The sequence below is a fragment of the Erythrobacter sp. Alg231-14 genome, from assembly GCF_900149685.1.
Lineage (GTDB): Bacteria > Pseudomonadota > Alphaproteobacteria > Sphingomonadales > Sphingomonadaceae > Erythrobacter.
The window spans coordinates 748,752-1,210,124 of record NZ_LT702999.1 but is presented as its reverse complement, the minus strand read 5'-3'; the positions used below and the strand labels follow the sequence as shown (position 1 = coordinate 1,210,124).

The 461,373-nt window shown below is 56.1% G+C and carries 424 protein-coding genes, 3 tRNA genes and 1 other RNA gene (2 of these 428 running past the window's edge); 237 read left to right on the top strand and 191 right to left on the bottom strand.

Annotated elements, in window-relative coordinates:
* A protein-coding gene (locus BQ8290_RS05625) for a glycosyltransferase (RefSeq protein ID WP_108788356.1) crosses the window boundary here: on the top strand, positions 1 to 659 show its 3' portion. The gene continues 499 nt to the left of window position 1, outside the view; only the last 659 of its 1,158 coding nucleotides appear in the window; the start codon falls outside the window, past its left edge; the stop codon is at positions 657 to 659.
* On the opposite strand, the gene BQ8290_RS05620 is transcribed toward BQ8290_RS05625, so the two are convergent.
* Positions 639 to 1,544, bottom strand: a complete 906-nt coding sequence (locus BQ8290_RS05620) for a CDP-alcohol phosphatidyltransferase family protein (protein WP_337661051.1) — start codon at positions 1,542 to 1,544, stop codon at positions 639 to 641. The genes BQ8290_RS05625 and BQ8290_RS05620 overlap by 21 nt on opposite strands.
* Before the next feature lie 92 nt (positions 1,545 to 1,636).
* Between BQ8290_RS05620 and BQ8290_RS05615 the strand changes: the two genes are divergently transcribed.
* From BQ8290_RS05615 to BQ8290_RS05605, 3 genes are all read left to right on the top strand, one after another.
* The gene (locus BQ8290_RS05615; protein WP_108788354.1) at positions 1,637 to 2,704 is read left to right on the top strand and encodes a CDP-alcohol phosphatidyltransferase family protein; all 1,068 of its coding nucleotides are present in this window, start codon (positions 1,637 to 1,639) and stop codon (positions 2,702 to 2,704) included.
* 107 nt (positions 2,705 to 2,811) lie between these two features.
* The gene (locus tag BQ8290_RS05610) at positions 2,812 to 4,008 is read left to right on the top strand and encodes an acyl-CoA dehydrogenase family protein (protein ID WP_108788352.1); all 1,197 of its coding nucleotides are present in this window, start codon (positions 2,812 to 2,814) and stop codon (positions 4,006 to 4,008) included.
* Between the two features lie 38 nt (positions 4,009 to 4,046).
* Positions 4,047 to 5,177 (top strand): acyl-CoA dehydrogenase family protein, encoded by a 1,131-nt coding sequence (locus tag BQ8290_RS05605; RefSeq protein WP_108788350.1) that lies wholly within the window; start codon positions 4,047 to 4,049, stop codon positions 5,175 to 5,177.
* Positions 5,178 to 5,213: 36 nt separating this feature from the next.
* Here BQ8290_RS05605 and BQ8290_RS05600 read toward each other — a convergent pair whose 3' ends face one another.
* Positions 5,214 to 7,502: a GAF domain-containing protein gene (locus BQ8290_RS05600; RefSeq protein WP_108788348.1), complete on the bottom strand. Its 2,289-nt coding sequence runs from the start codon at positions 7,500 to 7,502 to the stop codon at positions 5,214 to 5,216.
* Complete coding sequence (locus tag BQ8290_RS05595) at positions 7,499 to 8,056, bottom strand: hypothetical protein (protein WP_108788346.1); 558 nt, start codon at positions 8,054 to 8,056, stop codon at positions 7,499 to 7,501. Before BQ8290_RS05595 ends, BQ8290_RS05600 begins: the two co-directional genes overlap by 4 nt.
* 433 nt (positions 8,057 to 8,489) lie before the next feature.
* Between BQ8290_RS05595 and BQ8290_RS05590 the strand changes: the two genes are divergently transcribed.
* The 3 genes from BQ8290_RS05590 to BQ8290_RS05580 are packed head-to-tail and all read left to right on the top strand — an operon-like array spanning position 8,490 to position 23,139.
* Entirely contained in the window at positions 8,490 to 10,241 is a 1,752-nt protein-coding gene (locus tag BQ8290_RS05590; RefSeq protein WP_108788344.1) for a ShlB/FhaC/HecB family hemolysin secretion/activation protein, read from the top strand.
* A gap of 17 nt (positions 10,242 to 10,258) precedes the next feature.
* Positions 10,259 to 20,104 carry a hypothetical protein gene (locus tag BQ8290_RS05585; RefSeq protein WP_108788342.1) on the top strand — a complete coding sequence of 3,282 codons (9,846 nt, stop codon included), beginning with the start codon at positions 10,259 to 10,261 and terminating at the stop codon, positions 20,102 to 20,104.
* Complete coding sequence (locus tag BQ8290_RS05580; protein WP_337661050.1) at positions 20,101 to 23,139, top strand: CHAT domain-containing protein; 3,039 nt, start codon at positions 20,101 to 20,103, stop codon at positions 23,137 to 23,139. The genes BQ8290_RS05585 and BQ8290_RS05580 overlap by 4 nt, the downstream gene beginning before the upstream one ends.
* A gap of 70 nt (positions 23,140 to 23,209) precedes the next feature.
* Here BQ8290_RS05580 and BQ8290_RS05575 read toward each other — a convergent pair whose 3' ends face one another.
* Entirely contained in the window at positions 23,210 to 24,910 is a 1,701-nt protein-coding gene (locus BQ8290_RS05575) for an FAD-binding protein (protein WP_108788340.1), read from the bottom strand.
* Between the two features lie 382 nt (positions 24,911 to 25,292).
* Here BQ8290_RS05575 and BQ8290_RS05570 point away from each other — a divergent pair, with 382 nt between their 5' ends.
* Genes BQ8290_RS05570 through BQ8290_RS05555 form a run of 4 tightly spaced genes read left to right on the top strand, consistent with a single transcriptional unit; the run spans position 25,293 to position 34,847 of the window.
* Positions 25,293 to 26,687 (top strand): cytochrome c family protein, encoded by a 1,395-nt coding sequence (locus BQ8290_RS05570; protein ID WP_108788338.1) that lies wholly within the window; start codon positions 25,293 to 25,295, stop codon positions 26,685 to 26,687.
* Between the two features lie 2 nt (positions 26,688 to 26,689).
* A complete protein-coding gene (locus BQ8290_RS05565; protein WP_108788336.1) occupies positions 26,690 to 28,639 on the top strand; it encodes a heme-binding protein in 1,950 nt (649 codons plus the stop codon).
* A 2-nt stretch (positions 28,640 to 28,641) separates the two neighbouring features.
* Positions 28,642 to 30,534, top strand: a complete 1,893-nt coding sequence (locus BQ8290_RS05560; RefSeq protein ID WP_108788334.1) for a hypothetical protein — start codon at positions 28,642 to 28,644, stop codon at positions 30,532 to 30,534.
* Positions 30,534 to 34,847: a hypothetical protein gene (locus BQ8290_RS05555; protein ID WP_108788332.1), complete on the top strand. Its 4,314-nt coding sequence runs from the start codon at positions 30,534 to 30,536 to the stop codon at positions 34,845 to 34,847. The genes BQ8290_RS05560 and BQ8290_RS05555 overlap by 1 nt, the downstream gene beginning before the upstream one ends.
* Before the next feature lie 145 nt (positions 34,848 to 34,992).
* Here the strand turns inward: BQ8290_RS05555 and BQ8290_RS05550 are convergent, their stop codons facing one another.
* From BQ8290_RS05550 to BQ8290_RS05535, 4 genes are read right to left on the bottom strand one after another with little or no spacing between them, the layout of a single operon-like run.
* Positions 34,993 to 35,862, bottom strand: coding sequence for a metallophosphoesterase (locus BQ8290_RS05550; RefSeq protein ID WP_108788330.1), 870 nt, complete (start codon positions 35,860 to 35,862; stop codon positions 34,993 to 34,995).
* Positions 35,863 to 35,864: 2 nt separating this feature from the next.
* Positions 35,865 to 37,643, bottom strand: a complete 1,779-nt coding sequence (locus BQ8290_RS05545) for a cytochrome c3 family protein (protein WP_108788328.1) — start codon at positions 37,641 to 37,643, stop codon at positions 35,865 to 35,867.
* Positions 37,644 to 37,653: 10 nt separating this feature from the next.
* The gene (locus BQ8290_RS05540) at positions 37,654 to 38,517 is read right to left on the bottom strand and encodes a hypothetical protein (RefSeq protein ID WP_108788326.1); all 864 of its coding nucleotides are present in this window, start codon (positions 38,515 to 38,517) and stop codon (positions 37,654 to 37,656) included.
* The gene (locus tag BQ8290_RS05535; RefSeq protein WP_108791977.1) at positions 38,517 to 41,063 is read right to left on the bottom strand and encodes a cyclic nucleotide-binding domain-containing protein; all 2,547 of its coding nucleotides are present in this window, start codon (positions 41,061 to 41,063) and stop codon (positions 38,517 to 38,519) included. Before BQ8290_RS05535 ends, BQ8290_RS05540 begins: the two co-directional genes overlap by 1 nt.
* Before the next feature lie 80 nt (positions 41,064 to 41,143).
* Here BQ8290_RS05535 and BQ8290_RS05530 point away from each other — a divergent pair, with 80 nt between their 5' ends.
* Positions 41,144 to 42,133 (top strand): tetratricopeptide repeat protein, encoded by a 990-nt coding sequence (locus BQ8290_RS05530; RefSeq protein WP_108788324.1) that lies wholly within the window; start codon positions 41,144 to 41,146, stop codon positions 42,131 to 42,133.
* An 88-nt stretch (positions 42,134 to 42,221) separates the two neighbouring features.
* On the opposite strand, the gene gdhA is transcribed toward BQ8290_RS05530, so the two are convergent.
* A complete protein-coding gene (gdhA, locus tag BQ8290_RS05525; protein ID WP_108788322.1) occupies positions 42,222 to 43,574 on the bottom strand; it encodes an NADP-specific glutamate dehydrogenase in 1,353 nt (450 codons plus the stop codon).
* Between the two features lie 146 nt (positions 43,575 to 43,720).
* Positions 43,721 to 44,053: a tRNA-binding protein gene (locus tag BQ8290_RS05520; RefSeq protein WP_337661492.1), complete on the bottom strand. Its 333-nt coding sequence runs from the start codon at positions 44,051 to 44,053 to the stop codon at positions 43,721 to 43,723.
* A gap of 142 nt (positions 44,054 to 44,195) precedes the next feature.
* On the opposite strand from BQ8290_RS05520, the gene BQ8290_RS05515 reads away from it, so the two are divergent.
* From BQ8290_RS05515 to BQ8290_RS05470, 10 genes are all read left to right on the top strand, one after another.
* Positions 44,196 to 44,687 (top strand): 2Fe-2S iron-sulfur cluster-binding protein, encoded by a 492-nt coding sequence (locus BQ8290_RS05515; protein ID WP_108788318.1) that lies wholly within the window; start codon positions 44,196 to 44,198, stop codon positions 44,685 to 44,687.
* A gap of 3 nt (positions 44,688 to 44,690) precedes the next feature.
* On the top strand, positions 44,691 to 46,955 hold the full coding sequence (locus tag BQ8290_RS05510) for a molybdopterin cofactor-binding domain-containing protein (protein WP_108788316.1): 2,265 nt from the start codon (positions 44,691 to 44,693) through the stop codon (positions 46,953 to 46,955).
* Between the two features lie 55 nt (positions 46,956 to 47,010).
* Entirely contained in the window at positions 47,011 to 47,496 is a 486-nt protein-coding gene (locus tag BQ8290_RS05505) for a c-type cytochrome (protein WP_108788314.1), read from the top strand.
* A gap of 21 nt (positions 47,497 to 47,517) precedes the next feature.
* On the top strand, positions 47,518 to 48,462 hold the full coding sequence (locus BQ8290_RS05500) for an XdhC family protein (RefSeq protein WP_108788312.1): 945 nt from the start codon (positions 47,518 to 47,520) through the stop codon (positions 48,460 to 48,462).
* A 16-nt stretch (positions 48,463 to 48,478) separates the two neighbouring features.
* Positions 48,479 to 49,042, top strand: a complete 564-nt coding sequence (locus BQ8290_RS05495; RefSeq protein ID WP_337661491.1) for a nucleotidyltransferase family protein — start codon at positions 48,479 to 48,481, stop codon at positions 49,040 to 49,042.
* Positions 49,043 to 49,135: 93 nt separating this feature from the next.
* Positions 49,136 to 51,073 carry an acetate--CoA ligase gene (acs, locus tag BQ8290_RS05490; protein WP_108788308.1) on the top strand — a complete coding sequence of 646 codons (1,938 nt, stop codon included), beginning with the start codon at positions 49,136 to 49,138 and terminating at the stop codon, positions 51,071 to 51,073.
* A 14-nt stretch (positions 51,074 to 51,087) separates the two neighbouring features.
* Entirely contained in the window at positions 51,088 to 52,215 is a 1,128-nt protein-coding gene (locus tag BQ8290_RS05485) for an FAD-dependent oxidoreductase (protein WP_108788306.1), read from the top strand.
* A gap of 70 nt (positions 52,216 to 52,285) precedes the next feature.
* Complete coding sequence (locus tag BQ8290_RS05480) at positions 52,286 to 54,424, top strand: FAD-dependent oxidoreductase (RefSeq protein WP_108788304.1); 2,139 nt, start codon at positions 52,286 to 52,288, stop codon at positions 54,422 to 54,424.
* Between the two features lie 15 nt (positions 54,425 to 54,439).
* Complete coding sequence (locus tag BQ8290_RS05475) at positions 54,440 to 55,717, top strand: nucleoside transporter C-terminal domain-containing protein (RefSeq protein WP_108791976.1); 1,278 nt, start codon at positions 54,440 to 54,442, stop codon at positions 55,715 to 55,717.
* Between the two features lie 12 nt (positions 55,718 to 55,729).
* Positions 55,730 to 56,332 carry a CDP-alcohol phosphatidyltransferase family protein gene (locus BQ8290_RS05470; protein WP_108788302.1) on the top strand — a complete coding sequence of 201 codons (603 nt, stop codon included), beginning with the start codon at positions 55,730 to 55,732 and terminating at the stop codon, positions 56,330 to 56,332.
* 10 nt (positions 56,333 to 56,342) lie between these two features.
* On the opposite strand, the gene BQ8290_RS05465 is transcribed toward BQ8290_RS05470, so the two are convergent.
* Positions 56,343 to 57,146: a DUF1499 domain-containing protein gene (locus BQ8290_RS05465; protein WP_108788300.1), complete on the bottom strand. Its 804-nt coding sequence runs from the start codon at positions 57,144 to 57,146 to the stop codon at positions 56,343 to 56,345.
* A gap of 269 nt (positions 57,147 to 57,415) precedes the next feature.
* On the opposite strand from BQ8290_RS05465, the gene BQ8290_RS05460 reads away from it, so the two are divergent.
* Positions 57,416 to 57,874: a c-type cytochrome gene (locus BQ8290_RS05460; RefSeq protein WP_337661048.1), complete on the top strand. Its 459-nt coding sequence runs from the start codon at positions 57,416 to 57,418 to the stop codon at positions 57,872 to 57,874.
* A gap of 190 nt (positions 57,875 to 58,064) precedes the next feature.
* Here the strand turns inward: BQ8290_RS05460 and hemA are convergent, their stop codons facing one another.
* Positions 58,065 to 59,285: a 5-aminolevulinate synthase gene (gene hemA / locus BQ8290_RS05455; RefSeq protein ID WP_108788298.1), complete on the bottom strand. Its 1,221-nt coding sequence runs from the start codon at positions 59,283 to 59,285 to the stop codon at positions 58,065 to 58,067.
* 130 nt (positions 59,286 to 59,415) lie between these two features.
* Positions 59,416 to 61,098, bottom strand: coding sequence for an ABC transporter permease (locus BQ8290_RS05450; protein ID WP_337661047.1), 1,683 nt, complete (start codon positions 61,096 to 61,098; stop codon positions 59,416 to 59,418).
* 2 nt (positions 61,099 to 61,100) lie between these two features.
* Between BQ8290_RS05450 and BQ8290_RS05445 the strand changes: the two genes are divergently transcribed.
* From BQ8290_RS05445 to BQ8290_RS05425, 5 genes are all read left to right on the top strand, one after another.
* The gene (locus tag BQ8290_RS05445) at positions 61,101 to 62,231 is read left to right on the top strand and encodes an ABC transporter ATP-binding protein (protein ID WP_337661046.1); all 1,131 of its coding nucleotides are present in this window, start codon (positions 61,101 to 61,103) and stop codon (positions 62,229 to 62,231) included.
* A gap of 60 nt (positions 62,232 to 62,291) precedes the next feature.
* Entirely contained in the window at positions 62,292 to 63,329 is a 1,038-nt protein-coding gene (locus BQ8290_RS05440) for an extracellular solute-binding protein (RefSeq protein ID WP_108788296.1), read from the top strand.
* Positions 63,330 to 63,536: 207 nt separating this feature from the next.
* The gene (locus tag BQ8290_RS05435; RefSeq protein ID WP_337661045.1) at positions 63,537 to 64,364 is read left to right on the top strand and encodes a ferredoxin--NADP reductase; all 828 of its coding nucleotides are present in this window, start codon (positions 63,537 to 63,539) and stop codon (positions 64,362 to 64,364) included.
* Positions 64,365 to 64,528: 164 nt separating this feature from the next.
* Positions 64,529 to 65,269 (top strand): SDR family oxidoreductase, encoded by a 741-nt coding sequence (locus tag BQ8290_RS05430; RefSeq protein WP_108791966.1) that lies wholly within the window; start codon positions 64,529 to 64,531, stop codon positions 65,267 to 65,269.
* A gap of 15 nt (positions 65,270 to 65,284) precedes the next feature.
* Complete coding sequence (locus tag BQ8290_RS05425; RefSeq protein ID WP_108788294.1) at positions 65,285 to 66,304, top strand: aldo/keto reductase; 1,020 nt, start codon at positions 65,285 to 65,287, stop codon at positions 66,302 to 66,304.
* A 78-nt stretch (positions 66,305 to 66,382) separates the two neighbouring features.
* Here the strand turns inward: BQ8290_RS05425 and BQ8290_RS05420 are convergent, their stop codons facing one another.
* Both BQ8290_RS05420 and BQ8290_RS05415 read right to left on the bottom strand, forming a co-directional pair.
* Positions 66,383 to 69,097 (bottom strand): TonB-dependent receptor domain-containing protein, encoded by a 2,715-nt coding sequence (locus BQ8290_RS05420; RefSeq protein ID WP_108788291.1) that lies wholly within the window; start codon positions 69,095 to 69,097, stop codon positions 66,383 to 66,385.
* A gap of 127 nt (positions 69,098 to 69,224) precedes the next feature.
* Complete coding sequence (locus tag BQ8290_RS05415) at positions 69,225 to 70,781, bottom strand: hypothetical protein (protein WP_108788289.1); 1,557 nt, start codon at positions 70,779 to 70,781, stop codon at positions 69,225 to 69,227.
* A gap of 319 nt (positions 70,782 to 71,100) precedes the next feature.
* Between BQ8290_RS05415 and BQ8290_RS05410 the strand changes: the two genes are divergently transcribed.
* From BQ8290_RS05410 to BQ8290_RS05360, 11 genes are all read left to right on the top strand, one after another.
* Positions 71,101 to 71,538 carry a tetratricopeptide repeat protein gene (locus BQ8290_RS05410; protein WP_108788287.1) on the top strand — a complete coding sequence of 146 codons (438 nt, stop codon included), beginning with the start codon at positions 71,101 to 71,103 and terminating at the stop codon, positions 71,536 to 71,538.
* A 170-nt stretch (positions 71,539 to 71,708) separates the two neighbouring features.
* Positions 71,709 to 72,353, top strand: coding sequence for a lytic transglycosylase domain-containing protein (locus tag BQ8290_RS05405; RefSeq protein WP_337661044.1), 645 nt, complete (start codon positions 71,709 to 71,711; stop codon positions 72,351 to 72,353).
* Between the two features lie 58 nt (positions 72,354 to 72,411).
* On the top strand, positions 72,412 to 72,717 hold the full coding sequence (locus BQ8290_RS05400) for a TrbC/VirB2 family protein (protein WP_108791962.1): 306 nt from the start codon (positions 72,412 to 72,414) through the stop codon (positions 72,715 to 72,717).
* Between the two features lie 9 nt (positions 72,718 to 72,726).
* Positions 72,727 to 73,011 (top strand): VirB3 family type IV secretion system protein, encoded by a 285-nt coding sequence (locus tag BQ8290_RS05395; protein ID WP_108788285.1) that lies wholly within the window; start codon positions 72,727 to 72,729, stop codon positions 73,009 to 73,011.
* A gap of 47 nt (positions 73,012 to 73,058) precedes the next feature.
* On the top strand, positions 73,059 to 75,527 hold the full coding sequence (locus tag BQ8290_RS05390; protein ID WP_108788283.1) for a VirB4 family type IV secretion/conjugal transfer ATPase: 2,469 nt from the start codon (positions 73,059 to 73,061) through the stop codon (positions 75,525 to 75,527).
* Positions 75,524 to 76,744 (top strand): type IV secretion system protein, encoded by a 1,221-nt coding sequence (locus BQ8290_RS05385; protein WP_108788281.1) that lies wholly within the window; start codon positions 75,524 to 75,526, stop codon positions 76,742 to 76,744. Before BQ8290_RS05390 ends, BQ8290_RS05385 begins: the two co-directional genes overlap by 4 nt.
* Entirely contained in the window at positions 76,741 to 77,604 is an 864-nt protein-coding gene (locus BQ8290_RS05380) for a TrbG/VirB9 family P-type conjugative transfer protein (protein ID WP_108788279.1), read from the top strand. Before BQ8290_RS05385 ends, BQ8290_RS05380 begins: the two co-directional genes overlap by 4 nt.
* Positions 77,605 to 77,641: 37 nt before the next feature.
* Positions 77,642 to 78,793, top strand: coding sequence for a TrbI/VirB10 family protein (locus BQ8290_RS05375; RefSeq protein ID WP_337661490.1), 1,152 nt, complete (start codon positions 77,642 to 77,644; stop codon positions 78,791 to 78,793).
* A 24-nt stretch (positions 78,794 to 78,817) separates the two neighbouring features.
* Positions 78,818 to 79,846: a P-type DNA transfer ATPase VirB11 gene (gene virB11, locus BQ8290_RS05370; RefSeq protein ID WP_337661043.1), complete on the top strand. Its 1,029-nt coding sequence runs from the start codon at positions 78,818 to 78,820 to the stop codon at positions 79,844 to 79,846.
* A gap of 173 nt (positions 79,847 to 80,019) precedes the next feature.
* Entirely contained in the window at positions 80,020 to 82,281 is a 2,262-nt protein-coding gene (locus BQ8290_RS05365; RefSeq protein ID WP_337661042.1) for an RNA degradosome polyphosphate kinase, read from the top strand.
* Positions 82,278 to 83,837: a Ppx/GppA phosphatase family protein gene (locus BQ8290_RS05360; RefSeq protein ID WP_108788277.1), complete on the top strand. Its 1,560-nt coding sequence runs from the start codon at positions 82,278 to 82,280 to the stop codon at positions 83,835 to 83,837. Before BQ8290_RS05365 ends, BQ8290_RS05360 begins: the two co-directional genes overlap by 4 nt.
* 36 nt (positions 83,838 to 83,873) lie before the next feature.
* Here the strand turns inward: BQ8290_RS05360 and BQ8290_RS05355 are convergent, their stop codons facing one another.
* The gene (locus BQ8290_RS05355) at positions 83,874 to 84,653 is read right to left on the bottom strand and encodes a queuosine precursor transporter (RefSeq protein ID WP_108788275.1); all 780 of its coding nucleotides are present in this window, start codon (positions 84,651 to 84,653) and stop codon (positions 83,874 to 83,876) included.
* A gap of 57 nt (positions 84,654 to 84,710) precedes the next feature.
* On the opposite strand from BQ8290_RS05355, the gene BQ8290_RS05350 reads away from it, so the two are divergent.
* Positions 84,711 to 84,787 (top strand) — tRNA-Arg (locus BQ8290_RS05350).
* A 183-nt stretch (positions 84,788 to 84,970) separates the two neighbouring features.
* Here BQ8290_RS05350 and BQ8290_RS05345 read toward each other — a convergent pair.
* The 9 genes from BQ8290_RS05345 to leuC form a co-directional block, all read right to left on the bottom strand.
* On the bottom strand, positions 84,971 to 85,774 hold the full coding sequence (locus tag BQ8290_RS05345) for an NUDIX domain-containing protein (protein WP_108788273.1): 804 nt from the start codon (positions 85,772 to 85,774) through the stop codon (positions 84,971 to 84,973).
* 366 nt (positions 85,775 to 86,140) lie between these two features.
* Positions 86,141 to 86,473 carry a Grx4 family monothiol glutaredoxin gene (gene grxD / locus BQ8290_RS05340; RefSeq protein WP_108788272.1) on the bottom strand — a complete coding sequence of 111 codons (333 nt, stop codon included), beginning with the start codon at positions 86,471 to 86,473 and terminating at the stop codon, positions 86,141 to 86,143.
* A gap of 38 nt (positions 86,474 to 86,511) precedes the next feature.
* Positions 86,512 to 86,745: a BolA/IbaG family iron-sulfur metabolism protein gene (locus BQ8290_RS05335; protein WP_108788271.1), complete on the bottom strand. Its 234-nt coding sequence runs from the start codon at positions 86,743 to 86,745 to the stop codon at positions 86,512 to 86,514.
* Between the two features lie 21 nt (positions 86,746 to 86,766).
* A complete protein-coding gene (locus tag BQ8290_RS05330; protein ID WP_108788270.1) occupies positions 86,767 to 87,090 on the bottom strand; it encodes an ATPase inhibitor subunit zeta in 324 nt (107 codons plus the stop codon).
* A 117-nt stretch (positions 87,091 to 87,207) separates the two neighbouring features.
* Positions 87,208 to 88,206: a zinc-binding dehydrogenase gene (locus BQ8290_RS05325; RefSeq protein ID WP_108788268.1), complete on the bottom strand. Its 999-nt coding sequence runs from the start codon at positions 88,204 to 88,206 to the stop codon at positions 87,208 to 87,210.
* 14 nt (positions 88,207 to 88,220) lie between these two features.
* On the bottom strand, positions 88,221 to 88,820 hold the full coding sequence (leuD, locus tag BQ8290_RS05320; RefSeq protein WP_108788266.1) for a 3-isopropylmalate dehydratase small subunit: 600 nt from the start codon (positions 88,818 to 88,820) through the stop codon (positions 88,221 to 88,223).
* A gap of 44 nt (positions 88,821 to 88,864) precedes the next feature.
* Positions 88,865 to 89,083, bottom strand: coding sequence for an isopropylmalate isomerase (locus BQ8290_RS05315; RefSeq protein WP_108791954.1), 219 nt, complete (start codon positions 89,081 to 89,083; stop codon positions 88,865 to 88,867).
* A 93-nt stretch (positions 89,084 to 89,176) separates the two neighbouring features.
* On the bottom strand, positions 89,177 to 89,596 hold the full coding sequence (locus BQ8290_RS05310) for a GFA family protein (RefSeq protein WP_108788265.1): 420 nt from the start codon (positions 89,594 to 89,596) through the stop codon (positions 89,177 to 89,179).
* Entirely contained in the window at positions 89,596 to 91,026 is a 1,431-nt protein-coding gene (gene leuC / locus BQ8290_RS05305) for a 3-isopropylmalate dehydratase large subunit (protein WP_108788263.1), read from the bottom strand. Before leuC ends, BQ8290_RS05310 begins: the two co-directional genes overlap by 1 nt.
* Positions 91,027 to 91,174: 148 nt before the next feature.
* Here leuC and BQ8290_RS05300 point away from each other — a divergent pair, with 148 nt between their 5' ends.
* The 6 genes from BQ8290_RS05300 (at position 91,175) to BQ8290_RS05275 (ending at position 94,707) form a co-directional block, all read left to right on the top strand.
* Positions 91,175 to 91,576, top strand: a complete 402-nt coding sequence (locus tag BQ8290_RS05300; protein ID WP_108788261.1) for a thioesterase family protein — start codon at positions 91,175 to 91,177, stop codon at positions 91,574 to 91,576.
* Between the two features lie 52 nt (positions 91,577 to 91,628).
* A complete protein-coding gene (locus BQ8290_RS05295) occupies positions 91,629 to 92,462 on the top strand; it encodes a hypothetical protein (RefSeq protein ID WP_108788259.1) in 834 nt (277 codons plus the stop codon).
* A gap of 72 nt (positions 92,463 to 92,534) precedes the next feature.
* A complete protein-coding gene (locus tag BQ8290_RS05290; protein ID WP_108788257.1) occupies positions 92,535 to 93,365 on the top strand; it encodes a fatty acid desaturase in 831 nt (276 codons plus the stop codon).
* A 26-nt stretch (positions 93,366 to 93,391) separates the two neighbouring features.
* On the top strand, positions 93,392 to 93,865 hold the full coding sequence (locus BQ8290_RS05285) for a sterol desaturase family protein (RefSeq protein WP_108788255.1): 474 nt from the start codon (positions 93,392 to 93,394) through the stop codon (positions 93,863 to 93,865).
* 77 nt (positions 93,866 to 93,942) lie between these two features.
* A complete protein-coding gene (locus tag BQ8290_RS05280; RefSeq protein ID WP_108788253.1) occupies positions 93,943 to 94,293 on the top strand; it encodes a hypothetical protein in 351 nt (116 codons plus the stop codon).
* A 3-nt stretch (positions 94,294 to 94,296) separates the two neighbouring features.
* Complete coding sequence (locus BQ8290_RS05275) at positions 94,297 to 94,707, top strand: hypothetical protein (protein WP_108788251.1); 411 nt, start codon at positions 94,297 to 94,299, stop codon at positions 94,705 to 94,707.
* A 50-nt stretch (positions 94,708 to 94,757) separates the two neighbouring features.
* Here BQ8290_RS05275 and BQ8290_RS05270 read toward each other — a convergent pair whose 3' ends face one another.
* From BQ8290_RS05270 to BQ8290_RS15110, 12 genes are all read right to left on the bottom strand, one after another.
* Positions 94,758 to 95,105, bottom strand: coding sequence for a DUF454 family protein (locus tag BQ8290_RS05270; RefSeq protein WP_108788249.1), 348 nt, complete (start codon positions 95,103 to 95,105; stop codon positions 94,758 to 94,760).
* A gap of 4 nt (positions 95,106 to 95,109) precedes the next feature.
* A complete protein-coding gene (locus BQ8290_RS05265) occupies positions 95,110 to 95,565 on the bottom strand; it encodes a SufE family protein (RefSeq protein ID WP_108788247.1) in 456 nt (151 codons plus the stop codon).
* 92 nt (positions 95,566 to 95,657) lie between these two features.
* A complete protein-coding gene (locus tag BQ8290_RS05260) occupies positions 95,658 to 95,939 on the bottom strand; it encodes a hypothetical protein (protein WP_108791952.1) in 282 nt (93 codons plus the stop codon).
* Positions 95,939 to 96,301, bottom strand: coding sequence for a hypothetical protein (locus tag BQ8290_RS05255; RefSeq protein WP_108788245.1), 363 nt, complete (start codon positions 96,299 to 96,301; stop codon positions 95,939 to 95,941). The genes BQ8290_RS05260 and BQ8290_RS05255 overlap by 1 nt, the downstream gene beginning before the upstream one ends.
* On the bottom strand, positions 96,298 to 96,549 hold the full coding sequence (locus BQ8290_RS05250; protein ID WP_108788243.1) for a hypothetical protein: 252 nt from the start codon (positions 96,547 to 96,549) through the stop codon (positions 96,298 to 96,300). The genes BQ8290_RS05255 and BQ8290_RS05250 overlap by 4 nt, the downstream gene beginning before the upstream one ends.
* A complete protein-coding gene (locus BQ8290_RS05245) occupies positions 96,549 to 96,926 on the bottom strand; it encodes a hypothetical protein (RefSeq protein ID WP_108788241.1) in 378 nt (125 codons plus the stop codon). The genes BQ8290_RS05250 and BQ8290_RS05245 overlap by 1 nt, the downstream gene beginning before the upstream one ends.
* On the bottom strand, positions 96,923 to 97,285 hold the full coding sequence (locus tag BQ8290_RS05240; RefSeq protein WP_337661040.1) for a hypothetical protein: 363 nt from the start codon (positions 97,283 to 97,285) through the stop codon (positions 96,923 to 96,925). Before BQ8290_RS05240 ends, BQ8290_RS05245 begins: the two co-directional genes overlap by 4 nt.
* Before the next feature lie 11 nt (positions 97,286 to 97,296).
* Positions 97,297 to 97,632 carry a hypothetical protein gene (locus BQ8290_RS05235; RefSeq protein WP_108788237.1) on the bottom strand — a complete coding sequence of 112 codons (336 nt, stop codon included), beginning with the start codon at positions 97,630 to 97,632 and terminating at the stop codon, positions 97,297 to 97,299.
* Positions 97,633 to 97,691: 59 nt separating this feature from the next.
* Positions 97,692 to 98,069, bottom strand: coding sequence for an envelope stress response membrane protein PspC (gene pspC / locus BQ8290_RS05230; protein WP_108788235.1), 378 nt, complete (start codon positions 98,067 to 98,069; stop codon positions 97,692 to 97,694).
* Entirely contained in the window at positions 98,066 to 98,371 is a 306-nt protein-coding gene (gene pspB / locus BQ8290_RS05225; protein ID WP_108788233.1) for an envelope stress response membrane protein PspB, read from the bottom strand. Before pspB ends, pspC begins: the two co-directional genes overlap by 4 nt.
* Positions 98,372 to 98,374: 3 nt before the next feature.
* Entirely contained in the window at positions 98,375 to 99,370 is a 996-nt protein-coding gene (gene pspA / locus BQ8290_RS05220) for a phage shock protein PspA (RefSeq protein ID WP_443112307.1), read from the bottom strand.
* 7 nt (positions 99,371 to 99,377) lie between these two features.
* Positions 99,378 to 99,542 (bottom strand): hypothetical protein, encoded by a 165-nt coding sequence (locus BQ8290_RS15110; RefSeq protein WP_337661039.1) that lies wholly within the window; start codon positions 99,540 to 99,542, stop codon positions 99,378 to 99,380.
* Positions 99,543 to 99,705: 163 nt separating this feature from the next.
* Here BQ8290_RS15110 and pspF point away from each other — a divergent pair, with 163 nt between their 5' ends.
* The 12 genes from pspF to rbfA all read left to right on the top strand — a co-directional run bounded on the left by pspF (position 99,706) and on the right by rbfA (position 109,594).
* A complete protein-coding gene (gene pspF, locus BQ8290_RS05210) occupies positions 99,706 to 100,788 on the top strand; it encodes a phage shock protein operon transcriptional activator (protein WP_108788229.1) in 1,083 nt (360 codons plus the stop codon).
* A gap of 126 nt (positions 100,789 to 100,914) precedes the next feature.
* Entirely contained in the window at positions 100,915 to 101,193 is a 279-nt protein-coding gene (locus BQ8290_RS05205; protein ID WP_108788227.1) for a hypothetical protein, read from the top strand.
* 51 nt (positions 101,194 to 101,244) lie between these two features.
* On the top strand, positions 101,245 to 101,637 hold the full coding sequence (locus BQ8290_RS05200) for a PilZ domain-containing protein (protein WP_108788225.1): 393 nt from the start codon (positions 101,245 to 101,247) through the stop codon (positions 101,635 to 101,637).
* Between the two features lie 89 nt (positions 101,638 to 101,726).
* A complete protein-coding gene (locus BQ8290_RS05195) occupies positions 101,727 to 102,164 on the top strand; it encodes a PilZ domain-containing protein (RefSeq protein WP_108788223.1) in 438 nt (145 codons plus the stop codon).
* Between the two features lie 253 nt (positions 102,165 to 102,417).
* Positions 102,418 to 103,008, top strand: a complete 591-nt coding sequence (rimP, locus tag BQ8290_RS05190; RefSeq protein ID WP_108788221.1) for a ribosome maturation protein RimP — start codon at positions 102,418 to 102,420, stop codon at positions 103,006 to 103,008.
* Complete coding sequence (nusA, locus tag BQ8290_RS05185; RefSeq protein WP_108788219.1) at positions 103,008 to 104,654, top strand: transcription termination factor NusA; 1,647 nt, start codon at positions 103,008 to 103,010, stop codon at positions 104,652 to 104,654. The genes rimP and nusA overlap by 1 nt, the downstream gene beginning before the upstream one ends.
* Positions 104,635 to 105,384: a DUF448 domain-containing protein gene (locus tag BQ8290_RS05180; RefSeq protein WP_108788217.1), complete on the top strand. Its 750-nt coding sequence runs from the start codon at positions 104,635 to 104,637 to the stop codon at positions 105,382 to 105,384. The genes nusA and BQ8290_RS05180 overlap by 20 nt, the downstream gene beginning before the upstream one ends.
* 94 nt (positions 105,385 to 105,478) lie before the next feature.
* A complete protein-coding gene (gene infB, locus BQ8290_RS05175; protein ID WP_108788215.1) occupies positions 105,479 to 108,037 on the top strand; it encodes a translation initiation factor IF-2 in 2,559 nt (852 codons plus the stop codon).
* On the top strand, positions 108,037 to 108,195 hold the full coding sequence (locus tag BQ8290_RS15105) for a hypothetical protein (RefSeq protein ID WP_337661038.1): 159 nt from the start codon (positions 108,037 to 108,039) through the stop codon (positions 108,193 to 108,195). The genes infB and BQ8290_RS15105 overlap by 1 nt, the downstream gene beginning before the upstream one ends.
* The gene (locus BQ8290_RS05170) at positions 108,192 to 108,629 is read left to right on the top strand and encodes a hotdog fold thioesterase (RefSeq protein WP_108788213.1); all 438 of its coding nucleotides are present in this window, start codon (positions 108,192 to 108,194) and stop codon (positions 108,627 to 108,629) included. Before BQ8290_RS15105 ends, BQ8290_RS05170 begins: the two co-directional genes overlap by 4 nt.
* Complete coding sequence (locus tag BQ8290_RS05165) at positions 108,629 to 109,174, top strand: DUF1697 domain-containing protein (RefSeq protein WP_108788211.1); 546 nt, start codon at positions 108,629 to 108,631, stop codon at positions 109,172 to 109,174. The genes BQ8290_RS05170 and BQ8290_RS05165 overlap by 1 nt, the downstream gene beginning before the upstream one ends.
* Before the next feature lie 3 nt (positions 109,175 to 109,177).
* Positions 109,178 to 109,594: a 30S ribosome-binding factor RbfA gene (gene rbfA / locus BQ8290_RS05160; RefSeq protein ID WP_108788209.1), complete on the top strand. Its 417-nt coding sequence runs from the start codon at positions 109,178 to 109,180 to the stop codon at positions 109,592 to 109,594.
* 3 nt (positions 109,595 to 109,597) lie between these two features.
* Here the strand turns inward: rbfA and BQ8290_RS05155 are convergent, their stop codons facing one another.
* Positions 109,598 to 110,206: a YceI family protein gene (locus tag BQ8290_RS05155; protein WP_337661037.1), complete on the bottom strand. Its 609-nt coding sequence runs from the start codon at positions 110,204 to 110,206 to the stop codon at positions 109,598 to 109,600.
* Between the two features lie 91 nt (positions 110,207 to 110,297).
* On the bottom strand, positions 110,298 to 111,935 hold the full coding sequence (locus BQ8290_RS05150) for an AbgT family transporter (protein WP_337661036.1): 1,638 nt from the start codon (positions 111,933 to 111,935) through the stop codon (positions 110,298 to 110,300).
* Positions 111,936 to 112,165: 230 nt separating this feature from the next.
* On the opposite strand from BQ8290_RS05150, the gene BQ8290_RS05145 reads away from it, so the two are divergent.
* Positions 112,166 to 112,741 (top strand): thymidine kinase, encoded by a 576-nt coding sequence (locus tag BQ8290_RS05145; RefSeq protein ID WP_108788207.1) that lies wholly within the window; start codon positions 112,166 to 112,168, stop codon positions 112,739 to 112,741.
* The gene (locus BQ8290_RS05140) at positions 112,734 to 113,297 is read left to right on the top strand and encodes a GNAT family N-acetyltransferase (RefSeq protein ID WP_108788205.1); all 564 of its coding nucleotides are present in this window, start codon (positions 112,734 to 112,736) and stop codon (positions 113,295 to 113,297) included. The genes BQ8290_RS05145 and BQ8290_RS05140 overlap by 8 nt, the downstream gene beginning before the upstream one ends.
* A gap of 19 nt (positions 113,298 to 113,316) precedes the next feature.
* Here the strand turns inward: BQ8290_RS05140 and glpD are convergent, their stop codons facing one another.
* Positions 113,317 to 114,825, bottom strand: coding sequence for a glycerol-3-phosphate dehydrogenase (glpD, locus tag BQ8290_RS05135; RefSeq protein ID WP_108788203.1), 1,509 nt, complete (start codon positions 114,823 to 114,825; stop codon positions 113,317 to 113,319).
* Positions 114,826 to 114,875: 50 nt separating this feature from the next.
* Between glpD and truB the strand changes: the two genes are divergently transcribed.
* From truB to BQ8290_RS05115, 4 genes are all read left to right on the top strand, one after another.
* Positions 114,876 to 115,832, top strand: coding sequence for a tRNA pseudouridine(55) synthase TruB (truB, locus tag BQ8290_RS05130; RefSeq protein ID WP_337661035.1), 957 nt, complete (start codon positions 114,876 to 114,878; stop codon positions 115,830 to 115,832).
* Positions 115,833 to 115,844: 12 nt separating this feature from the next.
* Positions 115,845 to 116,114: a 30S ribosomal protein S15 gene (gene rpsO, locus BQ8290_RS05125; RefSeq protein ID WP_108788201.1), complete on the top strand. Its 270-nt coding sequence runs from the start codon at positions 115,845 to 115,847 to the stop codon at positions 116,112 to 116,114.
* A gap of 217 nt (positions 116,115 to 116,331) precedes the next feature.
* Positions 116,332 to 118,623 carry a polyribonucleotide nucleotidyltransferase gene (pnp, locus tag BQ8290_RS05120; protein WP_108788199.1) on the top strand — a complete coding sequence of 764 codons (2,292 nt, stop codon included), beginning with the start codon at positions 116,332 to 116,334 and terminating at the stop codon, positions 118,621 to 118,623.
* A gap of 92 nt (positions 118,624 to 118,715) precedes the next feature.
* Positions 118,716 to 119,402, top strand: a complete 687-nt coding sequence (locus BQ8290_RS05115; protein ID WP_108788197.1) for a spermidine synthase — start codon at positions 118,716 to 118,718, stop codon at positions 119,400 to 119,402.
* Between the two features lie 23 nt (positions 119,403 to 119,425).
* On the opposite strand, the gene BQ8290_RS05110 is transcribed toward BQ8290_RS05115, so the two are convergent.
* The 3 genes from BQ8290_RS05110 to BQ8290_RS05100 form a co-directional block, all read right to left on the bottom strand.
* On the bottom strand, positions 119,426 to 120,355 hold the full coding sequence (locus tag BQ8290_RS05110; protein WP_337661034.1) for a DUF481 domain-containing protein: 930 nt from the start codon (positions 120,353 to 120,355) through the stop codon (positions 119,426 to 119,428).
* 2 nt (positions 120,356 to 120,357) lie between these two features.
* A complete protein-coding gene (locus tag BQ8290_RS05105) occupies positions 120,358 to 120,885 on the bottom strand; it encodes a DUF1993 family protein (RefSeq protein ID WP_108788195.1) in 528 nt (175 codons plus the stop codon).
* 91 nt (positions 120,886 to 120,976) lie between these two features.
* Complete coding sequence (locus BQ8290_RS05100) at positions 120,977 to 121,678, bottom strand: GcrA family cell cycle regulator (protein ID WP_108788193.1); 702 nt, start codon at positions 121,676 to 121,678, stop codon at positions 120,977 to 120,979.
* A 119-nt stretch (positions 121,679 to 121,797) separates the two neighbouring features.
* Between BQ8290_RS05100 and BQ8290_RS05095 the strand changes: the two genes are divergently transcribed.
* Positions 121,798 to 122,667, top strand: coding sequence for an ABC transporter permease (locus tag BQ8290_RS05095; protein ID WP_108791940.1), 870 nt, complete (start codon positions 121,798 to 121,800; stop codon positions 122,665 to 122,667).
* Here the strand turns inward: BQ8290_RS05095 and BQ8290_RS05090 are convergent.
* Positions 122,664 to 123,266 carry a hypothetical protein gene (locus BQ8290_RS05090; RefSeq protein ID WP_108788191.1) on the bottom strand — a complete coding sequence of 201 codons (603 nt, stop codon included), beginning with the start codon at positions 123,264 to 123,266 and terminating at the stop codon, positions 122,664 to 122,666. The genes BQ8290_RS05095 and BQ8290_RS05090 overlap by 4 nt on opposite strands.
* Positions 123,267 to 123,300: 34 nt before the next feature.
* The gene (gene hspQ, locus BQ8290_RS05085; protein WP_108788189.1) at positions 123,301 to 123,681 is read right to left on the bottom strand and encodes a heat shock protein HspQ; all 381 of its coding nucleotides are present in this window, start codon (positions 123,679 to 123,681) and stop codon (positions 123,301 to 123,303) included.
* Positions 123,682 to 123,891: 210 nt separating this feature from the next.
* On the opposite strand from hspQ, the gene BQ8290_RS05080 reads away from it, so the two are divergent.
* Positions 123,892 to 123,982: transfer RNA gene (locus BQ8290_RS05080), tRNA-Ser, on the top strand.
* A gap of 98 nt (positions 123,983 to 124,080) precedes the next feature.
* Here BQ8290_RS05080 and BQ8290_RS15100 read toward each other — a convergent pair.
* The 5 genes from BQ8290_RS15100 to BQ8290_RS05055 form a co-directional block, all read right to left on the bottom strand.
* Positions 124,081 to 124,224 (bottom strand): SulP family inorganic anion transporter, encoded by a 144-nt coding sequence (locus BQ8290_RS15100; RefSeq protein ID WP_337661488.1) that lies wholly within the window; start codon positions 124,222 to 124,224, stop codon positions 124,081 to 124,083.
* A gap of 115 nt (positions 124,225 to 124,339) precedes the next feature.
* Complete coding sequence (locus tag BQ8290_RS05070; protein WP_108788187.1) at positions 124,340 to 124,750, bottom strand: DUF6691 family protein; 411 nt, start codon at positions 124,748 to 124,750, stop codon at positions 124,340 to 124,342.
* Positions 124,750 to 125,196 (bottom strand): YeeE/YedE family protein, encoded by a 447-nt coding sequence (locus BQ8290_RS05065; protein ID WP_337661033.1) that lies wholly within the window; start codon positions 125,194 to 125,196, stop codon positions 124,750 to 124,752. The genes BQ8290_RS05070 and BQ8290_RS05065 overlap by 1 nt, the downstream gene beginning before the upstream one ends.
* The gene (locus BQ8290_RS05060) at positions 125,193 to 126,062 is read right to left on the bottom strand and encodes an MBL fold metallo-hydrolase (RefSeq protein ID WP_337661032.1); all 870 of its coding nucleotides are present in this window, start codon (positions 126,060 to 126,062) and stop codon (positions 125,193 to 125,195) included. Before BQ8290_RS05060 ends, BQ8290_RS05065 begins: the two co-directional genes overlap by 4 nt.
* On the bottom strand, positions 126,059 to 126,388 hold the full coding sequence (locus BQ8290_RS05055; RefSeq protein ID WP_108791932.1) for a metalloregulator ArsR/SmtB family transcription factor: 330 nt from the start codon (positions 126,386 to 126,388) through the stop codon (positions 126,059 to 126,061). Before BQ8290_RS05055 ends, BQ8290_RS05060 begins: the two co-directional genes overlap by 4 nt.
* 302 nt (positions 126,389 to 126,690) lie before the next feature.
* Here BQ8290_RS05055 and BQ8290_RS05050 point away from each other — a divergent pair, with 302 nt between their 5' ends.
* The 3 genes from BQ8290_RS05050 (at position 126,691) to BQ8290_RS05040 (ending at position 130,251) form a co-directional block, all read left to right on the top strand.
* A complete protein-coding gene (locus tag BQ8290_RS05050; RefSeq protein WP_108788185.1) occupies positions 126,691 to 128,529 on the top strand; it encodes an outer membrane protein assembly factor BamB family protein in 1,839 nt (612 codons plus the stop codon).
* Between the two features lie 86 nt (positions 128,530 to 128,615).
* Entirely contained in the window at positions 128,616 to 129,605 is a 990-nt protein-coding gene (locus BQ8290_RS05045) for a VOC family protein (protein WP_337661031.1), read from the top strand.
* A gap of 13 nt (positions 129,606 to 129,618) precedes the next feature.
* A complete protein-coding gene (locus tag BQ8290_RS05040) occupies positions 129,619 to 130,251 on the top strand; it encodes a TetR family transcriptional regulator (protein ID WP_108788181.1) in 633 nt (210 codons plus the stop codon).
* 79 nt (positions 130,252 to 130,330) lie between these two features.
* Here BQ8290_RS05040 and BQ8290_RS05035 read toward each other — a convergent pair whose 3' ends face one another.
* The gene (locus BQ8290_RS05035) at positions 130,331 to 132,838 is read right to left on the bottom strand and encodes a TonB-dependent receptor domain-containing protein (protein WP_108788179.1); all 2,508 of its coding nucleotides are present in this window, start codon (positions 132,836 to 132,838) and stop codon (positions 130,331 to 130,333) included.
* Positions 132,839 to 133,022: 184 nt separating this feature from the next.
* Between BQ8290_RS05035 and BQ8290_RS05030 the strand changes: the two genes are divergently transcribed.
* The 4 genes from BQ8290_RS05030 (at position 133,023) to BQ8290_RS05015 (ending at position 138,334) form a co-directional block, all read left to right on the top strand.
* Entirely contained in the window at positions 133,023 to 134,075 is a 1,053-nt protein-coding gene (locus BQ8290_RS05030; RefSeq protein WP_108788177.1) for a VOC family protein, read from the top strand.
* Between the two features lie 11 nt (positions 134,076 to 134,086).
* Positions 134,087 to 134,845 (top strand): SDR family oxidoreductase, encoded by a 759-nt coding sequence (locus BQ8290_RS05025; protein WP_108788175.1) that lies wholly within the window; start codon positions 134,087 to 134,089, stop codon positions 134,843 to 134,845.
* Positions 134,846 to 134,870: 25 nt separating this feature from the next.
* A complete protein-coding gene (locus BQ8290_RS05020; RefSeq protein ID WP_108788173.1) occupies positions 134,871 to 137,306 on the top strand; it encodes an outer membrane protein assembly factor BamB family protein in 2,436 nt (811 codons plus the stop codon).
* A 119-nt stretch (positions 137,307 to 137,425) separates the two neighbouring features.
* On the top strand, positions 137,426 to 138,334 hold the full coding sequence (locus tag BQ8290_RS05015; RefSeq protein WP_337661030.1) for an alpha/beta fold hydrolase: 909 nt from the start codon (positions 137,426 to 137,428) through the stop codon (positions 138,332 to 138,334).
* 9 nt (positions 138,335 to 138,343) lie between these two features.
* Here BQ8290_RS05015 and BQ8290_RS05010 read toward each other — a convergent pair whose 3' ends face one another.
* Positions 138,344 to 139,894 carry an AMP-binding protein gene (locus BQ8290_RS05010; protein ID WP_108788169.1) on the bottom strand — a complete coding sequence of 517 codons (1,551 nt, stop codon included), beginning with the start codon at positions 139,892 to 139,894 and terminating at the stop codon, positions 138,344 to 138,346.
* A 458-nt stretch (positions 139,895 to 140,352) separates the two neighbouring features.
* Positions 140,353 to 141,546, bottom strand: coding sequence for a virginiamycin B lyase family protein (locus tag BQ8290_RS05005; RefSeq protein WP_108788167.1), 1,194 nt, complete (start codon positions 141,544 to 141,546; stop codon positions 140,353 to 140,355).
* Positions 141,547 to 141,804: 258 nt separating this feature from the next.
* On the opposite strand from BQ8290_RS05005, the gene BQ8290_RS05000 reads away from it, so the two are divergent.
* Positions 141,805 to 143,307: a polysaccharide lyase family 7 protein gene (locus BQ8290_RS05000; RefSeq protein ID WP_108788165.1), complete on the top strand. Its 1,503-nt coding sequence runs from the start codon at positions 141,805 to 141,807 to the stop codon at positions 143,305 to 143,307.
* 193 nt (positions 143,308 to 143,500) lie between these two features.
* Positions 143,501 to 148,339, top strand: a complete 4,839-nt coding sequence (locus BQ8290_RS04995) for an autotransporter domain-containing protein (protein ID WP_337661029.1) — start codon at positions 143,501 to 143,503, stop codon at positions 148,337 to 148,339.
* 237 nt (positions 148,340 to 148,576) lie between these two features.
* Here BQ8290_RS04995 and BQ8290_RS04990 read toward each other — a convergent pair whose 3' ends face one another.
* Positions 148,577 to 149,863: an MFS transporter gene (locus BQ8290_RS04990; protein ID WP_337661028.1), complete on the bottom strand. Its 1,287-nt coding sequence runs from the start codon at positions 149,861 to 149,863 to the stop codon at positions 148,577 to 148,579.
* Positions 149,860 to 150,885 (bottom strand): substrate-binding domain-containing protein, encoded by a 1,026-nt coding sequence (locus BQ8290_RS04985; protein ID WP_108788158.1) that lies wholly within the window; start codon positions 150,883 to 150,885, stop codon positions 149,860 to 149,862. Before BQ8290_RS04985 ends, BQ8290_RS04990 begins: the two co-directional genes overlap by 4 nt.
* Positions 150,886 to 151,098: 213 nt before the next feature.
* Here BQ8290_RS04985 and BQ8290_RS04980 point away from each other — a divergent pair, with 213 nt between their 5' ends.
* From BQ8290_RS04980 to BQ8290_RS04965, 4 genes are all read left to right on the top strand, one after another.
* The gene (locus BQ8290_RS04980) at positions 151,099 to 153,882 is read left to right on the top strand and encodes a TonB-dependent receptor (protein ID WP_337661027.1); all 2,784 of its coding nucleotides are present in this window, start codon (positions 151,099 to 151,101) and stop codon (positions 153,880 to 153,882) included.
* Between the two features lie 89 nt (positions 153,883 to 153,971).
* Positions 153,972 to 154,979, top strand: coding sequence for a glycoside hydrolase family 16 protein (locus tag BQ8290_RS04975; RefSeq protein WP_337661026.1), 1,008 nt, complete (start codon positions 153,972 to 153,974; stop codon positions 154,977 to 154,979).
* A complete protein-coding gene (locus BQ8290_RS04970) occupies positions 154,976 to 157,432 on the top strand; it encodes a glycoside hydrolase family 3 N-terminal domain-containing protein (protein WP_108788157.1) in 2,457 nt (818 codons plus the stop codon). Before BQ8290_RS04975 ends, BQ8290_RS04970 begins: the two co-directional genes overlap by 4 nt.
* Before the next feature lie 52 nt (positions 157,433 to 157,484).
* Entirely contained in the window at positions 157,485 to 159,089 is a 1,605-nt protein-coding gene (locus BQ8290_RS04965) for a sodium:solute symporter family transporter (protein WP_108788155.1), read from the top strand.
* A gap of 6 nt (positions 159,090 to 159,095) precedes the next feature.
* On the opposite strand, the gene BQ8290_RS04960 is transcribed toward BQ8290_RS04965, so the two are convergent.
* The gene (locus BQ8290_RS04960) at positions 159,096 to 159,557 is read right to left on the bottom strand and encodes an Lrp/AsnC ligand binding domain-containing protein (protein ID WP_108791926.1); all 462 of its coding nucleotides are present in this window, start codon (positions 159,555 to 159,557) and stop codon (positions 159,096 to 159,098) included.
* 168 nt (positions 159,558 to 159,725) lie between these two features.
* Here BQ8290_RS04960 and BQ8290_RS04955 point away from each other — a divergent pair, with 168 nt between their 5' ends.
* Genes BQ8290_RS04955 through kynU form a run of 3 tightly spaced genes read left to right on the top strand, consistent with a single transcriptional unit; the run spans position 159,726 to position 162,654 of the window.
* Positions 159,726 to 160,664 (top strand): tryptophan 2,3-dioxygenase family protein, encoded by a 939-nt coding sequence (locus BQ8290_RS04955; RefSeq protein WP_108788153.1) that lies wholly within the window; start codon positions 159,726 to 159,728, stop codon positions 160,662 to 160,664.
* Positions 160,665 to 160,708: 44 nt separating this feature from the next.
* On the top strand, positions 160,709 to 161,359 hold the full coding sequence (gene kynB / locus BQ8290_RS04950) for an arylformamidase (protein WP_337661025.1): 651 nt from the start codon (positions 160,709 to 160,711) through the stop codon (positions 161,357 to 161,359).
* 50 nt (positions 161,360 to 161,409) lie between these two features.
* On the top strand, positions 161,410 to 162,654 hold the full coding sequence (gene kynU, locus BQ8290_RS04945; RefSeq protein ID WP_108791922.1) for a kynureninase: 1,245 nt from the start codon (positions 161,410 to 161,412) through the stop codon (positions 162,652 to 162,654).
* Here kynU and BQ8290_RS04940 read toward each other — a convergent pair.
* Entirely contained in the window at positions 162,647 to 163,060 is a 414-nt protein-coding gene (locus tag BQ8290_RS04940; protein ID WP_337661024.1) for an ATP-binding protein, read from the bottom strand. The two genes, kynU and BQ8290_RS04940, sit on opposite strands and share 8 nt — an antisense overlap.
* Before the next feature lie 37 nt (positions 163,061 to 163,097).
* Here BQ8290_RS04940 and BQ8290_RS04935 point away from each other — a divergent pair, with 37 nt between their 5' ends.
* Together BQ8290_RS04935 and BQ8290_RS04930 are read left to right on the top strand one after the other, a co-directional pair.
* Complete coding sequence (locus tag BQ8290_RS04935) at positions 163,098 to 163,532, top strand: FecR domain-containing protein (RefSeq protein ID WP_108788149.1); 435 nt, start codon at positions 163,098 to 163,100, stop codon at positions 163,530 to 163,532.
* Positions 163,529 to 164,113, top strand: a complete 585-nt coding sequence (locus BQ8290_RS04930; protein WP_108788147.1) for an OmpA family protein — start codon at positions 163,529 to 163,531, stop codon at positions 164,111 to 164,113. Before BQ8290_RS04935 ends, BQ8290_RS04930 begins: the two co-directional genes overlap by 4 nt.
* 15 nt (positions 164,114 to 164,128) lie before the next feature.
* On the opposite strand, the gene BQ8290_RS04925 is transcribed toward BQ8290_RS04930, so the two are convergent.
* Genes BQ8290_RS04925 through BQ8290_RS04915 form a run of 3 tightly spaced genes read right to left on the bottom strand, consistent with a single transcriptional unit; the run spans position 164,129 to position 167,697 of the window.
* Complete coding sequence (locus tag BQ8290_RS04925) at positions 164,129 to 166,246, bottom strand: CHASE2 domain-containing protein (protein ID WP_337661023.1); 2,118 nt, start codon at positions 166,244 to 166,246, stop codon at positions 164,129 to 164,131.
* Positions 166,233 to 167,198 carry an MBL fold metallo-hydrolase gene (locus tag BQ8290_RS04920; RefSeq protein ID WP_108788143.1) on the bottom strand — a complete coding sequence of 322 codons (966 nt, stop codon included), beginning with the start codon at positions 167,196 to 167,198 and terminating at the stop codon, positions 166,233 to 166,235. Before BQ8290_RS04920 ends, BQ8290_RS04925 begins: the two co-directional genes overlap by 14 nt.
* Before the next feature lie 22 nt (positions 167,199 to 167,220).
* Entirely contained in the window at positions 167,221 to 167,697 is a 477-nt protein-coding gene (locus BQ8290_RS04915) for an STAS domain-containing protein (protein WP_337661022.1), read from the bottom strand.
* 526 nt (positions 167,698 to 168,223) lie between these two features.
* On the opposite strand from BQ8290_RS04915, the gene BQ8290_RS04910 reads away from it, so the two are divergent.
* From BQ8290_RS04910 to BQ8290_RS04880, 6 genes are all read left to right on the top strand, one after another.
* Positions 168,224 to 170,338, top strand: coding sequence for a CHASE2 domain-containing protein (locus BQ8290_RS04910; RefSeq protein ID WP_108788141.1), 2,115 nt, complete (start codon positions 168,224 to 168,226; stop codon positions 170,336 to 170,338).
* Positions 170,325 to 171,068 (top strand): hypothetical protein, encoded by a 744-nt coding sequence (locus BQ8290_RS04905; RefSeq protein WP_108788139.1) that lies wholly within the window; start codon positions 170,325 to 170,327, stop codon positions 171,066 to 171,068. The genes BQ8290_RS04910 and BQ8290_RS04905 overlap by 14 nt, the downstream gene beginning before the upstream one ends.
* Before the next feature lie 293 nt (positions 171,069 to 171,361).
* A complete protein-coding gene (locus BQ8290_RS04895; RefSeq protein WP_108788135.1) occupies positions 171,362 to 172,744 on the top strand; it encodes a vanadium-dependent haloperoxidase in 1,383 nt (460 codons plus the stop codon).
* A gap of 3 nt (positions 172,745 to 172,747) precedes the next feature.
* Positions 172,748 to 173,782, top strand: a complete 1,035-nt coding sequence (locus BQ8290_RS04890) for a hypothetical protein (protein WP_108788133.1) — start codon at positions 172,748 to 172,750, stop codon at positions 173,780 to 173,782.
* Between the two features lie 70 nt (positions 173,783 to 173,852).
* Complete coding sequence (locus tag BQ8290_RS04885; RefSeq protein ID WP_108788131.1) at positions 173,853 to 174,251, top strand: DCC1-like thiol-disulfide oxidoreductase family protein; 399 nt, start codon at positions 173,853 to 173,855, stop codon at positions 174,249 to 174,251.
* 77 nt (positions 174,252 to 174,328) lie between these two features.
* A complete protein-coding gene (locus tag BQ8290_RS04880; protein ID WP_337661021.1) occupies positions 174,329 to 175,504 on the top strand; it encodes an alpha-hydroxy-acid oxidizing protein in 1,176 nt (391 codons plus the stop codon).
* Between the two features lie 430 nt (positions 175,505 to 175,934).
* On the opposite strand, the gene BQ8290_RS04875 is transcribed toward BQ8290_RS04880, so the two are convergent.
* The gene (locus BQ8290_RS04875) at positions 175,935 to 177,386 is read right to left on the bottom strand and encodes an aldehyde dehydrogenase family protein (protein ID WP_108788129.1); all 1,452 of its coding nucleotides are present in this window, start codon (positions 177,384 to 177,386) and stop codon (positions 175,935 to 175,937) included.
* Positions 177,387 to 177,525: 139 nt separating this feature from the next.
* Between BQ8290_RS04875 and ald the strand changes: the two genes are divergently transcribed.
* Together ald and BQ8290_RS04865 are read left to right on the top strand one after the other, a co-directional pair.
* The gene (gene ald, locus BQ8290_RS04870; RefSeq protein WP_108788127.1) at positions 177,526 to 178,611 is read left to right on the top strand and encodes an alanine dehydrogenase; all 1,086 of its coding nucleotides are present in this window, start codon (positions 177,526 to 177,528) and stop codon (positions 178,609 to 178,611) included.
* A 93-nt stretch (positions 178,612 to 178,704) separates the two neighbouring features.
* Positions 178,705 to 179,370, top strand: coding sequence for an alternative oxidase (locus BQ8290_RS04865; protein ID WP_108788125.1), 666 nt, complete (start codon positions 178,705 to 178,707; stop codon positions 179,368 to 179,370).
* A gap of 4 nt (positions 179,371 to 179,374) precedes the next feature.
* Here the strand turns inward: BQ8290_RS04865 and BQ8290_RS04860 are convergent, their stop codons facing one another.
* The 9 genes from BQ8290_RS04860 to tsaD all read right to left on the bottom strand — a co-directional run bounded on the left by BQ8290_RS04860 (position 179,375) and on the right by tsaD (position 189,477).
* Positions 179,375 to 180,385 carry a fumarylacetoacetate hydrolase family protein gene (locus BQ8290_RS04860; RefSeq protein WP_108788123.1) on the bottom strand — a complete coding sequence of 337 codons (1,011 nt, stop codon included), beginning with the start codon at positions 180,383 to 180,385 and terminating at the stop codon, positions 179,375 to 179,377.
* Between the two features lie 14 nt (positions 180,386 to 180,399).
* Complete coding sequence (maiA, locus tag BQ8290_RS04855) at positions 180,400 to 181,044, bottom strand: maleylacetoacetate isomerase (protein WP_108788121.1); 645 nt, start codon at positions 181,042 to 181,044, stop codon at positions 180,400 to 180,402.
* 81 nt (positions 181,045 to 181,125) lie between these two features.
* A complete protein-coding gene (locus tag BQ8290_RS04850; protein WP_443112306.1) occupies positions 181,126 to 182,343 on the bottom strand; it encodes an acyl-CoA dehydrogenase in 1,218 nt (405 codons plus the stop codon).
* A gap of 120 nt (positions 182,344 to 182,463) precedes the next feature.
* The gene (locus BQ8290_RS04845) at positions 182,464 to 182,835 is read right to left on the bottom strand and encodes a response regulator (RefSeq protein WP_337661020.1); all 372 of its coding nucleotides are present in this window, start codon (positions 182,833 to 182,835) and stop codon (positions 182,464 to 182,466) included.
* 74 nt (positions 182,836 to 182,909) lie between these two features.
* Positions 182,910 to 183,473 carry a helix-hairpin-helix domain-containing protein gene (locus tag BQ8290_RS04840; protein ID WP_108788119.1) on the bottom strand — a complete coding sequence of 188 codons (564 nt, stop codon included), beginning with the start codon at positions 183,471 to 183,473 and terminating at the stop codon, positions 182,910 to 182,912.
* Positions 183,474 to 183,615: 142 nt separating this feature from the next.
* Complete coding sequence (locus tag BQ8290_RS04835) at positions 183,616 to 185,700, bottom strand: vWA domain-containing protein (protein WP_337661019.1); 2,085 nt, start codon at positions 185,698 to 185,700, stop codon at positions 183,616 to 183,618.
* Positions 185,701 to 185,801: 101 nt separating this feature from the next.
* Positions 185,802 to 187,385, bottom strand: a complete 1,584-nt coding sequence (locus BQ8290_RS04825) for an oligosaccharide flippase family protein (protein ID WP_108788115.1) — start codon at positions 187,383 to 187,385, stop codon at positions 185,802 to 185,804.
* The gene (locus BQ8290_RS04820; protein ID WP_337661018.1) at positions 187,382 to 188,395 is read right to left on the bottom strand and encodes an NAD(P)H-dependent glycerol-3-phosphate dehydrogenase; all 1,014 of its coding nucleotides are present in this window, start codon (positions 188,393 to 188,395) and stop codon (positions 187,382 to 187,384) included. Before BQ8290_RS04820 ends, BQ8290_RS04825 begins: the two co-directional genes overlap by 4 nt.
* Complete coding sequence (gene tsaD, locus BQ8290_RS04815) at positions 188,395 to 189,477, bottom strand: tRNA (adenosine(37)-N6)-threonylcarbamoyltransferase complex transferase subunit TsaD (RefSeq protein WP_108788113.1); 1,083 nt, start codon at positions 189,475 to 189,477, stop codon at positions 188,395 to 188,397. Before tsaD ends, BQ8290_RS04820 begins: the two co-directional genes overlap by 1 nt.
* Before the next feature lie 44 nt (positions 189,478 to 189,521).
* On the opposite strand from tsaD, the gene hemC reads away from it, so the two are divergent.
* From hemC to BQ8290_RS04800, 3 genes are all read left to right on the top strand, one after another.
* Positions 189,522 to 190,484: a hydroxymethylbilane synthase gene (hemC, locus tag BQ8290_RS04810; protein ID WP_108788111.1), complete on the top strand. Its 963-nt coding sequence runs from the start codon at positions 189,522 to 189,524 to the stop codon at positions 190,482 to 190,484.
* Between the two features lie 20 nt (positions 190,485 to 190,504).
* Positions 190,505 to 191,194 carry a uroporphyrinogen-III synthase gene (locus tag BQ8290_RS04805; protein ID WP_108788109.1) on the top strand — a complete coding sequence of 230 codons (690 nt, stop codon included), beginning with the start codon at positions 190,505 to 190,507 and terminating at the stop codon, positions 191,192 to 191,194.
* 73 nt (positions 191,195 to 191,267) lie between these two features.
* On the top strand, positions 191,268 to 192,236 hold the full coding sequence (locus BQ8290_RS04800; protein ID WP_108788107.1) for a hypothetical protein: 969 nt from the start codon (positions 191,268 to 191,270) through the stop codon (positions 192,234 to 192,236).
* Here BQ8290_RS04800 and BQ8290_RS04795 read toward each other — a convergent pair.
* The gene (locus tag BQ8290_RS04795) at positions 192,233 to 193,474 is read right to left on the bottom strand and encodes an FAD-dependent monooxygenase (RefSeq protein ID WP_108788105.1); all 1,242 of its coding nucleotides are present in this window, start codon (positions 193,472 to 193,474) and stop codon (positions 192,233 to 192,235) included. The genes BQ8290_RS04800 and BQ8290_RS04795 overlap by 4 nt on opposite strands.
* Before the next feature lie 107 nt (positions 193,475 to 193,581).
* Between BQ8290_RS04795 and BQ8290_RS04790 the strand changes: the two genes are divergently transcribed.
* Entirely contained in the window at positions 193,582 to 195,660 is a 2,079-nt protein-coding gene (locus BQ8290_RS04790) for a protein-disulfide reductase DsbD family protein (protein ID WP_337661017.1), read from the top strand.
* Here BQ8290_RS04790 and BQ8290_RS04785 read toward each other — a convergent pair.
* Entirely contained in the window at positions 195,646 to 196,257 is a 612-nt protein-coding gene (locus tag BQ8290_RS04785) for a hypothetical protein (RefSeq protein ID WP_108788103.1), read from the bottom strand. The two genes, BQ8290_RS04790 and BQ8290_RS04785, sit on opposite strands and share 15 nt — an antisense overlap.
* 159 nt (positions 196,258 to 196,416) lie before the next feature.
* Between BQ8290_RS04785 and BQ8290_RS04780 the strand changes: the two genes are divergently transcribed.
* Positions 196,417 to 196,845, top strand: a complete 429-nt coding sequence (locus tag BQ8290_RS04780) for a DUF1761 family protein (RefSeq protein WP_108788101.1) — start codon at positions 196,417 to 196,419, stop codon at positions 196,843 to 196,845.
* Between the two features lie 74 nt (positions 196,846 to 196,919).
* Here the strand turns inward: BQ8290_RS04780 and uvrB are convergent, their stop codons facing one another.
* On the bottom strand, positions 196,920 to 199,103 hold the full coding sequence (gene uvrB, locus BQ8290_RS04775; protein WP_108788099.1) for an excinuclease ABC subunit UvrB: 2,184 nt from the start codon (positions 199,101 to 199,103) through the stop codon (positions 196,920 to 196,922).
* Between the two features lie 112 nt (positions 199,104 to 199,215).
* On the opposite strand from uvrB, the gene BQ8290_RS04770 reads away from it, so the two are divergent.
* From BQ8290_RS04770 to BQ8290_RS04735, 8 genes are all read left to right on the top strand, one after another.
* The gene (locus BQ8290_RS04770; RefSeq protein WP_108788097.1) at positions 199,216 to 199,710 is read left to right on the top strand and encodes a DUF3617 family protein; all 495 of its coding nucleotides are present in this window, start codon (positions 199,216 to 199,218) and stop codon (positions 199,708 to 199,710) included.
* A gap of 60 nt (positions 199,711 to 199,770) precedes the next feature.
* Positions 199,771 to 200,340, top strand: a complete 570-nt coding sequence (locus BQ8290_RS04765) for a DUF3617 family protein (RefSeq protein ID WP_108788095.1) — start codon at positions 199,771 to 199,773, stop codon at positions 200,338 to 200,340.
* 169 nt (positions 200,341 to 200,509) lie between these two features.
* The gene (locus tag BQ8290_RS04760; protein WP_108788093.1) at positions 200,510 to 201,286 is read left to right on the top strand and encodes an alpha/beta fold hydrolase; all 777 of its coding nucleotides are present in this window, start codon (positions 200,510 to 200,512) and stop codon (positions 201,284 to 201,286) included.
* A gap of 75 nt (positions 201,287 to 201,361) precedes the next feature.
* A complete protein-coding gene (locus BQ8290_RS04755) occupies positions 201,362 to 202,789 on the top strand; it encodes a circularly permuted type 2 ATP-grasp protein (RefSeq protein ID WP_108791907.1) in 1,428 nt (475 codons plus the stop codon).
* 14 nt (positions 202,790 to 202,803) lie between these two features.
* On the top strand, positions 202,804 to 203,748 hold the full coding sequence (locus BQ8290_RS04750; RefSeq protein WP_108788091.1) for an alpha-E domain-containing protein: 945 nt from the start codon (positions 202,804 to 202,806) through the stop codon (positions 203,746 to 203,748).
* A 10-nt stretch (positions 203,749 to 203,758) separates the two neighbouring features.
* Positions 203,759 to 204,583, top strand: coding sequence for a transglutaminase domain-containing protein (locus BQ8290_RS04745; protein WP_108788089.1), 825 nt, complete (start codon positions 203,759 to 203,761; stop codon positions 204,581 to 204,583).
* Between the two features lie 123 nt (positions 204,584 to 204,706).
* Positions 204,707 to 205,450: a proteasome-type protease gene (locus BQ8290_RS04740; RefSeq protein ID WP_108788087.1), complete on the top strand. Its 744-nt coding sequence runs from the start codon at positions 204,707 to 204,709 to the stop codon at positions 205,448 to 205,450.
* Positions 205,451 to 205,623: 173 nt separating this feature from the next.
* Positions 205,624 to 206,250, top strand: a complete 627-nt coding sequence (locus BQ8290_RS04735; protein WP_108788085.1) for a LuxR C-terminal-related transcriptional regulator — start codon at positions 205,624 to 205,626, stop codon at positions 206,248 to 206,250.
* A 127-nt stretch (positions 206,251 to 206,377) separates the two neighbouring features.
* Here the strand turns inward: BQ8290_RS04735 and BQ8290_RS04730 are convergent, their stop codons facing one another.
* From BQ8290_RS04730 to BQ8290_RS04705, 6 genes are all read right to left on the bottom strand, one after another.
* Complete coding sequence (locus BQ8290_RS04730; RefSeq protein ID WP_108788083.1) at positions 206,378 to 207,139, bottom strand: extensin family protein; 762 nt, start codon at positions 207,137 to 207,139, stop codon at positions 206,378 to 206,380.
* A gap of 118 nt (positions 207,140 to 207,257) precedes the next feature.
* The gene (locus BQ8290_RS04725; RefSeq protein WP_108788081.1) at positions 207,258 to 207,662 is read right to left on the bottom strand and encodes a VOC family protein; all 405 of its coding nucleotides are present in this window, start codon (positions 207,660 to 207,662) and stop codon (positions 207,258 to 207,260) included.
* 160 nt (positions 207,663 to 207,822) lie between these two features.
* A complete protein-coding gene (locus tag BQ8290_RS04720; RefSeq protein ID WP_108788079.1) occupies positions 207,823 to 208,554 on the bottom strand; it encodes a cytochrome c biogenesis protein CcdA in 732 nt (243 codons plus the stop codon).
* A gap of 37 nt (positions 208,555 to 208,591) precedes the next feature.
* The gene (locus BQ8290_RS04715) at positions 208,592 to 209,041 is read right to left on the bottom strand and encodes a thioredoxin family protein (RefSeq protein WP_337661016.1); all 450 of its coding nucleotides are present in this window, start codon (positions 209,039 to 209,041) and stop codon (positions 208,592 to 208,594) included.
* Between the two features lie 60 nt (positions 209,042 to 209,101).
* Complete coding sequence (putP, locus tag BQ8290_RS04710; RefSeq protein ID WP_108788075.1) at positions 209,102 to 210,601, bottom strand: sodium/proline symporter PutP; 1,500 nt, start codon at positions 210,599 to 210,601, stop codon at positions 209,102 to 209,104.
* 153 nt (positions 210,602 to 210,754) lie between these two features.
* The gene (locus tag BQ8290_RS04705; RefSeq protein WP_108788073.1) at positions 210,755 to 211,546 is read right to left on the bottom strand and encodes a DUF1330 domain-containing protein; all 792 of its coding nucleotides are present in this window, start codon (positions 211,544 to 211,546) and stop codon (positions 210,755 to 210,757) included.
* 115 nt (positions 211,547 to 211,661) lie between these two features.
* Here BQ8290_RS04705 and BQ8290_RS04700 point away from each other — a divergent pair, with 115 nt between their 5' ends.
* Positions 211,662 to 212,537 (top strand): LysR substrate-binding domain-containing protein, encoded by an 876-nt coding sequence (locus BQ8290_RS04700; protein WP_108788071.1) that lies wholly within the window; start codon positions 211,662 to 211,664, stop codon positions 212,535 to 212,537.
* A gap of 20 nt (positions 212,538 to 212,557) precedes the next feature.
* Here BQ8290_RS04700 and typA read toward each other — a convergent pair whose 3' ends face one another.
* Positions 212,558 to 214,414, bottom strand: coding sequence for a translational GTPase TypA (gene typA, locus BQ8290_RS04695; protein WP_108788069.1), 1,857 nt, complete (start codon positions 214,412 to 214,414; stop codon positions 212,558 to 212,560).
* 430 nt (positions 214,415 to 214,844) lie between these two features.
* Here typA and BQ8290_RS04690 point away from each other — a divergent pair, with 430 nt between their 5' ends.
* Both BQ8290_RS04690 and BQ8290_RS04685 read left to right on the top strand, forming a co-directional pair.
* Positions 214,845 to 217,460: a TonB-dependent receptor domain-containing protein gene (locus BQ8290_RS04690; protein ID WP_108788067.1), complete on the top strand. Its 2,616-nt coding sequence runs from the start codon at positions 214,845 to 214,847 to the stop codon at positions 217,458 to 217,460.
* Between the two features lie 166 nt (positions 217,461 to 217,626).
* Positions 217,627 to 218,109 carry a DUF805 domain-containing protein gene (locus tag BQ8290_RS04685; protein WP_108788065.1) on the top strand — a complete coding sequence of 161 codons (483 nt, stop codon included), beginning with the start codon at positions 217,627 to 217,629 and terminating at the stop codon, positions 218,107 to 218,109.
* A gap of 68 nt (positions 218,110 to 218,177) precedes the next feature.
* Here BQ8290_RS04685 and BQ8290_RS04680 read toward each other — a convergent pair whose 3' ends face one another.
* The gene (locus tag BQ8290_RS04680) at positions 218,178 to 220,727 is read right to left on the bottom strand and encodes an FtsX-like permease family protein (protein WP_108788063.1); all 2,550 of its coding nucleotides are present in this window, start codon (positions 220,725 to 220,727) and stop codon (positions 218,178 to 218,180) included.
* Positions 220,724 to 221,494, bottom strand: a complete 771-nt coding sequence (locus tag BQ8290_RS04675) for an ABC transporter ATP-binding protein (protein WP_337661015.1) — start codon at positions 221,492 to 221,494, stop codon at positions 220,724 to 220,726. Before BQ8290_RS04675 ends, BQ8290_RS04680 begins: the two co-directional genes overlap by 4 nt.
* Positions 221,495 to 221,558: 64 nt before the next feature.
* Between BQ8290_RS04675 and BQ8290_RS04670 the strand changes: the two genes are divergently transcribed.
* Complete coding sequence (locus tag BQ8290_RS04670) at positions 221,559 to 222,299, top strand: GDSL-type esterase/lipase family protein (protein ID WP_108788061.1); 741 nt, start codon at positions 221,559 to 221,561, stop codon at positions 222,297 to 222,299.
* Here the strand turns inward: BQ8290_RS04670 and recF are convergent.
* Positions 222,296 to 223,396, bottom strand: a complete 1,101-nt coding sequence (gene recF, locus BQ8290_RS04665; protein ID WP_108791903.1) for a DNA replication/repair protein RecF — start codon at positions 223,394 to 223,396, stop codon at positions 222,296 to 222,298. The genes BQ8290_RS04670 and recF overlap by 4 nt on opposite strands.
* A gap of 214 nt (positions 223,397 to 223,610) precedes the next feature.
* Here recF and BQ8290_RS15095 point away from each other — a divergent pair, with 214 nt between their 5' ends.
* The 4 genes from BQ8290_RS15095 to BQ8290_RS04655 are packed head-to-tail and all read left to right on the top strand — an operon-like array spanning position 223,611 to position 224,323.
* The gene (locus tag BQ8290_RS15095; RefSeq protein ID WP_337661014.1) at positions 223,611 to 223,763 is read left to right on the top strand and encodes a hypothetical protein; all 153 of its coding nucleotides are present in this window, start codon (positions 223,611 to 223,613) and stop codon (positions 223,761 to 223,763) included.
* Between the two features lie 34 nt (positions 223,764 to 223,797).
* A complete protein-coding gene (locus BQ8290_RS15090) occupies positions 223,798 to 223,911 on the top strand; it encodes an enoyl-CoA hydratase (protein WP_337661013.1) in 114 nt (37 codons plus the stop codon).
* Between the two features lie 56 nt (positions 223,912 to 223,967).
* Positions 223,968 to 224,114, top strand: a complete 147-nt coding sequence (locus BQ8290_RS15085) for a hypothetical protein (RefSeq protein WP_337661012.1) — start codon at positions 223,968 to 223,970, stop codon at positions 224,112 to 224,114.
* On the top strand, positions 224,111 to 224,323 hold the full coding sequence (locus BQ8290_RS04655) for a PspC domain-containing protein (RefSeq protein WP_108788057.1): 213 nt from the start codon (positions 224,111 to 224,113) through the stop codon (positions 224,321 to 224,323). Before BQ8290_RS15085 ends, BQ8290_RS04655 begins: the two co-directional genes overlap by 4 nt.
* Positions 224,324 to 224,463: 140 nt before the next feature.
* Here BQ8290_RS04655 and BQ8290_RS04650 read toward each other — a convergent pair whose 3' ends face one another.
* Genes BQ8290_RS04650 through BQ8290_RS04630 form a run of 5 tightly spaced genes read right to left on the bottom strand, consistent with a single transcriptional unit; the run spans position 224,464 to position 228,087 of the window.
* Complete coding sequence (locus BQ8290_RS04650) at positions 224,464 to 225,258, bottom strand: SDR family oxidoreductase (protein WP_108788055.1); 795 nt, start codon at positions 225,256 to 225,258, stop codon at positions 224,464 to 224,466.
* A complete protein-coding gene (locus tag BQ8290_RS04645; protein ID WP_337661011.1) occupies positions 225,255 to 225,848 on the bottom strand; it encodes an NUDIX hydrolase in 594 nt (197 codons plus the stop codon). The genes BQ8290_RS04650 and BQ8290_RS04645 overlap by 4 nt, the downstream gene beginning before the upstream one ends.
* Before the next feature lie 11 nt (positions 225,849 to 225,859).
* Positions 225,860 to 226,534, bottom strand: a complete 675-nt coding sequence (locus BQ8290_RS04640) for a TPM domain-containing protein (protein WP_108788053.1) — start codon at positions 226,532 to 226,534, stop codon at positions 225,860 to 225,862.
* A 3-nt stretch (positions 226,535 to 226,537) separates the two neighbouring features.
* A complete protein-coding gene (locus tag BQ8290_RS04635) occupies positions 226,538 to 227,452 on the bottom strand; it encodes a TPM domain-containing protein (RefSeq protein ID WP_108788051.1) in 915 nt (304 codons plus the stop codon).
* An 11-nt stretch (positions 227,453 to 227,463) separates the two neighbouring features.
* A complete protein-coding gene (locus tag BQ8290_RS04630; protein ID WP_108788049.1) occupies positions 227,464 to 228,087 on the bottom strand; it encodes a LemA family protein in 624 nt (207 codons plus the stop codon).
* Between the two features lie 181 nt (positions 228,088 to 228,268).
* Here BQ8290_RS04630 and mscL point away from each other — a divergent pair, with 181 nt between their 5' ends.
* From mscL to BQ8290_RS04615, 3 genes are all read left to right on the top strand, one after another.
* Positions 228,269 to 228,697, top strand: coding sequence for a large conductance mechanosensitive channel protein MscL (mscL, locus tag BQ8290_RS04625; protein ID WP_108788047.1), 429 nt, complete (start codon positions 228,269 to 228,271; stop codon positions 228,695 to 228,697).
* 109 nt (positions 228,698 to 228,806) lie between these two features.
* Positions 228,807 to 229,147, top strand: a transfer-messenger RNA (tmRNA) gene (ssrA, locus tag BQ8290_RS04620).
* Between the two features lie 249 nt (positions 229,148 to 229,396).
* Positions 229,397 to 230,119: a hypothetical protein gene (locus BQ8290_RS04615; RefSeq protein ID WP_108788045.1), complete on the top strand. Its 723-nt coding sequence runs from the start codon at positions 229,397 to 229,399 to the stop codon at positions 230,117 to 230,119.
* A 7-nt stretch (positions 230,120 to 230,126) separates the two neighbouring features.
* On the opposite strand, the gene BQ8290_RS04610 is transcribed toward BQ8290_RS04615, so the two are convergent.
* From BQ8290_RS04610 to BQ8290_RS04595, 4 genes are all read right to left on the bottom strand, one after another.
* Entirely contained in the window at positions 230,127 to 230,381 is a 255-nt protein-coding gene (locus BQ8290_RS04610; RefSeq protein WP_108788043.1) for a hypothetical protein, read from the bottom strand.
* 161 nt (positions 230,382 to 230,542) lie between these two features.
* A complete protein-coding gene (locus BQ8290_RS04605) occupies positions 230,543 to 231,808 on the bottom strand; it encodes an N-succinylarginine dihydrolase (protein ID WP_108788041.1) in 1,266 nt (421 codons plus the stop codon).
* On the bottom strand, positions 231,805 to 232,821 hold the full coding sequence (locus BQ8290_RS04600) for an arginine N-succinyltransferase (protein ID WP_108788039.1): 1,017 nt from the start codon (positions 232,819 to 232,821) through the stop codon (positions 231,805 to 231,807). Before BQ8290_RS04600 ends, BQ8290_RS04605 begins: the two co-directional genes overlap by 4 nt.
* Entirely contained in the window at positions 232,818 to 234,011 is a 1,194-nt protein-coding gene (locus BQ8290_RS04595) for a hydrolase (protein WP_108788037.1), read from the bottom strand. Before BQ8290_RS04595 ends, BQ8290_RS04600 begins: the two co-directional genes overlap by 4 nt.
* 137 nt (positions 234,012 to 234,148) lie before the next feature.
* Here BQ8290_RS04595 and BQ8290_RS04590 point away from each other — a divergent pair, with 137 nt between their 5' ends.
* Complete coding sequence (locus BQ8290_RS04590; protein ID WP_108788035.1) at positions 234,149 to 236,245, top strand: malate synthase G; 2,097 nt, start codon at positions 234,149 to 234,151, stop codon at positions 236,243 to 236,245.
* 34 nt (positions 236,246 to 236,279) lie between these two features.
* Here BQ8290_RS04590 and BQ8290_RS04585 read toward each other — a convergent pair whose 3' ends face one another.
* From BQ8290_RS04585 to BQ8290_RS04560, 5 genes are all read right to left on the bottom strand, one after another.
* Positions 236,280 to 237,278, bottom strand: coding sequence for an alpha/beta hydrolase (locus BQ8290_RS04585; RefSeq protein WP_337661010.1), 999 nt, complete (start codon positions 237,276 to 237,278; stop codon positions 236,280 to 236,282).
* A gap of 92 nt (positions 237,279 to 237,370) precedes the next feature.
* Positions 237,371 to 238,204 carry a 16S rRNA (adenine(1518)-N(6)/adenine(1519)-N(6))-dimethyltransferase RsmA gene (rsmA, locus tag BQ8290_RS04575; RefSeq protein ID WP_108788030.1) on the bottom strand — a complete coding sequence of 278 codons (834 nt, stop codon included), beginning with the start codon at positions 238,202 to 238,204 and terminating at the stop codon, positions 237,371 to 237,373.
* Positions 238,197 to 239,231: a 4-hydroxythreonine-4-phosphate dehydrogenase PdxA gene (pdxA, locus tag BQ8290_RS04570; protein ID WP_108788028.1), complete on the bottom strand. Its 1,035-nt coding sequence runs from the start codon at positions 239,229 to 239,231 to the stop codon at positions 238,197 to 238,199. The genes rsmA and pdxA overlap by 8 nt, the downstream gene beginning before the upstream one ends.
* Positions 239,232 to 239,244: 13 nt before the next feature.
* Positions 239,245 to 240,570 (bottom strand): peptidylprolyl isomerase, encoded by a 1,326-nt coding sequence (locus tag BQ8290_RS04565; protein WP_108791899.1) that lies wholly within the window; start codon positions 240,568 to 240,570, stop codon positions 239,245 to 239,247.
* A gap of 286 nt (positions 240,571 to 240,856) precedes the next feature.
* Complete coding sequence (locus BQ8290_RS04560) at positions 240,857 to 243,112, bottom strand: LPS-assembly protein LptD (protein ID WP_337661008.1); 2,256 nt, start codon at positions 243,110 to 243,112, stop codon at positions 240,857 to 240,859.
* A 216-nt stretch (positions 243,113 to 243,328) separates the two neighbouring features.
* On the opposite strand from BQ8290_RS04560, the gene BQ8290_RS04555 reads away from it, so the two are divergent.
* The 5 genes from BQ8290_RS04555 to ndk all read left to right on the top strand — a co-directional run bounded on the left by BQ8290_RS04555 (position 243,329) and on the right by ndk (position 246,527).
* Entirely contained in the window at positions 243,329 to 244,789 is a 1,461-nt protein-coding gene (locus tag BQ8290_RS04555) for a leucyl aminopeptidase (RefSeq protein WP_108791897.1), read from the top strand.
* A gap of 21 nt (positions 244,790 to 244,810) precedes the next feature.
* Positions 244,811 to 244,963: a DUF2256 domain-containing protein gene (locus BQ8290_RS04550; RefSeq protein ID WP_108788024.1), complete on the top strand. Its 153-nt coding sequence runs from the start codon at positions 244,811 to 244,813 to the stop codon at positions 244,961 to 244,963.
* Entirely contained in the window at positions 244,960 to 245,394 is a 435-nt protein-coding gene (locus BQ8290_RS04545; protein ID WP_108788022.1) for a DNA polymerase III subunit chi, read from the top strand. The genes BQ8290_RS04550 and BQ8290_RS04545 overlap by 4 nt, the downstream gene beginning before the upstream one ends.
* Positions 245,395 to 245,466: 72 nt before the next feature.
* The gene (locus BQ8290_RS04540) at positions 245,467 to 245,943 is read left to right on the top strand and encodes a hypothetical protein (RefSeq protein ID WP_337661007.1); all 477 of its coding nucleotides are present in this window, start codon (positions 245,467 to 245,469) and stop codon (positions 245,941 to 245,943) included.
* A 161-nt stretch (positions 245,944 to 246,104) separates the two neighbouring features.
* Positions 246,105 to 246,527 (top strand): nucleoside-diphosphate kinase, encoded by a 423-nt coding sequence (ndk, locus tag BQ8290_RS04535; RefSeq protein ID WP_108788019.1) that lies wholly within the window; start codon positions 246,105 to 246,107, stop codon positions 246,525 to 246,527.
* A 70-nt stretch (positions 246,528 to 246,597) separates the two neighbouring features.
* Here the strand turns inward: ndk and BQ8290_RS04530 are convergent, their stop codons facing one another.
* The 3 genes from BQ8290_RS04530 to purM all read right to left on the bottom strand — a co-directional run bounded on the left by BQ8290_RS04530 (position 246,598) and on the right by purM (position 249,864).
* The gene (locus BQ8290_RS04530; protein WP_337661006.1) at positions 246,598 to 247,677 is read right to left on the bottom strand and encodes a sulfotransferase; all 1,080 of its coding nucleotides are present in this window, start codon (positions 247,675 to 247,677) and stop codon (positions 246,598 to 246,600) included.
* A gap of 131 nt (positions 247,678 to 247,808) precedes the next feature.
* Positions 247,809 to 248,774: a phosphoribosylglycinamide formyltransferase gene (gene purN, locus BQ8290_RS04525; protein ID WP_108788015.1), complete on the bottom strand. Its 966-nt coding sequence runs from the start codon at positions 248,772 to 248,774 to the stop codon at positions 247,809 to 247,811.
* A complete protein-coding gene (purM, locus tag BQ8290_RS04520) occupies positions 248,767 to 249,864 on the bottom strand; it encodes a phosphoribosylformylglycinamidine cyclo-ligase (RefSeq protein WP_108788013.1) in 1,098 nt (365 codons plus the stop codon). Before purM ends, purN begins: the two co-directional genes overlap by 8 nt.
* A 70-nt stretch (positions 249,865 to 249,934) precedes the next feature.
* On the opposite strand from purM, the gene BQ8290_RS04515 reads away from it, so the two are divergent.
* From BQ8290_RS04515 to BQ8290_RS04500, 4 genes are read left to right on the top strand one after another with little or no spacing between them, the layout of a single operon-like run.
* Positions 249,935 to 251,239, top strand: a complete 1,305-nt coding sequence (locus tag BQ8290_RS04515; RefSeq protein WP_337661005.1) for a heavy-metal-associated domain-containing protein — start codon at positions 249,935 to 249,937, stop codon at positions 251,237 to 251,239.
* 17 nt (positions 251,240 to 251,256) lie between these two features.
* A complete protein-coding gene (locus tag BQ8290_RS04510; protein ID WP_108791895.1) occupies positions 251,257 to 251,901 on the top strand; it encodes an HdaA/DnaA family protein in 645 nt (214 codons plus the stop codon).
* Positions 251,902 to 251,955: 54 nt separating this feature from the next.
* The gene (gene epsC, locus BQ8290_RS04505; RefSeq protein WP_108788009.1) at positions 251,956 to 252,699 is read left to right on the top strand and encodes a serine O-acetyltransferase EpsC; all 744 of its coding nucleotides are present in this window, start codon (positions 251,956 to 251,958) and stop codon (positions 252,697 to 252,699) included.
* Entirely contained in the window at positions 252,699 to 253,097 is a 399-nt protein-coding gene (locus tag BQ8290_RS04500; RefSeq protein WP_108788007.1) for a DUF2794 domain-containing protein, read from the top strand. The genes epsC and BQ8290_RS04500 overlap by 1 nt, the downstream gene beginning before the upstream one ends.
* A 42-nt stretch (positions 253,098 to 253,139) precedes the next feature.
* On the opposite strand, the gene BQ8290_RS04495 is transcribed toward BQ8290_RS04500, so the two are convergent.
* The 5 genes from BQ8290_RS04495 to BQ8290_RS04475 form a co-directional block, all read right to left on the bottom strand.
* On the bottom strand, positions 253,140 to 254,321 hold the full coding sequence (locus tag BQ8290_RS04495) for a hypothetical protein (RefSeq protein ID WP_108788005.1): 1,182 nt from the start codon (positions 254,319 to 254,321) through the stop codon (positions 253,140 to 253,142).
* 116 nt (positions 254,322 to 254,437) lie between these two features.
* Complete coding sequence (locus BQ8290_RS04490; protein WP_337661004.1) at positions 254,438 to 255,079, bottom strand: DUF4328 domain-containing protein; 642 nt, start codon at positions 255,077 to 255,079, stop codon at positions 254,438 to 254,440.
* Between the two features lie 163 nt (positions 255,080 to 255,242).
* Entirely contained in the window at positions 255,243 to 255,563 is a 321-nt protein-coding gene (locus BQ8290_RS04485; protein ID WP_337661003.1) for a hypothetical protein, read from the bottom strand.
* A gap of 118 nt (positions 255,564 to 255,681) precedes the next feature.
* Positions 255,682 to 256,611, bottom strand: a complete 930-nt coding sequence (locus BQ8290_RS04480) for an SDR family NAD(P)-dependent oxidoreductase (protein ID WP_108788000.1) — start codon at positions 256,609 to 256,611, stop codon at positions 255,682 to 255,684.
* A gap of 147 nt (positions 256,612 to 256,758) precedes the next feature.
* The gene (locus tag BQ8290_RS04475; protein WP_108791893.1) at positions 256,759 to 257,442 is read right to left on the bottom strand and encodes an HAD-IA family hydrolase; all 684 of its coding nucleotides are present in this window, start codon (positions 257,440 to 257,442) and stop codon (positions 256,759 to 256,761) included.
* Positions 257,443 to 257,518: 76 nt separating this feature from the next.
* Between BQ8290_RS04475 and glmU the strand changes: the two genes are divergently transcribed.
* Positions 257,519 to 258,877: a bifunctional UDP-N-acetylglucosamine diphosphorylase/glucosamine-1-phosphate N-acetyltransferase GlmU gene (glmU, locus tag BQ8290_RS04470; RefSeq protein ID WP_108787998.1), complete on the top strand. Its 1,359-nt coding sequence runs from the start codon at positions 257,519 to 257,521 to the stop codon at positions 258,875 to 258,877.
* Between the two features lie 138 nt (positions 258,878 to 259,015).
* On the top strand, positions 259,016 to 259,693 hold the full coding sequence (locus BQ8290_RS04465; RefSeq protein ID WP_108787996.1) for a heme-binding protein: 678 nt from the start codon (positions 259,016 to 259,018) through the stop codon (positions 259,691 to 259,693).
* 72 nt (positions 259,694 to 259,765) lie between these two features.
* Here BQ8290_RS04465 and BQ8290_RS04460 read toward each other — a convergent pair whose 3' ends face one another.
* The 4 genes from BQ8290_RS04460 to BQ8290_RS04445 form a co-directional block, all read right to left on the bottom strand.
* Positions 259,766 to 260,017 carry a DUF1153 domain-containing protein gene (locus BQ8290_RS04460; protein WP_108791891.1) on the bottom strand — a complete coding sequence of 84 codons (252 nt, stop codon included), beginning with the start codon at positions 260,015 to 260,017 and terminating at the stop codon, positions 259,766 to 259,768.
* A 287-nt stretch (positions 260,018 to 260,304) separates the two neighbouring features.
* A complete protein-coding gene (locus BQ8290_RS04455; protein ID WP_337661002.1) occupies positions 260,305 to 262,473 on the bottom strand; it encodes a prolyl oligopeptidase family serine peptidase in 2,169 nt (722 codons plus the stop codon).
* Between the two features lie 79 nt (positions 262,474 to 262,552).
* Entirely contained in the window at positions 262,553 to 263,266 is a 714-nt protein-coding gene (locus tag BQ8290_RS04450) for a glutathione S-transferase family protein (protein ID WP_337661001.1), read from the bottom strand.
* A 147-nt stretch (positions 263,267 to 263,413) separates the two neighbouring features.
* Positions 263,414 to 264,028, bottom strand: coding sequence for a hypothetical protein (locus BQ8290_RS04445; RefSeq protein WP_108787990.1), 615 nt, complete (start codon positions 264,026 to 264,028; stop codon positions 263,414 to 263,416).
* Positions 264,029 to 264,091: 63 nt separating this feature from the next.
* On the opposite strand from BQ8290_RS04445, the gene BQ8290_RS04440 reads away from it, so the two are divergent.
* Complete coding sequence (locus BQ8290_RS04440) at positions 264,092 to 264,580, top strand: Rrf2 family transcriptional regulator (RefSeq protein ID WP_108787988.1); 489 nt, start codon at positions 264,092 to 264,094, stop codon at positions 264,578 to 264,580.
* Between the two features lie 67 nt (positions 264,581 to 264,647).
* Here BQ8290_RS04440 and BQ8290_RS04435 read toward each other — a convergent pair whose 3' ends face one another.
* The 5 genes from BQ8290_RS04435 to BQ8290_RS04415 are packed head-to-tail and all read right to left on the bottom strand — an operon-like array spanning position 264,648 to position 269,422.
* Positions 264,648 to 264,905, bottom strand: a complete 258-nt coding sequence (locus BQ8290_RS04435) for an ATP synthase F1 subunit epsilon (RefSeq protein ID WP_108787986.1) — start codon at positions 264,903 to 264,905, stop codon at positions 264,648 to 264,650.
* A gap of 20 nt (positions 264,906 to 264,925) precedes the next feature.
* Positions 264,926 to 266,380 carry a F0F1 ATP synthase subunit beta gene (gene atpD, locus BQ8290_RS04430; protein ID WP_108787984.1) on the bottom strand — a complete coding sequence of 485 codons (1,455 nt, stop codon included), beginning with the start codon at positions 266,378 to 266,380 and terminating at the stop codon, positions 264,926 to 264,928.
* A gap of 21 nt (positions 266,381 to 266,401) precedes the next feature.
* Positions 266,402 to 267,271, bottom strand: a complete 870-nt coding sequence (locus BQ8290_RS04425) for a F0F1 ATP synthase subunit gamma (protein ID WP_108787982.1) — start codon at positions 267,269 to 267,271, stop codon at positions 266,402 to 266,404.
* 30 nt (positions 267,272 to 267,301) lie between these two features.
* Positions 267,302 to 268,831, bottom strand: coding sequence for a F0F1 ATP synthase subunit alpha (gene atpA, locus BQ8290_RS04420; protein WP_108787980.1), 1,530 nt, complete (start codon positions 268,829 to 268,831; stop codon positions 267,302 to 267,304).
* A 36-nt stretch (positions 268,832 to 268,867) separates the two neighbouring features.
* Entirely contained in the window at positions 268,868 to 269,422 is a 555-nt protein-coding gene (locus BQ8290_RS04415) for a F0F1 ATP synthase subunit delta (RefSeq protein WP_108787978.1), read from the bottom strand.
* 262 nt (positions 269,423 to 269,684) lie between these two features.
* Between BQ8290_RS04415 and BQ8290_RS04410 the strand changes: the two genes are divergently transcribed.
* Entirely contained in the window at positions 269,685 to 270,512 is an 828-nt protein-coding gene (locus BQ8290_RS04410) for a TauD/TfdA dioxygenase family protein (RefSeq protein ID WP_337661000.1), read from the top strand.
* 208 nt (positions 270,513 to 270,720) lie between these two features.
* On the opposite strand, the gene BQ8290_RS04405 is transcribed toward BQ8290_RS04410, so the two are convergent.
* A complete protein-coding gene (locus BQ8290_RS04405; RefSeq protein WP_108791889.1) occupies positions 270,721 to 272,328 on the bottom strand; it encodes a trypsin-like peptidase domain-containing protein in 1,608 nt (535 codons plus the stop codon).
* Positions 272,329 to 272,555: 227 nt separating this feature from the next.
* Between BQ8290_RS04405 and BQ8290_RS04400 the strand changes: the two genes are divergently transcribed.
* A complete protein-coding gene (locus tag BQ8290_RS04400; RefSeq protein WP_108787974.1) occupies positions 272,556 to 273,251 on the top strand; it encodes a hypothetical protein in 696 nt (231 codons plus the stop codon).
* Here the strand turns inward: BQ8290_RS04400 and BQ8290_RS15080 are convergent.
* Positions 273,239 to 273,739, bottom strand: coding sequence for a hypothetical protein (locus BQ8290_RS15080; RefSeq protein ID WP_337660999.1), 501 nt, complete (start codon positions 273,737 to 273,739; stop codon positions 273,239 to 273,241). The genes BQ8290_RS04400 and BQ8290_RS15080 overlap by 13 nt on opposite strands.
* Before the next feature lie 193 nt (positions 273,740 to 273,932).
* Between BQ8290_RS15080 and BQ8290_RS04390 the strand changes: the two genes are divergently transcribed.
* On the top strand, positions 273,933 to 275,015 hold the full coding sequence (locus BQ8290_RS04390; protein ID WP_108787970.1) for a methylated-DNA--[protein]-cysteine S-methyltransferase: 1,083 nt from the start codon (positions 273,933 to 273,935) through the stop codon (positions 275,013 to 275,015).
* Positions 275,016 to 275,043: 28 nt separating this feature from the next.
* Here BQ8290_RS04390 and BQ8290_RS04385 read toward each other — a convergent pair whose 3' ends face one another.
* Both BQ8290_RS04385 and BQ8290_RS04380 read right to left on the bottom strand, forming a co-directional pair.
* Complete coding sequence (locus tag BQ8290_RS04385) at positions 275,044 to 275,676, bottom strand: hypothetical protein (protein ID WP_108787968.1); 633 nt, start codon at positions 275,674 to 275,676, stop codon at positions 275,044 to 275,046.
* 162 nt (positions 275,677 to 275,838) lie between these two features.
* Positions 275,839 to 276,471 carry a glutathione S-transferase N-terminal domain-containing protein gene (locus tag BQ8290_RS04380; protein WP_108787966.1) on the bottom strand — a complete coding sequence of 211 codons (633 nt, stop codon included), beginning with the start codon at positions 276,469 to 276,471 and terminating at the stop codon, positions 275,839 to 275,841.
* A gap of 138 nt (positions 276,472 to 276,609) precedes the next feature.
* Between BQ8290_RS04380 and BQ8290_RS04375 the strand changes: the two genes are divergently transcribed.
* On the top strand, positions 276,610 to 277,395 hold the full coding sequence (locus tag BQ8290_RS04375; RefSeq protein WP_108787964.1) for an SIP domain-containing protein: 786 nt from the start codon (positions 276,610 to 276,612) through the stop codon (positions 277,393 to 277,395).
* 5 nt (positions 277,396 to 277,400) lie between these two features.
* On the opposite strand, the gene BQ8290_RS04370 is transcribed toward BQ8290_RS04375, so the two are convergent.
* The 3 genes from BQ8290_RS04370 to BQ8290_RS04360 form a co-directional block, all read right to left on the bottom strand.
* Entirely contained in the window at positions 277,401 to 278,972 is a 1,572-nt protein-coding gene (locus BQ8290_RS04370) for a cryptochrome/photolyase family protein (RefSeq protein WP_108787962.1), read from the bottom strand.
* 64 nt (positions 278,973 to 279,036) lie between these two features.
* Complete coding sequence (locus BQ8290_RS04365) at positions 279,037 to 279,681, bottom strand: hypothetical protein (RefSeq protein WP_108787960.1); 645 nt, start codon at positions 279,679 to 279,681, stop codon at positions 279,037 to 279,039.
* 93 nt (positions 279,682 to 279,774) lie between these two features.
* On the bottom strand, positions 279,775 to 281,967 hold the full coding sequence (locus BQ8290_RS04360; RefSeq protein ID WP_108787958.1) for a primosomal protein N': 2,193 nt from the start codon (positions 281,965 to 281,967) through the stop codon (positions 279,775 to 279,777).
* 291 nt (positions 281,968 to 282,258) lie between these two features.
* On the opposite strand from BQ8290_RS04360, the gene fsa reads away from it, so the two are divergent.
* The 11 genes from fsa to BQ8290_RS04305 all read left to right on the top strand — a co-directional run bounded on the left by fsa (position 282,259) and on the right by BQ8290_RS04305 (position 308,966).
* The gene (gene fsa, locus BQ8290_RS04355; protein WP_108787956.1) at positions 282,259 to 282,912 is read left to right on the top strand and encodes a fructose-6-phosphate aldolase; all 654 of its coding nucleotides are present in this window, start codon (positions 282,259 to 282,261) and stop codon (positions 282,910 to 282,912) included.
* 20 nt (positions 282,913 to 282,932) lie between these two features.
* Positions 282,933 to 284,771, top strand: a complete 1,839-nt coding sequence (gene cobT / locus BQ8290_RS04350; RefSeq protein WP_108787954.1) for a cobaltochelatase subunit CobT — start codon at positions 282,933 to 282,935, stop codon at positions 284,769 to 284,771.
* Positions 284,768 to 285,115, top strand: coding sequence for an ADP-ribosylation/crystallin J1 (locus BQ8290_RS04345; RefSeq protein WP_108787952.1), 348 nt, complete (start codon positions 284,768 to 284,770; stop codon positions 285,113 to 285,115). The genes cobT and BQ8290_RS04345 overlap by 4 nt, the downstream gene beginning before the upstream one ends.
* Complete coding sequence (locus tag BQ8290_RS04340) at positions 285,112 to 285,774, top strand: nitroreductase family protein (RefSeq protein ID WP_108787951.1); 663 nt, start codon at positions 285,112 to 285,114, stop codon at positions 285,772 to 285,774. The genes BQ8290_RS04345 and BQ8290_RS04340 overlap by 4 nt, the downstream gene beginning before the upstream one ends.
* A 288-nt stretch (positions 285,775 to 286,062) precedes the next feature.
* Positions 286,063 to 289,221 (top strand): CHAT domain-containing protein, encoded by a 3,159-nt coding sequence (locus tag BQ8290_RS04335; RefSeq protein ID WP_108787949.1) that lies wholly within the window; start codon positions 286,063 to 286,065, stop codon positions 289,219 to 289,221.
* 17 nt (positions 289,222 to 289,238) lie between these two features.
* Positions 289,239 to 291,071 carry a ShlB/FhaC/HecB family hemolysin secretion/activation protein gene (locus BQ8290_RS04330; protein ID WP_337660998.1) on the top strand — a complete coding sequence of 611 codons (1,833 nt, stop codon included), beginning with the start codon at positions 289,239 to 289,241 and terminating at the stop codon, positions 291,069 to 291,071.
* A gap of 14 nt (positions 291,072 to 291,085) precedes the next feature.
* A complete protein-coding gene (locus tag BQ8290_RS04325; RefSeq protein WP_108787945.1) occupies positions 291,086 to 303,202 on the top strand; it encodes a hypothetical protein in 12,117 nt (4,038 codons plus the stop codon).
* Positions 303,203 to 303,264: 62 nt separating this feature from the next.
* Complete coding sequence (gene cysS, locus BQ8290_RS04320) at positions 303,265 to 304,725, top strand: cysteine--tRNA ligase (protein WP_108787943.1); 1,461 nt, start codon at positions 303,265 to 303,267, stop codon at positions 304,723 to 304,725.
* Positions 304,722 to 305,660: an NAD(P)-dependent oxidoreductase gene (locus tag BQ8290_RS04315; protein ID WP_108787941.1), complete on the top strand. Its 939-nt coding sequence runs from the start codon at positions 304,722 to 304,724 to the stop codon at positions 305,658 to 305,660. The genes cysS and BQ8290_RS04315 overlap by 4 nt, the downstream gene beginning before the upstream one ends.
* A gap of 242 nt (positions 305,661 to 305,902) precedes the next feature.
* On the top strand, positions 305,903 to 307,561 hold the full coding sequence (locus BQ8290_RS04310) for an acetolactate synthase large subunit (protein WP_108787939.1): 1,659 nt from the start codon (positions 305,903 to 305,905) through the stop codon (positions 307,559 to 307,561).
* 28 nt (positions 307,562 to 307,589) lie between these two features.
* On the top strand, positions 307,590 to 308,966 hold the full coding sequence (locus tag BQ8290_RS04305; protein WP_108787937.1) for an aldehyde dehydrogenase family protein: 1,377 nt from the start codon (positions 307,590 to 307,592) through the stop codon (positions 308,964 to 308,966).
* 119 nt (positions 308,967 to 309,085) lie between these two features.
* On the opposite strand, the gene BQ8290_RS15075 is transcribed toward BQ8290_RS04305, so the two are convergent.
* Positions 309,086 to 309,550, bottom strand: coding sequence for a hypothetical protein (locus tag BQ8290_RS15075; protein WP_337660997.1), 465 nt, complete (start codon positions 309,548 to 309,550; stop codon positions 309,086 to 309,088).
* Complete coding sequence (locus tag BQ8290_RS04295) at positions 309,540 to 309,812, bottom strand: hypothetical protein (RefSeq protein ID WP_108787935.1); 273 nt, start codon at positions 309,810 to 309,812, stop codon at positions 309,540 to 309,542. Before BQ8290_RS04295 ends, BQ8290_RS15075 begins: the two co-directional genes overlap by 11 nt.
* Before the next feature lie 149 nt (positions 309,813 to 309,961).
* Between BQ8290_RS04295 and BQ8290_RS04290 the strand changes: the two genes are divergently transcribed.
* A complete protein-coding gene (locus BQ8290_RS04290) occupies positions 309,962 to 310,666 on the top strand; it encodes a S24 family peptidase (protein ID WP_337660996.1) in 705 nt (234 codons plus the stop codon).
* A 52-nt stretch (positions 310,667 to 310,718) separates the two neighbouring features.
* On the opposite strand, the gene BQ8290_RS04285 is transcribed toward BQ8290_RS04290, so the two are convergent.
* From BQ8290_RS04285 to BQ8290_RS04275, 3 genes are all read right to left on the bottom strand, one after another.
* A complete protein-coding gene (locus tag BQ8290_RS04285) occupies positions 310,719 to 311,603 on the bottom strand; it encodes a metal-dependent hydrolase (RefSeq protein WP_108787931.1) in 885 nt (294 codons plus the stop codon).
* Positions 311,600 to 312,076: a hypothetical protein gene (locus tag BQ8290_RS04280; protein ID WP_108787929.1), complete on the bottom strand. Its 477-nt coding sequence runs from the start codon at positions 312,074 to 312,076 to the stop codon at positions 311,600 to 311,602. Before BQ8290_RS04280 ends, BQ8290_RS04285 begins: the two co-directional genes overlap by 4 nt.
* 123 nt (positions 312,077 to 312,199) lie before the next feature.
* Positions 312,200 to 312,472: a putative quinol monooxygenase gene (locus BQ8290_RS04275; RefSeq protein ID WP_337660995.1), complete on the bottom strand. Its 273-nt coding sequence runs from the start codon at positions 312,470 to 312,472 to the stop codon at positions 312,200 to 312,202.
* A 121-nt stretch (positions 312,473 to 312,593) separates the two neighbouring features.
* On the opposite strand from BQ8290_RS04275, the gene BQ8290_RS04270 reads away from it, so the two are divergent.
* Positions 312,594 to 313,235, top strand: a complete 642-nt coding sequence (locus BQ8290_RS04270) for an MBL fold metallo-hydrolase (protein WP_108791885.1) — start codon at positions 312,594 to 312,596, stop codon at positions 313,233 to 313,235.
* A 254-nt stretch (positions 313,236 to 313,489) separates the two neighbouring features.
* On the opposite strand, the gene BQ8290_RS04265 is transcribed toward BQ8290_RS04270, so the two are convergent.
* Entirely contained in the window at positions 313,490 to 313,888 is a 399-nt protein-coding gene (locus BQ8290_RS04265) for an MAPEG family protein (protein WP_337660993.1), read from the bottom strand.
* Positions 313,889 to 314,182: 294 nt separating this feature from the next.
* On the opposite strand from BQ8290_RS04265, the gene rpmF reads away from it, so the two are divergent.
* The 5 genes from rpmF to BQ8290_RS04240 all read left to right on the top strand — a co-directional run bounded on the left by rpmF (position 314,183) and on the right by BQ8290_RS04240 (position 317,358).
* Positions 314,183 to 314,365 carry a 50S ribosomal protein L32 gene (gene rpmF, locus BQ8290_RS04260; protein WP_108787925.1) on the top strand — a complete coding sequence of 61 codons (183 nt, stop codon included), beginning with the start codon at positions 314,183 to 314,185 and terminating at the stop codon, positions 314,363 to 314,365.
* Between the two features lie 26 nt (positions 314,366 to 314,391).
* Positions 314,392 to 315,459, top strand: coding sequence for a phosphate acyltransferase PlsX (plsX, locus tag BQ8290_RS04255; protein ID WP_108787923.1), 1,068 nt, complete (start codon positions 314,392 to 314,394; stop codon positions 315,457 to 315,459).
* Positions 315,459 to 316,445 (top strand): beta-ketoacyl-ACP synthase 3, encoded by a 987-nt coding sequence (locus BQ8290_RS04250; protein WP_108787921.1) that lies wholly within the window; start codon positions 315,459 to 315,461, stop codon positions 316,443 to 316,445. Before plsX ends, BQ8290_RS04250 begins: the two co-directional genes overlap by 1 nt.
* 128 nt (positions 316,446 to 316,573) lie before the next feature.
* A complete protein-coding gene (locus tag BQ8290_RS04245) occupies positions 316,574 to 316,873 on the top strand; it encodes an integration host factor subunit alpha (RefSeq protein WP_337660992.1) in 300 nt (99 codons plus the stop codon).
* A gap of 50 nt (positions 316,874 to 316,923) precedes the next feature.
* Complete coding sequence (locus BQ8290_RS04240) at positions 316,924 to 317,358, top strand: MerR family transcriptional regulator (RefSeq protein WP_108787919.1); 435 nt, start codon at positions 316,924 to 316,926, stop codon at positions 317,356 to 317,358.
* A gap of 26 nt (positions 317,359 to 317,384) precedes the next feature.
* Here BQ8290_RS04240 and BQ8290_RS04235 read toward each other — a convergent pair whose 3' ends face one another.
* The 4 genes from BQ8290_RS04235 to BQ8290_RS04220 form a co-directional block, all read right to left on the bottom strand.
* A complete protein-coding gene (locus tag BQ8290_RS04235; protein ID WP_108787917.1) occupies positions 317,385 to 320,807 on the bottom strand; it encodes an AAA family ATPase in 3,423 nt (1,140 codons plus the stop codon).
* A 45-nt stretch (positions 320,808 to 320,852) separates the two neighbouring features.
* On the bottom strand, positions 320,853 to 321,599 hold the full coding sequence (locus BQ8290_RS04230; RefSeq protein WP_108787915.1) for a thioredoxin domain-containing protein: 747 nt from the start codon (positions 321,597 to 321,599) through the stop codon (positions 320,853 to 320,855).
* A gap of 144 nt (positions 321,600 to 321,743) precedes the next feature.
* Positions 321,744 to 322,514 (bottom strand): DsbA family protein, encoded by a 771-nt coding sequence (locus BQ8290_RS04225; RefSeq protein ID WP_337660991.1) that lies wholly within the window; start codon positions 322,512 to 322,514, stop codon positions 321,744 to 321,746.
* Complete coding sequence (locus BQ8290_RS04220; protein ID WP_337660990.1) at positions 322,511 to 323,077, bottom strand: DUF721 domain-containing protein; 567 nt, start codon at positions 323,075 to 323,077, stop codon at positions 322,511 to 322,513. The genes BQ8290_RS04225 and BQ8290_RS04220 overlap by 4 nt, the downstream gene beginning before the upstream one ends.
* Before the next feature lie 29 nt (positions 323,078 to 323,106).
* Between BQ8290_RS04220 and BQ8290_RS04215 the strand changes: the two genes are divergently transcribed.
* Complete coding sequence (locus BQ8290_RS04215; protein WP_108787909.1) at positions 323,107 to 324,195, top strand: NUDIX domain-containing protein; 1,089 nt, start codon at positions 323,107 to 323,109, stop codon at positions 324,193 to 324,195.
* Positions 324,196 to 324,204: 9 nt separating this feature from the next.
* Here BQ8290_RS04215 and BQ8290_RS04210 read toward each other — a convergent pair whose 3' ends face one another.
* On the bottom strand, positions 324,205 to 324,426 hold the full coding sequence (locus tag BQ8290_RS04210) for a hypothetical protein (RefSeq protein WP_108787907.1): 222 nt from the start codon (positions 324,424 to 324,426) through the stop codon (positions 324,205 to 324,207).
* 247 nt (positions 324,427 to 324,673) lie between these two features.
* Between BQ8290_RS04210 and BQ8290_RS04205 the strand changes: the two genes are divergently transcribed.
* The 7 genes from BQ8290_RS04205 to BQ8290_RS04175 are packed head-to-tail and all read left to right on the top strand — an operon-like array spanning position 324,674 to position 330,615.
* A complete protein-coding gene (locus BQ8290_RS04205) occupies positions 324,674 to 326,014 on the top strand; it encodes a serine hydrolase (protein ID WP_108791880.1) in 1,341 nt (446 codons plus the stop codon).
* The gene (gene nudC / locus BQ8290_RS04200; RefSeq protein WP_108787905.1) at positions 326,014 to 326,949 is read left to right on the top strand and encodes an NAD(+) diphosphatase; all 936 of its coding nucleotides are present in this window, start codon (positions 326,014 to 326,016) and stop codon (positions 326,947 to 326,949) included. The genes BQ8290_RS04205 and nudC overlap by 1 nt, the downstream gene beginning before the upstream one ends.
* The gene (locus BQ8290_RS04195; RefSeq protein ID WP_108787903.1) at positions 326,946 to 327,635 is read left to right on the top strand and encodes a DsbA family protein; all 690 of its coding nucleotides are present in this window, start codon (positions 326,946 to 326,948) and stop codon (positions 327,633 to 327,635) included. Before nudC ends, BQ8290_RS04195 begins: the two co-directional genes overlap by 4 nt.
* Positions 327,635 to 328,444, top strand: a complete 810-nt coding sequence (locus BQ8290_RS04190) for an SDR family NAD(P)-dependent oxidoreductase (RefSeq protein ID WP_108787901.1) — start codon at positions 327,635 to 327,637, stop codon at positions 328,442 to 328,444. Before BQ8290_RS04195 ends, BQ8290_RS04190 begins: the two co-directional genes overlap by 1 nt.
* A 42-nt stretch (positions 328,445 to 328,486) precedes the next feature.
* Positions 328,487 to 329,374, top strand: a complete 888-nt coding sequence (locus BQ8290_RS04185; RefSeq protein WP_108787899.1) for a DUF1295 domain-containing protein — start codon at positions 328,487 to 328,489, stop codon at positions 329,372 to 329,374.
* A gap of 46 nt (positions 329,375 to 329,420) precedes the next feature.
* Complete coding sequence (locus BQ8290_RS04180) at positions 329,421 to 329,924, top strand: c-type cytochrome (protein WP_337660989.1); 504 nt, start codon at positions 329,421 to 329,423, stop codon at positions 329,922 to 329,924.
* Between the two features lie 16 nt (positions 329,925 to 329,940).
* A complete protein-coding gene (locus BQ8290_RS04175) occupies positions 329,941 to 330,615 on the top strand; it encodes a cytochrome b/b6 domain-containing protein (protein ID WP_108787895.1) in 675 nt (224 codons plus the stop codon).
* Positions 330,616 to 330,657: 42 nt separating this feature from the next.
* Here BQ8290_RS04175 and BQ8290_RS04170 read toward each other — a convergent pair whose 3' ends face one another.
* On the bottom strand, positions 330,658 to 331,176 hold the full coding sequence (locus BQ8290_RS04170; protein ID WP_337660988.1) for a hypothetical protein: 519 nt from the start codon (positions 331,174 to 331,176) through the stop codon (positions 330,658 to 330,660).
* 283 nt (positions 331,177 to 331,459) lie between these two features.
* Between BQ8290_RS04170 and BQ8290_RS04165 the strand changes: the two genes are divergently transcribed.
* On the top strand, positions 331,460 to 332,662 hold the full coding sequence (locus BQ8290_RS04165; protein WP_108787891.1) for an acyl-CoA dehydrogenase family protein: 1,203 nt from the start codon (positions 331,460 to 331,462) through the stop codon (positions 332,660 to 332,662).
* Between the two features lie 44 nt (positions 332,663 to 332,706).
* On the opposite strand, the gene BQ8290_RS04160 is transcribed toward BQ8290_RS04165, so the two are convergent.
* On the bottom strand, positions 332,707 to 333,102 hold the full coding sequence (locus BQ8290_RS04160; RefSeq protein ID WP_108787888.1) for a DUF1489 family protein: 396 nt from the start codon (positions 333,100 to 333,102) through the stop codon (positions 332,707 to 332,709).
* 31 nt (positions 333,103 to 333,133) lie between these two features.
* The gene (mgtE, locus tag BQ8290_RS04155) at positions 333,134 to 334,582 is read right to left on the bottom strand and encodes a magnesium transporter (RefSeq protein ID WP_108787886.1); all 1,449 of its coding nucleotides are present in this window, start codon (positions 334,580 to 334,582) and stop codon (positions 333,134 to 333,136) included.
* A 125-nt stretch (positions 334,583 to 334,707) separates the two neighbouring features.
* Here mgtE and BQ8290_RS04150 point away from each other — a divergent pair, with 125 nt between their 5' ends.
* The 5 genes from BQ8290_RS04150 to BQ8290_RS04130 all read left to right on the top strand — a co-directional run bounded on the left by BQ8290_RS04150 (position 334,708) and on the right by BQ8290_RS04130 (position 339,758).
* Positions 334,708 to 335,169, top strand: a complete 462-nt coding sequence (locus tag BQ8290_RS04150; protein ID WP_108787884.1) for a peptidylprolyl isomerase — start codon at positions 334,708 to 334,710, stop codon at positions 335,167 to 335,169.
* Positions 335,170 to 335,258: 89 nt separating this feature from the next.
* A complete protein-coding gene (locus tag BQ8290_RS04145; protein ID WP_337660987.1) occupies positions 335,259 to 336,200 on the top strand; it encodes an alpha/beta hydrolase in 942 nt (313 codons plus the stop codon).
* A 34-nt stretch (positions 336,201 to 336,234) separates the two neighbouring features.
* Positions 336,235 to 337,587, top strand: a complete 1,353-nt coding sequence (miaB, locus tag BQ8290_RS04140) for a tRNA (N6-isopentenyl adenosine(37)-C2)-methylthiotransferase MiaB (protein WP_337660986.1) — start codon at positions 336,235 to 336,237, stop codon at positions 337,585 to 337,587.
* A gap of 133 nt (positions 337,588 to 337,720) precedes the next feature.
* Positions 337,721 to 338,770: a PhoH family protein gene (locus tag BQ8290_RS04135; RefSeq protein WP_108787880.1), complete on the top strand. Its 1,050-nt coding sequence runs from the start codon at positions 337,721 to 337,723 to the stop codon at positions 338,768 to 338,770.
* A 22-nt stretch (positions 338,771 to 338,792) separates the two neighbouring features.
* The gene (locus BQ8290_RS04130; protein WP_337660985.1) at positions 338,793 to 339,758 is read left to right on the top strand and encodes a class I SAM-dependent methyltransferase; all 966 of its coding nucleotides are present in this window, start codon (positions 338,793 to 338,795) and stop codon (positions 339,756 to 339,758) included.
* A 63-nt stretch (positions 339,759 to 339,821) separates the two neighbouring features.
* Here BQ8290_RS04130 and BQ8290_RS04125 read toward each other — a convergent pair whose 3' ends face one another.
* Positions 339,822 to 341,342, bottom strand: coding sequence for an MFS transporter (locus BQ8290_RS04125; RefSeq protein ID WP_108787876.1), 1,521 nt, complete (start codon positions 341,340 to 341,342; stop codon positions 339,822 to 339,824).
* A 305-nt stretch (positions 341,343 to 341,647) separates the two neighbouring features.
* Here BQ8290_RS04125 and ybeY point away from each other — a divergent pair, with 305 nt between their 5' ends.
* From ybeY to BQ8290_RS04110, 3 genes are all read left to right on the top strand, one after another.
* Positions 341,648 to 342,178 carry an rRNA maturation RNase YbeY gene (gene ybeY, locus BQ8290_RS04120; RefSeq protein ID WP_108787874.1) on the top strand — a complete coding sequence of 177 codons (531 nt, stop codon included), beginning with the start codon at positions 341,648 to 341,650 and terminating at the stop codon, positions 342,176 to 342,178.
* A gap of 12 nt (positions 342,179 to 342,190) precedes the next feature.
* A complete protein-coding gene (locus BQ8290_RS04115) occupies positions 342,191 to 343,144 on the top strand; it encodes a transporter associated domain-containing protein (protein ID WP_108787872.1) in 954 nt (317 codons plus the stop codon).
* A 95-nt stretch (positions 343,145 to 343,239) separates the two neighbouring features.
* The gene (locus BQ8290_RS04110; protein ID WP_108787870.1) at positions 343,240 to 344,124 is read left to right on the top strand and encodes a LysR substrate-binding domain-containing protein; all 885 of its coding nucleotides are present in this window, start codon (positions 343,240 to 343,242) and stop codon (positions 344,122 to 344,124) included.
* Between the two features lie 28 nt (positions 344,125 to 344,152).
* Here the strand turns inward: BQ8290_RS04110 and BQ8290_RS04105 are convergent, their stop codons facing one another.
* The 6 genes from BQ8290_RS04105 to BQ8290_RS04080 all read right to left on the bottom strand — a co-directional run bounded on the left by BQ8290_RS04105 (position 344,153) and on the right by BQ8290_RS04080 (position 348,077).
* Positions 344,153 to 345,097 (bottom strand): 1-acyl-sn-glycerol-3-phosphate acyltransferase, encoded by a 945-nt coding sequence (locus tag BQ8290_RS04105; RefSeq protein WP_108787868.1) that lies wholly within the window; start codon positions 345,095 to 345,097, stop codon positions 344,153 to 344,155.
* 8 nt (positions 345,098 to 345,105) lie between these two features.
* The gene (locus BQ8290_RS04100) at positions 345,106 to 345,528 is read right to left on the bottom strand and encodes a transcriptional repressor (protein WP_108787866.1); all 423 of its coding nucleotides are present in this window, start codon (positions 345,526 to 345,528) and stop codon (positions 345,106 to 345,108) included.
* 195 nt (positions 345,529 to 345,723) lie between these two features.
* Positions 345,724 to 346,161, bottom strand: a complete 438-nt coding sequence (locus tag BQ8290_RS04095; RefSeq protein ID WP_108787864.1) for a MucR family transcriptional regulator — start codon at positions 346,159 to 346,161, stop codon at positions 345,724 to 345,726.
* 143 nt (positions 346,162 to 346,304) lie between these two features.
* A complete protein-coding gene (locus BQ8290_RS04090; RefSeq protein ID WP_337660984.1) occupies positions 346,305 to 346,781 on the bottom strand; it encodes a GNAT family N-acetyltransferase in 477 nt (158 codons plus the stop codon).
* Positions 346,778 to 347,431, bottom strand: coding sequence for a tRNA (adenosine(37)-N6)-threonylcarbamoyltransferase complex dimerization subunit type 1 TsaB (gene tsaB / locus BQ8290_RS04085; protein ID WP_337660983.1), 654 nt, complete (start codon positions 347,429 to 347,431; stop codon positions 346,778 to 346,780). Before tsaB ends, BQ8290_RS04090 begins: the two co-directional genes overlap by 4 nt.
* 64 nt (positions 347,432 to 347,495) lie before the next feature.
* A complete protein-coding gene (locus tag BQ8290_RS04080; protein WP_108787862.1) occupies positions 347,496 to 348,077 on the bottom strand; it encodes a NifU family protein in 582 nt (193 codons plus the stop codon).
* A gap of 123 nt (positions 348,078 to 348,200) precedes the next feature.
* Between BQ8290_RS04080 and BQ8290_RS04075 the strand changes: the two genes are divergently transcribed.
* The 7 genes from BQ8290_RS04075 to BQ8290_RS04045 all read left to right on the top strand — a co-directional run bounded on the left by BQ8290_RS04075 (position 348,201) and on the right by BQ8290_RS04045 (position 358,452).
* Positions 348,201 to 351,224 carry an insulinase family protein gene (locus BQ8290_RS04075; protein WP_108787860.1) on the top strand — a complete coding sequence of 1,008 codons (3,024 nt, stop codon included), beginning with the start codon at positions 348,201 to 348,203 and terminating at the stop codon, positions 351,222 to 351,224.
* Between the two features lie 190 nt (positions 351,225 to 351,414).
* Positions 351,415 to 352,791: a class II 3-deoxy-7-phosphoheptulonate synthase gene (locus BQ8290_RS04070; RefSeq protein WP_108787858.1), complete on the top strand. Its 1,377-nt coding sequence runs from the start codon at positions 351,415 to 351,417 to the stop codon at positions 352,789 to 352,791.
* A gap of 155 nt (positions 352,792 to 352,946) precedes the next feature.
* On the top strand, positions 352,947 to 354,110 hold the full coding sequence (locus BQ8290_RS04065) for a GGDEF domain-containing protein (RefSeq protein ID WP_337660982.1): 1,164 nt from the start codon (positions 352,947 to 352,949) through the stop codon (positions 354,108 to 354,110).
* A gap of 261 nt (positions 354,111 to 354,371) precedes the next feature.
* Positions 354,372 to 355,583: an ergothioneine biosynthesis protein EgtB gene (egtB, locus tag BQ8290_RS04060; protein ID WP_108791872.1), complete on the top strand. Its 1,212-nt coding sequence runs from the start codon at positions 354,372 to 354,374 to the stop codon at positions 355,581 to 355,583.
* A 2-nt stretch (positions 355,584 to 355,585) separates the two neighbouring features.
* A complete protein-coding gene (gene egtD, locus BQ8290_RS04055) occupies positions 355,586 to 356,572 on the top strand; it encodes an L-histidine N(alpha)-methyltransferase (RefSeq protein WP_108787854.1) in 987 nt (328 codons plus the stop codon).
* 69 nt (positions 356,573 to 356,641) lie between these two features.
* Positions 356,642 to 357,619, top strand: coding sequence for an FAD-dependent oxidoreductase (locus tag BQ8290_RS04050; protein WP_108787852.1), 978 nt, complete (start codon positions 356,642 to 356,644; stop codon positions 357,617 to 357,619).
* Positions 357,620 to 357,687: 68 nt separating this feature from the next.
* On the top strand, positions 357,688 to 358,452 hold the full coding sequence (locus tag BQ8290_RS04045; protein WP_108787850.1) for a glucose 1-dehydrogenase: 765 nt from the start codon (positions 357,688 to 357,690) through the stop codon (positions 358,450 to 358,452).
* Between the two features lie 29 nt (positions 358,453 to 358,481).
* On the opposite strand, the gene BQ8290_RS04040 is transcribed toward BQ8290_RS04045, so the two are convergent.
* From BQ8290_RS04040 to yghU, 3 genes are all read right to left on the bottom strand, one after another.
* Positions 358,482 to 358,556: transfer RNA gene (locus tag BQ8290_RS04040), tRNA-Gln, on the bottom strand.
* Between the two features lie 60 nt (positions 358,557 to 358,616).
* Complete coding sequence (locus BQ8290_RS04035) at positions 358,617 to 360,002, bottom strand: glycoside-pentoside-hexuronide (GPH):cation symporter (protein WP_108787848.1); 1,386 nt, start codon at positions 360,000 to 360,002, stop codon at positions 358,617 to 358,619.
* 79 nt (positions 360,003 to 360,081) lie between these two features.
* Positions 360,082 to 360,948, bottom strand: coding sequence for a glutathione-dependent disulfide-bond oxidoreductase (gene yghU, locus BQ8290_RS04030; protein ID WP_108787846.1), 867 nt, complete (start codon positions 360,946 to 360,948; stop codon positions 360,082 to 360,084).
* Positions 360,949 to 361,187: 239 nt separating this feature from the next.
* Here yghU and BQ8290_RS04025 point away from each other — a divergent pair, with 239 nt between their 5' ends.
* On the top strand, positions 361,188 to 363,251 hold the full coding sequence (locus tag BQ8290_RS04025) for an NAD(+) synthase (protein WP_108787844.1): 2,064 nt from the start codon (positions 361,188 to 361,190) through the stop codon (positions 363,249 to 363,251).
* Positions 363,252 to 363,340: 89 nt separating this feature from the next.
* Here BQ8290_RS04025 and BQ8290_RS04020 read toward each other — a convergent pair whose 3' ends face one another.
* The 3 genes from BQ8290_RS04020 to BQ8290_RS04010 form a co-directional block, all read right to left on the bottom strand.
* Positions 363,341 to 363,742, bottom strand: a complete 402-nt coding sequence (locus tag BQ8290_RS04020) for a DoxX family membrane protein (RefSeq protein WP_108787842.1) — start codon at positions 363,740 to 363,742, stop codon at positions 363,341 to 363,343.
* Between the two features lie 24 nt (positions 363,743 to 363,766).
* A complete protein-coding gene (locus BQ8290_RS04015) occupies positions 363,767 to 364,360 on the bottom strand; it encodes an NAD(P)H-dependent oxidoreductase (RefSeq protein ID WP_108787840.1) in 594 nt (197 codons plus the stop codon).
* 96 nt (positions 364,361 to 364,456) lie between these two features.
* On the bottom strand, positions 364,457 to 365,158 hold the full coding sequence (locus BQ8290_RS04010) for a pirin family protein (RefSeq protein WP_108787838.1): 702 nt from the start codon (positions 365,156 to 365,158) through the stop codon (positions 364,457 to 364,459).
* A 106-nt stretch (positions 365,159 to 365,264) separates the two neighbouring features.
* Between BQ8290_RS04010 and BQ8290_RS04005 the strand changes: the two genes are divergently transcribed.
* The gene (locus BQ8290_RS04005; protein WP_108791870.1) at positions 365,265 to 366,170 is read left to right on the top strand and encodes a LysR substrate-binding domain-containing protein; all 906 of its coding nucleotides are present in this window, start codon (positions 365,265 to 365,267) and stop codon (positions 366,168 to 366,170) included.
* On the opposite strand, the gene BQ8290_RS04000 is transcribed toward BQ8290_RS04005, so the two are convergent.
* From BQ8290_RS04000 to BQ8290_RS03975, 6 genes are all read right to left on the bottom strand, one after another.
* Positions 366,167 to 366,562, bottom strand: coding sequence for a hypothetical protein (locus tag BQ8290_RS04000; RefSeq protein ID WP_108787836.1), 396 nt, complete (start codon positions 366,560 to 366,562; stop codon positions 366,167 to 366,169). The genes BQ8290_RS04005 and BQ8290_RS04000 overlap by 4 nt on opposite strands.
* Positions 366,563 to 366,654: 92 nt before the next feature.
* Positions 366,655 to 367,032, bottom strand: a complete 378-nt coding sequence (locus BQ8290_RS03995) for an STAS/SEC14 domain-containing protein (protein ID WP_108787834.1) — start codon at positions 367,030 to 367,032, stop codon at positions 366,655 to 366,657.
* A 34-nt stretch (positions 367,033 to 367,066) separates the two neighbouring features.
* Positions 367,067 to 367,726 (bottom strand): glutathione S-transferase N-terminal domain-containing protein, encoded by a 660-nt coding sequence (locus BQ8290_RS03990; RefSeq protein ID WP_108787832.1) that lies wholly within the window; start codon positions 367,724 to 367,726, stop codon positions 367,067 to 367,069.
* Complete coding sequence (gene trhO, locus BQ8290_RS03985) at positions 367,723 to 368,760, bottom strand: oxygen-dependent tRNA uridine(34) hydroxylase TrhO (protein WP_108787830.1); 1,038 nt, start codon at positions 368,758 to 368,760, stop codon at positions 367,723 to 367,725. The genes BQ8290_RS03990 and trhO overlap by 4 nt, the downstream gene beginning before the upstream one ends.
* Before the next feature lie 3 nt (positions 368,761 to 368,763).
* On the bottom strand, positions 368,764 to 369,858 hold the full coding sequence (locus BQ8290_RS03980; protein WP_108787828.1) for a branched-chain amino acid aminotransferase: 1,095 nt from the start codon (positions 369,856 to 369,858) through the stop codon (positions 368,764 to 368,766).
* A 539-nt stretch (positions 369,859 to 370,397) separates the two neighbouring features.
* A complete protein-coding gene (locus tag BQ8290_RS03975) occupies positions 370,398 to 370,973 on the bottom strand; it encodes a hypothetical protein (RefSeq protein ID WP_108787826.1) in 576 nt (191 codons plus the stop codon).
* 64 nt (positions 370,974 to 371,037) lie between these two features.
* On the opposite strand from BQ8290_RS03975, the gene BQ8290_RS03970 reads away from it, so the two are divergent.
* Positions 371,038 to 371,796 carry a TlyA family RNA methyltransferase gene (locus BQ8290_RS03970; protein WP_337661487.1) on the top strand — a complete coding sequence of 253 codons (759 nt, stop codon included), beginning with the start codon at positions 371,038 to 371,040 and terminating at the stop codon, positions 371,794 to 371,796.
* On the opposite strand, the gene BQ8290_RS03965 is transcribed toward BQ8290_RS03970, so the two are convergent.
* Both BQ8290_RS03965 and BQ8290_RS15070 read right to left on the bottom strand, forming a co-directional pair.
* Complete coding sequence (locus tag BQ8290_RS03965; protein ID WP_108787824.1) at positions 371,793 to 372,464, bottom strand: DUF6969 family protein; 672 nt, start codon at positions 372,462 to 372,464, stop codon at positions 371,793 to 371,795. The two genes, BQ8290_RS03970 and BQ8290_RS03965, sit on opposite strands and share 4 nt — an antisense overlap.
* A gap of 102 nt (positions 372,465 to 372,566) precedes the next feature.
* On the bottom strand, positions 372,567 to 372,851 hold the full coding sequence (locus tag BQ8290_RS15070; RefSeq protein ID WP_337660980.1) for a hypothetical protein: 285 nt from the start codon (positions 372,849 to 372,851) through the stop codon (positions 372,567 to 372,569).
* A gap of 507 nt (positions 372,852 to 373,358) precedes the next feature.
* On the opposite strand from BQ8290_RS15070, the gene BQ8290_RS03955 reads away from it, so the two are divergent.
* Genes BQ8290_RS03955 through BQ8290_RS03935 form a run of 5 tightly spaced genes read left to right on the top strand, consistent with a single transcriptional unit; the run spans position 373,359 to position 377,085 of the window.
* Entirely contained in the window at positions 373,359 to 373,904 is a 546-nt protein-coding gene (locus BQ8290_RS03955; protein ID WP_108791866.1) for a tryptophan-rich sensory protein, read from the top strand.
* A gap of 48 nt (positions 373,905 to 373,952) precedes the next feature.
* Positions 373,953 to 374,204, top strand: a complete 252-nt coding sequence (locus BQ8290_RS03950; RefSeq protein WP_108791864.1) for an accessory factor UbiK family protein — start codon at positions 373,953 to 373,955, stop codon at positions 374,202 to 374,204.
* Between the two features lie 25 nt (positions 374,205 to 374,229).
* Positions 374,230 to 374,832 (top strand): recombination protein O N-terminal domain-containing protein, encoded by a 603-nt coding sequence (gene recO, locus BQ8290_RS03945; RefSeq protein ID WP_108787822.1) that lies wholly within the window; start codon positions 374,230 to 374,232, stop codon positions 374,830 to 374,832.
* A 24-nt stretch (positions 374,833 to 374,856) separates the two neighbouring features.
* Complete coding sequence (leuB, locus tag BQ8290_RS03940) at positions 374,857 to 375,927, top strand: 3-isopropylmalate dehydrogenase (RefSeq protein ID WP_108787820.1); 1,071 nt, start codon at positions 374,857 to 374,859, stop codon at positions 375,925 to 375,927.
* A gap of 12 nt (positions 375,928 to 375,939) precedes the next feature.
* Entirely contained in the window at positions 375,940 to 377,085 is a 1,146-nt protein-coding gene (locus BQ8290_RS03935; RefSeq protein ID WP_108787818.1) for a glycosyltransferase, read from the top strand.
* Here BQ8290_RS03935 and BQ8290_RS03930 read toward each other — a convergent pair.
* From BQ8290_RS03930 to BQ8290_RS03920, 3 genes are all read right to left on the bottom strand, one after another.
* Entirely contained in the window at positions 377,053 to 377,451 is a 399-nt protein-coding gene (locus tag BQ8290_RS03930) for a hypothetical protein (protein ID WP_108787816.1), read from the bottom strand. The two genes, BQ8290_RS03935 and BQ8290_RS03930, sit on opposite strands and share 33 nt — an antisense overlap.
* Positions 377,452 to 377,460: 9 nt before the next feature.
* Entirely contained in the window at positions 377,461 to 378,819 is a 1,359-nt protein-coding gene (locus BQ8290_RS03925; RefSeq protein WP_108787814.1) for a phospholipid carrier-dependent glycosyltransferase, read from the bottom strand.
* A gap of 106 nt (positions 378,820 to 378,925) precedes the next feature.
* Entirely contained in the window at positions 378,926 to 379,381 is a 456-nt protein-coding gene (locus tag BQ8290_RS03920) for a hypothetical protein (RefSeq protein ID WP_108787812.1), read from the bottom strand.
* A gap of 84 nt (positions 379,382 to 379,465) precedes the next feature.
* On the opposite strand from BQ8290_RS03920, the gene BQ8290_RS03915 reads away from it, so the two are divergent.
* From BQ8290_RS03915 to BQ8290_RS03875, 8 genes are all read left to right on the top strand, one after another.
* Positions 379,466 to 380,038, top strand: a complete 573-nt coding sequence (locus tag BQ8290_RS03915; protein ID WP_108787810.1) for a TetR family transcriptional regulator — start codon at positions 379,466 to 379,468, stop codon at positions 380,036 to 380,038.
* A gap of 70 nt (positions 380,039 to 380,108) precedes the next feature.
* Positions 380,109 to 381,326, top strand: coding sequence for an aminotransferase class I/II-fold pyridoxal phosphate-dependent enzyme (locus BQ8290_RS03910; protein WP_108787808.1), 1,218 nt, complete (start codon positions 380,109 to 380,111; stop codon positions 381,324 to 381,326).
* Positions 381,327 to 381,771: 445 nt separating this feature from the next.
* Positions 381,772 to 383,286, top strand: coding sequence for a SulP family inorganic anion transporter (locus tag BQ8290_RS03900; protein WP_108787804.1), 1,515 nt, complete (start codon positions 381,772 to 381,774; stop codon positions 383,284 to 383,286).
* A gap of 132 nt (positions 383,287 to 383,418) precedes the next feature.
* Positions 383,419 to 384,039, top strand: a complete 621-nt coding sequence (locus BQ8290_RS03895; RefSeq protein WP_108787802.1) for a DsbA family protein — start codon at positions 383,419 to 383,421, stop codon at positions 384,037 to 384,039.
* 96 nt (positions 384,040 to 384,135) lie between these two features.
* On the top strand, positions 384,136 to 386,154 hold the full coding sequence (locus BQ8290_RS03890; RefSeq protein ID WP_108787800.1) for an alpha/beta fold hydrolase: 2,019 nt from the start codon (positions 384,136 to 384,138) through the stop codon (positions 386,152 to 386,154).
* Between the two features lie 132 nt (positions 386,155 to 386,286).
* Positions 386,287 to 386,697 carry a Co2+/Mg2+ efflux protein ApaG gene (gene apaG, locus BQ8290_RS03885; protein ID WP_108787798.1) on the top strand — a complete coding sequence of 137 codons (411 nt, stop codon included), beginning with the start codon at positions 386,287 to 386,289 and terminating at the stop codon, positions 386,695 to 386,697.
* A gap of 18 nt (positions 386,698 to 386,715) precedes the next feature.
* Positions 386,716 to 387,522, top strand: a complete 807-nt coding sequence (locus tag BQ8290_RS03880; RefSeq protein WP_108787796.1) for a LysR family transcriptional regulator — start codon at positions 386,716 to 386,718, stop codon at positions 387,520 to 387,522.
* The gene (locus BQ8290_RS03875) at positions 387,519 to 388,052 is read left to right on the top strand and encodes a GNAT family N-acetyltransferase (RefSeq protein WP_337660979.1); all 534 of its coding nucleotides are present in this window, start codon (positions 387,519 to 387,521) and stop codon (positions 388,050 to 388,052) included. The genes BQ8290_RS03880 and BQ8290_RS03875 overlap by 4 nt, the downstream gene beginning before the upstream one ends.
* A gap of 581 nt (positions 388,053 to 388,633) precedes the next feature.
* Here the strand turns inward: BQ8290_RS03875 and BQ8290_RS03865 are convergent.
* Both BQ8290_RS03865 and BQ8290_RS03860 read right to left on the bottom strand, forming a co-directional pair.
* On the bottom strand, positions 388,634 to 389,530 hold the full coding sequence (locus BQ8290_RS03865; RefSeq protein WP_108787790.1) for a nucleotidyltransferase: 897 nt from the start codon (positions 389,528 to 389,530) through the stop codon (positions 388,634 to 388,636).
* A gap of 1 nt (position 389,531) precedes the next feature.
* Positions 389,532 to 390,461, bottom strand: coding sequence for a patatin-like phospholipase family protein (locus tag BQ8290_RS03860; protein ID WP_108787787.1), 930 nt, complete (start codon positions 390,459 to 390,461; stop codon positions 389,532 to 389,534).
* Between the two features lie 414 nt (positions 390,462 to 390,875).
* On the opposite strand from BQ8290_RS03860, the gene rpsL reads away from it, so the two are divergent.
* The 36 genes from rpsL to BQ8290_RS03680 all read left to right on the top strand — a co-directional run bounded on the left by rpsL (position 390,876) and on the right by BQ8290_RS03680 (position 415,922).
* Positions 390,876 to 391,247 (top strand): 30S ribosomal protein S12, encoded by a 372-nt coding sequence (gene rpsL / locus BQ8290_RS03855; protein WP_108787785.1) that lies wholly within the window; start codon positions 390,876 to 390,878, stop codon positions 391,245 to 391,247.
* Between the two features lie 148 nt (positions 391,248 to 391,395).
* On the top strand, positions 391,396 to 391,866 hold the full coding sequence (gene rpsG / locus BQ8290_RS03850) for a 30S ribosomal protein S7 (RefSeq protein ID WP_108787783.1): 471 nt from the start codon (positions 391,396 to 391,398) through the stop codon (positions 391,864 to 391,866).
* Positions 391,867 to 392,016: 150 nt separating this feature from the next.
* Positions 392,017 to 394,146: an elongation factor G gene (gene fusA, locus BQ8290_RS03845; protein WP_108787781.1), complete on the top strand. Its 2,130-nt coding sequence runs from the start codon at positions 392,017 to 392,019 to the stop codon at positions 394,144 to 394,146.
* A gap of 90 nt (positions 394,147 to 394,236) precedes the next feature.
* Positions 394,237 to 395,412, top strand: coding sequence for an elongation factor Tu (gene tuf, locus BQ8290_RS03840; RefSeq protein ID WP_108787779.1), 1,176 nt, complete (start codon positions 394,237 to 394,239; stop codon positions 395,410 to 395,412).
* Positions 395,413 to 395,737: 325 nt separating this feature from the next.
* Positions 395,738 to 396,049 (top strand): 30S ribosomal protein S10, encoded by a 312-nt coding sequence (rpsJ, locus tag BQ8290_RS03835; protein ID WP_061924928.1) that lies wholly within the window; start codon positions 395,738 to 395,740, stop codon positions 396,047 to 396,049.
* A 292-nt stretch (positions 396,050 to 396,341) separates the two neighbouring features.
* Positions 396,342 to 397,106 (top strand): 50S ribosomal protein L3, encoded by a 765-nt coding sequence (gene rplC, locus BQ8290_RS03830; RefSeq protein ID WP_108787777.1) that lies wholly within the window; start codon positions 396,342 to 396,344, stop codon positions 397,104 to 397,106.
* Positions 397,107 to 397,109: 3 nt separating this feature from the next.
* The gene (rplD, locus tag BQ8290_RS03825; RefSeq protein WP_108787776.1) at positions 397,110 to 397,733 is read left to right on the top strand and encodes a 50S ribosomal protein L4; all 624 of its coding nucleotides are present in this window, start codon (positions 397,110 to 397,112) and stop codon (positions 397,731 to 397,733) included.
* The gene (locus tag BQ8290_RS03820) at positions 397,726 to 398,031 is read left to right on the top strand and encodes a 50S ribosomal protein L23 (RefSeq protein ID WP_108787774.1); all 306 of its coding nucleotides are present in this window, start codon (positions 397,726 to 397,728) and stop codon (positions 398,029 to 398,031) included. The genes rplD and BQ8290_RS03820 overlap by 8 nt, the downstream gene beginning before the upstream one ends.
* 8 nt (positions 398,032 to 398,039) lie before the next feature.
* The gene (gene rplB / locus BQ8290_RS03815; protein ID WP_108787772.1) at positions 398,040 to 398,876 is read left to right on the top strand and encodes a 50S ribosomal protein L2; all 837 of its coding nucleotides are present in this window, start codon (positions 398,040 to 398,042) and stop codon (positions 398,874 to 398,876) included.
* Positions 398,877 to 398,882: 6 nt separating this feature from the next.
* On the top strand, positions 398,883 to 399,158 hold the full coding sequence (rpsS, locus tag BQ8290_RS03810; protein WP_108787770.1) for a 30S ribosomal protein S19: 276 nt from the start codon (positions 398,883 to 398,885) through the stop codon (positions 399,156 to 399,158).
* Positions 399,158 to 399,541, top strand: coding sequence for a 50S ribosomal protein L22 (gene rplV, locus BQ8290_RS03805; protein WP_108787768.1), 384 nt, complete (start codon positions 399,158 to 399,160; stop codon positions 399,539 to 399,541). Before rpsS ends, rplV begins: the two co-directional genes overlap by 1 nt.
* 1 nt (position 399,542) lies before the next feature.
* Positions 399,543 to 400,238, top strand: a complete 696-nt coding sequence (gene rpsC / locus BQ8290_RS03800; RefSeq protein ID WP_108787766.1) for a 30S ribosomal protein S3 — start codon at positions 399,543 to 399,545, stop codon at positions 400,236 to 400,238.
* A gap of 21 nt (positions 400,239 to 400,259) precedes the next feature.
* Positions 400,260 to 400,694: a 50S ribosomal protein L16 gene (rplP, locus tag BQ8290_RS03795; RefSeq protein ID WP_108787764.1), complete on the top strand. Its 435-nt coding sequence runs from the start codon at positions 400,260 to 400,262 to the stop codon at positions 400,692 to 400,694.
* Complete coding sequence (rpmC, locus tag BQ8290_RS03790; RefSeq protein ID WP_108787762.1) at positions 400,694 to 400,912, top strand: 50S ribosomal protein L29; 219 nt, start codon at positions 400,694 to 400,696, stop codon at positions 400,910 to 400,912. Before rplP ends, rpmC begins: the two co-directional genes overlap by 1 nt.
* 10 nt (positions 400,913 to 400,922) lie before the next feature.
* Positions 400,923 to 401,213, top strand: coding sequence for a 30S ribosomal protein S17 (gene rpsQ / locus BQ8290_RS03785; protein WP_108787760.1), 291 nt, complete (start codon positions 400,923 to 400,925; stop codon positions 401,211 to 401,213).
* Between the two features lie 94 nt (positions 401,214 to 401,307).
* Complete coding sequence (gene rplN, locus BQ8290_RS03780; protein WP_010411138.1) at positions 401,308 to 401,676, top strand: 50S ribosomal protein L14; 369 nt, start codon at positions 401,308 to 401,310, stop codon at positions 401,674 to 401,676.
* 2 nt (positions 401,677 to 401,678) lie between these two features.
* Positions 401,679 to 401,999, top strand: a complete 321-nt coding sequence (rplX, locus tag BQ8290_RS03775) for a 50S ribosomal protein L24 (RefSeq protein WP_108787758.1) — start codon at positions 401,679 to 401,681, stop codon at positions 401,997 to 401,999.
* Positions 401,992 to 402,573 carry a 50S ribosomal protein L5 gene (rplE, locus tag BQ8290_RS03770; RefSeq protein ID WP_108787756.1) on the top strand — a complete coding sequence of 194 codons (582 nt, stop codon included), beginning with the start codon at positions 401,992 to 401,994 and terminating at the stop codon, positions 402,571 to 402,573. Before rplX ends, rplE begins: the two co-directional genes overlap by 8 nt.
* Before the next feature lie 50 nt (positions 402,574 to 402,623).
* Positions 402,624 to 402,929, top strand: coding sequence for a 30S ribosomal protein S14 (gene rpsN, locus BQ8290_RS03765; protein WP_108787754.1), 306 nt, complete (start codon positions 402,624 to 402,626; stop codon positions 402,927 to 402,929).
* Between the two features lie 11 nt (positions 402,930 to 402,940).
* The gene (gene rpsH / locus BQ8290_RS03760) at positions 402,941 to 403,336 is read left to right on the top strand and encodes a 30S ribosomal protein S8 (protein WP_108787752.1); all 396 of its coding nucleotides are present in this window, start codon (positions 402,941 to 402,943) and stop codon (positions 403,334 to 403,336) included.
* Complete coding sequence (gene rplF / locus BQ8290_RS03755) at positions 403,336 to 403,869, top strand: 50S ribosomal protein L6 (RefSeq protein WP_108787750.1); 534 nt, start codon at positions 403,336 to 403,338, stop codon at positions 403,867 to 403,869. Before rpsH ends, rplF begins: the two co-directional genes overlap by 1 nt.
* 1 nt (position 403,870) lies before the next feature.
* The gene (gene rplR, locus BQ8290_RS03750) at positions 403,871 to 404,215 is read left to right on the top strand and encodes a 50S ribosomal protein L18 (protein ID WP_108787748.1); all 345 of its coding nucleotides are present in this window, start codon (positions 403,871 to 403,873) and stop codon (positions 404,213 to 404,215) included.
* Positions 404,215 to 405,000 (top strand): 30S ribosomal protein S5, encoded by a 786-nt coding sequence (gene rpsE / locus BQ8290_RS03745; protein WP_443112334.1) that lies wholly within the window; start codon positions 404,215 to 404,217, stop codon positions 404,998 to 405,000. The genes rplR and rpsE overlap by 1 nt, the downstream gene beginning before the upstream one ends.
* A gap of 6 nt (positions 405,001 to 405,006) precedes the next feature.
* Positions 405,007 to 405,183 (top strand): 50S ribosomal protein L30, encoded by a 177-nt coding sequence (gene rpmD / locus BQ8290_RS03740; RefSeq protein WP_108787744.1) that lies wholly within the window; start codon positions 405,007 to 405,009, stop codon positions 405,181 to 405,183.
* Positions 405,184 to 405,429: 246 nt separating this feature from the next.
* The gene (locus BQ8290_RS03735) at positions 405,430 to 405,888 is read left to right on the top strand and encodes a hypothetical protein (RefSeq protein ID WP_108787742.1); all 459 of its coding nucleotides are present in this window, start codon (positions 405,430 to 405,432) and stop codon (positions 405,886 to 405,888) included.
* A gap of 230 nt (positions 405,889 to 406,118) precedes the next feature.
* Positions 406,119 to 406,619, top strand: coding sequence for a 50S ribosomal protein L15 (rplO, locus tag BQ8290_RS03730; protein WP_108787740.1), 501 nt, complete (start codon positions 406,119 to 406,121; stop codon positions 406,617 to 406,619).
* A 201-nt stretch (positions 406,620 to 406,820) separates the two neighbouring features.
* Complete coding sequence (gene secY / locus BQ8290_RS03725) at positions 406,821 to 408,185, top strand: preprotein translocase subunit SecY (RefSeq protein WP_108787738.1); 1,365 nt, start codon at positions 406,821 to 406,823, stop codon at positions 408,183 to 408,185.
* An 89-nt stretch (positions 408,186 to 408,274) separates the two neighbouring features.
* Positions 408,275 to 408,919 carry an adenylate kinase gene (locus BQ8290_RS03720; RefSeq protein ID WP_108787736.1) on the top strand — a complete coding sequence of 215 codons (645 nt, stop codon included), beginning with the start codon at positions 408,275 to 408,277 and terminating at the stop codon, positions 408,917 to 408,919.
* Between the two features lie 106 nt (positions 408,920 to 409,025).
* The gene (locus BQ8290_RS03715) at positions 409,026 to 409,823 is read left to right on the top strand and encodes an SRPBCC family protein (protein WP_337660978.1); all 798 of its coding nucleotides are present in this window, start codon (positions 409,026 to 409,028) and stop codon (positions 409,821 to 409,823) included.
* Positions 409,824 to 410,155: 332 nt separating this feature from the next.
* A complete protein-coding gene (gene rpsM / locus BQ8290_RS03710) occupies positions 410,156 to 410,524 on the top strand; it encodes a 30S ribosomal protein S13 (RefSeq protein ID WP_108787734.1) in 369 nt (122 codons plus the stop codon).
* Between the two features lie 63 nt (positions 410,525 to 410,587).
* Positions 410,588 to 410,980, top strand: coding sequence for a 30S ribosomal protein S11 (gene rpsK / locus BQ8290_RS03705; protein ID WP_108787732.1), 393 nt, complete (start codon positions 410,588 to 410,590; stop codon positions 410,978 to 410,980).
* A 123-nt stretch (positions 410,981 to 411,103) separates the two neighbouring features.
* On the top strand, positions 411,104 to 412,159 hold the full coding sequence (locus tag BQ8290_RS03700) for a DNA-directed RNA polymerase subunit alpha (RefSeq protein WP_108787730.1): 1,056 nt from the start codon (positions 411,104 to 411,106) through the stop codon (positions 412,157 to 412,159).
* Positions 412,160 to 412,242: 83 nt separating this feature from the next.
* The gene (gene rplQ, locus BQ8290_RS03695) at positions 412,243 to 412,671 is read left to right on the top strand and encodes a 50S ribosomal protein L17 (RefSeq protein ID WP_108787728.1); all 429 of its coding nucleotides are present in this window, start codon (positions 412,243 to 412,245) and stop codon (positions 412,669 to 412,671) included.
* A gap of 116 nt (positions 412,672 to 412,787) precedes the next feature.
* Positions 412,788 to 414,218, top strand: a complete 1,431-nt coding sequence (locus tag BQ8290_RS03690) for a serine hydrolase (RefSeq protein ID WP_108787726.1) — start codon at positions 412,788 to 412,790, stop codon at positions 414,216 to 414,218.
* 200 nt (positions 414,219 to 414,418) lie between these two features.
* On the top strand, positions 414,419 to 414,955 hold the full coding sequence (locus tag BQ8290_RS03685; RefSeq protein WP_108787724.1) for a hypothetical protein: 537 nt from the start codon (positions 414,419 to 414,421) through the stop codon (positions 414,953 to 414,955).
* A 157-nt stretch (positions 414,956 to 415,112) separates the two neighbouring features.
* Positions 415,113 to 415,922 carry a hypothetical protein gene (locus BQ8290_RS03680; RefSeq protein ID WP_108787722.1) on the top strand — a complete coding sequence of 270 codons (810 nt, stop codon included), beginning with the start codon at positions 415,113 to 415,115 and terminating at the stop codon, positions 415,920 to 415,922.
* On the opposite strand, the gene BQ8290_RS03675 is transcribed toward BQ8290_RS03680, so the two are convergent.
* From BQ8290_RS03675 to BQ8290_RS03605, 14 genes are all read right to left on the bottom strand, one after another.
* Positions 415,880 to 416,617 (bottom strand): TRIC cation channel family protein, encoded by a 738-nt coding sequence (locus BQ8290_RS03675; RefSeq protein ID WP_108787720.1) that lies wholly within the window; start codon positions 416,615 to 416,617, stop codon positions 415,880 to 415,882. The genes BQ8290_RS03680 and BQ8290_RS03675 overlap by 43 nt on opposite strands.
* Positions 416,614 to 417,351 carry a hypothetical protein gene (locus tag BQ8290_RS03670; RefSeq protein ID WP_337660977.1) on the bottom strand — a complete coding sequence of 246 codons (738 nt, stop codon included), beginning with the start codon at positions 417,349 to 417,351 and terminating at the stop codon, positions 416,614 to 416,616. The genes BQ8290_RS03675 and BQ8290_RS03670 overlap by 4 nt, the downstream gene beginning before the upstream one ends.
* 57 nt (positions 417,352 to 417,408) lie before the next feature.
* Positions 417,409 to 418,779: an amidase family protein gene (locus BQ8290_RS03665; protein WP_108787718.1), complete on the bottom strand. Its 1,371-nt coding sequence runs from the start codon at positions 418,777 to 418,779 to the stop codon at positions 417,409 to 417,411.
* A 90-nt stretch (positions 418,780 to 418,869) separates the two neighbouring features.
* Positions 418,870 to 420,288, bottom strand: a complete 1,419-nt coding sequence (lpdA, locus tag BQ8290_RS03660) for a dihydrolipoyl dehydrogenase (protein ID WP_108787716.1) — start codon at positions 420,286 to 420,288, stop codon at positions 418,870 to 418,872.
* Positions 420,289 to 420,397: 109 nt separating this feature from the next.
* Entirely contained in the window at positions 420,398 to 421,168 is a 771-nt protein-coding gene (locus BQ8290_RS03655) for a methyltransferase domain-containing protein (RefSeq protein ID WP_108787714.1), read from the bottom strand.
* On the bottom strand, positions 421,165 to 421,404 hold the full coding sequence (locus tag BQ8290_RS03650) for a hypothetical protein (protein WP_337660976.1): 240 nt from the start codon (positions 421,402 to 421,404) through the stop codon (positions 421,165 to 421,167). The genes BQ8290_RS03655 and BQ8290_RS03650 overlap by 4 nt, the downstream gene beginning before the upstream one ends.
* A 4-nt stretch (positions 421,405 to 421,408) precedes the next feature.
* A complete protein-coding gene (gene odhB / locus BQ8290_RS03645; RefSeq protein ID WP_108787709.1) occupies positions 421,409 to 422,623 on the bottom strand; it encodes a 2-oxoglutarate dehydrogenase complex dihydrolipoyllysine-residue succinyltransferase in 1,215 nt (404 codons plus the stop codon).
* 38 nt (positions 422,624 to 422,661) lie between these two features.
* Complete coding sequence (locus BQ8290_RS03640) at positions 422,662 to 425,472, bottom strand: 2-oxoglutarate dehydrogenase E1 component (RefSeq protein ID WP_108787707.1); 2,811 nt, start codon at positions 425,470 to 425,472, stop codon at positions 422,662 to 422,664.
* A 60-nt stretch (positions 425,473 to 425,532) separates the two neighbouring features.
* Positions 425,533 to 426,423 carry a succinate--CoA ligase subunit alpha gene (gene sucD, locus BQ8290_RS03635; protein ID WP_108787705.1) on the bottom strand — a complete coding sequence of 297 codons (891 nt, stop codon included), beginning with the start codon at positions 426,421 to 426,423 and terminating at the stop codon, positions 425,533 to 425,535.
* Between the two features lie 3 nt (positions 426,424 to 426,426).
* Entirely contained in the window at positions 426,427 to 426,828 is a 402-nt protein-coding gene (locus tag BQ8290_RS03630) for a hypothetical protein (RefSeq protein ID WP_337660975.1), read from the bottom strand.
* 76 nt (positions 426,829 to 426,904) lie between these two features.
* The gene (gene mdh / locus BQ8290_RS03625) at positions 426,905 to 427,867 is read right to left on the bottom strand and encodes a malate dehydrogenase (RefSeq protein WP_108787701.1); all 963 of its coding nucleotides are present in this window, start codon (positions 427,865 to 427,867) and stop codon (positions 426,905 to 426,907) included.
* 342 nt (positions 427,868 to 428,209) lie between these two features.
* Positions 428,210 to 430,084 (bottom strand): putative bifunctional diguanylate cyclase/phosphodiesterase, encoded by a 1,875-nt coding sequence (locus BQ8290_RS03620; protein WP_337660974.1) that lies wholly within the window; start codon positions 430,082 to 430,084, stop codon positions 428,210 to 428,212.
* Between the two features lie 352 nt (positions 430,085 to 430,436).
* Entirely contained in the window at positions 430,437 to 430,808 is a 372-nt protein-coding gene (locus BQ8290_RS03610; RefSeq protein WP_337660973.1) for a hypothetical protein, read from the bottom strand.
* A gap of 231 nt (positions 430,809 to 431,039) precedes the next feature.
* On the bottom strand, positions 431,040 to 432,413 hold the full coding sequence (locus BQ8290_RS03605) for a cell wall hydrolase (protein WP_337660972.1): 1,374 nt from the start codon (positions 432,411 to 432,413) through the stop codon (positions 431,040 to 431,042).
* Between the two features lie 175 nt (positions 432,414 to 432,588).
* Here BQ8290_RS03605 and BQ8290_RS03600 point away from each other — a divergent pair, with 175 nt between their 5' ends.
* From BQ8290_RS03600 to uvrA, 5 genes are all read left to right on the top strand, one after another.
* Positions 432,589 to 433,506 (top strand): ABC transporter substrate-binding protein, encoded by a 918-nt coding sequence (locus BQ8290_RS03600; RefSeq protein WP_108787697.1) that lies wholly within the window; start codon positions 432,589 to 432,591, stop codon positions 433,504 to 433,506.
* Entirely contained in the window at positions 433,493 to 434,497 is a 1,005-nt protein-coding gene (locus tag BQ8290_RS03595; RefSeq protein WP_108787695.1) for an iron chelate uptake ABC transporter family permease subunit, read from the top strand. Before BQ8290_RS03600 ends, BQ8290_RS03595 begins: the two co-directional genes overlap by 14 nt.
* Positions 434,497 to 435,264, top strand: coding sequence for an ATP-binding cassette domain-containing protein (locus tag BQ8290_RS03590; RefSeq protein WP_108791852.1), 768 nt, complete (start codon positions 434,497 to 434,499; stop codon positions 435,262 to 435,264). Before BQ8290_RS03595 ends, BQ8290_RS03590 begins: the two co-directional genes overlap by 1 nt.
* Before the next feature lie 295 nt (positions 435,265 to 435,559).
* Entirely contained in the window at positions 435,560 to 436,549 is a 990-nt protein-coding gene (locus tag BQ8290_RS03580; RefSeq protein ID WP_108787691.1) for a hypothetical protein, read from the top strand.
* A gap of 214 nt (positions 436,550 to 436,763) precedes the next feature.
* Entirely contained in the window at positions 436,764 to 439,664 is a 2,901-nt protein-coding gene (gene uvrA, locus BQ8290_RS03575; RefSeq protein ID WP_108787689.1) for an excinuclease ABC subunit UvrA, read from the top strand.
* A gap of 20 nt (positions 439,665 to 439,684) precedes the next feature.
* Here the strand turns inward: uvrA and BQ8290_RS03570 are convergent, their stop codons facing one another.
* Positions 439,685 to 441,535 (bottom strand): NACHT domain-containing protein, encoded by a 1,851-nt coding sequence (locus BQ8290_RS03570; protein WP_337660971.1) that lies wholly within the window; start codon positions 441,533 to 441,535, stop codon positions 439,685 to 439,687.
* Positions 441,536 to 441,677: 142 nt separating this feature from the next.
* Here BQ8290_RS03570 and BQ8290_RS03565 point away from each other — a divergent pair, with 142 nt between their 5' ends.
* Positions 441,678 to 441,896, top strand: coding sequence for a hypothetical protein (locus BQ8290_RS03565; RefSeq protein ID WP_108787685.1), 219 nt, complete (start codon positions 441,678 to 441,680; stop codon positions 441,894 to 441,896).
* Between the two features lie 1,278 nt (positions 441,897 to 443,174).
* On the opposite strand, the gene BQ8290_RS03555 is transcribed toward BQ8290_RS03565, so the two are convergent.
* Positions 443,175 to 443,783 carry a septal ring lytic transglycosylase RlpA family protein gene (locus tag BQ8290_RS03555; protein ID WP_108787681.1) on the bottom strand — a complete coding sequence of 203 codons (609 nt, stop codon included), beginning with the start codon at positions 443,781 to 443,783 and terminating at the stop codon, positions 443,175 to 443,177.
* Between the two features lie 956 nt (positions 443,784 to 444,739).
* Positions 444,740 to 445,963, bottom strand: coding sequence for an argininosuccinate synthase (locus BQ8290_RS03545; protein WP_108787677.1), 1,224 nt, complete (start codon positions 445,961 to 445,963; stop codon positions 444,740 to 444,742).
* Between the two features lie 150 nt (positions 445,964 to 446,113).
* Here BQ8290_RS03545 and BQ8290_RS03540 point away from each other — a divergent pair, with 150 nt between their 5' ends.
* Positions 446,114 to 447,487, top strand: a complete 1,374-nt coding sequence (locus BQ8290_RS03540) for an acyltransferase family protein (RefSeq protein ID WP_108787675.1) — start codon at positions 446,114 to 446,116, stop codon at positions 447,485 to 447,487.
* A 69-nt stretch (positions 447,488 to 447,556) separates the two neighbouring features.
* Here the strand turns inward: BQ8290_RS03540 and BQ8290_RS03535 are convergent, their stop codons facing one another.
* A complete protein-coding gene (locus tag BQ8290_RS03535; protein WP_108787673.1) occupies positions 447,557 to 448,855 on the bottom strand; it encodes a class I SAM-dependent methyltransferase in 1,299 nt (432 codons plus the stop codon).
* A gap of 99 nt (positions 448,856 to 448,954) precedes the next feature.
* Between BQ8290_RS03535 and BQ8290_RS03530 the strand changes: the two genes are divergently transcribed.
* Positions 448,955 to 449,392 (top strand): DUF1801 domain-containing protein, encoded by a 438-nt coding sequence (locus BQ8290_RS03530; protein WP_108791851.1) that lies wholly within the window; start codon positions 448,955 to 448,957, stop codon positions 449,390 to 449,392.
* Positions 449,393 to 449,398: 6 nt separating this feature from the next.
* Here the strand turns inward: BQ8290_RS03530 and BQ8290_RS03525 are convergent, their stop codons facing one another.
* The 9 genes from BQ8290_RS03525 to BQ8290_RS03485 form a co-directional block, all read right to left on the bottom strand.
* Positions 449,399 to 450,148 carry a molybdopterin-dependent oxidoreductase gene (locus tag BQ8290_RS03525; protein WP_108787671.1) on the bottom strand — a complete coding sequence of 250 codons (750 nt, stop codon included), beginning with the start codon at positions 450,146 to 450,148 and terminating at the stop codon, positions 449,399 to 449,401.
* Positions 450,141 to 450,833: a cytochrome b/b6 domain-containing protein gene (locus tag BQ8290_RS03520; RefSeq protein WP_108787669.1), complete on the bottom strand. Its 693-nt coding sequence runs from the start codon at positions 450,831 to 450,833 to the stop codon at positions 450,141 to 450,143. Before BQ8290_RS03520 ends, BQ8290_RS03525 begins: the two co-directional genes overlap by 8 nt.
* Entirely contained in the window at positions 450,830 to 451,633 is an 804-nt protein-coding gene (locus tag BQ8290_RS03515; RefSeq protein ID WP_108787667.1) for an SDR family oxidoreductase, read from the bottom strand. The genes BQ8290_RS03520 and BQ8290_RS03515 overlap by 4 nt, the downstream gene beginning before the upstream one ends.
* 51 nt (positions 451,634 to 451,684) lie before the next feature.
* Positions 451,685 to 452,362, bottom strand: a complete 678-nt coding sequence (locus tag BQ8290_RS03510; protein ID WP_337660970.1) for an MOSC domain-containing protein — start codon at positions 452,360 to 452,362, stop codon at positions 451,685 to 451,687.
* Positions 452,332 to 452,955 (bottom strand): methyltransferase domain-containing protein, encoded by a 624-nt coding sequence (locus BQ8290_RS03505; protein ID WP_108787663.1) that lies wholly within the window; start codon positions 452,953 to 452,955, stop codon positions 452,332 to 452,334. The genes BQ8290_RS03510 and BQ8290_RS03505 overlap by 31 nt, the downstream gene beginning before the upstream one ends.
* Positions 452,955 to 453,668 carry a hypothetical protein gene (locus BQ8290_RS03500; RefSeq protein WP_337660969.1) on the bottom strand — a complete coding sequence of 238 codons (714 nt, stop codon included), beginning with the start codon at positions 453,666 to 453,668 and terminating at the stop codon, positions 452,955 to 452,957. The genes BQ8290_RS03505 and BQ8290_RS03500 overlap by 1 nt, the downstream gene beginning before the upstream one ends.
* The gene (locus BQ8290_RS03495; RefSeq protein ID WP_337660968.1) at positions 453,668 to 454,285 is read right to left on the bottom strand and encodes a hypothetical protein; all 618 of its coding nucleotides are present in this window, start codon (positions 454,283 to 454,285) and stop codon (positions 453,668 to 453,670) included. Before BQ8290_RS03495 ends, BQ8290_RS03500 begins: the two co-directional genes overlap by 1 nt.
* 66 nt (positions 454,286 to 454,351) lie before the next feature.
* Positions 454,352 to 455,602: a 23S rRNA (adenine(2503)-C(2))-methyltransferase RlmN gene (gene rlmN, locus BQ8290_RS03490; protein WP_108791845.1), complete on the bottom strand. Its 1,251-nt coding sequence runs from the start codon at positions 455,600 to 455,602 to the stop codon at positions 454,352 to 454,354.
* A 68-nt stretch (positions 455,603 to 455,670) separates the two neighbouring features.
* On the bottom strand, positions 455,671 to 456,183 hold the full coding sequence (locus BQ8290_RS03485) for a hypothetical protein (RefSeq protein WP_337660967.1): 513 nt from the start codon (positions 456,181 to 456,183) through the stop codon (positions 455,671 to 455,673).
* Here BQ8290_RS03485 and BQ8290_RS03480 point away from each other — a divergent pair.
* A complete protein-coding gene (locus tag BQ8290_RS03480; protein WP_337660966.1) occupies positions 456,149 to 456,787 on the top strand; it encodes an RNA 2'-phosphotransferase in 639 nt (212 codons plus the stop codon). The two genes, BQ8290_RS03485 and BQ8290_RS03480, sit on opposite strands and share 35 nt — an antisense overlap.
* Here BQ8290_RS03480 and greB read toward each other — a convergent pair.
* Positions 456,778 to 457,260 (bottom strand): transcription elongation factor GreB, encoded by a 483-nt coding sequence (gene greB / locus BQ8290_RS03475; protein WP_108787661.1) that lies wholly within the window; start codon positions 457,258 to 457,260, stop codon positions 456,778 to 456,780. The two genes, BQ8290_RS03480 and greB, sit on opposite strands and share 10 nt — an antisense overlap.
* A gap of 23 nt (positions 457,261 to 457,283) precedes the next feature.
* Positions 457,284 to 459,248 carry a lytic transglycosylase domain-containing protein gene (locus tag BQ8290_RS03470; RefSeq protein WP_337660965.1) on the bottom strand — a complete coding sequence of 655 codons (1,965 nt, stop codon included), beginning with the start codon at positions 459,246 to 459,248 and terminating at the stop codon, positions 457,284 to 457,286.
* A 97-nt stretch (positions 459,249 to 459,345) separates the two neighbouring features.
* Here BQ8290_RS03470 and dapA point away from each other — a divergent pair, with 97 nt between their 5' ends.
* Complete coding sequence (gene dapA, locus BQ8290_RS03465; RefSeq protein ID WP_108787659.1) at positions 459,346 to 460,227, top strand: 4-hydroxy-tetrahydrodipicolinate synthase; 882 nt, start codon at positions 459,346 to 459,348, stop codon at positions 460,225 to 460,227.
* Positions 460,228 to 460,239: 12 nt separating this feature from the next.
* Here the strand turns inward: dapA and BQ8290_RS03460 are convergent, their stop codons facing one another.
* Positions 460,240 to 461,373: the 3' portion of an alpha/beta hydrolase family protein gene (locus BQ8290_RS03460; protein WP_337660964.1), read on the bottom strand. 834 nt of this gene lie beyond the right edge of the window; 1,134 of the gene's 1,968 nt are visible here — the last part of the coding sequence; its start codon lies off the right edge, out of view; the stop codon is at positions 460,240 to 460,242.

Below are 461,373 nucleotides of genomic sequence, written 5' to 3'. Positions count from 1 at the left end.
AGCGTTATCCCGCAAGCGAACCGCGCATTTGTGTTACGCCATCCGGCGTGTCCGATCGGTTCAAACCAGTGGGACGCGATGACAGGTTGAAGGCGCGCCTAGGTTTGGCCCAAGATGCGCAATACGCTTTGATCGTTGGACAGTTTGCGCCTTACAAAAATCACGAAAGAGCCATGCAGGGCTTTGCGCGCAGCTTTGGCGGTGAGCGCGACAAATTCTTGGTCATGGTTCAACGTCAGGGCGGTGGCACAGCACCGCTTGAACGATTGGCAAAATCATTGGGCGTTACCGCTCAAATCCGATTCACCGGCCCGATTGACGATGCGGATCTTATCAATCTCTATTCTGATGCAAGTATGCTGTTGCATCCCTCCTTGTGCGAGGGGTTTGGCAATCCTGTTGCAGAGGCAATGGCCAGTGGCTGCCCTGTCGTGACCAGCAACCGAAGTGCAATGCCAGAGGTCGCCGGCGGCGCGGCAGTCCTCGTCGATCCCACCTGCGTTGATTCCATAGCGACCGCCATCGCCGAAGTTTGGAACGACAATCAGAAATCTCACGCCATGCGCGAGGCCGGGATTGCGCGAGCCAAAGAAATGCGTTGGATCGATTTTGCGCGGGCGAATGTCGCTATATATCGGTCAATTCTGGCCGGACTTTAAGCCGTTGATCAATAGAGCGAGTGCGGAGATTTCGCGCCGTGCTTGCAGCCAAAAGTAGATCAGAAGCACGCTGAGCGCACACAATTCGAAAATTACAATGATGATTGGATCGCCGACGATCATCGCGCCGCCAATCACCAGAGTGCGATAGTTGGACGAAAGGATTGAGAAGCGTTCGATCACAGGTTGAAAGCGGCGCTTCGCTTCAGTCTCAGCCTGTTGCTTGATGGCCTGTGTCACCCGTTCCAACAACGCGTCAATGGTGTGACCACCCGCGGCCAATGCGGAACTCAACCAAAGGTACAACCGAGCAGGCGCGCTAAACAGCGTTGAGTTCTGCGTGCCTTCTGCCGACGAAATTCTCAACCACGGCACGCCGTAGACCCAAAATTGGTATTGGCGACGCTGTGTCTCGAAAAAGACTGTTTGAACGGCTCTGGCCAATCCCGCGAGAACCATCAACAATCCGCCAGTCCAGCCCATCTCTTGCGCCAAAACAGCTGCCAAAAACAGATAGAGAATGATGTGACCGATATAGTCGCAAGCGCCATCGATCACTTCGCCAAGCGCGCTAGTTCGGTTTGTCATCCGGGCCAGATCACCATCGGCGCCGTCAAAAACGTGCCAGCCGAGGTGCAACAAGAATGCGATGCCTGCTCCCAATGTGCCCGGCATACCCCAATACAAAACCGCAGCGATCACGACCAACAGCCCGCCGAAAATCGACACGGCGTTGGGCGTGATGATCGTGTGTTGTAGCACTTGCGCCAACCGATAAGATAACGGGTGGTAGATGTTAGCGTTCAGCCAGTCTTCCAATTCGACCGGGCGCGCAGAAACCTCTCGGGCATCGGGCACGGTGTCAGGTTGATCAGGCTTGCTCATGGTTGTTGATCTGAGCAATGAGGGGCAATCGAGCAAATTGACGCGGCATAAAGAGGGATACATCCGGCGTTTGGGATTCGGATCAGGATAGTATGACGAACCACCCCATTGTGTTCCAAAGCGCCGCGGTTGCCAACACGTTGATTGCGGGCGTTCCCTGCGCGGTTCGGGCAATCCTTGTCGCATCGCGGGCGGGGATCATCGATCTGGATCAAGAAGTTTTGCTGCTGGTGAAGGGCAAATGGCGCGATTTTGAAAGAGTTCACCGCGACTTAGAGCGGATTACACCAGAGGCTCAGATGAAATGGGCGAGTGTTGATTCCGGGACGGTTGATCCGGCGGTCCGTGCAATTGATGGGCTGGAATGTTTGCGTGATCCAGAAAACGTCATTCCAAGAAATCTTGCCGAATTCTTGCTCGATGACCACTTTCAAGATTCCGTTTCAGCATCGCAAACTCTCGTCCAAGCAAGCCGCCGGACCATCGCGAATACGGGCAAAACCACCGACGGCATCGTCTCTCGCTACATCAATCGCCCCATTTCTCAGCTTATCTCATTCCACCTGCTAAGATTCCCCGGTGTGCGCCCGATTCACGCAACAATCGCAGCTGGATTGATCGGAGTTGTTATGGCGCTCTGTTTGTTTCTGGGCGGGCAAGTCGGCTTGCTGTGGGGGGCGGTGCTGTTTCAGTTCGCGTCCGTGATTGATGGCGTTGATGGCGAAATTGCACGCGCCACATTTCGCTCATCAAAACTGGGCGCGACGTTGGATACGGCTGGCGATGCGGCGACCAATTTCGCTTTTATCGCCGGAGTAAGTTTCAACCTTTGGATGAGCGGCAATGTCGCAGCTGGTCAGGCCGGCTTTGCTGGACTTGCGCTGTTGATCATTGGGCTGACCGTTCTGGGTTTTCTATCCATCCGTGAGGGAGGGGCCTTGAGCTTTGATGCGCTAAAGCACGACGCACGTCGCACCGCGTCACCCGTATTGGTCGCCCTATCAACGATCACATCGCGCGATGTTTACGCGCTCTTTCTAGCGGCTTTGATTCTTGTTGGATGGGCCGCGCCGGCCATGATCTTCTTCGCAATGGCGGTGACAATCTGGTTCCTTGTGGCGGCAACAATGCTCGGAAGACGGTTTTTTTGGTCGAAGTGAGGCCAAAATCGTCGCTTTTCCGTAATTTTTGATGCGATTCGACTTTGCCCAAAGCCAAGGCCGTGGCAGACGGGGCGCAACAAAATTCAGTTTTGGAGAGAAACCCAATGAATCTTGAGTTCACGCCCGAAGAAGTGGCGTTCCGTGAGGAAGTGCGAGCCTTTATCGAGGCGAACTATCCCAAACACCTCGGCGACACCGGTCTACGCGAAGACTTGGCGCCCGAAGACTTTGTTGCCTGGCACAAGGTTTTGGGCGAAAAGGGTTGGTCCGTTCCTGCCTGGCCTGAGCAATATGGCGGCACTGGTTGGACCCCGACTCAACGTTATATCTGGGGTGAAGAAAATGCCCGTGTGAACGCGCTCATGCCGCTTCCATTTGGCGTCTCCATGGTTGGCCCAGTGATTTACACATTCGGTAACGAGGAACAAAAGGCTCAACATCTTCCCGGCATTCGCAGTGGTGATGTTTGGTGGTGTCAGGGCTATTCAGAACCGGGCGCGGGCTCAGATCTCGCTTCGCTCAAAACTACGGCTGTTCGAGACGGCGATCACTATGTGATCAACGGTCAAAAAACGTGGACCACGTTGGCCCAGCATGCAGATTGGGGTTTCTTCCTGTGCCGGACCGATCCGGACGCGGCAAAACCGCAAGAGGGCATCAGCTTCATCTTGCTTGATATGAACACTCCGGGCGTCGAAGTGCGGCCCATCAAATTGATTGATGGCGGGTATGAGGTCAACGAAACGTGGCTCACTGATGTTCGGGTTCCGGTCGAAAACCTTGTCGGCGTCGAAAATCAGGGTTGGACCTACGCCAAATTCCTGCTTGCCCACGAACGCAGCGGCATTGCCGGTGTTGCGCGGTCAAAACGCGGCGTTGAAAAACTGCGCGAGATTGCTGGTTCGGAAATTCTCGATGGCGAGCCATTGATGAATGACTTCGATTTTGCGCGCAAAGTCAGCCAACTTGAAATTGATCTGGCTGCGTTGGAAATCACCGAATTGCGGACGTTGGCCGGTGAACAAGCAGGCAAAGGTCCGGGCCCAGAAAGCTCGATCCTGAAAATCAAAGGAACTGAGATTCAGCAACGCCTCACCGAGCTGACATTGGAAGCGGTCGGTTCTTACGGAACGCCGCTTTATGGCAGCATCGCGGATACCGGTTCGAACCAATATCCGGTTGGTCCGGAATACGCTCAGCACGCAGCGTCGACCTATTTCAACATGCGCAAAACATCGATCTATGGCGGGTCGAACGAAATTCAGCGCAACATCATCACGAAAATGATCCTCGGCCTTTAAAGGCTTGAAGAGGACGCATTCGACACCGGAGAGTATCAGTGGACTTCAATTTTACCGAAGAACAAGAAATGGTGCGCGATGGCCTTTCACGGCTTGTGCGCGAAAATTATGATTGGGACACGCGCCGCGGCGTTGTCGATAGCGACAGCGGCTGGCGTCCAGAAATTTGGGCGCAATTGGCAGAACTTGGCATTTTGGGCATGCCGTTTAGCGAGGCCGATGGCGGCTTTGGCGGCGGCGCAGTCGATGCCATGGTGGTCATGGAGGAATTCGGCAAAGGCCTCGTGGTGGAGCCCTTTGTGCCAACCGTGGTGTGTGCTGGTGGCTTTCTAAAGCACGCGGGAACGGCCGCACAAAAAGAAGAGCATATCGGCGGGATCGTCGATGGGAGTCGCATTTTTGCGTTTGCCTATGCCGAACCGCGCGGTCGCTATGACTACGCTGACTTGCAAACCACCGCGAAGAAGGAAAGCGGCGGTTATGTATTGAACGGCCATAAGGCGGTTGTGATTGGCGCTCCTTGGGCAACGCATCTGATCGTTACCGCCCGGACATCGGGTGAGCAGCGCGATCATGACGGCGTGTCCGTTTTCGTGGTCGATAAATCGGCCGATGGCGTCGTTACCCGAGATTACCCGACTGTTGATGGGCGCCGCGCATCCGAAGTGTATCTGGAAAATGTCTCTTTGCCTGCCGATGCATTGATTGGTGAAGAAGGAGCCGCTTTGCCGTTGATCGAACGTGTCACTGACGAAGCGATTGCGGCGCAATGCGCAGAAGCGTGTGGAGCAATGAAAGTCGCGCATGCGATGACCGTTGAATATTCGCGCCAACGCAAACAGTTTGGTGTCGCGATTGGGTCGTTCCAAGTTCTGCAACACCGCATGGTCGATATGTACACTGAATATGAGCAGGCGGTGTCGCTTACGTATCTTGCGACCCTGCGTTTGGACGGCTCAGACAAAGAGCGCAAATTGGCCGCTTCTTCGGCTAAGGTGCGTATTGGACAAGCTGCGCACCATATTGGTCAGGAAGCGATCCAAATCCACGGCGGCATGGGTATGACCGATGAGCTTGCGATTGGTAGTTATTTCAAGCGTTTGACGATCTTTGATTCCGAATTCGGCAATGTTGATCATCACATGAAACGGCATATCGGCCTTTCATGATTAAGGTTGCGGCGGGACCGTTTCGGTCCCGCCCAATCACTTGTCTTTCATAATCCAGACGCCGGTCCAATCGTCGCCCGGCGGATTTGCCTTCATCATCTTGCAGCGATCGATGTAAATATCGCTGAGATTGTCTTGAGGGTTGGCTTTCAGCGCTTTGGCAAAAAAGCTCTCAGCTCGATCCCAATCTTGGTTGCGGTAGGTTTTTACGCCCTCGTTGAAATTGCCCAGAACATCTTGAAGGTTCGGGAATGTCGTATCGTCATGATAGTCGAGACATTCAAACACGCCGACCGGTTCGGTCTTACCTTTGACAACCACCTTATCAACTTCGCGCAGGCGGTAGACGCCTTTCAATTTTGCTACTGTGTATTCCGAAAGCAGGATGCGCGCGGAGTATTGTTTGCACGCGCTTTCCAGCCGAGCGGCCAAATTCACGCCGTCGCCAATCATGGTGTAATCCATGCGTTTCTTTGACCCGATATTGCCCGCTACAATACGATCGGTGTTAAGGCCCAATCCCATATCAACCGGCATCTCGCCTCGTGCTTCGCGTGCAACGTTCCATTCGCGCAGGCGTGCGATCATGTTGATCCCGGCGCGCAATCCGCGATCTTCATCGTCATCATTGGCGATCGGTATCCCAAACGCAGCCATGATGGCATCACCGATAAACTTGTCGAGCATGCCACCTTGTTCTGAAATGCAGTCGACCATCAATTCGAAATAGTCGTTGAGCAATCCGACGGTGCCCTGAGCACCAAGCTTTTCGGTGATTGTGGTAAAGCCGCGAATATCGGAAAACAGAACTGTCGCGGTGGTGTCCCTTCCGCCCAGAATATCGTCTTCGTTGCCACCGGTTAGCATTTGCGCCGCTAGACCCGGATCCATGTACCGCGAGAGGGTCGATTTCGCCCGCTTTGCGTCCGAGATGTCTTCTATCATCGCCAGAGTTCCAAGTGATGCACCATCGCCTGATTCCATCGGCAAAACGGTGACATTGGCGGATACGGTTTCGTCGCCAAACGCGAGCTCAACATCCATTAGGTTTTCGCCAGCATTGGTTTCTGAAACCCGTGCAATCTTATCGACCAGCCATTGGTTCTCTTCGCCCAAGACCTCCAGCGGCGATTTGCCCAACATATCGGCTGGAGGGGTGCGCATAATCCGCCCGCCTGCTTGATTGCAGGTCCGGTTGGCACCCTCTTCGTCAAAGGTCATCACACCATTCGACATGGATTGAAGCATGCTTTCAGTGTAATTTTTCATCGACTGAATGTCGCCAAACAGCTTCGCATTCTCGAGACCGATGGCGATCTGTGCAGTGAAGGCCTTCAACCGGCTTTCGTCTTCCGCTGTGAATGGGCCGCCGCTCTTGTTGAGGACTTGAGTGACGCCGATGACGTCCCCTGCTTTGTTGACCACTGGAACACACAGAATGGATCGTGTGAAAAAGCCCGACTGCTTGTCAAAACTGGGGTTGAACCGCAGGTCAGTATAGGCGTGGGGAATGTTGATCGCTTCGCCCGACGTGAACACCGAACCTGCAATGCCAAGATGATTGGGAAGACGAATTTCCATCGCGTCCAACCCTTCGCCAACGTGACTAAACAGCTCGTTGGTTTTCTCATCATTGATGAACAAGGTGGAGCGTTCCGCATCCAGCATCGTGGTCGCTTCGGTCATTACCCGGCGGAGCAATGTCGACAATTCTAGCTCTGACGTCATCTCCGAAACAATGTTCAGAAATTCAATCTCGCGTCGGCGGGTGTCCTCCATTCGTTCAACCAGTTGCATCGACTGCAGCGTGATCGCGCATTGGGTCGTCACCCCTTCGAGCACGGCGAGGTCTTGCTGTGTGAATTCGCCGTCAATTTTGTTCAAAACTTGGGCGACGCCAATGATCTGATTTTTGGCGTTGCGCACAGGCGTCGCTAGGATCGATTTGGTCGTGAAACCCGTTTCCGCGTCGACCTGGCGGTTGAAACGTTCATCGTTGTACGCATCGTGGATGATCAACCCTTCGCCGCTATGAAAGGTTGATCCGGCGATGCCGACATCGTCCAAGATGCGAATTTCGCGGCGTTTTAATCCTTGCGCGATGCGGCTGAACAATTCCCCAGACGCAGGGTCGTGGAGAAACAGAGAGCCGCGTTCCGCTCCAGTTTGATCGACGGCCACACTCACCAAAGTATCGAGCACGGCATCGAGCGTATCCATCGATGCGACTTGACGCGAAACATCAAGCATCATTTGCAGCTGGCGCACCCGCTCAGCCTGCGGCAATTCGAGGCCAGGCTTTGCGGCCTCCGAAACGTCATTCATGCTTGTCTCTCCGTGATGCGCGTTGCGTCCGTTAGGTCGTCGCGCAGGTGTTGGATCGTGCTTTGCAATTCGCGCAATTGATCCCGGTGTTTGCGTTCGAGTGCTTGTTTGTCTTCACGTGCCTTTTGGCGCAAGTCTTCCATATCTTCGCGCTGTACTTGAACCGCTTCGCGCAGTTGATTGATCTCTCCGGCGGCGGCTTGTTTCTCGGCTTGGACCCGCCCTCCAGCTTCGGCGTGGTGATCATCCAAGGTGTCGCGCAGTGCCTGAGCTGTGTCGCGCAACTGTTTGATCTCAGCAGCGGCTTCCTGACGTGCAGCTTGTACAAGGTTTTGCGCGTCGTGGGCTTTCTGCTCCAGCTCGTCTCGCAATGCCTGAATGGTCAATTTTAACTGCGTAACTTCAACCACTGTATCGGCCTGTGCACTTTGCAGTTTTTGTCGCGTTTCGTGGTCTTTGTCTTCCAAAGCTTCGCGCATTGATGCGACGGTTCGCTTCAATTGGCGGTTTTCCGCGACCGGGTCGCTTGGGCTGTCTGTTTGTTTCTCAGGCATGATGCTCGTTAGCCTTACCTGATAACTCTAAACAAGGAACTTAGACATCGTTGCGCAAGTGGTGCGGGTGCACTGCCTTTGCGGTATTGGTCGATACTTGGGGCGATATTGAACCAATTCTGTGGCCTAACTCGCCTTTAGCAACGTTGGGATACGGCGTGTGCTCCATTTCGTATGCTGATGCCAGCCCATGAAAACCGTGGAAATAGACTGTATCTTTGTTTCTGCCTTTATGTGTTGAAATTGATACGTAATTCCACAGCCTTCTGGTTGCTAAGCATCAGTACTAAAATATTTTTCATGGTTAAAGCTTGACTTGTTAGGCAGATTACAACGAAACGCTTTTTGAGTGTTTTGGCGCGCATGATCGACCGTAATTGGGTCATTCTTAGTGCGCTTACTGCCCTCGGGGGGGGCAGTTGGGGGGTAATAAGTGACGAATAAATCCTGCGCAGCAGGCGGATTGGCGGCAGCGCTGACTCCGTTTTTCATTGGTTTTGCATCTGATGCGAACGCACAGATAGCCGCTCCCACCCGCGAAGAATTGCAGGGCGTTGCGCGTGATGATGTAGCGCCGGCTCCGCGTCTGAACATTGAAGGCGGGATTGAAAGATCGCCATGCGCCTTGGCTGATCCGCAATATGCCGAAGTGACAGTCACCATTCGGGAAGTGAACTTTAATGGACTGAAGGGCGCTACTCCCGAAGAATTGGAAGGCGCTTGGAAGCCGTTTGAAGGCCAAGAACATTCCGTAGCTGTCCTATGTGAAATTCGCGATGCGGCGGCAACGATCTTGCGCAACAAAGGGTACCTCGCGGCGACGCAAGTTCCGACCCAGCGGATCGAAGATGGCAGCGTAAATTTTGAAGTTTTGTATGGCCGGATCACAGCGATCCGTGCGCGCGGCGAAACACGCGGTGCAGAAGGTAAGCTTCAGCAATATCTTGGCCGGTTGTCCGAAGATGAGATTTTTGATCGCAATCAGGCTGAGCGATATTTGCTGCTCGCCCGCGACTTGCCAGGGTACACAGTCAATCTGACGCTTAGGCCAGCTGGCGATGATCCAGGCGCTTTGATCGGCGAGGTCACTGTTCGACGGGAAAAATCGTCCTTTGATTTGGCGATCCAGAACTACGGCGCAGAAGCCACGGGCCCATTTGGTGGACAGGTTAGGGGGCGGTTCTTTGGGCTTACGGGAATGGGTGACGTCACCACGCTTTCCTATTTCGCCAGCAGCGACTTTTCTGAACAGCACGTTTTGCAAGCCGCCCATGAATTCCGCCCAGGCGGTGAAGGCATCGTGGTCGACGGTCAGTTCACCTATGCTTGGACCAAACCCGACCTTGGTACCAGCGCGCCAGTGGGCATCCCGGGGGCTGGTGGGCCAGTTGCTGAATTAACGGCGGAAACGCTGTTTGCCGGAATATCGGTTGGTTACCCGCTCAAACGGACGCAGGGAGAGAACATCTTCCTCAGCACTGGGTTCGATTACATCAATCAAGATGTCGATTTTATCGCGCCGCTTTCGCGCGACCGAATTCGGGTCGGCTGGATCAAGTTGGATTACGATTCGATCGATCTTGATCGGCGAGCGCCGCGTTACCGCACGGCGGCAACCATCGAATTTCGCCAAGGGTTGAACGTCTTTGGCGCGTCCAGCGTTTGTTTGGGACCAACATGCCCCGCCGGACAGATCAATCCTGGCCGGCTAGATGGGGAGCCGACCAGCTCTGTCATTCGCGCCAGCGGCGCAGTCGAAGTTTCGTTGAGCAGCCTCATTGCTTTGAGCGTGAAACCGCGCGCTCAACTGTCACTTGGCGGCGGCTTGTTCGGTTTTGAGGAATTTGCGGCCGGTAACTTTACCGTCGGGCGCGGTTACGACCCTGGCACGATCATTGGTGATAGCGGCGTCGGTATCACCACCGAATTGCGCACGGCTACATTGCCGTTGGGCGAGGCGGGCGAAGTCGCGATCCAGCCTTATGGATTTTTCGACCTGGCAAAGGTTTGGAACGAAGGGCCAGAGATCGACGACGATCTGTATTCTGTTGGCGCGGGCGCGCGAACTTCTTTTGGCGGACGGTTTAGCCTCGATGCCAGCATCGCAGTGCCCCTTAAACGGGCCGGGCTTCAAACAGAGCGAGGCGATGTCCGCGTGCTCTTTACCTTCACCGCAAGCATTTAAGACCGAGGAACAAGATTTTGGCTTATAAAAATCATCTCGCGCTGACTCAGTCTTCTGCTTTGGCACTTGCCACCGGGCTTGTGCTCGCATCCAGTCCGGCACAGGCACAATCCCTTCTCGCGCAGGGCACCGTTGCCGAAGGTAGCGCGACTATCACAATTGCACCCGATGCAACTGATGTTTCGGTGGAAACCAATAGCGCGGTGATCGATTGGGTGCCGGATGATCAATCTGGGTTTGGCGACATCTTGTTGCAGCCCGATGGCACCACCTTGACATTCACAAACGGCACCGGGATTAGCGATTTCGCTGTCCTCAACCGTATCACGCCTATTGATCCATTCAGCCGAATCATTCTGGATGGTAATATCGTCTCTCAGATCCAAGATGGCATGGGCGGTAGCGTTACTGGCGGGACCGTGTTTTTCTACACGCCGGGCGGGATTGTTATTGGGTCCAATGCCGTTATTGACGTTGGAAATTTGGGACTGACCACGGCCGCGCCTCTTACGGATGGCAATGGCAATTTCATCATCAACGATACGGTCGATTTTCAACAGGCCGAAGGGTTTAGCGACATCCTCATCGAGCCCGGAGCGCAAATTAACGCTCTGGAAGAAGGAAGCTATGTTGCTCTGTTTGCGCCCGCAATTACTCAAGCGGGCAATATTCAGGTGAACGGTCAGGCCGCCTTGGTTGCGGCAGAGGCTGGAACGATCACGTTCAGCCCAGATGGTTTGTTCGATATTCAAGTGTCGATCGGCAACGATAACGGCTTTGCCGCGCTCGAACACAGCGGCACAACCGGCGGCCCGGGCAGCACCGGGATCGGTGACAATCACCGCATTTACATGGTCTCTATTTCAAAGAATGCCGCGACCACTTTGGCGATCAACGGTGGTAGCTCCATCGGCTTTGATGTGGCGCAAGTTGCCAGCATGGACGGCGACGTCGTTGTTTTGTCATCGGGTTACAACATCACGGTTGGCGAAATCGAAGATGTGCCCGTCAATCCGGCGATCAATTCTTTCATCGACATCAACGATCAAGACGTTGGCAATGGCAGCGGCGTTCTGTTCACGTCACAGGTCGTTGGCCAAGCTTTAACCGACGTCAACATCACGTCAATTTTCTCGAACATCACATTTGAAGAGAGCGCCAGCTTTCTCTCCGGCGGCATCAATGTTTTGGTCGATGAGGCATCGGGTTTCATCGGGAGTTTGGATGCCCAAGAAGACCTCACCCTAATCGCTGGATTAGACCGTATTGGTCAGGACGCGGGTGATGTGTTTTTCCGTGTCAATAATGGCGCTGTGGCAACGGTTGCGGGCAATCTTGTGGTTGCGTCCAACGCTTCAATCGATTCCAATGGCACCAACACCGTGACCAGCGGAACCGCGCAGGTTCTGGTCAATTCTGGGGGCGTTTTGAACGTCGGCGGAAACCTTATTGCAGATGCCAGCGTTGATCTTACCGGCACTTCTGAGGGCTTTGATGCCGAGGCCGGTTTTGCAACAGTCTTTGCCGAATTTGGCGGGGCGACGATTGACGTAGGCGGAGTCATTCGCGTCTTGAGCAATGCTGTGGCTGGAATTGGCGGCCGGGCTACTGCTTCTACAGCGGAGGTTCGCGTTCAAAACACTGGCGTTATTTCGGCGTCAGAAATGAATATCTCTGCTGACGCGACGGCCGGCGAAGATTTTGGCCTTGGCGGCAATATCGCGACAGCTGGCACGGCGTCGCTAATCGCGCTCGATGCGGGGTCTTCGGTCACTGTTCTAAACGGCAACACAATCGGCGATGGCGCGCTTGGTGAGCTTGATTTCCTCTCGTCAGAGGCGTTTGCCAGCAATGGCGTGAGCGGCAATGGCGGCGATGCATTTTCAGGCAACACCGAATTGACGGTGGAATCAGGCGCTACGGTCAATTTGGCCAACGATCCGCTCAACCCGCTGTTTATCGTCAACACCGCGATTGCTGGCGATACGCTGGCGAGCGACAGTGTCGGAGGCCAAGCGCAGAATGGCAGTTCGATCATGCGCATCAACGACACAACGGCCAACTTGGGGCGGCTTTCGGTGCGGACACTCGCGCAAGGCGGTTCGGCCGTTGGCATGTCGGAACGGTCGTCGGGCGGCAATGCGACGGGCGGGTTCGAACAATGGGATTTCAACAACTCTGATGTCACCATCGCCTTCGACGAAATCCGTTTTGAACGTTTCGCCGGCAGTGGATCGCTTGATGGTCTTGGTGTGGATGGTGGTGCATTCGGGAATGATTTCAACATCTTCCTGGCATCCACTATCTTCGATGTGCAATCCGATCTGTTGATCACCACACTCGCGGTTGATGGTGACGGTAGCGCAGGAGATGCGGGGCCGATTGGCGTTATCAGTTCTGGTGGCGCGTTTAATGTCGCTGGAAATATGCTGCTTTCTGGACCGTCTGTTAGTTTTACGATCAATGATAACTTCGGAGCGACGGCGCCGGGCACCCTTCAGATTGATGGCGATCTCACAATCGAAGCTTTGTCTCCTGCTTTTGGCAGCGATGTCGGGTCGGCTAACATTCGCCTTGAAGGTGGATCGACTGGCGTCATTGGCGGAAATGTTCTGATCGTGTCGCGCGCCATGGAAGATGCAAACGGAGATGGCGGAGTCTCCGGTTCTTTTGCAGGGATTTCCGTTGAGGGTGCGAACACTGCTTTGGCGATTGGCGGTAATGCCATAATCGATGCTTCAGTCGACCTATCGAGTTCATCAACGGGTCTTGATGCCATTAGCGGAAATGCTGATGTTTCTGTTCAACAAGGCGCTTCGCTATCCGTAGGAGGCGTTACACGTCTGTTGTCCAATGCGATCGCAGGCGATGATGGCAACGCCACCGGCAGCTTCACCTTTGTTGGGGTGTTTGACGGCGGTCAATTCACGACGGGAGAACTGAGCCTATCGGCCGATGCGATTGGCGGTGAAGGCGGACTCGGTGCGGGCGGAAATGCCATTGCCGGAACAGTCGAAATAGCCGTTAATGGTAGCGGAAGTTCTCTCACGGTGCTCAACGCCAATACTATTGGCGATGCCGGAATGGGAGAATTGGAATTCCTGTCATCAGAAGCCTTTGGCGGGCTCGGCATCGCAGGTGATGGTGGCGATGCAATTGCGGGCAGCACGAACATCAACGTTACCGACGGTGGCACAATCTCTTTGCCGGATTCGGTCCTGAACCCGTTGCTGATCGTCAATACTGCTATCGGCGGCGACACCATCTTTGACAATGCAATGGCTGGCTTTGCTCAAAGCGGTTTCAACCGCTTTGTAATCACAGATTCTATTGCCAATTTGGGCCGTTTGTCGGTGTTGGTGGATGTTCGCGGCGGATCTGGTCTTGCTGGTAGTACGAGCAGTTTTGGTGGCGATGCTTTTCTCGATAACAATGAGTTCTTAGTCACAAACTCCGATGTCGACGTCGCATTCGACAGCATTCGTTTTATTGCGGAGGCCGGTAGTGCATCGCCTGCTGGCTTCGCCGCAAACGGCAATCTGATTACCGGCACGTTCAACTTCGTGGTTGAAAACTCATTGCTAAATATTTTGTCGAACTTGCAGATCGATGCGACCGGTTTCGATGGCAACAACGACGCAACAAACAGCCAGAATTTGAACCTTAGCCTTAGCGGTTCAGGTGTGACGGTTGCTGGCGACATTGATCTGTCCGCTAGCACGGCGACACTTACGGCTGCGCAAAACTTTAGTTCCGGCAATAGCAGCACGCTCGATGTCGCCGGCAATATATCGTTGGTGACGACAGGGCCGAATTTCGGTGGCGATGGCGGAAGGTCAGAAGTCTTCATTACTGGCGGTTCGGCGGTATCAGCGGGTGGCAGCGTTCTGATCAGCGCGCTAGCGAATGGAGATTTTGATAACAACGGCACCAATTCTGGCGGTTCGGCGCGGCTAATCGTCGAAAATCTCGGCAGCACATTAGATGTAGCCGGAAATCTGGTTATCGACGCCAGTGCTGATCTAAGCGGGACGAGTAACGGCCTCACCGCGCAAGGCGGCTTTGCAGAATTGTTCATGCAGAACGGCGTGCAAGTCACGGTTGGCGGGGTAACGCGGATGCTCACCAACGCTCATGCAGGCGATAGTGGCTCTGCGATTGGCGGCAATGCGCAATTGTCGACATTTGGTGGCGCTTTGTTCACCACCGGAGAGCTGAACATGTCGGCCGATGCGACCGGCGGATTAGATGTTGGCGGAGGCGCCGGTGATGCGACGGGTGGCACTGTTGGGTTGACTTCGTCCGATGATGATTCAGCAATCACAATCCTCAGCGGCAACGTCACCGGCGATGTTGCTTTGGGTGAACTTGATTTCATGTCCTCTGAAGCGATCGGCGGCGCTGGAGTTTTTGGATCAGGTGGCAATGCTAACGGCGGCTTTGTTAACATCAGTATTCGTAATGGCGGCACGGCTTTCTTTGGCGGCATTGCCGGCACTCCGCTAACGCTTTTGAACACCGCAAGAGGCGGTGATACCGAGGCAAGCGACAGCACAGCTGGTTCCGCGTCGAGTGCAAATATTATCGTCGATGTCAGCAATTCAACCGCTGATTTGGGGACGTTGTCCCTGATCGCCAGTTCGTTAGGCGGCTCAGCAAGTGGCGGGGCGCAGCGCACCAATGGCGGCTTTGCCTCTGGCGGCACGACTCAAATTTCATTTTTCAATGCGGATGTTGATGTTGCGTTTGATTCAATCATTCTTGAACAAATTGGCGGCAACGGAACCGGTGATGTGGGCATCGCCGGAGGAGGGGCGTTTGGCGGCAATTTCGCATTTTCGGCAAATAGCTCCACTGTCGACATTCTGTCGGGAGTGCTTGTTTTTGCAGAGTCAATTGGTGGCGACGGTCACCAGGGCGGCAATGCAACCGGTGTGGGCAGCGTGCCTTTCTTTGAAAATTCCACCATCAATATCGACGGCAGCTTTTTTGTTGAGAACTTCGCGACCGGCGGCAACGGCATCGGTTCAGGCGCAGTGGTTGGCGGCAATGCGAACACGCAATTTATAGGCATGCAGGTGCGGAACACCGCTCTCACCGCCAACGGTGTAATTTCGGTCGGATCGCGCGCAACAGGCGGCGATGCATCTGAAGGGACAGCTGGCAACGCCACCGCTTCTGAAACATTCGTCGGCATGTTTGGCGGCTCGACGATTACGGCCAATTCTTTCGAAGTAAGTTCGCGCGCGACGGGTGGTTCGATCCAGCCGGGCGGTGCAGGCCGTGGCGGCGATGCAAACAGCGCCCGCGCGGCAATCAGTTTCGATGGCGGGGTGGCTGACGGGCCGGTTACATTTACTGGTGATGTGGTCGCGATAGCTACGGCAACCGGCGGCGATGGCGGCGATCTCGGCGGTGATGGCGGCAACGCAGTTTCTGGCGGTGGCGAATTCCGCACATTTGAACCGGGGACGTTCAATGTTGGCGGTGACGTTACTTTGGAGTCTGATGCGCTCGGCGGCGATTCTACCCTCGGCATGGGCGGCACTTCGCAATACGGGTTTATCGGCCTCAGTACAGACGGCGGACAGATCAACATCACCGGAGATGTCGATATCTTTGCCGATTCCGACGGCGGCGACGGGCTGATCGGCGGTGATGCAACCGGTAACCTCACACGGATCGCGGTTACCGGCGGCGGTCTGATCATTGGCGGCGAATTGACCGTCGAAACAGACGTATCAGGGGGCGACGGCGTCAATGGCGCGTTGGCAGGGGATGGCGGCGTCGGCACTGGCAACACCGTGCTGATCGATGCGCGGAACAATGATGGCGGTATCCCAAGCCTCATCAGAGTCGGCAGTCTGGATGTCGATGTCGATGTCGATGGAGGCAGCGGCGGCGATGGCGGAACAATGGCCGATGGCGGGGTTGGCGGCGACGCAAATGGCGGCTCAGCGTTTATCTTTGGCCGGGCGATCAATGGCACATTGGAAGTATTAGGCCGCACCAATATCAACATCGATACCAGAGGCGGCAGAGGCGGCAACGGTGTGAATGGCGGCGCAGGCGGAGATGCAATTCGCGGCGCTGCGCAGTTTGGCACAGCAAGCGGCGGAGCAGTGCCCAATCTTGTCGAGGGCGCGGCAACTTTTGACGATATCGATGCTGAGGTTGGCAATTTTGGCGGCGACGGCGGCGATGCAACCACTGGTGTGGGCGGCGACGGCGGTGATGCGCGCCAAGGCGTTTTGACTCTCCTGACGCGGGGGGCTCTCGTTACCGCCGCTGATGTGGAATTGACCGGCGAGTCGGTTGGCGGCGATGGCGGCTCTGGGGCGACCGCTGGCAATGGTGGTAACGCGGCGGCTGCAACGCTGTCACTGGCTGTATCGCAAGCCTTCCAAAACCCTGGCCGGGGTGCGCTGAACCTTGGCGAAGTCTTGATGGAAACATTCTCCACCGGCGGTACTGGAGCAGTGGAAGGCGCGAGCCAGTTTTCGACCGGCGGCGAAGTATCGATCACTCAATCAGATGCTGTGATCGAATCGCTTGAAATCAACCTCGGCGGCGAGACGGCGCCGGACTTCCTCGTCGATGACGGCATGGGCGGGCTTGTACCAGTAACAGTCAACCCTTTCCGATTTGCGCTAACCGATGCAACGTTGAACGGGCCGGGCGGTGAATATCTGCTCACAACTCTGGGCGATGTAAATCTGGTTGTTGCCGATTCTGTGCTGGAAACTCGGCTGCTCGAAATCACCGCAGCGAACTTTGTCGCACCGGATCCAAGCGATCCGCCGCTGGCCCCGGGCGAGATCAATGTTACGCAGGAAATGAACCTAATCTCCACCGTTGGGGACATTTTCACGCAGGCTAATATTTCAGGGGTTGGGACAAACAGCCGTTTGAACCTCACTTCCGCTGGCTCAATCTTTGTCGGCGATGTGACCGCGCCAAACATTACGCTCAGCGCGCCGAATGGTCAGATCGTCACAGGCGCGGTTGATTCCAGCGGCGGCGGGGTTTCCCTCGTCACTGGCGACCCGATTGATTTGGGTTCGATCACAGCAGAATTCGTGACCGCAGTTTCAACCGGCGGGGATATCACCTCCAACGGGGTCATTAATGTGACCGGCGCGCTTGATTTGACCGCGGCTGGTTCGATTGTCTTAGCAGATGTGACCGCAGGATCGGTTTCCGCCACGGCTCAGGCAGGAGATATCATCTTCAGCAGTCCTTTGGTGGTGGCAGGCGATATTTTGCTCAATGCCGCTGGCCTAATCCAACTTGCGGGCCTTTCCGGTGGTTCGCTCTTTGCGGAATCCGAAGACGGCGATATCTTTTCTGATGGACTATTGGACGTCGAAGGCGCGATTGATCTCAACGCCAGCGGATCGATCGATCTTGACGGTGTGAACGCAGAATCGATGGTGGCGACGACGGGGCAGTTTGGCACCGTGACTTTGAACGGCCCTACTGTTCTAGACACGTCATTGGACATTGCCGCAGGCGGCACGATCGACATTTCTGATGTTACAGCCGCCTCGGTGACCGCGATGACGCTTGACGGAAATGTCATTTCCTCGGGCGCGCTCAATGTGACCGGCGCTGTCGATCTGCAAGCGCCCGGCGACATCGAAATCAATGATGTGAATGCCGGATTGCTTAATGCTCAGGCGCAAACAGGGGTAATCCTGTTCGTCAATCAAAACCCGTTGATCGTAAACGGCGCGATTACTTTGGACGCAGCAGGTCTGATCCAGTTCGATGGCGCAGTAATAGCCGGATCTATCAATGCCTCTTCGGGTGATCAGATTTTCGCTGGCTCGGTCCTTTCTGCTGGTGGAGACATTACGCTCAACGCCAATGGATCGGTTGATACAACGAACGTCTCGGCCGACTCTCTGACCGTCACGTCGGGTCAATTCGCTTCGATCAATTTGGGCGGCGTGACAAGCGTGAACGGCGCGGTTCAGGTTGGCTCTGGCGGCAGTGTCACGTTGGGTGATGTCAACGCTGGATCTCTCGATGTTACGGCGCTTGATGGCAATATCACGGCGAACAGCGCGCTGAATGTTGTCGGGTTGATTGACCTTGATGCCGTGGGCTCGATTGAATTGCGGGATGTAGTCGCAGGCTCCCTTGTCGCTAGCACTCAGATTGGTGATGTGACCGGGTTGAACCCGATAGTTGTGACTGGCTCGCTGAACATCGACGCGGCGGGCAATGCTGGCTTTGTCGCGCTCAGCGGCTCTTCAATTACCGTGCAAGCCGGCGAGCTTGTCCAAGTGAATGACGATTGGCAGTCTGAGCTCATCGACATCACGGGATCTCGATTGGAATTCACGTCTCGAGGTGGACTGGACGCTGGCGAAGACGGCACAATCAATCTGACTTCGACCAACGATCAAGGTGTGTTCCTAACGGACACGGACAACAGCGGCATCCAACGCTTTGTTGTTGATACGAATGCACTTGAACGCATGCAAAGCGGCCAATTGGTGATTGCTGGTGCGGCGAACTTTGACGGAGCAGACATTGAGATCGGTGACCTTGACTTGTCGAGCAGCCCGATCCTCACCAACCTGATCCTGCGAACGTTGGACCAACAGGGTGATATTTTGGTGCGGGGCAATGTCACCGCCAGCGCAAGTGATCCTATCGCGCTTTCCATCGAAACCGGACAATTCATGATCGACAGCACGGCGGGCAGCATTGATTTGCTCGCCAATGGCGGATCGATCGCGATTTCGGCTGACACCATCGCAATTGGCGAAGCCTCATTGTTTGACGCCCTCACTGGAGATGAAACCGCTGAGGAGCTGTTTGACCTGCTCTCTGCACCGGCGGCGACCTCACGACCTGATGGTGTGTTGAATGGTGCAACACTGATCTTTGATGCACGCGATGACATCCTGGTTCAAAACACTGGCACAGAAGAAGCTCCAGCCGGTATCACCGTGGCCAGCGCAGAGGGTCTTCAGTTTGGGGCAGATAGGCGGCGGGCTTCCGAAGAAGTATTGTTCGTCATCAATGCTCAAATCAATGACGGTACGGGCAATGTCTTGACTGGCGATGAAGCAGCAACGGCGATCATTGACGTTCTGCCCGAAGATTCAATGTTCGCTGCGGGCAGCCGTTTCAACGGTTGCGAATTGGGCGGGTGTGACGCGACAGAGGCGCCTGCGGGTGATCAGGGTGAGGTCACTTCGACGGTTTCCGCAGCGATCAGCGGCACAGGTTCCAGCGGTTCGAGCGGCAGCGGCAACAGCGGAAGCGGCGACAGCGGCGCCGATTCAGGCGGCAACGATGATAGCGGCAGCGGCAATGACGAGGGATCGGATGATTCCAGCGGTTCATCCGCCGGTGCGAACACCGGTTCCTCTGGCTCTGGTTCGAACGGTGGCGGCGATGTCTCTGCCGATAATGTCGATGACGGCGGAGGCGGCAACGAAGACTTCGTGATCGAAGACACCGATGACGGCAGCTCAGACAGCGGCTCTGGCTCGGACGATTCCGATAGCGGATCGAGCGAGTCCGATGGCGACAGCGGCGAAGACAGCAATTCTAGCGAAAGCGACGATAGCGAAGCCGAGGGCGAAGAAAGCGAGTCCGAAGAGGCCGAAGAATCTGAGGAGGAAGAATCCGAAGAGGAGGAGGAAGAAGCCGCTGAGGAAGAAGAGGAAGAGAGCGAGGGACCAGCCTCTGGCCCAATCGCTCCGCCGGTCAGCATCATCAGCACCAATGCGCTTGATCGCAACGGCGCCATCAATGATCCAATCAGCGGTTCGGGCAACCCCGGCCTTATCGATCCCGACGTTACCGGCCCTCAAGCCGATGGAAATGGAGAGCAACCGTGAAGTTTGTCAAAACTGTAAGCGCGTTGGCAGTGGCTACCGTTGCGATGGCCGGCGCAATCATGGTTGCTCCGGCTGCTTCGCAAGATGCGCCATTGTCTATCCAAACGAATTTCCGCGTCGGTAATGCGGGAGTTCGTTGCACGGCCCAAAACGCCCCAGAAGAGGCGCGTCTCAAAGGGATGTTTGATCGCGCCTATCGATTGACATGTCGGGATGCAGCTGGCGCGGTTGGCTCGCTTTTGGTGATGCGCGACGCATCGAGCTTGGATGGAAAGCCTAGTGCTGCAGGCGAGAATGCCACTTGCGAGGCGCCAGAGACGGCTGAGATCGATCAGGTGGGCGCGGTTACCAAACTGACCTGCACCGATGCCGAGGTGGGCGTTTCTTACCGCAGCTATATGCTTAAGCAGAGCGATCGGACCTATCTTGCCGAAGGTTTGGCAGGATATGACCCTGTTTTGCGTTTGGCGTTGGCGTCTGTGTTCAACGATCGGGCTCTGCCGGGAACAATCGAAGTCGCTCAAACTGAGGTCAGCGATGCTGCGGCATTCGCACGAGTGCAGGCGGGCGCGCTTAGCCAATTTGACGCTTTGAACGAAGCCTATGTGCGCAACAACAGTGGACGGTTTGCGGAATCCGGGCAATTCTTTGAAAATCTCGCTGGACGCAGTCAGGGCAGTTCTGCCGTGATGGCTGAAGTCTTGGCAAACCAAGGTCTTCAGCAGTCCAATCTGGGAAATTTCACGGCGGCGGAAAGACTGTTCCGTCAGGCTGATGAAACGCTCACTCGGAACGACGGCGTCGCACAACGGATCATTCGTAATTATCGTGCGATGAACTTCCTGAACCGCCGGTTTCCCGAGGCGGCTCTCGATGTGCTGGGGCAACAAATGCGTGATGTGGATCCGGATGCGGATGAATTCACCATCCGCGAAGGCTTCATCGACAATCCTCTATCCGCACAAATCAATCGGGAAAACCTTGCTCTTCAACGCCTCGGCGGGGTTGAGCTTGGTTTGTCACCGATCGAACGAGCCGAGCTTTTGGATGCTCAGGCGGATGCGATTTCTGGCTCCATTGCGCGTCAGGAAAATCGTCTGAGCGACGCGCTGACATTGCTGCGCCGGGCGGATGCTCGCATTGCTGCGGTTCGCGAAGGACGGGTTGCGTCGGCGCGCTGGTTGCGTTCTGAAATTGCGATCGAACGCGCATTGGTTGCCGAGGGACAGGGACGCACTGAAACGGCAATCCGGGCATACGATGTGGCGGCTTCAGCGATTTCGCGCGACTATCCTCAATCGCCTGTCTTGCTTGCAGCGTATGCGCGCAAAGCCGGCTTTTTGCTTAGAGCAGGGCGGACCGCTGAATCACGCGCTTTGTTTGGGCAAGTGGTCGATCGGGCAGCGAACACAACCGATAGCGGATCCAGTCTGCGCAATCTGTTGGAACCGTATTTCGCCTTGTTGGCCAATGACGGATCAAGCGATGCGACCGCGGAATTCTTCAACGCATCACAGATGTTGCAGCGCCCGGGCGTTGCCCAAACACAAGCAATTCTTGCACGGCAAATGTCCGAAGGTGATGACGAAGCGTCTGCTTTGTTCCGTTTGTCTTTGAACCGCAGTCGAGAAATTGCACGAACTCAGGCGCGGGCTGATCGCTTGGCGGCTTTGCCGACGCCAACACAGCTTCAGGTCGATGGCCTCACGGCTGCGAACGAAACTCTTGATTACTTGCGTTCTGAACAAACCGGATTGTTGTCCCGCTTGGCGGAATATCCTCGCTTCCGAGCGTTGACGCCTAAACGTCTCGAACTGTCGGAATTGCAATCAGAATTGCGGGCCGATGAGGCGTATTACAAAATCGTTCTGGTTGGCGAAGATGTTTACGCTTTGTGGGCAACCAGTTCGGGTTCACGCAGCTTCAAGATTGAAGGCGGGTTGAACGAATTGGACGATGACGTTGCGTTTATTCGCGACTCAATCGTTGTGTACGAATCCGGTCAAACGGTAACGTACCCCTTCGACGTTGAGCGCGCGCGTGGTTTGTATATTCGTCTGTTTGGCCAGATCGAAGAGGAGATGGCGGGCGTAAAGCACATCATTTTCGAACCCGACGGCCCCTTGCTGCAACTGCCACCTCAAGTGTTGATAGCATCGCAAGAGGGCGTGGATGCCTATCTTGAACGGACCGAAGATGAGAGTGAAGATCTCTACGATTATCGGGAGATTGATTGGCTAGGTCGGACACGTGAAGTGTCGATCGCAGTTAGCCCGCGCGGTTTCCTCAACATTCGGAATATCGCGCCATCGCGCGCGAAGAAAAGCTATTTGGGCGTTGGTTCAAACGCTCTCCCAACACAGCAATCGGAATCGACCGATCCATGCGCGTGGACATTGGACACATGGCGGGATCCGATTGATCCGGGCGAACTGTTCTTTGCCGCCAGCAAATATGGTGAAGACAAAAGCAGCGTGGCCGTTGGCGATGCGTTCTCGGATACGGCATTGCTGGCCAACGAAGAATTGTCCGATTACCGCGTGGTTCACTTCGCAACACACGGTCTTGTGACTGCGCCGAAGCCGAACTGTCCAGCGCGTCCGGCTCTGGTTACTTCATTTGGTGATGAGGGCTCAGATGGCCTGTTGAGCTTCAAAGAGATCTTCGACCTAAACTTGGACGCCGATGTCGTCATTTTGTCGGCCTGCGATACGGCCGGCATGGCAACCAGCGCTGCATCGCGCGACGCGGGCGTTGTCGGCGGGGGCAATTACGCTCTTGATGGTTTGGTTCGCGCGTTTGTTGGCGCTGGCGCGCGCGCGGTTGTGGCAAGCCACTGGCCCGTTCCCGATGATTTCGACGCAACTCAACGCCTCGTCCAAGGCCTCATTACCGGGGAGCCGGGTCAAGGTCTGTCGAGTTCACTCAGCGATGCGCAACGCGGATTGATGGAAGATCCTGATACGTCGCACCCGTTCTATTGGGCTGCGTTCATCGTTCTTGGCGATGGCACAAAACCAATCGGAGCCAATTGAGCGCCACAACTTTTGATGGGGGGAAGGATAAGCGCCGCTATTGCAAGCGTTCAATCCTCCCCCAATCAGATCAAGTTTCTCCGAGCAAACGTTTGCGCCAATAATCGGTAAAGAACAGGCCGTCTGGATCGCGCGTTTCGCGCAAAGCCAAAAAGTCTGCGAACCGCGGTAGGTTGGTTCGATAATGCTCGGCCCAGTCGGCAAAATCGTACCGTGGTACAAACTTGCCCCAATGCAATCGGAACGGAATGCCGTTGTCGCGAAGAACCTCCCAATATTGGTCGAGGAAGCCTTCATCTGCGTTGGGAATGCCTTTGTTGTCTCTGAACCAATAGACATCAATGCGCACGGTACCGTCTTTGTATTCATCCGTTCCATCGGTGTAGCCGGGGTGCATCCACCCTTTGCTTGGCGGGCCGCCATACACTTCGGTTGAGAAATATCCCGTGGCAGATGCACCACCGTCTTCAAACATGTCTTGATACAGGTTCATCACGGTTTGAGTGTGCTGGATTGGAACCCAAATCTCTGTGAATTCTGTTCCCAAAAGACCGTCACTGACGGTGTTGTCCATGCATAAGGATCGCCAATAATAGTCGTTGAACAGGGTTTCTTCTCCAGGCTTTGTGATGGGATTGAAGGCCGGCAGCAATGTCGAAAAGGCGAGCCGCACGAGCCCGCTTAGAAATGCCAACACCAATCCCAAAACCCAAACAATAATGCCGACGGCGCAACCCAGTAAATACGTCAAAAAGCGCGAGAAGCCGCCGGCTCCACTTTTCACAAGAACATAGGCGAGATTGTTTAGGTAGACGCCGGCCTTCTGCCAAATCAATCCGATGATCCGAAACGGATTGGTGTTGCCAAACAAGACGAACACAACCGATCCAAGGAACATTTCGGTCTGCCCCCCGAAATCTGGAGTGAACTGCTGATAGGGTTTGAGGCCATCATTCGTGAAAGGCACACGCTCCGCTTGCCATGTTTGAATGCGCTCAACCCCTTTCTGTGGCCACCAAACGACCCGCGTGTAAGGTTCTGCCTTCAAATAATCCGCTAGACTGGGTTGATTGGGATAGGCGCTTCCATCGCCTAAGAAATCCATCGGCGCGGTTTCGCAATCAATCGGCGTTGTTTTTTCCGTACCTTTGATGTTGTACATTGGGACAAGTTGCATCCGGATGCGCGTTACGATCCCCAACAATCCCATAGACGTACCAACCGCGTCGAAATCAGGATGGCCTTGGTCAATCCATTCTGCCTTTCCCGTTCCATCGACAATCCGAAAGGCAATCGCATTGTCCCATGCATAACGAGTAGAGCCACCCGCCGAACCGGTTGCCGTGAACCCGGCCAAAGTTTGATGGATGATGCCGCCCAAAGTGTTGACCGCCCAACCTTTTTCAAAAATTTGATGCAGCAGGCTGTTTTCGGGGGTCGAGACGCCAAACGGGTCTTGTGGATCCCATCCAAGGTTGATGCCGGGACCGGCTTCGATGATCCCGTTTGTTTCGTCGATCCAAACAACATCGCGCATTTTGTCAAAGGCGAGATTGATCTCACCGGGAGGGGGCGACTGTTGCAATGTGCGGTTCGGCGGTGATCCATCGGTTGGATCGGTATAAATACTCCAAGCGACGGAATGAGTTGATCCGCGGCCCCGAACTTGCAGCGATTGCGCGCGCGCATGTTTGATCAACGCGACGACTTCAGCCTCGTTGCTTGGATGAAAAAAACCGTCGGATCCAATGGCTATTGTCTCGATTGTCATAGTTTTGATTTGCCCCCTGTGTCGTCTGCGATGCGTATCGCAAGTTTCAGCATGCCGATGGATTGCGTTTGGGGGAAGGCTTGTTGCAATTATTGGCTAAAATCACACAGTTCGTGGCAAGGGGCTCAGTCTTTTGGGTGATTATATGCATTCACGGTTGCATAGCTGGCGCAAGCTTGTGACAAGGGGTTAGGGATCGTGGGAATGGTAAGAGTCGCACGCATAACGCATGCGACTTGACGGGACTGTACAAGCCTAAAGCAGCATTGACCGCTAATCATTGGTTGGAACGCTGCTTGCGGCCTCGGAACGTGCAAGACATGCAAGACTTGCGCAGCGCCGAGAAAAAAGCAAAGTTAAGCCATCTCGTGGGGGGTATGGGATGACAGTATCAAGGCCGAATTGGGGGTTAATCGCTTCCTTGCGTAGCAAAAGTGCCGGATTGTTCCGGCTTTTTGCAGTGCTTGGGCTTATCGCGGTTTATCCTGGCGCAATCGCATTTGGTAACGGCACGTTTGAAGGTGTGGCCAGCTGTGCTGGTTCAACCTGTCATGGGCGCGCCGAAGGCAATGGTGCTGTTGTTCGGCAAGACGAAATCGCGACATGGCAAGAACCATCCTCGGCTAGCGGTGCGCATAGTCGTGCTTATGCTGTTTTGGCCGGCCGTCGTGGTCAACAAATCGCAAGCAGTTTGGGTATTGGCCCTGCGACGCAAGCGCCGGAATGTTTGGGCTGTCACGCAACATATGCTCCATCATCGCAGCGCGGTGAACGTTTTCAATTGAGCGACGGCGTGGGCTGTGAAAGTTGTCACGGACCGTCTGAAGGTTGGCTGGCCAACCACTATGCTCGCCCCGCTACGCACGCTTCCAATGTTTCTGATGGTTTGACGCCGCTCGAAAATCCGCAAGTTCGCGCAAATGTATGCCTTGATTGTCACTACGGTTCGGAAAGCACTGGGCAATTTGTCACGCACTCCATGATGGCCGCTGGTCATCCGCGTGTTTCGTTTGAACTCGATCTGTTTAGCGCGTTGCAGCAGCATCACGATATTGATGATGATTACACCGCCCGAAAGCGTAAGCCGAACGCAGTGCGTTTCTGGGCCGTGGGTCAGGCAGAGGCCGTTCGTCGCGCGACAAGCCTTTTTGCGAAACCGAAATTCGGCATGGAGGGCGCGTTCCCGCAATTGTATTTCTACGATTGTCACAGCTGCCACCGGGAAATTCAGGATTCGGATCAACGCCGCCTGACCTTCCAAGCCAATCCAGAGCGCCCAATTCCGTTCGGCAATCCGCCTTTCAATGATGAGAATATCATCATGCTTTCGGCGGTGGCGGGCGCATTGGTTCCCGGTCAGGCAGAAAATTTCCGCAGTGCGAGCCGGACTTTCCACCAAGCGATGGGTGAAGGCAGTCCAGGGGCTGCGCGTGAAGCGGCGGGCATGCTGTCGCAACGTGCGCGTGCTCTTTCCAATGCCCTTAGTCAGCGTGCTTATATTGATGCCGACGCGTTCCGTGTGATCGAAATCATTGGCGGCAATGCGACCCGGTCGCGCTTCACCGACTATTCCGGTTCGGTTCAAGCCGTCATGGCTATCGATACGCTTCTCAATGGTTTGGTCAGCAATGGCCGCGTCACGGCGGGGGCTGCGGCTGGTATTCGGGTGAATATCAATCGTGCTTATGCGGCCGTCGAAGAGCCTAACGCTTACAGTCCTGCCGATTTCCGCACCGCGATCAATTCGGCAACCACAGCTATTCGAAGGTTGCAATAATAATGGCCGGGGGGTGGAAGAAGCTTATTGGGGCACCGTTGCTGGTGCTGGCCGCGTGTGGTGGCGGTGATTCCGCGCCTGCAGGCGGTGGAACGGGTACGGGGCCTTTAACGCCGCCGTCGCCAACACCGCCGCCAACGGGGCAGTTGTTCGCGTTTCCAGCGGCGGAAAGTCTTTCTACGACAGACGTGCAAACGGTTATCGCTCAAGCCGCCGCCCAGGCCGCAGCGCAGGGCGAAGCCGCAGTCATCACCGTTGTGGATCGGCCGGGTAATGTTCTTGCGGTTTTCCGTATGCCTGGGGCCCCTATAAACGTGTCTATACCCGGCGCGCCGAACGGCCAGAATATTGACATTCAAGGGCTTGATGTACCGGCTGAGGCGGCATCTATCGCAAAGGCAATCACCGGTGCGTATTTGTCCAGCGGCGGCAATGCATTTTCTACGCGCGTTGCTTCGCAGATTGTGCAGGAACACTTTCCACCATCGCCTACAACAATTGGGTTGGAAAGCGGGCCATTGTTCGGCGTGCAATTTAGCCAGCTTCCGTGTTCAGACCTGTCGTCACGCTTCGTAGATGGGATGATTGGGCCGCAGCGTTCTCCGCTTGGGCTTTCGGCGGATGCTGGTGGTTTTCCGCTCTACAAGAACGGTGTGATGGTTGGCGGTATCGGCGTTGCTGCTGATGATGAATACGGATTGGATCCCAATATCCTTGATGTGGATATTGATGTTGATGAATCCATCGCGCTGGCGGGGACCATCGGTTTTGAAGCACCCGTCAGCATTCGTGCGGATCGCATTTCGGCAGATGGCACATCGCTGCGTTACACCGACGCAACTTATGCTGGGTTAAGTGATGTTGCGGGCGCAAGTTTTGCGAGCACGGCGGGCGCGCTGGTTGAGGTGCGCGGTTATTCCGATGACGTTATTCGGGCAGGCGCGGCCTATGGCACGGAGGCATCGGGCATGCGGCCTTCGACGGCGGCAGAATTTTCCAACCCCGACGCTTATGTCCTCACCGATGGTGCAGGGACGAACAGATTTCCTATTCGGGCCGGAACGGATGGCGACGATGTGGGCAATCCGATCACCGAAGCAGAGGCAACTGCGATACTAGAAGAGGCGTTTGCGGTAATGAGCCGCGCGCGGGCTCAAATTCGCCGTCCATTGGATAGCCGGGCTCAAGTATCGATCAGCTTGGTCGATACGCGCGGTCGCATATTGGGCATTGTTCGTTCGCCCGACGCGCCAATCTTTGGCACCGATGTGAGTTTGCAAAAAGCGCGAACGGCAAACTTTTTCTCTGGCACATTCGCGGCGGACGAGCTGTTGTTGGCCCAAGGTGAGGTTCCCGAATATGTCGGGCGGGTTCGCAATTTCTTGGGTGATCCTAACGCGCTAACCGGTGCGTTCGCATTCGCCGATCGGTCTGGCGGCAACCTATCACGGCCGTTTTTCCCAGATGGCGAGGTTGGCACCCCTCCGGGACCTTTGTCGCGACCAATTGAACAGTTCAATCCGTTCTCAACCGGCCTTCAATCCGCTTTGGTTTTGGCCAATTTGGATGAGCATCTTCGGTTTGTCTTGGGCGCGTTGCCGGACGATACAAATCGTGGTTGTTCAACATTGCCAGTTATCGCGGGCGAGGGCAGCCGACTTGACAACGGTATTCAGATTTTCCCTGGCTCGGTCCCGATCTATCGCGGCAACCAATTGGTCGGCGGAATTGGCGTATCGGGCGATGGCATCGATCAGGATGACATGATCAGTTTTCTTGGTCTTCACAATGCAGGCGTGCGAACGGGTACAATCGGCAATGCCCCGAATGAAATCCGCGCGGATCGAATTGTTGTCACTGTGAACGGACGTCAAACCCGGTTGAGGTATATCAACTGTCCGTTTGCTCCGTTCCTAGATGACCCCACTCAGAATGTGTGTGAGGGGCTTTAAAAATGGCGCTTTCGCTCATCCCTCTTGTGGTTTTGGCGCAACCTTCCGCCATTGAAGAGATGGCAACGGCAGCTCCGCCAGCGGTTTCTCAACCTGAGGCTGGGGCGGAGGCTACCGAAGAGCCAGAGGGGCTAAATCAAACGGCCAATCCCGACCCACAACCGTTGGATCGCGAGATTATCGAAGGGCGAGAGCGGCCCGGATTTAACTCCGAATTGCCCGAAACGATTGAGCAAGAGAATGATGGAGCGATACGCGCTCCGGCACCTCAAGCCTTTTCTCCCGATCAAGTTCCGATCCCCGATCGCTGGCGTTTGATCGAGGGGCTCGGCATTGTCGAAGAAGACTTGCTCGATCCATACAATCAGAACACTTACAAGGGTGACCGTCCGATTAACCCGGACAAGGTTCCTTGGTTGCCGATTACGGGTGACGATTGGTTCTTCGTCGCGAACTTGATTAGCGACACCGTCTACGAACCACGCACCTTTCCAATCCCTGTAGGTATTCAAACAACCGAAGATCCCGATCGCCTCGATGTGTTTGGCGATGATTTTTCGACCGTTTTGTCACAAACATTCATCGCTGGTTTTGCTCTGCTTAAAGGCAGCACCGCGTACAAACCGCCCAGCGTCGAGTATCGTCTAACCCTTGCTTACAACGTCAACTATGTCGACGTGCCAGAGCGGCGGGTCCTGTTTGTTGAGCCATCCAAAGGTAGCGACCGGCTCGACCATTTCCTTGGTGTTCAAGAAGCGTTTGTCGATTACCACTTTACGTCACTTGATAATGATCGGTTCGACTTTGTGTCGATCCGCGCCGGGATCCAACCGTTTCAGGCCGATTTCCGGGGCTTCTTATTCAATGATCAACAACTGGGCGTGCGGTTGTTCGGCAATCGCGACAACAACCGTCTTCAGTTCAATCTCGCTGCTTTTTGGCGGCTTGAGAAAGACACAAATAGCGGCCTGAACTCTGTCGTTCAGAGCCCACGCGATGACTTTGTGCTCATCGCCAACCTGTACCGGCAAGATTTCCTAATTCCCGCGCTGACCAGCCAGATTACGCTGGCCTATAATCGCAATCGCGAAGGTGACGACATCGAGATCGATGACAATGGCTTCCCGGTTCGACCGGCGCTGTTGGGTGACCTTCGTGGCCGCGATTATGATGTGTTTTACATCGGCTACAATGCGGATGGTCGGATCGGTCGGATCAACATCACAGCGAGCGCGTATTGGGCGCTGGGTGAAGATCGCAACAATTTCTTCACCGGCATTCCTGCCGACATCAATGCGCAATTTGCAGCGGCCGAACTCAGCTATGACCGCGACTGGATTCGTTTCCGTGTTTCTGGCCTGTATCAAAGTGGGGATAGCGATCCTTACGACAATGAAGAAAACGGTTTTGACGCGATCTTCGAAAACCCGGTTTTTGCTGGCGCGGATACATCTTATTGGATCCGTCAGACCATCCCGTTTGCCGGCGGTGGACGCGCCGTTTCGGTGAATGGTCGCAACGGTATTTTGAACAATTTGCGGTCTTCTAAAGAGCAAGGCCAATCGAATTTCAACAATCCCGGCCTTTGGCTCGTGGGGGTCGGGGCAGACTTTGATCTCACTCCAGAATTCCGCATTAGCGCCAATGCCAATCATCTTTGGTTTGAAGATACAACGACGCTTGAGAACCTGCGCATCGAAGGGACGATCCCAAGTGATATCGGCTACGATCTCTCTGCGTCGGCTATCTGGCGGCCTAAGGCCAATCAAAATATCGTTTTCCGTTTGTCGGGCGCCACGCTTTTGGGTGGTGACGGGTTTCAGGACCTGTTCGACAATCGCGGTGATGGCACCGCGTTCTATTCCATTCTCGCAAACGTGACATTGGCCTACTGATGCAAGAAAATTTGATCTCGACATACACGCGATTTTCGACCGGCTTTTCGCCGCGCTATGCGCTGCTTGCGGTCGCGGCTTTGTTGCTGGGGGTTTCTGTTTTTCAATCGGAAACGCAGGCGGCGGATAAAGAGACGCCGACTTATCGAGATTACAGTTTGGTCATCGCTCCGCCGGCACCGGCCCGCCAGTCTCAGGCAGAAATGGACGCTAAATCAGAGGGTTGTTATACTTGCCACCTTCAAACTGATGCTCCTACGATGCACACAACGCCCGCCGTGCGATTGGGGTGCACGGATTGCCATGGCGGCAATGCCAGTGTGCGAGGCAATTCTGATCTTCCACAAGACCATCCCGAATATGTCGCCGCGCGTGACAGTGCGCACGTCCTGCCGAAATATCCCGACAGCTGGCACTTCCCATCATCCGCCAATCCACAGCGTTCCTATGCATTGCTGAACCAGGAATCTCCTGAGTTCGTGAAGTTCGTAAACCCGTCGGACTATCGGGTCGCGCGCGAGGCATGCGGATCATGCCACATCCAATCGATCGAAGCCGCAGAGCGTTCGATTATGGCTACGGGTGCGATGTTGTGGGGAGGGGCCACCTACAATAACGGGATTTTGCCCTTCAAAAACTACATGCTCGGCGAAGCCTATACGCGGAGTGGCGATCCTGCGGTCATCAGTGGCCAAGCCAATGTCATTTCATCGCCCGGTGATGGCGAAGATGGTGAGTTGAGCGACGCTCAACGTGCGCGCGGCGTGCTTTCTGAGTTGTACCCATTGCCCACGTGGCATGTGATCCCACCCGCTGACGTTTTCCGGGTGTTTGAACGTGGTGGTCGCACGATCCTGTCGCAATTCCCAGAGATTGGTATCCCCAATCCGACCGGCCTGATCCAGCGCCTTGAAGAACCAGGGCGCCCCGACCTTAAACAATCAAACCGCGGCCCAGGCACCGGCCTGCGGGTTGCGATCCCTGCTTTGAACATCCACAAGACGCGTCTCAACGATCCGTTTACGTGGTTCATGGGAACCAACGATCAACCGGGTGATTACCGTCACTCCGGCTGTGCCAGTTGCCATGTCGTCTACGCCAATGATCGCGAACCGCGCCATTCATTGGTCTATGCTCAATATGGGCGCGACGGTCAGACGATCACCGTTGATCCGACCATTAACACGCAAATGCAGGAAGATCATGGTTATGGTGGCCATGGTTCTGATGATGGACATGCGAGCGATGGAGCGAGTGGTCACGGCGGTTTAAGGCAACCGGGCGAGAGCTATGATGATCACAATGGCGATGGCCATGGTGAGGTTCCGGTGCGGGAATCCGGTCATCCCTTGCAACACGTCTTCACGCGATCAATTCCAACATCGCAATGCATGTCGTGCCACATGCACCAGCCTAACATCTTCCTGAACTCCTACCTCGGATACACGATGTGGGATTATGAAAGCGATGCGCCGTTTATGTGGCCGGGGCCTGAAAACCAGACGCCGCGACCAGAAGGTATGAGCGATGCGGAATACGAAGAGTTCTACCAAACTCAACGGTTCCCTACGTCTGAAGAAATTCGTGCAATCCTTGATCGCAATCCTGAAGCCGCAGCGGCAAAGGGCCTATGGGGTGATCTCGATTTCTTGCGTAATGTGTACGACCTAAATCCAGAACTCGAACACACGCAATTTGCCGATTATCACGGCCACGGTTGGAATTTCCGCGCCATCTTTAAGAGAGATCGCGACGGCAATATGCTGGACGCGGAAGGCGAAATCTTGCGCCCTTCGCAAGAAGGCGACACCGAAGAAGAAGCCGAATATCATGACGAACGTTGGCGTCAGCGTTGGCGCCGCGATGGCGAAGGTCAATTCGTTGAACCGGGCACAAACCCGGGTGAATCCGTCCATATGATGAGCATCCACGCCGAAGTCGGTATGCAATGCGTTGATTGCCACTTTGAACAAGACACGCATGGCAACGGACTTATCTATGGCGAAGTCGCGAATGCGATTGAGATCGGTTGTAAAGATTGCCACGGCACCGCCGACGAATATCCGACGCTCCGCACCAGTGGACCTGCTGCGCCGCCAGAAGGGCACAACCTTGCCCTCTTGCGCAACCCCGATGGTCAACGCCGGTTTGAATGGATGGAGAACGAAGAAGGCCGCCGCGTTTTGATCCAACGGTCGCTCGTTGATCCTGAACTGCAGTGGGAAATGAGCCTCGTTCGCGATTCCGTGGATCCAGCGACACCGGTCTTCAATGCCCGTGCTGCGCGATCCAAATTGATGAGTCGTTATGGCGCAGAAACCGGTAATTTCGAATTTGGAACGGGTATCGAGCAAGGCGACCGGGCACACCAAGACGAAGAAATGGCTTGCTTCACATGTCACTTGTCCTGGACGACATCATGCGGCGGGTGCCACCTGCCAATTGAGGCCAACTGGAAAACCAAGTCGCATCGTTATGAAGGTGGCTCCACTCGCAACTTCGCAAGCTACAACCCTCAAGTCGCGCGCGATCAGATGTTCCAATTGGGTGTGCATCAAACGACCAAAGGCAATCAAACTGCTCCGGTTCGTTCGTCCTCCGCTCTTGTTTTGTCATCGACAAATATCAACCGGGAACGGATCTATGTTCAGCAACCGCCGATCTCTGCGATTGGTTTTTCAAGCCAGGCATTTGCGCCCCACTTCCCGCACACTGTTCGTTTGAATGAAACGAAGACGTGTACCGACTGTCACTTGTCCGAAGCCGAAGACAACAACGCCATCATGTCGCAGTTGCTTTTGCTCGGCACGAACTATGTAAACTTCGTCGGCATGCATGCGTGGACCGGTCTCGAAGGCGGTCTGACGGCGGTCCGTGTGACCGAATATGACGAACCGCAAGCTGTGATCGGTTCTTATCTGCATCGCTATTCAACGCCAGATTATTGGCAGATGCATGTTGAGGACAATGGTCGAGAATTGAAAAACTGGGTGCGCGGATACGCGTTTGACGAAGACCTTTCGGGTGAAACTCATCCGTTCGAGGAATTTGTGAACGTGCACGAGGGCACTCCGGGTCGCGTCGGTTGCTTGCAATTGCGCGGGGAATATCTGTTCGTCGCCGAAGGCCGCGGTGGCTTCCGGGCCTACGATGTTGCCTCAATCGCCAACAAAGGTGTGTCTGAACGGATCATCACCGCGCCATTCTCACCTTTGGGTCATGACACACATGTCGATACCGAGAACGCGACTTGCATGGCGTTGGCGACCAACCAACCCATCGCGCCAGAGCGCAACACACCGCAAATGCGCGAAGTGAACCAAGAGCAACCGTTCTTGCCGATCTACAACTATGCGGCGGTGACCGATGCGGTCGAAGGATTGATCATGGTCGACGTGAACACGTTGGCTGATGGCGAATTCCGCGACAACTTCTTCGAGCGTTTGGAATATTCTGACGGGTCCGATGCATGGAACCCAGATGGCGTTCTAAATGGCGCGAACCACATTCATTTGGCTGGTGAGGTCGCCTATATTACGGCGGATCGCGGTTTGGTTGTGGTGGATCTTTCCGATCCGAAATCACCGCAAGTGACTGCTGTCAGGACATTGACCGATGCAAGGGCTAGCGCGATCCAGTTCCGCTACCTTTGGGTCAGTGATGCCGAGGGTGTGAAGCTGTTTGATGTGACTGATTTGCGCGATCCTATCGCTGTACCAGAGGCGACATATCCTCTTGCAGATGCTCGTCGGATCTACGTTGCTCGCACATACGCTTACGTTGCTGCGAAAGGGGATGGCTTGGTCATCCTCGACGTGGAAAATCCAAGGGCGCCAGTGCTTCAAGAAAAGGTAACGTTGAACGGCACGTTGAATGATGCAGAGGACGTTATTGTCGCATCGACGAACGCATCGCTGTTTGCTTACGTCGCCGACGGACGCAACGGGATGAAGGTTCTTCAACTCACAAGCCCGGAGAGCCAGCGTAACTTCTATGGCTTCAGCCCGGCGCCGGTTCCGGAATTGATCGCCTTCGCAGAGACACCGACGCCGGCGATCGCGCTGTCGAAAGGTATCGATCGTGATCGCGCAGTCGATGAAACCGGCGGCCAAATGGCTGTGTTTGGGCGACTAGGATCACGACCCTTCACTCGTGCGGAAATGGAACGATTGTTTATGACGCGTTCTGGTGTTCCGTGGAGGGTGACCGATGAGATCGACATGGATCGTTGGGTCGGCCGCGGCGTAGGCCCGGCGCGACGGAACGCCGATTTGGAAGCCGGCGTTGAAGATCCATCCTTAGGCGGAGAATAGTTCACAATCATCACGGTGCCGATCTTGCATCGGCCCGTGGCGATTGAGCCGACGGCATCGCACGGCGCAAACATCAGCGCAGTCGAACAACAAGTTTGGTGGACAATGGTGTGCCTTAAACGTTCCGTGAACGTCTAATCGTCGGTCAATCGCGCTCAGCAAAGAGCCCCTGCATCATAGGCTTAAGGTGGTCTTCAAACCGAGCCAATGTTTGCCAATGGCCGACAGGCTGGAAGTGGGAAACGAGCGTTCCATCCTTCCAAAGATGCAGGCTGTAAAATGGCGGTTCCGCCGCAACGATGGGGCGCTGATCCGCAATGTCGATATCCATCGGTCTCAGATCAAGAGCAACGGCCGGCGCTACAGCCGGAGTGACGCACAAGGGAATACCTTCTACCGTTGAGTGCAACGGGCGGTGCAAGTGACCCGCCTGGATAGAGATAATCTGCTTGTGTCCGGCAACGGTGTCATGAAACCGTTTGAACCACGCTTCATGCGGCTTTGGATCCATCCAATCGATGCCCGCAACCACAGGTGGATGATGGACGAAAAGGACCGTCGGCGTGTCAGGATGCTCGTCGAGCTGTTCAGAGAGCCATGCCGCGCGCGTTTCACAAAATGCGCCGCCGTGACGTCCTGGCTCAAACGAGTCCAGGCACAATATCCGTAGCCCATCGCATTCAATGGCATATTGCGCGAAGCCATCGGCAGTTGGACATTCCGGAAATGCCTTGAGCATCGCCTCTCGATCGTCGTGGTTGCCGGGAATGACGTGAACGGGGAACGGACATTCTTCGACAAGCGATCGGATTCGCGCGTAGGAATCGACCAGACCACCATCGGCAAGGTCGCCTGACAGGATCAGCATATCGGGCATGACCGGTTGGCTCAGCAAATGTCCTAGGACATTGCGAAACCGCACGAAGTTGAATTCGTTCTCACCCGCCTCAGGCTCAAAGCCCACATGCGTATCGGTGATCTGTGCAATAAGCACACCGCCTTTATCGCTCTTCATCCTTAGCGTCTTAGACTACTCAGGATCGTAGCAACAGAGTCATTACCGCCATTTTCGGGGTGATCTTCTGGGCGCCACGGCATCGTGGGAGTGTGATAGCCGTGGCACATTGCACAGCTGGATGGCGTGATCTCTTCGGTTTTGGCCGCAGTTTCGCCCAAGTGACAGTCGCGGCAGCTGTTCAGATCTGGGATCAGCAAGTCTGTTGCTTCACCCGAAGTGCCGGTTGCGTGACAATCTGTGCATTCGGCCACATCATCACCGTGAGCGGCATGATCGAAATATCCGCCCAATAAGAACCGATCCGGCAGGTTCACTGGCGTCAAGTCGCGACGCCCGTTGGTGCTAGTAGGGATGTGGCATTCGCCGCAAACGCCTGTGGGCTCCAGTGCGCGATTGATTGCGATATAAGCGCTCATCGGACGACCAAAGTTAGAGAAGTATGCGCCGCCTCGGGCAAATTGACCGGGACGTCCACGGCCAGATACAACGGCAGCACGCGGTCCTCGGTCCATCGTTGCCAGATCCGCCATCAGATCGTCCACGTCGCCATGACGCAGCGACCGAAAGTTCGGTCCGTTCCGGTCGAAAACGAGGCTGTGACAGCTTTCGCATGCGGGCTCCATTTCAACAGGAGCAAAGCCCACGCGGTCTTCTTCTTCCGCGTGACAATTGCTGCATTCCAATGGCGCGCCATAATCACCGAGGCTTTCGGCCATACGTGCGACACCGCCATCGCTTTGCATATGGATGTCATGGGGGAAGATCAGACCGCTCATCTCGGTAACGTCGTTGTCGAGCGACACGCGGGTCGGCTCGGCGTCGAAATGTGCGGTGTAGATTTGTGGGCGGAATTGTGGGTGCTTCTCACCAAAGTCGGCAGCGTTTCCAAAAGACACATCGGTCAAACGGGTGTCGAGTTCATTGTGACAATCCGAACAGAATTGCTCGGTCGCCGCCTCTAGAACGACCGGTCCTTCGTGCTCTGAGTGGCAGGAAACGCAGCCCAAAGGGCCTTCCTTGCCCAGCGTTTCGGCGATTTGCCATTGAATTGAATCGCCGGTGCTCAGGGGCGCCATGCCATCGGCTAGGCGCGGCATCTCTGCGTGATCGCCCAGCTCTTCGTGACAAGTTAGGCAGGTTTCATCCTGCACCGAAACGAAAGGAGTGGCGTGACATGCCTCGCAATTTTCCTCCAAATCGTGGTGCGCCATGCTGAGTTCGCCTGAGCTCCAGCTTGCGTCGAATAGGACCTGTCCTTGAGCGAGGTTTTCCGGGTCATTTTCCACCGGTTCCCGCGTAAGGTGCGTGATAATCGGAATGGACAAAAGCAGCACGAGGATCGTTAGGGCAAAAGCCCAAGCCATCGCGCGCTTGCTCGGCAGGGCGCTGGCAAGACCAAAGCCCTGCAATGGATCGTCGGCCCCTTTTGCTTTGTCGACGTTCTGAATGATGATCTGAACCGGTCCATCACCATCTCGAGTGATCGCCATTTGTGCGGGGCCTACCGTAATTTCGGCTCCGGCATTTGGATCAATCATTTTCTCCGAAACGGAGACGCCGTCGACGTTGAAAGGCAATTCGTCCAACGACTTTGCGACAAGCATCCCGCCGCCCGCATCGGACAGGCTCAAATGATGCAAATCGACCGAGAGGTCGGGAAGGTGAATATCGCTATCAGGAGCCCGGCCAATGACCAATTCGGCTTGCTCTACCGTGCGGTCGCGCACGATTTCTCGACCGGATTTGGCTTTGGCGATGGTGCGGATCAGGAATGCCATGACGCCAACCTCACCAATAGAAGAACACGCTCACGACATGCGCGAGCAGTGCGGCGAGCAACGCGATTGTCGCCGGAATGTGAATGAACAACCAAACCTCTAGCAACGCTTTGTTGCGAAGGTGGCGACGAATTTGCCCAAGTTGATCTGAGCGTTTGGTCAACAATGCGTAGACGTTTTGTTCGGCATCACTGCCGCCATCCGAAATTTGGGAAAGCGCTCGCGCGGTTTTGCAGCCGGGATAGGCGCCAGTCAGGCGGCCAAACGCCCCGCCGGAAAATACGTCTTGTCCCAAGGCGCCGATCACCAAATCGCATTCTCTTCGGCCCAATGGCTGTGCCGCAGCGTCAAGCTGGCGATCGATTACCGCAAGTTCATCGAGCATATCCGCCCGCGTCATTTCCTTGCGGTTTGAAGACAGCGTTTTGGGAAGCTTTGTGTAAACGATCACGCCATAGATGCCGCTGATGATGACGAGCAACATAAGAATGTAAGCGAGTGTGTGCACATTCCAGCCGATTTGAAACCCGGTGTGCAGCGTTCCGACCACAATAAGGGCAAGGCCCAAATAGATGTGTGCGCTCGTCCAAGCCTTTAGGCTCCAGCTGCCTTCGGATATCTTACGTTTGCGCAGGCCCAAAAGAGAGAGCCAGACAATCAAAAGCAAACCGATTGTACCGAGGATATAACCATACCAACTGCCGCCATTGGGGCGGGGCTCTTGATCGATCATCCAATAGCCAAGAGCACTTACCACGCTCAGGAAAATCGCGATCCACAGCCAACGATAATGCCGGTATTTTAGAAAGCTGACGTGGTCGGCATTACGCCGCTCCTCATCCTGCTTAAACCGCTTGTTTGGAACGCTCGCCATCAGTCTTCGACGTCCTCTGTCAGCTTGGCGAAATTGATGAATTTATCGGGTGCGACGCGAATGGCAGCCCCGGTTGGACATGCGCGAACGCAGGACGGACCTCCATCGATCCCAGCGCACATGTCGCACTTCACAGCCTTCTTCGCGACGTTCGGTTCGGAATTCTCCTTGCGCCAAGAATAGGATGCTTGACCAGGGCCAGGACCACTGCCGAACATCAACCATTTCAAAAGGTTGGGTTTTTCAGGCGGCACGGGTTCCATATTGATAACGCCGTAAGGGCAATATGTCTTACAATTGCCGCAACCAATGCATGTTTCTGTGTTGATCGAAACTTCGCCATCGGACCCGCGTTGAATCGCGTTTGGCGGACAATCGGTCATGCAATGGGGATGTTCGCAATGCCGGCACGATGTTGGAACATGTAGATATGCAAAGCTCTTACCGGCTTCGCGATCGAGCCGGGACAGTCCGTCATGCGAATCTGCACATGCTTTTTCGCAATTGTCACAACCAATGCAAAGGCGCTCGTCAATCAACAGCGCGTCGGTTGCTTCGCCCATACCTTGGTCAAAAAGGAACGCAGCCGTACCAGAAAAATTATCCAACGCATTATCAGCTTTGCTTTGCTGGCTTTCGATTTCCTCATTGGAACGACGTCGCTCCGCCATCACTTCCAATGCCCGTTCGCGCAATTGCGGTTTCTTATCGAGCAATGCGAGGAAGCCTTCACCCGGTAAACGGATGACCTCCGATTTGATCGATGCACTCACGGTAGAGGTGCGCTCAGATCCGTCAATCACGGCCATTTCACCAAAGAAATTGCCGGCCGGTATCAAAGAAAGGAAGACCGATTTCCCGTCGATCTCTTTCTCCACCTTCATCGAACCGACGCGGCAGATATAGAGATCCTTGTCATCATCGCCCTCGGCAATAACCGTCTCGCCAGCGCGAATTTCCTTCATTTCCGCACTGTCGACCAAGGGGCCAATATCTTCGGGAGTTAGTCCCGAGCCAAAGATTTGCAGAATTTGCCGTTCAATCGAAATCCGCGTTACTTCGGCTTCGGCTTCGGGTGAAGATTTGATCAGCTTGAGCGCCGCTTTGCGTGACAATTCGACGACCACAACGTCTTCTGCGGCGCGAATGGTCGCGCCACGACGACGGCCAGAAATCAAACCAACTTCACCAAAGATCGATCCTTGTTGAATCGGCACCGTAATCGAAGGATTGTTGGGGTTCACTTCAACCGCAACTGTCCCTTGGGCAATCGCGAACAAAGATGACCCCGGTTCGTCACGACGGAAGATTGGCTCTCCCGGTGCGAAGGCACTGCAAATACTGTCGAGCATAAGCTCTCGCATCTGCAAGGTCGAAAGGCCGCGGAAAATGCTGATTTGCGTGCGGTACACTTCGAGCCAGTGATCGACGCTTTTGCCACCTGGAAGATTGGCAAAAACCCGTTCCAACAGGGGTTCATCGGCCGGTTTCACGGCGTTGCCCGTCTCTAGATATTCGATGACATCATAGCCCTGATTCATACAGTGCTTAATCAAAGGATATCCGGCGAGCGCGCCGATGACGAAGATGCCTGCGTTCGTTGTCTCAAACTCTGCAGAAAGTTTGGGGAAGGCGCTGCGATCTTCGCTAGTAAACTCAACTCCCATGCTTTCGATGAATTTGCGCGGAGGTTGCGAACCAATCCGCGCAATGATCATCTCGCAAGGGATGATTTCTTGTCCGGTCTCTGTCTCGACGACCATTTCGCCGTCACGAACTTCGGCGGGCGATGTGCGATAGGCGATCCTTAAGTGACCTTCGCCATTGGCGTTCTCAAGGTCTGTCGCGTTCTTGATTTTCGCTTTGGCGAAGTCTTTGCCGCGGTTCAAAATCGTGACGTTGTTGCCAAGTGCCGAATCGGTCGCGAGCCCCAATGCGTTTTCGATACCCGCATCGCCGGTTCCGACGACAACGATGTTTTTGTCGACGTGATCTTCCGGGTCATCAAGCTGAGGCGTAATCATCGGGTGGTCAGCACCAGGGCAACGCAACTTATTGGGATTACCTTGGGTTCCTATCGCCAGAACGATCGTTTCCGCTCTGACCACATCGCCGCTTTTCAGGGTGATCGTAAAGTTACCCTTTTCACCTTCCACTTTGGTGACTTCGGCGTTGAGCTTGGTGTTAATTTCGAAGGTCTGAACGTCACCCTCATAGGTGGGCATGCGCTCGTCTTCGATGCCGCAATGCTTGTTCCAGACACCGAGAATTCGCTCTCGCGTGCCTTCTTCGAACTCCATCCCCTCAAGGCCGCCTTCTTCATAACCACCGGCCCGCAACTGCAAGTCAGAGGGCGTAGCCATGACGTGCTTGCCCTTTTGGTATTTGAAAATCGTGTCTGAAAGATGGTCTGTCTTTTCGAGCAGGACGTGCGACATCCCTCGCGCCGCGGCCTGACCAGCAGCGCTCATCCCGGCAGGGCCGGAGCCAACTATGGCGACTTTATACAAATCCCCCAATCCATCCCCCCCTTGGATAGATTCCATACAAACACCACCATAAAGAAAGCGCTCATCAATGCCAGAGACAATTGCCGTTTTCTGCACCAGTTGCTAGTGAAAAACTTATGACAACTGATGCAAATGACACGCGAAACGCGGATTTAGACACCAAATCGACTGAGAACGACAGCGGATCGGGAGGCAAGGCCGGATGGCTCTTGCTAGGAGCCGCTGCAATTTTGGCCGCGGGATCGATTGGCTTTAATGTTTATTCGGGTGGTGCGGCGGAAACCGAATCCACAGCCGGGGCCGAAGAGGCTGCGTCAATCGATGAATTGGTCGCCGCTGCAGAGGCATCAAGCGACGATGCGCGGCCATGGACTGAGCTCGCATTCGCTTACTACAACACCGAAGAATACAGCGATGCCGTTGCCGCATATGAACGCGCGGTCGAGATTGACCCGAGCGAAGCGGTTTTGTGGTCTGCATTGGGTGAGGCGCAGGTGTATGCGAGTGCGCGCGACCCGCTTCCTCCGGCGGCTTTGGAGTCGTTTGAAAAAGCGCTGGAACTGGATCCCGGTGATCCGCGTGCGCGTTATTTCATGGCGGTAAAGCAAGATTTGAATGAGGATCACGAAGGCGCGATCTCATCTTGGCTTGCCCTTCTTTCGGATACACCACCGGGTGCCCCTTGGGAAAGCGACCTTGTTCGCACAATTCAACAGGTCGGTGCGATCAACGATATTGATGTTGAACAAAGATTGGCCACGGTTGTCGAAGCGCGAACACCGCAGGTCGTCTTGCCCGGATCCGGCGAAGTCGCGGGCGAGGCCGCATCGGGCACTCTTCGTGGGCCAACGGCTCAACAAGTTGCCGACGCAAGTCGGATGACGCCGGGTGAACAAGAAAGCATGGTTGCCGGAATGGTCGCCAGCCTTGAGGCGCGATTGGAAGACAATCCTCAGGATCTTGATGGATGGGTTATGCTGGTTCGCAGCAGAGCAACATTGGGTGAAATGGGCAGAGCGCGCGACGCATTGGAAAAAGCCATCGCGGCCAACCCAGATGAAGCCGACGAATTGCGAGCGCAAGCGGCGCAACTCGGCATTCAATAATTCTGCCTCAGGCAATAGTTCAAACGAAAATAGGGGCGTCCGCAAGGACGCCCCTATTTTGTAAGTGTGTGTTGGCTAAGCGATCGGCTTAAACGACACCAAACGCCATCATTGCGTCTGCGACTTTCTTAAAGCCTGCAATGTTCGCACCTTTCACATAGTCAACATAGCCGCCTTCTTGTTGGCCATATTCGGTGCACTTGCCGTGGATGCCTTCCATCAAATCGGTCAGCATGTCGCCGAGACGCTCAGAATTCCAGCTGATGCGCTCTGAGTTCTGGCTCATTTCCAAACCAGACACCGCAACACCACCGGCATTCGCCGCTTTGCCCGGACCGTACATGATCTTGGCATCGTGGAAGACTTTTACGCCTTCGAGAGTGGTCGGCATATTCGCGCCTTCGGAAACGCCTTTAACGCCGTTTCCAACCAAGGACTTGGCTTCGCCTTCATTCAACTCATTTTGAGTGGCGCATGGTAGAGCGAGGTCTGCGGCGACGCCCCATGGACGGCCTTCGTGGAAGGTCGCGCCGCTGAACTCATCGACATACTCGCTGATGCGACCGCGCTTGACCGTCTTAAGGTGCTTGACCCAATCGATTTTCTCTTGGCTGATGCCGTCCGGATCGTGGATGAAGCCACCTGAATCCGAAAGTGTGAGCACTTTACCGCCCAGTTGCGTGATCTTCTCCGCAGCGTGTGTTGCCACATTGCCCGAACCAGAGATGACTGCCGTGTGGCCTTCGACATCCATGCCTTGATGCTTGAGCATATTTTGCAGGAAGTAGACCGCGCCGTAGCCGGTTGCTTCGGGACGCATTTCTGAGCCGCCATATTCCTGACCCTTGCCGGTCAGAACGCCTTCCCAACGGTTGGTCAGTCGCTTGTATTGGCCGAACATATAGCCAATTTCGCGTCCGCCAACGCCAATGTCGCCCGCAGGAACGTCGGTGTTGGGGCCAATGTGGCGATAGAGTTCTGACATGAAGCTTTGGCAGAAACGCATCACTTCTGCGTCGGACTTGCCCTTCGGATTGAAGTTTGCGCCGCCTTTACCGCCGCCCATAGGCAGGCCGGTTAGCGAGTTTTTGAAGGTCTGCTCAAAGGCGAGGAACTTCAGTACGCTTTCGGTCACGCTAGGGTGGAAACGGATGCCGCCCTTGTATGGGCCAATTGCGTTGTTGTTTTGAACACGCCAGCCGCGCTGAACGCGGATGTTGTGGTTATCGTCTTCCCAGCAAACGCGGAAGGAAATGACGCGGTCTGGCTCTGCCATGCGGCGCAGGATTTGCGCTTCGTGGTAATGAACCTTGTCTTCCATGAATTCAAAAATGTCCTGTGCCACTTCGTGCACAGCTTGGATGAATTCGGTCTGACCCGGGTTGCGTTTAGCAACGCCGGCCATGAATGTTTCAAGGTCTACGTGATCGGATACGGCCATTGATTTCTCCCCCCATAGGAACAATGCGATCAATGCATCTTTGTGTTGGCGTGCCTTCTTCTATCCCCGCAAAGCGGCCCATGCGCAAGTGCTGTGTGAAGGAACCGGCGTAATTGACGTTCTTGTACAATTGAATGCGAGCTTCTCTAGGCCAGCCGGGCACCATCCGGCACCGAGTGGTCTGGAGCGGCTAAGACAATCGCGCCATCATTATCGGGAAAGCCCAACACCAAAACTTCCGACATGAACGGTCCGATTTGACGCGGCGGGAAATTCACGACCGCCATAACTGTGCGCCCGATCAATTGTTCTGGCGTATAATGATCGGTGATTTGCGCCGAACTTTTCTTAACGCCGATGTCTTCGCCAAAATCGACCCGCAACTTAATCGCCGGTTTGCGAGCTTCGGGGAAAGGGTTGGCCGCGATGACTGTGCCGGCGCGGATATCAACCGCCATAAACTCTTCGAATGCAATCATGGTCATTGCCGAACGATAGAAGTTTTCGATGCGCGATCAATGGTTGGGTGGGGCGGCGCAAATCCGATTGCCCTTTGCAAGACTGCTTCGTTGAGATAGATTGCGTTGTGCAACTGAGAACGACTTCACAGGAATTTTGACCATGGCCAGTTTTACCCTCAACGGAGAGCCGATTACGATCGACGCTGATCCAGCAATGCCCATCCTTTGGGCAGTTCGCGAGAAGGCAGGCCTTTCGGGGACAAAATTTGGCTGTGGCATCGCGCAATGCGGTGCGTGCACGGTGCATCTTGACGGGCAACCGGTGCGCAGTTGTTCAACGGCAATCTCTCAAGCAGAGGGTCGGGAAGTGACGACAATCGAAGGCGTCGCTGGCCCCGATGGGGAACTGTCCAATGTTCAAAAGGCATGGATCAGCGAACAGGTCCCACAATGCGGATATTGCCAGTCTGGCCAGATTATGAGCGCGACCGCTTTGTTGCGTGACAACCCATCGCCAAGCGATGATGATATTGATGCAGCGATGTCCGGTAACATTTGCCGTTGTGGAACTTACACTCGCATCCGCCGGGCAATCAAAGTGGCAGCGGGCATTGAACAATCGCGAACCGAACAAGCAGGCGAGGAGGCATAAGCCATGAACGATATGTCTCCCGAAGATAAGCAAGCCGCCGCGCCAAAATCAAAACTTGCCAAGTGGAGCCGTCGCGGTTTCATCGGCGCGGGCGTTCTTGCCGGCGGTGGCCTGTTGATTGGCATCGGCGTGCGTCCGGGCAATCCGATCGGTTCACTTGCTTCCAAAGTCGCCCCAGGCGCCGGAGAGCAATTGGTCAACAGTTGGGTCAAGATCGACACCAACAACATCGTCACGGCGATCGTTCCGCACTGTGAAATGGGACAGGGCGCGCATTCGGTTCTGGCGCAAATGCTCGCCGATGAATTGGACGCTGCATGGGACAACGTCCGCGTTATGCAGGCGCCTGCCGACGGCAGCTATATCGTGACCGACACGGCACGCATGTTTGCCGCTCCCTTTACGTTGAATGCAGCCGATTGGCTCGAGCCGACATGGGATGGGTTGTTCCAAAAGCTTGGCAAATCGATGGACTTGCTCATCACGGGCGGTTCCTCCTCCATTAGGTCAACCGGGCAGTATCAGATGCGGATCGCCGGTGCCGCAGCCCGTAAGATGTTGGTCGGGGCGGCTGCCGAAGCTTGGGATGTGCCGGAAAGTGAAGTCATTGCCCGCGACAGCATGCTTTTGCATGAAGCGTCGGGTAAATCCGCGCCGTTTTCTGAGTTCGCAACCCAAGCGGCAGAACAGCCGATGGATCACACGCCGACTTTGAAGACTCGCGATCAATATCGTCTGATGGGCCGCAGCAAGGCGCGGACCGACATTCCAGCAAAGATCAACGGAACGGCGGAATTCGGGATCGATGCTCAGCCCGAAGGTCTCGAATTGTCGTATGCTGCTGTGGTGCGTCCTCCGGTTCCGGGAACGCGCGTTGTTTCGATGGATGCCAATCGCGCCGAAGGCATGTCCGGCGTTTTGCAAATCCTAAACATGGGCAATTTCGTTACGGTGGTTGCGGACAGTTATTGGCAAGCGCAACAGGCGATGAACACCGTGGCGATTGAGTGGAGCCAATCCGACAGCCCCGTTAAAACGATGGATGACCAATTCGCGGTTTTTGAATCGGCTTTGGATGCCGCAGGCAATGCCGGTGGCGATCAAGCCGCCGCCCGGGGCGAAGCCGCAGCTGCGTTTGCGGATGCTTCAATGACCATCGATGCAGAATATCGTGCGCCCTATCTTGCTCACGCTCCGATGGAGCCACTCAATTGCACGGCCCGCGTCGCAGATGGAAAATGCGACATCTGGACCAGCACACAGGTGCCTTTGATGGCGCGCAGTGAAGTGGCGAGCACGATCGGCATTGGCGCAGATGATATCACCATTCATCACCCCTATTTGGGCGGTGCTTTTGGCCGCAGGTTGGGCAGCGAATACGTCGCAATGGCTGCCCGTGTTGCACAGGCAACGGGTTATCCAATCAAGATGATTTGGAGCCGTGAGGAAGACACGCAAAAGGCGCTTTATCGTTGCGCGGATATGTCGCGGATGCGCGCCGGTCTCGACGAAGGCGGCGCGTTGATCGCCTATGACAGCGTGTTTACTCAACGCCACGATCCCGCCGAGGCGTGTGTTCCCGCGATGTATGACATTGCGAACACGTCGATCCGCGTTGCGGAGTCGGAACTGCACCTGCCGTTTCAGGCATGGCGATCGGTCGATCATTCACAACAAGGCTTCTTCATTGAGAGCTTCATTGACGAAGCGGCTGAGGCTGCGGGCGCGGATCCGTTGGATTATCGTCTGTCGATGTTGGCCAATGCACCGCGGCATAAGGCGGTTCTGGAAAAGGTCGCAGAGATCAGCAATTGGCGTGAGCCAAGCGCGGATGGCGTCGCAAAAGGCGTTGCCATTGTCGAAAGCTTTGGGACAATTGTCGCCGAAGTTATCGAAGTCGATATGAATTCTGGCAAACCCAAAATGACCAACGTTTGGGCGGTTTGCGATGCGGGTTATGTAATGAACCCCGATGGTTTCCGAAACCAAATCGAAGGGGGCATTGTCTTTGGTTTGACCGCGGCAATGTACGGCGAATTGGAATTGGAGGGCGGTGCAATCGTTCAAAGCAATTTCCACGATTACCAGATGCTGCGGATGAACGAGGTGCCCAACATTGAAGTTGCCCTCATCAACAGCGGCGATGTTCCAGTCGGAGGTGCCGGTGAACCGGGGCTGCCACCAGCTGCGCCGGCATTGGCCAATGCGATTTTCGCGGCAAGCGGTGAACGCTTGCGTGAATTGCCCATTGCAAAACGGTTCTCCTGAACCGGATCGCCCAAAGCAATACACCGTCACAGACGGATAAAAGAGGACCCAAATTATGCGCAATCGCGCCATCCTAGCTGCCGCATTGTTGACTGTCATGATGACCGCTTGCGGTTCATCCGAACAACCTGAAGTCGTGGAGCAAATCGTTGTGCGTGACCGCGACGAACCCGCGCCAACGGCAACATCCGATCCAGCGGTAGAAGACGCGGGCGCGGTTGATTTGATCGCGATGGGCGAAGATGCGTTCCAGATGTGCACTGCTTGTCATGTTGTTGATGCAGGTGCGCGTTCCACGGCTGGCCCGAATTTGCACGGCGTGCTTGGCCGAGTGATTGGTGATCTGGACGGGTATTCTTATTCCGACGCATTGACGGCGTCTGATGCAGTTTGGGACGAAGAGAATCTCGACCAATTCCTAGCTGATCCATCTGGCTATTTGCCGGGCACAGATATGCTCGCAGGGGCCGTGCGTGACGACGAAGCGCGCGCCGCGATTATCGCCTATCTAGCGAGCAAACCGACAGCGTTTGACGAATAATCCGAACAGTGGATTGCTTTGATGGACACTGAAGCGGTCCTCCGATTTTTGAACGATTGTCACTCGCGTGGTCAGGCCTGCGTGCTCGTCACCGTTTGCGCGGTTGATGGGTCATCCATGCGCAACCCCGGAACGATCATGGGGGTGGCAGAGGATGGCCGGTACGCTGGATCTCTTTCCGGCGGGTGCATCGAAAGCGCGGTAGTTGCCGAAGCGTTGGAGGTCATACAGACCGAGGTATTTCGCTTGGTGCGGTTCGGCAAAGGATCGCCCTATCTCGATATAAAGCTGCCCTGTGGTGGGGGGCTAGACCTGCATTTTGCGCCGATCGGATCATCGCCGGTGGTTCAACAATGCCTTGGGGCGATTGCAGGTCGAATGCCATTCGCCATTTGCATTGAAGAAAGCAGCGTGAGTTTCAATGGAAACTGGGCTCCAACCCACTTTGATCATTCCGCGCAATCGGGTGTGTTTGGTCATTGGCCCGATCCGCGGCTGGTGATCGTTGGTCATGGGGCAGGGGTAGGGGCCTTGTCGGGATTGGCTGCGACGATGGGATGCGCCGTGAATGCGTTGACCCCGGACCGGGCGGTCTACAACGAGTTAGCAGAGCGCGACGTGGACGTTTCGATGCTCGATCGCGTGTCTCAGACCGATGCGCTTGAAAGCGACCCTTGGACCGCGATCATCTTTCTGTTTCACGACCATGATTGGGAAACTGAATTGATGGCGCACGCGCTTTCCCTGCCGCATTTTTATCTTGGCGCGATGGGTGGACGACAGGCGCATGATCAACGCAAAGAGGCTTTGCTGCGGCGCGGTGCAACACCCGATCAATTGGACGCAATGCACGCGCCAATTGGCCTTTTTCATTCGTCGCGTGATCCTCAAACATTGGCGCTTTCGACCCTAGCCGAAGTGATCAGAACCTATGATCAAACCGATTTCTCAGCGGCGTTGACCTAAGCGGATGCGATTGGGCGTGGCATTGTTGGCGGCGGGCGCCTCGCGGCGTTTTGGCGATGCCGACAAATTGGCACAAGCGTTTGGTGAGTTCCGGCTGGGCGAACATGTTGCGATGGCGATTCCCCGCGCTCGATTTGATTGCGCTTGGGTAATAACCGCCCAAAGCGACCATCCGTGCATGGATGTGTGGCAGAATTCTGGATTTGAGCCTGTCATTAATGAACGCGCCGATGAAGGGATGGGCACATCGGTCGCCCTTGCTATGCAACGCGCGCAGATGGCTGGCTTGGATGCTTTGCTCATCGCGCTTGCCGATATGCCGATGGTCCCAAAGCTCCATTTTGACGCGCTCATCGCAGCAGTGAAAACGCCTACGGTCATTGCTGCATCGCAAAGGGGAGACATTCGTTTGCCGCCTGCGATGTTTGGGTCATTTCATTTCAGTGCTTTGGCCGCGCTTGAGGGAGACTTTGGGGCGCGTGCGATCTTATCGCGTGGCGTCGTTGTTGATTGCCCACCTGAATGGTTGATCGATATCGACACGCCAGATGCGCTCAAACAATATGCCCCTGATTCCTAAGGCGGGCGCAAAAGCCCATTAGAAATCATAGACAGAAGTCATAGACAGGGGGCCTCCCACGCTTTTAAGTGCTGGGCTAAGAGGAGAATAAAGTTGAACCAATTCGTCCAGCGCCCTGCCACCGATCGCGCGACACATTGCACCGCTGAACAATACGCGACTGAATATGCGCGATCGGTTGCAGATCCTGACGCATTTTGGCTGGGTCAAGCGGACCGGCTCGATTGGATTACAAAGCCGACAAAAGGTGGCGATTGGAGCTATGATCCGGTTGAGATTGAATGGTTCTCTGATGGTTCCCTTAACCTCTGTCACAACGCGGTTGATCGCCATTTGGAAACACGCGGCGATGCGATTGCTATTATCTTTGAGCCCGATGATCCTGCCAATGACGGGCGCACCCTGACGTACCGCGATTTGCATCGCGAAGTTGTCGAAATGGCCAATGCGCTCAAATCAATGGGAGTGGCAAAAGGGGATCGAGTCACGATCTATATGCCCAACATTGTTGAAGGCGTAACGGCGATGCTTGCTTGCGCACGCATCGGTGCCATTCATTCGGTAGTCTTCGGTGGGTTCTCACCAGAGGCGCTGGCCGGGCGGATCGTCGATTGCGAAAGCCGTTTTGTCATCACCGCCGATGAAGGTTTGCGCGGCACCAAAAGCGTCCCGCTCAAAGCCAATGTTGACGCCGCGTTGGAACGCGATGGCGTTGCGGTTGATGGTGTTTTGGTTGTGAAACACACCGGGCTTGATGTGCCAATGATCGACGCGCGCGACCATTGGTTTCATGATGCAAAATCCAATGCGGATTGTCCCTGCGAAATTATGGCCGCAGAGGATCCTTTGTTCATTCTTTACACATCCGGTTCGACCGGAAAGCCAAAAGGGGTTCTGCACACAACCGGCGGATACGGTGTTTGGACCGCAACGACTTTTGAGAACATCTTTGATTACGCTGAAGGCGAAGTCTTTTGGTGCACGGCGGATATTGGCTGGGTCACAGGGCACAGCTATCTTGTCTATGGCCCCTTGCTCAATGCCGCGACCAGCGTAGTCTTCGAGGGCGTGCCCAACTATCCTGATTTCGGCCGGTTTTGGGATGTGGTTGCAAAACACAAGGTCAACATTCTGTACACGGCGCCCACGGCCATCCGTGCATTGATGCGTGAAGGCAATGATTACGTTACCAGCCGCGATCGCTCTTCACTGCGCTTATTGGGATCAGTGGGGGAACCCATCAATCCAGAGGCATGGCGTTGGTATTATGATGTGGTGGGCGAGGGGCGTTGCCCGATTGTCGACACATGGTGGCAGACGGAAACCGGCGGTGTCATGATCACCACGCTTCCGGGCGCGCATGACATGAAACCGGGCAGCGCCGGATTGGCTATGTTCGGTATTCGCCCACAATTGGTCGACAATGATGGCGCGGTTCTAGACCAAGACTTAGGCAATGCAGCCGAAGGAAATCTCTGCATCACGCATAGTTGGCCGGGACAAGCGCGCAGCGTCTATGGCGATCATGAGCGGTTCAAGCAGACCTATTTCAGCACCTATGCTGGCAAATATTTCACTGGCGATGGGTGCAAGCGTGATGAGGACGGGTATTATTGGATCACCGGACGCGTCGATGATGTGATCAATGTGTCGGGTCATCGCATGGGCACGGCTGAGGTCGAAAGCGCATTGGTCTTGCATGACTTGGTCGCAGAGGCTGCCGTGGTTGGCTATCCGCATGATATCAAAGGGCAGGGCATCTATTGCTACGTCACGTTGAACGCGGGCGTTGATGGATCGGACGCGCTTTATAAAGAATTGCGCAACCATGTTCGGGCCGAAATTGGGCCAATCGCTACGCCGGATCACATTCAATTCACCGACGGTCTGCCCAAAACGCGGTCCGGAAAGATCATGCGGCGTATCCTGCGCAAAGTGGCAGAGAATGATTACGGTTCGTTGGGTGACACGTCGACGTTGGCTGACCCGTCATTGGTCGATCGACTGATCGAAGGTCGGCAGTCCACGTAAGCGGCGCACAAGCCATGCAATCTGACCACGTTCTGCTGATCGGGGGCGGCCATGCGCATGTGGCCGTTCTGGCAGATTGGATAAAGCGCGGTTTGCCAAGCAAGCGCGCCACTTTGCTCACTCCGACACAGCACTTGCGGTATTCAGGCATGGTTCCGGGCTGGATCGCTGGGCAATATGCGCGCGCTGCGGGAACTGTCGATCTCGCTGCATTGGCTCGGCGAGCCGGCGCAGAATTGCTGCTGGACAAATGCGCGGCGATTGATCCCGAAACGCGCACGGTTCTAACCATGCAAAACGGGGTTGCCTCGTTTGACATCGCGTCGATTGATGTAGGCGGAGTAGGCCAAGCAGCGCGCCTTTTGGGCGATGATCCGCGCCTAATGGACGTGAGACCGATTGACGCATTTGTGGACCAATTGGCCAAGGATATTGCGCAATTGAAGCAATCGACTGGGCGCCCCGCTCAGATCGCCGTGATTGGAGGGGGCGCCGGCGGCGTCGAATTGGCGTTTGCTTTGCGCAATTGTCGCGGGCTTGAGTATCAACCCAATATTGAGTTCATCACAGGAGATGCCGGATTGCTTCCGGGGTTTTCGCAAGACGTGGTGGACATGGTCGGCAACGAGCTGTCGCGGCAGGGTATGGGATTTTTAGGAGCCAATGCGAGGATTGAAGGCGGTCTGATCAGGGCATCACGAACCACTTTGCAGGACATAGACATCATCGTCGCCGCGATGGGGTCTGGCGCGCCGGAATGGCCGGGCAAGGGCGGACTTGCTTGCGATGCGGACGGCTTTATCGCCGTGGACGCGCATCAATGTTCGATTTCTCACCCAAGTATTTTTGCGATTGGAGATGTTGCTGCGCGACAGGACCGCGTGGTTCCGCATTCTGGTGTGCACGCGGTGATGGCAGGACCAATCCTAGCTCAGAACCTGCGTGCGGTCGCCAAAGGCGATATTCCCAAGCAAACTTACCATCCCCGTTCCAACAGCCTTTATTTGATTGCGACTGGCGACGGCGGCGCAATTGCCAGTTATGGAAGGTTGTGCGCAAAGGGACGATGGGTCGGCAGGCTAAAACGTTGGATCGACAATCGTTGGATTTCGAAATACGCCAAATTGGCACGCGGCGGCTAGGTTCTGGCCGTAACCACTACCATGCTCTCAGCGAACCGGCTGCACAGCATATTTATTGATCGGGGCATTCATGAAGAAAATTCTCATCATCGCCGTCTTGGCCGCGTTGATTGGCGCCTATTTCATCTTTGATCTGGGCGAGTACCTTACGCTGGCTGCGGTGCAGGAACGGGTAACCGATGCGCGTGCGTTTTATGCCGAAAATCCGATTGCGGTTCTGGCAGGTTTCTTTGCCATCTATGTCGTTGTGACCGCCGCTTCGCTCCCCGGCGCGGCCATTATGACATTGGCCGCGGGCGCATTGTTCGGTTTGGTTGTGGGGACAATTTTTGTCTCCTTTGCCTCCACCCTTGGCGCGACTTTGGCATTCCTCGCATCGCGCTATGTCCTGCGCGACAGCATCGAGGCTAAGTTCGGAGACCGATTGAAGAGCATCAATGAAGGGTTGGAGCGCGACGGCGCATTTTATTTGTTCACGTTGCGCATGATCCCGGCGGTTCCGTTTTTCGTGATTAACCTCGTCATGGGTTTAACCCGGATTAAGACTTGGACATTTGCGTGGGTCAGCCAGATCGGCATGCTGTTGGGCACCATCGCCTTTGTCTATGCAGGACAGCGATTGTCGGAACTCGACAGTCTTGAGGGCATCCTTTCGCCTGAGATTCTCAGCGCGCTCGTTCTGCTCGCGATTGTCCCATGGATTGCAAAGGCTGTTGTCGGCTGGATCCAGCGCCGCAAAGTCTATGCCGGGTTCACAAAGCCCAAAAGCTTTGACCGCAATATGGTTGTGATCGGCGCAGGCGCGGCGGGTTTGGTTTCGTCTCTGATTGCCTCAACGGTAAAGGCCAAAGTCACACTGGTCGAATCCCACAAGATGGGCGGTGATTGCCTCAACACCGGCTGTGTCCCTTCCAAAGCGTTGATAAAGAGCGCGAAGGTCGCAAGCCAGATGCGCAACGCCGACAAATACGGCCTCGAAAGCCACGAACCCAAAGTGCCCTTTAAGCACACGATCGCGCGCGTCATGGATGCGGTCAAGACGATTGAGCCTCATGACAGCGTCGAACGCTATACGGGGCTGGGTGTTGATGTGGTTGAGGGTTATGCCAAGGTCATCGACCCATGGACGGTAGAGATTGCCCGCAATGACGGCGAAACGCAGCGATTGACCACGCGTTCAATAGTGATCGCGGCGGGTGCCGCTCCGTTTGTTCCCCCAATCGAGGGGTTGAAGGACAGCGAATATCTAACGTCCGATACGATGTGGGATGCCTTCGCCGAAATGGACAGCCCGCCGGCGCGCGTTGCGATCCTAGGTGGCGGTCCGATTGGTTGTGAAATCGCACAAAGCCTTGCGCGGCTTGGGTCCAAAGTCACTCAGATTGAGATGATGGATCGGATTATGGGGCGTGAAGATCCTGAAGTCTCTGCACTTGCGCAAGCGTCTCTCGAAGAATCTGGTGTCGCGGTTCTTACCGGCCATATGGCGGTCAAGGCCGATGGCGGCGCCGTCTTGGCAAAGCATGGCGATGCTGAGGTTGAAATTCCGTATGATGCTTTGATTGTGGCCGTTGGTCGTGCGGCGCGTCTTTCTGGTTACGGATTGGAAGAGTTGGGCATCGACACAGCTAAGACTGTGGTCACGGATGAATTCCTTGCAACCAAATTCCCCAACATCTTTGCATGCGGGGATGTCGCGGGTCCGTATCAATTCACTCACACGGCAAGCCATCAGGCCTGGTTCGCGTCGGTCAACGCACTGTTCGGCCAATTCAAGAAATTCAAAGCCGATTACTCAGTCATCCCGGCGGTGACCTTCCTCGACCCCGAAGTGGCCCGTGTTGGCCTCAACGAGACCGAAGCGACGGAGCAAGGCATTGCGTATGAAGTGACCCAATACGGCCTCAATCAGCTTGATCGCGCAATTGCAGAACACGAGACCAAAGGCTTTGTGAAAGTGCTCACCAAACCGGGCAAGGACACCATCCTTGGTGCGACCATTGTTGGACATAATGCAGGTGAGATGTTGGCCGAATACACGCTGGCGATGAAGCACAAGCTGGGCCTCAACAAGATTTTGGGCACGATCCATCCCTATCCCACGATGGCAGAGGGCAACAAGTTTGCTGCGGGTGAATGGAAGAAAGCGCGCAAGCCGGAAAAGCTTCTCAGCTATATCGAGAAATATCATGACTGGCGTCGCGGATGATCCGGGGTTTTGAATTTGGAACTGTTTGATCAATTTCGCGGTGTCTTGGGTATCGCTCTTCTGATTGCTGTGGCTTGGGCGATAAGCGAAGATCGCGCTGGTCGGCCTAGCATGAAATGGATTTTGGGGGCTTTGGCTTTGCAGGGCGCCTTGGCGGTTTTGATCGTGCGGGTGCCGTTTGTTTGGGATTTGATGTCATACGCCAATGCCGCGGTAACAGCGGTTGAACAGGCAACATTGGCCGGATCATCCTACATGTTCGGGTACTTAGGCGGAGGGCCGCTGCCCTTTGCGATCGAGGGCGGCGCGCAACCGCCCCTGATCATTGCCTTTCAGATTTTGCCGCTTGTTATCGTCTTTTCGGCGCTTGCCGCGCTGTTGTGGCATTGGGGGGTGCTGAGATTGTTGGTGAACGGTCTATCATTTCTATTGCGCCGGACTTTGGGCGTGAGCGGCGTGGTCGGCTTATCCGGTGGCGCCAACATGTTTTTGGGCGTGGTTGAAAGCCCATTGGTGGTGCGCGCCTATTTTACGCGGATCAGCCGGGCCGAATTGTTTCAGGTCATGGTGTTGGCCATGGCCACAATCAGTGGCGCAATCTTGATCCTTTACGCGACGACACTGCGCGACACCGTGCCCGATGCGGTGGGTCATATGATTTCGGCGTCGCTGGTATCGTTGCCGGCGGCGTTGTTGATCGCGAAGATGATGGTTCCCGGCGATATCGAAGAAGATGGCACCGCGACCGACGAAAGTGAACCGGGGCTAAAATACGCAAACAGCATTGATGCGATCGTCAAAGGCACAATGGACGGAATGCAGTTGTTTCTGGCGGTCATTGCGGTGATCATCGTGATTTTCGCTCTCGTCGCATTGAGCGATCAAGTGTTGGCGTTGCTCCCGTTGGTGGGAGATGAGCCGCTAACGCTGAAACGGATTTTTGGTTGGTTGTTCGCTCCCGTTATGTGGTTAATAGGGGTTCCATGGGCGGAGGCGCAGGCCGCCGGTGGATTGATGGGGACGAAAGCGATCCTCAACGAATATGTCGCCTACCTCGAATTGGCCGCACTTCCCGATGGCACCTTGGGCGAGCGCAGTTTGCTCATCGTCACCTATGCACTGTGCGGTGTCGCGAATTTGGCCAGCGTCGGCCTGTTGGTTTCCACCATCGGGACATTGTGTCCAGAGCGCCGCGCAGAGGCGGCTGGTCTTGGCATTAAAAGTTGGATTGCGGGCAATATTGCGACTGCAATGACTGGAGCATGGATTGGACTTGTGACGTTCGGCGGTTAGAGCGGGATTGCTATGTTCGATGCCAAACTTCGACCGCTGATTGATCCACCATTGAACCGGATTGGCCGCGCATTGGCGGCGCGGGGTGTGACGGCAAACACGCTCACCTTTGTTGGTCTAGCTGTTGGTTTGGGCGGGGCGGTCGCAATTGGTTTTGGCGCGTTTTGGACTGGCTTAGCTCTAATCCTTGGGAACCGCGTTTTGGATGGTTTGGATGGCGCCGTTGCGCGGGCCAATGAGCCGACCGATCTGGGCGGCTATTTCGATATCGTTGCGGATTTCGCCTTCTATGTTTCGATTCCATTGGGTTTTGGCGTCTTAGCGGCATCGAACACATTGCCGGCCATGGTCCTCATCGCGAGCTTTGTGTTGACCGGTGTCAGCTTCCTCGCCTTTGCCACAATTGCGGCCAACCGCGGCGAAGAGACGCAGGCGCATGGGACGAAAAGTTTCTTTTACTCGACCGGTCTGGCCGAAGGTGCAGAGACAATTGTCGTCTTTGTGGCGATGTGCCTGTTTCCGGCTTGGTTTGGCGTTATCGCCTATACCTATGCCGGCTTGTGCGCACTAACCGTGGTTCAACGTAGCGCGCTGGCCGTTTCGCAATTCAAATGAGGTAAGCGCTTCACCGCTGGCCGATTTGTTCCGCAACCAGCCCGCGCAATTCCGCAATCCGTGCGGCGTTCGCGCCAAGATCGCTTTGCCCAACGCGGCTGACGGAACGAAAATCAATCTCTGCCTCGCCAATGCGTGCGACAACATCATCCTGAAAACCGTACCAGAACGTCTCTGCAACGCCTTCGACGCGGCCTGCTTCCACATCGGAGCGAATATCGCTCAAACCCATTTTACCCATCGCTGCGGCGACAGCGGCGACGGCGTCCGCTTTCGTCGCGCCTCCCAATGGCAACGGCGAAAGGTTTGCATATGCGTCATTGATGATTTGCGCGTGGCTTTTAATTTTTGTTTCTTCGGAGACACCGGCGAACAAGTCGATTTGACCCAATGGCATTTGATAATCGTTAAGAGGGTTGGCCTCTGCTTCTGCACGCGCCGTCATGGTTTGCGCAGAGAATGTCGGAGGGTTTGCTGTGTCGGTGGCGACATCGTGAATCGGGTTCGCAGCGGCCGTTCCGCCAACCGACAAAAGGCTGGCGATCATGGCAAGCGGAATTAAAACACCAACAGCTGCGATTGCGATGACCAATTTCCGGCGTGGTTTCTTCAACAATCCTATGATCAACGACACAATCGCGGCGACCGCGACTATTGCTAACAAGGGTGCGCCAGCGACAATAACGAGCGCGCCCAACCCAATTTCATAACCCCACAATCCAATCTTTGTGCCCAACGCCGCGATCATGAAATAGATCGGCAGGAAGACAATGAGAGCGAGGACGAGCTTTGAGTGCCAAGGAAAATTTTTCATAAGTCTCTTTAACGCGGAGACTGCAATAGGCAATCTTTGGACCGTTTTGGATGTCCACATTGCGCCTCAAGCTGGCTATGTCCAGGGATGCAAGTTGGTGTACAGCCTCGCTCAAAGCCGTTTGTATGTTGGGACGTTGGACCCGTGACATCGTTCTTTTGTCTGGAGAAAGACGCCTTCGCCAATGATCGCTCTTGTGAAAGAGGTTGTGGGCTTGCGTGCGTCGGCAGAGATATTGATCGAACTCTATTTGAGGAATTTTGAGCATTATGCGTAAGATTGTTTTGAGCACCGTTGCGCTCACCAGCCTTGTTGCGGTCGCCGCATGCAGTGAGAACTCGGACGAGCCCAAAGCGGACACCGGTCCTGTTGCGGTGGATTCGGTGGAACCTGCGGTTGAGCTGACATTCGCTGATCTCACGGGCGATGCTGCGGCCGGTGAGGCGGTTTTTGTTCAATGTCGGGCCTGTCATTCTGTTGAAGAAGGCAGGAATGGTGTTGGCCCGTCGCTGTATGGCATCATTGGCGCCAAAGCCGGCGCTGTTGATGCGTTTAACTACACCGATGCAAACGCGAACAGCGGGATTATTTGGACATCGGAAGTGATATTCGAATTTCTGGAATCACCGCGCGAATATCTTCCGGGTACTCGCATGGCGTATCCGGGCCTCAGGGATGCACAGGCTCGTGCAGATTTGATCGCCTTTTTGGAGGCAACCGGTCAGTAGCTTTCTGACCTTTCCAATTTCGATTTAGCCAAGCCGAGCCTGAAAATCAGCCAGTTTCGACCGTCTCGAAATTGCTGGGTGATTTAGGCTTGGCAATGGTGGCGGCCCACTTTGGCTTTAAAGTGCCGCTATCTGATGCGGCAACTACCGAAGCGATGGATTAAGGCGCGTTTGGATTGCGTCCAATCGATCAAGCGGCGGACGCCATCCGCGCCAGCTCACATTGGGACCATATTTCCGACAAGGCGTTGACCAGACGATCAATGTCGCCGTCATCATGCACGGGTGACGGCGTCAGTCGCAACCGCTCCGTTCCAACTGGAACTGTTGGGTAATTGATGGGCTGAACATAGATGCCGTGATTGTCCATCAACCAATCGCTGATGAATTTGCACTTATGCGCATCGCCCACCATCACTGGGATGATATGGCTGGGATTGGCGAGATGGGGGATGCCCATGATGTCGAGCTTACGCCGAACTTGCTCCACACGCTCGCGTTGCAGTTCGCGCTCTTCGCTGCTGTTTTTCAAATGCCGGATACTCGCGGCGGCTCCGGCGGCAACCGCTGGGGGTAGGGCGGTGGAAAAGATAAAGCCGCTCGCGAAACTGCGCACGAAATCGACAAGGTTCCGGCTGGCTGCGATGTAACCGCCCATCACCCCGTATGCCTTACCCAATGTCCCTTCGATAACGGTGATCCGGTCCATCAAACCTTCGCGTTCGGCAATACCGCCGCCGCGTGCTCCATAAAGCCCCACTGCGTGGACTTCGTCGATGTAGCTCATAGCGCCGTGCTTCTCACACACATCAAGGATCTCTTTGATAGGTGCGATGTCGCCATCCATGGAATACACGCTTTCAAACGCGACCAGTTTGGGAACTTCGGGTCCAAATTCGGATAGCATCCGGTCAAGATCTTCGGGATCGTTGTGCTGCCAAATTTTGTAAGGCGCGCGGCTGTGGCGGATGCCTTCGATCATCGATGCGTGGTTGAGCGCATCAGAGAACACAACACAGTTGGGAATCTTGCTGGCCAATGTGCCAAGCCCCGCCCAGTTTGAGACATAGCCGCTGGTGAACAAAAGCGCGCTTTCCTTGCCATGCAAATCGGCAAGTTCGGCTTCTAATTCAACATGATAATGATTGGTGCCCGAAATATTGCGCGTTCCGCCTGCGCCCGCGCCGCATTCATCCAAGGCCGAATGCATCGCGTCGATTACCACCGGATGCTGACCCATGCCGAGATAATCGTTGGAACACCACACGGTAACCGCCTGAGTTTCTTCACCAACAAAGCGGGTCGCATGCGGGAACTTGCCTCGATGGCGCTTAATGTCGGTAAAGACGCGATAGCGACCTTCTTCGCGCACGCTGTTCAGCTCGTCAGCGAAATAGGTTTCGAAATCCATGGGTTGTCTCATTGCCTCCGATTTCTTGGTAGCCATGAATACTCAGTCCCGTCCATTCAATTTTCGCGGCGCAGCCTGTTCAAGCCGCAAAAAACCCATCCGAACGGGGCATTTCACCCCTCAAGCGGGCTTAGCGTTTGCCGGTTCGCGTCAGGAGTAAAACGGGGAGCAGACCCACTGCTAAGAGGATCAAGGCGGGTATAGACGCCTCCACAAGCCGTTCATCGCTGGCCAAACGGTACGTGCGAGTGGCCAGTGTTTCCAAATTGAACGGCCGCAAAATAAGGGTGGCTGGCAGTTCGCGCAAAGTGTCGATCAGGACCAAGGCAGCGGCTGTGGCGAGGCTGGGGCTAAGAAGGGGGGCGTAAATGCGCGTGAGGACCCGTGTTGGTTTTGCGCCAAGCGAGCGGGCAGCTGCGTCGAGCGAAGGTGGGATTTTGCTAAGGCCGCCATCCACGGCGTTGAACGCCACGGTCAGGAAACGGACGGACAGCGCATAAATTAAAATCGCGCTTGTCCCCGTCAGCAGCAAGCCGCCGCTGTAGCCCAATTTATCGCGGGCGAACCCAGTGATCGAAATGTCCAACGCCCCCAGCGGTGCCAGCAAACCCACGGCCAAAAGAGCGCCGGGCAAAGCGTATCCCAGAGTTGAAACACGAATTGCGGCCGATGCTACGCGGCTGTTGGATCGCGCTTTTGCAAAGGCTAGAACAAGCGCGGTGATCAAACACACAGTCGCCGTGGCAAGACCCAGCCAGAGGCTGCCGCTGGCGTATGTCCATAGATCCCCAATCGCGGCAATCGCGCGATCGCCAACCGCCAAAGATGCCAAGTGCATCGCGGGGACAAGAAACCCGAGCAAGACCGGCACAAGGCACGCCAGCATCGCCAGCATTTGCCCCGTTGCAGACAATTCAATCAACGGTTCTCGGTCGCCTCGGTCCAATCCATCTTTGCTGTCGGTGCGACCGGCGCGGGTGCGAGCCTCCCAAATGATCAGTCCGACCACAAAAACCAACATCATCGCCGCCAATTTCAACGCGGCCTGTTTGTCACCCATGGCCAACCAGCTGCGGAAAATGCCAGTGCTGAACGTGGGAATTGCGAAGTACTGGGCGACGCCAAAATCCGCCAAAACCTCCATCAACACCAACACCAATCCACCAAAAATTGCCGGACGCGCGGCGGGCAATGCGACGTGCCAAAACGCCTTAGAGGGTCGCGCGCCCAAGCTGCGGGCGGCGCGAAACTGGCTTTGGCTTTGGGTGGCGAATGCGCCGCGCGCGAGCAGGTAGACATAGGGGTACAGGACAATCCCCAGCACAAAGCCTCCGCCGGCTAAGGATCGGATTTGCGGGAACCAATAATCGCCAAAGCTCCATCCGGTGAGGCCGCGTAAACCGGATTGAACTGGGCCCGTGAAATCGAGCAGGTCGGCATAGACATAGGCCGCAATGTAAGCAGGGACAGCCAGTGGCAGGACCAACGCCCACGCCAAAACGGATCTCCCCGGAAACCGGGCTGCGCTAACCAGCCATGCGCATCCGGCCCCCAATAGGGTCGCGATGCCCCCGGCGATCAACAGGAAGGCCAGCGTGTTCATCACATATCTTGCCAGAACGGTCTGAGCGAGATGGGCGATCGCTTCGAAACCGCCACTGGGTGCCATCACCAATATTGTGACGATAGGAACGGCTGCCGTGGCAGCCAAAGCCAACGCCGCCAAAGTCCAACCGTCCAAGGCATGCGGTATCGCACCCGGACGATTGCCAGCGCTTGCAGTGTGCGGACCGGATTGCGTAAAGCGACTCACAATTGCAATTGGACCATTTTGCACGTCGACCCGGGATTGCTGATCCGACGGTCTTGGAATGGGCCGTCACCGCACAGGACAATCATGTGAGCCTTGAATTTAGTCATGTTGCCCATTCTTACGCGGATGTTGCGGCTTTGCGCGATGTGTCGTTCACGGCGCACACTGCGGAAATCACCTGTCTGCTTGGCTCGTCCGGCTGTGGGAAGTCAACCTTGCTTAATCTTGCCGCGGGGCTTTTGCCCATACAGCAAGGGACCATTTCGGTGGACGGAACACAAATGGCGGGACCGGGCGTAGATCCCCCTCCCGAAGCGCGGCCCGTTGGGTTGGTCTTTCAAGACGGCGCATTGTTCCCGCATTTGAACATTGCCCGCAATATTGGTTTTGGTTTGGATGATCTGAACCGTTCGCGAGATGGCCGGGCCCAAACGTCGGCTTTGGTCGATGAATGGCTGACACGCATTGGGCTATCCGGATTGGGAGAGCGGTACCCGCACGAACTTTCCGGCGGACAACAACAACGCGCCGCACTCGCGCGCGCAATGGCGCCCGATCCGCAAGTGCTGTTGATGGATGAACCGTTCGCCAGCGTCGATATCGTGCTGCGCCGCCGTCTAAGACGCGATTGCCGCCTGTTGTTGAGGGAGGCGCGGACGACCACCGTTCTGGTTACTCATGATCCCGAAGAGGCTTTGGACATCGCGGATCGGATCGCGGTGATGGAAGGTGGGCGGATTGTGCAATTTGGCACTCCTCAAGAACTGCACGATTACCCACAGGCGGCCTCTGTCGGCGCGATTTTTGGAGGGGCTCAAATCGTTCCAGCTCAACGCGAAGGGGACGCAATGCGCACCCCCTTTGGCAATTGGCCGATGACTTGCCTCGTTGGGGATGCTCCCGATTGCGCGCAATTGGATCTCTTGATCTATGCAGAGCGGTTGGACTGTTTGGCGGATCCCGATGGATTGAATGTCCGCGATGTCCATCCGATTGGTGCGGCCAACCGCGTTTTGATGGCGACCGCCAATGGCGAAGAGATTACCGCCGTGACCCATGCCGCGTTGGACGCAACGTCGCCGATCCGACCGGTCCCCCAAAATGCGAGTGTTTTGGCGTTTGCGCGCGATTAACGCTTGCCTTCCTTAAAATACTATTGCAACGCATTCGCAACAACACTGTAAGGACTTTCCATGAAGCGTTTGATTATCAGCACGGCGATGCTGCTCCCCCTTTCTTTGACCATTGCGGCGTGTGCGGAAACCGAAGAAGCCGGCGCGTCGGGTGAAGTGAATATCTATTCCTCCCGTCATTATGACACCGATTTGGCATTGTACGACGATTTCACCGAACAAACCGGCATCACCGTCAACCGGATTGAGGCGGATGCGGACGCGTTGATTGAGCGGATTTCCAGCGAAGGCGAATATTCGCCGGCTGATTTGTTGGTCACGGTGGATGCGGGCCGCCTTTGGCGCGCCGAAGAGGCGGGGATCCTCGCTTCGGTTGAGTCCGAAACTCTCAACGAACGCTTGCCCGATTATCTGCGTCATCCCGATGGGCTTTGGTTCGGTCTATCCACCCGCGCGCGGGTTGTGATTTACAACACGGCGGCCGGAACGCCCGAAGGTCTCGAAACCTATGCCGATCTCGCCGATCCGGCGTTTCGCGGTGACATTTGCATCCGTTCTTCGTCCAACATTTACAACATCTCGCTCCTCTCCAGCATTATTGCGAACGAGGGCGCAGAGGCCGCAGAAAACTGGGCCAGCGGTGTCGTCGCCAACTTTGCGCGCGACCCACAAGGCAACGACACTGCGCAGATTGAGGCGGTGTCCGCCGGTGAATGTCGTATCGGCGTAGTGAACACCTATTACCTCGCGCGTTTTGCCGGCGGTGATGAAGAGCAACGGGCGATCTTTGACAATCTCGGCGTAATTTTCCCTGATCAAACGGGCAACGGTACCCACATCAACATCAGCGGCGCCGGTGTCGTAACCAACGCGCCGAACCGCGAAAATGCGATCGCTTTCCTCGAATATCTGACATCTGAAAGCGCTCAGCAATATTTCGCCAACGGCAACAATGAATATCCCGCGGTCACCGATGTCGCCGCGAATTCGGCAGTGGAACAATTGGGTGAGTTCAAGCCCGACACGTTGAACGCCGCCGAGATTGGCCGCAACCAACGCGAGGCGGTCGAGATTTTCGATCGCGCCGGCTGGAACTGATCATTGGGTTGAAAGCGCGCCAAATGGCTCTTGCGGCGATGGGTCGAGGTGGATCGTCGCCGCAACGGCCAAGGCGCGCTTTCAGGCCTTATCACTAATCTACCTTGAAGCGACGCAGTGGAACGTCCATTTGCGGCGTCAACAAAGGCGCGCATCGTGGCGCGCCGCGTTTCGTTTGAGACCCAATTTTTTGTGTAAGGCATTGTTTTGACCGACACCATCAATCCGCCGATCCCGCCCCGTGATGCTTTCAAAGAAGGCGGGGCCATTTCGATTGAAACCATCACCAGCGTGGAACAATGGAACGACGACCTCTTCAGTTTGAAGATGACCCGTCCGGCAAGCTTCCGTTTTCGCTCTGGCGAATTTGTGATGATCGGTCTGCCAAAAGAGGATGGAAAGCCGCTTTTGCGCGCCTATTCACTGGCCTCACCCAGCTATGATGAAGAGCTCGAATTCCTCTCAATCATCGTCCAAGACGGCCCTCTGACGTCGCGGTTGCAACACATCAAACCCGGCGATCCCATCTATCTGGGCAAGAAACCGACCGGTACTCTGGTTACTGACGCATTGCTGCCGGGGAAACGCCTCTTTATGTTGTCCACGGGCACCGGCCTTGCGCCGTTTATGAGCCTCGTTCGTGACCCCGAAGTGTACGGTATGTTTGACGAAGTGATCGTGGTGCATTCGGTGCGGCGCGTCGCTGATTTGGCCTATCGCGAATTGCTCGAAAGCAAGCTTGAAGGCGATCCGTTGCTTGAAGACGAAGATCGTGCGCGTATGATCTATGTGCCGACTGTAACGCGGGAAGAATTCCACACATCCGATCGCATTCAAACGCTAATCGATGATGGCCGGCTGTTTGCGAACAGCAAAGGCCCCAAACACTTCGTTCCCGAAGAAGATCGCGTAATGTTGTGCGGCAGCATGGCGATGATCAAAGATCACGCCGCTGATCTCGAGAACCGTGGCTTCGAAGAGGGCGCGAACAACAAGCCCGGTCAATTTGTGATTGAACGCGCCTTTGTTGGGTAATTCGGCTTAGGCTATCGCTTTAGCCGCTCGATCTGCGCCTGTTTCCCCGCTTCGCATCGGCCCGCTGGCTTGCACGTCGGCTTGGCCGCTTCCTGCTTTACTTTCGCGCCAGAATGCCGTGAATTGCAGCCTCCTGAAAAAATGCGAGGCCGCAAATTATGGCGATGACTGACCCGATTGATTTCACCAATAGGCGCGTCGTCGTGATCGGTGGGTCGAGTGGAATCGGCAATGGCATCGCGCAAGGATTTCGCGCGCGCGGGGCCGACGTTATTGTCACTGGCACGCGCCCCGACAGCGGCGATTATCTAGAGGCTGAAGACAGCGATCTTCGCGGCCTGAACTATCACCAATTGAACGGGGCCGAACGCGATGCCGTCGACGCTCTGGCCGGGACAATCGGGCCGATCGACGCTCTAATCCAAAGCCAAGGGGTTGTGCGTTATAAACGGCAGGAATTTGAGCGCGATGGGTGGGATGCGGTCGTCGATGTGAACCTAAATTCGGTTATGGATGCGGCGCGCGCGTTCCATCCGGGCCTCAAAGAGCGGGGCGGATCCATGGTGATCGTTTCTTCTGTTGCGGCGTTCAAATCCACGATGGGCACGCCCGCCTATGCTGCGTCAAAAGCGGGTGCGGCGAGCCTCGTAAAATCGTTGGGCGAAGCATGGGCGCGCGATGGTGTCCGGGTGAACGGTATCGCGCCGGGTCTCGTCCCAACCAAACTCACCAGTGTCACAACCGACCATCCGGAACGATTGGAAGCAAGCTTGCGCGCTATCCCGCTGCGTCGGATGGGCACGCCCGAAGATATGGCTGGCGCCGCGCTGTTCCTGGCCTCTTCGCTTTCCGCCTATATGACCGGTCAAACCCTGGTGGTTGATGGCGGTCTCACCCTTTCATAATAGGATATTTGCGCCATGAAATTCACCCGTCTCGGCCAATCTGGCCTTTCAGTTTCGCGGCTTTGCCTGGGCTGCATGAGCTATGGCGACACGACAAAGGGATGGCACGGTGACTGGCTCTTGGGAGAAGAAGATAGCCGTCCATTCTTTCGCCAAGCGTTGGAAGCGGGGATCAATTTCTTCGACACGGCGAATGGATATTCGGGCGGAACATCGGAAGAGATCACCGGTAAGCTTCTGAATGAGATGGCGAACCGCGATGAAATTGTGGTCGCGACAAAGGCATTTATCCCTTGGCGAAACGCCCCCAATACGGGCGGATTGTCGCGCAAAAGTCTGATGCAGGCGGTTGATGACAGTCTCAACCGGCTGAACATGGATTACATCGATCTGTTCCAGATCCATCGCTGGGATGATGCGACACCGATCGAGGAAACCATGGAGGCGCTGCACGACATCGTGAAGGCGGGCAAGGCGCGCTATATCGGCGCGTCCAGCATGTATGCATGGCAGTTTGCAAAGGCGCAGGAGACCGCGCGCAGCAACGGCTGGACGCGGTTCATATCGATGCAGAACCAACTCAATTTGCTTTACCGCGAAGAGGAGCGCGAAATGCTGCCCCTTTGCGAAGCAGAAGGAGTGGGCGTGATCCCGTGGAGCCCATTGGCGCGCGGTCGATTGGCGCGCCCGTTGGGTGAAGAGACAGTGCGCAGCAAGACCGATGGTTTTGGCAAAGTCATCTACCCAGAAGCGGCGGCCGATGACGCGACCATCTCTGCACTTTCCGACCTTTCCCAACAACGCGGTACCCCGATGGCAAGCCTCGCATTGGCGTGGCATTTCACCAAGCCATCCGTTGCCGGCCCAATTATCGGTGCCACCAAAGAGCATCATATTAAGGCCGCGGTCGCGGCGTTGGATATTGAGCTAACGCCGGAAGAGGTTGCCGCGATTGAGGCGCCCTACCTGCCCAAATGGCCCACCGGCATGGGCATGGCGATGCCGGGTATGGATAAAGTGACGGTCAAATCGTGACGCGAGGCGTTTGACGACCAAAATAAAAGGCCGCTCCAATCATGGAGCGGCCTTTTGTGTTTTGGGATTCGCGCAGAATCAGAAGTCGGCAGAAATGCCGAACGACACCGATGTCCCGACTTGGTAGGTGTTAAATTCCAGACGGTTCACGCCGTTATCCTGAAATTCAAAATTGTCGCGGCCAAAGATGTTGCGCACCTCAAAGCTCAATTCCATCGGAACGCCGAGTTTGATTTCCGAACGCGCAACGAAATCCACCGTGAGGCCGGGGTCTTCGACAAAGTCAGGCTGAATGCCGGATCGCTGTGTCACCCGTTCACTGGCATAGTTGAAGAGAAAACTGACTTGCTGCGTTTTCTCGGTGTCTTCGATGCCGATTGTGACGTTGGCCACGTGATCCGATTGCCCGACAAGTCGATCGCCATCTTCAAAGATCAAGCTGGCCAGTTGATTCGGGTTCAATGGGGTGGGGGCAATGTCGCCTTCGCCAACCGAGATTTGCGATTGGGTGTAGGTGTAATTCGCCATGATCAGCAATTGCTTCGTCTCAAAGAACGTGCCGCCCAATCCATACAAATCGATGCCGTACACCGTGTCGAATTCAATCCCGTACAATTCGGCTTCTGGTGCATTGGCAAAGCTGGTGAAGATTTGGCCCGACGCCACGTTGAACGTGTTTTCAATCGGGTTGTCGATCTTCTTATAGAAACCAGCCAAGCTTACTCGGTTTGGACCGCCCATATAATGTTCGGCGCGCACTTCAGCGTTGATCAATTCACTGTCTTGCAACAGTGGGTTGCCTTGGAACAGGCGGTTGGATTCCGGGTCGAAGAAGCGTTGCTCGATCAACTCGCGGAACTGCGGTCGAGCAATGGTTTGCGATGCCGACGCGCGCAATTGAAGATCGTCGATCGGTTCCCACGTGATAGTGCCTCCGGGGAGGAAGTAATCGTTGGCGATGTTCGTTGGCGTTGCCCCGGCGATCGGCGTGTTGAACAAGGTTTGATCGAGCGATACGAGCTGTGTTGCGTCTTCGTAACGAACACCCATTTCTACGGTCAAAGTGTCGGTCGGAAGCCATCGGAACAGGCCATAACCGGCTTGCACTTCTAACGCTGCGTCGAACACTGGGAACGGCGTTGCCTCGGTCAAACTTACATTGAACCCAGCAAGCGCCGCGTCGGTAAAGATCGATCCGGGTTGGCGCAGGCCGAGCGCGACGGCGGCCGTATCGTTCAACGAACCGCCAGCAGGGTTGTTGGGATCAACGGAGATAAAGGGACGGAATTCTCGGCTTTCCGAACGGCGATCTGTGTCGGTGTAGGCATAGCCAACAGTGATTTCGAATGTGTCCGCAACTTCGTAGCCAAGATCAATGCCGCCGTACCAAAGCTCTTCTTGGAGATCATCGAAAGACACCGTTGAGATGCCGGCATCGGAAAGCTGATTGAAATAGGCAACAAAGAGGTCGCCGAATTGGTTGCCCGAAAAGTTGGTGCGAGTGTAGCTGAAGCTGGAGTTGAACGGCGCTTCGCGGTCTGTTCGCGCATAGCCCCCGCGCAGATCCACACCAAGTCGGTCAAATTCAAGCTCGGCAACAATCTGAGTGTCCATCAATTGACGTTCAAACCAAGCGGTCTGTTGATTGATGAAATCGAAACCGGTTTCGCCCGGGAACACGTCGAACCCTTCTGACAACCGCGCCGTTTTCAACGTGTCGCGGATGAACAGATTGGTCCAACGGATGGTGTTTTCACCAAAATCAAGCCCGACACTAACCAAACCGTTCACAAGGATGGATTCGTCCGTGATGAATGTCTCGTCCTGTTGAAACACTTCGGAAAGGTCGTTGCTGCCGCGCTGACTTAGAACGCTGCGATTGCGCAGGCTGTTTTTAATCGATGCGGTCGCGATCACGCCAAGGAACGCATCCTCGCCCACTTCGAATGAGGCGCCGCCCGTGATCGAGCCTGAAAAGTTCGGCCGTTGCGAATTGTCTTTTTGGAGGGTCACAAGATTGATCGGGAAAAGCTGGCTCGCGATCCCTTCGGACACTTCGATCGGAACGGAACCGATGCGTTCTCCGCTGTCAAGGAACGCTTGAAGATTGGATGGCACGTCGCGATTGCCGTTGTCGAAACCGAACGAATCCAAGTTGGAACCGAAATAAGTCAGACCGTTGCTGAAGGTGGTTTCGGTGTCACCGCTCGCGCCGAAGCTGACGGATAGGAAATCTTCGACCGGAACGGCTTTGGTGGTGAGGTTGATCACGCCGCCGCCAAATTCACCGGGATAGTTTGCCGAATATGTCTTTTGGACCAAGGATGATGAGATCACATTGGTCGGAAAAATGTCGAGCGGTACGACGCGGCTTAATGGCTCTGGGCTGGGCAGGGGGAGGCCGTTGAGAAGCGCCAACGAATACCGATCGCCAAGGCCGCGCACAAACACCCGGCCATCACCAACCAATGAAAGCCCCGAAACGCGGCCCAATGCGCCGGCAATGTCGCTTTCGCCAGTGCGGGCAATATCTTCTTCGGATAGGACGCTCAAAACCTGAGTTGAGGACCGCTCCGGATTGCGGTTGCGGCGTCCGGTTACGATAATGCCAGAGCCACCGGGAACTGAGATTTCCGGTCCCTGATAGTCATCACCCTCTTCTTCGGGTGTCCCTTGAACGGTGCCCTCTGGATCAGCGTTCGTTTCATCCGCAGATTGCGCATGAACAGCCACAGGGAACGTAAGAGATGTGGTGAGAAGCAGCAGCCCTGCGAGACGTGTGCCGGTCGACATAGTGAAAGACCCCCTCATGAAATAGGCCTGAGAATTGTGATTGAGCCGGAGTTGCGCCCGCTCAGAGAAATGAGAGAAGGGAGGCGACCGCAAAACGCGCTCGCCTCCCTTGCTCCACACAGTCGGATCAGTTGACCGGCAGCGAGGTGCAGGCGCCGCTTGCACTGCCAAAGTCGAGGATCGACGAATTGCACGTCCAATCACCGAAATTGTCAGCGATCGCGTCATCCTCGGCCCCGATAAAGCCGATGTTTGAGAAGAAGGTCGACCGTGCGGTTGCATCAAATGCGGTCACTGCGTTCTCGTTGGCGCCGTTCACGAATGAAGAAGTCAACGTAAGCATCGCCATCAAATTGTTGTTGGTGCCGGCATCGACAACCGCCTGGACGTCGGCATCTGATGGGCCAGAACCGCGAACCGGCCGGGTCACGCCGTCACACACGACAGAGTCGATCCCAACGATTGCATCCAAAGTGATCTGTTCATCGATCCGGATGCAAACATCGTCGGCAGTGTCCACATCGATGACGGTGTTGGTGAGGCCGATCGCCGCACCACCGCGGGCACGAACCGCTTGCCCTGATGATGAAGAGCGTTGAAGGAATGTGGCGTTGTTGATCTGAAGCACGGTTTGCGGAAGCGCGGTGCCCGGTGTGCCTTGTTCGCCGCCTGGCGAATCCAGCTCAATGATGCTGTCGCCGGTGTTTGTACGCTGTGCGACCACAACGGTTTCAACGTTGGCCTGTGCGCCGGTGTCTACATCCAAAGAATCGTCGGATGCGCCGATTACCGCCAAGTTTTTGACATTCACCGACCCGCCGAAGAATTCGACGCCATCGTCCGAGCTGTTGAACGACATCAGATTGCTGATGACAGTGCCCGATCCAACACCGCCCGTGGTGAGTGATTGCAATTCGTTCGATTGCTGAAGTTCAAAGCCGGAGAAGCGGATTTGATTGAATGTGAATGATCCGGAGGAATCGGCCGAATCTGTACCGCCAAATGGGGTCACAACCGATGTGCCCTCCAATTGTTGTTGGCATGTCGGGTTGGCGTTCGGCGCGGCAGCGGTGTTGAACGTGCCGTCGGAACAATCGGAAACCGGCGCACGGCCCAATAGGACAACGCCGCCCCATTGTGCGTCGCTCGCGTCGGTTGCAATGCCAAGCACGTTGTCGCGGCTGGTCCAGATGATTGGCATTGTCTCTGTGCCGTTGGATTCGATTGTGTTGCCGCGATTAACCACAAAGAACGATTCACCTTGTGCGAACAAGATTACGCCGGGCTCAATCGAAACGGTCACATCGGTGCCGGTGCTAGAAAAACCTTGATCGGTGCCGACATTCACCCGGCCGGTGATTTGATAAAGAAGACCTGAAACAAACGGCAGATTGTCGTCCGCGTTAAAAGTCGTGGGCAATTCGCAAACCCGGTAATCACCGGTCGGCGTGCCGTCGATCGTGCCCAGATCGGTGAGGCCCCCGGTTGATGCGATCGTAGGGCATCCAGCCGCCGCCGTGACCGTTGCGCCGCCGGTGGCTGTGGGCGTTGGGGTCGGCGTTGGTGTCGGGTTGTTGATGATGATGTCGCCGGTGCTGCCGGGTGATACAATTTCATCTGCGCCGCAGCCAGCAAGAGCAACGATGCTGGCGCCAAGAATGAGAGTGCGTTGAATGTTTTTCACAGCGAGTGGTCCCCTAAAAAACCTGAGAATCGGTTGATCGCGATTTGGTTCGCGAGGTCTCGCTAGGGTTGCTGTGTGACAAAATTTCTGCGGAATTGCGATTTGTGCGACAGGCTTGTCACATTACAAGATTGCGACACTTGAGTCATTGAATCACCATCAAAATGTCACATTTAGTGACCTACGCTGTCCAGTTAAAGCATTGAAAAATAGAGCTAAACCCCTCTAAATTTCAAAAATATGACAAATGTGACATTTTCATTGCAATCAAATGAAATTTGAGTCAGCTTACTGTAACATTTTGAGGGAGGGCATCGGCATGAATCTGTTGATCAAAACACCAATCGCACTCACCGCGCTGTTTGCTGCGACCGCCGCGATTGCGCAGCCTGTTGGGGCACCCGTCAAGGCATCGTCTGGTGCACCGACGGACGCTGGCCTCGCGGCCGTACCACTGTCAAACGGGGAAAGTGATCGCGCCATCACAATGCTGCGCGCTGAATTGGAGCAGTATCCCGGCGATTCAGCGCTGCTCATCAACCTTGGAATTGCTTATGCGCAAGCGGGCGATGCAGGCGAAGCCCGCAGCGCGTTTGAGGCCGCCATGTCGAGCCGTCATGCGATCGATCTGGAAACTGCCGACGGTGCAACAATGGATTCCCGCCGGGTTGCCCGCCGGGCATTGTCTATGCTGGACCGTGGTGCATTCGGAAATGCCGCCAGAAATTCTGGCCGGTTGTCGCTGAACCAACAATAACATCGGGCCAGGCCTGTCGCCGTATTCGGACGACCTTCAGCCCCCGTAAATAGAGCGGGCGGACAATGGATTGGTCGCTACCGAATATAGAGATAGGAGCCAGTTTCAGCGATCTCTGTCACTTACCTGTCATTTGCGGTAGACAATAGGGAGCTTCTGGAGGGCCCGGAATGATTCTCGCCACCGCGAGTAGATATGGCATAGTCATCGCGTTAGTATTGAGCGCATCGATCGCGCATGCCGATGTGATGGTGATTGACGACACTGGCGCCCGTTGGGTCGCCGGCGGCCCCTCTGACGTGGGCGAAGTCTCCGGTGAGAATCCCAACGAAAGCATCAATCTGGCTGCATTGGAGATTCCCGATCGGATCGTTGGGAATATGGCAGCGCACGCGTCGGACGTTCCCCCGCAATACGCCGCAAAGATTCAAGAATTGGCGCGCCGTTTTGATCTCAGCGCCAGCTTGCTTGAGGCGGTGGTATGGCAAGAAAGCCGTTGGCGCGAAGACGCCGTTTCGCATGCAGGCGCGCGCGGATTGGCGCAGTTGATGCCCGGCACCGCGGAATATCTGGGTGTTGATCCCGATGACCCGATGCAAAATTTGGAGGGCGGCGCGCGTTATCTGCGCGAGCAGCTCGATCTGTTTGACGGGGATTTGGAAAAAGCTCTTGCCGCGTACAATGCTGGCCCAGGCCGAGTCCTGCGCGCCGATGGCATTCCCAATATTCGTGAAACACAAAATTATGTTGCCGCCATCATGGGGCGGTTGGCCGATCATTCTCGCCCTGAACGATCACCATCGGGCGTGCAGTGATGCGCGAATACGAAATGATTGCGCGTGGCGCCTTAGTTGAAGGACAATGGATCCAATTATGATGTCGTTTTTTCGTTACCCTTTGCTTTTGATTGCCGCGCTTTTGCCGGCGGCGGCTTTTGCGCAAACCAACCCACAAGCGGGCAACGCCACCGGCGCCGACCCGATCACAGCAGCACTGCAATGGATGCAGAGCATTTTGTTGGGGCCCATCGCCACCAGCTTGGCCGTTATGGCGGTCGCCGGTGTTGGGTTTATGATGCTGACGGGCCGGATGAATTGGCGATATGGCGGCACCGTGATTGTTGGCGTGTTCATCATCTTCGGTGCTCCACGACTGGTCGCCTCAATCGGCGGGTTTTGATCGACAACCATGACTGATCTTGTCCGCCATCCTGTTTATCGAACGCTGACCCGGCCTCAGATGTTTTTTGGGGTCACGATGAATTTCTTCATCATCAATTTGATGGTGACGACGATCGCGTTCCTGATTCTGGACAGCTTTCTGATGATCGTGGTGCCGGTGGTGATGCACATTATCGGCTATTTTGCTTCGCTGCGCGAACCGCGTGTTTTCGATCTTTGGATCACCAAAGTGTCAAAATGCCCTCGCGTGCCAAATTTTCGTCGGTGGGGCTGCAACAGCTACGCACCTTGAGACATCGGCGTCACGCCTGTGAATTGGCCTCTTAAGGAGGGCCGGATATGGTGAATTGGATCGGACCTGCATCGTGGAGCGCAAGGGAAGCGCGCGTTGGCGATCGTCTGCCGTATGAACGGCTGATCGACGAAAGCACCGTCTTGCTGCGCGATGGATCGGTGATGAGCGCGATCCAAGTCCCTGGATTGTTGTTTGAAACGGAAGATTCCGACGCATTGAATGCCCATGCCGCCACGCGCGAAGTGGTGTTGCGATCAACGTTGGATGCGCGATTTGTACTGTACCATCACGTCATTCGTCGCCGGGTCGAAGTGGAATTGGATTCAGAATTTCCAGATGCTTTGTCGCGCCATATGGATGCGCGATGGAAAGAGCGATTGGCCGGCGGATCTTTGTTCATCAACGATCAGTTCGTCACGCTAATCCGCCGCCCTGCGCGCGGAAAAACCGGATTACCGGAACGGATTTCAAAGTTCTTTTCACGTCAGGGCAAAGAAGAACTTGAGGCGGATCCGAAAGATATTCGCAACCTGAAATCGGCGGTCACGGGGCTTGTCGCTTCGCTGTCGTCCTATGGTGCTGCCGTGCTGGGCGATTACGAAGTTCCGGGCGATCAAGGTCGTTCCAATGGGACGAATTCCGAAATGTTGGAGTTGTTGTCCGCGCTGTATAACGGCGAAATGCGCCCCGTGCGACGGCCCGATCCCGACACCGATATTGGCCATATGATCCCCTATCGCCGCGCCAGCTTTGGTCTGGACGCGATGGAATTGAGCGGGTCGGGTAAACCCGATTTTTCCGCCATTTTGGGTCTGAAAGACTATCCAGAAGCTACGTCACCCGGTTTGCTCGATGGGTTGCTTCGCTTGCCGTATGAAATGGTTCTGACCGAGAGCTATGCCCCCAATGAGCGGACGACGGCTCGCGAACGCATTGATTTGGCGCTGCGCCGGTCGCGATCCGTTGATGAAGAGGCCGCGGCAGAACGCGCAGATATGATGAGCGCGCGCGATGCGTTGGGCAATGGTAATGTTGGCTTTGGTGACCACCATTTGACTGTCCTCGTTCGTGAACGATCATTGGATCGTTTGGATGATGCAACGGCCGCCTGTTCCGCAGCATTGGCCGATACCGGCGCGATTGCGGTTCGAGAGGACACCAATCTGGAACCGTCATTCTGGGCACAGTTCCCCGGCAATGAGGAATTTGTGGTGCGACGCGCGCTGATCTCTTCTGCCAATATGGCCAGCTTTGGCAGCTTCCATGGATTTGCACTGGGACAAGCATCGGGCAACCATTGGGGCGAGGCGGTCACGTTGCTTGAAACGACGAGCGCGACGCCATTCTTCTTCAATTTCCACCATGGCGATCTGGGCAATTTCTCTGTGATTGGCCCTTCCGGATCAGGCAAGACCGTGGTCATGAACTTCCTCGCCGCACAGGCGCAGAAATTCAAACCGCGCACCATTTTGTTCGATAAGGATCGCGGCGCAGAATTGTTTATCCGTGGAATTGGCGGTCGATATGATCGGATCAATCCGGGTGAGCCCACCGGCTTCAATCCATTGGCCCTACCGGACACGCCGAGCAACAAGGCGTTCTTGCGCGATTGGTTGGGCGTGCTGCTCGCAGCGGATGGTCCGGAAGAATTGGCATTGATCAGCGCGGCCGTAGACGCCGCCTACGCAAACGATGCGAGCCTGCGCCGACTGCGGCATTTCAAAGAATTGCTGGCCGGCGCTCGACGCCCCGAGGCAGGCGATTTGGCGGATCGGTTGAGCGCGTGGATCGGCAATTCCAATGGCGATGGCGGGGAACACGCTTGGCTGTTTGATAATGAGCACGATGCTTTGGATTTGGATACGCGAGTTTTGGGTTTTGATATGACCCAATTGCTTGAAAATCCGCGACTGCGCACGCCGACAATGATGTATCTCTTCCATCGGATTGACGAACGTCTCGATGGTGAACCGACGATGATCCTTATCGACGAAGGGTGGAAAGCGTTGGATGATGAGGTCTTCGCCGCACGCATTCGTGATTGGCTAAAGACTTTGCGCAAACGCAACGCCTTGGTTGGATTTGCGACCCAATCGGCGCGAGACGCGTTGGAAAGCCGGATATCGACCGCCTTGGTCGAACAGACTGCCACCATGGTCTTCATGCCCAACAGCCGCGCGCGGGTAGAGGATTATTGCGACGGGTTTGGACTGACTCAGCACGAGCTCGCCTTGATCCGCACGTTGCCTGCGCATTCGCGCTGCTTCCTTGTGCGGCAACCCGATGCCAGCGTCGTTGTGCGGTTGGACCTTTCGGGTGCGCCCGAGGTGTTGACGATATTATCCGGCCGCGAAGCGTCGGTGAGGCGGCTTGATCTCTTGCGAGAGGCGGTGGGCGATGAACCGAGCGCATGGTATCCCGCGCTCACCAATCGTCCATGGCCCGATGGCGCGATGGGCGATCCTACAGCAACCGATGGAAACGGTTTGCCTGTTTGGCAGGCTGCCGAATGACGACAAGCTGCGATCTTGCATCCCAAGATATGGGAACGGGCGTCGCAGCCGCTTTGACGGCCGTCGATTGCATCGCCAGTCAGGTCAGCGAACAAGCGTTTGAACGCTTGTTTGGAAGCGATGGCGCTTTAATCGCCGCCTTGATCATATTGTTGACGATGTATGTCGCGTTTTTAGGCATCAGCTTGATGCTGGGCCGGTCGAACCTGTCGATCCGATCGATGGTTCCGCGTATGATGATGATCGGTTTGGTCCTCACATTCGTGACCAGCTTTGTGGCCTATCAAAGTGTATTCTATAATTTTTTCGTGCTCGGCCCCGATTGGGTCGCTGGACAGGTGACGGAAAATGACGGTTCGGCAACCGCGACCTTTGCGACAAAGCTCGATATTGTTTTTGTCGCTGTTCAACAGGCCAGCACCGGGCAAGAAAACATCAGCATGTTCTCGCCGCCGGGTATGATGTGGCTTGGCGCGATGCTTTTGCTGTTGGGGACAGTGGGATTGTTGGTGACCGCGCGCATTGGGCTCGCCCTGCTGCTTGCGATCGGGCCGATTTTTGTGGTGCTCGCATTGTTTGATGGCACACGCGGGCTGTTTGTTGGATGGCTCAAGGGCGTCGTAATGTTGGCGCTTGCCCCATTGTTCGCTGTGGTTGGTGGATCCATCATGTTGGAGATGGCGGTCCCGATCCTTGCCGCTTTGGTCGCCGTCCCCGGACAAATCGATCAACAGGCGGCTATGGCGTTTTTCGTGGTCGGGTTTGTCCATGTTTTGTTGATGTTGATGGTGTTGAAAGTCGCCTCAAACATGGTCGCAGGATGGACTGTTTTTGGTCTCGCATCGCCCAACGTTGCAGATGATAGGCCAGCTGATTTAGCGCGTGCAGATCGGGCGGATGCGGCCGCTCAAGCCGCAGCTGCGCCCGGGCGCGCCGCGCAAGTCGCACCACCATCCGCGAACACCGTTGGGCAAAGGCGAATAGATGTGGCCACGCCGGTAGCGATGGCCGCCAACGACATCGGCGCAGCTGGCACCACCACCATTCGCGAGACAAAGGTATATGCCGCGTCTTCAGGAAATGGTCAGGCATCGCCGACCAATTCATCAACATCGCGCACGCACGGTATTGGCAATCGTTTCCGCTCTGTCAAAGGCACCCATTCGACGGCGAGCGCAATGGGCGCCACCGCAACAAAATCGGAGAAATCAACATGATCCGCGCCAACCGTTTTCGGTTTGCCGCATTCGGCTGTATTTTGGCGGTTGGATCGCCATCGGCAATTTTTGCGCAGGAAGCCCCCATTGCAACCGAGACGGTCGAAGATACCCGCGCCAACGATCCACGGCTTCTCACAGAAGTCTTTGATGAAAGCCGCGTGTTCACGATCAACGGCAAAACCCGGGTTCAAACCGCGATCAAATTCGCGCCCGATGAATCGATTGAGAACGTTGCGGTTGGCGACAGCGCGGTTTGGCAAATCCAGCCCAATCAGGCGGCAACGATCCTATTCGTCAAACCGTTGGAGACTAACGCGCGCACCAATATGACGGTTGTGACATCGCGCCGCACATATTTGTTTGACCTAGTAGCGTCGCCGCGGAACGACCCGATTTACGTGCTGCAATTTCGTTATCCAGAATTGGAAGCCGCAGAGGCCGCCGCCGCTTTGGCTGCCGCGCAAGACGCGATAGAAATGGAGGCCAACGCCATCGAAATCGCTGCGGCCAACGACCCATACGCCGTTAGCGATCCGGCTGCGCTGAATTTTCAGTGGGCCGGTGACGGCGATCGGGATCTGTTGCCGTCGCGCGCCTATGACAACGGACAAGCCGTGTTTTTGACGTGGCCCACGGACACAGCAATCCCGGCGATATTGGTGACCAACGCCGCCGGCGACGAAGGGCCAGTGAATTTCACGGTACGCGGTGAAACGGTCGTGTTGGACAGTGTTCCTGCGCAAATCATTCTGCGTTCGGGCCGCGACACCGCCACACTAACGAACAACGGCCCTTCGCCTTTAGACAATCGTGCGCAAAGCGCGCGCGCTGACAATGCGGAGCAATTGGGATCATGATGAACCGCACCGGACATTCTAATCGGGAGATGAAATGATGCGTCTTGCCATGCGACTTCCGCCTAAGAAGGGCGATCAAAGCGCCGCAGATTCCGGCGACAACAACGCCAATGATCCGCGCGAAACCGAAAGTGCAGAGGTCATTGATCTGGCGAGCCGGACCGGCTTTTCATCCGTGGTTGAACGCAAGTCCAAAATTGAAGGGTTGGGGCTTGCCGCTGGCGCTGTGATTGTCGTTCTATTGGGGGCCGTTTCCTATTGGGCCATGACCGCGGCGGATAACCCACCCGCAACGCAGGCGGCCGGTGCGCAACAATCGCAGCCAGTTCAGGCTGCCGCGCCAGCCGAAGCGCCTGCGCCGCGACCCACGGTTCCACCGCCAGCCGCACGCCCTGACCCGGCGCCAGCACCAATTTTGGCCAATCCGCCCCGGGCGGCAACTGGCCCTGCTGCGAACCCTCTCAATTCGCCAGTCTTGACCGTCGATTTTAGCGGCCGTGCACAAAATGCGAGGGCCGCCGAAGCTGCACCGGGCGCTGCGCCGGCGACCGGCAGTGCTACTGGGGATTCCGGAGCGAGCGGCGCTGCAGCTGCTTTCGCCAGCCGGCTGGGTGGAGTTGGCGGAGCACCTGCGCAAGCACGCCCCATGGTCAATCCAACCATGACCGTCACCGAAGGCACAATGATCCCGGCAATTCTGGAAACCGCGATCAACACCGATGTGCCGGGTTATGTTCGTGCAGTCGTAAGCCAAGACGTGCGCAGTTTTGATGGGACGCGTGTGCTTATCCCACGGTCTTCGCGTTTGATCGGGCAATATCAATCGGGCGTACAGCAAGGTCAGACGCGCGCCTATGTCATCTGGACGCGTGTGATACGCCCTGATGGTGCGTCCGTTAACATCGCTTCGCCCGCCGTCGCGTTTGATGGCACGACTGGTTTGGCCGGCGATGTGGACAATCACTTCTTTCGCAGATTTGGATCATCCATGTTGTTGTCCGTCATTGGTGGATTGGGTGCGATTGCATCGGGTGGTACTTCAGTTGTCTTAGGCGGAGCTGGGCAAGGCGCCGCTAGCATTGCCGCGCAACAAGACGGTCAAATTGGCCCGACGATCCGCGTTTCTATGGGTGAGCCGCTGCGGGTTTATGTCGCGCGTGATCTCGATTTCAGCACGGTCACAGAATAAGGGCGCGTTAGCGGAAACGATACAATGACCGCGGATATTCACCCTTTGCCCTCTGGCACCGACTCTTCGATAGGCGACCCATCCGGCAGCGCCATTGATGGCGAACGCAGCGTCTATCTCGACGCGTATCTTGCGCCGTTCAAACGGTGGTTGGATCGCGATACCGTTACCGAAATTATGGTCAATGAACCGGGCGAAGTGTGGGTTGAGGACGCATCCGATCCCGGCATCAAGAAAATTATCACGCCCGATATCGACGATAGGCTGGTTCAACGCCTTGCCGAGCAAGTGGCGCGGGTGAGCCATCAAGGGATCAATCGCGAACACCCCTTATTGGGGGCGACATTGCCCGATGGCGCGCGCATTCAATTTTGCGGTCCACCGGCAAGCCGCAAACACTGGGTTATGGCAATCCGACGGCATCGGCGACTGGACTTGCCGCTGGATGCGTATGACACCGGGCCTTTGGCGGGAGAAGTCGCGATTGATATGCCCGATCCACAATTTGAGCCCATCGCTTATCTTCGCGAAGCCATACGACATCGACGCACCATTTTGATATCTGGTGGGACCAGCACGGGTAAGACGACATTTCTCAACGCGATGTTGGGCGAAATCCCACAACAAGAACGCGTGGTTTTGGTCGAAGACACGCCGGAATTGAAATTCCCCGGCGAAAATTCCGTTGGTCTTGTCGCGGTTAAGGGAGAGTTGGGCGAAGCCAAAGTCACGCCGAACGAATTGCTTCAAGCCGCCCTTCGATTGCGTCCGGATCGCATCGTCCTGGGCGAATTGCGGGGTCAGGAAAGCGTTTCATTCTTGCGCGCAATTAATACCGGGCATCCCGGCAGTTTTTCAACCATTCACGCAAATTCTCTGCGCGGCGCGTTGGAGCAATTGTCGCTTATGGTGATGCAAACCGGCATTGGCCTTACTCGGTCCGACACGATCGCTTACGCTGCCAGTGTGATCGACGTGATCGTGCAATTGGGCCGCGACGCCAACGGCAAACGCGGGATCACCGCAATAGCGGACAGCCGATCTCTAGTTTGAATTGTTCCTTCGCAGAGCAGCGCAGTCCATAGTGGCGAAGCGTAAAACGGTCGGCACAGACACGAAAATTTGAGAATTGTATGACAGTGTCGATACAGTGGGTTATGCGTTTTTCCGCGAGCAATTGAACAATATTGGCCCGCTTTCGACGTTGGGAGATCGGCAGTAAAGCAATGAGCAGTCAACCGATCACGACAACAAACGACACTCCGGTCAAACAGTCCGACGGTTCAAAACCTTCGCACACCGCCGCGCCATCAACCGCATCGCCACCTTCCGCGCCGCACGCCACAATCGCGCCGGGCGGGGAGCGATATTTCAATCGGGAATTGTCGTGGCTCGCGTTTAATGAACGTGTTCTCGCCGAAGCGTGCAACGAACGATATCCGTTGCTTGAACGACTGCGTTTCTTGTCCATTTCCGGCAGCAACCTTGACGAATTTATGATGATCCGCGTCGCCGGATTGGTGGGGCAGGTGCAACGCGGCATTGATAGACCGGCAATCGACGGTCGGACCCCATCGCAGCAATTGTCGGCGATCCGCGAAAAATTGGCCGAATTGTCCGCGCTTCAACAAGATATCTGGAGCGATGTGCACATTGCCCTTGCGCATGCAGACATTCACATCGCCGATGAACAACGCGTCAATCCTGCTGCGCATTCATGGCTGGAGGCGTTCTTCCTCGAAGAGATCTTGCCGGTGATTACACCACAGGCCCTTGATCCGGCGCATCCTTTTCCTTTTGTCCATAACGAAGGGATGGGCCTTCTCTTTACGCTCACACGTGACGCCGATCAGGAACAGATCATCGAGATGATCTTGATCCCCACGGCGTTGCCGCGTTTTGTGCGTGTGCCTGATAATCACACTGGCAGTGCAGAGGGCGTTGGCGAAGCGATGTACATCTCCATCGCCAGCCTCATACAAAGATACGCTCACCGGCTATTCCCAGGCTTTACGATAGAGGGTGATGGCCTATTCCGAGTGTTGCGCGACAGCGACATCGAAATTGAGGAAGAGGCAGAGGATCTTGTCCGGACGTTCCGAAGCGCGATCCAAAGACGCCGCCGTGGCCAAGTGATCCAACTTGAGTTGGAAGAAGACTTCGATCCGATTGCCGAAGCGGTGTTGTTGAAACAGATTGGCGTTCATGAAGCCGCCGTTATCAAAACGGATGGTATGATCGGGATCGATGGACTTTCCGAAATTGCATCGGAAGACCGACCTGACCTTAAATTTGATGCATATTCACCGCGCTATCCCGAACGTGTCCGCGAACATGACGGCGACCTCTTTTCCGCCATCCGCGAAAAAGACATTGTCATCCATCACCCTTACGAAAGTTTCGAAGTGGTGGTCGATTTCATTCGTCAAGCAGCCGTCGATCCCGATGTGGTGGCTATCAAACAAACGCTGTACCGCGCCGGTTCTCAATCGGCCGTTATCAACGCCCTGATCGAGGCCGCCGAAGCCGGCATCAGTGTAACCGCCGTTGTAGAATTGAAAGCCCGTTTTGACGAAGAGCAAAACCTAAAATGGGCAACCAAGTTGGAACGGGCGGGCGTGCAGGTCATCTATGGCTTCACCGATTGGAAAACGCACGCAAAGGTCGCCATGGTCGTTCGTCGAGAGGACGACGGCTTTCGGACATATTGTCATTTTGGGACCGGCAACTACCACCCAGTGACCGCCAAAATTTACACCGATATGAGCTTCTTCACCGCAGATCCCAGATTGGGGCGGGACGCTGCGAAAATGATGAATTTCGTGACCGGCTATGTAGAACCGCATGGCTTGGAATTGATTGCAATCGCGCCGCTCGATCTAAGAGAAGAAGTGTATCGTCGGATCGATGTCGAGATCGCGAACGCTCAATCGGGTAAGCCTGCGGCGATTTGGATGAAATGCAATCAAATCACCGATGGCGGCATCATTGATCGCCTATACGCCGCCAGCAATGCTGGTGTGACCGTAGAGCTGGTGGTGCGCGGTATTTGTTGTTTGCGGCCGGGTGTTGCCGGTTTGAGTGAGAACATTCGGGTCAAATCGATCATTGGCCGGTTTCTAGAACACAGCCGGATTTACGCATTTGCCAATGGCCACGCCATGCCCAGCCCGGATGCGGCTGTCTTCATTTCTTCGGCAGATTTGATGGGACGAAATTTGGATCGGCGCGTGGAATCCTTGATCCCAATCATCAATCGGACGGTTCACGATCAAATCCTTCAACAGGTCTTGTTGGCCAACATGCTCGACACTCAACAGAGTTGGTGGTTGCAACCAGACGGCACATATTCGCGGGTGGAGGAAGAAGGCAAATCCTTTAATTGCCATCGGTATTTCATGACCAATCCATCGCTGTCTGGGCGGGGTGGCGCATTGGAAGCGGGCGGGGTGCCCAAGCTGTCTTTGCGCAAAGGCCGTGGAGGATGAGTTTGAAACGCAAGCGGGTGGACCGTCATGGCGTTTTCGCCGGAAACACACCGGAACGTGCGATTATCGACATCGGCTCCAACACGGTGCGTTTGGTTGTTTATGGCGGGTCGATGCGGGCACCGACCGTTTTGTTGAATGAAAAGGTAACGGCCAAGCTCGGCCGCGACATATCCGAAAATGGGATGTTGGCGGATGAGGCCGTGGCGCTGGCCATGCGTGGTCTAGAACGGTTTGCCTTGCTCCTCAACGACTTGGAAATCGATGACGTTGAAACGGTCGCAACCGCCGCCGTGCGCGAGGCCAGCAATGGCCCCGATTTCGTCGCAAAGCTTCGCGATTTGGGATTTGAACCGCGCATTCTGTCTGGCGAAGAAGAGGCATGCCTTAGCGCAAGCGGTGTCTTGGGCGCGTTTCCCGGAGCTTGTGGCAGTGTTGTCGATCTTGGCGGAGGCAGCCTCGAATTGGTGCGTGTCAGTGATGGTGAAATGGGCGATCCTGTGTCGCTTCCGTTGGGAGCATTGCGTCTTCCGGACTATCGCCAGAAGTCCGATAAGCATGCTGACGCTGATATGCGCAAACGCTTGGAGAAAGCGGTTCGCAAAGGTGGGTGGGGCCTTTCCGGCAGAGCGGGGCACACACCATCGCCTTTGTATCTTGTGGGTGGCACATGGCGCGCAATGGCCGTGTTCGCGATGCAATTGCGCGGGCACCCACTATCGGACCCGCACGGGTTCGAATTGAGCTCCAGTGAAGCGCAAGAGTTGACCGAAATGCTGGTCATGGAAACGCAAGACAGTTTGAAAGGTCGTCGGCGGATTTCTTCGATGCGTGCCGAAAAGCTGCCCGATGCGGCGATATTGCTTCAGGCGTTGTTGGCCCAACTCGCGCCAAGTGGCATCGTGTTTTCTTCATGGGGTCTTCGCGAAGGGTTGCTCTACGATCGGTTGGAGGATCACGGGAAAACGCAGGACCCGTTGTTGGCGGGGGTGTCGATATTTGCGACGCAGCGCGGTGCGCCACCGACCTTAGCAACACGGATCGCGGCGTGGACGGTGGATGCCATCCCACCGCGCAAGCACGGCACCGAACGGCTACGTTTGGCGGCAACGATGTTGGCATTAGCATCGATGCAGATTGAGCCGAACATCCGTCTGCCTCAGGCGATCGATTGGGCGATGCACAAACGTTGGATCGCAGTTGATGGGGCAGATCGCGCCATGCTGGCGGCGGCGATCGCAGCAAACGGCAATGCGCTCGACTTGCCCAGCGATGTGCAGGCGTTGGCAAGCAAAGAAGCATTGGAAGAAGCGATCTGTTGGGGGCTGGCGGTGCGCCTTGCTCGGCGACTTGGCGCGCGAACGGCGCGGTCGCTTAGAGTTAGCCGATTGCAAGTGGTTGACGGCACGCTCGTTCTGACCCTAGCGGCAAGCCACGCGGCGCTTTTCGGCGTACCAACCGAGAAGGATATGAAGCTTCTTGCCGGCCGGCTCGGAATTGATTGGGCGGTGGCAATCGTGCCCGATGATGAATTGATTTCTAACGTGGGTGAGTGACCTCTGCCGGCCAAAGTAGAAAGGTGGAGAGATGTACTAGGATTGCGGCTTCTTCCCCCCAAAGGGAGAAAAGTCGGTTTCCGTGTCGTAGAGATCGATGCCTTCGGCCTTTTTCAATCGTCCCACCACGGCGTAGGTTACCGGGGTTAGGGCAGCTTCCCATAGGACCTTCAAAAGCCAGTTCGTGACGATCACGGTCAATACATCTTGGGTTTCCCAAATCCCTAGGAACGCGATGGGATAGAATATGATGCTGTCGACGCCTTGCCCGAAAATGGTGGAGCCGATGGTGCGCGACCACAATGCCTTGCCCTTGGTCCAAACCTTCATCTTGGCAAGGATGAAGGAATTGACGAATTCTCCCGCCCAAAAAGCGATGATAGACGCCAGCACAATGCGCCATGTGCTTCCGAAAACCTGCTCATAGGCAGATTGACCATCCCAGCTTTCTGCGGCGGGCATGGCTACGACGACGTAGCTCATAAAAGCCATGAAGATGAGGGCTGCGAACCCGGTCCAGATGACCCGGCGCGCGCGTGCATAGCCATAGACCTCGGTCAGAACGTCGCCAATCACATAGCTGACCGGAAAGAAGAGGATGCCGGCGCCAAAAGTGAAACCCGCAACGGTCGATAATTTTGCCGCGCCAATAATGTTGGATAGCAGCAAGATCGCGACAAAGGCCGCCATTACATATTCGTAATATCGGAAATTCGCAGGAGCATGGCTTGTTGCGGCGATGCCATCATGCGGGTTATCGTCAAATTGTGCCCCTGGATCGAGGGGCGTTTGTGCTTCTGTTGCGTTCTTTTCCATCGCTTCGCGTTTAGCGTGATTTGAATGCTGCGCAAAGCGCGCTATTGGCGAGGCGACGCGCCCTTAGCTCAGCTGGATAGAGCACGGGACTTCTAATCCTGAGGCCGCAGGTTCGAATCCTGCAGGGCGCGCCATTTTCATTGAAAAGAAAAATAAAAACAATGGATTGATCCGAAATCTCGGATGCGTCCGGCTGTGCCAATGAAAGAGAAAAAGCTCATCGTCTTTGATGAATCACTGGGGTGACGCAAATTGATCCAACACTGCCTCAAGTGAATCAAAAACATTGCTGGGCAATGCGTATCGCACAGACAGGGTCACCCGCGTGCGACTGACTCCAACAATTCGGCCGTAACCGGATATCCGGCATCTTTCATAATCGTCAGCATGGGATTGCCGCCATTGGGATCGATCTGTGGAACGATAGTCTTGACTGGAATGGCTTCTGCCTGCGCGCGGGCTGCTTCGAAACTGTCGAACATGGCGAGACGTTCGAGATTGCGCCTTGTTGGAAAGATCAACTTGATCTCTCCGGTTTCTGCTGCGTCCAATGCGCCTTGGGCGCTTGTCCAGAATAACCGCGTATTTTCGGAATTGTCGATTGAGACGTCGACCTCTCCAGTGCCCAAATTGGCAAGGTAGAAGCGAGTGTCATACACTCTCGAGAGATTTTCGTTTTTTGGATACCACCGCGCAAATGGCGTGATTTGTGCGAGGTCAATTGACCACCCAAACGCATCCAGCACCGGAGCGATTTCGTTTTTCTCTTCCAACATCGCGCGGGCCTTTGCGGCGTTGTCCGCGTTGATGTCTCCCGAAAGGCCCAAAGCCAATCCGGTCTCTTCCAGAGTTTCGCGAATGGCGGCGATTTGGTGTGCGGCTTCATCCGCATCGATGGATCCCGCGGTCTGCGCGGCGACTGTTTCACCAAGTGCGAAATCGGCCGGGTCCACGCGTCCGCCGGGGAAGACCGCCATACCACCAGCAAATGCCATATTGCGTGACCGCACAGTGATAAGAATTTGAGGCGCGCCACCATCTGGGCAATCGCGATAAATGATGATTGTCGCGGCTGGGATGCCCTCAGGCGCGGCATTTTTCGTTTCGGATTCGGAGCTCATTGTCATGTGATGCCCCTCTCTTGCGCTCTTGCCAAGTGGTAGGGGGCACGCTGTCGGTATATCTTACATTTCCAACGATGGTTAACTCACTGAAACCATGTAAGTTGCTGAAAATCATGCGGTGTTGGTTTTTGGCACGTCTGGTGCATAGTGATACACGAAGAAAGTGGTCTTCAAATGAGGTACGACCTTCCTGGTCTCTGGTCCTACCTCCCCGTATTAAAAGAGCCGCCTCGCCTGGTACAGCGAGGCGGCTTCTTTTTTGCCGTCCTGATCGGAAAGTATGCCTAAGGGCGACTGTTGGATCGCAAATCTATAGCGTCAAAAGCGATGGAGCGGCGCCGGGATGAAGCCGGGCGCGACCGCTCAACCTTCCATTTTTGCGACGTTTTGATCGTCCATCAATTGTTTCAATTCGCCAGCTTCAAACATTTCCATCATGATATCACTGCCGCCAACAAATTCGCCTTTGACGTATAGTTGAGGAATGGTGGGCCAGTCAGAGAATGTTTTGATCCCCTGACGGATTTCCATATCTTGCAACACGTCGACGCTTTCATAAGCGACACCGCAATGATCAAGGATGGCGACCGCGCGGCTTGAAAATCCGCATTGCGGAAAGAGCGGCGTGCCCTTCATAAACAAGACAACGTCGTTGTCGCTGACGACACTGGAAATACGGGTGTTGATATCAGCCATAATTGGGGCCTTTGGTATCGAGTGAAATATGATGCGTTTTAGTTGGGGACCACGGTGGTGACTTGCAAGGCATGCAGTACGCCGCCCATTTTGTCTCCCAACGCAGCATAGACCATTTTGTGCTGCTGAACTCGGTTCTTGCCTGCGAATTGAGGGGCAGTAACCGTCGCTGCCCAATGATCGTCATCGCCGGCAAGATCGCGCAATTCCACCGTCGCCCCGGGTAGGGCAGCAAGAATTGCGGCTTCGATATCTGGTCCTGCCATCGGCATAGTTCGGGCTCCTTTAAAGGATCAGCTTTCGCTCATCAGCTGGCGTTTCGCCTCAACCGACATTTCTTCAAGCTTGGTGCGGATTTCGGCTTCGGTAACGTTGGTTTCCGCAGCAGTTAGATCGCCCAGCAATTTGCGGATCACATCTTCATCACCGGCTTCTTCGAAATCGGCTTGCACAACAGCTTTCTTATAGGCGTCGGTTTCTTCGGTCGTCAGATTCATGACGCCGGCGGCCCATTCACCCAGCAAACGATTGCGGCGCGCCGCAACTTTAAAGGCGGTTTCTTCGTCCATTGCGAATTTGGCTTCTTCGCCGCGTTGGCGATCTTTAAAATCGGTCATGTGTGTCCCTTTGAACTGTCTATCTTGCGAAATAGGGGCGGGCAGGGCGTGCGACAAGCGCTACGTGCCACCGCGTCCATTTTTGCGGCATCAAAAAACTTGCGGCAATTTTCTTTCTCAATCCATAGTCACGACAAGTTTGCCAACCGCTTCGCGGTTTTCCAGTTTTGCAATCGCATCGCCGGCGCGTTCCAATGGGAAGGTTTCGGACACAAGCGGGTCGATCTTCCCTTCTTTCATCAAAGCGAACAGTTCATTGACCTGCGCGACGAATTTTGCCGGCTCTCTTGCGGTGAATGCGCCCCAGAACACGCCGCAAATGTCGCAGCTTTTGAGCAATGTCAGATTGAGCGGCATCTTCGCGATCCCTGCCGGGAAACCGACAACAAGGAACCGACCCTCCCACGCGATGGAGCGCAATGCAGGCTCGGAATATTGGCCACCAACAATGTCGTAAACAATGTTTGCGCCGGTTGGGCCACACGCAGCTTTAAACGCACCGGCCAGCTCTTTCGAAGCGGCCTTGTCCATCTCTTCACGGGGATAGATGACGACTTCATCCGCGCCCGCTTTGCGAGCGACTTCGCCTTTGGCTTCGCTGGAAACAGCGGCGACGACGCGCGCGCCGTATGCTTTGGCCAATTCAACAGCGGACAAACCAACGCCGCCGGCCGCGCCCAAGACCAAGACAACGTCGCCTTCTTTGATGTGACCGCGATCCTTTAGGCCATGAATCGTTGTGCCGTATGTCATCAACAATGACGCGGCCTTTTCGAAGGGTACGCCATCGGGAACGGGGAACATACGATTGGCAGGCACAATCGCCTTTTCGCGCAATCCGCCATTGCCCATGCCGGCCATGACAGTGTCGCCGACCTTATAATTGTCGACACCTTCGCCAACCGCTTCAACAACGCCAGCGATCTCTCCGCCTGGGGAATAGGGACGTTCGGGTTTGAACTGATACAAATCGCGGATCATCAACGTGTCGGGGTAGTTGATCGCGCATGCTTTCACATTGACGAGAACTTCGCCTTTGCCAGGAGTGGGTGTCTCAATTTCGTCGAGCGTGAGTGATTCTGGTCCGCCCACTTCGTGAGTTTGGATGGCTTTCATGGCGTGTGTCTCCCTTAAACTTGTGTGCCAGCCGACACCCAGCTTTGCGCTGTTGTGCGGTTGTGTTCGAATTTTCCGATGGCCGCTTGCCGCTCTAACGTGAGGGCTACTTCGTCCAATCCGTTCAAAAGGCAATGTTTGCGGAACGGATCGATATCGAAGGCAAAGCGATCTTGAAATGGCGTGGTGACTGTTTGCGTGTCTAGGTCAATGTCGATGTCATGTCCCTCACGGGCAACCTCCATTAGGCGGTCGATCGCCTCTTGCGGGAGGATGATAGGCAATATGCCATTTTTGACCGCGTTTCCGGAAAAGATATCCGAATAGCTGGGTGCGATGACCGCGTGAATGCCAAGGTCTAGGATCGCCCAGGCCGCGTGCTCACGGCTCGATCCGCAACCGAAATTGTCGCCCGCAATGAGGATCGGCGCATCTTTGTTTCCCGGCGCGTCAAAAATGTTATCCGGGTTTTCACGGATCGTTTCAAAAGCCCCTTTGCCCAAACCGTCTCGGGTGATGGTTTTTAGCCATTTTGCTGGGATGATGATGTCGGTGTCGACATTTTTCGCCCCGAACGCAATGGCGCGGCCTTTTACCCGCGAAATGGCATCCATAGTGATCAATCCTTGTTCAAAAAGCAGGCTTTGAGCGGCGTGCCTCAGTCGGTTTCCGGGGGTTCGCCCGATGGCGGCGTGGCGGCCTGATCCGATCCAATTGCACTGTCATCGGGTTTTTTCCGAAAGCGTTTGCCAGCGTACAACAGGGCGGCAGCGACTGCGGCAGAGCCGATCGTAGCGGCCGCGCCAATGGCGGCGGTGCGCGCAGCGGAGTTTTTGCCTTTTTCTTCGGGTTTATCTGTAGGGGTCTTGTCTGTCATCGGAGTCTCATGTGATGCGTTTGCGGGGTTTGCAAGACTTACAATCATCGCAAGTCATACGGGGGTGTTTAAAGGGTGTTTTCTATCGGACGTTCATAGGTGCAAATCGGTGCCAATCTTACCCGGTGGGCGGCGATGTGCGGCGGCAGTATCGCCAAACCAATTGCGACCATCAAGGGTGCGCCCTTCGATCCCACTCAATTCAGCAGGATCAAACAATCGCATGTTCACGCCCATTCGGTCACCGTCCTTGTTTGTAGCCATATAGCTTTCGGTTAGGACCCAATGCGTGGTAGACCCGCATTTGGGACAAAATTGAACTTCGACCGCCGCGTTGTCGTAATCTACGCGTTGATAGCCGCTTGTTCGGCCAAGGACTTGCACTTGTTCAGAGGCAAAATATCCCCACGCGGCGCCCGATTTGAGGCACAAAGTGCAATCGCAAAGGTTGATGAAATCGGGCGGTGTATCGAGGGTGATTGAAACGAGACCGCAATGGCAGTTCGCCTCCATTAAGACAGTTCCCTCACATCCGTCAGCCGACCAGTAATTGCCGCTGCCGCGGCCATGGCGGGGGAAAGTAGGTGCGTGCGTGCACCGGGCCCCTGACGGCCAACGAAATTTCGGTTGGATGTCGACGCACACCGTTCTGATGGTGGGACTTTATCCGGGTTCATCCCCAAACATGCCGAGCATCCGGGCTCTCTCCACTCAAACCCAGCATCGATGAAGATTTGGTCGAGCCCTTCTTTTTCTGCCTGAAGTTTTACCAAGCCCGATCCGGGCACAACGATGGCCCACCGAACGTTGCTGGCTTTGCTACGTCCTTTCAACACCGACGCTGCCGATCGCAGATCTTCGATGCGGCTGTTGGTGCAGCTGCCAATGAAAATGTTTTCAATGGGAACGTCGGTCATCGCTGTGCCGGGGGTGAGGCCCATGTAATCGAGGCTTTTCGCGACGGCTACACGTTTTGATTCATCGGCAAAGCTATCGGGTGCCGGAACGGTACCGTTGATGGAGACGACGTCTTCCGGGCTGGTGCCCCATGTAACGGTTGGCGCGATCGTGCTTGCATCGATGGTCACCGATTTATCGAACTGGGCGTCTGCGTCGGTGTGCAGTGTTTTCCAATACGCCACCGCTGCATCCCATTCTTCGCCTTTTGGCGACATCGGGCGCCCTTTCAAATAGGCGAAAACGGTTTCATCAGGCGCGATTAATCCCGCGCGTGCGCCAGCCTCGATGCTCATATTGCAAACGGTCAAACGCTCTTCGACGGTCATTCGTTCGAAGACATCCCCGCGATACTCGATCACATGACCCGAACCGCCTGCGGCGCCGATTTCTCCGATGATATGAAGGATCAGATCTTTGGCGGTGATGCCAGGGCCAAGATCGCCTTCGACCCGGACTTCCATCGCTTTGGATTGTTGCAGCAACAAGGTTTGCGTCGCGAGCACATGTTCAACTTCGCTTGTGCCGATGCCGAATGCCAACGCACCCAGACCGCCATGACACGCGGTGTGCGAGTCGCCGCAAACAATGGTTGTGCCTGGAAGGGAAAACCCCTGTTCGGGCCCTACAACATGCACAATCCCCTGTTCGGCGGCGGTTGCATTAATATAGCGGATGCCAAATTCAGGAGCGTTGCGTTCCAGCGCTGCCAATTGCGCCGCGCTTTGCGGATCGGCGATGGGCAGCCTCGCACCTTTGGCGTCGAGCCGCGCGGTAGTCGGCAAATTGTGATCCGGCACCGCTAAGGTCAATTCGGGGCGACGCACCGGCCGCCTTGCCATGCGCAACGCTTCGAAAGCCTGTGGGCTGGTCACTTCATGGACAAGATGCCGATCGATATAGATAAGCGATGTGCCATCTTCGCGTGTTTCAACGACGTGATCGTCCCAGATTTTGGCGTAAAGTGTGCGGGGCTTGCTGGCCATCAGGTGTTCTTCTCTTGAACTTTAAAGCGGTGGGAATTTGGAGGTAGTGACCCCGATTAGCGGCGTCGATGCCACACTGGCAAGCCGCCATGACAAATGGTGCCACTTTGTCATGGAAATGAATGCAAGTTTCGCTTAACTTACATTTATGTCAGCAACGCCATTCCGTTTTCCGATCACCGTCCTGCCCGAAGACATCGATTTCATGGGGCACGTCAACAACGCGCGCTATCTGAATTGGGTTCAGGATGCAGTGTTGGCGCATTGGAACAAGGTCGCGCCGGATGAAGAGGTTGCGGCCAAAGCTTGGGTCGCGTTGAAGCACGAAATCACCTATCGAAAGCCGGCCTTTCTTGAAGACGATGTGATCGCGCAAACCGTTTTGGAACGGTACAATGGTGCCCGTGCATTTTATCGCACCGTCATAAGTCGCGGCGAAGAAGTTTTGGCGGAAGTTCAATCGAGTTGGTGTTGTATCGACGCCAAAACACTGCGACCGGCCCGCATTGGCGATCATTTGCGCGAGTTCTTCTTTCCCGAAGGCAATTGATCCACTACCGTTGTTTCCAGGTGTTTCTGCCTTGAAATCAGGGGTGTTTGTTATGCGAACTGTATTGCTTTTGGCTGGCGCATTGTTGACTTTGGCTCATCCAACCATGGTCCATGCCCAAACCGACGCTGACGATGGCAACACAATCTCCTCGCAAGACGCCGTCGCAATTGATCAGGCGCTCTTTCTGGGTGAAGCGATATACCGCTATGATCAGGCGGCCTGGCACACCACCGATGCGCTGCGCGAAGACTTTAACGATCTGGGCGCAACGGGCATTCGCGGATGGATCATCAACACGATCGATGGTGGGTTAGAGGCGGTTTTCTATCGCCCAACGCGCGATGGTTTCGAAGCGGTTTGGTCCGGCGTATATGACGGGAACAGGGTCCGAAACACCAACACTTATGATCCCGGTGAGCGCGCTTTTACTCAAGAAGAAACGGCAATGGTGAGGGCGGGTTCCGCCCCTCTTGAGAACACGGCGGAATTGGCCCGGTGTTCGCGGCAATCGTTTAATCGGGTTGTATTGCCAACGGGCAAGGATGATGGCGGTTTCTTCGTCTATTTCCTCGTCCCACAGCCGGCCATGAATGAAATCCCGTTTGGCGGGCATTACCGATTTGAAGTGCGCGACGGTAACGTTGTGGCCGATCGGGCTTTCACCAATTCCTGTCTTACAGTGAGCAGCACAACGTCAAATGGAGAACAACCGGTCGCCATTTATGTAACGCACGTGTTGGATCCTACACCCACCGAAATTCACGTTTTCTCGATGTTCGCTGCGGGAGTGCCTGTAACGGTCATGACAATGGACAACGATCAGAGTTGGACAATTGAGATCGATGAGGGAAAACCCCGAATCTCAACGACGGACGCGCGCTAATGGCGCAACTTGGCGTGGCAAGGGATCGAGATTATAAGCGGCCAAACGCAAGTTCTTGGCGTATCTAACACAATGACCCAATTGCACCGCTCCGACACGATCCATCCAAGGCAAAGCGCCATCGGCCTGACGTTGGCGGCGTTGATCGCTGGTGCGTGGTTATCATTGCACGCCTATGCGATGTTTGTGTTTGAAATCACGGCAACGAATTGGCCAGTGATTCTTGCGATTGGTGCGGTGCAATGCTGGCTTTCTGTGGGCGTTTTTATTGTGTGTCACGATGCGATGCACGGAACACTTGCGCCGGGTCGGGCACGTCTTAACGCGCTAATCGGGACGGTGTTGTTGTTCTTGTATGCAGGGTTTCGTTGGCGGGTCTTGCGCGATGCGCATTTGACCCATCACAAGAAGTCCGGCCATGCCGGTGATCCTGATTTTGACGAAAACAACCCGTCGAACCTTCTCACTTGGTATTGGACGTTCTTTAAACGGTATTTCGGATGGCAATCATTGGTGTTTGTACACGCAGTGGTTGGGATCTACTGGCTCATTATCGGCGTTCCGATGGTTCAGATCGTGCTGCTTTATGGTGCACCTGCATTGCTGTCTTCGCTGCAATTGTTCTATTTCGGAACCTATCGCCCGCACCACCATGCGCCGGATAAGCCATTTTTTGATCACCACAACGCGCGATCCAACGATTTTGGTTTGCTGGCGAGCCTCGCCAGTTGTTTCCATTTCGGCTATCACCTTGAACACCATAGACGCCCGGATGTGCCGTGGTGGGCGCTTCCGCGGGCAAAAAGGGCGGGGCTTGGCCTCGACGCAGAAACCTCTGGCTTGGCGGATGCGGATGCTTTTCCAACCGAACAAAAACAGCAGAAGGCTGAGAGTGTAACGTGACCTGGTTCGAATGCTTCGCTGTGACAATGGCCGCGCTTGTCGGGATGGAGATATTTGCGTGGTACGCACACAAATACATCATGCACGGATGGGCGTGGGGATGGCACCGCGATCACCATGAACCTCACGATAACACGTTTGAAAAGAACGATTTATTCGCCGTTGTTTTTGGTGCGATCAATGCAGGCATGTACATTGTCGGCTCTCTTTATTCAGAGGCTCTTTGGTGGGCCGCGTTGGGCGTCAATTTGTACGGGGTGTTGTATGCCATCGTCCACGATGGATTGGTCCATCAACGGTTCTTCCGTTTTGTTCCAAAGCGCGGTTACGCCAAGCGATTGGTCCAGGCGCACAAGCTGCATCATGCAACGATTGGCAAAGAAGGTGGGGTGAGTTTCGGATTTGTGTTCGCCCGCGATCCTTTAAAATTGAAGGCTGAATTGGCTGCGCAGCGCAAAGCGGGGCTGGCGGAACTGAGGGATAGTGCAGCGTTGCAATAGGTATCGGTTCGATTAGAGCGACGCGCAATGACAACTACCAACGTCATGGGAACGTTAATCCAGATGGCTGATACACAATGACCGATGCAACAGACCTCAAAGGGCTCTGGCAGGGAAGCTATTCCTATTCATCGTCTGCTGAAATCGGAGAAACGCCGTTCAAGGCGCGTTTCGGCGGGCAGGGCAACACGCTTTCCGGCCTCATTATGGAGGTGCATTTCAACACGGGCGATCAAGTGAAAGCCGAGATCGAAGGCGCAATTGAAAACGACATTGTGCGTTTCACAAAACAATATGTTGGTGCCGGATCCGAATACAAACGGGTCGTTCACTACGAAGGGCGGTTGTCCCCTGATGGCGGATCGATCTCTGGAACGTGGTCGCTGCCGGATGACAGCGGCACATTTGTGATGCAGCGATCGGTTTGATCATTGAGCAGCGGGTGCAACGATATTTCCGGACGATGGGATGGCACCTTCTACTACCCTGATGTCCCCGAAGCGGGCCCCGTCACACCATTCCTTGCGAACTTAACCGAAAGCGGCGGCGTTTTGAATGGGACGATTATCGAACCCAATGAATATTCTCCCGCGACTGCGCATTCGACCATAGCTGGACAGCGCATTGGGAGTTCCGTCACATTTTCAAAAACCTATCACGGGGCGGGCGACGAATACAGCGAGACTGTGGTCTATTCTGGGTCGCTATCGGATGATGCAAACATGATTACCGGCGAATGGTCCATTGATCATTGGTGTGGTACATTTGAAATGGTGCGGGAACTTTCTTCTGATCCAGCGGAATGCGCCGAAACCGCCGAAGGTGTCTCCACCTCGGTCTGACGTGATCCAATTCTGATCAGGATCCGAATGCTGGGTGCGACCCGGCCGCTTCATTCGGCGCGTGTCGAAATCCAGCCGCCGACAATGACCGTCACGGTCACCGAAATCCACACCCAAGGATGACCCAGGGTGACCCATGTGAAGCCAACTCCGATCAACAGCGTCGCAACCGCTGCTACCTTTGCGCGTCTGGATATGGCGCGGCGCTCTCTCCAATTGAGCACTTGAGGACCCCATGTTGGATGTTCGAGTATCGCGCGTTCCCAGTCTGGATTGCTCCGTGCGAAACAAAACGCCGCCAACAACAAGAACGGGACCGTGGGCAACAACGGCAGAACCGCTCCTACCGCGCCCAAACCGACGCATAGCAAGCCAGCGGCAAGATAAAGCCGCCGCACTAATCTATGCTCTTGTATCGGGTTGGATGTCGTTTTTTTGTGATGCGATGCGGGCCGCGTGCTCTTTGACCAACGCGATCATGTTGGGAACACCTTGGGTTCGATTGCTCGACAATTGGTTCTTCAAATCGAATGGGCCCAATGCGCCGATTACATCCATGAAGGCAACGGTCGATGCAGGCTTGTCTTGGACCGCGCTGATCACCAACGCGACGATCCCTTTTGTGATGGCCGCGTTGCTATCAGCAAGGAAATGGAGGGTCGACGATCCATTTGCATCGCCAATTTCTTCGGTAGGGTAGACCCAAACCGATGCAGAGCATCCCCGAACCAATGTGGCATCGGTTTTCAAGGCGTCGGGCATGTCGTCCAATTCGCGCCCAAGCTCAATGAGAAGGCGATACCGCTCATCGCCTTCAAGGAACTCATATTCTTCGAGAATGTCATCAAGCGTTCGCATGGGGCGCATTTAGGGAGTGGCGATGCGGTTGGGAAGTGTTTGCCAGAAAATCGGTGCCAATCTGGGTAGGGGCCTGCGGGACTTGCGCCTATTTACAGTTCAACACCGCTCGCAATGGCTTCCAATTTTTTGATCCGCTCTTTCATGTCGGCCAATTCAATTCGTGCCGCGCCGACGCCGCTACCAACACCGCCAGCAGACGCGTTGATCGCTCCGCCCTCGATCTCAGAATAATGGCCTGCCGGTGCGTGCAGCCGGTCCAATTCTTGGCGTTTAAGCGCAAGCCAATCTTGCCAGCCGCGCAAAGCCATAAAGCCGACCATGCAAATTCCGAACAAGCATGCTGCCGCGGTTACGAAAGTAGGGTCCATCATCATTTGCTCGGCTCCTTTGCACGGGTTTCGCCAGATGGGATTGGGGTAGATAAATTTGTGTCGTGTGTGATTGCGGGCTCGGTTGGGCCGCGCAACGCTTCGATTTCTGCTGCGACACGGGCGCGTTCGCGGGCATCCATCGTGTTGTTGTCTGTCGCGATGCGCTCCAAGACGTGCAGCCGTTCGCGCAACTGTTCGATCTCTTTGCGCGTCTCTGCGATATCGGCACGGGTGGCGTCATCATTGCCGCCGACATAGGTTTCATTGCCATCTTCGTCTGAAATGATCCCCGCGCGCGCTTTGGCGAGCTGGACGATCCCCCAAATGACGATCGCAACGATAGCAACCGTGGTGAAATTCATTGTGGTGCTCCTTTGTATGGAGTGGATCGCAAGGCTTCGATCTCTTCGGCCAGATCATTGGGATTGTCGGTGGCAATTCTCTCAAGCACTCGCACACGGCTTTCCAAATCGCTCGGCGTTTGATGTGATGATTGATCGGCTTTTTTGCGTCGGCGCAAGACCAGGACAATTGCAGCGGCGCCAGCCGCTCCGGCTAACAATGCAATTTGAATTGCGTCGATGACCAAAGGTGTGTCCGCGCCGAACATTAGGCGTTCCCCTCATCCTTGCGATGTTCAAGTGTGCGATCTCGCGCGCTTTCTCTTAGCGCATCGATTTCGGAACCTAGGCTGTAACCGCTGTCGGTGACGATCCGTTCAACATTGATGAGACGGTCTTTCACCGAACCCAGTTCAGCGCGCAGTTCGGCGTTTTCCTGAGTCAGCAATGCGACCCGTTGTTTGGCCTCATTGTCTGTCGAAGGTTTAAGCGCCTGACCCCAAGCACCATCCAACGGATACCCGTTTTGAATGCGCAGGCGGGTCGTGTGAATCCAACCGAAAATCGCTGATCCACCCAAAGCAAGTCCGCCAGCAATGATCCAAGGCAAATGCGGGACAATGGTGGCTGCTGCGTCGACGCTCATGCTCGCGTTTCCTTCTTTCCTAGATTCAGCGGGGTGCCGTTATCGGATGGCGCGGTTGTCGGGGTGTCGACATCGCGAACATTAGTGTGGCGCAACGCTTCGATTTCATCGGAAAGGGAATACCCACGATCCGTCACAATTTTTTCCAACACGATCATTCGATCCTGCATCGTATCAAGCTTGTCATTCAGCTCGCGGTTTTCCGCCTTGAGGCGTGTTGTTTCCGAGCTTTCAACTTTTTTGGCCGATTTGCCGCCCCATTCATCCTCAAGCTCGTATCCGTGCTTTGCGCGGATCCAATTGTTGATGATCCAGCCAAGGGTGCTGATCCCAACAAGCAGAACAACAAAGATTTTCATGTCGCCGTCCATCAGACCTGCTCCTGCTTGCCGATGTTAAGGGGAGTGCCGGTATCGGTCGAACTCGCGATTTGTGCGGGGTTTTTCGAAGCGTCGCCTTCGACCTGTCGAACATCGCGCAGCGCCTCAATCTGGGTCGCCACGTCGTAGCCGCGATCGGTCACAATGCGTTCGAGCACTTGCACACGTTCATTCAGCTGTTCGATTTGGACCGCGTATTGCGTCGCTTTTTCGGCGCCTTGCGAGGCAGCGGCATCGATCCGCTTTTCTTCCAGCTTCTTGTTGTTGGCGATCCACACAATCGCGATCACCATGGCAAACGGAGCAAATCCGATCATCCATTCCATTATCAGTTTCCCCTTGTTTTTGGGTCTTTGCGTTCAACGGTCGGCTGATGCGCGGTTGTTTATCGCAGTTCTTCGATTTCGGCCGTGAGGCGCGGATTGTTGCTGACGTAGTAGGTTTCAACATCGGCAAGGCGGCGGTCGATATCGCGGAACCGGGCACGAATTTCACGCGCTGTGCGTTTCGGGCTCTGCCGGACGCGCTGCCAATATTGCTGCTCCTGATTGTCGCTGTAAAGATACGGCGGCTTTTTCTTCAGGACGAAGCCGGCGACGATATAGGCGAGCAAGGCGAAACCTTGGGTGGCAAGGGCGAGGAACACCGCACCCAACCGTACCCATGTACGATTGATGCCCGTGTATTCCGAAATGCCTGAGCATACGCCCAAAATTTTTGCATTGTGACTGTCGCGGTAAAGCGTGGTGCGGGGGCTGTTCATTTTTGGGCGCCTTTCTTCTCGGCCATCATCTGCTCAAGTTCGCGCAGTTGCTGATTGTCTGTTTCCTGATCGGCCTGGAGCCGCTTCACAGGGTTAAATGCGGGGTCATCGGTGGCTACAAGCCGTTCGACTGTGTCCATCCGTTCATCAAGTCGCTTGGCGAGGTTGTAGAGTTCCTCCAGCAAAACCTCATCATCGGATGTGATCGTTGCGGCTGTTTTCCAGCGCGTGAGATAGTGCATGATCAGCCATGGAAGGCCGATAACGATCATGAAAATGAGTAAGACAACTTCAAATGGCATGACCTATTCCCCTTTGATTTGTTTGTTGCTTGCGCCGTCCTTGCCGAGCGCTTTTTTCATTTGTGCCAATTCATCGTCGATCGCGTCGGCCCCTTCGAGGGCTGCAATCTCGTCTGAAAGCGATGGTGTGCCTTTTTCCGCGATGGACATGGCGTCTGCACGGCCTTCGGCAAAATCGACGCGCCGTTCGAGTTGATCGAAACGAGCAAGCGCTTCGTCCGTCCGTTCGGTGCTCATCAAAGTGCGCAGCTTCACGCGATTTTCTGCGCTTTCAAGACGCGCCGCAATCTGTGTTTGGCGGCTGCGGGCTTCGCGCAAGCGATGCTGCAACTTTTGAATGTCGTCTTCGTAAGCGCGCAGGGCATCATCAAGCACCGCAATTTCTGCACGCAGCTGATCGCCGGTTCCGCTCGCTTTCTTTTTCTCAACCAGAGCGGCACGGGCAAGATCTTCGCGATCTTTCGACAGCGCCAATTGCGCTTTTTCTGCCCAGTCTGCCTCCAACCGGTCGAGCTTTACGACATGGCGATGCATTTCCTTTTGATCGGCGATTGTCCGGGCCGCACTGGCGCGAACTTCGACCAAGGTTTCCTCCATCTCGAGGATAATCATGCGGATCATCTTTTGCGGATCATCCGCATTGTCGAGCATGTCGTTGAAGTTTGCGGCGATGATATCGCGGGTTCGGCTGAAAATGCCCATAAAGGCTACTCCATCTAAAAACGGGTTTGTGCTGAGGCTTAGCGCGTTGCTGTCCTTTTGTCCTTGCGAAGCACCTTGCGTTGGAGTGGGGCTGCGACGCAAGGCCTCGATTTCGGCATCAAGGCGGGACGTTGTGCGAGCGAGAGCACCATTTGAAGAACCGGGTTGGGCCGAAGCGCTGCCTTTGGTGGTTTTGCGCGTCGGGGAAAGCGCGTCACTCAAATCGGCATGTGCGACTGGAACGCTGCGCTCCGGCCCTAGGGGTAATCCGGTGTCTTTGGCTTCTCGCTTGGTCACAATCGCCTCAAGCAAGCTCAATCAACATGGCGGTTTCACCAGGTTGAGCCATCATTGGCCCGTTTTCGATCAAGTTCATTTGGCTGGTAAGAGCAATCATCGCGACCATCGCTGCGATGCTGGCAAGGGATGCTTGGCCCAATTTGGTGCCGAAGAAAGTTGAGTTGTACATGGTGGGTTCTCCCGAAAACGTGTGACTGAAACTGTTGTGATTATCATTGCAACCGGTGTGCCAAATCCGAAAAACGGCGGAAAACTGCCATTTTTTGCACCCTCCCAATTCCGCATATTGGTTTCTATTGCCAACCATTGGGAAATTTCACTATACGTTGGTCATGGAGCGCGAAAATCAGTTTATCGGCCAATCCGGCGCCTTCTTGGATGCCGTGGAACGTGCCAGCCGCGCCGCCCCGATGAGCCGTCCCGTGCTCATCATTGGTGAACGTGGGACCGGCAAGGAATTGATCGCAGAACGCTTGCACCGTCTATCCAGCCGCTGGGGCGAACCCTTGGTCACGATGAACTGTGCAGCGCTTCCCGAGACATTGATCGAAGCCGAATTGTTCGGTCATGAAGCAGGGGCCTTTACCGGCGCTACCAAAGCGCGTGCGGGTCGGTTTGAAGAAGCCGACCAAGGCACACTATTTCTCGATGAATTGGGCACGCTGTCGATGGGCGCTCAAGAACGCCTGTTGCGCGCCGTTGAATATGGTGAGGTTACGCGCATTGGCGCGTCCCGGCCGACCCGCGTTGATGTGCGCATCGTTGCGGCCACGAACGATGATCTGCCCGCATTGGCCAAGTCTGGCGAATTTCGCGCTGATCTGCTCGACAGGTTGAGTTTTGAGGTGATCACTCTGCCCCCACTGCGCGTGCGCGAAGGGGATGTCGGGGTTTTGGCTGAATATTTCGCACGGCGCATGGCGGCCGAATTGGATTGGCATGGTTGGCCCGGATTTGCTCCGCACGTCATGGCGCAGATGGAAGAATATGCCTGGCCGGGCAATGTGCGGGAATTGCGCAATGTTGTCGAACGCGCGGTCTATCGCTGGGATGACCCGGAAACCCCGATCGCTCATGCACAATTTGATCCGTTTGAAAGTCCGTGGAAACCGGCCACCCCGTCGCACCGTCGATCGGAATCGGGTGCGCCGGGCGGGGCTGTGACGGGCTCTTCGACCGGTGGATTGCAATCGAATGGCGCGGCCAATCCGTCGCAAGTGCCACCGGGTGTTGATTTCGAAGCGGTCGACGATTTGCGCTCCGCGGTTGACGCACATGAACGCGCCATCGTCGAGCACGCCTTGGGAAAACATCGGTGGAACCAGCGGCAAACGGCAAAGGCGCTGGGCCTTAGCTATGATCAAATCCGTCACGCGATTAAGAAACACGGATTGTTGGACGAAGGCGAAGCGTAGCATCGCATCGAACGCCCAATGGCCAACAATTCGGCTCTATGACGCGGTAAGATAACCTTTTTTACACCGATTACGCGTTATGTTCCTGCCCATCGGGATTCGATTGGGCAAACTAGGGCGCTGTTCTTGGAAATTTTTAAAACATTGCTGATGGGCTGCGGAGCTCTCGTTTTGCTTTCGATGGTTGGCTGTGTCGGCCTTGTCGGTGTCGGCTCGTACGCCGTCGAACAGGCTTTGACCGATGAAAACGGCGAATACTTCGTGAACGAGGACGGTGAGATCCAAAAACGATCATCACGTCCCAAGGCCGCCGGCTCAACCGATCCGTTCTCTGATTACAATGGTGGTCAGACCTATGACGAAGATGGCGAAGAAGTTGGCGGATGGGGCGATGAAGCCAATTGAAACTCACGCCAAGGCCACAGCATTGAATTGAAACATTTGAGCTAAAACACGATGTCTATCAACGAAACCTTTGAAGATGACCAATTGTCCGGACGACGGGCCGCGCCACGGATGGAATTGAGTTTGCCGGGGCAATTCATGTCCACACAAGGCAATCATAAATGCATCGTGACCGACCTATCTCGCAGCGGCCTGCGCATGGCCATCGTCGACCCGATCAAAGTTGGACAGGGCGGTTATCTGCGTTGTGGTCCGATTGACCACTTTATGATCGTCACGAGGCAAGAGCGCGGGTTCAATGCGCTCGAATTTGAAATCCCTGTCAGCGATGTTTTTGTTTTTGGTATTCGACAATTTCAAGAACAATTGGGCGATATGGAGCGCGAGGAACTGGCGGCAACCGCACAGATGTGGGCCGAAGGGGCAGAGACGCCGCATCGGTAAATCGCGGGCGGATATGCCCGCGTCATAGCAATTCTACGTAAGGTGCTGTCGGCACAGAATTCAGCAAGTCGCTCTAATTCGGAGCGATCATGCGCACGTCACTCGCTTTGGATTTTCTCTCGGAAAAGGCCGCCTATGAAGAGCGGCTCTGTCGGGAACCCGCTCTGCCAACCGGTCGGCGCGGTGCGCCGCGTTTGCGGCTTTCCATTCCCGCCAAATTGGTGACTTTGACGGATACTCGGCGGTGCATTCTGGTAAATTTGTCGCGTTCCGGCGCCTGCATTGGATTGCAGGAACCGTTGCACCAAGGTGCCGAAGCCATACTCACGATCGCGGGTATTGATCAGTTTGGCACAATCGTTTCCTGCGAAAAAGGCGGCAACGGGGGCACCAACGGCATGAAATTCGAAGAGCCGCTTTGCGATGACGAAGTGTTGGCGATGCGCGATTTTGCAGAGGGTTTCGAGGCCGACGAAAACCGCTCTTTGCGCGCCGAGGTTCGTGCCTGGGTCGACGGCGCTGCATAGGCCATGATCCAGAGGGTGAAGCGCATTCCTACCCACGGAGTTACAAACGTTCACGCCGCTATAAGGTAGGCTGCATGAATGCAGGGCGCGATTATCCTGTGTTGGGCCCTTGCCAAATCGATGATGCGCGCCTAGTTGCTCATCCATCCCAACATTGTCGAAACTTTGTAGGGCTGGCGCCAGACGGGGCCGGCACAATTCGGCGATGCCGCATTTAGTTTTGTCACAATGACGCAGTAGACCCAAAGGCCGCATGACCGATATCGCACGCTTGACCGACCTGATCGAACCAGAGGCTACCGCTCTCGGGTTTGACTTGGTGCGCGTAAAGATGATGCCATCGGAGGCTGGGGACGGCGGCGAAGCGCTCCAAATCATGGCGGAAGATCCGGCCACCGGACAACTTGTGATTGAACAATGTGCGGAACTTTCGCGCGCTGTGTCTGCGATGATGGATGCACGTGAAGAAGCGGGCGAGATGCTGATTGAAGGGGCGTACCACCTCGAAGTGTCATCGCCGGGCATCGATCGGCCATTGACCCGCGATAAGGACTTTGCCGATTGGGCCGGACATGTCGCGCGCATTGTGATGGATAAAGGCTTCGGCGATGGCGATACAAAGCGCGTTTATAAAGGCGATTTGATCGGCATCACTGACGGCGTCATCTCCATAGATGATGCAAAAACCGGACCGGCTTCGTTGCCAGTCGACCAAATTCACGCGGCAAAACTCGTTCTGACGGACGCGTTGATTGCTGCAACCAAACCGATCGACACCGATGGTGTTGATGAAGTATCCGAAGACACAGAATCCTCTGATTTAGAAGAAAAGGCAGACAACTGATGGCCAGTGCCATTTCCGCCAACAAGGCAGAACTGCTCGCGATTGCGAAGTCCGTTGCATCGGAAAAGATGATCGACGAATCCATCGTCATCGAAGCGATGGAAGAAGCGATTCAGAAATCGGCTCGTAACCGGTACGGTGCGGAAAACGATATCCGTGCAAAGCTCGACTCGGTGACCGGCGATTTGACGCTGTGGCGCGTTGTTGAAGTTGTTGAAGAGGTCGAAGATTACTTCAAGCAGGTCGATTTGAAAGCCGCTCAAAAACTTCAGGACGGCGCAAGCGTTGGCGATTTCATCGTTGACCCGCTGCCTCCGGTTGATCTTGGCCGCATCGATGCGCAATCGGCAAAGCAAGTGATCTTTCAAAAGGTCCGCGATGCAGAGCGTGAGCGTCAGTTTGACGAATTCAAAGACCGCGCAGGCGAAGTCATCACCGGTGTGATCAAATCTGTCGAATTCGGGCATGTGATCGTGAACCTAGGTCGCGCCGAAGGTGTTATCCGTCGCGATCAACAAATCCCTCGCGAAGCGGCGCGCACGAACGAGCGTGTTCGTGCGCTCATCACGAAAGTTGAGCGGAACAATCGTGGTCCGCAAATTTTCCTTTCGCGCGGTGCGCCTGATTTCATGCGCAAATTGTTCGCGCAAGAAGTGCCAGAGATTTACGACGGTATCATTGAGATCAAAGCCGCTGCGCGCGATCCAGGCAGCCGCGCCAAAATCGGCGTTATCAGCCATGACAGTTCGATCGATCCGGTCGGTGCCTGTGTTGGTATGAAGGGTAGCCGGGTTCAAGCCGTCGTGCAGGAGTTGCAGGGCGAAAAGATCGACATCATCCCATGGTCCGATGACATCGCAACCTTCGTTGTGAACGCTCTGCAACCTGCAACGGTTGCTCGCGTTGTTCTTGACGAAGAAGAAGGCCGCATCGAAGTGGTCGTGCCCGATGATCAATTGTCTCTTGCGATTGGTCGCCGTGGTCAAAACGTGCGTCTGGCCAGCCAATTGACCGGGCACCAGATTGACATCATGACCGAAGAAGAAGCTTCGGAAAAACGCTCCAAGGAATTCGCAGAGCGGTCCAAGATGTTCGAAGAAGAACTGGATGTGGACGAAACGCTGTCGCAGCTTCTCGTCGCTGAAGGCTTCGCGATGTTGGAAGAAGTCGCTTATGTCGACAATTCCGAATTGGCCGCAATCGAAGGTTTCGATGAAGAGCTGGGCGAAGAGCTTCAAAATCGCGCCAAGGAAGCGTTGGACCGGCAGGAAGAAACCCACCGTGCCGCGCGCCGCGAATTGGGCGTAGAAGACGACCTGGCAACGATGCCGCATCTTTCAGAAGCGATGTTGGTTGTTTTGGGTAAAGCTGGAATCAAAACGCTTGATGATCTTGCGGATCTCGCGACCGATGAATTGATCGCGAAGAAACGCGAAGCACCGCGCCGTCGCAACAACGCGGACGGGCCGCCATTGCGCCGCCCTCAACGCGAGCAAGACAAAGGCGGTGTGCTGGGTGAATACGGGCTAAGCGAAGAGCAAGGCAACGAAATCATCATGGCTGCGCGTGCGCATTGGTTTGAAGATGAAGAGCCGGCTGCGGCTCCTGAAACGCAGGAGGCCGCTGATGCGGACTCCACCCAATGAGAGCCTGACGTCCGACATCGCTGAAGCGCCTGCTTCCCAATCTTCCGCACAGGAAATTGGGAGCGAGCGGCGCTGTGTTCTTTCTGGCGAGGTCCATCCGCGCGCAGAACTTATCCGACTTGCGGTATCGCCAAGCGGCGAAGTCCTGCCGGATCCCAATGCAAAGGCACCGGGACGGGGCGCATGGATTGCACCCGACCGTGCGGCGTTGGAATCCGCCGTGTCAGATGGGCTTTTGAAGAGAGCGTTGATGCGCGCCTTTAAAGGTGGGCCTGAAGGGGAAACCCTTTCCTACAGCGACGATTTGCCGCAAGCGGTAGAGGCGGCGTTGACGCGGACCTTACTTGATCGATTGGGTTTGGAAATGCGCGGGGGCAACATTGTTCTCGGATCGAGCCGGATCGAAGAACAAGCCCGCACCGGACGGATTTCATTGTTGTTGCATGCCAGCGACAGCAGTGAAGATGGTCGCAAAAAATTGGACCAAGCATGGCGTGTAGGCAGCGATGCCGAAGGGTCAGGAATGCGTGGGAGCGTCTTGCCACTGGACCGGGGTGCTCTGTCTGTGGCATTGGGCCGTGAAAATGTCGTCCATTTGGGCGTTTCGTCTCAGAATGATGGGGCGAAAAACACCACCCGCGCGTCAGACCGCGTGGGTCAGGCGATAGGGCGCCTCTCGCGATACAAAGGGATGGCGGGTTTTGTTGTTGGGAACGATCCTCCCGGATAGCGACCCTAATCGAACGAATATGCGCGCGGGGATGATGTCTCGTGCTTTTGGCCAAGGCGGCCACCGAAGAATTTTGAAGGACTAACGAGCTAGAATGAGCGACGAACCAGAAAAACGCACCCGTAAACCGTTGGGCCTTAAGCGACCGGTTGATGCGGGCGAGGTCAAGCAGACCTTTAGCCACGGCCGCACCAATAAGGTTGCGGTTGAGGTGAAGCGCCGCCGTAAGCTCTTGAAACCGGGCGAAACACCGGCGCCAGAAGCCGCGCCGGAACCAACCCCTGCGCCAGCGCCGGAACCCGCGCCGGAACCGGCACCGGTCGCGAAAAAGCCTGAGCCGAAACCAGCGGCCAAAGCGCCGGCTGGTGAAACACCCCAAGAACGCGTCGCTCGCTTACAACGCGAAGCTGAAGAAGCGCGCCTGAAAATGGCGGAAGAAGCGCGCAAGCGTGACGATGAGAAAGCCAAACAGGCTGCGATAAACGAAAAGCAACGCGCGGAAGAAAACCGCAAAGCGGAAGAAGAGGCCACTAAACGCGCAGCAGAGGAAGCCGAAGCGGCAGCCAAAGCAGAAGCCGAAGCAGAGGTTGCGGCGCAAGAACCCGCGGTTGAGGAAGAACCAGCGGCGAAGGGCACACCCACGCCAGCGGCACGTAAGTTTACACCAGTGGCGCGTCCAGAGCCGAAGCGGCCAGAGAAGAAAAAGAAAAAGGAAGACAAGGGCGGACAATCGCAAGACGGCGGCAAAGACAAACGCCGCTCTGGCAAGCTGACCGTTACAAAAGCTCTCAACGAAGACGAAGGCCGCCGCGCACGCAGTCTCGCCGCGCTTAAACGCGCGCGTGAAAAAGAGCGTCGTATGCAAGGTGGCGGATCATCCAAGCCGCGTGAAAAACAAGTGCGCGACGTTATCGTCCCCGAAGCGATCACCGTGGGTGAACTCGCCAAACGGATGGGCGAGAAGGGCGCTGATCTCGTCAAAGAACTGTTCAACCTTGATATGATGGTCACCGTCAATCAAACGATTGACCAAGACACCGCTGAATTGCTGGTTGAACAGTTTGGCCACAATATTGAGAAGGTTTCCGAGGCCGACGTTGACATCCAAACCGAAGAGGATGTTGATCCGGCAGAAACATTGAAAGAGCGCCCACCGGTCGTAACGATAATGGGCCACGTCGATCACGGTAAGACGTCGCTGTTGGATGCTCTGCGCGGTGCGAATGTAACCAAAGGCGAAGCCGGCGGCATCACGCAGCATATCGGCAGCTATCAGATCACGGCGAAGAACAAGCAAAAGATCACGTTCCTCGACACGCCGGGCCACGCGGCCTTTTCCGAAATGCGTCAACGTGGCGCCAATGTTACGGATATCGTCGTTCTTGTGGTGGCCGCCGATGACGGCATCATGCCACAAACGATTGAGGCGATTAATCACACGAAAGCCGCTGGCGTTCCGATGATCGTTGCGATCAATAAGATGGATAAACCAGAGGCCAATCCGGACAACATCCGCAGCAGATTGCTGGAACACGAAGTCATCGTCGAAGCGATGTCAGGCGAAGTGCAGGATGTCGAAGTGTCCGCAACCAAGGGTACTGGACTTGATGAGTTGATCGAGGCGATCACACTTCAAGCTGAATTGCTCGAGTTGAAGGCGCGCCCAGATCGGGATGCAGACGCTACCGTAATCGAAGCACAATTGGACAAAGGGCGCGGCCCAGTCGCGACCGTTTTGGTCACACGTGGCACGCTTAAACGTGGCGACACCTTTGTGGTTGGTACGAAGAGCGGTCGCGTCCGCGCTATCGTCAACGATGCCGGTAAACAGATCAAAGAAGCGGGCCCATCTATGCCGGTTGAGGTCCTTGGCCTTGGCGGCGTGCCGGCAGCTGGTGATCAACTAACTGTCGTTGAAGATGAGCAGCGCGCCCGTGAAGTTGCCGCTTATCGTCAAGAGAAAGCGACCGAACAGCGCACCGCTCTGGCCCCGACCAGTTTCGATACGATGTTCAACAATATGGCATCAAATGTCATCGAATGGCCAGTTTTGGTCAAAGCGGACGTGCAAGGATCGGTTCAAGCGATCGTCACTGCGCTCCACAACATCTCAACCGACGATATCAAGGTCCGCGTGCTTCACGCTGGCGTTGGTGCGATCACTGAAAGCGATGTGACTTTGGCAGCGGCTTCGAACGCACCAATCATTGGCTTTAATGTCCGCCCGAATGCAAAGGCGCGCGACTTGGTTAAGCGCGATGGTGTTCGGATGATGTATTACGATGTGATCTATCATCTGACCGAAGAAGTCGCGAAGGAAATGGCCGGTGAGCTTGGCCCAGAACGGATCGAAACCGTTGTTGGCCGCGCCGAAGTCAAAGAAGTCTTCAAATCGGGCAAACGCGACAAGGCCGCTGGTCTTCTCGTGGTGGACGGCGTTATCCGCAAAGGGCTTTTCGCGCGTCTTACCCGCGAAGATGTCATCGTATCGGCGACGACAATCGCTTCGCTGCGTCGGTTTAAGGACGACGTGGACGAAGTCCGCTCCGGCCTCGAATGCGGCGTGGTGCTCGAAGACACGAACGACATCAAGCCGGGCGACCAGCTGGAAGTCTTCGAAGTTGAAGAGCGAGAGCGGACATTGGAGTATTGATGGTCGACCCTATGATCATGATCGCGGCCGCGATCCAGCTTATCCTTATTGCGTTTGGCATTTGGGGCGTCCTTTCGCATGTTAAGGAACAGCGCAAGCAAACCGCGATTATGGCGCAGATATCGGCTTCGCTTGCAAAGCTTGCGGATGGCGAGTGAGAAACCATCCCCACCATCCTGATGACGCGAACAGCTCACCGCACACGTCATTGCTCGGTTCAGAATTCGCCGAGTTTGATGAGACGACTCAGACAGCAACGATGCGTTTCACGGTAAAGCGTGAGATGACCACTTGGCGCGGAGGCGTGCAGGGCGGCTTGGTTGCCGGATATCTCGATGATGTCATGGGCTATGCTTATGTTGCGGCGACCGACGGGGAAATGGCGCCGCTTAACCTGGAAATTTCGATGAGCCTTATTCGTTTGATCCCAGAAGGGCCGCTGATCGGAAAAGGGCGTGTGGTGAAATCCGGTCGCAAAGTCATTTTCCTCGAAGGCGAATTGTATTCTGAAGAAGGTAAATTGATGGCGCGGGCCAGTTCCACCGCTTTGCCAACACCGCGCCCATCGGCGACCGACACCGGTATGGTGTGATGTCGCGTTATTTGGCGCTGCTCGGCAGCATCAACATCGGCGGCAATCGGGTGAAAATGGTCGATCTAAAAGCCGCCTTTGCAGACGCTGGCTTTGGTGACGTCACCACCGTCGCGGCCAGCGGCAATGTGATCCTAGACGACGACCGCGATTCAACGACCATCGAAGTGCAAATGGAAAGCGTTTTGAAGCAGCAATTCGGCTTTGACAGCTGTGTCATGCTGCGCAGCCGCGATGAAGTGCGCGCGGCCATTGAAGAAAATCCATTCCATGGGACCGGGCCTCAGCACGGCTCGGATAAGATGGTTCATTCCATTTTTCTCAGCCAACAACCCGAACAAACTCGGGTCGATGCACTAATCCAACAACATGCGACTAAGGGTAGTGAGCGGCTCGCTATTGGGGATCGCGTATTGTATCTCGACTACGTCCACGGCGTGGGTGTTTCGGACCTATCGAACAAATTCTTGCGCCGTGCATTGGGATGCACCGGGACCGCACGTAATATGAACAGCCTCAAAAACATATTGTCGAAGATGGAATAGACCATGGCTAAGCGTCAGGATCACACCGCAGAACAGCAATCCGTCCGCGTCCTTAAAGTGGGGGAGCGGGTTCGCCATATCCTGTCTGAATTGTTGGCACGGCAAGAAGTGCATGATGACGTGGTTAGCGCATCGAATATCGCCGTTACGGAAGTGCGTCTGACCCCCGATCTGCGGAATGCGACCGCCTATGTGAAACCGTTGCTGGACGCGGAAGAAGACGCGGTCGTCAATGCTTTGCGGCAAAACACGGCGTTCTTGCAACGCGAGGTCGCCAAACGGTTGGGATTGAAATTCGCGCCAAAACTCAAGTTTCGCAAGGATGAGAGTTTTGCCGAAGCGGACCGGATCGAAGAGTTGTTGCGTGATCCTAAAGTGTCGCGCGATCTGGATTATGACCCGAACGACGAAGGCGCCTGATTTTTAACGCGGAACCATCCGCGCATTCAGCCGGATTTTGACCTTGTTGCCAACGATCAATTGGTAACTGCGCATACCGTATTCGCGGCGATCAATCTCCATTTGACCGGCAAAATTGACCGATTGGCCCCGTGAGGTGGTCGGATCGGTTGTGAAGGTCACATCGAGCGTCTCGGTGCGAGTTACGCCCCTTGCCGTCAATTCGCCCGTTACCGTACCACGGGTTGCCGATGAAAGGTCAAGCGACCGCCCAACGAACCGGATGTCCGGATACCGCTCCACCCAAAAGAACCGTTCACCACGAAGCCGTTCAAGCGTTGTTTCATCTGGCGCTTCGAGTGCGGTGGCATCAAAGGTGACATCGATCACCGCGCGTTCCGGCGCACCGGGCACGATCGTGACATTGCCTTCCATGCGGGGAAAGCTCGCCGTTTTGCTCGACAAGCCGAAGAAGGGCACGCGCGCGGTGACGTTGCTGTTGCTGGCATCGAGCCGATAGTTGAGCGCGTCTGAGTCCGATTGGGCGCCCAATCCGACCGGAATAGTAAGCGCGAACAGCGCAAAGATCGCGAGCGTGACAGATCGCGTAGGGGCACGAAGGAAATGCATCATGCCAAGAGTTCGATCGAAGAGCGCGATTGGTTGCATGGCACCCGATTAAAACACGCGCAGTTTACCGCAGCTGTATCGCTCGCCACCCAGTCTATCCGCCTGCGCCTGCGACCGGCAGCAGATATTCCGCCGGAGCATCAGGACCGAGAGGGATGCCAAGAGCAAACCATGCCACGATCAACACAACGCCGGAAATCAACAACCACACAGAATATGGAAGCATGATTGCGGTCAGACTTCCCAGTCCGAAATTGGGTTGCCAACGTTGTGCAAAGATCAAGATGAGCGGGAAATACACCATCAATGGGGTGATGATGTTGGTCGCGCTGTCTCCGACACGATAGGCGGCCGTTGCGCCCTCAGGGCTAATGCCGAGCAACATGAGCATGGGTACGAGGATCGGTGCGAGCAGCGCCCATTTCGCGCTGGCAGAGCCTACGAACAGGTTTAGCAACGCAGCGAACAACACCATTAGGCCAATGACCAAAGGCAATGGCAATCCGGTCGATTCAATTGCCGCGGCGCCATGCACCGCCGAGATTAGACCGAGGTTTGACCAGCTGAACATGGCCACGAAATGCGCTGCGGCAAAAGCGAGCACGAGATAATAGCCCATGTCCTTCATAGATTCGGCCATCATATTGACCAGATCACGGTGATCCTTGATTGATCCTGTCGCGCGGCCATAGGCCCAACCGGCAAACAAGAAGAGCAGGAAGAACGCCGCCACCAGCGATTGATAAAGCGGGCGGAGCTGGCTGTGGATCGAACAATCGCCTGCCGCCGCGCCATCACACGCTGCTTCGTTCACCAACGGTGTACCCGGTGCAAACACCATCGCCACCCAAAGGCCAACAACAAACAAAGCGGCCAATCCCGCATGGCGCAGGCCCTTTGATGTCAAAGCAGCATCACCCTCAGTTGGATCGGGATTGTCCGCATCCATCCCCGCCGAAGCACCGCCGGTCCAAGCGCCGAGCCGCGGTTCAATCACGCGGTCCGTCACATACCAAATGATCGGCAAATACAGGACCGTCATCGCCGTTATGAAATACCAGTTGCCGGCTAGGTTCGCAGTCCAAGATGGGTCAAGCGCGCTCGCCGCAACCGCTTCTTCGGTAATGCCAAACAATAAGGCATCCAATTGTCCCGGTGAAATATTCGCCGAGAAACCGCCCGAAACACCGGCAAAAGCAGCAGCAATACCCGCGAGAGGGTGCCGACCAGCCGCCGCGAACAATATGCCTGCGAGAGGGATCAAAACAACGTAACCCGCATCAGCCGCGTGATTGCCGAGCATGGCGACCAAAGCCACAACCGGCGTCAATAAAGCGGTCGGTGCGCCTTTCACCGCGCTTGCCATTCCGGCGGCAAAGAAGCCTGACCGTTCGGCCACACCAGCGCCCAACATCACGACAAGGACATACCCGAGAGGGTGGAAGTGAGTGAACGTCTTGGGCATTTCGACCCAAAGACGTTGAATGTTGTCTGCGGCCAATAGGCTCACGGCATCAATCTGCAACGGCGCGCCGGTTGCTTCATCAATACTTGTCGGGTGAAGGGCAGACACACCGGATAGCGCGGCGATGACCGAAATGGCGATCAACGCGATGATCAGATAGAAAAACAGGAAGACCGGATCGGGCAATTTATTCCCGCTGCGTTCAATCCAACCCAGAAACCCGGTCATGCCTTCGGGTTTCGGTGTGTCTGATGCGGCCGATGCCATAATGTCGTCCCTGTTCGTTGTCTTTGGTTTTGTGTGTTCGGTATCTGGCTAGCATTGCGGATCGCGGCTGTCACAGGGATTAATCATTCGCCGGTTCATTCGCGGGTTCATACGTTGGTCACGCGATTGGTTCGGACCGGTGTGACCTTGTGCCAATCGATCGGTCTCATCAACAGGGTGCGCATCCAGCACCCTTTCATTTCCATCGCACGGCGGCTTAATATCGCGGAATGGCCAAGCTTTATTTTTATTATTCCAGCATGAATGCGGGAAAATCATCGTCTCTGTTGCAGGCGGATTTCAACTATCGTGAACGCGGGATGGCGACCATGCTTTGGACGGCGGAGCTGGATACGCGCAGCGAAGGCATGGTTCGAAGCCGAATTGGCTTGGATGCGCGCGCGCACCTTTATCGCCCAGAGACACAGATTTTGGACGATATCCGCGCCGCGCATGCCGTAACGCCGCTCGACTGCGTGTTGATCGACGAGGCCCAGTTTTTGACTGAGGCACAGGTTTGGCAAGTCGCGGCTGTCGCCGATGAAATCGGGATCCCGGTTCTATGCTACGGCCTGCGCACCGATTTTCAGGGGGCGTTGTTCCCCGGGTCGGCAGCATTGTTGGGCATCGCGGATGCGTTGGTTGAATTGAAGGCGGTCTGCCATTGTGGACGCAAAGCGACGATGAACCTGCGTGTTGGCGAAGATGGCAAAGCGATCAAAGAAGGGGAGCAGACCGAGATTGGCGGCAATGATCGCTATTTGGCGTTGTGCCGCAAACATTTCAGTGCGGCCCTGAATGGTTGATCCCGCCAAGGAATTGCCACCAGCCGACCTTTTGGTCCGGTTGGAGGCAGGCTCCGTCTTTCTAGAACCGTTTGAGGACGAACATGTGCCGCATTTGCGCAAAGCATGCGCGGCCGATCCCGATATCTGGCAAATCTATCCGCTCAATTTCGCAGAAGCCGGATTTGACGCATCGTTGGCTATAATGCGCGCATCGCCCGATTTCGTGATGTTTGCGGTAATCGATGCGAATAGCGGCGATCTTGTCGGCATGACCAGTTTTATCCGGCCAACAATGTTCGCGGTTGTTGAAATCGGCGGTACCTATATCCACCCCAAGGTTCGGGGCGGGGCGTTCAATCGCACCATGAAGAAATTGATGATCGAACACGCATTCGACTGTGGCTTTGTGAAAGTCGAATTTCGCGTGGACACCCGCAACAAACGGTCGATGGCCGCCGTTCTAAAATTGGGTGCAAAAAGCGAAGGCGTGCTGCGCCAGAATATGGTCACTTGGACTGGATATCGCCGCGACACCGCCGCCTTTGGATTGTTGAAAGAGGAATGGACCGGGTAGGGGCAGACATTCACTCCAGTCACTCTTCCAAGAGATGCGACCAATCTGTTTTGTCAAACCAATCGCGCACCGATTCTTGTTCGGCGTCAGAAAGGTGGAGATAGAATTTGGACCGTCGCAGCAACACGTCGTCCGCACTGCGCGCGAATTCTGACCGGATCAGATATTCCAATTCGGCTTCGTAAAGATTGCCGCCAAAATGTTTACCCAATTGATCGGTGGCCTTTGCTCCGCCCAATATATGAGGCACGCCGGTGCCATAGGCGCGGAACAACCGGCCAATGCCATCGGCAGGAAACCAGTCATAACGCTTCTGCAATTCAGAGAGGCGTTTTTCCGCGTCGATGACAGGAAAATCACCGCCGGGAAGGGCGGTGTCCGCAGTCCAAGAATCGCCACCGAAGCCCAGTTCTTTGAGCGCGTGTTCGGCCAGCTTGCGATATGTGGTCAATTTCCCGCCAAAGATTGAAAGCAATTTCGGGCCGGAACCGTCATCCGATTGCTCCACTTCGAATTGGTAATCGCGGGTGACGGTTGAATTGGACGCCGCGTTGTTTTCGTAGAGGGGCCGAACCCCTGCATAAGATGCGACCGCCTGATCCGGGGAAACACTGGTGCGCAAATATTCGTTCGCCGCGTCGCAAATATAGGCTGCTTCTTCCGGACTGATGTCGATCCCGGACGGATCGCCTGTAAACAATTGATCGGTGGTTCCGACCAGAGTGAAATTGCCCTCATAGGGAATGGCAAAGATAATTCGGTCGTCGCGGTTTTGGAAAATGTAGCAATGATCCCCTTCGAACAGGCGTGGGAAAATCAGATGGCTGCCTTTCACCAGACGCAGGTTCTGATGCGCCTCTTCGGGCAATGCTCGACCCAAAACGGTGTCCACCCATGGGCCGGCGGCGTTGACTACATTCTTTGCGAAGATTGATTTTGTTTCGCCGGTTTCATCGCGAAGTTGCGCAACCCATGCATCGGCGCGACGTTCCAATCCGGTGCATTCCGTACGGGTGCGGATATCGGCGCCGCGCGCTTTTGCATCCATACAGTTAAGCACCACAAGCCGCGAATCTTCGACCCAGCAATCGGAATATTCAAAACCGCGTGTCAGGCGATCCTGAAGAAAATCACCATGCGGCGCGTTGCGCAGATTCACGTTCCGCGTGGCGGGGAGCAATTTGCGCCCACCAAGATTGTCGTAAAGGAACAATCCCAATCGCAGCATCCATTTGGGACGCAGGCCCTTATCATGGGGGAGAACAAACCGAAGCGGCCAAATGATATGCGGCGCAATCGCAAGCAATCGCTCCCGCTCGATCAGGCTTTCGCGGACCAAACGAAATTCAAAATGTTCTAGATATCGCAGGCCACCGTGTACCAGCTTTGTCGATGAACTGGACGTGTGACCGGCCAGATCGTCTTTCTCAACGAGACACACTTTGAGGCCGCGGCCTGCTGCATCGCGCGCAATCCCGGCGCCGTTAATACCGCCGCCAATAACCAGGAGATCAAATTCGTTTTCCATATTAAGAGAGACGATTGGCGATTTGTCGGGCGTTTGGCTAGAGGGCGACCATGTCTGATGTGAAAAAACCCAGTTCCGATGAACGCATGGCTAAGAAGCCTGGTCCAAATGGCTGGATCATTTTGGATAAGCCGCGCACTCTTGGCTCAACTCAGGCGGTTGGGGCGGTAAAGCGCAACCTGCGCGAAGGCGGCTATGCGAAGACGAAAGTCGGCCATGGTGGTACTCTGGACCCGCTGGCTGAGGGGGTTTTGCCCATTGCATTGGGTGAGGCCACGAAGCTGGCCGGGCGGATGCTTGATGCCAGCAAGATATACGAATTCACGGTGCGGTTTGGCGAGGAAACCGACACTTTGGACACGCAAGGCGCGGTGACTGACACGAGCGATGTGCGTCCCGAACTCGACCAGATCCTTGCTATTTTGCCGCAGTTCACTGGCCCCATTGATCAGGTGCCACCGGCATATTCTGCACTAAAAGTTGATGGCAAACGCGCATACGATTTGGCCCGCGCCGGGGAGGTGGTGGAGTTAAAGACGCGCGCCGTCACAATCCACGCTTTGGCGGTTGTCGGAGGAGTGCAAGAGGCGGATGAAATCACGCTGAGAGCGCATGTCTCAAAAGGAACCTATATCCGCAGTCTTGCGCGCGATATCGCCAGAGCCCTTGGGACGTGCGGGCATGTCATTTATTTGCGACGGACAAAAGCGGGACCATTCTTACAATCGGATGCGATTTCGCTGGACAAATTGAACGAAGTGTCTAGTGGCGCGCCATTGAAAGACCTACTCCTGCCGTTAGAGGCGGGGCTGGACGACATCCCGGCCCTCAACCTCAATCAGACAGACGCGCAGGCGGTTCGAGAGGGCCGGGTCCTGTCTGAATTGCCCCAACCATCCGGGCTTTACTGTGCGATGCTGGACAATGCTCCCGTAGCGCTGGTGGAAATATCGGATGGCGCGACGAAAATCGTGCGGGGCTTTAACCTACCCGATGTCGCTGAGTAGAAAGAAAATACAATGTCGATTTCACCCGAACAAAAAGCCGAAATCATCAAAGACAACTCCCGTGCCGATGGCGACACGGGCAGCCCCGAGGTCCAAGTTGCGATCCTGACACAGCGTATCCGCAACCTCACCGACCACTTTAAGGGCAACCACAAAGACAATCATTCGCGTCGCGGCCTTCTTATGATGGTCAACAAGCGCCGCAAGCTGCTCTCCTACCTCAAGAGTAAGGATGTTGAGCGGTACAATGCATTGATCCAAAAACTGGGTCTGCGTAAGTAAGAGTTTCGGGAAAGGCGGCTCCAACGGGTCGCCTTTTTCGCATTAGGGGAGCGTTCGCAAAGGCGGCGCTCTTTTGGTAAGAGAGGCGCGCATCGCAATTCGGCGATGCTTGTCTTTGGGGCACAGTTTAAAGCCCCAAACCGGACCGGGACGGCATCCCCGGACAAAGTAGGCCCCGTGCACGCAATGTGGCGGCGCGGGTTCAAAAGGAAAATCAATGTTCGACACGAAAACCGTATCGCTGGAGTGGGGCGGGAAAACCCTCACTCTGGAAACAGGCCGTATTGCCCGTCAGGCAGACGGCGCCGTTTTGGCAACCTATGGCGAAACAGTGGTGCTATGCGCAGTCACCGCCGCCAAATCCGTGCGCGAAGGGCAGGACTTCTTCCCGCTCACCGTTCACTACCAAGAAAAATTCTCATCGGCTGGCCGGATCCCGGGCGGCTTCTTTAAGCGCGAAGGCCGTGCGACCGAAAAAGAAACGCTGACATCGCGTTTGATTGACCGTCCATGTCGCCCGCTCTTCCCTGAAGGTTTCTACAACGAAATCAACGTGATTTGTCAGGTCCTCTCTTATGATGGCGAGACGGAACCGGATATCGTTGCGATGATCGCAGCATCCGCAGCGCTGACCATCAGTGGTCTGCCATTTATGGGCCCAATCGGTGCCGCACGCGTCGGCTTCAACAATGAAGGCGAATACGTTCTCAACCCAACAATCACCGACGCGCTCGGTGATGAAGGGAACCTCGATCTCGTCGTTGCCGCCACGCAAGACGCGGTGATGATGGTTGAATCCGAAGCCAAAGAATTGACCGAAGAGCAAATGCTCGGCGCGGTCATGTTTGCGCATGACGAAAGCCGCAAGGTTATCGGTGCGATCATCGATCTGGCTGAACAAGCGGCGAAAGAGCCTTGGGAAATCCCAGCGGCCGCCGACAATTCGGCAATGAAAGACAAGCTCAAAGGCTTGATCGGCGATGATATCGCTGCTGCATACAAAATGACCGACAAATCGGCGCGTTCAGACGCGTTGAACGCTGCACGCGCGAAAGCAAAAGAAGCGTTTGCAGACGAAGACGGTCAAACGCAGATGACGGCCGGAAAAGTCGTCAAGAAGTTGGAATCGGAGATTGTTCGCGGTGCTATCCTTAAGGATGGTCAGCGCATCGACGGTCGTAAGACCGACGAAGTTCGTCCGATCGAAGCAATGGTCGGATTGCTTCCACGCACGCACGGTTCGGCATTGTTCACACGCGGTGAAACGCAGGCGATCTGCACCACCACATTGGGCACGAAAGACGCTGAACAAATGATCGATGGGCTTGAAGGCCTGTCATACAACAACTTCATGCTGCACTATAACTTCCCACCCTATTCGGTTGGCGAAGTGGGTCGCTTTGGCTTCACCAGCCGCCGCGAAACCGGGCATGGCAAGCTTGCATACCGCGCGTTGCACCCTGTGCTTCCGACGGTTGAAGACTTCCCATACACGATCCGTGTTTTGTCAGACATCACCGAATCGAACGGTTCGTCTTCGATGGCGACCGTCTGCGGTGGCTCATTGTCGATGATGGATGCTGGTGTTCCGTTGAAACGTCCGGTTTCGGGCATTGCGATGGGCCTTATCCTTGAAGGTGAAGATTTCACCGTTCTGTCGGATATCTTGGGTGATGAAGATCACTTGGGCGACATGGACTTTAAGGTGGCCGGTTCCGAAGAAGGCATCACCAGCCTTCAAATGGACATCAAGGTCGCCGGCATCACGCAGGAAATCATGACTCAGGCGCTTGAGCAGGCGAAAGCCGGCCGCGCGCACATCCTTGGCAAAATGACTGAAGCTCTTGGCGCATCGCGCGGCGAAGTGTCCAAGCATGCTCCACGTATCGAAACGATGCAGATCGACAAATCGAAGATCCGCGACATCATCGGTACAGGCGGCAAGGTTATCCGTGAAATCGTTGCGGAAACCGGCGCGAAAGTCGACATTGACGACGAAGGCACGATCAAGATCAGCTCTTCAAATGCCGATGAAATCGAAGCCGCGAAAAAGTGGATCGAAGGCATCGTAGAAGAAGCCGAAGTCGGCAAAATCTACAACGGCAAAGTCGTGAACATCGTCGATTTCGGCGCATTCGTGAACTTCATGGGTGGCAAAGACGGTCTCGTCCACGTTTCCGAAATGAAGAACGAGCGCGTTGAGAAAGTCACCGACGTCGTTTCCGAAGGTCAAGAAGTGAAGGTCAAGGTTCTCGAAATCGACAACCGCGGCAAAGTTCGTTTGTCGATGCGCGTCGTTGATCAAGAAACCGGCGAAGAGCTGGAAGACACACGTCCACCACGCGAAAACAAACCGCGTGGTGATCGTGGCGACCGTCGTGGCCCACGTGGCGGCGGCCGTGGTCGTGGCGGTGACCGTGGTGGTCGCGGCGGCGATAAAGGCGGCGACAATGGCGGTTCCGGCAATGACGGTGGTCCAGCCGGTCTGCCAGACTTCCTGAAGGACTAATCTCCTTTAACCAGACGAAAAAAGGCCGCTCGGAGAATTCCGGGCGGCCTTTTTTGTTTCTATTGCGCCCAGAGTGGCGCTAGGCGCTCATCATGCTCAAACGCGAACTTCTCGACACCGTCACAATCCAAGATGGCGAAACGCTTGAACTGTATTCCCATGGTCGCGATTTTATGATCGTTCTGGGGTACAATGAGTTGATGAGTACGCGCATGCGTTTCTCTGAGGAGCAATTGGCGGAATTGACGCTCGATCGTTTGGACGTGGAAAACCCGCGCATTCTGATTGGTGGGTACGGCATGGGCTTCACCCTTCGCGCAGCGCTGGCTCGGCTCAACGAGAAAAGCGAAGCGGTTGTGGCCGAAATTTCGGAAAAGATCGTGGAATGGGCAGAGGGGCCAATGGCACAACTGACCGGGGACACGCTTTCTGATCCCAGGCTGGATCTCAAGATTTGCGATGTCGCCGCTTTGATTGACGATGCGAATGACGGAACATGCGAAAAATTCGATGCCATTCTGCTCGACGTTGATAATGGCCCAGATGGAATGGTGCGAGCGGACAACAACCGGATCTATTCTCGCACCGGTATGGGTAAGGCGCGCGATGCGTTGAAACCGGGTGGCATTGTATCGGTATGGTCTGCCGCGCCCGACCCCGGCTTTCGCCGCCGGATGAAAGAATCCGGTCTGGATGTGGAAGAGCGCAATGTGAGGTCACGGCCTAACAACAAAGGCGCGCATCACGTCATCTGGTTTGGCCGGAAGGTTCGAGCCTAACCCGCCACCGTTCCGGCAGAAGATTAGAAATCGTAGATGATGGTGATCCGGCTCAACGTGTCGGTTTTCAAAGCGCCAATCGGCGGGTTTGTGTCGTGCTCCACAGTGTAGGACAACCGAACAGACACATCGCTTGAGATGCCAGCCTGAAGCCCTGTCGCAGAGACAAGGGTGCTGCTGCCCGATTGCACAAACGCGCTCGCATCCTGAGTGAAGGCGATGTTTTCCGCTATTTGCCAATCGAAATCGAGGCTGGCGTTGCCTGCAATGTCACTGGAGCTTGTGCCATCGGCGAATTCGGTACGACGATAGGCTGGACCAGCCTGAGCCGACAGGGACATATTGTCGTCGTCGATGACTTGGTATCCCAAACCACCAGATACCGAATAGCGGCCCGAAAACCCTTGGAATCGATCCCGTTCGTACAAAGCGGCCGCAAAGGCATAGAGCCGGTCATTGATGAGCAAATTTGCCTCATATCCGGCGAGAAACTGCTCGCTGGTCGTGACGCCATTGTTGCGTTGATAATCTGCGCGAGCCCGCAGTTTGTGCCGCCAATTGATGCCTTCGCGAGTCAGGCCCAATGCCGCGGTGACCCCGGTGTTTTCCGCGTTACCCGTGGAATTGAACGCACCCAATTCGCCGCTGCCACTCCAATTGTCGAACAGGCCAGCATTGCGAATTTCTGCCTCTTGCGCGGCGGCTGCGCTGGCGGCGTTGGCCGCAAGTTGCGTTTCATACGCAGCCAGAATTGTGTCCAGCTCTGCTCCATCGTCGGGATTGGTATCCCGCGCCAATCCAATGACCGCCCGCACCGTGTCGTCGTTTCCATCGGCGATCGCTGCGTCAATCAATGCGCGCACAGGAGCGGGCAATTCGGCGTGAGCCGCGCTGGGCATGGTGGCCAACAATGTCGCCGCGATCCCGGCGGCAAAAGTCTTGGAATTGTGCAAAATTAGCTCCCGATAATGCGCGGCGCAAAAAGGTAATCGCGTTTGACCAGAGGTAGGCCCTTCATCCGCAAGATGTCGTAAAAGGTTGTAGCGTGGAAATAGTAGTTCGGCTGAGAGAAGCTGAGCAGGAAATTCGCAACCGTGAATTCCATCAATCTCTTGCCACCCAGAACGAAAAACATGCGGTCGTCGGCAATTTTCTCAAGGTTATCCGCGCTCGCATTGTTCAAAGCGGCCAAAGCATCGTCAATCATGGCGCGCATCGCGTCCCAATCCTTGGGCAGGTCGGTGAAATCGGGGCTGAACTCACCCGTGGGCGCAAGGTCCAAAGCCGATTTGGAGTGCACCCAAACGGACCGAACATGGAAGGGAAGGGGCCACATATCATCGGCCAATTTCGCCTCAAAAAATTCGCTCGGATCGATGTTGTGCTCTGCGGCATAAGCTTCGGTTTTATCAACTTGAGCGCGAACACCGCTCAAAATTTGGATGCAGCTTGGTACGAATGCTTCGTGAAGTGAAAGAGCCATGTGGTTTACTCCCTATGATAAAAAGCCCGGCGACCTGCCGTTGAAAGCAGAGGCGCCGGGCTAGAATAATGACCGAAATGAACGAAGGTTCTTATCGAACGCGTGGGCCACCAAACGGCAAAGGTGGAGGCGGTCTGCGGGCACCGCGCGGCAATTGTGCCTGATAGGCCCGGCCACAATGTTCGACGCAATACGGGAAGCCCGGGTTCACCGGAGTTCCGCAGAAATGAAAGTCAGGCTCGCCAGGGTGGCCCATGGGCCAGCGACACACTTTGTCGGACAAATCGAGCAGACTTGTCTTATCCGCAATCTCCGGGCTGGGTTTGGCCGGGACTAGTCGGCGCGGCGGCGCAGGCGGGATTGGCGCTTGTTGATCGCCGGGACCTTGGCGAAGGAAACCGCCGGGGCCGACGGAAACAATCTTAGGCAAGCCCTGTGAAGGGTTCGGCATAGGTTGAGAATTGTTGCCACCATTGGCACCGCCGGCTGGCTTTGCCGCGGCGGGCGCTGCTTTGTCCGATGTTTTTGCAGCCGCCTTGGGTGCGGGTTTGGCTGCTGCTGGTGCCGCCGCTTTCTTAGTCGCTGCGGGCGCCTTTGTGGCCGCTTTCTTCGCGGCCTTCTTCTTTTCGTTGGCCTTGACCGGCGAAGGGCGCGATTTCAGGCCAAGCCTGTGCGCTTTACCGATCACCGCATTGCGGCTCACTCCGCCAAGTTCTTCGGCGATCTGGCTCGCGGTTGAACCGCCTTCCCACATTTTCTTGAGCGTTCCAATGCGCTCGTCAGTCCAGCTCATACCTAATCATTCTCCGTATGGTCGAGGAACCCGACCCACTGTTGCGTGCTACCCAGATAGGCAGCTTGTCACATGATGCCAGAGGCCCTACTCGCCAAATTATGGCAGACGAGCTTTCAATGAACCCCGAAACAGAACCCAAACCCACCGTTTCACCGGCAACAGGGTCCACAAAATTCAGCCCGCGCGGCGTCCCGGTCATCACCGGGGTAAACCGCATCGGGCTGTTCGCACTCTATATGAAGGAAGTGCGGCGTTTTCTCAAGGTCCAGACGCAGACGATTTGGGCTCCTGCGGTCACAACCGTCCTGTTTTTGATCATTTTCACCGTCGCATTGGGGCGGGGCGGTCGAGAAGTGTTGGGTGTGCCCTTTGCTAGCTTTGTCGCACCGGGCCTTATCGTGATGGGCATGATGCAAAACGCCTTTGCCAATTCATCGTTCTCATTGTTGTCGGGAAAGATCCAAGGAACCATCATCGATTTGCTGATGCCGCCGCTTTCTCCTGGCGAATTGATGGGCGGCATTGTGGCTGCCGCGGTGACGCGGGCAATTGCCGTTGGTGGCACCGTGGCTTTGGCGATGGTCTTGTGGCCCGGCGTTTCATTGGCGGTAGAACACCTTTGGGCGGTGGTTTGGTTTGGTCTAATGGGGGCGGTCTTGTTGGCTCTGCTTGGACTTGCAACATCGATTTGGGCGGAGAAATTCGATCACAACGCGGCGATCTCAAACTTTGTTATTGCTCCGCTGTCGCTGCTTTCGGGTACGTTTTATGTGATCGATAATCTTTCGCCTGCATTTCAAGCAGTGAGCCGGACCAATCCGTTTTTCTACGCAATCTCTGGGTTCAGATACGGCTTCCTGGGTGAAAGCGATATCGGCACCCACGATCAGGTCGTGATGGCGGCCGTGGGCCTTGCGGCGCTCAACGCAGTCATTGCGCTTGCAGTGTATTTCGTGCTGCGTTCAGGTTGGAAATTGAAGAGCTAGTCTTTCTGGCTGAGTTCCAAAACCGCGCCGTACGCGTCGCGCACATGGTCCACCCGTCCTAGCGTGAATTTCTTCGATTGCCTTCCGGCGAAATTGACCACGGGGGTTGTCAGCGAAAGCTCAATCGATCCAGTTCCATCGCCGCCCTCGTGACGAACAATATCGCCAATCCTGCTGGCAGGCACCGAATTGACCGTGAGGTCGCGGCCCATGCTCAGCCGAATGACCCGTTGATCGGTTACTCCGAACAAAATGCGGCCGCGTTGCAGCAATGGCACGAACGGCGTTGCCAGCATGGCGAGGCCGATCACGATGAAGGGGGTGCCGAACAAGGGGAATGCCCAATCAAGCGGGCTTGCATCGCCCATTGATGAGGTGCCCCAGACTGCAAGACTGGTCCATAGCAATGCAAAGGCGGTCCAAGGAATGGCGAACAGATAAATCGCGAAGCCTTTCGGTTCGACCCGCGCCAATTTCATACCACGCCACATGATGGTTTCGCCGCTGCGCAGTTCGCTTTCTAGGGCAAGGTCCAGCCTTTGGCGCACGGTCCCGTGTTGTGTTGGGCCGTGACTGTATCGGGCTTCGCTAGACATCATCTATCCCCTAAGGCGATCTGAACAGCGTGTGCAATTAGTGGGTTAGGGATCGCCGCATGCGATACCGGCCGTCTTTAAATTGTTCGAACAATTGCGACACAGTGGGGTGATCCACAGGCCCACCATCCACATCAGAAAGCAGATTGCCTTGGCTCACATAGGCAACGTAGCTCGATTCCTCATTCTCGGCGAGCAAATGGTAAAACGGTTGATCGCGCGGCGGACGGATTTCTTCGGGAATGGATTCGTACCATTCTTCGCTGTTCGCGAAGACGGGGTCGATATCGAAAACGACGCCGCGAAAATCGAAATGCCGGTGGCGAACCACATCGCCGATACCAAATCGGCTTCGGGTTTGGCGCGGCGCATTGATTGTGCGACCCGCTTGGCTAGAAAAGAATTGCGAGCGTTCCATGGTGGGAAATATGGACCTTCGTGTCTGCAAAACAAGCAGTTTGAGCGAGGCATCCTTCAGATATGCCCGCATTTCGGCGCGTTATAGCCGTCCGCGCCATGAAAACCGGTGCAACGGGGCTTGGCAAGGGGGATGGCCTGCGCTAACGGGCGCGCTCCTATTGAGACGCAATCAAGCAGCAATGCAACGATTCAGCGCCATAGGAAATGCGGAGAGGTGCCGGAGTGGTCGAACGGGGCAGTCTCGAAAACTGTTGAGCTCTTATAGGGTTCCGAGGGTTCGAATCCCTCCCTCTCCGCCACTAACCGCCCTAAATGCGGGGTATTCTGATCGATTTGAGTGCGGTTGTCCTAAAGGGTGTGCCGATAGGTTGCGGGTAGCGATGTTTAACCGTCTTGCTCAAGGGCGGTTGCCAAAGATTGCATAAAGCACGAGCGGCAAGATTGAGGTGTACTGACCAATTACGGGCGGAAGACCCGCACGCAATGCATAGGCAAGGCATTGCGGAATCAACATGATTGTAACGATCAACGTAGCCATCAAATCATCGGCCAAGATTGCCCGACTATAGGTCCGTGCCCAAGCAAGGATTGGAAAGAAACGGCCCAATCCGATGAGTTTCTCGTGGATTGGGTGTCGGATGTGTTTTCCATTTCCTTCACCTGCTGAAGGATCGATGTGCAACCATTCCCAAGAGCATACTTGCGACAAAGATACCCGCAGACATCGGATCAATCACAATCGCAGCAATAGCAGGGCCTGGGCACAATCCAGCAAGTCCCCAGCCAATGCCGAATAGCACCGCTCCGCCGATAAGCTTGCGATCAATGCGCTGAGTGTCTGGCAGTTTAAACTCTCCGGCAAAGACCGGTTTGGCAAGGCGGCGTTGGATGGTCCAAGCAATCGCCATCACCAAAACTGCTCCACCCATCACAAAGGCGAGCGTGGGGTCCCAAGTCCCAAATACATCAAGAAAACCACGCACACGCGAAGGGTCCATCATCCCAGAAATGGCAAGGCCCCCGCCAAACAAAGTGCCTGAGGCAAGAGCAGTAATAAGTTCGCGCATCACCAACTCCAACCGAATGCGTTGGAGAGCGCAACCGTTGCGATTCCGCTCGCGATGAAGGTTGCTGTGGAGATCAGTGAGCGCGGCGAAAGGCGCGACATGCCGCAGACCCCGTGGCCGCTGGTGCAACCGCTGCCCAACCGCGTCCCGAAGCCGACTATCAATCCGCCAACAATGAGTATCCATGTCGATGGAGGAAAACGCGCCTCAACGGGGGCGATGAATATGTGCACCACGACCGCGCCCAACAGCAGCCCCCCAACAAACAGCCAGGCGGCAGGAAGGCGCGCGCCCGATTTGCTCAATAACATGGCTCTTGCAGCAATGCCGCTTATCCCGGCGATCCTGCCCGAACCAAGCAACATGATTGCTGCAGCAAGTCCGATCAGCAATCCACCGACGAAGCCTTCGACTGGCATGGCGCCCGGGAAACCTGCCAGCGTCACAGGGTATCTACCGGCACTTTGAGATAGCGAATCCCATTTGGCTCGGCAGGTGGGAACTCACCAGCCCGCATATTCACTTGGACCGAAGGAATCATCAACTTAGGCGCTGATAGCTTGCCATCGCGCGCGTTGCGCATCGCAACGAACTCGCTCTCGCTAACCCCCTCACGGACATGAACATTGTCGCATCTTTGCTGGCCAACCGAGGATTGCCAGCAAAACTCGCTACGTTCTGGCGGCAGATAGTCGTGATTGAGAAATACCCGGGTGGCCTCAGGTAGCGCGAATATACGCTGTATTGAGTGATAAAGCGCGCTGGCATCGCCTCCGGGAAAATCGCAGCGCGCTGTGCCGTAGTCAGGCATGAAAAGCGTATCGCCAACGAACGCCGCGTCGCCGATGACATGCGTCATGCAGGCTGGTGTATGACCGGGCGTGTGCAGAGCACGAGCTTCAAGTTCGCCGATGCGGTAGGTTTCATCATCGGCAAAAAGGTGGTCAAATTGTGATCCATCATAGCGAAAACTGGTTTCAGCGCCGAACAGCTTGCCAAACACTGTCTGCACTTCTGAAATGTGTTCGCCTGTCGCTATTTTGCCCCCGAGTTCAGCCTTTAGATATTGTGCGGCTGAGATGTGATCGGCATGAATATGCGTGTCGATGATCCAAGCGACTTTGAGCGAGCAGGATTGGACATGTTCGATCAGTTTGTTTGCGGCAACCGTCGAGGTGCGACCCGATGCTGCATCAAAGTCGAGCAACGGATCAAAGATCGCGCACTGGCTAGTTTTTGGGTCAGCGGCGATATGACTGATATTGTTCGTGGTCTCATCGAAGAACGAGGTGACGATAGGTTTGGCCATCATGCACATTCCTCGACCGATTTTTTAGAAGCGACATTGCTGTTGGCGTCATCGCCGCAAAAACGTTCATAGAGAAACCCCATGATCGCGACGGCATCCTCATTGTCGATCCGGTAATAGATCGTTTGTCCATCTCGGCGAGAAGCAATGATCCCTTCGCGCCGGAGAATGGCCAGCTGCTGAGACATCGCGGGTGGCTTCATACCTACTGCCTCCGCCAATACTCCAGCAGCCATTTCGCCTTGCGCAAGATGACAGAGCGCCATCAGCCGATCGCGATGTGATAGCAACTTAAGCAGGCCGCTGACATGAGAGGCTGTTTGTTCCATTTCCATTAATTGCATATATGCGCAAATATGCAATTAATGGATTTTAGTCAAGCATCTTGATTCTCTGGAGGCTGCTTTCACCCCCACAATTTGTCGTAGTACGATGGCTCGAACTGAGCCGATTGCGACCTGTTCGCATTTGACCCTAGAATCTGCAGAGCAGACATTCCGCTAGCGATCCAATAGCGGACGAATCTAGCTATCCGAAGACCGCGAATTCTCAGGTTCATTGTCGAATCCGCTCCTCACCTTGCATTGATCACAAAACCCCCTATTGAATAAATCGTCAATAAGGGAGTGGCATGATCCGAACCTTAGCTTTTCTGTCGGCCTTCGCGCTTGCCGGGTGCAGCGTTGTAGATGATGCCGTTCCGCTCGCCCAAGGAGAGAGTGGCCAGTCCGCTCATGCTGAGGCACTTTATGCAGAAAATTGTGCGGTGTGTCATGACGGAGGCGTCGCAGGCGCTCCGACACGCGAGGCACTAGCCGCTCTCAGTCCGGCTGCGATCATCGAAGCGCTGGATACTGGGGTGATGCGTGAACAGGGCGCGTCGCTTGATCGGATTGATCGCATATTACTTTCACAGCATGTCGGCAATGAAGCCGCAGGAGCCGATGTCGCAATTGAGTATTGCGAGGGCGATTTGACTTTTGCAGGGGCGCCAAAGTGGAACCGTTGGGGCGCCAACGCGCGCAACACACGCTTTCAATCAAATTCTGACGCCGGCCTCGATCTTGTAGACATTCCCAAAATGGAGCTGGCTTGGGCATTCGGTTTTCCTGGCGCGCAGCGCGCACGCTCTCAACCCGCTGTGACGGAAGAGGCAATCTTCACAGGCAGCCAGTCAGGCCGCGTCTACGCGCTCGATACCGAAACGGGCTGCGCGTGGTGGACCTATGAGGCGGGTGCAGAGGTTCGCAACGCACCACTGCTTTCGACGGGCTCAGATGGCAATCCAGACACATTGTATTTCGGAGACTTTGACGCAATCGTCCATGCTGTTGATGCGCGCACCGGCGAACGACGCTGGAGCCAATCGATACAGGATCATCCAGACGGAACAATCACGGGGAGCCTCGCGCTGCACGATGGCACATTGTTCGTGCCAATGTCTTCTACCGAGATCGTTTCCGCATACCTTGATGACTATGCGTGTTGCACATTTCGAGGTGGAGTAATCGCGCTCGACGCGCAGAATGGCGCCACACAATGGCGCTGGCACACGGTAGACGTGCCGAGAAAGGTCGGTGAATCAAGTGTCGGAACCGACGTAATCGCGCCAAGTGGAGCCCCGGTCTGGTCTACGCCAACAATCGATGCCGAACGCGGCCTGCTCTATGTCGGGACCGGAGAGAATTATTCCTCGCCAGCCAATGATCTAAGTGATGCGATTGTCGCGCTGGATTTGACCACGGGCCAGCGCAGATGGGCCTTTCAATCGACCCCGAATGACGCTTGGAATGCAGCGTGCGGGCGTGATCCCAAACCCAATTGCCCCAGCCAAGATGGTCCGGATTTCGATTTTGGTGCTCCGCCGATGCTCGTTGATCTAGCGGGTGGCGGTCAAATCCTGCTTGCGGGCCAAAAGTCTGGCGAAATCTTTGGCCTTGATCCCGACAATTCGGGCAAGCTCCTTTGGCGTCGGCGTGTCGGCATGGGCGGTTTTAACGGCGGCATCCATTGGGGCATGGCGAGCGATGGTGCGACGCTGTGGGTCGGCATTGCCGACACGCCCGGTAACAAGTTCGCCAAGGGACCACCGCGTCCTGGCATTCATGCATTCAATCCTCGAACTGGCGCACCGCTTTGGTCGCGGATTGAAGAGCCAACTTGTGACGAAGTTGCCTACAAGTGCATGACCGCGCTCAGCGCCCCGCTTTCCGCAATCCCCGGAGCCGTCTTCGCTGGCGCGCACAATGGAAGGTTGCTCGCTTACTCAAGCGAGGACGGCAGCGTTTTGTGGAGTGATGAAACCAATCGCGAGTTTGAAACAGTCAATGGCGTTCAAGCGAAGGGCGGCACTATAGATAGCTCTGGCGTGGTGATTGCGGGCGGGCTGGTAATCGTCAATTCCGGCTATGACAAATTCGGAGAAATCCCGGGCAACGTGTTGTTGGTTTATCGCAGGAGGGGGTCTTAATGCGCACACTGCTTCAAACCGTATGGCTGATCGCAGTCCTTTCATCTTGCAGCATAACACCCGCCGAGAGCACTCTGGACCCTGTTGTGGCGGCTGCACCCGATGCCATCCGCGGCGTGCATAATGTCAGCCTCACCGTTTCCGACATCGACGACACTCTAACCTTCTATAGCGCGGCAGTTCCTTATGAGTTGGTCGACAGAAAGCGTCTCCCTGCGAGCGCCATTCCGGCAGGCATCCTCTCCAAACGTGAGGGAGAGATCGAGATTGCGCTGGTCAGGACAGCCACGATTTTTCTGCGGCTAATAGACATTGATCCCGAGGTTAAGGAGGCTCCGAATCTCCGCCCTGCAACCGGGCCAGGCTATACTCATATCTGCTTCCAATCACCGGCTGACGCACCGAAGTATGATCGCTTCAAGGAGGTCGGGCTCGACATCCTCTCGCGCGGAAATGGGCCGGTTGATCTTGGCGGCTATGGCGTCACCTATGCCTATGGCTTTGATCCGGACGGCGTGATGATCGAAATGGAGCAGGTCGACAGGCCGTTGATCGAAGCGGCAGGCTATATGGGACAGCAGCGTCTAATGCACGAAGCGTGGATTACCCATGTTGCCAACGTCACCGCTGAAAAGGCCGAAATGGTCGAATTCTACCGCACCATCCTTGGCTATGGGCCTAAGCGCGAGATTCCGCCGACCCGGCGCAAAACATTTGATGATATCGTCAATATCGACGATATCGAAATTTCTGCTAGCTGGTTCGATATTGGCAATATCCAGCTGGAATTATGGCACTATTCTGAACCGTCTACGGCGCTGAATAGACAGCCGCGAATGATAGATGATATCGGCTATAACAGCTTCACATTCGAGGTCCGCGATCTTGCAGGAACGATCACGCGATTGGAAAATGAAGGCATTACGTTTGCGACCGAGCCGTTTGATCTTGGCGGGTGGCAAATTGCCTTTGCGCGCGACCCCGAGGGTAACTTGCTGGCATTCCAGAAAATCAAGCGCGAATTCTCAATTGAGGAAATGCGTTGGTTCGCGCTAACGCGTTCACCAGAAGCATGATAGAGCCGCTCTTATGAGCAAGGCAGCGGGAAAGAAGCGCATTCGATTGGCACCCCAAGAGCGACGCAAGTTGATCTTGGATAGAACCGCAGAAATCGTGGCGCGTGAAGGCGTAGCGAACCTTTCGATGGATCAGGTCGGGCGCGAGGCAGGCATCAGCAAGTCGCTCGTCTACAACTACTTCCCGAATTTGAACGACTTACTCAAAGTCTTGCTTGAACGCGAATTGCGGCATCTGCGGCGCAAGCAGCAAGAGGCAGCAGAAGCGGCGGAAACTTTCGAAGATTTGGTGCGCGGCGTCACCAACGCCTATCTGACCTATATCGACCAACGCGGCCTGATAATCGAGCGCTTACAGTCCGAACCCTCTGTTAGCGACAGCCACGACCCGACCGATTTCAGCCGTGATGCCGCAGTCGAATACTTGGCTAAGTTAACCCAAGACCTGTTCGATTTACCGCCCGAAATTGCCAGAGCCGCGACCGATATCAGCTTCGGAATTCCCTCGGCTGCCGGCATGTATCTGCTCAGGCGCCGATTGCCGCTCAAAGAAGTGGAGGATCTGACAGTCACGATGATCCTTGGAACATTCACCGCGATCAAATCGGATTATACGATAAACAAGACGCGGTTACGCCGCTCATAATTTCACTGTCAGCTGCAAAGGAAAAAAGGCGGATGGATTGCTCCACCCGCCTTTCCTTGATCCGGATTTGAGGAACGGATCAAAAAGTGAAGCGAACCAGCGCACCATAGGTTCGTGGGAAGTTGCGGTAGCCATTTAAGGTTCCTGCCTGCGCAACCCCGGGGAACACCGTGGTGGTGTAAGCCTCATCGGTTAGGTTGCGGCCCCAGATCGCAAACTCCAGTCCATTTTCCAGCTTGAAGCTGACCGTGCTGTTGAGCTGGTTCACTTCGCGGCGGAAAGCTGGAAGGCCCTCAGCAATCTGAGTGTTGCTTTCATGTAGGAAGTCAGCGTGAAGCGTCAGGACGTGACCTGCATCGAACTCAATATTGTACGTTCCACCAAAGGTCATGCTCCATTCTGGAATGCCAGCAGGGCGCAAACCAGTAAGATCGGTCGGTTGCGTTGAAAGCGTTGCAGGGTTGAACGCCGTACCACCAACAAAGCTGTCATATTCTGCATCGAGATAGGTCAGCGCTGCGGTGAAAGTCAGTTCTGGAATAGGTGAAACCGAGCCGTCGAATTCGAAGCCGCGAACCGATTGGCGCTCCGCATTGCCTAGCACAAAACCGGTGCCGGTGAACACGTTGCCCTGGAACCCATCAAGCGTTTGGTCGAACAGCGCGAGGTTAAAGGCAAAGCCCTCCCATTGCCCTTTCACGCCAATCTCATACACCTTAGCCTCTTCCGGATCGGCAAAACGTGTGCCGGTCGAAAGGTTGGTCACGGCCAACCCGGCATCGCGGATCGGTGAGTCCGCTGGCGGCGGTGACTGAAACGGCGAGCCTGGAATGAAGTCTGCCGGAAACGGGCGACTGTCGGTCGAAAGGTTGAAAGACGATGCCTTAAAGCCCGTCGCATGGGTCGCATAGATGCTGACATTGTCAGGGAAATCGTAGGATACCCGCAACGTGTAGGTGAACTCATTGTCCTTGGTCCGTCCGTCTTCCACCGCATTGGGGAAGTTGAGGAAAGGCGGAATGAATTGCAGACCGCGCAGCGCAAGGAATGGGTTGAAGGTTGGGTCAGTGGCGACGACCGCTGGGACACCCGCATTCACGCCTGCTTGCACCAGATCGATACTTGAGAATACATCGGTCGCTACATTGTTCGAGATCACTGACTTTCTATCGCTTGTGTAGTTGCCACCAACTGTGAACGTAAGGCCATCGACAGGCTCAAAGTCTAACTGTCCGAACGCTGAAATCGCTTCGTTATCGAACAGGAAGTTGGTCATCCGGCCTTGGCCTTCGCCACCGAACGTGCCGGCTGGAATACCTGGAACCAATGCACGAAGCGTCGGTTCGAGCGAGCTGTAAGCGCCGCCGGTCAGCAGATCAGCATAACCTTTGAAATCGGCGCCGTAAGTAAGCGTCCCGTTCGTTTCGATGTCTTCGTTAAAGTAGAACGCGCCGACCAAGAAGTTCAAGGGGCCATCGAAGTTCGACGCCGCGCGCCATTCCATCGTCAGAGTGTCAATTGCGCCTCGGCCAGAACTTTCACCAACGATATCGGCGCTTGTGAAATCAACGTCCTGATTGCCGAAGGAACGAACGCCGCGATAAGCGCCAATTGCTGTGACGTCGATATCGCCAATTGCCCAGTCCATCTGTAGCGATACGCCATAATTCTCGATCTCGTTTTCTGATACGAAGTTGAGAGCATTTGTGGTGCCAAAGCGGTCGTTCGAAATGATCTGACCACCCAAGGCGCGGATCGCATTACCAGTAGGGCCATCGACAAGGTTGACGACCGAACAGCAGTTTTCGTCGATCTTGTCGTAATCACCGATCATCCGGAATGAGAGGTCTGGATTGGCTTCAAACAGCAATTGCCCGCGAACACCCCAACGGTTGCGCTCGTTATTGTCGACGTTCTGAATGATGTCTTCAACATAGCCGTCGCGCTTGTTGATGTTGCCCGCAAGACTAAACGCGAGGCTGTCGCTGATCGGGCCGGTGATGTCAGCGCGCGCAACTACAGCATTGAAGTTACCGTAGGAAAGCTCCGCTGACCCTCCGAACTCGAACTGCGGCGCACGGGTCACAATGCTGATGATACCGGCAGATGCGTTCTTGCCGAACAATGTCGATTGCGGTCCGCGCAGCACTTCGACGCGCTGCAGATTGGGCAAATCACCAATCTGCGCCGCAGAGCGCGAACGGTAGACACCGTCGATGAACACACCGACTGATGGTTCGATGCCGGCATTGTTTGCGCCATTACCAAATCCGCGGATGATGAAGTTTGTGTTGGCCGAGCTTTGCAGCTGATTAACCCGCAAAGAGGGAACCAGAGTTTGCAGATCGTTGAGGTCACGCGCTTGCGAGTTAGCAATCTGCTCAGCACTGGTGACCGAAACAGCAATCGGCGTCTCCTGAAGCGTGGCTTCACGCTTCGATGCGGTGACTATGATTGTGTTGGTGGTTTCCGCGGCCGACTCGTCGCTTTCGAGATCTTGAGCCAGCGCCTGGCTTGGCGTGATGATCGCCGCCGCGGCGGTAGAGCACAGCGCCAAAGAGCGCAGCTTTGCTGTCGTCATTTTCATAAGTCCCTCACCCTGATGTTGTTTTTCTGAGCTGGGGATATCACTCTGTTGAACATAAAGTCAATAAGGCTTGGATGGATGCCCTAAAAAGAGTGATATTGGTCACATCTTCGGTTTTTATTGACTATTAGTTCAACAGAGTGATATTTGCCCAATCGCGGATGGGGTGGATCAGGAGTTTTCAATGATTAGGACTTTGATGACAGTCGCTGGGTGCCTTGCTCTAAGTGGCTGCGACCTTCCAGGTGGCGTGCCTGAGCAGGAGATTGATGACCTAATCACAGGCGTTCACTATGTCGGCATCAGCGTCCCCGACGTCGAAGCCGCTGCGCAATATTATGAGGCGGCATTCGACGTTGAGCGGCTTGGCGAAGACGAGCTAACGCTCGAGAGCGTTCCTGCGGAACTTGCACCGCAAAATGCCGAAGGCATGAGGTCGCTTCTTTTGCGCAGCGCCAATGCTCAGTTGCGGCTAATGAGCTTTGCTGGTGAGGAATATGTTCGGCCTATCGATGTAAGCGCGGTCTCCGTGGAAGGGCCGGGGATCATGCATGTGTGTTTTCAGGCGATCGAAGAGATCAACGCATACGCGCGCGCATTAGCAGCGGGCGCAGCGCCTATTGGCGATCCTGAACCCGTCGCGCTCAGCAGCCGTAATCCCGTCAAGTATGGCTATATTACCGACCAGGACGGCATCGTGACCGAAGTCGAAGAGGTCGATGTTTCACAGCTCGATTTGCCTGAACCTCCCAAGAATGCGATCCGCCTGCGGCACGTCGCCTTCGCCACCCCGGATTTAGAGCGGATGGTGGCATTTTGGTCGGCATTTCTTGGCGGGCAAGAGCCTCGCCAAATTGGAAATTGGTTCGCAATTTCAGGCGAGAATGTTGACGCGGTATCGGGCATTCCGGACAGTGAAATTGAGATGGCGTGGTTCCAACTGCGCAATCTTGAGATCGAAATCGCAAAATATCACAACCTAGAGACGTCGCTTCCAGACAACCCTCGCCCGTTTGATGCACCTGGCTACAATGTCATCGTCTTCGACGTCACCGACCTTGCCGCAGCGCGCGAGCGTTTGCTTAAGGCGGGAGGAACCGTCGTAGCGGAAAGCCCCGCGATCGACGGCGCTCCAATCATCTTCGGCCGTGATCCCGATGGCAATCTTATCGGCCTCCAATCACTGCCGCAAAGCTCAATCTTTTCGGCTAAGAACTTCGCCGATCAAGGCATTTAAGGAAGACACGCATGTTTGATCTTACTGGGACTGTTGCGCTCGTAACTGGTGGCAATGGCGGACTGGGTCTCGCCTATGCCCGCGGTTTGGTTAAGGCTGGCGCTAAAGTCGCAATTTGGGGACGTAATGCCGATAAGAATGCGGTCGCAATTGCCGAACTGCGGGAACTGGGCGGCGATGTTGATGCTTGGGTTTGCGATGTCACTGACGAGGACGAGGTCAATGCTCGTTTTGCTGATACGCTTGAACGCTTTGGTCACGTTGACAGCGTCTTCGCCAATGCTGGCGGAGGCGGCTTTCGCGGCGCTTCACACAGGACCAGCCGTAAGGATTGGCTAGGTACGGTCGACCTTAACCTGATGAGCGCAGTCCACACATTCTCCGCTGCCACAACGCACATGCTTGAACGAAAGAAAGGTGGCCGGTTGATCGTCACGTCATCGGTTGCATCGCTTGTAGGTACAGGCGGCGCAGCGGGTTACTCGACGACCAAGGCGGCGGTGATTGGGCTCATCCAAGCGCTCGCTGTTGAGCTTGGCACCGCCGGAATTCGGGCAAACGCTCTGCTCCCCGGCTTTATAGAGACAGAGATGTCGCTCGACACCTCGCAGGCATTTCAAGATGCAGCGCGTCGCCGGTCAGCGATTGGCCGGATTGGGACCTTGGCCGATATGGAAGGGCCGGCCGTCTTCTTAGCGTCGAGAGAGAGCGATTTTATGACTGGCCGCTGCCTAATCCTCGATGGCGGCCATACCATCCACCCGATGTAGGTTGCGGCGAGTTGGGATAGCGATCATGCGGAGCTTCGTTCACTGGGCATATGCAGCACTGTTAGTGATTGTTGGGTTCTTGCTTGCGATACCTGGTGGATTCTTGATCTATCTAGGCGGCAGTTTCTACTACCTTGTCGCTGGACTGATGATCCTGGCGACCGGTTGGTTCGTGATACGTCGCTCTCCTAAAGCTCAATATGTGTTCGCGGCGATTTTGGCAGGAACTGCAGTTTGGTCGCTCTATGAGGCCGGCTTGGATCTGTTCGCTCTGCTCCCACGCTTGGCCGCTTGGATGGTCGTTGGGATGTATTTCCTGACCCCTTGGTATCGCGCATCGCTCAAGGGAGATAACACGCAATCCAAGCCACCTAACCGTTGGCTGACCGGCCTACCAACTCTCGTTGGCGTCGCGCTTTTGGTGGCCGCGACTTTGCCCGGATATGAGCAAAACGGCACCGGCACGGTAAGGTCACTGGCAGGGGCAGAAAGCTCAGGTAACTGGCCCCACTATGGCAATGATGAAGGCGGGTCGCGCTTCGCTGCACTGGAGCAGATCAACATCGCGAATGTCGGTGGTTTGCAAGAAATCTGGCGCTACCGTACTGGGGTCGAAGAGGATTTTAAGGCAACCCCGCTCGCAGTGGATGGTCGGCTCTATCTGTGTGCCGCCGCCAATGTCGTAATCGCGCTAAACGGCGATACGGGCAAGGAAGTGTGGCGTTACGATCCGGGGCTGGAGCCGCTTGCCGAGCACCAATATGCGATCACCTGCCGCGGCGTTGCCTATCATATGGCCGATGCGAGCTATTCCGGTTCCTGCCCGGCCCGAGTGGTCACAGCCACAATCAACGCAACTCTGATTGCGCTAAATGCTGAAACAGGCGCACTATGCGAAGACTTCGGCCGCGATGGCGTGGTTGATTTGCGCACCGGCATGGGTGAGCATTTACCCTCAGACTATTACCACACTTCCCCACCGACTGTGGCGGGCGACAATTTGGTGGTCGGAGGCCTCGTTACTGACAGACAGGATCTTGGCCTACCCTCAGGCGTGGTGCGCGCATTCAATGCCATATCAGGGGAGCTCGTCTGGGCATGGGACCTTGGCAATCCCGACAATCGCGGGCTGCCAACCGAAGGGGAGCGTTACACGCCGGGCACGCCCAATGTCTGGTCGATCATGAGCTATGATGCGGAGCTTGATCTGGTTTTTGCTCCGACAGGAAATGCCAACCCCGACTATTTCGGCGGGGCGCGACGCGAATTCGATGATCGCTATTCCTCAGCAGTCGTCGCGATCGATGCCTCAACCGGTGAAGAGCGCTGGACATTCCAGACGGTCCGTCACGATATCTGGGATTACGACGTTCCCGCACAGCCTGTGCTGGTCGATGTTGAGCGCGATGGTGAACGAATCCCGTCGATTGTAATTCCGACTAAGATGGGCGAACTATTCCTGTTGGACCGCCGCGATGGCAGCCCGGTATTCCCGATTGATGACCTACCGGTGCCGCAAGACCCAGAGCTGGGTGAATACCTCTCTCAGACGCAGCCCTTCTCACCGCTGCCCAGCTTCCATCCGTTCCGCGAAGAGGCGGACATGTGGGGCCTCACGCCGATTGATCAGATGGTCTGCAGGATCGAATATCGCATGATGCGTTATGAGGGGATGTACACCCCGCCGACACGCAGCGGGACGTTGATCGCTCCGGGCAATTTTGGCGGTTTCAACTGGGGCAGCGTCTCAGTCGATGCCGATAACGGTCTACTGATCGCTGCTCCAATGCTGCTTGCCCATCGCCTTTTGCTCGTCACGCCACAGCAAGTTGCGGATGCCGGACCGCAAGCGGCATTGCTGCTTGGCGAAGATCATCCAGCGGTTCGCATGACCGAAGATGACGATGCTCCGGCAATCGATCCCGCCGATCCCTTCAATTACGAACAGATTGCCTATTACGGCCTCCCCATACCCTTCATGTCGCGACTGGGAACCGGCATACCTTGTTTTGAGCCACCGTGGTCACAGATCGCCGCAATCGACCTTAACACCAATGAGCTGATGTGGAGCCGCCCCGCAGGGGATATGCGCAATTCAGGGCCCTTTGGTATTCGCAGTGGCCTACCGATCGAGGTGGGCACAGCCATCAGGGCAGGCACAATCACAACACGCGGCGGATTGACCTTCCTCAGCTCAACAATGGACAGCAGCGTGCGCGCCTATGATGCCCGCACCGGCGAAGAAAAGTGGGCGTCCGATCTGCCCGGTAATGGCCAATCAACTCCGATGACCTTCACCGATAGATCAGGGCGTCAGACGCTGATTGTGACAGTCCCCAATCCCAGCTGGATCTATCCGCGCGATCCAACGACAGGAAAGTATCTCGATTCAACCACGCCACGCGATGGCCATGGGGGCTTTGTCATCGCCTATGCGCTGCCTGACGGAGAAACCCCTTGAGAACACGGATTGGAAAGATTGTAATCGTGCTCCTAGCGGCCCTGGCCTTGGGAACTGCCTCGCTACTCGTATGGAGCGTTAGCACGCCATCCGGTTGCGTTGCCGGAGAAGATCCCGCTGTGGCACTCGCGAATGAACGAGCGGGCGAAGAAGTCTATAGCGATTGGTGTCATGAACACGATGGCAATCGGCTGCATGTGGTCGAAGCGGGGGAGGGCGAAACCGTGCTCTTCATCCATGGATTTCCCACGATCTGGTATGCGATGATCCGTCCGATGGATCATCTGCGCGGCGATTATCGCGTGGTTGCTATTGATGGTCTGGGCACGGGACTGTCCGATGCCCCAGATGATGTCAGCCAATACAAGCTCGCGGCAATGGCTGAGCATCTTGATGCTTTGATTGATGAACTTGGCGGAGAGAAGGTGCATCTCGTTGGACACGATTGGGGGGCTGCTTTTGCAGGAGCCTATGCACAGAGCCGACCAGAGCGGCTTAAAAGTGTGACGATAATGAGCGCGCCGCCACAGAACATCGCAGTTCAAATGCTCAGGAATTCGGAGCGTCAGCGTGAAATATCTGAGTATGTCGAGCGCCTAAAATCTTCCTCAGTCGCGCTGGCTTGGCTGACAGGCGCGGGAGGCCGTATAGCAGCCGGTCCGCAGAACCATTATAGTGCTGGCCGCATGAGTTTGAGTGAGGCGAATGTTCTGAAGCAGGGCACCTCGGACCTGCGCCGGATAGGCCGACATATTAATTGGTACAGAGCCAATCTGCCTGCCCCTGACGCGATCACAAATGCGGACTTCTGGCCCTCACGCGAGGCTAATTTGACGGTTCCTGCGCTTCTCATTTGGGGAGAGGAGGACACGGTCTTCGACCTCGCCTTTATCGAATTACTCGAGCGCTCCAGTACCGATCTAGAGGTGTTGCGCTTGGAAGGCATCGGCCACGCCCCTCAATGGGAAGCAAGCGCCACGGTCAATGAGGCTATCGCTGACCGCGTGGAAACGGCGTCCGAAGAATGATCCCGAACGTTAGACAATCCGGCTTTTGCCATCGCCCCAATATTTATCCCGTAAACCGGTTTTATAAAGTTTGCCGGTCGGCAAGCGGGGCATTTCATCGATGAAGTCGATGCTCCGAGGGCACTTCAGTTTTGCGAGATGTTCGTGACAATGCGCGATCAATTCCGCTGCCGTCGCTTCATCCTGACGTTCGCCCGGCATCATTTGGACTACGGCCTTCACTTCTTCACCCAAATCGACATTGGGAACGCCAAAGACCGCAGCATCCGCGATCCGAGGATGCTCGATCAGTAGGTTTTCACATTCCTGCGGGTAGATATTGACCCCGCCGGAAATGATCATGAACGTCTTGCGGTCGGTCAGATAGACAAACCCATCTGCATCCACATTGCCCATATCCCCCACCGTGCTCATCGATCCGTCTTGAGACGATGCTTCAGCGGTCTTGGTCGGATCGTTGAAGTATTTAAAATTATTAGCAGTTTCGAACCAAAGTGTTCCGGTTTCGCCGGTTGGAACCGGCTGCATGTCGTCATCCAATATGTGCAGCACGCCGGCGACAACTTTGCCAACCGATCCCTTGTGCGCCAGCCATTCTTCGCTAGTCGAAAAGGTGAAACCCAACCCCTCGGTTGCACCATAATATTCGTGGATTATTGGCCCCCACCAATCGATCATTTGCTCTTTAACTTGCACCGGGCAAGGCGCGGCAGCGTGAACCGTAAATTCAAGCGATGACAGGTCGTATTTCCCGCGTACATCTTCCGGAAGTTTAAGCATTCTGGAGAACATGGTCGGCACCAATTGCGTGTGCGTAACCTTATAGCGCTCAATCAATTCAAGATAACGTTCGGGCTCGAACCGCTCCATTATGATGGCGGTTCCGCCTTCGTAGATGGTCAAGTTGACCGAGGCCAACGGTGCACTATGATAGAGCGGTGCAGGCGACAGATATATCATTCCCGGGTGATATTGCCAGAGTCCCCTGAGAAACTGAGACACAGGAATCAGGTATCCGGCTGCTTCTTCTGGAAGCGGGCGTAAGATGCCCTTGGGCTGGCCAGTGGTGCCGGATGAATAGAGCATCGAAGTGCCCGCATACTCATCGGAAATCGGCGTATCGGGATAGCTCGATGCTGCCTCATCCAGATTGACCACGTCTTCGCCTTGACCCGATCCATCGACGACAATCACCAGCTTGATTTTTGGGCAGTCTATAACGGCTGCCAGTGCCACGTCGCGCTTCTTCTCGGACGTGAACAATATCTGAGATTCGCTGTTGTTGATGATATAAGCGAGCTCGTCCGGCTTCAGGAAGCTGTTGATCGCGGTGTAATAGAGCCCGGAGCGTTCGCCTGCTGCGCAACATTCAATGAAGCGCACATGGTTTTCCATGAAGATCGCATAGTGATCGAGACGATTAAGCCCCTGCGCGCGCAGCAGATGTGCAATCCGATTGGAACGCACCTCCAATTCGCCAAAAGTGACAGTCTCACCGCTTTCCGCCATGATGAAGGCGGCTTGCTTCGCGCGGGTCTTTACCTGTTCACCTGGGTACATGCGGCCTGCTCCTATGTGTTGTGGTTGGCGGTTTCTATGGGGTCGGACGGCCTTTTGCTATTGAGATATCTCAACATCGAGTCTCCCCATTGGGGTCTGGAATTGCACTTCGACTCATAAATGCAGGCTTTCCCAGACGGCGCATGCCGTTCACGGCCAAACCAGAATGCCAAACAATCGTACCTTATGGGCAAACCGAACCCAAAGGGCATCATCAGCGATGAAAAGGGCTGACGCTCAGCGTGCGGCAAACTGAGGATGTCAGTCTTTTTGGTCGAAAGTTGATGCGGCGTGCCCGCTCAATCGGACGGTAATCGATGGTTGTGGTCAGCGACGATCGATTTGGTTGCTGTCTAGGGAATTCGGGATAGAGCCATTGTTTTAGCCAAAGATCAGCACTCTTTTGGCTGACGTTCCCATCTACCATATTCCATTTACCCAGGGCGGCATTTCTAACCCTAGGGTGCAATACCGTCTTCGGTCACGGTAATGCGAGCGATCTGGTTTGTGCCGCTTTGGTGGACCAACAGCGCGGTCCCATCCAAACTTGTGCGCATATGGCGCAAGATGCCACCATAGAAATTGCCGGATGGAATGGGCCAGCTCTGAAAGCTCTCTGCGCCAGGGGCAAAGCGCACGAGCATGTCAGGGCGCACACCGCTCTCATTGTACCAGATTGCCCCATCAAACACCGCGATTGCATATGGGTGGGAACCAGGTCCGCTGGGGGAGGGCCATTCGGTGATCTCGCCAGTTTGCGGCTCAAACCGCCCAAGTCTTCCGAGCCCAGAGTTTACCCACCAGATGTTGCCGTCTGGATCGATATCCAACCTGCGAACTTTCGTGCCTTCATCGGGCAATGAAATTTCGGTGACTTCCATTGTTTCTGGATGAACTTTTAAGAGGCAATTCGCCCCATTGCAGGCGACCCAGATCGTTCCATCTTGGGCGATCTTTATGCCGTATGGGCGAGAATTGGCGCGTGGGCTTTCAACAAGCTGTACGTCACCCGTTTGCGGGTTCAATCTGCCGATCATATTGCTGCGTTGGAGGGTGAACCACAGGGTGCCGCTTTCGTCGAATTCGGCGGTGTGCGGATCGCGTGCCTCCGGATCAGGCATCGCAAATTCGGTTATTGTTTCGGTCGCAGGGTCAAACCGACCAATCGTCGCGTTGCGATTGCCAGTGTACCAAGCCATGCCATTCGGACCGATGTTGACAGAGTGCGGCTTTGCCCCAGCAGGCAATCGGAATTCTTCCATTTCGCCTGTTGCCGGGTCAAGCCGACCCAAAATATCGCGCCATTGGCCGACCCACCATATATTGCCATCGGCATCCTCAACCGGGTCACGTGAACGCTGTCCCAAGGTTGGTACCAGCCATTGCTCAATTTGGATCGCGATAGGGCCATCAACCGCTTTGGCAGCGCGATTTCCGCTGGGGGGGAATGTTGTTTCGAGATAATCGAGGATCTCTGCTTCAACCGATTGACTGGCTGAAAGATCAATCATTGTACCGATCAGCGCGCTCCAATCCTCTCGTGAATACCCCGAACTGCGCTCAATAACTCTCGTCCCATGGCATGACCCGCACACGCTTTGCGCCATTTCTTTTCCGTCACCATCGGGCAATGCAAATGCCGTTGCAGGCATACTCAGGAGTGAAATTCCGATTGCTGTTCGAAGCGCTGTTCGAAGCGCGGCTTGAAGACCTGGGTGAAGCATATTGGTCCCTTCTGCCTTTCGGGACAGGCGGTTGAATGGGGCAATAATGCATTGCCGCACCTCAAAAGCCAAGCCGATGTTCCGACGCAAAGTCGCGGGGATGTTTGTTTCACGGCTTGAGTTTGCCTGACAATTCCGTATCAACGCATCAGACAAATTGGTATAGACACAGGGTGCGGCAATAAGATGGCGAATACGTGGAAAGCGGCAATCCGATTGATGGCGGTCGCCCCCATTCTGGCTGGCGTTGGTGCATGCGGCGGTGGGGGCGGGTCATCCGTACCCCCCGTTTCACAACCCTCTCCTTCTCCAACGCCCAGCCCAACACCGACGCCCACGCCGACACCCTCTCCGACGACTTGTTCGGGGCTAAACTTTCTCGATATCGTCGGGGCGACTGCTGAACAGACCGCCGGCGTCGGGTTTGGAGCGGCGAATGCCATTGATGACCAATTGGATGCGGCGTCGCGTTGGGGCGTGTCGGTTTCTTCTTCGTCGCTGACGCTTGAATTGGCCGAACCTCATTTGATCAAAGAAGTCGGAGTTGCTTGGCATTTGGGTGATCAGAGAACGACGACGTTTTCGATCGAATTGTCCGATGATGGGACGACCTTTTCGCCGCTTAGGGCGAGTGGTGAGTCGAATGGCGATACGCGGAGTTTCGAACGATACGATGTGGTGGACACCGCAGCGCAGTTTGTCCGGATCTCGGTGACCGGCGTTTCGGACGCCAACCCGATAGGTGTTGTCGAAGCGGCCCTTTTCGGGTGCACATTGGGAACCGAAGTGCCTGTTAGTGCGGTTGCCTTTGATAAGAGCGTTTTTGGATTGAACCCGAATGCGACGCCAGGCCAAAATTTTGACCTATTGGATTGGGCTCTGGATACGCCTGCAACCGATCCATCCGATGGTTTTGCGCAACGGACCCAAGATCGCGATCTTGAAACGTTTACGGACGAATTTTTCTTCACCGACCCCGATGGTGGAATGACATTCCGTTCGACCATTGATGGCGCGACGACATCGGCAAACTCAACCTTTACCCGGTCGGAATTGCGCGAAATGTTGCGCGCGGGCAATCGCAGCATCAGCACGCGAGGGGTCAATTTGAACAATTGGTTGCTGGGCTATCAGCCCGACCCTGGTGTTCAAGTCGGTGGGCGTGGTGGGGTGCTAACAGGTACATTGGCGATCAACCATGTCAGCACGACCGGCACGGACAATCACCTTGGTCGAATGGTGTTTGGCCAGATCCACGCATCCGGCGACGAACCCATCCGCCTATATTACCGCAAATATCCTGAGAATGATCGCGGCTACGTCTACTTTGCGCACGAGATTCGCGATGGCGATGACATCTTCTTCATGGTCGTAGGGCCGGAGTTTGAAGATCGTGACCGTCAACCTCAAGTTCGCGATGATCCGTTTAATGGGATCGCCTTGGATGAGGTGTTCTCATATGAAATTGACAACACCGGCTCTCGCATCGACGTAATCATCAGGCGTGGCGATCAGGACGGTGAAATCGTCGGGCATAATTTTGTCGATATGGCTGTCGAGAATAGCGGTTACGACCGGACGGACGAATGGAATTACTTCAAGGCCGGCGTCTACACCCAAAACAACACAGGCGAGCCTGACGACTTTGATCAGGCAACATTCTACAGGTTGGAAAACTCACACAATTGATCGGTGGTGACCGAATGTGCATTTTGCCTGACCAATTTCACCCACTTTGATGGCAAATGGTCTAAAGATTTAGGTTGAATTGGACTACACAACCTGCATAGATGCCCCCAAGATCTTTAATTGAGTGGACCGGTAGTCGGTCCCGACGATCGCGACGCTGCCTTAAGGGCGGGTTGAAATGGGGAGAGTCCAGATGTTCACAGTCACGAAAGCACCAGCACGTCCAAAATCAATGCGGGGCCTGTTGTTGGGTGCTTCTGTCACCAGCATCGCGGTGGCCGGTCTTTTTGCTGCTCCGGCCCACGCGCAGATCGTAATCACGGACAATACTCCGGTTGATAACCCAGGCGGGCAAACCGTTACCTCTGCGGATGGCGTGGTGCAGACTGTTAATAGCGGCGACAACATCGAGTTGGAGAACAACACCAACGACGATACGATCATCAACCTTGCTGGTACGCATATTAACAATGATGGCGACGATGAGGATGTCGTTATCTTCGTCGATAACTCCGAAGATGATGTGATCATCAACATCGCTTCAACCGGTGTTCTTCAAGGTCTCGACGGGGTGATCTTTTACGAAGGCGATGCTGCTGTCATCACAAATGATGGCCTGATCGAAGGCACAGGCGAAGCGACGGAAGCGGTTGTCTATTTTGACCGCGATGCCGACGGCGAACTGAACACTTTGATCAACAACGGAACAATCTCCAGCGTCGGTGGCGCAACCGTTGGCGTGGACTCTTTGCTGGGCACCGATCCATCATCGGGCACCGTCGGTGACGAAGAAGGCATCGCGCGCTTCCGTCTAGTGAACACGGGCGTGATTTCGAACACAGGTTCCGATAGCGACGCAGATGCATTGCACTTGAACGGCGATCCAGGAAGCAGCGGCGGCGAAGATCGCGGTTGTATCGAGGGTGATCGCGTAAACTGTATTATCGAAGTCGATATCACCAACAGCGGCACAATCTCAGCCGCCCGAAACAACTCCTCGAACGCGGCGATCCGATCTGAAAGCGATGCGGTTCTTCGTGGAACGATTGTGAATGAAGCCGGCGGCATGATCACCGGCGCTAGCAACGCGATCCGGATCAATGGTGCGCATGCCGATCACGATGTAACCATTTCAAATTCTGGCACAATCAACGGTGTTGCAGAGGCGGGTATCCTTATTGGTGGCAGCGGTGTCACCGTCGTCAATGAAGAGGGCGGCGTCATCAGCGGCGATGATGAAGGTATTCGTCTCGACGGCGATTCGATCTCAGTAAGGCTATTTGGTGGCTCAGACGTTTCTGAAGACACCACGCCTACCGATACAGTCATTACAAACTCGGGCACAATTAGCGGCAACGCCGACGGCATCCTTGTCAACAGCGATGCACTGGGCGCGATCATCACCAACAATTCAACGGGCACAATTACCGGTAATGACGGGATTCAATCCGCGACCGGCGGGACGGTAACCAACAACGGCACAATCACCGGCGCAGGCGGCGATGGTATTCGCCTTGATGGTACGCAAGATGCAACGGTCACTTTGGGCGCGACGAGCCAAACCAGCGGTACAGACAATGCGGTTGAGTTCGTAGGCTCTGGCACAAACACTCTCAACATTGTTGCTGGTGCATCGGCGACTGGCGACCTCCAAGGCAGCCTGACCATGGGAGCGACCAACATCCTTAACCTTAGCGGTGATGGCGATGATTTCAGCTTCGTTCGGGCGTTTGATTTTGGCGTGGTCAACGTTGACGGCGGCAGTTTCAATCTGTCGTCCCTTGCAACAGGTATTGGCATCATTAACATCAACAGCGGAACGTTGGCTTACAATGCCTCCGCCAACAGCGGGCTTGTGACTGTCGGAAATGGCGGTACATTGGCCGGTAATGGCAGCGTCGCTGATGTGCTTGTACTGGATGGTGGCACGATCAACCCGGGCAACGGCGCGGATACGGCTGATGCATTGAATATCGCCAACCTGACATTGTCATCGGGTTCGATCCTCGCATTTGATCTGGGCGATCCCAACGATCCGTCAACCAGCGACACATTGAATGTTGCCGGTGATCTTGTGCTTGATGGAACATTGACCATCAACGACGTCGGTCAATTTGGCCTAGGGGTGTACAATCTCATCGCCTATGGCGGCACTCTAACGGACAACGGCTTAGAAGTTGGGCCATTGCCGATGGGCTTTACCGCTGATCAGGCGGAAATTCAGACGGCCGTTGCCAACCGCATTAACTTGGTCATCTCGTCTGCGGTTCCGATCGACGATATCCAATTCTTCGATGGTGCTGAAACCGATCAGAACGGCGCGATTGATGGTGGAGCCGGTAGCTGGAACCTCACCACCACAAATTGGACCAACGCAGCCGGTGATCGCAACGACGCTTGGAACGACAATTTCGCTGTCTTTGGCGGAACTGCTGGAACGGTGACGGTTGACGATGCGATTACATTCACTGGTCTCCAATTCATCACCGATGGGTACACCATCACAGATGGCACGGGCGGCCTGACAATCACGGAAGCGGAAACCAATGTTCGTGTCGATCCAGGTCTAACTGCCACGATCGCATCTGCGATTGGCGGTGCAGGCGGCCTGAACCAACTCGACATAGGAACGCTGATTCTCACTGGTGCGAATACCTACACGGGGGCCACCACGGTCACCGGCGGTACGTTGGTGCTTAACGGTTCTCTGACCAGCGCCACTCTGATTACGGGCGGCGGTACTCTGTCGGGAACAGGCACGATTTCTGAAGCCGTAACGATAGCTGGCAACTCGACGATCACTCCAGCAGGAGCTGGTGTTGCAGGGACACTCACTACCGGTGATTTGACGCTTTCGGACACCTCGATCTTGGCATTTGATCTGGGCTCTCCTGAAGACGCCTCGACTAGCGATCTGATTGAGGTCAATGGCGACCTCACATTGGATGGCCTGCTCAATGCAAGCAACATTGGTGACTTCGGCATCGGTGTGTATCGCCTGATCAACTACACGGGCGGGCTCACTGATAATGGATTGACTGTCAATTCAATGCCAACCGGATTCTCCACCGACCAAGGCGCCATCCAAACGTCGGTTGGCGGTCAGGTGAACTTGATTGTTTCGCGCGCTATTCCCGATATTCAATTCTGGGATGGTTCTGATTCCGCTGGCGATGATACAATCGATGGCGGCAGCGGCAGCTGGAACCTTACAGACACCAACTGGACCGATGCCAACGGCGCATTCAACGCCGATTGGAACGACCTCTTCGCGGTCTTTGCCGGTGCTTCCGGTACGGTCACTGTTGATGATGCGATCACGTTCACAGGGCTTCAATTCATCACCGATGGATATGAAATTGCAGCGGGTACGGGCGCGCTGACAATCACCGATGCGTCCACCGCGGTTCGGGTTGATCCCGGCGTAACGGCAACAATTTCCTCACCAATTGGCGGCGATGGCGGGTTGAACAAACTCGACAGCGGCACTTTGGTGTTGGTCGGTGATCACACTTACACCGGTGATACGGTTGTTGATGGCGGCCTGTTGGTCATCAACGGTAGCCTCGCATCTACCGTAGCGGTGAATGCGGGCGGTTCGCTTGGCGGTGACGGTTCATTGGGCGGCATCGTTGTCACAGGGACATTGGCGCCCGGAAACAGCATCGGCACGTTGAATGTCGCCGGTGACGTCTCCTTCGCCGCGGGCTCTGTGTTCGAAGTCGAAGTTGAGCCCGATGGCTCTTCTGACTTGTTGGCGGCCACTGGCGCTGCGACTATCGACGGTGGGACAGTCAATGTCTTGGCCGGAAGTACACTCTTCAACTTCACGACCAATTACACGATTTTGACTGCCGATGGCGGAGTGAGCGGTCAGTTTGACGACGTAACGACCAACCTAGCATTCCTCGATGCAAGCTTGTCGTACGGTGACAATTCTGTGTTCCTCAACCTCACCAGAAACGATGTCGATTTCGGCGCGGTTGGCCAAACGGCAAACCAAGTCGCGGTTGGTAATGCGCTTCAGACACAGCGGACTGGTGATCTCACAAACCTGATCATCAACCTCGATGCAGCGACTGCACGCGATGCGTTTGATCAGTTGTCGGGTGAGGCGCATCCGTCTGCACGAACAGTTATGCTCGAAGATCAGCGTCTGGTTCGTAACGCGGTGTTGAACCACCTGTCCTACAACGAAGGCGGCCACATTTGGGGCCAAGCTTGGGGATCGACCGGTGATACAGACGGCAATGGCAATGCGACAGGCCTATCACGCGATGGCTTCGGCATTTTGCTGGGCGCGGACGTCGCTGTAGCCGAAGGCACTAGCCTTGGTGTTGCGGTTAGCTATTCCGACACAGACTTTGATCTGGATCCACGCGCAGGAAGCGGCAGCACCAATCCGGGCACCGGATCGGTCGAGACGCTGAACATTCTTGGCTATGTCGGCGTCGATCTCGGCGGTTTGCGTTTGCGCGCAGGCGGCGGTTACGGGTCGAGCGAAGTTTCATCCCTTCGCAACGTCGCCTTCAGCACATTCTCTGATACGCTGAGTGCGAATTATGATGGATCGGTCACATTCGGCTTTGTCGAAGCGGGCTATCCAATCGAAATGAACAGCGGTCTGGTGGAGCCATACGTTGGGTTCACATTCGGCGAAGCATCAACCGATGCATTCGGCGAAGCGGGTGGAGCTGCAGCGCTTCGGTTTGCAGAAGACATCAGCAATTCGGGCAATGCGACCGTGGGTCTGCGGTTTGCGACCGACGAAGCGAGCGCTTTCCAATTGCGCACAAATGCCGGTTATCAGCATGGTCTTGGCGATCTGGAATCGACAGGGACCGCGAACTTCGACGTTGGCAACTCGTTCATCGTCGCCGGAGCACCACAGTCTCGTAGCGCAGGCTTCTTGCAAGCCGAAGCGAGCTTGAAGCTTTCCGACAGCAGTTCGATTGGACTGTCTTATGACGGTGTCTATGGCGACAATGCGCAAGATCACGCCGGTGTCGTGCGGATTACGATCGGCTTCTGATCCGCACACTTCATCGACCCGTTCTTAAGCAGAGCGGCAACATACAACGATCGGGCCACATCTCCTGCGAGGTGTGGCCCGATTTCGTTTGACTGTTTTCCGTTTGATGTTCGCAACTGGCGCCGGGTTGTCTTGGCGCTTGGCCATGCGAATGCAGACAAGGCTGATCCGCCGGCAACAAATGGCGTTGTCGGATTGCAAAGGGTCCGCAGGTGAATCCCTAAACGCAGCGCGTCGCTATCGAACCAATCGCATTCGACCGACTGCAAACGCGCCCACTAGGGCTAAGACCGCCGCGCATTGCAGAAGCGGGATGAGCACGGATTGAGACATCGCGCTTGAGTTGAGGATCAAGGCGAGGCTGGGGGCCATTATGGCTGGCAAAGTGTTGGTGAGGTTCATCACGCCAAGGGTTCGTGCTTTATCGGTGGATTGTTCAATCAATTGCGTGACGGCCGCTGCGTCGATTGTGAGATAGGCGGTCAATCCAGCGGAAAACACGACATAGGCGACGTAGATTGATGTCCATGATGGCCAATGGATCATCATCATCAATGAAAGCGCCACAGCCAAAGCAGCAATCATCATGAACGCTTTGCGCGCGTTCAACCTGTCCGAGACGTAGCCTGCCGACAAGCCCATGATAATGGCAATCGGCGTTGCCGTTACCGTCAACTGCGCCAAAGCTTGATCGGCTGTGTCTGGTCCAATGTTGCTCGATTGCGAGAGGACATCTTGCAGGAAATACAGGATATAACCAAAAATCACGGCGCCAGACAATTGCACGGCAAACCGGGCGAACCAGGCCAAAGCCAAATCCGATCTTCGTGACATGGGGTCGCCACTTGCCGGGCTGATCGCGACGCCAAGTCCGTCGTTGTCCGAGATTGCGTCAGGAGCGGATTTGGCGGGCGGAGCAGGGACCGTCAGATCGGGCAACGATCGCGCTGAAAAGATCAAAGGAACGATGCAGACGAACACGATTGTTCCCAAGGCCAGCAATCGAGCGTTCTCCGTGTCAAAGAACGACAAGCTCAAAAATGCGATCGCCAAGGTTCCGATAGGAAAACCCAAATTGAGAACCGCCGACATACGACCCTTCGCATGGTGAGGCACTTTGTCTGCCAATAGGGTGCCGAGTGGAGAAAACAGGGAATTGAGACAGAATTGAAAGAGAACGACCGCACCAATCAATCCGATCGCTGAGTTGGCCTTTGCGAACACAGCATAGGACAGCAATATCGCCACGAGGCCGATCGCGATTTGAGGGATCCGACTGCCGATCCGCGCGAACATGCGGTCGCTGATCCAGCCTGCAATGATGTTTGATACACTTGCGGCAATGGCTCCGATCAAGAGCGCCAAGCTTAACAATTGGAGTTTGTTGTCTGGGCTGATGATTTCCGCCTTAAGCGGGAGGATGAGCACCAATAGTGGAACGTAGGCGATCGATGCGCCGGCATTTGCTGTTCCGTATGATAGAACGAAATGGGCTGGGAACAGCGATCGTTTCGCTGAGGTCACCGTGGGACAGGTCCCGTGCTCCCCCGAACAATCAATTCAAACGGCAGGGTGATTTGAGCCGTCGTTTGCGCCACTGTTTCTTCGTTCATTAGTTCACTTGCTGCGCGCTGCGCCATCGCAGAAATCGGCTGACGAATGGCGGTCAACGGCGGAACGCTGAACCGTACGCCGGGTGTGTCATCAAAGCTGATGATCGACAATTCCTCTGGAACAGCGATCCCAAATTCTGCGGCCTCGTGGAGAAGGGCAAAGGCCATCTCATCGTTGCTTGCAATGACCGCGGTTGGCCTGTCTTTGCAATTGAACAAATTGGCGGCCGCTTTCGTCCCGCTTTCGAAACTGAAATCACCGGGTTGTTCCCAATCTGGGTGGATGGCGGCGCCCGCTTCGGCCATGGCTTCTCTATAACCCTCAAGCCGATCGACAGACGCAAGATACTCGCTGCTGCCGGCGACAAATGCGACCTTGCGATGATTCAATTCAAGGACGCTTTGCGTTGCGGCACGCGCAGCGGCCTTATCATCCATCGCGATATTGATGCCGTCATCTTTGTTGGACGAACCAAGCCGCGCGAAAGCGGTTCCGTTGGCCGAAAGCAAATCGGCCAAATCCTGATTTTCAGAATGGGGCGGGGTCAAGATGACGCCATCCGGTCGCAGAGATGCAATCGCCCGCGCCAATTGTTTTGAGGCCGCAGGGTCTTCGGTGTCGACCAATTCAAAAATAAGGCGGAATCCGTTTTTCTCGCATTCCATCATGCCGCCGAACAACATTTGATCGACCCAGTCATTGCCGCGACCGACGTTCCAATTGTCCAACGTTCGGGCGCGATCATTGATAGCCAGAATGAGATAGGAGCGATTTCCCCCCATCCGGCGCGCGGCGATATTAGGAACATAGCCAAGATCGTCGATGGCCATCTGCACCTTATCGCGCAATTCCTTTTTTACATTGGGGGAATTGTTGATCACGCGCGAAACGGTCTGATGTGAGACCCCCGCAACCGAGGCCACATCGCGCATTGTCGCTGACTTTTTTCGCGAATGGCTCGCCAAGATTAACCCCTCTATTGGACAGGCCCAGTTCGCCTGTCTCTTACCCTCGATTACGGTCTACCGAAAAATCCCAACATCACCAACAAAATTGTGATCGTTCACTTTTCTGTTGTGATCGTTCACAAATTGTAGTTATACCTCCCGGTAAGAGATTCGTGAAACGCGGACTCAGGGGAGAGAATGATGATTTCTACGCGCACTATTCTTTTGGCGGGCGTCGCAAGCTTCGGCTTAACGCAGCCTCTATACGCACAAGATCAAGACGAACAGGCACCGGCCAACGAAGCAGCGGCGGATGAGGTAGCATCCGACAATGCAATCGTTGTTACCGCGGATCGTCGCGAACAATCATTGCAAGATTTCGCGGGTACGGCCTTCGCAATCACCGGCGAAGACCTTCGCGCCATTGGCGTTCAAAACGTCACCGATCTGCAAGAGAGCATTCCTGGTCTTTCGGTTGCCAACAATGGTCCCAATGTTGAGGTCTTCATCCGCGGCATCGGTAGCACCAACAACACCGAAATCGGCGATCCGGCTGCGGCGTTCCATTTTGATGGTGTGAACATTCCACGACCCGCTGGCATTGGTTCGGCATTCTTCGATATTGCCCGTGTAGAGGTGAATGTCGGTCCGCAGGGGACATTGCGTGGCCGCAACGCCACCGCAGGTTCGATCAATGCGATCACCATTCGTCCCGGCCTCGGCGGCTTTGATGGTTCGGTCGAAGCGGAATATGGCAATTTTGATCATTTCTCGCTGCGCGGAACATTGAACATTCCATTGAGCGACACGGTCGCTGTGCGTTTCTCCGGTCTGTATCTGGAGCACGGTAGCTATTACGACAATGTCGGCCCGGTTCAGGGGATTGGCGTTGCCGAATCAGAGGAAAACTACGCTGGCCGGGCGCAAATCCTTTGGGAGCCAACTGACCGGCTCTCCGTTTTGCTGGCTGGTGAATATATCCGCGAAACCGGCACCGGCTACACTGGTTCCAACTTCGCATTGCCGCTTGGCGTTGCAGAAGAGATCGGTGAGATCGAAGGGCGCGATGTTCCGCTTAGCGAAATCGGTATCGGCGATCCGCGCGATGTTATCGCACGCGGCATCACGCCTGTCCTCGACAGTGATCATTGGGGTATTCGTGCGCACATCACTTATGATGCGGGCGATTTCCAAATCGAATACACCGGCAGCTACCGCGACGTTGATGTTGATTACGAAGCGACTACGCCGCTGACGCCTAATTTCCCCGGCGTTATTGACCGGCTTTCGGGCATTCCATTGGATGGCAGCGCGCCGGGTGTCGATCCAGCGATTATCCTTGAGGAATCGCTCGACAACTTCTCGCGTTTCCGTTCGATCACGGATTCACGTTCGCACTTCCAGGAACTGCGCATTTTCGACACCGATGGTGACTTCATCTGGAGCGTCGGCGGCGTCTATATTCGCGAAGATCAATTCGCATTCCTGGGCTCTACCGGTGACCGTTCGCCGTTTTTCCAAGGCATCGAATTCAACACCACTGTTGATACTGATTCCTACGGCCTGTTTGCTGATGCGACATATGAAGTGGCCGATGGTTTCCGGCTTACCGGTGGTATCCGATACACCGAAGACAGCAAAGAACGCTCCGGTGTAGCCGCACGTTACGGCCTGGCTTTGGGTGACAACAACTTTAACTGTTGCCTTGGTGTGCGCGCCGGTACCGAAGGGTTCGAATTTGCTGCCCGCGGCCGCACAATCTTTAACCCAGACACAGACGGCAGCGGCGACATTTCCAATGCCGAAGCATTTGCATTCCATCTTGATGGCATTGCAGCGTTTGGTGCGCGGGATAACTTGGGCGCCATTTTGGGTGCAGGTCCGGTCGAAGGTCACTTTGACGATGTTCCAAACGGTGTTCCGTGTCTCGACACAAACTCCAACGATGGTCTGACGTGTAACGGCTTTGCCAACACCACACAGTTCACCTTCTCGGTGCCCTTCGGTGGTCAAATCTTCCAACAACAAGGCAGCTTTAAAGATAGCTTTGTTGATTGGCGTTTCCGCGCAGAATTGGACGTCACTCCTGACAACCTTGTTTATGCGTTGATCGCAAACGGTCACAAATCAGGCGGCTTCAACGACAACCTCGGTGATCTTGGTCCGGCGCCAACATACGGCACGGAATCGGTGATCCTCTACGAAATCGGCAGTAAGAACGAGTTCGACATTGGTAATGTCGGTGCCCGTTTGAACGCTTCCTTGTTCTACAACGATTACAGCGATCAGGTGTTCACCGGTTTGTTGAGCGTTCAAACAGCGATTGATTTCACCAACACGTTTGGCGGAACCGTTCTAGAAATTCCGGGCGGCACGAACACCGATCTGGTTGTTTCGTTCAGCTTCAACGCGGCGGACTCCGAAATTTACGGTCTGCAATTGGACGGTGGGTTGGACCTGCCGGGCAATCTGTCGATCGACTTCTCGGCTCTGTACATCGAAGCTAAGATCTTGGAATCGCAAGAGATCCCAGATTTCCGTTTCCAACCTGATGTGGACGCAGCGAACGCCGTCAACCGTTCGATCGCCGGCAGCCGTCTTCCACGTGTGCCGCGCTTGCAGCTCAACGGACAGATTTCGCAGGTCTTCGAGTTGCCATCGGGTCAGCTCGATTACGTGATTTCGATGGGTTATCGTTCGTCGCAATTCCACACGATTTTCAACAGTCAGGAATTCGATGCGGCTGGCGTTGGTACCGAGGTGACCAATGGTCGTCTGCTTGACCGGATCGATGGGTATTTCACCATGGATATCGGTGCTGGTTGGACATTGGATGATGAGGGCAAGTATCGCGTAGAGGCGTACGCTAACAACATCACCAATGCCGTGCACGAAGCGGCGATCATCATCACTCAATTTGACAACACGCGGTTCTTCACCCGTCCGCGGACTTATGGAGCTCGTATCCGCGCCAAATTCTAAGCGCGGGTACTCCCTGATGTATTGGCCTCCCGTTGAGGGGCGGGAGGCCAATGCATCTTTGGTCAGTTCAAAATGGGGTTGCGTGAGCTATGATTAGGACAATTGGCGTTTGTGTTGTTTCGGCGGCTTTGGTTGCTTTTGCATTGAATGGTGCGATGAGCGCGGCGAGCGCGCAGGATGCCGCGGCTGTTGAATCAACGGATGCGGGGCCAAGTGCGCAAACCGGCACACCTTCACAGGCAAGCGCAAGCGTCGCTGATGATGCGGCACCAGCAACGCCTGATCGTGTTGCGACCAACATTCCCGCTGGTTATGAGCTTGTTTGGTCGGATGAATTTGACAATCCAGGCCTGCCTGATCCCGAACGTTGGGCCTATGATACGTTCCGTAATGAACAAGGCTGGTTCAACAACGAGAAGCAGTATTACTCCGCCGACCGCGAAAAGAACGCGCGTGTCGAAGACGGTAATCTGATCATTGAAGCCCACGAAGAAGAGCTTGATCCCAGCGTGTATCCCGATTGGGGTGAGCAGGAATACAGTTCGGCCCGGCTAATCACCAAAGGGTTGGGCGACTGGACCTACGGGTTTTTCGAGGTGCGCGCCAAGCTGCCCTGTGGTGTGGGAACATGGCCGGCGATATGGATGCTGCCTTCGGACCCCGACATAGAATGGCCCGCCGGCGGCGAAATCGACATTATGGAACATGTGGGTTTTGAGCCTGGCGTGATCCATCATTCAATACACACAACGGCGTTCAATTTCTCACGCGGTACGCAAATGACGACCGAGCATGAATTGCCCGATGCATGCGATGCGATGCACAAATACCAATTGCTTTGGACCGCAGATTTCATGGTTTTTGGCGTCGACGATCGACCCAAATTTCTGTTCAATAAAGAGAGCACAAAACGTTCGCGCTGGCCCTTTGATCGGCCACAACATTTGCTCCTAAATATTGCTGTTGGCGGCAGCTGGGGTGGGCAACGCGGCGTCGAAGCCGAGGCGTTTCCTGCGCGAATGGAAGTTGATTACGTTCGCGTCTACCAACCGGCTGCGCCAGCCGATACACGCACCAATACACGAGGCCAAGAATGATCCGTGCTTTTGCCGCAATGCTGTTGATTGCCCCGTTGGCGTCCTGTGCACTCACACCGGACCCGGTGGAGGAGCGCGCGCTCGAAGTTTTGGGCAAGATGACTTTAGAAGAAAAAGTCGGGCAGATCATTCAAGCCGATATTTCCGCAGTGACGCCCCAAGAGGCGATGGAATACAATCTGGGCTCCGTTCTCAACGGTGGTAATTCGGCACCGGGCGGCGGAAAGACTGCCAGTCCCGAGGCGTGGATCGCGCTTGCCAATGAATATTGGGAAGCTTCCACTGACACATCCGATGGCGGCGTGGGAATTCCATTGCTGTGGGGCACTGATGCCGTTCATGGGCACAACAACCTGCAGTCGGCAACAATCTTCCCGCACAATATCGGGTTGGGCGCAGCGAACGATCCGGATTTGATCGGTCGGATCGCACAGGTCACTGCACGTGAAATTCGTTCAACCGGTTTGGATTGGACTTTTGCCCCGACATTGGCGGTTGCCCGCGATGATCGTTGGGGGCGGACTTATGAAAGTTACTCCGAAGATCCCCAAATCGTTGCCCGCTATTCGGCCGCGATGGTGGAGGGGCTTCAGGGTTCTTCCGATGCGGACGGTTTTTTGCTCGGCGAAAATGTGATCGCAACGGCCAAGCACTTTATTGGTGATGGTGGGACCCAATTGGGGATCGACAAAGGTGACACGCAAGGCGACCTCGATGAATTGTTGGAATTGCATGGTGCCGGATACGCGCCGGCTATCGATGCCGATGTGCAGATCGTCATGGCCAGTTTTTCCAGTGTGAATGGCCGAAAAATGCATGGCTATAGAGAGCTGTTGCATGACGAATTGCGCGATGAGTTGGGCTTTGAAGGTTTCGTAATCGGCGATTGGAACGGCCACGGCGAAATCCCCGGATGCACCGTCACCGATTGCGTGGCGGCGCTCGATGCGGGGTTGGATATGTATATGGCGCCGGACAGTTGGCGCGGCCTTTATGACAATCTTTTGGCCGATGCGAAGTCGGGCGAGCTTGATCTTGACCGGTTGGACGAAGCGGTCGTCCGTATCCTCAAAGTCAAAATTCGTGCCGGACTGCTCGATAGTGTGAAGCCGTCTGAACGTGTGACCAGCGACCCCGCGATGTTGGGCCGCGAAGATCACCGTGCCATCGCACGCGAAGCGGTTCGCAAATCGCTGGTGCTGCTCAAAAATGACGGCGGCGTTTTGCCGTTGCAACCGGGCCAAACCGTTTTGGTAACGGGCAGCGGTGCCGACAGTGTTCAACAACAATCAGGCGGCTGGACTCTTAATTGGCAAGGTACGGGCAATCCGAACGACGAATTTGCGGCTGCTCAAACCATCTTTGGTGGTTTGGCCGACGCTATGGATGCAATTGGTGGCAACGCAGTGCTTTCTGCGGATGGTCGTTTCGGCACAAAGCCGGATGTGGCAGTCGTGGTCTTTGGTGAAGAACCCTATGCGGAATATCGCGGGGATCGCAGCGACTTGGTCTATGAGACTGAGGATGGCGCTGACCTTGCACTGCTTCAAAGCTATCAAAGCCAAGACATTCCGGTTGTCGCAGTGTTCCTATCGGGGCGCCCCCTTTGGGTGAACCCGCATCTGAACGCGTCGGATGCCTTTGTTGCAGCGTGGTTGCCCGGGACAGAGGGTGCCGGTGTTGCCGACGTGTTGGTGGGCGATGAAGAGGGTAAGCCGGTCTTTGACTTTGCCGGTCGTTTGTCATTCACATGGCCCAATTTGGGTGATGGCGAACCGATCAACGGTCCCGATGCGCCAAACGCGCTGTTCGCACTGGGATATGGTTTGACTTATGGCGATGCGAGCGACCTCGGGGCTGTTTCCGAAGACGCCGGTATCGATCTAAGTCGCGCGTTCTCAGGCGTTGTTATGGAACGCGGCGATGCGGCGAACGGTTTCAGCATGTATTTGGGTGATAGTTCCAATGCCAATTCGCCGCTTTCGGCGTTGGTGGGCAGCAGCCTTTCAGGAGCGATCAGCACCAGAGGTGTCGATTACAAAGCGCAAGAAGACGCGCGGGTGATCGAATGGGAAGGCAACGGCCAAGGTGTCTACAGCGTTCGAGCCAATCGGCCGATCGATGTCGACACGATGTCCGATGGTGGCTCTTTTGATCTGTTGATCGAATGGAATGTGCTCGCCGCGCCTAGCTCTGCGATGGAACTTGTATTGGGCTGTGGTGAGGGCTGTTCGGGTGCTCTGGACGTTACCGAACTAGTCTCAAACGCGGCTGGTGCCGGGTGGAATGAGGCACGGGTGCCTTTGGCGTGTTTTGAAAGCGCCGGCCTTGATCCAACAAAATTGAAAACACCGTTTGGTTTGCGCAGTAGTGGCACGGGGGAGATCGCAATCCATGCGGTCGCTCTTGAGGCAAGCCCATCACCGCAAGTCGATTGCGGGATGTTCAACTGATCGGATTGGTTTACATACGGCGCCGAGTCATGGCGTTTGAGGGGAAAATGCAATGAAATTGGCCGCAATCGATGTGATTGTCGTTCTGCTGTATGCGATCAGCCTGTTTTCAATTGCCCTATGGGTATCGAGAGAGCCGGCCGGGCATAAGAAAGACACGCAAGATTACTTCTTGGCCGGGCGCATGTTGCCGTGGTGGGCCATTGGCGCGTCTTTGATTGCATCCAACATTTCTGCCGAACAGATCATCGGTCAATCTGGCCAAGGTTTTGCCGTTGGGATGGCGATCGCCGCCTATGAATGGCAAGCGGCGATTGTCCTCATCATTGTTGCGAAATGGTTCTTGCCGATCTTTCTTAAGCGCAAGATTTACACGATGCCGCAATATCTCGATCAACGGTATGGCGGCGGCGTCAAGACGATGATGTCGATCTATTGGATCATCCTCTATACCGCTGTGAATTTGACGACCGTTCTTTGGTTGGGTGGTCTTGCTGTTATGTCGCTGACGGGATTGTCGATCCTGCCTTCGATGACTGCCCTTGCGGTGTTCGCTTTGCTCTATTCTCTGTATGGTGGATTGAAAGCGGTGGCGCTGACGGACATCATTCAAGTCGTAATTCTTATCTTTGGTGGTTTGGCGATCACATGGATTGCGCTGGATCTTGTCGCGGGCGACGCCGGCGGTGCTTTCACCGGTTTGGGTATGCTCTACAGCGAGATTCCTGGTCACTTTAAGATGATCTTGGCTGACGACCATCCTGCCTATGGAGATCTGCCCGGCATCTGGACGTTGTTGGGCGGCCTTTGGGTTCTGCATTTCTCCTATTGGGGATTCAACCAGTACATTATCCAACGCGCATTGGGCGCAGAGAGCCTTGCCGAGGCGCAAAAGGGCTTGGCATTCGCCGCGTTCCTTAAGCTCTTGATCCCGGTGATCGTTGTTATCCCCGGCATCGCAGCGGTCATGTTGGCGCAACAGGGAGCGTTGGATGGCGGCGCACTGCAACAGCAATCGGATGACACCTACGGTCAGTTGATGGGATTGGCGCCCGCTGGTCTGCGAGGGCTGGTATTTGCTGCGCTAATCGCTGCGATCGTATCATCGCTCGCATCCATGATGAATTCGATTTCGACCATCTTCACGATGGACATCTACAAACCGCGTTACGAAGATCGTTCCGAAGATCATTATGTAACGGTTGGTCGGGTCTCAGCATTCTTGGCTATGGTCGCCGCGTTGATTTTGGCCCAACCGTTTCTTGGTGGCATGGACAGCGCGTTTCAAGCGGTTCAAGAATATTCAGGCTTTATCGCACCGGGCATTGTTGCGGTTTTCCTGCTTGGCTTTTTCTGGTCGCGTGCGACCGCAATCGGCGCATTTGGAGCGTTGATCGGGTCGATCGTTTTCAACATCGTCCTGAAATTTGGGCCGGTGATCGGGCTGCCTGATATTCCGTTCATCATCCGCGTTTGGATTGTGTTCTTGGGTTGCGTTGCGTTGGCCGTTGCTCTTTCCATCACCTTTGAAGATAAGGGTAAAACCGCAGGGTCGCTGGAACTGGGCGATATCTCATTCGCAACCACACCGCTCTTTAACCGATTGTCGGCTCTTGTGGTTGTTATGCTGATCGGGCTTTACGCCTTCCTATGGTGATGAACCTTATTGGTTTTGGCCGGCCCACCGGGTCAACGATCCCTTCGTTTTGATCGTTTTGAGGCAGATCGTCGTTGAACTGGACGTGACACCGGGCAGCTTGGAAATCTCATGGCGGAGCAATTCGTCGAGATGGTCGACCGATCGCGCATACACGCGGAGCAGATAGTCGCTGGACCCGGCGGTGGTGTGGCATTCAACAATCGCCGGATGGTTCAACACCGCCTCTTCAAACGCGGTGTAGGCATCAAAACGGATCGTGACTGATATCTGGCTTAAGACGCCTAGCCCAAGGCGGGCGCGATCAAACTGCGCGCCGTAACCGATCAACAGACCGGATCGTTCCATCTCCTTTACGCGGGCCCAGCACGGCGATTTCGAAAGCCCTACGTCATCGGACAAATCGGCAAATGACCGCCGTCCGTCGCCTTCCAAAACTTCTGCGATCTTCCAATCGATAGCATCCAAAACGCCCACTCCCTTCGCATCCAATTCCAAGGTGAGAGACGCTGTATAGGGAATTATGGACGCACGAAAGAACCTGAGAATGCGGAAATGAAGTACATTGTACTGAATTTCTCTAATATGCTGGATCATTCAGGATGATATTCGGGTGAGCCTTGCTATAAGTTCCGAATGACTGATGCAAAAGACTTTGACCTGCCACAGGCCAATTCGGCGCCGATCCGCCAAACCATCCAAGACGGCGTAGAAACGTTCGAAGCCCATATTGCAGGTGAAACGATCCAATGGGATCGAGCACTCACCTATGGTCAGCACCTGCAAACCAACCAATTGTTGAACAGCCAAGGCCCGGTGTCGGACAAACCCGACGAAATGCTGTTCATCATTATGCATCAAACCATGGAGCTTTGGATCAAGCTGATGCTGCATGAATTGCGCGTGGCGATGGTGCATTTGCGCGCCAACGAATTGGACAAAGCCGGTCGAACACTGGACCGTACGGCGACAATTATGCGGCATATGATCCATTCTTGGGAAGTTCTTGCAACTTTGAGTCCCCATGATTTCATGACGTTCCGCGGCTTTCTTGGCAAAGCGTCAGGTTTCCAATCGCAGCAATATCGCGAACTCGAATTCCTCTTAGGATTGAAGCGGCCGGATTTGATCTTGGTTCATCATGGGGACGACGCAGCGCAATCGATATTGAACAGAACCCTTAGCGAGCCGTCTCTCTACGACGAAGTTCTCGGCGTGTTGTCGCGCGCCGGGTTGGCAATTCCTGCGGATAGCATAGAGCGCGATTGGTCTAAGCCATACGCCCCGTGCGTAGAAGTGGAGGAGGCGTGGCTTGCCATTTACAGCGATCCTCACAGTCACTGGGCGCTGTACGATTTGGGCGAAAAGGTCACCGCGCTTGAGTACTATTTCCAGGAATGGCGGTTCAAACACATGAAGACTGTCGCGCGAGTGATCGGTCATCGCCATGGGACAGGCGGATCGGCGGGTGTGCACTACTTGGTGAAAGCGCTGGACTTGCAATTCTTCCCAGAATTGTGGTCGATGCGAACGCGAATGGAAGCGCACGCCGCGCCAAGCGCAAGCGGTTCTTAAGACCGTGCGATGAAGGGCGATAGGGCCTTCGAAAGGGATAGAGGATGATCGACCGGCGGATCTGGGACATTTCGCAGCGTATCAGTTCTGCGACACCGCTTTGGCCGGGTGAGCCGCCCATTACCGTCACGCGTCATGCGGCGATTGGGCCCGATTGCCCGGTAAACATTGGCGCGGTGTCCATGCCGATGCACACCGGCACTCATGCCGATGCGCCATTGCATTATTCGGATGCGGGCTTGGCTTCGGCCGATTGCAACCTTTCGGCCTATATTGGCTCCTGCATCGTCATCGACGCTGCTGATGCTGGTGGTGGCGAGGGGCAACGCGTCGAATTGGAGCACTGCGATTGGGATGCAATCGCTGGATATACGCGTGTGATCATACGCACCTATCGACGCTTCCCTAAGGATCAATGGGATGAGAACTTCTCCGCCGTCGCACCCGATGTGATTGAACGCATGGCCTCGATCGGTGTCCAGCTGATTGGCATCGATACACCGTCGCTTGATCCGCAAACGTCAAAAACTATGGATGCGCATCACGCCGTGCTCGCCGCCGATATGCGCATTCTCGAAGGGCTCGTGCTCGATGATGTACCGGTCGGCGCGTATGAATTGGTCGCGCTACCGCTCAAAATCGACGGTGCCGATGCGAGCCCGGTTCGTGCCATTCTTAGAGAGATGCAGCCATGACGGGCACGACACCAAGTATTGCAACCGAGACCAGCGATAAGGCACTTCGAATGAGCAAAGCGGGATTGATGGAACAAGCTCTTTCATGGGATGCGCAAGATCCTCTCGCTGAGTTTCGCAACCGGTTCCAGATTCGCGACGGTTTGATCTATCTCGACGGCAATTCCCTGGGTTGTTTGCCTAAGGCGACGCTGGATCGGATGAACGATACGATTGAACGCGAATGGGGCGAGGGCTTGATCAGCTCTTGGAATGACGCCGATTGGGCCGTCGCGCCGCAGCGTATTGGCGACAAAATTGCGCGCCTAATTGGGGCGCAGCCGGGAGAGGTAATTGCGGCGGATTCAACCTCGGTGAACATTTTCAAGGCGCTAACCGCTGCTTTGTCGCTGCGCCCAGATCGTTCGACAATCCTGACCGAAACAACGAATTTCCCAACCGATTCCTATATGATGCAGGGCATTGAACAGTTCTCCGGCGGGCGTATTTCAGCTCGCGCGATTGAACCCAGCAACGTATTGGAAGCGATCGACGAAACGACTGCGGCGGTTCTTTTGACCCATGTGCATTACAAAACGTCAAAGGCGCGCGACCTTTTTGAAACGACGCAGCGGATCCAGCAATCGGGCGCCTTGGTGATTTGGGATTTGAGTCACAGCACAGGCGCTCTGGACATTGATTTGACGGCAGCCAACGCCGATTTTGCGGTTGGGTGTGGGTACAAATTCCTGAACGGCGGACCGGGCGCACCTGCATTCATTTACGTGGCGAAACGCAATCAATCGGCGCAACCGGTTTTGTCCGGTTGGTTCGGCCATGCGCAACCATTCGCATTCGAAGAAGGCTACCGACCCGCCGATGGCGTGGATCGCTTCCTTTGTGGAACGCCCTATGTCTTGGGCCTTGCTGCTCTTGAGGTGGGCGTGGACATGATGTTGGAGGCGGAGATGACCGCGGTGCGCGCAAAGTCTGTTGCCATGGGTGAATTGTTGATCAAAGCGATGGAGCCGCTATGCGGCCGCTATGGCTTTGTGCTTGCTAGTCCGGCGCAAGCAGAAGACCGCGGCAGCCATATCGGATACTCCCATGAAAACGCCTATGCTATCGTCCAGGCGTTGCGCGATGAACATGATGTAATTGCGGATTTCCGGACGCCGGATATCATCCGTTTCGGTTTGACCCCATTGACGTTGAGATATCGCGATGTGCTGGATGGTGTGGCTCGATTGGAGAACGTGTGCCGCGATAAAAGCTGGGACAACTCCACCTATCGCACGCAATCGGCGGTTACGTGATTGTCATCGACAAAGCGTTGCAACCATTCGTGCGCGCATAGGTGATGTCAGATGCCCACGCCGCCACTATCGCCAATCCAACACCGCCGCCGGTCTTCGGATCGGGGCCTACAACCTCGGGCGCCTGCGTTGGATCAAATCGCCCGCCGTCATCTTCTATGTGCAGTTGAACTCCATCACCAGAATCCTCCAATGACAACCACAGCGCAATGTCCTTGTTTGGACCGCCATGATGTAAACAATTGGATACTAGCTCTTCTACGATGATCGCTGCCTTGACACGGGCGCGTTCATCAAGGCAGCTTCCCCTCAGAAAGTCGCGCGCGAATTGAAGCGCCTCCAAAATGGTGGAGTGCGAATCGCTCTCGCTGGCAACGAATGCCGAAAATCGTCTCCTATGGGCCACGATTCTATGCTAACACGATATCCGTCTGGGGGAATACATGAGAAAATTTAGTATCCTTGTAGCTGCTATGGCTGCCTTCGTTGCGCAACCTGCACTGGCCGAAATCGGTCGAATTAAGAATGTGACATCGGGCGTGCAGATCCTGCGAGATGGCCGCACGATCACAGCGCGATCTGGTTTAAAGCTGGAAGAAGGCGATGTCATCACCACGGGCAGTCGGTCGCGGGTAGGGATCACACTTTCGGATGACACGCGTATGGCGCTGGGCCCCAACAGCCGCGTTACGCTTGATGAATACGAATATGACCGGCGGCGCCAGACGGGCCGTTCTGTCACTTCCATCAATCGCGGATCTTTGGGCGTGACCTCGGGCAGTATCACACGCAGCGGCAGAGACCGTATGCGGGTGCGCACTCCAACTTCGACGCTTGGTGTGCGTGGCACGACATTTGTGGTTGAGGTTTCCGGATGAAAAAGTCTCTTCTAGCACTTGGCGCCACCTTAACGCTTAGCGCCTGCGTCAGCGACCGTGTCACTTTGCTTTCGCATTCCGACGGTGGCCCGATCGGATCGGTTGCTGTGTTGCAAGAAGGGGGAGATGACACCGTTCTCAATGTGGAAAATCAACAGGCCCGCCTTTCCAAACGGGCGCCGCGTGTGCGCCAATTGACGTCTGTCGATCCGGCATACACTGAATTGCTATCGTATCTCCCTCCGGCCGCGTCACCTTTGGGCCTCACTGGATTTCCAACCGGTGAAATGCAGTTAAGTGAACAGCAAGTGGCGCAAATCCGAGCACATTTATCAGGGTTGGAAAGCCGCCCAGGTTATCAAGTTCTAATCCGTGGCTACACCGATTCCGAAGGGTCTGAAGAGCTCAATTCGGAAGTTTCTCAGCAACGCGCGGAAGGCGTCGCCGCAATTATGCGCGCTGCCGGATATGAAATTGCGAATGAAGACGTCGTCGGAATGGGCGAATACAGCGCGCGTCGGGCCAATGGCGATGACGTGGCCGATGCAAATTATCGCAGGGTCGATGTCGTAATCCGCTAAGTTGCGGGTTGGATTTTATTGATCCTTTTCGCCCAGATAGCGCAAGGCAAAGATTGTTAGATCGTCGGTGGGATCGTTGGACCCTTCGAACAAGCGGACCTCTTTCGCGAGCTTGCTAGCGCGTCCTTTTGCGCTGCCGTCATTGCGCGCTGTTAAGGACGCTAGGACGCCGCTCATACCGAACAATTGATCGGCTTCATTCGCCGCTTCGGTGGCGCCATCGGTGATCACGATCAAAGTGTCGCCTTCGTTCAAATCGATGCTTTCCACTTGATACGGGAATTCGATGACACAGAACGGTGGGCCACCTTTCATCTCAAAGGTGTCGACCGTGTCATTGCCATCTTTGTCTTGGCGGACAACCATGGGGTTTTCGTGACCCGCATTGATCAATTGCGTGGCTCCGGTGCGGCAATCCACGGTGCCCACCAACATGGTCAGCCCCATTTCATCGTCCGCTTCGTCCATTAGATCGCGGTTTAGTGCCTCGACGGCTTCGGCCAATCCGTCACCTGCGCGCGCCAGATTGCTTTTGGAAAGAGTCTTTGAAAGCGCCATGAACAGCGCGGCGGGAACGCCTTTTCCGGTGACATCGCCCACCATGAAAAGCAGCAAATGCTCGTTTATCTTCACGGCGTCGAAAAAGTCACCACCGACCGATTTTGCCGGTTCAAGGACTGCGCCAATCTCCGTCCTATGATCCAATCGGGAAAGAGTTTTTTCGCCCGGCACCATGCTCATTTGGATGCGGCGGGCTGCTTCCAATTCGCCCTTTTGCTCCGAAGCGCGCACACGTTCTTCAACCAATTCATCGGCCAATCGTTTGCGTTCAGATCGGGCCACTGCAAATCGGGTGATTGCCAAAGCAATGGCAGCGCAGGCCGCAACCAGCAACGGGCGCGCCGGATCGAACAACACGTTCCCTTGCGTGTAACCAAGCCAAGATCCGAAGGGTAGGGCTACCGCAACACCAAATGCCAGCCAAAACGGCCAATTCCGTGATGCATTGGCACCGACAATGATCAGGATGACCAACAACACAGCCAATCCGATCTCAACCGCGGTCATGTAAGCAGGGCGCGATACCCACGCATTTTCAAGGATGGCATCGACAGCCTGCGCCTGAACGTGGACGCCGAATGCTTCGCTGTTCAATGGTGTGCCGACGATGTCATATGTACCGGTGGCGATGACGCCAATGATCACGACTTTGTCTTTGAAAACGTCGGCAGAGACTTCTTGATTGAGCACTTCCAAAGCAGAAATTTTCGCTTCTTCAGGAAGCGTGCCCATACGAAAACGCATATTCGCGCCATCGTCAGTCGGGACCGTCTTGTCGCCAAAGGTCAACCCACCGGCCGACCATTCTAGTTGCGGAACATCCATTGCGATGCGCGCCAATTCTGCGGCGAACCCGGCGGCCTGAACCTCACCGACTTTCGTGGCCAGCGGTACACGTCTGACCAAGCCATCGGTGTCCGGTTCTCCGTTCAGCATACCATGGCCCATCGCCACTTCGTCCAGCGTGAAAATGCTGGCCACAACGCGGTCGCCGGTCAAAATCTGGGGTGGAGGTGTACCGCTTACTTCGGGGTTGAAGAAATACTGATCGGCTGTTTCACCCTGATCATTTGTGACCACCCGTCCTAAGACGCTGGGCGTTTGGCCCAGTATGATGCCCAAATATTGGTCCATATCGGGCAAGGCGCGGATCGTTTCGCGCGTTTCACTGTCCAACTCCTCTTCGAGGTATCGGTCTGCAAAATTTTGGGGGCTGAGAGGATCCGGCTCTGTGAAGTAGACATCAATCCCAATCGCACGCGGTTGAGCAGCGCCAATCTGGTCGATCAATTGCGCCGTGACATATCGCGGCCACGGCCATTGGCCTGCCTCTTCGATGCTGTAATCGTCGACTTCAACGACAACGACATTGTCCGCAGTGATTTGACGAGGAGATACAATTTGCCATGTGTCGAACATGGTCCGTCGTTCAAAATCGCCGGCCAGGAATGTTAGCAGCGCGCCGATGATCGCGCCGATCACAATACCGCGCATAATTCTGGAGCGATGCGATGAATGAGCCGTTTGGTTGTCCGGTCCGGCTTCTACTTTTTGCGGTTTAGAGATCGACACAGAGCCCATCATACGAACACAGAACGGTCAATTCACTTCCGTTGCGCGTTAGCTCTTCGTATCGAATGGTCTCGCCATGCATGCGTTGAATGTCGGCATCGCTATAGGTTGGCTCGTGATGGAAAAGCGCCAATCGTTTTGCACTTGCTTCATGACAAAGGTCCACGGCCACGATGTTGGATGAGTGGCCCCAATCCTCTTTCATCGAAACACTGTCTGCGAGCGAATACATAGTATCGGCGATCACCAAATCTGCTCCTGCGATAAATTCGACCATCGCGGATTCGGCGTCCATGTTTTCGATTTTGTACTCAGCATCGGTCGAATAAATCGCAACTTTGCCGTCTGCGTCACGGAACCGATAGCCATAGCTTGCATGGCTGTGTTCTTGTTGGATAAGCGAGACAGTTAGTTCGCCAATCTCATATTCGCGTCCCGTTTCTAAAGTGCGAAATTCAATATCGGCCTTCAACCAATGAAACGGCACGGGGAAAGATATCTCTTCCTGCTGACGGCGCAGCGCCTCTTCGGCATCGGCGTGTCCGGCATGGATGATTACCTTCGCGCCTTCGACGAAGGCTGGCACAAAGAATGGGAACCCCATGATGTGGTCCCAATGCAGGTGCGATAAGAAGAAGTGCCATTCTTTTGGTCGATGGCCATCAGACAAGCGGCGCAAGGTATCGAGGCCAAATTCTCGCAATCCCGACCCCATATCGCAAACGACAAAGGCGCCTTCTCCTGCATCCACTTCGACACAGCTGGTCGCGCCTCCGTAACCCTGTCCCACGGCGAATTCCAATTCATCGCGTGCATAGGCCGCGGCCGCGTCTTTATCTGCAAAGCTCTTGCCGTTGGCATGCACCAACGCGTCCGCAATTTTGTCTGTGATTGTCGAGGCGTGCGGCGCAACAGGCAGCGACCCGCGCGTTCCCCAAAACCGGACCTGCATATTCCCCCCTTAAAACGCTGAGCTAGTGCCCGATCGCGTCTTCAATCGTTTCGGCAACTCTAAATACCATGTCGTATCGACTGATCGCGAGAATTTCGCGCATCGTGTCGTTTGGCCGCGCCAGAATAATCGTGGTTTCGGCATCTTTGCCGGCGCGCTGTGCTAAGGTTAGCGCTCTAAGGCCGCGCGATGACATGTATTCCACGCCGGCAAGATCGATGACGGCCAAAGAAGGCCCTTTTCCCATCGCTGCCAGCAAGTGTTCTTTGAAGACGTCGGCCGTCGATTCGTCCACTCGACCACTAGGAGCGAGCACGGTTGCCCCCGCGCGTTCGTCGCTTTTCCAGTCCAATACGCTGCCTGTCATACGACGTGCATAGCGTGGGTTAACCGGATTGCCAAATGCGGTGTTGGAAGCCGAGTTGCGCGAAAGGCGCACGGCTTTTGACGATTTGTCGTACGCGCCAAGAACCGGCGACATTTCGATTAAGTGCTGCACAGTGACTCCTGCATCAGAACGGCGACCAAAGTCAGGAGAGCAGTTAAGTGTGAATTTTTCACTAGCTTACCTCCACTTTGGAAGGGTCTTTGTAAGCTGCCGGGGGCAGCGCGCGAGCGCGGATTCTGGAAATTTGCGTGTTAACTCGTAAACTTACGTCGAATGCAGACCCCTTTATCCGGTATCGCCGTTTCTGGTCCCTTGTGGATGATTATTCGGTCCGAGCACGATGGGGCTCGAGTTTTGAGACGAAGATTAGCAGCGTGGTTTGAGTTCCTATGTTCGAAAATTGACCAGTCGCCGACCTGATGCGCCCATCGTTACGGCTTTCTCAGAGCGGTAGGCTTCACAACCTAAGCAATCGCCTTGATGGGGTTCAACACCCGGAAGTCAGCAGGTGCAGAACGCTGCGGCGCAATCATAGGGGGATTGCCTAGACAAGGCGACTTGCGCGGACCGAACAAAACCGCTTTGCTGTTTCGCATTGGGGCCATCTGTATAGAGATGGTCTTTGGGGGAATGGTGAATGTCGGACGAAACGAAGAAGAAGAAACGCGGCGGATTGATCGCGCGCGGTTGGCGCAGCGTTCGTGAGGCAGGAACGCTTCAGCTAATCTCGACATGCTTGTTCCTCTGTCTTGCACTTTTCCTCGCTCGTTTCAGCTGGGTGCTACCCGGTGGTGAAGAGCCAACCCCGCTCACCAACGCGGCGGAACGTGCGCTGTATGATACGCGCGCTTATCTTTCGGCCGATTTGGTGGAGCAGGATGATCGAATCGTCTTGGTCGTTTATGATGATCAGGCTCTGATCAATCTGGAACAACGTTCCCCGTTGCCCCGCGATGCTTTGGCCGAAGCTTTGGGCAATCTGGACCAAATGGGCGCAAAAGCGATCGGGATCGATATACTCTTCGATCAACCGCAGGCCGATGATGGTCTGTTGATCGATACGTTGCGCAATATGCAGACGCCAACAGCGGTCGGTTATGCAAACGTTGCCACCAATGCGAGCGACATTGTCTTTGAACAACAAGTGTTCCTCGAAGAATTTATGGCGGAATTGGAAGGGTCAAATTCGCGCCCTGCCAGTATCCGCTTGGACAATTCCTTTGGCGCAACGCGTATCTGGCCATCGATTGAACCGGACCTGCCACCTTTGCTGGGCCGTGCCATGTTGGAAGATGCTGGTGGACCGGCCGCAGCGTTCGCCGATTATGAAGGCGCTATTGAATATCGCAGGGCTTTGCGCGCTGGATTTGACGAAGAGGTCGAAGAGGGCGTCGAAGCCGATCCAAATGGCCAAGCCGAAGTTGAAGAGCCATTGTTCCAATCGCTTTCGATTGAACTGTTCACCAACCTCGATCCAGTTGTGGCCGAATTCGTTGCTCAGGAAATCGAAGGTAAATATGTTCTGATTGGCGGCGATATTGTCGACTATGACCGGGTCGAAACGTCGTTCACATCGTGGACCGGCTTTGAACCCGCAGGGTTGTCGGTTCACGGCGAGATTATCGCACAGATGTTGGATGGGAAGGTCCTTCCTACTGTACCCAGCTGGGCCCTTTGGGTGATGGCCATTCTGGTTGTCGCATCGGCAGCGCTCACCGCGTTGCTCGAATGGCCTGCCTCAAAACTGGCACCGCTCTTGGTGGTTTTGTTCGTGTTGTTTGTGGGTGTGCCATTTGCGCTGCATTTCCAAGACATCGACACTTATGGATTGCCGGCGGTCGGTTGGCTGGTTGCATGGATTGTCGCGTTCACAGCGGTAACAGCTGCGGCTCGATCGGCTGGCGCGGCTCAACGCAGCTTCGCGCAGGGCGCGCTGGGCAAATACATCCCGCGTGACATCGCCCAACAGATCATCGAGGATCCAGACCTCCTATCCTTGGGCGGGGAGAAACGTGAGATCTACGTCCTTTTCAGCGATTTGGAGGGCTTCACCAAAATGAGCCACGCGATCGAGCCAGAAATGGTCGCTAAGTTGCTCAATCGCTACCTTGAAATGTTGAGCGAGGTTGTTCTCGAACATGGCGGGGTGATCGACAAATTTGTTGGTGATGCGGTCGTAGCGTTTTGGGGCGCGCCAATTGCGCGTGCCGATGATGCCGAACGCGCCGCCAATGCGGGATACGCCATGTGGAAAGCAGGCGAAGATTTCCGCAAAGAAGTGGCGGCGATGGATGACAGCCTTCCGAAAATCGGAAAAACCCGGGTTGGGTTGCATTACGGCGAAGCGGTAATCGGCAATTTTGGCGGCGAAACGCGCATTCAATACACCGCCTTGGGCGATAGTATGAACACCGCCGCCCGGCTCGAAGCGGCGAACAAGCCATTGGATTCCAATGTTTCTGCCAGCCGCGAGTTTATCGAGCGATCGTCTCCGGATTGGTGGGTCCCTATGGGACGCATTGTTTTGCGCGGACGAGCTCAACCGGTCGATATCTACCAACCCATGCCCGATTTCCCTGAGGAACATCGTGCAAAATTGATTGAGGCCGCTCAGCTTAGCGAAAGCAAACATGACGTAGCAGTACAATTAATCGATGAGGTGGCTGCTATGCATCCAGACGATCTGGCGTTGCGTAACTATAGCAGTCGCATTCGAAACCTGAATGAGGGGGGAGCTTATGTTCTCGGATAAAATTAAGGCCCGTTTGATGGGCGTGGCGCTTGTTGGCGCCGTTATGACAGTACCTGCAATGGCTTCAGCCGGTGTGGTTGTGAAATCTTCCGGACCGTCGTCGAGTGACTACCCCGTTGGTCGTCAAGTTGAAGATTCGTCGAGCATTACATTGCGCGCCGGTGACAAAATCACCGTGCTTACCGATGGTGGTACACGCGTCTTGCAAGGGCCGGGCACGTTCCGGGTTGGCCAAGGGGCAACACGGACGCGGTCGCAGTTTTCCAACTTGACCCGTCGCCGCAACAGCAGCCGCGCACGGACCGGTGCGGTTCGTGGCGGCGCAACGTCGACTGGTAATCCAAACCTTTGGTATGTGAACATTGCCGCTGCGGGACCAGTATGCCTGTATGACTTGGAAACGGTTCGCCTTTGGCGCCCAGCGACTGAAGGCCCGCAAACCTATCAAATCACTGATCAGACCACACAGACCACTCTTGATGTGAACTTTGTGGAAACCGAAGTGCTTCGCGCTCTCGACCCCGATGGTCTCTCTTTGAGCGAAGGCACCACCTACACCGTCACTGCGCCCGCAGGCGAAGACGGTGAGCAGGCGACCACAGAATTGACCTTTGTACAGCTGACCGAGGAAAGGTTGGCTCCTGATGCATTGGCGCAAGCGTTGATTGAAAACGGTTGCATGACCCAGCTTACGCAGCTCGCTGATAAGCTTGAGGCGAGTGCGCAGTAACTAGCTATGATCCGGCAGCGGCGCGCGTTTTGCGCCGCTGCCGGATATCCATTGATTGAGTGCGCGCCGATCTCGGATCGACATTCAGCAAAAAGGCTGCCTTTGGGCGGCCTTTTTTGTGTTCAGAGATCATCGTAAAGATTGCATCAACCAAGAAACTTTTCCTTACCTTTTCTCGGGTAAGTCCTCCTCTCGCGCTCTCGTAGGTTCGCTCGTCTTTGATGGATTGGCTTGTGAATTGACGGGTTTCGAAATGCGGCAATTCAGGCGGCCGCATCGCTTAGGAGGAATTGATGATAATATCACGGCGTGCCGCGATGGCCGGCGCTGCGGCGACTATTGCTGCGACTGGCCTATCGGGCTGCGCAACCGCATCAATGGGTTCACGGGCGAGTTATCTCACCAACATCGTTGAACCGCGCAACACGAACACAGTGTATCGATGGGTCGACATCGCGATGCAGCAGGTGCGCGATCAACGCGTTGCGCCGCCGCGCGCCGCTTACAATTTTGCAGGCCCGATGGTCGCAGGTTTCGTTGCGGCGAACGCTATTATCGGGCGATATGATACGCCTTATGATTTTGGCGAAGCCCCGCAAGGTGCAGATCCCGAAGTCGCTTACGGTGTCGCGTTTGCAACCGCTGCGGCGGAGTGTTTCCAACAGCCATTCCTTTGGGAACGGCGCAGTTTTATGGGGCAATTCGAAAGCGGTGAAGCCAAGGAATTGGGCGCGGCGTGGGGGCGTCATGTTGGCATTGCGATCAACAAGATGCGGACCCATGACGGTGCAGAACCCGACCGCGTTAATTACTACCATGGACGCTATCCTCGTCGCCAAGACGCATTGAAGTGGACGCCAACCGGGCCATCCTATAGTGCGCGGCCCGGGCCAACGGTCGGGGCTTATGACCGAGGCTTATTTCCCGGTCATGGTCAGATCAAACCTTGGACTATGACCAGCCCTTCGCAGTTCCGTGTGGATGCGTTCCCCGACCCGCGCAGTCCCGAATTCGCTGGACAGTTTGAACAGGTGAGGGCGTTGGGCGGCAAGGATTCTCAATTGAGAACCGCCGATCAATCCGAAATCGCTCTGTTTTGGGAAGATGGCCCATGGGGCATCACACCGCCGGGACATTTCCTCTACATCGCTCTGCAGGTTATGCAGGATTGCGGATATGACTTCCTTGATCATGCGCGCCATTTTGCACTGCTTGGTGCAACGCAGGCCGACGCTTCGATCAACGCATGGGACAGCAAATACACCTACGATGTGCTGCGCCCAGAAACCGCAATCAAATTCCGATGTGGCGAATTTGGCAATCCCGACCCGCGCGTGACGACACAACCTCGTTGGCAAAGCTACATTCCGACACCGAATTTCCCCGCATACACATCCGGCCATTCAACCTTTGGTGCGGCCGGAGTGGAAATGACGAAATTGTTGATCGGCACCGATGCCGTCAGCTTCAGTCATGAAAGCCCGGATCAGGTTCTATGGCCGAGCCTGACCGGAAAGCGGCGGTATTTCAACAGCTTGGATCAAGCCGCTCATGAAAACGGTTGGAGTCGTTTGTACGGCGGTGTGCACTGGCTCCAGGATCACGAAGCGGCCGACCGCGCAGGGCGTCAAATTGCCCAACACGCGTTTCACACGATGTTCCCAAGGAAGGTCTAAGCCGTGGTTGTTTCTCAAAAACACGCTTTGGCTATTGCCTTGGTAGGCGTCGCCGCTTTGCCAAGTGCAGCGCATGCCCAAGACGTCAATCTCAATTACGATCGCCTCTCTTCGCTCGAAGAGCCGATTGCCTATGATTTTGAAGGGATAACGATCGCGCTGACGGGGGTCGCCGATGTTCCGGTGATCGCGGAATTCAATGAAGTGACAGGCGGCGATGACGTGCGGGTTGAGGCCGTGGGCAATTTCCAAGTCACCGCCGAAACGCAGCTTGGCAATCGTTGGACAATCGGGGCGGCCTATTTTGGGCAATATGCCTCGGCGTCGCTTGATGGATTTGGCGGTTCTGATGACTATTCGGACAATGTTGCCGGGTTTATCGGGACCAGTTTTGGCACCGTCATTGGTGGTAATGTGAATCAACAAGTCCGCGAATTGACCCGGCGTCAACGCGGCGTCGGCAATGGCTTTTTGGCTTTTGACGATTTCCTTGGCTCGTTGGACAATTGGGGCGGGGCATATGTTGGTCGCTTTGGACCCAGCGTTTTGGGTCTGGTCGTCGATGAGAACGGAGATTTCGAAGCCGGAACAGTTTTTCAACGGCCAATTGGGGTGCGCGACCTAAGGTTCTCAGCGCGATATCGTCGCGCCCAATTCACCGCCGCCGATGGTGTCACCACGTTCGATACAAACGGCGCGGGATTGGTGGGCGAATTTGTCTATGGGAGCTCTCTGTTCGATCTGGGCGGTGGGTATGAACATCTGGATGGTGCGTTGACCGATCTTGATCGGTGGTTCGTTTCGGCCGGAGCACAAACCCAGCTGGGTCCTCTGCGTGTCTCGGCCGAAGGGCATTTTGGTGAGGCCGATGGCGACGAGGAGATCGCCGTAGCACTAGGCGCTGACTACGCCGTGGCGCGGGGGCTTTCGGTCAATCTCGGATTGAACCACGCCGATGCGACAATCGTTTCGGATGGCGTCACGTTGGTTCAAACCGACGAGGTGAAAGCGGTGGGATCAGTCCGGTTCAGTTTCTGAGCCTGTACGGACAAAACAGGCGTTTGAAGGTGGACCTTGAAAATGCAGCCGCCACTCGCACATTTGTAAAATGACCGCAGGCAATTCTCCATCAAGTGCTCCTTCAAATGCACCCACGAACGATACCAGAGTGAAGGTCTGGTTCGATGGAGCGTGCCCGCTTTGTCAGCGCGAGATAGCCTTCATGAAGAGGCTGGATCGATCAAACGCCATCAACTTTGTCGATGTATCGGGCAAGGGCGATCCCAATTGCCCGATTGATCAGGGCCAATTGCTGGGCCGACTTCACGCGCAAGAGGATGGTGAAATTCTCAACGGAGCGGCCGCCTTTGCTGCGATGTGGCGGGCGATACCTTTTTTAAGGCCAGTTGGTGAACTTGCACGCAACCGCGTAGTTCTTTCCGTACTGGAACGACTTTATGCGCAATTTCTGCGGGTCCGCCCTGCTTTGCAAAAACTGATGCGCTAGTCGCACGAAAAGACTTGCCGCATGGCGTGACTTCGTCTCTCTTCGCACCCAGATAGTCAAAGAGAGGACCGCGCCCCATGCAAAACACCATGCACAATTTTGGCGGGATGCAGAACGAAATCTACAATGCCGGTCTTCAGGGGATTCTGCCTGATTATCCGGTTGATTTTGCCACATTGGAGGCGCGCGCGCACGAAGCGTTGGGTCCGATGATGACCAATTATGTCGCGGGCGGGTGCGGCGATGAACACACGCAGGACACCAACGCCAGCGCGTTTCGCCATTGGGGAATGATCCCGCGGATGATGGTCGATTGCACCGAGCGTGATTTGTCTATCGATTTGTTCGGGATGAAATTGCCCAGTCCGCTTTTCATGGCGCCGATTGGCTTGAATGGGGAGGCGACACAGGATCGCCACGGAGACATGGCTGCAGCCCAGGCTTCCGCTATGACCGGCGTACCGTTTTGCGCATCGACCCTATCCAATGATCCGATGGAAGATGTGTTTGCCGCGACCGGCGAAACGCCCGCCTTTTTCCAACTCTACACGCCGCGCAACAAAGAACTTGCGGCCAGCCTGATCAAACGCGCCGAAAAGGCGGGCTACAAGGCGATCGTTGTAACATTGGACACATGGCTGACTGGGTGGCGGCCGCGCGATCTCAACGCGTCAAACTTTCCGCAATTGCGCGGGAAAGTGATGCAGAACTATTTCTCTGATCCCGTGTTCCGTTCTTTGTTGGAGAAACCGCCAGAGGAAGATCCCAAATCCGCGATCATGATGTTTGCGGCGATTTTTGGCCAAGTGCTCACTTGGGAAGACATTGAATGGTTCAAATCGGTCACCGATCTGCCTATCGTTTTGAAAGGGATTTGCCATCCTGATGATGCCAAAAGGGCGGTCGATCATGGGGCGGATGCGGTGTATTGTTCAAACCATGGCGGGCGTCAGGCGAACGGCGGCATCGCCACGATTGACCTGCTTTCAGACGTTGTAAAAGCGAGCGGGGATTTGCCGGTTCTTTTCGACAGCGGGATCCGGTCCGGTACCGATGCGGTCAAGGCGTTGGCTATGGGTGCGACCGCCGTCGGCGTGGGGCGCCCTTATACGTATGGACTGGCCCTTGGCGGGGCAAAGGGCGCGGCATGGGTTCTTCGCTCTATCCTTGCAGAGGCGGATTTGTTGATGGCCGTGAACGGTTATCCGACCTTGGCCGATGTGAGAGAGGCGGGGGTTCAGCGCACGGATTGACCGCAATTATGCGGTCCGATTGGCAGCGTTTGAGATGAATGATTGTGTCGTTTCATGTGGGTAAATCCATCTTTATGGAAAGTCCCACATTGACGCAGTTGGCAATTCTGTTTCCCGATCGGTCAAATAAGACTCACTGATCTCCCGATTCGGTGTTAGCTTACGCAGCATAACAACTCGCGAATCGGGGACGCGACACATGGAAAAACCAACAATCGTCTCATCCGGACCAGATCAAATGGGCCGCACAGTGTGCTTTGGCGACGAAAATTCACGCCGTGCACGATACGGTCGTATCCGTCCGATGCCGCAACAAAGTTCTTTGTCTCGGGTTTTTTCGCGGCTCAATCCGCTGCGCTGAACTCTTAGTGGCGGGGCCTTCGCACCCTCGCACCAGAATAACACCCACCAACCAATTTTGAAGGTTAGATCACGGCGCCGATTTGGCGACCGTGACCAGCTTTGTCTCCGTGTACCCGAGATACCCTTCGACGCCGCTTTCCGATCCAAAGCCGCTATCGCCTACGCCGCCAAACGGTGTTTCTGGTGATCCCACGGCAAAGTGATTGATCGCCACCATACCGGCCCGCAGTGACCGTCCAAGGTAGTGGCTTTCATCAAGGTCGGCGGTGAAGGCATAAGCGGCCAAACCGTATCGCAGCGAATTGGCGATACTCACCGCATCTTCGATATTATCATACGGAACAATGCCTGCCACCGGGCCAAAGGGTTCCTGCGTCATCATCGCGCTATCAAGAGCGGGGGCAGCGATCACGGTGGGTTGGAAGAAATGGCCCGGCCCGTCGATCGCGCACCCTCCGCTCACAATTTCTCCGTTCGTGCCGCCTAGTGCATCCATCAATTCAACCATCGCGGTTACACGGCCGCCATGCGCCAAAGGTCCCATGCTAACGCTGTCGTCTACACTGGCATCGCCGACGGAGATGTCTTGTGACCGCTTTGCAAATTCTGCGACGAAGTTGTCGTAGATGTTCCGCGCAACCAAGAACCGCGTGGGAGACACGCAAACCTGACCGGCATTGCGAAATTTCGTTCCGACACAAGCGGCGATCGTCCGTTCAAAATCCGCGCTTTCGCCGATTACTACGGGCGCATGGCCACCCAATTCAGGCGTGAATCGTTTCATGTGTTGCGCCGCCAAAGAGCCCAGATGTTTGCCGATTGCCGTCGATCCGGTGAAGCTAACTTTGCGAGTTTCCGGAGCGGCGATCAGATGCTCTGAGATCATGGCTGGGTCGCCATAGACGCAGTTGATCACACCCGCCGGCACACCGCCATCGACGAAACACTCGACCAACATTTGGCTGGACGCTGGCGTTGTTTCCGCCGGTTTTAGAATGACCGAGCAACCCGCCGCCAACGCACCGCCCAATTTCTTTGCGGCCAGATTGATGGGGAAATTCCACGGGGTCAAAAGCACGGCGGGGCCAATGGGCTCTTGGGTCACGCGCTGTTCCAACAAATTGGCGCTGCGCACGGGGACAAGGCGTCCACCTTGACGCTTTGCCTCTTCGGCCAGGAAGTCGATCAAGTCCGCTGCGCCGTTTGTCTCACCCAAAGCCTGTGCATGCGGCTTGCCCATTTCAAGAGTGACAACGCGTGCAATCGCCGGCGCGCGTTCTCGCAACAGATCGGCGGACCGTCGCAAGGCGCGATACCGCTCGATGCCGGGCGTGTTGCTCCAAATCGCAAAACCAGCATCCGCCGCCGCCAAAGCCGCATCGAGTTGTTCGATGGATGCCTTGGGACATTCGCCGATGACCTGTTCAGTCGCAGGATTGATAACGGGCATGGATCCCGCGCCGCCATCGGAAACCCACTCGCCGTTGATCAGCATTTTGGCGTTGGAATAAGTGGTCATGGTTCGGCTCCTTGCGTTCGCGAATTTCGATCGACACTCACAAAGGCCAAGAGCAAATGCAACACTATTCGTTACGATTGAAACTTTATTGCGTGTGGAGTATTGCCGCCCGAGTCCGAATTCCCCTCAGGAGGCAATCATGCTTGTTGGCGTTCCCAAAGAAATTAAGAACCACGAATACCGTGTCGGCCTAACCCCCGAAGCGGCCCGCGAATATGTGGCGATGGGCCACGAAGTCATCGTTGAGAGCGGTGCGGGTCTGGGCATTAGCAAGACAGACGATGATTATAGGGCGATTGGCGCCGTCATCGTCGACACGGCGCAAGAGGTTTTTGCGCGCGCGGAAATGGTGGTGAAGGTCAAGGAACCGCAACCCCAAGAATGGGTGCAATTGCGCGAAGAGCAAATCCTCTTCACCTATCTCCACCTCGCGCCCGATCCCGATCAGGCAAAAGGTTTGATCGAAAGCGGCGTGTCTGCGGTTGCTTACGAAACCGTCACAGCCGCGGATGGTTCGCTGCCGCTTTTGGCCCCGATGAGCGAAGTCGCAGGGCGGCTTTCGATTGAAGCGAGCGCGCACTCCAGCCACAAAACAAACGGCGGGCGCGGCATATTGATGGGCGGTGTCCCCGGCGTGCTTCCGGCCAAAGTCGTGGTGATTGGCGGCGGCGTCGTCGGAACACAGGCGGCGCGTATGGCCGTTGGTTTGGGCGCGAATGTCGAGATTTTGGACCGCTCTTTGCCGCGCATCCGCGAATTGGACGATATGTTCCAAGGACGCGCAACGACGCGGTATTCGAATGCAGGCACAATTGAAAACGCCATTACCGAAGCTGACGTCGTGATCGGCGCTGTGCTGGTTCCCGGCGCAAGCGCGCCACGGCTTGTTACGCGCGATATGCTGGGTTTGATGAAGCACCGCGCGGTCCTTGTCGATGTGGCCATCGATCAAGGCGGATGTTTCGAAACGTCAAAACCGACAACCCATGCCGATCCGACATATCTGGTGGATGACATCATCCATTACTGCGTGGCCAATATGCCGGGCGCCGTCCCACACACGTCCAGCTATGCGTTGAACAACGCGACTTTGCCATTCGGTTTAGCGCTCGCAAATAAGGGTGTCGTGGCTGCGTGCAATGACGATCCTCATCTGGCGTTGGGATTAAATGTTCACGAAGGTAAGATTGTAAATTCTGCAGTAGCCGAGAGTCTAAACCTTTAGTTGTTGCAAAAAATTGAACATATAGTGTGGCGGTTTCGCGGGTGGTTTAGCCCCGAAACCGCTATATGATGTGCACCGAAACGGAGGTGCACCATGCAACACGCCGAAAGCCGATCAACTGTCCGCCAAGTCAATCTTGACGCGGACATAGACGTCCATATCGCCCCGCAATCGATTAGCGACAAAGTCGCGTTTGCCTTTGTCAAAATGTTGCGGTTCTTCGCCGATCTGTTTTTCGCTCGGCGATATGGCCATCGCGCAGTCGTTTTGGAAACTGTGGCGGCGGTGCCGGGCATGGTCGGTGGTCTATGGCAACATCTTCGTGCGCTTCGCATGATGCGCGATGACGAAGGCTGGATCCGCACTCTTTTGGAAGAGGCGGAGAATGAGCGGATGCATCTCATGACTTTTGTCGAGATCGCGCAGCCAAATTGGTTCGAACGCGGGTTGATCATCGCTGTCCAAATGATCTTCTACAACTTCTACTTCTTCCTCTATCTGTTTGCACCACGAACCGCTCATCGCGTGGTCGGCTATTTCGAAGAAGAAGCCGTCATTAGCTACACCAGCTATTTGGAACAGGTCGATGCAGGAGCTCACGAAAACGTTGCCGCGCCGCAAATCGCCATCGATTATTGGCAATTGCCCGCCGACGCGCGTTTGCGCGATGTCATCATCGCGGTGCGTGCAGATGAAGCCGAGCACCGCGATGTGAACCACGATTTCGTCGCAATAATTGATGAGCGACGGTCGGCTTAGGCGGTTAGGTGCCCACCACTTCTTGTTCGATACTGCCAAAAATTGAGTGATTGTCGCCGTCGCGCATTTCAATTTTTACGGTATCGCCCGGCGCCATAAAGCGGGTGGACGCTTCGCCATCGCGGATCGTTTCGATCATACGGATTTCCGCAATGCAAGAATAACCAAGTCCCCCTTCGGCAACCGGTTTGCCGGGACCGCCATCCGCGCCTTTGTTGGAGATGGTGCCCGATCCAATCACTGTGCCGGCGCCCAATGCGCGCGTTTTGGCGGCATGGGCGACGAGCTGTGCCAGATTAAAGGTTGCGTCCTTGGCTGCTTCTGCGCGGCCGAACGGTGCGCCGTTGTAATCCACCATCAATGGCAGGTGGATCAGACTGTCTTTCCACGCATCGCCCAATTCTTCGGGGGTCACCGCAACAGGGGAGAAGGCGCTCGATGGCTTTGATTGGAAGAATCCAAAACCCTTCGCCAATTCTCCTGGGATCAATCCACGCAATGAGACGTCGTTGACCAACATAATCAGCTTAATGTGCCCAGCCGCGTCATCGACGCTGACGCCCATAGGCACATCATCTACAATGACGGCCACTTCGCCTTCCATGTCGCAACCCCACGCCACATCACCCAAGGGGATGTCGCCGCGAGGGGGTAAAAAGCTGTCGCTGCCTCCCTGATACATCAATGGGTCGGTGTAAAAGCTTTCAGGAACGGTCGCGCCGCGCGCCTGACGGACCAATTCCACATGGTTGATATAGGCGCTGCCATCGGCCCATTGATAGGCGCGTGGCAAAGGCGAATGAGCCTGACGCTCGTGGAACCGCTCACACGGGACGGTTTCGTGTTCAACGTCGCGCGCCAACACTTCCAATTCCGGTGCAATCCGCGCCCAATTGTCCAAGGCGGCCTGCATAGTCGGCGCGATATAACCCGCCGCACAGCAGCGTGTGAGATCTTTAGAAACGACGACCAGTTTGCCGTCGCGAGTGCCATCGTTGAGCGTTGCGAGTTTCATAGAAGCAGACCTTTTTATGCAGAATTTGCAGGGTTGTCGGGTTGGTTGTCAGGATGCGCCCGGTGGAACGCGGGCAGGGCCGTACAAGCAGCCTCTATCCGTGTGATCCGAGGATGCGAGGTGAGGTCGTATTGGAACCGGCGGGCGTTGTAGATTTGCGGGATCAATATTGTTTCAAATATGCCTGGCGCGTCGAACAGAAAGCGACCGGTGTCTAATTGCTCCAAACGCGCTTCTACCGGATCCAAGGTTCGTTTGAGCCAATGACGGTACCAGTCATCGATGATCTGCTGAGAATGGCCTAGCGGATCCTTCAGATACTTCAGCACCGGTAGGTTAAGCGGCGCGTGCAGTTCGGTTGCGATGGCGTAAGTCAATTCGCGCGCCGTGAACCGTTCTTCGATGTTGATAGGCAGCAACGGGCGATCAGGATGAGCTTCGTCCAACCATTCAATCATCGCCATGGATTGCGCGCGATCTCGCCCATCTGCCTCCAACATAGGCACAGAGGCAAAGGGGTTGCGATCAGTGAAAGAGCGATCTTTCTGCGCAGCCTCCAACAGGTTCACGGGATCCTGTTCGTAAGTGATCCCCTTCAATTCCAACGCAATGCGCAGGCGGTAGCTGGTTGAACTGCGATAATACCCGTAAAGCTTCATACAAAGCGATCCCTAAACGTCGACAATTGGCGATTGCGGCGCGCCCTTTGCGGTGCCGCCCTGAGAACGGTTGAGAACCGCTCAACCAAACGCTGCAATGCCTGTGACCGCGCGGCCCAAGATCAACGCATGGACATCATGCGTGCCTTCGTAAGTGTTGACCGTTTCCAAGTTCACCGCATGCCGGATCACTTGATATTCCTCTGAAATCCCGTTGCCGCCATGCATGTCTCGGGCTTGGCGTGCGATATCCAAAGCTTTGCCAACATTGTTGCGTTTAACGATAGAAATCATGTCAGGGGCAAAGCGCCCTTCGTCCATCAAACGGCCAACGCGCAAGGATGCCTGAAGCGACAGCGCAATGTCGCTCATCATGTCGGCGAGCTTTTTTTGGAACAATTGTGTGGCCGCAAGAGGGGCGCCGAACTGCTTTCGATCAAGGCCATATTGGCGCGCGGCGTGAAGACAGAATTCTGCCGCTCCCATTGCGCCCCAGCTAATCCCGTATCGCGCGCGGTTAAGGCAGCCAAAGGGGCCCTTCAAGCCTTGAACATTGGGCAGCAGCGCATCGGCGGGCAATTTAACATCATCCATCATGATCATGCCCGTCGTCGATGCGCGCAGCGAAATTTTGCCTTCGATCTTGGGCGCAGAAAGCCCTTCCATCCCTTTCTCAAGGATAAACCCGCGAATGCCGCCGCCATGCTCTTCGCTTTTGGCCCAGACCACAAAGACATCGGCAAATGGCGAATTGGAAATCCACGTTTTTGCGCCAGAAATGGAATAGCCATCGCCGTCTTTCTTGGCATAGGTCCGCATTCCGGCCGGGTCCGAACCGGCATCCGGTTCGGTTAGTCCGAAACACCCGATGAGTTCGCCCGATGCCAGACCGGGAAGGTACTTCTTGCGTTGCTCTTCGGATCCATAGGCATAGATCGGATGCATCACGAGGCTGGACTGGACGCTGGCCATGGAGCGATATCCGCTGTCGACGCGTTCAATCTCGCGGGCGATGAGGCCGTAAGAAACGTAGCCGGCATCCGCGCCGCCATATTCTTCGGGTATTGTTGCCCCCAACAAACCCGCCTGGCCCATTAAGGGGAAAAGTTCCGGGGCGCTGGTTTCGTTGCGGAACGCTTCGATCACGCGCGGCTGCAATTCGCTTTGGGCAAAGCCATGCGCCGCGTCGCGGACCATTCGTTCGTCTTCGGTCAATTGGGATTCAATATCGAATGGATCTTCCCAATTGAACGGGACGATACCGGCATTCGCTAGATCTGGGCTCGAGGGGGCGTGCACTGGTTACTCCTGAAACTTTATCGCGCCTTTGCTTTCGCAGGCTTGGGCATTGGCCGCAAGCCTAGCATCAGCGCAAACTTTGCGGCGCAAGAAATCCGATCAGAAATGCATCCACAAGGATCAATCGCGGGATGCTTCGCATTCATCCAAAACATCGTTCACCGCGCGCAACACCTCTGCGGGTGGGCACGGTTTCATCAGTGTTATCGCGGTCGGAAACTTCGCCTTGATCTCTTCGCGGGTATGGCGGCCAGAATGGAAAATTAGCGGCACGTCTTCGGCGGCTAGTTTTTGTGCGAGCGGGAATACGTTTCCATCGTCCAGCGAAATATCGAGAATGGCGAGGGCCGGTTTTTCCTTTTGGAAAGCAAGCATTGCCGATGAGATGCCTGCGTGTGGGCCTTCGACTTCAAACCCGGCTTCTTCGACGGTGTCACACAGGTCAAAGGCGACAACCATTTCGTCTTCGGCGACCAAAATTCGTTGACTCACGACTCACTCCCCCTCTTTCATCGACCCCAGACCACAATGGGTAACATGTTCCAGGCATCTATGTGCCTACTAATTCATCCGTTTTTCCCGAACTTGGAAGAGAATGCGGTTTCCTCCCCCGAAGTGAGCAGTTTCGCTTGTTCAACCCATTGATCGCGCGTGATCCGACCCGCGAACCTGCCCAACGTTGCATCCACACGTTCGATATCGGCGTCGGTCCACGCGGCAATTTGCGCGAACGAGGTCACACCCTGCTCTGCCAACATAGTGACCAACTTAGGGCCAACGCCTTTGATCATGCGCAGGTCGTCGCCTTCGCCGCTCGCTGCTTTTGGTGCAGGTTTTGTTTCGGCCTGAGCGGCTGGTTCGGGTTGGGGTTGGGGCGCAGCAACAGGTTCTGGTGGGGTTTCAACTTTCGGCGTCAAATCATGCGTCGGGACCGCCGCTGAGGGGGCATCAATCAACGCCTGATTGCGGGCCGCCGGTGTGGCCCCTTCGTCCAATACGTCTTTCCCAGCCTGATCATCGCCAACAATGGTCGTTGTGCGATTGGCGCGCACGAACATCCAAATCGCGAGGATCAAAAGCAACACGCCAAGTCCGATCAGAACGGCGGCTTCAAGATTGATGGGCGTCATGCGCAAACCTTTCCCTGCAAAACAACAGCAAGGAAAATCCTAGCAGGTTCGAGCACTTGTGTTCAAATCTCAGCGGTCAAATTCTTGCAATGGTTGTTGAAAGGACCTGCGCGGGCAAAGCACCCTCAACCGGGTTCAACCCCTATCCACCCGCGTTCAAACCCCCAGCAACCGCGTTTAAGCCAAGGAATTCGCGGCGCAGCAATTCGGTTTGTTCCCCGGCAAGCTCATCCACATCGCTGTGGCTAAAACCCATCATCAATTCGTCCCCGCGCAGCAATTGACCAAAGGCGGCAACCGACGTGACGAATGCAAAGTCACCTTCTGGCGATGAAGCCTCGGCAAAGATGTCACCGGTTACGACCCGTTCAATCAATTGCGATGTGTCGCCGTCGGGCATTTTAAAACGAAGTTTGACATGCGCCGCTTCGGTTAAGCGGTTCATCGCAGCTTGGGCCGGTGCGTCTTCGTATCGGCGTTGGGCGATCCAGCCATTCGCGCCGGTCGGTACCACTTCGTAAAGAGCGGTGACTTGATGTCCGGCGCCAATATCGCCGGCATCCACCGCATCATTGTCAAAATCTTCCTCGCGCAGCGCCCGGTTTTCGTATCCGATCAAGCGGTATTGGCTGATGACTGAAGGGTTGAATTCCACTTGGATTTTGACATCTTTGGCGATCGTGAAAATCGTCGCGCTCATTTCGTCGACCAACACTTTGCGCGCCTCGAACGCGCTATCGATATAGGCGTAATTGCCGTTCCCGAAATTGGCGACTTGTTCCATCAACGCTTCGTTGTAATTGCCGGTGCCGAAGCCAAGGGCGGTAAGCGTGACGCCGCTTTCGCGTTTTTGTTCGATCAATTCGACCAAAGCGGTTCGGTCGCGAATGCCGACATTGAAATCGCCATCGGTGGCCAAGATCACGCGGTTCACGCCGTCTTCGATGAAGTTATCCTGAGCGATGTTGTACGCAAGCTCTATGCCCGCGCCGCCGGCGGTTGATCCACCGGCCCTGAGCATACGCAACGCCCGATCAATCTCGCAATAATCGTTGGTAGGCTGCAGCACGAGGCCGGCTGCTCCGGCATAGACAACGATTGAGACGCGGTCTTCTTCGCGAAGTTCAGCGGCTAGACCCAGCAACGCCGCTTTGACCAACGGCAATTTGTTCGGGCGGTTCATCGACCCGGACACATCCATTAGGAACACCAGATTGGCGGCGGGGCGTTCTTCGACGGCGATGTCATATCCGCGCAGGCCAATTCGCATCAAATAGCTTGCGTCGTTCCACGGCGTACGCGCCACGTCTGTGGTGATGCTGAACGGCACATCGCGTCCCTCTGGCCGGGCGTAATCATAGCGGAAATAGTTGATCATCTCCTCTGTGCGCACCGCGGCTTGTGGGGGTTTTTGACCCTGCGACAAAATTCGGCGGGCGTTGCTGTATGCGCCGGTGTCAACATCGACACCGAACGTGCTGACCGGTTCGTCACTGGTCAGTCGGACAGGAGAGACCTCTTCGCCATCATATTGTTCGCGGCCCGGATCGAATGGCACTACGACAGGGTTTACGCTGACGACTTGTGAAGGATCAGGGGCCGCACGCACTGCTCCCGTGCGATTTCTTTGGGGACGCAACGCAGACGCCAACGCAGCGGCATCAGCGGAAGATGATCCCGGCGGAGGCGGGGGGGGAGGTGGCGGAGGAGGTGGCGGAGGCGGTGGCGGAGGCGGTGGCGGCGGGTTGACCACATTCTCGGTGACCACGCTGCCGCTAGGAGCCAATTGTTCTGAGGTGACCGCCGTAACGGCCAGCGGCGTCTCTTGCAGCGGTTGAGGGGGGCGTCGTGTCGCCGTCACTGTAATCGTCTGGTCCGATACGGCGTCGGGGCCCATTTCAATCGGAGGGCACGACGGCAATGGATATTGCGAAAGCTGGCTTAACTCATCGAAGGATGGCGCCCGTGTCGCCCCCTGTGATTGCCCCCGCGATGGACCCGTTCTTGTCGCAGATGGTGGAACGCTTGGGGACGGAGCCACCGGCGCTGCGGCCGTCACGCCCATTAACGGCGGGACCGATTGTTTCATCCGTGTCGATGGGGCGGCTTGATCAACATTTGTGACAGAAGCGACGACCGGGGCAGACGATTGAGCGCAACCCGAAAGCATCAAACTCATGGTCACTGTGACCGAAACAAACAGCCGAGTACGCTTAAATCCACCCATCTCGCATCCCCACAAATTACCCAAATCGCAAAATCCGCTTCAGCCCGTTAATCCCAACTGAATGGCTTTGAAAGAAAAGGGAAATGACCGATGCAAACGGCCTAGCGGGTGGTTTTTACCTCGGCTTCGTCGGTGACTGCGTCGGCGTCGGTTATCTCCTGCGGGACCACATTTTTGCGGAACAAAACCTTGTCCTCTTCGCCAAATCCACGTTTCCAGATAACGAACAAATAGACGCCCAAAATGGCAGGGCCGCCAAACACAATCTCCATCCATTCCGGCAGGAAGGTTGCGGCATATCCCACAACAACAGCCGGCGCGGCGGCATAAACCAGCGCCCAACGCCAATTGGAAACAGGGGCCTTCAACAAATGTTTGAGCACGGCGGCTTTGATCAAACTCGACACGCCCAAGGCGACAAACAAAGCCATCGCGGCACCGGCAGCTTGGAAGCCTTCGTCGTAATTGAGATGTTGCGCCAACAGGATGAAACCCACGGTCAACAAACCCTGTAACGTGATCACACCCAAAGAGATCAACAGGTTTCGCTTGCGCGCAATATAGACCAGCACGCTTTCCGAAACGACCGCCATGGACGCGATCACTTCGGCCGCCAGCAGGATTGCCAACGCCCCAGTGCCGCCGACGATATCGGGGCCGCCTAGGCCCATGACCGCTTCACCCGGGATGGCCAGCATCAACGCGATGCCAAATTGCAAGGCGATGATCCAAAAGCCGACCTGACGCACTTGGTTGGCGATGGCTTCCATATTCCCGATTTTCAGGTTCTTTGTGATCACCGGGGAGAGGATCGGTTCAAAACTCGTTTTGAGCTTTTGCGGCAGGCTCACCACCTCTTTGGCGAACCAATAGATGCCAACCGTGCCGGCGGATGTGAATTGGCCCAACAAGAACACATCGAGCAACCGGGTGCTGCGTTCGATCACATCGGCACCGATCAAAGGCAGGGCGCGCATCGTCATCTGGACAAGGTAGCGCGGGCGCGGCCGCCAACCTTTGGGCCAGCCATAGGTTTTGAGAAACGACCAAGCGGCGGTGAGCAATGCGGCATAGATGGAGGCAAGGAATGCGAGCGCGATGCCGCCCGCCGCCAAAGTGGGGACAAAGAACAACCCGGCCACAAGGATCGATTTGGTCCATGGTTCAACCACAGCACGGGCGCGCACCGTCGTGGCAATGTCATAGCGATAGGCCTGTGCCGCGAGCAAAATTTCGGTCAACGCAAAGGCTGGGATTGCGGCGATCATCCACATGTCAAATTCGCTGTTCGTGCCGCTCGGGAAAATGATGACGGGGAACAGCAACAGCAAAGCACAGGCCATGAGCGAGAAGATGAGACAAGTCAGGAGACCGTCAAAAACCAAATTCGCCTGTGGGATGTGTTCGTTTTCGGCCCCGTCGGTTAGCCGTTGGGCAAGACCGCGTTTCTCACCCAGCGCACAAATCAACGCAAAGATTTCAATGACCACAAATGCCGCGGCAAACCGGCCCATTTCGTCCACGCCGTAAAGACGGAATCCAACGAAAAGGAACGGGATCCCGCCCAACAATCGCAGGAAAAATCCCAAAGTGTTGGTGCGCCCACCCTTAGCGAGCGTCGCCATATCGTCGCCGCCTTTGTCGGGCCGTGGCGCTGTTTCAGGAGGGGTGACGGTGTCTGTCATTGTGCGTCGGTCTGTTCCGCCTTCAATGGCCGCGCCAACAAACCGGCAACAACATCGCGAGGATTGGCACCCGACAGGATCGTGTTCACCGCATCCACAATCGGCATTGCAATGCCGCGCTTACTGGCCAGTTGAGCCAGAACGGGCGCGGTGTGGGCCCCTTCGGCGACGGTTGTTCGATCGGCCATCAATTCAGTCGCGTTTTTGCCTTCACCCAAAGCCTTGCCCAACGAGAAATTGCGGCTGGATGTGGATGAACAGGTCAACACCAGATCGCCCAGGCCGCACAAACCGGCCAATGTTTCTGCACGTGCCCCCAATTCGCCGCCAAATCGCAGCATTTCGGCATATCCGCGCGCGATCAAGGCGGCGCGGGCGTTTTGACCCAATTCCAATCCGTCCACGACCCCGCACGCAATTGCGAGGACATTTTTGATCGATCCGCCAATCTCTGCGCCGGTTACATCATCCGAATAATACGGGCGAAATGCTGGGCGCGCGATTGCCGGTGACAACCGGTCCCATTGTTCCGTTCCACCCTCGCACGCCAAAGTAACGGCAGTCGGAAGGCCGGCGGCGACTTCGTGCGCGAATGTCGGGCCGGAAAGCACCGCAATTTGGGACCCTTGTGCGGCATCGCGGGCGACATCATTCATCAAACGCTCTGTGCCTGCTTCAATCCCTTTGGAGCATAAAACCAGATCGCGCGGCGCCTGTGTCAGACCGCCTAGAACTTTGCCCAACACCTGCGCCGGTGTCACGACCAACACGGTTTGGATGCCGGCCAAATCGTCAAGATTGCCGGTCGCGCGGATTGTTGGGGCAAGCGTTGCACTTGGCAAATATTGCGGATTGCGATGGGCGGTGTTGATCGTTTCGACCACGTCGGGTTCGAACGCCCATATCGCGACATCGCGGCCATCGCTGGCCAACATTTGCGCCAACGCCGTGCCCCATGCGCCCGCGCCAATGACGCCGATTGTCCGCTGATGGTTCATATCGTTGTCCATTACGCCTTCACTCCGGCCCCTCGAACCGCCTCAGCATTGGGGTCAAGCGGCCATCGCGGACGCGCCTTGATATCCAATGGATCGCCGGCAAAATCGGGATCTTGCGCCAATCGTTCGCAACCGGCCCACCCGATCATCGCCGCATTGTCAGTGCACAACGCCATAGGCGGTGCGACAAACCGCATATTGTGCTGTGCCGCCAAACCTTCCAACGCGCCGCGAACGCCTTGATTGGCGGCGACACCGCCGGCCACAACCAAAGCGGGAAATGGCGGGTGATCGCGTGTGTAGTCTTTGATGGCTTTTGAAAGTCGGTCGATCAGACAATCGATCGAGGCCTGTTGAAAGCTGGCGGCGATGTCGGCCGGGGCGTGATCGCCGCTGTTGTGCGCGCGCAAGACCGCGCTTTTCAAACCAGCAAACGAGAAATGCGGCTCCTTCGATCCCTTTAACGGGCGGGGGAGGGGGACCTTTTTGGCATCGCCTTCGCGCGCCAGTTTTTCAACCGCTGGGCCGCCAGGATAGCCAAGGCCAAGAATCTTGGCCGTTTTGTCAAACGCCTCACCCAAAGCATCATCGATTGTGGTGGCGAGGCGGCGATACTGTCCCACTCCCTCAACGCTCAAAATTTGACAGTGCCCACCCGACACCAGCAACAAAAGGTACGGGAAAGCCAATTCGCCGTCCGCTAGGCGCGGGGACAATGCGTGCCCTTCCAAATGATTGATCGCGATCAGCGGCTTATCCGCCGCCATGGCCAAGGCCTTGCCGCTAACCAATCCGACCATCACCCCGCCAATCAAACCGGGGCCGGCGGTGGCGGCAATCGCGTGGACATCGGCCAACGCCATGTCGGCATCCTGCATGACCGCTTCGATCATGGGGGCGAGCCGTTCGGCGTGCGCTCGCGCGGCGATTTCGGGAACTACACCGCCATAGGGCGCGTGCTCTTTTTCTTGGCTGGCGATGCGTTGGGCAATGATCGTCCGGTTCGCATCTACCAAGGCCACGGCCGTCTCGTCGCAACTGGACTCTATGCCCAGCACGATGCGTGTTTCAGAGTTGTGCGATACAAGTGCCATCGCGCTTCCATCTAAGGTGTGTAGCGGTTAGAGCAAGCATACCGATGAATGATGCACCCAATTTCGCCGTTAAATTACGCCTAGGGACCCGAAATTCCCCGCTCGCCATGGTGCAAGCGGAAGAGACGCGCGCGCGTTTGTGCGCTGCGCATGGCTGGCATGAAACGCAGGTTGAACTCGTCCCGGTTGTGGCCAGCGGTGACAAGGTGCTCGACAAGCCTTTGGCAGAAATCGGCGGGAAAGCTTTGTGGACCAAAGAATTGGACGCGTGGTTGGGCGAAGGGTTGATCGACGCATCGGTGCACTCGGCAAAGGATGTTGAGACCATCCGGCCCGATATATTTCATTTTGGCGGTGTTTTGCCGCGCGCTGACCGTCGGGATTCCTTGGTTGGCGCCGACACCATCGCCTCTATTCCAACGGGGTCCGTGGTCGGCACATCCGCACCGCGCCGGGCATCACAATTGTTAAATCTGAGACCCGATTGCCGTGTTGTCACGTTTAGAGGGAACGTCGCCACCCGGTTGGGCAAATTGGAAGCGGGGGAAGCGGATGTGACGTTTCTGGCGGCCGCCGGATTGGAACGATTGGGCCAAAGCGACGTCGGCACTCCACTTGATGAAAACGAATGGGTGCCCGCGGCGGCTCAGGGTATTATTGTGTTGGAATGCCGCGCCGATGATGCGGCGACGACCGCGGCACTCGCCGCGATCGATGATGCGCTCACTCGCGACGAATTGGAAGCGGAGCGCGCTTTGTTGGCGCAATTGGGCGGCACATGCCATTCACCGATCGCGGTTCTATGCCAAACGACCGAGGAGGGGTTGGCCATGCGGGCGGCGTTGTTTAGCCCCGATGGCACCGAACGCGTGGAGGGTGAGGCGCGCTTTGCACCCGGCGAATACACCGCGATTGATGCGTTGGCGCGTGATCTTTTGTCCCGTGCGACGCCGGGCATATCACCTCATTTCGGACAGCCCATGCCGCACACGGGGCATGGCGCGTAGAGCGCGCCGGGAGCGAAGCAATGGGCGGATATGTTCTTGTTGTGCGGCCAGAACCGGGCCTTTCCAACACCGTCGCTGCGGCGGATGCGATGGGGTTGAATGCGATTGGGTATCCTCTTTTTGAGGTGGTTCCACGCGCATGGGATTGCCCAAACCCCGAGACAATCGATGCTCTTTTGATCGGTAGCGCCAACGCCATCCGCCTAGGCGGCGCACAGTTGGAACAGCTAAAGGCCAAGCCGGTCTATGCGGTCGGGGAAACAACCGCTGCAACGGCGCGTGAGCACGGATTTACTATCGCCGGCGTCGGGGTTGGTGGCTTGCAAAATGTCATCGACCAAATCCCTGCGCAAACGCACCTTTTGCGGATCGCCGGCGCGCAGCATGTGGAGCTTACTGCACCCAAAGATGTCTTTATCCGCACAATTATTGCGTATGAAAGCATCCCTCAAGAACTGCCGGAACCCCTTCGCCCACTGCATGATCTTGGGCTAACCGTGTTGTTGCATTCTGCCGCCGCTGCGGAACAATTTGTGCGCGAAAGCAGGCGTTTGGCGTTGCAGCGCGGGCGCATCATTTTGGTCGTGATTGGGCCGCGTGTGGCGCAAGCTGCCGGAACCGGTTGGCGGGCAGTCCACGTTGCCAACACACCCAATGATCGTGCGATGTTGGAAATGGCGTTGGAATTGAACCGAACATTGTCCATATAGAGGCATATTATTCCCCGCAGAGATGCCGCTGTGACAACGGTAACTGCGATGGGTCGCAAGATACGGATACGTGATGGAATCGAAATATGGCAGCCGCAAAAAGCCGACCTCTATGAGAGGCTTTATGCTGGCCGCATTGGCGTCATTCTTGGTTGGAGGCGCGCTGGTCGGTTATGTGGTCTGGTACAATCTTAGCCCGGCTGAATCGGCTGTTTTGGCGGCGGCGGATGCACCGCCTGCGCTGCCCGATGCGCTAACGATAGAGGGTGGGGCCAACGGACCTGCGTCATCGGAAGTCATCGCATCACCCAGTCCTTTGGCAACCGGTCCTCTGGCCGAAGCCGTGGCAGCGTTGGAAGGTGAAGACGCCGAAGTCGCCGCAGAAGCGGTTAGTCGGGTCGTCGATCAACAAGGCGGCATCGATCAACGCCTTGCTGCGGCGGAACAACGATTGGCGCGACTTGATCTTCAGGCTCAGGCCGCTGCGGGCAACGCCGCGCGGGCGGAAGGCTTGTTGATCGCTTTTGCAACGCGCCGCGCCGTCGAAAGAGGCGCAGAATTGGGATATTTGTCGGATCAATTGCGGCTGCGTTTTTCCGATCAATGGCCCAACGCGGTAAGCCGGATCATCAATTTTGCCCGCGAACCCATTCGGATCGACAATCTAACCGCGCGGTTGGACGGTTTGGGCACCGAATTGGTCGAACGGGACGAAGGGATGAGCTGGGATCGGCTGCAACGGGAAATCAGCGAATTGTTCGTTGTGCGCCGCGAAAACACACCGTCACCGCAACCCGAACGCCGGTTGGAACGCGCCCGCATCGCGTTGGAACAAGGGCGTTATCAAAACGCCATTGATGAGATCAAAGGCATGCCCGGTGCACAAGCGGCGGACAATTGGATCGCCGATGCAGAACGGTATCGCGATGCGATGGCCGCGCTTGAAGTGATTGAGACGGCGGCTGTTCTGGATCAAAGCGGTCTTCGCGATGGCGCGGGCAACATCGTTCGTCAGCCAAGCCCCATCGAACAGACGGATTAAGCGCGCAAAAGCTCTGGCAATGCGCCGGATACGCCGCGCGCCTCGTCCATAAAGAACGTTTTGAGCAACGGCGTGCGTTGCACTGCGCCCATGCCAAACCGGCGCACTGCGGATGCGGTTTTGCCCGGAACACCGAACAATCGCGTCAGACCATCCGTGGCCAATGCGACCATAAATGAATCCAATCCGCGCCAATTCTCATACCGTTTCAGCAGATTGGCGTCGCCCGGATCCAAACCTATCCGCGCGCCTTCTGCAATCACTTCAATCAAAGCGGCGGCATCGCGCAGGCCCAAGTTCAAACCCTGTCCTGCGATGGGGTGAATGCCATGCGCGGCATCCCCGATAAGGGCGAGCCGTTCGCTAGTGATTTTTGCGGTGTGGTGGAAACCCAGCGGCCAGCTGGATCGAACGCCCACGCTGGTCACCTCGCCCAAAATATCGCCCATGCGTTTCTGCAATTCGGCCAGAAACGCCCGGTCGCCCAATTTGGTGACCGCTTTTCCATCTTCTTCCGACACCGTCCAAACCAAAGAGGATCGGTGCGTGCCATCGGCATCGTCGCGCATGGGCAGCAAAGCAAACGGTCCGGCGGGATAGAAGATTTCCCACGCGACATTGTCGTGCGGTTTTGAATGGGTGAGACCGGCGATGACGGCGCGATGCTTGTAATCCCATTTGGCGATGGTGATGCCGGCACTTTCTCTTGTCGGAGAGCCTCGCCCTTCGGCAGCGACCATCAAACGGCCTTTTAATGTGCGACCATCCTGAAGAACCGCCGCAACGCCAAATTCGTTGCGTTGACGTTCTGTGATCTCGGCCTTGGATGCCCAATTGATTAACGGTTCTTTGGCCGCGGCCTCAAACATGGCGAGCCGCAAACGCCGGTTGGGAAACATCCGGCCCAAAGTCCCTTCATCCGCACTCGGCGTGAAATCGAGCTTGCCCGGCTTGTTTTGATCGGTCACCGCAATGCTGGCGATGTCGCAGGCGAATTCCTCAAGCCCATCGGCGATGCCAATATTGGTGAACAGATGCCAGCTGGCCGTAGAGATCGCAGTGGCGCGGTCATCGAAGCCGGGTGCGGTCAATTCCGCCGGATCCGCCCGATCGATCACATGGCTGGAAATTCCTTGACGCGCGGCGGCCAGGGCTAGTGTCATACCCACCAAACCTCCGCCCAAAATAAGGAGGTCGCGTGTCTGCGTATCGGCGTTGTTTGTGGCTGCGTTGCTCATCCGATTATCCGTAACCCTTCAACCAGTCTTTGCCGAACCCTATTTGGCCCGCTAGGCGTATTTCTTACGTCACTCTCTCTACTCTGGCCATTTGATAAGAGGCAAGATTGTTCGCTGCATCCCCCTTTGCACTTCGCGCATGGTTGAAAGCGTTGATTTGGGCTTTGTCGGCCCTGTTTTTGGTTGGGAGCGTGCCAAGTGCCGCTTTTGAGGACGTGCCGGCCGCAGATCGAGAGGTGCGGTACGGCGATGACAACATTGCGGTCCAAATGTTCGCCGATGGTATGCCGCGCGCTGGCGAAGAATGGATGCTGGCGCTGAGATTTACGCCGGTCGCGCCCGAATGGCATGGATATTGGTCAAACCCCGGCGATGCTGGGCTGGGCATGGTCGTATCGCTCGACCTGCCAGAGGGATGGGTCGCTGGCGACGCGTTGTATCCGGTGCCAGAGACATTGCTGATTTCGGGGTTGATGAACCACATTTACGAAGGGCAGTACGCGGTACTAATCCCGGTTCAGGTGCCCAATGATGCGGTGATTGATGGAATTCCCATCATCGACGGGCTTGCCGAATATCTCGCCTGCACCGATCAAATTTGCGTGCCGCAAGACGCCCGGTTGAGCGCAGGCCAAGGCGGCGATTTCGTAATGTGGCGGGCGCAAATTGCGCCAACATTGGACGCAAAGGCGATCTATGAAACGACTGGCAATCTGCTGCGTATCGCGGTGCCATTGCCCGCGAGCGTGGATTTGCCCGACCCGCACCTCTTTGTCGCGCAAAGCCGGCTGGTCGAATATTCAGCGGTGCAATCTTTCAGACGTGCCGATGATTTGTTGGTCGTTGAAATTCCATTGAGCGAATTCCGCGGCCCTATGACAGATGACACAGTATTGGGGATTTTGGCATTTGAAGCGAATTCCGGCGTTCGTTTCGTCGCCGCGCCCGGCAATGTCCCAACCGGAGGGGAGCTTATTGCTGGCCCGATCTCGATGGACAACACGCCTCCGCTCTGGACCTTGATCCTCGGTGCGCTGGTCGGCGGGCTTATTTTGAACATCATGCCTTGTGTGTTTCCGATCCTTAGCTTGAAAGCGATGTCGCTTGTGCGAGCGGGCAGCAGCGAGGCCGAAGCGCGGATTGAGGGTGTCGCCTACACAGCCGGCGTGGTGATCGCCTGTGTCGCGCTTGGCGCGGTAATGTTGGCGTTGCGCGCAGCAGGGGAGCAAGTGGGCTGGGCGTTTCAATTGCAGAGCCCTAGCGTGGTGATCGTGTTGTTGATCATGGCCACCGTGATCACCGCGAATTTTGCCGGCACATTTGAATTGCCCAGCATCGACACCGGTTCGGGCGCGCGTAAAGGCGCCGGCGGCGCGTTCGCCACCGGATTGTTGGCCGCGTTTGCCGCCACGCCGTGCACGGGGCCATTTATGGCGGCGGCATTGGGGGCGGCCTTGTTGTTGCCGACGCCGCTGGCCTTGTTGTTGTTTGCGATGTTGGGATTGGGATTGGCTTTGCCATTCCTTTTGATCGGGCTTGTTCCGGCCTTTCGGCGGGTCTTGCCAAAGCCGGGTGCATGGATGGAGACATTCCGCCGTTTAATGGCGATCCCGATGGGGCTAACCGCGTTGGCGCTTATTTGGCTCACAGCGCAATTGGGCGGGCGTGGTTTTGCGCTGGTTGCATTGATCATGCTGTTCGGGATTGTGCTGGCGCTGGCGGTGGTCGGCCGACTGCAGAATGCGGGCAAGATGGCGTGGCCCGCATTTGGTCTAATCGCTGCGCCGTTCCTAATCTTCGCGGCCTTTGCTCTGCCGTCCAGCTATGAAACGGGTGCCGAAAGCAGTTTTTCACGCGAAGCCTTAGACGAAGCGCGCGAGCGCGGTGACAATGAAGGGCGGCCGGTTTTCGTCTGGTTCACCGCCGATTGGTGCGTCACCTGCAAAGTGAATGAACGCATTGCAATTGATCGCGAAGCGACGATGCAGGCTTTTGAAGAAGCGGGCGTGATCCCGATCGTAGGCGACTGGACCGTACGTGATGAAGAAATCACCATGTTCCTAACCGAACATGGCGCGGCGGGTGTTCCGCTCTACCTGTGGTATGAACCGGGCGAAGAGGCCGAACAATTGCCGCAGGTTTTGACCCAAGACATGCTGATAGAGCGTGCCTTACGGGACCGGTGAGGGCGCGTCCTCAGGACGTTCGATTTCAGGTTCCAGCTCAGGCGGCGAGGGAACAAATACTTCCCCGCTGCGGCACGCCACAATCAATGCGCCTGGCATTGTGCTGGGGTTGATCGTGACCATGCCTGCGCCCGGTACTGTCAACGTCAATTGCCGCGGACCGGCCAAGGCCTCCCACGCAAGATCAGCCGCTGGCGCGCCGCCGTGCCACACGCCGCGCCCTCTCACATCGGTGGAATCCACCGGGATCCGTCCAATATGGCCGTTACCCACCATCGCCAGCAGCGCTTCTGCACCGTCATCGGCCGGGGAAAGGCGCGTGATTTGGACAACCGGGACCATGTCCTCGGGACTGACACAGCGCAGCGCGATCAGAGGAGGTTGGCTGCTGACGCCGTAAATTATGCGGGGTTCATCAACCTCAGGCACCGCCCAAAACGCCCCTTCGGTATCGGGTGATGGCAGCGGGTCCGAAGCAAAGGTCGCAACGTCCCCCGGCATATCGCGCACAATATCCGCATCGGTTGGCGGCGGCTTGCACGCGGCGGCACCAGAAAGCAGCAAAATGAGAACCGTAGTGTTTGCAGTCTTGATCATTGCGATCGGCTCATAGCCACTCTTACGAGCCTAGCAAAGTTTGGCTCTGATACGGGCGTTTCCAAATAACTAGGGCACCACACGTCCCGGCCCGATTTGGAAATTCGGCCATCAGCGATTATTCGTGGTCGAACTTGGTAGATTGGAGGGGAGAAAATCATGCCAAAAATATTCGGATCTTCTTTGTTAGCGATCGTAATTGCTGCGGTCGTTTTCTACATGGTTGGGTTTCTAATTTTCGGCGTTCTGTTTGGCGAGCTTTGGCTCGAACAGGTGGGAATGACCGAGGAAGAAGCGCTCGCGCGCAACGCACAGCTTGGTGCGATGATGTTCGTTTGGGGTTTTGTGATGCCGCTTATTCAGGTCGTCGGCTTGGCGTGGATCATGAACCATGTGGGCGCCTCAGACATCGGCACATCGATTAAGGTCGGGGCGACCATTGCCGTGTTCATTGCGCTGCCCATTCTAGGCTACAATTGGGTGTATGAGGGACGTGCGGCCGGTGCGGTAGGACTCGATTTTGTCCACCTGCTGGTTGGCTATGTTGTGAGCTGTGCGATCCTTGGCTTTTTCCGAGGTCGAGATTGATCACGGTGCTCTAAACAACCAAAATCCAATCGGGCCGCTCCTTTAAGGGGCGGCCCTTTTCGGTGGCGATTTGGTCACCGCATCTTTCTTTGCGTCCGGCCATATCGCGTCTTGCGAGTGCCGGGACGGCCGGCGTCGGATCGGCCCACCTTGGGGGCTTTCTTTTGTTCATCCGGAAGGCCGAGTTCATCATTTTCCAACCGCCGGATATCATCGCGCAATCGGCCCGCTTCTTCAAATTCAAGATTGGCGGCAGCATCGCGCATGCGCTTTTCAAGGTCTTCAATATAGCTGCGCAGATTGTGCCCAACTAGATTGTTGACCTCATCATCGCCGGTATCGACCGTAACCCCGTCTTGGCTGGCGGTGTGAGCGACGATATCGGCAATGTCGCGTTTGATCGTTTTGGGCGTGATCCCGTGTTCATCGTTGTACGCCTGTTGCTTTTCGCGGCGACGATCGGTTTCGGCCATGGCGCGTTCCATGCTGCCGGTGATCCGGTCGGCGTATAGAATAACCCGCCCATCGACATTGCGCGCCGCCCGGCCAATCGTTTGAACCAAACTGGTCTCGCTGCGCAAAAATCCTTCTTTGTCGGCGTCGAGAATGCAGACCAACCCACATTCCGGTATGTCCAACCCTTCGCGCAAAAGGTTGATGCCGATCAACACATCGTACACCCCCATGCGCAAATCCCGGATCAGCTCAATCCGTTCCAACGTTTCAACATCGGAATGCATATATCGGACCCGCACACCGGCCTCGTGCATAAACTCGGTTAGGTCTTCGGCCATCCGCTTAGTCAAGGTGGTGACAAGCGTGCGATACCCCTTTTGCGCATTGGCGAGGCATTCTTGGATGCAATCTTGAACTTGATCTTCGACGGGGCGTATTTCGACCGGCGGATCGATCAGGCCGGTTGGCCGGATAACCTGTTCAGCAAACACGCCGCCGGTTTGTTCCATTTCCCAATTGCCAGGCGTCGCGCTGACAGCGAATGTTTGCGGGCGCATTGCGTCCCATTCGTTGAACCGCAAGGGGCGGTTGTCGATGCACGATGGCAGGCGAAATCCATATTCGGCCAAAGTGATTTTGCGGCGGTGATCGCCGCGCGCCATCGCGCCAATTTGCGGGACAGTCTGGTGGCTTTCATCCACGAACAAAAGCGCGTTTTCGGGCAAATATTCAAACAGGGTAGGCGGGGGTTCACCCGGCAAGCGACCGGTTAGAAAGCGAGAGTAATTTTCGATCCCTGCACAGCTGCCCGTGGCGGCAATCATCTCAAGATCGAAATTGGTGCGCTGCTCAAGCCGTTGATGCTCCAGCAATTTACCTTCCGCTTCCAATTCCTCAAGCCTGTGGGCCAATTCAAAACGAATGGCGTCGGCGGCTTGTTTCATCGTGGGACCGGGCGTCACATAATGCGAATTGGCATAAACGCGCACGGTTTCCAGCACGGCGCCTTTCTTACCGGTCAGCGGGTCGAATTCTGCGATTTCTTCGATCTCGTCGCCGAAAAAGCTGATGCGCCATGCCATGTCTTCGTAGTGCGAGGGGAAGATCTCAAGATTGTCGCCGCGCACGCGAAAATTGCCGCGCGCAAACGCCGCATCGTTGCGCTTGTATTGCAGCGCGACGAGTTTGCGGATCAATTCACGTTGATCGATGACATCGCCCGATTTGATGTCGAAAATCATGGCCGAATAGGTCTCAACCGACCCAATGCCGTACAAACAAGAAACCGAGGCCACGATTATAACATCGTCGCGTTCCAGCAACGACCGCGTCGCCGAATGGCGCATACGATCGATGGCCTCGTTTACCGAGGATTCTTTCTCAATATAGGTGTCGGAACGCGGCACATATGCTTCGGGTTGGTAGTAATCGTAATAGGATACGAAATACTCAACCGCGTTCTCGGGAAAGAAGCTTTTGAACTCTCCATAAAGCTGCGCGGCGAGAATTTTGTTGGGCGCGAGGATGAGGGCAGGGCGTTGAAGAGTCTCAATGACTTTGGCCATGGTAAAGGTCTTGCCCGAACCGGTCACCCCCAACAAAGTTTGGGTTTTTTCATCATCCTGCGTGCCGGCGACCAATTCGGCGATGGCCGTTGGTTGATCGCCCGCCGGTTCATAATCCGACACCAGTTTGAACGGTTTACCCGGCATCGATTTTTCTGGTCGATCCGGGCGATGCGGGGTGAATTCTTCCCCGGTTTCGGGTTCGTCTAGGCCGCGTCTGATGATCAATTCTGACATAACCAACAATATGCGCGCGCTGGGTTCGGTTGTGAAGTGCCCGGTCGCACTCTAGCGTAGGAAAAAACACAATAAGCCGGCGTCGAATCGTATTTTTTGAAAGGACCTATTGATGAGAATGCTAATCCTTGGCGCTGCCACTTTTGTCGCGGGATTGGTCGTCGTGAACGCGGCGCCCAACGATGCGGCGGCCCAGACACTGGACGAAGAAATGCGTCCCACCGCCGGCCAATATCAAGCCAGCCTCCAATTGCTTGCGGTCGATTTGCCAGACGCGCCGCCACAAGTGACCGATATGATGGGGTCCATGATGAACCGTGATTTCGATTACTGCCTAACACCCGAAGAGGTGGAAGAGGGCTATCAATCGGTCATGAACCGCGCGCAGCAGGGTGAATGTTCCTATGATCGGTTTAACGCGTCGAACGGTCAGATTGATGCGGCCATGACATGCGATGTGGATGGACGCGCCATGACGATTGAAATGACAGGCACCGGTTCTGCGACATCTTCGGACGTCACGATGACTATGTCTGGTGATTTCGGCATAGGGCCGGGCACGATGACAATGCGCATCGCGCAAGAGCGCGTCGGCGATTGTTCTTAAAGCAGCGATTAATTGATCAAGAATTGTTGCACTTTGAATTCTTCCAATAAGGAAAACACTATGAGAACCAGTATTTTTTTGGCTGTATCAGTCTTGGCGCTGACCGCTTGTGGCGATGCGCCTACGGACGCCGATGCCGATGGTGATGGCACGATCACCCAGGAAGAGGTTGAAGCAGCAGTCGCGGATGCTTCGATCAAACCGGGTCAGTGGGAAAACACAGTCGAATTCATCGACATCGAAATCGATGAAGAGAGCCTTCCCGAAGAGATGCGCGCGTTTATCGGCCCAGCGCTCGAGGGGATGAAAGGTCAGGTCAACACCATGTTGACATGCGTGACACCAGAACAGGCCGCAGAGCCACAAGCGGAAATGTTTGCTGGCAACGAAGACGCCAGTTGCGATTATCAGAAATTCACATTCTCTGGTGGGACGATCGACATGCAAATGTCTTGCAACGATCCCGGGTCAGGCAACGCCACAATCACCAACACGGGCACCTACACTGACGAATCCTATGAGATGCAAATGTCGATCGCGATGGAAGGATCTGAAATGGGCAACATGACGATCACCGCGAGCAACAAAGGCGAATTCAAAGGCGAATGCACTGGCGAGGAAATCCGCTAAACCGGGTTATCCTGCGGCCTATGGTGTGTTCCATCGGGTCTGTATCGATTGGAAAGGCGGGCGGGGGCAACCTCGCCCGCTCTTTTTGTAGAAGTGGGGCAAGAGTTATGGATCGGCGCACCTCTATTTCATTGACGGTTCACCGAGGTTGGCTACCTTCGATGCAGCAATGACAAAACGCGAAACCTTGCTGGACCAATCCAAGGCCGCCCTCGGCGAAACGGAGCTTGCGCGGCGTATTGCGCTCGCATCCGAAGATTATCCCGATGATGAGCGCGGAAAACCCGATTTGCTGCGCTTTATGGGTGAGCTGGATTTGTTGCTGGAACCGGCCCGCCGACCGTTTCGACGCATCAAAATTCCAAAGACCCAACGCCCGCAAACCATCATCGTTATGCCTGGTTTTGCCACCGGGCCCAATCGCATGCGCTATATGGCGCAGAAATTGGAACAAGCCGGCCACCGAACGAAACGATGGGGGCTTGGTCGCAATTGGGGCGTGGCAGAGGCGTCGATGGAACGGTTGGAGGAACGGCTTGGCGATGTGTGCGCGCGCTATGATGATCAAGCCGCCTTGCTGGGATGGTCGTTGGGCGGATTGTATGCGCGTGAATTGGCAAAGAGGCATCCCGAACGCATTTCAAAAGTGATCACGATGGGATCGCCTTTTTCGGGTTCCCCCCGCGCGAACAATGTGTGGCGTGCTTATCAAGCGATCGCCGGGCACCGCGTCGATCAACCGCCGATAGAGGTGGATGTCGCGGTCAAACCGCCGGTTGAAACGGTCGCATTATGGAGCCCGGTTGACGGCTGCATCGCTCCACGCAGCGCCGCCGGACAGGCTGGTGAACGCGATCGTTCGGTCGCTTTGCGCTGCACCCATGCCGGCTTCACATACACGCGCGAATCCATTCTTGCGGTTTTGGCAGAACTCGAACGCGTTTGAGCCTTTCCATTTGCGATGGCGTTGTTACAAACAATGCCCAAGCACAGCAGTGGGCGTCGACAAATCGGGGTATCGATGGCGGATCAATCCGACAATTTTGACGAGATGTTTGATGCAACCGGCGCGACCCGTCCCGCCTACACCGACTATTGCGGATGGTATGATGAACAAGAGCCCGGCTGGCTAAACCGCAAAAATTCCGAAGCCGATGAGAGCTTTCGCCGCACCGGCATCACATTCAACGTTTATGGCGAGGACGAGGCCGAAGAACGCCTGATCCCGTTTGATATGGTCCCGCGCATTATCACCGCGGGCGAATGGCGGCGATTGACCCGGGGGATCGAACAGCGTGTGCGCGCGCTCAATTCATTCCTTTACGATCTGTATCATCGCCAAGAGATCATCCGTGCGGGCCGTTTGCCGCAACGATTGTTGCGCAACAACGATGCATGGTTGCCGCACATGGTTGGGATGACGCCGCCGGGCGGCATTTACACCCATATTGTCGGCATTGATCTTGTGCGGACAGGCCCGGATGAATGGTTCGTATTGGAAGACAATGCACGCACCCCATCGGGCGTTTCGTACATGTTGGAAAATCGCGAAACGATGATGGCGATGTTCCCTGATCTGTTCAGCCGGGTCGGCGTTGAAAGCGTTTCCAATTATCCGCGCCGTCTCGCCCGAAGTTTGGCCGCGTGCGCCCCCCCCAAATGCGAAGGCAAACCGAATGTCGCGGTTCTGACGCCCGGCATCTACAATTCGGCGTATTTTGAGCACGCATTCTTGGCCGATCAAATGGGTGCCGAATTGGTCGAAGGCAGCGATTTGCGGGTGGTGAATGGCCGTGTTCAAATGCGCACAACGCGTGGGTTTGAACCTGTTGATGTGCTGTATCGCCGCGTCGACGATGACTATCTCGACCCGCTGACCTTTCAACCTGATAGCGTTTTGGGCGTGCCGGGCATCATGGATGTGTACCGTTCGGGCGGCATCACAATCGCAAATGCGCCGGGCACGGGTGTGTCCGATGACAAAGCGATATATTCCTTCATGCCGGAAATCGTTGAATTCTACACCGGCGAAAAACCACTCTTGCCTAATGTTGAGACGTGGCGATGCGCGGATGCCGATAGCTTGGCCTATGTCCTCGACAACCTAGAGGAATTGGTTGTGAAGGAAGTCCATGGCTCCGGCGGGTACGGGATGCTTATCGGTCCGACTGCGACCAAGAAAGAGATCAAGGCGTTCCGGGCCAAGTTGGAGGCAAACCCCGACAATTACATAGCGCAACCCACGCTCTCTTTGTCGACCTGTCCGATCTACACCAAAAAGGGTCTGGCCCCGCGCCACGTCGATTTGCGTCCCTATGTGTTGGTTTCTCCCGATGGAATTGACATCACGCCGGGCGGGCTTTCGCGGGTCGCGTTGAAAAAAGGGTCGTTGGTTGTGAACTCATCGCAAGGCGGGGGCACCAAGGACACTTGGGTGCTCAAGGATTAGGGGCTGAACACGCGATGCTAGGCAGAACAGCGAACGGATTGTTTTGGATGTTCCGCTATCTTGAGCGGGCGGAAAACACCGCGCGTCTGCTAGATGCGGGGCTGAGAATGGCGTTGACCCGCGACTTGGAAACGGCACAGGCGGAATGGCGGTCAGTCATTGCGACATTGGGGCTAAAAACCCAATACGAAGCGCTGCACGACACTTATGATGGCGCAGCGGTTTGGAACTTTGTCCTGCGCGACAAGGCCAATCCCGCTAATGTCCGCGAAATGTTTGCCGCGATGCGCAACAACGCACGAACCGCTCGCACCAACATTTCCAGCGAGGTGTGGGAAGCGGTCAATGAAAACTGGATGAAGCTCGACAAACAATTGGCCCGGCCGGTGAGCCAGGGGCAATTGGGCGAGGTTGTCACCCGTTTGCGCCGCACGGGCACACAAGTCCACGGCGCGTTGGATGGGTCGATGATGCGGAACGAAGGGTTCCATTTCGCGCGCGCCGGTACCTTTATCGAACGCGCAGAAAGCACGTCGCGCATTCTGGATATGAAATATTACCTGCTGCTGCCGTCGCTTTCTTATGTCGGGTCAAGCTTGGACAGCGGACAGTGGGATCAGGTTTTGCGATCGGTTGCGGGCGCCGGTGCGTACACTTGGTTGAATGCGGGTCAGATTGACGCGCGCGGCATTGTTGAATTTCTGGTGTTGGATGAACGGTTCCCACGCAGCTTGGCCTTCTGTCGCAGCGCTCAACGCGAACACCTTGCCGCCTTGGCGCGGACCCACGGTGCAGAAGGGGCCTGCAACGAATTGATGCGCGCAGCAGATGAAGACATTGCTGGCGTTACGGTTGATCAGATTTTTGAAATCGGCCTGCACCAATTCTTGATCGATTATACAGCGCGCAACGCCGCCATCGCCGAAGCGATAGGCGAGGATTACAGGTTCTTATCGTGAAGCAGGCTTTATGAAATTAGCGATCCGCCACACGACACGGTACTCTTTCAAAGAGCCTGTGATCCACGCGTTGCAACGCCTGCGTCTAACGCCGAAAGAGACTCAGGGTCAGAAAATTCTGGATTGGGAAATGCGCTATGACAATGCGCAGCTTGAGTTGGAATTTGACGATCAGAATTACAACACGGTCACGTTGATCGCCGTCAACCCCGGCGTCAGCGAAGTCACGGTGACGTGTCGCGGCACGGTGCAAACCGAAGACAATGCCGGGGTGATTGGACGTCATTCTGGGCATTTGCCGCTGTGGAGTTTTTTAGGTCAGACCGCCTTGACCAAGCCTGGACCAAAATTGCGGGCGTTGATCCGCGACGTCGATAGTCCCAGCGAAGAGACGAAGCTTGATTACCTCCACGCTCTATCGGCGCGCATTCGCGAAGGCGTGGTCTATCAAACCGGCGCAACCGGTGTGAACACCACCGCCGAAGAGGCCGTCATCGCCGGTCACGGCGTGTGTCAGGACCATGCTCATATCTTTATCGCGGCCGCCCGCGCGGCGGATATTCCCGCACGATATGTCAGCGGCTATCTCATGATGAACGATCGGATAGAACAAGAAGCGACCCACGCATGGGCAGAGGCGCATATTGATGAGCTAGGCTGGGTCGGATTTGATATTTCCAACGGGATTAGCCCCGATCCGCGGTATGTGCGCGTGGCCACAGGGCGCGATTACCGCGATGCTGCGCCGGTGACCGGGATCAGTTTCGGCGCCGCTGAACAGATGTTGACCGTCGATGTCGCGGTGGAACAACAGCACGATACGCAACAACAATAATGTTACGCCAATCACGCCGTGCCTAAGCGGGCGTGGCGCAGGCATGCGCACAAAAACAAAAGACTCTCGCGCCCAAAGCAAAAGTGCTAGTCGCGCCGCAATTCAATCTCGGAGTTTTTTGTAGTGACCTATTGCGTCGGCATGATCGTGGATAAGGGCATCGTCCTGATGAGCGATACGCGCACCAATTCGGGCGTCGATAACATCTCTGTTTTTCGCAAGATGTTCCATTGGCAGGTGCCTGGTGATCGCATGATCGCGGTGATGACAGCCGGTAATCTGGCCACAACTCAGGCCGTGATCAGCCAGTTGGAAGAGCGCACAAAACAACCAGAGGACCGCGAAACCACCGTGTTAAACGGGCCGACTATGTTTGCTGTGGTGAGCGAAATTGGCAAATTGCTGCGCGCCACGATCGATAAACAACAAAAGGCCAATGGCGATCGGGGACGAGGGAAATTCACCGCTTCTATGATCGTGGCCGGCCAGATTGCCGGCATGGAACCCCGCCTTTTCATGATCTATCCCGAAGGCAACTTTATCGAAGCGAGCATGGATACGCCGTTCTTTCAAATTGGTGAGACGAAATATGGACGGCCAATCCTGATCCGTGGCTATGACCACGATATGAGCTTTGAAGATGCGGTGAAACTTGTGATGGTTTCGTTCGATTCCACATTGAAGGCGAACCTGTCCGTTGGCCTGCCGTTGGATCTCTTGGTCATTGGCAAAGACGATTTTGCACCAACGCATCAACATCGCGTGACCGCCGAAGATCCATATTTTGATACGATTTCGTCAAATTGGGGCGATGCCCTGCGATCGGCTTTTCATTCTCTGCCAGATTACAGCTTCGGTTCTGAGTGAGGTTTTCGCGGCTAACTCCATATCAACGAAGAATACTTAGGGATTATAAGGTTCGTTTTGGAGATAGTTTTCGGCGCATTCTGGTCGATCTAGGATCGAACTAGGCATGCATACCTCCAAATCGGTTTAAGTCCGAGATGCAATAATTTCATGCCGCGCACACCAAGCTCGGCATGACACGCAAAGCTTCACTCCACTTCATCGATCCGAACAGCCGCCACCGTGCTGAGTTGGCGAGGGTCGGCTTCACGCTCGGCCATCACTCAGAAGTATACGGCGACCTGTCCGAATTGTCCGTTCACCCTCCGCGAGAAGGCATCATCATCGCCCGCGACATGCCCGAAGAAGGCGGCGTCTCGATGATCCTTGAACGGCTTAGCCGCCTTGGGATTTGGTTGCCTTTGATCGCGATTGACGCGGACCCAAGGCCGGGCCGCATTGTGGAGGCGATCAAAGCCGGTGCGCTCGATTACCTTTCGCTCCCATTGGAAACCGAGCGTTTCGAACGATGCCTCAACCGTATTGAAAAAGAAGCCGAAGTTTTTGGCGCGGCGCGCCGTCGCATGATCGAAGCGCGGGACCGCATCTCCAGCCTTTCAACCCGCGAACGCGAAGTGCTCGAATGGCTTTCCGAAGGCAGCAGCAACAAAGTGATCGCCCGTGAGTTGGAAATTAGTCCGCGAACCGTTGAAATTCACCGGGCCAATATGATGCACAAACTGGGCGCCCGTCACGCCGCAGAAGCGGTACGACTAAAGCTCGAAGCGAGATTGGAACCCAAAATTGAGGTTCAGCCGTAGTACGCCCCATGGCTTGACCGAAAAACGATACACTTCCCGATCGGGTTCCCCCTGCACCCTTTCGGCGCCCGCACGGCCCCGGCATCTATACGATGTTGGGGCCGTGTTCTTTGGCGCACCTTCTGGCTCACCGGCAGAATTCTGAGCCGGTGCCTTCGAGGTGAAAGTGATCGGCATGGGCGCGGTTGTATTCAGGGCCAAGAACAGTCCCAAACCGTTTGCAGGCGCTGGAATGGACAACCCTCAGGAATTCACGCTCGGCTGCGGTGCCGCCATCCCAATCTTCGACCAATGAAATCCGGCGGCCATCTTCTAGGATAAAGCCTGAGACGTCGATTGCCTCAGCCCGCGAATGGGCCGATCGCCGATTGGATCCTGCGATATTCCGACATGCATAGCTGCCCATGGTTTCAATGCGCGCGAGCGGGCTGCCAAGAATTTGTCGGGCGGCTCGGTCGACACCAAATCGTGCCCAATTCCCAAACGCGCTGGCTACGCGGCATTGAACCGGGCCAATATTGCTGATCCCAAATTCTCCACCATCTCCGGCCAAAGCGGAAAGCTGGACCGTGCCAAGCCGGTTGCATCCCGGCGCTGCATAGGTGTCGGGCAAAGCGTCAAAGCTGGCCCCGGCGGCGCTAAGATTGGTCAAACACGATGCGTCCTCTGCACGCGGCGCGACGCTTTGTGGGGCGGATGCCACCCGGCGTGGCGCGGTGCGCGTGTAGGAGGAACCGCCATTGGACGGTGCGCTAACGGACGGAGCGCTGGCGGATGAGGACGCGCCATTGCCAACGGGGATTACAGAACCGCAACCCGCAAGCGCGAGTGCGGCGGCGATTGGGGCCGCTTTAGAAGCGAGGCCAAGTAGAGGTACTGAGTGGTTCATACTTAAGGACCACTACGGTGCATTGGTTAAGGCAGCAGGAAAGTTTACCGTTAACCAAATACTAAATGCGCTCTACTGGATCATCCTTAGCGCCGATGCATTCAATGTTATCAGTAGGTTAAGGGAGCGCTTCTTCGATCTGTTCCCACAACTCGATCTTGACCCCATTGGGATCGAGGATCCAAGCAAATTTACCATAGCCTTCGTCGGCAGTATCCAAAACTTCGACATCGCGGGATTTGAGCACTTCGACAAATCCATCCAAATCATCGACGCGAAGATTGATCATAAATCCGCCTTTGCCCGGTTTGATGTAGGCGTCGTCTTTGAAGTGGCTGATCAGAGAATATGGGTTGGGCTTTGGTTCTTCGGACCACGCGAGTTGGGGGCCATATTCGCCATCTACACCCAATTTTTCGCGATACCACGCGCGCGTTGCTTCGGTGTCGCCGGCCACGTAAAAAACCCCGCCTAGCCCGGTGACACGGGGCCCGCTTGGCGTCTGTTTTGTTTCATCGGTCATCGTTGTTCCTCCCTTTATCGCGGTGGATCATGGCGGAAAGACCGGTTGGAGGGAAGGGACAGGAGACCTGCACCAACGCATGCGAAGCCGAGTTATCGATCAACAATGGGATAGCGGCGAAGCGAATTGTGTGCGCCCCCCCCAAAAAAAAACAGTCCCGCTAAAAACGGGTCGTGAATTCGATGATTGATGTTGGAAGCAGGTCCAGCACGAAAATCTCGACGACTTTATCAAATCCGGTGATCACCATCAGGCCGACCACCAACAAAGCGGCGCCAAACAACGGCTTTCCGTATTTCGCGAGCCAGCCGAGCGTTTTGCGGCGTTCACCCATCGCTTTGCGTGATCCATAGGCAAAGGCCAAAACCGACGTGGCGACGCCCATGCCAAAGATTGCAAATATGGCGAAACTGCCGATTAGGTTTTCGCCAACACTGGCCGCTGCAATCGCCACGCCAAGCGTCGGGCCGACACAAGGGGCCCACACAACACCAAGCAACAAACCAACAACGAATTGGCCCAAAGCTCCGCCAGTTCGACCGTCACCGTTGAGCTTTTCCAGCCGCCTGTTGCCAAAATTCGCGATCGGGGCCGCCGCTGCAGACAGCGCGGCCTGAGCCTGTGGAACCAGCAGAACGATGCCAGCCACCGCCAACATTCCGCCTGCGAATAGGCGCACCATCTGTTCATCGATGCCAAGGGAATAACCAAAGGCGATCACGGTGAATCCGAACAACGTAAAGCTGGCCACCAAACCCCCGGCCAAGGCGAGAGGTCCGAACCGGCTCTTACCCAATGCCGATGCAACCAGGATCGGCACAAGAGGCAAGACGCACGGATTCAAAATGGTGACGAGCCCTGCGACAAAGGACAGGAGCGCGCTGGAAAACATCGACAATCAGCCTGAGATGGAGAAGTGGATCGTTTGCTTACAACGCGCCCAGCACAACATTGCGCAGACGTGTGCGGTTGGTTTCCGCAATTGAGCGCGCGACTTCGTTGGTGCCGTTGAACACCAGAACGGTTGATTGGCGCGGCACTCGATGCGCGCGCAGGAACGCCTTTTCCTCGTCGAAATTCACTTTCACGAACAACACATCACCGCTGGCGCGTTCTTCCCGCAATTCATCCAGGATAGGGGCCTGTGCACGGCATGTAGGGCACCAATCGGCGTAGATGTCGACCACGATAGTCTTGCCCTTATTCTGGGCCATCATGAATTCAGCCTCGTCATAGGATTGCCAACCGGCTGTGCTGGCCTGGGCGTTCAATTGCATTCCGCCAATAACGACGGCTCCGATGGCTGCGATAAGCATGAAAAGGCGGATCATTCTGAGGGGCTCCAAAAGGGTAACATCGGCAAAATGCCGACGGTTCATGGAGAGGTTCGTTGACCCTCGGCGATCGGTTACACAATCACCGAACATTTCATGAAGAATTTACCCGGCGATTTCAGATGTCTCGGCGGGCGCCGTCGCTTTGCTGACCAAGACGATCGACACCCATGCAGCGATGAAGCCGGGAACGATCTCATACAAGCCTTCGCCGCCGCCCAAATCCGCGTTGAGGCCGAGCATAATCCACAAGCCTGTAACCGCAGCGCCAGTGACCAAACCAGCAACCGCACCGGCCCCAGTCATACCCTTCCACATCAGAGCAAGGATGATGAGGGGCCCAAAGGCCGCACCAAAACCGGCCCAAGCATTCGCCACTAAGCCAAGGACCTGACTGTTTGGATTGCTGGCCAAAACGATCGCCGCCCCAGCGACAATCGCAACGCACACACGCCCAACATTCACCGCTTCGCTTTCGCTGGCGGATTTGCGCAGGAAAAGCCGATAGAAATCTTCGGTGAGCGAGCTTGAGCTAACAAGCAATTGCGATGAAATCGTGCTCATGATCGCGGCCAACAATGCGGCGTAAAGAAACCCGGTGATTGCCGGGTGGAAAAGCAATTCTGCAAGGATGATGAAGATCGTTTCCGCGTCTTCGACCTCTATCCCATTTGCAGAGGCATAGGCCCGCCCACAAATGCCGACGCCAACGGCTCCGATCAAAGCGACCGCCATCCAAGAAAGACCAATAGTTCGCGCCCGCGCGACCTTTTCGACTGTATCAATGGCCATGAAACGCACAATGATATGCGGTTGGCCAAAATAGCCCAGACCCCAGGTCACCGCGCTTATAAAGCCAAGCAGTGTTATCCCTTCGAACATGTTGAGCAGCGCGGGATCAACGGCATTCAACGTATCCGAGACTGCGCCAAATTCGCCCAAAGCGCCCACATCCTTGCCCCCGTACATCACGACGAGCGGCATGATGACCAAGGCTAGGACCATAATGATCCCTTGGACAAAATCGGTGAGGCTGACGGCCAAAAACCCTCCCACCATTGTGTAGGCCAGCACGATCCCGGCGGTGATGATGATACCGAACATGTAGCCCGACATGCCCACATCCGGCAGCGCATCGGCAAACGCCGTTTCGAACAGCTTACCCCCGCCGACGAGACCAGCCGCGGTGTAGACGGTAAAGAACACGACGATAACGATGGCGCTGATTACGCGAAGGTTTGTCCCTTGATCGGGAAAGCGATTGGCGAGGAATTGCGGAATGGTCAGCGCGTTGCCGTATGCCTCTGTCTGCGCACGCAGGCGTGGTGCAACCAAGACCCAATTGACCGCAGCACCCACAAAAAGACCAATTCCAATCCACGCCGCGCTAAACCCCGTCAGGAACAGCGCGCCCGGCAGCCCAAGCAGCAACCATCCCGACATATCCGATGCGCCGGCGCTCAACGCGGCCACCGACGGCGGCAGGTTGCGTCCCGCTAAGAGATAACCCGCGCTGTCTGAAGTGGACTTGCGCCAAGCGTAAAGGCCGATGGCGATCATCAAGGCGAAGTAGGCGGCGAGCGATAGGAGCGTTGCAGTGTTCATGGTGCAAAGGCGGGTAACAGGGTGCGGCGCGATTGACCACCGGAGGGCGCCGGCCGCGCCAGCTTCAATGCAAACGGTGAGGAATGAGGTTGCCCCGCAAAGGGGGGAAACGAAGCAACCTCAAACTCTATGCTGTGCAGTGCACATACTGCATTATTGCCCGGTGGATTGGGGTGTCTGGAGCCAGTAGAATTCCACCTTCTCGACTGCGGAGCCGAAGTATTGGCGGAACGCCAGATATTCTTCCGATTGTTGCACCTCGGCAAAGCCATCTGTGCTGTCCCATTCCACGAAAGTCAGTTGGCTTGGAGCGGCAGGTGGAGATGCGTGCGATTCCATCGACGGTCCGCGCATTTTGTAGACAAACCGTCCTCCTGCACGGGTAACCGCTGGCTCAATACCTGTCAGATAGCGATCGTAGTCCGATGCATTCTCGTTGTTTAGCCATGCGACAACGACAGTGTAATGCTTGGTTGCGTCAAATTGGATCGATAAGTCGTCCTGCAATTCTAGGCTGTAGACTTTCAACTCGCTCCACGCATCGGGCCGAGTGGCTTTGATCGCAGGCCAATCCGGATGAGCCGCGAATGCATCGGCGGACGCCTGATCCGGCCATGAGAAGAAGGAAAACACTTCTGGATCAAAATCGCTGATGACATTTTGACGCACGTTCAATTGACCCAACCTCTGAAAACCAAAGCTGGATGCGATCGGAAAGGCAGTTTGGCCGTAAGTGCGCGCCGCAGGTCCGCCGCCTTCGCGCAGTTCGGATGCGATGATCTGAAGCACTTCCCCGCGCTTCATTTCAACGGCAAAGGCCGGGGTGTCCGCAGGCGTCGGCGCGGGTTCGGATGTCGGCTCCCCGGCGTGGGAGTTCCCGGCAATGGCAAGCGCACTGGTGGCAAACATCGCGGCGATCAGTGAAGTTTTGAAAATAGAGTTCATCGGGGCTTCTCTGGATAGGGGTGGTTGATAGACGCACCAATAAGGCCAAAAATGATCCAGTGATGGGTAGAATTGTTCTTAGGTTGGTGCGAAATAGTTCCATCAGGAGTGATGCATGGATGATTGGGACGACTATCGATTGATCTTGGCGCTCGCGCGGCGAGGGTCAATGCGGGCGGCCGCCATGGAGCTTGGATTGACCCATACGACCGTGTCGAGGCGGCTTTCGGTGCTGCAGGATGCGCGGGGCGAACTGTTTGAAAAGACACCGGCAGGCTATTCGCCGACAGCATTGGGCCTGGCGTTGATCGAAGTCGCCGAGAAGATGGAGGGATTGTCGCTAGCGGGTGCGCGATATCAACGAGCCATGGATCAAGGGATGGCCGGGACGATCACGCTGTCTCTTCCCGAGGCAATCGCTCAATATCTACTGCTCGATGATGTGCTCGAATTCAGCGAGACATATCCCGCAATCGATTTGCGAGTGGAAACCAGTTACCGATTTGTCGATCTAGACCGATCGGAAGCGGACGTTGTCGTTCGCGGCGCTCAGGAACCGCCTGAACATTTGGTAGGTAGGCGGTTGTTCCCCAATTGTGTGACCTATTATGGCAACCGTGATTATCTGGAATCCACTCCCAGGGATCAATGGCGATGGATCGCGCCCAGCGCGGAGACGCGTTCACCGGGATGGTTAGAAGAATCGCCATATCCCGATGTGCCAATTGCCATCTCAATTGACGACATAACCGCGCGGCACCGCGCGTTGGTCAACGGACTCGGTTTGAGCAGGGGAGCGTGCTTTATGGCTGATCCAGAGCCCAGTCTAACCCGTTTGACCCAGAGCCCACCGGTGCCTCAACAAGACATCTGGGTGCTTACGCATCCCGATCTTAGGAACACGCCGCGCATTCGGCTGCTGATGGACTTTATTGCCCAGGCCATGACCAAGAAAAGAGGTTTGGTGTTGGGAGAGTGGGGCGCGGCCTAGTCAGACCGCGCCTTGCCCAATTACGCCTTTTTCTTGCGGTTCGCCTTCTTGCGCTCGTGCGGGCACAGCAAGGTTTTGCGCAAGCGGATGCTCTGCGGCGTCACTTCGACCATTTCATCGGTGTCGATGTAGGCGATGCTTTGCTCAAGGCTCATCCGGCGCGGCGGTGTAAGGCGGATGGCGTCGTCTTTACCGGTGGAACGAACGTTGGAAAGCTGCTTCGCCTTCATCGGGTTCACTTCCAGATCGTCGGGCTTGGAATTTTCGCCGATGACCATGCCTTCATAGACTTTCATCGATGCCCCCACGAACATTTCGCCGCGCTCTTCAAGCATGTTGAGGGCGTAAGCGTTGGATTCGCCGTCACCGTTTGAGATCAATACGCCGTTGCTGCGGCCTTCGATTGTACCGCGATAGGCGTCGTACTTTTCGAACAACCGGTTCATGATGCCGGTGCCGCGCGTGTCGGACAGGAATTCGCCGTGATAGCCGATCAATCCCCGTGACGGGGCAGAGAAGGTGATCCGGGTCTTGCCGACGCCCGATGGACGCATTTCGGTGAGGTCGGCCTTACGCTTCTGCATCTTTTCGACGACAGTGCCGGAGTGTTCGTCATCCACGTCGATAACGACGGTTTCAAACGGCTCCATACGCTGACCGTCTTCTTCGCGGAACAGAACGACCGGGCGGCTGATGCCCAATTCGAAGCCTTCGCGGCGCATCGTTTCGATGAGGACGCCAAGCTGAAGTTCCCCGCGGCCGGCGACTTCGAACGCGTCTTTGTCGTCGGCTTCGGTGATGCGGATCGCAACGTTGGTCTCTGCTTCACGCAATAGACGGTCGCGGATCATGCGGCTGGTGACTTTGGTGCCTTCGCGTCCGGCCAGCGGACTGTCATTGACAGAAAAGCGCATGGCGAGCGTTGGCGGGTCAATCGGTTGCGCAGCGATTGGATCGGACACGGACGGATCGCAGATCGTGTTGGAAACTGTCGCTTTTTCAAGACCGGCCAAAGCGATAATGTCACCAGCTTGAGCGGTTTCAACCGGAACGCGGTCCAGCCCGTCAAAGCTCATCAACTTGGTCGCGCGGCCAACTTCGACCACGTTGCCATCCATGTCGATCGCGTGGATTGGGTCGTTGACGTTGACTGTGCCAGATTGAACGCGGCCGGTAAGAACGCGGCCCATGAAATTGTCACGGTCGAGCAAGGTCGCAAGGAAGCTGAACTTGCCGCTGGTGTCGAGGTTCGGCGCAGGGACATGTTTAGTGATGAGCTCAAACAAAGGCGCCAATGTGCCTTCGCGCGCGCTTTCGTCGTCGCTGGCATAACCATCGCGGCCCGATGCCCACAATGATGGGAAATCGAGTTGCTCGTCATTGGCATCGAGCGATGCGAACAGGTCGAACACTTCGTCGAGCACTTCCTGAGGGCGGCCATCGGGACGATCGATCTTGTTGACGACCACGATAGGCTTAAGCCCCAAGGCCAGCGCTTTACCGGTCACAAACTTCGTTTGCGGCATCGCGCCTTCGGCGCTGTCGACAAGCAGGATGACGCCATCGACCATGCTGAGGATGCGTTCCACCTCCGCGCCAAAGTCGGCGTGTCCCGGTGTATCAACGATGTTGATGCGGGTCGTTTCGCCATCGGCGCCTTCCCACTCAACGCTGGTGCATTTTGCAAGGATCGTAATACCGCGTTCTTTTTCAAGATCGCCCGAATCCATAGCGCGTTCTTCGACGCGTTGATTTTCGCGAAAAGTGCCCGATTGACGGAACAATTGATCGACCAAAGTGGTCTTTCCGTGGTCAACGTGCGCAATAATTGCGATGTTTCGGAGCGAATTTGGACGCTGGGGAGAACTTGCAGACATTTTTGTCAATTTCCATCAGGAGCTCGGCTTGAAAAATACAAGACCGTTGGTTGCGCGGTGGTTAGGCGCGAATAGGTTGAGTTTGTGGCATGTCAGCGACAGGTGGCTCGACGCTACGGAAACCTCCGCAGCCCGCTTCTCCATGTTGCATTGCACCATCAAAACGAGTGTGGACGCGCGCCTAGCGCAGCATTCGCTAGGCGGCAAGCTTTGAGGCACAATGACTGACCAATACCGCACAATACGGGCGGTAAGAGTGTGTCGGACATGCAACATTGTCGGCACACCCGGTCCAAATCGAGACGTTAGCTGCTTGTCGCTGACCCAACACTACCCTAACAATAATATCGATCGAGGCCGCCGGGGGCGCATCTGGGGATGCGATGAACAATCCGGCTGGTGATCGATGGGATTTGAGGAGAGAAAATCCATGCGTTCCACTATTTCCGGCGCCGCCGGGTCGTACCGCTTTACCCTACTTGCAGGTGCAGCCGCTTTTGCTGTTTCCGCTCCAACCGTAGCCTTCGCCCAAGACAGCGAAGAACCGGAGCTCGAAGCGCCACAAGCCAGCAACCAAATCATTGTTACCGCGTCTAAGCGCGAGCAAACACTGCAAGAAACGCCGATTTCGGTTTCTGTGACAACCGGCGAAACACTTGAGAATGCGCAAATTCGCGACGTTCTCGATCTGCAAACGGTTACCCCGTCGCTGCGCGTTAGCCAGCTGCAAACATCGTCTGCTTCGACTTTCATCATTCGCGGTTTTGGTAACGGCGATAACAACTTTGGTATCGAACCATCGGTTGGCGTTTTCATTGACGGCGTTTTCCGTTCACGTTCGGCCGCTGCACTGGGTGATCTTCCCAATGTTCAGCGCATCGAAGTTCTGAACGGTCCACAATCGACCCTGTTCGGTAAGAACGCGTCGGCAGGCGTTATCTCTGTCGTTACCCGCGAACCACAATTTGAGTTCGGTGGCAGCGTCGAAGCCGTTTACGGCAACTTCAACACCATCTTCCTTAAAGGCGATGTAACCGGTCCAATCACCGACAACATCGCTTTCTCGCTCGACGGTAACTACCAACAGCGCGACGGTTACTCGACCATCGTCAACCTTGATGAAGAGCAAAACAACCGTGACCGGTTTGGCGTTCGTGGCCAATTGCTGATCGAGCCAACCCCCGATTTCAAAATCCGCGCAATCGTCGACTATTCTGAGATTGACGAAGTCTGTTGTCAGGTTGGTACGCTTGTAGGCGGCCCGACTGTCGGAGCGATCAACGCTGTTGGCGGTCAAATTGGATCGGCAGACACGTTCTTCAATCGTGAGGCGTTTCTGAACTTTGTTCCGACAAACCAAGTTGAGAATTACGGCGGCTCGATCCAAATGGATTACAACGCCGGTCCGATCCAATTCACGTCGATCACGGCTTACCGTGAATTGCGCAACTTCTTTTTGTCCGACATTGATTACACCAGTGCATCGATCGCTACGGAAACGCGCGATCAGGCGGTGGACACCTTCACTCAAGAATTCCGGATCACGTCAGATTTTGACGGACCGATCAACTTCTTGCTTGGTGGTTACTACTTCGATGAAAAGATCTCTCAAGACAGCGCGATTCAAAATGGCGCTGATATTCGCGACATCTTTGAACTGCTCGCAGGCGGCAACCCAGCCGATGTGTTGAGCGGTGCACCATCGGTGTTTAACGGTGTTGAGCAAGCTCTCGGTCTTGCACAGGAAAGCATTTTCCGCACACCATTGTTGAGCCAAGAAACGTTCAGCATGGACAACACGTCCTACTCAATCTTCGGTACGGTCGATTTTGAACCAACAGATGGCCTCGTGTTCACTGGCGGCTTTAACTACACCGACGATTCCAAAGACTTTGCTTTGAGCCAAATTAGCCCGGATCCATTGGGTCAGGTCAATCTGGTTGATGCGTTTATCACTGGTGCGACTGCGGCTAACCCCGGTTTGCCAACGGTAACCGACCGTGCTGGTTTCCAGGCTCTGCCAGAAGCCGTACAAGCTGGTCTGCTGGCAGCCGCTCTTGACCCAACGCAAAACCCGTTGATTGGTCTGCAAGGTTTCCAATTCCAGCCACCGTTCTTGACCATCCCGAACTCTGTCGAAGACGGTAAGACAAACGATGACAAGCTGACGTATTTGTTGCGTGTTGCCTATCAGGCTTCGAACGAGATTAACCTCTACGCCAGCTACGCAACCGGCTTTAAAGCCAGTTCGGTCAACCTGTCGCGTGACAGCCGCCCATCCAGCGCAGACTTTGTTGCTGGTCCAGGTGGTTCGACCTTCGCTGCACCGTCATCGCCAATTCTTGACGCTGGTCTGGCCATTCCAAACCTGCGTTCAGGCACACGCTTTGCTGGTCCTGAGAATGCCGAAGTCTACGAAATCGGTATGAAAGCTCAGTGGGACGGATTTGGCTTTAACCTTGCTCTGTTCGACCAAACGATCGACGGCTTCCAAAGCCTTGCCTTCACCGGCACAGGTTTTGCGCTTCAGAACGCTGGTCAGCAATCGGTTAAGGGTGCAGAATTCGACGCAACCATCATTCCAACAGATGGCTTGGTTCTCACCTTTGCTCTGACGTATCTCGATCCGCTCTTCGATGACTTCCCAGGAAGCGTCTTGGGCGATCTGTCGGGTGTTCGTCCGGCTGGTATTCCAGAAATCGCAATCGCGACAAGTGCAACATACACGCACGAATGGGATAGCGGTACGCGCATCATCAGCCGTATCGATTACAACCATGAGAGCAACACGCCGATCAACAATGGTCTGCCAACCTTTAACGCAGCTCTTGGCAACACCCAGATCTTCAGCCGTGAAGTCAACCTTGTGAACACATCGGTTACACTGGTTCTGAACAACGGTCTCGAAGTGGGTGCGTTTGCCCGTAACCTGTTCGATGATGAGTTCATCACGACAGTGTTCGACGGCGTTGCACAGGCCGGTACGGTTTCGGGTTACCCGAACCAACCGCGCACTTATGGCGGCGTTGTTCGCTTCCGTTTCTGATCCATTCGATCAACACGGTTAGAAAGGGGCTCCGCCAGCGATGGCGGGGCCCTTTTTCTTTGTGCCGCTCTCACAGTGTCTAGCGATAGCGCGTCATGGACGCGGGCGCGGTGTTGCGGTTCTTCGTATTGTGTGGTGACATACCTCCAAACAGAGGGGATCTGAGATGCATTGGATGATTTTGCCGCTTAAACGCTACGTTGATTTCGAGGGCCGATCACGGCGCATGGAATTTTGGAGCTTTGCGCTTTTGCTCTTCGCGGTGTTCTTGATCTTTGCGGGGCCGTTCTATTTCTCGTTCTTCACGGCCATTTTCTCTGTGAACCCCACGGGGCCCGGATCTGAGGAAGCGATGGCTGAAGCTATCCTTGCTAGCTTCACGACCATGAACACGATCGGCCTGATTGTTTCGACGATCTTCAGCCTGGTGGTCCTTATACCGTGGATCGCTGTCACGGTCCGCCGCTTGCATGATCTGGGGCAATCGGGTTGGTGGTATTTGGGCGTGATCGTTGCCTCGATGATCCCGTTTGTTGGACTGTTGACCAGCTTGGCATTCTTGGTTGTTCTGCTTTTGCCTGGCACCAAGGGGGACAACCGCTTTGGACCAGACCCAAAGGCGACAGATCTTCAAGAAACCTTTGATTGACGCAGAGGGATAGGGCGGGGCTCCCCGGTTGGAGAAGTCCCGCTTTCCCACACGCCAGTGCGCGCGCTTTAAAGCTCTCTGAGTGCTTGCGCAGGCTTCGCGCGAAGCAGCGGCAATGATCCGCCAAGGGCAAAGGCCATCACCATCACAAGGCCGAGCCCGAGAACGGCGAGAACCGCGCCCCAATCTGGCAGCCAATCAAATTCAAACAATTGGGTGATGATCACCCAAGCCAAACCCGACCCCAACGCCAATGCGACCAACGCAAGCGCTGCAGCAATTAACCCGTACTCCGCCAGTTGCAGGCCGAGGATCTGCCTGCGGCTGGCGCCCAAAACGCGCAAGACCACTGTGTCATATGTTCTGGCGGCGCGGGCCGCCGCGATAGCACCCATCAAAACGGCAAGCCCGGCCAAAACCGCAACCCCCGCAGCGGCCAATGTGGCCAGACCGACTTGTTCCAGCAAAACACGCGCTTGGACCAGAACCTCCCCCACTTCGATCACAGAGCTGGATGGGAATTCTTGCACCATGCTGCGCAGCAATTGCCCCTGATCCGACGCATCGGCATTCTCAGGTAGGTCGATTGTTGCAGACAATTTGTGCGGTGCATCGGCAATGGCGTTGGCGGAAAAGACAAGCGTGAAGTTGAAGCCCATCGTCTCCCAATCAATTTCACGCAGGTTCGCGATCCTTACGGTGCGCTCTGCACCCAGGATGCCGATGGTCAACATATCGCCCACCTTAAGGCCGGCAGCTTGGGCAAACTCGGCATCGATTGAGACAAGCGCATCGCCAGTATGCCCTTCTACCCACCATTCGCCATCTACGATCCGGCTGCCTTCTGGCGGCGTGTCGGAATAGGTTATCCCACGTTCGCCGCGCAGCGCCCACGCGCCTTCGGGAATCTCTTCCAGATCGGCTGTGCGTTGCATCGCGCCTTCTTCACCAAAGGCGAGTATGGCCCCGCGCATTGTTGGCACGCTGCGCAATTGCGCATCTGGGAAGGGTGTTTGCACCAATTCGTAGAAACGGTCCTTCCCTTCGGGAGGAAGGTCGATGACGAAATAGTCCGGTGCCTCTTGCGGGACGCGGCTTTGAATGTTGCCGTCAATTGCGCTTTGGATCGCCGCCAGCAAGACGAAGGACGCCAAACCAAATCCCAACGCGGTAACCAGCGCGCTTGTGGGTGCGCCGGGGCGATAGAGGTTTGATAGGGCCGATCGCAAAAGGGGATTGGACGGGCGCGGAATGCGGCGTGCTGCGTATTGCAGCGCCAGACCAAGTCCGGCCAGCATGATCAAAGCGGCACCGGCACCAATCAAGAACCCTCCGGCCAAAAGAGGTTGTGCCGTCGTAATCAGAGCGAGCGCACAGATTGCGGCGATCCCAATACCGGTCGCGAACAGAGCGCGTTTATCCCGAGCCAGAGGCACAATGCGCGACCGCATCAAAGCCATCGCCGGAAATGAGCGCGCGCGCAGCAGAGGTGCTGCAGCAAATGCAAAGGCGACCAACAATCCATACGCGCCCGCCAACATCAGCGGGGCCGGTTCAATCACAAAGCCAGCTTCCACCGGCAACAATCCATCCAGTGCAGCGCCCAGCAACGGAGTAACCAGAACGCCGGTCGCCAATCCCAGCACGCTGCCGATTAGCGCGGCAACCGCAATTTGAAGCGCGTATACCCGAACGATGTCGCGCGACGATGCACCCAAGACTTTGAGTGTCGCGATGCTGGCCCGGCGTTGATCGAGATAGGATGAAACCCCGCCCGCAATACCGATCCCGGCGATCACCAACGCGGCCAATCCTACCAAGGTAAGGAAATCGCTCATCTGGCGTACAAATCGGTCGGCGCCGGGCGATGCGCGATCGCGTGTACGGAAATCAAACCCCGCATTCGGAAACGCCTCAGTCAAAGCCTCTTCGGCCGCTTCGGGATCCGTCGATGCGGCATCAAAAGCCACGCGATATTTGCTTTGATACAATGACCCCGGCTGCAGCAATCCTGCCGCCTCTGGAACATCGCGGGCTACCAAAACGGTGGGGCCAAGTTGGAAACCTTCGGATAGCCGATCCGGTTCATTGTCGATCACGCCAGCCGCGGTCAGTGTCATCGACCCCATGCGGAAGGTGTCGCCAACAGTGATATCAAGCCTGTCGAGCGCGCCTTTCGCCAAATAGGCGTCGGACCCCGTTGGTGGGCCCGCGGTGACGCTGTTTTGATCGCTGTCGATGATCGTGAACGCGCCATAGAGTGGCCACTTGTCATCGATGGCTTTCAATTCAACGGGTGCGGCGGCGTCTTCGGTGCTGGCCATGGCCTGCATCCGGAAACCGCCGGAAATCTCACCATATTCACGCAATGCGGATTGTTCTTCGGAAGACAGATCGCGTTGCCAAACCTCGACTTCGAGATCACCGCCCAGCAATTCTTGCCCAGAAGACTGCAATTCGCGTTCTATCGATGCGGTTAGGGTGCCGATTGCCGCCAAGGCCGCCGTTCCTAGGAATATGCAGACGAGCAGCAATCGTAGCCCGCGAAACCGCGCGTTGAGATCGCGTTTCGCAATGTTCCAGGCGCCGGCCCAACCAAGTCCTTCGGCAGCGCTCATTCAGCGGCCTCTGCGGCGTTGCTTTTCAACGCATCTGAACTTGGTGCAGCCGATCCGCGTTCATCGGAGACGATGACGCCATCTGCCATTGTCAGAACCCGATCACATTGAGCGGCCAATGCCGGGTCATGGGTGATGATCAACAAGGTCGCGCCAGTTTCCGCACGACGCGCGAACAACAGTTCGACAATTTCCTCGCCGGTGCTCACATCCAAATTGCCGGTTGGTTCATCGGCGAATATCAAACCGGGGCGCGGAGCAATGGCGCGTGCAATGGCAACGCGCTGTTGTTCGCCACCAGACAATTGCGTCGGGTAATGGTCAATGCGGTGGCCCAATCCCACCGCCTGCAATTCGGCGGTTGCACGCGGGCTGGCGTCTTCGAAACCGGCCAATTCCATTGGGGTTGCGACATTTTCCGCCGCGGTCATTGTTGGTAATAGATGGAACGCCTGCAACACGATGCCGATGCGGCCTCTGCGTGCGGCGGCCAATCCATCTTCGTCTAGGGTCGCAAAGTTAGATCCGGTGACGGTCAACGATCCGCCAGTGGCGCGCTCCAACCCGGAAAGGACCGCCATAAGCGAGCTTTTACCGGAACCAGATGGTCCGAGCAGTGCGACGACATCGCCATGCGCAATATCGAGATCGATCCCGCGCAAGATATCAACCGGCGCAGCATCGCTGCCCAAGGTTAGAGTGAGATCGCGTGCGCTGATCGCCAAATCAGCGTTCGGGGCGGAGGGGGGAGTTGTAGAGTTGGTCACAGTCACCAGATGGGATAGAGAAGGGTTTCAAACAAGTACCAAAGAGAAGGGTTCGCAGATCAATATGGGCATCTCGCAGAAACGCACGAGGATGGTGTTTGGTTTCATCGCTGCATTGGCATTGGTGGGATGCGATAATCAGACTGCGATCGAACCGCCTTCATCTGGCAATGGCGCCATAGCCGATGGCGAATTGGCGATCCCAGTGATGGGCGAACAGATTGATGTGCTGGCTTTTGGCGACAGTCTGTTTGCCGGCTATGGCCTGCGCGATCCCGGCGATTCCTATCCATCCAAATTGGAAGCGGCACTGCGCGTGCGTGGCACAAACGCATCCATCGTAAACGCTGGTGTATCGGGCGATACCAGCGCCGCGGGACTGACCCGGCTCGAATTCACGCTCAATTCGCAGGAGAATGTACCGGATCTATTTATCCTTGAATTGGGCGGCAATGATTTGCTGCGGGGGCTATCTCCGGCAGAAACCCGTGACAATTTCACCGCCATGCTGACCATTCTAAAAGAGCGTGAGATACCGGTTTTGTTGATGGGAATGCGCGCACCACCCAATTACGGTCCCGAATATCAGGCCGACTTTGATGCGATCTACGGTGAGCTGGCCGAAGAGTTTGGGGCTGATCTCATCCCATTCTGGATGGAGGACGTTTATCAAGACGCGTCCTTGTTCCAATCCGACCGCATTCATCCCACCGCAGAGGGGATTGACGCGATGGTTGAATCAACTTTGGACGCGGTGGCCGCGGCAATTCCTGCCAATGAGGGTTCGGACGTTGGCGAAAGCTAGAGCCGTTCCAATGCCCCGTCGCTGACACGCCAGATGGCAGCTTCGGCGGTTATATCTGCAAAGGGAGCGATTTCGGTCCCTGTCATCCAGATTTGCGCGCCACCGCCTCTTAGGCGGCGGAACAGCTCCGTCCTGCGGACAGGATCCAAATGCGCGGCTACTTCGTCCAGCAACAAAACACTGGGCCGGCCCGATGCCGCCAACACTCCGTGAGCCAATGTGATCGCAATCAACATCGCCTTTTGTTCGCCGGTCGAACAAGAGGCCGCGGGTTGACCGGGGGTCATGTCGCTTTGCGCCATCACCACCTGCAATTCATCGCGATGAGGGCCCGATAGGGCACGTCCGGCGGCGCGGTCGCGCGGCCGCGCGCGGGCTAATTCCGCCAATAAGTCCGACGGATCGATCGGCCCGCCCGGAACATAAGTAAGAATTGGCCGCGCAAAGGGTTCGGGGGGAAGGGCTGACAATTCATCCCCCAACATCGCCACCAACCGCGCGCGTGTTTGCGCTACAAGGCTGCCGTGCTGGGCCGCTTGCGCCTCTATGGCGTCCAACCAACGCGCATCGCCCCGCTCTTCGAGCAGGCGGTTGCGTTCTCGCAATGCCGTTTCCAATTGCCCCACCGCTTTCGCGTGCCCCGGTTCAATGGCCAGCGCCATGCGATCCATGAACCGCCGGCGGGCACCTGCGCTGTCGGTGAACAATCCGTCCATCGCCGGGGTGAGCCATGACACGGCATGCCATTCGGATAGGGCGCTGGCGCTGGCATCGGCGCCGTTGATCCGAACCAGCCGCCGCGTGGGCTTTGCCGGTTGGGTGTATGTGCCAATCCTCGCAGAGATTTGGCCCTGTTCGATTAGACTTGCCCCAATGGCAAAGGCGCCGTCCGCCGCATCGGGCGTTTCTTTGCGGGCCAAGTCCACCAAAGCCGCGCGGCGCAATCCACGACCGGGGCTAAGCAAAGAGATCGCTTCGAGGACATTGGTCTTACCTGCCCCGTTTTCGCCCACCAATAAATTGAAGTGCGCCGTGTCCGCCAACTCACTTGCGGCGTGATTTCGAAAGTTCTGAAGAGTGATTTTCGCGAGCGGCATGATCAATGCCTCGGTTAGCACGCGCATGAATAAAGACCAGCTTGGGTGAAACGAAAATCCCCAATCCCAATAGGTGGGAAAAATTCCCAACCTTTCGGTTTGATGAACAACTGGTAAACTCGTGTATCTTCAAGAAACGGCAGAATTCCGCCGTTTTTCAAGTTTGGCACGGCTCCTGCAATGTATTTGGCATACTCAAGGACAACTTGAGAAAATGAACAAACACACATTTGGAGACTACAAAATGCCTGCTTCTATCAACGCAATCGACTTCTCGAACCGCTTCGCCGCCGCCGCTTTCTCGCTGGTTATCTCGGCCACTCTGTTCGCTTACGCAATCATCCCCGCCAGCCCAACCCTCGCTTAACTGCAAAAACTTTTAACTAAGGAAACCCCTCACGATGTTCACCAATGAAACCGCAACTCGCTTCGCCTCTGCCGCTTTCTCAGTGGTGATCTCGGCAGCATTCTTCGCCTACGCCATCATCCCTGCAAGCCCCGGCGTAATGGCATAATCCCAACCTTTTCAATCCCCTCCCACTTTCTTCAAACCCAATCAAAGGACCCGATAATGTACTCGTTCTTCGCACTTTCCGGCACCACAGGCGCTCGCATGTTCGCTGGCGCAGGAGCTCTCGCAATTTCCGCCATCATGATGTCAGCAGCCATTGTCCCGGCTAGCCCCGCCATCAATCTGACTATGGGAGCGTTGGCATGAGCAATCTGACAAACCGCAACGGCGGTGCGCCACAGAACGGGTTCCGCCTCGACAAGCCAGAAGGCAAAGTCTTTGGAGTGTGTTCTGGTCTTGCAAATTGGTCGGGCGTTGACGCTTTGATCTGGCGCTTGGGCTTTGTCGGCACGACCCTGTTGGGATTTGGCCTTCCCGTTCTGATCTACCTCGCCATCGCTTTTATCGCAGATTGAGCAAGAGGATCACAAACCGCCTAACAAGGCGTACAAAACGGTGAGGGGCCAATCATGGCCCCTCTTTTTGTCTGACATAAATGCGTGGTGGACGCGGCGACCCAATCAAGAACAGAAGTTCGGCCGCGCGCGACCGCTTTCTACATCGCTGAGATGCCGCCATCCAATTTCATCTCTGCTCCGGTCATGAACCGGCTCTCATCGCTGGCCAAATATACGACCGCGTTGGCGATATCGTTAGGTTCACCCACGAATTTGAGCGGGATTTGACGCGCCAATTTCTCAAGCAGAACGTCTTTATCAAGCTGAGCCGAGCGCGCGGTCCCATCCAGGATCGGCGTGTCGACAAATGTTGGGTGCACAGAATTGCAACGGATCTGCATATTCTTCTTCGCGCAATGCAGCGCGATTGATTTCGACAGCATCCAAACGCTTGCTTTCGATGCGTTGTAGGCGGGCATTGTGTCGCTGGCGATAAGGCCGGCGATGCTGGAAATGTTCACAATTGACCCTGGCGCGTGTTCTCGCATCAACGGCAGTGCTTTTTGACAGCCGTGAAAGATTGAATCGACATTGATCGAGAAACAACGCTGCCAATCGCCAAAGTCGCAATCTTCGATGTTGCCCGGAACGCCGATGCCTGCATTGTTCACCAACACGTTCAGGCCGCCAATATTCTCGCGCGCAGCATCGACAGCGGCTTCCCAGCTTTGTGGGTCGGTCACATCGTGACGAATAGAATAGGCGGTGCCCGCACCCATTTCGGCGTTGACGATATCGGCGGTGTCGCTTGCACCATCGGCGTTGATGTCGGTCACCAGAACGCGGGCGCCTTCCTGGGCCAAGCGAATACAATGCGCCCGACCAAGACCCTGTGCGCCGCCTGTTACCAATGCGAGTTTGCCGTGGCAGCGCCCGTTTGTGTTCGTGGTCATTTCAATTCCTCTCCAAGATAATGGGGTGTGAGCATCATGGCGATGCGCACATCGACGGCATGCCCCGCGGCGCGCCATTGACCGACAAACCGGTCAAGATCGCGCAACGCAACGCGGTGGATGATGATGTTCTCGCTGTCGGTTCCGCCGCCTTCGCTGATCTTTGTAAGGCCTGTGGCGCGCAGCAGGGTAAAACATTCTGAGACCATGCCGGGGGATGAATAAAACTCGCCCAAGACTTCCATCTTGTTGGCGGCGTAACCGGTCTCTTCCTCCAATTCGCGCATGGCGGCATCGGTGGCTGCTTCGCCTTCGCTGCCTTCATCGTCACCGACAAGGCCGGCAGGGATCTCCAAACAAAACCGACCGAGAGGGACACGATATTGGCTGACGAGGATCACATGACGCGTGCCATCCGAATCTTCGTCCAATGCAATGATCGCTGCGGCGCGAATTCCGCGCGCGCGACCTACATACTCCCATCGCCCACGTCGTTTGGCCGTGATGAAGCGGCCTTCCCACATCATCTCTTCGGTTTTGTCCGCGTCGCTATCGCGGATCATGGCTTGGTTCTCGATGGTATCGCTCATGCTGAGCAGGCTTATACCTCGATGAGGCGATCGGGAAGCTCGTTTTCATCATTGTCGCCACGCGGGAAGTGTTGCGCGAGGACAAAGCCAACATCGCGCACTCCAACGGCCATCCCTTGTGCGATATTCCCTTGCTTAATTTCCACCAACATATCGCCCATCGCTTCGCCCCAAACTTCGGCGTCCACTTTCTCTGCGATGCTGTCATCGGCGGTGATTTCGGCGCGATGTTCGCGCATTGATAGATAGATCAACACACCGGTTCGGCCATGGGTTCGACGTTCTGCGCCTACCTTAAAATGCTTGATCGCCTGAGCGTGGACCCTCGCCGTTTTGAGAGGGGTGGGGATCAACGCGAATTTAAGCGGCTCCCACAATTGCACCGCCCAACTTGCGACAAACGCGATGAGACCAAGGGCGATCGTCATCGTGGCCAATTCCCCTGTGGTCCATTCGTGGCTCCACCCGCCGACAATCGCATCCCAAAGGCCCAGAAAGGGCGCCGGGAACGCCGCAAATGCGCTCATAACGGTGAATGACAACGCTGCCGCCCACAAAAGCGCGACATCGTTGTAATCGTCGGATCGATCAGCCAAAACTGTGACGATTTCGCCGGAGGTTTGAAGTTCCGCTTCGCCGACTGCGTCGGACACGATCTTGTGATGTTCTTGTGTCAGATAGGCCATGCCTTACCATCCCCCCGAGGCGCCGCCGCCCCCAGACATGCCGCCGCCGAAGCCGCCAAAGCCGCCCCCACCGCCGCCACCGCCACCACCGCTCCAGCCGCCACCTCCGCCGCCAGAGCCTCCGCTCATCGCGCCGCGTGCAATTGCGCTGCCGATTTCCCAAAGGATGATGTTGGATGCGACATCGCCAGCGCTTTGACCGTCGCGACCGCCTCCGCGTTCTCCCCAAGGCCCTTTGCCTTTGGTCCGATACCGCCGTCTGCGGCCAGCGCCACGTATGATCGGCAACACGAAAAAGAAGAACATAAAGCCGAGCCAGATCAGCGTGCCGATAGGAAATCCGCCTTCGGAGCGGTTGCGGTCTGCTTGGGCCGCTTCGGCCGCTTCCTCTATAGCGATTGCATCTTCGGGTGAGTTTTCGAGATGGGCAAGGATGGCGGCGACACCATCGGTTACGCCTGAATCAAAATCGCCTTCCTTGAAACGCGGAGTGATCGTGTCGCGGATCACCCGACCCGCCATAACACCGCCAAAATAGGGGTGAAGGCCATAACCAACCTCGATCCGCATCTTTCGATCATCACGCGCGATCAATAACAACAAACCTGTGTCGCGACGCTCCCCACCTATGCCCCACTCGCCAAAAAGACGTGTCGCATAGGGCTCGATCACTTCGCCGTTGAGCGAAGGAACAGTGGCGATGATGATCGCATTGCCGGTCTCGCGATTGTAATCCCTCAGGGTCGCGTCAAGCTGAGCTTCTGTGGTTTCAGAGAGGATGTTCGCGCCATCATAGATCGGACCGTCGGGCCGCTCAGGCAGACCCTGCGCGCTGGCCACACTCGCTAGACCGACAACGGCCAAAGCGAATGCAAACAGACGCGCGGAAAAACGCCCAATCGAGCTCTCAAATACCATAGGGTTAGCGATCAGGATGCGCTGTCATCACCGCCGGTGATGCTGTCGAACTCTACATCAGGTGCGACCTCAGCGCCTTCCTCTGCAGAGAAATACTCCAGCGGCTCTGCGCCGTGAATGATGGTCGCGCCGATTGTATCGGGGAAGGTGCGGATCGTTGTATTATAATCCTGAGCAGCCTCATTATAGCGAACACGCTCGGTGTTGATGAGGTTCTCCGATTCATCGAGCGCGACGATCAGATCGCGGAAATTTTCGTTGCTCTGCAGCGCAGGATATTGCTCAACCACGGTGCGGAATTGACCGATAGCTTGGGTAAGCTGATTTTCCGCCGCGCGGACTTTTTCGAATTCTTCGGGGCTAGATAGATCATCGGTTGTGATGTTGACGCCCATTGCTTTGGAACGCGCTTCGATCACGCCTGTCAGAATATCACGCTCTGAAACCGCGGCAGCTTCTGCAACGCTAACGAGGTTGGGGATCAGATCGTGGCGCCGCTGTTGAGCCGACTCGACGTTACCCCACTGGGCATTCGCGGCTTCTTCTTTTGTAGGGACCGAGTTGATCCCGCACGCAGCCAGAGTGAGTGAGACGGCAGCGATAATCACGCCGCGCCCGAAATTGCGCAAATTCATAAATGTCCCTCCAAATGGCGCGCTGGCGGAAAAATGCACTCGCGGCGCGCTGTGTCCTGTATTGTTAATATAGCACACCGACTTGCGCTTTCAAGTCGTTCACAAGTTGGTTTGACCGCTTGGCAAGGGGGTGCCGAGGTGCGAAAAGCGGGTCTATCGGGTTTGTACAAGAGGGATCAAAATGCTCACAGAATTCAAAGAATTTATCGCCAAAGGCAATGTGATGGAACTTGCCGTGGCGGTTATCATCGCGGGCGCATTCGCCGTTATCGTGTCGTCCATGACCGCCGATCTGATAATGCCGGTCGTTGGCGCGATCTTTGGCGACGTTGATTTCAGCAACAAATATTACGTGCTTTCGGGCGAAGTCGAAGCCGGCATGTCGCTGGATGCGGCGCGTGAAGCGGGTGCGAATGTTTTGGCATGGGGCGCGTTTGTCACATCGGTCATCAACTTCGTGATCTTGGCCTTCATCATCTTTCTTTTGGTTCGCTATGCCAACAAAATCAAAGCAGCGATGGAAAAGCCAGAGGAAGAAGCACCAGCGGAACCAGCCGGCCCAACAGAGATTGATCTGCTGACTGAAATTCGGGACGCGCTGAAGAAATAAGCGAGCCGTATTGATGGTTTTAAGCGCCCGCTCTGCACCCCGGTGCAGGGCGGGTGTTTTGATTTCAGCGATGATACCGGAGATGGGACGGCCTCCAAATCTCATCCGCTCACTTCTCATTCACCAAAAGCGCGCTATATAGGCGATGCCGGGCAACCGGATATGGCGATAAATTGCAGCGTGCAATAAGCACAACGGACCCGGGGGCAGTACCCGGCGGCTCCACCACAAAGCCCGGTTTTCGCGGGTGTTCTGATGGGGCCGAACTAGGATCGACGTGGGCCGAAAAGCGTTGTTTTTGCCCGGGCTGAAAACCCCGTAAAACTGTTCATTCTCATAAGTGCAAACGATAACGAAGCACTCGCAATCGCTGCGTAATTTTAGGGCCTAACGGCCTGAATTTACAAAGCTTAGCGCGGTTGGACCGACCGGGCAACAGAACGGATTCCGGGGCTCCGGGGGTAGCTAGCAACAGAAACCCTCACCCATCTTCTCCAAATGCAATGCGACCGTTCAGAGTTCGCTCCGGTCCTCCCCCGGCTAAAAGAGCGCGGGTAGCTAGCAACAGAAACCCTCACCCAGTCCTCCTCATTCGAGGATAGGGAAGCATCCTCCTCCGCCTAAATCGCTAAGTTCGTGCTTCGCAAAGCAACGTCGCTGCGTTAGCATCTGATTTCCGACGACACTTTGGAGATCGAGATGCGCGTTGCGACCGTGATTCTGGCATGCATTTGTGCGCTTGGATTGCCAGTTGAGCCGCGTGTTTCGGCGGAACCGTATGATCAATATCTAGATCGGTTGCGCGACATTTGTTCGGTTGAATGCTTGCCACCACGTCAATTTCGCAGAACCGCGCGCGCTCGATCTACCGATGATGAGAGCGATCTGGCGGTGATCATGGATGTTGTGGCGGTGCGCCGCGCGGGCAACAATTTTCAACTGCTTAGTATTTCGCCCGATGGATCGGCCCTCGTGAATCAGGCCTTGTTGGGATCGGCAGGGGTCAACGTATCCGGCAGCACCGGAATCGGTGGTCTGCCACGCGGGGACAGCGGGGGAAGTCACCCTGACTTGATCGTGATTGAAATGGACGCAGAAACGCTTTTCAGCATCCTCAACCCGTCCACCCCTGCTGCAAGTGGTTCGGCCGATTTGCCTGAATCCGACGGCAATGGCGACGATGAAATTGTGGTGGAAGGGGACGTTGAACGCGAAGCGGTTGAACCGTCACTCAGTGCCTTACGATCTTACTTCCGAAACCGCCGAGTGGTCGTGCGCGGACAATTGCGTTTAAGGCCGGTTTTGATCGGTGCGCGACGCGATTTTAGACGCAAACAAGTGACGGTTGAGGTGGACAATGCCGATGATGTCGCCGTTCTTCCGCTTTTCAACGATGATGGCGAAGCTGTCTTTTCAGAATGAGGCTGGCTTATTTTTGTGCTTCGGCCAATTGCGCGCGCAATTCTTCGATCTCGTTCTTGGCTTTAAGCGAGTCCAAAATTGCCGCTCCCGCCAAGAAAACCGCGCCGGTCGCCGCAAGAAACAACATCTTTCCACCAAAACCGGGATATTCGGTGAGATAGGCCGAACCGCGCGCGGTCGCACCCAACGCCAATGCATAGATAATCACGAAGGCTTCAAACCTGTTCTTGATAACGAACAGCCTCCCGATTTTCTTTAGCATGGTCTCTCCTTTAGGGCCCTAGGCCTTTAACCTTTGACAATGCACGGGCCGTGCCAACTCCGCAAAAGTGCGGGTGCAAAGGGTTAACGATCCACGCAGTGTAAGCGAGGCCGACGCAAACGCCAAACGCGTTAACTTTGAACGCTGATGGTCGCTGGGGACTATTTGAGTTCGTTGAGGTTGAGTGCGTTGAGCAATGCGGATCGTGCGGCGATGACCTGTGTGGCCAAAACTTCATTGCCAATATCCGTCGGGTCAATTTGCTCCGGCCAAGATTGCGTGATCACCTTTTCCAAAAGGTCCGCTTTCGCCTCATCAAGCATAAAGCGCGGATCGACCGTCGCCGGGTCGCACACAACGCGCAGGCGCAGACAGGCTGGTCCGCCGCCATTGGCCATGCTTTGACGGACATCAACCGGAATGATTTCACGGATCGGTCCGTTGGACGCCATTGTCGCCGTGGCCCATGCCCAAACGCTCTCGCTTTTCCGGCATTCTTCGGGAACGATCAATGCCATGCCTCCATTGGGCAAGGTCAACAATTGTGCGTTGAACAAATAGGTTCGAATGGCTTCGGACAACGAAACATCGGCGCTAGGCACTTCCACAATCTCCAGCGCGGGAAACGCTGCGCGGATCGCGTCATAGGCGCCCGATTGATCGGCAAATGCCTCTGCATGGGTAAACAAGACGCGCTCATTGGCGACGGACACAACGTCGTTGTGAAACGCGCCGGCTTCGATCGCCGCTGGATTTTGTTCGATGAAAACGCATTTTGCCGGGTCAAGCCCATGCGCCCGGGCAACAAGGCGGCTGGCCTGTTCGTGTTGGCGCGCAGGGAATAGGCCGCCGGGGCGGCCATAGACGAAAACCTCGACACCTGGTGCGCCATGCGTTTCACAAAGGCGCATGTGATTGGCCGCGCCTTCGTCGCCGAAAGTGGGCGGAACTGGGCCATGGATGGTAAAGTGATCGCGGTTGCCAAACGCAATGTCGAGCATCCGTTTGGTGTCCGGCCATTCCTGTGCGCGGTGCAGCATTGTCACCAAATTGGCGGGCGACAAATGGCATGTCCCATCGGCTGTATCGGGCGCGGGGCTAACCGTCGCCGCGTTCGCCGTCCACATCGAAGAAGCGGACCATGGCGCTGCGCGCAATTGCGATGCTTCAGACCCATCATAGGCGAGCGTATCGGACAAAGACGTGTTGGGGCGGGGCAGAGGCAGCAGGAATCCTTGAACTCCTAATCGCGCCAAGTTCCCCCGCATCTTTGTCACACCCTGAAGCGCGGCGGCGCGTGGGTAGGACGGATCGCCTCTGTGATTGGCGCTGGCGATGTTGCCCAATGAAAGCCCGGCGTAATTGTGGCTTGGTCCGACAATACCGTCGAAATTCACTTCACATATCGCGTCTGTTTTTCCGATCATCGCGCAACGCTCCAAACCACGTCGCCTTCGCTCACATCAAGCGCATCGGCGGCGACGGCATCGATTGCGATGTCACCGTTGTCGTCGAAGCTGCGCGCGCCGTAACATGCACGGAAATCCTGCAGCTTTCCTGTGGCCAAGATTGCGCGCTCTCCTTCGGCCAGATCGACACGGGAAAGGGTGGCTTCGCGGCTGTCTTTGACGCTGGTTACTTGGTCCGTTGGTGCCACCATGCTGGGGCCACCGTCGAAAATGTCGACGTACCCTTCGTATCGGAAACCTTCATTTTCCAACATCCGCATGGCAGCGCGCCCGGTCGGATGGGGTACGCCGATTACGCTGCGAGCATCTTCGGAAAGCATCGAGATGTAGACCGGGTGTTTGGGCATAAGGTCGGCGATAAATTGATTGCCGTTTATGGCGTTAAAATAGTCAGCTTCTTGAAAGCTCATCCCGAAAAACCGGCCAGCGACACCGTCCCAAAAAGGGGAGCCGCCGCGTTCATCGATGATACCGCGCAATTCGGCCAAAATCCGATCTGCAAATCGGTTTCGATGCATCGCCACAAACAAATACCGCGACCGCGCCAATAGCAATCCGTGACCGCCAGCCCGTTCATTGGGGTGCAGGAACAAGCCTCCCACTTCGCTCGATCCCTCTAGATCGGTGACAAGGCTAAGCAATTCGGCCCGCACGGTGCGATCCAATTGCTGGCTGTATTGGGTCAAAGTGTTGAGGCGATAGGAATAGAATGGCCATTGCTGACCAACCTGCGTCATTAATTGGCATGTTCCGCGCACAGCTTTGGTGGAGAGATTTTCCAGCACCAAAACAAATTGTTCATCCACGACGCCATCATCGGTGTTGGCAAACGCTTCAGCCGCGCGTTCAAGTTTGGATGACAAAGCCTTGCGATCAGGGGGTAAATTGGTGAATCCACCGCCCGTTAGTTTGGCCATCTCATACAAGTGTTCAAGGTCGCTTGTGCGCGCTGCGCGAAGGCGAAATGTCAATTGAGGGCTCCTTCAGCAAGCCGTTGAATCACTCGAGCCGAAAGCGCCGCGCGCTCTGCTAAACTGGCGGTGATAAGAAATTCGTCTGTGGAATGGATTGATCCACCGCGGACCCCCATCGTGTCAACAACGGGCACACCGCAAGCGGCAATGTTGTTGCCATCGCAGACGCCGCCGGTGCTTTTCCATGCGATATCCTGTCCCATTTCTGCGCCGCATTCACGGACCAAATCGAACAATCTCTGCGCCTGATCATCAACAGGCTTGGGCGGGCGGGTCACGCCGCCATGGCGCTTTGCGGAGACTTCGTGCGCGGTCTCTATTGATGAAAGCAATGCGTTGAGATCACGATCAAAATTCTCCATCGCCTGTGTGGATTTGGGGCGGATGTTAAAACGGAGCACCGCGTGATCAGGCACGACATTGTTGGGGCCACCCCCTTCGAGTTTGGCCGGATTGATCGTGATATCTTCGCGCTCCATACCCTTAAGCCGAAGGATCAGATCCGCCGCTGCGACAAGAGCGTTTCGACCTTCATGCGGGTTGCGTCCGGCATGGGCCGATTTGCCACCAATCGTAATTGAGTAATTGCCGGTGCCGCCGCGTGCATGGGCCAATGTCCCATCGGGCAATGCGGCCGGTTCATAAGTGAGCGCGGCGATTTTCCCTTGCGCCATTTCGGCAATCAATGACGAGCTAGCCAGTGATCCGGTTTCTTCGTCAGAATTGATCATCACATCATAGCCGAGTGATCCGGCTGAGGTGGTCTCTTCAAACGCCATCAAGGCATGCAGCATCACCGCAATTCCGCCTTTCATATCGGCGACGCCCGGACCGTTTAAAACGCCGTCTTCCAACCAAGTCTGACCCTGAAACGGGTGATCGACGGGAAACACTGTGTCCATATGCCCGGTAAGCAAGATGCGGCGATTTGCCGTAGGGCGAACCCTAAGTACCAGATGCTGGCCATGCGCCTTATCAAATTCGGCGCCGTCCGCCGCAATCGCGGTGACCTGGGCAGGGTCGATCAATTCCACCTTGCCGGGGAGAGAGCCAAACGCATTGGCAAGGATATCGGCCTGTTTCGACAATCCATCCAGATTTGCCGTGCCTGTGTTGATCGCGCACCACGATTGCACCTGATCCAGCATTGCCGCAGCGTCTATTTGAGAGAGGAAATTTGGTTTCATACGACACCATCTCTAGCGACGGGAATTACTCGCGTCCAACCCATTGCAATAATGCGGTCCATTGGTCATAGGCTGTGCCGTCCTTCTCCCCAGGTCCCGATAACCCCCGATTGAATATCAGGTCACGAGGACTTTAAATGACAAACATGATCACGCGTTCCGGCCTATCGGTTGATGAACAACTGGCGGCCTTTCTAGATTCTCAGGTTCTTGCGCCTTTGGGCCGCGATGTTGATGCGTTTTGGCAGGGTTTTGCAGCATTGTTGGCGCAATACGCCCCGCGCAACGCGTCGCTGTTGGCAAAGAGGGAGACGCTTCAGAGTCAAATCGATGTGTGGCACAGCGAGCGGGCAGGGCAACCGCATGACCCCGCACAATATCAAAGCTTTCTGCGTGAAATCGGATACCTCGTTCCAGAGCCCGCCGATTTTCAAATCGGGACCCAAAATGTCGATGCCGAAATTGCGACCATGGCGGGCCCGCAATTGGTTGTGCCGATCCTGAATGCGCGTTTCCTGCTGAATGCGGCCAATGCGCGTTGGGGCAGTTTGTATGACGCATTTTATGGCACCGATGCATTGGACGCGGCGCCCGCTAAACCGGGCGGTTATGACACGGCGCGTGGAGACGCGGTGATCGCACGCGGTCGAGAGTTCCTCGATTCCGCGCTGCCTTTGGTTGATCAAAGCTGGTCCGATCTGGCTGATGAAAATGACGGAAAATTGCTTAATGAAGACCAGTATGTCGGAAAGACGGATAAAGGATTGTTGTTCGTCAACAATGGCTTGCACATCGAAGTTGTGTTCGATCGTGACACGCCGGTTGGTAAAACCGACCAGGCCGGGATTGCGGATATCTTGGTGGAAAGCGCCCTGACCACGATCGCCGATTGCGAAGATTCGGTCGCCGCGGTCGATGCAGAGGATAAACTGCTGGCCTACACAAATTGGTTGGGCGTTATTCGTGGCGATCTTCAAGAGAGTTTTGAAAAAGGCGGCCGCACCCTGACCCGCAAATTGTCAGGTGATAAGAACTATACGGACCGCGATGGCGCGGCGCAGGCTTTGTCCGGGCGCAGTTTGATGTTTGTCCGCAATGTCGGTCATTTGATGACCAACCCTGCGATCAAACTGCCTGATGGCGGAGAAATTCCCGAAGGCATTATGGACGCCGTGTTCACCAGCGCAATCAGCTCGTTGGACGTGGAAGGTCATGCCAAATATGGAAATTCCCGACACAAAAACATCTACATCGTAAAGCCGAAGATGCACGGGCCAGAAGAATGCGCCTTCACCAACGATCTCTTCAATGCAGTTGAGGATTTGTTGGGCCTCGCGCGGCACACTATTAAAGTCGGCGTGATGGATGAAGAACGCCGAACATCCGCCAATCTTGCCGCTTGTATCCATGCGGTTCGGGATCGGATCGTTTTCATCAACACCGGCTTCCTCGATCGCACAGGCGATGAGATCCACACCTCGATGCGCGCTGGTCCGATGATGCGCAAAGGCGCGATGAAGGGTTCTGCGTGGCTGGGCTCTTATGAGGCGCGCAATGTTGCGATTGGCCTTAAACATGGTCTTTCGGGAAAGGCGCAGATCGGCAAGGGTATGTGGGCCGCGCCGGACCTTATGGGGCAAATGATGGTTGAGAAAATCGGTCATCTGCGCGCCGGTGCGAATACAGCGTGGGTGCCATCACCCACCGCAGCGACGCTGCATGCGCTGCATTATCATGCGGAAAACGTGTTCGATATTCAGGCGAACTTGCCAGAGCCTGCGGGCTTGGATGAATTGCTGAGCATTCCATTGGCGACCGAAACCAATTGGCCCGAAGACGAATTGCGCGATGAGTTGGACAACAATGCGCAAGGGTTGCTAGGTTATGTTGTACGCTGGGTTGATGCCGGTGTTGGCTGTTCCAAGGTTCCAGACATCAACGATGTGGGTTTGATGGAAGACCGCGCAACATTGCGCATTTCATCCCAGCACATGGCAAACTGGCTGCTGCACGGCATTGTGACCGAAGATCAGGTGATGGACAGCCTCAACCGCATGGCCGCCAAAGTGGACGCCCAGAATGCGGGTGACCCTACCTACGTGCCGCTGATTGGAAATGAGGACGGCGCGGCGTTTAGCGCGGCAAAAGAGCTGGTGTTTAAGGGTGTGGAGCAGCCGTCCGGTTACACCGAACCATTGCTGCATGCGTGGCGGCTGCGCAAAAAGGCGGGATAAGGCGCTAGGTTGATTGTGGCCGTTTCGGTGTGGGTTATGGGTTCACGTCGAAACGGCCATAGATCGGCGTGCCATCGGTCAAATGCGCCTCAACAAAATCGGCGGTGCGGACAAACAAGGTTTGCCCATCGACCGTGTTGGTGAAGGTGCCCGTTGCACCAAAACCGTGGCCTGCACCGTTCACGGTGTACAGCGCGAAGGGGACCGCCACCACGTCCGCGGCATTGGTCAGATCTATGGCCTCTTGATAATCCACAGTTCCATCCGCGGTGCCGTGTAGGACCAAGAAAGGCGCTTCGCCCAATTCAAGGTTCTCATCGCCGAACAAACCGCCCCAGTAATCGATTACAACACTGGGGGCGGGGCGCTCAATGCCGAATTGGTTCAGCCCATAGCCCACGGTGAGCACTGTATACGCGCCCGCCGATGACCCCCAGTATGCGATCCTATCGGTGTTGACGCACAGTTCATTTTGATTGTCCTGGAGAAAGTTAAGCGCCAATATCGTGTCCTCAAAAGCTGAAAAAATGGCGTCAAGCCGCTCTTCGCTCGGATCAATCGTGCCGTCGGCAACACCTTGATCAAGGATGTCTTGATACACTGAGCCTGGGATCGGATCTTGTGGGTCGAGCCGATATTGGATCGAGACTACGTTGATTGAACGCGCAGTCATCTCCTCCGCTATGCTGGTGACGTTATCGCTGCGCTTGTTGCCGCCGACAAAGCCGCCGCCATGAACGAACACAACCGTCGGGCGGTTGGCGCTACAAGATTCATCGGGGGCGTACAGGTCCAGAAATAGTGGGATAGCGCCGCTTGCGGTCGCGCCTTCGCCGTACTGAATGTCGGATGTAACGATCACCGTGCTCGAGGTCGGCGTAGGAGTGGGAGTGGGTGTCGGAGTTGGAGAGGGTGTAGGACTTGGCGTTGGGGTTACAGCTGTTGGAGGCGTGTCATCGCCGCCGCCACACGCTGCAACGGCAAACGCCGCGGCGCCGCACATAAAATTTCGGGCGATTGCTTTACGTGTCATTCTTGGCTCCGCGATGCTTAAGCCTCGGCAATAGCGTAAATTTCGATCCCTCGCTGTATTGCATTGTCGCATGTTGTAATGGGCGCTTTGGGTCAGGAAATTTTTCGTGCCATGGCAACGAATTCGTCCACGCTGACTGTTTCTGCGCGGCGGGTTGGATCGATGCCAATTCCCTCAAGCGCATCCAGCGCGCCCGGCACGTTCTTTAGACTTTGGCGCAGCATTTTTCGCCGTTGGCCAAACGCGGCTTCGCTTAGTCGCTCCAACGCTTTTGCCGAAACGCCCACTGGAGCGATGTCTGGTGTTACGTGGACAATTGCGCTCATCACTTTGGGGGGCGGGGTAAAGGCGCTGCGATGGACCTTCATCGCCAACTTTGCAGTGCTGCGCCACTGCGCCAGCACGGCAAGTCGCCCATAGGCACCGCCGCCCGGTTTAGAAACAATCCGTTCGGCGACTTCGCGTTGGAACATCAATGTAAGGGACTGCCATTGCGGTGGCCATGGCGCTTTGCTGTCTTGGCCGCTCAACCACTTAACGAACAACGCGGTGCCGACATTGTAGGGCAGGTTGGATAGAATATGAAACGGCGCGCCGCCCATGATTTCGCCGTGATCCAACTTCATCGCATCGCCTTCGATCACAGTCAGTTGCGCGGGAAAAGCATCCGACAGTTCGGCCAAAGCGGGAAGACAACGGCTGTCCATCTCAATCGCTGTGACATTGGCACCCGCGCGCAGCAATGCGCGGGTCAATCCGCCGGGTCCAGGGCCCACTTCAAGGACATTGGCTCCGTTCAAATCGCCGGGAAGCGCAGCGATCCGGTCCAGCAATTGCTCATCGAGCAAAAAATTCTGACCCAACGCTTTTGATGCACTCAACCCGTGGGCCGCAATCGTTTCGCGAATGGGGGGTAAATCAACCATGCACGCCGCCATCCGATCGTGCAGAGGCGCATGCCGCAGCCATCTTAATCGCCGCGACCATTGCGCTGGAATCCGCGACACCCGATCCGGCAATATCAAACGCGGTTCCGTGATCCGGTGATGTCCGTACAATGGGCAGGCCCAGTGTGACGTTCACCCCTTCATCAAATTCTATCGCCTTGATCGGGATCAACGCTTGATCATGATACATGCACAGTGCGGCATCGTAAGTTTTCCGCATGCGGGGGTTGAACAATGCATCGCCGGGCACCGGGCCGACCGCTTCAATCCCCTCATCGCGCAAGGTCGCAATCGCGGGTTCGATGAAACGACCTTCTTCGTTGCCGAACTGTCCGCCTTCGCCAGAATGCGGGTTTAGTCCAGCGATCGCAATGCGCGGACGGTCGCACCCAAAATCCCGTTTGAGCGCGGCGGCGACAATGCGTGCTTTGTGGGTGATCAATTCGATCGAAATAAGCGCAGGCACGGCCGACAACGCCACATGAACCGTCAAAGGAACGGTGCGCAAAGTGGGTCCGGCGAGCATCATGACTGCGTCATCCGGCGCCATTCCGCACACCTGGGCCAAAAATTCGGTTTGACCCGGATATTCAAATCCGACGCGCGTCAATCCGGCCTTGCTGACCGGGGCGGTGACCAGCGCGGTGGCTTTTCCTTCGATCACGCACCGTGTTGCTTCGGCCAATGAATGCAAAGCGAGGGCAGCGCCTTCGTCACTGGGGGCACCGGGGGTGTAAGGGGCGTCCAACGCCTTCAAAACCGGCAATCCATCGACAAACGCGTCTGCCGCTTCTGATGGATCATTGATCGCTACAACGGGACAAGCAATTTCCGCTTGTTCCTCAGCCGTCGCCAAGCATTGCGCACCGCCCATGATGAAGAACGGAACGGATTGATCCTTCAATCGGCGATAGCTGTCCAGAATGATTTCCGGACCGATGCCGGCCGGGTCACCCAAGGCAATCGCCAAGGGTTTTTGATGCGTAGTTGTTGGCGGGAAGGTCACCGCGCGGGCTGCGTCAGTTGTATTCGATATAGGCGTCGTTGCGCAGATCACGCAGGTAACGCTGGGCACGCTTGTTGATGCGCTCCTCTTCGATCTGACGCATGACCGAATCGAATGTCGGCGCACCGGCATCTTCGGGCTCTTCGCGGCCACACAACATCAAGACGCGCACGCCATCGGCCGCACTGCCAAATGGTGGTGTGGTTTGGCCAACTTGCAGACCCAATAGGATGTTCTGCAATTGCTCAGGCAATTGGCTCGCTTGAATTTCATCGTTGGCAACGACGGTCGCGCCCAAGGCTTCTTGCGCACTTTCCGCATCGGAACAGCTGCGCAAAGCGCCGACGAAATTGGCAAAACGTTCAATCTCTGCGTTGGCGTCTTCGTCGCTTGTGCCCTGCGGGAAGGCGATAGAGATTTGCTTGAGGCTCAAAATCGCATCGCGAGGATCCGCGCCCAACACCTGCTGTTTGTCGATCAGATAAATGATGGTGAAGCCGCCCGGAATCTCGATCGGGCCAACCAATTGACCCGGCTGCATTTGGCGCACGGCATTCGCCATCGCCGCAGGAAGGGTTTCCAACCGCAAGAAACCGGTATCACCGCCGACGACCGCTGTGGTCGCTTCGGAAAACTGACGCGCATAAGCAACAAAGCTGCCGCCTTGCTCCAACTGTTGCATAACTCGCTGCATGTTTTGGAGAACCGCTTCGCGATTCTCGATCGTGGCGTTCATGTAAATCTCGCCGAGCCGATATTCATCGGTTCCGCGCGCTTCTTCGAGCCGGCGTAGAACTTCGTTCACTTCTTCGGCGGACACGTTGACGAATGGAGTGATGTTCCGGCGCAGGACGTTTTCCCATGCCAGCTCGCCCTCGATCTGACGTTTCAATGCAGTTGGTGAAGATCCGATAGCCGCAAGATATTCATCCATCCGTTCCGGGTTTTGGCCGAAGTTTTGCGCTGCCAATTGCTGGTATGTTTGTTCAACCTGACCGCGATCCGCAGGGATTTCCTGCGCCACGGCGGCTTGAATTTTCAACGTTTCGTCAATCAGATTGCGAAACACCTGCTGACGCAAACGTTGCAATTCGGCGTCTGACACTTCTGCGTCCGATGCGTTGGTGATCAAGGCAACGCGTTGATCGATATCGGTGCCGGTGATCACATATCCGTTCACAATCGCCGTTGCGGCACGATTGTCTGGGTTTTCACTCCCCAGAATTGTGAAGTTTTCAGGGATGCCCAAAGGGTTGTTGGATGTGGGAACGGCGGTGGTTTGCGCATGCGCAGGTGTATCCACTATCGGGGCAAGCGAGGCGATTGCCGCAAGGGCCATCAAGCCAGCCGCTCCGAAGAATACAGGTGTTTTCAAAAATGCCTTAGCCGTCACAATGGTAATCCCGAATTGTTGGTATTGGTGTCCAACGCGGCCCCTATCGCGTCAAACTGATTTTTGGCTGCTTAAGTCCTCGCCGCCATTAGCAATGTTTGCCTCAAAATCATACGTGATGCCGGGATAAACATAGCCGGCTGAACCCACGATGAGTTGAAGGTTTCGTGCCCTTTAACCGCTTTTGTCCGGTGTGCCAATTCGATCTGGTCGCTTTCTGGGGGAGGGGGGCTTATCGAAAGCCAAGATTGCGCAGGGCAAAGAACAATTGAAAACTGTTGCCGCGCTCCGCATCGCCTGCGCTGATGAAATCACGTCGCCAAGTCGCGCCGAATTCTATGCAATCATCGCTGTAGGCAATGCCCAATCGAGTGCGGATCGGTTCAAAACCATCGGGCGCAAAAACTGGATCTTCGGCGGCGCTGGTCAAGTTAAAGACGCCCGACCCAAAAACGGACCAATGGCGACCGATCGTGAAACGACCTGCAGCTCGGATTTCTTCGCGATCCTGCAAATCCTCGACCGTTTGAATGTCGCGGTTGAGGCGCAGATAACCGATCTCAAAATAGTTACGCTGTGACCCGATCGTGGCGTCGATCTCATTGCGACGAATGGCAAAGCTGTCTTTGTCGATACGGAACCGGTGGGTGAACGCCAGATCGTTGCGCAGCCTGATTTCTGTGCGTCCTACAAAGTCGGACACGCGTTCGGATAGGCCGGTGCCGTCCGGGAAAATCTCACGCTCTGCGGAAAAGCGGTAGGATTGCCCAATGTTGGTTTTGACGCGCAAACCCGGCTTGGTCAGTTCCCAATCGATGCCCCAGGTCACCCGCGTGCCGTCTTCGACGCGGTCATATCCGGGAAACCGGTTGAGCGCGAACAGGTTGGAATCTTCCAAATCAATCGCGCGGGCATCTTCGTTGGGCACGGCCAAATTGCGGATCGACGGCGTGGCGACGATCTGAACACGCGGTTTCAAGACTTGAGTCCCGCCAAATGCTTCGCCGACAAATGGCCATTCCAAATCAACAGCAGCGGTGGCGACGCCGCGCGCCGTCCACCCTTCGTTGCCCCGATACACTTGGGTTAGCGTCGAAAGGGTGTCGTTCGTGTTGTACACATCGCCGCGCACCAATCCTGTGACCGTGAGGACCTGACCCAACTCGGTAAGCCTGCGCATATCCCATCGAGCGCCGACAAACGCGCGCTGAGTGTCTTGTCCTTCATCGCGGATTAGGTTGAGCGTGTTGGCCTGCAATTGCACTTGCCCGCCCAAAACCGGGTCTTTCAAAATGCGGCGGTAATCAAGGGCAGGAATCGCGATCGGGATCTGGCCCTGATCTGCGTTGATTCGTAATGTTTGCGTCGCCCAACCGGCAATGCTCAGATACGAATTGTCATCAATCCGTTCTAGATTGATGGTCGACCGCAAACGATCATCGCGGCTCAAATCATACCGACGCAAAAAGGTCCGGTCGCTGGCCAAACGGATTGAGCCGGTCAGGCTCCATTCCGGCGACAGCAAGAATTTTCCGTTGGCAAACAAGTATCCGCGCGGGTCGCTTTGTGTGGTGGGCGTGGCGCCAAAATTGGAAACGCGGCGGCTGGACGTGGCGTAACCGGTGATTTGGTACGCGCCTTTCTCCGTCAAATGCCGCCATTGGGCGGTGACCATCGGAGCGACTTCGGTGTAGACCGATGCCCCAAGGGTTAGATCTTTGTTGTCGTCCAAGCGGAGGTAATATTCGCCGGAAACCTCCAATCCGTTGACCTGATCGAACCGGATATCGGGGACCAAAAATCCGCTTTCCGCGCGGCCATCGGTGCGAATGGCAAGGCCGGGCAAGGGCAGGATTCGCGCGCCGAACAATTCCAACACCGCGCCATCAAAACTAACACGCGCTTCATCGGGATCATACGTGACCCGGTCCGCTGTCACGCGCCAACTTGGTTCTTTATCGCACCCTTGTGCGTCGGTGATCGCGCAGGCCGAATAGGCCGCGTCGGTCAGCAACACTGTGCCATCTTCGCCGCGCTGTGCTGATCGTGCGGCCAATCGACCACCTTGGCGCAGAGCAAGGAGCAAATCGTCCATTGCCGCCGTTTCAAACCGGTCGTTCAATGTCAGGTTTTCAGTAAAAATCTGATTGCCGTTGGTGTCTACAAAGCGAACATTGCCCTGTGCGGTGATGACGCCGCTGTTTCGGTCCCACACAACCGCGTTGGACCGAACCGAGACATCCTCAGACCGCAGGATGACGTGGCCGCGCGCCGTTACGGTGTTTGCGGTGTTGTCATACGTAATTTGCTCGGCTTCGAACCCGATGCGTTCGCCTTGGTGTTCGGCGCGTTCATGCGCCACCGCGGGACCATCTGTTTCGGGTGCAATTGTCGTCGCAACCTCTGTCGATGCATCTTGCGCAGCGGCGGGAAACGCGCATCCCAACAAGGCAAGCGTAATCGCACCCAAACCCAAAGGGCTGGTCATGGGGCGCATAGTTGCACACATTCTCATTCGACCACTGACGCTGGAAACTCCCGACATGGCTTGCCTATTGCACCGCTCGCGCCTAATCGCAATCGCCATTCCCCGGGCGCAAATTGAACTCGGATCAAGCGTGAACAACGATGATCCCGAAATTGTCAAACAGTGACCCAAATTGCCGGCTGTGGTTTTACAGTCGATGAACATGTCGGAGTAAACATGCAGATCCTCTTCACCGATACCTCTCCCGTCAATGTCCGGCTTAACGCGCGGATCGTGAATCAAGGCGATGCTTTGAACGATCTCGACCCTGCTTTGGTTGATGGCGCGCCCGCTGCTCGATTCAAAGGTGGGCCGGGCCAAGTGTTTGAAGGGTTCGCAATGGACGCCGGTTCGTTGAAACGCATTGCTATCGCCGGCGCGGGAGAGCCCGACGCAGCAAAGCGGCGTTTGAACGTTGAACGCGCCGGTGCGGCGTTGGCGGCGAAATATCTGCGTTCGGGTGAAACCGACATGATTTTGGATCTGAGCCATGCCGATTTGTCCGGCGAAGAAGCAGCAGCGGTCTTGCTTGGCACGCGGCTTCGCAGTTGGGGATACGACGAGTATCGGACCAAGCTTGCGAAGGAAAAAACCATCTCCCTCGCAACTGTGCATGTCATGGGCGCGCCAGAGGGGACAGAGGCCGCATGGGAAACTGCAAAGGCCATCGCCACCGGGGTGGAATTCACCAAACGATTGATCACGCTGCCGGCGAACATTTTGTACCCTGAAAGCTTTGTCGAAGAATGCCAAAAAGCGTTCGATGGAACCGGGGCAAAGTTGACCGTCTTGGACGAAGACGAAATGGAAAAGCTGGGCATGGGCGCGCTTTTGGGCGTGGGCCAGGGCTCTGTACGTGCGTCGCGAATGCTGGCTATCCGTTGGGACGGTGGCACGCCGGATGAAAAGCCCACTGCTTTCGTAGGCAAAGGGGTCACATTCGATACTGGCGGCATTTCGTTGAAGCCGCCTCCCGGTATGGAAGATATGAAATGGGACATGGGCGGCGCGGGCGCTGTTGCGGGCGGCATGCTGTCGCTGGTCCTGCGCAAAGCAAAAGCGAATGTTGTCGCCGTTATGGGTCTGGTTGAGAATATGCCCGATGGCAACGCCCAACGCCCCGGCGATGTTGTTACCACCATGAGCGGTCAAACCGTCGAAGTGCTCAACACCGATGCCGAAGGTCGGTTGGTTCTTTGCGACGCGCTGCATTGGTGTCAGGAAGAATTTAATCCGGCTCGCATCGTGGATTTCGCAACGTTGACCGGCGCGATGATTATCGCGCTTGGCCACGAATATGGCGGCGTGTTCTCCAATGACGATGATCTTGCCGATCAATTGACTTCAGCCGGTGGGACAACAGGCGACAAACTTTGGCGTCTTCCGATTGGCCCGGCATACGATAAGCTGATCGATAGCCCGATTGCCGATATCAAGAATGTTGGCCCACGTCCGGCTGGATCGATCACCGCAGCGCAATTCCTGCACCGCTTCATCAAAAAGGGCACGCCGTGGGCTCACTGCGACATCGCGGGGATGGTCTTTTCGGATAAGCCGGGACACAGTTGGGATAAGGGTGCGACCGGTTATGGTGCACGCTTGATCGACCAATTTGTTGCCGACAACGCCGAAGGGTAAGGGCAAGTTGGGTCGTATGTGATGCCCAAAATGCGCAAGAAGTCGGATCTTCCATCGAAGATCTGTGAAACATGCGCGTTGCCGTTCACTTGGCGGAAAAAGTGGGAACGCGACTGGGACAATGTTCGCTATTGCTCTGATCGGTGCAAGCGGGGCAAGAAAGCGTCGGTATGAAAGTCGATTTCTGGCAACTATCCCGCGATCCGGTGGAAAAGGTCGTCGCTCTGATCGCGATGCGCGTTACCGATTCTGGCGATCGGTTGTTGATTGTCAGCAATTCTGCCGAACAACGCGAAGCGCTGTCGAGAGCGCTTTGGAAAGCAGGGCCGGACAGTTTCCTGGCTAATGGAACTATGTCTGATCCCGGCGCGGCGCATCAACCGATCCTGTTGTCTGACACGGTCCAGCCGCTGAATTCGGCCAGCCACGTGATCTTTGCGGACGGTGAATATCGCGATCCCACCGGTTTTGAACGTGCATTCTTGCTGTTCGATGATGCCACGGTTGATGATGCGCGCGGGACTTGGCGTTCGCTTGACGGTGCAGAAGGGTTGGAGCGGTCTTTCTTTCGGCAAGAAGGCGGGAAATGGGCTAAGATCGCCTGATTGCCTCGTAACAATAATTTGATTGGAGCCACTATGCGAAATTCTTCCATCATTTTTTTGAGCGCGTGTTCCATGGCGCTGACTGCTTGCGGTTCGGAGAATTCCGGCACGTTCACCACGGAAGACGGTGAAACGGGCGAATACACGATCGATCAAGACAGCGGTGCGGCCAGCATGACCATCGACACACCCGATGGTGAAGTCTCGATGCGCAGCGGCGCGGCGGTTGATGTCGACCTGCCTGATGGTTTTACGATCGTTGAAGGGGCCGAAGTTCTATCCACGACCATCATCGATCAGGCGGACAGCAAAGGCGCGCTGGTAACGTTCAACACCGATCGGACCCCAGATCAGGTTGTCGAACATTTTAGGGCCCAAGCGGAAGCAGCAGGCATCGACATTCAAATCGAGACCAGCATCAATGGCGGCCGGATGTTGGGTGGGGAAAGCCCATCGGGCACAACGTTTTCGATCACTGCGTACCCGGCCGGAGAAAATGGCGACGGTCGAACCAACGGACAACTGGTCCTAGCAAAGGGTGGATCGTAAAGACGAGTCCCTGATTTGGTGCCTTGATCCGGGGGGCTTTTGCCCGGAATAGCTAAAGCTTGAATTGCTGCGCTGCGACATGTAAGGGCGCGCCGGAAAACATCCCTTGCACGTTGGCCCAATGCACGCGCGCAAACTTCATCTAAACTAAGGAACACATCATGGCGGTTACCCGCACCTTTTCGATCATCAAGCCCGACGCCACGCGCCGCAACCTGACCGGTGCGGTCACCGCAATGCTCGAAGGCGCTGGCCTGCGCGTTGTCGCGTCAAAGCGTATTCACATGACCAAAGAACAAGCCGAAGGCTTCTACGCGGTTCACTCTGAGCGTCCTTTCTTTGGTGAATTGACTGAATTCATGATGAGCGAACCTGTGGTCGTTCAAGTTCTCGAAGGCGAAGACGCCGTGACTCGCAACCGCGACATCATGGGCGCGACCAACCCTGCGGACGCCGCCGAAGGTACGATCCGCAAGGAACACGCGCTTTCGATTGGCGAAAACTCGGTCCACGGTTCGGACAGCGACGAAAACGCCAAAATCGAAATCGACTTCTTCTTCTCGGCTGATGAAATCGTCGGTTAAGTCGATCTAGATCGATCAAATTATCGAATTGAAAGGGTCGCCCGCTTGGGCGGCCCTTTCTCGTTGGGGCTCAATTCTGCTGTTCGAACCGATCCATTTGCGACGCATGCGAGCGGTGATGACCGGTCTCGCTCGCCGTCATCATCGCGCGCATCGCGGTCAGCGCTTCGCTGCTTAGAGAGAGATCCAGTTCGCGGTATGTGCGCGCTATCTCACCCTCCCAGTCGGTATTCAGATCATCGAAATTTAGCCGTGCGACGGGCCCTTTCCACCCTTGCAACGCCGCCTCAATCTGGGCGTCGCGCAAGGTGATCTTATGCGCCCACAGAGCCTCGATTTGTGCCAGATCGCAACTGTTGGATTGGATCGCCATCTGGTTGGCTGCGAGCGATACCGCGCTGCGCAAAACCGCGGCATTGTCACGCTCCGCAATGACAAGGCGCGCGCCGGGATACATCGCCAACAACACGGCGAGGTCTTCGGAAAACTGCGGCGCTTTCATCACACGCGGCCGTGTCACTGTGCCTCTATGAAGGGAATCGGTGACCAATATTCGCCCAAATTCGCTGTAGATTGGGGTGGCATCGCGTGCTTCGCTAAATTCGGAGAAGCTCGGAATGCGCCATTGTGTTTCGTAGATCGAATGGTTGAGCGCGCCCGCAAGCCAAGCAAGCTCTTCCTCAATGGCTCCGCTGGCCATCGGATGGATGGATTGAAGCCACGGATTCAGCGCCCCCATCATAGTGAGATCAAGAGACCCCTTTAACCGCCGCAGTGTGAGATTGCCCGGCAATGGCCGCCACGCATCGCAATAACGAGTGTGCGAATGCGCCGGATCAGAGGCGAGCAGTTTGTGAATGCGTGTTGTGCCGCTGCGCATATGGCCAACCACCATGATAGGCAGTTCCATCAATTCCGCGTCGCGCGGAAACGGATTGGTTTCCCAATACGCGCCAAGGGCAAGGCGATTCCCGATCACTCGGATCAATTGCCCATAGGCCATAGCCTGTCCAAGTGGGTTGAGATCGGCTTCGGTCCGAATGGCCTCGGTTAGCTTTTCAAGCCTAAGGCGAAAATCAGTCACGTCGATCGATGATCGCCCGCCACTCTCAGCAAGCTTTGCCCGCTCTCCAAATGACTTTGCTGCCACCGCCCAAAGCTCATCTGGGTCTAGTGATGGGGTTGGCAGCCACCCGTTGTCCCACGCGCGGCCAAGAAATCGATTTGCCCGTTCGGCCCATATGCCGCGCGCGAGCGGATGAGGGCGATGCGGCGGCGTCTTCAAAACATATCCGCTGCATCAGTTAATTTGGTCAACCGTTTTGGCGCAACGGCGCGCCAGCTTCGTTCCAGCCATTCCGCTGCATGATCCCAATCAAAATCGGGACGATTGAGGATGAGCCCGACCCAACCGCTCGCCCCGTAAAATGCAGGTTTGTAATAGACGTCGGGCTGACCCTCGACCAGGTTCATCAATTCATCCATCCCGCTGGTTTTGACCAGCAAAGAGATGTGCTCGCTGCCATGGTGGCGGTCTGAGAAATACGCGAAGTATTTGCCCGTTTTCTCCGTCCCAACGCGAAATCCAAGGGAACCATGGCTCTCTCGCTCATGGGTTTCTGGAAGAGCGAGCGCGATCCCTTTAACCTTAGCCAAAAGGAAGCCGGGATCGGAACCGCGCGAAACATAGTCGGCAATGGCTCGCGGATAGAGTTGGTGTTCCGCCAATTTGACACGGCCACCGAGGCTTTCGGGCGTATCGCCCGGCGCAATCGCGACCTTGGCTTGAGCGAGCACATCTCCCGCATCCAATTCCGCCGTAACCACATGAACGCTGGCACCGGCATGGCTGTCGCCCGCTTCGATCGCGCGCGCAAAAGTGTCCAATCCCTTATATTTGGGCAGCAATGAAGGGTGGATGTTGAGGATCCGTTTGTCCCAGCGTTTGACGAATCCTTCCGACAAAATCCGCATATATCCGGCCAAAACTATGAATTGAGCACCGGCATCGAGAGCGGCCGCCTCCATCGCGGCGTCTTGCACTTCGCGGCTGTGCCCTTTGTGCGAATGCGCGTAGGTTGGAATACCCTCCAATTGTGCCAATGCTAGCCCGGCGGCATCGGGAGTGTTGCTGGCGACAAGGACAATTTCAAACGGTGAATCGGGCAAACGGCTGGCATAGAGGATGGCGGCCATGTTGGTGCCACCGCCCGATATAAAGACCGCAATTTTCGCTCGATCAGCCAAGGTGCGTAGCGTCCCAGTCGGCGGTGGCGGACCAAGTCCCTTGGCTACCGCGGACGGTGCAACCGCGTTCTCCTTCGACGATCTTTCCGACTTGGTAAACTGTCTCTCCGGCCGCTTCCAATCGAGACGTGATCTCGGATAGATCCGATTGCGCCACGGCCAAAACCATGCCGACGCCGCAATTGAATGTGCGGGCCATTTCGGCCGGTTCGATGTGGCCTTGTGCTTGGAGGAACGCCATCAATCGAGGCTGTTCCCACAAATCGGCATCGACTTGTGCATGGGCACCTTCGGGCAAGATTCGGGGCAGGTTTTCCAATAAGCCGCCGCCGGTAATGTGCGCCAATCCGTGGATCAATCCCTCGCGAATCAACGGTAATAAGCTCGCGACGTAGATGCGGGTCGGTTCGATCAATGCGTCGATCAACAAGCGGTCGGCATCAAACAAAGCGGGGCGGTTCAACTTCCAACCTTTGTCCGCCGCCAAACGACGCACCAATGAATACCCGTTGGAATGAACGCCAGAACTGGCCAATCCGATTAGGACATCGCCCGGTGCGACCGCCTCGCCGGTAAGTTGTTGGCCGCGTTCGACCGCGCCAACACAAAATCCGGCCAAGTCATAATCGCCATCGGCATACATGCCCGGCATCTCGGCGGTTTCCCCACCAATCAACGCACATCCCGCCTGCTTACAGCCTTCTGCAATGCCCGCGACGACGCGGGTCGCAACGCCGTTTTCCAGTTTGCCGGTTGCAAAGTAATCCAGAAAGAACAGCGGTTCGGCGCCCTGAACGATCAAATCGTTGACGCACATGGCGACCAGATCGATGCCCACAGTGTCGTGACGGTCATGTTCGATTGCCAATTTTAGCTTGGTACCCACCCCATCATTGGCGGCCACGAGAAGCGGATCGTTATAGCCGGCGGCTTTTGGATCAAAGAATCCGCCAAATCCGCCCAGCTCGCTGGTCGCGCCTGGACGGGCTGTGGCTTTGGCGAGCGGGGCAATCGCTTTGACCAGCGCATTGCCGGCATCGATCGAAACACCGGCATCGGCGTAAGTGTATGGTGATTTTGTGTTGGTCATGTTGGCCGGTTTAGCCATTCAGGCTTTTAATTCCACTCGCCATTGGGCAAAGGACGGTAAGATTTCCCCGATGACAACGATGTCTGCCCTTTCTGGCCCGAATTTGAGCGCCCTTCGACCCACAAATAGAGGTCTGCGTTGGCTTTTGGCCGCGATTCTGGCGCTTGGTTTGCTTGGTGGAGGCTATGCTTTGGTCTTGGCACAGGTTGCTGGCGACCGGGGAATCGCCCCAACCGCATCCAGCGCCGACATCGAAGTGCGTGGAATTGAAGTGGATGTACGCGCCGAAAGCGGCGTTGCTGCGCGCAATCTGGCATGGCGTCAGGCGCAAAGAGAGGCGTGGCGCCGGGTCGGCGGGCCTGCCATCGCGGATGGACAATTGTCTGCCATGGTGTCGGCCATTGTTATTCAGCGCGAACGGGTTGGCCCCAAACGATACGTGGCGACTTTGGGTGTCACCTTTGATCGACAACGTGCTGGCCGATTCTTGGGCGGGGCATCGCGTTCACGTTCTTCGGCGCCGATGTTGTTGATCCCTGTCACCGCAAGCGCCGGAGCGTACACCGCATTCGAAGTTCGCAATCCGTGGCAACGTGCATGGGCCGCCTTCAATCCAGGCACCAGCCGGATCGACTATGTCCGTCCTACCGGTGCTGGGGGCGATTCGCTGTTGTTGAATTACGGCCAGGCCGGCCGCCGCAGTCGCGCATGGTGGCGCACGACCCTCGACCAATACAGCGCAGCCGACGCTTTGGTGCCGATTGCACGGTTGGAACATCAATTCCCCGGTGGCCCGATCAAAGGGACATTCACCGCGCGATATGGACCGGATTCCAAAGTTCTCGAATCGTTTGAGATGGAAGCGAACGGCCCCGGTCAGCTCACCGATATGCTGGGTGAGGCGGTTGATCGTATGGATCGCATTTATGAACAAGCACTGGTGGATGGGCAATTGCAGCCCGATCCCACGCTGCGGTTGGGCGGATCGGGTGAAGTGGATCCGGCTATTGCGCGCTTGATTGAAATTGGCCGCGCCATTCGTTCGCGTGACGCAGCGGTCGCCGCCGCAGAAGAGGCGGCGCGTGCGGCGCCAACGCCTATCGCGCCAACCGCCCAACCGACACAGGCACCCGCCGTGGTCCGCAGCTATACTGTGCAATTCGCAACGCCCGATCCGGCAACGTTTGATGCAACTCTCACCGCTGTGCGCCAAACTTCGGGCGTGCGCGGGGTTGCTGTGACCAGTACGGCGATGGGTGGCACATCGGTGATGAGCGTCAGTTACGGCGGAGAATTGCCTGAATTGGCGGCGGCGTTGCGCGGGCGTGGATTTGCGGTGCGTGAGGGCGCCAATGCGCTCGCCATCTCACGCTAAAGTCGGGCGTGTCGCGCATGCCTAATTCTGGTCAATCCAATCCGGTTCAGACGGCCTTGCCATTGGCACCAGGCGGCACGAATGGTGCGCGCCGCATAGTGATCGGCGGCGCCAATGCTGGTGTTATCGACGCCCTGCGCACGCCGGAATCTTGGCCGTTTCACACCGCGATCCTAACCGGGCCGCCGCGATCCGGAAAATCATTGATAGGGCGATGGGCCGCGTCGGAGGGAATCGATGTGATCGACGGCGCGGATGCATTGGAAGAGGCAGACGTGTTTCACCGATGGAACGCTGTGCAAAAAGGTGGTTCGCGCGGGGATAGGGCATTGTTGTTGATCGCGGATAAGACGCCGTGGGAAATCTCTCTTCCCGATCTTAAATCCCGATTGGGCGGATCGCTGCATCTTGCGATTGATGAACCCGATGATGCGATGGCCGCGTCTTTGATTGAAAGTCATGCAGAGGCAAGGGGCCTTTCTTTGGCCGAAGGGGCAGCCGATTATCTGGTTCCGCGCACTGTGCGCAGCTTCGCAAGTTTGGAAGCCCTTGTCGAAGCGATTGATCGCATCAGCCTTGAACGACAGGCGCCTGCCACCATGTCAGTGTGGAGAGCGGCTTTGGAAGCGGTTCAAGGGCCAGAGCAGAGCAAGCTTTTGTAGCGGCCCTATACGCTCAGATTTGCAATTCACCGGATTTGGTGGGAGAATTTGAAAATGTTCGAACGGCTGACCGGCTATCTGGATTCCATCAAGGCGCGCGATCCCGCGCCGCGGTCACGCTGGGAAATCTTGCTTTATCCTGGCGTTTTGGCGCTGGGCTTCCATCGAATGGCGCATTGGTTTTTCAACGCGAAAATGTTCTTTATCGCGCGGTTTATCAATCATTTGAGCCGTTTGTTGACAGCAATCGATATTCATCCCGGCGCAAAGATCGGCAAAAATTTCTTCATCGACCATGGTTTTACGGTGATCGGGGAAACGGCCGAGATCGGCGACAATGTCACTATTTATCAATGCGTCACATTGGGCGGAACCAACCCGACCAACGGGGAAGGCGGCAAACGTCACCCGACATTGGAAGACAATGTGATCGTTGGTTCGGGTGCGCAGATTATCGGCCCAATCACGATGGGTGAACGCGCCCGGATCGGTGCCAATGCCGTGGTTATGGAAGATGTGCCAAGCGGCGCGACCATGGTCGGCTTCAAAGCTCGTTCGACATTGGTGCCAGCCGAAGAATGGATCAAAGAATTCATCCCATACGGCACAACGCCGGATTGTGAAGACGCCGACGGCAATCGCATCGATTGCATCGAAAAACTCGAAGGCGAATTGGCGCAATTGCGCGCTGAGATTGTCGAGATAAAGGCTGCATCACGCGCCGCGTCGACCGGCCCATCGCAAGAACCGGCACAAGCCTCGCTTGATCTGACGAAGAAGAGCGGGACAGGCGCCTGATGAGCGGATCGAACGGGGCCAACAAAGGGCCCGGCAATGGCGCTGCCAACCGATCTGGCAGAGCAGGGCAGGTGCTGTCCTTTCCCGGTCACGCGCCCGCACAGGTTGGGTTCGAACGCCAAGAGCTGCAACGCATTCTCGATCTTTATGGCCGTATGGTCGCAGCTGGGGAATGGCGCGATTACGCGATGGATTTTGATAAGAACGCCGCCAGCTTTGCAGCGTTTCGCCGCACCGCCGAACGTCCCAATGCTCGGGTCGAAAAACGCCCGTCTCTGAGAAATCGGCAGGGCATGTACACCCTATTTGGTGAACACGGTCAGGTTCTGAAACGAGGGTCCGATCTTGCCAATGTCCTTGCGCCGATGGAACGCAAATTGGTCAAAGCGGTCGATTGATAAATCAACCGACCGCGTAAGCACATCAATCCAATCTTACCCTTAGGCTGGCGTTGGTTCAGCCGCTTGGGGAATCGTATCTTCGGTGGCAGGCAATTTCGCTCGGATTGTGTCCGGTAGCGCCCCCACAACTGTTCGACGGATGGGTTGCCAGAACGCCGACAGGCTAAGCAGCGCAGAGCCGATGACCAGCGCGGTTAGTGCAAAGCCCAATTCAACCGCGCCAAATTCACGGAACAAGAATGTGAGCGCGAAGAGCACATAGACCAAAGCCGAAACCAACAATGCGCGGCGATCAATCGCCAAGGCGACAAGACCAAATCCAACATAGACCGCCAGAACGCCAATCGCCGCTCCAACTCCCAAATTGTCGCCTTCGGTCACACCGAGCAGCGCAAAGATTGGGTGCGCGATCATCGGGGCTGCTAAAAGGTGGAGCCAGAATGCGACATCGCTACGCCGGGTGATGCGTTCACGATCTGAAATGTCCCAACGCATGGCAAACGCCCAAACACACAGACCGGCGACAAAGACGAGGCCAAGGACAACCTCAGCTTCGATGCTCTCAGGGCCAATGGCTGCAATAATCAATCCGACAATGGTACCTGCAATCCCCGCAGCACCCGCTGCGACGGTGATAGGCACCATGAAACGACGCCAGTGGATATAAGCTGCCCCGGCAGCAACCAATGCCGCTAGGGAGATCATCACAGCGCCAACGGTGTCATTGCCGTCCAATGCCAAAGTCATTCCCACACCGGTCACGGTGAAGAAAACACCACCAACAAAGGCGAGAAGCAATATGATTGAGGGTAGTGCCATCCGACGTTTGCGAGTGAAAAATTCAGTCAACGGCCAGGCAGTCGCAGCGACGAACAATCCTGCAAACGCCATGCTCCATACTTCGTTCAACCATTCAGCCGCGTTGCGGGCCTCTGATTCCGCTTGGGATGGGGTACCGACCCGTTCGTAGAACTCAAAATACGATTCCACTGGGGCGATCATACCGGCAATCGCCTGGCCAATCGCGCCAACGGCGACCAGCAAAATGATTACGCCAATGCTGACGAAAATGTCATTGAAGCTGTTGATGAGGCGAAAGTTTTCTTCCGATCCGCGCGGCATATCGCGGACTTTACTCATATGACTGCGGAAACCGGATGCGGCCTCCGCGCTCAACGCCCCTGCGGCAACGGCGGAATTGATATCGTCTTCGCTGTACATCGTGGTCTCTCCCAGATTGCGGGAGAAACTAGGTTAGGTGTATTACTGTGTCAATACGCCGTGCAACCGGTGGAGTTTTCTCCGCCCACTGCGTAACCTGTACACGCCGGGGCGGGCTACTCAAATGTGCCCAAATCGGTGACGCCCTCTTTTTGTCCGACGGTGACCATTTTGACCGTTCGGATTAGGAAAAACGCTGCGCCGCTTGTCAACAAATTGCCGCATATTACCAAGACCAAGGTCCCCCAGAACGGCGTGGTTATATAAAGGCCGGGGGTGACCTCAACCAAAGTCGTGTAAGCCAGGAACGTTCCGATCAACATCGATCCCAACCAGCATCCCCACCATGAAAAGACGTCTTGGACATCGGCCTCGGCCAATTCCTCAGGCTCACCGGTGCTGCGATTGGCCAATTCCCGCATGGCGCGGAACGGTACAAATAGGTTGGCAATAGGGACGAGTATACTGAGCGTTGCCCAAGCAGGCGCGTAATTGAGACCATTCAGCCCCGCTTTGTGCAGGTTTGAATGCGCCAGATATATCCACACCAACACCGCGATGATTGACGGTAAGAACGCAAGCCAGCCGATCGCGGCTGCGAAGCCGGATGTTACGGCCATCCAAGGAGATTCGGCGAGCTGTGTGTAGGCCACCAACCAAACCGCGTTGAAAAACGCCGCGATTCCTGTCGCAACAACCACGACCCACCCAAAAATGGTCACGGCAAGCGCAGGAATGCGCAAATTATCAGCTTTCATGTCAACAGCCCCCAGTGTCCGTCCGCTCACTACACAGGCAAACGACCCCAACGCAATTCTGCGCAAGAGCGGCCAAATTGCAAGCATGTTGTGCGACAGTTTTGTGCGCAAGCCTCTGTAATAACGGCAATGTGCGCGGACGCATCGATGCCGTAAACCTTGTTTAGGGTGGAGTCTTTGAAGTGCGTTGTTTGCGCAAAAGGATGATCAGCAGACCCAATCCAACCACCCCATCAAAGCCCGCGCATAGTGGAGGGTACCAATCAGCAACCCCGGTATGCGGACCCCACACGGCATCATACATGCCATGAAAGAAGATCGCGATGCCGATGCTGGGCAGCCATTTTGTCATGGCAAATTGAGTCAGGCCCAAAACGGTAAACGCAATGACCGTTTCAAGCGCAACAGCTCCCAATGACCCCGTCACGAGGCGCGCCCCAATGTAAATCGACAGCATCGCACAGAGCGCGATAAACCCTTGCATCGCAAGCGCTTTCGCCGGCCATCTTGCAAAAAGAGCGAGCAACAGTCCCCCGCTGCCCGCTCCAAATGCGGCTGCTAGCCAATATTCTGACATAGCCAAACTATCGCATAACGCGCGGTTATCCGCGCGCGCTTCCCGGGCCAGTGCCGGTGACTTTTTGCATCGCTTTCAAGATGTTGCCCGATTGCTCGCTGCCCGATTGAGGAGCGACGAGGTTGCTGAAGGAATTGATGTCATCCCAACGGTCAGCAAAACCTTCAACGGTGCGCTCTTCATCGGTGAGCCACACAGCGTCGTTCATGACGGTCCATGAAGAGTGGAAACCGCCTGCGCCGGCGCCAACGATGGCGTTGGTCGGGCTGTCTTCGCTGACGAGGTAAAGCGCAGCAGGAACCACATTTTCCGGTGCGAACAATTTGAAGGCTTCTTCTGGGAAGAGGTCTTCGGTCATGCGCGTGCCGGCCACTGGTGACAAAGAGTTGCAACGGATGTTGTACTTTGCGCCTTCGAGTTGAAGCGTTTTGGTCAATCCAGCGAGGCCCAATTTCGCCGCGCCATAGTTGGCTTGGCCAAAGTTGCCGAACAGGCCGGTGGACGAAGCGGTCATAAGAACGCGGCCATAGGCTTGCTCACGGAAGGTTTCCCAGCATGCCTTGGTGACAAAAGCTGAACCGGTCAGGTGAACTTTAAGAACGAGTTCAAAATCGTCCGGGGTCATTTTGTGGAATGTCTTATCGCGTAGAATACCAGCGTTGTTGATGAGAACGTGCACGCCGCCCCATTTTTGCTTGGTGTCGGCGACCATCTTTTCCATTTGGTCGTATTCGGTAACGCTGCCGCCGTTTGCGATCGCTTCGCCGCCGGCTTTTTCGATTTCGGCCACGACTTCTGCTGCGGCGTCGGATGTGCCAGTGCCATCACGGGCACCGCCAAGATCGTTCACGACAACTTTCGCGCCGCGCTTTGCCAATTCGATGGCATAAGCCCGGCCAAGGCCGCCGCCGGCACCAGTGACGATGGCGACTTTGTCTTTAAAGGAGATGCTCATGGGGTGTTATCCTTTCCGTCTGTTTGTTCTTTTGATGCGTATCCCGTTTACGGAAACGTCAATATGTGGGCGCTGGGTGACACTTTCTCTGCTGCGTTGCAACAGCGGGATGTGTCTTACCGCCATGCCGTAGGGGCAGGTAAGCGGTTAAAGGCCTTCTAAGGCAGAAATAAGCCCGTCGAGCGAATCAATCACCGCGTCTCCGCCCAATTCATGCGGGGGCTTGTCACAATAGCCATAGGCCGCGGCAATCACTGGGACGCCCGCTGCGCGCGCTGCTCTGACGTCGTAAGTGCTGTCACCGACAAACGCGAATGTGCCGCCTCCGCATCGCGCGCGCGCCTCTATCAAGGGATCGGGGTGCGGCTTTGAAAGGTATTGGCCATCCGCGTTCTTACCCATGGAATCGCCACCGATCACCGTTTCGAACGGCTCGATAAAATCGATCTGGGTTAGAATGGACCGGGCGAAGTCTTCAAATTTGTTCGTGACGACCGCGACTTTAACCCCGCGCGATTTCAATTCGGCGACCGCTTCGCGAGCATGGGGGTATGGGGCTGAATGCACCGCATTGTGTTCGGAATAATAGGCCAGCATCTTTTTGTAGAGCGCCTTGAATTCGTCTTTGGGGAGACCGCCTTGCGCCTCAATCGCTTGCGACAGCATGATCTTGGCACCGCCACCGATCAAATCTTTGCTGGTCCCGACCGGAACCGGTTTGAAACCGCCCTGTTCAAGCGCATAGTTCACCGCAGCGCCCAAATCCCGAAAAGTGTCGAGTAAGGTGCCATCGAGGTCAAAGCCGACCGCATCAAAAGGAAAATCCGTCATGGATGCATCGGTTGGGCCAAGGTTCTTCATTCTGCAAGCATTTGCTGGCAAGGGTCGAACAAATTAAAGGAACACCATGACCGAATTTGCCGCCATCATCCTTGCCGCGGGTAAGGGCACCCGTATGAAAAGCGACCTGCACAAAGTGCTGCACCCGATCGCGGGTAAAGCGATGTTGCTGCATTTGTTGGACAGCTTTGCCGAATTGAACCCGCAACGGACCGTTGTCGTGGTCGGCGACCGACGGGAACAAGTCGATGCCGCAATCGAAGGGCGCGATGTCGTCAGCGCGCTACAAGATCCACAACATGGTACCGCCCATGCTGCATTGCAGGCGCGCGATGCCTTGTCTGGCTTCACCGGCAATGTGTTGGTGACATTTGGTGATGTGCCGATGGTTCGCGCCGAAACAGTGCGCAAATTGACCTCTGCGTTGGACGACGGCGCGAAGGTTGCGGTTCTTGGTTTCCGCCCCAACGATCCTTTGGCCTATGGCCGCATTGTTGCCGATGAAGATGGCACAGTGACAAAGATGGTGGAATTTAAAGATGCGAACGCAGAGGAACGCGCGGTCAATCTGTGCAATTCCGGCCTGATCGTGGCGCATTCCGACGACATGTGGCCTTTGTTGGACGCGGTGGACAACAACAATGCTCAGGGCGAATATTACCTCCCCGATGTCGCCACCGGCGCCATTGCACGCGGTGATCGCGTTGTGGTGGTGGAATGCGATGCGGATGAAGTGGCGGGCATCAACAGCCGATCCGAATTGGCCGGGGCAGAGCAGCGATGGCAGGCCGCCCGCCGCGAAACGGCGATGGCGGACGGCGCGACGTTAAAGGCGCCCGACACTGTTTTCTTTAGCCACGACACGGTGTTGGGCCGCGATGTCACGGTTGAACCGCATGTTGTTTTTGGCCCCGGCGTCACTGTCGCCGATGGGGTCCACATCAAGGCCTACACCCATCTGGAAGGCGCCAGCCTTTCTTCCGGCGTCCAAGTGGGTCCCTTCGCTCGCCTGCGCCCGGGCGCTGTTCTGGAAGAGAACAGTTTTGTCGGCAACTTTGTTGAGATCAAGAAAGCGACCCTGGGCAAAGGGGCAAAGGCGAGCCACCTTTCCTACATTGGCGATGCGACCGTCGGTGCGGATGCGAATATCGGTGCAGGCACGATCACGTGCAATTACGATGGATATTTCAAGTATCAAACCGTGATCGGAGAACGCGCGTTTATCGGGTCTAATTCCGCCTTGATCGCGCCGGTAACGATCGGCGCCGATGCGATTGTCGCCGCGGGCTCCGCCGTTAGCCGTGATGTCGGCGCCGGTGATTTGCGCATGGTCCGCAGCGAACAGGCGGTCAAACAAGGGTGGGCCGATCGTTTCCACGACGCGATGAAGAAAAAGAAAGCGGCGGCCAAAAAGAACGCGCCCTAGAAAGGCTGATCACCAGAACGCCAAAAACCGCGACAATCGGACGGCCATCGTGCGCCTGATGATGTTGAAGACAGCTGCATCCGGGAACCAATTGCGCGCGTAATTGCTAATACCACACAGCAATTGAGGACGTGCGATATGGGTATTGGCAAATGGATGGTAGCGGGCATTGGTCTCGCGGCGATCGGCAGTGTGTTGGCGAATGGCCAAAATCGCAGCGGTTCAGAACGAGACGGCGAAGAGCCGGCCTATGATGTGGTCCTATCCGAAGACGCTTTTGAGCTGCGCAAATATGCGCCGATGATCGTTGCGGAAGTAACCCACACCGGCAGTCGCCGCCGCGCTAGCGGGGCGAGCTTTCGACGGCTTGCTGCGTATATCTTTGCCCAAGACCGACCCGCGGGCGGCGAACGGATCGCCATGACAGCGCCGGTTATCCAAGAGCGCGTCGATCAAGAGATCGTGGATCAGGATCAAGCGATCGCGATGACGGCACCCGTTATTCAACAAGAAACGAGCGATGACCAATGGCGCATGCGGTTCGTTATGCCGGCGCGTTTCACGATGGAAACATTGCCCAAACCCCCATCAGATATCACGTTGACCCAAGTGCCCACCCGACAAGTTGCGACCGTTCGATTCAGCGGCGTGGCCCGAAACAACGATTGGGCGGTTATGGAGGCGATGTTGATCGATTGGGTGGCCGCGCAGGATTTAATCGCGGTTGGCGGAATCGAATACGCGTCCTACGATTCGCCTATGGTGCCAGGACGTTTCCGGCGCAACGAAGTGCTGATCGAAGTGACCCCAGAGTAGGTCGGTAAGACCGGTCGGGCAGGAGGGAGCTAGAACCACTCCGATCAGCGGGTACCTCAGTTTATGCTTGTGTCAGGCGTCTTCCATTGAAGGCATGTGGTTGATACCTGCACGTGAGGTTACGTTGTATTCTCGTTCCCATTCTTCAAATTCACTGCGGCTCAATAGATAGCGATCGCGCGCTTCGTGAAAGCTGATGGCGCGGTCGTGCACGGCGCGGACGACGTCCGCTTTGCGGGTGGCTGACCAATGAACCTTGTGGCTCTTGGGTAGGCCATATCGTTTGATGGCATCGGCGATCGAAATGTCGCGGGGGTAGGCCATTTTCGTCTCCATATTGTTGGTTTCATGTCGGTTCTGCGACCCTGTTGAAGCCAAATTCACGCTCGAAGACTTAATTCCGTCCTAGCAAACATTGTTAATTTCGAATTGAGTACGCCCCCCGTGGCTCACTTGCGGTGAAGCGAGCGGAAACTGTCGGATTGCTTTACGCAGAGCCAATTTTTCGCAGAACTCGCGCCTTCTCCCAACAAAAAAGGCGACCGATAAACGGCCGCCTTTCGTGTCTTAGATCGGATGCAGCGCAGGTATTGCACCCGCGCTTGGTTGGATCATTCGTCCATCAATTGCTGCATAAGATAGACATATTGCAACGCCTGAATCTTTGCTCGCTGTTCGTTGTCCACCCCGCCGGAATGGCCACCTACGGTGTCTTCGAAATAGTAGTAATCGTGGCCTTGTTCTTTGAACTTCGCCGCCCCTTTGCGTCCGTGGGCCGGATGGGTCCGATCATCGGCGGTTGATGCCCATAGGAACGGCGTAGGGTAATCCACGCCTTCCTCGATCATTTGATAGGGAGAATATCCATCGATCCATGCGCGTTGTTCCGGAATGCGTGGATCGCCATATTCCCCGATCCATGACGCGCCGCGACCAATGAGGTGATAACGGACCATATCGAACAACGGCACCTGAACGATGGCGGCGTTGAACAATTCCGGTCGTTGGGTGATGGCGGTGCCAACCAACAAACCGCCTTGTGAGCCGCCCTGAACGCCGAGGTTTTGCGGTGATGTGTATCCACGTTCGGTTAGATCTTCGGCAACCGCGATAAAGTCATCCCATGTCCGCTGCTTGTTCTCTCTAATGGCGCTTTGATGCCAGCTCGGCCCAAATTCACCGCCGCCGCGCAGGTTGGCCAGAACATAGGCGCCGCCGCGTTCCAACCACATCTTGCCTGTCGTCGCGAGATAAGAGGGCAACAGCGCGCTTTTAAACCCGCCATAGCCGTACAACAATGTTGGTGTGTTGCCGGTCAATTGCGCCCCCTCGGGCTTTACAATGAAATATGGGATTGCCGTGCCATCCGCACTGATCGCTTCGTGCTGTTCAACCTCCAACCCGCTGGCATCAAACCGTGTCGGCGATGTTTTAAGGACCGTTGGCGCGCCCGATCCATCGGCATAATACAGGGTCGTCGGCTCCAAAAAGCCGGTGACCGTGTACATAATTTGATCGCTTTCATCGGATGATGCCGCGATGCCGACTGTTGCATTGTCAGGCAGATCAACCTCGCTGCTGACCCATGCGCCGCCTTCTGCATTGTCTTCGAAGTTGAAGCGAAGGACTTTGCCGATGACATTGTCGAGCATTACAACAAACAAAGCATTGGCTGTGATGGCGCCGCCGCGTTTGGTTTGGCGGTCTTGGGGAGCCCAGACCAATGTTTTGGCCGCGCCGTTGGGGTCGGCCTTCCATTCTTCTAAGTCTACAGCGATCAAACTGTCGGCGGGGAAGGTTTGGCCATCAACCTCCCAATCAACATCGGTCGAAAACAGAAGATGCCCATCAACGATGCCATACGGTCCAGCCTTCTTGGGAAGGTCAAGAACCACCCATTCGCCGTCCACTTCGACCGAAAATTCGCGTTCATGAAACGAAATGCCGCGATATCCGATCCGCGCGTGGATCACATCATCGCTGTCGCGCAGCAAATACGCACCAGCGGAGACATCGGTCGGCGATCCTCGGAACAATTCCGGCGCATCGGCAATATCGGTCCCACGTTTCCATACGCGCGTGGTGAATGGATATTCGCTTTCTGTAAGCGTCCCTTCGCCAAAGTCGCGGCCGACCAGCAACGTGTCTTTGTCGACCCAACTGACGCCGCCTTGGCTTTTTTCGGATAATTCAAACCCGCCTTCGATGAATTGTCCGGTGGCGGTGTCAAATTCGCGCAGGATGGTGGCATCCTCACCGCCATCCGAAAGGGCGATCATGCAACGGTTCATCGCAGGCGGTAGGCAGGATGATCCTTTGTAGACCCATTCCATGCCGTCCGCTTCTGCCAGAGCATCAACATCCAAAACCGTTTCCCATTCCGGGGCGTCGGTTTGATAGCTTTCCAACGTTGTGCGCCGAACCAATCCCTTTGGATTGTCCTTGTCTTGCCAGAAATTGTAGAGGCCATCGGGGCGAAAGCTGACATATGGAATGCGATCTTCGCTGTCGTAAATGGCAAGCGCTTCGGCCTTCAGCGTTTCAAATCGCGGGTCGGCCTCCAACACGCCTAAAGTGCGGGTGTTTTCCGCTTCGACCCATGCCAAAGATTCATCACTGCGGGCTTCTTCTAGCCAGATATATGGATCTTGTTCGGGGCCGGGGATGGGTGCCTGTGCCGGAGTTTCGGCATGACCATCGGCGGATGCGGGCGTTCCTGCAACGACCGTCATAGCGGCAGCCAATGCGGCAGAAATTGCGAGTGTTGAGACAAGTTTCAAATGTCCTCTCCTTTGGGGGCAATGGAGGAGAGTGTGACCGGGATGATTGGGAATGTGAAGAGAGGATTGGTCCCCTCGTTCAATTATCTTCTGGGTAGTTTTCGTCTTTAAAGCGGCCAAGCCATGCGACCAAGTTGGGGTGGCCATTGATCATCGCTTTCATCGGGCTTTCAAAGGCAACAAAGGCGATATTGGCTAACAATGAATACACGGTCGCATCCGCGCCGCTGATCCGGTCGCCAAAGAACCAAGGGCCATCGCCCAGTAAGCCGGCCAATGCCCCGATATCCTTTGCGGCAATCGCGTTAAGCTCTTGAGCGGAATGAAGGCCCATGCCGTGACCGGCCAATTGCTTCTTAACGCTGCGCCGGGCGACTGGCGCGATGAACATTCGAACAGGGGCGGGGATCGAACCCAGAACAGTCCCTTTCAAAATCGGCCAGTTTTCATCGCGGCACCAACGATCATAGACCATCACCCAATAAAGGTTCTCTTCGACCAGCCGCTGAATGGCGATTGCCGTGGCGCGTTGTTGGTCCGTTAGATGCGCGTCCGGATCCGCGTCGAATTCCTCTTTCAGGAAATCGATGATGAGGGTTGAATCGCCGATGGTTCGCCCCTGATATTCAATCCAAGGGGCCTTTTTCTTCGGTCCGGGAAAGGGGGTGGAGGCGGTGATCGATTGATGGTCGATCCCAGCCATCTTCAAAAAACTGTCCAGTTTCAAACAGAACGGGCTGACCGTTGCCAGGCCCCACGCGCCGGGAAGGTGGTACACTTTCAATTCGCTCATGGGCCCGCTCCTTATCTTCTCCGACATGCGTATGCGCAATCGCTCTTCGACCAAAGTTCTATTTGCGCGGCGGCGGGTCGTGCTTTGCGGTGAAACCGGCGGCGGAGGAAAGCATGGTGCGGCGGGCGTGTGCAGTGAACCTCGTCGCTATCTGCCTGGAAATGCGGCGAGATTGTCGATGTATGGCTGGGGCAGGGTGATGTCGTAGAACGCTCCAGCATAGGCCATTACAACAATCACGCCGACGATCGGCCCAAATGCCAGCGCAGGGCCATGCCATCGCCGTGGGGCCCGAAAATGCAGCGCCGCCACGACGTGGCTGAACAAAGCGGTCACCGCCAAGAGGTAGTATGGAGCAAAGCCATATTTCAGGGGGCTAAGAATGACAGTTGCCGCCGCCCAATAGAAATTCGTGTCGAGGCCGACATAGAGCCGCGTTGTGAGTGCCGCAGACGTGTGCAGAACAATGAACATCGCCATGTATGCGGCGCTGATGAATTGAATTTTGTGCCATATGTCTTTGCGTTTGCGCCGTCCAATGCCGCGCAGCAAAGCCACGCCAAGGGCGATTTGAACAACGAGGGCCATCACCAAGAGCCCTTCGAACACCCACAATTGATAAAGCGCGCGGCCGGCTTGCATCGCGGTGTCCTGTGCCGTCAGTCCGAACGGGGCTGCGATGTGGGCGGAAAAATGCACGACCAGAAACAGACCGATAAAATATGCCAAACGTCGATGCGCTTGTTTTGCGGCTTTTGTCATGGCAACTTCCCTTAATCGGATAATTTATATCCGGATAAAATATATCCGATTAAGGAGTCAAGCGTGCAACTGGGAAAAGGCGTCGAGTGGACCGCGCATATTTGCACCATGCTTGCCCTATTGGGCGAAGGGGAAGGGTTGAGCGCAGAGGCGTTGGCGGAGTTTTTCGAAGTGCCGTCGGCCTATCTGTCGAAACAAATGCAATTGCTGCGCCGCGCCGGAATTGTGCAATCGGTTCGGGGTAAAGGCGGTGGATATCGATTGGCACGGCCGGTCGATGCCATCACTTTGCTCGATATCGTGACGGCGATTGAAGGGCCAATGCCCGCCTTTCGCTGCACCGAAATCCGGCAAAATGGCCCGTGTGGATTGCGGCGTAAGGATTGCAAACGGCCATGCGAGATTGCGGCCGCCTTTGCCGATGCGGAAACCGTTTTTCGCGATGCATTGGCGGCGCGAAGTGTGGCGTCGATTATGCAAGAAGTCGCGTTGAACGCGTCGCCCGACCATATGTTACACATTGCCACATGGGTGCGTGAACGGGTGGGGTGAAGTTGACCTTCAAACAAAAAGGGCGACCCATGGGGCCGCCCTTTTGAATGTTACGAAGATTCGAAATTTACGCTTCGACGTGTTCTGCAAGAACCGTCAGGCCGTTTTCGCCCACTTCGGCAAAGCCGCCGCGCACTTCGATCATCTCTGGCGCTGCGCCTTCGGTCTTATAGACCTGAACCGCGCCGTCACGAATGGTACTCATGAATGGCGCGTGGCCTTCCAATACACCGAATTCGCCTTCGGATCCGGGCACAACGACCATGTGGACGTCTTCGCTGCGGACCTGTTTGGCTGGGGTTACGAGTTCAAAGTGAAGTGGCATTTGCTTTTCCTAATGCGCGCTTAGGCGTCTTCAGCCATGTCAGCGGCCTTTTTGACCACGTCTTCGATGCCGCCAACCATGTAGAAAGCTTGCTCGGGAAGGTGATCGTATTCGCCGTCGACAACCGCTTTAAACGATTTCACGGTGTCTTCGAGTTGAACGAAGATGCCGTTGATGCCGGTGAAGACTTCGGCCACGTGGAATGGCTGCGAAAGGAACTTTTGGATCTTACGCGCGCGAGCCACGGTAAGCTTATCTTCTTCCGAAAGCTCATCCATGCCGAGAATGGCGATGATATCCTGAAGCGACTTGTACTTCTGCAAAGTCTCTTGGACCTTACGAGCGGTTTCGTAGTGCTCTTGGCCAACAACACGTGGTTCAAGAACGCGCGATGTTGAATCGAGCGGATCAACAGCCGGGTAAATGCCCAGCTCCGAAATCGCGCGGTTCAATGTAGTCGTCGCGTCCAGGTGAGCAAACGATGTCGCCGGTGCAGGGTCGGTAAGGTCATCTGCAGGAACGTAGATCGCCTGAACCGAAGTGATCGAACCTTTTGTTGTCGAGGTGATGCGCTCTTGCAGGTTGCCCATGTCGGTCGACAAGGTTGGCTGATAACCCACGGCCGAAGGAATACGGCCAAGCAAAGCGGACACTTCCGAACCGGCTTGCGTAAAGCGGAAGATGTTGTCGACGAAGAACAGAACGTCCTGACCTTCTTCATCGCGGAAATATTCCGCCATGGTGAGGCCCGAGAGAGCCACACGTGCACGCGCACCAGGAGGCTCGTTCATTTGACCAAAGACGAGGGCCACTTTCGAACCGTCTGGCGTAGCAACGCCGTTTTCGTCTTTCTTGATCACCTCTGCATCGAGGAATTCGTGGTAGAGATCGTTGCCTTCACGGGTGCGCTCACCAACACCGGCGAAGACGGACACGCCGCCGTGGCCTTTTGCGATGTTGTTGATCAATTCCTGAATAAGAACCGTTTTACCAACGCCGGCGCCGCCGAACAGGCCGATCTTACCGCCCTTTGCGTATGGTGCGAGAAGGTCGATCACTTTAATGCCGGTAACCAGAATGGCCGCTTCGGTCGACTGGTCGACGAAGGCAGGCGCTTCTGCGTGGATTGGCATGGTTTTGTCCGCGCCAACAGGGCCGAGTTCGTCAATTGGCTCACCAACAACGTTCATAATGCGGCCAAGTGTTTTCGGGCCAACAGGCACAGAAATCTGTGCGCCGGTTGCAACCACTTCCGAACCGCGAACGAGACCTTCGGTCGCGTCCATCGCGATTGTGCGGACGGTGTTTTCGCCAAGGTGCTGTGCAACTTCGAGAACGAGCGTTTTGCCGTCGTTCTTCGTCTCCAGAGCGGAGAGAATTGCGGGCAATTCGCCGGGGAACTGCACATCGACAACAGCGCCGATGACCTGGCTGATGGTGCCATTGGTTGTTTGGTTGAGTACTGCGGTGGCCATGTTGGTTTCCTTAGCCTTTAATTACAGCGCTTCTGCGCCAGCAATAATTTCGATGAGTTCGGTGGTGATCGCTGCCTGACGGCGGCGGTTGTATTCGATGTTGAGGTCTTTGATTAGCTCACCGGCGTTCCGGGTCGCGTTGTCCATGGCGGTCATCGACGCGCCGTGTTCAGATGCCTCACGCTCCAACAGAGCGCCGAAGATTTGCGTTTTCACATAGCGTGGAAGCAGTTCCTCGAGGATTTCTTCCTCGCCGGGCTCGTATTCAACCACCGCGCCGCTGTCTTCGGTTGCCGCAGGAGCGGGGACCGGGATCAACTGGTTTACGGTTGGATCTTGAGCAAGCGCGGATTTGAATGTCGGGAAGATCAGATGCGCAATATCAAACTTGCCTTCATCGAACATGGCGATGAGCTCTGCTGAGATTGCGTCTGCTTCTTCAAAACCGGGGGTTTTTACGACAGTTGTGTCGAAACCGCCGCCGATCATGCTTTCAAATTCACGCTTAAGAGGTGCACGACCTTTTTTGCCGACAAGGTAGAATTCCACCGATTTGCCCGCGGCGAGCAATTCCTGTGCTTTCAACTTGGCCGCTTTGACAAGGTTTGAATTCAAACCACCGCAAAGCCCTTTATCCGTGTTGACCACGACCAAAAGGTGGCGTTGATCCGATCCAGTACCGGCAAGCAGCTTTGGTGCGCTGTCACCCGACACTTTGCCCGCGAGCGACGCCATGACGGCGCCCAGACGAACGGCATAAGGGCGACCGGCTTCGGCAGCTGCTTGCGCACGACGAAGCTTCGCCGCGGCAACCATCTGTTTGGCCTTGGTGATCTTCTGGGTCGATTTGACCGAGTTGATCCGACCTTTGAGTTCCTTAAGTGAAGGCATGGGCCTTACTTTCCTTTATGCAAACTGCTTTTAGGCGAACTGTTTTGCGAATGCTTCGAGAGCTGCGACGGTGCGGTCTTTCACATCGCCTTCGAATTTCTTCGACGAACGGATGTCACCAAGGATGTCGGCGTGTTCGCTGCGGAAGAAGGCGAGCATTTGCTCTTCATATTCACCCACACGCGCCACATCGACGGTATCAATATAGCCGTTGGTGCCGGCGAAGATCGAAACAGTTTGCTCTTCGAACGGCATTGGCGAGAACTGAGCTTGCTTAAGCAGTTCAGTCAAACGCGCACCGCGGTTCAACAGTTTCTGCGTTGCGGCGTCGAGATCCGAACCGAACTGAGCAAAGGCCGCCATCTCGCGATATTGCGCAAGGTCGAGCTTCATCGAGCCCGAAACTTTCTTCATCGCTTTCGTCTGAGCGGCACCGCCAACGCGGCTAACCGAAAGGCCCACGTTAATCGCGGGACGAACGCCCTGATAGAAGAGGTCGGTTTCAAGGAAGATCTGACCATCGGTGATCGAAATCACGTTAGTTGGAATGTAGGCCGAAACGTCGCCAGCCTGCGTTTCAATGATGGGAAGAGCGGTCAACGAACCGCCGCCTTCGCTTTCATTCATCTTCGCCGCACGCTCAAGCAAACGTGAGTGGAGATAGAAAACGTCACCAGGATACGCTTCGCGGCCCGGAGGACGACGCAGCAACAGCGACATTTGACGGTAAGCGTTGGCTTGCTTCGAAAGATCGTCATACACGATCACGGCGTGCATGCCGCGGTCGCGGAAATATTCGCCCATTGCACAACCGGTGTACGGTGCGAGGTATTGCAGCGGAGCAGGCTCAGACGCGGTCGCGGCCACAACGATGGAATATTCCATCGCGCCATTCTCTTCGAGCTGCTTAACGATTTGAGCAACGGTCGAACGCTTTTGACCAACGGCAACATAAACACAGAACAGTTTCTGCTTGTCGTCGTCGCCTTTGTGCGCTTCGCGCTGGTTGATGAAGGTGTCGATGGCGACAGCGGTCTTACCCGTTTGACGGTCACCAATGATCAATTCGCGTTGACCGCGGCCAACGGGAACAAGAGCGTCGATGGCTTTGAGGCCGGATTGCACTGGCTCGCTAACCGATTCGCGCGGGATGATGCCCGGCGCCTTCACTTCAACGCGGCTGCGCTCAACATTTTCGATCGGGCCCTTACCGTCGATCGGGTTGCCCAATGCGTCAACAACGCGGCCCAAAAGGCCCATGCCAACAGGAACGTCCACAATGGTTTCGGTGCGCTTGACCGTGTCGCCTTCTTTAATCTCAGCGTCCGAGCCGAAGATCACGACGCCGACATTGTCAGCTTCGAGGTTCAAAGCCATGCCTTGAACGCCATTTGCGAATTCGACCATTTCACCGGCCTGCACTTCGTCAAGGCCGTGGATACGGGCGATACCGTCACCGACCGAAAGAACCGAGCCAACTTCGCTGACTTGTGCTTCGGTGCCAAAATTGGCGATCTGGTCTTTGATGACCTTGGAGATTTCTGCTGCGCGGATTTCCATGGATAGTGTCCTTTAAGCCTTTGTGGCTTGTTTGGCTTAGGCCTTCATGGCCTGTGATAGTGAGTTGAGGCGGGTGCGGATCGAGGCATCAATGCGCTGCGATCCAATGGTAACGACAAGTCCACCCAAAAGATCAGGATCCACGTCAGCGGTTAGCATGACGGTGCGGCCTTCACGGGCGGTCAATTTGTTCTTGAGAGTGGCGACCTGATCGTCGCTCAGCGGATGCGCGCTGGTGACGGTGGCGGTAACTTCGCCGCGTTGCGCCGCTGCGATCGATTTGAAAGCACCAATCATATCGGGCAATTTGGACAACCGGCGATTGCCAGCAAGAACGCCGAGGAAATTGGTGGTGAGGTTGCTCACCTTTAAATGCTTGGCGATGGCGTCGACAGCCTGACCTTGTTCCTCTCGCGAAAGCTGAGGGTTGGTGGTCGCGGCGCGCAAATCATCCGACTCGTTGAGCGCGGCGCCCAACGTTTCAAGATCTGATTCGACAGCGGACACACTGCCGCCCTCGCTGGCCAATTCGAAAAGGGCCGAAGCGTAACGCCCTGCCAGGCTGGACTGAATACCGGCGGAAATTTCCACGCGTTGAAATCCTCTGATGTCAGAGTGAAGAATGACGATGCAGCTTATCGGCGTATGATGCGTGAGGGGCACCGATCCAAAAGCTGGCGCGCGCCTAGCAATTGATTCCCGATTACGCAAGCGGAGTGCGCGCGGTTCATGTGATTTGTCGTGCAATAGTCTTTGAGGGGAGTGGGCGGGGGTGTTGACGCGACACTTGCAAAATCAACAGAAAGATACCATGTCACTTACCAATAGGTAAGTGTGTAATGGGAGAAGACACATGCAACTCACACCAATGGCCCCAAAATGCGGCGTCGAAATTTCCGGCGTTTCTTTGGCGGATTGCACCGACGCGCAGATGGATGACATCCGCCGCGCAATCTATGAACATGGCGTCGCGGTTTTCCGCGATCAGGAATTCACCCCTGAAAACCATATTGCCTTTGGCAAGCGTTGGGGCGGGATGGACATCAACAATTACTTCCCGCAGCAAGGCGATTACGACGAAATTTCGGTCGTCAAGAAAGAGCCCACTCAAAACACCAATATTGGTGGCGCATGGCACACTGATCATTCCTATGACCAAATCCCTGCGATGGGTTCGGTGTTGGTTGCGCGCGAATTGCCACCAACCGGCGGCGATACAATGTGGGCGCATATGGGCGCCGCTTATGATGCGCTGTCCGACGATCTCAAGGCCAAGATTGAGAATTTGGAGGCGTTTCATACGGCCGACCATGTTTACAAAGAAGGCGGCCTTTATGCTCAAACCGACATGGGCGAACATTTGCGCGGGCAAGATCTAAAAACCGGTGCGGTGCATCCTGTGGTGATCCGTCACCCGCAAACGGGTCGCAAGCTGCTCTATGTAAACACAGCCTTCACGATCAATTTTGTTGGTCAAACACGCGACGAAAGCCTGCCTTTGCTCACGGAATTGTGTAACGCTGCGCTGACCGAGGACAACCAATGCCGTCTTCAATGGAAGCCGGGCACTGTTGCGATCTGGGATAACCGGACCAGCTGGCACAACGCCATGAACGATTATGCGGGCCATCGCCGCGAAATGCACCGGATCACTCTATCGGGTGAGGCGTTGGCTGCTTAACAGCCATCGTATAAGGCAAACGCAGCATTCCGGGGGCGGGTCGAGCCAACCTCTGGATTGCGGCGTCGCTGCCCAACTCAATCACTTCGCGAATACCAGAACGATAGACGCTCATAAGATGTTCTTCTGAACTGAATCTCGGTCTTAAAGCCTCTGACTTGGCCAAACCGGATTGGCCTCACGCGGCTTTGATCAATCAGAACACGGCCTAACCGCCGTCTCCAAATTCCTCATCAAACGCCGCCCCCAATGCGCCGCTTACGCCGCCTGCGCGCTTGCTGTTGCACGAATAGACCAGCCGTTCGTTCGGACGATCGGGCAACAAAGCGATAAGCGCGCTTTGTTGTTCGCCCAATGTCATTTGTGCATCGGTCACCCCGCAAGCTGGAGGATCGTATTCGCCCCGCGCCGCGCGCGCTTGTTCCATTTCGGCCCGACCCAGTAGGTATCGATCCGTGCGGAAAGTGCGGCTTTCAGGGTCATATGTGTTGATCGACACCGCCGCCTCGTCTTCAGAAACCAAAACACGGGTCCAGTCGCCCCCGACCATGCCGTATTGCGTGCGCTCATTAACGCAACCGTCGGCGGCCCATGCGAATTCGACATCGTCGGTGCGTGCGCCGGTGATGCGGCTGCGTTCGGGGACGAGAGTGCAAATCAATGTCCCTTCGCTTGATCCGCCAGTTGGATCACCATCCACTCCGTCGCCATCGCCCTGTGGCGCTTCGCCTAGAATGACAGCGACCCGATCATCAACGTCCTCGAACCCGGGCCGCGTGACCCACACGAACACCGTGCCAATTATCGCAGCGCCCGCAATTCCCGCCGCGATAATGGCGCGTGTCTGGCTTTTCGTGTCGGCAATGTTTTTGCGCAGTTGCGCTGCAGCATAGCTAGAACCAATCGCCACCAAAAGCAGCACCATGGCCAATGCAATGGCGTTTTCACGGGCTTCAAAAACCTCAAACTGCGCTCTGTTGCGTGCGGCGTCGCGGGCTTCACGGCGCTCCAGCTCTCTGGCTTCGAGCCTTTCGCGCGCTTCCGCTCTTTGCGCGTCGAAACGCGCGCGTTCGGCAGCGTTTAATTCTTCGATTGAAGTGCAGGGCAACGCGTTCACCGACGGCTCAACCGAATTGTCACGGAGGAAGGGCAGCAACTCGCGCAGCGACACCGCAAAGTAGAATTCTGCATCCGACCCATCCGAATCCGCACCGAATGAATTGACGCCCAAGACCCGGCCACACCCGTCCAACAACGGTCCGCCGGAATTGCCGCGCGCAATCGGGGCGGTGTGCAGGATCGTATCGAATTGGCGGCTGGGTCGTTCTCCCGAGAGGAATCCGCGGCTTTTCACCGGTGGCTGAGCGCGGAAGATATCCCGAATTTCCAGACCCTGAGCCAAGTCAACATTCATCGGATAGCCGACGGCTGACACCTCTCCCATATCCCCGGAAACGCCGCCCGCTATTGTCAGAGGGGGGAGGCGCAATGTGCCTCCAGAAAACTGCAGCAATGCCAAGTCGTTACGCGGACTAACGGCGACAGGAGTGGCGAATGTGCCAGCTTCGCCTTCGCTTGGCACGATGCCGATCCGTAATGTGTCATCCAACAACGCTTCGCGAATAACATGCGCGTTGGTGACGATCATTGTAGGGGTGACCGCAAATCCGCTGCCATGCGTGACAGGGGTGACATCTTCCCCGCTGCTGTCGATTAGAACGACCCGCACAACGCCGCGCGCAGCGGCATCGATATCCCCGGCATCCGCAAACGCCGGCACCGAATTTGCTGCAGCCACGATAGCGAGGGAGGCCATCACCCATGCTGCCCAGATCCGGCGCAGATATGGGACAGAACGCCCGCGCGAAAATTCAGAATCACAATTCATGCAGTCACTATAACCCTCGTTTGTCTTTCCATGACACTCAATCCTTACCGACAATTGCAAAAGGCAGAAAAATGAAGCCTTGACCATGCGAGCGCGTCACGCGACTTTATGCCTTATTAAGAGGTAATAGCGGTCTGATTTGGAAGGGTTTTGGTATGATTTGCGTTCGCTCATTACGGCTGGCTTTGCCGATTGCTCTGATCGCTTCTGTGGCCACGCCGCTTTTCGCTCAAAAGGGTAAGGCACCGGCACCGGCCGAGGTCGAGTTGCCGGTCGAATCTGTGACTGAGGTGGAATTTGCAGTCTCTGACGCGATGTTTGTGATGCCTATGCCCGATGGCTATTGCCTGCCCCGTGGGGAGGAGAAAGTCCTATCGGATGAGACCGCTGCCGACGATATCCGCAATCGAACTTTGGTCGATATGGATGTGTGTGGGACATTCGCAGTGTATTATGTCTTGGTCAAAACCCCTCGCGCAGAATTTCAAGTGCCGATGGCACGCGACGCCTTTTTCGCGATGATGGAGCAGCAACTCGAAAACTCAGACCTGGTCGAAACTGTCATGCAAGAAGACATCGATATGCTCGAAGAAAGCAGCGATGGCGCGATTACGTTGGAAACGCAGGACTACGGTTTTGACGGGTTTGATGACGATTGCCTTTATGCATCGGGAATAATGCGGATCACCATGGAAGGGGAGCGAGACAAGGCGCTTGCTGCCGGTTGCACCACGTTGATCGGTGGGTACATTTTCGCAGTCCACGCCTATGATTTCACTGACAATCCCGACACTTTAGAAACGTTGAAACGACGTGCGCGAGACATTGCGTTGTCTATTCAGGAAAAGTAAGTGAGCAGCGATCCCAAGGGGCCAGATTGCGTATGACACGGCCCCGAATTCTGCCCTATTCCTTCAGGGTGGGGCTGGATCGGTCGAGCGGTGTAAGAGCCGTCGGGTTGAGGGTTGGATGACGGTTCGGGGTTGTCTTTTGCATCCGATAATTGTGCGTATCGTACATCCAAAACACAGGCTCGCTCTATCCGGCGCAATCGGTTGAAAGTTACACGGTTCATATCAGGCGGCGGATCAAACCGATTCAACGGACCGGCAAAAAATTCCAGTAGCTGATCATCGGAAAACCCGGCCGCGCCAGCCCGCTCTATGATGCAGGGGCACGTGTTTGGTATGTCATTGTTGGGACCGTTGACGTGGTGCGAATGGCAAGCATCCTGTGTTGTTGCAGGATCGGTTTCTGAATTGGCTGCGGACGCGGCAGATGGCACCGATAGAGCAAGGATCGCGAGAGCTAACGCCGATGAAGCTGCGATATTCTGCATCTGCGCATTCATGTACTCTCTCCGCATTGTTGTGGTCGATCCGCCGCCCGTGATCCCGCAACGTACTTTCGCATTTTTGACCACAAATGCCATTGAGCGCAAGAATCGGGACGACCCGCGTTCAATTCCAGTTATTGTGTGGTCCAACAGCAGGGCACGATCGCCCGCGTGATAGGAATTTTGGAACGATCGCATGACGATTGAAGCAGATCTTTTGAGTGATGATGATCGTTGGCGCATCGCGATGGCCAAAGACCGCAGGTATGACGGCGTGTTTGTAACTGGAGTTCACTCCACCGGCATCTATTGCCGGCCCAGTTGTCCGGCACGCGCACCGCACCGCAGAAATGTCCGGTTTTACGCGGGCCCCGTTGATGCAGAGGCTGCTGGCCTGCGGGCGTGCAAGAGATGTTCGCCGAACACGCAAAGCGCCGAGGAAGCGTGCATCTTAGCTGCAATTGCTGCGATCAGAGCCAGGGTCGAACATAGCGGCGGCGGTATGACATTGGATGAATTGGCAGACCTAACCGGATATTCTCCGACCCATTTCCAACGCCTGTTCAAACGCACGGTCGGCCTTTCTCCGGCTGCGTTTGCGCGCGCATTGCGCGAGGACCGCGTTAGAGAAGCGCTCGAAAATGGTGTTGCTGTTACAGATGCGCTCTATGCAGCGGGCTATTCGTCACCGTCGCAATTTTACGATGGGACAAAGGGAAAACTTGGCATGGCGGCAAAGGATTGGACCGGAGGCGGCGCTGGGCGCACCATTCATTGGAGCATAGTGACAACGTCGATCGGTGACATGTTGCTAGCGGCAACGGATAAAGGTGTGTGCTGTTTGTCTTTTGGTGAAGACGAAACGCATCTGCGGGCGCGCTTTCCCAAGGCGGAGTTGGTCCCGGCGGGCGAACAATTGCGCGATTTGTTCGATGCGGTGGTTAAGGCAGTAGAGGAACCTTCGAGCGATATGTCCGCGATCCCTCTCGATGTGAAAGGGACCGCCTTTCAACAAAGGGTTTGGAGCGCTTTGCGTGAAATCCCGGCCGGAGAAACGCGCAGCTATGGCGAGCTTGCCATGTTGCTGGGAAATCCCAACGCCAGCCGCGCGGTTGGTGGGGCAAATGGGGCGAACAACATTGCCGTCTTGATCCCATGCCACAGAGTGGTTCAGGCCGACGGCAGCATTGGGGGCTATGCCTATGGGCCGGAAATCAAGCGCGAATTGTTGCAGCGCGAAGGGGCCGAAATTGCCCCCGACTCAAAGCAGCTCTTTTGATCCTAACCAAGCGGGCGGCCCATACCCTTCAGCCGGCGTCTTCGATCACTGTGACTAAATCGGATGCCATTTGGGCGACGTCTTTCTCGCAATCATCGGAAAGGGCCAGCCTCTCCATTCTCAGCCTAAGCGCGTCCGATGTATAAAACCCCATCACTTTTTTTTCGTCGGCCTTAGGCCAGAAACTGGTTGCCCAGATGGTCCCATAGCCGCCGAAATCCTGGCACCAGTCGCGGAAAAGCCGGCGAGCTAATGCTTCGTCAGAAATTTCGTTAACTTGATTGAGCAAGTCATCGAGTGACCAGCCACCAAGCGCAAACATGCACAAAATGTCGTCGAGCGAGTGCTCCTGCCAAACACATTCAGTCTCAAATCCGCTCCGCAAAAACTGGCGTTGAAATTGATCTAGCACGCTCCATTGTGCCTTGTTCCAATTGTCTGGATTGCCAGTTTTAAAGCGATTGAGCGAAATTTCGATTCCACAACAATCTGGTTCTTTGCCAAGCGCCAGAACCTCCAGAACTCGGGGCAATAGGTATGTCCAAATGTCTTTCTCCACGCCGCCGGTCGCATATGCAGCGGAGAACCATTCCTTCAAATATTGCGCGGGTAGGTCTTGGATTCCATGTCGAAAGAAATCGGCTTCCGTCTCTTTGGACATGCAACAATGCGTGCACACGTCGACATTTGCAGGATTGCTGCCGCTAAAGGCAGAATAAGCCCGATTCACCAATTCATAGAAAGGTTGGGTGGGAGTAATCTTAAGCCCTGTTTGAGCCCCGTTTGCCGGGGTTTCCCTGAGCTTCACTTATTCCTCCGTCGATCAATCCAACTTAGGCGGAAAGCCCGGTTCAGCCGCCGCGATTGCGCGTTGATAGGCATCGCGTGCGCCGATCCGTTTCAGATAGGCTTTCAAATTCGGCATGTGATCGATGCTCATATCGTTGAACGCGCGCGCTGTGGTGAGCGAAAAGCCCAACATGATATCCGCCGTCGTCAATTGAGCGCCGCCAAAGTAATCGGCCTCCCCCAAACGTCTTTCAATCGCGGCCCATGCATTGGTCACCCGCTTCATCAAGGGTGGTGGCATTTCCGCGCCAACCGCGTTCACCGCAATGCTCATCATGCCGTTGGTCATCAACGTCGCATTGGCAAAGTGATACCAATAGAGGTGTTCCGCAAAATCGGGATGGTCTGGTCCGGGCACTAAATCGGTGTCGGGCGCATATTTGCCGACGATATAATCCATGATCGCCCCGCTTTCGCCCAACAAGGTGTCGCCATCTTGGATAAGCGGCGCAATTTCCATCGGGTGCAAAGCTTTTAGTTCGGCCGGTGCCAATCGTGTCTCAGGATCCCGGTTGTAGAGTTTGAGATTGTAGTCGAGCCCCAACTCCTCACACAGCCAGACAATGCGTTCGGATTGTGAAATGCGTAGGTGGTGAATGATCAACATGGAGGGACCTTTTGGTTGGATTGTTGATCACCAATTGCTGTCCTTGGCGATAGTGTCGAGCGTTTTGTTGCCGCGGCGTCGTGAAATAATTACAGCCCCACTCTTGTAAATGATAATCATTCGCAATATATATGGAGCATGACAAACCCACTCCCCCGTTCGTTAGCCGTACTGCGCGCTCAGCGTGTGTCTCCTTCCCTGCATCAGATTACCCTTGGCGGAAAAGGGATGCGTGGCTTCCCAGTTGATCAAGCGGGGGGCTATGTGAAATTGATGCTGTCATCGGGCAAGCTTCTCGGCAAACCGACCATGCGAACCTATACGATCCACGATCAGCGCGCTCCGGTAGGAGGTGATTTTGGCGAGATAGATATTCAATTCGCTTTGCATGGCGGCAACGCGGCTGGGCCCGCAACCTCATGGGCTTTAAGCGTGAAAGAAGGCGATACGATCCGTGTTGGCGGGCCGGGCCCTGCCAAACCGTTTGCAAGCGATCGCGATCATTTGATGGTGGCGGGCGACATGTCGGCTTTACCCGCCATTGCAGCCAATCTTCGCTCTTTGCCTGACACGGTAAAAGGCATCGCAGTGATAGAGATTCAACATGAGGAGGATGCGGTCGAATTGGCCGCACCGGATGGCATCACGATCGAATGGATCGTGAACGATCAACCTGGATTGCGACCTGAATTGCTATCGGATGCTCTGCGCGCTGCACAGCGACCGAACGGTTCGGTCTATGCTTGGGTTGCGTGCGAATTTGCCGGCATGCGCGCGTGCCGGGCCTTTCTCCGCGATGAAATGGGTTTGGGCCCGCGTGACCTGTATATTTCCAGCTATTGGAAACACGGATTTGATGAAGGTCAGCACAAGAAAATTAAACGGCAGGATGCCCAATCCGCACCTGCAGTTCAGACAGCATAAGCCGGCTATGATGTCGATCGCGCCCAACCGCTGCTTGCCGGTGTGAGCGAGGCGAGGAATGTGTCGGCGCTGTTGATGTATTCGCGCTGTTTTTCCTCGCCCATTCGATCCCAAGTGGCAAAGATCCGGCCGATGCGGTGATTGTTGGAAAGTTGTTCCCGATGGCGATCCATGAAATGCCAATAGAGCGGATTAAACGGGCACGCATCTTCGCCCGTTTTTACGGTCACCTTGTACCGGCACTCTTTGCAATAGTCGGACATTTTGTTGATGTAATTGCCGCTCGCCGCATAGGGTTTTGTCGCCAGCTTTCCGCCATCAGCGTACAATATCATCCCTGCAACATTGGGCAATTCCACCCATTCAAACGCATCGGCGTAGACGGCCAAATACCAATCTTGGACATCCTGCGGATTGATCCCCGCCAAGAGGCAAAAATTGCCCAGAACCATCAATCGTTGAATATGGTGAGCATGGGCGTTGTTGTGTGTGGATCGAATGCAATCGGATAGACAGCGCATGTCTGTGTCGCCTGTCCAAAAGAATTCAGGCAGCGGACGGTGCGCGTTCATGGCATTGTCCGTCGCGAGATCGGGCATAAACCGCCAGTAAAATCCTCGCACATATTCGCGCCAACCGATGATTTGACGGACAAACCCTTCGACTGAATTCAGAGGAGCGCGCCCTTCTGTATACGCTTCTTCGGCACGGCGGCACAGATCCATAGGATCTAGCAAGCCGCAATTTATGCTGGTCGAAAGCATCGAGTGGTACAAATCGTCCGATCCATGCACCATTGCGTCTTGATAGGGGCCGAATTTCTCGATCCGTTCGGCAAAGAAAGCATCGGCTGCTTGCTCAGCTTCTTCGTGCGTTACCGGCCAATCGAATTGATCGAGGTTTCCGAAATGGTCGTCAAATGTATCGGCCACCAATCGGATAACGTCTGTGGTGATGGCGTCGGGCGAAAATTTGGGCGGGGACGGAGCGTTCATCGTGCCTTTGGGTGGTTCACGGTTGTCTTTATCGTAATTCCATTCGCCGCCGACCGGTCTGCCCTGATTGTCGATTAACAAGCCCGTTTTGCGCCGCATTTCGCGATAGAAATGCTCCATCGTCAACGCCTTGCGTCCCTCGGCCCAATCGCGAAATTCGCTGGGCGTGCAAAGGAAACGATCGTCGCCCAACACTTCTATGGGGCAATCGAATTTGTCAGGCCATTCCTCGATTGCTTGCTGCACCCGCCATTCGCTGGCTTCGACGATGTGTATCGCCTTGGGATTGTGCCTCTCGATCGCGCGCGCCACTTCACCGGTGAAAGTGCCCGCATTGTCGGGATCGTCGAGCGCAACGTAATCGACATCAAATCCCGCTTTACGCAATTCAGCGGCGAAATGGCGCATAGCGGAAAAGATCAGGACGATTTTTTGCTTGTGATGTTTGACGTATGTCGCCTCATCCCAGACTTCCATCATCAACACCACAGTGTTCGATGGCGATGCACCGCGTAGGCTGGCGAGGTTGTGCGAAAGTTGATCACCCAAAACGGGTATCAAGGTGGGAGCGATTGCCGACATGATACGACAACGCGCGACACCCGATCCGGTGCCGCGCGTTGTTCAATTGCCGACTAGTGTAGGCTTATTCAGCTGGAAAGCGGGCCGCGCATTGATTTATGAATTCTTGCGGCGATCCAGCGGAAAAGGCGGTTTGCGTGGCGCTGTTCATCACGTCATCGCCATCGCTGCCGATCAATAGGACAAGCACATCGGGATCGGTTTCCATTCGCGCTTCGAGCCGTTCGAAAAGGGCAACGACAGACGCACCGTCATCCCCAAATTCTGCCGCCTGCGATTCCGCCGCACCTTGCAAGAAAGCCGAAAGGGTCAAACAGCTTAGGACCGCTTGCGCATCCTCTTCGGGTAAGGACACCGGTTCATTGGTACCAAACCGCGCATCGCAATCCGCGATGGCACCTGTGTAATCCTGTTGCCCCACCTGATCGATGATGTCGGATGTGCCGTTCAACACTGCGCTGACGGTTTCGGTGGAGAAAGGCTCTGTTTGAGCCGCGGCGGCCAAAGCATATTTCATCGATTCCGCCAGCTCGGTATAGGAGACGGCGTCGCCTTCGCTCTTACCTTCGCGAAGGACCATTCCTTGCGCGACAAAACACGTCCGTGCCGCCTCGATCGAGTCATCGGACAAGACAATGGGTTCTGGCGGCGCAAAACACCCCGATAGCGCCAAGGACGCCGTTCCAAGGATTACGGCAGATTTCTTCATGTGGTGTTCCCCCTAAAGTTTAGGATTGAGGACATAGATCATGGCGCCCTCGCAAACCTTGTAAGGAATGGCATCCCGGGAACGGATCACTCGTCAGACGAAACTATAGGGATCTATGTCCACCCCGACACGCACGCCGGGCGGGAAATCTTGCCGGCTGACCCAATCGCGCAATGTCGCCTGCAAATTGGCGCTGCGCCTGGCGTTGACGAGGAAGCGGTAGCGATAGCGGTTGCGCAACAACGCCATTGGGGCCGGGGCAGGGCCAAGGATGTACAGATCGTCTTGAACCGGGCGATTGTCGCCCAAATGAGCCGCCGCCGCGCGGACTTCGCGTTCATCCTCCGATGAAAGAATGATTGCGGCCCATCGCCCAAATGGTGGCGCGCCGGCATCGCGTCGTGCCTCTGTTTCGGCGGCGTAGAATGCATCGCGATCGCCATCGGCCAAGGCCGCGATCACCGGCGCATCGGGATGACGGGTTTGCAGCAAGACTTCGCCCGGCTTTGCGCCGCGCCCAGCGCGACCCGCGACCTGAGCGACTTGTTGATAGGTGCGTTCCGCCGCGCGCAAATCGCCGCCTTCCAAACCCAAATCGGCGTCGATCACACCAACCAATGTGAGTTCCGGAAAATGAAACCCTTTCGTGACCAATTGCGTGCCGACGATAACATCAATGGCGCGCGCTTCTGCCTTCGCAATGAATTCTGCGGCGCGTTCTGGCGATCCCAATGTATCGGATGTGGCGACCGCCACCTTTGCCTCTGGAAACAACTCGCCAACTTCGTCCGCGATCCGTTCCACGCCGGGGCCACACGCAACCAAACAATCCGCTTCACCGCAATCGGGACAAGCATCGGGAGGTGTAGTCTCCAACCCGCAATGGTGACAAGCCAATCGCGATGATAGGCGGTGTTCAACCAACCACGCGCTGCAATTGGGACATTGGAATCGATGCCCGCAATTTCGGCACAAAGTAAGCGGCGCGTATCCACGACGGTTGAGGAAGAGCAGGGATTGTTCGCCAGCTGCCAATCGCGCTTCCAACCCTTCGATCAAGGGGGCAGACAGCCATCGACCATTGGCGGGTTTCTCAACCGTCAAATCCACCAGTTTGATCGTCGGTAATTGCGCGCCGCCAAACCGGCTTGGCAGGACCAATTTTGTGTAGGTCCCCGAATTGGCCATGTGCAGGCTTTCCAATGCAGGGGTTGCGCTGGCTAAGATCACCGGGATCGACTCAAAATGCGCCCGCATGACCGACACATCACGGGCATTGTACCGCACGCCATCGTCTTGCTTAAAGCTCACTTCGTGCGCTTCATCGACCACGATCAGCCCCAGATCGGCATAAGGCAGGAACAGAGCAGAGCGAGCACCTACAATAACCTGTGCGCCCCCATCTTGGGGGCTCTGGGCTATGGCCCGCCACGCCCGGCGACGTTCCGTCGATTTAAGGGAAGAATGCCATTGGACCGGCGCGGTCCCAAACCGGCTCTCAAACCGCGTTAGGAAATTTTCTGTTAGCGCAATTTCAGGCAGAAGAACGAGAACTTGTCGACCCATCCGGATCGCCTCAGCAACAGGTTCAAAATAGGTTTCGGTTTTGCCGGATCCTGTGACCCCATCCAGAAGGAAAGGTTCAAAATCGCGTTGTTCCACCGCCTGAACCAAGGATTTGGCGACGGACAATTGATCGGGAGAAAGCGCAGGTTGATGAAAATCTGCGTCGGAGGGTGGGTAGGGGCGATCGATCGAAACAACAATCGGTTCGATCAATTCGGCGCCGACCATTCCGCGCAATACCCCTTCGGATACGCCAGAGATGGCCGACAATTCGCGGATTGTGCCCTGCGGTCGATCTGCTTCGCCGCCCAATTCTTCTATGGCGAGTTTGCGCTGCGCTGTAAGTCGGCCTTGCGGCTCTTTATCGCTTAACCGGTATTCGGTGGTCGTGGTTGGACCGCCCAATGCACCCCCGCTGGACAAAACCATGCGTGCGACGCTGGCCAAATTGGCGCAATAATAATCGGCGGTCCATTCGATCAATCGGCGCAAAGCGAGCGATAAAGGCGGCACCGCGACCACTTCGCGAATGGCGCGTAATTTGCTGGCGTCCACCAGAGCACCGGGCAGTCGCCCTTCGTCCCATACGATACCGGTCACCTGGCGCGGCCCTAGCGGGGCGATCACCACGCTGCCGGGTTCGACCTGCATGCCATCTGCCACTTTGTAATCAAGCGGGCCGAGCGCGGCGTTGAGGACAAGAAGGCGGACGCGGTTCATGATTAGGCCGGGTATATGGGCACCGCGCCGCCGCCGCCACCGTTCGATTCAAAATTTCATGTTGAGAATACCGTTGGTCGTTTGAACGGATCGATCCTGACCCCTTGTTCGGGGATCGATTGCGCAGGCACCGCGTGTGCCCAAAGGTCGGCTAATTGGGAACATTTTTGATGGTCGCCTTTTTAGCAGGGGACAGGCATCTTAGAAGAAGGCAGGCATCTGGCCTCCAACGCGCCGCTGTGCCATTTCGTTGGCCAAGCGAATCATTCGCACAACGGGAGAGACATCCGCATGAAATTCTTCGTCGACACTGCAGAGATTGACGACATCAAAGAACTGGCCAGCACAGGCTTGCTTGATGGCGTGACCACCAATCCTTCGCTGATCCACAAATCGGGTCGGGATTTCATGGAAGTCACCAAAGAAATCTGTGGTTTGGTTGATGGGCCGGTCTCCGCAGAAGTGGTAGCGCTTGACCATGAAACGATGATGAAAGAGGCCGAAGTCCTGCGCAAGATCGCGGATAATGTCTGCATCAAAGTGCCGTTGACCGTTGATGGATTGAAAACGTGCAAGGCGCTGACCAGTGATGGCACAATGGTCAATGTCACTTTGTGCTTCTCCGCCAACCAAGCGTTGTTGGCGGCCAAAGCGGGCGCAACCTTCATCTCACCGTTCGTTGGTCGGCATGATGACAATGGCTTTGACGGGATGGACCTGATCGAAGACATTCGTCTGATCTATGACAATTACCTCTACGACACCGAAATCCTCGTCGCGAGCATTCGACACACGACGCACATTTTGGAAAGCGCAAAGATTGGCGCAGACGTCATCACCGCCCCACCCAAAGTGATCCTTGGATTGTTCAAACATGTTTTGACCGACAAAGGGATCGAAGCGTTCATGGCCGATTGGGCGAAGACCGGTCAGTCGATCGTCTAAATCCGACACTTGGCAGGGCAATGGCTGAAGAATCTCCTCTTGATACGTTCAAACAGGCTCTGACCGGGGCGTCGCGTGCTATTGCGCGTGACGCAGAGGTCGAAGTCGCGTGGAGCGCAGATGTGCCGGGCGCATCGGGTAACCGGTTTCGCGTGCCATTGCCGGCGCGCGATTTGCCGGCGGAGCAGGTCACCGAAGCGCGCGGCTTTGCCGATAGTTTTGCCCTCAAACTACGCCATCACAATGCGGGGATTCATGCAGTAGCCGCGCCGCCGGAACCGATTGCCCGTGCATGTTACGACGCGATCGAACAGGTCCGCTACGAAGCGTTGGGCGCCAACCGGTTTGATGGGATCAAATCGAACCTAGATGCTGCAACGGAGTTGCGCACCACCGGCGATGCGATTGTGCGAGCGCAAAACTCATCCGAAGTGCCGCTGCAAACGGCTCTGTCCTTGATGCTGCGTGAAAAATTAACCGGCGAAGCGATCCCGGACAAAGCGCAAGCGGGCGTAGATTTGGTCCGTGAATTCATCGAAGACAAAGTGGGCAGCGATTTCTCCGCCTTGGGGGAAAACCTTGGCGATCAAGAAGCCTTTCAAAAACTCACTTTGGACATTTTGCGCGATCTCGATTTGACCCGGCCGACCGATACCCCGGACGAAACCGACAGCGATGATTCCGACGACGATGACGGCGAACAGGACGATCAGTCCGGTGATGAGCAACAGGAAGGCGACGCCGATCCGCAATCCAGCGAAGTTGCAGGCGACATGGCCGAAGGCGATGGCGAGGGCGAAGCCGACAATGAGTTGGCCGCCGACGAAGATATGCAGGATGGTGAGCCAGGCGAGGAAGGCGATGCCTCCGACGCGCCCGTGCGGCCCAACCGCCCGAACGCCGACATTCCTGACGGCCTAGATTACACCGCCTTCACCGAGAAATTTGACGAAGAAGTCGAAGCGGTTGAGTTGTGCGACGCAGAAGAATTGGATCGGTTGCGCGCCTATCTCGACAGCCAGCTAACGGGCCTTCAAGGGGTGGTCACCCGGCTGGCAAACCGACTGCAACGCCGTTTGATGGCGCAGCAAAACCGCAGCTGGGATTTCGATCAGGAAGAGGGCGTTTTGGACGCCGCTCGTCTGTCGCGCGTCGTCGTCTCGCCGGGCACGGCCTTGTCGTACAAAGTCGAACGCGATGTCGATTTCAAAGACACTGTCGTGACCCTTTTGATCGACAATTCTGGGTCTATGCGGGGCCGCCCGATTTCCATGGCTGCGATCAGCGCGGATATCCTTGCGCGCACTCTGGAACGCTGCGGGGTAAAGACCGAAATTCTCGGCTTTACCACCCGCGCTTGGAAGGGCGGGCAAAGCCGCGAAGCATGGTTGGCCGATGGCAAGCCTCAAGGGCCGGGCCGCCTCAACGATCTGCGCCATATCATCTATAAGCAAGCGGATGAGCCTTGGCGCCGCGCGCGCCGAAATCTTGGCCTGATGATGCGTGAAGGATTGCTCAAGGAAAACATCGACGGCGAAGCGCTCCTTTGGGCGCACAGCCGCCTTGTCTACCGACCCGAAGAACGCCGCATTTTGATGGTAATCTCCGACGGCGCGCCGGTCGATGACAGCACGCTTTCAGTCAACAGCGCCGGCTATCTTGAAGCGCACCTTCGCGGTGTGATCGAATGGATTGAGAAAGCATCGCCCGTACAATTGGTTGCGATTGGTATCGGCCACGATGTGACGCGCTATTACAGGCGCGCGGTGACGATTATGGATGTCGAACAACTCGGCGGCACGATTATGGAACAGCTTGCTGAGTTGTTTGAGGATGAAAAGGGTACGGGGCGGCGATGACTGAAACTGTCACTCTCTGGCGTCCGGTCGGCCCTGAAGAACTGAAGCTAATCAAGGATACTGATTGGCGAGCCTATCCTCCTCGTCTCCCTGAGCAGCCAATTTTCTACCCTGTGACTACCGAGGAATACGCGGTAAAAATCGCGCGTGACTGGAACGTCCCCGCGAGCGGATCGGGTTTTGTAACCAAGTTTGAAGTGCGCAAGTCGTTCCTCGATAAGTACGACATACAAGAGGCAGGTGGGCGGGAGCATCTCGAATATTGGATCCCGGCCGAAGAACTCAGTGATTTCAATGCAGCGATTGTCGGTCAAATCGAAGTTGTGAGGACATTTCCAGAATGAACGTAACCGAAGCCGTCACCAGCCGCCGATCCGTCCGCGCCTTCACCGATCAGTCGGTTGAGCTCGAAACCATCCGCCGGGTGCTCGACACAGCGCGTTGGGCGGCATCGGGTTGCAATTTTCAACCTTGGGAAGCGGCTGTGGTCACGGGGCAGTCGCTCAAGGACCTTCAGGCAAAGATCACCACCACCCCTCCGCAACAGGCCGAGTATGATTGGACCGCGCCGGGCACGGAAGATGCCTACAAACAGCGGCTTAATGGAGTGTCCAAGGGGATGTTCGGCGCGATGGGCATTGCGCGCGACGATGGCGAGGGGCGGATGAAAGCGATGATGCGCAACGCCACCAGCTTTGACGCGCCCGCCGTTATGTTCACATACTTCCCGCGCCTGATGAAGGAACCGCAATGGTCGGACACGGGCATGTGGCTTCAAACCGTGGCGCTGCTGCTGCGCGAAGAAGGGCTGGATAGCTGTTTTCAGGAATATATGGCGCTCTATGCCAATGTGATCCGCGACCATCTGGGCCTCGATCATGATCGCTATATGCTGTTTTGCGGCATGGCGATTGGGTACCGTGACCCGGAAGCGCCGCTCAACACCTATGACCGCGAACGCGTGGCTTTGGATGATCAGGTGACGTTCCTAGGTTGGGAATGACATCTCGATCGTAAGATCGATTCGCACGAACGCTCCGCAAAGCCTTGCGGACAATGAGGCTTTGCCATTCCCCCAGGCGGAGTCGTTGCAAAATGCGCATTCTCACTGAAATATAACGGTTTTTTCTTGACCCAAATGGGGACGGCAATCGGATTCTGTCCATTATGTACTATTGACCGTCCCTCGCTGCGCGTAGAACCATTATCGAGCAATGGGGACCAAAAATCCTCCACATAGGAGCAACCGCTCCGCTTTGATGATCTGTCCATTAGGTAAGGGGGAACGCCTGTGGGACGTTTGACTGCAGCAATTTCTACGGCGTTTGTGGTGTCGGCGGTGTGTTTGACGTCGGCCTCGGCGCAAACCGGCTCGGTCTTAATCCGCGACAGTTTCCCGATCGGCGATGGCGATGGCATTTTGTGCCAAGTGCAAGATCGCAGCATCGCGAACCCGGCGAAGCAAGGGATTTTTGATCGACGTTGGGCGGTCGTTTGCCGCGACAACGCGCAGCCAATCGCAGAGATTTTTGCGTTCGAAACATTCGATAGCACCGCCAAGAACGCGGTGCGCGACGCGCGGCGCTTTGCTGTAACCTGCCCCTCTTCTGCAGCGACCGTTCCGGGACCCGTATCAGGCTCGCAAAAGCAAGAATGCCGGGTCGATGACAGCGACTTAAGCTGGAGCCAAATCACCGCTCGATCAGCTGATCTGACGTTCTATGCGGAAGGCTTCACTGCCTATGACGATGCAACCGTGTTGGCGCTGCGATCGGTGGTGAACAATGCGATAGCCAACGGTACAATCGATGTCGCCTCAACATCGGTGGCCGACCCGCTGTCCTTTGCTCGTGTTCAAGCCGAAACGTTGAAACCCGAACAGGCATTAGCCGAAGGGTATCGCCGCAATCTGGCGGGTGAATACGCCGAAGCTGCAGCCTATTTTGAATCTTTGCAGCAACGGTTGGAGGGGGATGCGGATTCCGCCATAAACCCAGGCGAATTCTTCGTAAATCGCGCCCTCCAAAAAAGCAATTTGGGCGAATTTAGCGTTGCCAACCGCTTGTTTGCGCAGGCCGCAGATTTTGGCGGCGATGATCCGATCACAGCGCGTCTTTTGCGCAATTTCGAGGCAATCCACCTTCTCAACCAAGGATTCGATATCGAAGCGATCGATCGCCTCAATCAAGAATTGGAAGGCGGCGCGACCGGCGCCACAAACGTTGATGGCGCGCTATCAATCACCTTGCCGATTTCAGAACGGTTGAACCGGGAACAGGCCACAGGTTTCCTGTTTGGGATCGTCGATGAATTGAGCCTAACGGTAGAAGAACGAGCACAGATTATTGACGCGCAGGCGTTGCAAATCCGAGGCACGGCGAAACGCATCAACGGCGATCTGGATGGCGGTCGTGTCGACTTGATCAACGCCTATTCACAGGCGATCGCGGTGCGTGATGGCCGTGTGACATCGATTACGAGGTTGCGCTCTCAAGTGCTTGCGGACCTTGCGCTTATTGCTGAACGGCGTGGCTCGATTGGTGATGCCGAAGCGTATTTGCGCAACGGATTGTCGCTGCTTCAGGCGCAATATCCCGAACGGCGTGCGGTTAGCGCGCAAGAAGCACGGTTGGCTTCGTTCCTACTGCGCCAAGGGCGCGACGATGAGGCCATGGAACTTTACGGCAAAGTGGTTGAACGCGCCGTGGGTAAGCGGAATGCAATCACCGGTTTTGCGAACCAATTGAACCCATATTACCGCGAACTGGCATCCCGTGTGGAAAGCGACCCAGCTGCGGCGGAGGCATTTTTCCGCGCCACCCAAGTCTTGATCCGCCCTGGTGTTGCCGAAACACAGGCGATCCTTGCCCGGCGATTGAGCGCCAATTCAGACGAAGCGTCGCGTTTGTTCCGACAATCGATCGATCTGGGGCGTGAGATTGAACGATCACGGATCCGTTTCGAAGCGTTGGGCAACGGACCGCAAACCGCTGCGGTGCGCGCGCAGATGGCCGAATTGTCGGATCAAATCATTGCGTTTGAACGCTCTCAGGTTAGCACCCAGGTGCAATTGAACGCTTACCCCCAATATCGCGCGGTTGCGCCATCGTCGCTTGAACTCGATGAATTTCGGGCGGTTATGCGTCCGGGCGAAGTGTACGCCCGCATAGCCATCGTCAGCGAAGACGTCTTCATGTTCTACGCCGATCAGAACACAGCAAAAGCGTACCGGGTGGATATGTCCGCGGCCGACCTCGAAGAGCAGGTCGATATTCTCCGCGACACGATCTCGATCTTTGAAGGAGGGGAGTACGCGACCTATCCGTTCGACATCGCGACGGCGCGTGGCCTTTACGAAAAACTATTTGAGCCCATTGCCGGCGAAATCGCATCGGCCAACCATGTGATCTTTGAACCCGACGGGGCGATGTTGCGTCTTCCGGTGGATTTGCTGGTCGCGGATGATGTTTCTGTGGCCTTGTATGAGGGGCGCCTTTCACAACCTGACGCCGATGAATACGATTTCAGGGGGGTCAATTGGCTTGGGCGTGGCCGCATGGTCAGCACGGCGGTTTCCGCCGAAGCCTTTGTCCAATCGCGCAAGGTGGAGCGGTCCGCGGCGACACAGCAATATCTTGGTCTGGGTGAAAACACGCCGATTGGGGAAAGCTACCCCGCGTCCTTTACCGGAGAAAGTGCGGATGCGTTGGCGGACTGCTATTGGCCGGTTAGCCAATGGAACAATCCGATCGATGCGCGCGAATTGTCGACCGCCGCAAATTTGATCGGAATGGATCAATCCCTTGTCATTACGAATGCGAATTTCAGCGATGATGAGATCAAAGCAAAGGACGACCTCAACAACTACCGTGTCCTGCACTTTGCTACACACGGATTGGTCACGCCGCCCAACCCAAATTGCCCAGCGAAACCGGCATTGGTGACATCATTCGGCGACACCGGTTCAGATGGTTTGTTGAGTTTTGAAGAGATCTTCGAACTCGACCTCGATGCCGACCTCGTAATCCTGTCTGCATGCGACACCGCTGGGGCTGCTAGCGTCGAGGCCACCCGTGCAGCGGGTGTCTCAAGCGGGGGTGGAACCGAACTCGAAGGATTGGTTCGTGCATTTATCGGAGCGGGTGGCCGCGCCGTGATGGCCAGCCATTGGCCCGCGCCGGATGACTTTGCCGCCACCGAACGGTTGATGTCGGAAATGTTCAAACGGGGCCGGACCGAAACGATCGGTTCTGCTTTGTCGCAATCGCGGCAATTGTTGATGGATGATGTCGAGACATCGCACCCATATTATTGGGCCGGTTTTGCGGTCATCGGCGATTCCGCGCGTCCGCTTTTGGCCGAGCCCAGGTCGGCTGGCGAAAGCACGAATATAGCCATGGCGAACCCCGCAAACGGCGGGTCCATGATGAATAGAGGCGCCGCGCAATGACCGCGACAGGAATGAAAATGAATATCTTTCAATCAGTCGGCTTTCGATCAACCGCATTGTCACCGTTGAAACGCGCGATTTTCGCCTTTGGCGCAATTGCCTTGGCATTGCCCTTTGTCGCTGTGCCCAGTGCGGCGAAAGCGCAAGGCACGATCGCCCCAACGCGCGAGGAATTGCAGCGACCAGAAATCGAAGCGGAATTGCGCGGTGATGCTAATCCCGTTTCCGTTGCCAGCGAAGTGGAACGTGCGACATGCCCGCTTTCTGCTCCCCAATTTGCAGACCTAACCTTCACGTTCTCCGATGCTGAATTCAGCGGCCTTGGCGCGATTGACGCGTCATTGCTCAATGGCAGTTGGTCGGACCTTGTTGGGCAAGAGATTCAAGTGGCGGAGATTTGCGAAATTCGCGATCGCGCGGCCACCATATTGCGCGCGCAAGGATACCTTGCCGCTGTTCAAGTGCCTGTGCAGACCATTGGCGAGGGAACCGTTAAATTTGACGTGTTGCTGGCTCGCATTCGGCAAGTGCAAGTGCGCGGCGATGCTGGGCGTTCCTCGGGCGCGTTGCAAAACGTCTTGTCGCAATTGGAAGGGCAAGAGGTTTTTAACGCCGGCGAAGCGGAACGGTACCTGCTTTTGGCGCGGGACATTCCCGGCCTTGATGTCAGGCTAACTCTGCAACCGCTACCGCGTGAACAAGGCGGCCAGCCGGGCGATGTTGTGGGTGTGTTTGACGTCACCAATCAATCGATCATCGTGGATACCAACATTCAGAATTACGGCTCCAACCAAATCGGGCGATTTGGTGGTTTGGCCCGGGTGCGGATCAATGGGATCACGGGTCTTGGCGATGAAACCATGGTCAGCGTCTATTCCGCGCAGGATTTCGATGAACAGTTCGTCGCTTCGGCTTACCATGAATTTCGCGTCGGATCAGAGGGGCTTACATTGGGTCTTTCAGGGACTTTGGCTTTTACAGAGCCGGACATTCCCGGACCGAATGTGTTCGAGACGCAGACCTTTATTGGTTCCGCCTATGCGCGATATCCGTTGATCCGGTCACAGGCGCAAAACCTGACATTGTCGGCAGGCGGTGATTTTATCGACCAAGAAGTCGAGTTCACCGGCTTGGACTTTACCGAGGACAGTTTGCGGGTTGCCTTTGCGCGGGCTGATTTTTGGGGCTCCGACGAAGCCAGCATCAATGGCCGCGATGGCTATTCCGCAATCGAGCCCAAGATCGCGTATCACGCCACACTCGAAGTGCGACAAGGCGTTGATGCGTTGGGGGCCAGCCCATCTTGCGGGGTGGGCTTCGTCAATTGCCTGAACCCCGGATTTATCCCGCCAAGCCGGCTTGATGCCGACCCCAGCGGCTTTCTCGTGCGCGGCGAAGCGGGCGTGACATACCGCCCAACGCCGCTGTTTGGTATGAGCGTTCGGACCCGCTTCCAATATTCGCCTGACGCTTTGTTGGGATATGAGCAGTTTTCAGGCGGTAACTTCACAATCGGGCGGGGATACGATCCCGGTGCGATTATCGGCGACACCGGCTTTGGCGCGCAATTTGAGCTGTTTTATGGGTCGCTTGTACCCGAAACGGCGGATTCTGGCGCGGTTCAGCCATTTGTATTTTTCGACCTTGCCCAAGTGTCGGTGAACAATGTTCCCGACGACACCGACCGGTTGTTTTCGACCGGGGGCGGGATGCGCATGTCGATCGGCCGCCAGGCGGTCTTGGATGTGACAGTCGCAGTTCCGCTTGAACAAACTGACTTTGCCACAAGCAAGGGTAGCGTCCGCGCGCTTGTTTCGCTGACCGTGCAATTGGAGCCGTGGTTCAATTGAACCAGCGGGAGAAAATGATGATGAACAACCCTCAAATCACTCAGCCTGTTGCCCCGCAAAACTCGAAGCGATCGATGGCGCGTAACCTCTGGATGGGCAGCGCGTCCGTTATCGCTGGCGCGGTGGCGCTTTCGACCGGAGCGACCCCCGCTTATGCGCAAGCCGCACCGGGTTCATCGGCATCGGGTGTTCAGGTCACCGCGCAAGATCGATTTGAAGCGCGGCGCGCGGGATCAAGAGGGCGCAATGTCGGTCGCGGTGGTGCGATGCGCGAAGTTCCTGCCGATCTTCCCGGTGTGCAAACGGTTCGCCCGCTTCCTCAAACTCAGCAACCGACTCCCGCACTCCAACCGAATTTGGGCGGCAGCCTTGCTGCACCAATTCAAACGCAAGTGACCGTGGGTGAAGCGCCGACGATTCCAACAGTGCAAATCGACCCGTCGCTGATCGTTCCAACCGGGCCTCAGGTCAGCTTGCAGAGCAATTCGGTTGAACGCGCGATCATCGCTGAACCGGGTGTAGCCGGAAACAATGTCCGCGCCTTTGCAGTCTTTGATGACGTTCAAATTGATTTTAACCCCGGCACCTCTAGCGATCAGGTCAATGTTTTGGCCGATGCCGCAATCATTAATTGGACCACGTTTGACGCAGGCTCTTCGGGCGGCGAAGTCACGTTCCTTGGCGCGGGTGGAGTTTTAGATTTCACCTCGTCCCTATCGGATTACACCGTGCTCAACCGTGTGATGACGCCCGGTTTTGACAGCGCGATCCGCATCGATGGTGACATCAATTCATCGGTATTCGGAGGCAGCTCGGCCGGCGGAAACATCTGGTTCTACAGCGCCGGTGGCATCATCGTGGGCGATACCGGAAGCTTCAATGTCGGCAGCCTGCTTCTTACCACAAGCGATATTGATCCCGCCGATGTGAACAACGGCGCATTCGATGTGACGTTTACCGGAACATCGGACAGCGCATCGTCGATCGTTATTGCTGGCGGGGCTTCATTGCGCGCCAACAATCCGGATTCCTACATCGCATTGGTCGCGCCACGGATCGAACAAAACGGCACAGTGACCGCGGATGGATCGATTGCCTATGTCGCCGCTGAACAGGCGACGATGACGATTGATAATGGTTTGTTTGATATTTCTGTTGCCGTTGGCACTGAAGATGCGAACGGCATTGTACACAGCGAAACAGGTTCGACCGGGGGCGCATCGTCGACCGGTGTCACCGATGAACAGGCGATCTATTTCGTCGCGGTTCCAAAAAACGATGCGATTTCGATGCTGGTGGGCGGTTCGGTCGGATACGATGCTGCGGCGTCGGCCTCAATCTCCAATGGCCGTGTGATCCTGACGACCGGGAACAACGTTGAGCGCGAGTCGAACAATGTCTTCATCTCCGGCCTTGGATTTGTCGATATTGCTTCCAACAATGTCGACACGACCGTGGATGGTGGCCCCGCCGGCAATGTTACGATTGAAAACGTTGAATTCACCAGCGACACTGATGTTTTTGCAGAAGGTTCCATCACGCTCCAAGCTGGCGTTACCAACGCCGCCGATAGCGTCATTGTCGATGGCAGCGGCGCGGATATCACCAATCTGAGCCTGACCGCCGGCGACAGCGTTGATGTGAATGTAACGCGTGAAGGCCTCATTGATGTTAGCGGCTTTCTCGATATCACTGCGCATGACGGGCGAGGCAATGGCGGCACCGTCAACGTCAATGTAAACCAGACTGGCTCTACGAACGCCTTATTCGGAGGCACTTTGAGTGTTGGCGGATCGTTAAACATCGATGCGTCGGGCAGCGGGCTGGATGACACTCTTCTGGTTTCCAACAACGGCGGCAGCTTGAATGGAACAGATGGGTTTGGCGGAGACGTAACCATCGATATCACCGACGACGGCATTTTTGTTGTTGGTGGAAATTTGGATGTCGATGTTAGCGCCAACGGCGGGCGCGGATTTGGTCGTCATGGATCGTCAACGGGCGGCGATGTGACGTTCAATATAGACGGTGGCTTTGCTGATATCACAGGCGATTTGATCATTGACGCGCTTGGACGGAACGCAGGCACCCTCGACGATGAGACCATCGCGACAGAAGGAAGCGATTCGACCGGTGGCAATGTCACGATCAACCTGATCGACGGCTCGCTTAATGCCGATGAATTGTTTGTTCTTGTTGGTGCAGAAGCAACCCGCGGAGACGGTGATCTCACCGCCCAATCCAACGATGCGACAGCTGGTGACTTCACTCTTGCTGTAACCGGGGGATCACACACTTTAGGGTCTATAGGAGTCGGCGGTTCGACAGAGGCGGCCAACGCATTCCTTGGCGGAGACACGTTGGAAACGCCTTCGGGCCGTGCAAATCGCGGACTTACGTCGATCACGGTAGAAAATGCGGGTGCATTGCTAACCGTTACCGGTGACGTGTCGATCACCGGAGAAGCGTTTGGCGATGTCGTCGCATCCCGCAGCGACGCCGTGGAAATTTCCGTCGTGGATGCCAACGCAAGCAATGGCGGCGGCCTTGTCATTGGTGGCGAATTGAGAATAGACGCTCTAACAGAGGGCGGTGCACTCGGCGTGTTAACCCGCGGTGCCGAAGTCGGGATTTCGACCGATAATGGCTTGCTTTCGGCAGACGGGTTGGACTTGAATGTCCAAGCGCGCCGCGATGGCTTTTTTGGAGGCGGTAGCGGTCAGGGAACCGATTTCGAAGGCGGTAGGCTGACGCTCTTGGCGACCAATGGCGGCACGCTCGAATTTGATGGGGCAAGCAGCCTCAACGCCAATGGAACCGGGGGCGCGGTGGAAGATGATTCCGGCGCTGGGATCGGACGCGGCGGCACGATCACCATTCTTGCCGATGACGGTACGATCAGTTTCGGCGATAATCTGCGGCTCAATGCAAACGGCTTTGCCTTTTCGGGCGTGAATGATCTCGGCGAGTCAGGCGAAGGGATTGGCGGTACAGTCGATATCACCGTCCAAGGCAGCACAGGCAATTTGAGCTTTGTCGACATTGATGCCGGCACCGATGGCTCGTTTGAGTTTGATGGAGAGGTGTTAAACACATTCTTCTCTGGCGACGGAAGCACCGGGACGGGTGGGCAAACCAACTTCAATGTCCTTGGCGGAACGTTAACTGCGGTTGATATCACCGTTTCATCAGACGGTGAGGGTGGACCTGGTGGCGAGTTGTCTGATGGTTCGATCGCTTCAAACGGATTGTTCACGATCGGTGATGGCGGTGAGGGTGTCGGCGGACAGGTTACTTTCAACATTGATGGCGGCGATGCCTCTGTCGACAATTTGACCGTCACGGCAAGCGGCATTGGCGGCGACGGGGCATTTGGCAACGGCAACAACGACAGAAATGCTGGCGACGGCGGTTCAGCAACGGGTGGCACGGCTACCTTTAACGCCCTGTCTGGTGATCTGAGTGTTACCGGCACATTGTCGGTAGAAGCGACCGGAAACCGCGAAAGCACATCCGGTCGGATTATCGGTGGTGACGGTGGAAACGGTTTCGGATCGGCCGGCGGAAATGGCGGTTCTTCGGTTGGCGGGAACGCGGTCTTCAACCTGATCGGTACCGCCAATATCAGTGCGCAAGATGTGGTTGTCTCCACGCAAGCCTTTGGCGGTGAAGGCGGCGATTCCGATGCGAGCTTCTCCGGCAATCCCGATATGGGCGGCGGCGATGGTGGTGATGCAACCGGTGGCGATGCGTTGTTCAATGACACGGCCGGTGATCTTTCCTTTGGTACGTTGACTGTGAACGCCAGCGGACTGGGCGGCATCGGCGGCAGCAGCTTTGGCAGCGGCACCGGCGACGCGGTAGGCAATGGCGGCGCGGGCGGTGTTGGTACAGGCGGATCGGCAATCGTCTCCCTTAATCAAGACGACGCCGACGCAAAGAATTACAGCGTCATTTCGCGCGGCGTTGGCGGCGCAGGTGGACAGGGCGCAGCCGGCGGCATCGGCGGCATGGGCCTTGGCGGTTCGGCCGATTTGCTGATCAACAATGTTTCCGTTGTGTTTGATCAACTGTTGATCGATGCAGGTGCAGTCGGCGGCGCGGGCGGCTTTATCGACGGGCAATTGGTTTCGGCGGGTGCTGATGGCGGAGAGGCCGAAGGCGGCGACGCACAATTGGCCATCGCAGGCAGTGATGCCAATTTCCAAGCAAACAATGTGATGACAATCGCTGCGGGCGCAACCGGCGGTGAGGGTCAGCAAGGCTCTATCAGCTTTGACGATGAACGCGACGGCGGCGACGGTGGCGCAGGCGGCAATGCAACAGGCGGATCGGCAACCATTGTAGTTAGCGACAACGCCGACATTGTGATCGACGCTGATGCCTTCTCCTTCAACACCGATTCATCGGGCGGCGCGGGCGGAAATGGCGGCGGCAATTTCGGCTTCTTTACGGGACGCCCTGGCAGCTCCAATGTCCCACTCACATCCGTGTCCGGCGATGGTGGCGCTGGCGGCACAGGAACGGCTGGTGCGGTTGGAATAATTGCGACTTCGGGGGCGAATGTAACGATATCCAGCGGCTCTGGCCCAATGGTTTTGTCGGCGATTGGTTCTGGTGGCCTTGGCGGCGAAGGCGGTGAAGCCTTTTCAAGAGCAACCGCTGCCGGTGATGGCGGCGTTGGCGGCGGCGGCATTGGTGGATCACCATTGCTGCGGGCCGACGGCGGTACAATTACAATTTCCGATGTCACTTTGATCGCGCAAGGCGGCGGCGCCGCTGCGGGTGATGCCGGTGACAACGATGTAGGCGGACCGTCCGGTTTAGGCGCAAGCGGCGGGATCGGCATTGGCGGCACGCCATTGATCGAAGCCCTCGGCGTCGATGGGCAAATCATCCTGGGCAATGTCTCAGTCCTTGCCAATGGCACGGGCGGTGAAGGGACACGGTCTGCCCCCCAAGGAATTGGTGGCGGCGGTCAAGTGACCATTCGCGATTTGTCCGATGATCCAGCCGGAATTCAGGTCAACGACCTTTCCATCGATGCGACCGGGGACACCGCAGCCGGTACCGGTTTGATCACGATTGCATCCGAGAGTGACGCAATCACCGTGGATGGCGATCTGACCGCGGATGTGTCTGGCGATATCGAGTTTACATTCGAAGGCGATGGCCAAATTGTGGTGACAGGGGCGGTTTCGCTAACCTCATCCGGCAACATGAACGTTGATCATCAGGATCAGGCAGACGGCATCAATTCAATCGATGTTGGCACGACGTTCACTGCTGTGGCGCTTGGCGATTTCAGTGCGTTGGACAACGGCAATATCAATTCAACACAGGCCGTTTCCATCACGGCTGAGAATATCTCTTACGACAATATAACAACGACGCGCACGGTTGATCTGACCGCGACCAATGGGTCGATTACAGGCACATCGACGGGCACGATTAGCGCGGCAAATGTGCTTGATGCGATCGATTTGGTTGCGACCGAAAATATTACATTCGGCACCTTGATCAGCACCACAGGAAATGTTGACGTTGATGCTGGCGACGATGTTACTGGTGGTCAGGTCTTGTCGGCTCAGTTTGTAAATATTGACGCAGGCGGAACGATTACAGTTGATACCGTTGACAATAGCGCGAACGCGATCGGCCTTGTGACGATCAATGGCGGCGCGATTGATATCGGCACGATCAATGCTGGATTTATCACCAATTTGACGACGTCTGTCGGTGATTTGGTGGTCGATACCCTGACCACTTCGGCCACGGCCGATCTGGATTCCGCTGGAAGCATTGAACTTGGCACGGCCGACACCGGATCGTTTGTCGCCAACGCCCAAGATGACTTCACAGTGGATTCGGTGACGACCACAGGTGGCACCGCAGATCTGCGTATCACTGCTGGCGGAACGGCCTCTTACACCAACCTCGATTCAGACCGTTTGATTCAAATCGATGCCGATCAAATTTTGGGCGGCGATTTGGAGGCGGATTCTCAAGTTACGTTTAACGCGTCCCAGATTGATGTTGGCGATATCACGACGCGCGAAGTGGCCAACATCGTTCTTACCACGGACACAGGCGGGATCGCGACCGGTGCGCTGGATGTGTCGCAAGGCATTATCACCATCAATTCGGCGGCAGAGGCGGATATCGCGTCGGCGGACGCGTCGGCATCCATTGGAATCACCTCGGGTGATAACCTCACCATTGGTGATGTGAATGCGGGCGGCAATCTGTCGATCAATGTGGGCGGTGATCTGAGTTCGGGTCTCTTGTTCGCAGGCACAACCAGCCCGGGTCTGTCTGTCGGTGTTGATGGCAATGCCGATATCGATGGAGCAACTACGAATGGATTGCTGGACATCGTTGTTGGAGGCGCGCTGACTGGGGGCGACTTTGTTGGCCAAGGGGCGCTGAGTTCGGTCACTATTGACGCAACTTCGATTGATATTGGATCTGCGCAATCGAACAACCAAGGCGTTAACATCACTGCCATTGATGCAGCCAATGTCGGTAATGCAGTCTCTGCGCTCAGCACCGCGATCACTGGCGCATCGGTCAACATTGATAGCGGCGATGTGGGCGGCAATTTGACTGTCACGTCATCGGCTGGCGATGTAACTGGACTGGGCTCAATTCTGGTTGGTGGTACGGCCGATTTCACATCTGCCGCCAACATTGCCATCGGCACATTGGAAGCGAATAATATCGATCTGACGGCCGCGGGCGATCTGCGCTTTAACGGGCTGGTCTCGCCCAATGCGATCACCCTTAGCGCCATCAATGGCACCATCGGCGCGACGACACCCGGCGAAGGGGACATTGACAGCGGTGGAGCCGTTGATCTGATCGCCGAAGACATCGACCTGGGCGATATTGACAGCGACGGTTCAATCACCGCTAATGCAACCGTCGGTGATGCAAGCTTTGGCGCGCTGAACGCGGGCACATTCATCGACATCACCGCCAAAGGTAGCCCCAGCGTCGAGAGCGTCACCAGCGGCGGCAATGTCACCCTAACGGGCTCTTCGATCTCTCTTGATGGCGGTGATATTGGCGGCAGCTTGATCCTTGATGCGCTAGACGGCGATATTGTGCTTAGTTTCGACGGCACTCAGCAATTGTTGGTAGGCGGAAGCGCCACATTCAATGCGACCGGTGATATGATCGTCACGCACACGAACAATGCCGCTGACACGGTTTCGGTCGACATTGCGCAAGGAACGATTGTCTTTATTCGCGGAGCATTCAATTCCGGCCCTGGCTCAATCTTTGATGCAGGGATCGAATTGATCCTGAACGCAGACGGCAATGTTACGGCCAACGATTTGCGTGCAATCGCAGGCATTGACTTAACTTCGGGCGGAAATGTTGTGTTGAACAACGCCACCGTTGTAGGCCCACAAGGGGTTAGCAACCTGCGCGGTATCACGGTTCGCGCCGGGTTTATCGATTTTGGTTCAGGATTCTCGTTCGACAACATTGCCAGTGCCACGATCACCGGCGAAGTCACATCCTATGCCGATATCAACATCACTGCGGGCGGCAATGCAGTCTTTGCCAGCGGTTCGGTAACAGCGGCGGACAACGCACTTATCGTGAACACCGGCGACGATATCATCGTCGAAGCGGGCGCAATGCTGTCCGCTGCCAACAATCCAACTGATGCGATTGATCCACTTGATCCATTTGAGGATGGGCCGAATCTCATCCTTAATGCAGGCGGCGAACAAAACCTGTTGTCGATCCCGTCTACCCCGATTGCGTCCTTGATCATTGATGGCACATTGAACGCGAACGATGCGGCGATTGTGTTGCAGGGAAATGCGATCGAAGGGCTGGACAGCACATTGATCGCCGGATCGATTCAGGTTGATGTGCGCGATGCGCCAAACAACACTGGTTTCTTGTCGGATGATGACGGTTTGCTCACCGGTCCATGCCTCGAAGGATTTGCATGCCTAGGCGATATGGAAGCGACAGGCCGGATCGAAATTGGTCAGAGCAGCAACAACGACATCATTGGCTTGTTCATTGAGCAAGCCACAGTGACTGCGACTGATATCTTGATCACTACACGCAATGATATCGTGATGGGCACAAACGGTATCGACACACAATTGAACGCAACCGGCACTTTCAGCGCCACCAGCAACACCGGCAATGTCGATTTGCGCGATGCTTCGATTTCGGCCGATCAGATTTTGGTGGATGCTGCCGGTAGTTTGTTGGGAACAGGGGTCCTGAGCAGCAGCAACGATATCGGAGTTACCGTTGGCGATTCTATCATCGTTGGTGGCATAATCACCGATGGCGAATTGACCGAAGTTGCCGATGTTGGCGGTGCCATAGAGGGCTTCTACTCGGTTAACGGTGATTTCGTTGCGGGAATATTCTCGCAAGGATCCGCCGATATTGACCTATTCGCGGGCGGTGACATCGACATTGGCGAAGCGTCTTCGCCAGACAGCATCTTCTTGAGCGCCAACGGTGTCTTTTTGGGCAATGCGAGCGTGCCGGGTGATATCTTTATCGACGGCGCATCCATTGGGTACGATTCCCTTTTTGCCGGCGGCACCATTGCGATCGACGGCGGCGGTATCTTTGGCGGCGATCTATCCGCATTCGACGTCGAACTCGAAGGCGATCAGATTGATGTCGGGAACATCGACGCCGATAATCTGGCTCAGGTCATCGGTTCATCCATCGCGGTTGGAGATGTGACCGCCGATCAAATCGATTTGATCAGCGACAGCGACATTTTGTTCAATCGTTTGCAATCAACCAATTCGATTTTGGTAACGGCAAACGATGGACGAATTGCGGCGAATACGGGCCCCGGCGACATTGTTAGCGACGGCGATGTCGCATTGTCCGCGCAAGAGATCGCGATTGGCAATGTCACTTCACAGGGCTCGGTCTCGGCCGATGCAAGTGCGGGCGATGCGACATTCGGGGTGGTTGATGCCGCGAATGACATCACCATTACGGCATCGGGATCGCCAAGCGTTCTTAACGCGATCAGCGGCGGCGACACATCGATCACGGGTGCTTCGGTAACGTTTGATAATGGCACGATCGGTGGCAACCTGACGCTTAACGCGACGGATGGCGATATTGACGGCAACGGCGCGGTTAGCGTCGGCGGTGCGATTGACCTCACCGCGGCCGGTAATGTTGGTTTTGGCGTGTTGGAAGCAGCGGGGGGCAGCTTTAGCGTGGATGCAGGCGGCGATGTCTCCTTCACCAGCGCGACCTCCACCGATTTCATCGATATCGCAGCGGGCGGCGCCGTCTTGGGCGGCGATCTTGACGCTGCCAACGATGTGTCGGTCGACGCCGATAGCATCGCAGTGGGTGATGTGATCGCGGATCAGATTTCCTTGACCAGCGCGACTGATATTCTCTTCAACCTGATCCAATCGCCCAACGCGATCTCGCTTTCGGCGGTCAATGGACTAATTGGTAAGAACACCGGCCCCGGCGATATCGTATCCGATAGCGACGTGACGTTGCTGGCCGAATTTATCTCGGTGAATTTGATCACGGCGGGTGGGGCGGTCACCGCGACGGCGACCGGTTCTCCCGATCCATCGGGCGGCGGCGGGTCTTCGGGTCCAGTTGTGATTGGTGGCGGCAATGATGCTGCTATCATCACCTCGGATATCGATGCAGGCGGCGTTGTTACATTGACAGCGGTGAATGGTCCGATTGTTACTGGCGATATCGACGCGGCTAGCAACATTATCGCAAACGGTGCGTCGATCGATATGGGCGATATCATTGCCCGCGGCCCGGCCAATGGTGGCTTTGGCGGCGGCACGATTGACCTGGATGCAACGGGCGATATCACGTTCGGCGACGCCAGCAGCCAAGGCAATTTTAACATCGATGCAGGCGGCGATATCGGCTTTGACACTATCGAAACGAACTTTGGTTCGGTCACCGCAAACGCCGGAGGCGCGATCACATTTGTTCAGGCGCGCACTGTTCGCCGCGATGGTTCACCATCGGCTCAGAACATATCGTTGAACGCCGGCAGTGACATCACCGCCAGCGGGACAATCGAGACCGACGACACATTGTCGCTGACATCGGGCGGCGATATCGCCACGGGTGATTTAGCCGGGGCATTAGGCGTTGGTCAGGTCAACGTTCTAGCCGATGGCACGGTCACAATTGGCAATGTCACCAGCGCCAATACGATCACTCAAATTCGTGGGACCGAAGTGTCAACTGGCGCGCTTTCTGGTGGCGGTATTTCGATCACGGCAACGGACGGATCGCTAAACATTGACGGCGCGGTAACGGGGCAACAGGGCGTAACCTTGTCGGCAACACAGGATGTGAATGCGTCCGATGTGACCGCTGCTACCAGCGCCACTATCACGGGCGTCAATCTATCGCTTGATACGATAACAGCAGGCAGCGCTGTCACCGCAACAGGCGATACAATTGAATTCACTTCGATTGACGCAGGCAGCAACGCAACCATCACGGCCAATGCAGGCGCGTTGGGCGGGGTTTCGGTCTCTGCTGGCGATACGGCCAATTTGACCGCGGGCGATGGTGCGATCACGCTTGAAATGCTGGACGCGGACACAGCAAACCTTTCCGCGACTGGCGTGGTCTCTGTCGAAGACGCGGTTCTAAGCGGGTTGTTGACTGCTGAGGGCACGTCCATCGACATCAGTTCAAGCGACAATTTGAATGTTGATGTCACCGCCACCGCTGGAGATATTTCGGTGCGGGCGGCGAATTCGATGGCGGTCAATGGCGCGGTTGCAACCGGCGACATCGAACTTGTCACAGACGACGGCAATTTGACCATCGTGACCGGTTCGGGCCAAAACATCACCCTCGTTTCCGAAGGTGACGTGGACATCGACGACACCGTTGATGCGGTGGGCACGTTGACCGTCGATGCGGTCGGCAGCTTTAACCTGAGCGGCACCGCAACGGCGCAATCCATTGAAGTCACATCGGCAGATATCGGCATCACGTCAGACGGTATCTTGGGCGATGCAACGCGCACGCAATCGATCACGCTGAACACCAACGGCGATGTTAGCGTGGGCGGCGACTCAACCGACAATCCTCCGCCATTCTTGCTCGACAGTTTTGAGTTCAGTCGGATGTTCTCAGGCGGTGATATTGTCATCAACGCCTTCAGCGACGGCTCAACCGGGGGGTCTATCCTTACCCTCGATACGCTCAATGTCATTGCCGGCGACGGGTCCAGCGCAACCGGCCAGAATATTGGTCAATCTAGCGCGTTGATCCTCAATTCGGATGGCGATGTGTTTGTGATCGGCAACGCGACGATTACCGGAGCAACGGCGGATACGACATTGATGATTGATGCGATCAATCTGGTCCGGCTCGATACCGAGCTAGGCGGCTTGTTCGTGTTCGATGCCAATGGCGGTCTTGCCGGTGAAATCTCCATCGCAGCGACCGACTTTATTGCGGCAACCGATACGGCCTTTGACGACATTCAAGGGTTGAGCGTCGCGGACGTCGATATCCGGTTGGGTGAAAGCGACGGCGTGGATCGGCCAGACGGTGTAATCCGGGCGGATGTCTTGGATATCGCCACCACGGCAAGCCAAGTGTTTATCCAAAACACGGTTCCCGGCGTTGATTTTGATCAACGACGCGGATTTGACGTGAACACGTTGAACATCTCAAGCGGTAGCGGAACAGGTTCTCTGCAACCGATTGTGATCAACGGAGTTATCTCAGGTGCCACCGGCATTTCGACGATACCGTTGGCGAACTTGGCCAGCGCCCTTGATCCAACTTCGACGATCAACGGTTGCGTCATTGCGAACCCGGCATCGTGTTCACCCACGACACCGGTCACGCCAACACCGACCGATCCGGACGATTCACCCGGTGGATCCGACATCGAAATACGCGACCTGATCGAAGAAGGGATCGAACCGCGAGACGTGATCCAAGTCGGCACGATCGAGGCCGGATTGATCGACATGCGCCCAGATGGGCAATTCGAGACCGATCCGTTGATTGATGATCCGGTGACCGGCGCAGGGAACGAAGATCTTTGGGTTGGCGAAGAAGAAAGCGAAGAAGAGGACGAGGAAGAGGACAGTTAGGATAGCGTCGACCAAACGCTAATCTCTTGACCCGAGAGGCGGCCGATGTGCATGGCTTGCCTATGACTGAAACGCCTCTCTCGCTCTTCAATTCGCTGACCCGTGCGATCGAACCATTCACGCCCGTCCATGCCGGAGAGGCGCGGGTCTATACGTGCGGACCGACGGTCTACAATTACCCGCATATCGGTAATATGCGCGCTTATGTTTTTGCCGATATTCTGGGCCGCACGCTTAGCTTTAAGGGGCTTTCGCTCACCCATATTATCAACATCACCGATGTCGGCCATCTGACCGATGATGCCGATGACGGTGAGGATAAAATGGAGAAGATGGCGGCCGAAAAAGCGCAGTCGATCTGGGATATCGCGCAGCATTATACCCAAGCCTATTGGGCGGATGTCGAAGCGCTCAATATCCGCCAGCCGGCCAAATGGTCGATCGCGACCGATTACATCGAAGAGATGATCGAGTTTGCGAAAAGTATCGCGGATAAGCATTGCTATGAATGCGCAACTGGCCTCTATTTCGATGTGACCACGGTCGAAGATTACGGACGGCTGGCTCGGGCCGTCACCGAAGACGGCGAAGGGCGGATTGACACGGTCGAAGGCAAACGCAACGCGGCCGATTTTGCGATTTGGCGAAAAACACCGGATGGTGAAAAGCGTCAGATGGAATGGGATTCCCCATGGGGTAAGGGCGCCCCAGGTTGGCATTTGGAATGCTCTGTCATGGGTGAAAAATTGCTCGGCTTTCCGTTCGATATTCACACCGGCGGGATCGACCATCGCGAAATCCATCATCCGAACGAGATTGCGCAGAACCAGGCGTTCTGCGGCTGTGCCAGTGGTCATGGGGGTCTATCCGAGGCGCGCAATTCAGGTGCCAATATTTGGATGCACAACAACTTCCTCGTCGAACGATCGGGCAAGATGTCGAAATCGTCGGGCGAATTCCTGCGCCTGCAATTGTTGATGGACAAAGGTTACCATCCGCTCGCCTATCGCATGATGTGCCTACAGGCCCATTACCGCAGCGAATTGGAGTTTTCATGGGAAGGGTTGGAGGCAGCGCTCACCCGGCTGAAACGGATGGTGATGGCGGCCCAGCGGTTGGCTGATGCTCCGTCTCAACCCGTGGCTGAGCACCCCAAATTCGCCGCGCCAATGGCCAAATTCGAAGCCGCGATGAATGATGATCTGGGTACACCCAGCGCGCTAACCGCGATCGAAGATGCTCTTGCTGTGAAAAAGGTGGACGCCGGGATCAAACGCGCTGTTATCGAACATATGGACAGCGTCTTGGGGTTGGGCCTTTTTGACCTCACCCGCGAAGCATTGCGCATTCGGCCAAAGGATGCCGCGATTGATGAGGCCGCGATTGAAGACGCATTGACCCGTCGCAAAGCGGCGCGAGCAGAAAAAGACTTCGCCGCATCAGACGCGATCCGTGATGAACTGGTTGCTCACGGTGTGGACGTTATGGACGGTGATCCGATGGGTTGGGAATGGAAGCTATGACCTCAATTGCAATTTCTGGGCTTATTCGGCCGCTGCTTGAACCTCAACTTCCAACCGATCTCGATGTACGTTGGTTCATGACGCATGAAGAGGCAGTCGAAGCGGTGAAAGGAGCAGAGATCGGATGGTTCGACATGAACGATCAGGCCGCCATGGCCGCGACTTTGCGTGCGGCGACCGATCTCAAATGGCTCAATTCGATTTACGCCGGGCTCGATTTTCTGCCGATGGATGTGCTGATTGATCGCGGAATCACTGTGACCAACGGCGCCGGGATCAACGCGGTTACCATTGCCGAATATGTTGTGATGGGGATGCTTAACATTGCAAAGGGATATCGCGATGTCGTGCGAGCCCAAGAACGGCGCGAATGGTTGATGGACTCGCCCGGCAAACGCGAATTGGCGGGATCAAGGGCGCTGTTGCTTGGCTATGGCGCAATCGGCCGTTTGATTGAACCGAGGTTGAAGGCGTTTGATATCGACGTGACTGTTGTTCGTCGCACACCAGGAGAAGGGGTCCTAACCCCAGATCAATGGCGCGATCATCTGGGTGAATTCGATTGGGTGATCCTTGCCGTGCCGGCCACGCCCGAAACCGAAGGCATGATCGGTGCGTCAGAACTTTCCGCGATGAAATCCGACGCGGTGCTCGTCAATATTGCGCGCGGCAGTGTGGTGGATCAACCGGCCTTGATCACGGCATTGGAAGATAAGAGCATTGGTGCAGCGTTCCTCGACGTCACCACACCCGAACCGCTGCCATTCGACCATCCTCTTTGGGCGTTGGATAACGCGCATATTTCGATGCATTTATCCGGCCGCGCTCAGGACCAAATGTTTTACCGCAGCGCCGCGCGATTCCTTGAAAACCTTGAGAAATATCGCAAGGGCGAGCCGGTCGAACCGGTGTTTGACCCCACTCTTGGATATTGAATTCGCCCCCGCTGAACGTTGAAATGACGCTTGGCCCTTGGATTCTGGCGGATTCCTGCAATACATGTTCATAAGACTTGGTCATCACGACCGGGTCGCATGCGAACGGATTGACGTTTCGTGCATAAAAACGAGTGGGGTGCATCCTCGGATAAGAGGCGTTTTGTGCAGCAAATCTATGACAGGTGCGGGGCGCAATTGACGCGCACGCATCACCGCAATGATTGGGGGGAATTTTTATTATGACCGATACCAAAAAAGCTTCAGACGTCTTTATCGAATGTCTCGAGGCCGAGGGCTGTGAATACATCTTTGGCGTTCCGGGAGAGGAAAACCTCGACCTGTTGGATTCGCTGGGCAGGTCTAAGAAGATCAAATTGATCCTCACTCGCCACGAACAAGGCGCCGGCTTTATGGCAGCGACCTATGGTCGCCACACCGGCAAGACCGGCGTTTGTGTCGCAACGCTTGGCCCTGGCGCTACGAACTTTGTGACATCGGCCGCCTACGCGCAATTGGGCGGTATGCCGGTCCTGATGATCACCGGTCAAAAACCGATCAAGAAATCGAAGCAAGGCCGTTTCCAAATTGTCGATATCGTCTCTTTGATGGAGCCGGTGACGAAATATTCGATCCAGATTGCTGCTGGTGACAACATTCCAAGCCGCGTGCGCGAAGCGTATCGTTTGGCCGAAGAGGAAAAGCCCGGCGCGACATTGATCGAGCTACCCGAAGATATTGCGGAAGAACCGACAACCGATTTTCAGCCGCTTCCCAAAAGCGTGGCGCGTCGCCCATCGGCGGAACCAAAGGCCGTTCGTGCCGCTGTCAAAGCAGTCGAAGCGGCGAAGAACCCCGTTTTGGTGATTGGTGCTGGCGCGAACCGCAAATTGTGCGGTCGGATGCTAGAACAGTTCGTCGAGAAAACCGGTATTCCGTTCCTGACCACGCAAATGGGCAAGGGCGTTATTGATGAACGTCATCCCAAATTCCTGGGCTGTGCGGCTCTATCTGCGGGTGACTTTGTGCACCGTGCGGTCGAAGATGCCGATTGCATCATCAATGTCGGCCACGATGTGATCGAGAAACCGCCATTCTTCATGAAAGACAACGGCGTAACCGTCATTCACGTATCGACCAAAACCGCCGAAGTTGATCCGGTTTACTTCCCGCAAATCGAAGTGATCGGCGATATCGCCAACGGCATCTGGCAGATGAAAGAAGACATCACGCCGAACCGCAGTTGGAACTTTGATAAGGCGCTTTCCTATCATCAGGCCGAATTGGATCACACCGGTCCGTTGGCCGCGGATACGCGTTTCCCAATTTTCCCACCGCATCTTGTTCAACAAGTGCGCGATTCCATGCCGCATGATGGCATTATCTGCCTTGATAACGGCGTGTACAAAATCTGGTTTGCGCGCGGTTACACAGCGTATTTGCCTAATACGGTCTTGCTCGACAACGCACTGGCCACAATGGGCGCAGGCCTGCCTAGCGCAATGATGAGTGCGATGCTCTATCCCGATCGCAAGGTTATGGCGGTTTGCGGCGATGGCGGCTTCATGATGAACAGCCAAGAGCTGGAAACAGCGGTGCGTTTGGGTCTCAACCTTACCGTTCTCATCTTGCGCGATGATGCCTATGGCATGATACGTTGGAAGCAGGCGAATATGGGTTTTGATGATTTCGGCTTGACCTACGGCAACCCTGATTTCGTCAAATATGTAGAAAGCTATGGCGGCCATGGTCACCGTGTCACATCGAGTGAGCATCTCACAGAAGTGTTGGCGCATTGCCGCGATACGCCGGGCGTTCATTTGATCGATTGCCCGGTCGACTACACTGAAAACGACCAAATCCTGAACATCGACATCAAGAAACTCAGCGCTGAGCTCTGATCACTATCAGTCGATAAGGACTAAAATTATGCATGAAGTCGTCAATCCGTTCGACTTGTCCCCAATCGGCAGTGTTCCCACTGCCGATTGGGAGACCGTTGATGGGTATCTCGCAAAGGCCGAGGCGCTCCATAAGGATCGTTCCGGTTGGAAGAAGCCGCATGAACGCGCGGCGATCCTTCACAAAGCCATGGAAATCATGACGGAGCGCCGCGACCATTTGGCGTTTCAGATCGCCGATGAAGGGGGCAAACCGTTGATCGATGCGCGGGTCGAAGTGGACCGCGCAATCAATGGGATGGAATTGTGCATCCATGAAATGGGCGCCATCAAAGGTACAGAAATCCCGATGGGGCTAACCCCTGCGGGCGATGGGCGAATTGCGTGGACCACACGCGAACCAATTGGTGTCGTGGTTGCGGTTTCGGCGTTCAACCACCCGTTGAATTTGATCGTTCACCAGGTTGCGCCGGCGGTTGCCACGGGTTGCCCAGTGATCGTCAAACCGGCCGCTGATACGCCGCTTTCGTGTTTTGAGTTCATCTCTATTCTGCACGAGGCGGGATTGCCCGAAGATTGGGCGCGCGCGGTTCAACCGCCGCGCGATGTTTCGGAGCGAATGGTTAGCGATTCACGCGTTGCCTTCTTTAGCTTTATTGGCTCGGCCGGCGTTGGTTGGTCGTTGCGATCAAAGCTGGCGCCGGGTGCGCGTTGCGCGCTTGAACATGGTGGTGTCGCGCCTGTTATCGTTGATCCGACGGCGGATATTGATGCCGCCGTGCCCAGCCTTGTTAAAGGCGGGTTCTACCATTCGGGTCAGGTGTGTGTGTCGGTCCAACGAGTCTTCGCTCACAGTTCGATTGTCGGGGAATTATCGGCCAAGATGGCGGAAGCAACCAAAGCGCTTACCGTGGGCAACGCCATTGATGAAACCGTGGAATGCGGGCCTTTGATCCGACCGAAAGAATGCGACCGTGTGGCGCAATGGGTCGAAGAAGCGCGATCAGGCGGGGCAGAGGTGCTGTGTGGGGGAGAAAAGCTCTCTGACACCACTTACGCACCGACTTTGCTGCTTAACCCACCTGTCGACGCTACCATTTCGCAAAACGAAGTGTTCGGTCCGGTGGTTTGCATCTATTCCTATGATGATGTGGACGCGGCCATCGCTCAGGCCAATTCGCTCGACGTCGCGTTCCAAGCGGCGGTGTACACCAATGACCTTTCCGCGGCGATGACGACCTATCGCAACATCGATGCGTCGGCGGTGATGGTGAACGACCATTCCGCTTTCCGCACCGATTGGATGCCTTTTGCTGGTCTGCGTACGTCCGGCCACGGTGTTGGCGGTATTCCGTACACAATGCATGAAATGACCATCGAAAAGATGATCGTTATCAAAGCATAAGTTTCGCTGGACGCGGGTCTATTCGATCCGCGTCCAGCAAATCATTTTCACGACGCCAAATATAGCCACCTTCATGGTGGTTTTTATTTACCTTCGTTGTCGGGTGGTGAGGCGACGGTTTACGCTTCTTCTAACAGCAACAAAACCGCCGTCACCACCATCCGTTCATCCGCACCAAACCGGTGATCAACCTCATTAATCGTGGCATCGGCGACCAAATGGCCGGGAATGCGAAACTCGTGTTCGGGCAAATTGGCGATGAAACCCTCACCAGCTGCCACCGATTCCGCCCCGTTAAAATCCAACATGATTTCGTGGCGCGTGCCGCTGAACGTGATCGAGTTCCACGCTTTTTCTTCGTGGGTTAAGAGATCCGCGCGCCCGTCGGCCAACATCAAAAGGGCCTCTCTCACGCGGTCCGAAACGGTCCGGCGCGGCCGGTATCTGCGCGCACGCTGGCTAACGCTCGATACTTTGTTTGACGCCTCAACAGCCCCGTCTGCCGACTTGGTTTCAAATGGAGGAGGGGAGGTAAACGCCGAAGTGGTGGTGGCATCGGATTGGAGCGCTCCTTCATACAGCATGCGAGAATTCCTCAGATTGGAGAGAGCCGATTGTGGGGGAGATCGATGCAGAATTGGTGCTCAGGACGTCATCGGATGACGCGCCATAGGATGCGATGTAGTGCGCCATCCAACGTTTGATCCGCGCCTCTGTGGCTGGGCGAGGTATACGTCCCATCCGTAGGTCCAACACAAACCGCGGGTCATGAGCAGCCAGCCGGCCAAATTTGGTCGCGGGCATGTTGTGGTCGGACATGAACTTTTCAACTTTGCGCAAAAGCATCTTTGTACCCCTTGGTTAGGTTCCTGTTGGACACCGAAGTGAATGTGAGAATGAACCGGGCTGCGACCCTGCGAATCACTCAATGTTCCTTAAATGTTCCATCTCATTTCCTACTTGTCTAGGAAAAATCTTTCGTATAGGAAGTTTTAATGGTTAAACATCCTATGAAGCCGACATCCTATTCTTACGGACACTCCGATCAGGTGCGCCGACGTTTGCTCGAATTGTCGCAAGAACGGGGCGCTAGTCTTGCGAGCCTCTCTGAGTTGCTAGGTAGAAATACTAGCTACCTTCAACAGTTCATCCGCAAAGGATCGCCGCGCAAGTTGGAGGAAGGGGACCGCAAGACGCTGGCGCGGTTCTTTGGGATCGGTGAAGAAGAGTTGGGTGCGCCATCGGAGTTTCCGGAGGAAAAATCCTACAATTTCTGGGCCAAACCGGCCAAGCAATCGGATTGGATCGATGTCGAACGGCTCGACATAGGAGCGTCCGCGGGCCCCGGCGCAGTCCCCGTGACAGAGGCGCCGTTTGATTCGTTTAAGTTCTCGCGCAGATGGCTGGCGGAACAGGGATTATCGGGGGCGCAATTGTCGGCGATCACAGTGGAAGGGGATTCCATGGATCCGGTCTTGCGCGATGGTGATGAAATTCTGGTCGACAGACGTACTCAACCGTTTCGCGATGGTGTCCATGTTGTGCGATTGGGTGACACATTGATGGTCAAACGCGTGGCGCAAGCCGGGGCGGGGCGGTTTTCACTGCTCAGCCAAAACCTCGCCTATCCTCCGGTCGATGTGAGTGCAGATGAAATAGAGATGATTGGGCGAGTAGTTTGGAAGGGCGGACGAATCTAACGGTGCCGTACCTCCCACGATAGAACCCGATTGGGCCATCAATTGCGCTCACTCAACCTTCCAGAATGGCTTTCATTTTGGCGTGATCGATTTCTAAGACGTCGCCGCCTTCTTTATGGAAACGTCGCCAGGATACGGCGATGGGATTTTGTTCCGTTGTCGCGAGCGGGTGATTGCGCGGGTGATATCCTGATCGCATCACGGGGCGCGCGTTCCAGATCATTTGTGACACAACGCGGGTGATAAACCCCATAGCGCGGGCCGCACGGATGGGATTGGAAAACCACCCTTCGACTTTGCACATATGGAGATATGCTTTGAACGTTTCGGACACGATGTGCCAAAACGCGGAAAGCACCATTCTTCGACGGAAATTCTCATCATCGGCAAAGAAGTGCTTGTAGACATCAAACGCGACGGCGGCGTGTTCCACCTCCTCCACCTGATGCCACACCCACAAAGCTTTCACTTTGGGATCGGAATCCGCCATCCATTCATCGTAATTGTCGAGGAACAGCATTCCGGCGAGGAATGTGAAAGTTTCGTATCCTGCGGTGAAGCCGACCAAGGTTTTGAAATCATCCTTTTTGAGACGATCCTTGAACCCATATTTGGCATGCTCTTCCATAGCCTGAGCCTTGGGATATCGGCGTTTCAATAGGTCGTTAAATTTAATGAAGGCATCGGCATGGTGCGCCTCTTGCCCGATGATGGCGTCGACATCGCGCTTCAACTTTTCGTCGGTGATCTTGCCGCGCGCCGCGATCATCGATCGAACGAGATACTTCTCAAAATAGGGTACGTGCAGCGTAAACGCATTGGCGAACAGGCTAAACAATTCAGAGCTTTGGCTCCAAACAGCAGTCTCAGGCTCCGCCGCATCAAAATCGAATCGGAATTTGCGGACGGGGAATTCGTCCATTGGGTGGGCGGTCATGCCGATTTCCCTTTTCCCTGCATCAGCAACACAAACAAAGCGTAAATCAACGCAACCGCGCCAATCAACGCTGTGATGTATCCGATGCTGCCGGCGAGACTGGCGCCGCCCAAAGCATTCTCGCCAAGACTTAGGCTGCGATTGGGAGCCATCAAGTTGGCGAAGTAAAAGATCGTGTTCGCCCAGATCGCAAACACCACGCCGATCACGACGCGTTTCTTGGCCGGTTCAGGAGGGTTGAACAAAGGCATCGCCGCAGCGATCGCCAAAGCCATAATTCCATTCATCAAACATCCGGTGTGCACTGCGCGCCAGTTTTGCGGCTCGCCAGGAAAACTATCGGCAAAAACGATGGGGATCGGTGAAAGACTGACTTCCTCCAACAAGGCAAAGGTCCAAGCGAAGCCTCCGAAAAGGCCGATCAACATTACGATGACCGCTTGTTTGGCCAGAAACAGTTCTCTTCCTTGCACCCGCTCTCTCCCCGTGTCGCAATTGCGATTGTGGTGTGGAGTAACATGCTTTCTCTCTAGAGGCCAAAGCAGGTCGATGGGCTGATCGGCTCGGCTGCTTGATCACGACATCGCTGCGGTGCGTTACAAAGTGCCGCTCTCCACCTCGTTGAGATAGATGAATTCCGGCTCTTTCACGCCCAGCTTTCGTCTGATTGCGGCAACCTCATCGGACTGAAAGAACGCCTTCGCCTGATCGATGGATTGCCAAGTTGAGAAATGCACGATCGTGTTTGGGGAGGCGTGATCGACGAGGACTTGATAGCTGATCTCGCCCGCTTCTTTGCGCAGCCCACTGGCGGCGTCAAAACCATCTTTCCAAACGGCTGGGTCGGCGACGTCATGTATGATCAGCACTTGGGGCACGTCGCAAAGGTAACGTGAAGCTCATCGATCGGTCAATGAAGCCTTGTGCGTGCTTGCATTCGCGGCGTCGTGCCGCCAAATCAGCAAGATGACCGACAAACCGACACCACCGATGAAAGTTGCGATCCTTCCTGTGACGCCGCTTCAACAAAATTGTTCGCTGATCTGGTGCACCGCCACGGGTAAAGCTGCGCTGACCGATCCGGGCGGCGATTTAGACAAGTTGAAAGAGGCGGTGGCAAAAGCGGGTGTTACGCTTGAGAAAATTCTCATCACCCACGGGCATCTTGATCACTGCGGTCAGGCCGGGATGCTGGCAGAGGAGTTGGGCATTCCGATCGAAGGCCCGCACAAGGACGACATTTTCTGGATTGAAAAACTGGATGATGACGGCGCGCGTTACGGGATGGAGGCGAGAAGCTTTACCCCTGATCGGTGGCTGGAACAGGGCGACACAGTGACGGTGGGCGATTTGACGCTGGATGTGATCCATTGCCCCGGCCACACGCCCGGACACGTCATCTTCTTCCACGAACCCAGCCGTTTTGCGATTGTCGGGGATGTTTTGTTCCAAGGGTCAATCGGACGCACCGATTTCCCACGTGGCAATCATCAGGATTTGATCGATGCGATCACTCAGCGCCTTTGGCCATTGGGCGATGATGTGATGTTCATCCCAGGCCACGGCCCAACCAGCACATTTGGCCAAGAGCGCAAGACAAACGCTTTCGTCAGCGATTACGCGCTTAGCTAAAGATCAAGAAATTTCTCGATCGCTCTAATCCAGATAAATACGACAATGGCGTAAATAGCGATATACATCACTACTGAGATCGAATTGCCGGTTAAATATGACGCCACTGCCAGCAACAATACAAGTTGTACCAGCAGCGTCATACTACCTGCGATAAGTGTGATCACTCTCATTACTTAACTCTATAGATCGGCTATCGTTTGGCAATCTAGGCAATCACGTAATGGATGAGGCGGTGTCGTCCCAGACTTGGGTTAAAGCACCCGTCCAGCAATCAATGCCGCCACAATCGCCAGGCCGAGCAACACGACCATCGTGATCAATGTACCAACCATACGGCCTGCTTTGAATTTGCCGCCGTCCATGCCGTAAGCGTGCGCGATGCGGGCGATGAAGTAGGCGCCCGCTACATAGGCAAGCCACCAAGAGCCTTTGCCCGTCAACTCAATCGCCAGAACCAGCGCCAGAACAAACGGCGTATTCTCTACAAAATTCGACTGAGCGCGCATCCGGCGCTCCAATGGATCACTGTCGGCATGGCCGATGCTGATCTCTGTTGCTTGACGGATCGCACCGATGCGGATCGACAACCACAGGTTCAAAATAGCAGCCGCTGCGGCCGCCGCGAGTGTAACGGGTAAAATAGTCATCATGGCAGATCCCCTCTTGTATGTGTCGGGCATTGCTACGCGCGCACCTGCTGTGTGGCAATGCTTCGTCAATTGGTTGAACAAAGGTCTGCTTGCGCTCTGCGAAAATTGCGTTATATCGCGCGCCTTCCGCCACAACCGGCACGGACGCTGTTCGCATTCGGTATTCCTTCGGGGATACACCTTGTGCGTAAAGCTGCCTTGCCCTAAGGGCGACAATCGAAACGTCCGATTGGGCGACTTATTCAGTGCGGTTCCCGCGCAAACAACAGATTTACCTTAGGAAGTGGCGTAGCCATGGCTGTCCCAAAGAGAAAAGTTTCCCCCCATCGCCGCGGCAATCGCCGCGCACACGATTCGCTGTCGGTTGAAGCGTTCCAAGAATGCAGCAATTGTGGCGAACTTAAGCGTCCGCACAATATGTGCCCCGCATGCGGTTTTTATAACGGCCGCGAAGTGATGGCGCCCAAGGGCCTCTGACCCGTCTTTAAGAAAGGACCAGGTGCATGACTTTCCCGCGTATCGCTGTTGACGCGATGGGCGGCGATGAAGGTGTGCGCGTCATGGTCGAAGGCGCAGCCATCGCCCGTCGAGAGCATGAGAAATTCAAGTTTCTCCTCGTCGGGGATCAGCCGCGTATTGAAAAAGCGTTGAGCGCGCATCCCGGAATGCGCGACGCTTCTGAAATCCTTCATTGCGAAGATGTGATCAGCGGCGATGAACAGCCAAGCAAAGCCATCCGCCGGGCAAAGACCACAAGCATGGGTCTTGCAGTGAACGCGGTAAAACAAGGCGATGCAGGTGCCGCGGTTAGTGCCGGCAACACCGGCGCTCTTATGGCGATGAGCAAGATCGCCTTGCGCACGATGCCAGGCATTGATCGCCCGGCTTTGGCTGCGTTGCTGCCCACGCTCGAAGCGCACGATGTCGTGATGCTCGATCTGGGTGCGAACACCGAGGCAGACGCCCGCAACCTTGTCCAATTTGCTGTGATGGGTGCGGCCTATTCGCGGATCGTGAATGGGTTTGAACGTCCTTCTGTACGGCTGTTGAATATCGGCACCGAGGAAATCAAAGGCACAGACGCCTTGCGCGACGCAGCGGCGTTCCTTTCCGATGCGGTCGCCAGCAAAGATGGCGGACTTGCGCTGGATTTTGACGGCTTTGTCGAATCCGACAAAATCAATCGCGGCGAAACGCATGTTGTGGTGACCGACGGTTTCTCGGGGAATATTGCGTTGAAAGCGATCGAGGGATCGGCACGCTTTGTGACTGACCTTTTGAAACAAGCGTTCACCAGTTCTATCCGTTCAAAAATCGGTTTTCTGGTGTCAAAACCGGCAACCGAGTTGTTGCGGCACCATCTTGATCCCAACAATCACAACGGCGCCGTATTTCTCGGTCTGAACGGTGTGGTCGTGAAAAGTCATGGCAGCGCAACAGCCAAAGGTGTGGCTCATGCGGTCGCTGTGGCTGCGCGCCTGTTGGAAGATCAATTGACTCAACGCATCGCCAATGACCTTGCCGAATTGGGCGAGGACGCGCTGCGCACCAATAGCAACGGGGCAAGTTGATGGTGAATGTGACCGGATCTCGAATTTTGGGATCAGGCTCGGCGCTTCCTGAGCGCATCGTATCGAATGCAGAACTTGCCGCTCAGATTGACACATCGGACGAATGGATCGTCGAGCGCACGGGTATCCGGCAAAGATATATTGCAGGTGAGAGCGAAACCACCGCATCGTTGGCGATAAAGGCTGCGCAAGCCGCGTTGAACGATGCTGGGCTTACGGCCAGCGACATTGGCTTGATTATTGTTGCCACCGCAACGCCAGACAACACATTCCCCGCAACTGCAACAAAGGTTCAAAACGCCTTGGGATGCAATGGCGGTGTGGCCTTTGATGTCGCGGCGGTGTGTTCCGGCTTTCTCTATGCGCTAACCACCGCCGATTCGCTGTTGACCACGGGCATGGCAAAGCGTGCAATGGTGATCGGGGCAGAGACTTTTAGTAGAATTCTCGATTGGGAAGATCGCACGACCTGTGTCTTGTTTGGCGACGGCGCTGGCGCAGTGGTCATGGAAGCAGCCGATTGTGTGGACCCGGCCCATGAAGGCGGCCCAGGCATTCTGGCAAGCCGCCTCCATGCTGACGGCGCCAACCATGATCTGTTGTATGTCGATGGCGGACCATCGACCACGCAAACCGTTGGGCATCTGAGGATGAAGGGCCGCGAGGTGTTTCGCCACGCGGTTGTGAACCTTTCCAGTGTTCTCAATGAAGTTATTGAAGACGCTGGAGTTTCTGCTCAAGATATCGATTGGGTGGTCCCGCATCAAGCGAACGCTCGCATTCTCGATGCGACCGCAAAGAAACTAGGCATTCCGCCCGAAAAGGTCGTCGTGACGGTCGATCAACACGCCAACACTTCGGCGGCCTCTGTGCCGTTGGCGTTTGACGTGGCGCGCCGCGATGGGCGGATTAAGCCCGGCGATCTGGTTATGTTTGAGGCGATGGGCGGTGGCTTCACTTGGGGTGCTAGCTTGGTCCGGGTTTAAGCCGGTCACGTACTTTCCGCTGTGTACAAGGTGATGGGAATTCGCGCGTCCGTTGCGAAATTCTCAATTGTTCCATACAAGGATTGCAGAAAACAATTGTGGGTCGCACCACACTAGGAGAGTTCCGTATGATGCGTTCAGTAGGTACGTTGACCCGGGCAGATTTGGCAGAGACGATTAACCGCAAAATGGGCCTTAGCCGCGCGGAATCGCTCGATCTTGTCGAGGCCATTCTTGATAAGATGACCGGCGCGCTCGAAGACGGCGAGAATGTCAAAATTTCAGGCTTTGGCAGTTTTGTTCTTCGCGACAAGAATGAGCGGGTTGGGCGCAATCCAAAAACTGGCGTCGAAGTGCCGATCACACCGCGCCGCGTTTTGACATTCCGTGCGAGCCAATTGCTCAAAGAGCGGATAGCAAAGGGCTAAACCGGCCCGATCATAGGCCCGATTGAGGGCGAATTGGACAGCGGGATCAGATGTCAGATTTTGATGATGGCAAGGATGATGGCGCGCTTCGCACGATTGGCGAAGTGAGCGACGGCCTTGGCATAAAACCGCATGTCCTGCGCTATTGGGAGCAACAATTCTCCTTGTTGGAGCCGCTCAAACGCAGCGGGGGACGGCGGTATTACCGTCCTTCCGACGTCGTTATGGTCAAAGCGATCAACACGCTCGTCAACGAAGAAGGCTACACACTTAAAGGTGCCGAAGCGGTCCTGCGATCAAGTGGAGCCGATGGGTTAGACCGAAGGCAGGGTGATCGACGATTAGGCGATCGGCGTGCAGAAGGCGGCGATGAGAGCGGCGCAGCTGTGCGAAGCGAGCCTATGGCGGATCACGCTGTTCCCGAAGATCTGATTGCGAAGTTGCAGAGCGTTCGTTCGCGTCTCGCTCGCGCGATTGAGACCTAGGGTTCGGCTCAATTCGGCGGTTGGCTTTATTCCGCCGCCATCAACGCGGCTTCACCCAAATCAACGCTCACCAAGCGAGAGACCCCTTTTTCAGCCATCGTTACGCCGAACAATCGGTGCATACGGCTCATCGTGACGGCGTTGTGGGTGACGATCAAATATCGTGTCTTTGTGGTGCGCACCATGGAATCGAGCAAGTCGCAGAACCGTTCGACATTGGCGTCGTCCAACGGCGCGTCCACTTCGTCCAAGACGCAGATTGGTGCCGGATTGGTAAGGAACAGGGCGAAGATCAACGCGGTCGCTGTCAACGCCTGTTCGCCACCTGACAGAAGCGAAAGCGATTGCAGCCGCTTGCCCGGCGGTTGAGCGTAAATTTCAAGACCGGCTTCCAACGGATCGTCTGAATCAACCAAAGCGAGATGCGCCTGACCCCCTTGGAACAGACGGGTGAACAGAATGCGGAAATGGCCATCGACCTCTTCGAAAGCGGCGCGCAATCTCTCGCGCCCTTCGCGATTGAGATTGCCGATGGATCCGCGCAAACGACCAACGGCTTCGACCAACTCCGCTTGTTCGCTGGCGCTTGTCCCGTGCTCTTCCTCGATCCGGGTCAATTCTTCTGCAGCGACGAGGTTCACCGGCCCAATCCGCTCGCGGCTGGCGCTTAGCTTGTCCATTTCTTCGGATTCTTCGGTCGCAGGTTTGATCGTGTCTTCGTCAAATTCAAACCGCTGCGCCAGCAAGGGGGGTGGGCATTGGAATCGTTCGCCCGAAATGCGCGCCATCTCGCTTCGGCGCGCTTCCTGATTTTCGGCTCTTGCGGCCAATGTGGCACGACCTTCGCGCGCAACCGTTAGCGTTTCCTGCGCTTCGGCAAGGGCGCGATCGGCATCGCCAATGGCCGTCTGGCACAGATCCATTGCCGCCTGCGCGGCTTCCAATTCGTGCGTTAATCGAACCCGGACCGCGTCCCCCTGTTCGATTTCAGCATGCAATGCCGCCGGCTTTGCCGCGATTACCGCGCGTTCTTCTTCGATCTCTTCAAGGCGCCGGGTGGTTTCGGCAACACGCGCGGCGGCTTCGCCTGATCTTGCCTTCCAGTTGGAGTAATCCGCCTGTTGTGCGGCAAGCCTTTCGCGTGAAACAGCCAATCCCTGATCGTGCGCGGCCAATCCGGCCAGTGCCGCCTGAACGGCAGATTTTGCGGCTTCGTGCTTTGATTGTGCCGCTTCTAACGAAGCGCGACCCGCATCGGGCGGAGGCAAAGCCGCGCGGGCGTCATTAGCGCTTTCCAATTCTGTTTTCGCGCTGGTAAATTGTTCATCGAGCTCAGAGGCAGCAGCCTTCAGTTCCTCAAGCCTTGCAGCGATGCGCTCCTTGGCGGCTTCGGCTTGATCAAAACTGCGCAAGGCGGCGCGTTCTGCCTCTATCGCTGCGGCTATGTCGCGTTCTTGTGCAACCAAGGCGGTTTGCAGTGCAGACAGTTCCTCGCGGGCGCTGCTTTCCTGTGTGGCAGCAGTCTCGGCCGCTTTGCGCAATGCGGGCAATTGCGCTTCTAGATCGGTCAGTCGGTTTGCGGCTTCCAGACGGGCCGCTTCGGCCGATCCTTCGCCGCGCGCGACAAACCCGTCCCAGCGACGCAGATGACCCGCCTTCGTAACCAACCATTCTCCGGGGCCCAATGTGCGGCCGTCATCGGCCTCAACACAAGAAACCAAGGCAAGCCGCGCGCGCAATTCCTCTGGGCAGTCACTGACTTGATCGATCAGACTGTTTTGAACCGGATTTGGAGCGGCGCTTCCGGTCCAATAGCGACCATCGCTTTCTTGAGGGGGGGCGCCCAGCGGCGATTTTGCATCGCGGCCCAACACCGCCGCAATGGCGCGTTCATACCCTTTGGCGACCCGCACTTTGTCCAACGCTGCTGGCAACCCTTCGCGGTTTTTGGCGCGTTTCTCACGGGCGTCGCGATCCCGAGCGAGGGCGGAATATTCGCGTTCAACCCCTGCCAATTCGGCCTTTGCGGTGGAATGCGCGGCGCTGGCCGCATCGCGCGCCTCTTGCAAAGCGGTTTTGCGGGCCCGTTCTGTCTCCAAGGCTTCACGCAGACGGGTGACCTCCTTGGCCGCGCCATCTGCTGCTTTGCGGGCGGCGATAACGGCGTGTTCGGTGTCTTCGCCGCCCTGCAATTCGGCGCGAGTGGTGGCGATCCGCTCGACATCTCGCTCAATTCTGTTGAGGCGGTTTTCTGCCTGTTCGATCGCGGCTTGCGCGACGCGCCATTCCGCTTCGACCCCGGCGTGATCGGCGGTCGCTTTAGCCAAGGCCAATTCGGCGGTGCGGCTGGCACGTTCGCTGTCTTCGCTGCGCGCGGCAATGGCAGGACGTTCGGCGTCCGCCTTTTCCACCCGGGCGCGTGAGGCGCTCAAATCCCGTTCCAGCTTTGCCAAGGCTTCCGCCGCATCGCTCGTCATGCGGTCGGCGGCGTCGCGGTCTTCTTCCAATCGGGTGCGTTGACGGGTTAGGTCGGATAGACGCGCCTCTGCCGCTTCGAGCTTTTCAGACAAGGCTGCCATGCGATGGCCGTGCGCCGATGCATCATCGCGCCGGTCTGCCAATTCATCGCGGGCATCTTGGTGTCGCATCGCGGCTTCGGCCTGCGCTTTTTGCGCAGCTTCGGCCTTGTCTTTGGCTTCGGCCACTTGTCGATCCGCGCCTTCGGCGGCTGCGCGCGCTTCTTTCGCGGCATGGGCGGCGTCACGCCAACGTGCGAACACCAATCGTGCCTCTGCCAATTGAATCTGTTCGGTCAGTTTTGTGTAACGTTCGGCCTGTTTGGCTTGTCTGCGGAGCGACGCCATTTGGGTGTCGAGACCGGCCATCAAATCTTCGAGTCGCTCGAGATTTTTCTCGGTCGAACGCAGTTTGCTTTCGGCATCTTTGCGCCGGACATGCAGTCCCGCAATGCCGGCCGCCTCTTCCAACATCATGCGACGTTCGGCGGGTTTTGCCGCGATGACTTGCGCGATCTTTCCTTGGCTAACCAAAGCAGGCGAATGTGCGCCTGTTGCGGCATCGGCAAAGGTTAGCGCAACGTCTTTGGCGCGAACATCGTGGCCGTTGACGCGGTAGGCGCTGCCTGCGCCGCGTTCGATCCGGCGGGTGACGACCAATTCTTCGTCGCGATCATCGCTGGCATGCAGGACGACTTCGGCAAAGGCCCGCGACGGGCGCGAATCGGTCCCGGCAAAGATGACATCTTCCATCCCGCCAGACCGCATCGATTTCGGTGAATTTTCACCCATTACCCATCGGATTGCTTCCAACAAGTTGGATTTCCCGCACCCATTAGGGCCGACAACGCCGGTCAATCCCGGTTCAATGCGCAGTTCAGCCGGCTCTACAAAGCTCTTAAATCCAGAGAGTTTGAGCCGGCTGATTTGCATGCGTGCGTGTCTTGTCCTTTTCCCGAGTGCGGAATCTTTGGCCGCTTATTCCGAACGGGCGCCGGCGCGTTGCAGGATCGGTTCAAGATCGCGCCATTGGTTCACGTCCAATTTGCGACCGTTCAAAATGAAGGTCGGCGTGGCGAGGATGTTCAATTCTTCCGCTTGCGTGGAGGAATTTGTGCGGATCGTTTCGATCGTTTCAACATCGGCCAAACAGGCGGATTGCTGCGCCCGCGAAAGGCCCCGCGCGGCGAAGAATTCGGTCAGACCTGTGATCCGTGCAAATTCACCGAGCCGTTGATCGCCCGGCAATTCGTTGGCGATTTCCAATTGAGCACCATTGGCTTGGGCCGCACCCATAATCTCGTTAAAGTTGCCCCATGCCTGATCCGAAAGCGCCTGTACGTTGGCATCGGCACCGCAGCGGACCAAGGTGGCGATGGTGAGGTCGATCGGGTCGCGAACCAAATTGCGCTGTTCAAAGCTGACGACGCCGGTTGCGACATATTCTTTGATCGACGGTTTGCCGGTTTGAGAGAAATTTGCGCAGGCCCCGCATGTGTGAGACGCGTATTCGATCAATTTCAACGGCGCATCGGGGTTGCCGAGGATGTAACCATCTTCGTCGCTTACCGTGACAGTTTCGCCCCAATTTGTGCCGTCGGGTGCGGCGATTGCTTCGATCGCATCGCTCTCCAATTCGCCATCGGCACCGCCGCCGCATGCGGCCAATGCGAGAGCGAGAGGAGCAGCAAAGGAGAATTTCAAAACAGTGCGGGCCGTATTCATGTCGATTGTGTCCTGTGATCTAGAATGGGAAACTATAAGCAAGCATTCGCCAAGCGGAAGCGATTAAGCACAAGGTTTTGTGTAAAAATGGTTCAATTCACCCAAAATGAGCAAAATATGGTGATGTTGCCCCTGCATTGCGGATCAATCGGCCGCGTTGTCGGGGTGAAAACGCTCTGCCAAGACCGGGTAAAGACCCGCCCATGAATGCACATCGGTCAACAATTCACCATCCAAGGCAAAGCTGGGTGTGCCGGGTACGGCAAATTCCGCCCGATCCGCATTGCCGTTTTGGATAAGGGTAAGGGCAGCTTGGTTATCCGATAGGCACGTGTTGATGTCCGACATCGACATGCCGCGTTCCGCCAACATATCATCCAAGTCCAAAGCCCGCGCGGCGTTCAATCGAGCGGCCTGGTCGCCGCGCGCCCAAATCGCCTGCTGCGACTGCGGCGCGGTGCGCGCTTTATTCAACCATGTGTCTTGCTGCATTAGGAACAAGCGGTGACGGTCTTTGAAACCCTCTGGCGCGCCGCATTGAACCAGCAAGGATACGGTAAGATCGATACCGTTGCGGATTACAGGGCGCACTTCGACAGTCATCAACCCCGGCGCCAACAAAGCGAGGTCCAATGCTCCTTCACCTTCGCGGGCAAAGGTGGCGCAATGACCGCAAGTGTAGCTTATGAACTCGATCAAAGCGGCTTCGGCGTCGGGATTGCCGATCCTGTAGCCACGCTCTGTCCGTTCCACTTCAGCATGCCATGCGGCGCGGCGATCTCCGCGTGAAAAGCTGCTTTCGGGATTGCTCAAACTGCCGGAGGAATTGGATTGCGCCAATGCCAGTGGAGCGTCGGTCATTGTCAGTGCAAACGCACCGATCGCCAGTGCCGCCCCTAAAAACTGCTTTCTCACGTTTCGCCCTCTTTCTTGTCCTCGTCGCCCATGCTGCGCGCCAGCGATTCCAACACGGTGCGCAATTCTGGGTCCCCGATGTCGCGCAAGCTGTCCCCCAACTCCATCGGAATGGGTTTGAGCGATGGCGGCGGTTTCGGTTTGCTATCAGCAGGTGGCGGCTTAACCACACCTTGCCGGATTTTGACGCGCGCGACCGCATTGTATCCAAAGAACCGATTCACTCGCTCAATAATCTCTGGGACAACTTGTTGAACCAAGGGCGCATGAGCAGGTGTCACCACCAGTTGCAGGATGCCTTCGGATTTTTCACCGGGTGGGAATCGGATCGCTTCGGGTGCGCAGACGCGCGATTGCACGGGGCCTACGATTTCTGGCCAGCGCGTCACCACCGAACTTTGGACAAAGCCAAACCGACGAAACGCTGTGCGGCCGATATCCGGCGTTAGGTCGCCAATCGCCTTCGCACCGCGACCACGCGGGCGTTCATACGGTTTTGCAACCTTGCGCGCCGTGCGCTTTGCGGGCGATTTCTTCGCCGGTTTTTCGGTGTCGCTTCCCATGACGTGGGCGTCCATGCCATAGGGCCCGCGTGACCGCCAGCATATCTGACATTCTGCTTGATTGGTATGCCAACCATGCCCGCGAACTGCCGTGGCGCAATCCGCCGGGGAAGGCGGTGCCCAATGATGCGGCATGGCCGTATCGCGTGTGGTTATCAGAAGTGATGCTGCAACAAACAACGGTCGCGGCGGTGAAACCATATTTCGCCAAATTCACGGCAACTTGGCCGACGGTCTTTGATCTTGCGGCTGAGGATGAAGGCGCTGTCATGGCTGCGTGGGCGGGGTTGGGATATTACTCGCGCGCGCGCAATTTGGTGAAATGCGCAGCCCAAGTCGCAGAGCTTGGCGGCTTTCCCGAAACCGAAGAGGAATTGCGTAAATTGCCGGGGCTGGGCGCGTATGCGGCGGCCTCTATTACGGCGATTGCATTCGGAAAAAGAGCCGTTGTGATCGACGCCAATGTCGAACGCGTGGTGTCGCGCTTGTTCGCAATCGAAGAGCCACTGCCTGCTTCGCGCAAAGCGATTCGAGCCCATGCTGACGCGATCACGCCCCATGCAATTGGAACGGACCAGTCGAGCGATTTCGCGCCGGGAAATTTTGCTCAGGCGATGATGGATCTTGGCGCGCAAATTTGCACTAATAAGGCGCCGCGATGTCTATTATGCCCGCTTGCCAATCACTGTGAGGGGCGCAAACTGGGCGAACCGGAACGTCTGCCGATAAAACCTCCGAAAAAGGCGAAACCGGAACGGCTTGGCACGGCATTTTGGATCGAACGCGGCGGAGAAGGCGGGCGCGAAGTGTGGATCGCAACGCGTCCAGCGCAAGGGATGTTTGGCGGTATGCGTGGTTTGCCTGATGATGGTTGGACCGCGCGTGAGGATGGATCGGGACAACAACCCATTTCCGGACAGGGCAAAGATTTGGGCGCGGTGCGGCATACATTCACCCACGCGCATCTAACCCTAAAAGTGGTGCGTATAAAGTCTACGACACAGCCGGATGGAGACGGCGAATGGTGGCCGGTTGAACGGATTGGACAGGCCGGGTTGCCGACATTGTTCGCCAAAGCGGCCCGATTGATCGAAGCTCAAGACGATGACGCCAGTTAGCGGATCGGTCTAAATGACGCCGCCGCCTAAGCTCAATCGGACAACGGCGATCAACAATACGACCAAACAGAAATTGCGTCCGCCATCGCTGGATGAAAGCGCGCCGCAAATTACGCCGCATACAATCACCGGAAGAGCGATCCAATTGCCCCATCCCAAAAATGGAATTTGCGCGGGGATGACGATGACAAGGCTTATCAAGCCAAACAGATATGCAAGTAGATTTCCCATGTGTGTTATATGGGTATGACACCGGCCTGTTTCAAGGCCTATTTCACCGGGTGCTGTGAAGTTCTTTCTCGTCTTCCAACATTGCGCCGCATCCATCCCCAAGGGTTTTGTCGCGATTGCGCGATTCAAGTGTCGTTCAAAACAAATGAGGCAGGTCCTTTTTGACAACTCAATTTCTGCGGACCGATTGACCGAGCACGTTCGGTGCCCCAATATCGTGTTCAAACGCTTTTCGGAGAATCCAAAAATGCCCCCATTCACGAATGATCCCGCCCTTTCGCGCCGCTCTTTGTTCCGTGGTGGAGCGTTCATGGCGGTGGGCGCTGCGATGACGTCGGCACCGATGGCGGCCCCGTTTGGCCGTGGATTGATGGCGCACAACGTCGATGAAGCGTGGCCCAATGTTGCCGCCTTGGCACGGCGGTATGTCACCGAAGGGAAACTGGCGAACCTGTTTTTGACTTTTGGAAACGGTCAAGAAGACCATGCCCATACGGTAGGCGGCGGCACCTTGGGTGTTGGAAGCGCGGTCGAAGTGGACGAAAATTCCCTCTATCGGATTTACTCGATGAGCAAACCGATCACCGGCATGGCGATCATGATGTTGATCGAAGATGGCGTGTTGGAAATGGACATGCCGCTTCATGATGTCCTTCCTGCATTCCGCGATATGCAAGTGATCGTCGATCCCGAAGGGCCGATTTCTGACACGGTTCCTGCGGCAACACCGATCACCATCCGCCAATTGCTGACCCACACGGCTGGCCTTGGCTATTCTATCACGTCCAAGGGCGAATTGCTCGACGCCTATGTCGAGAATGGCATTGTGGGTGGGCGCGTAAGCCGTTTCCCAATACCCGGAGTGCCCAATCCAACGCCGGCGCCAGGATTGGAAGTGTGGGCGGACCGTTTGGCCACGATCCCATTGGAATACCAACCCGCGACAAAATGGAGCTATTCCGCCAGTATCGATTTGCTGGGCCGGGTGGTCGAAGTGGCATCGGGCATGGAATTTGAAGCGTTCTTGAAAGCGCGCATGTTCGACCCGCTGGGCATGACCAGCACATGGATGACCGTCCCGGAAAGCGAGAAAACGCGTCTGACCGACAATTACGGAATTTTGGGGGGCAATTTGCTGCCGCTCGATCCGGCGTCCAACTCAATCTATCTCGACGCGCCAAAGGTCCCTTCGGGTGGCGGCGGATTGGTTTCCAGCCCGAAAGATTACGACCGGTTCCTTCGCATGTTGTTGGGCTATGGCAAACTGGGCAACGAGCGGGTGATGAGCGAAGAAGCCGTGCGAACGGGTATTTCCGACCTTATTCCTGAAACCGTTGATTTGACCGGGTCGTGGATGGAAGGTCAGGGGCATGGCGCCGGTGGACGTTCGATCAATGGGACATTTGGTTGGGGCGGCGCGGCTGGTACATTGGCGGCGGTCGATTACAATGCCGGTCTACGCGCGGCGTTGTGGACGCAATATATGCCCAGCGACACCTATCCAATCCGTGACGAATATCTGGCCGCATTACAGGCCGATATGGGATCGCAATACGACGCCATCGATAGCCGGGCGAACGGGATCTGATGTCATACCCCACACATGCGGAATTAGCGCGGACTGGAGCCATCGCGTTCGCCGGATCACCGATTGATCGGGCGGACCACATCCGCACGGACAAGGATAAACTCGGCAGTCTGATGAATTGGCGCGCCAAGGTTCTTTTGCTTGATGGCCTGTTGCCCCAAATTGACGATGCTGGCGGCTTGCTATGGGGCACATTCGCCGATGTCGCAGAGGATGCGGAGATCGTGTTCCTTGGCATGATGGCCGATCCTGATGGTGGCGAGAGCGAAAAGGCATGTTTTGCCGCAGTGCCCGATGAAGGCGCGACCGGACCCGCCTATGCGATGCCGCGTGCATGGCAGGCCATCCAGCAATTGTCGCCGTCCGATCTGGCCATTTATGGCGGTGCGCGAAGCTTGGTTGATTGGCACGCGCGCCATCGTTTTTGTGCCAAATGCGGCGGATCGACAAAGCCGGCCAAAGGCGGCTGGCAGCGCGATTGTGACAATTGCGGGGCGCAGCATTTTCCGCGCACGGACCCGGTCACAATCATGTTGGTAGAGAATGAGGGGCGCTTGCTTCTCGGTCGCCAACCGCGCTTTCCACCGCGCGCATTCTCGGCGCTTGCCGGGTTTGTTGAACCGGGCGAAACCATCGAAGAGGCGGTTGCACGCGAAGTGCACGAAGAAGCCGGTTTGCGAGTCAGTAACGTTCAATACATTGCGACCCAACCATGGCCATTCCCCAGTCAGTTGATGATCGGGTGTTATTCGCAAACGGACGAAACCGACATCACTCTTGATGTGGAGGAGCTGGAAGAGGCTCGTTGGTTCACCCGTGAAGAAGTTCAGCAAGCGATGGATACAATCGGCAGTGAGGAGGGGCCGTTCAACGCCCCGCCAAAAGCCGCCATTGCCCACAGCTTGTTAAAATGGTGGTTGGAGAAAGACGGATGAGCGCCGCAGAAAAACTGACGATCGATATTTATTCCGACGTCATGTGCCCATGGTGTGCGATCGGATATGGGCAATTGACCAAAGCTCTGGATGAATTGGACGGTGAAATTGACGCCGAAATCCGCTGGCGCCCGTTCGAACTTAACCCCGACATGCCAACACACGGCGAAGCGCAAGAAGCGCATCTTCAACGCAAATATGGCCGCTCCGCCGAAGAAGGCTCCAAAGTGCGCGGTCAAATGAAAGCGATCGCGGAAAGCGCGGGCGTCTCTCTTTCATACGAAGGCAATGCAAAGGCGCCGCCGGCGATGATGTGGAACACGCGCGAATGCCACAAATTGTTGGGCTTTGCTTTGGAACAGGCCGGCGCACAGGTCCAAACGGAATTCAAATTAGCGCTGTTCAAAGCGCATTTCAATGAACGCAGGACGCTTTCGGACCGTGATGTGTTGTTGGACATCGCGGCAAGTGTCGGCCTGCATCGGGGCGCAGCGAAGGCGGCGTTGGACGATGCGGATTTGGAGGCGCGCGTGATCGCCGAAGAACAACAGGCATGGGATTTTAACATCACCGGCGTGCCCGCGATGATCGTCAACAACAAATTCATGATCCCCGGTGCGCAATCGCCGGAAACCTATGCAAGCGCGCTGCGCCGGGTGGCGGAGAAAAGTCGAGCAGCGGCGTAATGACCGACTTTGCCCCAAGAACGGCCGTGATCACCGGCGGCGCGAGCGGGATTGGTCTTGGCATTGCCAAAAGGTTGGCGGCAAGCGGCGCAAAAGTGATGGTCGCCGATTTGGCCGGCCCCGCGCTCAACCGCGCCAACGATATCGACAACATCACCGCGCAATTGTGCGACGTGTCCGACCTGGCTCAAGTCGAAGCCTTGGCAGAGGCGGCATTTGATCAATTCGGATCGGTCGATTTGGTCATGAACAATGCAGGGCAGGGCGGCGTTCGCGGCAAAATGTGGGAAGTCGATCCCGATGCCGTTCGCGCGCATTTTGACGTCAATTACTGGGGTGTGTGGAACGGGTGCCGGGCCTTTGCACCGCGCCTGATCGCGCAAGACACACCGTCGGCAATTTACAACACGGGCAGTGAAAACAGTTGGTTTTGCGCCGTGCGTCAGACCGCCGCCTATATCGCGGCAAAACATGCCGTTTTGGGCATGACCGAAAGCCTGAGAGATGATTTGCCCGACCATGTCCATGCCGGCCTGATTATACCGGGGTGGGTCTTCACCCCATTAGGCCCCGAACAATTTATGAAATTCGGCATGGACGCCGAAGACTATGTGGACATCGTCCTCCCCCAAATCCTTTCGCGCCGCCGTTTCGTCGTTAGCCACGGCTACAATCAGATACGCATCGATGAACGTATGGACGAATTGGCGGCAAGCTATGAGGCATACGCATTGCCGCCAAAGGACGATGTGAAGCACGATGTGCAGCTTGTTATGGAACAATTGCGCAGGGCCGCGAGTAGTGAATGAATAAGCGCGCGGCGCAACAATGATAAAACGGGGGAATTGGTGATGGGGAAATCAGCGAAAAGCTTGCTTGTGGTGGTGATCGTTACGATCATTGCTTTGGTGTTTGCGCATTTCGCAGGCGCAGGCAGCGTTGAGCTGTTTGGCACATCGGCGTTTTTCCTCTGTGCGGTGATCGCATTGTTGGTAAACTGGATCGCCTTTATCCCTTCCGCCACCGCTCAGACTGACAAATTCTACGACAGCATCGGCGCCGTCACATATCTCTCTGTCACAGCAACGGCGTGTTACGCCGCATACAACGCCGCCGGATCATTGGACATGCGTGCGATGGTGGTCGCGGTGATGGTGGCAATTTGGTGCGTCCGTCTCGGCACATTCCTCTATGCGCGCATCCATGCCGCGGGCGGCAATGACAGCCGGTTTGAAAAGATCAGAGTGAACCCGCCACGGTTCTTGGTTGCATGGACGCTTCAGGCCTTGTGGGTGATCTTCACCGCTTCGGCGGCGTTGGCTATCATCACCTCAACCGCCCGCGTACCCTTGGATGTCTTCTTTTGGGTTGGTGCAGCGATTTGGTTGTTGGGCATCGTGTTTGAAACCGTGGCCGACCGCCAGAAAAGCGCGTTTAAGGACGACGCATCGAACAAAGGAAAATTCATCAATGTTGGCCTTTGGGCGTGGTGCCGCCATCCCAATTATTTCGGCGAAATCACCCTGTGGTTTGGCATTCTCGTGATCGCGGTCCCGATCCTTTCGGGCCTGTCATGGCTGGTGGTTATCTCGCCGGTCTTTGTGTTCCTGCTGCTCACCAAAATCAGCGGGATCAACCTACAAGATGCGCAGGCGAAAGAACGTTGGGGTGATGATCCGGGGTATCAAGCATACCGGGCCAATACGCCGGCTCTGTTCCCGCGCCCTCCAAAAGGGTAACTTGCACTTGCAACACCTTGATTCTCAAACAAAGGAGCCTTTCCCAATGAAGCGCATTTCCAAAGCCCGTTTGATCACTGCCACGCCCTTGATCGCTTTGCTTGCCGCATGCGGTGGAGAGGCGGCAGATGCTCCGCAAGGGACTGAGGCACAAAGCGAAGCACCATCGGAAATCGCGGAGCGTCAGGACAATTTTGAAGGCATTGGCGATAGTTTCAAAGTCATTCGCGAGCAGCTTGAAACCGAAGCGCCCGATATGGCTGCGATTCAAACGGCGGCTGGCGATATCAACACACGGCTTCAACGACTGCCTGACCTCTTCCCAGAAGGGACCAGCATGGAAGCCGGTTTTGACACAGAGGCTTTGGCGGTGATTTGGGAAGATCCCGATGGCTTTGCCGAAGCCACGCAAAACGCAATTGCGGCCAGCGAAGAAATGATGGCGGCTGCGGCATCGGGTGATCCGGCAGCGGTTGGCGCTCAGGTCGGCAACATCGGTCTCAACGGTTGCAAAGCGTGTCACGATAAATTCCGCGTCGACGACGATTAAGACGGGGGCCTTGCCCATGGCCACCAATACCCAACGTGTAAACATCTGGGACGCGCCGGTGCGGGTGACGCATTGGTCGCTGGCGCTGATAGTGCCTGCGATGTGGTTCACCGCCGATAATTCCATGTGGTATTGGCACACGCGGCTGGGCCATGTGCTGCTGGCTTTGCTGATATTCCGGGTGTTCTGGGGATTTATGGGCACCGACACGGCGCGGTTCGGCAGTTTCGTCCGAGGCCCCCGCTCGGTGTTGTCCTATCTACGCGGTGACGGCGATGCGCCGCGCGCAATTGGTCACAGCCCGCTGGGCGCTCTTGCGGTGATCGGGTTGCTATCGGTTATCGGTGCACAGGTCGTCATGGGCCTGTTCGCGGGCGATCCGTTTGACGGCGCGACCGGACCATTGAATGGGATGGTGGGCGTAGCCACCGCCGATTGGATCACGGAAACGCACGAATGGTTCGTCTATGTGGTGGCGGGCATGATTGCCCTGCATTTGGCTGCGATCACGGTTTACGTTGGGGTGAAAAAACAGTCTCTTATCGCGCCAATGATCGCGGGAAAGGGCCCGGTCAGCGACGGGGTTGCGGGTAATTCGAACGCGTCATGGTCCAGATTTTTGATCTGCGCGGCGGGGGCAATTGGTGTTGCCGTCTGGGTTTGGTTTGGGGCACCACCGATGGCATCATAAATCGCAAACGCCATTACGTTCGCGTAGAGGTAATTGGCGGCTCTAGCCGTCTGCATCGCCATAGAGAGACAAGGTCGCTGAACGGACAAATTCATCCCAATTGATCAACTTTACAACAAAACCGCGCGAGTTTTCATTGCCAGTCGCAAAAAAGGTCCATCGGGTGATGATTTGATTGCGATCGTTTAGGAACGAGCGGCCGTGAATGTCCTGTTTGTTGAGGTCATTTACCATGGTGAGCAGCTCTTCGCGGCTTTTCCCTTGGGGCGTTAAGAGGTTGACGATAATCGATACCGTCCGGCAATTGCTCAATGTCTGCCGGTCATCACAATTTTGCAGCCTGGCTTCCGCCTCAATTCCGTTGGGCAGGGCGAAAGTGAATCCGCCATTCGCGCGCTCGACGTTCACCGCTGGCTGAATCAGGCTCATGGCGTTTAAGAAATCATCTTCGGAAACCGTGCTGATCGGATCATTTGCCGATTGGGCGGCAGCCTTCGCTGGCAACATCGCCATACACGCCGCCGCAATTGAATTGAGAACGATACCTTCGATTTTCAGCATATGATGCTCCTCCTCAACCGCTGTTAGAGGCAATTGGTTTTGCGAGACAAGCGGAATGCCAAAGTGAAGGGCTTTCCTATCAACGCAATTGAGATATTTTGGTCGCCAATTGGCCAATTGGCCAATGCTAAACGTGAGCGGTGACCGCGTTCCTCCTTCGCCATCTGCGCGCACCACCGGCAACAATGGGATCAAGCTGCTATAGTCCCAATTTGGTCAGTGGTTTCTGCCCTATCCGAAGCATAAAGAGCCGCTCACACATCAACAATTGCGAGCCGGTCAAATGTCAGAACCCAAATCAAACGTCTCTCCCGAAGCACAAAATATCGCGGCGCGGGTTGAGGCATTTGTGCGCAATGTGGTTGCACCGTTTGAAAAGGACCCGCGTTGCGATTCCCACGGGCCTTCCGATGAATTGGCCAGCGAATTGCGCGATTTGGCGCGGGGGGAAGGGCTGCTGACGCCGCATATTCGCGATGATGGTTCTCATTTCAGCCACACTGACACCGCCCTAATCCTGCGCAAAAGCGGCGTTTCGCCGCTCGGACCGATTGCGTGTCATGTCATGGCGCCGGACGAAGGGAATATGTACCTGTTGGGCAAAGTGGGCAGCGACGCGATCAAGGAACGTTTTCTAGCGCCTTTGGTCGAGGGTAAGGGTCGGTCAGCGTTCTTTATGACCGAACCTGCCGAAGACGGCGGCGCGGGTTCGGATCCATCTTTGATGCAGACGACTTGCCGACGCGATGGCAATCATTGGGTCATCAACGGTCGCAAAGCTTTTATCACCGGCGCAGATGGCGCACGCGTTGGCATCATCATGGCAAAATCCACCGAGCCCGATAGCGAAGGCGGCGCGTGCCTGTTTTTGGTCGATCTGCCTGATCCTGCCATTCAAACTGAGCGCGTGTTGGAAACTATCGACAGCTCGATGCCCGGTGGCCATGCGGTGATCACAATCGACAACTTGCGCGTTCCCGCTGATCAGATGTTGGGCGATGTCGGCGAAGGTTTTAAATACGCGCAAATCCGCCTTGCTCCGGCGCGGTTGACCCATTGCATGCGCTGGCTCGGTATGGCCGACAGGGCCCAGGAAATTGCCGCCGACTATGCTTGCCGGCGGATGGCCTTTGGCAAGCAGTTGATCGATCACGAAGGTGTTGGCTTTATGCTGGCGCAGAACAAAATCGACCTAAAGGCGTGCGAATTGATGATCGATTGGTGCGCAGGCGTTCTGGACACAGGCGATCTGGGAACCACCGAAAGCTCGATGGCGAAAACGTTTGTTTCCGAAGCGTTGTTTCAGATTGCGGACCGTTGCGTCCAAACGATGGGCGGCACCGGGGTAACCGGCGACACAATTGTCGAACAATTGTTCCGCGAAGTGCGCGCCTTTCGCATTTATGATGGTCCCACCGAAGTCCACAAATGGAGCCTTGCGAAGAAGATTAAACGCGAATGGCGCGAAGCCCAAGCTGCGGAGTGAAACGCGGCTTGGTGGCCCCTCAACTGCGGCGTCGGCGCGGCCAATTAGATTAGCCCCAAACGCTCCAACTTACCCGCCAGTTTCCCCGGTAGGGCGTCGCCTATATCCTCGCCATCGGCCACATCCAGAGGGGCGGCATCCTCGGCCAGGTAACGCCAACCTTGATGGGCGCGTTTGCGTTGTTGGTGGACGCGGATCAACACTGGGTTGAGATTGATATGCCAACGGCCTTCGTCAGTCTCGGTGAAGCTGAGGATTTCAGAGCGCGCGACCAGCGAATGGTTCAAGATCCAGTAGAGCGATCCCCCGATCATCTCTTCATATCGTTTGGGGCGATATTTCGTGGTCAGCCGTTTGGGATTGGGGCTGTTCTCATACCAGCTGGCTAGGTCTTCATAGCTTTTCGCGCCGAACGCGATTTTGGTCATGTGGAGAGGCATGGAGCCAAGATAGTGCGGAGCGCGCGAGCCCTCAACCCAGCGGGGCCAGCCCACTCACAACCGCGAGGCCCAAAAAGGCGAGGAATCCCATGGAATCGGTAATCATCGTCACAAATACGGAGGACGCGACCGCCGGATCTTGATCCAATCGTTCAAACATCACCGGCACAAGCACTCCGGCAAGGCCCGCAACCGCGATGTTCAACACCATCGCTGCGGCAATCACCAGACCCATCATCGGGGAATAGAGCGCGCCTGCTGCGATCCCGATCAGAACCGCAATCGTGACGCCATTCAACAGAGCGACCCGCAATTCGCGCCAGACGATCCGCCATGTGTTGGCCCGCGTCAATTGGTTGGTGGCTATCGCGCGAACGGCGACGGCCATCGTTTGCGTGCCGGCATTGCCGCCAATGCTGGCGACAATCGGCATCAGCACGGCAAGCGCAACGAGTTCCTCAATCGCGGCACCGAAAAACGCGATGATGAGCGAGGCGACCACCGCCGTGCCCAAATTCGCGACCAGCCACCTCACGCGGCTGGAATAGGCTTCTTTGATCGGCTCGTTGATGTCGCCGTCGCCTGCCCCGGACAACAGCAGGGCATCTTCGCCGGCTTCTTCGGAGATGATGTGGACGATGTCATCCACTGTCATCTGCCCCACCAATCGACCGCTGTCATCGACGACAGCGGCAGAAATCAGCGCGTATTTTTGGAACATCAGGGCGACTTCTTCCTGATCCATGGAAACTGGGATCAAGGTTTGGTCGCGTTTCATCACGTCGGTCAATTTGATCGAGCGCGGGGACGTCAAAATCCAATTGAGCGAACAGGTGCCCACCGGGTGATGGGATGCATCAATTACAAAGACTTCAAAAAAGTCGTGCTCCAAATCCCCATCAGTGCGCAGGTAATCGATCAAATCGCCAACGGTCAGATGTTCGGGCACCGCCATAACATGGCGGTTCATCAACCGGCCCGCAGTCTCCTCTGGATAGGATAGGGCGCTTTCGACGGCGGCCTGCGTCTCCGGCTCCAATTCGGCGATGATCGCCTTTTGGTCGTCCTCGTCCAGATCTTCGAGCAGCTGAACCGCATCATCGGTTTCCAGCTCTTCAGCGATGGTCGCGACATCGGCGGGGGCCAGGGCCTCCATCATCAATTCGCGAACGTGGTCGTTCAACTCCGCGACCACTTCGGAACTCATCAAATCGGTGATTGCCGCAGCCAAAAGAGCGCGATCATCGGAACCGAATAATTCGAGCAAATCGGCGATATCGGCCGGATGCAACGGTTCAACCAATTCATAAACCGCCGCCGTGTCGCCGGCATCCAACGCGTCTTCGACGGCGCTCACATATTCGGGTTTTAGGCGGTTTTCCTCGTCATGACGTTCATCATCCACGCGATCATCGGGACGCACGTCTTCCTCGTTAACCGGGCGGTCTTCCACCAACAGGGTTTCTTCGAGGTCGGCCATGTCGAGTGGTTTAGGCAGCCATCTCTCAAAAGCAAGCGGTTCAAAAGCCTGCGTGCATCAACCTACCGGGTGACATGCGCGCGACAGCCATTATATGCGTGTGCAAATTCAAAGGAGATTCCAAAATGGCCGATACACTCACCTTCACACTCGACACCGGAGACGGTGAAGGCAAAGACGTCGTGATCACACTGCGCCCCGATCTGGCCCCCGGTCACGTCGCGCGCATCACCGAATTGGCTCAAGAAGGCTTTTACGATGGCGTGGTGTTCCACCGCGTGATCCCCGGATTTATGGCCCAAGGCGGCGACCCAACCGGCACCGGCATGGGCGGCAGCGACAAGCCTGACCTTAAGGCGGAATTCAACGCCGAACCGCACAGCGAAGGCACATGCTCCATGGCGCGTTCGCAAATGCCAGACAGCGCCAACAGCCAGTTCTTCATTTGCTTCGAAGACGCAGAATTCCTCGACGGACAATACACCGTTTGGGGCAATGTGAAGAGCGGCATGGAACACGTCCACGCCCTGCCAAAGGGTGAACCACCCCAAGCACCGGGCAAGATTGTTAAGGCCACTGTTGCCTAAGCCAATCAATAATCGTTGTACAAAGGGCGGCCAACGTGCCGCCCTTTTTCGTTAAGCTCTTTGACAAGATCACTTAGATACCTGGCACCATGAAATTACGCCCCCTCATTCTATCGGTCCTTGGGCTCACGCTTTCTGCTTGCGTCACTTACCCCGACATATCCCAATCGCGCAGCCCCTGCCGCATGGAAGCGGGCGGGTGGTGCGCCTTTGTGCGCGATGCTGCTGTGGATGCCTATCCCTATGCCATCGCTGCCACCAACGCCTACACCGGGGATGATGATCTCTACGAAGATATCGGGCCCACAATGACGCCGCTCGATCGGCTAGACATCGCCGAAGAGGATACGAATAAGGGCTTTGGTTATGAGCTGTTTGCACAATTCGCAGAAGGAACCGATGGTGATACGACCCGCGTGCCTGTGGCGCGCATTATGGCGTTCCGTGGCACCGATTTCGACGGGTTCACCGACATTTTCTATGGGACGTTGCGCAACGATCAGATCGACCTAGCGCTCAAATATTTTGAGGCAGAGCAGGCGCGCGAAGAATTCTCCGACGACATTCCATGGATCGTTGTCGGCCACTCGCTGGGCGGGGCTCTCGCTACAGAAGTGTCGATGAAGCACCCCGAAGTGCGCGCCTACATGTTCAACACATCGCCATTTTACGGCGGCGACGCGATGACCAATGATGTGCGCCGCACGGTATTCAATGAGCGCGGCGAAGTGCTGCGCCGCTTCGCCAAATACGACGCGGCCCCGGCGGCGGATGTGTTCACGCTGAATTGCGGGCCAGAAAACGGCAGCTTTACCAAACACAAAATTCGCCCGCTGGCCGATTGCATTGTCTGGATTGCGGCTTACGGCGATAACGAAGCAGGCGAAGTTGTGCAGGCCAACGGCGTGATGCGGCCTATGGTCGAATGCGGCGACGCAAACAAACCGCACCCCGGCGCCGAATATCGCCCGACCGAACCATGCGCGCATCGGGCGCGACGGGATGACAGCGACAATGAAGACTCAAATTGATGTCCGTCCCGCTTCCCGCTAGGTGCGCGGCATAATGAAACCGACCACAGAGCCCCGCATCGCGCCGAATGAGCGCCCCAAGACCTATCGCGTCAAAAGCTTCGGCTGTCAGATGAACGTCTATGATGGCGAACGGATGGGCGAAATGTTGGACGAACAAGGTATGTCCGCCGCACCCGAAGGAGAGGACGCTGATTTGGTCGTGCTCAACACATGCCACATTCGCGAAAAGGCGGCGGAGAAGATTTATTCGGACATTGGCCGTCTCACCAAGGGTAAGACGCAGGAAAAAGCGCCGATGATTGCGGTCGCTGGATGTGTGGCTCAGGCTGAGGGCGAAGAGATCATGACGCGCGCACCGGCCGTGTCGATGGTTGTCGGCCCTCAAGCCTATCACCGCCTGCCGGACATGGTGGACAATGCCGTGAAGGGCAAACGGTCCACCGACACCGATATGCCAGCAATCGCAAAATTTGGCGCGCTACCGACCCGCAAGCGTCGCGCGCCTTCGGCATTTCTAACGGTTCAGGAAGGGTGCGACAAATTCTGCACTTATTGCGTTGTCCCTTACACACGCGGCGCGGAAATTTCCCGGCCGTTCACCGGCTTGATCGAAGAGGCAAAGCGCCTAATCGATAGCGGCGCGCGCGAGATTACTTTGCTGGGGCAGAATGTGAATGCGTGGTCGCATGAGGATGACAAAGGTCGCGCGATTGGCCTCGATGGCTTGATAAGAGAGTTGGCCAAAATACCGGATTTGCAGCGTATTCGGTACACGACCAGCCATCCCAACGACTTTACACCGGGGCTTATTGCCGCCCATGCAGAGGTTGATAAGTTGATGCCGTATCTGCACCTACCCGTGCAATCGGGCAGCGACCGGGTGTTGAAAGCAATGAACCGCCAACACACGGCGCAAGGGTATCTGAAACTGCTTGAAAAAATGCGCGAAGCGCGGCCCGATATGGCGCTATCGGGCGATTTCATTGTTGGCTTTCCTGGTGAAACCGACGCTGAATTCGAAGAGACGTTGAGCTTGGTGGATGAGGTCCGCTACGCGCAAGCCTACAGCTTTAAATATTCCCCGCGTCCCGGAACCCCGGCGGCTACAATGGACAATCAAATCGCGCGCGAAGTGATGGATGAACGGCTTCAGCGGCTTCAAGCGAGCATCAACCGCGACCAACTCGCCTTCAATGCGAACACTGTCGGCACGACATGCAGCTTGCTGGTTGAACGCAAAGGCAAATTGGAAGGCCAATGGCTGGGCAAATCGCCGTGGCTGCAATCAATCTGGTTCGAAGGCGATGCGCAGATCGGCGACATGGTCGAAGTTGATGTCATCGAAGCCGGCGCGAATTCGGTGCAGGGTGTGCTGCGCAAATAGCTTTGCGACACTCTGTGTGCTTTTGAGCGACACTTCGGTGACTTTCCACCGCTGTGAATACCCTCACTGCTTGCTTTGACGCGGCGTGTGCTTACCTTTTCGAATCGAAGTACAGGAGAATTCGCGCACAACTATGAGCCGTCGCCCAACCAATGCCATCGATCCGGCCGCATTGCCCGATCCCATTCTTTCCGACCCACCGCGTCCCATCCATGCGAGACGCGCTCAGGCCGAAGTCAGCTTCGAAAACCAATCGCTCCTGACCGCTTTGTTTGGCCAGTTTGACGCCAATTTGGTTCAGGTTGAAAACCGCATCGGCGTCTTTATCCATGCTCGCGGCGACAAGGTCATGATCGAAGGGCCTGAGGACGCCGTCGCCCATGCGCGCGACACCCTCACCAGCATGTATGACCGGTTGGCCATGGGGCAGGATTTGGACGCAGGTGCGATTGAGGCGTTGATCGCGCAATCGGCGATGGCAACGAATGAACCGACATTGGACGGGATTGTTTCGGCGGATAAGAAAGAGCCGCCGATTATGATCCGCACCCGGCGCAAAACGATTGTGCCGCGATCCAACACGCAAACGACCTATATGCGCAGCCTTGTCCGCGATGATATTATCTTTGCGTTGGGGCCCGCGGGGACGGGTAAGACCTATCTTGCCGTGGCACAAGCGGTGAGCCAATTGATCAGCGGCAGTGTCCAGCGGTTGATCCTGTCGCGCCCGGCGGTTGAGGCGGGGGAGAAGCTCGGCTTTCTGCCCGGTGATATGAAAGACAAAGTCGATCCATATTTGCGCCCGCTCTACGATGCATTGAACGATTGCATGCCGCCCGAACAGGTGGAGCGCCGCATCGCCTCTGGAGAGATTGAGATAGCCCCAATCGCGTTTATGCGCGGCCGCACATTGGCCGATGCATTTGTGATTTTGGATGAGGCTCAAAACACCACGCGCGAACAGATGAAAATGTTTCTCACCCGGTTTGGTCAAAACAGCCGGATGGTGGTGTGCGGCGATCCTCGACAAGTCGATATTCCCGGCGGCGACCGGATGAGCGGCCTTGCCGATGCGGTTGACAAATTGGAGGGGACCGAAGGGTTCGGCACGATCCGATTTAGCGCCGCCGATGTCGTGCGGCATCCCATCGTTGGACGCATCGTTGAGGCATACGAAGGGTAGGGGGGGCTCGCAGGAGGATTACATGAAAATTCTCGCGGTTTTGATCTTTGTTCCGCTGCAGATTGTGTGGTTGCCGCTCACAATTCTGGGATCAATGATCGTTGGCTATCGTCAGCTAGTGATCAGCAGCCAGCTGGGCGTATCTCAAACCGCCGTTGAGATCATAAATGGCCGATGGGCGATGGATGCCTTTGGATTGCGAAAAGACGCGGCCGCACGGAAATTGGCCGACGCCATTCCCAACAATTCGGTCTTCGGCCTTTGGCTCGCTCTCTTTCCGATATGGATCGTCAGCAAGTTGTTTCGGATGCCGTTCTTGTATCCGACAATACCGTCGCCCGAAAACGCCAAACTTACGAATTTGGTGCCATCCAGAACTGTCGAATTCGATGCCCTGATTTCAACGAATGCAGAATCCTGTGCGCAATTGGTTATCCTGGGCGCGGGTTTGGATACGCGGGCCTATGGCCCGTTGAAACAAAGCGGTTTGGCGATTTACGAGCTTGATGAGCCTCTCACCCAAGCGCACAAAACTGCATCGTTAGAACAGGCTCAAATTGATGCCGGACATGTGCAATTTGTTGAGGTCGATTTTGGGGATCGCGATTGGTCCGATGCCCTTTTGGCCACCGATTTTGACCGGGAGAAAGCGACGATCTTTCTATGGGAAGGGGTCACGCTGTATTTGCCCGAAGATGCGGTGAAGGCGACGATCGCTTCTCTCAAAAACATCGCTCCCGCAGGCAGTGTTGTTTTGACTGATCTGTATTCGCAGCGTTTCGTGAAATTTGCGAAGGGCAAGGCAATCGGTTGGTCATTGGAAATGACCGGTGAAACCATGAATTTCGGTTTGGATTTTGCCTCCAATCCCGATGACACACTCAAACGGTTTGCCGATGGGAATGACGTGGGATTGGGCCACCATCAATGTTTGGGCGGTGCAAACAAGAACGGGCCCTTTGTCGCGATTGCAGAGTTTAGGCTGTAGCATTAGCCGGCGGACCCAATAATGGGCCCGCCGGAGTTTCTTAGGTCATGGCGATTTAGCCACTTAGGCGGCGGAATTGGCCACCATATCACGTTGCAGTGTGCGGCCCGCCAAAAGGTAATGCAGCGCAGCCCAGCCATACACACAGCTGAAGATAACAATCGACCATTGCAGGCCGCGCGCCTCAGCGCTTGAACACGCTTCCATCGCTTCGAGCTGTGCGCCCTGCAGAGCCGATTTCGCCTCTGGCGCCATGGACAGCAGTGGTTTGCAAGTCTCCAACGTCAGACCAAGCGCCTGACCGTCAAGGAATGCAGTTTTCAGCACCGTTGAAAGGACACCGATCACCGGGGGGCCGAGGCCGTAGCCGAGCAAGTTCACGACGAACAATGTGATCGCGACCGATGTCGCGCGCATCCTGCTGTCAACGACGCCGCTGGATACCGCATACATTGGCCCAAGGTAGAAATAGTGGATCATCGCCGCGATCATCAAAGCGGGAACAGCCAACCACAGGTTTTCCATCAAAAAGCCGAACGCATAGAGCGGCACCGATGCGCCCATGCCAAGAGCCGGCAGCCATGACAGCGCATTGGGATGCTTTTTCGAAATCCTGTCGGAAATCCAGCCCGAACTGAACACACCGATTGCCGCCATCACACCTAGAACAACGCCGTAGAGCAGCGAGGCCTCTTGGATGGTGAGTCCGTGCGTCCGCAACAGGAACGAGGTTGTGAATTGCCCTACGCCGTAGCCAACGAAAGATGCGAGCATCGCCCCAAATACAATATGCCGGTAAGCGGGTTTCTTGCTTAGGACTGCAAGCGCTTCTCTAAAGCTCACTTTCTCCAATCCCTGTAGGGCGGTTGGGTCGGTGTAGCCGCGCGGCGGCTCCTTAATGCTGCGCCACACGATCAGAGACAATAGCAGGCCCGGTACGCCGACCAGAACGAACGCAACGCGCCACCCTTCGACTTGCGACCAATCCAGATCGCCAAACATCCATCCGATGCCAATCGCATTGACCCATTCGCCGTATTGCGCCCCGTCAAGGCCGGCCAATTGCCCGCCAAAGATCGACGCCAACATCCCGCCGAGCGGCACGCCGAGCGCGTAGATAGAAACCGCCGTCGCGCGGCGAGATGGTACGAAGTAATCCGCGATCAGCGATTGAGCGGGCGGGGTGCAGCCCGCTTCGCCGATGCTAACGCCGATCCGAAACAGGAACAGCACCATAAACGACATGGCAAAGCCACAAAGCGCGGTGAACAAGCTCCAAACCGCGACAGCCGCGGCAATGATCGCAACGCGATTGTACCGTTCTGCGCCGCGCGCAATCGGGATGCCGATAAAGGTGTATAGAACGGCAAACGCTGGACCGCCGAGCAAGCCCATCTGCCAATCTTCCAATCCGAATGTGAGCTTGATCGGCTCAGTCAGGATGTTGATGATGGTGCGGTCGATAAAGTTGAAGATGTAAACGACCAACAATGCGCTGAGCACATAAGCGCGATAGCCGGGCGTTCCGAATCCTTCAGACGCAGGAGCAGCTTGATTTGGTGTAGCCACCGATGCTTCGGCCATTAATTTCCCCCAGATCCCATAACGGCGCCATGCCGGATGTTTTCCGGTCCTAGCGTCGCAGTTCTTTTTGTTCTTGGCCTGCACCTTCTGCGTATTTGCCTGTGAGGTAAAGACAAATGAGGCGAAGTTTATATTCCACCCCACGAATGACGGTCACCGTGATGAGCATTCGCGCGATATGGCCGCTTTCCTAGTGCGACTGGAATGATCTAAGGCGGATGAGATGACTGTTTTCACGATCTTAGCACTGCACCAGCAAGCCGCGCCTGACGGGCGAGGCATCCTGCCATTTGGGGCTGCACTTTATGCTGCTTGAAATTGATGTGGAGGGATGGCCCGCTCCGAGGCAGGCATGGGGCGATTGGGAGACCCTGGCAGAGCGCGCCGCCAAAGCGGCAGGTGGTGTTGCACCTGAGATTGCCCCCACGGTTGCAGACCAAGCCGACCCCAAATTGTTGGTGAGCGTTTTGTTCACGACCGATGCAGAAGTTCATGCGCTCAACCGGGAATGGCGGGATCGTGACAAGCCGACCAATGTTCTTAGTTTTCCGATGATGGAGCGCAATGCGTTGCTGGCTCTAACGCCAGACGGACCGCCGGAAATGTTAGGCGATATCGCGCTTGCGTATGAAACTTGCGCCCGCGAAGCCAAAGAGAAAGGCGTCTCTATCGAAGCGCATGCGGTCCATCTGATCATTCATGGATTGTTGCATTTGGCCGGGCACGATCATGTGCACAGCGATGCTGAAGCCGAAGCAATGGAGGCGTTGGAGATAGCGGCCCTTGCAAAACTGGGTGTGTGTGACCCATATGCAGATCGTGACGTAAAGGAGTGAACATTTAGGGCCATGCCCGATTCTCAATCCCCCGCCGGAGACGCGGAGAGTAGCAGCGGGCTTTGGCTCGCAATCAAACGCAAGCTTGGCCTCGCCGATAGCGATCGGTCGCTGCGCGCACAGCTTGAAGAAGCCATTGATGAGCACGAAGGCGAGGTCGACACTCAAGCCGAAGATGCCGACGGCAATGGTGATCTTTCCACAACAGAGCGGCAAATGCTGCGCAATCTGCTGCATTTTTCGGAACATGATGCCGATGATGTCGCTGTTCCGCGTGGAGAAATCGTTGCGGTCGATGCCGCGCTGGCATGGGATGACCTAGTCACCTCGTTTAGCGAAAGCGGCCATTCCCGCATGCCGGTTTATCGCGATCAGCTCGATAATGTGGTTGGCATGATCCATATAAAGGACGTGTTCGGATATTTGGCCAGCGGCACAAAACCACCGCGCGATTGGACCGTCTTGATGCGCCAACCTTTGTACGTGCCACAATCGCGCGGTGCGTTGGACGTGCTGGCCGATATGCGCGCCCGCCGGGTGCACTTGGCGATTGTGCTTGATGAATTTTCGGGAACCGATGGTCTCATCACGATCGAAGATCTCGTCGAAGAGATTGTCGGTGAAATCGAAGATGAGCATGATGAAACGCCAGAGGCTCTCATCGTACCGATTGGTGATGGGATGTGGGATTGCGATGCCCGGGCCGAATTGGACGATGTGGCCGAGACGGTCGATCCAAGGTTGGGCGAAGTGGAAGAAGCGGTCGACACGTTGGGCGGGCTCGCCTTCGTTTTAGCAGAGGCGGTGCCGCCGGTGGGTGCGTCGTTAAAACACCCAAGCGGATGGATGATCGAAGTGACCGGCGGTGATGAAACGCATGTAACCCGCCTGCGCCTGCATTCGCCCGATAGCGAAACGGCTTTGAACGAAAATGCGAGCGCATCATCTGCGAGCGAATTGCAATAACTGCACCTCGCAAAGATTTTTTTTGAAAAACCTTCCGCTTTTTGCATCTGACTTGCCACACAAAGCGTATCTGTCGTGGTAAAGGAGCTTCTACAATGCCGTCACGTCGTCTTCCTCCCCTGCGCGCTCTCGAAGCGTTCATGCGCACCGTGCGATTGGGTTCGGCACGCGCCGCCGCAGAGGAGATTGGATTGAGCCCGTCCGCTTTGTCGCGGCGAATAACCAATCTCGAAGAATTTGTAGGGAAGAAGTTGTTCACGCGGGCGCGGCAATCAATGCAGCTAACCGATGAAGGGCAGGCTTTTTACGAAGCGGTGAACCCGCATCTGGAATCTTTGACCCGCGCGGTAGAGAGCCAATCAGATAACATATCGCTGTTGCGATTGCGTTTGGGCGTGTTGCCGATGTTCGGGAGCCAACGTCTGTTCCCGCGGCTGGGTGAATTGCGCAAACGACATCCTTTGCTGCACATCGACATCGACACAGCACCTCATTTGGAAGATCGCGTGGGCGACACGTTGGACGCGGCGATCATCTTATCGCGCGGCCCGGCAAGCGGGTTGCACGCGGTGCGCCTCGATCACAATCTTGTGCACGCAATCTGTTCCAAAGATGTGGCGATTTCTGTGGGTGATACCGTCAATGATGAAAGCTTGGCCAAGCAGACATTCCTGATCCACAATGAACTGCCGGAAAGCTTCGTCGCGTGGAAAAAAGCGAATGATCTTGATGAGATGGAACCCGCCGCGATTGACCATTACGATTCCGGTCAATTGATGTTGGAAGCAGCCGCCCAAGGATTGGGCATTGCGATCATGCATGACGATCACTTGCGCCGCGCGGCGGATAACCGATTGACCAATTTGCCCGGTGTCGAGGTGCAGAGCCCGTACAGCTATTGGTTCGTGTGCAAACCAACCGCTCTAGAAATGCGGCCCGTCCGTTTGTTCCATGACTGGTTGGTGCGCGCGGGACTCTAACCCGCCTTAGACATCGGTTCGCTGCCGGTCACACTTCGGTGTCGGTGGGAACGGTCAACTTCACGCCCACACCCTGTGTCGCGTCGCCCTTTTCATAGCGGATAGGCGCCACGTCATGCGCGAATTTACGCAAGGGCTTTCCCAGCGCTTCACAAAGCGCCTCTTCGATGCGGCGGCGTGATTCTTGTCCAATGGCCTTTCGCCCGCGAAAATCCGAAGGGCTAAACGGTTCGAGGAATTCGACCTTAAGTGGAAAGGTTCCTTTTCGCGCCAACACCCGTTTGGCGTTGTTGAGCCCGTCTTCGTCGCCGATCCAGCCAATCCATTCCGCGACCGAGCCGTAATCTAGCAAGACCGGTTGAACCATCACGCCCGGCGGAGGAGGCTCCAATACAGACAGCATGCTGGTCTTGAACGGCAAAAGCGATTGGCCGTCCGTCGTTGTCCCTTCGGGAAAGACCGTCACAGCCCAATTGTCGGCTAAGGCTTCCTTCAATGCGTTGATTTGTTCCGCCACGCCCATCCGGTGTTCGCGTTTCACAAACACCGTTCTGTTGAGTGATGCGAGCCAGCCGACCAACGGTGCGCTAGCCAATTCCGCTTTGGCGACGAACGCCGTGCCACACGCGCCCGCCATCGACAAAATATCAAGCCAAGACACATGGTTCGCCACATAGAACACGTCGCGTTTAAGGTGGGTGCCTTTGACTTCGACTTTGGCCCCCGAAATGCGCGCGGCATAGCGTAGGAAAAGCATGGGGAAGGGCGAGCCATAGGCAAAGACGCGGTACAGATAATGCATCGGCACAAATGCAATCAACAAGAACAACAATGCGGACGCACGTCGGGCTATTCTAAACCAACCTCGGATCGAAATCGGGGTGGTTTCCCCGCGCGCCGCGGCGACCCGCAATTCCCACGCTTTGTTTTCGGTGGGGGCTTCTGTCCCGGTCGTCTCGGCGGTGTCCGACATGATTGTTATCAATTCTCTCGCGACAAACGAACGCCGTACAATTCCATCCGGTGGTCCACGAGGCGATAGCCCAGTTTCTCAGCGATCTGGCGTTGCAAAGCCTCAACCTCGGGATCGACGAATTCGACCACTTTGCCGGTTTCGACATCGATGAGATGATCGTGATGCGCTTCGGGCACAGGTTCATAGCGCGATCGGCCATCGCCGAAATCGTGGCGATCCAAAATGCCGGCCTCTTCAAACAGGCGCACGGTGCGATACACGGTGGCGATGGAGATTTTGGCATCCACTGCAGAGGCGCGCTGGTGCAGCAATTCTACGTCAGGATGGTCGTCGCTTTCGGAAAGGACTTTCGCGATCACCCGGCGTTGTTCTGTAATCCGCAGGCCTTTTTCAGCGCAGAGCTGTTCGAGGTCGATTTTCTGGTTCAAGCGATCACTTCCCTAAAAATTAGGCCAGCAAGAGACTGGGCCACTACCAATATAGGCCTTCGCAAAAACGCATGCCCAACGGGGCAAGCCTTGGGCGACCTTTAGCCAGAGCGGGCTCATTGCTCAAGCTTCAGACGAACAACGCCCCCAGCTGCGTTAAAAGCCAGGGGCGTCGAATCTCAGTTTTGCTTCTGATTATTTGACCTTGCGGCGACCGCGACCGGTGCCCGGCTTACGGCCAAGGCCGATTTTCTTTGCAAGATCCCGACGCTTTTCGGCGTAGTTGGGAGCAACCATCGGGTAATCTGATGGCAGGTTCCAACGCGCGCGGTATTCTTCGGGGGTCATGTCGTAATTGGTGCGCAGATACCGTTTCAACATCTTCAATTTCTTGCCGTCTTCGAGGCAAACGATGTAATCAGGTTTAACCGAAGCACGGATTGATACAGCCGGTTCAGGGCGGACATCTTCGGGTTCGGCTTCTTCTCCAAGACCAGAGAGTGCGCCGTAAACATTGGTGATCAGACCAGGAACCGCATCAACTTGCACATCATTGTTGCTAAGGTGAGCGGCGACGATGTCGCTGGTTAGTGTGATGAGAGTTTCTTTCATCTCGATTTCCAAATTTTGCATAGCCAGAGTTCCTCACGTGTTTTTTAATTCGGATTTTTCCGATGAAACGCGCATGGCCGACAAATGGATATTTTGCAAGTAGGCGGGGTGCATACTTGTGTTGGATTTCGATGTATTGATGATTACTTATGATATGTTGTAAATTAAAGTTTCACGCCAAAAGTAATGGCGTCCACCCGTGACCCGTCGGATAGTGTGTAATATTTAAGTCTCTCACCGATAGGTTCAAATCCGAGCTTTTGATAAAGATGGATTGCTGGATTACCACGACGCATCTCTAGAAACATACGTTCTATGCCCCGGTTACGGGAAGTTTTTAATAATCGGTCAATTAACTTCTGTCCTAAACCTCGGCCGCGACATTCCGGTAAAACCGCAATCAACAACAATTCTTCTTCATCGGCGGCGTGACGGGTTAAGACAAAGCCGGCCGCTTCATTTGGAACAGAGATGTCTTCTTCGATTGCGTTGCCGTTGATGTCGACAACGATCGCATGCGTGTTGGGCATCGTAAGCGCATCGGCGACCTGACGGTGGTTCCACGCCTCTCCAAACATCGGATCAAACGCCTGATTCATCACGGTCATGATGCGCATGACAGTTTCGGGGGACGCGGTCATTGTTGTTTCGACTTTTGCGGAACGGCGTCAGGCGCCCGTCCATAGATCGGGGCGAGATCAGCCGTCAGGCAGCCCTCATGCAGCAACCCGATCTTGCCCGCATCGGGCAACAGGTCGAGCGCTAGAGTCGTGTCTTTACCGATCAGGTCGGCCAATTGCTGGGCGCGATTGCCGACAATCACATCATGGCGACAGGCCAAGACCGCATCTTGAGGGGTAAGAGAGCGATGGTCGTCTTGGGGGGTAACGCCATCGAAGTTTTGGACAAACCATTCTCCGTGACCGCCGTTCATGCACACGGTCACCGGCCGTGGTCGCGGTTGCCATGCGCGAACGGACACTAGGGCGAGGGTCGGGTAACCAAAGACGGGAATGTTCCAAGCCACGCCAAGAGCGCGAGCGGTTGCAATGCCAATGCGCACACCGGTAAAACTGCCGGGGCCAAGGGAGACAAGAATGCGATCTGCGCGCCCTTTGTCGGGCAAGTCGGCGATCATAGGGACCAACGCCTCGGCGTGTCCGCGTCCCAGAACCTGATGATCAAGCGCAACGGTCTTTGTGCCGTCAAACATCGCAACGGAACACGCCTCGCTGGCGGTTTCGATGGCTAGAGTTCGCCCGGAAAACTGCATAGGTCCCGTATCTTGCATGGTGTCCTGCATCTTCAGGCGCGATGCCTCAGCCGATCCGACTGCGCAAGCAAGAGTTCAGCGCTTACGCCGCGCGCACTTCGCTTACTTCAGGGATGTAGTGGGTCAACAAACTCTCGATCCCTTGTTTCAACGTCGCCGTACTGGATGGGCACCCGGCACACGCGCCTTGCAATGTCAGATAAACGACGCCTTCGCTAAACCCGCGATACGCAATGTCGCCGCCATCGCCGGCAACCGCAGGGCGGACGCGTGTTTCCAAAAGCTCTTGAATGGATGCGATGACTTCGGCGTCTTCAGCGCGGTCTTCAACGACCAATTCGATGTCTTCGGCAGGAACGGAAATGCCATCTGCGCTGCCACCGACAAACAACGGGGCCTCGGATACGAAATGATCGAGCAGGATGGTCACGACCTGTGATTTCAACGCGCCCCAATCTGCGCCGGGCGCGGCGGTTACCGTCACGAATTCCCAACCGTAAAACACATTCACCACTTCGCCCGTGTCAAAGATCGCCTGCGCCAAGGGGCTGATCTCTGCCGCTTCGGGAGAGGAAAATTCGCGTGTGCCCGACGCCATAACCGGGCGACCCGGCAGGAATTTGAGGCTGGATGGGTTTGGTGTGGTTTCGGTCTCTATGAACATGTCGCCATAGATAGGGTGCGCATTGTCTGGGGGCAATGGTAGAGAACAGGGCGTTGGGGCAAGGTGACGATACTTTGCACACATTCACTGGTCCTTCATGGCTGGTGTCCCTATAACGGGGCTATGAATCTGATTATCCGGGCAACCGTCGCCCTCTCCGTCATCGCTGCGCCTGTCGCTTTGGTCATTCCTGCTTTGGCGCAGGAGGCACCATCGGCGCCGCCGGCACCTCCTGAGATCCCTGCGCCAACTGCGTTGCAGGCAGAAGGTGAGACGCCTTGGCTGTATGAAGGGAGCAATGTCCCTGTTGATGACGAATGGCTGTTTGGTCAGATGGACAACGGCCTGCGATACGCCGTCCGCCGCAATGGCGTGCCGCCGCGCCAAATGTCAGTTCGTGTCCGCGTTGATGCAGGATCGCTGCACGAAGAAGACAGCGAACAAGGGTTTGCGCACCTTTTGGAACACCTCTTGTTTCGAGAAAGCAAATATCTCGGTCAAGCCGAAGCCATCGCCGCATGGCAACGTTTGGGTGCGACATTCGGCAGCGATGCCAACGCAGAAACCAGTCCGACTCACACCGCATACAAATTGGACATCCCTGATATTGATCAGGCCAAATTGTATGAAAGTTTCCGCCTGCTTTCCGGAATGATCCGAGAACCCGTTCTGAGCGATGAGAACGTCGACGCAGAACGCCCGATCGTCCTTGCCGAAAAACGCGAGCGGGGCGGGGCGTCGCAACGGGTCAGCGACCTTACCCGGCGCACTTTCTTTGCCGGTCAACGGCTTGCCACTCGCAATCCGATCGGCACCGTTGAAACATTGGAAGGCGCGACAGGAGCATCCGTCAACGCGTTTTACCAACGGTGGTACCGCCCGGAAAACACGGTAATCGTGGTGGCCGGTGATGCCGATCCATTGGTTTTGGCCGGATTGGTTGAACAATGGTTTGGCGATTGGGAAGGGACCGGAGAGCCTGGCGTGGCGCCCGATTTTGGCGATCCCGTTGTGCCACAAGGTGCACCGATTGCGGCGGGCACTGGATTGCCGATTGGCGATCTTGGCGTTGCGGTTGAACCCGATCTGCCGCGCAGTTTGACCTATGCAATCATGCGGCCTTGGCGCAAAGTTGACGATACGATCGTCTACAATGAAGGGCTCTTGCTCGACGCTCTGTCCCAATCGATCATCAATCGCCGTTTGGAAACGCGCGCGCGTGCTGGAGGATCGTATCTCTACGCTCAGGTGCAACAGGATGATGTGTCGCGTTCCACCGACGCGACATTTGTCACCTTCGCGCCGCTGACAACCGATTGGCAGGCGGCTTTGGCCGATGTGCGCGGTGTGATTGCCGACGCCATCACCAACCCACCAACACAAGAAGAGATCGATCGCGAAGCTGCTGAATTTGACGTGGCCTTTGCCAATTCGGTTGAACAAGCCCCGGTCCAAGCCGGGCGCGACCTGGCCAACAATTTGGTGAATGCGGTCGATATCCGCGAAACCGTGGCCAGCCCTCAAGTTGTTCTGGACGTGTGGCGCGGCATGACCGATCGGCTGAATCCCCAAGAGGTTCAGGCCCGCACGAGCGCCCTTTTCTCAGGCGATGTTATGCGATCGGTCTATGTCACGCCCAGCATTGGCGAAGCGGATGAAGGCGCGCTTGGCCTTGCATTGGCCAACGAAGTGATGGTGGACGACACCGCACGTTTGGCGGCGCAAAGCCTGTCGTTCGATGATCTTCCGCCGATTGGTGAAGCGGGACAAGTTACCGAACAAGGGCCGTTGGGCATTTTGGAAGTGGAACAGATCGCATTCGACAACGGCGTTCGCGCGTTGTTGTGGGCCAATGACGCAGAGCCCGGCCGGGTGACGGTGCGGGTTCGATTTGGCGCGGGCTATCGCGCCTTTGATGAAGACAGCGCAGTCTATGCGCCCATAGGTCAAATGGCCTTGGTGGGATCGGGCATCGGTGAGCTGGGTCAGAACGAGTTGGATCGTCTGGGCACCGGGCGTAAGCTGGGGTTTGAATTCGGGATCAGCGATGCGGTCTTTACATTCACCGCGCAAACCCGGTCCGATGATGTGGCCGATCAATTGTATTTGTTCGCAGCAAAATTGGGCACTCCGCGGTGGGACGAAGATCCCGTGATCCGTGCACGGGCTGCGGCGGAGCTGGCCTACAACACATATTCGACCAGTCCGGGCGCCGTGTTGAACCGCGATCTTGAATTCATCTCGACCAACAACGATCCACGTTTTGCGACGCCAACACCCGAAATGTTGGATGGGGTCACACCCGAAGGTTTCCGTGAAGTGTGGGAGCCTTTGTTGTCGCAGGGCCCCGTCGAAGTCTTGGTCTTTGGCGAATTTGATCGCGATGCGATTGTTGCCAAACTGGGCGAGACGTTTGGCGCATTGCCCGAACGCACACCGATCGCGCCTGACGTGGCTGCTCGCGTTCCTGCCTTTGCGGCGAACACCGGCGCTCCAACGGTTTTGACCCATCGCGGTGATGCCAATCAAGCGGCGGCTGTGATCGCATGGCCCAGCGGCGGTGGCATGGCGAGTATTCGCGAATCGCGCCAACTCGAAATTCTGGTTCAGATATTCAACAATCGTTTGTTGGAGGCGCTGCGGGAACGGTTGGGTGCCAGCTATTCCCCGCAAGTGTGGTCAAATTGGCCATCGGATATTGCGAGCGGCGGTCGGATCACCGCTTTGGCCCAAATGGAGCCGGCCTATGTGCCGATCTTCTTTGCCGAAGCGGATCGCATCGCGCGCGACCTGGCGGCCAACCCGCCTACCGATGATGAAATCACGCGCGTAACCGAACCATTGAGCCAACGCGTTCGCCGCGCATCAACCGGCAATCAATTCTGGCTCTACAACCTAGAAGGCGCCAGCTTTGACCCGCAACGCGTTGATCTGCTTCGATCTTTGCTGTCAGACTTTTCGCAAACCAGCCCGCGCGTAATGCGGTTCTTGGCCGGCCGTTATTTCGCCCAACGTGCGCCTTTGAAATTGGCGGTGATCCCGGAAGGTCAGGAATTGGCGAGCGCTCCCGAAGGCCCGATTGGTCCCGTCATCAATCCGCCATCGGCACCCGCAGTGCGGTCGGTCCCGGGCGTTTCGGGGCGGTAACTCTCCTACGCGATGGGTGCGGTCCGACCGGCCCGCCGGGCGCGCAAAGGCGATCGACGCGGCCGAGAAATCGGCGGATGCGATTTGAGTGTTCGTGAAATAAAGTTGTCGCAATGCACCATTCGGCTTTACATATAGAACGTGCGCGCTAATCCGCGCTGCCCCTTATTTGAAAAGAGATTGATTGACCGTGGCCCAGAATTGGAACCCGACGAGCTGGAAAGAGCACGAAGCGCGGCATTTGCCGCATTACGAAGACGCCGCCGAATTGGCCGAAGCCGAGGCGACGTTGGACGCTTATCCGCCCTTGGTTTTTGCCGGTGAGGCGCGGGCACTAAAATCGGATCTGGCCGAAGTGGCCAATGGCCGCGCGTTCCTGTTGCAGGGCGGCGATTGCGCAGAAAGCTTTGCCGAATTCCATCCCAACAACATTCGCGATACATTCCGCGTGTTGCTGCAAATGGCGGTTGTGATGACATTCGCCAGCAAACGGCCCGTGGTGAAGGTCGGTCGCATGGCCGGACAATTCGCCAAGCCGCGCAGCTCACCCACAGAAACAATCGGCGATGTGACCCTGCCAAGTTACCTTGGTGATAACATCAACGGCATCGATTTTGACGCGGCCCAACGGCGCAACGATCCAGGCCGGATGGTGCGCGCCTATTCGCAAGCGGCTTCAACATTGAATTTGCTGCGCGCATTTGCCGGTGGCGGTTACGCCAATTTGCGTCAGGTGCACCAATGGACGCTCGATTTCATGGGACGCACCCCATGGACAGAGAAATTCGCAGAGACCGCCGACCGTATCGGCGAATCGCTCGATTTCATGGAAGCGTGCGGCATCGACCCAGCGACGGTCCCACAACTTCAAGGCACCAATTTCTACACCAGCCACGAAGGTCTGTTGCTGCCGTATGAGCAAGCCTTGACCCGTCAAGATTCACTGACCGGTGATTGGTACGCGACCAGCGCACATATGCTTTGGATTGGTGATCGGACCCGGTTCCCCGGCAGCGCGCATATTGAATTCGCGCGCGGCATTGGCAATCCACTCGGCATGAAATGCGGTCCAAGCCTTGAGCCTGACGCCCTGCTTGAATTGTTGGATATCTTGAACCCGAATCGCGAAGCAGGCCGGATCACTTTGATCAGCCGTTTTGGTCACGACAAGGTTGAAGACGGTCTGCCGAAATTGGTCCGGGCGGTGAAACGCGAAGGCCACCCGGTCGTGTGGAGCTGTGATCCGATGCATGGCAATGTTGTGAAATCGGACACCGGTTTCAAAACGCGCCCGTTCGATCGAATCCTCACCGAAGCGCGCGGCTTCTTTGCCGTGCATCGCGCCGAGGGAACGCATCCTGGCGGCATTCACATCGAAATGACCGGCCAAGACGTCACCGAATGTGTTGGCGGCGCAGTCGCGATCACAGAAGAACGTTTGGGCGATCGCTATCACACCCATTGCGATCCCCGCCTCAATGCAGAGCAATCGCTTGAACTGGCATTCGCTCTGGCGGAAATGTTGAACACCGAAGTGAACGAACAACGGGCCGCCGACGCGGCATAAACGCGGCGGCTTGTCGCCGCCGTGTCCTTTTTGTTCGGGGCATAACCGTCCTTACGTGACAGTCCCTATGGTGGTGTGCTGCTGGCGGACACTCATGGGTATGTATGCACAATGCCATGATGGCTTTGCGAGATATCCTTTGGATTCAATCAGAGATGACCGGAGCACTCGGTGCATTGGTCGCGCCTCATGGGGCAGTGTCGGTCGCCGCGGATTCCCCAGAGCCCAGCTCTGAACTCAGCCCTGAAATCATTGCAGCATTGAACAGCACGATGGGTGCTGACCTAATGATGTTGGTGGTATTTGTCTTGGGTTTGATCGCGATGGCGGCGATTGGTAAAGTGATCGCCGCGCGCCGTGAGACCCGCAAAGTCGCACGGCTTGCCCGTAAAAGAGCGCGCAGCATGGCAGAATTGCTGCGGACCGTTCGGATGGCAGAAACCATCGCCGGCATCGGGGTTTGGCAGTACGATCCGAAATCGGGAAACCAGCAATGGTCCGACGGTTTGAAGCGCCTTTTCGGTATCGATGCGAAAGAGAGTTTCGTCGAAGGCGATGCGGAAACGCTGCTTTTCGCCAACGATATCGATTTGATCAGCAAGGTGAAAGATCACGCTGAAGAGGTCGAACCCTTCATGCTGCAGTTTGACGTTTATGGGTACGATGGCGTTGCGCATTCCATCTCTGTTCAAGCGTGCAATTTGATGGGCGGTGATGGAACCGTGCATCGGGTCGTCGCGGTCGTGCGCGACAACACGGTTCAGGTGCAACGCGAACGTTTGTTGGAGACAAAGCGCGCCGAAGCCATCGACGAGGCGCGGCATGCGCGCGAATTGGCTGAAACAGACCCGCTCACCGGGCTTGCCAATCGCCGACGCGTGATGCGCGAATTGGACAGGATCGTGATGAACGCGCGGGTCACCCAGATGCCTTTGGTGATGGTCATGTTTGATATTGATCACTTCAAAAGGGTCAACGACACGCACGGACATCCTTTGGGCGATAAAGTGCTGCAACGCGTTGCCCGGCTCGCCAATGGGCAGGCTCGACAAGGCGACACGGTTGGCCGCGTTGGGGGTGAGGAGTTTGTCTGGATCATTCCGGGCGCGTCCGATGGAATGGCGCGCGTTATGATTGAACGATTGCGCCAAATCATTGCCAGCGACAGCGGAGTAGAACCGGTCTCCAGCGTCACAGTCAGCCTTGGATACACCTGCATTCAGGCGGGCGACACGGCGCTGTCCCTGTTCGCGCGGGCCGATGGCGCCTTGTACGATGCCAAACATGCGGGTCGCAATCGCGTGCGCATGGCGGCGTAAATTGCCTGTGGCTGATGTGGCTTGCACCCTGGCGCTTGATCCTGCGTCCGATCCCGGCCCCCATTATCCCTGATACCGAAACAAGACGCGATGATGCGTCTAAATTGTTGGAAGTGCCTTTCTTTCCCCACTCAATTGCGGCATGTTTGTTGAGGTCGATTTGAGGGATGAGGGAGCTGCCCTTTGCCACAGAGCAAGCAGCAAAACGAAACGCATATCCAGAACGATGTGCTGGCGGATCAATACCGCCGCACCCGCTCGATGAGCGAGGCATTGGTTGCGCCCTTATCGGACGCGGATGCGACAATCCAATCGATGGAAGATGCGAGTCCCGCCAAATGGCATTTGGCGCACACGACATGGTTTTGGGAAACGTTCCTTTTACGCGACAACGCACCATCGTATCGTCCGTATAACGCCGAATGGCCGTTTCTCTTCAATTCCTATTACGAAGCGGAAGGAGAGCGGATCGGTCGTTTCTCTCGCGGAATGTTGTCGCGTCCCGCTTTGGATGAAGTATTGGATTGGCGCGCGGCGGTTGATGACGCCATGACGCCTTTGATCGATAGCGGTGCGCATGACGAATTGATCGCGTTGGGCATCGCGCATGAGCAACAGCATATTGAATTGCTGTTGACCGATATCAAGCACGCTCTGTTCCAAAATCCACTCGCGCCGGCCATGTTCGATAGACACGCGGTCACATCTCCGCCGCAAGGCGAGATGGGCTGGTATACGCATCCCGGTGGGGTCGCGTTGATCGGGCATGATGGCGCGGATGATGGCGGATTCGCCTTTGACAATGAAGGCCCACGCCACCGTGTCTTGTTGGAACCATTCGCATTGGCGGATCGATTGATCACCAATCGGGAATGGTCGCAATTTATCGCTGACGGCGGCTATAGCGATGCGTCACTGTGGTTGTCGGACGGTTTGGCTTGGGTGCGTGAACATGGGATCAATGCGCCGCTTTATTGGCGCAACGATCAATGGTTTTCGCATTCCGGAATACGCGATCGCGATCCAGATGCGCCGGTCACGCATATCTCCTATTTCGAAGCGGACGCCTTTGCGACATGGGCCGGTGCGCGCCTCCCCACAGAATTTGAATGGGAAGCTGTCGCTCGCGGTCAAAGTGCGCCTGATACTAACGGAAAGGCCGCGCCTGCTGCGCATGATCGGGCAGGCGGCAATCAATTGACCATGGCGTGCGATCCGGTCCCTATGGGCGGGGTAGATTTGTTTGGCGATTGTTGGCAATTCACGCGATCTGCTTATTTACCCTATCCCCGGTTCCAGCCCGCTTCGGGGGCGGTGGGCGAATACAATGGCAAATTCATGAGCGGCCAATTCGTGTTGAAAGGCGCGAGTTGTGCGACCATGCGGGGTCATTCGCGCAGTTCGTACCGCAATTTCTTTTACCCACACCAACGCTGGCAGTTCACTGGCTTGCGATTGGCCAAGGACCTTTGAATATGACGAGCGCGCAAGGCCTCAAACTGGTTGAGAAAGACGCCAGCGGTGTCGATACGAAATTTCGTGCCGACATTCTGGCAGGACTGTCTCAAGCGCAAAAGGCAACCCCGGCGCGCTGGCTTTACGATGACGCGGGATCGCAGTTGTTTGAGGATATCACGCAACTGCCGGAATATTATCCGACGCGGGCCGAAACACAGATTTTGAAAACCCGCGGCGATAGTTTCGCAGAGATGATCGGGGCAGGGCGCGCGGTCGTTGAATTTGGTTCGGGATCATCATTGAAAACGCCGCTCTTGCTGTCGGCGATTGCGCCGGCCGCATACGTCCCGTTGGATATATCGGGCGATTTTCTACGCGCCGCTGCGCAAGATCTTGCAGAGAAGTTTCCCGGTCTGCCGGTTCATCCCGTTGAGGCAGACTTCATGCGTCAGGTCGCCTTGCCCGACACCGTGGCGGACATGCCGAAACTTGGGTTCTTCCCGGGATCAACCATCGGAAATATGGTGGCGCGGACGTCGGTTGATCTGTTGCGGAACATGCGTGAGACGTTGGGCGAGGGTGCGCAATTGTTGATCGGAATGGATCTGATCAAAGACACCGATACGTTGATCGCTGCCTATGACGACGCGGCCGGGGTCACGGCGGAATTCAACCGCAATTTGGTGCGCCGGATCAATCGCGAGTTGGACGGAAATATCCCATTGGATCAATTGCAGCATGAGGCGCGCTGGAACGACGAGCACGCACGCATAGAAATGCATTTGGTTGCCCAAACCGACATCGTCTTTGTTGTTGATGGCCATGAATTTGCGATGGCCGGTGGAGACACGATCCACACGGAAAACAGCCACAAATTCAACCGGCGCACATCCAGCATGTTGTTGTTGGCGGGCGGTTGGGAAACGCAGGCGCGTTGGTTGGACGATCAAGAACGGTTCTCGTTGATCCTAGCCGAGGCAAAACCGAACCGCAGCGCGCCTTAAAAGAAATCACAATGTCGGTGCCTGTGCGTTTTGTATGAAACGCTTGGCCGTTCCGCGCGTTGTGGGTGCATGGATAATCAACACAGCGATATTTTGATAGTTGGCGCGGGCATGGCCGGGCTTTCATGCGCGGTGCGTTTGGCTGGGGCCGGGCGCGATGTGCGGGTATTGGACAAAGGTCGAGGGCCGGGCGGTCGCATGGCGGCGCGGCGGGCAGACATAGACGGTGAGACGGTCGGTTTCGATCACGGCGCGCAATTCTTCACCGCGCGCGATCCCCGTTTTCAATCCACCATCGAACAATGGCAGGAGCGCGGCGTCGTCGCGCGCTGGCCAGAGGCTGATACTGGCGAAGACAAAGCTTGGGTCGGCACACCCGGCATGAACGGCCCAATCCGCGCAATGGCGGATGGTTTGGACGTGCGATGGGGCGTTCGCGCCATGAATATAAGCCAATTGAACGGGCAATATCGCGTCGATACGGGCGATGCCGTCTATTCGGCAAACATCGTCCTGATCGCAGTGCCCGCGGAACAAGCGAGCGATTTGCTGACCGATATCGACCCAGAACTCGCCTCGGTGCCCGCTCAGGTCGTATCAGAGCCGTGTTGGGCGGTTATGGCCGGATTTGCGCAACCCTTGCCGATCGCGTCTGATTGCGTCGCAGATCACGATGCGCGGATTGCTTGGGCCGCGCGCAATTCGGCTAAACCGGGACGCACCGGTGTTGAATGTTGGGTGCTGCACGCCAGTGCAGACCGCAGCGCCGAGATCATCGATCTCCCGAAAGAAGAGGTCGGGCCGATCCTGTTGAAAGACTTCGCCGATCAAACAGGCGCCATTGTGGGCGCCCCCATTCACGTCACCGCGCATCGTTGGTTGTATGCGAAGCCTGCGGCGGCGACCGGCGAACCTGCGCGATTTGATGCGGACGCGCAAATCGGGATCGCCGGCGATTACTTGCATTCGCCACGGGTCGAAGGGGCATGGATTTCAGGCATTGCCTTGGCCGATGCGGTGCTCGGATCCCAATCACCGTCACCATAACCGTTAGTGGACGCGGATCCGGTTGCGGGCCAAGTTTCGCTCTTGATCAATTTCAGGAGTAAGACTGCATGCAGGATCTGTTCGACCTATCGGGCCAAACCGCCGTTATCACTGGAGCGGGTAGAGGCATTGGCGAAGGCATCGCCCATTTGCTTGCCGAAGCGGGTGCCAATGTGGTGTGCGCCGCGCGGTCGAATGATCAAATTTCCGGTGTCGCCGATGCGATCAACGCCAGCAATTCAGCAGGCCGCGCCATCGCACAAGCCACAGACGTGTCCAGCGCCGAAGACATGGATGCCTTGGCCCAGCGGGCCGTAGACGAATTTGGCCGGCTGGATATTTGGATCAACAATGCGGGCGGATCCTTGGTGTCGGCGCCGATCACCGAATTGGACCCGGCGGAATGGGATAAGACCTTGGCGGTTAACCTCTCATCTGTGTTTTACGGGGTTCGGGCGGCCGCGCGGCATATGAAAGACGGCGGCAGCATCGTGAACACATCAAGCATGGCGGGCCGCGATCCATTTCCGGGCAGTGGACATTACAGCGCGGCGAAAGCGGGCGTGAATATGTTGACCAAGACATTGGCGCTGGAAATGGGAGCGCAAAAGATTCGCGTGAATGCCATCCTTCCTGGATTTGTTCCGACCGACACCGTGAAAAAGGCGTTGGACATGACCGACGAAGATTTCGGTCCCTTGCTCGAACAACTGAACCTACCCGCGGGACGACTCGGCACACCGCGCGATATTGCTGCCTGTGTGCTCTATCTTGTCGGCGCTTCGGGCGAATGGGTAACCGGGCAGAATCTGTGCGTTGCAGGCACAGTCTGAAGCATGGTTGACCGAATTTAGGGTATTCCTGGCTGGGGCGGCAGGGATCGAACCTGCGAATGCCGCTACCAAAAAGCGGTGCCTTACCACTTGGCGACGCCCCAGCAGGAGAGCGCGATATAACGCCTCTTTTGCATATGTGAAGGGTGTTTAGTCGGTTATTTCTATATCGGCGATTGTTCTGCCCGGCGCGTGGCCAAATCGCGTTCGACCTTTGCGATGGTTTTGTGGTCCAAACGGTAGAACATCATGGCGATGGCGGCGGGAAACAAGATCAAGGCTGGCATCACCGCAAACGCAAAATTGATGCCGGCAATCGCCTGTTCGCTTTGTGCTTCGCCCGCGACAAAACCGGTCCATTCAAGCACCAATCCCGGTAGAGCGCCGCCCAATCCCATGCCGATTTTCACCGCAAAAATGGATGCCGACACCGTCAATGCGGTCATTTGCTGTCCCGATTTCCAATCGATAAATTCGGCGATGTCAGTGAACATGGAAAATGCGAGCACCATCAAAAAGCCAAATCCGATGCCGACGAAATACTGCGCGATCGTTTGCGGCCACACCGCATCCAGCGGGACAAGGGCAAAGATTGCGATCCCAGCAACCTTCATCGCGCCGCCCGCAATAATAAGATGCGATTTTTCGAATCGGCGTTGCAAGGTGAAGGCAATCAACACTCCGCTGATTTGACCCAAGGCCAACGCGGTTAGGAAAAGGCCAAACCGATCAAGGAATAAGAACACCGGCGCGCCGTCATCGCCCGCGACATATTTGAAAAAGAAACGCGCCGTGGCCGCACGGCTTGCAATGGAAAGAACGCCAAACACGGCGGACGTCGCCACAACGATCCACGCCGATGTCCGCACCAATGTGCCAAGGTCGCGGCGAATGGTGGTGTTTGTGGGTGCCGCGGGAATGCGCTCTTTGGTTGTCGCAAAAGTCGTAAGATAGACCACCACCGCCAAGGCTGAGAAAACACCCATCGTCAGCATAATGCCGCGCGCTTCGTCTGTGCCGCCCAATTCGCGCACCAATGTCGTGGCCAAGACCCCCACCATGATCCCAGCAAAACCAGAGAAGAACATGCGATACGCCGTTACGCTGGCACGTTCTTTTGCTGATGGGGAAATAACCCCCAACAAACCGGAATACGGCACGTTCACAGCGGTAAAGGCCAGCATGGCAAGCCCGTATGTGACGTAGGCCCACACCAACAACCATCCGACCGACATCGGCGGCGCGGCGAAAATAGCAAAGCCGGTGATGCCGAACGGGATCGCGCCGAACAAAAGATACGGACGATACCGCCCCCACCGCGTACGGGTACGATCGCTCAATGCTCCCATCAACGGGTCGGTGACGGCGTCGATCACTCGGGAAATCAGAAGCATGAAGCCCATCGCCGCCGGGGCAACACCGCCCAGGTCAACGAAGAAATACAAAAGGTAGGCGCCAAAGAAATTGAGATACAACCCAGACGGCAGATCCCCCACACCGTAACCCAGCTTTTCCTTAAGCCGAATCTTGTCGTGTTGTTGGGCGCTCAATGCTTGTTCTCAATCACAAAACAACAATGGGCCGGAAGTCCAAGAACTTCCAGCCCATTATTTGTGTGTGATCAAACGATCAAAATGTGAAGTCGAGGTTCTTTCCATCGAAATCGGATGGCGAATGGCGTTCAATCAATTGTTGATCCTCATCGCCCCACACCTTGTTCACCAAACGCCCGCGCTGGACGCCGGGACGAGTGGCGATTTCGCGCGCCCACCGGCCAACATTTTGGTAATCATCAATCGACAAGAAGGTTTTGGCTTCATTGTAGATGGTGCCTGCAACAAACGGGGCGAGCCACGGGAAATTGGCCATATCGGCTATCGTGTATTCGTCGCCCGCAAGGAAACGTGTCTTGCCCAATTGTTGATCGGCCACGTCAAAGATGCGCTTTGCCTCCATGGCGTAGCGGTTGATCGGGTATTCGTATTTCTCGGGGGCATAGGCGTAGAAATGCCCAAACCCGCCGCCGATGAATGGCCCGGTGCCAACTTGCCAGAAAACCCAGCTCATCACTTCTGCGCGTGCGGCGGGATCGGTGGGTAGAAACTCCCCGAACTTTTCGGCCAAATGGACAAGGATCGCGCCGGATTCGAAAACGCGAAAGTCTGTGTCACCGCTTGCATCAATGAGCGCAGGGATTTTCGAATTGGGATTGATGCCGACAAAACCGCTGGTGAATTGTTGACCATCGCCAATGTTGACCGTGTAGGCGTCGTATTCTGCGCCCGTGTGCCCTTTTTCCAACAGCTCTTCGAGCATGATGGTTACTTTGACGCCGTTGGGCGTGGCCAAAGAATGCAATTGAAACGGATTTTCGCCGCGCGGCAATTCTTTGTCTTCGCGCGCGCCAGCGGTCGGGCGATTGATGCTGGCAAATCGGCCGCCGGATTCGGTGTCGGCGTTCCAAACTTCGGGGGGAGTGTAAGTTGCATCGGCCATATCGTAAGTCTCCTTTTATTGGGCCTCGAAAGAGGGGGAGTGCGTGTTCCCTCTGACCCTTGATCATTCAATTGGAGGTTCGCGCGGCTTTGTGCAACGCTGTGCAGCCATCACAAAGTCGCATTTTCCCTGTCCCGCCTGAAAGCCGAACTTGTCGCCCCCGTAATGCCGGGCTTTGTAACGCCGTTGTTTACCCGCTAGAGCGGGTTTGACGATTTAAACAGGACACCGCCCGCAACATGGCCACCACTTCGCATCCCTTTTTCGATATGCACGCTCACGGTTTTGTGCGGGTTGCAACGTCTACCCCTTGTGTGCGCACGGGCGATGTTGCGTACAATACTGCCGGTATCTTATCCGAAGCACGCAAAGCCCATGCGCAAAATGTCGATTTGGTGGTCTATCCCGAACTGTGCGTGTCGTCTTACGCGATCGATGATTTGCATATGCAAAACGCGTTGTTGGACGCAACAGAGGCGGCGATCGGTGACATTGTTGAGGCGAGCGCGGATTTATCGCCTGTCTTGGTGATTGGTGCCGCGCTCCGTCGCAATGCAAAGCTGTACAATTGTGCGCTGGTCATTTCGCAGGGTGAATTGTTGGGAGTGATCCCCAAAAGCTACTTGCCCAATTACCGCGAATTCTATGAAAAGCGCCACTTTGCCCATGGGCGCAATTGCCAAGACCTTTGGATCGGCGTGAACGGAGAGGAAGTGCCGTTTGGCACCGATCTGGTGTTTTCTGCGTCGAACCTAACTGGTTTCACATTTGGCGTAGAAATTTGCGAGGATTTCTGGGCGCCCAATCCACCTGGCACATTAGCGGCTTTGGCTGGGGCGTTGATTCTCTGCAACTTGTCGGCATCGCCGATCACCATTGGCCGCGCCGACGATCGCCATTTGCATTGCCGATCCAGCTCGGCGCGATCAATATGCGCCTACGCCTATTCCGCCAGCGGCCATGGGGAAAGCACAACCGATTTGGCATGGGATGGTCAGGGCGTCATTTACGAACTTGGCGGATTGTTGACTGAAAGCGCCCGGTTCGATCTCGACCCGGAACTGTGCGTTGTAGATATCGACACCGATCGGATTGCGGCCGAACGGATGCGCAATCAGACATTCACCGACGCTGCTGAGGCGCATGGCAGGCCCGAAGACTCATTCCGCCGAATCGTATTCGATCACGCCATTGAGGCGGGCGATATCGGTTTGATCCGTCCTGTCCGTCGTTTTCCATTCGTGCCCAACAATCAAAAAACCTTGGACGAAGACTGCTACGAAGCGTTCAACATTCAGGTCGATGCCCTGATGCGTCGGATCAAGGCTTCGCATGCCAAATCGTTGGTTATCGGCATTTCGGGCGGGTTGGACAGCACGCATGCATTGATCGTTGCTTGTAAAGCATGTGATCGGCTTGGCCTGCCGCGCACGGCCATTCGTGGTTACACAATGCCCGGTTTCGGCACGTCGGATGAGACAAAGGGCAATGCGTGGAAATTGATGGAGGCATTCGGGATCACGTCCGAAGAGATCGACATCAAACCGGCTGCGACCCGCATGTTGGAAGATATGGGCCACCCCTTTGCGAAAGGGGAACCGGTCTACGATGTGACGTTTGAGAATGTACAGGCGGGCCTGCGCACCGATTACCTCTTCCGCATTGCCGGCCAACATGGCGGCTTTGTCGTCGGAACGGGTGATCTCAGCGAACTTGCGCTGGGCTGGTGCACCTATGGCGTTGGCGATCACATGAGCCATTACGGCGTGAATTCCGGCGTGCCCAAGACTTTGATCCGGTATCTTATCCGGTGGACGGTGGAGACTCAGCAATTCACGCAAGAATGCGGCGAAGTCCTGATGGCGGTGTATGACACGGTGATTTCACCAGAACTGATCCCAGCCGACGAAGACGGAGCAATGCAAAGCACCGAAGAGAAAGTCGGCCCCTACGAGCTGAACGATTTCTTCCTCCACCACACAATCCGATACGGACAACGTCCCGGGAAAATCGCGTTCCTAGCCTATCACGCTTGGCGTGATGCGAAGGCAGGCGATTGGCCGGCTGGTTTCCCCGAGGATCGCAAAAATCAATACGATCTCACTGAAATTGCATCTTGGCTCGAATTGTTCCTGAAACGCTTCTTTGGCTTCTCACAATTCAAACGCAGCGCCATTCCGAACGGTCCCAAAGTCAGCTCACAAGGCGCCTTGTCGCCGCGCGGTGATTGGCGCGCGCCATCCGATGCGGTGGCCGATGTGTGGGTCGAAGAATTGAAGGCAGCATTGCCAGACGGCAAATAATCTGGCCGGGATGAGGCAATAGAAAGGGCCGGACTGCATTTCGCAGCCCGACCCTTTTCCTGTGTTATGCGCGGCCGATTGGGGCCAAATCATCCGCGATCAATCGAGTAACGCCCCGGACCGAATGCGGCGACCATGAACATACCGCCACCGATCGCGAAGTTCTTGAGAAAGCTCGTAATCTCGGCTTGCTCGGCAAAATTGTTGTGAAACAGCACTGCCGCGGCGATGCTGAACAAACCGAGTGCGGCGGCGGCATAGCGCGCCTTAAGCCCCACAGCGAGCAACAGTCCGCCGCCAATTTCAAGCGCGACCGTTGCGTAAAAGATCAATTCTGGCGCGGGCAATCCGGCAGAGGCTATGTATCCTGTCATCCCCTCCGCTGCGCCGATCTTGTTGATACCCGCTAAGACAAACAAAGCGGCAAGCAACAGGCGCCCGACGAGCGCGGTGGCATCTTGCTGAGGCGATGAAATCTGGGTGGTGTTCATTGTAATTCCCCTTGGAATAGATGCTTATGCTGTGATGTCTGCAATGCGCGCGTGGGCGGCGGCAATTTTGTCTGCGCCGTCTGTGCCCATGATGCCATCGGCGGCGATGATTTGAACATCCTTGACCCCCAAAAAGCCGAGGAAAAAGGTCAACCAATTCGACATGAAATCCATGTCCCCGCCCACTGGAGTTCCGCCGGATGCGGCGGCGATATAGGCGGTTTTGCCCTCCAACAGTCCGACCGGCCCATTCTCTGTATATTTGAATGTAGTCCCTGCGCGCGCAACCAGATCGGCCCATGCTTTAAGCGATGCCGGTGCGCCGAAATTGTACATTGGCGAGCTGATGACAATTGTGTCGGCGGCCTGCAGTTCGGCGATCAATATATCGCCAACTTCGGCCAGTTCGGCCTGATCCGCGGTGCGTTCTGCGGCAGGGGTTAGGCCCGCCGCGAAACGATCTTCGCTTACGAAGGGTAGGGCTTGATCGCTAAGATCGCGGGCGGTGATCGTTGCGCCCGATTTTGCGGCCAATCCAGCGGTCAACGCATTGCCAAGAGCGGTGGAAACGCTGTCGTCTTTGCGGATGCTGGCGGTGATGTGAAGGATATTGGTCATGATGGGATACTCCTAGAAAAGTTGGAAAAAAGGGGTGGGGCCGGCCTGATCCTTGGATGGGGAAGGAGGGGGGCAGACCGGCGCCGAGGGGGTGTGTTAAACAGCGTCCACGAGGACAATTTCGCTGTCTTCAATCGCAGTGACCGTAATTGCGGCATGTTGAGTGATGGCGACGCCATCACGGGCATTCGCCTCCACATCGTCGACCCGAACTTTGCCGATGGCGGGCACCAAATACAGGTGACGGTCGGCAGAGGCCGGGGTGTAGGTCACGCTATCGCCGGCTTTGATCGATGCGCCCAAGACGCTTGCATTGGTGCGGATCGGCAAGGCGTCATCATCATTCGAAGCCCCGCTGGCGAGCGGCACAAACGCACCGGAACGATCGGCCTTGGGGAAGCTGCGAGCGCCCCAACTTGGCTCTCCTCCGCGAGTGTCCGGAATGATCCAGATTTGGAAGATCTCTGTGTCTTCGTCCTCGCGATTGTATTCTGAATGCTGGATGCCGGTTCCAGCGCTCATGACCTGAACGTCGCCCGCTTCTGTGCGGCCTTCATTCCCTTGATTGTCGCGATGCGTGATGGCCCCTTTGCGGACATAGGTGATGATTTCCATGTCGTTGTGGGGGTGCAGGGGAAAGCCGGTGCCGGGCGCGATCGTGTCGTCGTTCCAGACCCGAAGAGAGCCCCAATTGACGCGATCAGGTGCGTGATAGCCGCCAAAGGCGAAGTGGTGATGGGCATCAAGCCAACCGTGATTGGCGGAACCCAGCGATTTGAATGGACGCAGTTCGATCATCTCAGTGTCTCCGTTTGTTCGTTGAGAAAGGAGATACGATCGAAAGTGTGATTGGATAAGTGCGATAAAACTTGATAAAATGTTCTAACTATCCGAACATTCTATGATGAAACTCGGTGATCCCAGCCTCGATCAATTGCGCATATTCCTAAAGGTCGCCGAACTCGGCAGTTTTGGCGCCGCCGCGCGAGACATGGCCCGCGCCGTTTCCGCCATCAGTTACGGCATCGCTCAGTTGGAGGCGCAATTGGCGGTGACATTGTTTGAACGTGAGGGGTCGCGCAAACCGATCCTAACCGAAGCTGGCGAAGGGTTGTTGGCAGAGGCGCGTTCGATCACCGATCGTGTCGATGCTTTGTTGGCCAAGACACAAAGCATCCATGCCGGGGTGGAAACCCGACTGACCTTAGTCGTTGATGCAATGGTTCCAGGCGAGGTGACCGCGCATGTCCTGCGCTCGTTTCGCGATTGGTATCCCACCGTGGCGCTGCGTTTGCGGGTGGAGGCCTTGGGCGCGGTTGTGTCATGTTTGATCGATGAAGACGCGCAATTGGCGATTGGTGGACCGACGATTGGGGATGACCCGATGTTGGAGAAACAGGCGGTGGGGTCCGTGATGCTCATTCCGGTGGCCGGGCCGGAGCATCCTCTGACACAACAAGAGATCGCGCCAGGCGAGACACGCAATCATTTGCAATTGGTTTTGTCCGATCGATCCAGCCGCACTCAAGGGCGCGAATTCTCGGTGCTCAGCCCGCTAACCTGGAGGCTGGGTGACCTAGCCGCCAAACATTCGCTTTTGAGAGAAGGGTTGGGGTGGGGCAACATGCCGCGCAATATGGTCGCCGATGATCTGGCATCGGGGCGATTGGTTGAACTCGACCTACCCGAAGATCCGGGCGCCGAATATGATTTGATGGCTTTGTGGCGGCGCGATGCGCAATTGGGCCCGGCGACCCACTGGCTTATCGATGCGTTTCGAAACGAATTGGCCCGAACCCAAACCGATTAGGCGGCGTCTTCATAAGGACGGCGCAGCCATCGTGCCGCTTCGAATTTGGAATCAAAAAATTCCACATCGATGCCTTTGCTCAACCGCTTATATTGCAGTTTCACCAGCGACGAAGCGCCATACAACGCGACCCTCGTCAGCCCATGTTGGCGCGATTCAATCAAATGATCGCGGATCACGTCACCCGTTTCCCGCGTCTGCGGCACGAATCCTTCCATTGCGCCGATAACATGAATTTTGTGACCCGCTTTGACCAAAGGCCAAGCGTTTTTGTTCAATTCGATCACGAAATCTTTCATGTCTTCGAGCTCCCAAAGGCCCGCGATCGAGAAATACAATTCTCCGCGATGCAAATCGTTGGAAACATGGGATGTTGGCGCAAGATCAGTCATGGGAACGATCCTAATGGCAAAATGTTCAAGAGTGCTTGCCGAAAACCAATGGTCGTTTCGGAACGATACTGACCTGTGCGTTTGGGACTGTGTTACCCGCGAAGCCAGTTGATCGCGTCGGCTTTGTTGTCAAAAAATTCAATCTCAAGCGCAGCGCTTAACCGGCGAAATTGTTGCTTCACCAACACCGACGAATAGACAAATGCCATCCGTTCGACACCCAATTGGGCAGAGGCTTCTTGCGATTGGCGAATTTTCTCGGCCATTTCGCGCGATTGCACCGCCAATTCGCGCAGATCGCCTAGGACCCGAAACCCTTGGCGATCTTCTAAATAGGGTTTGGCCATCTGGATGAGTTTAGCCTGCAAATCGGCCAATGTCTGTTCCGTCCACAAACCGATGGCGACCCAATGGATCTCTCGATTGGCGTCGTTGCGCGTAACGCGAAAATCGGGCGCGAGGCTTTGCATGACCGTTGTCGTAGCGGAATTGCGTAAACTTTGACTAAACGCCTGTTTCGATCATTGGGCCAAATGCGATCGGGGCATCGCCGGATTTCCACGGCGTGAACTTTGGCATGATCTGCGCAAACAGATTGGATGCGAGATGCCCCGCCAACCACGGGTGCAAATGCGGCAGGTCGAGCGCGTCGAACCATCCGCGGTCGTGATTGGCGAATTGGCGGATGAAGGGGAAAAGCGCGATATCGGACAATGATCGATTGGCCCCGCACAATTGGCCATGTGCGCCAATCCGCGCATCCAATTGTTCAAGAATGGCCAACCCGAGTGCGCGATGATCAACGGCGCCGTGATCCGGCTCTTCGCTGTAGCGGTTGGGGTATTTGTACCGATCAAGGTGATGTTTGAACGGGCCATCGGCTTGAGCAATCAACCCGGCATCGTCTCCGCCAAGCCAATTTTCGGGATCGCTTTGGGCCAAAGCCCAGCGCATTATCGCGACGCTTTCTTCAACGATTGTGCCATCGGTTAGAACAAGAACAGGAACGGTCGCCTTGACCGAAGCCGCGATCAATTCTGGCGGCTTATCGGCCAATTTCACTTCGCGCAGTTCAACCGCAATGCCCGCAATCCAAAGAGCCATCCGCGCGCGCATCGCATAGGGACAGCGTCGAAAGGAATAGAGGGTGGGGAGGGTGCTCAATCGCCGCTCTCTTGCTTGTCAACGTCAGGAGAAAGCCCAATGGGGAAGTTGGCCTCCCACCCGCCATCCGGAAGGTTTGGCGCGCTGTCTTGTGCGGAATCAGCCGCATCTTTGAGCGTGGCGCCCACATGAGCTTCGCCGCGCTGCTTTGCCAATTGTTGTTGGCGTTGCCGCTCGGCATAGCGTGCGCGCTGCGCTTCATCACGGGTGTCGATGCAATGCGGACAAGCGACGCCCGGCATGTAATCATCTGATGCCATCTCCGCCTCGCTCAACGGCATACGGCACGCAAAACATTGCCCGTATGAGCCAAGCTCTAAGCCGTGTTTCACTGCAACGCGTTGGTCAAAGACGAAGCATTCACCGTCCCATTTGCTGTCCGCTTCGGGCACCGTCTCGAGATATTTGAGGATGCCGCCTTTGAGGTGGAACACATCCTCCACGCCTTCTTTGCGCAGGAAACTGGTCGATTTCTCACAGCGAATGCCGCCGGTGCAGAACATCGCCACGCGTTTCTTGCCCTCCAGCAAATCGTCGCGGTGTTCGCGAAACCATGCTGGAAAGTCGCGAAAGCTGGGGGTCTTGGGATCGACCGCGCCTTCGAACGTCCCGATGGCGACTTCATAATCGTTGCGGGTGTCGATCACGATGGTGTCGGGATCGCTGATGAGCGCGTTCCAATCCTGCGGCGCAACATAGCTGCCAACGCTGGCGCGGGGGTCTATGTCCGGTTCGCCCATTGTCACGATCTCACGTTTCAACCGGACTTTCATGCGGTTAAACGGGCGTTCTTCTGCGTGGGAGAATTTGACATCGAATTCGCCGCAACCGGGCAGCGAACGAATGTGATTCAACACCTGTTCAATGCCTTGGGCGGATCCCGCAATCGTACCGTTCACACCCTCTGGGGCGAGCAATACAGTTCCGCACACTTCGGCGTCTTCGCACGCGGCCTGCAAAGCCGGTTGAAGCGCAGCCGGATCATCGAACGGCGCGAAGCAATAAAGAGCGGCGACTTGGATTGTTTCAGCCACAATTCAAACCCGCATCACCCAGCCGTGCTGGTCGCCGATCTGTCCATTTTGCAGCCCGACCAAACGTTCGCGCATTTTCATTGCCATTTGACCAATGCCGCCGGTGCCGATGGTAAACTCCCCATCGGGTGATGCGACTGTGCCAACCGGGGTCACAACCGCTGCGGTGCCGCAGGCGAGCGTTTCGAGCAGCTCGCCGCTTTCCGCCTCAGTGCGCCATTGGTCTATCGAATAGGGTTCCTCGCGCACTTCCAGCCCCTCTTCGCGCAGCATCGCGATCAGGCTGTCGCGGGTGATGCCGGGCAGGATTGTGCCGGTCAGCGGCGGGGTGATGACGCTGCCGTCGCGGCGGATAAAGAACAAGTTCATTCCGCCCAATTCTTCGACCCATTTGTGGTTCGCAGCGTCAAGGAACACGACCTGATCGCATCCTTTTGAAATCGCTTCGGCTTGCGGGACAAGGCTGGCGGCGTAATTGCCGCCGGTTTTTGCCGCGCCTGTGCCGCCGGGGGCTGCGCGGACGTAATCTTGACTGACCCAGATTTTGACCGGGTTCACGCCACCTTTGAAATAATTGCTGGTCGACACCAAGATAACGACGAATTTGTACTGCCGTGCCGGGCGCACACCCAAAAACGCCTCAGACGCGAACATAAACGGGCGGATATAGAGCGATCCGCCATCCACAGGTGGCATCCATTTCGCGTCGGTCTTCACCGCAAGCCGAACCGCTTCGAGAAACAGTTCTTCTGGAATTTCCGGCATCGCCATCCGGCGAGCGCTGGCGTTGAAACGCGATGCGTTCGCCTCCGGCCGGAACATCGCCATACCGCCATCGGCATGGGTAAAGGCCTTCATGCCTTCGAATATTTCCTGCGCGTAGTGAAGGACGCTGGCCGCTGGATCGAGCGGGATGGGGACCCGAGGGCCGATCGTTGGAGAATGCCAACCGGTGCCGCCGGCCTCTTTATCCGCTTCGTCATAGTCGATGGTGACCATGTGATCGGTAAAGACTGTGCCAAATCCGGGATCGGCAATGGCTGCTTCACGCTCAGCGTCTGGCGTGGGGGCGGGGTGTGGGATCGTCGTAAATTGCATGCAAGGGCGATTACTGACCTGCGCAAATCAGGGCAAGCCCCAAGAGCATGCCGATGCGCAGTACCGGGTGTTTTGGCGATTCCTTTGTTAATTTCCACAATCGCGCAGCCAAACCTCGATGGCACGCGTCGAATTCGCCCGCTTCAGCATGGCTGAAAGGGGAAAGAGTGCTTTTGATACGCGGAAGCGCCGGATTATGACGTGGGAAAAGATAAATACAAGACTTGTCGCTTGGCCGGTCATGATTCACAAAGGTGGGTGAGAGCGGCGGTAAACGACGTTCTTGGCCCCCGGTGAAACGGCTGGTCTTGGCTTTATAGCGCGAAAGGAGGTGATCCGATGTCTCATGGTTCAGTAGCGAGGTCGGTGAAGCACCCTACGGAGCATATTCGGTAAACCTCTTACCGAGTAAGGTTTCGTGAGCGGCGCTTTACGGCCGCTGACCATGAAGGGCGGTTCGCGCATTATGCCGAACCGCCCTTTTGTTATGGGGACGTGTTCGCTGCGCCCGATCTGGCGCGCTTGAAATAACGGTATGCTTACCGGCAATCCTCGATCACGCGGCTGACCTCCACCCATGCGGGTAGGTAGAGCGTGCGTTCGCCTTCGACTTGAACGGCAAAGCGACCTTTCGTGATGGCCATCGCGTCCAGCAACGGATCGCGCGCCGCAATATTTGCGGCAACCAGAGGGCGGTCGCCAACGCGATCCGCTTGCAATTGGCGGTTGGTTGTCTCTGTCCGCACGCTCATCGCGCGCGATGCGGTGGATGGCGATGCAGTCGCGCGGGCTAAAGCGATCTCTCCTGCGGCGCAACGCACCATGAAGATCGGCTGACGCGGATTTTCACCATAGAGCGCAAGCGTCTCACCCGGTTCGCTGAGATACAACCATGTTCCCGGCGTTTGCGGCGCATCGAGGTAATTGTCGTAGACCGGTTCCTGAATCACAGGCGGCGGTGCCGGCGCAGGGGCAGGCGTTGGCGTCGGAGCAGGGGCGGCAACAGGCGGTGGCGTTGGCGCGGGTGGCGCCGACGCAGGAACACACGCGACAAGGGCACCAAGCCCAAAGGTAAGGACGACGGCACCGGCGGTTTGTAAGTAGATCGCTTTCATGCCGCATCAATGCGCGCTATCGCTCAAATGGTCTATGACCAATTCGCACAACACCCCCAAAAAAATGGACCACCGCCGCCCGCAAAAGGCGAAGAAAAAGCGTGTCGATCATCTGCTTGTAGAACGGCAATTGGCCGAAAGCCGCACCCGCGCTCAGGCGCTTATCATGGCGGGCGTTGTGTTTGCGGGCGAAGCCAAAGTGACAAAGCCGGGACAACAGATCGCCGAGGATGCGCCGCTGGATGTGCGCGGGAGGGATCACCCTTGGGTGAGCCGGGGTGGCATCAAATTGGCCCATGCGATTGACCACTTCGCGCTTGATCCAACGGGGGCGGTGGCGATCGATGTTGGGTCATCAACGGGCGGTTTTACCGACGTCATGCTCACCAAAGGTGCCGCATACGTCTTTGCCGTCGACAGCGGGACCAATCAACTTGCGTGGAAATTGCGCCAAGATCCGCGCGTTGCCGTGCATGAACAAACCAGCGCCCGGATTTTGACCCGCGATCATATCAACCGCGAATGCAATTGGGTCGTGTGCGACGCGAGCTTTATTGGCCTTTCCAAAGTCCTTGATGTGCCGCTGCAATTGGCCGCGCCGCAATGCCAACTTGTCGCATTGATAAAGCCGCAGTTTGAAGTCGCCAAAAACGAAGTCGGCAAAGGTGGTGTGGTGCGTGACACGAACCTACACGCCCGCGTATGCGACGAAGTTCGCGCATGGTTGGAAGGCGAAGGATGGGTCATTGATGGGATCGTAGAAAGCCCAATCACCGGCCCCCAAGGCAATGTGGAATTTTTGGTCTCGGCGAAGCGAGTTTAGCCCAAATCCATCCCGCTGATTTTGGCGTCTAGGTCGATCGGGATCGAAGACAACACTTCCAAACCGCTCGTCTTTTCATAGGCGGCGTCGCCATGTTCGGCGACCAATTCGGCATGCTTCGCATCGCGTTCGCGCAAAAGCTCTGCGATTTCATCGCGGTACAACGCCACCATCGCGGTGACGAAGCGGTTGACGCAATCGTCTTCTTTGGTGTTGTCGACGTTGAAATCGGGCAAATGGTCGATCATCGTTTCGGCCGGGAACAGAAATTCGTTCGTGACAAACCGGTTCACCGAAAACCAACTGCGCGGGATGCCGTTGGTGTCGATTGAGAGGGCGATCAAATGGGTCACGTGCGCCTTGGCGTCTTCGCCTTGCGGTGGCCACACTTTGGGCTCCAACCCTTTGGGCAATTGGGTCCGGTGCAGAAACAAATGAAAGTGGCCGTGTTCCCCAGCGTCCCGGCTGCCCGGTGCATGAACATGGTAATACCAACGCGCCTTGCAGAATTTATCGCGGGCATCGGATTTGGGATAGTGTGTCCAGAAATTCGCGCCCTCTTCGGGCACAACGCGCAGCATGAGCGGGCGTTGTTCCTGAGCCATCTGGGTGATGGTTTCGATCACGGTGTGGGCGGCTTGGACCGGTGTCATAGTCTTAGATGTCATAGAGGGGTGTTCTAGCGATCCGAACTCAAAGTTACAGACCGTTTTTCTGAAAGCTCAATACAAAACGGCCGACGGCATCGTGTGATGCCATCGGCCGCAATGTTACGCTAATGCGTGTGGAAGCTTAATCAGCTTCTCACTCAGCTGCGGCGCAGCAGCCTTCAGCTGCACAGCAGCCTTCAGCGGCGCAGCAACCTTCAGCGGCGCAGCAGCCTTCAGCTGCACAGCCTTCAGCTGCACAACCTTCAGCGGCACAGCAGCCTTCAGCTGCACAGCAAGCGTCTGCGTTTGCAGTTGTGTCAGCGTCAGTTGCGCCTTCTTCAGCAGGAGCCGAGCAAGCAGCAGTTGCGATTGCGAGGCCGCCAGCGACAGCGAGCATCGATGCAAAGTTGGTCTTTTTCATTTAATTCGTTCCCCTCAATGGAAATGGCGCAAAAAAGCGTATTCCCAGTTGGTTAGTTGGAGCGCGCACAGGATTTTCTTGCCGAACAGCGCCCCGAATCACGGCAAGAATGTGGCGAAGCTATCACAATGAGGCGAAAGCGCGAATGGTCTTATTGATCTTTGTTGAATTGTTTGAAGTTTCCGGCGGAAAACGCGCCGAAATTCAATCGGTTTGCAGCGATATTTCGTATCGAATTTGATCAATCCAATGCGCTTTGCGCGGCGATCGCGCGGTCTTCCGAAGGTATTTGGAGGGCGTTTGCAACGCTTCATCGGCATATTGGGGACGATAATCGTATCGGGCAATTGGCGGTTTCAGGCGGCTTGTGTATGGCCACGCGAGCTCCGTTTCCTAGGCGAATCGGCGTAAGGGTAAATGCGGAATCCGTTGCAACACCAAGGCGTCATCATTCGACGCCAAGTTGGACCGGGATCAGCACGGGAGAAGTGATGAACTTTCTGGCTTCCAAAGCGCAATTGCGCGCAAGTTTTCTTCGCTGGGCGCTGTTTTTGGTGCCTCTTATCGTGCTGCTTGGTTTCGGGTCAGGACAATTTGGCAGCGCAGAAACGATCTGGTTTCAAAGCCTCACAAAACCCGTGATTTTCCCGCCCGCTATGTGGTTTGGCATTGTCTGGTCGCTCTTGTTCGTATCGGTGGGCGTGGCCCTGGCGCTTGTGGTGAGCGCATGGGGTGCCCACGGTCGCGAAATCGCAATCGTTGTTTTTGCGCTGCACTTTATCGGTGTGTTGGCGTGGACGCCGGTGTTTTTCGGCATGCAAGAAATGGTGATCGCGCTCTATATCTTGGTGTACGCCGTGATTTCATTGCTGGCGGTTATTGCGGTGTTTTGGCGCGTCCGGCGGCTTGCTGCGGTGATATTGTTGCCGTGTCTGGCGTGGCTGATTTTTGCCGGCGTCTTGAATTATCAGTTCATCGTTGAAAACCCCGATGGGGGTTCAGATCGCGGCGGAGCGATTGAGCGGATCGAACTCTAGCTATCGTGGGTGCTGGACAAGCTGCGTGACCATCGCCAAATAGCGGTCATGCAAAGTGAAAACCCAATCATCGCCGACTTCGTAAAACTCGCCAACAGCGCAGCTGGCACTATGGCTGGTATGAGCCGTGAGGCCCGTCAAAACGCGCGCGAAAAAATGCGCGAAGCGATGGGCGGTGTGGACTTCGTCAGCCGCGAAGAATTCGACACCGTCAAAGCGATGGCGCAAAAAGCCCGCGAACAAGCCGATGCCCTCGAAGCGAAGGTCGCTGAGTTGGAAGCCAAACTCTCGGGCAAGTAAATCGGATGATGAGGGGGCAGCGCTGATGGATATGCGCGCTCCGGCTATTTTGGTGGCGTCTCGTCCGCATGGCGAAACGGCGTCGATTGCACGCCTTCTTACCGAACATCACGGGCTCATTGCGGGTTACGTTGCAGGTGGGCGTGGGCGACAATTGCGTCCGGTGATGATCCCCGGCAATTGCGTCGAAGTGGAACTGCGCGCCAAATCAGATGCGCAATTGCCCTTTGCTCGGGTGGAATTGATTGAAAGTCGCGCGCCTTGGATGACCGAGCCTCTGCCCGCCGCCGCCATTCAGTGGGCGTGCACGTTGACGGTTAGCGTCCTGCCCGAACGCAACCCATACCCTACCATTTACAGCGGTCTCGACGCGCTGCTTACCGCGATTTGCCATGCGCCTTCTGCGCGCGGTTGGCTTTCGGTGATGGTTACATTCGAAGCGATCGTATTGCGCGAATTGGGGTATGGCGGGGCAAAGCCCGATCCAACGGGCGATTTGAATGAACAGTTTGAGGCATTCCGCCAATTGCATCGCCCGATCCGCGACTACTTGCTTGATAGCCACGCCCGCGATGTTATGGCCGCGCGCAAGACGCTGGGCGAGAAACTGGCGCGGATGATTGTTTGAACCGTCACGGTGAGGATACGGCCAATGAAAATCGCAGTTTTGCCCGGTGATGGGATCGGACCAGAGGTAACGCGCGAAGCGGTGAAGGTGCTCGAGGCGGCGGGTCTTGCGGACCTTACCCTTTTCGAAGGGGATGTTGGCGGCATCGCTTATAAAAATCACGGCCATCCATTGCCTGACGAGACATTGACGATGGCGAGAGAGGCCGACGCCATTTTGTTTGGCGCGGTCGGTGATCCATCCTGCGACGCACTGGAACGGTCATTGCGCCCGGAGCAGGCCATTTTGGGCCTGCGCAAAGAATTGGGCCTGTTTGCCAATTTGCGGCCAGCCAAAGTGTACAAAGGGTTGGAGCATCTATCCCCGCTCACCCCGGACATCGCCACCACGCTTGACCTGTTGATCGTAAGAGAGCTGACCGGCGACGTGTATTTTGGCGACAAAGGCGAACGCATTGCCGTCGATGGCAGCCGCGAAGGGTGGGATATGATGTCCTACACCGAAACGGAGGTCCGACGCATCGCTCAGGTCGCCTTTCGCGCTGCGCGATCCGGCGACAGTCCAAAGAAACAGCGCCTGTGCAGTGTCGATAAAGCCAATGTTCTGGAAACCAGTCAAGTATGGCGCGAGACAGTGAAAGACGCCGCCGGCGCGCATCCTGACATCGATCTTAGCCACATGTATGTCGACAACGCCGCGATGCAAATCATCAGCAATCCATCCCAATTTGGGGTTATCCTGACCGGCAATCTGTTCGGCGATATCCTGTCCGATTTGGCCAGCGCCGCGGTCGGTTCGATCGGGCTATTAGCCAGCGCATCCCTGGGCGATCGCCAAACCGCCCATGGCACATACGGTTTGTACGAACCGATCCATGGCAGCGCGCCCGACATCGCCGGACAAGGCAAAGCGAACCCGATGGCGACGATCCTATCGGCGGCAATGATGCTGCGCCATTCCTTTGGTATGGAAACCGAAGCGGCGCGGATTGAGGCGGCGGTGGAGCGGGCCTTGGCCGATGGCATTCGCGGCGCAGATTTGGGCGGCGATCACGGCACTCAGGCCATCGGCGCCGCCGTGCGCGAGAGGCTTTAAGGGCAAGACGTTATGCCGCGGGAACGCTGCTCATTGGAATTGGCGATTGTCCTGCCGACGCTGAATGAACGCGGCAATCTAACACCCTTGGTAGCGCGGATAGAGGCGGCGTTGGGGTCAGAGGGCTGGGAAATCCTGGTGGTCGATGACAACAGCGTGGATGGCACCGCCGATGAAGCGCGCACCCTTGCGCAATCGGATCGCCGGGTTCGGATCATTCAACGCATCGGCAGACGCGGATTGGCGAGCGCCGCGATCGAAGGGTTCTGCGCCACCGCTGCGCCGTATGTGGCAGTGATGGATGCCGATCATCAACATGATCCGGTTTTGTTGCCGGACATGCTGGCGACGTTGAAAGCGTCGGCTGCTCATCAAAACACCAATGCGGATCAGCCGAATATCTGCGTGGCCAGCCGCTTCGCCGAAGGGGCCAGCACCCGCGATTGGGCCGAGCCCAAGCGGGAGAAACTGTCCGGCATGGCCAACGCGGTCGCGCGTCGGATTACCGGCGTCGAATTGACCGATCCGATGAGCGGGTACTTCATGCTCCCCACGGCCACCGCGCGTGCCTTGGTACCGGGCCTTTCGGGTATTGGTTTCAAGATTTTGCTCGACCTGCTTGCCACGTCGAAAACGCCCATGGTGGTCAAAGAATTCCCCCTCAACTTCGCCGCACGGCGCGAAGGGACAAGCAAATTGGACCGCGCCGTTTTGTTCGATTTTCTCGCGGGGGTGTATGACAAGACGCTAGGCCGGGTCATCCCGACGCGGTTTGCCTTGTTCGGCACGGTCGGCGCGTTGGGCGTCCTTGTGCACATGGCGGTGTTGGGCGCGCTTTTGCTTGCGATGGATCAGGAATTTGACGGCGCGTTTTCGGTGGCTCAGGGTCTCGCCGTGTTGAGCGCGATGAGCTTCAATTTCTGGCTCAACAATTGGCTCACTTACCGGGACAAACGGCTTAAAGGGTTGGGGAATGTTATCCGCGGGTGGGCTGGGTTCTGCTTAACCTGTGCGGTCGGCGGCTTTGCCAATGTGGCCGTCGCGACCTTGTTGCAAAACGAGGGGCTGTATTGGGCTTTCGCCGCCTTGGCCGGCATATTGATCGGGTCGGTTTGGAATTTTGCCCTATCCAGCCGGTTCGTTTGGGGTCGTTTCTGATGCTTGAGCGGATTGCCCCTGATTTAGGGTAACGGTGCTGGCCACGCATTCTTGGTTGGGCTTATCCGATCTTAGCGCGCGCATGATGCGGGGCATCATCCGGGTCACCAATTGATCTTGTGTTTGCGTTAGGTCGTGTCTGGTGGCGAATTCGCAGCGGATGAAACGCCCGCTGGCATCCACCGCGCACACGTAATCAACGGCCAAGGGTTGAGGTAAAACCCGATCGGGGTGGCTGGGATAAGCGCGGAACAAAGCATTTTCATCCACATGGATTTGACCCAAGGGAGGAGGGCAATTGAAGCGGTCATCCGCATCGATAGAGGCGATAGCGACCAATGAAAGCCAAACAATTTTCGCAAACATTGGCGCGTTTTACCGCCAGCCTGCGATCCAAGTCCAATCCGAAAAGCTCATCGGACCGGCCAATGGCGCGGCGGTCAAGATATTGAAGAACACCGCGAACATCACCGCGCTGATCCCCAACACACCATAGGCGATCGTTCGGCGACCGCTGCGATACAAATCGCTTAACGAAACGGCCAGCGCCGCCAAAAGGAACATGCTGGGCATCATGTAGTGGTAATAAAATTGCACCGGTTTGGGCGCGATCAACCAAAGGCCGAGGCTGGCCCCGTACCCGACCACGACCGCGATCTTTGTCCAATCGCCACGATACACGCCGATAACCAAACACCATGCCAAGGCGGGCAATCCCAACAGCATTGTCACCGGATTGCCGATCAACAGAACTCCGCGCTGTGCCCCGTCGGAAAACTCATAGTGGTACCAAATACCGCGAGTGTTCGTGACCCATTGCGGCCAAGTGCTTTGATATGTGTGCGGCGCGAGGACCTGACGTTGAAGGTCCAGCATTTCGACATGCAGTCCGATCATTCCATTTTCGGCCAAGGGGGACGCATTGAACGCGGTGCCCAGCCAGTATCCTGGAACAAAGGTGATCGCGTAGACCATCAAAGGAACGACACCGAGCCAAAGGAACGCTTCGGCCAAGCTGATCCCGGGGACGGGAATGCCGCGACGGCTCATCAACAATCGGCGGCGACCAGCAGATAAGCGCGCGGCGAAAAAGGTGAGGCCAAACGCCATAGCCAAGGGCACGGCGTTCCATTTCGCCCCCAGCGCGCATCCAATTGCTATCCCTGTCAGGGCAAGGCGCAACCGACCGCGTTCCGGTTCCCGAATGGCGGTGGCAAATTGCCAAGCGGCCAGGGCAAGAAACGCCGCCATGAAAATATCCAGCATCGCAATGCGCGCGTGAACGAAAAGGTGAAATCCCGTCGTCAACAACACACCAAAGGCGATGACTGCAAACCGATCATAGCTTGTTTGCCATAAGGCCCGCATCGCAGCGCCAATCGTCACCGTGCCCGCAATCAAGGGCATGATCCGCCAACCCAGTGGATTGTCGCCGAACATATAAATGCCCAACGCGATCAACTCCTTGCCCAACAAGGGATGTTCGCGGTTTACATGTGCGCTCGAATATCCCTCCCACATTGACAGGAATTGCCGCGCGGCGGGGAGGTAATGAACCTCATCAAAGAACGGCGCACTGGGCGTGGTCAGACGAATGCTGGCCAAAAGCGCGAACAAAGCGGGGATTGCGAGGCACCAAACCCACGGATCTCGTGGTGTGAGGCTCGGTGTCAAAGCGTGATCAACCGCGTTTTGTACCGTGGTGCTTGAAACTGGGGGAGCAGAATGTGGCATCGGGCACCAGCGATTACGCGGGCGCCCGATGCGGAGCAAGAGCTTTGGGAGCCAATCGGCCCCGGGGCGTTAGGTCGCGCTCTGTCGCGCGGTGTCGTGAACCTGTTTATGCCTTGGTCTTGGCCGGACCACCGGCCGCGCCCGATGCGGTGTCCGACCCTTTGGCCGACGATGCTTGGGTTGCGGCAGCATTTTCTAGCCAGAACAAGCGAGCGCACATGGCCAACAAACCGATGCTGGCGGTCGATACAACAAACAGCGCCCAAAGCGGGACGATCATGCCGACTTTGTTTGCGCGTGGGACGATAAAGAACAACGCGATTCCCGCGGCCAACAACAGGTCCCACCATACTTGAACACCCCACATATTGGTTGTGTGGTTGGTCCAGACCAAAATCACGCCTTCTTGGTAGATGGTCGCGGCGGAGTAGGTGGCAAATCCGGCAGACAGAGCCGCGGCAAGGGCAGGGCTGCCGATTTCATTGCGGCTGGCGACGATATACACCGCGACAAATGCGACAATCGCAAACCCAGTTGCGGCGAGGATTTCTAAGGCAGACATGAGGAATACTCTCCCGTTATGTAGCGGTCGCTACGTTTTCTGCTTGGGCTTGTAGCGTTACGTAGCACTCGCTACAAGCCCCTCATGTTGAAAATCGTTTCACCGGCGGCGGATGCAAAGCGAACTCTATCAAAAGAAACGCTTTTGCCGCTTTTGGCGGCGCATGTCCTGCATCATGGTTTGGCGGGGGCCAGTCTAAGGGTGTTGGCAAAGGCGGCCGACACCAGCGATCGGATGTTGATCTATCATTTTGGCAACAAACAGAATTTGATCACCGATCTGTTGCGATACTTGGCCGATCAATACGCCCAATCTCTTGCATCGGGGATGGGAGATGATCGGGCGAGAACCCGGCAAGAATGCGTTGCGCGGATTTTGGCGCAGGGTCGCGAAGAGACTATGCAACCGTTCCTGATCCTTTGGTGGGAAATTGTTGCGGGGGCATCGCGCGGCGTCGTGGGGTACAAGGATGCGGCCCATGCCATGATGGCTCAATTGTTGTTGTGGTTGGAAGGTCAGATGCCCGATGACGATCCCGATCCGGTTGGCGGCGCGCGCTATCTGTTGACCTTGATAGAGGGCAGTTTGATGCTGAATGCGATCGGACACACCCGGACCGCGCGCGCCGGCTTGTTGGCATCCGGCTTGGACGAATGAAGGCAATGGCGCCAATTTTGCCCGCCTTTCGTCTTGCTGCATTGGGGGCACGCACCTAAGGCTTGCGCCTATGAAGAAGACCACTGGAATGAACCGCGCCATCACCCAAAAATGGCGCCCCGCCACTCAAGCTGTGCGCGGGGGCACTTGGCGTAGCGAACATGGCGAGACGAGCGAGGCAATGTTCCTCACGTCGGGCTACACTTATGACGACGCCCAAACGGTGGCGGATCGGTTTGCCGGTGACGCACAGGGCATGACCTATTCGCGGCTTCAAAACCCAACCGTGGCTATGTTGGAAGAACGCATTGCCTTGCTCGAAGGGGCCGAAAGTTGTCGCGCGCAGGCGAGCGGTATGGCGGCCATGACCGCATCATTGCTGTGTCAATTGTCGGCGGGCGACCATTGCGTTGCGGCGCGGGCCGCATTTGGATCGTGCCGTTGGTTGGTGGACAATTTGCTCCCTCGGTTTGGGATCGAAACAACGATCATCGACAGCGCGGACAACGCCCAATGGGAATCCGCGATCAAGCCAAACACTAAGGTGTTTTTCTTCGAGACTCCGGCCAATCCGACCTTGGACATCGTCGATCTTCAATTTGTCTGCGATTTGGCGCGGGCGCATGGGATCACCACAGTCGTGGACAACGCCTTTGCTTCGCCCGCATTGCAACGTCCCATGGAATTTGGCGCGGATGTTGTGGCTTATTCTGCGACAAAGCTGATGGATGGTCAGGGCCGCGTTTTGGCCGGAGCGATCTGCGCGAGCGAGGAATGGATCAACGAAACGCTGATGCCGTTTCAACGCAACACCGGGCCGACCATCGCCGCGTTCAATGCGTGGGTGGTGCACAAAGGGTTGGAGACCCTGTCGCTGCGCGCGCATCAACAAAGCCGCAATGCCGTGGCGTTGGGTGAACATTTGGAAGAACGCGTCATCAAAGCGGGCGGCCACATGCGTCATCCCGGATTGGTTAGCCATCCCCGTCATGACATCGCGACCGCACAAATGGATGCGACAGGGCCAATTTTTGCCTTTGATGTGAACACACGCGAACGCGCCTTTGCGGTTCTAGATGCATTGGAATTGATCGATATTTCGAACAATATCGGCGATGCCCGCAGTTTGATGTGTCACCCCGCCAGCACAACGCACGCCAACATGACCGACGTTGCGCGCGACGCGATGGGCGTGAGCGAAGGGCTGTTGCGGATCAATGTCGGATTGGAAGACATTGCCGATTTGGTCGAGGATATGGACAAGGCATTGGACGCTGCGGAGATGTAATCCGGCCCGAAAGCCCCGAAAGATCGCCCAATGCAAAAAACCGAAGCAGCGGGCTTTCGCCCACCACCCCGGTTTCTAAGCACATCATCCCTTACAACCATCGCGGTGCAGCGTTGGTTGAAGAACCTAGACGGTTCCGGGATTTTTTGGAACGACTAGCAGATGTCATCTTTGCCGATGACACGTTCGGTACTGAAGCAATTGCACTAACAAAGCCGGTTGGAACGATGTTAATGCCGCATTTACCCCGATTGCGGGTTTTTGCGTTTTGACCAACACTGGATTGAACGCGGCGGGATTTGGGCAACAATGCCCCGCCGAAATGAACAAAAATCAGCCGTGCAGTTGTGCGCTGCACCATGTTTGTATAACCGCGCCCCATATCTGCTGCGCTTTGAGTTGCAATTGTGCGCCGCGCTCACCCAGAATTTGGAACGATTTTCGTATGACAACGACCTCTACACTTGCGGAAACGTTCAAGCGCGATTGGTTCGCGCAACCGCGCGCCGATATTTTGGCCGGTATTGTGGTGGCGCTGGCCCTGATCCCAGAGGCGATTGGCTTTGCGTTGATCGCGGGCGTTGATCCATCCGTTGGCCTCTATGCCAGTGTTGCTATTGCCATGGTTATTGCATTGACCGGTGGACGCCCGGGAATGATCTCTGCTGCGACCGCGGCGGTAGCGGTGGTTGTTATCCCATTGGTGCGCGATCACGGTGTCGAATATCTTTTTGCGGCGACCATCCTGATGGGCGTCTTCCAGGGGATCGCTGCGGTCCTGCGGCTCGACCTGTTGATGCAATTCGTCAGCCGCTCGGTCATCACCGGCTTCGTCAACGCGCTCGCAATCTTGATTTTCATGGCGCAGATCCCGCAATTGTGGCCGGGCAATGACGGCGTGGGACCGTGGACATGGGCGATGGTCGTGATTGGATTGGCCATCATCTATGGCTTTCCCCGACTGAACAAAACAATTCCAAGCCCGCTTGTCGCGATCATCCTGCTAACGGCGGCGACAATGTGGTGGGGCTTGCCTGTCAACAATGTCGCAGGTGAAGGCACATTGCCTGACGGCCTGCCAAGCTTCGCATTGCCGGATGTTCCTTTGACGTGGGAAACGCTGCAAATCATCGCTCCGTATTCTTTGACCATGGCCGCCGTCGGATTGTTGGAGAGTCTTTTGACGGCGCAGATCGTCGACGACATGACTCACACCGAAAGCGACAAGCAACGCGAAAGTGGCGGCCAAGGGATCGCCAATATTGTGGCGGCGTGTTTTGGTGGCATGGGCGGTTGTGCGATGATCGGACAATCGGTGATCAACGTTGCATCGGGCGGTCGGGGACGATTGTCGACCTTCACGGCCGGCGCATTCTTGTTGTTCCTACTCACCGTGCTGGGCTCATATGTGGGGCAAGTCCCGATGCCAGCATTGGTTGCGGTGATGATTATGGTCAGCATCGGAACATTCAGCTGGAATTCCATCCCGAATTTGCGCCGTCATCCACCGACCAGTTCGGTTGTGATGATTGCGACCGTCTTGGTCGTGGTTTGGACACACGATTTGGCCATGGGTGTTTTGATCGGCGTCCTGCTTTCCGGCATCTTCTTCGCGAACAAGGTCCGCAACCTTTTCGAAGTGGAGCGCGTCCGCCGCCCGCACAGCGCGGTCTATGTTGTCACCGGTGAAATCTTCTTCGCCAGCGTGGACAAATTCATCGCTAAACTGGGCCCGGAAAGCCAATATGAAGACGCCGCGCACCATGTGGTGATCGACGTGTCAAAGGCGCATTTCTGGGACATTTCTGCGATTGGCGCGCTAGAAAAGGTCGTGGATCGGATGCGGCGCAATGGCCGTCACACTCGGATCGTCGGCCTTAACGCCGCAAGCGCCGATCTGTTCGACAAATTCGCTTTGGAAGACCGCACCGGTTTGGAAAGCGGGCTGTTGCCCCACTGATCGACGGTGTGCCCCAAGGGGCTACACGGTTGCAGCGGGTGTTGTTCGGCGAACGTTGGATCGCGGGCGGGCTTGTGCGTCTTTTGCGGATATGCGACCGCGTTTTTCAAATATTGAAGGAGAGCAGACACCATGGCCAATCGCATTGAACTGATTTTCGATTTTGTCAGTCCGAACGCTTATTTCATTTGGGGTCCGCTGCGGGATGTTGTCGCGCGCACAGGGGCAGGGTTGGATATCACGCCCGTTTTTCTGGGTGGCATGCACAAATTGACCGGCAATGCTCCGCCCATGATCCGCGACGCGGATGTGAAGGGCAAAGTTGAATATTCGATGCTGGAGATTCAGCGTTTTATCGCCAAACACAACCTCACCAAATACAAGATGCATCCGCAATTCCCGTTCAATTCGATCACGCTACAACGGATGTTGTTCGCCGCCGATCAAGACGGGCGGGCGGTGCAATTTGTTGATGGTATGCTGCCTGCAATTTGGGAACACAGCCTGGATTTCACCGACACAGAAGCGTTCGGCGCGGCGCTCACCGCTGCGGGCTTTGATCCGGCGGATTTGATCGCCCGGATACAAACCGACGAAGTGAAACAAGGCCTCGTAAAGAACACCGATCACGCCGTTGCTCGCGGTGCGTTTGGCATCCCGACTATGTTCACGGGGCCAAAAGACGGCGCGACAGAAATGTTCTTTGGCAAAGAACGTTTGGCGCAAATCGAAGAAGAATTGTCCAAGGGGTGATTTAAATTCCGACTAGGCTTCCCTTTTTTTCTGTACTTCATAGACTTCACTGAGAAGTGATTCTGCAATCATTGCGAGAATTCTACTGAGGTCACTATGAAATTTGCGATTGGGGTTGCGCTTTTTCTTGCTTGGGTTGGTGCGCCGGTGTCGGCGCAAAACATGCAAGCCACTCAGGTCTCCGAACCGTCGGTGACCCGCTTAGCCGATCTTGATCTTGCGGTTGAGGGTGAACGTCCTGCCGCCATCCCTACTGAACATTTCGCCAATCGCAGCGCCTATCGCAGGTTTTCGGTGTCACCCGATGGCGCTCATATTGCCATAAAGCGTGTTGTCGATGGTGAGACGGCGCTGTTGCTAATCGACGCAGCATCGCAGCAGCCGCTAAAGGTTTACAAGCTTGGCGAAGATCAACGGCTCGATTGGTTCCGCTGGGCAGGCAATGAAAAGCTTATCACCTCGATTTCGGCTTTGGGCGACTATTACGGGCTGCCTGTTCGGAAAAATCGCCTGTTTGTGCGCAATATTGCAAACAATGCGACATGGATGCTGGAGGTTGATGACGACCTCCTAAATGGCGGCGATTTGGTTCACGTTGCGGAAGATGGTGCATTTGCGTTGATCGCGGTTCAGCGCAATCAGCGGAGCCAATTGTCTGTATACCGCTATGACCTGCTTCCGGGTGCTGAGCGGGTTCGCGTGGTCGATGCCCAACGCGCTATTTCGAATTGGTACGCGGACACAAGCGGGACCGTGAGATTGGGAATTGCGTGGCGGAACGGCCGCCAACGCATCTATTATCGTTCGGCCGACGGCGATGACTTTGAACTGGCTGATGTTTGGGAGCCCGGCGACGATGACACCCGTTATTGGAACGTCATCCAAATAAACGAGGATAGCGATCAGGGGTATGTCCTCGAAGAAAACAGCGATGGACGCGTTGGGGTAAGGTTGTTCGACTACAGCACTGGCGACGTGGTCGAGACTTTTTATGAGCACCCCCAATGGGATATAGATCGGCTATGGTTGGATCGAGATGGCAGCCCGTTCGCCGCATTCTTCACGGACGATCGAGAGCAAATCCATTGGTTCAATGAAGAAATGGGTGCCCTTTACCAAGAGCTCAAAAATGCCCTCGATATGGAGCAGTTGATCATCGTCTCCCGGTCGCGCAACAACGAACGGATTTTGGTGTGGGGCGGCAGCGAGGCTGATCCGGGGGCACTCTATGTTTTTTCCACCGAAGATCTTACCCTCGACTTGCTCGGTGATTACCGACCAGAGCTCGACTTTGAACAGCTCGTTCGCCCTGTGCCCGTCCGCTATCAAGCGCGCGATGGGCTGTTGATTTCGGCCTATCTTACGGTCCCTCGCGGAGTTGAACCACGCGATTTGCCGTTGATTGTCATGCCGCATGGCGGCCCGTTCGGGGTGCGCGACGAATTGACCTACAACGATGAGGTCCAATTGCTCGCCAATCGCGGATACGCTGTTCTGCAACCCAATTTTCGCGGCAGCGGCGGCTATGGAAAGGCTTTCTATGATGCGGGGCGGGGTCAAGTTGGACGCGGAATGCAAGACGACATCGATGATGCAATGGATTGGGCCGTTGACGTAGGGATCGCCGATGCAAACAGAGTTTGCGTCGTTGGTGGCTCATACGGCGGCTTTGCTGCTTTGTGGGCCGTGTTGCGAAATCCTGAGCGGTATCGATGCGCTGCCAGTTGGGCAGGGGTCACCAATTGGGACCGAATGTTGAGCTATGACCGCCGCTATCTTGGACGCGAAGCAGCGCTTGATCTGCGCGAACGAGAGGAGGGCGACGTTGACGACCTCGATGATTTCTCACCTGTCAATCACGCTTCTTCACTCAATCGACCTGTCTTGTTGGCACATGGCAGCGAGGACCGCAGAGTGCCGGTTTCGCAGTATCGAATGTTCCGCGATGCGACCACTGCCTCGCCAGTGCCGCCGCGCACATTGTTGATTGATGGCGAAGGGCACAGTTTTTCAGAGCAAGAGAATGAGCAAAAGTGGTACGACACGCTCTTGGAATTTTTGGCCGAGCACAATCCTTCTGACTTGCCTCCTGCGTCGTCAGGGGGGGGTAAGTGATCTAACTCCTTAAGCTGATCGCCCGGCTGATAGGCGGGCAATTGCCACAATCAGCCAACTTGAACGGGGATTGGGATTTAAATCCCCATCCCCTCTTGTCGGTCCGAGCAGAATTGCTACCTTATGCGCGCTATGAAAGAGCTGTTCCAACACGCCGCAGTCACCGACGGGATCACCGTGCGGGTGGCCGTCAACTTCCTGCCCGAACAATCGCATCCTGAGGCGGGGAAGTGGTTTTGGGTGTATCACATCCGCATTGAAAATGGGTCGCACGAACAGGTGCAATTGCGCACGCGCCATTGGCGGATCACCGATGCACGCGGCATGGTGAACCATGTCGATGGCGAAGGTGTTGTGGGCGAACAACCCAAATTGGCTCCGGGTGAAAGCCACGATTACGTGTCAGGCTGTCCATTGACGACGCCAAACGGATCGATGGAAGGGTTCTACACTTTCGACAAAGAGGACGGATCTCCCCTAGAGGTGCGGATCCCATTCTTTCCTCTTGCCGCGCCCGAAACGGCGGATGGCGGACCTGCCTGATCGCGGGCGCTACGGACAATGAAACGCACGCATCTCCCTTTGAACGCTCTGCGTGTTTATGACGCAGCGGCCCGGCATTTGTCGTTTACGCGCGCTGCGGATGAGCTGGCGGTTACGCCGGCGGCTGTGGGCCAACAAATCCGCGCGTTGGAAGATCATTTGGGCGTCGTTCTATTTCGCCGCACATCCAAAGGTCTCGAATTGACGCCTGAAGGCTGTGCTGGCCTTGATGCATTGCGCGAAGGGTTCTTGCGTTTCGAAGAGAGCGTCGCCGCAATGCAGGCTGGCCAAGCTTCGGATCGTTACACAATCGCCGCGCCGCGCGAATTCTATGCTGAATGGCTCGCCCCCAGATTGGCGACGTTTCAGGCGGGCACGCCCGGCGTTGTCTATTCAATTGTCGCCGACGAGGCCGCTGATTTCACCGAGGCGAACCTCGATATGGCGATCCGCCTTGTCGATGGGCCGGGTGAATTGGAAGGCGTCCAACTCGCGGCGGCTCAGCGTGTGACCGTACAGGCCGATGGCGCCCGCGATGCGTGGATCGATTGGCCCGGTGCGGCGCTGCCCGATGGTGTGTTGCCATGCATCAAAGCGGGCAGTCCGGGACAGGCTTTGTCCAGCGCGCTTGCCGGGATGGGGCGCACTGTCCTGCCATTGCCGCTCGTCGAAGGCGCGTTGGAACGCGGCCAGCTCACTCAGCTTGAAACGCCAGCCGAAAGCCTGCGTTCCTATTGGTTGCTCGCGCCGACACCGCAATGGCGCAGCAAGAAGGTCAAAGCCTTGGTCGCCTATCTGACCGAGGGCGATGCCAAACCCTCGTGACCGTCGCGACGATCACCACGGCGCGTTTCACCATGCGACCTTTGCGCAAAGGCGATGCCGCGGCGTTGTTCCCGACATTGGGCGATCCGGCGCAATGCCAATATTTGACCAGACCCGCCTTCACCTCAGTTGAGGAATTGTGGGACTGGCTCTCCGATCCCGATTGGCCGGGGCAATCTTGGATTGCGGAACACCGTGATGGCCCGTTGGCTGGGCAAGTTGTGGGCCGATTTGTGTGTTACACCGCGCACCAAGAGGGCGTTGAGGAAACGGGCTATATCGTCTGCTCCGATGCTCAAGGGCAGGGGGCGGCTAAGGAGTGCACCACCGCCTTGATCGCGCATCGGTTCGAACACGGTGTGCGCAAGATCATCGCCGAAGTCGACACGCGCAACGTCCCATCCATTGGCCTACTCGAAGCCATGGGCTTCACGCGAGAGGGGCACTTTCGCGAGCATGAGACGACGCATATCGGCATGTGCGATGTGTATTGGTACGGCCTGCTCAAGGGCGATTGGGCAAAGCGTTGATGGCCGAACTCGGGCAGCGCAGCTGACCGCAAGCCCGACTGGGCGCCCGTAGCGCTCTGCGCGCAGGATAGCCTAAGCGAACGGATGTGAGCGCCGGCGCCTGAGGCCCGACGAATAGCGAGACATGGACCGCATGTTACACGGTCCAAGGGGTGAAAAGTGGTGCTCCCAATGCGCTGAATTTGCGGTGTTTTAGACATGCGCAGGGGTAGAGCAGAAACCCGCGATGTAGGAAAATGGAGTCTTTGTTTTGCGCACCCCATCCGGGGTGCGATGTCCTCGGCCCCTACGGGCCTGCGGTCGCCCGGTCGGGCTTGCGGCGCTGCGCGCCGTGCTCCGCGATGTGATTGAGAGGGTGGGAAGGGGGGGTGGCGCGAGTTTGCTGACAAGCTCTGCCGCGAGCCGAAGGCGAGCCAGCGCGCGACCGCGCGCCGCCGCTTATGCGGCGTAGCCAAGCGGCGCGGATGCGACGCGCCCGGCGCTTGAGGGCGAAAACAAACAATGGACCCGGGGGGGGGATATTGCAGATCATTGTGGTGTAGGAAAACGCAGCGCTTCTCAATTGTGACTTAACGTGAGCCCTATTGGTCGAGCCAGTATTTTATAGCGGCGGCTACCCATTCGTTGAAGTGTTCTTCGCGCCATGTGACAGGTGATGTTGGATGTAGCAGTTTGTACATCTCGTTTACACAAACCAAATGGGACCGGTCGCAGCTTTGCCACCATTTGAGGGAGTTCCAAACAGTCTCTCGATGACTGTAAGAGAACAGTCCGTCAGGTACATTGTAGAGAGCGCCCTCAAGAAAATACGAAGGAGCACGACCTTTGGCAATGTACCCGTCACGGATCATTGCATTGCGATAGTTTTTGAAGACACGACAGTTTGGCTTGAACTGATTCAAGGTTGCTGTGTTTTTGGTCGTCGAGTTCTGCAAATGCTGCCTTGGATAGTTGACGATTTCCGTTCCATCGTTTGTCCAAAAAATGATACCTTGCGCATAACGCTGGTGGGTGCTGGTGCGAAACTCGTAGTACTTACGATATTGGGCAGCCGGAAGTACGTCGGCATCCCTCCGATTGTTGTCGTTTCCGGGGACGAATATGGCCTTGTTTCGGAACTCAACTCTGGTCCCAAAGCACGATGACAATTGCTTGAAAACGTCGGTCTTGAAGTCCTTATAGCTGTAATCTGCTGAGCCAAAATGCTCGTTGTATGCGCGTTTTTCCTGCTCACTGAGGCCGGAAAGATCGCGGTAAAACGTTGAATTAAGGGCCTGAACAATATCGACGTCACTATCTGCGTAGATATTAGTACTATTTGCAAACGATCCCTGAAGGAAGTTCTCTGTGTCTTTGTACGCGTAGCCGGAACTGGGCTGATCCAAGCAGTTCTTGATCGTTTGGAATGTCTCTGCGGATTGCACTATCGAACCTTGTTTGGCCCAAGTTTGGAGCTGAATTTCTGTGAGTCCCGTCATTCTATAGCTCCAATAGGTTGCCCAATTCGTCCTCGAATGAGGCGAAAGAGGCGCGTCCACGTTGGACAAGTAGGTTTAGTTTTTTGGTGTCCGACTCAAACATGTCAGTGGCCATCTCGGGTTCTGAAAACCTCTCATTTATGCGGACAGTTTGAACATTGGGGTGTAGGATGCTTCTCAATTGTTCCATTGACTTCGTATTCATTTCCAGAGTCTTCTGAAGTAAACGAACACTGAGCAATAGGTTTGTGTAACGGGATACCGAAATGAGACTCTTTTTGGGTTCCGGATAGGTTCCGCACCCAATTGATAGTATCCTCAGTTCTTTGTTTGATTTCTGAGCAACATGGACTGCATCGGCGATTGCGTAAAGCGTTGGATTATTGGCGCAATATCCACCATCGATTAGTTCTATTTGATCGTTCTTGTCAGTGATCACTATTTTTTTGGCAAAGAATGGATAAGCCGAGCATGAAGCCACGACAGCATCGCGAATGGATACACCAAAGCCAGGAGAGAATGACGACTTCCTCCCGTACGCAAATTTTACGTCAGATTTGAAGACCATAGGGGTCTCGAAATCCCAATTTGCTGCCACAATTCCTACGTCGGTTTTGAATGCATCAAATTTCTTGTCGCCAAATATCTCTTGTCCAAGGGCCTCCAATGCCTTTGTTTTCTGGCTCGGCATAATTGGTTTCATAACTCGAGGTACGTGTTCAGCGTATAATGCGCGGATTTGGTCGACCGGGAATCCTAGCGCGATGAGCGATGCAATGATCGATCCTGTGCTTGTGCCAAAGATGAGGTCAAAAAGTTCGCAGAGTGGTTTGCCTGTTTTCGCTTCCAGTTCGCTAAGTACTCCTAGTGTATAGACGCCTTTTGCGCCGCCGCCGTCGAGCGAAAGTACTTTGAGAACTCCAGTAGACATAAGTCATGGTATCTCGGGAAAGGAGTATTGGGTAGTATGCCGTGTGAATGTTTCGACAGGTGCGTGCCCCTTGACCCCCACGCCCCCATCCCCTAAGTGCCCCCAATCCGAGGGCACCCTAACGAGTCCCCTCAAACAATAGAGCTGAACATTGCCGGTTCGTCCCGCAGGTCTTGCCACTTAAACGCAAGGCCTTTTCTATTGGACCAAACCCCTAACCGGGCGCGGTTTGCGAGGCGGCTGTCAAAGTAACCCGGTGGCCGAGAGGCTGATGTGGGTGGAGTGTTTTCAGCTTGGGTCTTCGGCCTCTTGGATGTTCGTCAATCGCGGACATTCGGGCAGGGCGGGTTGAGCCAAGCCTCACTTCACACAGATCAACCCAGTGTCGCCATCCACACGGTGAAGTGAGAAACTATGCCTACGATTAACCAGCTGGTCCGCAAGGGCCGCGCTCCGCAGAAGGCCAAGTCTAAGGTCCCTGCAATGGAAGCGAACCCGCAAAAGCGCGGCGTTTGCACGCGCGTTTATACAACGACGCCGAAAAAGCCGAACTCCGCTTTGCGTAAGGTTGCCAAAGTGCGCCTGACGAACCAACGCGAAGTCATCTCCTACATTCCGGGCGAAGGCCACAACCTGCAAGAGCACTCTGTTGTGCTTATTCGCGGCGGCCGTGTTCGCGATCTTCCCGGCGTTCGTTACCATGTCCTTCGCGGCGTGCTCGATACGCAAGGGGTCAAGGACCGCAAGCAATCCCGCTCGAAGTACGGCGCCAAGCGTCCGAAATAATTTAGGCGCGGTGGCGGCGTAAGGCGCGTTTTTGTCGTGGGTTGGGATCGTCCTTTTCAGGTGATCCGCCAAACACAACGAAGACTCAGCCAAAGCCGGTGCTGCAAGGCGATCCGCAAGGGTTGCCGCCTCCGAAGGAGTTTTAAACATGTCACGTCGTCGTAGACCCGAAAAACGGGTAATCCTTCCCGATCCCAAGTTTGGTGATCAGGTGTTGTCGAAGTTCATGAACAACCTGATGCTTGACGGTAAAAAAGCCGTTGCAGAAGGCATTGTCTATTCGGCATTCGAAACGGTTGAAGCCAAGGCCAAGACCGATCCGGTTCAATTGTTCCATGATGCGCTCAACAATGTTGCGCCTCAGGTCGAAGTTCGCAGCCGCCGTGTTGGTGGTGCGACCTATCAGGTTCCGGTCGAAGTTCGTCCAGAGCGTGCACAGGCGCTGGCTATTCGCTGGTTGATCGGTGCGGCGCGCGGTCGTCCCGAAACCACAATGAGCGCGCGTTTGTCGGGCGAGTTGATGGATGCGGCCAACAATCGCGGCAATGCGGTGAAAAAGCGTGAAGACACGCACCGTATGGCCGACGCCAACCGGGCGTTCAGCCACTACCGCTGGTAACCGTTTCGGTTGTTTGGCGAAATTTGCGGACGCCCAGGCCCGGTCGAACCCGATAAGCGGGGGATACGGGGTAGGGGCGTCTTCAACACGTCACACTTGTAACTATATGAGGCGCATCAATCCCGCCTCTGCAAATCCAAGGAATTAGATATGGCCCGCGAATATCCGCTGGAGCGTTATCGTAACATCGGCATCATGGCTCACATCGATGCTGGTAAAACCACCACGACCGAGCGTATCCTTTATTACACCGGTAAATCCTACAAAATCGGCGAAGTGCACGATGGTGCTGCGACGATGGATTGGATGGAGCAGGAGCAGGAGCGCGGGATCACGATCACGTCTGCTGCGACGACGTGTTTCTGGAACCCAGAAGATCCAACTCTGGATCCAAAGAGCGATCCAAAAGAGCTTCGCAAGACACCTGAACACCGCATCAACATCATTGATACGCCGGGCCACGTTGACTTCACCATTGAAGTTGAGCGTTCGCTTCGTGTGCTTGATGGCGCGGTTGCGTGTTTTGACGGTGTGGCCGGGGTTGAGCCTCAGTCTGAAACCGTGTGGCGCCAAGCGGACAAGTATAAAGTTCCGCGGATGTGCTTCATCAACAAGCTCGACCGTACTGGCGCAGATTTCAAATACTGCGTGAACTCGATCATCGAACGTCTGGGCGCTACGCCTGCTGTTCTGTATCTTCCAATCGGTATCGAAGGCAGCCTCTCGGGTCTTGTTGACCTTGTGAATCAGCGTTCGATCAACTGGAAGAACGAAGATCTCGGCGCGGAATATGTGTACGGTGATATCCCTGCGGATATGGCCGACGAAGCTGCGGAATACCGTGAAAAGCTGATCGAGCTGGTCGTTGAGCAAGACGACGACGTAATGGAAGCGTATCTTGAAGGTGAAGAGCCTGACACAGTTACGCTGAAAGGCCTCATCCGTAAGGGCACGCTGAACCAAAGCTTCGTTCCTGTGCTGTGCGGCTCTGCGTTTAAGAACAAAGGTGTTCAGCCTCTGCTCGACGCGGTTATCGATTACATGCCGAGCCCACTCGACGTGGAAGCGATTAAAGGTGTTCTGCCGGATTCCGACGAAGAAGATTCACGTGCATCTGATGACGACGTGCCGTTCGCGGCGCTTGCGTTTAAGGTCATGAACGATCCATTCGTGGGTTCGCTTACCTTTACCCGTATCTATTCTGGCCACCTGACTAAGGGCACTGTGCTCAACTCGGTTAAGGGCAAGAAAGAGAAAATCGGTCGTATCCTCGAAATGCACTCGAATGACCGTGAGGACATCGAAGAGGCATGGGCTGGCGATATCGTTGCTTTGGCAGGGATGAAGGCGACCACCACTGGTGATACGCTTTGTGATCCTGCCAACCCAATCGTTCTTGAGCGTATGGAATTCCCGGATCCGGTTATCGAATTGTCGGTGGAACCAAAGACCAAAGCTGACCAAGAAAAGATGGGCGTTGCGCTTAATCGCTTGGCCGCTGAAGATCCAAGCTTCCGCGTGACGACTGACCACGAAAGCGGTCAGACCATCATCAAGGGTATGGGCGAACTTCACCTCGACATCCTCGTGGATCGTATGAAGCGTGAATTTAAGGTCGAAGCCAACGTCGGTGCGCCTCAGGTGGCTTACCGTGAATCGCTCGGTCGTGAAATCAACGTCGATTACACCCACAAGAAACAGTCGGGCGGTACCGGTCAGTTTGCGCGTGCCAAAGCAACGTTCACCCCGGGTGAGCGCGGCCAAGGCATTGTCTTTGAAGACAGCATCAAAGGCGGTAACATTCCGAAGGAATACATCCCGTCGCTTGAAAAAGGCATCCGTGAGCAAGCCGATAGCGGCTATCTCATCGGCTTCCCGATCATCGATTTCACCATCCACCTTACCGATGGTGCTTTCCACGATGTCGATTCGTCCACCGTGGCGTTTGAAATCTGTGGTAAAGGCGCGATGCGCGAAGCGGCTGAGCGGGGCGGTATCAAACTGCTTGAGCCGGTGATGAAGGTTGAAGTCATCACTCCGGAGGATTATCTGGGCGATGTTATCGGCGACCTCAACAGCCGTCGTGGTCAGATCCAAGGCACAGACAGCCGGGGCAACGCCCAAGCGGTCGAAGCGATGGTTCCGCTCGCAAACATGTTTGGTTACGTGAACGAGCTGCGTTCGTTCAGTCAGGGCCGTGCACAATACTCAATGCAGTTCTCGCATTACGACGAAGTGCCAGCGAGTGTTGCTCAAGACGTTAAGGAGAAGCTTGCGTAAGGCGAGCGATTTGTTTAGGGGCGGCGCCTGATTCAGCGGGCCGCCCTTTCTCCCGCAGGTATTAAATTCAAAAGAAGGTATATAAGCGAAATGGCGAAGGAAAAATTTGAGCGGAACAAGCCGCACTGCAACGTCGGCACCATTGGTCACGTTGACCACGGTAAAACCACGTTGACTGCGGCGATCACCAAAGTGCAAGGCTCTGCGGTTGATTTCGGCAACATCGATAAGGCTCCTGAAGAGCGCGAGCGCGGGATCACAATCTCGACCGCTCACGTTGAATACGAAACCGACGCACGTCACTACGCGCACGTCGATTGCCCAGGTCACGCCGACTACGTTAAAAACATGATCACTGGTGCCGCTCAAATGGACGGCGCTATCTTGGTTGTGAACGCAGCTGACGGTCCAATGCCACAAACGCGCGAGCACATCTTGCTTGCTCGTCAGGTTGGTGTTCCTCAGCTTGTTGTTTACATGAACAAGGTTGACCAAGTTGACGACGAAGAACTGCTTGAGCTCGTTGAGCTTGAAGTTCGTGAACTCCTCACTGAATACGGTTTTGACGGCGACGATATTCCTATCGTTAAAGGTTCGGCTCTTGCCGCTCTTGAAGGTCGTGATCCTGAAATCGGTGAAACTTCGATCAAAGCTTTGATGGAAGCTGTCGACAGCTACATCCCACAGCCTGAGCGTCCGGTTGACCAAGACTTCCTGATGCCAATCGAAGACGTGTTCTCGATCTCGGGTCGCGGTACGGTTGTTACTGGCCGTGTTGAAACCGGCGTTGTGAACGTTGGCGACGAAGTTGAAATCGTTGGTATCAAAGAAACCGGCAAGACTACGGTTACCGGCGTTGAAATGTTCCGCAAGCTGCTTGATCGCGGTGAAGCTGGTGACAACATCGGTGCTTTGGTTCGCGGCGTTGGTCGTGAAGACGTTGAGCGCGGTCAAGTTCTCGCGAAGCCAGGTTCGGTTAACCCGCACACTGAATTCAGCGCAGAAGTCTACGTTCTGTCGAAAGACGAAGGCGGCCGTCACACGCCATTCTTCGCCAACTACCGTCCACAGTTCTACTTCCGTACAACTGACGTGACTGGCGAAGTGATCCTTCCTGAAGGCACCGAAATGGTTATGCCTGGCGACAACGTGTCCATCGGCGTTAAGCTGATCGCACCGATCGCTATGGATGAAGGTCTGCGTTTCGCGATCCGCGAAGGCGGCCGCACCGTTGGATCGGGCGTTGTTGCGAAAATCACCAAGTAAACCGATAAGGTTTTGCCGATTGCCCCAAACGGGCGCGGCGTGAAATTAGGGGCCCGGTTCTCTCACGAGAGCCGGGCCCCAATTTATGTAAGCTCCTCTTTGGCTTTCACCGGGGAGGGGGTACACTTGGTCCGTGCAAAAATCGTGGGGTATGGGGTTGCCAGAATCCCAACTCAGACGTATACGCGCGCCATCCGGTAGAGATTCGTCTCTATTGTAACGAAATTCATGGGGCCTCCCGTTCCGGGTAACCGGGGATAGGGCGGGCCTTTTATTTTTGGGAACTGTAACAGGTTCCTTGGCTCTTTCGCATCGGTAGTAGGTAATGGAAGCACAGAATATCCGTATCCGCCTTAAGGCATTTGATCACCGCGTTCTTGACCAGGCAACTGGAGAAATCGCAGAGACAGCTCGCCGCACGGGTGCTCTTATTCGTGGCCCCATTCCGATGCCGACGCGCATTGAGAAGTTCACCGTCAACCGCGGCCCGCACATCGACAAAAAGTCGCGCGAGCAGTTTGAGGTGCGCACATACAAACGTTTGCTGGACATTGTTCAGCCAAACGCCCAGACGGTCGACGCGCTTATGAAGCTCGATCTGGCTGCTGGCGTAAACGTTGAGATCAAGCTCGCTTAAGCAGCTGATCGAAACCGTCCTTCGCAAGGACGCTAAATGTTGCGAGAATTTGGGGCTCCAATGGCCCCGCTGATCGAAAGATCGGCAAGACACTGGATACCGCCGAGCTTGCTCGGGCTGAGTCCTCCGTCTCGCACTTTCAGCCATCCGGCCGAAAGTGCACTAGCCCGGACGGGGCGTCAGCATAAAATTTGGGCCCCGCGCCCTAGGGACTGATGGCTGCAAGGTCATTGAAATGGTTTCACGCACCTTGGGGATGGTCCTCATGGTGCCTCTGTTAAGGAGTATTACGATGCGCACAGGCGTTATCGCAAAGAAGGTTGGGATGACCCGCCTCTTCCAAGAGGACGGACGGCACGTGCCAGTTACCGTTCTTGCATTGGAAGATTGTCAGGTTGTTTCACACCGCACCCAAGAGACGGACGGCTATTTTGCTGTTCAACTGGGTGCAGGCGAGGCAAAACAAAAGAACGTAGCAAAACCTCAGCGTGAACATTTCGGCAAAGCCGGTGTTGGCCTGAAAAAGCGCGTTGCCGAATTCCGTGTTGAAAGCGAAGAAGGCCTTGTGCCTGTTGGTTCGCTCATCAGCGCCGACCACTTTGTAGCAGGCCAAAAAGTCGACATCACTGGGCACACCCAGGGTAAAGGCTTTGCTGGTGCTATGAAGCGTTGGGGCTTTGGTGGTCTGCGCGCTACGCACGGTGTTTCGATCTCTCACCGTTCGCACGGTTCGACGGGTAACCGTCAGGATCCTGGCCGGGTGTTTAAGGGTAAGAAGATGGCTGGTCACATGGGTGATCGCCAACGTACCCAACAAAACCTCGAAGTTGTTCGCACCGATGCGGATCGCGGCCTGATTTTCGTCAAGGGTTCGGTCCCTGGCGCGAAGAATGGCTGGATGATGATCCGCGACGCTGTGAAGCTGAAAATGCCTGATGATCTGCCGTTCCCCGGCGCCGTGGTTGAAGCCGCTGCTCCGCAAGCCGCCGACACTCCTGCACCGGAAGCTGCTGCTCCCGCCGCAGAAGCTGGCGCTGACGAAAATAAGGAGGGCTAAACCATGAAGGTGAAGGTCCAAAAAATCGACGGTAAGGCGTCCGGCGACATCGAATTGAACGATGCCGTGTTTGGCGTTGAGCCGCGTGCAGACATTCTGCACCGCGTTGTCACTTGGCAGCTCGAAAATCGTCGTGCCACGGCGCGTCCAACGCGTGAGCGTTCGGATGTTGCTCGCACTGGTAAGAAGTTTGGCGCGCAAAAAGGTTCGGGTGGCGCACGTCACGGCGATCGCGGCGCTCCGATCTTTATCGGCGGTGGTAAAGCCCACGGTGCTCGTAAGCGTGACTTCAATCAGTCGCTCAACAAGAAAATCCGCGCTCTCGGCCTTAAGATGGCTCTCTCAACTAAGGCCAAAGACGGTCTGGTTGTTGTAGACAGTCTCGAACTGAAAGACGCGAAGACCCAAGCTCTTAAAGGTCAGCTCGAAAAGGCTGGCTACGCGGGCAAGGTTCTTGTGATCGACGGTGAAAGCGTCAACGACGGTTTCGCAATGGCCGCTGGCAACCTGCCGGGCGTCAATGTGATCCCGGCGATGGGTGCGAACGTCTACGACATCCTCAACCACGACACGCTTGTCCTGACCAAGGATGCTGTCGCTAAGCTGGAGGCGCGCTTCAATGGCTAAAAATCAAGACGTCGACGCCCGTCACTACGACGTGATCCTTGCTCCGCACATCACTGAAAAGTCGATGTCGGGTGAAGGTACGATCACTTTCAAAGTGGCGAATGACGCGACGAAGCCGCAAATCAAGGAAGCTGTAGAAGCGATCTTTGATAAGAAGGTCATGTCGGTGAACACTATTGTCGCCAAGGGCAAGACCAAGCGCTGGAAGGGCAAGCCCTACAAGCGTTCGGATTTCAAGAAAGCAATTGTACGACTGGTCGAAGGCCAGGGGTCGATTGACTTCACAGACGGTATCTGAGGCGGATCATGGCACTCAAGAACTATAAACCAACAAGCCCGGCGCGCCGTGGCCTTATCTTGGTCGACAAATCGGGCCTCCACAAAGGTGGACCGGTCAAATCGCTGACCGAAGGCAAGCGTAAGACCGGTGGCCGTAACAACAAAGGCCATGTGACATCGCGCGGTATCGCCGGTGGTCACAAGCAAAAGTATCGTTTCATCGATTTCAAACGTCGCAAATGGGATGTCCCTGCGACGGTTGAGCGGATTGAATACGATCCCAACCGCACCGCTTTTATCGCACTCTTGAAGTACGAAGATGGCGAACTGGCTTACATCATCTGCCCACAGCGTCTTGCGCTTGGTGACACGGTTATCGCCGGTGAAAAAGTCGACACGAAGCCTGGCAATGCCATGCTTCTTTCGCAAATGCCGGTCGGCACCATTTGCCACAATGTGGAAATGAAGCCGGGCAAGGGCGGTCAGATCGCTCGCAGCGCAGGCACCTATGTTCAGATCGTCGGTCGTGACCGCGGTATGGTCATGGTTCGTTTGAACTCTGGCGAACAGCGTTATGTGCGCGGCGATTGCATGGGCACGGTTGGCGCGGTTTCGAACCCCGACAACCAAAACCAAAACTTTGGTAAAGCGGGCCGCACTCGTTGGAAGGGCCGCCGCCCTCTCACACGTGGTGTTGCTAAGAACCCTGTCGATCACCCGCACGGTGGTGGTGAAGGCCGCACCAGCGGTGGCCGTCACCCGGTTACCCCATGGGGCAAGCCGACCAAAGGCGCGCGCACTCGCAAGAACAAGCAGACGGACAAGATGATCATCCGTTCGCGTCACGCTAAGAAGAAGAGGTAAGACACGATGGCACGTTCCGTCTGGAAAGGTCCGTTTGTCGAACTCAGCCTGCTGAAAAAGGCAGAGGACGCACAGGAATCAAGCAGCAACAAGCCGATCAAAACTTGGTCGCGCCGCTCGACAATCCTGCCGCAGTTCGTTGGTCTGACGTTCAACGTTTACAACGGTAACAAATTCATCCCCGTTTCTGTTTCGGAAGAAATGGTCGGTCACAAGCTCGGTGAATTCTCACCCACGCGCAGCTTCCCCGGTCACGCAGCCGACAAGAAGGGCAAGCGATAATGGGCAAGGCAAAATCCCCACGCCGCGTTGCGGACAATGAGGCTCTGGCAGTAGGCACGCAAATTCGCGGGTCGGCTCAGAAATTGAACCTCGTTGCGCAACTTATTCGCGGCAAGAAAGCCGAAGAGGCTTTGAACATCCTCTCCTTCTCCAAGAAGGGTATGGCCAAAGACGCCAGCAAGGTTCTCGCTTCTGCGATTGCCAATGCGGAAAACAACCATGATCTCGACGTCGACGCGCTCGTCGTTGCTGAAGCATCGGTGGGCAAGTCGATCACTATGAAGCGTTTCCACACACGTGGCCGCGGCAAATCGACACGCATTCTGAAGCCATTCAGCAAGCTGCGCATCGTTGTTCGCGAACACGAAGAAGAAGAGGCGTAAGATGGGTCAGAAGAGTAATCCTATCGGTCTGCGCCTGCAGATCAACCGCACTTGGGACAGCCGTTGGTACGCCGAAGGGCGTGACTACGCTGGTCTTCTCAAAGAAGACATCACGATCCGCAAGTACATCACCGCCAACCTGCCACAGGCTGCGATCTCGAAAGTTGTGATCGAACGCCCGGCTAAGTTGTGCCGTGTGTCGATCTACGCGGCACGCCCTGGTGTAATCATCGGTAAGAAGGGCGCAGACATCGAAAAGCTGCGCTCCAAACTTGCCACGATGACATCGAGCGAAGTGAAGTTGAACATCGTTGAAATCCGCAAGCCGGAAATCGATGCGAAACTCGTTGCGCAAGGCGTTGCTGACCAGCTCGTTCGTCGTATCGCGTTCCGTCGTGCCATGAAGCGCGCCGTTCAATCGGCGCTGCGTTTGGGCGCTGAAGGTATCAAGATCGTTTGCGGTGGCCGTCTCGGCGGCGCTGAAATCGCTCGCGTTGAATGGTATCGCGAAGGTCGCGTTCCGCTTCACACACTGCGTGCGAACATCGATTACGCTGAAACCGAAGCGCTCACCGCTTACGGGATCATCGGTATCAAGGTTTGGATCTTTAAGGGCGAAATTCTCGCGCATGATCCAACTGCACAAGACCGCCTGATGATGGAAGCTCAGACTTCCGGCGTCCGGCCGGCACGCTGATTGCAGGACTAGGAAAACACCATGCTGCAACCGAAGAAAACAAAGTATCGCAAGGCTTTTAAAGGCCGGATCAAAGGCGACGCAAAGGGCGGCACCACGCTGAACTTTGGCGCTTATGGTCTGAAGGCTCTTGAGCCCGATCGTCTCACTGCGCGTCAGATTGAAGCTGCGCGTCGTGCCATCACCCGCGCGATGAAGCGTCAGGGCCGTCTTTGGATCCGCGTCTTCCCAGACGTTCCAGTGTCCAAGAAGCCTGCCGAAGTTCGTCAGGGTAAAGGTAAGGGTTCGGTCGAATATTGGGCTGCTCGGGTTAAGCCGGGTCGCATTCTGTTCGAACTTGATGGCGTTCCCGGTCCGATTGCTGCGCTCGCATTTGAGCGTGCTGCAATGAAGCTGCCGATCAAAACCAAGGTCGTTGCCCGTTTTGGTGACACCTCGCACCTGGGAGGCGAATAATGGCCACCACTGAAACCACCGATCTTCGTGCGAAGACCGATGAGCAGCTTTCCGCTGAACTCACCGATTTGAAGAAAGAGCAGTTCAACCTGCGTTTTCAAGCGGCGACCAACCAGTTGGAAAAGCCTTCGCGTATTCGTGAAGTTCGCCGGACGATCGCACAGATCAAGACGCTTCAAAATGAGCGCGCGGCTGCTGCCGCCGCTGCAAAGGCGTAAGGAGTAGACAATGCCGAAACGTATTCTGATCGGGACCGTCACCTCCGACAAGACCGACAAGACTGTGACCGTTCTGGTTGAGCGTAAGGTGAAGCACCCGTTGTACGGGAAAATCATCCGTCGTTCGAAAAAGTATCACGCCCATGATGAAACCAACGAATTCACTGTTGGCGACATCGTGCGCATCGAGGAGACGAAACCGATCTCCAAGACCAAGACTTGGGCCGTTAAGGACCGAGTAGTGGCCGGCGGTGTGCAGGCAATCGACGCTGATCTCGATGTTGAGGCAGCAAGCAATTGATTTGACCTCCCTGTTTTCGGGCAACCGGATCAGGGACAGACGATAACGGAACTGCCAGACTAGTTCTGGCAAGCCAAGAGAAGGAACCGGATCCATGATCCAGATGCAATCCAATCTCGACGTCGCGGACAATAGCGGCGCAAAGCGCGTCCAGTGCATTAAAGTGCTGGGTGGCTCTAAGCGTCGGTTTGCCTCCGTTGGCGACGTGATCGTGGTTTCCGTCAAGGAAGCCCAGCCACGCGCAAAGGTGAAGAAGGGCGACGTCCATCGCGCTGTCATCGTGCGCACCAAGAAGGATGTTCGTCGTCCTGATGGCAGCGTAATCCGCTTTGACAGCAACGCCGCTGTTCTTGTGAACAAAAGCGAAGAGCCAATCGGCACACGGATCTTTGGCCCAGTGGTTCGCGAACTTCGCGGCCGCGGCTTCATGAAGATCATTTCGCTCGCTCCGGAGGTGCTCTAATCATGGGTGCTGCAAAGATCAAAAAGGGCGACAGCGTCGTCGTGCTTTCGGGCAAAGACAAGGGCCGCACCGGCACTGTCAGCCAGGTGATGCCTAAAGACGGCAAAGTCATCGTCGAAGGCATCAACGTGGCTGCGCGTCACCGCAAGCCTAGCCAAGAAAACCCACAAGGTGGCATCGACCGGTTCCCGGCTCCGATGGATATCTCAAAGGTGGCTGTGGCTGATCCTAAAGATGGCAAGGCAACCCGCGTCCGTTTCGAAGAAAAGGACGGCAAGAAGGTTCGCGTTGCAGTGAAGAGTGGAGAAGTCATCGATGGCTGATACATACACTCCCCGCTTTAAGACGAAGTTCGAAGACGAAATCGTCAAGGCGATGACTGAAAAGTTCGGTTACACCAACCGTCTTCAAGTCCCCAGCATTGCGAAAGTCACACTCAACATGGGTGTTGGCGAAGCAAGCCAGGACAAGAAGAAAGTGGCAACTGCTGCTGAAGAAATGGCTCTGATCGCTGGTCAGAAACCTGTCATCACCAAAGCTAAGAAGTCGATCGCTCAGTTTAAGCTGCGCGAAGGCATGCCAATCGGTTGTAAGGTTACCCTTCGCCGTGAGCGCATGTACGAATTCCTGGACCGTCTGGTGACTGTCGCAATGCCACGTATCCGCGATTTCCGCGGCCTCAACGCCAAGTCTTTTGACGGGCGTGGCAACTACGCGATGGGCCTCAAGGAGCAAATCGTGTTCCCTGAGATCAGCTACGACAAAATCGACAAAGTTCGCGGTATGGACATCATTGTCACAACCACTGCGAACACCGACGAAGAGGCGCGCGAACTCCTGCGTCTGTTCGGCTTCCCATTCGAAGGCGAAGCTGACCAGAAGAAGGAAGCGGCGTAAGCCGCGTGCTAATTCTATGAACACAACTCAAGAGAAGAGAGCTTAAGTCCATGGCGAAACTGAGTTCGATCAACAAGAATGAGCGTCGCAAGAAGCTCGTTGAGAAATACGCAGCGAAGTACGAGAAACTTAAGGCAATCGCTAATGACGAGAGCCTTGATGAAGGCGAGCGTCTTATGGCCCGCCTTAAGATGGCTGAGATTCCCCGGAACGGGAACCCAACCCGCGTGCGCAATCGCTGCGCCACCACCGGCCGCCCGCGCGGCTATTACCGCAAGTTCGGCATCAACCGTATCGAACTGCGTCAACTCGGCACCCGGGGTATGATCCCAGGTTTGACCAAGTCGAGCTGGTGAGGAGCTGATAGATGGCTATGACCGATCCACTGGGTGATATGCTCACCCGCATCCGCAACGGCCAGCAGGCTAAGAAGGATTCTGTCCTTTCACCTGCGTCCAAATTGCGTGCAAACGTTCTCGAAGTGCTTACCCGCGAAGGTTATATTCGCGGTTACAGCGAAGACGAGACCGGCAAGCACAAAGCATTGCGGATTGAACTGAAATACTTCGAAGGCGAGCCTGCGATTAAGCACGTAGCGCGCGTTTCCAAGCCTGGCCGCCGCGTCTATTCGGGTTCGAAAGAACTTCCGACTGTGCGCAACGGCCTTGGCATCACCATCGTCTCGACCCCTCGCGGTGTTCTTTCGGACAACGAAGCCCGCGAAAACAAGGTCGGCGGCGAAGTGCTTGCGGAGGTCTTCTGATGAGCCGCATTGGTAAAAAAGCTGTTCCGGTACCCGCAGGGGTTACGGCGAGCATCGACAATGGCACGCTGAGCGTGAAAGGCCCTAAGGGTACTCTCACATTGGGCATGTCGGACTTGATCGATTACAAAATCGAAGACGGTCAAATTGCGGTGACACCGGCCAATGACAGCAAGCAAGCGCGTGCCTTTTGGGGCATGCAGCGCACTTTGGTGTCGAACTTGATCGAAGGTGTGACTGAAGGCTTTTCCAAGACGCTCGAAATTTCGGGTGTTGGTTACCGTGCTAAAGCGCAAGGTAAGACGCTCAAGCTTGAGCTTGGTTTCAGCCACGACGTCGATCTCACGGTGCCAGAAGGCGTCGATGTGAAGACACCGGATCAAACCACGGTTGAGATTTCCGGTATGGACAAACAGGCCGTTGGTCAGTTTGCCGCCGAGATCCGCGAATTCCGTAAGCCTGAGCCTTACAAGGGCAAAGGTATCAAGTATCGCGGCGAGTACATCTTCCGCAAGGAAGGGAAGAAGAAGTAAGATGGCAAAACTTTCCCTTTTTGAACGGCGCCGTCGCCGTGTCCGCACCGCGCTTCGTGCGCGCTCGGGTGATAAGCCACGTCTGTCGGTGCACCGCACCGGTCGTCACATCTACGCACAGATCATCAACGATGCCGAAGGCCGCACAGTGGCCGCTGCATCGACGCTTGGTGTGAAAGTGTCGGGTGCGAACATCGATGCCGCCACACAGGTCGGTAAAGATATCGCGGCTGCCGCTAAGAAAGCTGGCGTCACCACTGTCGTGTTTGATCGCGGTGGGTTCCTGTTTCATGGCCGTGTGAAAGCATTGGCCGATGCCGCCCGTGAAGGCGGGCTGGAGTTCTGATTATGGCTGACGAGAAAACACCAGAAGCTACTCCGGAAACAACAGCGGCTCCCGAAGCTGCTGCTGCAACCGAAATGCCTGCGGCTGAAGCTGCAACGACTGAAGCGGCTCCGGCCGACGCAGCCCCTGCCGATGCTCCTAAGCAAGGTCGTGGTCGTGGTCGCGGCGGCAACAACGACAATCGCGGCGGTGGCCGTGGTCGTGGTGGTCGTGACGGCAATCGTCGCGGCAAACGCGAAGAAGAAGATGATGGCATCATCGAGAAGCTGGTCCACATCAACCGCGTCTCCAAAACTGTAAAAGGCGGTAAGCGCTTTGGTTTTGCAGCACTCGTCGTGGTTGGCGATGGTCAAGGCCGCGTTGGCTTTGGCAAAGGTAAGGCACGCGAAGTGCCTGAGGCGATCACGAAAGCGACCGCCGCAGCTCGTAAAAAGATGATCCGTGTTGCTTTGAAAGAAGGCCGGACTTTGCACCATGATGGCAATGGCCGTTTTGGCGCTGGTAAAGTCACCGTTCGCACCGCACCTCCGGGTACTGGCATCATCGCCGGTGGTCCGATGCGCGCTGTGTTCGAAAGCTTGGGCGTGTCCGACGTTGTGACCAAATCGGTCGGTTCGTCGAACCCGTACAACATGATCCGTGCCACCTTTGACGCTTTGACTGATCAGACTTCGCCGAAGTCGGTTGCTCAACGTCGCGGCAAGAAAGTCGCTGACCTTTTGGGTCGCGGCGGCCAGGTGAGTGAAGCCGAAGCAGAGGCTGATGCCGCTGCTATTGTGGAGTAAGCAAGCATGGCTACTGTAAAAATCAAACAGATCGGTTCGCCGATCCGTCGCCCTGAAAGCCAACGTAAGATCTTGATCGGTCTTGGGCTTAACAAGATGCACAAAGTCGTCGAACGTCAGGATACTCCTGAAGTGCGCGGCGCGATCGCTAAGATCCCGCATCTGGTGCAAGTGGTCGATTGATCCGAACACCCTAAAGCGACTTTAACGTCACATTCAACGGCCCGCATGCGTCATCGCATTGCGGGCCGTTTTGTTTTGGGCATTGAACAATGTGGGTGTGGGTAGAGCACTGTTGCGCATGCCTTAGGAAAAGATCCGAAACGGTTGGGTGTCGCATCCATGCTAGCTTTGGGGCGCGGGGGGTGTTAGAAAATCGTTCAGGTGGTGGATAAAGGCGACTTTTTCAACCGAGAAGGGGGAATACAAATGACTGTTACTAAAAAGAAATTCGGGATTGCATCAGCGGCGGCAGCATTGATTGCGTTGGGTGCAGCGGCACCAACAATTGCACAAAGCAGCTATGAGCAGCAGGTCAATCGCTTGCTCAACCTGACGCAAAACCTTGCAAATTCACGCGGCTTTTCTTCAAGCCACGCGCGCTACAACGGCCAATTGCGCAACGGTCAAGAACGCACGGTCACGCTCGATCTGAGCGCCGGCGTGAGCTATATGATGGTCGCACAATGCGACAACGATTGTTCCGACATCGACATGTGGCTGTATGACGAAAACGGCAATTTGATCGACGAAGATGTGTTGGTGGACGACACTCCAATCACCGAAGTGACGCCCATCCGCAACGCGCGGTTCACTCTGCGCACTCGGATGATCACATGCAGTGTTGAGCCATGCTATTACGGCATCGGCGTCTACGCCCAGCGTTGATCGCACGATAATTCGCCCCCCTGGGGGCAACGGAAAAAGGGGCGGGCGCTGCGGTGGCAGTGGCCCGCTCTTTTTACGTAGGACGGGGATGTTTGCCGGTCCTGCGACGCCAGGCCCGACACGCGCGCGACCAATTGGTCCTTGCACCTGGGGGCAACCTTCGCTATCGGCGCCGCTTCCTATAGCGCGCAGTCCAATTTTGGGCCGTAAGAAAGCGAAAGCGAGTGCACATGAAACTTAATGACATCCGTGACAATGATGGTGCCCGTAAAGGGCGCATGCGCAAGGGCCGTGGTATCGGTTCTGGCAAAGGCAAAACCGCGGCTCGTGGCCAAAAAGGTCAAAAGAGTCGTTCAGGCGTAGCCATCAACGGCTTTGCCGGTGGTCAGATGCCGCTTCACATGCGTCTTCCAAAGCGTGGGTTCAACAACCCGTTTGGCAAAGACTTCGCCGAAGTGAACATTGGCATGGTCCAGAAATGGATCGACGCCAAAAAGCTCGACGGCAAGAAAGACATCACCGAAGACGCCCTGCGGGCATGCGGTTTGATCCGCGGCGGCAAAGACGGCGTGCGTCTTTTGGGCAAAGGCGAAATCAAAGCCAAGGCCAAATTCATCGTTGCCGGTGCCACCAAAGGCGCCATCGCAGCGGTTGAAAAGGCCGGCGGCAGCGTCGAAGTGACCGCGCCGATCAACGCCGAAGTGAAAGCAGCCAAAGCCGCTGCTAAGTAAGACACACCCGTTTTTCCCGGAGGATGCATTGCATTTGGCGTGCATCCGCTGGGGATGACGCGGGTGTTGCGGCAAAAATTATAGGGGTGGGGTTCGACAATCACCCGCACTGTTCCTATCTATGCCTGCACGGCCGGGATTACCCGGTGCAAACAGTTAGGGCCCATCATTTGGCCCAAGGTTTAGGATCGACACCGAACAATGGCATCACGCGCCGATAACATCGCCAGCAATCTGAACCTTGGCAATTTTGCTCAAGCGACAGAATTGCGTCAGCGTATCTGGTTTACGATTGGGGCTCTAATCGTTTTCCGTTTCCTGAGCTTCGTTCCACTTCCGGGGATCAATCCTCAGGCGCTTGATCGGCTTGCTGAGCTGGGTCAGGGCGGCGTTTTGGACATGTTCAACATGTTCACCGGCGGCGCATTGGCGAATATGAGCCTGATTGCTTTGGGTGTGATGCCGTACATCACCGCGTCGATCGTGGTGCAAATGGCGTCGGCTCTGCACCCCACGCTGGCGGCTTTGAAAAAAGAAGGCGCGACCGGTCGTCAAAAACTCAACCAATATACGCGCTACGGCACCGTGTTCTTGTGCGCGATCCAAGGGTGGTTCCTTGCCACGGGTCTGGAAACATTCGCCGGGGCGCAAGACATCGCCGCTGTGGTCAATCCGGGTTACGGTTTCCGCATTGGCGCCGTGATCAGCCTTGTCGGCGGCACGATGTTCCTTTTGTGGTTGGGTGAACAAATCACATCGCGCGGCATCGGTAACGGCGTTTCGTTGATCATTATGGCCGGCATCGTCGCGCAGTTCCCAACCTTCGCAGCCAACATGTTCGAAGGCGGCCGCACCGGGGCGATTGGCGCACCGATTATCGTCGGCTTCCTTGTAATGGTCGTTGGTCTGATCCTGCTCATCAGCTGGGTCGAGCGGGCGCAGCGTCGTCTACCCATTCAATATCCAAAGCGCGCGACACAACGCGGCATGATGCAAGCGGAAAAATCCTATCTTCCGCTTAAGCTGAACACCGCCGGTGTTATCCCGCCGATTTTCGCCAGCTCGCTGCTTTTGCTGCCGCTGACGATCTCTCAGTTTTCGAGCAGCTCGGTCGATACGTCGAGCGGTTTCGGATCGTCCATCGTTACCTTGAACCAGTATCTGGCCCATGGTGAGCCGCTTTACATGACGCTTTATGCTGTCGGCATCATCTTCTTCTGTTTCTTCTACACTGCGGTGGTTTTTGACCCCGAAGACAATGCGGAAAACCTGAAGAAGAACGGGGGCTTTATTCCAGGCATCCGTCCGGGCAAGCGGACTTCGGATTATCTCGAATATGTTTTGACCCGGATCACCGTGGTCGGCGCGGCCTATCTGACATTCGTCTGTGTTCTTCCGGAATACATGATCGCGCAAACCGGCATTCCATTGTTCCTTGGCGGAACCAGCCTTTTGATCGTCGTGAACGTGACCGTGGATACGATTAGCCAAGTGCAATCGCATCTGTTGGCGCACCAATATGGCGATCTTATCAAGAAGGCTAAGTTGAAAGGCCGCATGCGCTAACGCATGGCACCACATTATCAAGCGACAATGAATTGCGTTCGGGCTGACCCAAATGTAGCGGGGCCCAGCGTGACAATAGGGGATCGTTCGTGAACATCATTCTTCTTGGCCCTCCGGGCGCTGGTAAAGGCACTCAGAGCGCTGGCCTGGTCGAACGCCACGGCATGAAGCAATTGTCCACCGGCGACATGCTGCGCGCCGCAGTGAGCGCGAAGACGCCGGTCGGTCTTGAGGCTAAAGCGGTGATGGATCGCGGCGAGCTGGTTTCCGACGAAATCGTCTCCAAGCTGATTGACGATAACCTTGCCGCAATGGACGCGGGCACCGGCGCGATCTTTGATGGCTATCCCCGCACCGCCGCACAGGGCGAGCAATTGGATGGCATTCTGGCCAAGCACGGCCGCAGCCTCGATCACGTGATCGAATTGGCTGTTGATGTCGAAGCTTTAGTGGAACGGATCACTGGGCGGTATTCTTGCGGCAATTGCGGCGCGTTGTATCACGACACGGCCAACCCACCCGCTAAAGATGGCGTGTGCGATGCCTGCGGTTCAACCGAATTCAAACGCCGTCCGGACGACACCGAAGAAACGGTGCGCAACCGGATGGAAGTGTATCGCAGCGAAACCGCCCCGATCCTGCCCGGATACGAAGCGCGTGGCATTGTGACCCGTGTGGATGGCATGGCCGGGATCGACGAAGTCGCCGGGGCGATTGACGCCATTTTGGCCTGACCCGTCTGTGATAGAGTTTGCCGCAAACCGTGTGCGCAGGCTTTCCACAAAGGCTCCAATCTCCTAATCATCAAAGTCCCACATTGTGTGGGGTGAGGGAGTGCGCATGTTTCGCAGAATGATTTCGTTGTCCGTTGGGTCCATTGCCATGGTCGCCGCCGCATTGGGCGCCGCGCCCGCTTTGGCCGAAGTGGTTGAGACAGACGACGATCACTTCATCACCCGCGCAGAGGCGATTGTATCGGCCACGCCAACCGAAACATGGCTGGCCCTGATCAGCCCGGCACGCTGGTGGTCGAGCGAACACACATGGTCGGCGGACGCGGCGAATCTATCGCTGACCCCGCAAGCGGGCGGTTGTTTTTGCGAACGCATTCCCGAAGTGGACGAGCCGGGCCGTTTCACGTTGGAAGGCAGCGTGGAGCATATGCGTGTCATTCAGGCCTATCCCAATGTCGCGTTGCGGATGCAAGGCGCTTTGGGGCCGTTGCAGAGCGAACCCGTCACCGGGATTTTGACCATCGCCATCAGCGAGGCCGAAAACGGCACGCGGATTGTTTGGGAATACAATGTGGGTGGCCAAATGCGCTATCCCGCTGCTGTTATCTCCAACGCGGTGGACGGCGTCATGACTTTGCAATTGACCCGCTTGTCCGCGGAACTGGGGCAGGTTCAAGCGCCTGTGATTGCAACGGTTGAACCGTCGCCTCCCGAAGAAACCGCGCCAGAAGTGGAAACATCGGAGCTCGATTTGCCTGAGGGCGATGCGCCTTCGCAAGATGAGCCGTTCGACCTCCCATCTGGGGATGGACCTACCATAGCAATCGATCCCGAAGCGGTGATCGACGAAGCTCCATCCAGCCCCAGCGTGGACGACGCATTTGGCGATTTGTCGGACGGATAGGCGCTGCCACACATGCAAGGTAGCCGACGCGCAGATGGCGCGCCGGCACGCCCCTTGAAACATGTTGATCCAAGGCCATATCAACAGCTCGTTTGAGAATGCGCGGGTTTCGGTTGACGGACGTTCCGAATCACCGTAAGCGCGCCGCTCAGTCGACACGTTCGAACTCAGTCCGGCCGGCGGTGCTATTGTGGTGCCGCAACCGGGCTTTTGCCGTTTCATGGGTGGTGGAAACACAATCCGGCAATCGGCTAGGGCGGGTCTTTTGTAGAGCGTTGAGATGGGGGCACCGGCCAAAGCGTCGCAATCCCTCGTGGAGCATGGAGAATTAAGTGGCTCGTATTGCCGGGGTAAATATCCCCACAAACAAGCGCGTTATCATTGCGCTTACCTATATTCACGGAATTGGCCGCACAACGGCCGTCCAAATCGCCGACAAGCTTGGCATCCCGCACAGTTCACGTGTTCAGGACCTCACCGATGAGGAAGTTCTGCGCATCCGTGAAACCATCGACAGCGATCATCAGGTTGAAGGCGATCTTCGTCGCAACACCGCGATGAACATCAAGCGTTTGATGGATCTGCGTTCCTATCGCGGTTTGCGTCATCGCAATGGCCTCCCAGTTCGTGGCCAGCGCACGCACACCAACGCCCGCACCCGCAAGGGTAAGGCCAAGCCGATCGCAGGGAAGAAGAAGTAAGCGACTGGGGTTTACCCCGGACACGCTTTTTCCTGTCTTCCAGATTAAAAGGAATACGAGACAATGGCACGCGAACAAGGCGGCAAAGTACGGCGCCGCGACAGAAAAAACATTTCGAGCGGCGTTGCGCATATCAACGCCAGCTTTAACAACACGATGATCACCATCACCGACGCGCAAGGCAATGCAATTAGCTGGTCGAGCGCAGGCATGATGGGCTTCAAAGGTAGCCGCAAATCGACACCATACGCCGCGCAGGTCGCAGCGGATGATGCCGGTAAGAAAGCAGCCGAACACGGCGTTCGCACGCTGGAAGTTGAAGTGAAAGGCCCTGGTTCAGGTCGCGAAAGCGCTCTGCGTGGTTTGGCCGCTGTTGGTTTCAACATCACTTCGATCCGCGATGTAACGCCGATCCCGCACAATGGCGTGCGTCCGTCGAAGCGTCGTCGGGTCTGATCCGTATTTGTGGTGATGACCATCCGGTCATCGCCGCTCACCGGGTCCGCTATCCGTCCTAACTGGAAGCCGGGCCCGCTCTTAGATGTAACCGCTTTAAAGCAAGCGAATTAGGGGAAATCCATGTCCGTCAATATGAAGAACTGGCAGGAACTCAAGAAACCCAACGCTCTGGAAATCAAGGAAGGCGGCGATAAGCAGCGCAAGACAGTTTTTGTCGCTGAACCGCTTGAGCGAGGCTTTGGCCTCACGCTCGGCAACGCGTTGCGCCGCGTATTGCTTTCCTCGCTTCAGGGTGCCGCGATCACTTCGATCAAGATCGAAAACGTGCTCCACGAATTCTCTTCGCTCGCCGGTGTGCGCGAAGATGTGACCGATATGGTCCTCAATGTGAAGCAAATCGCATTGAAGATGGAAGGCGAGGGGCCAAAACGGCTTCAGCTTTCTGTTACGGGTCCTGCAACTGTGAAAGCCGGCGATATCGCTGTTACCGGCGATATCGAAGTGATGAACAAGGACTTGGTCCTTTGTCATCTCGATGAAGGCGCGACGCTCAACATGGAGCTGACTGCGGACATTGGCAAAGGCTATTCGCCAGCCGTTCAAAACCGTCCGGCCGATGCGCCGATCGGTTTGATCCCGGTCGACTCGTTGTATTCGCCTGTCCGTCAGGTGAGCTACAAGGTTGAGAATGCCCGCGTTGGTCAAGAACTCGACTACGATAAGCTTTCGTTGACCGTCGAAACCGATGGCACTGTCACTCCCGAAGACGCCGTTGCTTACGCTGCGCGCATTCTTCAGGACCAACTGACTTTGTTCGTCCACTTCGAAGACGGCATTCCTCAGCCGCAATCGGCCATGATCGGCCACGCTGCGGCGCCTCAGGAAGACGATGCAAACCAACTCAACCGTTACCTCCTCAAAAAGGTCGACGAGTTGGAATTGTCGGTCCGTTCGGCGAACTGCCTCAAGAACGACAACATCATCTATATCGGCGATTTGGTCCAAAAGACCGAAGCCGAGATGCTTCGCACACCAAACTTTGGTCGCAAGTCCTTGAACGAAATCAAGGAAGTGCTGTCCAGCATGGGTCTGCGTTTGGGCATGGACATCCCCGGATGGCCGCCTGAAAACATCGAAGAAATGGCCAAGAAGCTCGAACAAGAGCTGCTCGGCTAATCCAGGTTCCGGCGGCGCACCTTAAGCGCCGCCAGTACCGGGCTACCTGATACGGGCCCCTTACAAACACAAAGGAATACACAATGCGTCACGGAATTTCACAGCGTAAGCTGTCGCGTAAGTCGGGCCACCGCAAGGCTCTCTTCCGCAACATGTCGGCCGCTCTCATCAAGCATGAGCAAATCGTCACAACGTTGCCAAAGGCGAAAGAACTTCGCCCCTATGTTGAAAAATTGATCACGCTTGCAAAGCGTGGCGGTCTTTCCAACCGTCGTTTGGCTCAGGCGCGTCTTCTTGACGAAACGCAGCTGAAGAAATTGTTCGACACTCTTGCTGAACGTTACAGCGATCGTGACGGCGGCTACACGCGCATCATCAAAGCCGGTTACCGCGAAAGCGACGCCGCGCAGATGGCGATCATCGAATTTGTTGAGCGTGACGAAGACGCCCGCGGTCAAGACAGCGGCCCTGTCACGACCGACGCGGACGAATACGCCGACGCCGCCGCTTAAGCGGATCGCGCGATAAAGAGATTTGGGGCTGGCGGAGCGATCCGCCGGCCCTTTTTCGTTTTGTCGTTCGTCGGACCGCCCTTGATTGCGGCGTCGCCCCGCTTAGGATTGAGGGCATGAGAAAAATCATCCTTGCCGCCACAGCCGTCGGCATCGCCACAACGTCTCCCATCTCCGCGCAATCGGCGCAGGATCAGCTTGATGCGCGCTACAATCGCGCCCTTGCGGCCGGTTACAAGGCGATGATGCTGTGCAGCGCGATGTCGACATCGGAGCGGCTAGGCGGATCGCGCAGCGCCGAAAGCATCCACGAATATGAGCTGACAGGGATTCAGACACCGCTGGATGCGATTGTCCGCGACCTGCCGTATGAAATCATCCGGTATTCGATCGAGGGACAAGAGGCCGACGCGCAGCCTGGCCCTGTCTATCAAGTCCGCGTTGAATGGGCCGATGACATGCCGGCGCGCACCGCCACGCAGTCGACTGTTGGGGGATGCTATGTTGGGCCGATTGGCTCTGCGTTGGAGGATGCGCCGCCGATCTCAGTCGAGAACGCCACGGATAACGTTCCCGATGACGGTTGGGCTGTTGATAATGATGCTCTGCCCGAATCGATCAAAACCCAATTGGGCGCGGCGGCGGTGGACGGCACCTATGGGGAGGGATCACGCACGACTGCCGCTCTTATCATCCGGGGTGATACGATCATTATGGAACGGTATGCCGGCGGCTTTGGCCCGGCGACGCCGCAACGCACATGGTCCGTGGCCAAAAGCATCGCGGCGACCTTTGTTGGCGTCGCGGTAGAAGCTGGCGATGTCGAAGTCAGTGACCCGATCGCACTCAATTATTGGCGAGAGGGCGGGCGATACGACCTACGCAATCAGATCACCGTCGATCACGCATTGCGCATGGCGACCGGGCGTTACACCGATACGCCGGGCAATCGCTCCGTCCCGCTTTACTGGGGCGGATCATCGGTGAACGAAACCGCGCTGTCGTGGCCCGTCGTCCATACGCCCGGCACCGTGTTCCGATATGCCAACAACGACAGCTTGCTCGCCGCGAAAGCGGTGGAGCGGTATTTGAACTTCTACGGACCCGAAAGTGTCCTTGCCCGGTTTGGCATGCATCGCACGATTGCAGAAACCGACTGGAGCGGTGGGCTTGTCATCTCCAGCCAAGTTTGGAGCACGGCGCGAGATTTGGGCAGGCTGGGACAACTCCATCTGAACAATGGAATGTGGGAAGGGGAGCGGATCCTTCCTGAGGACTGGGTTGGTTATGTTTCCGACCCCAGCGGCCCGCAACCGATTGGTACAAATCGCGGATTCGGCGCAGGATGGTGGACGTTCCGCCGACCCGAAGGGAACGCGTTTGAGGGCATTCCCGACGATGCATTCTTCGCGAGCGGTAGGCGCGGCCAATATGTCGTTGTTGTTCCCTCGCGCAATGTGGTGATCGTCCGACGCGGAGAGGATGGCGGGGGCGCCCGGTTCAACATCGCCGCTTTCACTCGCGACGTGTTGGCTTCAATCGATTAAGCTGCCGCTCAGACAGGGGCGCGTATAGAGCGCGTATATCTGAACACCGCATTCAACTTCAGAATAAGGTTGTTCAGAAAAGTAGCAGCTAACCTGAACAAATGCTGCAAAGATCAGTCAGGCTCAGCACACAGCGAATCATCCATAAGGGGTTTGTAGCCGGCGCAATCCCGTCCCGGCTTCAACCCGAGGATGAACTTATGACTGATCTTAAAAAGACAATCACCAAGGGCGCGCTCGGGACTGTCGCGGCTGGCGCGATGGCCCTGGCGTCCGCAACCCCTGCTATGGCCGATGATCGTCACCGCGATCGCGGTGTGGACGCAGGCGATGTGATCGCCGGTGCTGTGATCATTGGTGGGCTTGCCGCATTGGCCGGCGCCTTTGACAACAATGATCGGCGCGACCGCCGCTATCGTGATCGCGACTATCGCGGCACTCAAACCAATTACCGCGGCAATCGCGGTTATAACGGCAACCCACAACGCGCGATTGAGCGCTGTATCCGGACAGCGGAGCGTCAGGCGCGTCGCTTTGGTGGGTACCGCTATGCCGATGTAACGCAAGTTCGCGATGTTGATCGTACCCGCTACGGTTTCCGTGTTCGGGGCCGGATGGAAGTCCAAGGATCGAACAACTATCGCGGTCGTAACTTTGATCGGGGACGGTTCACTTGTTACGTCGAACACGGCAACCGGCCACAGGTCGACTTTCGCGGAATTCGGGGCCTGCGTTGATTTCGTGGCTCTTCACCAAAACTATCCGCATAGGATAAAGTAAACCGATTGGGCGGTTCAGGCGCGCGTAAGCCTGGGCCGCCTAATTGTGTGTTTGTTTTGAGCGCTTGGTGGCCGCTCGCCTGCACTTTTGTGCGTCTAACAGGAGGGAGCAACCATGGCTCAATCATTCAAATTTGGAGCGTATGCAGGCGTGATCGCCGCCGCTTCGATGGCAATCACCCCAGCATATGCGGCGGAAACTCTTCCGATCGCGGGATCATCTGGAACGATTGGTTATGCCACGTCTGTCCATGCCGATTTCTCGAGCGGAGCGTTCGGTTCCAGCACATTCGATACGCAAGCGGAGACCGCAGAATATCGCGGACGCCGGTATCGCGGTCGACGCGGTTGGCGGCGTGGCCGCATCCGTGGCGGCGATGTGTTGGCGGGGGTCTTGGTCCTTGGCGGGATCGCAGCCATTGCCAGCGCGGCCAGCAACAACAACCGCCGCAACCGCGAAGATCGCCGTTACGAAGAACGCCGTGATGACCGTCGATATGATCAACGCTCTAACCCGCGTGCATCGAATGGATCGGGCATCGACAACGCCGTGTCCCAATGTTTGCGCGAAATTGAACGCGATGTGCGCGTAGACAATGTGGACGGCGCAAGCCGCCTTGCCGAAGGGTGGGTTGTGTCGGGCACATTGTTCAATGGATCGGGCTTTACCTGTCAGATCGGCAATGATGGCCGTATTTCCGACATTGATTATGGTGGATTCACCGGCAGCTCTTATGGCGAGGGTCAATCCCGCGCATCGACCAATCAATTGTCCGATGGCAGATACGCCGATGCGCGCGCGGCCATGGCCGGACAGCGATCCGGACCTACCGTGTCAAACGACGCCCAGGTTTTGGACCAACAATCTGGTCCTCAACCCGCCTATCCCGGCGGACCTTTGCCTGGCGAAACATTCTCCGAATGATCGGTGTGGGTGGGGGCGACCATAGCGACGTCCCCATCATCCGTTTTGGCGGGGTGTTCATCGTCCGGCTCAGCATAGCTGGGTAACGCCCATTCAAATCGGATCGCGGCGCTGCGCATGGCAAACCCTGCAAAGAACGCGCCGCCCCAAACGACGGCGTCGACTACGTTGATCCATCCCGCGATCTGCATGCCGATCACCGTCATCGACGCGCTCAACGCGGCCGCGGTGACGTACAATTCGGGTTGCATAATGATAGATGGACGTCCCGCCACCACATCGCGGATAACGCCGCCGACGCACCCCGTGATGATCCCCATCAATGCGGCCGGGACGGGCGGAATGCCGTATGCGATCGCCTTGGCACTGCCCAAAACGGCATAGGCGGCAAGTCCGACCCCATCGGCGTAATCAATCAATTTCCCATCCCATACGCGGATCGGAGTGAACCAAGTGATCAGCGCGGTGGAAAGGCAAATCGCCGCAACCCAAGGATCGGTTATCCAGAACACCGGCGCATCGATCAACAAATCGCGCACCGTGCCGCCGCCAACGCCCGTCACCAAGGCAAAGAATGCCATCGTGACAAATGTCTGACGCTCCCGCGCCGCGACCAATGCACCAGACAGCGCAAAAATCGCGATGCCGGCCATGTCCAAGACATCCAAGATCGGGGTGAGTACGGTTTCGTTCACTGCTCAATCGCTCCTGAAACGGACGGGGTGGACAACGCCTTGAAACGGGATTTGCGCCGACGGAACATCAATACACATCCGAACAAGGCACCGATCACCGCCAATCCGGCAAAGATGATCAATGTCGGATGATTGTTATCCTCCCGTTCCGACAGATCCATAATGTGCAGACCCCACATGAAATCGAACCACCGCCACCAACTGGTGCGGACCGCTTCGATGTTGCCCGTGTCGCGACCGACATAGATATGCGTGCCATCCTCCAACGCCACTTGCCACACGGCGAGGGGCCTGCGGAAATCAAGCGGGACGTTGTCCGCCTCAAAAAACGTTACCGCGCGCACTGCATCGCCGCCCACAATCCGTTCAGCAACCAACGCGCGCGCCATAACCGCATCAACAGGCGGCACGGTTTCGCCGGTCGCGACGTCAACCCGGGTGCGAGCGCCATCGATCGTCGTCAAAACGGCAACCGCACGCCCGTCCTGCATGAAGACGTGCATCTCTTTTAGATCCGCATCCACGGTGGCCAGGGGGCTGTCATCGATCACCAACGGCGCGGCGTCCGTCGCCAAGCGGAGATGATTTCCGCGCACTTCTTCGATTGGTTTGACGGTCATAAAAAGGCCGGTGGCGGTCCACATCAAAATTGGGATGCCGACCAACCAACCGAGCCATATGTGCCATTTGGCCAGCCGGTTCATGCGCTGTTTTGAACGGGATTGGGATGCCATGGTGAGGGGTCCATGTAGTAAGGGAGAATCGATATCAGCGCCCATGGCGCGGACCGATTATCCGTGCAAGATTTTACCGATCCCTTCTGCGGCGTGAATGCAGTCCAAATCGCTCCACTGTGGGCCGATCACTTGCATTCCACACGGCAGACGCGCGCCTTCGTAATTGCCTGCGCCGATGGGTAAAACGGTTGATGGTAGGTTCGGGAATGTCGCGATGCCTGCCCATGCCAAACCGGAGCCTGCGCGCAAATCTTGACCGTTGACCCGGATGGTCGATTTGAAGACGGCGTCATCCAAATGTGGGATCGCCAAGACGGGTGCGGGCGGGGCCAGCACGAAATCGTATTCTTCGAACAATTGCGCCCACTGATATTCGTTGGCGGCTTGAGCATCGAGTAGATCGAACCAATCGGTTGCCGTTGCGCGGCTGCCGTCGGGCGCCGGGGCACCCCGCGCCATCGCAGTGTTCATCATCCGCAAATAGGTGGTCTGTTGCGTCACAAGATCGGGGATCAGCGGGCTGGTTCGATCCACGTGAACACCGGCATCAATCAACGCCTCAATCGCCGCTTCGGTGGGTTCGGCCACGCTCGCATCGATGGGGCTGCCGGGATATTCGGTGATCGCCAAAAGCCGGCATTCGTTCAAAGGCTTTGATGTCTTTCTTAGGGGGATTTGCGCGCCAACCTCCAACAATATCGAAAGGTCAGCGGCGTTGCGCGCTAAGGGGCCCGCGATGGACAACACCCCATCATGCGCAGCGACAAAGCCATCGCGGCTGGCCATTTGGGGGTGGTCATGCCCTTGTTTCGAAACCAAACCCCAGGTGCTTTTATGCCCCCAAACCCCGCAGAAATGCGCCGGCACGCGGACCGATCCGCCAATGTCGGTGCCAAAATCGCACGCGACCATGCCGCTGGCCACCGCTGCGGCGCTGCCACCGGATGACCCGCCCGGCGAACGATCGGCATTGTGTGGATTTGTGGTGCGGCCATAAACCGTGTTGAAGCTTTGCCAATCGGACAGGTCGATCGGTACATTGGTCTTACCAATGATAATGGCTCCGGCGGCCTTTAAACGGCGGACCAGATCGGCGTCCTTTTTCGCGACATAGTTGGTCAAATGTTCATGGCCCCAACACGATTGAAGGCCTGCAACATCAAAACTTTCCTTGATCGTCATCGGCACGCCGAACAACGGTTGATTGTCCGCGGGGCCAGCAGCGTCCATCGCTTTTGCGGTGGCGGCGGCGCGTTCGAAATCGGGCACAGCCACAGCGTCAATCTCTGCGTCCAGTTGTTCGATCCGGGTTATCGCGGCATCGACCGCCTCTGAGACGCTGATCTCGCCCGCGCGGATAGCGGCGGCGGTTTCAAGCGCGCCGGGTTTATCGGTCAATTGCGGATAGGCGCTGTGTGATGGCATGTGAGGTCGCTCTCCTGTTTAGGATTGTCTAGCGACCTTTTTGCATTGCCCCAAGTGTAAGTCCCAATCCAAAATTGAGACCGCGCCGTATCACATATGGATAGGTTTGCCGGTCACCGCCATCGCGGCTTCCTTAAACGCTTCGGCGTGGGTTGGGTGGGCGTGGCATGTGTAGGCGATGTCTTCGGATGTCGCGCCAAATTCCATCGCTTGTGCTGCCTGTGCAATCATCGTCCCGGCAAGCGAGTTGATCATCCACACACCGATCACGCGGTCGGTTTCGGCATCCGCGATAACTTTTACAAAGCCATCGGTGTCGCGGTTCGCTTTCGCGCGGCTGTTGGCCATCATCGGGAATTTGCCGACTTTAATGGCTTTCTTGTCGCCGCCCGCTTTCTCGATCGCTTCTTCCTGCGTTAGGCCCACACCTGCAATTTCAGGCAGGGTGTAAACGACGCTGGGGATGACATCGTGGTTCACGATGCCAGTAAGGCCAGCGATGTTTTCTGCGACCGCAATGCCTTCATCCTCGGCCTTATGCGCCAGCATCGGGCCGGGCGCGACATCGCCAATGGCCCAGATGCCATCGACGCCGGTGCGGAAGTCATGGTCGATTTCCACTTGGCCGCGATTGTTGACTTGCAAGCCAGCTTTGTCGAGCGCCAGCCCATCGGTGTTGGGGCGGCGGCCGATGGAAACCAGCACATGGCTCACTTCAAGCGTTTGTTCATCGCCGCCAGCCGATTTCTCAACCGTCAGGGCGACTTTCTTGCCTTTGACTTTTGCGCCGGTGACTTTGTGGCTGAGCATCATTTCCATGCCCTGTTTCTTGAACAGTTTCTGGCTCTCTTTGCGCACTTCGCCGTCCATTCCGGGCAGCAATTGATCGAGGAATTCGACGACCGTAACTTTGGCACCCAAACGACGCCACACACTGCCCAATTCCAGTCCGATGACCCCGCCGCCGATCACAACGAGATGATCGGGAACTTCGGTAAGGTCGAGCGCGCCGGTGCTGTCCACGATGCGACCACCTGCATTGTCCACGTCCACGCCGGGCAGGGGGGTGACGCTGGATCCGGTGGCGATCACGATGTCTTTTGCTGTGACTGTTTCGTCACCCACTTTGACGCTGTGCGCGTCTTCGAACGCGGCGTGACCTTTGATCCATGTCACTTTGTTCTTCTTGAACAAAAACTCAATTCCGCCGGTCAATTCGCCGACCGCTTTGGTTTTTTCATCCATCATCCGGCCTAAATCGAGAGTCGGTTTGGCGTCGATGCCCCAAGTGGCGAAATGGCCGTTCGACGCTTCGTCAAACAGTTCTGAACCGTGCAACAACGCCTTTGAAGGGATGCACCCGACATTCAAACAAGTCCCGCCCAATGTCTCGCGGCTTTCAACGCAAGCGGTTTTCAAACCCAATTGGGCCGCGCGGATTGCCGCGACATAGCCGCCGGGGCCCGCGCCAATGACCAGGACATCGTAATCGTAGGAGTGTTCAGCCATATCTAAAATCCTGTATTCGCCTTTGGACAATGGCGGTGTTTAACTGTCTGATCCTGTATTTAGGAGTTTGGACGGCTAAGTGCCATTGCTAGTTTTTCTGAAATTCGTGTCACTTCTTTCGCCGCAAGTGCCAGTAGAAGCCCACTGTTACAAATTTCTCGATCTTGCTTCCGATAAACGGGATAAAAGAGGGAAGCAGCATCGCCTTCATCGCGATCGATTTGATGGGTGAGGCGGCGATGTTGCGACGCGCCGAAATCACCTCAACGGGTAATCCGGCCAAGGCCGCGCGGAAATCCGTTGGGGTTGCGCCGTTAAATCCCATCTCTTCAATGCTATCGGGGGTGTTGTTGTCGTCATCCCTTAGGCGATCAAGAAACGCACGATTGTTGCGGGGCAAATGCGCCCACGGCATGCGCGATGCGATCAGGTGATGATGCCCGAACGGGGAATGCCAAAGCGGGGAGAAGCCAATATACAATTCGCCGCCCGGTTTCGCCGCATTCACCACCGCCGCCAGAGTGTCGGGCAATGACATGACGTGTTCCATCACATTGGACGACACGACGATATCGGCGGGTTCTGGCGCGGCTTTGCGAATGTCGGCGCATGCGAATTCAGCACGCGGCCATTGAGAGGCGACTTTGGAATTCGCAAATTCGATATAGCTTGGGTTGAGATCGATCCCGAACCCGCTCTCGGCCCCGGCCTCCATCAATCGCTGGATCATCCCGCCGCGCCCGCAGCCGAAATCTAGGACGCGTTTGCCAGCGACATCCGGCATCCCCCTGAACCGCGCCCAGAACTCCGGGAAACGATCGCGCAGGAAATCGGCGTGACGGCGCTCGTCGAATTGGTCGCGGGCGAGGGGCTGAGTCATGAGTTTGAGCGAACAAACTCGTAGTAGTCGTCCCAATCTTTAGGTGAGGGATAGGCTACTTCAAAGGCAATCTGGCGCTCAGAATCCATTGCCTGGTACCAGTCCCAAAAGGCGCACCAGTAGGTTTCTCCGCCGCCCATTCTCCAGTGGATTGAACCCCGCTCAAGCTCGGGAAACGCTTTCCATGGAGGCAGCGCACGACCTTGATCATCATGCTTAAGAGCGTCGTCGTCCACCACCTCAAAGGTCGATCAGCATCCGGGTTGGATCTTCGATCGCTTCCTTGATGATTCTCAGCGCGGTCACAGCTTCACGCCCGTCGATCAGGCGGTGATCGTAAGACAGCGCGATGTACATCATCGGACGGATCACGACCTCGCCGTTGACCGCAACAGGGCGATCTTCGATGCGGTGCAGGCCGAGAACGGCGCTTTGCGGTGGGTTGATGATCGGGGTAGACATCAGCGATCCGAACACGCCGCCATTGGAGATGGTGAAGGTGCCGCCGGTCATGTCGGCCATGGTCAGCGTGCCTTCCTTGGCGCGCTTACCGTAATCGGCGATGTCTTTTTCGATCCGGGCAAAGCCCTTGTCCTGACAATCACGGATCACTGGCACGACAAGGCCGTTTGGCGCGGAGACCGCGACCGAAATATCGACATAGTCGTGATAAACGATTTCATCGCCTTGGATGTAGGCGTTGACCGATGGCACGTCTTTCAACGCGAGGCAGGCTGCTTTCGCGAAAAAGCCCATGAAGCCCAAACGGATGTCGTGTTTCTTGGCGAACAGGTCTTTGTATTTGGTGCGCGCTTCGATGACGGCGGTCATATCCACATCGTTGAACGTGGTGAGCAGCGCGGCTTCTTCTTGAGCGCCTTTCAAACGTTTCGCGATGGTTTGACGCATGCGGGTCATTTTGACGCGCTCTTCGCCGCGCGATCCGGCCGGAGCGGCGGCAACTGGTGCGGCTGGCGTAGCCGCTGGGGCAGGCGCAGGATCGGCTTTCGCTTTGGCAGCGGCCAGCACGTCTTCTTTGGTCAACCGGCCGTCTTTGCCGGTCCCTTTGATCGTGGATGGGTCAACACCGTGTTCCAAAACCGCGCGACGCACGGCCGGCGACAAAGTTTGGGCCGCATCGCTCACGGCGGCTTTCGCAGCTGCCGGGGCAGGGGCTGGCGTGTCAGCCTTTGCCACAGGGGCTGCGCCCGCTGATGCGCCTTCTTCGATGACCGCGATAACCGCGCCCACTTCGACCGTGTCGCCGACTTCGGCGCGGTGTTCGGACATCACGCCCGCAATCGGGGATGGCACGTCAACCGCGACCTTATCGGTCTCAAGGCTGACGATGGGTTCATCGGCGGCAACCGCGTCGCCCGGCTGTTTCAGCCATTCACCAATTGAACCTTCGGTGACCGATTCCCCTAATACCGGGACAGTGATTTCAGTGGCCATTTTTCGTTTTCCTCAGCTTTGCTGAATTCAAATTTGAATTAGATACCAAGCGCATCAGCGACCAAGGCCGCCTGTTGCTGTGCATGACGTTTTGCCAGACCCGTTGCCGGGGACGCGGCTGCATCACGGCCGGCATAGACCGGACGCATACCGTCATGCCCCCCATGGGTGAGCGAATCTTCGATTTGATTTTGAACAAAGAACCATGATCCGTTGTTCTTTGGCTCTTCCTGACACCACACAACCGTTTCGAGGTTCGTCATCCGCTTAAGCCGCAAGGCGAGCGGATCGCCGGGGAAGGGGTAGAGCTGTTCGATCCGCACGATAGAGACGTCTTTGAGCCCCATTTCCTCGCGCTTTTCATACAGGTCGTAATAGACTTTGCCCGAACACAGAACGAGGCGTTTGATCTTCTCATCTGAGATTTCGGTGATGTCGGACTTGATCCGTTTGAATTGCCAATCGCCTTGGAATTCTTCGCGTGGGCTTTTCGCCAAGGGATGCCGCAAAAGCGATTTCGGCGTCATAATCACCAACGGTTTGCGGAAAGGACGCAGCATTTGCCGGCGCAAAACGTGGAAGTAATTGGCAGGCGTGGTGATGTTGCACACCTGAATGTTGTCGTTCGCGCACAATTGCAGGAACCGTTCAAGCCGCGCCGAAGAGTGTTCCGGTCCCTGACCCTCATAGCCATGCGGCAACAACATCACGAGACCGTTCGCACGCAGCCATTTGGCTTCGCCCGCCGCGATATATTGATCGATCATGATCTGAGCGCCGTTGGCAAAATCGCCAAATTGCGCTTCCCAAAGGACCAATGATTTCGGGTCGGCCATCGCAAACCCATATTCAAAGCCAAGCACGCCGTATTCGGACAAGGTGCTGTCATAGACTTCAAATTTGCCGTGCGGCAGGGTGGTCAATGGGATGTATTTGTCTTCGGTCTTTTGATCGACCCAGACCGCGTGGCGCTGGCTGAATGTGCCGCGGCCGCTGTCTTGTCCGGAAAGCCGCACATTGTAGCCTTCCATGACCAGACTGCCGAATGCGAGTGCTTCTGCAGTGGCCCAATCAAAGCCTTCGCCGGTGTTGAACATCTCACTCTTGGCCTTGAGCACGCGGCCCAAAGTCCGGTGGATTTGTACGTCCTCTGGCACTTCGGTGAGCGCGCGGCCCAAGGCGTCAAAGGTTTTGGGCTCGACGGCGGTTTCGATATTGCGCCGCGCCGTTTCATCGTCGGCGGGTTTGTTCAAACCGGCCCAACGTCCGCCAAACCAATCCGCTTCATTGGCGGAATAGCTTTTGGCGGCTTGGAATTCTTCTTCGAGATGCGCGACAAATTCGGCCGTGACCGTTTCGCGGTGCCCATCGTCGATGACGCCTTGTTCGATCAGGCGCGCTTCATACACGCGGCTTACCTTAGGGTGTTTGCCAATGACTTCGTACATCAAAGGCTGCGTGAATTTCGGCTCATCGCCTTCATTGTGACCAAAGCGGCGATAGCACCACATATCGATCACCACGTCGCGTCCGAATTTCTGACGATATTCCACCGCCAATTTGCACGCGAAAGTCACCGCCTCTGGATCGTCGCCATTGACGTGCAGGATCGGGGCCATCACCCCTTTCGCAACGTCGGATGGGTAGGGCGATGACCGCGCGAATTTGGGCGAGGTCGTGAACCCGATTTGGTTGTTGATGATGAAGTGGATGCAACCACCCGTGTCGTATCCGTTCACACCCGATAGGCTGAGGCTTTCCCAAACCACACCTTGTCCCGCAAACGCCGCGTCGCCGTGGATCAAGACGGGCAGAACCTGCTCTTTCTTGTCCAGATCATCGCGGATCGCCTGTTGGGCGCGGCTTTTGCCCAGAACAACGGGATCGACCGTTTCGAGGTGCGATGGGTTGGGCACGAGGCTCATATGAACCGAAATGTCGTCAAAGCTGCGGTCGGTGCTGGTGCCGAGGTGATATTTCACATCGCCCGATCCGCCCACATCTTCGGGATTGGCGGAACCGCCGGAAAATTCATGAAAGATGACTTTGTATGGCTTGGCCATCACATTGGCGAGGACGTTCAAACGACCCCGGTGCGCCATGCCATAAATGATCTCACGCACGCCGGAACTGCCGCCATGTTTGATCACGGCTTCCAATGCGGGGATCATGCTTTCACCGCCGTCTAGGCCGAACCGCTTGGTCCCGACATATTTCTTGCCGAGGAATTCTTCGTATTGTTCGCCGCGCAACACCGCCGCGAGGATGGCTTTCTTGCCCTCTGGCGAAAACTGGATCGTATCGCCGGGGCTTTCAAATTTGTCTTGGAGGAAACGCCGTTCCTCAGTGTCGGCAATGTGCATGTATTCCAGGCCGACATTGCCGCAATAGATTTCGCGCAGGCGTGTATAAAGCGCGCCGACAGTGGTCCATTCCAGACCCAAAACGCCGCCGACATACACTTCCTCTGCCTCTTTCCCGGCAAGGCCATGAAAGGCGAGGGTGAGGTCTTCGGGATTGGCTTGTTCGTGGGATTGACCCAATGGATCGAGGTCGGCGCCCAGATGCCCGCGCACGCGGTACAACCGCACCAAAGTCATCGCCGCAATCGAAAGCTGTGCTGCGTTTTCAATCGCTTTGGGATCGAGCGACTTGCCAGCCGCCTTGGCCGCTTTTTTGACCGTGTCTTTCGCCTCAAGACCCATCTGTGTTGGGTCCATGGCGGCGGCCAGATCCTCTCCCGCTCCGCTAACCTGATCAAGCCACTTTGGATTGCCCCAAGACGGACCCGGCTGAGGGCCTTCCTGATCGGTCATGTCGGGGACGAAATGTGCGGTCTCTTTGTTCATGGCAGTGGGTTCCGTCGGGGGAGGAGAAGGGCGCCCCGCACAATGCGGAGCGCCCAAATATCAGGCCATTTCCTTCAGCATCGCATCAAGCGTGGTGCCAAGTTCGGATGGCGATGGGGAAACGCGGATGCCCGCATCTTCCATTGCAGCGATTTTGTCGTCCGCGCCGCCTTTGCCGCCCGAAACAATCGCACCGGCATGGCCCATGCGGCGACCCGGAGGCGCCGTACGGCCCGCGATAAAGCCAACGGTGGGCTTGCTGCGGCCCTTGGCGGCTTCTTGTTTCAGGAATTCGGCGGCTTCTTCTTCTGCCGATCCGCCGATTTCGCCGATCATAATCATCGAAGTGGTTTCAGGATCGTCAAGGAACAGGTCGAGGACGTCGATGAAGTTGGTGCCGTTCACCGGATCGCCGCCAATGCCAACCGCTGTGGTCTGGCCAAGGCCAACGGCGGTGGTTTGATGGACGGCTTCGTATGTGAGCGTGCCGGAGCGTGAAACAACGCCAACGCTGCCCTTTTTAAAGATGGAGCCCGGCATAATGCCGATCTTGCATTCTTCTGGGGTCAAAACGCCGGGGCAGTTCGGCCCGATCAGGCGCGACTTGCTGCCCGTCAAAGCGGCTTTGGCGCGAACCATGTCGAGCACGGGAATGCCTTCGGTGATGCAAATGATAAGTTCCACCTCGGCATCAATAGCCTCGCAAATCGCATCAGCAGCAAAAGGAGGCGGTACGTAGATGCACGATGCGGTCGCGCCGGTCGCCGCTTTCGCTTCGCGTACGGTGTTGAATTGCGGCACGCCAACGTGGGTGGACCCGCCTTTGCCCGGCGTAACGCCAGCCACCATTTGCGAACCATACGCGATGGCTTGCTCTGTGTGGAAAGTGCCGGTGTTGCCGGTCATCCCTTGCGTGATGACTTTGGTGTCTTTGTTAATCAGGATGGACATTAATCAGTCTCCATTTTTGGTGCCGACGGCCAAGCGTACGCTTGGTTCGTCGCGTGAACCGGTTTGGGCAATTTGGACAACATGCCCTTGTGCAAAGAAGGTAATTGCACCGTTCTCGTCGGGGTCTGGCAGATCGCTACCAAACGCCTGTTTAAACTGGTCAAAAACTTCTGAATTCTCGACGCGAGCCATAACAATGCAGAAACCATCTCCCTCGGTCGCGCTGAGCAAAATGATCGGTGCGCGTTCGCCGTGACCAAAGATAATCGGCGCGCCTTCCACATCTCTTCCATCATCGGTAGTCATGCGGGCGAGAGCCCAACCCAACGATCCCAATGCTGCTGTATCAATGGACCCATTTTCGGTTGCCGCGAAACAATCGTTGTAGGTTTCAAAGATCTGCATGAGCGGTGCTTCACGCAATTGGGCCTGCGCTGGCGATGCGAGCACCGCCAACGCTGACCCAAGTATGGTAAGTCGCTTAAGCAAGCGAGCTATCCAGCCCCTTACACGCATCCAGCAGTTCCTTAACCGCATCGACGCTGACTGTGAGGTTGGCGCGCTCTTCGTCGCTCAGTTCGATTTCCACGACGTCTTCGGTGCCGCCTGCGCCGATGACTGTTGGGACGCCGACATACAGACCGTCGAGGCCGTATTTGCCTTCAACGAACGACGCGCTTGGCAGGATGCGTTTCTGGTCGCCAAGATAGGCTTCGGCCATACTGATCGCGCTGGTTGCTGGCGCGTAATAGGCCGAACCATTGCCGAGCAGCTTCACAATCTCGCCGCCGCCAGCGCGAGTGCGCGCAACAATCGCGTCGAGGCGATCTTCAGAGATGCCTTTGATCTTCGCCATATCCTTTACCGGGATGCCGTTGATCGTGGAGTAGGACAAGACCGGGACCATCGTGTCGCCATGGCCGCCCAGAACGAATGCGTTGACGTCTTTGACGCTGCAATCGAATTCCCATGCAAGGAAGGTTGCGAAACGCGCGCTATCCAAAACGCCCGCCATGCCGACGACTTTGTTGTGCGGAAGGCCCGAAAATTCGCGCAAGGCCCAAACCATCGCGTCGAGCGGGTTGGTGATGCAGATCACAAAAGCGTCGGGGGCGTTGTTCTTAATGCCTTCGCCAACGGCCTTCATAACTTTCAAGTTGATGCCGAGCAGATCGTCGCGGCTCATTCCCGGCTTGCGGGGGACGCCTGCGGTCACGATGATGACGTCGCTGCCGGCGATGTCGGCGTAATCGTTTGATCCGGTGACTTTCGCGTCGAACCCTTCGATCGGGCCGCATTGCGACAGGTCGAGCGCTTTACCCTGAGGCATGCCTTCGGCGATGTCGAACAGGACGATGTCGCCCATTTCTTTCTTAGCGGCGAGGTGGGCGAGCGTGCCGCCAATCATGCCGGAACCGATAAGCGAGATTTTCTTGCGGGCCATGAGGGTAAATTTCCTTCCCAGAAACTGTTGGGATGAGGATGCAGAATAAACCGCTGCCCAGCGCTCATCCCAATTGGGCCGGGTCAGTGCATGTGGGATCGGGGATTAGGCCGCGTATCGGGGGAATGCAACCGGGAAACCCCTTGATTAGCCAACTATCTTTGCAAATAGTTTGCAAGAGCAATAAGGGTAAGTGGCTTCACGCAAGACCGCGTAAACCGACCACGGGTGAGCGGGTTAAGAATTTCGATTTGCGCATGGCAAGGCGAAGCCTGACCAACGGGCAGGCTAAGTGCGAGAGCCGAAGGGGCTCGTCTGCTGCGATGTGTAAGGTGGGGTGCTTTAGCCGGTGGCTTGGCGAGACTCTTGATCGCGTTCTTGCGTCAAAAGCATCGCGGCGAGGTAATCGGGGACGGCGCGACTGAAATAGTACCCTTGGCCAAGGTTGCAGCCGGCGTCTTTCACAGATTGAACTTGCTCGATTGTCTCAAGCCCTTCGGCGACAATATCCATGCCCAATGTGGTGCCCATTTCGGCAACAGCGCGAATGATCGCTTCGCTCTTTTTGCCGACCTGTTCGCCAGAGACGAAGCTGCGATCGACCTTAATTTTCGAGAACGGGAATTTGTTGATGTATCCCAGCGAGGAATAGCCTGTTCCAAAATCGTCCAGCGCAAAGCGGACGCCGATTTCGGACAGTTCTTCGATAAAGGCGGCGGTCGCGTGGTTGTCTTCGATAAAGAGGCTTTCGGTGACCTCCAATTCCAAACGGCGCGGGTCCAAACCGGCTTCGCGCAGGGCGTTTTTGATGCCCAATGCCGCGCCCGGTGCGCGAATTTGCAGCGGTGATAGGTTGACCGCAATGGTCACATCTTCGGGCCAGCTGGCCGCGATCCGCGCGGCTTGCGCGGTGATCCAATTGCCCAAAGTAACAATAACACCGGTCTCTTCTGCGACGGGGATGAATTCATCCGGCCGCAATTCGCCCTTTTCAGGGTGGAACCAACGCACCAAGGCTTCGAATGTCTTGATCCGGCCGGTTTCCAAATTGACGATCGGCTGGAAGAAAATGGACAATTCGTCGCGCTGCAATGCGGCGCGCAATTCGTCTTCGATTTCGCGACGGCGAACCAAATCGCGGCTCATCGAACCGTCATAGAAACATGTTTGCGCGCGCCCGCCAACCTTCGCATGGTATAAAGCGAGGTCGGCGCTTTGCATCAATGTGTCCGCGTCGGTGCCGTTTTCGGGCAGCAAAGCTACACCCAAAGATGCGCGCACTTCCAAACGTTCGCCATCGATGCGGAAGGGACGCATGATCTCGGCGTGAATTTCACTGGCGAGGCGTTCTGAATCTTTGCGATCCACGATGGGGCAAAAGACGATGAATTCATCGCCGCCAAATCGGGCCACAGTTCCGCCGTCGGGGGAAACAGCGGAAAGGCGTTTGGCCACTTCGCTAAGAACGCGGTCGCCGACCGGATGGCCGAGCAGGTCGTTCACCTCTTTAAACCGATCCAGATCGATCCAGATCAACGCCAAGTGACTGTCATCGTCCACGCCCATCATGGTTTCGACCATAGCGTGGTTCAAACCAGCGCGATTGGCGAGGCCTGTGACAACGTCGGTCCGCGCTAGCACCTGCATCTTTTCAGCCAGTTTCTTACTGGTTTCGGCCGATGCGATGGAATCACGCAAAACTTTGAAAATGTTGCCCGCGATCGAAATCATCGCCGGGATCAGCAAAAGGATGGTGACGCCCAAAGCGATAAAGCCCGGCTTCCCGGTCCAGAATGCGGCCAAGGCTATCGGCAAACAGGTGAACGTCAATTGTCCGATTGCGATGGTCAGACGTCCGGCGTTGCGCGCCGACACACCGATGCCGTAGCCCACGGCATTGGCGACCATCAAAACTTCGACTTCGGTGTTGGTGTTGACGATAATCGTGAAGGCGGCGGTGCAACCCAACGCCAAGGCGTAACTGAACGCGCCGATTTCGTAGACAAGTTCGAGCGATGCGGTGCTGCTGCTCTCGGAATCGGGCGACATGCCCAACGCCGCAGTCACGCGCGCCGCCGCGATCAATCCCAACACAAAGGCTGCGACGTAGAGTTCGGGGAGGTCGGCGATCCATGCCGACACGACCGCCGCGGCCACAGTGGCTAGCGCGCCAATCGCAAGGCTGGAAGGTTGTGCATAGAGCGTGCTGACAAGCATACGCCGTACGCGCTCGGACAACTGGTCCGAACGGGCATGCGGCGCGTTTTTCTGTCCCTGATCAGAGAACTTTAGCGCAGTTAAGAAAGACAACACTCCCATACGAGGGTTGCACTAGCGCAAAGTGGTCAAGCTGAGGTTAACGGCAAAGTCACTGCGTGGACGGGGGAGAACTGATGCGGTCGCTGGTGCTCAAAACAACCATCATTGCCCGATGCCAGATCGCAAAAACTGCAACCCAAGTATTTACCCGTATCAAAGGGCGACGAGGTTTGGGGGATTTGGTCCGCAAATTGGGACCGGGCCAGCGTTGCGCGATCGGCCAAACGCGATCGGAGACGTACGGTTTGCCTTAAGGACGCGCGATCCCTGGATCGGTCGCGCCAGTTGCCTCGGTTTCCTGCGCAAGCCGGCGGTCCAATGCCCGCGTGATGCCCAACCACCAATCATAGGCGGCTCTATCATCGTTGAAGAACGCGCGCTCGGCTTGGTTGCGAGCTTCGCGCGCGGCTCCAAGGCCGTGCTGAGCAAAATGCCGCAAGGCCGCGCGCAACACGCGATCATCCGCGCTGTCACCGATGGCAACATCGCTATTGTCGTTGGCGACGTTTTGTATCGCGCGTCCCGTCATCGCCTTTGCAATCCGCGCGGCGGCGGGCGTGCGACCTTGGATAAGCGTGGGATGCTTGGCCGGATCAACAGCGGGGGCAAAGCGAAGCGGCATAAATTCTTTCAATCCGTCAGTCTGCGATAAGCCCTCGCGCAAAAAGCGGGGCGTTTCGGCGTTGCAATGGTGCGCGCCTGACCAAGGGGGTGGATGGGCGCGTCACTCGACTGCGAAAGACTTACGGGCAATCCCGCTAAGGCTTGGTGTTCAGCTAAGGTGTAGAAGCCGTTAACCGTTTGGCTCGTCTGCGAGCTCAACCGAAGGATTGCGGCAATCCAACGCCCGCGATCAGGGGGTGGGCTCATCGCTTTGCGGCGGGGGCGAGGCGTCGGCATCGTCCGGCGAAGTGCCGTTTGCGTTGCCGCCCGCATTTTCAACCGCCAGCGCGCGTTCTTCGGCTTGCAATGCTTCGCGCGCCGCGTCGCTTTTCCATTGACCGGCGCGAGCATAATCTTCGCGCACTTGACCAACCCCGGAAAGGGCGGGGTCCGCTAGGATCGGTTCGGGCGCGTTTGACGATACGGCACCATCGGCAGGGCCGCTGCCATATTGGGTGGATGGGTTGGTGGATGAAACAGAACCGCTGCTGCCGGTGTTGGCACCCGGCAAGTCGGGCAATCCGATGCGGGTCCCAGCGCCGGTTGAAACGGGCATCATGCGCCCGGATACGCCCGGTTCGAACCCGGCATAGCGCCCCGCAAAGGCGGACGCCTCGCCGGCCGCGCCGCGATTGCGATAGAATCGGTGCGCGCCGATTGTACCGACATGGTCGAGACTGCTCGCCCAGTACGGGTTTACCCATAGCGTGTGGTAATGCGTGGCGTGGCCAATCGGTTCGTATACGCTGCCGGACAACGCTTCGCCCGCGATCCGTTGCGCGCTGGCCCATGCTGAACCGGTCGCGCGTCGGGCAAGGCTGCCGTCGCACGTGAAAGAGAATTGGCACCCTGTGCTGCGTTGAGACCCTTCGTAGACAACGCCGCAGACGCTGCCGGGCCAACTGCGATGGGCGACCCGGTTAAGGACAACCTGCGCAACGGCGCGTTGGCCCGCTTCGCTTTCGCTGGCGGCTTCGTACCAAATCGCCTGCGCCAAACATTCCGATGCGCGCATGTGGCTGACGCCGCCCGCGCTGAAAAACGGTTGAGCCGAGGGGCCGGCATCGATCAATTCGCCCAGCTCGCGGCCCGCTTCGGCGCCCGGATCGGTGGCGTCCACGGTGGGCAGGGCGACCAATGCTCCCGATGGCGGATCGGCAAGGAAGAAGAACGCGGAGCCGGGAAAGCTCATGCCCGGTTTTTCAAACGGCATGGCGGGATTTTCGGCGAGCTGTTGCGACAGCCGCGCATTGACCAATTCCGCCTCTGTTGGCGCAGCACCGGGTAGCGCGCCAAAATCACCCGGCGCGGCCATTGCGGGCACGGCAATGGCTGCCAACAAAACCGCGACCCGTTTGCGTATAGGAAGTGTGGGCAGGGTAACATTAGGCAGGGTAATGCGTCGCTTGGCGCCGTTATCCTGTGCGGGGTCATCTTCACCGTTGGTGCGCGGTGATGGATTGGCGCGATCCACAAGCGCATCTTCGCCGCTTCTATCGGGAAGGGCGATGACGGCTGGCGTCTTGTTTGGCGTATGGCCGAATAGGGATCGAAGCGTTTTCATGGCGCGCTAACGCGCGTAGCGAAGGCCCGCATGGCGCGCACCCATGCCAAGACCCACCGTCCCGATTCCAGACACCGCTGGTCAAATCGTTAACGCGGCCCTTGATCCACGCGCTTGATGACGGCCATCGGACGCTTGCCGATGGCCGCGTGCGGGCCTATCGGCTGAGCGGAGTATGGGTCGACACGCGAACATTCTTGGATTGAAGGTCGCCGGTTTGGTTTTTGCCGCCGGTCTGACATCGTGCGGCGGATCGGGGTCACCCACGGGCCATGATCCATCACCGGTCCTGCCCACCTCCGCTGCGTCGGTGGGCGAAACACCGACCATCCTTAGCCTCAATCCATGCCTTGATGCGATCCTCGTGGAAGTGGCCGCGCCGGGGCAAATCCTCGCTCTGTCGCATTTCAGTTTTGACGAAGGGTCCAGTTCGATCGATTCCATGGTCGCTGCCGCTTTCGCTTACACTGGCGGAACCGCGGAAGAGATCATCGCGTTGCAACCCGACATTGTCTTTGCCAGCACCTTTATCGCGCCCAACACTCGGGCGGCATTGGAACGGGCCGGTCTTAGGGTCGAAACATTCGTCAGCCCAACCTCCATCGATGAAAGCATGGCTCAAATCCGCGATGTTGCCGCAATGGCGCAAAGGGTGGATGAGGGCACCGACCTGATCGAGCGGATAGAGGCCACCCTGCCAACCCCGCAATCGCCGCCGGGCAATGATGGATTGCGCGCCTTGTTGTGGCAGCCGGGGCAAATCGTTGCAGGCGAGGCATCGTTGGTTTGGGACATTTTCGACCGGTTCGGATGGCGCAATCACAGCGCCGCAATGGGATTGAATCAGGCCGATCACGTTTCGCTTGAAATGGTGATGTCCGATCCGCCCGACCTGTTGTTGGTTGCGGGTGATCAAGCCGGGCAGCTTCACCCTGTCTTAAACGGATTGGACGCGACCCAAGTCGCGCGGTTTGAACCCAATCTGTTTTATTGCGGCGGGCCCAGCATCGCCAATGCGGTCGCGCGGTTGGATGAGATTGAACGCGACATGGACTTGAACGTTTCGGGGGGACTAGCTCATGACGCGCGCTAGCCTCGTCTTTGCCGTTTTGCTGTGTGTGCTTTTGCCGCTGTCCTTGTTAGCGGGGCGGGTGTGGATTGATCCGTTCGATGTTGCCGGATCCGGGGCCAATGCGGCGTTGATTGTGATGGAGCTGCGCGCGCCTCGGGCCGTTCTTGCAGTGGTGGTGGGCGCTGGCTTGGGCGCCGCTGGGGCCGCGATGCAGGGATATTTGCGCAATCCATTGGCCGATCCGGGACTTTTCGGGATCGCGCCGATGGCCGCATTGGGCGCGGTTGCGAGCTTTTGGTTTGGGGCGCTTTTGCCGCCAATGTTGGCGGGGTGGAGCCTGCCTGCCTTTGCCTTGATCGGTGCAGGATTGGCGATGATACTGCTCGCAATGATCGCAGGCCGCACGGCGTCCGATGCAGGTCGCGGGGCGGGCGGCGGCATTGCTTTGTTCACATTGGCAGGCTTGATGATCGCCAGCTTTGCAGGGGCGCTCACTGCATTGGCTATAACGATGGCGCCCAACGCGTTTGCGCTGAGCCAGATCGTCATGTGGCTCAACGGCGCGCTGACCGATCGTTCGTGGAGCGATGTTTGGATTGCGGCCCCTTTGACGGTGGTCGGGATCGGTTTCCTGATTGCCGCCGCGCGCAGCCTAGATGCGCTGACATTGGGAGAGGACGCGGCCCGATCCATGGGGATGGACCCGCGCCGATTGCTGTTCGTTTTGGTTGTGGGTGTCGGATTGACCGTGGGGGCCGGGGTCGCGGTGGCGGGGATTATCGGCTTTGTCGGATTGATCGTGCCGCATTTGGTGCGCCCATTGACCAACCGCATGCCGTCATCGTTGATCGTGCCCAGCGCCATTGCCGGTGCGGTGCTGGTATTGGCCGCGGACAGCGCGGTTCGGATATTACCGTTCGTAACAGAGTTGCGGTTGGGCATTGCGCTGTCACTGATCGGCGCGCCGTTCTTTTTGTGGTTGTTGATCCGGATGCGGCGGGGGTTGGTGTGATGCTGCGCGTGGATGACCTTTCAATAAACCGTGGCGGCGCGACGGTGTTACAAGACATCAACGCCGCTCTTTCGCCGGGACAAATCACCGCCATCGTCGGCCCCAACGGAGCGGGCAAATCCAGCCTTTTGATGGCGCTTGCCGGATTGATTGAACCCCAAGCCGGATCGGTGGTTTTGGACGACGCTCCGGTCGCGGCGCTAAGCCATGATGCGCGTGCAAAGGCGATCGGGTTTCTCCCGCAAGGGGCCGATATTGCTTGGGACGTTTCGGTGGAGGCGTTGGTGGCGTTGGGGCGGATGCCGCATCGCGACGGGCACACCACTTCGGGTCGGGGTGCTGTGAATGCCGCGATTGAGGCGCTGGATCTAAACACTTTGCGGGATCGCCCGGTCGGTCAATTGTCGGGCGGCGAAACCGCGCGTGTTTTGTTGGCCCGGGTGTTGGCGGGACAACCGCAATGGATATTAGCCGATGAACCTTTGGCGGCGCTCGACCTGGCACATCAAATCCATTTGATTGGGTATCTGAGACAATGTGCGGATACAGGCACCGGGGTCGTCATTGTGGTGCATGATTTGGCCATGGCTATGAACCATGCCGATCGTGTGATCGTTTTGGATGCCGGTGCTCTGGCCGCCGATGGGTCGCCCATCGACGCCCTTTCCCCGACCAACATTGATCGGGTTTGGGGCATCAAAACCACGTGGTTGAACCACGAAAACAATCCGGGTCAGCACGCGCTAATCGCCTCGGGGCCCAATTGACGGTGCACGTCAAAAGACAATCCAAGCGCCATTAACATGCCGACCCGGCACGGCGGGTTAGGGTGCGCCGCGGTCTCTTTGATTGGTTGTCTTGTAAAAGCCCAAAGGTGCGACCCGAAGAGCAAGGCACAGAAGACCTGCAAAGAGAACAATACTCTGCGCATTTTCCCGTATCCGCGATACTTCATATTTTCTGTAGCCCCCCAGAAGGCCCAAAAATCCCGGATTTCCGCCATTTATTGATGAATTTCGATTGGGGGTGGTGGTTGAAGCAGTGTCGGTCTAGGAAATTTTAATGGCTGATTTTTCAGATATTTTGAACGATGCGCGATGGTTGCCGCATGGTTTTGATCCCCAAAACCGGGCGGTTACATTCATACGTTTGGACCGCGACCGATTGTCCGCTCCAGCTTTTCTTGCCGATGCCGTTCCGGGCGAAGGAACACAGCCAGTGGCCATTCCCTTGGCTGACATTGCCGCCGCCAACATCCCGCAATCGCCGCTGCACTTTGTATTTCATACCGCGTTTTGCCGTTCGACTTTGATGACTCGCGCGCTGCAATTGCCCGGCACGTGCGCCGCGTTGAGCGAACCGGGTATCCTAGCCAAAATTGGCGGCTCCTCCCCCGATGTCTTGCCGCAGATATTGCGATTGCTCGGCCGGGGTTGGGGTGAGGGAGAGAGTGTTTTCGTCAAACCCACAAACCACGCCAACGCATTGATCCCAGCGATTATGGAGGCGCGACCCGATGCGCGTGCGGTTTTGATGACCAATCCTTTGCCCTCTTTCCTTTCGGCGGTGACGCGCAAGGGGATGATGGGCCGACGATGGGCCCGGCAACTTTATCTAGAAGTGATGGGATATGCGGGCATGGATCTTGGGATGGACGGCGCGGAACAATTCGCGATGACCGACCTGCAATGCGCCGCCCTCGCTTGGTTCCTAAACCAACGATATTGGGATGCGCTGTCCCGCAAATACGGGGATCGCGTGCGGATTTTAGACGGCGATCACTTTGGCGCAGAGCCCGCCAGTGTCCTAAGCGGGTTCGGAGCGTTTGCCGGTGTCGCGATTGATGCGGATCGCGCGCAAGATATAGCCAACGGACCGGTCTTTACCGCCGATGCAAAAACCGGTGAGGATTACGCTGCAAAGGCGGCGCGCGATGCCGCCGCGACGCAAAGCGCCGTGGTGGACGAAGAGATCGCCAAGGTCGGCGAATGGATTGGCATGATCGCCAAACAGGTCGGGATCACGGTGCCGGTGAAATCCACACTGGTCTAAATCGCGATCAAGCCCGCGACACTGAATTTCGCAACGATGCGCGCGAGTGAACGGTGAACCAATCGTCCCTTTGGGCGTTGCAACACCACCCCAACGCCACCCAATCGTGGACACGCGCCTTCGCGCCACTCTGCGCCTCTTGACTTAGACGAACATTACCGGAACAAACCCGCCGCATGTATCCTACACACATTATCAAGCATAGGTTTGCCGTATGCTGACCAAAATCTCCGTTCGTGGTGCCCGTGAGCACAATCTGAAGGGTGTCGATATCGATCTGCCGCGCGATGCGTTGATCGTTGTCACCGGGCTTTCTGGATCGGGCAAATCATCCCTCGCGTTTGATACGATCTATGCGGAGGGTCAGCGGCGCTATGTCGAAAGCCTATCCGCCTATGCGCGTCAGTTTTTGGAGATGATGCAAAAACCGGATGTGGAGCATATTGACGGGCTCTCTCCGGCGATTTCGATTGAGCAGAAGACCACCAGCCGCAATCCGCGATCAACCGTCGCGACGGTGACGGAAATCTACGATTACATGCGGCTTTTGTGGGCGAGGGTGGGCGTACCCTATTCACCCACCACGGGTAAGCCGATCAGCGCGCAAACCGTGTCGCAAATGGTCGATCGGGTTATGGAATTACCTGAAGGCACACGCCTCTATCTGCTCGCGCCGGTCGTGCGGGGGCGAAAGGGCGAATATCGCAAGGAATTGGCCGAGTGGCAAAAGGCCGGCTTTACCCGCGTGCGCATCGATGGCGAGATGTACGGGATTGAGGACGCTCCGGCGCTCGATAAGAAATTCAAACATGACATCGAAGTGGTGGTCGACCGGATCGCAGTGAAAACATCCGATGATGGCAGCATGCAAACGCGGTTGGCGGATTCGTTTGAAACCGCTCTGAAACTATCCGAAGGGCTGGCCTATATCGATTTGGCCGATGGCGTTGTGCCAGGCCGTGAGGATGAGGCGTCGTCGGGCAAAGCGATGAAGGGGGCGGGAATTCCCGCAAACCGGATCGTCTTCTCAGAAAAATTCGCCTGTCCGGTTAGCGGGTTTACGATTGAAGAAATCGAGCCGCGATTGTTCTCCTTTAACTCACCGCAGGGTGCGTGTCCGACTTGCGATGGGATCGGTGAAAAGCAATTGTTCGATGAGCAATTGGTTGTGCCCAACGAGGCGTTGACCTTGAAGCAAGGGGCGATTGCACCCTGGGCCAAATCCAACCCGCCATCGCCTTATTACATGCAAGTTCTGACCAGCCTCGCCAAAGCGTATGATTTCGACATCACGACGCCGTGGCGCGATTTGGAACCGGATCAAAAGCTCATCATCCTGCACGGGACAGGCGGCATGCCGGTGCCTTTGACGTTTAAGGATGGGCGCAAACAATACACCGTGAACAAGGCATTCGAAGGGGTTGTTGGCAATCTCAACCGCCGGATGATGCAAACCGAAAGCGCGTGGATGCAGGAGGAGCTGTCTAAGTTCCAAACCGCGCAACCCTGCGAAACTTGCGGTGGCAAGCGGCTCAATGAGAAATCGCTGGCGGTGAAAGTTGCGGGCACCGATATTGCGGTGCCGGTCACGATGAGCGTTTCGGATGCCAAGGATTGGTTCTTGGCGTTGGATGATAAGCTGACCGATCAACAATCTCAGATTGCCAAGGCGATCTTGAAAGAGATCAATGAACGGCTGGGTTTCCTCGACAATGTAGGTTTGGACTATCTGAACCTAGACCGGACCAGCGGCACGTTGTCCGGGGGCGAAAGTCAGCGGATCCGTCTCGCCAGTCAAATCGGAAGCGGTCTTTCCGGCGTGCTTTATGTCCTCGATGAACCGTCAATCGGCCTGCATCAGCGGGACAATGATCGGTTGCTCGAAACGCTCAAACGGCTGCGCGATTTGGGCAATACGGTGATCGTAGTTGAACACGATGAGGACGCCATCCGTCAGGCGGATCACATCGTCGATCTTGGCCCCGGTGCGGGTGTGCGCGGCGGCGAAGTGGTCGCTCAGGGCACTTTGAAACAGATCATGAAGGCGAAGAAATCGCTCACCGCAGATTATCTGACCGGTCGGCGCGAAATCTCCGTTCCAACGCAGCGTCGCAAGGGCAACGGCCACATGCTGACGGTGAAGGGGGCCAAGGCCAACAACCTCAAAGATGTGAGCGCGTCGATCCCACTGGGTACGTTCACGTGCATCACCGGGGTTTCTGGTTCGGGTAAATCGTCGTTCACTATCGACACTTTGCATGCCGGCGCGGCGCGCGTGTTGAACGGCGCGCGGGTGATTGCGGGCAAACACGACGCGATCGAAGGTTTGGAATTTTGTGACAAGGTCATTCAGATTGACCAATCCCCCATCGGCAGAACCCCGCGATCGAACCCCGCGACATACACAGGCGCCTTCACCAATATTCGCGATTGGTTTGCTGGCCTGCCTGAAAGCCAAGCGCGCGGGTACAAACCGGGACGCTTCTCCTTCAACGTAAAAGGCGGACGGTGCGAACAATGCACCGGCGACGGCCTGATCAAGATCGAAATGCACTTCCTCCCCGATGTCTATGTCACGTGCGAGGAATGCGGCGGCAAACGCTACAACCGCGAAACGCTGGAGGTGAAGTTCAAAGGCCTCTCCATCGCCGACGTTCTCGACATGACGATTGAGGATGCGGAAGGCTTCTTCAAAGCCGTGCCCCCGATCCGGGATAAGATGCGGATGTTGAACGAAGTTGGCCTTGGCTATGTGAAGGTCGGGCAGCAGGCGACGACATTGTCCGGCGGCGAAGCGCAGCGGGTGAAACTGGCCAAGGAGCTGGCCAAACGCAGCACCGGTCAGACGCTGTATATCTTGGATGAGCCGACCACGGGCCTGCACTTTGAAGATGTGCGCAAACTGCTCGAAGTGCTGCACCGTCTGGTGGAACAGGGCAATTCCGTGGTGGTGATCGAGCACAACCTTGATGTGATCAAAACCGCAGACTGGGTGCTGGACCTAGGCCCCGAAGGCGGCGTGCGCGGTGGCGAGATTGTTGCCGAGGGCACGCCAGAGGATGTGGCGAAAGAAGCGCGAAGCTTTACTGGGGGGTATTTGAAGGGGATGTTGTGAGGGGGCATAAAAAGCGAGGGTTAAGTAGAAAACCTCTCGAACCGTTTCGAAATATTCGAAGGTTCCGCATCGTATTCGGCACTCAATCGATCCCTCAATGAATTCAAGTCCTTCCAAAATTCGACGGTGCGTGAATGAAATTCGGTTTCTTGAAACCACTCTGATGCTGTTGGCGAGAATCGCAAGGTAATCATGTTCTGTTTCCTAGCATCGTCAAAGGATTTAGAGTAACTTCCTGTTCCTATGGCTTTGCCTATCGAAAAACTGCGGTATTTGATAGTTGAATCTTCGAACTTAATAATAATATCGAATAGATTCAACTCAGGGTAAACCGCAGAAAGGCTGAATAGGAACCCGGCATTTGAGTTTTTTTGAAATTCTACACCAGCAAAGCTAAGTCCCTTCTCCATCATCTTGATATTTTTGAAGAAATGAGACACGATTTTTCTCGCATCATCAGAATCTCCATTTAACTTCCTCTTTACCGATTTTATTATTCGATCAAGATTGGGGAGAACGAAATGCCTTTCTAGGTCCTTTTTGTCGATTTCGTAGAGAAATTCCACCACATTTTCGCCTTGGCCACGCTTTAGCGCGGCTTCAATCAATTCGGGTAGGTCGTCTCCCCTGTAGTCTCTCAAAAAGACTGCAACAAAATATTCTTGAAAAGAGCGATGACAAAAAACGAATTCGTGGCCTTCTTTGCTTAATAGGCAGGCAGATTCATAAGCATCTTTAGCAATTTTTTCTGCCGGTTCGTCTATTTTTGCCAGCTCGCATGCAGCCCTAAAAAGCGGGACTATTTCTCCCTCTTCAAAATCGAATTTACCGCTGATGTATGTCCCAAAGCAGAAAGTGGCGAAGACGGTTTCAAATTCGTCCATCGGCAGGCCAGCGTGATGATCTCTTCTGTAAATGCCCTTGCTAGTATCATGTCGTTCATAGAGGGCCTCAAAAGCCCTCTTATAAATCGCGCTTCTCTTCGTCGGAATTTCTTTCGACTGATCGTATGTCAATAAAAGAATTGTTACAAGAAGAGGGTTAGATAGAAAAAAGTCATGCTTGTGCCTTTTGTCATCTTCAATTAAATCGACAAGGGCGTTCTTTACTTTTGAATCATAGTCTAATTTTTGGATTATAGAAATGGCCTCCTTCCGACGGAGTGGCCGTGTCTTGTATGGCTCGAATCCAACGATATTGTCGATTTCAGTGAAATCACGTGATGTGAGCAAGATTCCGCATTCCGGAAATGTGAGTCCGAAGGCTTCGATTTTCTTGCAAATGGAAGGTCTATCAACTTTTTTGACCTCGTCGGCTGCGTCCAGAATGAATATGAAAAGGCCTGCCTTGACGGCTTCTAAAAATTGGTTGAAATTTGGCTTAGTTCTTGAAGTTGAAATGTAATCAAATACTAAACGTTCGAATGGCGTAGAATTATCGGATTCACCCAGGTCACGGAGTTCAATAAAGATGGGAATTTGTTGATGGTGGATTATATCCTCTGCCAGCCTCAAGACAGCCCATTTGGTAAACATAGTTTTACCAGCCCCTCCTCTTCCTTTCAGAAGTATTCGGCGTCTTGCTAGAAGGGCAGGAATAATTCTCTTGTCATTTATATCATTATCATTTCTATCTTTGAAAGAAATGCTGACATATTTATCATTAGTCTTTGCAAGTTGATTGCGGTATAAAATGTTTCTTACAGTTTCGCACTTCTTTCGTGATCGATCTATGTTTTCTGAGAAAACATTTGTGTAGGTAGCGACAAATTTATCCCACTTCTTGACCCCCCATTTTTTTATCGCATTGCCGGCTGGTCCGGCAGTCTCTTTGACTGCTGCCGTCGCGAGGGTGGTCTCAAATGGCGTCACTTGGTATTCTCCGATTATTTCGTGCACTTTGACGTAAACTAGGATGAATTCAAAAGCACTAGTATAAGCGAGCTTTATCGTAGCTTTCCTACACACCCAACAATAGCATACGGTTCCGGCTCTTCACACACAGGAGCCACCCATGCCCAAATCCCTCGCTCAGCAGACCGTTCGCCTCGACAATCGGGTGACGCCCGCCTTGCCGAATATGGAAGATCCGGCTTGGGCGCGGTGGCAGGGGCATGTCTTTGTGGGGAATATTGGGACCGGGCCGCAAACCACGGCGCAGCAGGCCGCGCGGCATGCTCGCAATGAGCGGCTGCTTTGCGGCGAGCGGGTGCCGCGTATTTGGGAAACTTGAGAGGGTAAGGGATGGGTTCTTGGTGCGGGAGTCCTTGTTTGCGCATCGCATCCGCGACGCGATTTCCTCGCGCCTAACGGCGCTGCGGGCGGCCGGTCGGCCTTGCGGCGGCTGCGCCGCCGTGCTCCGCCAGCCAGCACTCGGCGTAGTGCTCGGGAAACCCCCACAACGGTAGTGTTAGCATGACGCCGCAGGCGTCACAGCGGGCGACCGGCCGCCGCCGCTTATGCGGCGCAGCCAAGCGGGCCGGATGGCCCGCGCCCGGCGCCTGAGGGCGCAAAACAAAAGACTCTCCGCGCGCCGCGCCACCTCTCCTCATTTTCCTACTCCCCCAAAACCCGATACGGAAACCGCCCCCCAAACGTGCGCACCAGCGCCCGCAAGGCCGAATGGCCGCCCGCAGCGACGCGCCCTTTAGGGCGTGTGAGCGAGGAAATCGCACCCCGGATGGGGTGCGGAACACAAAGGAATCCGCCCCTCATGGTCCCGCACCAAACCCCCACACATTTCATCCCCGCCGCTGAGGCTCTGCCTGCGCTAATCTCCGCGTTGCCCGCCGATGAATTTTACGCGGAGCAATTCCAATTCACGCGCGACCGTCAGGCGGCGTTCCTAAAACGGCTTGCCGATTGTGGGGAGATCCGCGCGGCGGCGCGAGCCAGTGCGGTGTCGCATCAGACAATCTACCGCCTGCGCCGTGCGTGCGCGACCTTTCGCCGGGCGTGCCACGCGGCGTTGGTGATCGCGCGGGAGTTGGCCGAGGATGCTTTGGCCACGCGCGCGATGAACGGGGTGGAGGAGGAGGTGTTTTACCACGGGGAGGTTGTGGCCGTGCGGCGGCGGCATGATTCCCGGTTGTTGTTGGCGCATTTGGCGCGGCTTGATCGGTTGGCGGATCGTGATGATGTTTCGGCCATGGTGGGCGAATTTGACGCTTTAGTCGATGCGATGGAGGCGGGCGACGATGTGGAGGCAGAGGCCGCGATGCTGCGCGCGGATGCAGCGGCAAGGGCGGTGAACGAGGAGGCCGTTGATCAGCGCGAAGAATCGCCTTCTGGAGCGTGTAACATGCGGTCCATGTCTGTTGCGCAAGACTGCGACGAGATGGGCGAGGGGCCCCTGCTCGAAGATCGGCTTTGCGCGATGGAGGAGGCGCGGCCCGACGACGCACCGCCGCCGCGACCTGCGCCCAGCAGCATAGCGGAGATGGATGCGTTGGAGTCCGCGCAATTGGCGGCGTTTGAGGCGGGGGATGCGCGGTGGTGGGCGGTAAACCCGTTAGCGGCCGACCAGCTCCAATTGGACGCGGGCGTGGCCGCTGCTGATCATGCCGATCCGTTCGGCGGCTCCGCGGCTAAGATCGATGGTGCGACCCGCGATGAACGGCCCGCGATCGTTGATGCGCACCGTGACGGAGCGGCCGTTGCGGGGATTGGTGACGCGGACCATGCTGCCAAACGGTAGCGTCTTGTGCGCCGCCGTCATGGCGCGCATGTCAAAGCGCTCTCCATTGGCGGTGAGACGGCCGTGAAAGCGGCGGCCGTAATAGGATGCGACCCCGGTGCCCAGATTGCGGATGACGCCGGCGGGTTCGGGCTTAGGTTCAAGCGGGGCGTCAAACGTGTCGAGATCGACGGCGGTGCTAGGGCTAAGCGGGTCGATGTCGCGGAGTTCGGGTGCGAGGGGTTCGATCACCCCTTCGAAATGGCTGGCAAACGGGAGGTCATCGGCCGGTGATTGAGCCGATAATGCGTAGGGTGCAACCAAGATCGCGGCCGCTGCGGTCGCAGCACTGGCGGCACGACGGCCGATCTGGTGATCAATCCGATCGGTACGGTGTTTGGCCAGGTCTAAGTGGCCTGAAAAGAGACGGCTGATGCTTCCCATTCGGTAAGGGTGTTACACGGAGCCGATGCATGGGTGCAAATCACAGAGGGGATGAACGGCGCACTTCGCGCTCGGGCCGCCGCGAAACGCACCGCAGATGCGGTAAGTCGATGAATGGCTGACACGAATGGGTGTGAAAAGAGGCAACATGCGCCGAATAAAGCAAATGGGGCCAGCATTGCTGCCGACCCCACTCTTACCAGCGCGTGGTCACTGCGGTCTTGCAAGGGGGTGGGCGAACCCGCTCTCTTGCTGTTCCAACAGCGCGCTTGGCGCTCGATGTGTGTGCCGCGTCCAGCTGTGCGTTTGAACTTGCGCTCGTTCGCATGGCCTTGCTTCGCGGTACTCCACCGGCGCTCGCACCGGCATCCGGCCTTGCTTTGTTGCCACGTTCTTCGGTTTGCGTCGAAACGCTCTCTTCAGATCATCGGCTTCTCTGCATTGCCGAGATCATGATCGCATGGTTGGTCAGTCAAACACTCCAGTTCCGCGTCCTAAAACGCTTTCCTACAGCTATCACCATCCCGTATCACAATCACAACGGTTTCGACCCTTCACACTATCCTCAATCAAGTTGGCTTGCATCGGATCGAGACCTTCTGCATGCCGTCTCTAAGACAGCGTGTGGACATCTTCCACCGCATCTAAGAAATTCGGTTTTGCTTTGAAATTCATGGCCTTGCGACCTTCTTTTCAAAGCCTCCGTGTTCCGAAGACAATTTGAATTTGAGCCGGAATTGTTTGTTCGACAAGCGACGGAACGCGGAGTTATCCACTTTCCGCCAAATCGCTTGTGGACGGAAGTGGACAAGTCAACGGTCCATCGCTTTTGGAGGGTTTGGTCGCCAATGGCACCATCAGGATTGCGAACCATCCGACACGAAGGCAATGCCTCGCTTGTCACATGTTTCACGCCTGCGACATTCGCTATCGCAGCGACTCTGAAGGCCCCCGAATCAGCCCCGTTGCCGGTCCCGTTGGGCAAGCAATCGCAAGCGAAGCGCGTTCAATTTGATGAAGCCTTCTGCGTCTTGCTGATCGTAAGCGCCTGCATCGTCTTCGAACGTGACGTGCGCCTCAGAATAAAGCGAGTGTGGGCTCTTGCGTCCCACCACACTGGCGAGGCCCTTATAGAGCTTCAACCGAACCGTACCGGTCACGCGTTCTTGGCTCAGATCAATTGCTGCCTGAAGCATCTCGCGCTCCGGCGAGAACCAAAAGCCGTTGTAGATCAACTCTGCGTATTTCGGCATCAGTTCATCCTTAAGATGCGCTGCTCCGCGATCGAGCGTGATCTGTTCGATCCCGCGATGCGCCACGGCGTAAATCTCACCGCCGGGTGTTTCGTACATTCCACGGCTTTTCATTCCGACAAAGCGGTTTTCCACTAGGTCCAAGCGGCCAATACCGTGGGTTCTGCCCAAATCGTTGAGGGCGGTCAGCAATGTCGCAGGGGACATGTTCTGACCATTTAAGGAAACGCCGTCGCCGCGCTCGAAACCGATTTCGATATATTCGGGTGTGTCGGGAGCGTTCTCCGGATGATCCGTGCGTGAATAGACGTATTCGGGCGTTTCTTCCCATGGATCTTCGAGCACTTTGCCTTCTGATGATGTGTGCAACAGGTTGGCATCGGTGGAGAAAGGCGCTTCGCCGCGTTTGTCTTTGGGGACGGCGATTTGATGGCTTTCTGCCCATGCGATAAGCGCGGTGCGGCTTGTCAAATCCCACTCGCGCCATGGGGCGATAACTTCGATGTTGGGGTCAAGCGCATAGGCGCTGAGCTCAAAGCGGACCTGATCATTGCCTTTGCCGGTTGCGCCGTGGGCGATGTAATCCGCGCCCGTTTCATGTGCGATTTCAACCAGGCGCTTGGAGATCAAAGGCCGCGCAATACTGGTGCCGAGCAGATAGTCGCCTTCGTATCGTGCATTGGCGCGCATCATTGGAAAGACGAAATCGCGCACGAATTCTTCGCGCAAATCTTCGATGAAGATGTGTTCATCGGGAATGCCCATCGCGCGCGCTTTATCGCGAGCCGGTTCAATCTCTTCCCCTTGGCCCAGATCGGCGGTGAAGGTCACAACCTCCAAGCCGCGCTCCGTCGAAAGCCATTTGGCGATCACTGACGTGTCGAGGCCGCCAGAGTAAGCGAGGACGACCTTTTTTGTATCGGACATTGCGTTGATGCTCCTGAATGCACGCGCCCCATGCCGTGAATTTACGGCATAGGAAAGGGGGTAGTCGCAATTCGCGGATGTTTGTGAAGTGTCGTTTGGGGTGTCTGCCTGATTTGAATCCCCCCCTTGTCAAAATGCGCAAGGGAACCAATGTCTTGTGAACAATACGGTTTGGAGGGATCGAATATGTGGACCAAAGCACGCGAATTGGCGCAAATGGCGCCGCCAGAGCGCAATCGCTGGGTCGATTTTCTTCGAGCATTGTCGATCATGGCCGTGGTATTCGGCCATTGGTTGATGGCCGGACTGTATGTCGACGATGCCGGCGCTCTTCAACGCGGCGATCTGTTGACCACGGCGCAGTGGACGCATTGGCTGACCTGGGGCTTTCAGGTCATGCCGATCTTCTTCCTTGTTGGCGGTTTTTCCAATGGGATGAGCTGGGACGCGACCGTCAAAAAGGCGGAACCCGGACAAGCCGGGGTCTATCGCGATTGGCTTGCCAGTCGTGTTCAGCGTCTTATCGCCCCGACATTCCCGGTCCTGCTGTTATGGGCGATGCTGGCGGTTGTGATGACTCAGGTCGGCCTTGATCGGCAACAGATTAGCGACGCGACAGAGGCCGCTCTGATCCCGGTATGGTTCCTCGCGGTCTATTTGATCGTCACGGCATGCACGCCGCTTACGCGCAAGGCGTGGCACCGTTTTGGCTGGCTTAGTTTCGCGATTTACATCCCCATCGCGATGGCGACCGATTGGCTGACATTTCAGGTCGGCGTGGAATACATCAACTTCACCAATTTTCTGTGGGTCTTCTTAGCCATTCACCAATTGGGTTTCGCTTGGAAAGACGGGCGATTTGAAAAGCAGTGGTTCGCACTCGCATGGTTTGTCGTTGGTCTTGCTATATTGATTTCGATCACCGTTTATGGGTTTTACCCGGTCTCGATGGTGTCTGCGCCCGGCGGATTTTCCAATTCATTGCCACCCACACTTGCTCTGTTTGCTCTGGGTGTTGCTCAGGTTGGGCTGGCGCTCGTGCTAGAGCCGCTGGGGCGCAAGATGCTCGACAATCTCAACATTTGGACGGCAACCGTTTTGATGAACGGCATGATTATGACCGTCTATCTGTGGCACCTGACGGCCTTTGTGTTGGTTATGACCGTAGTCTGGTTGGCGTTTGGCGGGATGGGATTGAACTCGGTTCCGGGCACCGCCGATTGGTGGATTTCGCGGCCAATGTGGCTGGGCATCTACATCTTGGCCTTGCTGCCGATGATCGCGATCTTCGCCAAACACGAACGCAGTTTTGGCCCGATTAGAGGCGGTCGCACGGTTCCTAAGGCGCGCGTTGTGGCGGGCGTCTTGATGATCTGCATCGGGCTTGCGGCGACGGCCGCGATTACGATTGCCAGCCCGGAAAGCCTATCCGGCATTCGGATATGGGTCGTGGCGCTTCCGTTTGTAGGAGCGGCCTTGTTGGGGTTTGGCCCGATTTACCGCCCATCCAACACACAGGCATAGCGCACCGAATCGACTCTCACGTCATAAGCGTTTCGTGGCCGTTTCAGCGCGATCTATGGTGAAAGCGGGTTATTCCGCAGCTTCTTTGATGCCTTGGTCAAAACGCCATGTTGGGATTTCGCCCACTTCGCGCAGGCGGGCGCTTTCGTGGTGCATATATTCCCGTGTCATGGGGATCGCGGCGCGATCTTTGACATATTGGAGCTGCCAATTGATCATGCCGCCGTTGCGGAAACTTTGTTCAGCCCCGGCGAGATAGAACAGCCACATGCGGTAAAACACGTCGTCATACATGTCCGTGATCTCTTCGCGGTGCATGACGGTGCGGTTGTACCATTCTTCCAAAGTGTGGCTGTAATGGAAGCGCATCCCTTCGACATCCATCACTTCAAAGCCGTACTTTTCGCTTTGTGAGACCAGCTCGGACAGCGCCGGAATATAGCCGCCGGGGAAGATGTATTTGCGGGTCCAAGCATCGGTGGCACCGGGAGGGCCAGCGCGGCCGCAGCAATGCGAAATCATCACGCCATCATCTTTGAGCAGTTTATTCGTATGCTCAAAGAACTGCGGGTAATGGATTGTGCCCACATGTTCGAGCAGGCCGACGCTGGAGATACGGTCAAATTGACCCTCAACATCGCGGTAGTCGAGCAATTCAAATTTGACTTTGTCGGCCACACCGGCGGCTTCTGCGCGTTCGTTGCAGAACTTAATCTGGTCTGGCGCGAGCGCCACGCCGAGCACTTCGACGCCGTACATTTTGTTGAGATAAAGGCCGAAGCCGCCCCATCCACACCCAATGTCGAGAACGCGCATCCCCTCGGTTTTGCCCGGCTGAAGGTACAATTTCGACGCGAGATGCGCCTTCTTGTCCATCTGAGCCTGTTCGAGCGAGGTTTGGGTCGGATCATCCTCTCGATAATACGCCATCGTGTACTGGCGATCTTCGTCGAGGAACCGTTCATACAATTCGCGGGTCAAATTGTAGGTGTGTTCGGCGTTTGAGCGCGCGGAAGAACGCAGATTAATGCCGTCCACCGCCGCGCCAATTTTCTGCGCGATCTTCTTAAGCGGGCCCTGCGCCTGAATGGCGCTGTCGCCGATGCGTTTCGTGTTGGCCGTTACGAACAGCAACAGGTCGCGAATGTCATGCGGCTCTTCAACCACAAGCCATCCCCACATAAACGCCTCGCCTGCACCCATTTGCGGGTAACGAGCGATATGGTTCGCGGCCTTTTTGTTGGTCAATTTGATCTTGAGCGGCGCCTCAGGCCCGTCACCATAGTCGTAGGTTTTTCCGTCGTGATCGGTGACGCTCAACCGCCCCTCGCGGATGACTTTTCCTAGGAATTTATCGAGTAGCCACATGGTTTTGCTTCAGTCCCCTGCAAAAACGTTTCTGCTTGATGATACCGACTGTGTTACTGTGTCAATCAAACAGTGCGCATCGGATGGGGAGGGATGATGATGGCCGAGGCAAAAACAAAGGCGAATGACGCGTCGGTTGAAGGTTTCATTGCGGCGGTTGAGCCAGAGGCAAAGCGCGATGATGCGCGGGTCTTGCTGGAAATGTTCGAACGGGTGACGGGCGCAAAGCCGCAGATGTGGGGCGGTTCGATAATCGGGTTTGGCGAATATCGTACGACCTATGAAAGCGGTCGCGACGTGCATTGGATGCGTGCAGGATTCTCGCCGCGCAAGGCCAAGCATTCATTGTACATGATGGGCGGCTATTGTGATGATATCGCAGCCAAAGCGCGCGATGCGGATTTAACGCGATTGGGTAAACACAAAACCGGAAAATCTTGCCTTTATATCAATAAATTGGCCGATGTTGATCTCAACGTGCTCGAAGAGATGATCGCGAAAGATTGGGCCACGATGAACCGGATTTACCCGGATTAATCGACCTTAGATCCCGGCATACCATTGGTAATCGCCGATATCCTCCCAAAAACCGCCTTTGCCGCCTTCGATGTCTTCAAAGCTCGAAACGGCCTCAATGCCCTTTAGGTATTTGGCAGATTTGTAGCCCAATTGCCGTTCGATCCGCATGCGCAACGGTGCCCCATTCTTTTCAGGCAAAGGTGCGCCGTTCAATGCGTGGGCAATGATCGTTTGCGGATGATAGGCATCGATCAGATCGACGCTCTCATAATAGTCGCGACCGTACAAAACATCGGCGCAACGAAAGACGATAAAGTTTGCTTCCTTACGCAGTTTTGCGGTGTCGAGCAGGGCGGACAATTGTGGTCCGGTCCATTCGGCAATCGCGCTCCACCCCTCCACACAATCGTGCCGTGTGATCTGAGTGCGTTGGGGTAGCGCGCGCAATTCATCCATGCTGAGCGAAAGCGGATTGTCCACCAATCCCGTCACGGACAATCGCCAGTCGGTAAACCCATTCTCGAAGGCGTTGCGATAATCGGGTGTTTCGATGCGCAAAGTGCCGTTGCCCTTGATATCGGGTGACCGTTCATCTGGTGCGTATTCGCGGGCCAAAGCTTGACGGCTGGCCAAAGTGCGATGCGCGGTGCGATGCCAATCTTCGGCCACATCAAAGGCGTCGCCCACTGGACCGGTTTCGGCCAGCTCGCTGCAGGCGGCTGCGGGTAGGGCGGCCATGCCGGCCAGCACTGCGCGGCGTTTAATTTCAACCATCCTTGCTGTCCTCTCGCGTTCCGCCGGTGATCATTTGTGCGATTTGTTTCAACGGGTTTGAAATCAACACCATCAACACATGCAGCACAAAGAAACCGAATAGCGCCCAAGCAAATATGAAATGCAGGCTTCGGGCGCTTTGTCTGCCTCCCAAAGCATCCACCATCCACGGCGCAGCGGGTTCAAAACCTGGGCTGATCGCGAGGCCGGTGAAAACCATCATGGGCAAAAACACCCCCAAAACGACTCCATAGGCGATCCGTTGAACGGCGTTGTAACCGCTGTGTCGATCTGCGCCGCCGCCCGGCAAATGATCACGCAGCGCCTTAACCCATGCCCGCGGTGACCAATCGGCCGGCCGGGTCGCAATATCGCGCCAGAAATGTTTGGAGATGATGATAGCAATCCACATCACCAACAATCCAACCGCAAAGATCCACGCCGATGTATTGTGCCAATCGCGCGCCTCAGCCAGATCGTATCGCTGCGGGATTGTCATCCAATTGGGAAACCGCATCACAGTCATCCAAGCATCTGCCGGATCGAAGCCGTAATTGCCCCAATACAAAAATCGGTGCCCGTTGGAGATGGTGAGGCCGGACATAAACAGCACAATCAAGGCCGCCGCGTTGATCCAATGCCAAATCCGGACAAGCAAGGAATGGCGTTTCTTAGACCGCGTCATGCCGCGCCCGCTTTTTGCGCAGCGTTTTCACGCGCCAGATAAATCACGTCGCGATCTTGCGAAAGCAGGTGCTGGCCGCTGTCTATGAACACGGTCGATCCATTCTTAAGCGCGCCTTTCGATAGGAACAGCGCAGCATCGACGATCTCATCGGCGCCGGTCTTTCGGGATAGGAGATTGAGCCGGTGCGAGACATCGGTTTCATCTTCGCTTTGATCATGGCTGGCCAGGATTGCGCCCGGCGCTATGCCGTAAATCCGGGTTTTATCATCGCATGCGATCGCCTGCATGGGGATGGTCGCGGCCAAAGCGTGTTTGGACATTGTGTAGCTAAAGAAATCAGGATTGGGGTTGGCCAATTTCATATCGGTGATGTTGATTACGGTGCGCACATCATCGCTTTTCGCGGACGCCACAAAGCGTTGAGTCATGATCGCGGGAGAGATGGCGTTGATCTGCATCGCCTCTTTGTTCGTTGCGGGATCCAGTTTGGTTGCATCGTCGTATTTAAAGATCGACGCGGAATTGATCAGGCACCGCCAATTGTCGCACCGCTCAGCCAATTCTTCGATCATCGCAACTGCCGCATGATCATCGGTAAGGTCGCATCCAATAGTCTGCGCGCTGGGCAAGTTGTCGGCCAACGCGCGAGCCGCATCTCCGGATCGGTTGTAATGGATTACGACATGCCAACCGGCCTGTGCGAACCCTTTGGCCATTTCTGCACCGATGCGTGTCGCACCGCCCGTAATCAAAACAACGGGTTCAGAAGCAAGTTCAAGTGACGCGGCATCAGACATTTCAGCGCCTTAACAGTGGGCGAGGGGCGCATCAATCGGCACCCTTCGCGCTTATGCCAATTTGGCTTGGGCGCGCTCCCTTAGTTTTGGGGAAAGCGCCTCCATCTGTGACAATTCGACCAATTCATCGCGACTTGCCTTGCCCGCCATCAACGCGGCAAAGGCGCGCGCGACGCTCCATTCAGTCTCACCAACCGCGACGCGTTCCAACGAATCTCCTGCTTGCGCTTCGCCGAACTCAATCACGCGGAAATACCAACCGCATTTGCCCGATTTCACGATGGTCGACACCATGCCTTTGGAATTGGCGGCTTTGCCAAATCGGTGTTCAATCTTCCAACAGGGTTGTCGTGGCTGGCTTATCTCGATCAACGCGCTGCCCGCGCGAAAGCGATCGCCAATATGCACCCGATCTTCGGTCACACCGCGCACAGCTAAGTTGGAGCCAAAGGCGCCCGGTTCATCCAAAAGATCAATCGCGCCCAACGCTTCTCGCCAATGATCATGGTGATCGAGCGGGTAAAGGTGAATGGCCATTTCTGGGCCGCCATGCACGCGCCGGTCCGCTTGTTCATCGGGTGCCAAACCGTCTTCGAGAAATTGGATGAGGCCTTCGCGCGGACGTTTGGCGATGGCACTGGTCTCGGCCCCGTTGAACGGGCGCGCAGTGCCTGTGCAGATCGCCTCTATCGTGTGTTTCAAAGTCTCTTCACCGTTAAAGCCATCCAATCGCGTTGCGTTCCGTCGGTCCCTTTGCCGGCAAAGATGTCTTCCGACAGCGTTTCAAAACCGCCCTGCACGTATAGATCCCGCAACCAAGCAGCCGAAGGGAAATTGTGCAACCGGCCCAATAAGTCACGGCCTTCGCCATCCCCTAGTTTGAAACTTGCATAGTGCAATCCACGCGGGCGAAGGGCCAGGTGAATACGACGCACCACATCGGGCATTTGATCGCGCGGACAATGAAGCAGGCAGGCGTGGGCCCAAACGACGTCATACGCGCCCACCGCGTCCAATTCATCAAAACGCATCAATCGCGCGCCGATATCGTGGCGTTCGTTGGCCTTGGCCACCATTGCGGGAATGCCGTCAGTGGGATCGGTGACAAAGCCGCGATCGACCATATGCGCGGTGTCTCGCCCGCCGCCGCAGCCGATTTCTAAGATGGCTGCACCGGGCGATAAGCGATCCAAGAACCCATCAAGATGGCGGCTATGGGCCTGTGCGCCGCTTGATGTGTAAAAGGGGGCACCGTTTTGGTAGAATTCGTATGTCGCCCGATCGATTGGGCCGGATTGGTCGTCAATATCGCGATCAACCATTAAGGGGCCCGACGCTCCTGTGTCATCACATTGTATTCCTGCACTTCGTCGCCTGAGAGGCAGTAGCGGGTGCTGGGATCGTCTTCGTTGCTGACGGCTTGTTGTTGATACATGATGTCGGTCAACAATTTTCGGCTGATGCCCATCCGGATAAGGAAATCGTTGTCTTCGGTGGCCAACAATGCAGAGGATTGTTCGATGCTGGCGATCAATTCGGTTGTCGCCTGCGATCCATCGATCACCGCATCATCGATGATCCAGCGATCGGCCGTATGGGTGAACATGTGGACCATGAACACGCCGCCATCATCCACGACCCGACGATCGCCGCCCATGAAGATAAAATTGCAGGCGGAAAAACACGTCGCTCCCGATGGAATACGGGTGATCATGCCGGTGTAGGATCGAATGATCCGGCCTGCTTCATTGCCCGCACGAGCATTTCCGCCGCGTGATCGCAACCAAACCTCTGAAATCATCTCGTCGGCTTCAATCGCGGCCCGCAGGCGTTCAGGCAGGTTAGCGTCAATGCGCCCTTCGGCCAACAAAACTCGTTTCCCATCGCGATCCACGGGGGTGAGAACCATGGCATCGGCCGAACCCCAATTGGGTTCAACAGGGCATGTCGGATTGTCGGGGTCGAGCGTGGCGGTCCCCATCAACGCCGCCGCACATCCGATTGCGGTCAATATTCTAATGGTCGGTCGCATCATCACGCGATGATCGAATAGCGTGCAGAGCCGGGTGGACGGCACATGCGTTTTTCGGCGCGTGTCTCTTCGCCCGAAACGATGATGATATCTGTGACTAGAATACAGTCTGTGGCGTCATCCGATGGTTCACGAGCCGTAACGGTTGATGTGCCGCTCACATCGTCGCGGCTTTCCGATGTCCACGACGCGGTTTGGCCGATCGGAGGCCCGGTGAATGTAGCTTCATCGCCGCTGCCATCCCCTTCGCCGGTGGCTTCATTGGTCACGCTGCGGGTCGCCTCCAATGTGGCGTCAGCGGCTTGCTTTTGCTCTTCTGCGTCCAATTTGCAGGCGATCGCGGCCGGGATTTGATTGGTGAATTCAGAGACGGGCACAAATTGGCCAAGGCCCGCGCGCCGCGCCGTACGCCCTGCTGCGCCGCCCAAAAGACCGCCGATTACACCGCGCGCCGTGTCACCGGTCGAACCCTCTTCGCAGCCTTCGGCGGATTCGGCCCCGCGCTGCGCATCACGGAAAAGCCCGCGGAACTGTGCTTGGGCCGGGATCGCTACAAATGCCATCGCGCCAACGGCAAGGCCAAGCGATAGGTTTCTAAGTGTTTTGGCTGATTTCATCATGGGACCAACTCCTAATGTAAAAGAGCGTAGCCCGATTGCTTGTTTTCGCCAAGCTGGCCTTGCGGTTTAATCCGATGCAGCGGCGGCTTCGCGGTCGCGTTCTGCGCGGCTTTTCTTTTGGGCGCTTGTCTTGAGCTGGCCGCATGCGGCATCGATATCGCGGCCGCGCGGCGTGCGCACGGGAGCGCTGATGCCGGCGTCAAAGATAATGTTGCTGAAAGCGCGGATCCGATCGGGATCGGAACATTCATAGTCCGCGCCGGGCCAAGGGTTGAACGGGATGAGGTTCACTTTGGCCGGGAGGTCATAATGTTTGATCAAGCGGACCAATTCATGCGCGTCGGCGTCGCTGTCATTTTTGTCTTTCAGCATCACATATTCAAACGTGATCCGGCGCGCATTGGATGCTTTGGGGTAATCGGCACAGGCTTGAAGCAGGTCTTCGATCCCGTATTTCTTGTTCAACGGCACGATCTCATCGCGCACAGGTTTTGTAACTGCATGCAGGCTGACGGCTAAATTGACGCCAATTTCCGCCGCGCACCGTTCCATCATTGGGATGACGCCACTGGTGGAAAGGGTGATGCGGCGACGTGATAGGGCCAATCCTTCGCCGTCCATCACCAATTTGAGCGCGTCGCGGACATGTTCGAAATTATAAAGCGGTTCGCCCATGCCCATCATCACGATGTTGGTAAGCAAACGGCCATCGGCGCGATATTCTGCTTGCGCTTCTTCGCTTTCGTCGTCGGCAAAACCAAAATCCATTTTGCCTTTGGGCCATTCACCCAACGCATCGCGCGCCAACATAACCTGTCCGACGATTTCGCCCGGCGTCAAATTGCGCACAAGCCGCATCGTACCGGTGTGGCAAAATGTGCAATTCAATGTGCAGCCAACTTGGCTCGATACGCACAGCGTTCCCCGGTCGGCATCGGGAATAAAGACCATTTCAAATTCGTGGCCATCGTCGGTTTTCAACAACCATTTGCGCGTGCCATCATTGCTGTGCTGCGCTTCGGATACGTTGGGGCGACCGATCACAAATCTTTCGGTCAGCCATGGCCGCATGTTCTTTGAGATGTCGGTCATGGCATCAAATTCGGTGACACCGCGATGATACAACCAGTGAAACACTTGTTTTGAGCGCAATTTCGCCTGACGCGGATCAAGACCGGCCTCTGCGAACAGATCCCGAATGCGCAGACGAGGCAAACCGATCAAGTCAATGCGGCCGTCTTCGCGCGGCGTGATATCACGCGCAACGGGGACCGGGTCCACTTGCCCGGGAATGGTCATTAAAGTCGTATCTGCCATGATTGGAGGCGGATATAGTGCGGCAATTGAGTTTTGGCCAGCGGCGCATGCACTCAAACCGATCCGCATCATTCAATATTGGCGCATCCCACGACGGCGGCGTCAATGGCTGTCGCGGCGCCGGACAGATCGTATCGGTCGGTGAAACGTCCCCCCGATGTCGCGCGCGCCGAAATGCTCATCCGGCCCGCAGATCGCAAGGCGGCGACAATGGCAGCGTCCATTCGCGCATCCGATGCCCATGCGTTGCGTCCATTGGCGGCGAGGTCAAAACTGCGATCGGCGATCGACAATGTGACGTCTGCGCCTTCCTCTACGGTGCGCGACAATCGGATGTGCAATTGCCCGCGAATGTCGGCTCCGGGCCAATTGGCGATGCTGGCAAAGGGACCATTGTCGCTGCCGTTTTGGGGTTTGGCGATGGCGTAGCAGCGGGACGGCGTATCATCGCGAAACGCGGCCCAATTGGAATAGACGCCAAGGCTATCCTTTGCAGCGAGCGGGGCGGCGAATATCGCCGAACAGGTCGCAGCGAGAACGGCAATTGTGGCACAGGCCGGCGTGAATGTGCGGTTGGTCATGGACCGGGAATTGCCGGAATTGCAGGGATTTGCAACAGTGTGGATCATGGAGATCCCGTTAAAATCTCGATCCAAGGCTTTGTCCTATTGGTTAAGGCATGCGCCGGAAAAGGGTGGTGTGGTGCTGGATGCGAACGGCTGGGCCGCGGTTGATGTGGTTTTATCGGCTTTGGTTCAACGCAAATTGCCGACCGATTCAGCCATGTTGAGTCGTGTTGTGAATGAAAACGACAAACAGCGTTTCGAGCTTTCCGACGATGGCACCCAAATTCGCGCACGACAGGGACACTCCATCGCGGTTCAAGGGGCATGGAAACGGGCGACCCCGCCGGATGAATTGTTCCACGGCACGGTCGCAGCTTTTTTGGAATCGATAGAACGCGATGGATTGAGCAAACAAAAACGGCACCATGTTCACCTGTCACCCGATCTCAAAACGGCCAAGAAAGTCGGTCAAAGGCGAGGGCAGCCCGTGATTTTGATCATCGATGCCAAATCAATGCATGAGGATGGCGTTGAATTTTTTCTTTCGAGCAACGGTGTTTGGTTGGTGGATGCGGTGCCTGCAACACGCATCAGGCGTATGGCGCCCGATCACACGTAGGTAATCGTCAGAACTTCCCATTCCTTGACGCCGCCGGGTAAGCGCACCGTTCGCAGATCTCCCAAGGATGCCCCGCGCAGTGCCTTTGCGATGGGCGAATTCCATCCGACCAAGCCTGCACCGGCATCTTGTTCATCGTCCCCTACGATGCGCACAGTTTGGCGTGCGTCGTCTTCGTCGGCCAGCTCCACTCGCGCGCCGAAATACACTCTACTTCTATCGGGTTGGTTGGCCGGATCAACGACGCGTAATACCTTCATTCGGCGGGCGAGATACGAAAGTTCGCGGTCAATTTCCCGCATTCGCTTTCGGCCATAGATGTAATCGCCGTTTTCGCTGCGGTCGCCATTTCCCGCCGCCCAGCTTACGATCTCGACGACTTCTGGTCGCTCTTTACCCAAAAGGTGGTCATAGCGCGCCTTTAACGCGGCCATACCACCCGGTGTGATCGGTGGTCCTTGTGTTGATGACATGCTTTTGGGATCTATCGCGGTTCTTAAGGCAGAAACGCGTCAACCGTGCGCGGGATGCCCGCTTCCTGAGGATACATGTGGGAATAGCTAACGGCGTTTCCGATCACGCGCATCACATAATACCGGGTTTCGAAATTGGCTGGGATCTTTTCGATCCATGTCACCCAATCAATCTCACCCCTGCGTGGATCACCATTCAGACGCAGCCATTGGCGAACGCGGCCCGGCCCGGCGTTGTAGGACGCGATGGCAAGCGGATAGGCGCCGCCGTACAAATCCATTCGGCGGGCAAAGTGCGCGTCGCCCAATCGAATGTTGTATTGCGGATCCTGTGTCAGGCCCGCTCTTAGGTATTGGACACCCAAAATGCCGGCTTCTTCGCGCGCGGTGCTGGGCAGCAATTGCATCATGCCAATGGCGTTCGCGTGGCTGCGCCGGGTCCGGTCGAACTCGCTTTCTTGGCGGGTGATGGCGTGGACCATTGTCCAATCATTCACGACCGGCGTTGGGTATGTCGGAAAGCCGAGGCGTTCGAAGCCTTCAAATCCATTCGCCCCCGCTTCCATGCCGATCACCACTGCCATTTCGGGCAGATTGGTTTCCGACGCCAATTGGCCAACCATCACCAATTCTTCCGGGGACTGGGCGCTGTTGCCAATGGCTTGGAAGAAACGCCTTTCGGTGCGCCAGTCGCCGCGATTGGCGGCAATGTGACGGATTGCCCGAACCAGCGGCCGCGTTTCAAATTCGGCGCGCGTGGCGGGATCAATTTGAGCTTGGGGCAATTGTGCAAAGGTGGGCATGGTCCGCCCCAACGCACTGATCGACAATTGGCCGTAATAGTAATGCGGGTATTGCGCCGCCATTTCGAAATAGCGATTGGCATCATCGCGCAAGCCGGCCTCACGCGCGGCGCGTCCCGCCCAATAGAACCCTTTTGATCGGGTCAATGGGGTGCGGGCGGCCTCACCATATCGCAGGAAGAGCGGTGCCGCCGCAGCGCCATCGCCCAACCGCCAAAGCGCGTTTGTGCCGCCTTTCCACATCAGATCGGTGTACCGGTCACGCAGGGCAAAGGACCCCTTTGAAATGTCGGTGCCGGGCGCAAACAGATCGTCAATGCGGCTGGCGATTTGGACAGTGCTGGTAGACCCCGCTGCCGATGCCGCTTCCAACATATCGCCAACCAAATCTTCTGGTTGGAACGCGGGAGCCGTGAAATTGGGGCGGTTGGCTAAGAGGCTGATAGCGGCTTGGGTCTGGCGCCGTGCCTTATAATAGCTGACCAGATTGTAGACGTAGCCGGCGTCACGTTGCGCATCGGCGGGCACAGGGATGCCGGCGTTTTGCGGCGTTGAACCGCGGATCAACGCCAATCGCGCCATCGCCATGTCGCGATCGCTCGGATCCAAATTGATGATGTGGCGCTCTGCGGCTTCGGCTTCTTCTTGCCAAAGCAGGGCTTCCATTCGCGCTTTGTGATCGGCGGCGGTGAACTGGCTCCCGAACAAACCGTTCAAATACGCCTCTGTAGGGCCGCTCATCGCGCCGCCACGCCATGCCGTGCGGGCTACTTCGAACGCGTCCGAACGTTGCGCTGCGGCAAGCGACAATGCGTAACGCGCCCGACCGGCATTGGTCAGGGGAGGCAGTGCGTCAAAGAAATTGAGGATTTCTGCTTGCGAAGGGGCTTCTTCGCCAAGGGTGTTTTCGGCGCGGATGCGGATGATTTCCGTTCGCGGAAAGTCCGGATAGGCCAAAGCGAATCCCGCGTAATCGGCAAATCGCAGCAAGCGGTTTTCCTGCAACAATTCCCACCGCGCAATCGCGGCGCCCATTTGACTGGGTTGTTGTGCAACCAGATTGCTGCGGTCGGGTTGTCCGCCCATTTGCGCCGAAGATGGCACCGCAAAGGCGCCCAAAGCTGCCGCAGCGAACGCCACAAAAGAGACAGGATTTGAAAGCAATTTATTGGCCATGCTGGACATAGTGCCGATTGGCTCCTTATCAGGCGCTTAACAAAAGGGTGGCGCACGATTTTTGCGCCGTCTTGCACTTTTTATTGTCTGATACAGGAATAATGCAATGTTCAGCGGTTCCATTCCCGCTCTGGCGACTCCTTTTCGCGACGGATCGTTGGATGAAGGTGCGTTTCGGCAGTTGGTCGATTGGCAGATCGACCAAGGCAGCGCCGCGTTGGTCCCTTGCGGCACCACAGGTGAGGCATCGACATTGTCGAATGCGGAACATCACCGTGTTATCGAAATCTGCATCGAACAGGCCGCCGGCAGGGTTCCGGTCATTGCCGGTTGCGGCAGCAACGACACCCGCAACGCCGAAATGCACATGGTGTTCGCAAAGAAAGCGGGCGCGGCGGCGGGCCTATGCGTTGCGCCGTATTACAACCGCCCAAGCCAAGCGGGATTGATCGCTCATTTCAGCTACCTTGCAGAATGCTGTGATTTGCCAATTGTTTTGTACAATGTGCCCAGTCGAACCGTGACTGATATCGAAGATGAGACTGTCGTCGCGTTGGTGCGCAAATATCCCGATCGCATCGTCGCTATCAAAGACGCCAGCGGCGATTTGTCGCGCGTGGCCGACCATCGGATGGGGATTGGGCGCGATTTTTGCCAATTGTCGGGCAATGATGAATTGTGGCTGCCGCACTCCGCTGCCGGGGGTAGGGGGGCAATTTCGGTCACGGCCAATGTTGCACCCGCCCTTTGCGCAGAATTCCAAGCCGCAATCGCCGCCAATGAGCTAAAGAAGGCGCGCGAATTGAACGACCGTTTGTTCCCGCTGCACTACGCCATGTTCTCCGATGCCAGCCCGGCTCCGGTGAAATACGCCCTTAGCCGTGTGCACGATTGGTTTTCGCCGAGCGTGCGCCTGCCGATTGTCGAAGCGAGCGCGGAATCACGCAAAGCAGTCGACGCGGCGTTGGAGCATGCAGGCTTGTTATAAGGCCGTGACCGGTCAATCGGCCGGGTTGTGTTCCTGAACAAAAGCAACCGCCGAATTCAGCATGATCTGACGCGTTTCCGATAGAGACAGCCAATGGTCTTCTCCGTCCAGCGTGATCAATTCATGCGGTTTGTCCTCATCGTCCAACGCATCGGCCATTTTGACCGAATGGATATAGGGCACGACCGTGTCATCGCGCCCATGGATCAACAAAATCGGCGCATCGGCGCGTTCGGCAAACCGTTCCGGTGACACCGCATCCCATGTATCGGGATCGCCAAGCTGTTCGCGTAGCGCCGTTCGGGTAATGCGTGTTTCGCCGCTGGCCCGGTAGTCTTCGCGGTACATCCGGCGAATATCGCTAACGGGTGCCACCGCAACGGAACAACGGTAGAGCCCCTGTTGCAACGTCACACCGGCAAGCGCGGCATATCCGCCATAACTTGCGCCAACGATACAAGCGCGATCTGGATCGACAATCCCAGCTTCTGCCAATGCGGCGAGCCCATCAGAGATATCTGTCTGCATTTTACGTCCCCATTCTCCGTAACCCGCCCGGCGGAATGCACCATCGCGATTGGTTGATCCGCGAAAATTGGGTTGAAATACGGCGTAACCGCGCGACGCAAATGCCTGTGCCCACCAATCGAAACGTTCGCTGTCAAAGCTGTGTGGCCCGCCATGCGGCAGCATGATTACAGGCAGGTTATTCGCTTCGCGACCCGGAGGCAGGGTTAGGACGCCGTCCATCTCCAATCCATCGGATGCTGTGTAATCAAAAGTGGAAAATGGGCCGACATGCTGCGGCTCAATATCGGGCCGCTCATAGGCGATCGCTTCGGCGGATAGATTGCCAACATCAACTGTGAACCAGGTCCCGCTGTCGAATTGGCCCGATGTTCTGACCACGACGTGACTTAGATCGTCGCTCCAATCCATCATGCTCATCGAGAAATCGGCAAAAGCTTCCCGCACCATACGAACGGCTTGGGCTTTGTCGGGATCTTCGAATACGGGACGGGGGTCTGCGCCTTCTTCCAAATACCCGCTTAGATGCCCTGTTTGCGCATCAAAATAGAGGCGATCAATGTCGATGCCGGGAAGAAATTCCTCAGGCTCACCGCCGCTCAACGGAACTTCGAACCG

Coding starts and splice junctions, on each gene's coding strand:
- BQ8290_RS05620 (WP_337661051.1), bottom strand. CDS start 1,544: ATGAGCAAGCCTGATCAACCTGACACCGTGCCCGATGCCCGAGAGGTT.
- BQ8290_RS05615 (WP_108788354.1), top strand. CDS start 1,637: ATGACGAACCACCCCATTGTGTTCCAAAGCGCCGCGGTTGCCAACACG.
- BQ8290_RS05610 (WP_108788352.1), top strand. CDS start 2,812: ATGAATCTTGAGTTCACGCCCGAAGAAGTGGCGTTCCGTGAGGAAGTG.
- BQ8290_RS05600 (WP_108788348.1), bottom strand. CDS start 7,502: ATGAATGACGTTTCGGAGGCCGCAAAGCCTGGCCTCGAATTGCCGCAG.
- BQ8290_RS05595 (WP_108788346.1), bottom strand. CDS start 8,056: ATGCCTGAGAAACAAACAGACAGCCCAAGCGACCCGGTCGCGGAAAAC.
- BQ8290_RS05575 (WP_108788340.1), bottom strand. CDS start 24,910: ATGACAATCGAGACAATAGCCATTGGATCCGACGGTTTTTTTCATCCA.
- BQ8290_RS05570 (WP_108788338.1), top strand. CDS start 25,293: ATGACAGTATCAAGGCCGAATTGGGGGTTAATCGCTTCCTTGCGTAGC.
- BQ8290_RS05565 (WP_108788336.1), top strand. CDS start 26,690: ATGGCCGGGGGGTGGAAGAAGCTTATTGGGGCACCGTTGCTGGTGCTG.
- BQ8290_RS05560 (WP_108788334.1), top strand. CDS start 28,642: ATGGCGCTTTCGCTCATCCCTCTTGTGGTTTTGGCGCAACCTTCCGCC.
- BQ8290_RS05555 (WP_108788332.1), top strand. CDS start 30,534: ATGCAAGAAAATTTGATCTCGACATACACGCGATTTTCGACCGGCTTT.
- BQ8290_RS05550 (WP_108788330.1), bottom strand. CDS start 35,862: ATGAAGAGCGATAAAGGCGGTGTGCTTATTGCACAGATCACCGATACG.
- BQ8290_RS05545 (WP_108788328.1), bottom strand. CDS start 37,643: ATGGCATTCCTGATCCGCACCATCGCCAAAGCCAAATCCGGTCGAGAA.
- BQ8290_RS05540 (WP_108788326.1), bottom strand. CDS start 38,517: ATGGCGAGCGTTCCAAACAAGCGGTTTAAGCAGGATGAGGAGCGGCGT.
- BQ8290_RS05535 (WP_108791977.1), bottom strand. CDS start 41,063: ATGGAATCTATCCAAGGGGGGGATGGATTGGGGGATTTGTATAAAGTC.
- BQ8290_RS05530 (WP_108788324.1), top strand. CDS start 41,144: ATGACAACTGATGCAAATGACACGCGAAACGCGGATTTAGACACCAAA.
- gdhA (WP_108788322.1), bottom strand. CDS start 43,574: ATGGCCGTATCCGATCACGTAGACCTTGAAACATTCATGGCCGGCGTT.
- BQ8290_RS05520 (WP_337661492.1), bottom strand. CDS start 44,053: ATGATTGCATTCGAAGAGTTTATGGCGGTTGATATCCGCGCCGGCACA.
- BQ8290_RS05515 (WP_108788318.1), top strand. CDS start 44,196: ATGGCCAGTTTTACCCTCAACGGAGAGCCGATTACGATCGACGCTGAT.
- BQ8290_RS05510 (WP_108788316.1), top strand. CDS start 44,691: ATGAACGATATGTCTCCCGAAGATAAGCAAGCCGCCGCGCCAAAATCA.
- BQ8290_RS05505 (WP_108788314.1), top strand. CDS start 47,011: ATGCGCAATCGCGCCATCCTAGCTGCCGCATTGTTGACTGTCATGATG.
- BQ8290_RS05500 (WP_108788312.1), top strand. CDS start 47,518: ATGGACACTGAAGCGGTCCTCCGATTTTTGAACGATTGTCACTCGCGT.
- BQ8290_RS05485 (WP_108788306.1), top strand. CDS start 51,088: ATGCAATCTGACCACGTTCTGCTGATCGGGGGCGGCCATGCGCATGTG.
- BQ8290_RS05480 (WP_108788304.1), top strand. CDS start 52,286: ATGAAGAAAATTCTCATCATCGCCGTCTTGGCCGCGTTGATTGGCGCC.
- BQ8290_RS05470 (WP_108788302.1), top strand. CDS start 55,730: ATGTTCGATGCCAAACTTCGACCGCTGATTGATCCACCATTGAACCGG.
- BQ8290_RS05465 (WP_108788300.1), bottom strand. CDS start 57,146: ATGAAAAATTTTCCTTGGCACTCAAAGCTCGTCCTCGCTCTCATTGTC.
- BQ8290_RS05460 (WP_337661048.1), top strand. CDS start 57,416: ATGCGTAAGATTGTTTTGAGCACCGTTGCGCTCACCAGCCTTGTTGCG.
- hemA (WP_108788298.1), bottom strand. CDS start 59,285: ATGGATTTCGAAACCTATTTCGCTGACGAGCTGAACAGCGTGCGCGAA.
- BQ8290_RS05440 (WP_108788296.1), top strand. CDS start 62,292: ATGAAGCGTTTGATTATCAGCACGGCGATGCTGCTCCCCCTTTCTTTG.
- BQ8290_RS05430 (WP_108791966.1), top strand. CDS start 64,529: ATGACTGACCCGATTGATTTCACCAATAGGCGCGTCGTCGTGATCGGT.
- BQ8290_RS05425 (WP_108788294.1), top strand. CDS start 65,285: ATGAAATTCACCCGTCTCGGCCAATCTGGCCTTTCAGTTTCGCGGCTT.
- BQ8290_RS05420 (WP_108788291.1), bottom strand. CDS start 69,097: ATGTCGACCGGCACACGTCTCGCAGGGCTGCTGCTTCTCACCACATCT.
- BQ8290_RS05410 (WP_108788287.1), top strand. CDS start 71,101: ATGAATCTGTTGATCAAAACACCAATCGCACTCACCGCGCTGTTTGCT.
- BQ8290_RS05405 (WP_337661044.1), top strand. CDS start 71,709: ATGATTCTCGCCACCGCGAGTAGATATGGCATAGTCATCGCGTTAGTA.
- BQ8290_RS05400 (WP_108791962.1), top strand. CDS start 72,412: ATGATGTCGTTTTTTCGTTACCCTTTGCTTTTGATTGCCGCGCTTTTG.
- BQ8290_RS05395 (WP_108788285.1), top strand. CDS start 72,727: ATGACTGATCTTGTCCGCCATCCTGTTTATCGAACGCTGACCCGGCCT.
- BQ8290_RS05390 (WP_108788283.1), top strand. CDS start 73,059: ATGGTGAATTGGATCGGACCTGCATCGTGGAGCGCAAGGGAAGCGCGC.
- BQ8290_RS05385 (WP_108788281.1), top strand. CDS start 75,524: ATGACGACAAGCTGCGATCTTGCATCCCAAGATATGGGAACGGGCGTC.
- BQ8290_RS05380 (WP_108788279.1), top strand. CDS start 76,741: ATGATCCGCGCCAACCGTTTTCGGTTTGCCGCATTCGGCTGTATTTTG.
- BQ8290_RS05375 (WP_337661490.1), top strand. CDS start 77,642: ATGCGTCTTGCCATGCGACTTCCGCCTAAGAAGGGCGATCAAAGCGCC.
- virB11 (WP_337661043.1), top strand. CDS start 78,818: ATGACCGCGGATATTCACCCTTTGCCCTCTGGCACCGACTCTTCGATA.
- BQ8290_RS05365 (WP_337661042.1), top strand. CDS start 80,020: ATGAGCAGTCAACCGATCACGACAACAAACGACACTCCGGTCAAACAG.
- BQ8290_RS05360 (WP_108788277.1), top strand. CDS start 82,278: ATGAGTTTGAAACGCAAGCGGGTGGACCGTCATGGCGTTTTCGCCGGA.
- BQ8290_RS05355 (WP_108788275.1), bottom strand. CDS start 84,653: ATGGAAAAGAACGCAACAGAAGCACAAACGCCCCTCGATCCAGGGGCA.
- BQ8290_RS05345 (WP_108788273.1), bottom strand. CDS start 85,774: ATGAGCTCCGAATCCGAAACGAAAAATGCCGCGCCTGAGGGCATCCCA.
- grxD (WP_108788272.1), bottom strand. CDS start 86,473: ATGGCTGATATCAACACCCGTATTTCCAGTGTCGTCAGCGACAACGAC.
- BQ8290_RS05335 (WP_108788271.1), bottom strand. CDS start 86,745: ATGCCGATGGCAGGACCAGATATCGAAGCCGCAATTCTTGCTGCCCTA.
- BQ8290_RS05330 (WP_108788270.1), bottom strand. CDS start 87,090: ATGACCGATTTTAAAGATCGCCAACGCGGCGAAGAAGCCAAATTCGCA.
- BQ8290_RS05325 (WP_108788268.1), bottom strand. CDS start 88,206: ATGAAAGCCATCCAAACTCACGAAGTGGGCGGACCAGAATCACTCACG.
- leuD (WP_108788266.1), bottom strand. CDS start 88,820: ATGGATGCCATTTCGCGGGTAAAAGGCCGCGCCATTGCGTTCGGGGCG.
- BQ8290_RS05315 (WP_108791954.1), bottom strand. CDS start 89,083: ATGACAGACAAGACCCCTACAGATAAACCCGAAGAAAAAGGCAAAAAC.
- BQ8290_RS05310 (WP_108788265.1), bottom strand. CDS start 89,596: ATGGAGGCGAACTGCCATTGCGGTCTCGTTTCAATCACCCTCGATACA.
- leuC (WP_108788263.1), bottom strand. CDS start 91,026: ATGGCCAGCAAGCCCCGCACACTTTACGCCAAAATCTGGGACGATCAC.
- BQ8290_RS05300 (WP_108788261.1), top strand. CDS start 91,175: ATGTCAGCAACGCCATTCCGTTTTCCGATCACCGTCCTGCCCGAAGAC.
- BQ8290_RS05295 (WP_108788259.1), top strand. CDS start 91,629: ATGCGAACTGTATTGCTTTTGGCTGGCGCATTGTTGACTTTGGCTCAT.
- BQ8290_RS05290 (WP_108788257.1), top strand. CDS start 92,535: ATGACCCAATTGCACCGCTCCGACACGATCCATCCAAGGCAAAGCGCC.
- BQ8290_RS05285 (WP_108788255.1), top strand. CDS start 93,392: ATGGCCGCGCTTGTCGGGATGGAGATATTTGCGTGGTACGCACACAAA.
- BQ8290_RS05280 (WP_108788253.1), top strand. CDS start 93,943: ATGACCGATGCAACAGACCTCAAAGGGCTCTGGCAGGGAAGCTATTCC.
- BQ8290_RS05265 (WP_108788247.1), bottom strand. CDS start 95,565: ATGCGAACGCTTGATGACATTCTCGAAGAATATGAGTTCCTTGAAGGC.
- BQ8290_RS05260 (WP_108791952.1), bottom strand. CDS start 95,939: ATGATGGACCCTACTTTCGTAACCGCGGCAGCATGCTTGTTCGGAATT.
- BQ8290_RS05255 (WP_108788245.1), bottom strand. CDS start 96,301: ATGAATTTCACCACGGTTGCTATCGTTGCGATCGTCATTTGGGGGATC.
- BQ8290_RS05250 (WP_108788243.1), bottom strand. CDS start 96,549: ATGTTCGGCGCGGACACACCTTTGGTCATCGACGCAATTCAAATTGCA.
- BQ8290_RS05245 (WP_108788241.1), bottom strand. CDS start 96,926: ATGAGCGTCGACGCAGCAGCCACCATTGTCCCGCATTTGCCTTGGATC.
- BQ8290_RS05240 (WP_337661040.1), bottom strand. CDS start 97,285: ATGAAAATCTTTGTTGTTCTGCTTGTTGGGATCAGCACCCTTGGCTGG.
- BQ8290_RS05235 (WP_108788237.1), bottom strand. CDS start 97,632: ATGGAATGGATGATCGGATTTGCTCCGTTTGCCATGGTGATCGCGATT.
- pspC (WP_108788235.1), bottom strand. CDS start 98,069: ATGAACAGCCCCCGCACCACGCTTTACCGCGACAGTCACAATGCAAAA.
- pspB (WP_108788233.1), bottom strand. CDS start 98,371: ATGCCATTTGAAGTTGTCTTACTCATTTTCATGATCGTTATCGGCCTT.
- BQ8290_RS15110 (WP_337661039.1), bottom strand. CDS start 99,542: ATGTACAACTCAACTTTCTTCGGCACCAAATTGGGCCAAGCATCCCTT.
- pspF (WP_108788229.1), top strand. CDS start 99,706: ATGGAGCGCGAAAATCAGTTTATCGGCCAATCCGGCGCCTTCTTGGAT.
- BQ8290_RS05200 (WP_108788225.1), top strand. CDS start 101,245: ATGTCTATCAACGAAACCTTTGAAGATGACCAATTGTCCGGACGACGG.
- BQ8290_RS05195 (WP_108788223.1), top strand. CDS start 101,727: ATGCGCACGTCACTCGCTTTGGATTTTCTCTCGGAAAAGGCCGCCTAT.
- rimP (WP_108788221.1), top strand. CDS start 102,418: ATGACCGATATCGCACGCTTGACCGACCTGATCGAACCAGAGGCTACC.
- nusA (WP_108788219.1), top strand. CDS start 103,008: ATGGCCAGTGCCATTTCCGCCAACAAGGCAGAACTGCTCGCGATTGCG.
- BQ8290_RS05180 (WP_108788217.1), top strand. CDS start 104,635: ATGCGGACTCCACCCAATGAGAGCCTGACGTCCGACATCGCTGAAGCG.
- infB (WP_108788215.1), top strand. CDS start 105,479: ATGAGCGACGAACCAGAAAAACGCACCCGTAAACCGTTGGGCCTTAAG.
- BQ8290_RS15105 (WP_337661038.1), top strand. CDS start 108,037: ATGGTCGACCCTATGATCATGATCGCGGCCGCGATCCAGCTTATCCTT.
- BQ8290_RS05165 (WP_108788211.1), top strand. CDS start 108,629: ATGTCGCGTTATTTGGCGCTGCTCGGCAGCATCAACATCGGCGGCAAT.
- rbfA (WP_108788209.1), top strand. CDS start 109,178: ATGGCTAAGCGTCAGGATCACACCGCAGAACAGCAATCCGTCCGCGTC.
- BQ8290_RS05155 (WP_337661037.1), bottom strand. CDS start 110,206: ATGATGCATTTCCTTCGTGCCCCTACGCGATCTGTCACGCTCGCGATC.
- BQ8290_RS05150 (WP_337661036.1), bottom strand. CDS start 111,935: ATGGCATCGGCCGCATCAGACACACCGAAACCCGAAGGCATGACCGGG.
- BQ8290_RS05145 (WP_108788207.1), top strand. CDS start 112,166: ATGGCCAAGCTTTATTTTTATTATTCCAGCATGAATGCGGGAAAATCA.
- BQ8290_RS05140 (WP_108788205.1), top strand. CDS start 112,734: ATGGTTGATCCCGCCAAGGAATTGCCACCAGCCGACCTTTTGGTCCGG.
- glpD (WP_108788203.1), bottom strand. CDS start 114,825: ATGGAAAACGAATTTGATCTCCTGGTTATTGGCGGCGGTATTAACGGC.
- truB (WP_337661035.1), top strand. CDS start 114,876: ATGTCTGATGTGAAAAAACCCAGTTCCGATGAACGCATGGCTAAGAAG.
- rpsO (WP_108788201.1), top strand. CDS start 115,845: ATGTCGATTTCACCCGAACAAAAAGCCGAAATCATCAAAGACAACTCC.
- pnp (WP_108788199.1), top strand. CDS start 116,332: ATGTTCGACACGAAAACCGTATCGCTGGAGTGGGGCGGGAAAACCCTC.
- BQ8290_RS05115 (WP_108788197.1), top strand. CDS start 118,716: ATGCTCAAACGCGAACTTCTCGACACCGTCACAATCCAAGATGGCGAA.
- BQ8290_RS05105 (WP_108788195.1), bottom strand. CDS start 120,885: ATGGCTCTTTCACTTCACGAAGCATTCGTACCAAGCTGCATCCAAATT.
- BQ8290_RS05100 (WP_108788193.1), bottom strand. CDS start 121,678: ATGAGCTGGACTGACGAGCGCATTGGAACGCTCAAGAAAATGTGGGAA.
- BQ8290_RS05095 (WP_108791940.1), top strand. CDS start 121,798: ATGAACCCCGAAACAGAACCCAAACCCACCGTTTCACCGGCAACAGGG.
- BQ8290_RS05090 (WP_108788191.1), bottom strand. CDS start 123,266: ATGATGTCTAGCGAAGCCCGATACAGTCACGGCCCAACACAACACGGG.
- hspQ (WP_108788189.1), bottom strand. CDS start 123,681: ATGGAACGCTCGCAATTCTTTTCTAGCCAAGCGGGTCGCACAATCAAT.
- BQ8290_RS05070 (WP_108788187.1), bottom strand. CDS start 124,750: ATGCGCGAACTTATTACTGCTCTTGCCTCAGGCACTTTGTTTGGCGGG.
- BQ8290_RS05060 (WP_337661032.1), bottom strand. CDS start 126,062: ATGATGGCCAAACCTATCGTCACCTCGTTCTTCGATGAGACCACGAAC.
- BQ8290_RS05055 (WP_108791932.1), bottom strand. CDS start 126,388: ATGGAACAAACAGCCTCTCATGTCAGCGGCCTGCTTAAGTTGCTATCA.
- BQ8290_RS05050 (WP_108788185.1), top strand. CDS start 126,691: ATGATCCGAACCTTAGCTTTTCTGTCGGCCTTCGCGCTTGCCGGGTGC.
- BQ8290_RS05040 (WP_108788181.1), top strand. CDS start 129,619: ATGAGCAAGGCAGCGGGAAAGAAGCGCATTCGATTGGCACCCCAAGAG.
- BQ8290_RS05035 (WP_108788179.1), bottom strand. CDS start 132,838: ATGAAAATGACGACAGCAAAGCTGCGCTCTTTGGCGCTGTGCTCTACC.
- BQ8290_RS05030 (WP_108788177.1), top strand. CDS start 133,023: ATGATTAGGACTTTGATGACAGTCGCTGGGTGCCTTGCTCTAAGTGGC.
- BQ8290_RS05025 (WP_108788175.1), top strand. CDS start 134,087: ATGTTTGATCTTACTGGGACTGTTGCGCTCGTAACTGGTGGCAATGGC.
- BQ8290_RS05020 (WP_108788173.1), top strand. CDS start 134,871: ATGCGGAGCTTCGTTCACTGGGCATATGCAGCACTGTTAGTGATTGTT.
- BQ8290_RS05010 (WP_108788169.1), bottom strand. CDS start 139,894: ATGTACCCAGGTGAACAGGTAAAGACCCGCGCGAAGCAAGCCGCCTTC.
- BQ8290_RS05005 (WP_108788167.1), bottom strand. CDS start 141,546: ATGCCTGCAACGGCATTTGCATTGCCCGATGGTGACGGAAAAGAAATG.
- BQ8290_RS05000 (WP_108788165.1), top strand. CDS start 141,805: ATGGCGAATACGTGGAAAGCGGCAATCCGATTGATGGCGGTCGCCCCC.
- BQ8290_RS04995 (WP_337661029.1), top strand. CDS start 143,501: ATGTTCACAGTCACGAAAGCACCAGCACGTCCAAAATCAATGCGGGGC.
- BQ8290_RS04985 (WP_108788158.1), bottom strand. CDS start 150,885: ATGCGCGATGTGGCCTCGGTTGCGGGGGTCTCACATCAGACCGTTTCG.
- BQ8290_RS04980 (WP_337661027.1), top strand. CDS start 151,099: ATGATGATTTCTACGCGCACTATTCTTTTGGCGGGCGTCGCAAGCTTC.
- BQ8290_RS04975 (WP_337661026.1), top strand. CDS start 153,972: ATGATTAGGACAATTGGCGTTTGTGTTGTTTCGGCGGCTTTGGTTGCT.
- BQ8290_RS04970 (WP_108788157.1), top strand. CDS start 154,976: ATGATCCGTGCTTTTGCCGCAATGCTGTTGATTGCCCCGTTGGCGTCC.
- BQ8290_RS04965 (WP_108788155.1), top strand. CDS start 157,485: ATGAAATTGGCCGCAATCGATGTGATTGTCGTTCTGCTGTATGCGATC.
- BQ8290_RS04955 (WP_108788153.1), top strand. CDS start 159,726: ATGACTGATGCAAAAGACTTTGACCTGCCACAGGCCAATTCGGCGCCG.
- kynB (WP_337661025.1), top strand. CDS start 160,709: ATGATCGACCGGCGGATCTGGGACATTTCGCAGCGTATCAGTTCTGCG.
- kynU (WP_108791922.1), top strand. CDS start 161,410: ATGAGCAAAGCGGGATTGATGGAACAAGCTCTTTCATGGGATGCGCAA.
- BQ8290_RS04935 (WP_108788149.1), top strand. CDS start 163,098: ATGAGAAAATTTAGTATCCTTGTAGCTGCTATGGCTGCCTTCGTTGCG.
- BQ8290_RS04930 (WP_108788147.1), top strand. CDS start 163,529: ATGAAAAAGTCTCTTCTAGCACTTGGCGCCACCTTAACGCTTAGCGCC.
- BQ8290_RS04920 (WP_108788143.1), bottom strand. CDS start 167,198: ATGCAGGTCCGGTTTTGGGGAACGCGCGGGTCGCTGCCTGTTGCGCCG.
- BQ8290_RS04910 (WP_108788141.1), top strand. CDS start 168,224: ATGTCGGACGAAACGAAGAAGAAGAAACGCGGCGGATTGATCGCGCGC.
- BQ8290_RS04905 (WP_108788139.1), top strand. CDS start 170,325: ATGTTCTCGGATAAAATTAAGGCCCGTTTGATGGGCGTGGCGCTTGTT.
- BQ8290_RS04895 (WP_108788135.1), top strand. CDS start 171,362: ATGATAATATCACGGCGTGCCGCGATGGCCGGCGCTGCGGCGACTATT.
- BQ8290_RS04885 (WP_108788131.1), top strand. CDS start 173,853: ATGACCGCAGGCAATTCTCCATCAAGTGCTCCTTCAAATGCACCCACG.
- BQ8290_RS04880 (WP_337661021.1), top strand. CDS start 174,329: ATGCAAAACACCATGCACAATTTTGGCGGGATGCAGAACGAAATCTAC.
- BQ8290_RS04875 (WP_108788129.1), bottom strand. CDS start 177,386: ATGACCACTTATTCCAACGCCAAAATGCTGATCAACGGCGAGTGGGTT.
- ald (WP_108788127.1), top strand. CDS start 177,526: ATGCTTGTTGGCGTTCCCAAAGAAATTAAGAACCACGAATACCGTGTC.
- BQ8290_RS04865 (WP_108788125.1), top strand. CDS start 178,705: ATGCAACACGCCGAAAGCCGATCAACTGTCCGCCAAGTCAATCTTGAC.
- BQ8290_RS04860 (WP_108788123.1), bottom strand. CDS start 180,385: ATGAAACTCGCAACGCTCAACGATGGCACTCGCGACGGCAAACTGGTC.
- maiA (WP_108788121.1), bottom strand. CDS start 181,044: ATGAAGCTTTACGGGTATTATCGCAGTTCAACCAGCTACCGCCTGCGC.
- BQ8290_RS04840 (WP_108788119.1), bottom strand. CDS start 183,473: ATGACGCCCATCAATCTTGAAGCCGCCGTTCTGATCGGACTTGGCGTG.
- BQ8290_RS04835 (WP_337661019.1), bottom strand. CDS start 185,700: ATGGGTGGATTTAAGCGTACTCGGCTGTTTGTTTCGGTCACAGTGACC.
- BQ8290_RS04825 (WP_108788115.1), bottom strand. CDS start 187,385: ATGACAGACACCGTCACCCCTCCTGAAACAGCGCCACGGCCCGACAAA.
- BQ8290_RS04820 (WP_337661018.1), bottom strand. CDS start 188,395: ATGGACAACGATATGAACCATCAGCGGACAATCGGCGTCATTGGCGCG.
- tsaD (WP_108788113.1), bottom strand. CDS start 189,477: ATGGCACTTGTATCGCACAACTCTGAAACACGCATCGTGCTGGGCATA.
- hemC (WP_108788111.1), top strand. CDS start 189,522: ATGAATGATGCACCCAATTTCGCCGTTAAATTACGCCTAGGGACCCGA.
- BQ8290_RS04805 (WP_108788109.1), top strand. CDS start 190,505: ATGGGCGGATATGTTCTTGTTGTGCGGCCAGAACCGGGCCTTTCCAAC.
- BQ8290_RS04800 (WP_108788107.1), top strand. CDS start 191,268: ATGGAATCGAAATATGGCAGCCGCAAAAAGCCGACCTCTATGAGAGGC.
- BQ8290_RS04795 (WP_108788105.1), bottom strand. CDS start 193,474: ATGAGCAACGCAGCCACAAACAACGCCGATACGCAGACACGCGACCTC.
- BQ8290_RS04785 (WP_108788103.1), bottom strand. CDS start 196,257: ATGATCAAGACTGCAAACACTACGGTTCTCATTTTGCTGCTTTCTGGT.
- BQ8290_RS04780 (WP_108788101.1), top strand. CDS start 196,417: ATGCCAAAAATATTCGGATCTTCTTTGTTAGCGATCGTAATTGCTGCG.
- uvrB (WP_108788099.1), bottom strand. CDS start 199,103: ATGTCAGAATTGATCATCAGACGCGGCCTAGACGAACCCGAAACCGGG.
- BQ8290_RS04770 (WP_108788097.1), top strand. CDS start 199,216: ATGAGAATGCTAATCCTTGGCGCTGCCACTTTTGTCGCGGGATTGGTC.
- BQ8290_RS04765 (WP_108788095.1), top strand. CDS start 199,771: ATGAGAACCAGTATTTTTTTGGCTGTATCAGTCTTGGCGCTGACCGCT.
- BQ8290_RS04760 (WP_108788093.1), top strand. CDS start 200,510: ATGACAAAACGCGAAACCTTGCTGGACCAATCCAAGGCCGCCCTCGGC.
- BQ8290_RS04755 (WP_108791907.1), top strand. CDS start 201,362: ATGGCGGATCAATCCGACAATTTTGACGAGATGTTTGATGCAACCGGC.
- BQ8290_RS04750 (WP_108788091.1), top strand. CDS start 202,804: ATGCTAGGCAGAACAGCGAACGGATTGTTTTGGATGTTCCGCTATCTT.
- BQ8290_RS04745 (WP_108788089.1), top strand. CDS start 203,759: ATGAAATTAGCGATCCGCCACACGACACGGTACTCTTTCAAAGAGCCT.
- BQ8290_RS04735 (WP_108788085.1), top strand. CDS start 205,624: ATGACACGCAAAGCTTCACTCCACTTCATCGATCCGAACAGCCGCCAC.
- BQ8290_RS04730 (WP_108788083.1), bottom strand. CDS start 207,139: ATGAACCACTCAGTACCTCTACTTGGCCTCGCTTCTAAAGCGGCCCCA.
- BQ8290_RS04725 (WP_108788081.1), bottom strand. CDS start 207,662: ATGACCGATGAAACAAAACAGACGCCAAGCGGGCCCCGTGTCACCGGG.
- BQ8290_RS04720 (WP_108788079.1), bottom strand. CDS start 208,554: ATGTTTTCCAGCGCGCTCCTGTCCTTTGTCGCAGGGCTCGTCACCATT.
- BQ8290_RS04715 (WP_337661016.1), bottom strand. CDS start 209,041: ATGAACCGTCGGCATTTTGCCGATGTTACCCTTTTGGAGCCCCTCAGA.
- putP (WP_108788075.1), bottom strand. CDS start 210,601: ATGAACACTGCAACGCTCCTATCGCTCGCCGCCTACTTCGCCTTGATG.
- BQ8290_RS04705 (WP_108788073.1), bottom strand. CDS start 211,546: ATGAACTCTATTTTCAAAACTTCACTGATCGCCGCGATGTTTGCCACC.
- BQ8290_RS04700 (WP_108788071.1), top strand. CDS start 211,662: ATGGATGATTGGGACGACTATCGATTGATCTTGGCGCTCGCGCGGCGA.
- typA (WP_108788069.1), bottom strand. CDS start 214,414: ATGTCTGCAAGTTCTCCCCAGCGTCCAAATTCGCTCCGAAACATCGCA.
- BQ8290_RS04690 (WP_108788067.1), top strand. CDS start 214,845: ATGCGTTCCACTATTTCCGGCGCCGCCGGGTCGTACCGCTTTACCCTA.
- BQ8290_RS04685 (WP_108788065.1), top strand. CDS start 217,627: ATGCATTGGATGATTTTGCCGCTTAAACGCTACGTTGATTTCGAGGGC.
- BQ8290_RS04680 (WP_108788063.1), bottom strand. CDS start 220,727: ATGAGCGCTGCCGAAGGACTTGGTTGGGCCGGCGCCTGGAACATTGCG.
- BQ8290_RS04670 (WP_108788061.1), top strand. CDS start 221,559: ATGGGCATCTCGCAGAAACGCACGAGGATGGTGTTTGGTTTCATCGCT.
- recF (WP_108791903.1), bottom strand. CDS start 223,396: ATGCCGCTCGCGAAAATCACTCTTCAGAACTTTCGAAATCACGCCGCA.
- BQ8290_RS15095 (WP_337661014.1), top strand. CDS start 223,611: ATGAACAAACACACATTTGGAGACTACAAAATGCCTGCTTCTATCAAC.
- BQ8290_RS15090 (WP_337661013.1), top strand. CDS start 223,798: ATGTTCACCAATGAAACCGCAACTCGCTTCGCCTCTGCCGCTTTCTCA.
- BQ8290_RS15085 (WP_337661012.1), top strand. CDS start 223,968: ATGTACTCGTTCTTCGCACTTTCCGGCACCACAGGCGCTCGCATGTTC.
- BQ8290_RS04655 (WP_108788057.1), top strand. CDS start 224,111: ATGAGCAATCTGACAAACCGCAACGGCGGTGCGCCACAGAACGGGTTC.
- BQ8290_RS04650 (WP_108788055.1), bottom strand. CDS start 225,258: ATGACCACGAACACAAACGGGCGCTGCCACGGCAAACTCGCATTGGTA.
- BQ8290_RS04645 (WP_337661011.1), bottom strand. CDS start 225,848: ATGAGCGATACCATCGAGAACCAAGCCATGATCCGCGATAGCGACGCG.
- BQ8290_RS04640 (WP_108788053.1), bottom strand. CDS start 226,534: ATGGCCTATCTGACACAAGAACATCACAAGATCGTGTCCGACGCAGTC.
- BQ8290_RS04635 (WP_108788051.1), bottom strand. CDS start 227,452: ATGGTATTTGAGAGCTCGATTGGGCGTTTTTCCGCGCGTCTGTTTGCA.
- BQ8290_RS04630 (WP_108788049.1), bottom strand. CDS start 228,087: ATGAATTTGCGCAATTTCGGGCGCGGCGTGATTATCGCTGCCGTCTCA.
- mscL (WP_108788047.1), top strand. CDS start 228,269: ATGCTCACAGAATTCAAAGAATTTATCGCCAAAGGCAATGTGATGGAA.
- BQ8290_RS04615 (WP_108788045.1), top strand. CDS start 229,397: ATGCGCGTTGCGACCGTGATTCTGGCATGCATTTGTGCGCTTGGATTG.
- BQ8290_RS04610 (WP_108788043.1), bottom strand. CDS start 230,381: ATGCTAAAGAAAATCGGGAGGCTGTTCGTTATCAAGAACAGGTTTGAA.
- BQ8290_RS04605 (WP_108788041.1), bottom strand. CDS start 231,808: ATGATCGGAAAAACAGACGCGATATGTGAAGTGAATTTCGACGGTATT.
- BQ8290_RS04595 (WP_108788037.1), bottom strand. CDS start 234,011: ATGAAACCAAATTTCCTCTCTCAAATAGACGCTGCGGCAATGCTGGAT.
- BQ8290_RS04590 (WP_108788035.1), top strand. CDS start 234,149: ATGACAAACATGATCACGCGTTCCGGCCTATCGGTTGATGAACAACTG.
- BQ8290_RS04585 (WP_337661010.1), bottom strand. CDS start 237,278: ATGACACGTAAAGCAATCGCCCGAAATTTTATGTGCGGCGCCGCGGCG.
- rsmA (WP_108788030.1), bottom strand. CDS start 238,204: ATGGTTGATTTACCCCCCATTCGCGAAACGATTGCGGCCCACGGGTTG.
- BQ8290_RS04565 (WP_108791899.1), bottom strand. CDS start 240,570: ATGGCCCTTGCGGCAATCGCCTCGCTTGCCCCGATAGTGGATACACCT.
- BQ8290_RS04560 (WP_337661008.1), bottom strand. CDS start 243,112: ATGACCAGCCCTTTGGGTTTGGGTGCGATTACGCTTGCCTTGTTGGGA.
- BQ8290_RS04555 (WP_108791897.1), top strand. CDS start 243,329: ATGCAGATCCTCTTCACCGATACCTCTCCCGTCAATGTCCGGCTTAAC.
- BQ8290_RS04550 (WP_108788024.1), top strand. CDS start 244,811: ATGCCCAAAATGCGCAAGAAGTCGGATCTTCCATCGAAGATCTGTGAA.
- BQ8290_RS04545 (WP_108788022.1), top strand. CDS start 244,960: ATGAAAGTCGATTTCTGGCAACTATCCCGCGATCCGGTGGAAAAGGTC.
- BQ8290_RS04540 (WP_337661007.1), top strand. CDS start 245,467: ATGGCGCTGACTGCTTGCGGTTCGGAGAATTCCGGCACGTTCACCACG.
- ndk (WP_108788019.1), top strand. CDS start 246,105: ATGGCGGTTACCCGCACCTTTTCGATCATCAAGCCCGACGCCACGCGC.
- purM (WP_108788013.1), bottom strand. CDS start 249,864: ATGACCAACACAAAATCACCATACACTTACGCCGATGCCGGTGTTTCG.
- BQ8290_RS04515 (WP_337661005.1), top strand. CDS start 249,935: ATGACAACGATGTCTGCCCTTTCTGGCCCGAATTTGAGCGCCCTTCGA.
- BQ8290_RS04510 (WP_108791895.1), top strand. CDS start 251,257: ATGCCTAATTCTGGTCAATCCAATCCGGTTCAGACGGCCTTGCCATTG.
- epsC (WP_108788009.1), top strand. CDS start 251,956: ATGTTCGAACGGCTGACCGGCTATCTGGATTCCATCAAGGCGCGCGAT.
- BQ8290_RS04500 (WP_108788007.1), top strand. CDS start 252,699: ATGAGCGGATCGAACGGGGCCAACAAAGGGCCCGGCAATGGCGCTGCC.
- BQ8290_RS04495 (WP_108788005.1), bottom strand. CDS start 254,321: ATGTACAGCGAAGACGATATCAATTCCGCCGTTGCCGCAGGGGCGTTG.
- BQ8290_RS04490 (WP_337661004.1), bottom strand. CDS start 255,079: ATGAAAGCTGATAATTTGCGCATTCCTGCGCTTGCCGTGACCATTTTT.
- BQ8290_RS04485 (WP_337661003.1), bottom strand. CDS start 255,563: ATGCAAGGGTTTATCGCGCTCTGTGCGATGCTGTCGATTTACATTGGG.
- BQ8290_RS04480 (WP_108788000.1), bottom strand. CDS start 256,611: ATGAGCATCTCCTTTAAAGACAAAGTCGCCATCGTCACTGGTGCCGGC.
- BQ8290_RS04475 (WP_108791893.1), bottom strand. CDS start 257,442: ATGACGGATTTTCCTTTTGATGCGGTCGGCTTTGACCTCGATGGCACC.
- glmU (WP_108787998.1), top strand. CDS start 257,519: ATGACCGAATTTGCCGCCATCATCCTTGCCGCGGGTAAGGGCACCCGT.
- BQ8290_RS04465 (WP_108787996.1), top strand. CDS start 259,016: ATGGGTATTGGCAAATGGATGGTAGCGGGCATTGGTCTCGCGGCGATC.
- BQ8290_RS04460 (WP_108791891.1), bottom strand. CDS start 260,017: ATGGCCTACCCCCGCGACATTTCGATCGCCGATGCCATCAAACGATAT.
- BQ8290_RS04450 (WP_337661001.1), bottom strand. CDS start 263,266: ATGAGCGAATTGAAAGTGTACCACCTTCCCGGCGCGTGGGGCCTGGCA.
- BQ8290_RS04445 (WP_108787990.1), bottom strand. CDS start 264,028: ATGACAAAAGCCGCAAAACAAGCGCATCGACGTTTGGCATATTTTATC.
- BQ8290_RS04435 (WP_108787986.1), bottom strand. CDS start 264,905: ATGCCACTTCACTTTGAACTCGTAACCCCAGCCAAACAGGTCCGCAGC.
- atpD (WP_108787984.1), bottom strand. CDS start 266,380: ATGGCCACCGCAGTACTCAACCAAACAACCAATGGCACCATCAGCCAG.
- BQ8290_RS04425 (WP_108787982.1), bottom strand. CDS start 267,271: ATGCCTTCACTTAAGGAACTCAAAGGTCGGATCAACTCGGTCAAATCG.
- atpA (WP_108787980.1), bottom strand. CDS start 268,831: ATGGAAATCCGCGCAGCAGAAATCTCCAAGGTCATCAAAGACCAGATC.
- BQ8290_RS04410 (WP_337661000.1), top strand. CDS start 269,685: ATGCAACTCACACCAATGGCCCCAAAATGCGGCGTCGAAATTTCCGGC.
- BQ8290_RS04405 (WP_108791889.1), bottom strand. CDS start 272,328: ATGGCCTCCCTCGCTATCGTGGCTGCAGCAAATTCGGTGCCGGCGTTT.
- BQ8290_RS04400 (WP_108787974.1), top strand. CDS start 272,556: ATGATTTGCGTTCGCTCATTACGGCTGGCTTTGCCGATTGCTCTGATC.
- BQ8290_RS15080 (WP_337660999.1), bottom strand. CDS start 273,739: ATGCAGAATATCGCAGCTTCATCGGCGTTAGCTCTCGCGATCCTTGCT.
- BQ8290_RS04390 (WP_108787970.1), top strand. CDS start 273,933: ATGACGATTGAAGCAGATCTTTTGAGTGATGATGATCGTTGGCGCATC.
- BQ8290_RS04385 (WP_108787968.1), bottom strand. CDS start 275,676: ATGTCCAAAGAGACGGAAGCCGATTTCTTTCGACATGGAATCCAAGAC.
- BQ8290_RS04380 (WP_108787966.1), bottom strand. CDS start 276,471: ATGTTGATCATTCACCACCTACGCATTTCACAATCCGAACGCATTGTC.
- BQ8290_RS04375 (WP_108787964.1), top strand. CDS start 276,610: ATGACAAACCCACTCCCCCGTTCGTTAGCCGTACTGCGCGCTCAGCGT.
- BQ8290_RS04370 (WP_108787962.1), bottom strand. CDS start 278,972: ATGTCGGCAATCGCTCCCACCTTGATACCCGTTTTGGGTGATCAACTT.
- BQ8290_RS04365 (WP_108787960.1), bottom strand. CDS start 279,681: ATGAAGAAATCTGCCGTAATCCTTGGAACGGCGTCCTTGGCGCTATCG.
- BQ8290_RS04360 (WP_108787958.1), bottom strand. CDS start 281,967: ATGAACCGCGTCCGCCTTCTTGTCCTCAACGCCGCGCTCGGCCCGCTT.
- fsa (WP_108787956.1), top strand. CDS start 282,259: ATGAAATTCTTCGTCGACACTGCAGAGATTGACGACATCAAAGAACTG.
- cobT (WP_108787954.1), top strand. CDS start 282,933: ATGGCTGAAGAATCTCCTCTTGATACGTTCAAACAGGCTCTGACCGGG.
- BQ8290_RS04345 (WP_108787952.1), top strand. CDS start 284,768: ATGACTGAAACTGTCACTCTCTGGCGTCCGGTCGGCCCTGAAGAACTG.
- BQ8290_RS04340 (WP_108787951.1), top strand. CDS start 285,112: ATGAACGTAACCGAAGCCGTCACCAGCCGCCGATCCGTCCGCGCCTTC.
- BQ8290_RS04330 (WP_337660998.1), top strand. CDS start 289,239: ATGAATATCTTTCAATCAGTCGGCTTTCGATCAACCGCATTGTCACCG.
- BQ8290_RS04325 (WP_108787945.1), top strand. CDS start 291,086: ATGATGATGAACAACCCTCAAATCACTCAGCCTGTTGCCCCGCAAAAC.
- cysS (WP_108787943.1), top strand. CDS start 303,265: ATGACTGAAACGCCTCTCTCGCTCTTCAATTCGCTGACCCGTGCGATC.
- BQ8290_RS04315 (WP_108787941.1), top strand. CDS start 304,722: ATGACCTCAATTGCAATTTCTGGGCTTATTCGGCCGCTGCTTGAACCT.
- BQ8290_RS04310 (WP_108787939.1), top strand. CDS start 305,903: ATGACCGATACCAAAAAAGCTTCAGACGTCTTTATCGAATGTCTCGAG.
- BQ8290_RS04305 (WP_108787937.1), top strand. CDS start 307,590: ATGCATGAAGTCGTCAATCCGTTCGACTTGTCCCCAATCGGCAGTGTT.
- BQ8290_RS15075 (WP_337660997.1), bottom strand. CDS start 309,550: ATGCTGTATGAAGGAGCGCTCCAATCCGATGCCACCACCACTTCGGCG.
- BQ8290_RS04295 (WP_108787935.1), bottom strand. CDS start 309,812: ATGCTTTTGCGCAAAGTTGAAAAGTTCATGTCCGACCACAACATGCCC.
- BQ8290_RS04290 (WP_337660996.1), top strand. CDS start 309,962: ATGGTTAAACATCCTATGAAGCCGACATCCTATTCTTACGGACACTCC.
- BQ8290_RS04285 (WP_108787931.1), bottom strand. CDS start 311,603: ATGACCGCCCACCCAATGGACGAATTCCCCGTCCGCAAATTCCGATTC.
- BQ8290_RS04270 (WP_108791885.1), top strand. CDS start 312,594: ATGAAAGTTGCGATCCTTCCTGTGACGCCGCTTCAACAAAATTGTTCG.
- BQ8290_RS04265 (WP_337660993.1), bottom strand. CDS start 313,888: ATGATGACTATTTTACCCGTTACACTCGCGGCGGCCGCAGCGGCTGCT.
- rpmF (WP_108787925.1), top strand. CDS start 314,183: ATGGCTGTCCCAAAGAGAAAAGTTTCCCCCCATCGCCGCGGCAATCGC.
- plsX (WP_108787923.1), top strand. CDS start 314,392: ATGACTTTCCCGCGTATCGCTGTTGACGCGATGGGCGGCGATGAAGGT.
- BQ8290_RS04250 (WP_108787921.1), top strand. CDS start 315,459: ATGGTGAATGTGACCGGATCTCGAATTTTGGGATCAGGCTCGGCGCTT.
- BQ8290_RS04245 (WP_337660992.1), top strand. CDS start 316,574: ATGATGCGTTCAGTAGGTACGTTGACCCGGGCAGATTTGGCAGAGACG.
- BQ8290_RS04240 (WP_108787919.1), top strand. CDS start 316,924: ATGTCAGATTTTGATGATGGCAAGGATGATGGCGCGCTTCGCACGATT.
- BQ8290_RS04235 (WP_108787917.1), bottom strand. CDS start 320,807: ATGCAAATCAGCCGGCTCAAACTCTCTGGATTTAAGAGCTTTGTAGAG.
- BQ8290_RS04230 (WP_108787915.1), bottom strand. CDS start 321,599: ATGAATACGGCCCGCACTGTTTTGAAATTCTCCTTTGCTGCTCCTCTC.
- BQ8290_RS04220 (WP_337660990.1), bottom strand. CDS start 323,077: ATGGGAAGCGACACCGAAAAACCGGCGAAGAAATCGCCCGCAAAGCGC.
- BQ8290_RS04210 (WP_108787907.1), bottom strand. CDS start 324,426: ATGGGAAATCTACTTGCATATCTGTTTGGCTTGATAAGCCTTGTCATC.
- BQ8290_RS04205 (WP_108791880.1), top strand. CDS start 324,674: ATGCCCCCATTCACGAATGATCCCGCCCTTTCGCGCCGCTCTTTGTTC.
- nudC (WP_108787905.1), top strand. CDS start 326,014: ATGTCATACCCCACACATGCGGAATTAGCGCGGACTGGAGCCATCGCG.
- BQ8290_RS04195 (WP_108787903.1), top strand. CDS start 326,946: ATGAGCGCCGCAGAAAAACTGACGATCGATATTTATTCCGACGTCATG.
- BQ8290_RS04190 (WP_108787901.1), top strand. CDS start 327,635: ATGACCGACTTTGCCCCAAGAACGGCCGTGATCACCGGCGGCGCGAGC.
- BQ8290_RS04185 (WP_108787899.1), top strand. CDS start 328,487: ATGGGGAAATCAGCGAAAAGCTTGCTTGTGGTGGTGATCGTTACGATC.
- BQ8290_RS04180 (WP_337660989.1), top strand. CDS start 329,421: ATGAAGCGCATTTCCAAAGCCCGTTTGATCACTGCCACGCCCTTGATC.
- BQ8290_RS04175 (WP_108787895.1), top strand. CDS start 329,941: ATGGCCACCAATACCCAACGTGTAAACATCTGGGACGCGCCGGTGCGG.
- BQ8290_RS04170 (WP_337660988.1), bottom strand. CDS start 331,176: ATGCTGAAAATCGAAGGTATCGTTCTCAATTCAATTGCGGCGGCGTGT.
- BQ8290_RS04165 (WP_108787891.1), top strand. CDS start 331,460: ATGTCAGAACCCAAATCAAACGTCTCTCCCGAAGCACAAAATATCGCG.
- BQ8290_RS04160 (WP_108787888.1), bottom strand. CDS start 333,102: ATGCCTCTCCACATGACCAAAATCGCGTTCGGCGCGAAAAGCTATGAA.
- mgtE (WP_108787886.1), bottom strand. CDS start 334,582: ATGGCCGACCTCGAAGAAACCCTGTTGGTGGAAGACCGCCCGGTTAAC.
- BQ8290_RS04150 (WP_108787884.1), top strand. CDS start 334,708: ATGGCCGATACACTCACCTTCACACTCGACACCGGAGACGGTGAAGGC.
- BQ8290_RS04145 (WP_337660987.1), top strand. CDS start 335,259: ATGAAATTACGCCCCCTCATTCTATCGGTCCTTGGGCTCACGCTTTCT.
- miaB (WP_337660986.1), top strand. CDS start 336,235: ATGAAACCGACCACAGAGCCCCGCATCGCGCCGAATGAGCGCCCCAAG.
- BQ8290_RS04135 (WP_108787880.1), top strand. CDS start 337,721: ATGAGCCGTCGCCCAACCAATGCCATCGATCCGGCCGCATTGCCCGAT.
- BQ8290_RS04130 (WP_337660985.1), top strand. CDS start 338,793: ATGAAAATTCTCGCGGTTTTGATCTTTGTTCCGCTGCAGATTGTGTGG.
- BQ8290_RS04125 (WP_108787876.1), bottom strand. CDS start 341,342: ATGGCCGAAGCATCGGTGGCTACACCAAATCAAGCTGCTCCTGCGTCT.
- ybeY (WP_108787874.1), top strand. CDS start 341,648: ATGCTGCTTGAAATTGATGTGGAGGGATGGCCCGCTCCGAGGCAGGCA.
- BQ8290_RS04115 (WP_108787872.1), top strand. CDS start 342,191: ATGCCCGATTCTCAATCCCCCGCCGGAGACGCGGAGAGTAGCAGCGGG.
- BQ8290_RS04110 (WP_108787870.1), top strand. CDS start 343,240: ATGCCGTCACGTCGTCTTCCTCCCCTGCGCGCTCTCGAAGCGTTCATG.
- BQ8290_RS04105 (WP_108787868.1), bottom strand. CDS start 345,097: ATGTCGGACACCGCCGAGACGACCGGGACAGAAGCCCCCACCGAAAAC.
- BQ8290_RS04095 (WP_108787864.1), bottom strand. CDS start 346,161: ATGCAAAATTTGGAAATCGAGATGAAAGAAACTCTCATCACACTAACC.
- BQ8290_RS04090 (WP_337660984.1), bottom strand. CDS start 346,781: ATGACCGCGTCCCCCGAAACTGTCATGCGCATCATGACCGTGATGAAT.
- tsaB (WP_337660983.1), bottom strand. CDS start 347,431: ATGCAAGATACGGGACCTATGCAGTTTTCCGGGCGAACTCTAGCCATC.
- BQ8290_RS04080 (WP_108787862.1), bottom strand. CDS start 348,077: ATGTTCATAGAGACCGAAACCACACCAAACCCATCCAGCCTCAAATTC.
- BQ8290_RS04075 (WP_108787860.1), top strand. CDS start 348,201: ATGAATCTGATTATCCGGGCAACCGTCGCCCTCTCCGTCATCGCTGCG.
- BQ8290_RS04065 (WP_337660982.1), top strand. CDS start 352,947: ATGACCGGAGCACTCGGTGCATTGGTCGCGCCTCATGGGGCAGTGTCG.
- egtB (WP_108791872.1), top strand. CDS start 354,372: ATGAGCGAGGCATTGGTTGCGCCCTTATCGGACGCGGATGCGACAATC.
- egtD (WP_108787854.1), top strand. CDS start 355,586: ATGACGAGCGCGCAAGGCCTCAAACTGGTTGAGAAAGACGCCAGCGGT.
- BQ8290_RS04050 (WP_108787852.1), top strand. CDS start 356,642: ATGGATAATCAACACAGCGATATTTTGATAGTTGGCGCGGGCATGGCC.
- BQ8290_RS04045 (WP_108787850.1), top strand. CDS start 357,688: ATGCAGGATCTGTTCGACCTATCGGGCCAAACCGCCGTTATCACTGGA.
- yghU (WP_108787846.1), bottom strand. CDS start 360,948: ATGGCCGATGCAACTTACACTCCCCCCGAAGTTTGGAACGCCGACACC.
- BQ8290_RS04025 (WP_108787844.1), top strand. CDS start 361,188: ATGGCCACCACTTCGCATCCCTTTTTCGATATGCACGCTCACGGTTTT.
- BQ8290_RS04020 (WP_108787842.1), bottom strand. CDS start 363,742: ATGAACACCACCCAGATTTCATCGCCTCAGCAAGATGCCACCGCGCTC.
- BQ8290_RS04015 (WP_108787840.1), bottom strand. CDS start 364,360: ATGACCAATATCCTTCACATCACCGCCAGCATCCGCAAAGACGACAGC.
- BQ8290_RS04010 (WP_108787838.1), bottom strand. CDS start 365,158: ATGATCGAACTGCGTCCATTCAAATCGCTGGGTTCCGCCAATCACGGT.
- BQ8290_RS04005 (WP_108791870.1), top strand. CDS start 365,265: ATGAAACTCGGTGATCCCAGCCTCGATCAATTGCGCATATTCCTAAAG.
- BQ8290_RS04000 (WP_108787836.1), bottom strand. CDS start 366,562: ATGACTGATCTTGCGCCAACATCCCATGTTTCCAACGATTTGCATCGC.
- BQ8290_RS03995 (WP_108787834.1), bottom strand. CDS start 367,032: ATGCAAAGCCTCGCGCCCGATTTTCGCGTTACGCGCAACGACGCCAAT.
- BQ8290_RS03980 (WP_108787828.1), bottom strand. CDS start 369,858: ATGCAATTTACGACGATCCCACACCCCGCCCCCACGCCAGACGCTGAG.
- BQ8290_RS03975 (WP_108787826.1), bottom strand. CDS start 370,973: ATGAAAGCGATCTACTTACAAACCGCCGGTGCCGTCGTCCTTACCTTT.
- BQ8290_RS03970 (WP_337661487.1), top strand. CDS start 371,038: ATGGACCACCGCCGCCCGCAAAAGGCGAAGAAAAAGCGTGTCGATCAT.
- BQ8290_RS03965 (WP_108787824.1), bottom strand. CDS start 372,464: ATGACATCTAAGACTATGACACCGGTCCAAGCCGCCCACACCGTGATC.
- BQ8290_RS03955 (WP_108791866.1), top strand. CDS start 373,359: ATGAACTTTCTGGCTTCCAAAGCGCAATTGCGCGCAAGTTTTCTTCGC.
- BQ8290_RS03950 (WP_108791864.1), top strand. CDS start 373,953: ATGCAAAGTGAAAACCCAATCATCGCCGACTTCGTAAAACTCGCCAAC.
- recO (WP_108787822.1), top strand. CDS start 374,230: ATGGATATGCGCGCTCCGGCTATTTTGGTGGCGTCTCGTCCGCATGGC.
- leuB (WP_108787820.1), top strand. CDS start 374,857: ATGAAAATCGCAGTTTTGCCCGGTGATGGGATCGGACCAGAGGTAACG.
- BQ8290_RS03935 (WP_108787818.1), top strand. CDS start 375,940: ATGCCGCGGGAACGCTGCTCATTGGAATTGGCGATTGTCCTGCCGACG.
- BQ8290_RS03930 (WP_108787816.1), bottom strand. CDS start 377,451: ATGTTTGCGAAAATTGTTTGGCTTTCATTGGTCGCTATCGCCTCTATC.
- BQ8290_RS03925 (WP_108787814.1), bottom strand. CDS start 378,819: ATGCCACATTCTGCTCCCCCAGTTTCAAGCACCACGGTACAAAACGCG.
- BQ8290_RS03920 (WP_108787812.1), bottom strand. CDS start 379,381: ATGTCTGCCTTAGAAATCCTCGCCGCAACTGGGTTTGCGATTGTCGCA.
- BQ8290_RS03915 (WP_108787810.1), top strand. CDS start 379,466: ATGTTGAAAATCGTTTCACCGGCGGCGGATGCAAAGCGAACTCTATCA.
- BQ8290_RS03910 (WP_108787808.1), top strand. CDS start 380,109: ATGAAGAAGACCACTGGAATGAACCGCGCCATCACCCAAAAATGGCGC.
- BQ8290_RS03900 (WP_108787804.1), top strand. CDS start 381,772: ATGACAACGACCTCTACACTTGCGGAAACGTTCAAGCGCGATTGGTTC.
- BQ8290_RS03895 (WP_108787802.1), top strand. CDS start 383,419: ATGGCCAATCGCATTGAACTGATTTTCGATTTTGTCAGTCCGAACGCT.
- BQ8290_RS03890 (WP_108787800.1), top strand. CDS start 384,136: ATGAAATTTGCGATTGGGGTTGCGCTTTTTCTTGCTTGGGTTGGTGCG.
- apaG (WP_108787798.1), top strand. CDS start 386,287: ATGAAAGAGCTGTTCCAACACGCCGCAGTCACCGACGGGATCACCGTG.
- BQ8290_RS03880 (WP_108787796.1), top strand. CDS start 386,716: ATGAAACGCACGCATCTCCCTTTGAACGCTCTGCGTGTTTATGACGCA.
- BQ8290_RS03865 (WP_108787790.1), bottom strand. CDS start 389,530: ATGACGGGACTCACAGAAATTCAGCTCCAAACTTGGGCCAAACAAGGT.
- BQ8290_RS03860 (WP_108787787.1), bottom strand. CDS start 390,461: ATGTCTACTGGAGTTCTCAAAGTACTTTCGCTCGACGGCGGCGGCGCA.
- rpsL (WP_108787785.1), top strand. CDS start 390,876: ATGCCTACGATTAACCAGCTGGTCCGCAAGGGCCGCGCTCCGCAGAAG.
- rpsG (WP_108787783.1), top strand. CDS start 391,396: ATGTCACGTCGTCGTAGACCCGAAAAACGGGTAATCCTTCCCGATCCC.
- fusA (WP_108787781.1), top strand. CDS start 392,017: ATGGCCCGCGAATATCCGCTGGAGCGTTATCGTAACATCGGCATCATG.
- tuf (WP_108787779.1), top strand. CDS start 394,237: ATGGCGAAGGAAAAATTTGAGCGGAACAAGCCGCACTGCAACGTCGGC.
- rpsJ (WP_061924928.1), top strand. CDS start 395,738: ATGGAAGCACAGAATATCCGTATCCGCCTTAAGGCATTTGATCACCGC.
- rplC (WP_108787777.1), top strand. CDS start 396,342: ATGCGCACAGGCGTTATCGCAAAGAAGGTTGGGATGACCCGCCTCTTC.
- rplD (WP_108787776.1), top strand. CDS start 397,110: ATGAAGGTGAAGGTCCAAAAAATCGACGGTAAGGCGTCCGGCGACATC.
- BQ8290_RS03820 (WP_108787774.1), top strand. CDS start 397,726: ATGGCTAAAAATCAAGACGTCGACGCCCGTCACTACGACGTGATCCTT.
- rplB (WP_108787772.1), top strand. CDS start 398,040: ATGGCACTCAAGAACTATAAACCAACAAGCCCGGCGCGCCGTGGCCTT.
- rpsS (WP_108787770.1), top strand. CDS start 398,883: ATGGCACGTTCCGTCTGGAAAGGTCCGTTTGTCGAACTCAGCCTGCTG.
- rplV (WP_108787768.1), top strand. CDS start 399,158: ATGGGCAAGGCAAAATCCCCACGCCGCGTTGCGGACAATGAGGCTCTG.
- rpsC (WP_108787766.1), top strand. CDS start 399,543: ATGGGTCAGAAGAGTAATCCTATCGGTCTGCGCCTGCAGATCAACCGC.
- rplP (WP_108787764.1), top strand. CDS start 400,260: ATGCTGCAACCGAAGAAAACAAAGTATCGCAAGGCTTTTAAAGGCCGG.
- rpmC (WP_108787762.1), top strand. CDS start 400,694: ATGGCCACCACTGAAACCACCGATCTTCGTGCGAAGACCGATGAGCAG.
- rpsQ (WP_108787760.1), top strand. CDS start 400,923: ATGCCGAAACGTATTCTGATCGGGACCGTCACCTCCGACAAGACCGAC.
- rplN (WP_010411138.1), top strand. CDS start 401,308: ATGATCCAGATGCAATCCAATCTCGACGTCGCGGACAATAGCGGCGCA.
- rplX (WP_108787758.1), top strand. CDS start 401,679: ATGGGTGCTGCAAAGATCAAAAAGGGCGACAGCGTCGTCGTGCTTTCG.
- rplE (WP_108787756.1), top strand. CDS start 401,992: ATGGCTGATACATACACTCCCCGCTTTAAGACGAAGTTCGAAGACGAA.
- rpsN (WP_108787754.1), top strand. CDS start 402,624: ATGGCGAAACTGAGTTCGATCAACAAGAATGAGCGTCGCAAGAAGCTC.
- rpsH (WP_108787752.1), top strand. CDS start 402,941: ATGGCTATGACCGATCCACTGGGTGATATGCTCACCCGCATCCGCAAC.
- rplF (WP_108787750.1), top strand. CDS start 403,336: ATGAGCCGCATTGGTAAAAAAGCTGTTCCGGTACCCGCAGGGGTTACG.
- rplR (WP_108787748.1), top strand. CDS start 403,871: ATGGCAAAACTTTCCCTTTTTGAACGGCGCCGTCGCCGTGTCCGCACC.
- rpmD (WP_108787744.1), top strand. CDS start 405,007: ATGGCTACTGTAAAAATCAAACAGATCGGTTCGCCGATCCGTCGCCCT.
- BQ8290_RS03735 (WP_108787742.1), top strand. CDS start 405,430: ATGACTGTTACTAAAAAGAAATTCGGGATTGCATCAGCGGCGGCAGCA.
- rplO (WP_108787740.1), top strand. CDS start 406,119: ATGAAACTTAATGACATCCGTGACAATGATGGTGCCCGTAAAGGGCGC.
- secY (WP_108787738.1), top strand. CDS start 406,821: ATGGCATCACGCGCCGATAACATCGCCAGCAATCTGAACCTTGGCAAT.
- BQ8290_RS03715 (WP_337660978.1), top strand. CDS start 409,026: ATGTTTCGCAGAATGATTTCGTTGTCCGTTGGGTCCATTGCCATGGTC.
- rpsK (WP_108787732.1), top strand. CDS start 410,588: ATGGCACGCGAACAAGGCGGCAAAGTACGGCGCCGCGACAGAAAAAAC.
- BQ8290_RS03700 (WP_108787730.1), top strand. CDS start 411,104: ATGTCCGTCAATATGAAGAACTGGCAGGAACTCAAGAAACCCAACGCT.
- rplQ (WP_108787728.1), top strand. CDS start 412,243: ATGCGTCACGGAATTTCACAGCGTAAGCTGTCGCGTAAGTCGGGCCAC.
- BQ8290_RS03690 (WP_108787726.1), top strand. CDS start 412,788: ATGAGAAAAATCATCCTTGCCGCCACAGCCGTCGGCATCGCCACAACG.
- BQ8290_RS03685 (WP_108787724.1), top strand. CDS start 414,419: ATGACTGATCTTAAAAAGACAATCACCAAGGGCGCGCTCGGGACTGTC.
- BQ8290_RS03680 (WP_108787722.1), top strand. CDS start 415,113: ATGGCTCAATCATTCAAATTTGGAGCGTATGCAGGCGTGATCGCCGCC.
- BQ8290_RS03670 (WP_337660977.1), bottom strand. CDS start 417,351: ATGGCATCCCAATCCCGTTCAAAACAGCGCATGAACCGGCTGGCCAAA.
- BQ8290_RS03665 (WP_108787718.1), bottom strand. CDS start 418,779: ATGCCATCACACAGCGCCTATCCGCAATTGACCGATAAACCCGGCGCG.
- lpdA (WP_108787716.1), bottom strand. CDS start 420,288: ATGGCTGAACACTCCTACGATTACGATGTCCTGGTCATTGGCGCGGGC.
- BQ8290_RS03655 (WP_108787714.1), bottom strand. CDS start 421,168: ATGACTCAGCCCCTCGCCCGCGACCAATTCGACGAGCGCCGTCACGCC.
- odhB (WP_108787709.1), bottom strand. CDS start 422,623: ATGGCCACTGAAATCACTGTCCCGGTATTAGGGGAATCGGTCACCGAA.
- BQ8290_RS03640 (WP_108787707.1), bottom strand. CDS start 425,472: ATGAACAAAGAGACCGCACATTTCGTCCCCGACATGACCGATCAGGAA.
- sucD (WP_108787705.1), bottom strand. CDS start 426,423: ATGTCCATCCTGATTAACAAAGACACCAAAGTCATCACGCAAGGGATG.
- BQ8290_RS03630 (WP_337660975.1), bottom strand. CDS start 426,828: ATGCAGATCTTTGAAACCTACAACGATTGTTTCGCGGCAACCGAAAAT.
- mdh (WP_108787701.1), bottom strand. CDS start 427,867: ATGGCCCGCAAGAAAATCTCGCTTATCGGTTCCGGCATGATTGGCGGC.
- BQ8290_RS03620 (WP_337660974.1), bottom strand. CDS start 430,084: ATGCTTGTCAGCACGCTCTATGCACAACCTTCCAGCCTTGCGATTGGC.
- BQ8290_RS03610 (WP_337660973.1), bottom strand. CDS start 430,808: ATGCCGCTTCGCTTTGCCCCCGCTGTTGATCCGGCCAAGCATCCCACG.
- BQ8290_RS03605 (WP_337660972.1), bottom strand. CDS start 432,413: ATGAAAACGCTTCGATCCCTATTCGGCCATACGCCAAACAAGACGCCA.
- BQ8290_RS03600 (WP_108787697.1), top strand. CDS start 432,589: ATGGGTCGACACGCGAACATTCTTGGATTGAAGGTCGCCGGTTTGGTT.
- BQ8290_RS03595 (WP_108787695.1), top strand. CDS start 433,493: ATGACGCGCGCTAGCCTCGTCTTTGCCGTTTTGCTGTGTGTGCTTTTG.
- BQ8290_RS03590 (WP_108791852.1), top strand. CDS start 434,497: ATGCTGCGCGTGGATGACCTTTCAATAAACCGTGGCGGCGCGACGGTG.
- BQ8290_RS03580 (WP_108787691.1), top strand. CDS start 435,560: ATGGCTGATTTTTCAGATATTTTGAACGATGCGCGATGGTTGCCGCAT.
- uvrA (WP_108787689.1), top strand. CDS start 436,764: ATGCTGACCAAAATCTCCGTTCGTGGTGCCCGTGAGCACAATCTGAAG.
- BQ8290_RS03565 (WP_108787685.1), top strand. CDS start 441,678: ATGCCCAAATCCCTCGCTCAGCAGACCGTTCGCCTCGACAATCGGGTG.
- BQ8290_RS03555 (WP_108787681.1), bottom strand. CDS start 443,783: ATGGGAAGCATCAGCCGTCTCTTTTCAGGCCACTTAGACCTGGCCAAA.
- BQ8290_RS03545 (WP_108787677.1), bottom strand. CDS start 445,963: ATGTCCGATACAAAAAAGGTCGTCCTCGCTTACTCTGGCGGCCTCGAC.
- BQ8290_RS03540 (WP_108787675.1), top strand. CDS start 446,114: ATGTCTTGTGAACAATACGGTTTGGAGGGATCGAATATGTGGACCAAA.
- BQ8290_RS03535 (WP_108787673.1), bottom strand. CDS start 448,855: ATGTGGCTACTCGATAAATTCCTAGGAAAAGTCATCCGCGAGGGGCGG.
- BQ8290_RS03530 (WP_108791851.1), top strand. CDS start 448,955: ATGGCCGAGGCAAAAACAAAGGCGAATGACGCGTCGGTTGAAGGTTTC.
- BQ8290_RS03525 (WP_108787671.1), bottom strand. CDS start 450,148: ATGGTTGAAATTAAACGCCGCGCAGTGCTGGCCGGCATGGCCGCCCTA.
- BQ8290_RS03520 (WP_108787669.1), bottom strand. CDS start 450,833: ATGACGCGGTCTAAGAAACGCCATTCCTTGCTTGTCCGGATTTGGCAT.
- BQ8290_RS03515 (WP_108787667.1), bottom strand. CDS start 451,633: ATGTCTGATGCCGCGTCACTTGAACTTGCTTCTGAACCCGTTGTTTTG.
- BQ8290_RS03505 (WP_108787663.1), bottom strand. CDS start 452,955: ATGGTTGATCGCGATATTGACGACCAATCCGGCCCAATCGATCGGGCG.
- BQ8290_RS03500 (WP_337660969.1), bottom strand. CDS start 453,668: ATGATGCGACCGACCATTAGAATATTGACCGCAATCGGATGTGCGGCG.
- BQ8290_RS03495 (WP_337660968.1), bottom strand. CDS start 454,285: ATGATGAAATCAGCCAAAACACTTAGAAACCTATCGCTTGGCCTTGCC.
- rlmN (WP_108791845.1), bottom strand. CDS start 455,602: ATGGCAGATACGACTTTAATGACCATTCCCGGGCAAGTGGACCCGGTC.
- BQ8290_RS03485 (WP_337660967.1), bottom strand. CDS start 456,183: ATGACCAACCGCACATTCACGCCGGCCTGTGCCACAATTGCCGTTCTC.
- greB (WP_108787661.1), bottom strand. CDS start 457,260: ATGTCATCAACACAAGGACCACCGATCACACCGGGTGGTATGGCCGCG.
- BQ8290_RS03470 (WP_337660965.1), bottom strand. CDS start 459,248: ATGTCCAGCATGGCCAATAAATTGCTTTCAAATCCTGTCTCTTTTGTG.
- dapA (WP_108787659.1), top strand. CDS start 459,346: ATGTTCAGCGGTTCCATTCCCGCTCTGGCGACTCCTTTTCGCGACGGA.